The sequence below is a fragment of the Pseudarthrobacter sulfonivorans genome, from assembly GCF_031454915.1.
Lineage (GTDB): Bacteria > Actinomycetota > Actinomycetes > Actinomycetales > Micrococcaceae > Arthrobacter > Arthrobacter sulfonivorans_C.
In genome coordinates, this window is the sequence record NZ_JAVDRS010000003.1 from 171,898 (window position 1) to 511,355 (window position 339,458).

A 339,458-nucleotide genomic window follows, 5' to 3' on the forward strand; every position below is an offset into this window, starting at 1 on the left:
CGTCTTCGACTACGAAGCCTGGTGGGCCAGCGAGATCGACTCCAAGCCCAGCGAGGACCTGAAATACCTGGACATGCTGCGGGCTTTCCACCGGTCCCTGTTCCTGCGTGGGATTGCCGTGGATATGGTCCATCCTTCGGCTCCGCTCGAGGGCTACGGCCTGGTGCTGGTGTGCACGCTGTACACGGTCACGGACGTGGCGGCGGCAAACATCGCTGCTGCTGCACAGGCCGGCGCCACCGTGCTGGTCACCTACTTCAGTGGGATCGCCGACGAAAACGACCACATCCGGCTGGGCGGCTATCCCGGAGCCTTCCGCGAACCGCTGGGGATCCGGGTGGAGGAATTCCACCCGCTGCTGGCTGGCGGCCAGCTGAAGTTGAGCGACGGCGGGGTGTCCACCATCTGGAGCGAACACGTCCACCTTGCCGGTGCTGAAGCGGTGCAGACTTTCACGGAATATCCCTTGGAAGGGCTGCCGTCCCTCACCCGTCACGCGGTTGGTTCCGGCGCGGCCTGGTATCTGGCGACGTTCCCGGACCGTGATGGGATCGAAGCAGTCGTGGACCGGCTGCTGGCCGAATCCGGCGTGGCACCCGTTGCTGTTGCCGACGTCGGCGTGGAAATCGTCCGTCGCCGCGCCACCGACGGCAGCAGGTACCTTTTCGCGATCAACCACACCCGGGCAGCGGCCGCGGTGGAGGCAGCCGGCGTGGACCTGCTGACCGGGGCGGCGTTTGCGGGGACCGTTGAGGCGGGTTCAGTCGCGGTGATTGCGGAGGACTGATCCGGGAGGCCCGGCAAACCGGTGGCCGCCCTGCCTGGCGCTTGTCACTGCCAGGCAAGGGACGTTCAATTGAATATGGTGAGTTTGCGGGCTGCCGTATCGCCTTTGCTTAAACGTCCACGCGGGACACCACGGCTACAGCATCTCGTAGCGGCCGTTGTCTCAGCTTCCGTAGCGGTGGCCGTATTAGCAGTCCCGTCTGCAACACCATTACCTGCGGAGTCCGCGTTGGCCCCATCAGGAGAGTGGGTTTCCTTGGCGCCTGGCCCCGCCCCGGCGAGTAACCCCCTGCAGGGTTTCGTTCCGTACGAAGGTTCCTTCACTGCCGCACCCTACTCCATGGAGTGGTTCTATCTTCCGGTCAGCGCTGTGGTTACAGATGCCGGAGTGTATGACTGGACGGACCTTGAAGAGCCGCTGAATTCAATTGCCTCGCGCGGCCATCAGTCGGTCTTCAGGTTTTATCTGGACTCCCCGGGCGAGCCCAGCGGCGTGCCGGAGTATCTCCTTGAAGAGGGGCTGGCTACCAACACCTACGAAGATCATGACAACCAAGGGATGAGTGTCTCCCCGGATTATAACGACCCACGCCTCATCGATGAACTGGAAGATTTTATCGCTGCTCTTGGCTCCCGCTACGACGGAGATCCGCGAATCGGATTCATCCAGCTGGGCCTTTTGGGGTTCTGGGGAGAATGGCATACATTTCCGCACGATGGGTCCGGGTCATCCGGAGACTGGTCTCCACCAGTGGCCATACAGCAGCGGGTACTCGAGGCTTACACCGAGGCCTTCACCAAAACAAAGCTTCAGGCGCGATACCCAGATTCGAACAACACCGGCCTCAACGTTGGCTACCACGACGATTCCTTCGCTGTGGAGACTTTGCCGGGACCGGGCTGGCACTTCGTGGACCAGTTGAGGCAGGCCGGCGTAACTGAGAAGTGGCTCACGCAACCAATCGGCGGGGAACTCGGGGGTGAAATTCAACAGTGCATCTTCGACTCACCTATGCGTTGCCCAGTTGTTGAGGAAGGCGCCGATAACGATTTTTCAGGGAGCGTCCAAGCAACGCACGCCTCATGGATACTCAATCAATACGCGTTCGCCCCCGGATATACGGGGCAAGCCCTCATTAACGCGGCAGCAGCATCCCAGTCACTCGGCTACCGTTTCCAGGCCACAGCCTTCTCTGTCTCACACGGCCCAAAGAAAGGGCAAAGCGATCTAAATGTCATGGTCCGCAACGTCGGAATCGCTCCTTTCTACTATGACTGGCCCATACAGATCGCAGCAGTTGGCAGAGACGGCCAAATTGTCCGCACGTGGACAACTTCCTGGCAACTCACTGGGCTAAAACCCGGCATGTCGCTGCAGTGGAACACCCCACTCAAAACAAGCGGGATTTCCTCCGGCGACTACACCCTCCTGATGCGGCCCGCCAATCCTCTTGCTAGTGGGGTGCCCCTGCGTTTCGCGAACGATTCCCAGGACCGGACGCTCGCGGGGTGGCTGACAATGGGCCGCAGCCACTTCCCGGCTTCGTAAGGGCGGAGGTCCACTCCAGGACGGAAATCGGCCTGAACGAGGGAAGCTATCCCCCGGCGGCCAACGTGGTGCCTGCCCGCTCGCCCAGCGCGCCTTCGGCGGTCATGCCGATAATTTCGAGCAAGACATCCTCTGCTCGCTGGATATCGGTGACATTGACTGACCGTGCTGACCCGGCAACGCGGCCGGCCGGGAAACCGTTGACGGCGATGGCCCATGAGTCGGCACCCTGATCGTCGGACTCCCACGTGACCCTGACTTCACTTATCCCTTCCACGGTGGAGAGCACCTCCACCTCGACGTTCAAGGGCGCGGCCAAGCGCTGATGCAGGGGCGTCGTGCTGATGCGCACCGGCGTCTCCAACACGTCGGTCCCGCCGGCAATCCCTGTAACCCGAAGAATCATCACCCCCTGAAACTCTTCCTTGTAGGTGTGCTTGAGGACAGGATCGGCGGTGGTCCGGTCGTAGCTTCCATCGCCGTCCAGATCCCATTCGTACCTGACCACGACGCCTGCGGACTCGGAGGCATCGTAGGTAATTTCCGAACCCGGAGGTCCGGAGTAGCCGTTGATCGGCAGCCTTGCCTCGACACCAGCCTGCTTCTGCTTACCCAGCGGGATGGTGATCACTTGAAGCGGCGCCCCTGAGGCCTGAGCAGATGGAGCTGGGTCACCAGAGGGGGTGACACTGGGCGGAGTCGCTTCCAGTTCGTCCGGCGACGCACTCACGGTGGGCGGACCCTCTGCGCAACCGGTCAATATGAGTGCTGCCGCTGCCGCGGCGGTCCAACCGAATGCCTTCATGTTCTCCCCCATGACTTGAAGTGCTCCCAGTGGACCACGCGGGCCGGCACCCGTCCAGCGCTGAGGGCCGCCGGGAACGCCGGACCAGTACACAGGCCTTAAGAACCACAGTCCCGGCCGGAACCAAAGGTTCCAGCCGGGGACTGTGCCCGTGTGCGGCTTAGCTGATGGCCGACTTCATTTCGTCGTGGGCTTTCTTGCCTGCGTCGTCAGTGGACAGGCGGTTGAACAGGACCTCGGAGGTGTACCGCTTGACGATCTCCTGGATGGCGCCGGCGCCCTTCGGCGGCGGAGCCGGAGCCTCGCCCAGCTCACCCTTGATCTGGTCGATGAACTTGACCACCTTGATATCGGCGGGGGTCAGCTTCGACTCGATAGCTGCGCGGACGTCCGAGTTGGGGTATACGCCGCGGTCGGCCAGCAGGGCCTCGCCGGCCTTTTCGCTGTTGGCCAGGAAGTTGATGAACTTGGCGGTTTCCTCAGGGTGCTTGGTGCGCGATGAAGCCGACCAGAACTGGGATGCCTTGTACCAGAGCTGGGCGTCGGCGGCCTTGCCCGTGGTGGACGGGAACCGGAGGATCTGCAGGTCCGAACCGGCGGCCTTCTCCAAGGCGGGCAGCTGGTTGGACCACCAGAACGCGAGCCCGTTCTTGCCGACGGCCAGGCCACTCTGGTCAAGCGGGGCGGCCTCAGCTTCCACAACCTCAGACGCCGTGGGCACAGCCTTGTTCTCGCTGAGTTGCTTCAGGAAAGCCCACCACGCGGCGATGTCACTGGGTTCGAAGCCCAGTTTGCCGTCGGAGGTGTACAGGGTCTTGCCGTTCTGCCGGAGCCAGACGCCGAGCGATGCTTCGTCTGTGCCATAGGCGGCGGCGCCGTACGTGCCCTTCGGCGACTTGGCAGTCACCTCGGCAGAGATGCGCTCGAAGTCGGCCCAGGTCCAGGTCTTGTCGTCGGGAAGTTCAACGCCGGCGGCCTTGAAAACTGCCGGGTTGGCCAGGATTGTGGCGGCATTGATCCCGGCCGCGATGCCCGTCAGGCCCTTCTCGCTCTTGCCGGCATTGAGGGCCGCCTCGTCAAGCTTTGAAGTGTCGATGTCGTACTTGGAGAGGTCCAGCAGCGCACCGCGCGTTGAGTACTCGGTGATGTACTTTTCGTCCATCTGGATGATGTCCGGGGCGTCGTTGGCGGCAACCTGGGTAGCCAGCTTGTCCCAGTATCCGCTCCAGTCGCCGTACTCGGGCTTGATCTTGATGTTGGGATTCTCTGCCTCGAAGGCGGCGATGGCGGCCTGCGTGACCTGGGCCCGCTTGTCGCTCCCCCACCAGGAGAAGCGCAGCTCGACGGGTCCGCCATCACTCTGCGGGGCGGCTCCCCCACCGCAGGCGCTGAGGGCCATCACGACGGCGGCTGCCGCGGCAACCACGCCTGTCTTACGGATGCGGCGCCGTGCGCCAGAGGGTGACGTAGCTGCCGAACCATGGTTGCCAGCAGCGTCAGAGCGGGGAAAAAGCGGCACTGGATACTCCGATCTTCTTTGATCTCGTGAGGAAGAAATTGGGTGAGAAAGCGTTTTCTTGATCTAATGCTACAAGTCTGTGACTTGTATTACAAGAGGTTATTTGATGCCCGTGGTGGCGATGCCCTTGATCAGGAACCGCTGGCCGAAGAGGAACACCAGGAACACCGGCAGCAGCGACACGATGGACATCGCGAACAGCGATCCCCAGCTGGTGGCGGACTGCGCATCCACGAAGGCGCGCAGCGCCACGGGGACCGTGAACATGTCCGGATCGGTCAGGTAGATCAGGGCGCCGAAGAAGTCGTTCCAGGTCCAGATGAAGGTGAAGATGGTGGTGGTGGCCAGGGCCGGCACCATCAGCGGCAGGATGACCCGAAGGAAGATGCGCGGGTGGCCGGCGCCGTCGATCCGTGCCGCCTCGTCCAGGTCCTTGGGGATGCCGCGGATGAACTGGACCATGAGGAAGACAAAGAATGCGTCCGTCGCCAGGAGCTTGGGCACGATGAGCGGCCAGAACGTGTTCACCCAGCCGATCTGCGAGAACAGGATGTACTGCGGCACAATCACCACGTGGAACGGCAGCATGATGGTCAGCAGCATGATGCCGAAGAACAGCTTCTTGCCCGTGAACTGCAGGCGGGCGAAGGCGTATGCGGCCATGGAGCAGGAGATCAGGTTTCCAAGGATGGACCCGATCACCACGATGGCCGAGTTGAGCATGTAGTGGCCGAACGGATGGGTCAGGGCGGACCAGCCGTCCGTGTAGTTGCTCATTTCCAGGGTGCTCAGCCAGAGCCCGGGGTCCTTGAAGATGAGGTCGTTGGGCCGCAGGGAGGAAACCACCATCCACAGCAGCGGGTAGATCATCAGCCCGCCGGCCAGGATCAGGATGCCATGTTTGAGCAGGGCCTTGGTGCGGGCGGACCGGCTGAACGCCAGGGTTCCGCGGGATTCGCGGGCCTTTTTGGGCTTGCGGTGGTTCGTTGGCGTACCGGCGCCGGCGTTGTTCTTGTCCGGGGCGGGCAGCGTCTCAAGCTTAGTCGTCATAGAAAACCCAATACTTTGCGGCGATGAAGTTGATGGCGGTGAAAACGCCGATGATGACCAACAGGAACCACGCCATGGCGGAGGCGTAGCCCATGTCGAACTGGCCGAAGCCCTTCTGGTACAGGTACAGCGTGAAGAACATCGTGGAGTCTGACGGGCCGCCGTTGCCGCCCGAAACGATGAATGCCTGCGTGAAGGACTGGAAGGATCCGATGATCTGGAGCACCAGGTTGAAGAAGATGATGGGGCTGAGCATCGGCAGTGTGATCTTCCAGAACTGCTGAAGCGTGGTGGCGCCGTCAACTTTGGCGGCCTCGTAGTACATCACCGGGATCTGCCGGAGGCCGGCCAGGAAGATGATCATGGGGGCGCCGAACGTCCACACGTGCAGCAGGACAATGGACCCCAGTGCCGTGCTCGGATCGGAAATCCAGCCCGGACCCTGGATGCCGAAAAGGGCCAGCGCCTGGTTGACCAGGCCGGTGGTGCCAAAGATCTGCTTCCACAGGATGGCAACAGCCACCGAACCGCCCAGCAGGGACGGCAGATAGAAGACCGAGCGGTAGAACGGCAGGCCGCGAAGGCCCTTGTCCAGCACCAGCGCAATCAGCAGGGCAACTGCGAGCTGCAGCGGCACACCAACAAAGACGTAGGTGAATGTCACGCCCAGGGAGTTGTGCAGCCGGGCGTCGGTGAACATCCGGATGAAGTTATCCAGCCCGGTCCATTCCGGCGGCTGCAGGAGGTTGTAGTCCGTAAACGACAGGTACAGCGACATCAGCATCGGTCCGATGGTGATTGCCACCAGGCCAACGAGCCACGGCAGCAGGAAAATATACGCGGCCTTATTGTCCCGGCCGTTCGCCTTCTTCTCCTCGGCGGTCATCGGCCCCTTGCGGCGCTTGAGCGTTGAGAGTTCGCTGATGGCGCTCATACTGGTGCCTTACTGTCGCCCCGCCGGGCTGCTGCAGCCAGCACGCCTTCCGGGCATGGTCCCGCCGGGCGCAGAGCCCCGGGTTTCTGGTTAGCGGCCATATGGTCTCCTTTGGTCATCGTGGCCCTCCACGTGGTGTTGATCGCTACGGCGGTGCGGATCCGCCGGTTCGGGGTGAGTGCGCAGTCCGGGTGGACCTGCAGATCGGATGACCGCACAACTGGGTCATCACCCATGCGATCCTTTGCCATACCGCTTTCGGTGGCGGATTCTTCCCGTGCGCGGCTGGGGCGCCGGCTCCGGATCCTGCCACCGTCCCGCGGTATGCGGGAAAGCGGTTCCCTACCAAAGTAAACGGTTTCTTGACGGCTGTACAGGCTTTTGCTAATTTTTGAGAAAGCGTTTTCCGAAACGGGCTTGTTGACGTACGTATGGGCCATCTCCGCCTCCAATAATGCAGTTTCCGTGCAAGAAGTCTGTAATGGGAATGACACAGGGAGTAAACGCTCGACGGCGTCGCTCCCTTCCAGCCCGCCACCTAGCCACCAAGGACCCTGATGACTCAGCAATCGGCTAAGCACGCCGCCCGTCACGCCTTTGGGCCCGGGGCTTCGGCCCCCACAGCGCCCCCGCGCATCGCCCTGGTAGGCGTGCACGGCTTCGGCGAGAGGCACCTGGTCAACCTGGGAAGGCTAGAGGAAGCCGGCGTCGTCGAACTCGTGGCGGTGGCCGACCCCAACCCGCCGCAGGACGGCGCTCTCCCCGATTCTGTGGCGGTCTTCAATACGCTGGAGCAGCTCCTGGCAGCCGGCCCCGCCCCTGACGTGGTCATTCTGGCCACGCCTATCCAGACGCATGCACCACTGGCCCTGGCCGCGCTGGCGGCGGGGTCCGACGTCTACGTGGAAAAGCCCCCGGTGGCGTCCATGGCGCAGTTCCAGGAAGTCTTGGCTGCGGCGGACGCTTCGGGGCAGCTGGTGCAAGTGGGATTCCAGAGCCTGGGCTCCCACGCCCTGCCCGCGATCCGCAGGACCATCGGCTCCGGCGGGATCGGCGACGTCCTGGGGCTGAGCGCCCAGGGCATGTGGGTGCGGACCAGGGGGTACTTCAAACGGTCGCGCTGGGCCGGCAAACGCAGCATGGACGGCACCGACGTGGTGGATGGCGTAGCCACCAACGCGCTGGCACACGCCGTCGCCACCGGACTGCACATGGCTGGCGCGCACACCGTCGCAGACGTGGCTTCCGTGGAGACGGACCTCTACCGTGCCCACACCACCCAGAGCGATGACACCTCGGTAATCCGCGTCCGCACCATTGCCGGGCAGACACTGCTGTGCGCCCTCACGCTTTGCGCACCCGAGCAGGGGAACCCTTCGGTGACGGTCCACGGCACGCTGGGCGACATCACCTTTTTCTACACCGAGGACGAGGTGGTCACCACCACCCGCGACGGCGAGCGCCGTGAGACCTTTGGCCGGACTGACCTGCTGGAGAACCTGCTTGAGGCCAGCCACACCGGCGCTCCCCTGCTGTGCTCCCTGGCGGATACCGGTGCGTTCACGTCTGTATTGGAAGCCATCCGGACGGCGCCGGATCCCCAGGAAATCGGCGCCGGGCATCTCACGTGGGAGGGCGGGGGCGATGACGCGCACCCGGTGGTCCATCAACTTCCCGAGCTGATGGAACGCGCGGCCAAGGCGCAGGCCACGTTTGCGGAATTGGGTGTTCCATGGGCCCGCAGCCTGCCGCCGGCCCAAACGTTCGCCGTGGACGGCCATCCCGTGGCCGAGTACCAGGACGGCAGCCGCATCCGCGCTGTGTCCTCCCCGCGGCCCTACCTCCACCCCGTCCGCACCTTGGCCGGAACCGTTGTCACGGACCACCAGCCGCTGGACCACGTGTGGCACCTCGGTGTGGGTGTGGCCCTGCAGGATGTGGACGGCGTCAACTTCTGGGGCGGCCGCACATACACGCGGGCGGCGGGCGAATACCGCTGGCGTCCGGACCACGGCAGCATCGTCCGCCTGGAGGAACAGAGCGGGCTCGAGGGTCACCTGGGCGAGACCCTGTCCTGGAACGGCCCCGACGGCGCTCCAATCCTGACCGAACAGCGCACCTGGGTGTGGGCCGCCGTCGGGCCTTCCGCATGGCGCCTCACGCTGGACTTCGCGCTCACCCCCGCCGGCGACCAGCCGGTGAGCCTGGGCAGCCCGGGCTCCAACGGCCGTGCCGCGGGCGGATATGGCGGGTTCTTCTGGCGCCTCCCCGAATGCTCCGGGGCCACAGTCTGGGCGCCTGGCACAGCCGGCGAGACCTTGACTGGCGAGTCCGCCGTGCACGGGACCGTGACGCCGTGGCTCGCCTGGTCGGGCACTTTTGCCGGCAGCGCGGCCACGCTGGTGTTCGTCGCGGCGGAGGATTCCACCGACCCGTGGTTTGTCCGCGTGGAGGGCTACCCAGGTGTTGGCCAGTCGCTGGCCTGGGATGCCCCGGTTATCGCTGAACCCGGCAACCCGGTGCGCCGCAGCGTCACCGTGATTCTTGCCGACGGCATTTTGGGCACAGAAGACATCGAGACCTTGATATCAAAACTTTGATCAGAACGCAGGGGAACAACTCATGAGCCAGACAACCACCGTGGCCACGCCGCCGTCATCACAGCTGAATGCCCCCATAGACCCCGCGGACCAGTTCCGCCGCGCTGTGCCTGCCTCGGCTGAGGACCGTGCCATCAAGCGGCGCAAGGTCCTGGACATCCTGGATGAGAGGGGACAGGACTCCCTGCTGCTGACAACACACACGGCCCTGACCTGGTACCTCGACGGCAGCCGCGTGCATATCAGCCTGGCGGGCGATCCCATCGCCGCACTGCTGGTGGACCGGGAGGGCGACCACCTCGTGACGTTCAACAACGAGGCCGGCCGGATGGCCGCCGAAGAGCTCCCCGCGGGCGTCGCACTCCACACCGTGCCTTGGTACGGCAACCTGCACGAGGCCGCCGCCGCCGTCGGGCATTTCTCGGGTAGTGCGGGAGTCCCGCTGGCCGAGGGCAAGGTTGCCACGGAACTGAGGGCCGCCCGCCAGCAGCTGCTGCCGGGCGAGAGCGCGCGTTACGCCCACCTCAGTGCCGAACTTGCCGGGATCATGACCGACGTGCTGGCCACCGCCCGGCCGGAAACCACCGAATTCGAGCTGGTGTCCGCGCTTGCAGGCCGTGTGGTGGCTGCTGGCGCCGAGCCACTGGTGCTGCTGTGCAACGGCAGCGGGCGGAGCGAGTTCCGCCACCCCCTGGCCACGCATTCCCCGCTGGGCCGCCGCGCCATGGCCGTGGTGTGCGCGCGGCGCGACGGCCTGGTTGCCAACATCACCCGATGGGTAAGGTTCGACGCCGGCACTCCTGAAGAGCTCGACGCCGAGGCCCGGATCGCCGCCGTTGAGGCGGACATCTTCGACGCGACCGTCCCCGGCGCCCGGCTGGACAACATCTTCGGCGAAATCAAGGCAGCCTACGTCCGGCACGGTTTCGGTGCAGGGCAGTGGGAGCAGCACCATCAGGGCGGACCGGCAGGCTACGCGGGGCGGGATCCGCGCGTCACTTCAGCTGTCAGCGACTTGGTGGTGATAAACCAGCCGTTCACCTGGAACCCGTCGGGCCCGGGCGTCAAGATCGAGGACACCGTCCAGCTCACCGCCTCCGGCCTGAAAGTCCTGACCGTGGACGACCGCTGGCCCGTTTCCACGGTGAATGGCCTGCGGCGACCGGTAACCCTGCAGCTGTAGGCCCAAACGCTCGTTACCTTTTTCGTAGCCGCTTTCTGGGGGCTACGAAAAGGTAACGAGCGTTTCGATTAAACCCACATCAAGCGAGAGAGGGTTTGCTAGGGAAGGACCAGCTCGCCGTCGACGCGGCGCGGGATTCGCAGCGGGTTGCTTTCGCGCAGGGCCGGATGCAGGACGGCCTCGGGGGCGTCCTGGTAGGCGACGGGGCGCTGGAAGCGGCGCACCGCGGTCGCGCCCACCGAGGTGAACAGGGACGTTGTAGCGGGGTACGGGCCGCCGTGCTGCTGCGCCCAGTTCACTGCGACGCCGGTGGGCCAACCGTCGAACAGGACCCGCCCGGCAAGGCCGGACAGCTGCTCCACGAGGTCCCCGACGTCCTCGCCCGGCTGGGCGTGGACGGTGGCTGTGAGGCTGCCGGGAACCATGGCCAGGACAGCGGAAAGTTCGTCCTGGTACGCGTATTCGATCAACATGGTGGTGGGGCCGAAGCACTCCTCCAGCAGTTCGTCCGTGCGTTCCAGGACGTTGGCCGCGGAGGTGGAGAAAACCACGGGGGCGGCACCGTTGAGGGTTGCATCCTGGTCCGCCGTGCCGCTGACGATGGTCACGTCGGGCAGCGAAGCCACGCTGCGCAGGCCCTCGGGGTAGGCGTCCGAGATCCGGGAGGTGAGCATGGCCGCCGTCGGCTTGTCCTTGCTGGCCGCAGCCAACTGTGCGGCGAATCCTGTGCCCGCCGGGATGAAGACCAGGCCGGGCTTGGTGCAGAACTGGCCGGCGCCCATCGTGAACGATGCCGCAAGTCCCGCCGCGAGCTGACCGGAACGCTCGGCAAGCGCGGCGGCGGTGATGACCACCGGGTTCAGGCTGCCCAGCTCGCCGTAGAACGGGATGGGGTCGGGCCGGGAGACTGCGAGGTCAAACAAGGCCCGGCCGCCCGGGATGGAACCGGTGAAGCCCACGGCCTTGATAGCGGGATCCTGCACCAGGGTGGTGCCCACCTCGCGGCCTGCCACGAGTGCGAACAGTCCCTCCGGCGCTCCGGCGGAACGCAGGGCGTCCGTGACCACTTCGGCCGTCCGCTCGGACAGCTTCAGGTGGCCCGAGTGGGCCTTGACGATCACAGGGCAGCCCACGGCCAGGGCGGAGGCGGTGTCGCCGCCGGCCACGGAGAACGCGAACGGGAAGTTTGAGGCCGAGAAGACGGCCACCGGGCCAAGGGGCCGCAGGATGCGGCGCAGGTCCGGCTGCAGCGGCGTTGCGGTCGGGTCGGCGTGGTCAATGACGGCCTCAAGGTAGGAGCCTTCCGTGATCACGCGGGCGAAGAGCCGCAGCTGCCCGGACGTGCGGGCCACCTCGCCGGTCAAGCGGACGGTGCCGAGGCTGGTCTCCGAATCGGCGATCTCCACCAGCTCGGCCACGTTGGCGTCCAGGGCGTCCGCGACGGCGGTGAGCCAGGCTGCGCGCTCGGCATCCGACGCTGCCGCCGCAATGGAGGCGGCCCGGGTGGCGGCAGCCGTGAGCTCGGAGAGGGAAAGGGTTGCAGTTGTCACTGAAGTACCTGATTTTCGTCGGGAGTGGTGGTGTCTGCGGTCAGTCGTAATTGCTAGCCGGCCGGCGGGGCCTCCGAGAACCGGAAGCCCAGCCCCGGCTGGTCCGTCAGCGTCACGCGGCTGTTGCTGAAGCGGACCGGTGACGGTCCGGCCAGGATGCCCAACTGCTTGAAGGACGCGTCCTCCACGTCCTCCACCAGCGTGGGTTCCGCCAGGGTGAGGGCCAGCTGCCCGGAAAGCTCCGGCAGCAGGTGCGGCATCACGCGGATGCTGTTGGTCCGGGCCAGCTCCACGATCCGCCGGAACGGCGTGATGCCGCCAACCCGGATGATGTTGGGCTGGATGATGTCCACCGCTTCCGCGTCAATGAAGTCACGGAAACGGTAGATGGTGTGCAGATTTTCGCCGAGCGCGATGGGCACGGGCGAGTGCTTCCGCAGCCGGCGGTAGGCCCAGAGGTCGTCCGCGCGGAGGGGTTCTTCGAGCCATTCCAGTCCGTACGGGGCAAGCACGTCCAGGGCCTTGAAAGTGGTGGGCAGGTCCCAGCGCTGGTTGGCATCGATCATCAGCTTCCGGTCCGGGCCGAGCACGGACCGGACCGCCGCCACGCGCTCGGCGTCCTCGCTGATGTCGGGTTTGCCCACCTTGATCTTGACCGCCCGGTGTCCCGCAGCAACCCAGCGCTCGGTTTGCTCCACCAGCTCCGCCAGCGTGTAGTGCAGGTTTACGCCGGAACCGTACACCTCCGCTGACTCCTGCCGCTGGCCCAGCAAGCCCGTCACCGATGTCTGCGCCCGGCGCGCCTGGAGGTCCCAGAGGGCAAGGTCGACGCCGGCCATGGCAATGGTGGTCAGTCCCCCGCCGCCCGCCTCGTGCAGCCGCTTCCACAGGGCATCCCACACCAACTCGGGGTTGGCAGGCAGCCCCGACACGAAAGGTGCGATGTCGTAGTCGAGGAGCGCCTTGACGGCCTGCGGACCGATGGTGGGCGTCCAGGAGAAACCGTGCCCCGCGCCGCCGTCGTCCGTTTGGATCTCCGTGACGATCACGTGGTTTTCCGGCGCGTCCGCTCCCCAGCTGCGGCGCAGCGGCACCGTCAGGAGCCGGGAGGTCAGGCCGGTAATGCGTGGGGCCGTCCGGACCGTTTCGAGCGCGGGCGCACTCATCAGCGGCCGGCCAGCTCGTAGCCCTTGGCCAGGATGGACTTCAGCTGGACCAGCTGGTCCTCGGAGGGGTCCACCAGCGGCGGACGGACCGGGCCAACAGGCAGCCCACCCAGGCGGAGGCCGGCCTTGATCAGCGAGACGCCGAAGCCCGGAGTCTGGTCGCGGAGCCGGACCAGCGGAGCATAGAAGCCTTCCAGCAGGGCGTTGCGGCGGTCCTCATCGCCGGCCATGTAGGCGTCGTAATACGCCGTGGCGATCTCCGGTGCCATGGCAAACGCTGCCGAGGAGTAGAGCGGGATGCCCAGGCCGCGGTAGGCGCCCTGCGTCAGTTCAGCGGTCAGCAGGCCGTTGAAGAACGCGAAGTCCTCGCGTCCCGTGGCACGCACAGCGGACACAATTTCCTGCGCGAGGCCCACATCGCCGAGCCCGTCCTTGAAGCCCACCACCTTGGGGTTGGCGGCCAGCCTGGCTACGGAGGCGGCCGTGAACTTGGCGTTGCCGCGGTGGTACACGATCACCGGGAGGCTGCTGGCATCCGCCACCGCCTCGATGTACGCCACCAGGCCGTCGGTAGGACCCGTGACCAGGTACGGCGGCAGGACCAGGAGGGCGTCGGCGCCGGCCTCCTCGGCCACCCGGGCTGCAGCAATGGCGTGGCCCAGCGGCCCGCCGGCCCCGGCAACCACCGGCACCTTTCCTGCCACAACCTCGACGGCGGCCGTCACCACGGTGCGCACCTCGTCGATGCTCAAGGAATGGAACTCGCCGGTGCCGCAGGCGGGAAACACGCCGCCGGGTCCGAACGGGAGCCGGGAGCCGATGTGCTCCTTGAGGAGCTCCACATCGACGGTGCCTTCGGGCGTGAACGGGGTGACGGGGAAGAACAGAACGCCGTCGAATTTCATGGTGTCTCCTTGGACCCGGCTCCGGCTGTGACCAGTGAAGCGGACGTCTCGTCGTTGAGGTTGGTGTCTGTTTTGAGCTCGGTGCGCCAGCTGCGTTTGGGCGTCCAGCCCAGCAGCTCACGGGCCTTGGTGATGGAGAAAGCAGGGCTGGTGCCGGTCAGTCTGGCGGCCAGGGTTTCGCTTCCGGGCAGGAACCTGGGCATCAGTTCCGCCAGGGGGGATGTGGCCAGCGCATCCGCGGCGCCCACAAAGAAGGTTTCACCGTTGGGGATGGAGTCCATGTTCTGCAGGAGCACGTCCAGGAAGTCGGCCACATCGCGGGCGTCCACGTAGTTGAACAGGGCCGGCGCGGACAGGGCGGGGTCGGCCAGGCGTTCGGCCACGGTGTGTCCCTGCTGCGTGGGCGCGCCTTCCCATTCCTCCGGCGAGATGACGTAGCAGGGCCGGAAGGCGGCGTAGCGGATCTTCTCCCCCTGCGCCGCGGCGAACATTTCCACGGTCTGCTCGGCGATCAGCTTGGACAGCGCGTAGGCGTTCCAGGGCTTCGGCGTGGTGCGCTCATCCAGCGGGAAAGCCGCGGGCAGCCAGCCCGCGGGGCAGCCGTAGCCCAGCGCGGTGGGGCTGCTGGCGGTCACAATCTTGCCGATCCCCAGTTCCGTGGCCGCGCTGATGACCGCATAGGCGAGGCGCGTGTTGGTGGCGAAAATGACGTCCTCAGGTGCGCTGAACGGTACGGCGATCGCAGCAAGGTGGATGACGGCGTCGGGCGCGGTTTTCCGGAGGAGCCGCAGCGCCTCACCGGGCGCCAGCAGGTCTCCGGTTTCCTGCACAACTCCGGCGGGCAACTGGTCCGCCGGGATGGCATCCCGGTCCACCGAGATGACCTCGTGGCCTGCTTCGGCCAGGCCGGCCACAACACTGCGGCCGAGGCGGCCCGAGCCGCCGGTGACAAAAATTTTGCTCATGGTGGTTCCTTTAGGTGGTCAAGGCTGCGGTCGTCAGGGATTCAGCGCAGGTCAGGCGCCGCGGCGAAGGTCGGCGCCGAGGTCCAGGTCCTCGATGCGGACAGGGAGGGACGATTCGAGTGAACGGTTTCCGGCAATGCCCACGGAAACGGAGCGGAGGCCGTCGAGGTAGCCGGAGGGGCGGCCCAGCGGGTCCTCGCCGGGACCGTTGAACAGGTCCGAGAGGAGCAGCGCGTCGCCGCCACCGTGGCCGCCCTCACCGTTGACGATGGGCACCTCATAGGCGGCTTCCCAGTGGCGCTGGACCACCAGGCGCTCGCCGTTGCGCCGGATGGCGTCGTCTTCCTCGATGGGAGTGGCGCTCGGGTCCACAACGGTCTTCTTGTCGGTGCTGCTGACCACGGCGGAACGTTCCACCACCTCCAGTTCGGCCCGGCCTTCGGTGCCGTTAACAGCCACCCGGTAGCCTTCCCACGGGCTGTGGGCATTCAGGGAGTAGCTCAGGCGCGGACCGCCCTGGTACTCCACCACAAGGGCCAGGTTGTCCTCGATGGTAATGCCCCCGGTAAAGACGTCCTGGTCGCGGCGATACCCGTCGTAGTGCTCGTTGTCCAGGAAAAGGGCCTTCAGTCGCTCATCGTCACGGAGGTCCAGCGCGAAAGGATCCTTTTCGGCACGCGCACTGGCGGCGGCGTCGGGCGTTCCGCGTTCGGGGCGGGGACCGAGGCCGCGCTCCGCAGCGTTCTGGTCGCCGTAGAACTTCAGCCCGCCGGAGGCGAAGACGCGCTCGGGAACATCGTCAATCCACCAGTTGACCAAGTCAAAGTGGTGCGATGCCTTGTGGATCAGCAGGCCGCCGGAGTTCTTCTTTTCGCGGTGCCAGCGGCGGAAGTAGTCTGCGCCGTGGACCGTGTCCAGGACCCAGCTGAAGTCGATGGAGGTAACCTTGCCGATCACCCCGCTCTGGATGATCTCCTTGAGGGCACTGTTGCGCGGTGAGTACCGGTAGTTGAAGGTGACCACCACGTTGCGGCCGGTATCTGCAACGGTTTTGGTGATGCGGCGGCAGCCTTCGGCGTCGATGGTCAGGGGTTTTTCGACGACGACGTCGGCCCCCGCCTCCAGTGCCTCCACAATGTAGTCGGCGTGGGTGTAGTCGGGTGTGGTCACCACAACGCGGTCGATGTTGTTCGCCTGGATGAACGCTGTGAGATCCGCCGGTTCAAAGGAGGCGACGGGACCCGGCGCGCCCAGTTCCTGGATGAGCGTCTGGTAGTACTCCACCCGGCCGGGGTTGACGTCGGAGAAGGCCACAAGTTCGGCGGTGTCTGCGTGCTTGCCGTAGATGGCGCGGATGTACATCTCGGAACGTCCGCCGGTGCCGATCAGGGCGATGCGTGCCTTGGTGCGGACGCTGGCTTCCGGAGATGCTGCTTCCGGGGCTGCGTCGGCCTGTGCGCTGCGGGCCGCGGCGCCGGGCAGCGGAACGGGACTGGAATCAGCGGAGGCGGTGCTCGGTTCGGCGGTGTTGACCATGAGGGTCCCTTTCGAAAGCTCAATACTCGGCCGGGCAGTGGCCGTTGTGGCTCTGTGGACTGCGGATTCTGCAGTCGCTGTGGTTTCTGCTGAGAAAGCGTTTTCTCGGTTCGTTACATGATTTCTATCAATAGACGCGCAGTCCCGTCAACCCTTATTCTTGCTAGGAGAAAACGTTTTCTGCGATTGGCGCCGGAAACGCGGCACGAACATCACCCGGAAACGCAGCTTTGGGTGGAAATCGGTTTCTGAGAGCGATATATGCTTCTCACGACAGGGACTTGGTGCAACGGCTCACGGGTGGGATTCATAGGCGGGCGCCGCCGGGCCGGAAAATACAGCACCACGACACACGAAAGGCAGGACATGGTCAGGAGATCGGCAACAGGCAGGATCGGCATTGCGGATGTTGCCCTCAAGGCCGGGGTTTCGCATGCCACCGTTTCGCGCGTCATGAACGGCAACTTCACGGTGGACCCGGACATCGCGGCACGCGTGCGGGCGGCCGCCGTCGAACTCAAATACCAGCCCAACCCCGTAGGGCGCAGCCTTGCGCTGGGCAAGACGGACACAATCGGCATTGTGGTGCCGGACCTGGCCAACCCCACCTTCCAGGCAATCCTTCGCGGCCTGAGCCGGGCCGCGGCGCAGGATGGCTACCGGGTCCTGATTGCCGACTCCTTCGAGGTCTCCAGCGAAGAAGCAATCCTGGCCGGCGAGGCCCGCCGGCGCTGCGACGGCCTGGTGCTCTGCGCGCCGCGCATGAGCGACGCCGAGCTCGAGGAAATAGCACCTTCCCTCCACCCGCTGGTCCTGATCAACCGTACGACGGCGGCTCCCGAGATTCCCAGCCTCGTGGTGGACTACGGGCAGGGCGTCCAGGCCCTCGCAGAACACCTGGTGGGGCTCGGCCACACCCGCCTGGCATTCCTCGCCGGCCCGGCAGGCAGCGCCTCCAACGGGCTCCGGCTCGAAGGGCTGGCGGCTTTCAAAGCCAGCCACCCGCGGGTGGACGTCACCATGCTCGACGGCGGCTCGGACTTCGACACCGGCCACGAAGCCGTGGACGCGGTCCTGGCCAGCGGTGCCACCGGCATCCTGGCCTTCAACGACCTCGTGGCCATGGGCCTCATGAGCGGGCTGCATGAACGCGGCGTCAACGTTCCCGCCGACATCTCCGTCACCGGCTTCGACGATATCCCTTTCGCCCGCTACACCACGCCCACTTTGACTACCGCCGCGGTTCCCATTGCCGATCTCGGCGCCCAGGCCTGGCACCAAATGCGGGCGCTGATCCGCCAGGAAGGCCTCGAAACGCCGGGCACCCGCTACCAGCCGCGCCTCGAAATCCGGGCCAGCAGCGGCCCCGTCAGCACCAGCACCTCCCCCGCGAGATGACATCTCGCGGCAGTGTTTTCGCGAACACCGCCGTGACGTGCCACCTCAGCGCAGGGTCAGGACTTCGCGGCGTGCCTGACGCCGGCTTCCCGGTAGTACCCCTCGATGTGGGCAGCGACGAGCTTGGCCGCGAGGTCGCCGTCGTCGTTCCTGATTGCGGCCAGAATGCCGCGGTGCTCAGCCTGGAGTCGCTGGGCCGTGGCGTCCCAGTCCGGAAGATTGGCCGTGAGTGTGGCGGCGTAGCCTTGGATGGATTCGCGCAGGGAACCCATCATGGCGCTGACCACGGCGTTGCCGGCGGCGTCGGCCAGACAAAGATGAAACCGGACGTCCAGGGCCAGGAAGGCATCCGCCTCCCTACTGCCATGTCCGACGGCGTCCATCTCGTCCAGGAGCGTCGCGGCCTGTTCCAGCTCGGGAGCGTCCGCCCTGGCCCGGGCGGCTGCCCAGGATTCCAATAAGACGCGCGTCTCCACGATGTCGGCCACTGGCAGGTGCTGCGTGGCGACGTGGAGCCGCAGCGCCGAGCCGAGCGCCGCCGTCGGATCCGAAATCACCACGGTGCCGGCCTCCGGGCCAGACCCAACGCCGGCCCGGACCACGCCCATGGCCTCCAGGATCCGGATGGCCTCCCGCACCGACGTCCGCGAGACGCCGAGCTGCTCGGCGAGCGTCCGCTCGGCGGGCAGGCGTCCGCCCACGCTCAGCGCACCCTCGGAGAGCTGTTTTTCAATCCACGTCAGGACAAGTTGGTGCGTGCGCATATCGCCATAGTAGTTGATGTGGTCGGACCACATGGTCTACAGTGTGGTTAGACCACAGCCCGACGCACTGTTCCCGGCCTGTCCGGCCCACCAACGGAGGAAGCCATGACCCACACCATCCAGCCGAACAATCCCGAGACCACCCCGGCTCCGGATGCCACGGACCTTCCTGCCACCGAGGCCGCACCCCGCCCCGCGCCGTCGTCGGCCGTGCCTGCGGCACTGAAGCGCCGGGTCCCCAAGTACTCGGACCTCGCCCCGCTCATGCAGTTCAAGAAGCCCGAGTTCAGCCGCGCCGCGAAACTCAAGCGCGCCAGCACCATCTGGGAACTGCGGGACATGGCCAAGCGCCGCACCCCGCAGGCTCCCTTCGACTACACGGACGGCGCCGCCGAGGAAGAAATAACACTGCGCCGCGCCCGCGAAGCCTTCCTGGACATCGAATTCCGCCCCGGCATCCTGCGCAACGTCTCCACGATCGACCTGACCACCAACATCCTGGGCAAGCCCTCCCGGCTGCCCGTGGGCATCGCCCCCACCGGCTTCACCCGCATGATGCAGTCCGAAGGCGAATACGCCGGCTCGCAGGCTGCCGAAGCCGCCGGCATCCCGTACACCCTTTCCACCATGGGCACCGCCTCCATCGAGGACGTGGCCGCCGCGGCCCCGAACGGCCGCAACTGGTTCCAGCTGTATCTGTGGACGGACCGCGAGCGGTCCCTCGAACTGATCGAGCGCGCCGCCAAGGCTGGCAACGACACCCTCATGGTCACCGTGGACACCGCCGTCGCAGGTGCCCGCCTCCGCGACGTCCGCAACGGCATGACCATCCCGCCGGCGCTGACCATCAAGACTGTGCTGGACGCGTCCTACCGCCCGGCCTGGTGGTTCAACTTCCTCACGCACGAGCCCCTGACCTTCGCCTCGCTCTCGCGCTACACCGGCACCGTGGCCGACCTCATCAACTCCATGTTCGATCCCACCCTGACCTTTGAGGACCTGGACTGGTTGCGCGAAACGTGGAAGGGCAAGCTGGTGGTCAAGGGCATCCAGACTGTCGAGGACGCCCGCAAGGTGGTTGACCACGGCGCCGACGGCATCGTGCTCTCCAACCACGGCGGCCGCCAGCTGGACCGCGCACCCATCCCGTTCCACCTGCTGCCGGAGGTTTCGGCGGCCCTGAAGGCAGACAACTCCGACGCCGCGATCATCCTGGACACCGGCATCATGAGCGGCGCGGACATCGTGGCCGCACTGGCTTTGGGGGCCGACTTCACGCTGATCGGCCGGGCGTACCTCTACGGCCTCATGGCCGGCGGCCGGGCCGGCGTGGACCGTGCCATCCAGATCCTGGAGAAGGACATGGCCCGCACCATGGCGCTGCTGGGCGTCAGCAAGATCTCCGAGCTGACCCCGGACCACGTCCGCCTGCTCAGCAAGTAGCGCCGCCCGGCGCGTGGTTACTTCTTGCGGCCGAACTTGGGGAGGTTCGGCAGGTTGGCCAGCAGGTCCGCGGCCTTGGTGGCGGCGCGGCCCACGGTCCGGCCGATCTGCTGTGGCACGGTGTCGTCGCTGAGCGGGGCGGTGGTGCCGCCGGGAATGACGACGGCGGGGCTCAGCTCAGCGTCCGGGCGTGCCAGTACGGCGGCCACGGCTGCGTCATCCGGCACGTGGGGTGCTGCGGTGCCTTCGCCGGCAACAGCCGCGGGAGCCTCAGGTGACTTGGCGCCGGCGGCCCCGGCTCCCCGGCCGACGTCGAACGTTTCCAGCCAGCTGACCACGCCTTCCAGTGGCTTGGGATTGAGCGCGTAGTAGCGCTTCTGGCCCTGCGCACGCATGCTGACCAGCTGCGCCTCGCGGAGGACTTTCAGGTGCTTGGAAATAGTGGGCTGGCTGGCGGACAGTTCCTCCACCAGCTCGCCCACTGCTTTATCACCTGCGCGAAGGGATACCAGGATGTCGCGCCGGGTTGCTTCCGCAATGACGGCAAATACGTCGTCTGTCACCATGCATCCCACCCTAGCGACATATACGCCGCAAGGCATCAACTATTTCGGTCCATGCCGCAGGGCATTGCCCCTCCCCGCACGCGGTGCTAGAACGGACTCACGGCTGCCCCGGGCTGTCCGGCCGCTGCCGCCCGGATTTGAGGGGGTGGGCGAGTATGAATATGCTCCGCCAACAACTGTTCAACATCATTGCCTTTGTATACTTGGGTCTTTTTGTGTTGGTCTGGGGCTCAGTCCTGCTGCGCGTGGGGTTCTGGGTGCCGGACGGCAGGACCGTTGCGCCGCCCCTTAATGGGGCCCTGGTCACGGCGGCCGGTGTGCTGGCCACGTCACTCAGTTCACTGACCGCCTCCGCCTTGGGGTTCACCATTGCCGAGGTCCGCCGCGACGAGCGGGACGCCGAGGCCCGGCGGACCACCGGTCCCGCTGCGCCCGGCACCGCTGCAGCCTTCAACCCGTCCGAGGTCACCGCCAGGCTGTCCGGGAGGATCATCGCCGCCGTGGTGGTTTACCTCGCCATGGGGTTGCTGGTCCTGCTGCTGTGGCTCGCCAAGGGGGCGGCGGCTACGGACCTGATCGGAGCGTTCGCGTTGTCGCTGCTGGGCTGGCTCATCGGCGCGGCCGGTGTGGTCTTCCAGACGGAGAAGCCCAGCACCTGACCGGGCGGGGCCTGACCAACCTGGGGATCAGTCGAACCAGGGATCCAGGCCGTGGAACGGGAAAACAGCTTTGCGCGTAGCCATCACGGAGCGGTCCACGGCATCGTTGGGGTCGAAGCCGACTTCCCAGGAGCGCCACCAGAGCTCCACGTCATCGCCCATCATGCCCGGGGCGTCCCTTCCGAATTTGTCGGCGACGTAGGCGCGCCAGTCCTCGGGCACAGCCGTGCGCAGCGGGACGGGGCGCCCGGCGGCGATGGCGATCAGGTGGCTCCACGAGCGCGGAACGACGTCGGTGACGCTGTACCCGCCACCGCCGGTGGCGATCCAGCGGCCCTCGCAGTGCCTGGCCGCAAGGTTCCCGACGGCGATGGCTGCCTCACGCTGTCCGTCCACGCTGATGTTCAGGTGGGCCAGCGGGTCCCGGCGGTGCGAATCGCAGCCGTGCTGGCTGACGATGACTTCGGGCTGGAAAGCGCCCACGAGCTGCGGCACCACGGCGTGGAAGGCACGCAGCCAGCCGGCGTCCCCCGTGCCCGACGGAAGAGCCACGTTGGCGGCGCTGCCCTCGGCCTGCGGACCGCCTGTCTCGTTGGCGAAGCCGGTCCCCGGGAACAGCGTGAGTCCGCTTTCGTGCAGCGAGATGGTGAGTACGCGCGGGTCATCCCAGAAGATACTTTCCGTTCCGTCCCCGTGGTGGGCGTCGACGTCGATGTACACCACCCGGCGGATGCCGCCGTCGAGCAGTCTCTGGATTGCCAGCGCAGAGTCGTTGTAGATGCAGAAGCCGCTGGCGCGCTCCCGTGCGGCGTGGTGCAGGCCGCCGCCGAAGTTCACGGCGTGGAGCGCCGACCCGTCAAGGACGGCGGACGCGGCCATCAGCGATCCGCCCGCCAACCTTGCAGCGGCCTCATGCATGCCGGCGAAGGCGGGATCGTCGTCGGTGCCCAGGCCGCGGGCCTCATCAGGCGACATCGGATCTGCGCTGACGCGGCGGACCGCAGCCACAAACTCGGACGAGTGCACGGTCTCCAGTTCGGCGTCGGAAGCCACCTCAGGGACGCCAATCGAAACGTGCTCCAGGTCGAACAGTCCCAGGCCCCGGGCCAGACGCGCCGTCAGGTCCAGCCGCGCCGGAGCCATCGGGTGGCCAAGCCCGAAGTTATAGGCGGTCATGGCGGAATTCCACACCACCATCGTTGGTGGCGCGGGCTGGCTCAGGCCGGGCAGGAATGTCATCACTGACAGGCTACCGGAGGTCGCCGCCACGCTGGCCCGGCCATTACGCGTGCATTAGTGGTTTACTACTGAAGGAAACAGTTTCTACCGAGGAAAAGCCACCCATGACGGATCGCCAGTCGAGGCCACGGAACCCGGCCCCCTGGCACCCTGCCGCACCGGAACGCGAAGGCCTCTGGATTTTCACCCGGGTGCGCGACTTTATTGACGACATCGCCAATACATCGCCGGCCCGGCTTGCACTGAGCGCGTTCGGGGCCGTCTGCCTGGTCTTCACGTTCCTCCTTTCCCTGCCCATCTCCTCCGCAACCGGTACGGCCACTCCGATACACCAGGCCCTGTTCACTGCGGTATCTGCTGTCTGCGTCACCGGCCTGACGGTTGTATCGACGGCGGTGCACTGGTCCTTCTTCGGCCAACTTGTCATCCTGGTGGGCATCTTCGTGGGCGGCCTGGGAACCCTGACCCTCGCGTCGCTGCTCGCCCTGATGGTGAGCAAGAAGCTTGGCGTCCGCGGCAAACTCATCGCGCAAGAGGCCATGAACAACGCCGGCCGGCTCGGTGAAGTAGGTACGCTCCTGCGGATCGTCATCGTGACCTCCGTGGTGATCGAGGGTGTCCTGGCGCTGGCGCTGATCCCCCGGTTCATGACGTTGGGTGAGCCCTTCTGGCAGTCGGTGTGGCACGGTGTTTTTTACGCGATTTCCGCGTTCAACAACGCCGGGTTCACTCCGCATTCGGACGGCATTGTGCCCTACGAGACGGACTTGTGGATCCTGATCCCGCTGATGCTCGGCGTGTTTTTGGGCAGCCTCGGTTTTCCCGTGGTCATGGTCCTGCAGCAGAACGGGCTCAACTGGAAAAAGTGGAACCTGCACACCAAGCTCACCATCCAGGTGTCCTTCATCTTGCTGGCGGCCGGCACCGTGCTGTGGGGGCTGATGGAATGGGACAACGTGCGGACCATCGCACACATGGACCTGGGCGACAAGATCACGCATTCGCTGTTCGCCTCCGTCATGACCAGGTCCGGCGGTTTTAACCTCGTGGATCAGAACCACATGGAGTCCACCACCATGCTTCTGACGGACGCGCTGATGTTCGCCGGCGGCGGTTCGGCGTCCACGGCGGGCGGCATCAAGGTCACCACCATCGCCGTCATGTTTCTTGCCATCATCGCCGAGGCCCGGGGCGATGCCGACGTCAAGGTCTACGGCCGGACCATCCCGCAGGGCACCATGCGGGTGGCCATCTCTGTGATTGTGGCAGGCGCCACGCTGGTCTCCATCTCAGCGTTCCTGCTGCTGCAGATCAGCGGCGCGTCCCTGGACCGTGTGCTCTTCGAAACCATTTCAGCCTTCGCCACCGTGGGGCTGAGTACCAACCTCAGTGCCGAGCTGCCGCCGTCGGGCGTTTATGTCCTTACTGCCCTGATGTTCGCCGGCCGCGTGGGCACCGTTACGCTTGCAGCCGGCCTGGCCCTGCGCCAGCGCAGCCAGCTGTACCACTACCCGGAAGAGAGGCCCATCATTGGCTAATTCCTCAGGCGCACCGAACCGCCCCGCCCACAACGCTCCGGTGCTGGTGATCGGGCTGGGCCGCTTCGGCTCGTCCACTGCCGAGCAGCTCGTCAAACAGGGCCGTGAGGTGCTGGCGATCGAACGCGACCGGACCCTGGTGCAGAAGTGGGCGCCGCTCCTCACCCACGTGGTGGAGGCGGACGCCACCAACATCGATGCGCTGCGCCAGCTCGGCGCACAGGAATTCAGCTCCGCCGTCTGTGGCGTGGGCACCTCCATCGAGTCCTCCGTGCTGATCACCGTGAACCTCGTGGATTTGGGCATCGAGCACCTCTGGGTCAAGGCCATCACGCCCTCGCATGGAAAGATCCTCACCCGGATCGGCGCAAACCACGTGATCTACCCCGAGGCCGACGCCGGCGTCCGCGCCGCACACCTCGTCTCGGGCCGCATGCTGGACTTCATCGAGTTCGACGACGACTTCGCCATTGTGAAGATGTACCCGCCGCGCGAGACGGTGGGTTTCACGCTGGACGAGTCCAAGGTGCGTTCCAAGTACGGCGTGACGATCGTGGGCGTGAAGTCCCCCGGCGAGGACTTCACGTACGCCCGGCCGGAAACCAAGGTGTCCGCCCGCGACATGCTGATCGTGTCCGGGCACGTGGATCTGCTGGAACGGTTCGCGGCCCGGCCGTAGTCCCCCGGTCGACCACCGGTGGTCGAGCTTGGCGCCACGAGTCAGCCCAGCTGTTTGGTGATTTCCGCAGCTCTGTCTGTAGCGGCGCGGGTACCGGCGGCGATGATGGCCGGCAGGTCCCGGTCGTCGAAAGTGGCGATGGCGCGCTCGGTGGTGCCGTTGGGGCTCGTGACGCCCTTGCGCAGCGCTGAGGGATCGGCGCCCGGCTCGGCGAGCATAAAGCCCGCCCCTGCTACGGTCTCCCTGGCCAGGAGCAGCGCCAGATCATGATCCAAGCCCAGCTTGACGCCGGCCGCGGCCATGGCCTCTGCAAGGTAGAACACGTAGGCCGGGCCCGAGCCGCTGATGGCCGACAACGCATCGACCTGCTCTTCAGGCACCTCCACCACTGTGCCCGCACCTTTGAAGACGTTCTTGGCCTGCTGGAGCTGTTCCGGTGTGCAGTTGGTACCCGGGGAAACCGACACGACGCCGCGGCCCAGCTTGGCAGGGGTGTTCGGCATGGACCGAATGACAGGCTGCCCGGCCGGCAACGCAGCTTCCAGTTGTGCCAGCGAAACACCCACAGCCACGCTGACCACAATGGTCTTCGGCGACAGGGAACCGCTGATCTCGCGTGCCAGGTCCGCGATGCCCACCGGTTTGACGCCGAGAATCACCAGGCCTGAGCCCTTGGCCGCCTGCTTGTTGTTGTCCGGTTCCTCGTCCCCGGCAATGGCCGTGATGCCGTGGTGCCGTTCAGCCAGCTCAGCAGCGCGTTCTGCGCGCCTGACGGTGGCCACGACGTCAGCGGGGTCGGTTCCAGCCTCAAGGAGACCGGAAAGGATGGCTTCGTTCATGGATCCACAGCCCAGGAAGGCGATTCGGTTGCTCATGGACCCATCATTGCAGTTTGGGTGCTCGGCTGCAGAAAGTGAATTAATCCGGCACAGCGGGAACTCGCGTATTTGCACTCCCAGCGGACTCCCATGTTGGCCGCAGGTTGCTCACAAGTTGCCCGCCTAACGTAGTTACTACCTCATTGAGGGTGCGAGTGATGCGGCAAGCATGGGGATGTTTGCCCGAGGCGCCGGTGGTTTGCAGCAGGTTTTCCCCCATTTTCCTGCTGTGGACGCCGGCGCTTTCGCGTTAACCGGCAGCAGGCACCGTTAACGGGCAGCAGGCACACCGATGTGTGGTGCCGGATCCAGCGGACCGGCAAAGACCAACTGGTCCAGCCGGCGCAGGATCAGGCCTTCGCGCAGCGCCCAGGGGCAGATTCGCATCTTCTTGAACTTGAACATTTCCAGTGCAGCTTCCGCCACCAGTGCGCCTGCGAGCAACTGGTGCGCACGGGCATCGGATACACCCGGAAGAAAAAGCCGGTCCTCGACCTTCATGGCGGAAATCCGCTGGGCCCAGACACCCAGGTCGGTGGCGTTTAGCTCACGCTTCACGTAGGGGCCAGCGGCGCTCGGGGCTGCCCCGGCGATCCGGGCAAGCGACCGGAAGGTTTTGGAAGTTCCTGCCACCATGTTCGCCCGGCCAAGGCCCTCGAACTGCTTCACTGCAGGGGCGAGCGTGGCTCGGATGTAGCGGCGCAGCTCCTTGACGCTTTTTGCCGACGGCGGATCTTCGGCCAGCCAGTCCCGGGTCAGGCGGCTGGCACCGAGCGGAACGGACGTTGCCACCTCCGGCAGCTCGTCCTGGCCAAACGCCATTTCGAAGGAGCCGCCGCCAATGTCCAAGTTCAGGACTGGTCCGGCGCCCCAGCCGTACCAGCGGCGCACAGCGAAAAAGGTCATGGATGCCTCTTCGCTGCCGGTCAGTTCCTGCAGGGTCACCGTGGTCTCGTGCTTCACGCGCGCCAGCACAGCAGGACCGTTGGTGGCTTCACGGATGGCGGATGTACAGAAGGCCAGCAGATCGTCGGCCTTGTGCCTGGCGGCGAATTCCCAGGCTTCCAGGACAAATTCGGTCAGCTCGTGCTGGCCGGCATCGTTGATGTTGCCGTCGCCGTCCAGGTACTGGACCAGGGACAGCGGCCGCTTGTGCGAGGCGAAGGGAACCGGGCGCGCGCCGGGGTGGGCATCCACCAGAAGAAGGTGGACAGTGTTTGACCCGATATCGAGGACGCCTAGCCGCATCCTGCCATTATTCCCCTGCCCGGGCCTTCACTCACAACCGGTCCAAAAATCGTCAGTTGGCGGAAGGGTCCTCGGGTGAGCCGTCGGGAAGCTCATCGGCGCGCTTGAAATCGCGTTTGATGTTGGCGACGCCTTCGGGGTTGATCTCGAAGCCGTACGCGGCCCCGGGGTTGATCACCATGCCCAGTTCCTCGCCGATGTTGGCGATGATGGCTGCTCCCTGCGTCCCCAGGACGTTCGGAGCCGCCTCCAGGTACTGCTCGTCGACGCGGCTGGGGTGCGAGAAGACCGCCAGTACCGGCTCGCCCTCGGAATTCGCCAGGACCAGCGGCTCCACCTGGGAATCTTCGCCTTCGAGCCCGTCGGTGCTGATGACGTAGACCTCGCTGTTGAGGAACGACAGGATGACGTCCACCGGACTGCCCTCGGGTTGTCCGCCCAGGGCGAGCTTCTCTTCGAGGTCATTGAGCGGCGTGGGATCGGCTGTGCCGGGCTGTTCAGTCATGTATCTACTCGACCACGTTGTGCCCGGCACCGCAATTCGACTAACCCGGACGGGCGCAATCCTCGGCGTGCTCGCTCGTACCTCGCTTAGACGCACGCTGCCGGATTCCTCCCATCCGGGTTTCGACAAGCTCAACCACCGGGTCGAGCTACAAGCCACCCCCGGCGCCTATTTTTTGGCGGGGGCCTTCTTCTTTGCCGGGGCCTTGCGGGCTGTTGTGGTCCGCTTGACCGGACCCTTGGCCCGCTTCTCGGCCAAGAGTTCAATGGCCTGCTCGCGGGTCAGCTCCTCCAGGGAGGTGGCTCGCGGCACGGTGATGTTGGTGATGCCGTCGGTGATGTACGGGCCGAAGCGGCCTTCCTTCACCACGATGTTCTTCTCCGACACGGGGTCCGGACCGAACTCTGCCAGCGGCGGCACCGCGGCACGGGCTCCACGCTGCTTGGGCTGGGAGTAGATCTCCAGCGCCTGCTCCAGGGTGATGGTGAAGATTTCCTCTTCCGTGCCGATGGAGCGCGAGTCCGTGCCCTTCTTCAGGTACGGGCCAAAGCGGCCGTTCTGCACCGTGATGAGGTTGCCTTCGGCGTCCTCGCCGAGGGCCCGCGGCAGGCTCATCAACTGGAGGGCTTCGTCCAGGGTGACGGAGTCAACGGTCATCGACGCAAACAGCGATCCGGTGCGCGGTTTGGCCTTGACGGGCTTCTTCGGCGGCTTGGGCTTGCCGTTCTTGTAGTACTCAACGGGCTGGTTGGCGATCTGCTCCTCGGTCATCTCCGGGATGACCTCGGTGACGTAGGCGCCGTAGCGGCCGTTCTTGGCAACAACGGTGTGGCCGGTGTGCGGATCCGCGCCCAGGACGCGTTCTTCGGGCGCAGCCGTTTCCATCAGCTCGATGGCTTTGGCAGCCGTCAGCTCATCCGGAGCCAGGTCCTCTGGCACGTTGGCGCGCGAGTTCTCCACGATTTCGCCGGTTTTCGGATCCACCGTGGCTGCGGAGCTTTCCAGGTATGGGCCGAACTTGCCCACCCGCAGCGTGATCTCATCCGTGATGGGAATGGAGTTGATCTCCCGGGCATCGATCTCGCCCAGGTTGTTCACGATGCTGAGCAGTCCGGGATCGGCGTCCTCGCCGAAGTAGAAGTGGCGGAGCCAGGCGGACCCCACGGCCTGGCCGTTGGCGATCTTGTCCAGGTCGCCTTCCATGTCCGCCGTGAACTCGTAGTCCACATAGTCCGTGAAGTGCTGCTCGAGCAGTCGGATCACGGAGAACGCGATCCAGCTGGGCACCAGCGCGGAGCCCTGTTTCCGGACGTAACCGCGGTCCTGGATGGTGGAGATGGTGGAGGCATAGGTTGACGGACGGCCGATGCCCTTTTTCTCGAGCTCGGCAGTCAGTGACGCTTCCGTGAAGCGCGGCGGCGGGGAGGTCTCGTGGCCAACAGCCACAATGTCCGACGCCGTGAGGGCATCATCCTTCGCCACGTTCGGGAGCCTGCGGGCCTCGTCGGAGTCGTCGTCGCCGCGGCTCTCGTCCTTGCCTTCTTCATACGCAGCCAGGAAGCCGGGGAAGGTGATGACTGTGCCGGAGGCGGAGAATTCAGCGTCCCTGCCGTCAGTAGCAACGGCACCCAGGCGGATGGTCGCCGTCGAACCCTTGGCATCGCCCATCTGGGATGCGACGGTGCGCTTCCAGATCAGCTCGTACAGGCGGAACTCGTCACCGGAAAGCTGCTTGGCCACCTGGGCCGGGGTGCGGAAGGAGTCACCGGCGGGGCGGATGGCCTCGTGGGCTTCCTGCGCGTTCGCGGCCTTGCTGGAGTAGACCCGCGGCGACGCCGGGATGTACTCCGGGCCGTACAGCTCGGAGGCCTGGCGGCGGGCAGCCGTGACGGCTTCGTCGCTCAGCGCCGACGAGTCGGTACGCATATAGGTGATGTAGCCGTTTTCATACAGGCGCTGGGCGATCTGCATGGTGCTCTTGGAGGAGAAGCGCAGCTTGCGGCCGGCTTCCTGCTGCAGCGTGGAGGTGGTGAACGGCGCGGCGGGACGGCGGGTGTACGGCTTGGTGTCCACGGAGCGGACGCGGAAGTCCGCATCCTGGAGGCCTGCTGCCAGCGACGTCGCCAGCTCCTCGTTCAGGTGGACGGCATTGCGGGCGGTGAGTACGCCGTCGTCGTTAAAGTCGCGCCCGCTGGCCACCTTGGAGCCGTCAACGGCCGCGAGTTTGGCTTTAAACGACGAAGCAGAAGCGGAGCCGGCGCCGAACTGGCCCGTCAGGTCCCAGTACGAGGCGGCCTTGAAAGCCATGCGTTCGCGTTCGCGGTCCACCACCATGCGGGTGACCACGGACTGGACGCGGCCGGCGGAGAGGCCGCGGGCCACTTTGCGCCAGAGCACGGGAGAAATTTCGTAGCCGTAAAGGCGGTCCAGGACGCGGCGCGTTTCCTGCGCATCCACCAGGGCCGTATCAACATCGCGCAGGTTGTCCATGGCGCGGTGGATGGCTTCCTTGGTGATTTCGCCGAACGTCATCCGGTACACCGGGACCTTGGGCTTGAGCACTTCCAGCAGGTGCCACGCGATGGCCTCGCCCTCGCGGTCCCCATCGGTTGCGAGATAGAGGGCGTCGGCGTCCTTGAGCGCTGCCTTCAGCTCGGTGACCTTTTTCCGCTTGTCTGCGGACACCACGTAATACGGTTTGAAGTCGTTTTCGATGTCGACGGCGAACTTGCCCACCGAGGTCTTCTTCAGTTCCGCGGGAAGCTCGGACGGCTGCGGCAGGTCGCGGATGTGACCAATGGAGGCCTCTACGATGAAGCCTTCGCCGAGGTATTTGGCGATGGTTTTGCTCTTGGCCGGAGACTCCACAATCACGAGTTTTTTGCCGGTTTTGGCCTTGCTTGGCACGGTGCTCCTACAGAAAAAGGTTGCTCGGGCAGATGAGCCCATACTCGCCTAGTTCACCATATTTTGGCCGACGATGCGCATTCATGTGGAAAACGTGGGGGTCTGGAGGACGCTTCCCTGGCCCGGATTCGCCGTTTTTCAACGCTGCAGGGATCCTTGCTATTCGGCCGGCAGCAGGAATCCGTCGCGGACCAGATTGCCCACTTCGGTGAGCAGCCCGGCCCGGAATGCGTCGCCGTCGAACCCGTCCTCGCCGGCAAGGCTTCCGCCGAGCAGCGCGGCCAGGGCGCCGATGATCTGCCCGACCGAAAGGTCGCCGTCGCACGCGGAAACGAAGCCGGCCAACTCGGTGCTGAGCAGGTTGGTCCGGCGCAGCCCGGCACCCTGCCGGAGAAGGATCACACCCGGGTGCTCGGCGCCGGGGCGCTGGTGGCGCTCCTCGGTGACGTCGTCCGCCACGAGCAGGTGCGCATTCTCAAGACTGTGCGCGGCCAGCCAGTCGGAACGTTCGACGGCGGCGCCCAGGTGCGGCCCGACGGGCTGTTCGATCGGGTACGTGATTTCCTCGAAGCGGCTGATGGTGGCTGCGCCGGGTCCGGCGGCGGCGGACCCGGCAAGGTTGCCTCCGGCGGCAGGCCGCCGCAGCCAGATCATGCCGAAGCCGATCCCCGCCACGTTCCGGGAGGCGAAGTCCGCGAGGTAGGCGGCGTAGGCGTCGCGGTAGTGCTGCCGGTCACGGGATTCGGAGGCGTCCTGCAGCCACGTTTCGGCGTACTGCTCCGGGCTGACCTGCTCGCGCTGGATGAACCAGGCATCCGTGTCCGGACTGGCCCAGCTTTGGGGCCGTTCAGCCCAGGCCGCTCCCGCCGGGATCTCCCAGTTGCCCAATAACTGGGCTGTTCCGGCCGGAGCCAGCACCGTGGGAAGGGCCCGGACCAGCGAGGACACAATCTCGTCGCCGGGCAGGCCGCCGTCGCGGTAGGTGAACTGCCCGGCGGCTTCCTCACCCAATGTCCGCGGCGTGATCACAAACGGCGGGTTGGACACCACGAGGTCAAATTCCTCGCCTGTCACGGGGTCCAGGAGCGAGCCCAGCCGCAGGCTCACCCGGTCCTCCAGGTGCTCCGGATCCAGGTGGAGCACCTCGGCGTTCAGGAGCAGGTTGAACCGGGTGAAGGCCAGCGCACGTTCTGAGATGTCCGTGGCCGTGACGTGCTCGGCGTGGTGCAGGAGGTGGAAGGACTGGATGCCGCAGCCCGTCCCCAGGTCCAGCGCTTTGGCCACATGCCGGCGGACAGTGGTCTGCACCAGCGTGGTGGAAGCCTGCCCGATCCCCAGCACGTGGTCATGCCGCAGCACACCGGCCTGCTGGTGCGCTGCGAGGTCGCTGGCCACCCAGAGCTCGGCGCCGCCGCTGCCATCTTCGTTGGCATCCCAGCCGTATGGCCTCAGGTCCGCTTTGGCCTGCATCAGCCCGTCGCCTGACGGATCAGCGCCGGGCACGGGCTCCAGCAGCCCCAACTCCGCGAGGCCCTCGGCCCGGATCCCGGGCAGGGCGGCGTCGAGCGTTGCCCGCGTCTGCGGTTCCGCCAGGAGCCAGAGACGTACGACGGCGGCGAGCGCCGCCGTCGAAGACCCACCATGGGCAGCACTCTCGGTGGCCAGCAGGGCCGGGATGATCTGGTCGCGGTTCAGCGCGTTGTAGGCCGACTCGCCCAGCAGCCCGGCCACGCCGTCGAGCGTGTAGTCCACCGCCCGCAGGTCCGCGGCGAGCGCGGACAGCAGCCCGGGCAGGTCGCTGCGCGGGGCGTCGGGGGTGTTGCCGGCCAGGAAGAGCGTGGAATCAGTCACCGCCCAAGTCTATTGGCGGGCTGTGCCGCCACGGGCTGCGCCCCAACTGGCGGCTACAGGTTCTCCTCCGCGTAGATCTTCAGGGCGTCCCGGACGAAGCCGGCCCCGTCCGTGCCGCCGTAGTTCCTGGCGAAGCGCGGGTCCGCAACGTACATCTCGCCGAGGCCGGTGACGTACCCCTTGACGTCGCCCTTCCCACCTTCGCTGCCCCGGGCGTCCGACGCCGGCGTGCCCGGGATTCCGGTCAGCCACTGGACGTGCCGCTTCGCGAGTGCCTGGGCTTCTGCGCTGTCGGGGGCGATGCCGGCTGTGGCGGCCGCGATCCAGTCCTCACCCAACTGCTGCGAGCGCTGCTTCCAGGCGGCCTTCTCGTCTGCGCTCATGCCGCGCCACCACGAATCCCCCTTCGCGTAGGCGTCCTTGCCCCAGCGTTCCTCCACCTCGTCCTTGTATTGCGTGTGGTCGAAACCGTTGAACATCTCTTCTGCCATGATTTCGCCCCCTCCTTTCACTGCGTTGATGGTTTGTGTGACGGACGCGATCTGCCGTGCCAGCCTGTCCTGTTCCTGCTTGAGCCATTCCAGATGGCCGGTGAGGGCCTTCGCGGCGTCTGTTTCGTTGTCGAGCACTTGGCTGATCACCGGCAGGCCCAGCCCGAGTCCGCGCAAGAGCAGGATGCGCTGGAGCTGTACCAGGGCAGCCCGGTTGTAGTAGCGGTAGCCGTTGTGGCCGGTGCGGCTCGGTTTGAGCAAACCGATGTTGTCGTAGTGGCGAAGCGTCCTGCTGGTGGTGCCGGCGATCCGGGCGATGTCCTGGATGGACCAGTCCATACCTTCCTCCTTCCGTTGCCTTCGGGCGCCTGGCCGCGGGTGTGTCCCGCGTCTGCCCGGGGTCTGTCCGGCTGATATCTCAACGATAATTGTTGACGTTGCGTCAAGGTCAAGGCGCCCGGATCACGGATTCCCAGGCGCTCCGGGTAAGTTTGAAGCATGGCTCTCTTTCCCACCTCCATGCCGCGCGCCCTGGCCGCCGCGGCAGCAGCCGCCGTCGTTCTGGGCGTTTCCGGCTGCGCACAGCAGCTCTCGGTGGAGAATGCCGATGTGCCGGAGTGGAAAGCCACGGCGATGCCTTCGGTCAGCGGCATCGTGGCCGAAGACGCCGGCAAGATCCTCAATGCCCGGCCCGTGGACCACACAGAGAATGTACCGGCAGGCAAGTACACGTTGACGCTGGTCTGCGAAGGCGGGGGCAAGGCTTTCCTCGCCGTGCGCTCCGGCGGCAAAGAGCTCGTGGACCTCGGAGCGGCATGCTACGGAACCCGCGAGACGGCGAAAATCACCATCACAGAAACAGGCCCGCTGGAGCTCAGCGCCTCCAGCGTGGACGCACCGACGCTCTACGCTTACCAGCTCGTACAGTCCGGGTAGTGCCCACAAACCCGGTGCAGCCTCTCTTTGTGGCAGGCTGCATGCTGCTGGCAGCGGCCGTGCGCCCGGCTGGACCCCAACCACTCCGGCGCGGCCGGCTGACACCGTTTCCCCTACTTTAAGTAGGGGACGTGGTCCCCGGTCCGGCTGGATCTGCCGGCATTAGAGTCGGCTTATGCCCGCAGTTACGGGGGCGGCGCCGCCTCGTCATGCGGATTTCCTTCCGGGCCATCACCTGTCCGGGAAGGTGGCCCTGCGCTCCCGGCCGAGGGCCGCCGTCGTGCTCGCAACGGCGGCCGCCCTGCTGGCCGGAGCCGCGCTGGCTGGCTGCGAGTACACCTACGACGACGGCTGGCAGCCCGCGCTCAACGGTGTCTCGGCGTCGCCGCGGGTCACCGAGCCCGATTTTGCCGCCGATCGATGGCAGAACGATCCAGTGGACGAGGCGGACCTTGAAGCCTGGCTTGAGACGGTCCAGCTCGGGGCCGGCCTGCAGGTCCAGCACCGGGGCTACGGCCTGCTGCGCGCGGGCGAAGTCCGGACCGAAACTGCGGCCAGCCTGCCGGTGGGAACGTACGTCTTGGCGCTGGTGTGCCGCAGCCAACGGCCAGTCACCTTTACGGTCAGCAACGAGACGTACACCATGGTGCACCTCAGCCTGCGGTGCGGAACGAAGCGGCAGGACGTGATCTACCTGCCCAAGGAAACGGTGCTGACTTTCCGGGTGGAAGCAGGGTCCGAGGCTAATTACGCGTACCGGCTGATCTGGCTCTGAGCCTTGCTGCACGTCTCCGGGCGCACGATCCTCATGCGGCGCTCAGGCAGCGCAGCCTTCCGGGCAGCGCAGCGTCTCCGGGCTGGCGGCGCACTCGGCGCAGTACAGCGTCAGGGTACGGCAGCTGAGGTTGGAGCAGTTCTCGAATTTGCTGGTGGGTGCGGCACAGCGGACACATTCGCCGATGGTCTTCGCGTCCTCGCTGAATTCCAGGTGCATGCGCTTATCGAAGACGTAGAGCGAGCCTTCCCACAGGCCCTGGTCCTTGAACGTTTCGCCGTAGCGGACGATTCCGCCGTCGAGCTGGTACACCTCCTTGAAACCGCGGTTCACCATCAGGCTGGAGAGCACCTCGCACCGGATGCCGCCGGTGCAGTACGTGACCACGGGCTTGTCCTTGAGTGCGTCGTACTTGCCGGAGTCGAGTTCCTTGATGAAGTCGTGGGTGGTGGCAACGTCGGGGACGATGGCGTCCTTGAACTTGCCAATCTGCGCTTCGAAGGCGTTGCGGCCGTCGAAGAACACCACGTCCTCGCCGGACTGCTTCCTGGCCTCCACCAGCTCGTGCAGCTCTTCGGGCAACAGGTGCGTGCCGCCGCCGACCACACCGTTCGTATCGACCTGGAGTTCACCGGGAGCGCCGAAGGAGACGATCTCGTCCCGGACCTTAACGCTCAGCCGCGGGAAGTCCTCCGCGCCGCCGTCGGACCATTTCACGTCGATGCCGTGGAAGCCCTTGTATTCGCGGGTGGTCTTGACGTACTGCTTGACCGCGCCGATCTCGCCGCCCACCGTGGCGTTGATGCCGTCCTTGGAGATCAGGATGCGTCCGGTCAGCCCAAGTTTCTCGCAAAGGGCACGCTGCCAAAGCCGCACCGCGTCCGGATCTGCGATGGGGGTAAAGCCGTAAAAGAGCACAATTCGGTTCAAAGCCACGTATTTAAGGGTACTGGGTTTGGCCGCGTCGGGGCTGCCCGTCCGCTAGGGCTGGCTCGGGTTTGCCGCGGAGGCTGCGTCGCGCCTGTTCAGGGCGGTTTCGGCCGCCCGGTAGCCGAGGACGACGACGGCGAACGGCACCACGGTGGCCGTCACCGCTACCGCGATGGCATCTGCGCCGTTGCTGAGGACGAGGGCTGCGGCGCCGTCCCCCACCAGCCGCGGCACCAGGAACAGGACCAGCGCCGTCAGCAGCCCGCCCCATCCCGGCCGCCCCACCCCTTCCGGTTCCGGGCGGGACCCCAGGAACACCACGGGCTGCTTGGCCTTCTTGTGGATCAGGAGGCCAGCGGCCAACGGGACGAGCCCGCAGGCGAGCCAGACCCAGTAACCCACGCCCGTGGCCGCCTCCCAGTACCGGGCGCCGCCAACCATGGCGACCATAAGGGCGACACAGACGAGCAGTGGCAGCGGAAAGGTGTTCGTGGACGGATCCTTGGCGGCAGGCATTTCGCCAGTCTGGTCTGGTCACGATTGCATAAGCAAGTCACATCCCGGCACCCACCCCCTGTTGCTTGTGACGGGGCTGGAATACCCTCATCACATGAGTCCGGACGCCATGGTTGAAGACATCACACACCTTCTCGAGGTCTGGGTAACCGGTTGGGCCGGTTGCCGCGGGTACCAGACATCCACTGAAGGCCGCTTCCCCGCTGTACTGCGGGCCGACACCACACGGGAATGGGAGTACTTTTCCCACGACCCTTCCGACGACGAGTTCGCGGCCTTGGTTGCCAAGACAGCGGAAGCTCCCACGCGGATTTTGACGATACTGACCAACGACGTCCTCCGCTATAGCCAGCTGGCCGAGAAGCACGGACTCAACATCACGTCCGCGTCGCAGGCCATGATGATCGTGGACATGGAAACGCAGGACACGGAGGATCCGTGGCTCTCGGATGACGATCTGAACCTGGTCACGTCCGAACTCGACGGTGTCCACCACGCGGTGGTCCGTTCCGGTGACACCGTGGCGGCCAGCGGCCGGGTGTTTGTGGTGGGCGGGACGGCGGTGTTCGACAAGATCGTGGTCCAGCCCGCGTTCCAGCGCCGCGGCCTGGGCAGCTTCATAATGAAGGCCCTCGCGGCGCAGGCCATTGGACCGGATGTGGAAAACGGTCTGTTGCTGGCATCTCTGGACGGCCAGAAACTGTATTCGCACCTGGGCTGGTCCGTTGTGTGCCGTGTGCTGATGATGTCCACCTCCGACGAGGGTTCTGACCTGTCCGTGGGCTGATTTTTCCGCGGGTGAAAGAATGTTGGGGTGAACCCCCATGACTCGCTGATCCCCTTGCTGGGCCGCGGCCCGGACCCGGAGCAGCTCCGTCATGTCCGCACCATCCCCGCGCGCCGGGCGGTCCACGAGGCGTGGCCGGACTGGGCCCACCCCGATCTGGTTGCGGCCTATGGATCACTTGGCATCCACCAGCCCTACCGGCACCAGATCCAGGCTGCCGATCTTGCCCACGCCGGCGAGCACGTGGTGATTGCCACCGGCACCGCGTCCGGAAAATCCCTTGCGTACCAGTTGCCGGCGCTGGACGCCATCCACCGCTCCGAGCTGCGGGTCCTGTCCGAACCGGGAAAAATCCACGACGACGGCGCCGTGACGCTGTATCTCTCGCCCACCAAAGCGCTCGCCGCGGACCAGCTCGCCGCCATCCGTTCGTTGAAGCTCCCCACCGTGCGTGCGGAGACTTACGACGGCGACACCGACCCAGCGTCCCGCCGCTGGATCCGGGACCACGCCAATTTCATCCTCGCCAACCCGGATATGCTGCACTTCGGCATTTTGCCCAACCACGCCTGGTGGGCCAGCTTCTTCCGGCGGCTGCGGTACGTGATTGTGGATGAAGCCCACAGCTACCGCGGGGTGTTCGGCTCGCACGTGGCCAACCTGATGCGCCGGCTGCGCCGCATCTGCGCGTACTACGGCGCCGGGACCTCCCACCCGGGCCCGGTGTTCATTGCCGCCTCCGCTACTGCTTCGGAGCCCGGTACGTCGTTTGGCCGGCTGATTGGCGCGCCGGTCCGGGCCGTTGCCGAGGACTGCTCGCCGCATGGTTCCACCACCGTGGCCTTCTGGGAGCCCGCGCTGACGGAGCTCAAGGGCGAGAACGGGGCCAAGGAACGGCGCACTGCCGTTGCTGAGACGGCCGATCTGTTGGCGAACCTGGTCTCGGCCAGGATCCGGACCATCGCCTTCATCAAATCCCGGCGGGGCGCGGAGACCATTTCGTCCATCACCAAACGCCTCCTGGACGAGGTGGATCCAAGCCTTCCGCAGCGCGTGGCCGCGTACCGGTCCGGGTACCTGCCGGAGGAGCGGCGCGCCTTGGAGAAGGCGCTCCGCTCCGGTGAGCTCCTGGGTGTCTCCAGCACGTCCGCCTTGGAACTCGGCATCGACATTTCCGGGCTGGACGCCGTGCTGGTGGCTGGCTGGCCGGGCACCCGGGCGTCGCTGTTCCAGCAGATCGGCCGGGCCGGACGCGCAGGCCAGGACGCCATCGCTGCCTTTGTTGCCAGCGATGATCCGTTGGACACCTACCTGGTGAACCATCCGGAAGCGATCTTTGACGTTTCGGTCGAAGCGACCGTTTTTGATCCGTCCAATCCTTATGTATTGGGGCCGCATCTTTGCGCCGCCGCCGCTGAGCTCCCGCTTGGCGTGGCCGAACTGGAGCTTTTCGGCAGTACGTCCGAGAAGCTGCTGGGGCAGCTGGTGGCCCAGGGCTACCTGCGCCGCCGGCCTGCGGGCTGGTTCTGGACCCACTCCCAGAGCGCTGCTGCCATGGTGAACCTCAGGGCCGACGGCGGCGGACCGGTCAGCATCGTGGACGCGGACACTGGCTCCCTGCTGGGGACCATGGACTCGCCGCAGACGCACTACCAGGCCCACACCGGGGCGGTCTATGTCCACCAGGGCGACAGTTACGTGGTGGAGGAGCTGAACGAAGACGACCACTGCGTGATGGTCCGCCGCGCCAACCCCGATTACTACACCACGGCCCGGGACGTCACCCAGATCGAGGTCCTCGAAACGCAGCGGACCGCGCAGTGGGGCGACGTCACGGTGCACTTCGGGGACGTCAAAGTGACAACTCAAGTGGTCTCCTTCCAGCGGAAAGCCCTGATTTCCAACGAAATCCTGGGCGAGGAACCCTTGGAACTGGGAGCCCGGGACCTGTTCACCAAGGCCGTGTGGTTTGTGGTGGAGAACCGCTCGCTGACGGGTGCCGGACTGATCGAGGCACAGTTCCCCGGGGCCCTTCATGCCGCCGAACACGCCGCCATCGGCCTGCTGCCGCTGGTGGCTTCCAGTGACCGCTGGGACATTGGCGGCGTGTCTACGGCCATCCATGCTGATACCGGAGTGCCCACCATCTTTGTGTACGACGGGCACCCCGGCGGTGCGGGCTTCGCCGAGCGCGGTTTCGACAAAGCCAAGGTCTGGCTCTCGGCGACACGGGATGCCATCAAGGCGTGTGAGTGTGAGTCCGGCTGCCCATCCTGCGTCCAGTCCCCCAAGTGCGGGAACAAGAACAATCCCCTGGACAAGGCTGCGGCCATCACGCTGATCAACGTCCTCCTCAAAGACTCCAGCGAAGCGCCACCCCGGGATGTGGAACTCCTGCCCCATCCCGAACGCGATCTCAACCCGGCTGCGGCTCAGGGCGGCGGTCCGGCCCGCGCATGACCGCTGGCAGCACCGAGCATGGTCCGTGCCTTGAGCTCGGTCCTGACTTCGACGGTTTGTCCTGCGCCTTCCGTGCAGCTCACGAGGGCGGCGTTGTGCCGGGCTGCCACGTCCGCGGCCACGGTACACGGATCGCCCGAGGTCAGGCCGCGAAGGGCATCAGCCCCTGCAAGCGCGGCCAGGTCCGCCGCTGCCGCCGCCCGGCTGGCCATCACTGCCGACTGCGCAAGAAGCAGCATCAGCACCATGGCCATGATGACCGTCAGGGCCAGTCCGGCCGCCAGGACTGTTCCCGAGCCGCGCTCGCGGTGGTCCCGGATCTGGACGCTCACGACAGGACGACATTCAGTGGGGGCAGCGGTTCGGGTGGCGCCAAGTGCGGCGGCAGGCCTGGCAGAGCCTGGGCCGGCGACAGCTGGTGAAAGGCCATGCCGGGGAGGGCCGTTCCGGACGCTGCCGGCGATTCGCTCCGTGTTGTTGCCCGTGCTGTCAGGGTCCAAGGCACCGTGGCCCCCATGGGACCGCCAACCCTGTCAGCAACGGTGACGCTCAGCCACTCGCCGTCGGCCGCCACGGACGCTGTGGCCGACGCTCCCGCCAAGGCCCTGACGATTCCTTCCACTGCTGCCGGGTCCTCGCCGCGGGCCAGTGCCCGGGCGCCGGCGTGCGCAGCTTCCTCGAGCCTGAGCTGGGTGACGCCGGCAGCGGCTCCGGACAGGAGCAGCGCGAGCAGCAGCAGGACAGCCGGCAGCGCCACCGCTAACTCAGCCGTGACGGCGCCCGTCATAGTGCCCGTCACGCAGCCCTGGGCGTTCCCCGGCCCGCGATCGCCACGACGGAATGAGGCGGCTGCTGGTTTCCTGATGCTGTCCTGCTTGATGTCCGGATACAGCGCTGCCGGCGCCCTGCTCATGGCAAGGCCAGCGCCGTGCGGATGAGGTTCAGCAGAAACCCCCGTACTTCGTCACTGCGGAGAATGAAGACCAGGAGTCCGGCGAAGCCCACCGCGGCCAGGGTGGCGATGGCGTATTCGGCCGTTGCCATTCCGGCATCCGAAGCCGTAAGCCGTTGCCGGCGCTCCTTCGCCTCGCGAACATTCGCGTCGCGAACAACGGGGTAAAGCTCCACAACGTTGCCTGCGGGCTCCGGGCCCTCCTGCCGTTGGCAGGTACACGCGCCCAACCCGTCAGTGGCAGCTGCTGGGGCGTCCCAGGCTGCGGTACCAGCAACTCCTGTGCTGAGCTCCGGTGCGGGGGCGGAGTAAAGGCTGTTTTGGATGATGGTCATGTTAGAGGTTTCCCTTCTGTGGTCCGGCCGAGTTGCCGGCTGCTTCGACTCTTCCGGGACCCGATCCGAGCGGTAAGGGCGGACCTGTCCCAAGTGGATAACCAGAGCCTTCAGCGGCTTGTGGAGGAAAGGACCGTGCTGGCGAGGTGCTGAACCCGTCAGGCGGAACCCGCCCCGCGAGTCACGCCCCGCGAGTGACGGTCCCGAGTGGATGTCAGGTTCCGGAGGGCACCAGGGCGAGGAGCACCGGGACCACGCCCAGGCAGATGAAGGCAGGCAATGAGCAAAGGCCCAGGGGAATGACCAGCTTCACACCGAGGGAGGCGGCCCGTTTCTCGGCAGCGCGGAACCTCTCCCGGCGCAGCCTGGCGGCCTGGGCATACAGGATGGCTGACGACGGCGCACCCGTCAGTGCGGCAAATCCGAGTGCGTCGCGCAGCTCCAGAATCCCAGGGAGCCTGACTTCGGAACTGCGCCAGGCCGTCTCCCAGTCGGCGCCGATGGCAAGCGCCGAAACTACCGGGCGCAAGGCCTTGCTGTAGTCCCTGGACGCGGTAGCTGCCACGAGTGCCAGGGAACGTCCAATTCCTGACCCAGTGTCCAGCATTGCAGCCACAAGCTCCAGCATCATCGCGGTGTCGCGTAATCCGTCAACGCACTCATCGCCGCCGCTATCCCAGGGCTCCCCCGCCCCCGGGCTTCCCGGCTGGTTGCCCGGTCCCACGCTGAACCTCTGCAGCCGCTGCCGTACCCGGCCTGGCTGTGAGAAGGCCAGATACGAAACGGCGATCAGGACAACGGCGAGTGCCACCCCGGCGGCAAGTGGATCCGTCATGGCGCCGCGCCGGCGGCGGTGTGGACCAGGCGGGCGGACCAGATTCTCCCGGCTATGGTCAGGGCCACTCCTGCCGCGAGCGCCGCCATACCCAGTGGCGTCCCGAACAGTATGGCCAGCGGATCCACACCCAGTGCCATTCCCAGTCCCAATCCCATCACTGGAAGCCACGTCAGGAGACTCACTGTGGCCTTTGGCCCGGCCAGTGCTGTCTGCCTGGCGGCGTCGGCGTCGTCTTCAACCTCCAGCTGGGCCGCAAACCGTGCGAGGACATCAGCCAGCGGACAGCCGCTGGCTTCGGCAATGTCAAAGCACGCGGCCAGCTCCAGCCAGATCCGCTGCTCCCTGCCGACGCTGCGCGGAAAGGCGGCCGCGGCGGCTCTCCTGATCGCCTCGGACACCGGCAGGCCCCGGGATGCAGCGGCCCGGACGGCGCCCAGCATCATCAGGGAACCAGGGCTGAGGCTCGGGCCGTTCCGCCCGGCCCCTGCTGCCTTGGCTGGATTCACCTGTCCTGCGATGTCCTCCTGCCGGCGTGGACCGGCTTCCGGCCGGCCACAGTGGACCAGCCATAATTCGTCCCACAGCCGCGCCGGGGTACGTCCACCCTTCAGCAACGCCGCCAGTTGCTGCACCACCAGGGTCAGGGAAAGTTGTCCCCGTTCCGGTCCGGCACGATGGACCTTGCTCCAGGAAACTCCGAGGCTGATGTGCCGTGCAGGGCGCTCCACGCTGGCGTCTCCGGGTATGGCACGGCCAGCAGCGGCGCGGCGCGGCCCTGTACTCCCCCCGGCCCGCCGAAAACGGCCCACCGCACCGCCGGGTGGCCTGAACAGCAGGATCGCAGCCGCTGCGAGGATCCCGGCCAGCACCGCCATCACGCCGCGGCGCCCAGTTCAGGGGACATCCCCAGCCGCTCACTCAGTGCCTCCCAGGCGGGCCCGGCGGAGGGCCGGCCGTTCCTGTTCTCGAGCGCCGGAACCACAGCCAGTCCGCCGCGCCCATCCTGCACCACACCCACACAGGCGACGTGCCGCCCTTGCCGGGACCGCTCCACGTGGACCACCACGTCCAGTGCACTGGCTGCCTGAAGCCGGACGGCGTCCTGGCCCAGCCCGGCGAGGGCGCCCAGAGCGGTCAACCGTGCGGGGACGGCGGTCGCAGTATTCGCGTGGATGGTTCCTCCGCCGCCGGTGTGGCCGGTATTCATGGCGGTCAGGAGTTCCCGAACCTCGGCGCCCCGGCATTCCCCCACCACCAGCCGGTCCGGGCGCATCCGAAGGGCCTGGCGGACAAGTTCGCCCAGGTCCACCTCGCCGCCGCCCTCCAGGTTTCCATGCCGGGACTCGAGCGACACGATGTGCGGGTGGACGGGGTTCAGTTCGGAGGCGTCCTCAATGAGGACCAGCCGCTCCGCCGGTGAACACAGCCCCAGCAGGGTGGAGAGCAACGTGGTCTTCCCCGAACCCGTGGCACCGCTGATGAGGAAGCTCAGCCGACGCTCAACGATGCGTTCCAGAACCCCGTGCACCGCGCTGCCGAACATCCCGCCGGAGCGCAGCTCGTCCATGGTGAAGACCTGCTCGCGCCGGATCCGGACACTCAGCAGGGTGCCCGCCGTTGAAATCGGCGGAAGGACGGCATGGACGCGGTACCCGCCGTCGAGCCTCACATCAACGCACGGAGATCCGTCGTCCAGGCGCCTCCCACCGGCTGCCACCAGCCGTGAGGCAAGCGCCCTCACCTGCGCCTCGCCGGCAAAGGACACCCCGGCAGGTTCGAGGCCCCTCCCGCGGTCAACCCAGACCGAGTCCGGGGCGTTGACGAAGATGTCTGTGACGTGGAGGTCCCGGGTCAGCTCCTGGAGGGGCCCAAGCCCGTTCAGCTCCGCGCTGATCCGCTCGACGGCGGCCAGGGAGCCTGCTGTGCCCAGCAGCCGTCCGGTGGCCTGGACCGCCGCCGCGACGCGGGAAGCCGTGACCGGCCCGGCGTCGGCCATGACTGATTCGCGGACCGTTTCCAGCAGGGCCGAATCAACGCCGCGGGGGTCCAGGACCCGCGCCTGGCGGCGGCGCGCTCCGGCCGGCTGGCCCGACGGCGAGATAGGTGCAGACGGCGGAACGGAGTGCCTCGTGCTCATGGCAGGTCCCCGACCGGGATGTCGCCAGCCAGCAGATCGAGTACGGACGCGGCGAAGTGCCGGACGCTGCGCCGGTTGCCCAGGTCCAGCAGCCGTCCGTTTTCGCCGGCCGCAGTAACGCCGCGCAGCTCCGGGACCCGGCCCTGGACGGGCAGCCCGACGGCGTCCGCAATCAGTCCGGCGTCCAGCGCGGCTCCGGCCTTCCCCCGGACCAGCAGCGCCGCTTCAACCGGCGGGAGTTCGTGGAGCAGCCGGGCCGTAGCCACCGCGGCCTTCAACTGTGCCGGCACAACCACCAGAATGCGGTCGCAGTCCCAGGCAAGCATGTGGACGGGCTCGGCTCCGCGGCCGATGTCCACCACCACCAGCTCATAGCCGCGCCGGGCAGCATCCAGCACACCACCGGCGGCAGTGGCGTCCACCGGCGCCGGGCGGTCCCGGCTCCCGGGCCAGGACAGGAACGAGAACCCTCCGGCGACCGGCAGGGAATCGGCGAGCTGCTCAGGATCGATGCTGCCGCTCGCTTCGGCCAGGTCAGGCCACCGGAGCCCCGGCGTCTCCTCGGCGGCCAGCGCCAGTTCCAGGCCTCCGCCCCAGGGATCCCCGTCGACGAGCAATACGCGGACGCCCAGCCCGGCTGCGGCCTGCGCGATCCAGATGGCGGCGGTGGTGGCACCGGCCCCGCCGCAGCCGCCTGTCACACCAAGCACCAGGCCGCCCGCTTCGGGCGAACGCGACCTGCTCAGGTACTCGGCCAGCCAGGCTGAGGCGTCCGGAAGCACTGCCACCCGCTCCGCCCCGAGGGCTGCGGCCAGGTGCCAGAGACTGTCGCCTTCGCCGTTCAGGCCCACCAGCACCGCGGGCGCCCGGCGGCGCGGAGGCAGCTCACGGACGTCGCTCCCCACCAGCACGGCGGCGGCGGAGTCCCAGTACTTGGCCGCATCCGCGACATCTGCCACCACCCGCAGTTGGCCGCCGGCGGCCGCCACAATCTGTTCTACTTCGCCCTGCAGAAAGTCGTACCCGGTGACCAGCAGCACCTCGGCAGCCGAGGGGTCCGGCAGCCAGGCCCCGGCAGCCTGCGGCGCGGCTGATGCCCCGGCAGCAGAATCAGCAGGCCCGGGCCTGCCGGACGCAAAGCCACGCGGCGTGGACGGCCGGGCACGGGGCCGCTGGGACGAAGGCTGTTCCGAAGGGGTTGGCGATAGCTGGTGCCTGCTCATGGAGCAACTCTTCATCGCACCCAGTCAGAGAAACAGGGGCATGCCGCGCTATGTGGACAACTACTGTTTCCCGTACTTACGGTGGACGGCCTGCTTGCTCACGCCAAGGCACAAGGCGATTGCCTCCCACGACAGACCCGTCAGCCGGGCCTTGCGGACCAGGGACGCTTCGGCACGTCCCACTTCCTTCTGCAGTTCCGCTACTGCGTACAGCGCTGCTGCGGGACCTTTCCCGTCCATTGATGCCACCAGCATTTTCATATGCTCCACCTCCATGGCGTCAACATTAGTTGACGAACCTGACGTCGTCAACATAAGTTGACGCCGACCGGCCTCCTCCCACGCACCATCGACCCCGCCGTCCGCCCGCGCCCCCGCCACAAGGCAGAATTGTCCCTATGTACCTGCTGCTCGCCGCCCACTCCCACGGCGCAGCCCTCCAGCAGGTCACCCAGGCGGGCGATCCCCACCCGGACCGCCCCGAACCGCGGCTGATCAGCGCAAGCGAACTGCCCGGCGTCGTCCGCCACCTCGAAACGCGGCCCCGCGGGGCGCCGCCGCGCTGGATCTGGCACCGGACCCAGGACTGGTACCCCGCCCTGCTGGCAGCGGGGGTGGAACTGGAGCGCTGCTACGACCTCAGCCTGTGCGGGACGATCCTGGCCTATTCACAGTTCACCGCGCATACCGAGTACGCCCTGAACGCCGACAAGGCCACCCTGGACGATCCCCTGGAACCGCCCCGCGCCCTCCAGCCGCCGCCCCCGCCCGTGGAGCAGGGCGCACTGTTTGAGGACCTCCGGCACCGGCCGGCGCGCCACACTTTGGCAGACCTGCGCGCCGAATACGCCGCCCAGCAGGCGGCGCTGGCCGCCGCGTCCCCGGAGGAGAACAAGCGGAAGCGGCTGCAGTTGCTGCTTGCTGCCGAATCCGCCGGTGCCATGATCGCCGCCGAGATGCAGCACAGCGGAGTCCCCTGGCGGGAGGACCTGCACGAAAAGATCCTGGCCGACTACTTGGGACCCCGCCCGCCATCAGGCCACCGGCCGGCGAAACTTGAAGCCCTGAACACCGAACTCCGCTCCCTCCTCAACTCCCCCGCACTGAACCCGGATTCGCCGCAGGAACTGATGCGCGCCCTGCACCGGAACGGGATCGAGGTCAAAAGCACACGGCAATGGGAGCTGATGGAATCCAGCCACCCCGCCATCGAACCGCTCCTCGCGTACAAAAAGCTGTCCCGCCTGCACACCGCCAACGGCTGGGCCTGGCTGGACGCGTGGGTGTCCCACGGCCGGTTCCAGCCCGAATACGTAGTGGGCGGCGTAGTGTCCGGGCGGTGGGCTTCCCGGGGCGGTGGTGCGCTGCAGATTCCGCGCCAGATCCGCGGTGCCGTCCATGCCGATCCCGGCCACAAGCTCATTGTCGCCGACGCCTCCCAGCTGGAACCCCGCGTGCTGGTGGCGCTGGCGCAGGACTCGAAGATGGCCGAGGCCGCGCGCGATAAGGACCTGTACGCGGGCATCGCCGCCCAGGGCTTCGGGGGCGACCGTGCCAAGGCGAAAGTGGCCCTGCTGGGCGCCATCTACGGTGCCACAACGGGGGAATCCGGGCGCCTGATGCCGCAGCTGGCGCGCACCTACCCGCGCGCCGTCGGCTTTGTGGAACAGGCGGCGCGCGACGGCGAGGCCGGCGGCACGGTGAGCACGCGGCTTGGCCGCAGCAGCCCGCCGCCGTCGGAACACTGGTTCCGGAGCCAGCAGTCGGCCACGGCCGAGGAGCAGCGCCGCGCGGAATCAATCGCCCGTTCCCGCGGCCGCTTCACCCGCAACTTTGTGGTGCAGGGATCCGCCGCTGACTGGGCAGCGTGCTGGCTGGCGGAATTACGACGGCGGCTGCGGGCCTTGCGTGCCGACGGGTCCGTTCAGGCGGAGCTCGTCTTCTTCCTGCACGACGAGGTGATGGTCCACGCCCCCGAGGCGGGCGTTGCAGCCTGTATCCGCGCCATCGAGGAAGCAGCCGCCGCGGCGAAGGAACTCCTCTTTGGACCCATCCCCGTGGAGTTCCCCGTCAGCGTGGCCGTGGTGGACTCATACGACAACGCAAAGTAGCCAGAAGTAACCTACCCGGCAGTAGCTCGCCACATAGCGTGAGCCACGTTACAGTCGAAGGTTCCGGGCGCCGATCCGTCCGGAACTAATGCAATGGTGCATACCAAAGGGGAGGTCCGGATAATGCCCGGCAGGTTTGAAATACATCGAGTGGGCGACGAAGCGTATCGGCTCAGGCTCACCGACAAAAACGGCAACGTTGTGGCCGTCTCGCCCGACTTCAAGCACTTGGCTGCGCTGAAGGACGGCATCAAGGCGCTGCGTGAAAACGCGGCCACCGGAGTTGTGGTGGATCTCCGCCACAAACCGCATACGAGCTAGGCCGGCGCCCACGCCAGGCCACAGGGCCCGGCCGTCAGGCCGGGCCCTCTTTTATTACTTGAAAGCCACCTCGTGCACGCGGGTCCGGTCCCACGGAACTGCCCAGCCCAGCTGCTCAAAAAGCCCATCGAGGACTATCCCGGTGAAACCCCAGATCAAGACGCCGTTGACCGCGAATGCAGGGCTGCTGAAGGTTCTGCCGTCGCGGCTGACCGTGGCTGTCACCCGGTTGGCCGGGTCCAGCAGGTCACGGACCGGGATCCGGAAAACTTGGGCGGATTCGCCGTAGTCCACCACGTGCACGGGCGACGGCGACGCCCACCATCCAAGCACGGGAGTCACCAGGAAGTTGCTGCGGGCCAGTCCCAGCTCCTGAAGAGTGCCCAGGACCTCAACACCGGTCGAATCCAGCCCGGTTTCCTCTTCTGCTTCCCGTAAGGCCGCGGCCACCGGCGTTTCGTCGGCGTCGATGCCGCCGCCCGGAAACGCCACCTGGCCAGGATGCGAACCCAGGGTGTGCGCGCGTTCCAGCAGCAGGACGTCCAAATCGGCGGCGGCCAGGGGCCTGCCGGACGCGGCCGGAATGTTGTCCAGCACGCCGAAGAGCATGAGGACTGCTGCCTTGCGGGCAATGGCTTCGTCTACGGTCAGCGCCGCCCAGGCGGTGTTCGGCGCGGTGACCTCACCGTTGTCCGATCTCGCCACCAGGTCGATCAGGTCCTGGCGTGCGCTCATGGGAGCCGCCTCTGCGATTCCATCCGGATCTCCGCGGCCCGGTGGGTTTCGGCCAACAGTTGCTCCAGCAGCGGCTCGCTTCCGGGCGCCAGTTCATATTTGAGGAGCTTGGCGGCCTTGACGGGATCGGTCTCGCCAAGGCCGTAACTGGGGCACCAGTTCGCGACCGGGCACGCGCCGCAGGCCGGCTTCCGGGAGTGGCATACGCGACGCCCGTGGAACACCACCCGGTGCGACAGCATGGTCCAATCCCTGGGTTCGAACAGTTCAGCGACGTCGAACTCGATCTGTACGGGGTCTTCCGACTGCGTCCAGCCAAAGCGCCGCGACAGCCGGCCGAAGTGCGTGTCCACAGTAATTCCGGGGATGCCGAAGGCATTGCCCAGCACCACGTTTGCGGTTTTCCGTCCGACGCCGGGGAGGGTCACCAGATCTTCCAGCCGGCCGGGCACCTCGCCGTTGTACTCGTCCACCAGGCGGTTGCTCAGGGCCAGGACGTTCTTCGTTTTGGCGCGGAAGAAGCCGGTGGGCTGCAGGATCGCTTCCAGCTCAGCGGGCTCGGCCTCGGCCATGGCCCGGGCATCCGGGTACCTGGCGAACAGGATCTTGGTGACCTGGTTGACCAACACATCCGTAGTCTGAGCGGACAGCACGGTGGCCACCACCAGTTCAAACGGGTTCCGGAAATCAAGCTCGGCGTGGGCGTAGGGGTATTTCTCCGCCAGTGCCCTGTTGATCCGCCGGGCCCGGCGCTTCAAGGCCAGCAACGACTCCGCAGCGGCCGGCCGCGGCGCAGGACCTCCGGCAGGGCCGGATCCGGGCGTACGGGACGTGGCCACGGCGCCCGGCTAGCCGCGCTCGATGTTGCTGAGGTCGCGCAGCACACCCAGGCGTCCGTCGGTGTGCTGGACCAGGAATTCGTGGCCACGGTCCTCAAGGGCCAGCACCCAGCCGCCGGGTTCGATCACAAAGGCGGGAGCGCCGGTGTTGGGGTCTACGGCCGTGCGGTGCTGTGCCACGGCAAACCAGAAGGCCTCATGCACCGTGTGTTCGTCATCTTCGTCCGGCCGGCTGGCCGGGTCCACGGTGGCGCCGATCGGCTCCACGTTCCGCACCTGCTGGTGCACTGCCGTGGCAGGCGGTTCGGCGGCAGACGGGCGGGCCGGGGCACCCGCCGGCGCTTCGTCGTCGTGCTTTGCAGCGCCGGCAGCCGGAGCCGCAGCTGCCGCAGGGACGTCGCCCAGCTTCGTCTCCTCAGCGGCAGACGCGTCGGGAGCGGTTGAAGCTGAAGCCGGAGGCACGACGTCGGCCGCCTGGGTTGCGGGAGTTGAATCACCGGCGGCGGTCCAATCCCTGACCTCGGGGGCGGAGGATACTGCTGCGGAAGCGGCCGGAGCAGGGACGGCAGTACCAGTGGGTGCGGAAGCAGCAGGCACCGAGGCGCCTGGCGACGTCGCCGCCGGCTTGGAGGCAGAGGAACGGCCGGACGACCAGGGGCCGGCAGGGAGTCCGAAAGTCCGCTTTGATGCCCCGTCAGCTCCTGCAGCGGGTTTGGGTTCCTTGGGCGTGTGCAGCGTGGGAGCAGGAACGGCTGAGTCGCGCGCCATGATGTGGGCGGGGGTTTCGTCGCGTCCCAGGAAATCACCGGCAAAGTACGGAATGAAGCGGCCCAGGACCGTGGCCGCGAACAGGATCACGGAGCCCACCAGGCCCACCAAAAGGCTGGGGACGTAGGCAGCGGCCGCGGAAACGAAGAAGAACGCCATGGCGAAAGACGCCACCACGGAGCCGAACTGGTCCACGGACAGTGAGCCAATCCGGATCTTTGTGGCGGGAGCAAGCCGGCGGGCAGCAAAAAGGGCGGTCACGATCATCGGCAGCACAATGCCCAGTCCAAGGAAGAACAGGCTGCCCGCGTTCCACAGGTTGAACCGGCCGAAGAAGATCGGCAGCAGCGAGGCGACGAGGAGAACCACGGTGGCGCCGAAAACCGTCAGGTCACGCAGCGTGAACGGGCCCAGCACGGCCTGGTTGGTGGTACCGGGCTTGGCGCCGGCCGGCCGTTGCGGGTCCTTCGCTGCGTCGTTTCCCGGCGTGGCGTCAGGCCCCGTTTCCGTTGCGCGGCCAAGTTTCTGGCCGGAGCTTTGCTGGTTCATTCTGTTCTCCTTAGCGTGGCGGCACGGGACGGTTCCGTCCCAAAAACTGTGCCGTCCGGAACGGCGGCAGCAGCCAGGCCCCTGCAGTGATGCACCGGGTCGGACAGCTCCGTAGAAAGTCACAATTCAATCTCAGCCTAGTCAACCGTATGGCCGATCACTAGCTGATCGGTGGCACCCGGGGCTCGGCGGACGTGGTCCCGAAACCATTCACCGCGAAATAAATGCCGTTCGCGGGCTGCGCTGTGACAGGTGACACACGGCAGCAGGCTCAAGCATTAGTCTTGATTCCGGAACAGCTCTTTGCGGAACGTCCGTGATGTGCCTTGCCCGCAGCCGCGCACAGTGGCGGAGCACGGCACCGTCACGGCCAGCCGCAGAAAAGACCGATGAATGATGAGGTTCACCATGTCCCAGGACACTCCCGGCTCCACCGCCACTGCCCCCGCAGCTTCCGTGCAGGGCGACCAGCATGGCGATGCGTTTGAAAACCTGCTTCACGAGAACCGGGCGTTTGCCCCCAGCCCTGAGTTTGCTGCCGACGCCGTTGTCACCGCAGCCGATTACGCGGAGGCCGACGCCGACCGCCCGGCTTTCTGGGCGCGGCAGGCCCGCGAGCTGCTGACCTGGTCCAAGGACTTTGACCAGGCGCTGGACTGGTCCAACCCGCCGTTCGCGAAATGGTTCGCCGGCGGCGAGGTCAACGCGGCCTACAACGCGCTGGACCGGCACGTGGAGAACGGGCTCGGGGACCGGGTGGCCATCTACTTCGAGGGCGAACCCGGTGACACCCGCACCTACACTTACGCCCAGCTCACCGACGAGGTGAAGAAGGCAGCGAACGCGTTCGAGTCCCTCGGCGTGGCCAAGGGCGACCGCGTGGCCGTCTACCTGCCCATGATCCCCGAAGCGGTGATCACGCTGCTGGCCTGCGCCCGGATCGGTGCGGTGCACTCCGTAGTGTTCGGCGGGTTCTCCGCCGACGCCCTGCGCTCCCGGATCGAGGACGCCGAAGCCAAGCTCGTGGTCACCGCGGACGGCACCTACCGCCGGGGCAAGCCCAGCGCGCTGAAGACCGCGGTGGACGACGCCCTCGCCGCCGCCGGGCATACCGTCCAGAACGTGGTGGTGGTCAAGCGCAACGGCCAGGACGTGGACTGGCACGAGGACCGGGACCACTGGTGGGCGGACACCGTCGAGGCCGCCTCCAACCAGCACACCGCCGTCGGGCATGACTCCGAGCACCCGCTGTTCATCCTCTACACCTCAGGGACCACGGGCAAGCCCAAGGGCATCCTGCACACCACCGGCGGGTACCTCACCCAGGGCGCCTACACGCACAAGGCCGTGTTCGACCTGCACCCCGAAAGGGACGTGTACTGGTGCACCGCCGACGTCGGCTGGGTCACCGGCCACTCCTACGTCGCCTACGCCCCGCTGATCAACGGCGCCACCCAGGTCATGTACGAAGGCACCCCGGACTCCCCGCACCAGGGCCGCTGGTGGGAAATCATCGAGAAGTACAAGGTCTCCATCCTCTACACCGCCCCCACCGCGATCCGGACGTTCATGAAGTGGGGCCGGGAGATCCCGGACAAGTACGACCTGTCCTCCCTCCGCGTCTTGGGCTCCGTGGGCGAATCCATCAACCCCGAAGCGTGGATGTGGTACCGGGACGTCATCGGCGCCAACAAAACACCCATCGTGGACACTTGGTGGCAGACCGAAACCGGCGCCCAGATGATCGCCCCGCTGCCGGGCGTGACCGCCACCAAGCCCGGCTCCGCCCAGGTCCCGCTGCCCGGCATCGCCGTGGACGTCGTGGATGAGAACGGCGCATCCGTGCCCAACGGCCACGGCGGCTTCCTGGTCATCCGCGAGCCCTGGCCGGCGATGCTCCGCGGCATCTGGGGCGACCCGGAACGCTTCAAGGAAACCTACTGGTCCCGCTTCGAAGGCATGTACTTCGCCGGTGACGGGGCCAAGAAGGACGAGGACGGCGACGTCTGGCTCTTGGGCCGGGTGGATGACGTCATGAACATCTCCGGGCACCGGCTCTCCACCACCGAAATCGAATCCGCCCTGGTCTCCCACCCCTCCGTGGCCGAAGCCGCCGTCGTCGGGGCCTCGGACGAGACCACCGGCCAGGCCGTCGTCGCGTTCGTCATCCTCCGCGGCGACGCCGTGGACACCGGGGACGCCATCATTGCCGAACTCCGCAACCACGTGGGCAAGGAAATCGGCCCCATCGCCAAACCGAAAACCATCCTCGTGGTCCCGGAACTGCCCAAAACGCGCTCCGGCAAGATCGTCCGCCGCCTCCTCAAGGACGTCGCTGAAGGACGCGACACCGGCGACGCCACCACCCTGGCCGACAACACCGTCATGGCACAGATCGCGGCCTCGCTCAAGAAGTAGGGGTTGCGGGCAGTGAGGAGCGGGACTCATGCTCCGCGCGCTGCTCGTTCCTCGCTTTGACGCGCGCTTCCGCATAACTCCCACTCCTCGTCGACGGCGCTTCCCACCACAGTGGGCGGCGCCGTCGCCGTATGCTGGTTGCAGCCCTGTCCCTTGGCTTTAAGGATTGTTTTTAGATGCTGCCCGCTGCACGACACGAAGCTATTGTGGATGCCGTTCAGCGGGAGCGTGTTGTTCGTGTTTCGGACCTTGCGCAGCAGCTGGGCGTTTCGCTGATGACGGTGCGTCGGGACATTGAGCTGCTGGAGGAAGGCGGCCTGCTGGAGCGCATCCATGGCGGCGCCAAGATCCTCGGCGACGTCAGCACGCATGAACCCGGCTTCGAACTCAAATCCACGCAGCTCACGGCTGAGAAACGTGCCATTGCCCTGGAAGCGGCAGGGCTTGTGCACGAGGGCATGGCCGTGGGCCTCAGCGCCGGAACCACCACATGGGCCCTCGCCAAGGAGCTGGTCAATGGTCCGAGGATTACCGTGGTTACCAACTCGGTGCGCATCGCAGACCTTTTCCACCACGGCGCGTCGGCGGGCTCGGCGCGCTTCGGCTCCACGGTGATCCTGATCGGCGGCGAACGCACGCCGTCGGACGCCCTGGTGGGGCCCATTGCGACGGCGGCGCTGAAGCAGCTGCACCTTGACGTGCTGTTCCTGGGCGTGCACGGCATGGACGCTGACGCCGGATTCACCACGCCCAACCTCCTGGAAGCCGAGACGGACCGCGCGTTTGTGGCCGCGGCGCGGAAAACAGTTGTCCTGGCCGACCACACCAAGTGGGGGCTGCAGGGCATCAGTACCATCGCAGGCCTGGACGACGCGGACGAAGTCATCAGCGATTCAGGCCTGAGCGCGGACGCCCGGCGGATCCTCGGCGAGCGCGTGGGCAAGGTACGGATCGCGGTCTAGGACGACGGCAGCGGCTGATTCAGGGGCAGCCGCAGGACTGGCGGATCTGTAGCTCGGCAGGAAAGATGAGTTGCTCCGACTCGTGGCCGCGATGGGCGCCGATAAGGGCGCTGACAGCGGCGTCCGCCATCGCCTTTGCCGGCTGTTTCACCGTGGTGAGGGGCGGCCAGCTGTATTCCGCTTCGGCTGAGCCGTCGAAGGAGGCCAGCGCAATATCTCCGGGCACGGAGACCCCGGCTTCATGGAGTGCCCGGAGGATACCGACAGCCTGCAGGTCGGAAGTGGCAAAAATGGCGGTGGGGCGGCTCGCGGAGGCCAGAAGGCGTTTCCCCGCGGCGTATCCGCCTTCCCGGGTGAAGGCGGTACGGACGATGGGGCCTTCAGGCAGGCCTGCCGCGGCCAGAGCCTGCAGCCAGCCTTCTTCGCGGCCGTCATAGTAGTTGCCGGTGTTGGTACCCATGGCGAGAGCGATGCTGGTGTGTCCGTGGCCGATCAGGTGTTCAACGGCCGATTTTGCGCCCGCCACCAGGTCCACGCCAACGCTGTTGAATCCGGGCGCTTCTGCGCTGTGGTTCAGGAGGACAACAGGTATCTCCGCAGATTCAAGGTCCGTCAGGCCCGGTTCCATCAAAACACTGGAAAGTATGACGCCGTCCACCTGGCGTGCCGCAAGGTTGCGGACGTTCCGGAGTTCCTTCGCCAGGTTTCCATCCGAGTTGGTGAGCAGCAGGGCGTAGCCCAGTTCGGCGGCAGCATCTTCGACAGCGTGTGCCAGCAGCGAGAAGAAAGGGTTGCTGTTGTCCGGGATGACCAGGCCAATAGTTTCGCTCGACCCCAGTTTCAGGGCCCGCGCGGCAGCGTTCGGACGGTACCCCAGCCGTCGGATGGCATCCTGCACTTTCGCTTCCGTGGCCGGAGCCACTTTCTTGGGCCCGCCGTTGACCACATAGCTGACGACGGCGGTGCTGACGCCCGCGTACCGGGCTACATCCTTGCGCGTCACCGGGCCGCGGGGTGCCTGCACTGTGGGAGTCGTCATGCTGTACATGCTAGCCGTCTACCTTTCGCGGACCGGAGAGCACTGCCGGGCAAGGGCTCTCCATCAGAGCCCTAGTGTCTCAGTCAGATCTACTTGAGTCAACAGGCCACCGAATGGATAAATCGCAGCAAACGCAAGGGAAAACTGAACTCTTGCCAGCATCAATCTACTCGTGTAGATTTCTGTCCAGTTGTTATCCACATCACAGTCCAGGAAAGGGTCGACGATGACCACCCTTGCCAAACGCACACGATCAGCCCCGCCCCAGCCCGCAAAACCATCGCCCCGCGGCCGCTTCCGGCAGCTCGGCGACCTCAAGATCGCCCTCCTCTTCATTGCCCCGGCCATGATCGGTTTCATCTTCTTCTACGTTGTTCCAACCATCCGCGGCGTGTACCTGAGCTTCACGGAGTACAACATCCTCGGAGACCCGGAATGGGTGGGGACGGACAACTACACGGCCATCGCCACGGACCCGCTGTTCTGGAATTCCCTGGCCGTCACCGGCCAGTACGTCTTCCTCAACATCGTCCTCCAGACCGCGCTGGCCCTGGGCCTGGCCCTCCTGATGCACAAGGTTGCGAAGTCCACCCTCATCCGCGGCGCCCTGCTGCTGCCCTGGATGATGTCAAACGTCATCGCAGCGCTGCTCTGGTTCTGGATGCTCGACTACCAGATCGGCGTGGTCAACCAGTTCATCGAATGGGCCGGTCTCCCCCGCGTCGCCTTCTTCGGCAGCGAGGAGTGGGCCATCCCCACCCAGGCCCTGATCAACACCTGGCGCCACATGGGCTACACCGCCCTGCTCATCTTCGCCGGCATGCAGGCCATCCCGGGCCACGTCTACGAGGTGGCCAAACTCGACGGCGCCTCACCGTTCCAGACCTTCCGCAAGATCACCCTTCCGCTGCTGCGGCCGGTCCTGGTCATGGTCCTGGTTGTCACCGTGATCGGTTCCTTCCAGGTCTTCGACACCGTTTCCGTCACCACCGGCGGCGGCCCGGTCAACGCCACCCGCGTCATCCAGTACTACATCTACCAACGCGCCTTCACCGAGTCGGACTTCGGCTACGGATCCGCCATCGCCGTCATTCTCTTCCTCATCCTCGCCCTGGTGGCCTTCATCCAGATGAAGTTCCTCAAGGGCAACGAGTCGGACCTGGACTAGGAGCCCCGCATGACCACCACCACAAGCCGCGCACCGCTGCCGGCCCCAGCCCGCCGCCGTCGTCCGTTCAATCCCCGCACCGCCGGTGCTTGGGCCCTCCTTGTCCTCGCCATTGCGGTCTCCGTCGTCCCATTCCTCTGGGTGCTCCGCACGGCACTGTCGACCAACTCGGCACTGGCTTCGAACTCGGCCAGCCTGCTTCCCGCGGAATTCACCTTCGGCGCCTTTCTGCGGGTGTTCGGGCTGCAGAGCCCGGCGGACGCTGTTGCCGAAGGCGGTTCCGGTGCGGCAATCGATTTCTGGCTCTACCTGCGGAACTCCATCATCTTCTCCTCCATCACCACGGCGGGCGCCGTGTTCTTCAGTGCGATGGCCGCCTACGCCTTCGCCCGGCTGCGCTGGAAGGGCCGGAACCTGGTGTTCAGCCTGTTCCTGGGCACCATGCTGGTCCCGCCGATCTTCACGGCACTGCCGAACTTCCTGCTGATCAAGAACCTGGACCTGCTCAACACGATGCTCGGCATGGTTCTGCCGTACCTGTTTATGACGCCCTTCGCCATCTTCTTCCTGCGGCAGTTCTTCCTGAACATGTCCCGCGAGGTCGAGGAGGCGGCAATGCTCGACGGCGCCAAGCACCTGCGAATCTTCTTCCAGATTGTGCTCCCCAACGCCGCCGCCCCACTCGCCACACTGGCTCTGCTCACTTTCATCGGCCAGTGGAACGAGTACTTCTGGCCGTTGCTCGTCGGTTCCCAGGATGACGTCCGGGTCCTGCAGGTGGGCCTCGGCGTCTTCAAGTCCCAGTCCCCGCAGGGCGCGCCGGACTGGTCCGGCCTCATGGCCGCGGTCTTGGTTTCGGCCCTTCCCGTCATGGTCCTCTTCGCCGCCTTCGGCAAGAAGATCGTCAACTCCATCGGCTTCTCCGGCATCAAGTAACCACCCACACCTCCTGCTCCTCCCCATTCCCGAACGGAAAGTAGAACCATGAAGAAAACCCTCGGCGCCGTCGCCGTCGCCGCAGCAGTGGCGCTGTCCCTCTCCGCCTGTGGCGGCTCATCCTCCTCGGCCGAATCGGCCAAGGGCGAGATCAGCTACTGGCTGTGGGACGCCAACCAGCTGCCCGCCTACCAGCAATGCGCCGACGACTTCCACAAGGCCAACCCGGACATCTCGGTCAAGATCACCCAGCGCGGGTGGGACGACTACTGGAGCACGCTCACCAACGGCTTTGTGGGCGGCACCGCTCCGGATGTATTCACCAACCACCTGGGACGCTACGGCGAGCTGGCCGAGAACAAGCAGCTGCTGGCCATCGACGACGCCGTCGAGAAGGACAACGTGGACCTGTCCGCCTACAACGAAGGCCTCGCCGACCTCTGGGTGGGCCAGGACGGCAAGCGCTACGGCCTGCCGAAGGACTGGGACACCATCGGCCTGTTCTACAACAAGGCCATGCTCACCAGCGCCGGCGTCACCGAGGACCAGATGAAGGACCTCACCTGGAACCCGCAGGACGGCGGCACCTACGAGGACGTCATCGCCCACCTGACCGTGGACAAGAACGGCAAGCGCGGGGACGAAGCGGGCTTCGACAAGAACAACGTTGCCGTGTACGGCCTGGGCCTGAACGGCGGCGGAGACTCCTCAGGCCAGACCGAGTGGAGCTACCTCACCAACACCACCGGCTGGTCCCACACTGACAAAAACCCGTGGGGCACGCACTACAACTACGACGACCCCAAGTTCCAGGAGAGCATGGCCTGGTTCGCGGAGCTGGCTCAGAAGGGCTACATGCCCAAGCTGGAGACCACCGTCGGCGCGGCCATGGCTGACACCTTCGCCGCCGGCAAGTCCGCCATCAACGCCCACGGCTCATGGATGACCGGCCAGTACACCGGTTACAAGGGCATCGAAGTAGGCATCGCCCCCACCCCGGTGGGCCCGGAAGGCAAGCGTGCATCCATGTTCAACGGCCTGGCCGACTCGATCTGGGCCGGAACCAAGAAGAAGGACGCCTCACTCAAGTGGGTGGAATACCTCGCCTCCGCTGACTGCCAGGACGTTGTTGCCTCGAATGCCGTAGTCTTCCCCGCCCTCAAAGCCTCCTCCGACAAGGCAGCTGAAGCGTTCAAGGCAAAGGGCGTGGATGTCACCGCCTTCACCGAACACGTCAAGGACAAGACCACGTTCCTGTACCCCATCACGGATAACACGGCCAAGGTCAAGGGCATCATGGAGCCCGCCATGGACGCAGTGGTCTCGGGCAAGGCCCCGGCCAGTTCCCTGACCCAGGCCAACGACCAGGTCAACTCGCTCTTCAAGTAGGCCCCAGCTTCACCGGCTGTGCGCCGCGGGCATCGTGTCCCCCGGCGCACAGCCTCCCACTCTCACCCCACGCAGAAGGACAGCATCTTATGGACCCCCTCCACCTCCGTTCCGCCGGCACCAGCCTGGTGATGAGCTTCGACAGCGGGGAGGCCGAGATCATCCACTGGGGCGCGGATCTGGGTACCACGCTTCCGGACCTCGCTATCCTGGGCGACCCGATCCCCCACTCGGCCATCGATGCCACGGTGCCCGCCGGTCTATTGCCCCAGGCGTCCTCCAGCTGGCGCGGCCGCCCCGCGCTCCGCGGCCACCGCATCGCCGACGGCGTGTCCGGCCTGGACTTCTCCGTCCGCCTCCGCACCGTCAGCGCGAGCGTCGACGGGAACGCCGCCGGCGGCAATTCCGCGCTGATCGTCCAGTCCGACTCCGACGCCGGCATCACCGTCTCGTCTTCCCTGACACTGCACGACGGCGGCCTGCTGGAGCTGCGCCACACCGTCACCAACGACGGCACCACCCCATACCAACTCGACGAACTGGCCACTGTCCTCCCCGTGGCGCCGGACGCCGTCGAACTCCTTGACCTGACCGGGCGCTGGTGCCGGGAACGCCACCCGCAGCGCCGCCCCATCCAGCAGGGCACCTGGGTCCGCACCGGCCGGCACGGCCGGACCGGCCATGACTCGTCTCTCCTCTTCGCCGCCGGCACCGCCGGGTTCGGCAACCGCCACGGGAAGGTCTGGGCGACGCACCTGGCCTGGAGCGGCAACCACGAGCAATTCGCGGACAGCATCGGCGACGGCCGCACCATGATCGGCGGCTCGGAACTCCTGGGACCGGCCGAAGTCACCCTCGAACCCGGCGCCAGCTACACCACCCCGGCGCTGTTCGCTGCCTACTCAGACCGCGGCCTGGACGGCATCAGCGAGGCGTTCTACAGCTGGTTCCGGTCCCGCCCCCACCACGTGCTCCCGGCCGCAGCCACAGGCCTCCCCGTCGGCAAGCCCCGTCCCGTGGTGCTCAACACCTGGGAAGCGGTCTACTTCGACCACAACCTGGCCACCCTGATCGAACTGGCCGACTCCGCCGCCGAACTCGGCGTCGAGCGCTTTGTGCTCGACGACGGGTGGTTCCGCGGGCGCCGCGACGACCACGCAGGCCTGGGCGACTGGTATGTGGATGAATCGCTCTGGCCGGACGGGCTCACGCCGCTGATCGAGGCCGTGACCTCCCGCGGGATGGAGTTTGGGCTCTGGGTGGAACCGGAAATGGTCAACCTGGACTCGGACGTCGCCCGCGCCCATCCGGAGTGGATTGTTGGCCCGGCGGCCGCATCGCACAAGGACGGCGGCCGGCTGCCGCTGGAATGGCGTAACCAGCACGTGATCGACCTGGTGAACCCCGAGGCGTGGCAGTACATTTTCGACCGCGTGGATGCCCTGTTGCGCGAGAACAACATCAGCTACCTGAAGTGGGACCAGAACCGGGACCTGCTGGAACACGGGCACGCAGGCCGGTCCTCCGTCCATGAACAGACCCTGGCCGCCTACCGGCTGTTCGACGAGCTCAAGAAGGCGCACCCCGGCGTCGAGATTGAAAGCTGCTCCTCCGGCGGCGCCCGGGTGGACCTGGGGATCCTGGAGCGCACCGACCGCATCTGGGCCTCGGACTGCAACGATGCCCTGGAACGGCAGACCATCCAGCGCTGGACCGGGCTGGTGGTTCCGCCGGAACTCGTGGGCGGACACGTCGGCCCCACCACCTCGCACACCACAGCCCGCACCCACGATCTGTCCTTCCGCGCCATCACGGCCCTGTTCGGGCACTTCGGCATGGAGTGGGACGTCCGCGGAGTCCAGGGCACCGAGCGCGAGCAGCTCAAACGCTTCATCGGGCTCTACAAGGAACACCGCGGCCTGATCCACTCCGGGCGCATGGTCCGCGCAGACGTCGCCGACGGCTCGCTGATGCTGCACGGCGTGGTGGCCCCCGGTCCTGCAGAGCCTGGCACTGTTCAGCCGGGCACGACGGCGGCGCTGTTCGCCCTGGTCAGCACGGGTACCTCGTTCGCCGAACAGACCGGCCGGATCACCATCCCCGGACTGGAAGCGGACCGTGGCTACCGGGTGGAAGCCATCTTCCCGGCGCCCGGCGATGCTGACTACGCCCATACTTTCACGCAGGTTCATCCCCCGGCCTGGCTGACAGACGGCGCCGAGGCCAACGGGCGTTTCCTGGCCGAAGTGGGCCTGCCAATGCCCATCCTCAACCCGGAGCACGCCATCGTCTTGAGGTTTACGGCCCTGTAATTCCGTCACAACACCTGACATCGATTGCTCCACAACGGCCGTTTTGACACCTCAAAAGGGCATCTACGGAGCAATCGTTGGAAGGTGAGGGCGGGTCAGGCTGCGTTACCGAGCCGGGAAGAGATGGCCGAGCCCAGCAGCAGGACCCGGAACGTCCGTTCGGTGGCCTCCCGGAGCAAAGTGGCCCCGTTCGCGACAGCTGTATCAAGGTCCATGGGGATGGGGATGATGCCGGCAATGGCGTCGATCCCCGCCGCATGAACATCACCGGAGTCCTTGCCGATGGACCCGGCGAGCGCCAGCACCGGGACGCCCGCCGCCTGCGCCCTCCGGGCCACCTCGGCCGGCACTTTGCCACGGGGTGTTTGGAAGTCGATGGCACCCTCGGCGGTCACCACCAGGTCCGCCCGGGAGATGTGGGCGTCGAGGTCCACACCGGCCAGCCCCGAGTCCAGCAGCAGTTCGAAGCGCGGAACCAGGTTGGCTCCCAGCGCTGCAAGCCCTGCCCCCAGGCCGCCGGAAGCGCCTGTACCGGGGCCCGTGCGCAGGTAGCTCTCCAGCTGTCCGGTGGCCTCAGCCAGCAGTCGCGCCCAGCGGTCCAGGCCCGCAGAAAGGACCTCAACCTGTTCCGGGGAGGCCCCCTTCTGCGGCCCAAACACACGAGCCACTCCCTGCGGTCCGCACAAAACGTTGAAGGGGTTGAGGGCCAGGTCGATCTTGGTCCCCGCAATGCGGCTGTCCAACCCGGACAGGTCTACGGCCGCGGCGTTGGCCAGGGCCGCGCCGCCTTCGGGCAGTTCGTTGCCCTCGGTGTCCAGCACCCGGGCGCCGAGCGCACGCAGGGCGCCCGCGCCGCCGTCGGATGTTCCCGAATCGCCGCAGCCCACAATGATCCGTTCGGCTCCCTGATCCAACGCGGCGAGGATCAGTTCGCCCACTCCGCGGGTGGTGGTAAGTCCGGGGTCGCGGAGTGCGGCCGGCACCAGGCGCAGGCCTGCCGCGGCGGCCATCTCCACGACGGCGGTGGGCCGGTCCACTTTGCCGAGCATCGCGAAGTGCGAGTCAACGGGGCTTCCCACCGGCCCGGTGACGCGGTGCTGGACCAGGCGGCCACCCGTGGCACTGGACAGCGCGGCGGCGGTCCCTTCACCGCCGTCGGCCATGGGCACGGTGGTGACTTGGACGCCGGGAATGACCCGCCGGATGCCGGCCGCGATCGCGGCGGCCACTTCGACGGCGTCGAGGCTTTCCTTGAAGCCTGACGGTGCCACCAGAATGCGTTGCGGAATGGACATAACCAAGGGAGCCACCTTTGTTGTAGGGCTGAGCATTGGAAGAGTGGATTTAGCGAGAGGTGAAGAGGGGCAGTCCCAGGACGGGCCAGACCGCAAAACTGAAGAGCAGGACCACGGCCGTGCTGAGCGGCCCCAGCCAGACGGAAAGCCGCAGCAGGTCTGCCGCGGAGTAGTGCGTCACGCCGTCGGCCTCGGCAAACATGGCCACCGGCTTGGCAGAACTCGTCAACGTGTGGCAAAACCCTGCCGCCGCCGTCGAAGCGAAAGCCGCTGCCATGGGATCCACGCCCATGGAACCGGCCGACGCCACCACCACGGGGATCAGGACGGCGGACCGTGCCGAACGCGACTGGATCAGCAGGTGCGCCGCTGCCGAGGAGATCACCACCGCCACCACAAAGACTGGGGCTTTCCACGCGCCGAGAACCGCCAGCGGGGCAAGCATGGAGGCGGCCAGCCAGCCGGCGGCTCCCGTGGTGACCAGGCTGGATCCCAGCGCCAGGGTGGCGGCCATGAAGAGCAGCATGGACCACGGCACCTTCTTAAGGGCCGCGCCCAGCTTCACGGAGCCGTAGCACGGGGAGCTCACCACCAGGGCACCGATGAGTGCCACCAGGGCGGGTTCAAGTCCGTGAATCGGCTCGGTGCACCACAGGGCAACAACGGCGGCGAGCAGCAGCAGCGAGCGCTGTTCATCAAGGTCCAGCGGGCCGCGCAGGCGGGTGGGGCTCTCCTGCTGCAGCTGGGCAGCGTCCACCCGCAGCGGCACGTTCCTGTCACCGGGGTCCGTAAAGAGGCGGACGATCAGCTCTGTGGCCATGACGCTGGACACCAGCGCCAGGGGCAGCCCCAGCAGGAGCCAGGAAGCAAAGTCGAAGCCTTCGTGGCCTGCCGACTGCAGCACCTGGCTGGTGATCAGGTGCGCACCCGCTCCGAGGAAGGAGGCCACGGCGGACAGCAGGATGACGGTCGGGAACAGGATGGCCAGCATCTTCACCACGGCGGGACGGTCCTTCAGCGCCGTGCGCAGGGCCAGGAAGATGGGCAGCACCAGGGCCGCCCGGCCGGAGGTGGCCGGGATGGCAAACGCGGTGACGATCAGGCCGAGGCTGGTCAGGTGGGCAAGCTGCCGGACGCTGCGTGCCCCGGTGATCACAAAGGCGGCGCCCCGGGCTGCGAGCCCGGTGGACGCCACGGCACTGGCGATGACAAACGCTGCCATCAGCAGCCACACGGACTCTTCGCCAAGCGCGTCAAACAGGCTCTGTGTGGGCATCGCCCCACTGATGACCAGCGCCACGGCCGCGCCCAGCGCAACGTAGGTGTCCTCCACCGGCGAGAAGATCCAGAACCAGACCGCTGCCATAAAGATGCAGAGCGCGACGGCGGCCTCCGCAGTCAGGGAACCGGGTCCCACCTGCAGGGACAGGGCCACCATCGCCGCGGCCGCGACGCACGCCGAGACCACAGCAGGGGGCCCCAGCATGCCCGGCAGTCCGTTGCGTCCCGTCTTTGCCCCGTCCGGGCCGGCGCTGCGCGGTGTGGCTTCGTAGTATGTGGTTTTCATCTGAGCCGGTACCCCGCGCCGCGCACGGTTTCGAGCCGCTCGGCACCGATCTTGGCCCGAAGCGCCCTGACGTATACGTCAACGACGTTGGAGGCGGGATCAAAATCCATGTCCCAGGCGTGGGAAATGAGCTGCTCCCGGGTAAGGACCTGGCGGGGATGCCGCAGGAAAACCTCCAGCAGCGAGAACTCGCGGGACGTGAGGTCGGCGTCTTGGTCCCCGCAGCGGACCCGGCGGCTTCGGAGGTCCAGTTCCATGTCCTCATGGCTGAGCTTCATCACGGGTGTGGTGTCGCCGTCGTCGGTCAGCCTGAGGCGGACGCGGGCCAGGAGTTCCGCGAACTGGAACGGCTTGGTCATGTAGTCGTTGGCCCCGCTTTCGAGCCCGTACACGGTGTCAGCCACGGAGTCGCTGGCGGTGAGGACAATGACTGAGGTCTTGGAGCCTTCGCCGCGGAGCCGTTCCAGCACTTCGAAGCCGCTCAGGGTGGGCAGGCCGATGTCGAGGATGAGCATGTCGAACTCGCCGGAGCGTGCCAGCAGGAGGGCACTGGCGCCGTCGTCAACGGTGAGGCAGGAGTAGCCGGCGGCGCGGAGGCCCTTCTCCACGAAGTCTGCGATCCGGCTGTCGTCTTCCGCGATCAGGATCCGCCTCATGGTTGCTCCTTCTGCGGCTGGTTGCCTGTGAGTGGTGAAGTGTCTGGGTTCCCGGTTGCGTCCTGGTCCGCATCCGGGTGCGGGGCGCGGCCGTCCGGGTCCAGGCTTGTGTCCGGGTCCAGGCTTGTGGCCGGGTCCAGGGCCGGGGCCGGGATGGTGAGGCCGAAGGTGGCGCCCTCGCCCTCGCTGCTGCGGACCCAGGCTGTGCCGTGGTGCGCCTCGGCGATGCTGCGCACGATGGCCAGCCCCAGCCCGGCGCCGGGCCGTGCCGCGTCCGGGTGGCGGGCGGCTTCACCCCGGTGGAAGCGGCCGAAGATCCGGGCTGCCTCGTCCTGGCTGACGCCAATGCCTTCATCGGACACCCACACCGAGAAGGCGCGCTTCAGGCCGGAGCCCTCAAACCGGGAACCCAGCCGGACTGTGGTGCCCTCCGCCGAATACTGGCAGGCGTTGGTGGCCAGCTGCAGGACTGCCTGCGTGATGCGCTGCGGATCCACGCTGATCTGCCCTTCCGCGATTTCCAGGATGGGCCAGCCCCGGGTGCCGAGTGTCTGTGCTTTGGCTTCGATGTCCAGCAGGAGCGCGGCCGCATCAGTGCTGCGGAGCTGGGTGAATCCGGGCCGGTCCACCTTGGCCAGCAGCAGCAGGTCCGAGACGATCCGGCCCATCCGCGCCAGTTCGTCATCCACCAGGGCCAACGTGCGCTGGCGCTCCGCGGGACTGTCCGACATCAGTTCGAGGTGGCCCCGGATGACGGTGATGGGTGTCCTGAGTTCGTGGGAGGCGTCATCCACGAAGGCCCGCTGCGTCCGGTAGGCGGCTTCCAGCCGGTCCAGCATGGTGTTGAACGTCAGCGCCAGTGCGGCGATGTCGTCGTTGCCCTGCACGGGGACGCGGGCAGTCAGGTCCGATTCAGAGATGTCCTCGGCCACGCGGCGCACTTCCCGGATGGGCCGCAGGATCTGGCCGGCGACCAGCCACGCGATGCCCGCCGTGACAGCCAGCCCGCCGAGGGACACAAAGAAGATGGTGACGGTGGTACTGGCCACCTGGGCTTCGCGCGGCGCCATATAGTCGCCAACGATCAGGTGGCCGGTATCGCTGCCGGACTCAATCGGCAACCGCGCCCAGTGCATCTCGCCGGCGCTTGTTTCGGCGATGCCCGTGGCTGCCTGCCCGGACCTGATGCTGTCGAGCAGCTCCGTGTCCGACGGCAACTGGTGGCCGGTTTCCGGTGAGTTCATGGCCCCGCTGGGCGTATACAGCACGCGCTGGCCCACACTGCCCAGGATCACTTCGCCGGAAGCGGCCGACTGCCGGCTCAGGTACCGTTCCAGCATCTTTTCAATCGAGGTGAACGGCATGGCCGTGGTGGGGTCAACGCCTTCCTTGGCGAAAGCCCTGAATTCCTCCAACTCCTGGGCGATGGCCTGGTGCGCCTGGACGCGGGCCTGGTTGACCATCAGGGAACGGACTGTCAACAGGACGGCCAGCAGGGTCAGTGCCGTGGTGAGCAGAATCCAGCCTGCGATCCGCCACCGTGCCGGCACCCGGGACCCCATGCGTCCCCGAGCGGCGTGAGTCCGCGGTGCGCGGGCCGGTTCCTCCGGTGCGGCTGCCATGGCGGGCGGGTGCTGCGTGGCCGTTTCAAGCACGGCGGTGTTGTGCTCCATCATCAGTCCCCGTCGTCGAAAGCGTCATCATCGTCGTCGTCCTCAACAACCACCGGTGGCGCCACAGGCGCGGGCGCCTCCGGCAAAACCATCGGCGGCGCGGCGGGCGCAGGCGGTGGTTGTGCAGGCGGCTCTGCCGGTTCGGACTGAGCCGGCCCGGGCGCTCCCGGATCCTGCGAGGGAGATGCAGAGGGCGGCGCAGACGGCGGCGCGGAGGGCTCCAAACCGGGCGCCGGGGCACCGCCGGGACCGGCCCCCAGCCGGACAGGCTCGGAGTCGATGGACGGCGGGCCGCCCGGAGCTGCGAGGAGGCTGCCAGCCACAGCTAGCAGCACCGGGATGACCAGAACGGCTGCCATCACCGCGATGCGTCGAATCATTTGCATGCCCTTATGCTGTCAGCCCTTCATGAGGGGCTGATGAAACGGGCGTGAAGAAACCTTCATCCGGGCGTCGGACTCTGTGCCATCATCGCCGTGCCGCGGCAAACGGCCGCCGGAAACCCGGCTGCGGGGACGCGCCGGGGCCGAATCATGGCGCAGAATCCGACGGGTAGATTGGAGCCATGACTGACGTGACCTCTCCTGACTCCGAAACTTCCACGCCGGCCGGGCGCGGCACCATCCTCGTAATCAACGGCCCCAACCTTAACCTGCTGGGGACCCGCGAACCGGAAAAGTACGGCACCTCCACCCTCGCCGACGTCGAACAGCTTGCTGCCACCGCGGCAGAGGCACATGGCTTCACGGTGGAATGCATCCAGTCCAACCATGAGGGCGTCCTGCTGGACGTCATCCACGCGGCCCGCACGAACGCCGTCGCCATCGTCCTGAACGCCGGCGCCTTCACCCACACCTCCGTTGCCCTGCGCGACGCCCTGGCAGCGGTGCAGCTGCCCGCCGTCGAGGTGCACATCACCAACGTGCACCAGCGCGAGGAATTCCGGCACCACTCGTACCTGTCGCCGGTGTGCGCAGCGGTGATCGTGGGTGCGGGCGTGTTCGGCTACAAGCTCGCCATCGACTACCTGGCTGAAGCCCTGTAACCATGGCCGCCGGGCCGGAACCGCAGCCTGCACCGGACGGTGACCGCGTCCCGGCGGAGCCCGGCGGGCGCACCGCGGCGTGGTACCGGCACTTCGGCACGGTCGAGGCGCCCGGGTCCTCGCCCTGCTATGCGGAGTGGACCGTCGGCATCGCTGACGACCCACAGCTGATCGCGCGCATCAACCATTGGCCGCACCACAAGCGCCAGCCCAACCTGCTGCTTGCCGCCGCCCGCTTCCTGGGTGCCGTGCCTGGGCCCTTCGATCAGTTCCGCTGCTTCCTTGAAAGCCGCTGGGATGACATCAGCAGGATTGTCCTGAGCCGTTCCACGCAGACCAACGAGGCGGGGCGCTGCGCCACGCTCCTCCCGTCGCTTGCGGCGATTTCGGGAGCCGAATCAAAACCGCTGGCGCTGCTCGAGGTGGGCGCCTCGGCCGGTCTGGTGCTGTACCCGGACCGGTACCGCTACGAGTACGACGACGGCGCAACCGTCACGCGGTTATCTCCTTCGCCGTCCGCCGGGGAGTCGGGATCCGTTGCCGATGTGCCGATTCTGAGGTGCTCCACCAGCGGTGCCGTTCCCCTGCCGCTGGAGCTCCCGCGCGTGGTCTGGCGGGCAGGGATCGACCTGAACCCGCTCGATGTGGGCGACCCGGACGACGTCGCATGGCTGGAGGCGCTCGTGTGGCCGGAACAGGAATTTCGGCGCCGGCGGCTCCGGCAGGCTGTGGCCATCGCCCGGGAGGAGCCGCCGCTGCTGGTGGCCGGCGACCTGAACGAGAAGCTGCTGGACCTGGCCGCGAAAGCCCCCGTGGACGCGACGCTCGTGGTATTCCACAGCGCTGTAATGGGTTACCTCAGCGCGGACGGACGATCCACGTTCCGGCAGGCCATGCTGCAGCTCACGGCCAGCCGCGGATGCCACTGGCTCTCCAACGAAGGGCACATGGTCATTCACCAGGAGGACGGCTCCAACGTCGTGCCGGAGGTAGCCCCGGAGCGGATCCTGGGCCGGTTCCTGCTCACCCATAACGGAAGTCCGGTGGCCATCACCGGTCCCCACGGTCAAAGCCTCGAGTGGCTTTGAGTTAGCCGTGCCCGGCTACTTCTGGATGCACTGCCCGGAGGAAACGGGCGCACTCAGCCCGGCAGCCTGTGAGGCAACCGGGTACAGGTCATCCATGGTGATCGCGAAGCCCATTTCGGCGTCGGAGGTTGCTTTGGCGAAGATCACGCCCGCAACCTGGCCATCCATGGTCAGCAGCGGTCCGCCGGAGTTTCCGGGCTGGACGTCCCCGGCCAGGCGGTAGATGTCCTCCGGCGCCGGGTTCTCGCCGTAGATGTCGGGCACCAGGACCGAAGCGATGTCCTGGACTGTGGCGGGGTTGGACTTGAACGGACCACCATGGGGGTAACCGGCAAAGGCGGCAGCGCTGCCGCTGGGAAGGTCCGACGTCAGCGCCAGCGGCTCGGACGGCAGCCCGTCCACGGCCAACACGGCGAGGTCGTGCCGGGCGTCAAAGTAGACGACGCGCCCGGGCATCGCTCCTCCGTTGGGTACCTCCACCACCGGCTGCGACACGCCCGCCACCACATGGGCGTTGGTCACAACCCGCCCGGGAGACACCACGAAGCCGGTGCCGGTCTGGTTTTGGCCGCACTGGTAGGCCGTTCCGGCAATTTTCAAGACAGATGCGGCGGCCCGGTTCAGCGCCGGCGTGTTGGTGCTGGCGTTGGGCACGGCCACTTGAGGCCCTTGGCCCAGGCCTTCGATCAAGGTGGGAATGCCGTCGCCGATCACCGTTGAACGCAGCTGCGCGAGAGTTGCCTTCAGCGGGACGGGGGTCAGGCCGTCGATGTAGCGGATCACTCTGGACTCGGCGAGCTGCTGCGACACAAAGGGAACACCCAGGGCACTGATACTGAAAGCCAGCATGGACATAACCAGCGCTGAAACCACCAGGTTGACGGCGCCGCCAACAAGCCGGTCCACCGCGCGCAGCGGCCTGATCCGCACGGCACCGCGGATTTTCCGCCCGATCATGGTGCCGAGGCCGTGACCCATGGCCATAAGTACGACGGCGGCGGCCACGATGGCGGTAAGCCTCCAGCCGGAGTCATCCACAAACTCGCTGACCAGCGGGACGGCAAAGAAGGCAGCCACGGCGCCCGCCGCGAACCCAGCGATGCCGCCCAGGGTCACCAGGAAGCCGTTGCGCAGGCCATAGATCAGGTAAGACAGCAGGGCCAGGATCAGCGCCAGGTCCAGAACGGTCAAGCCAAACACTGACGCTCCTTTTAGTACGGTTGAGACCCAATTCTAGTGGCGTAAGCTGACATTCCTCTGTGGAGTGCCCTGCCCTGCCGGTTCGCGCGCAAAAGCTGCCTCCCCCGGCGCTGCCCACGTACCACGGCGGGCACCTTGCACCCATTCAGCGGCGTTTCCGCTGCCAACTACGTCACAGAACCTTGAAAATTCTGAAACAATGGCACAAGCGCCACAGCCGACACTTTTATTCAGGAGATTTTATGGACATCGAGGTACTGCGCCGAGCACCACTCTTCGCCACGCTTGACGACGAAGCATTCAGACTGCTGACGGACGAGCTGACCGAGGTGGACCTTTCACGTGGTGCATCGGTATTCCGCGAGGGCGACCAGGGTGACCAGCTCTACTTCATCGTCTCCGGCAAGGTGAAGCTGGGCCGCACGTCCCCCGACGGCCGGGAGTCCCTCCTCGCCATCCTGGGCCCGGGCGAACTGTTCGGCGAAATGGCACTCTTTGATCCCAGCCCCCGCACCGCCACGGCCACAGCCGTTTCCGAAACCCGCCTGGCCGGCCTGAAGAACGAGAGCCTCAACGGCCTCCTGCGGACCCGCCCCGAGGTTTCGGCCCAGCTGCTGCAGGCCTTGGCCCGCCGCCTTCGCCGCACCAACGATTCATTGTCCGATCTGGTCTTCTCCGACGTTCCGGGCCGCGTGGCCAAGGCGCTGCTGGACCTGGCAGACCGCTTCGGACGCCCGGCAACGGACGGTGTCCTGGTGGCCCACGAGCTCACGCAGGAAGAACTGGCCCAGCTGGTAGGCGCGTCCCGCGAGACCGTCAACAAGGCCCTGGCAGAGTTCGTCCAGCGCGGCTGGCTCCGCCTCGAAGCCCGCGCCGTTGTGATCCTGGACATGCAGCGCCTCCGCCAGCGCTCCCGCTAACCAAATAACAAAAGCCGCTCCGGTTCTGAACCGGAGCGGCTTTTGTTGTTAACCCACCTCCGGTGGAAGCGCCAGTCACAACCACTAGCGTTCGCGCTGGGGGTCTCCGGCTACTGTTTTGGCGGCCTCGACCTCGAGCATCAGCTTGCCCTCTTCCTCGACCAGGCTCGCCTGGTACACGTGGGGCTTGCGCTTGTAGCTGAGGTAGGCGATGCAGCCGTTCGCGACGGCCATCTTCTCGAGCATGATCTCCGAGCCCGGCACCAGGAGCTGGCCGAGCGTGAGTCCTACGGTGTTCTCCTGGCCCACCTCGTCGCCCAGGGCAGTGGTGTCGCGTTCGGCGATGACCTTGGTGGCGCACACCCAGCGGCCCCAGATGCCCTTGCTTTCCAGGAGGCTGGGCTGCTGGTTCATGGGCACGGTGGCGGCGAAATAGCGGGTGTCGAAACGGCGGTGGGCAAAGTCGGGGCTGCGCCAGTTGACCAGGGGCTTCAGCAGGTCTGTCCGCAAGGAGAGGCCCCGCTTGGCCAGCAGCTCGGTGAAGGTCTTCTCCTGGTCGGCCACTGCCACACGGATCCGCATCCATTCGTGGCTTGAAGTGCCTTCCACAGTGGTGGACATGTCCGGACCGGCCAAAAGCACGCCGGTTTCCTCGAAGAGCTCACGGATGGCGCCCACCACGTGGCGGCGCGCCAGCCCGACGTCGTCCGTCCCCAACTGCTCAGCCCAATGCTGGGGTGAGGGGCCCAGCCAGCCCACGGCGTCGTCGTCGGACGCCTCCAAAGAACCTCCGGGGAAGGCGAGCACACCCAGCGGCGAGGAGCCGGGCCGGTAGCCCAGCCACGTCTCCAGGCCGGTGGGTGAGTCCCGCAGAAGCACCACGGAGGATGCCAAGCGCGCGGCGCGCGGTGTCCGCTCGCCGTGGTCGAGCCAGCTTTGAGCCGCCCCTTCAAGGTCCTGGGGAAGGTCGAACAGGCGTCGGGCGAGCTGAGGCAATTGAGTGGACCGGTTCCTAGCTGAATTCAGCGATCAGTTCGACCTCTACGGGAGAATCGAGCGGAAGAACAGAGACGCCGACGGCGGAACGGGCGTGCTGGCCGGCCTCACCGAAGACCTGGCCCAGGAGCTCGGACGCGCCGTTGATAACACCCGGCTGGCCCGTGAAGGAAGGGTCCGACGAAACGAAGCCCACCACTTTCACAATCCGGGTGATGCGGTCAAGGTCACCTATGACGCTCTTCACGGCTGCCAGTGCATTGACCGCACAGATGGCGGCGTAGGCCTTGGCATCCTCCGGGGACACCGTGGGCTCGTCGGAAGTGCCCTCGGTACCGGTGGAAACCTTGCCGGTCGCTTCGAGTTTGCCGTTAATAAACGGCAACTGCCCTGACGTGTAAACATGGCTGCCGGAGATGACCGCCGGCACGTAGGCGGCAACGGGGGCGGCCACCTCGGGAAGGCTTAGGCCCAGCTCGGCGAGGCGCTGCTCGACGGCGGATATCGGCGCGTCCGCCGCTCCTGACGTGGTCTCTGCGGGGGTGCTCATTGCTACTGCTTCTCCCTCTTGAGGTAGGCAACCAGGCCTTTTCCGTCCGGTCCGGTAACTACCTGGACGAGCTCCCAGCCGTCCTCTCCCCACTGGTCCAGGATCTGCTTTGTGGCGTGAATAATGAGCGGAATCGTCGCGTACTCCCATTTGGTCATGAGAGAAAGACTAGTCGTTGCCGGTAAAGTGGAAAACATGGTGACTCGTAAGAACCCCATTTTCGACACGGCCACTACCCTCGGAAAGATTTTTGGCTTCCTTGGCGTGAGCGCTATTTGTGGTGTCCTGGTGGCAGGCCTGCTGGTGCCGGCCGCGGCTGTTTCGGGCAGCGCGGCGAGCGGTTCGATCGAGTTCTTCGACACCCTGCCGGCGGAGCTGAAGGTTGACCCGCCCAACCAGACCACCCGGATCCTGGCCGCTGACGGCAGCGTCATCGCCAGCGTTTTCGAGGAGAACCGCACCAAGGTCAGCCTGGACAAGATCTCGCCGTTCATGAAGGAAGCCGTTATCGCGGTGGAGGACAGCAGGTTCTTCGAGCACGGCGGCGTTGACACCACCGGCATCATGCGCGCCCTGGTGGCCACCGCCCGGGGTAACAAGCAGGGTGCCTCCACCATCACCCAGCAGTACGTCAACAACGTCCTTAACGCCAACCTCGCAGCCGAGGGCAAGGACGAGGACATCAAGCTCAACGGTGTCAACAAGGGCGTCGGCGACAAGCTTCGCGAAATGAAGCTCGCCATCGCATTGGAGAAGGAATTTACCAAGGACCAAATCCTTGAGGGTTACCTGAACATCGTCTTCTTCAACCGCGACGCCTACGGCATTGAGGCCGCATCCAAATTCTTCTTCAGCACCACAGCCAAAGACCTGACCCTCCCGCAGGCCGCACTCCTTGCCGGCCTCGTCAACAGCCCGTCAGCCTTTGACCCGATCACCAACCCGGAAAGCTCCAAGGGCCGCCGCGACCTGGTGCTGAGCCTGATGCTGAGCCAGGGCAAGATCACCCAGGCCGAGCACGACACCGCCGTCGCCACCCCCGTGGTGACCAAGGTAACCCCCGCACGCCAGGGCTGCGCCTATGCAGCCACCGCACCGTACTTCTGCGACTACGTACTGCACCTGCTGGAAAACAACCCGGCCTACGGAGCGGACCTCAAGGAGCGCCAGCGCCTCATTTACGGTGGCGGCCTCACCATCAAGACCACGCTCGATCCCAAAGCCCAGATTTCAGCCCAGGAACAGGTCAACGCGTCCGCCGGCGCCAACCCGGACAAATGGGGTGCCGCGCTGGTTTCGGTGCAGCCGGACTCCGGCAAGATCGTCTCCATGGCCCAGAACACCACGTTCCTGCCGAAAAAGGGCGGCTTTGATTCGCAGGTCAACTTCAACGTGGACCAGCTGGACAAAAACGGCAACGACCTCAACGGCCTCGGCGGCGCCCAGCCCGGGTCCACCATGAAGCCGTTCACGTTCGCGGAGTGGTTGAACGAGGGCAAGTCCATGAACACCGTGGTCAATGCCGCCCAGCGCCAGTATCCGCTGAACTTCCCGTGGCGCAACAGCTGCGGAGTGGTCACCGGCGCGTACAACAGCGCGGAGGAGGGCCTCGGCGCAGCCCAGGACCTGCAGAACGCAGAACCGCAGTTCTACCGGTACATGCCTGTCCTCTTCGGACTCTACAACTCCATCAACACCGCCACCTTTGCCTCAGCCGCACAGCTTGACTTCTGCGGCATCCAGAAGGTTGTGGACGCCGTCGGGCTCCACAGCGGCCTGCCCAGCAACGGGGATCCCAACCCCAAGATCAACATGTTCACCCTGGGTAACCTGCTTGGCTCAACGCAGACGGCCCCGCTGACCATGGCAAGCGCGTTCGCCACGTTCGCGAACGATGGCAAGTACTGCGAGCCCATCGCCATCACCTCGGTCACCGACCAGAGCGGCGCCGAGCTGCCGGCGCAGAGCAGCAGCTGCCGCGACGCAATCAAGCCCGAGGTTGCCCGGGGCGTCAACTATGCCCTGCAGGAAGTCATGAACGTCGGCTCCGGCTCGCTGATCCAGCCGCGGCTGTCCACCGATACCAACTTCCCGGTAGCCGCGAAGACCGGTACCTCCAACCTCAATGAATCCACCTGGGTGGTGGGGCACACCACCGGGCTTGCCACCGCTGCCTGGTTTGGCGATCCGCTGGGGGCCCAAAACCGGCCGGGCCGGAACCTAACCTTCAACGGCCAGTTCTACGAGTCCCTTGACGGTTACATGATCGCCGGACCGATGTTCTCCCGGTTCATGTCCCAGACCGCCCCCGCTTACGGCACCGACCCGTTCCCGGAACCGCCCAACAACATGGTGAACGGCACCCCAACCAGGACGCCCGGCTCCGAGGGCACTTCCCCCGCGACGGAGCCGTCAACCCCTGCTGCGGACAATCCGGGCAACAGCGAGAAGAAGGACTAGCCGCCCATGGCCGTCAGCCCTGCCTTGGCCAGCCGCGTCCGGAACATCGGGCGCGGCTTTGCCGTGACCGCCGCCACCGGCACTGCAGCGGGTCTCGCGGCCTTCGGGTATGGGCTGTGGGAGAGGAACCAGTTTGTCCTGCGCGAAGAAACCCTGCCCATCCTGCCGGCAGGCCAGGCGCCCTTCCGGGTCCTGCACCTGAGCGACATCCACTTTGTCCCCGGCCAGGACACCAAGGCGGCGTGGCTTGAGTCCCTGGCCTCGCTGAAGCCGGACCTGGTGGTCAACACCGGAGACAACCTCAGCCATGCCAAAGGCATAGACCCCCTCCTCAAGGCACTGCGCCCGCTCCTGGAATTTCCCGGCGTGTTCGTGCCCGGGTCCAACGACTACTACGCCCCCAGCCTCAAGAACCCCGCGTCCTATCTGCTGGGGCCTTCGAAGGCCAAACCGAAACCAACGGAACTGGACTGGCCGCGGCTGCGCTCCGGGTTCGGCATGGGCGGCTGGGTGGACCTCACCAACCGGCACCAGTCGGTGGTACTGAAGGGCATCCGCTTCGACTTCTCCGGTGTGGACGATCCGCACCTGAGCCGGGAGCGCTACGCCGGCTGGCCGCGCGGCACCCGCAACCAGGACCGGGACCCGCACCTCCGCGTGGCAGTCATCCACGCCCCCTATCAGCGCGTGCTGGACCATTTCACCGAGGACGGCGCGGACCTGCTGCTTGCCGGCCACACCCATGGCGGCCAGCTCTGCGTCCCCGGCTACGGTGCCCTCGTAGCCAATTGCGACATCCCCACGTGGCGTGCCAAGGGACTCAACGATTGGGAAAGCAACGGACGTACGACGCCGGTAAACGTCTCGGGCGGCATCGGCACCTCACGTTTCGCCCCCGTCCGCATCGCCTGCAAGCCTGAGGCTGTGCTGCTGACGCTGACGTCCCGCGAATAGGGCGTGCGCCAGGGCGTGTGAACCGGCTCATGCCATGGCATAGGGTAGTTGCTACGGGAAACTACATTCGATTTAGAGCTTGAGAAGCGGGCATGGCCAAGCAGACCTCATTTTTCAGATCCATCAGCCGTCTCTACCCCCACGTTAGGCCGATCATCCCCCGGCTGGTGCTGGGACTCATCAGCGCCCTGCTGGCCAGCCTCGTGGCGCTGGCCATCCCCCAGGTGCTCCGCGTCCTCATCAATGAGTCGCTGAAGCCCGGTGGCGCCATGGCCGCCGTCTGGACCGCCGCCGTTGTGATCCTGATCCTCGGCATTGCCGAGGCAGTCCTCGTGGCCCTGCGCCGGCAGTTTGTGATTAACCCGGCAACCACCGTGGAAACCCGGATGCGGGTCTCCCTATACGGGCACCTGCAGAACCTGACGGTGTCCTTCCATGACCGCTGGGGCTCGGGCCAGCTGCTCTCCCGCGCCATGACGGACCTGAACTTCCTGCGCCGGTGGATGGCGTTCGGCGCCATCATGCTGGTGGTCACCACCCTGACGGTGGTCATCGGCATTGTGGTGATGTTCTCCATGAGCTGGCAGTTGGCCCTGATCTTTATGGCCGCCGCGGTGCCCATCATGGCCTACGGCTTCCGTTTCCGGACCCGCTTCAGCAAGGTGGCGCGCCAAAGCCAGGACCAGGCCGGCGACCTCGCCACCACCGTGGAGGAATCCGTCCACGGCATCCGCGTCCTGAAGGCGTTCGGCCGCAGCCGCGAGGCCCTGGAGAGCTTCAATGAGCAGGCCGAGGAACTCCGCCAGACCGAGATCGCCAAGGCGAAGCACCAGGCCACGTTCACCTTGGTGGTCACCCTGCTCCCGGAACTCGCCCTGGGCGCCGGGCTGGTGGTGGGCGTGATGCTGTGCGCCAGCGGCCAGCTGAGCATCGGTGCCCTCGTGGCCTTCTTCGCCACGGCGGCGGTCATTGCCATGCCGGTGGAATTCTCCGGCATGCTGCTGGCCATGGCACTGACCGCCAAGAGCGCAATCGACCGCCACTTCGAGGTGATGGATTCGGTCAACACCATCACCAGTCCCCCGGCCCCGCGCAAGCCATCGCTGCTGTTGGGCGCCCTGCGCTTCGACAGCGCCACCTTCGCGTATGAGGACGCCCCGGACAAGCCCATCCTGCAGGACATCAACCTGGACGTCCTGCCGGGCGAAACCATGGCGCTGGTGGGCATCACCGGCAGCGGCAAGAGTGCCATGATCCAGCTGGTCCCGCGGCTGTACGACGTCACGGCCGGTTCCATCACCATCGACGGCGTGGACCTGCGCGAGTTCGACGTCGACGAGCTCCGGCGGGTGGTGGGCGTCGCGTTCGAAGACACCACCCTGTTCTCCAATTCCGTCCGGGACAACGTGCTCCTCGGGGCGCAGGAGCGGACCGAGGAGGCCCTTGACGAGGCGCTGGACGTGGCTCAGGCGCACTTCGCGTACTCGCTGCCGGAGGGGGTGGACACGCTCATCGGCGAGGAGGGCCTGAGCCTGTCCGGCGGGCAGCGCCAGCGGATCGCCCTTGCCCGTGCCATCGCGGCACGGCCCCGGGTGCTGGTGCTGGATGACCCTCTGTCTGCCCTCGACGTGCACACGGAGGAACTGGTGGAAACCCGGCTCCGCGCAGTACTGAAGGACACCACCACGCTGATCGTCGCCCACCGCCCGTCCACGGTAGCGCTGGCCGACCGGGTGGCGCTGCTCGAGGGAGGCCGGATCGCCGCCGTCGGAACACATACCGAACTGCTGGCGCACAACCCCCACTACCGCTACGTCATCGCCAGCCTCGACCAGGAACCACGGGATCTGGACACGGAACTGTCGGAGCTCGAGGAAGCGGCAGATGCAGAGGAAATCACCCGATGAGCAACGCAACCTTCGGCACGGCCAACGAGGACAACGCCCACCTGAGCAAGGCGGAAAGCAAAACCGTACGACGGCGGTCGCTCGCCTTGCTTGCCAGGCTGATCCGTCCGGTGCGGCTCAGGTTCTGGCTGACCATCGCCACAGTGGTTCTCTCGCAGGCCGCGCGTGTGGCGGGCCCGGCGCTGATCGCCTTCGGCATCGACCATGCGCTGCCCGCGCTTCAGGCCGGTGACAACCTCCCGCTGGTGCTCACCGGCGTCGTCTACCTCCTCGCGGCGATCGCGACGGCGGGACTCACTGCCCTCTACGTCACCTCCACCGCGCGGCTCAGCCAGGCCATGCTGCTGGACCTGCGCGTCCGGGTCTTCCGGCACACCCAGCGCCTCAGCCTGGAATTCCACGAAAAGTACACCTCCGGCCGGATCATCGCCCGGCAGACCTCGGACCTGGAAGCCCTTCGCGAGCTCCTCGACTCCGGTGTCAGCTCACTGGCGTCCGGCCTGCTGTTTATGATCTTCACCGCCATCACGGTTTTTGTCCTCGACTGGCGCAGCGGGCTGGTTGTCCTGGCCGCCGGCGTGCCCATGTTCTTCCTGGCGCGCTGGTACCAGAAGCACTCCCAGATCGCATTCCGTGAGTCCCGGGTGGTATCCGCGCGGCTAATTATGCACTTTGTGGAAACCATGACCGGGATCCGCGCCGTCAAGGCCTTCCGCAAGGAGCAGGAGAACGCTGAACGCTACGGCGAGCTTGCCGAGGACTACCGGCATGTCACCGTGCGGTCCATCAACCTCAACGGCATTTTCCAGCCGGGCCTGGTGCTGATCGGGAACGTTTGTGTGGCCGTGGTGCTGCTGTTCGGCGGGTTCCGTGTGCTGGACGGGGACCTTGCGGTTGGCGTGCTGCTGGCGCTGATCCTCTCCACCAAGCGCTTCTTTCAGCCGGTGGACCAGATGGCCATGTTCTACAACTCCTTCCAGAGTGCCCAGGCCGCCCTGGAGAAGGTGTCCGGCCTCCTGGAGGAGGTTCCCACGGTCCGCCCGCCCAAGAACGCCGTGGCACTGCGGGACGCCAGCGGCTGCATCGACTTCAAGGGTGTGGAGTTCCGGTACGGTGACGGTCCGGTGGTCATCCCAGCCATGGACCTGCACATCCCTGCCGGCCAGACTGTGGCGCTGGTGGGCCAGACCGGTGCCGGCAAATCCACGCTGGCGAAACTGATCGCCCGCTTCTACGATGTCACCTCCGGTTCCCTTACCCTGGACGGCGTGGACCTCCGCAACCTCAGCACCACGGATCTGCGGCGGAACATTGTGATGGTCACCCAGGAGGCGTTCCTGTTCAGCGGTTCCGTGGCAGACAACATCGCCCTGGGCCGTCCGGAGGCCTCCCGGGAGGAGATCGAGGATGCTGCCCGGGCCGTGGGCGCCCACGGATTCATTACCGAACTCCCCGAAGGCTACGACACCGACGTCAACAAGCGCGGCGGCCGGGTCTCCTCCGGGCAGCGGCAGCTGATCAGCTTCGCGCGGGCGTTCCTGGCCCGGCCAGCGGTGCTGATCCTGGACGAGGCCACCTCGTCGCTGGACATCCCCTCGGAGCGCCTGGTGCAGACCGGCCTTGCGCGGCTCCTGCGGGCAACGTCCGACGCCGGCAGCGCGGCGGCTGCTACGGTTTCCGCTGCCGAACCGGGGCCAGGTGTCACCCCGGGCAGCGCCGCCGCCGGCGGCGGCCGGACGGCGCTGATCATCGCCCACCGGCTCTCCACGGTGGAAACGGCTGACCGGGTGCTGGTGGTCCACGACGGCCGCATCGTGGAGGACGGCACCCCTGCGGAACTCATCGGTGGCGGCGGACGGTTCGCGGACCTCCACGGCGCCTGGAAGGACTCCCTGGTCTAGGGATTTGGACCCCCCAGCAGAGCCGATTTCGTATCCGGGCAGGCATCCGTTATTCTTGTAAAGTTGCTTTTGCAGCGGATCGGGATGTGGCGCAGCTTGGTAGCGCGCGTCGTTCGGGACGACGAGGTCGCAGGTTCAAATCCTGTCATCCCGACCAAATGAAAGAGGGTCTCCTTAGGGAGGCCCTCTTTTTTCATCTCCTTGCACATGCTCGGGCGGGCAAAGAAATAGCCCCGAAGCAGACCATGCTTCGGGGCTATTGCCTCCTGCGAGGAGTCTTACACCGGGTCCGGCCAGATGCCAGTGTTGGTGGTGTAGGTCTTGCCATCCTTGACGGGCTTAATGGGCTTGACCGTCTTGGACATGGGATCCGGCCAGATGCCGGTAGCTACTACAGCAATACCCGAGTTGTCAGTGGTGGAACTTGCGGACAGTACGGCCGGAGCCGCCGCTGAAAACGCCAAGGCGCCGGCTAGAACGGCGGCTGCCGCTATCTTCTTGAACATATGAGATCCTCAATGCGAGTCGGATTCGTTACAAAGTCAGCACGTCCTTGTTGACACTTATTGTAAAATATCTTCCACAGGGACTGTCAAGCTTTACGTACAAAGACTGTCCAGAATTAGGAGGAAATCCCGTGGGCAACGGATTCGGGGAAAAGCTCCGAGCGGAGCGGCTTGAGCGAGGACTTACTCAAGCCGAACTCGGCAAGGACCTCTACTCCCCCAGCTACATTTCACTCCTTGAGACCGGCCGCCGGGAGCCCACGGCTGAAGTGATCGAGGAACTCGCCCGCAGGCTCGATCTGGCGCCGAAGGCCCTGGAAGCATGGAGCCAGCCCATCTCGGTTAACGATGCTGAATACGTGCTGGCCGGACTTTACGCCCGCCAGGCCTGGGATCTGCGGGATTACGAGCTGGCTGCCAGCCACGCCGCGACTGCGGCACAGATTGCCCTCGACGGCAAAAATACGAGTGCCTGGTGGAACATGACGTACATGCAGGCGGAGTGCCTCCTGAAGCACGGCGACGTCCAGGAATGCCAGCAAATCATTCAACGCCTGCTGGAACATCCCATGGCCACCGAGTCCATCGGCCTGGCAGTACGCGCCCGCCAGATGCTGGCCACTGTTTTCCATCGTGAGGGCCAGCTTTCCCTTGCCGTGGAACATTCTTTGGAGGCGGTAAAGCTGTCCGAACAGCTTCCAAAGAATTCCAACGTCATTATCGGTGCGCTCCGTGCCCTGATTGCTGCCCTGGCCGAGAGCGGACGGCTGGATGAAGCCTGGCGCTACTGCCAGACCATGAGTGAGCAGGTGGACGAAGATTCGATGTCCCAGCTTGCGGGTGAAGTGGCATGGGTGATCGGCAACGTGGCCTTCATGCGGCATGACCACAGGGAAGGCGTGCACCAGCACGAGCGTGCGGCCAAGTTACTGTCGCCTGCCAACGACATTGAATTGTGGGCCCGTTTCAACAAGGCGACGGCTACGGTGCGGCTCTCCGCCGGCATTGTCGAGCCGGAGACACTTTCCGCCATCGAGCGTGCCGAACTGGCTTTCTCGATCGTCCGCGGCACAAAGAGCGATGAGCTGGAAGTCGCTTTCATCCGCGCCCGCTGGCTCTACCTCACGGGAGACATCGTGACGGCCGTCGACCGGCTCCGTGACATCCACGCTGAATCCGACGCGCTCGCCAAGCACACCGCCGGCGAGGTTGCCCTCCTGCTCGGCAAGTCCCTGAAGGCCGCGGGCGAAGCTGACGAAGCCCTGAAGTACCTCCAGGAAGCACAAAAGGACTTCAGTTCAGCCGGAGCCCAGGACCGCGTCCAGCAAGCGCTGGACGCCATCCTCGAAATCAGGCTCTCCCAGGAGCGTGCCGCTGCTGCCGCCGCGAAGTCGGCCAGGGCAAGCTAGGCGAACGCCCGCCCGGTCAGTTTTTCGTACGCCTCGACGTAGCGGCTGCGGGTGCGGGTGACAACGTCCTCGGGCAACGCCGGCGGCGGCACATCTGAGCTCTTGTCCCAGCCGGATTCAGCCGACGTCAGCCAGTCGCGCACATACTGCTTGTCATACGATGGCTGGGCCTGCCCGGGCTGGTATGTGGCCGCGTCCCAGAATCGGGACGAGTCCGGGGTCAGGACCTCATCACCCAGGGTGATGGCGCCGGACACGGCGTCGTAGCCAAACTCCACCTTGGTATCAGCCAGGATGATGCCGCGTTCGCGGGCGATCTTCTCCGCCGTGGAGTAGATCTTCAGGGTCAGCTCGCTGAGGCGTCCGGCGATGTCATCGCCCACCATGGCCACAACATCGTCGTAGGAGATGTTCTCGTCATGCTCGCCGATTTCGGCCTTGGCCGACGGCGTGAAGATGGGCTGCTCCAGCCGTGAACCGTCCACCAGGCCTTCTGGCAGCGGAATCTCGCAGACTGTCCCGGCGGCCTTGTACTCAAGCAGCCCGGATCCGGTGAGGTAGCCGCGGGCGATGCATTCCACGGGGAACATGTCCAGCTTTTTGCAGATCATCGCACGGCCTTCCACAGCCGCGGGAACTCCGTCCTCCACCGTGGATGCCAGCACGTGGTGCACCACATCCAGCTGGTCGAACCACCATAGGCTCAGCTGGGTCAGGATGCGTCCCTTGTCCGGGATCTCGCTTGCCAGGACGTGGTCGTAGGCGCTGATGCGGTCGCTGGCCACCACCAGGACGCAGTCCTGGCCCACCTGCTCGCGGATGGACTCATCCGCCGGTTCGTACAGGTCGCGGACCTTGCCTGAATAGACGTGTGTCCAGCCCGGCAGGTCCAGGGTTGCCGTGCTGAAGCCGCGCTGCTGCTGTGGGTCCTGAGCGGAGTTGTCAGTCATGTTATGCCTTCGCCTTCGTGACAGGCAGCGAGCCGGTTGCGTTGGAGGCAACCTTGATCTCGCCGCGGGTCGCCTTGCGTCCGATGTCCGTCCGGAACTGGGAGCCCTCCAGCTGAACCAGTTCCACGCCGTCGTACGCCCGTTCCCGTGCCTCCACCAGGTCACTGCCGAGGGCAACCACGGCGAGCACGCGGCCACCGGCGGAGACCACCTTGCCGTGCTCGTCCAGCGCGGTGCCGGCGTGGATCACGTGTACACCCTCGAGCGCATCCACTTTCTTGAGGCCGCGGATCCGGTCACCGGTGCGCGGAGTATCGGGGTAGTTTTCGGACGCGACGACGACGGCGACGGCAGTCTCCTTGGACCAGCGCAGCTCGTCCGCCTTGTCCAGTTCGCCCTTGGCAGCTGCCAGCAGCAGCGCGCCGAGCGGGGTCTTGAGCCTGGCCAGCACGGCCTGGGTCTCGGGGTCGCCAAAGCGGACGTTGAACTCGATGACGCGGGTGCCGCGCGAGGTCAGGGCCAGGCCAACGAAGAGCACACCCACGAACGGGGTGCCGCGGTTGGCCATTTCGTTCACAGTGGGCTGGGCGACGCGCTCGATGACTTCGTCCACCAGTCCGGCGGGGGCCCATTCGAGTGGGGTGTACGCGCCCATGCCGCCGGTGTTGGGGCCTTCGTCGTTGTCGAAGATGCGTTTGAAGTCCTGCGCCGGGGACAGGGCCACGGTGTTGCGGCCGTCGCACAGGACAAAGACGGACACTTCGGGGCCATCAAGGAATTCCTCGATCACCACGGTGCCGCCGGCGTCGAAGCACGTCTGGGCGTGGGCCAGGGCTTCGTCACGGTTCTTGGTGACTACAACGCCCTTGCCTGCTGCGAGGCCGTCGTCCTTCACCACGTAGGGTGCGCCGAAGGTGTCCAGGGCCGAGGCCGCTTCCTCGGCGTTGGTGGCAACCATGGCCATGGCAGTGGGCACACCGGCTTCAGCCATGACTTCCTTGGCGAACGCCTTGGAGGCCTCCAGCTGGGCTGCGGCCTTGCTGGGTCCAAAGACCGGAATGCCGGCGTCGCGGACGGCGTCGGAGACCCCGGCAGCAAGCGGCGCCTCGGGCCCAACCACCACGAGGTCCACGCCGAGCTTGGTGGCCAGGGCCGCTACGGCGTCAGGATTATTCCCGTCGATGTTGTGGGTGGGGACCAGCTTGCTGATGCCGGCGTTGCCGGGAGCTGCATGGACCTCGGACACGTTGGGATCGGCGAGCAGGGAGCGGACAATGGCGTGTTCGCGGCCTCCAGGGCCAATGACGAGTACCTTCACAGTCACCAAGGGTACTTTGTGGACCCTGCCCTTTCCTAAGGCGGGTGTTCCTAATTCCTAAGGCGGGTGTTCCTAAGCTGTGTCCCCGCCGAACCATCCCTGTTGCCCGCCGTAACGAATCCACACCATGAAGAAGCTCGTGAACTGGCTCAGGGAACCCGCCGCTATGGCCGCATTGGGAGGTGTGGCAGCAGCCGCCGTCGTGCTCTCGGTGGCCGAACTGATCGGCGCGTTTTTTACGGCGCGGGCTACCCCCGTCATTGCACTGGGGTCCACATTCATCGACTTCACCCCGCCATGGATGAAGGATTTTGCCATTGCGACGTTCGGCACCAATGACAAGGCCGCGCTGTTTGTGGGGATGGGACTGACCATCTTCCTGCTTGCGTGCGTCCTGGGCGTCGTGGCTTACCGCAAATGGGCGCTGGGTGTGGCCGGTGTGCTGCTCATGGGATCGGTGATTGTGGCCAGCGTGGTGACACGGGCGGGCGTCAAGCCGGTGGATGCCATCCCCACCGTGCTGGGCACCCTGGCCGGCCTGGTGGTGCTGCGGCTATTGATTGCGCCGCTCTGGCGGCTCAAGTCCTGGCCGGAAGCGCCTGCCGGCACGGGGGCGGGGGAACCTGGCCGGCCTGCCACGAGCCGCCGCCGCTTCTTTGCCGCCACGGCCATTACGGTGGCGGGCGCCGGGATCGCGGCCACGGGCGGACGCCTGCTCAGCACCGCCCGCAACAACATCGCCAAAGCCAGGGAGTCCCTGCAGCTGCCCACGCCGGTGAAGGCTGCCGCCGCTGTGCCCCCAGGCGTGCAGTCCCCGGTGGCCGGCGTGACGCCGTGGATCACCCCCAACGGGGAGTTCTACCGGATCGACACAGCCCTGAGCGTCCCCGAAATCAACGTCGAGGACTGGGAACTGCGCGTCCACGGCCTGGTGGAGGAGGAAATTCGCCTGAGCTTCCAGGACCTGCTCGACGCCGACCTCATCGAATCGCATGTAACACTCACCTGCGTCTCCAATCCCGTGGGTGGAAACCTCGCCGGCAATGCGAAATGGCTGGGTCTCCCCCTCCGCGAAGTCCTTAAGAGGGCAAGGCCGCAGGCCGGGGCGGACATGGTGCTGTCCACGTCGATTGATGGCTTCAGCGCCTCCACGCCTCTGGAAGTCCTGCTGGATGACCGCGACGCGATGCTGGCCATCGGCATGAACGGCGAGCCGCTGCCGCTCGAACACGGCTATCCGGTGCGCATGGTGGTACCGGGACTGTACGGGTTTGTCTCCGCCACGAAATGGGTGGTGGACCTGGAAGTGACGCGTTTCGCGGACAGCAAGGCTTACTGGACGCAGCGCGGCTGGTCGGAGCGCGGGCCCATCAAGACCATGGCCCGGGTGGAGGTCCCGAAGTCCTTCGCCAAGGTTCCGGCAGGCCGCGTGGCGATTGGCGGGACGGCGTGGGCGCAGACCCGCGGCATCACTAAGGTGGAAGTCCAGATCGATAACACCCCGTGGGCCGAAGCCGTGCTGTCCAGCGAGGCGTCCCTCATCACCTGGCGCCAGTGGTCCTTCGACTGGGAAGCCACGCCGGGTCCGCATTACATCAAGGTCCGGGCCACGGACGGCACCGGTGAGGTGCAGACGGACCAGCGGGCCGATCCCGTCCCGAATGGTGCCTCCGGCTGGCAATCAGTCATGGTCACCGTGGAGTAGCCCGGCATTCCGCGGGCCTTCCGCAGGCCTTCCGCAGGCCTTCCGCAGGCCTTCCCTCCGGGGGGCATTACGCAGGCCTTCCGCAGTCCTTCCCTCCGGGGGACCTAGACTGGCAATATGCCGCACAACCCGCATGCCACGTTCACCGTGGACTCCGCTGTCGAACTCGCCGTCATTGAACGCAGCGGATTTGTGGAGTCCCGGCACATCGGTTCCGCAGTAGTAATGTCAGCCGACGGCAACGTGGTCACCGAACTTGGTGACATCAGGACTCCGCTCTACGCCCGCTCTTCGCTCAAACCGCTGCAGGCGCTGGCGTCCATGCAGTCCGGGGTCCCGCTGCGAGGCGCCCAGGTGGCAGTGGCCTGCGGCAGCCACGTGGGCTCCCTGGACCACATGGATGTGGTGGAGGGCATGCTCAAGGCCGCGGGTGTGAAAGAAGAACAGCTGCAGTGCCCCGCCGCCTGGCCGCAGGACGAAACGGCCCGCAACTGGCTGCTGCGCTCCGACCGCGGCAAGTCCAAGCTCGCATTCAACTGCTCCGGGAAACACGCGGCTTTCCTGTGGGCCTGCACGGAAAACGGCTGGGACACGCACAGCTACCTCGAGCCGAACCATCCGCTGCAGCAACGGGTCCGCAGCGTGATCGAAGAATACAGCGGCGAGCACATTGCCCATCTGGGCATTGACGGGTGCGGGGCACCGGTGGCCGCTATCTCGCTGACCGGACTGGCCCGCGCCTATTCCATGCTGGCCAAGGCGCCGGGAGACAAGAATTCCAACGCCCGCGCCGCTACCATCGCCACCTCCATGCTTGACTACCCCTGGGCCGTCCAGGGCCGCGGCGAGGCCAACACCATCGTGATGGACGAGCTGGGCGTTATCGCCAAGATCGGGGCCGAAGGCGTGCTGGCCATGGCCACACCCCAAGGCGTCTCAGTGGCCATCAAGATGCTGGACGGGAACCTGCGGGCCACCTCGCTGGTGGGCCTGACCCTCCTGGCGGCCGCCGGAGCCGTGGATATCCCCGGTGTCTCCAGCGTCCTGGAAAAAGTGGTTGCCCCGGTGATGGGCGGCAGCCACCCGGTGGGCAAGATCCGTCTGGGCCCGGCCGTGTCCGCACTCCTCGACTGATGGCGGTAGCACGCCGCCGGATCGGCATCGAAGAAGGCACGGCGGCACTGGCCGCGTGGCGGGAAGCCGCCGCAACGCCGTCGGACGCTCCACTCCCCCGCAGCGTCACCGCCACGGCCGTGCGGTACACGCTGGAGGAAGTGACGGCGCGGGCGCCGGGCAACTCGGTGGAGGTGCGGGTGCCGCCGTTCGGCGTCACCCAGTGCGTCGAGGGGCCGCGGCACACGCGCGGCACCCCGCCGAACGTGATCGAGTGCGACGCCGCCACCTGGCTGTCGTTGGTCACCGGCCAGTTGACGTGGGCGGACGCTGTCGCGGCGCACCGGTTGGCCGCGTCCGGACTGCGCGCGGACCTCTCAGCCCTCCTGCCGCTTTAGGGCATGTTGCCGGGTTGCCGTCCGAGGCTCCTGGCCGGGGCTACGTTCCGGGCTTGAGAACCACCTTGATGCAGCCGTCCTCTTTCTTCTGGAACTTCTCGTACAGGGCGGGCGCACCGTCCAGGCGAGCGGTGCGTGACCAGATCCATCACACCCAGCGGATCGGCGTCGTCCTCCACGAGCGGCAGCAGGTCATCGGTCCACCGCCGCACGTTGCACTGACCCATCCGCACCTGGATCTGCTTATCGAACATGGTCAGCAACGGCATGGGGCTGGCCTGGCCGCCGTACACCCCGCCGAGCGATACCGTTCCGCCACGACGCACGGCGTCGATGGAGGTGTGCAGCGCGGCCAGGCAGGTTGGTCACGGCGCTGCCCACTTCCTCCACGATGCCCATTGGTTCGTGCCCGATTACGTCCCTCTTGTGCATGTAGGGGCCGAGGACTTCGTAAAGGTGGAGATCTGATCCACAGATAGCCGTGGACGTGATCCGCACGATCGCATCCGTGGGTTCCTGGATCACGGGGTCGGGGACGTTTTCCACACTGACCGAGCGTTTGCCTTGCCACGTGAGTGCCTTCATGGTCTGCCTTTCTGTGGGGTCCGGGCTGGGGTCGGCCCTTCGACGCTAACCGGTTGACGCGGAAAAAGTAAGCAGACTGACTAAGTTCCTTGTGGAGGCCCGGGGCGGCCTCTAGCGTAGGGAGGGACAGCTTGTGACCCAGCGACAGTGAGGAGGCGCCACCATGGCGCTGTACCAGCCGGAACCCGTAGAGATCTCCACCAGAATGCGTCCCGGGGAATGGACGGACGCCACTCTTGCGGAACTCGTGGCCAGCTACCGGGCCAGGATCGTGGAGATGGGCGCTTCGGCTTCGGAGGTGGTGGAGGAGATCGAAAAGAACGACGACGGTTCGGTCAAGGTCAATGTCTCGTGGATCAAACCCGATCTGGCCGAGGAAGCGGGCTTCACCAGGGAGGGCACCACCAACGCCGAAGGCCGTCAGCCTTAGACGTTAATTTAGGTTCCCGGGGTCTGCGGCCCAGGCGTTTGCGGCTCCAGCCCGAGCAGCCTGCCGATGGCACTGTCCTGCAGGTTCTCGAGCAGGTCCCGCGGGCCGGCGTAGACCTCGGCGGCACCCGCATCAAAAAGTTCAGCGGCGCTCCTGCCGCCGCAGGTGACGCCGATGGCCGGCATCCCCAGTGCGGCGGCCGCCTTCATATCCCACACCGCATCCCCCACATACACGGCGCCGGCCGCCGGGACGCCGACGGCTTCCAGTGCCGCCACGAGGATGTCCGGGGCGGGCTTGCTTTCCTTGGCGTCATTGGAGCTGGTGGCGGCATGGATAAAGGCGTCCGCTGCGAGTGCCCTGCGGCTGGCCGCCAGGTCCTGTTTGCGCGCGGACGACGCCAGGGCGACGGCGAGTCCCCCGGCGTGGCACTGGGCAAGCAGGTCCTTAGCGCCGTCGAGCGGACGCAGTGACGGCCAGCTTGTGGCGAAAATCGCCGCATGGCTGGCCATGATGTCGGCGTCGGCATCCGTGTCCCGGCCTGCGGGGAGGAGGCTGTCCACCAGGCGGTCGCCGCCCATTCCCACGCACCAGTGGATGGCTGCCATGGGGACGTCATGCTGGTGCTGGCGAAATGCCTGCCACCACGCCATGGTGTGGACGTAGGCGGAATCCACCAGCGTCCCATCAACGTCGAAAAGTACGGCGCCCCGCCACCAGGTGGCGGGGCCATGGCTCTGCGGGACCATCACCTGACTGCAGCGCGCGGGGTCTTTGAAACCTTCCTGCCCCGGGAACCCGGGCTCTCCTTCGGGGCGGATACGGGACGAACGTGGTCTCGGATAACTGCCCCAGCACCATTGCTGCTGCAGTCCCTGATCAGGCCCGTGCCGGCGATCTCACGGGCCATCGCGACGCCGGCCACCGCGGCGCGCTTGGTGGGAAAAGTCACCGAGATTGCCATCAGGCCCCCTGAGCCGTCCAGCATCCTCACCCTGTAGCCGCCGTCAGGCGCATCAACCAGCTCAAAATGTCCGGCCATTACCAACCACCCCTCTTTTGGTCGCGGCGTGTGCTTTTGGGGCACTCCGCGAGTATTAGTAAGTTTACTTATCTATTCTCCGTAGTTGAAGGGGCCGGGCCACGGGCAGGTCGCTACTGACCTACCCTTTCTGGCTCCGGTTCCGACTCCGGCGGAATAGGGGTATCACTCCGGCGAACCATATCCTGATGCAGCTCGAGAGCGCTTGTCACAAGCGCGAAGTGGCTGAACGCCTGGGGCGTATTGCCCAGTTGCCGTCCCGCCCCCACAGCCCATTCCTCACTGAGCAGGCCCACATCGTTGCGCAGTTCCAGCAGCCGTTCGAAGAGCGCGGTGGCGTCCTGGCTGCGCCCGGCCCCCAGAAGCGCCTCCACCAGCCAGAAGGAGCAGGCCAGGAACACACCCTCGTCCCCCGGCAGCCCGTCGTCGCTGTCCGCTGGGCGGTAGCGCAGTACAAATCCATCCTCGGTCAGCTCACGCTGGATCGCGTCGATGGTTCCCACCACGCGGGGATCATCCGGCGGCAGGAACCCTACCCGCGGGATCAGCAGCAGGCTGGCATCAAGTTCCGGGCGCCCATACGACTGCACAAACGTGTTGCGCACAGGGTCGAAACCGTTGGACATGACGTCCTGGTGGATGGTGTCGCGAAGGGCTTCCCAGCGTTCCACGGGTCCTGGCAGCCCGAAGTCACGGACACCTTTGACCATCCGGTCAGCCGCTACCCAGGCCATCACCTTGGAATGGGTGAAATGGCGCCTCGGCCCGCGCATCTCCCACAGCCCGTTGTCCGGCTGGTCCCAGATGGTTTCCAGATGCTGCATCAGGGCGAGCTGCAGGTCCCAGGATTCATCGGTGTGTTTCAGCAGGGAGTTCCGGGTCAGCGCAAGGCAATCGAGCACCTCACCCCAGACGTCCAGCTGAAGCTGCTCGGCGGCGCCGTTGCCGGTCCGTACCGGCTTCGAATTCTCGTACCCGGCCAGCCAGGGCAGTTCCATCTCCGGAAGCCTGCGTTCGCCGTGGATTCCGTACATGATCTGCAGGTCGGCCGGATCGCCCGCCACGGCGCGGAGCAGCCAGTCACGCCAGGCGGCCGCCTCCGTCGTGTAGCCGGCAGCCAGCAGCGCCTGCAGCGTCAGGGTGGCGTCCCGGAGCCAGCAGTACCGGTAGTCCCAGTTGCGCGGACCACCGAGCTGTTCAGGCAGGGACGTAGTCACCGCCGCGACGATGCCGCCGGTGGGGGCGTACGTCAGGGCTTTGAGGGTCACGAGTGAGCGGACCACGGCGTCCTGGTACTTGCCCTGGACAGTGCACTGGGAAGCCCAGCCGCGCCAGTAGGCCAGCGTTGTGCCGAGCACGTGCTCCGCGTCCACGGTGTGGGGACGGGGAACATGGCTGGGCGCCCATGTCAGGACAAAGGGCACCCGTTCCCCGGCCTGGACCGTGAAGTCACTGATCGAGTGCATGTTTTCGCCATGGATGGGTGCCGTGGTGACGAAGTAGACCGCGTCCGGACCGGCGATGGCGTGCAGGCCGTGCTTGTCCTTCCGCACCCAGGGGACAATGTGCCCGTAGTCGAATCTCAAGGCCAGTTCGCTGTGCATCCTGACGCTCCCGGTGACGCCTTCCACGATCCGCACAATGTCCGCCACCTCGTCACGCGGCGGCATGAAATCAATGACCTTTACAGTGCCGTCCGGGGTTTCCCATTCCGTTTCGAGGACCAGGGTGCCGTCCCGGTAGCTGCGTCTGGTGCACGTGCCGCCGCCTTCGGGTGCCAGCAGCCAGCGTCCGGAGTCGGGCGTATCAACAAGCGCGCTGAAACAGGCCGGAGAATCGAAGCGGGGCAGACAGAGCCAATCGATGGAGCCCGCGGTGCTGACCAAGGCGCCGGTGTGTAGGTCGCCAACAACTGCATAATCCTCGATGAGCGCCATGACCTTACACTGCCACAAGGACGCCGCCCGCAGGGCAAGACAGGGGAAGCACGGCGCGGTAGCCTGACAGGACGGCCAGTCCCCGCAACACCGGAGGCACCATGATCCACCCCGCTTGCCCGGACGTCAGCTGACCGTGGCGATCCATATCGGCACCTCCGGCTGGAGCTACGACCATTGGGAAGGCGTGCTGTACCCGCCGGGCCTCCCGGCCAGGGACAGGCTGCAGCATTATGTTGCCCGGTTCAGCACCGTCGAGCTGAACGCCAGCTTTTACCGCTGGCCAAGGGATACCTCCTTCGCCAGTTGGCGCCGGCGGCTCCCGGACGGATTCGCCATGTCAGTCAAGGCTCCCCGGGGCCTGACGCACGCCAAGAAGCTTTACGCGCCCGAAGTATGGCTGGAGCGGATTGCCCGGTGCTGGCACGAGCTGGGTGACAAGCGGGCCGTGTTGCTGGTCCAGCTCCCTCCGCAGCTGGCACGCGATGACTCGAGACTGGATTACTTCCTCGCCAGGGTCCCGTGGTGGATTCGCGTGACCGTCGAGTTCCGGCATCCCAGCTGGGACCACCCGGACGTTTATTCACTGCTGGAACGGCACGGTGCCGCCTACTGCATCATGAGTGGCGCCCAGCTCCCGTGCATCCTTCGCGCCACCGCACCGTTCGTGTACATCCGGCTCCACGGTCCCGACCATCAGCACCTCTACGACGGCTCCTACTCGGATGCGGATCTGCAGTGGTGGGCGGACCGCATCAGGGAATGGTCGGCGTCGGGCCTCGACGTCTACGCCTATTTCAACAACGACGGCGGCGGGAACGCCGTGCGGAACGCCGGGACCCTCCGGTGGTTCCTTGGGGCGGGCTGACGTCACGCACGACGGCGGGACCGCCGCACGTGCCCTGCGCGGCGGTGCGCTGTGGCAGAGTGGAGGAATGGTCAGGGCTCCCCAGAACGCACCGCAGAACACTCCGCACCCAGCACCGCTGTCCGGCAGGCAGCTGTTCCGCCTGGCTCACCGGATTTCGGACACCGTCAACGGCACCCGCACGCGGCTCGCCGGACGATGGAATTTCGCGCCGCAGACCATCGCGTACCAGGGCTACGGGTCATCCACCGGGTGGGTGCGCGTCCTCGGCCGGGTCCTGCTGACCAAAAAGCCCACCCCCGGCAGCCGGGCAGAACACGCAGCCCTCAACGGCACCCAGAATGTCCGCGGCTGGCGGGCCTTCACCAGCGTTCCCGTGCAGCACACCGGGGTGGAAATCACCATCGGCGGCGTCACCACCCGGGTCAAGGCAGACCGGGGCGGGCTGATCGACACCGTGGTGGACGTGGCGCTTTCCCCAGGCTGGCACACCGCAACCCTGCAGGCTGACGGGACCGAACCGGTGGATGCGCTGATCCAGGTGATCGATGCCAACGCGAAGTTCGGCATCGTCTCCGACATCGACGACACCGTGATGGTGACCGCCTTGCCGAGGCCGTTCCTGGCACTCTGGAACACGTTTGTGCTCAGCGAAAGGGCACGTATGGCCACCCCCGGAATGGCTGTCCTGCTCGACCGGCTCACCCTGGAACACCCGGACGCCCCGGTCATCTACCTGTCCACCGGTCCGTGGAACGCCGCCCCCACCCTGAAGCGGTTCCTGGGCCGGAACATGTATCCGTCCGGCGCCCTCCTGCTCACGGACTGGGGCCTGACGCAGGACCGCTGGTTCCGCAGCGGGCAGGAACACAAGCACCGCAATTTGGAACGCCTCGCCACGGAATTCCCGGACATGCGGTGGCTCCTGATCGGCGACAACGGCCAGCACGACGAGCAGATCTACTCAGGCTTCGCCCAGGACCACGGGGACAAGGTTGCCGCCATCGCCATCCGGCAGCTCTCTGTCAGCGAGTCGGTCTTTGCAGGCGGCCACTCCGAGGACGGGGACCACACCACGTCGGTGGTGCCCTGGATCTATTCGACGGACGGCGCGGGAATGGCCAAACAGCTTAGGGTCCTGGACCTGCTCTAAACCCCCCTCACCTCAGGTGGAGGCACCCGAGGTGGTCACGCCGTCGTCGGGAACTTCTGCTGCGACTGGTTCCTCGCTCGCGGCCTGCGCGACGGCGGCACCCGCCGCCGCGGCGAGGTTCCGCTCCTCGATGAGCTCCTGGAACCAGAAATAGGATGCCTTAGGAGTCCTCTCCAGGGTCTCGCGATTGACATGCAGCAGGCCGAACGGCTGGTTGTAGCCCGCGGACCATTCAAAATTGTCCATCAGCGACCACACGTAGTAGCCGCGCAGGTCAATCGCCTCGGCTTCGCCGCCGGGAGCCGTGGCCTGCAACGCAGACTCGATGTGGTCCGAGAGGTATTTGAGGCGCCGCTCGTCCGGGATAAAAGTGGTGTTGGTGGACTTGTCCCGGACGATGATGTCCTCGAAGCTGGCGCCGCCTTCGGTGATGATCACCGGCGGCAGGTTCGGATAGCGCTCGGCCATCTCCTTGAGTGCAACCTTCATGTATTCGGGCTTGACCGGCCAGCCGTAGGAGGTGATATCCGCTTCGGGCCAGGTCACCACGTGGAACGGGGTGGCGCCATTTCCCGCAGCACTCAGGTCGCTGCCCATGGCTTCGGCCATGCTCGACGGCACGGCGCCTTCCCCGGGGCCCACCGCCACTTTCGTGGGCATGTAGTAGTTCAGGCCATAGAAATCCAACGGCTGGGAGATGATCTCCATGTCCTCGTCCGGATGCTCGAAGGAGCTAAAGAACTTCGCCGCCCGAATGAGGTCCGGATACTTGCCGGTGAGGACAGGGTCCGCGTAAAGCCGATTCTGGGCTATGTCCATCAGGCCGGCACTGATCTTGTCCAGGGGGTTGATGGAGTTGGGGACCATCGGCGAGTACACGTTGGTCATCCCGATCTCGCCGGGGACCCCTGCCGCCCGCAAGGCCTGGAGGGCCAGCCCGTGGCCAAGAAGCTGGTGGTGCACGGTGGGCAGTGCGTTGAGCATGAGGGCTTCGCCCGGCGAATGCAGGCCCAGCGTGTAGCCGTTGGTGGTGACGGTGGCGGGCTCATTGATGGTGCACCAGCGGGCTACGCGGTCGCCGTACGCCGCAGCCGCGATCGCGGCGAACTCTGCCAGTCGGTAGGAGGTGTCCCGGTTCATCCAGCCGCCGACTTCGTCCAGTGCCAGCGGCGTGTCCCAGTGATAGAGGGTGGCCATGGGGGAAATCCCGTTGGCGAGCAGCTCGTCCAGGAGGCGGTCGTAGAAGGCCAGGCCGGCAGGGTTCACCGGGCCGCTCCCGTTGGGCTGGATCCGTGACCAGGACAGCGAGAACCGGTAGGAGTCGACGCCGAGCTGTTTCATCAGTGCCACATCGTCCGGCATGCGGTGATAGTGGTCGCAGGCGATGGCCGGGCTGTGGTTTTCCACTATGGCACCGTCCTTGGCGGAAAACACGTCCCAGCCGGCCGGGCCCCGGCCGTCTTCAGTGAGTGCGCCCTCAATCTGGAAGGCTGCGGTGGCCACTCCCAGGGTGAAGTCCGTAGGGATAAGGGCTGCCAGGTCTTTGGCGGAAATATGCATGGTGTCAGCCCTCTATGAAACGAGAAACGTGGAACGGGTGAGATTCAGAATCGTACACCCCGCGCGGCTGTCGGGGCGGGCTGTTAGGGTCTGGGAATGGACGAAAAACTGGGGAAGTTCATCGACGATTTCGGCGCGCTGGTCCAACTGTCGCAGGCCGGAAACCACCGGCAGCAGAAAGGCCTGCAGCTGCTCCCGGCATTGACCGCGCACCTCAGGGCTCCTGCTGACGGGCTGTCCGTGGTGGAGGAGAAGATCCCGCCGCACCGCTTTGTGGACGCTGACATTGTGATGGCTGAGCTCGCAGCGCAGGACGCGGCCGGCCGGCTGGCGGGCATCGGCGGCGGGGGCCAGCGGCACCACCAGTCATTCAGTGACATGATCCAGCAGTCCCAGCTCTTTCCGCAGTTTCCGCTCGCCCAGCCTGACTATGCCAACCTGGCGGTAGGGCCGGACACGCAGCGGCAGGCCGTGGCCCTGGGCCTGTGGCTTTTCAGCTTCGCTGGGAGTCCGCTGGCCGTGTTGCAACGCGACGCCGACCCTCGCTCCGGACGCCAGACCGCATCGCTGGAGGTCCTGGCCACCAGCCCGGAAACGGCCACGAAATTCCTGGCGGAGTTCCGCCTGCGGCTGGATAACAACAGTGTCCTCAAGGGCCAGGTCATTTCCCTGGTGATGTCCGAATACGGCCCCAGCACTGCGGGTGTGACCTTCCACCACCGCCCCAGCCTGCCGGCGTCGGACGTCATCCTGCCCGTCGGACTGCTGCAGAAGGTGGCCGACCACACGGTGGGCATCGCCACCCACAGGGCGTCCCTCAAGGACCACGGCCAGCACCTCAAGCGCGGCATCCTTCTCTACGGCAGGCCGGGAACCGGCAAGACGCACACCGTCCGCCACCTGCTGGGCCAGACTGAAGGTTCGACGGCAATCCTCCTCTCGGGCGGGTCACTCGCCCGGATCTCCGAGGCCGCCCGCATGGCCCGCGCGCTCCAGCCATCCATCGTGGTGCTGGAGGACTGCGACCTCATTGCGGAGGACCGGAGCTTCGGGCACGGGCCGCAGCCGCTGCTGTTTGAGGTGCTGGACGCCATGGACGGGCTGGACGACGATGCGGACGTCGCGTTTGTCCTCACTACCAACCGGCCGGACCTGCTGGAACGGGCGCTGGCGCAGCGACCGGGCAGGGTGGACCTCGCCGTGGAAATCCCGCTGCCGGCACACGCCGAGCGGGTCCGGCTGCTGGAACTGTACGGCCGCCTCGTCGCCTTCAGCCCCGAGGCGCTCGATGCCGCCGCGGAACGGACCGAAGGCACCACTGCGTCCTTCGCCCGGGAACTGGTCCGCCGGGCCGTGGTGGCCGCCGCGCTGGAAGACGCGCCGGTGTCCGACTCCCACCTCAGTGCCGCTGTCGAGGATCTGATGGCCGACGCCGAAACGCTCACCCGCAGCCTGCTGGGCAGCGGCTCGGATTCGGCGGCTGGGCCTGGCCCCGGCTTCCCGGGCCCCGGCACCGTCTTCCCTGGGCCTGGCCTACTGTGAGCCGAACAGGAACTCCTTGGCGTGGGCCACGGCCTTCCGGTAGGCATCGTTCCTGAGGGTAATGAGGTGTTCGGTGTCGCCGTCGGCCGGTTCGAGGTAGCCCGTGTAGCCCGGCCGAAGGACCCAGATGTCACCGGCGGGCGGGAGATAGAACACCCCGAAGGAACGCTGCTGGCGCTCGTCCGCCGTCCACACCGGAACCACCGCGAGCGCCGCACCCGTTGCGGGGTTGATCCACTGTGCGCGCGGCACCGGCTCTTCGTGCGCCTCGGGATCGAGGAACGGGGCGGTGCCCTTGCCCCAGCGCTGCTCGAAGCGCTCGTGGAACGCCGGAATCAAATGGGAATCGTAGCGACGCCACTCACTCATTGTTGTGTCCGCCTCCTCGCGGTGATGCTGTGGTCCCGCCCTGCGGTTCTAGGTCCCCAGCGGGTTTAGTTTCCAGCGGTTTAGGTCCCAGCGGTCTCGGTCCACGGTCCGCTTTCCCAACGCACGGGTGTGATTCTGATGGTGTTGCCGGCCGGCACATTTCCGGCGCCCTTTCGGACCGGGATGACGATCGGTCCGGCACCCTGCGCGATTGTGCTTGTGCTTGTACGGTTCCGGTCGTAGGCTGCGCGCCGGGCGGGGTCACGCAGGACCGAGAAGGCCTGCATGATCTGCAGCAGCGCGCCCCGGTTCAGGTCGCCGCCATCTGCTCTGCCGCCGTCGAGGTCCGGATGGTGGGTGCGCATCAGGGCCCGGTAGGCACGGGAGATCTCCTGCTGGCTGGCAGCGGGCTTCACCCGCAGGACGTCGTAGTAGTCCGGCTTGCTGGTCATAGCGGCTTCCGGGATTCTCAAGGTGCATGGCGTCGCAGGGGTCGTGGCGCCGGGGCGCCGGCAACAAGCTGCCGGCGCCCCGGGGAAGAACTAGCCTCCGATCTCGTGCATCTGGCCCTTTGTTTCGATCTCGATCTTGCGCGGCTTGGCCTGCTCCGCCACGGGGATCCGCAGGGTCAGGACGCCCTGGTCGTAGCTGGCTTTGATGCGGTCCGTATCCAAGGTGTCGCCGAGGATCAGTTGGCGGCTGAACACGCCGCGGGGACGCTCCGAGGCCACCAGCTCTACGTTGGGCTGCGTCGGATCAAGGCGCTCCGCCCGCACCGTCAGGACGTTCCGCTCCACGTTCAGGTCCACGGAGTCGATTTTGACTCCGGGCAGGTCGAAGGCGACCACAAACTCACCGTCTTCCTGCCAGGCGTCCATCGGCATGGCCGCCGGCCGGGCCGCGGTTCCGAAGACCTGCTGGGTGAGCCGGTCCAGCTCACGGAACGGGTCCGTACGCATCAACATCATTTCCCACTCCTTCAGCAATGCAGTTGCATGATTCTGTTCTACCCACCTCCAGTTATCTATGGTGGTGGATATAGATTTTTTATAGCACCCGTGGGAAACTGAAGCAAGCCACTTTTGACAGGAATTTTGGAGCAGACATGACCGAGCCGGACTCCGGACGTGCACCTCAGCCCCGGGCCGGCCGGGCACTCTACGCCATCTCCGTGGCAGCCCAACTGGCGAGCACAGGCCAGCAGAACATCCGCCTCTACGAGACCCGCGGACTGCTCACGCCTGCCCGAACGTCCGGCGGAACACGGCAATACAGTGACGCCGACATCGCCGTCCTCCTGCACATCGGTGAACTGCTCGAGCAGGGACTCAACCTGGCCGGCATCGCAAAAGTCCTTGAACTGGAGGCCGCGAACGCAAGATTGCTCCGCGCCCTTAAACGGGCACGCTCACTCCCCGAGCGGTAGCGCTCTTCGGAAGCCGCCCGACGCCCGCGGGTCAGGCTCCGCTGCCACCGGCCAGCCGGTACGACTCCTCGAGGAGTTCTGCCAGTTCATCGCTGCCGATCCGAGCCAGCCGCACCAGCACCAACTGGGGTGACCGCTCGTGGTGCGGAGTCCAGAAGTACGTCTCGGGCTCAGTACCGGCCAGAGCTTCCCGCTCGGCGGTTTTGACCGTCAGCACACCGTCCTCCCAGATGCGCGCCATAAGGGTTTTCGCGAACCAGGCGGGCTGGCCCCAGCTGCTGCGTTCGGTGACGCCGGGCAGTGCAAGGCACATGCCGCGGACGTCCTGCTCGGTGGCCACGGCAGCTAGTCGCCCGGCGCGTCGGCCTTGGAGAGCTCGCCCGTGATACGTTCGCCCGGGATCCTGGCGGTGCGCCACGTGTCCAGGGCGATGACGGCGCCCAGGATGACCAATGACAGGGAGGCCGACGCCATGGCGTCGCTCAGCCAGTGATAGCCCAGGTAAAGCCGGCTCACTGCGGCCAGAACAATGCCGACACCCGCGCCGACAAAGCCCAGCACGGCAGCCCGCGTATTCTCCCGGCGCGAGAAGATCAGGAACGTGCCCACCAGCAGGAAGTCACAAGCCCCGAGGACGTGTCCGGAGGGAAACGAAAACGTGTGGTCAGCGCCGAACAGCATCAGCTCCACCGGCGGGCGGGAGCGCTGGACGATCTGCAGGATGATCTGTGACACGATCACACCGGTGAGCATGGCGGCAGCCAGGACAATGGGGCGCCAGGCGTGCTTCGCCGCGAACCCCCAGGCCACCGTGACCACCAGCACGATGATGGGCAAGGCGACGGGGCCGAAGATCACGGCGAGGAAGATCATGACACCGGTGAGCGCCTCGGAGCGGACGCCTAGCAGCCAGTCCCGGATCGGCTCGTCCGGTCCCCACGGGGCGGTGCCGCTTTGCACCACCCCAACAAGGGTGGCGATAAACACCAGGGTGCCCACCCCGATCAGGATCACTGCCCAGCGGTAGAGGGCCCTGCGCGCCCCGGGCTCCATGTAGCGTTCTTCCACCACGAATTTGTCGTGGAAGACGCGCCACCAGTGGGGGCCCTTCCCGGATTTTGCTGCCTGCTCTGCCACGTCAAACTTCCGTCCTGCGCTTTTGCTGACTTCCTTCAGATGAAGACTATCCCTGTAGCCTGACCGGATGGGCGCAATGAACGAACTGATCAACCGCGGAAATGTGGAAGCGCTGGCTGACCACCTGGCCACGGCTGCACCCGGGACCCGGTGGCCCAACGTGGCCGCGGCAGCAACAACGCTGGACGAGCTCAGCCTGCGCGGGCGGACCGACCAGGTCAGCGATGCCCTGTTGGCTGACTTCCGGCTCCCTCCTGGAGCTGACTACCCGACGGCGGCCCGCGTCTTCCGCAGCGCCTTGGACAACCTTGGTTTTACGGGCTGGATCCTGTGGCCGGTTTCCGAAACAGCCGTTACGCTGGCGCTCGAGTCGGACACCGCGGCGGACTTCGCTGACTGCCTGGCGCTCCTGGCCGAGCTCACCCCCCGGCTCACCGGTGAGTTTGCCATCCGGCGGCTGCTCGCCCGGGATCCCGACACGGCACTGCACATAATCCTCGAGTGGACGTCGCACGCTGACGAACACGTCCGCCGCCTGGCCTCTGAAGGCACCCGCGCCTACCTCCCGTGGGCGGTGCGGGTTCCGGCTTTGGTTGAGCGGCCCGAGGCGACCATCCCCATCCTTAACGCCCTGTACCGCGACCCTTCCGAATATGTGCGCAGGTCGGTAGCCAACCACCTCAACGATCTGGCCCGGCACTCAGCAGAGGCAGTGGTGGCGACGGCGGCCGGCTGGTTGGCGGCCCCGGACGCCAACACTGCGTGGGTGGTGCGGCACGGCCTGCGGACCCTGATCAAGAAAGGCCACCCCGCGGCGCTGGCACTCCAGGGGTTCGCGCCGGCGTCGGTGGCTGTCACGGCACTAAGGCTGGACCGTCAGGTTGTGGCGATGCCGGAAGACCTCGGGTTCGAATTCGAGATCTCCAACACCGGCCCCGCGGACGCCCAGCTGGCGGTGGACTACGCGGTCCACTACCGCAAAGCAAACGGCAGCCAATCGGTGAAGATCTTCAAACTGACGGCACTGACCCTTGCCGCCGGCGAGACCAGAAAGCTGGCCAAGCGCCACGCCTTCAAACCGATGACCACGCGCGTCCACCACCCTGGCTTGCACGCCCTGGAACTCCAGATCAACGGTGTCCGGCACGGTCATACGGAGTTCGAAGTCCGGACCTGACGCGCGAGGGCAGGAAGCACGCGGGCAGGCACAGCGGGTACCTGTATCAACAGCCACTCCCACAACGGCCGGATGTGCGGTTGGCTATTGGAAGGAACCTGCGGGCTCAAGCCCGGACAAAGTGTAAGGAAACAAAAATGCGAGCAACCATCATGTACGGCGCCGGTGACGTGCGCGTGGAAAACGTGCCCGATCCCGCCATCCAGGACCCCACCGATGCCATCGTGCGGATCGTCAACTCCTGCATCTGCGGCTCTGACCTACACCCGTACCACGGCATGGAGGCCACCACACAGGGATCACCGATGGGCCACGAGTTCATCGGCGTCGTGGAGGAAACGGGAAGGGACGTGTCCACCCTGAAAAGGGGCGACTTCGTCATCGCGCCCTTCGCCTGGTCCGACGGGACCTGCGATTTCTGCCGTGAGGGCCTACAGACGTCCTGCCGGCACGGCGGGTTCTGGGCGGGTAACGGCATCGGCGGCGCCCAGGCCGAGGCCATTCGCGTCCCGTTTGCTGATGGCACCCTGGTCAAGGCCCCGGTGGGCGAGGACAGCGAACTGCTGCCCTCCCTGCTGACCCTCTCTGATGTCTACGGCACCGGCTACCACGCCGCCATCAAGGCAGGTGTCAACGCCCGGACCACTGTCACGGTGATCGGCGACGGCGCCGTCGGGCTGATGGCGGTGTTGTCCGCCAAGCAACTGGGTGCCGAGCAGATCATCCTGATGGGCCGGCACAAGGCCCGCACGGACCTGGGCATCGAATACGGCGCCACCGACGTTGTGGCCGAGCGCGGCGAGGCCGGCATCGAGCGGGTGCGCGAGCTGAGCGGCGGCGACGGCACGCACACCGTCCTCGAGTGTGTGGGGCACCGGCCGGCGTATGACCAAGCGCTTGGTGTTATCCGTCCCGGCGGTGTCATCAGCCGCGTCGGCGTGCCCCAGTACGAGGACGCCCCGATCGGCTTCGGCTCCATGTTCGGTCCGAACATCACCCTTACCGGCGGCCCGGCCCCCGTCCGCGCTTACATTGAGACGCTGCTGCCCGGCGTCCTTGACGGCACCGTGAACCCGGGCAAGGTGTTTGACCGTACTATCAGCCTGAACGAGGTCCCGGCCGGCTACCGTGCCATGGACTCCCGCGAAGCCCTGAAAGTCCTTGTCCGTCCGTAGCGTCACTTTCGAAAGGGAAAACCTATGGCTACCTGGCTCATCACAGGCTGCTCCACCGGACTCGGTCGCGCGCTCGCCCAAGCCGTGCTCGCCCACGGCCACAACGCCGTCGTCACCGCCCGCAACGTCACCACGGTGGAAGGCATCGCGGCCGCCTACCCTGACACGGCCCTGCCCCTTCCGCTCGACGTCATCAACAGCGCCGAGATCAAATCCGTGGTGCAGCAGGCCCGGACGCGCTTTGGCGGGATCGATGTCCTGGTCAACAACGCCGGCTACGGTTACCGTGCCGCGGTTGAAGAAGCGGACGACGGCGACATCCGGGAACTGTTCGACACCAATTTTTTCGGCGCTGTCAGCATGATCAAGGCCGTCCTCCCCTCGATGCGCGCCAAGGGAGCCGGGGCCATCCTGAACATTTCCTCGATCGGGGCGCGCATCTCACCACCCGGGTCCGGATATTACTCCGCGTCGAAGGCGGCCCTGGAAGGACTGTCCGGGTCCCTCCGCAAGGAGCTGAGGCCGCTGGGCATCAGCGTCACCGTGGTGGAACCCGGCGCGTTCCGCACCGACTTCGCCGGCCGCTCCCTCACCCAGTCCGCTGCGGCCATCGAGGACTATGCGGAAACGGCCGGAAAACGGCGCAAGGAAAACGACACAATGGACGGCACCCAGCCGGGTGATCCGGCCAAGGCGGCCGAAGCCATACTGGCGGTCGCCGAAAGCCCGGAACCGCCGTCGTTGCTGGTACTCGGCAAAGACGCTTTCGACGCGTTTGCCGCCGTCGCCGAGGCGGAACGCACCGACTTGGACACCTGGCGGGACCTCAGCCTCAGCACTGACATCTGAAGCGGGTTCAGGCACGCCGCCAATTCAGTCAGCGGACGGTTGCCCCACTTTGGGTGGCTGCCAGCAATACGAGCTCGTCCCGGCTGGGCAAGCCCTCCCAGTCTCCGGCGGTGCTGACGGCGAAGGCTCCCATCACCGTGCCACGCTGCAGGCGCCCGGCCACGTCTTCACCGTCGAGCAGGGCGGAGAGGTAGCCGGCGGTGAACGCGTCCCCGGCACCCACCGTGTCGATGCTGGTCACAGTCACGGCGGGGGCTTCGAACCGCCCGGCGGCGGTATGGACGCCGGCGCCGTGGGCACCCCGCTTCACCACTACTTCGGACACCCCGCGGCCAAGGAGCTCATCGGCAAGGGCGGTTTCGGCGTCGTCGTTTCCCAGGGAACCGGAGCCCCCCGGGGCTGCGGACGCCACAAGGTCAAGTTCGTCGTCGGACGCTATGAGGATGTCGGTGTGCCGGGCGAGGGGCGCCAGCACGGCGCGCGCCTCATCCCGGGTCCAGAGCTTGCTGCGGTAATTGACGTCGAGGGAGACCACCACGCCCTCTGCCGCGGCACGCTCGGCAGCGTAGGCCAGCGCCGCCCGGGCTTCAGGGCTGAGGGCGGCGGTGATGCCGGTCAGGTGCAGGACGCGCGCACCGGCGTTCAGGGCAAGGTCAACGTCGTCACGGCTGAGGGTGGAGCCCGCGGAACCGGCGCGGTAGTAGAACGCCCGGGTCAGGTCGGCGGTCCGCTGCTCGAGGAACATGACGCCCGTGCTGCGCGTCGTGTCCAGCCGGTGCTGAACCTGGACCCCCTCGGAGCGCAGCTGCCGCAGGATGTATTCACCGTGCGGATCCGCGCCAACAACACCGGCCCAGCTGACGCTGTGGCCCAGGCGCGCAACCCCAACGGCCACATTCGATTCTGCTCCGGCCACGTGCATGGCCAGGCTGCCGCCGGCGGACAGCGGCCCGGCTGAGCGCAGGGAGACCATGGACTCGCCGAAGGTCAGGAGGTCGACGGCGGTGCTCACCGCACGCCCGCGGCGGTTCGGCGGCCGAAAGCATCCGCCAGGTCAACGAAGGCGCGGGCACGCTCACGCATGGGCGCGAGGTCGCCGCCGGAGCCGGCGTTTCCGAACAGCGGCCCGCCGAGCCCGACGGCGATCGCCCCTGTTTCCCAATAACCCGCTGCCTCGTCGAGGCCCACTCCGCCAACCGGGATGAAGGGGATTTCGGGGAACGGATCGCGCAATGCCTTGAGGTAGCCGGGCCCGCCAATGGAAGCGGGGAAGAGCTTGACCGCGGTGGCCCCACGGTTCATGGCTTCGTACGCTTCACTGGGAGTCAGGGCGCCGGCGAGGACGGGAACGCCCTGCCGCGCCGACTCGGCGATCGAGGCCGCCAGCGCCGGGGTCACCATAAACTGGCCGCCTGCCTCTGCCACGTTGTCCACGTCCTGCACGGTCAGCACCGTCCCGCCGCCGACATAGCAGCCGGCCGGTGCTGCAGCGCGGACTTCGCGGATCGCTTCGAGGGCGCCGGGGGTGGTCAGGGCAATCTCGACGAAGCGGAATCCCTCCTCCATCGCTGCGAGGGCCGCCTTCGCGGCAGCCCCGCCGTCCGTGCCGCGGACGATGGCCACGAGCCGGGCTTCTTTGATTCCGGCCAGCAGGCCTTCAGGTGTAATGCCGCTGCTGTCAGTCACGTTGTTCACCATTCTGCGAAGGCTCCGTCCGCGTGGCGCCAGACCGGCCCGCGCCAGGCGTGGCCGCGTTTGTCGGCCGCGCGGACCACCGCTTCGTCGATTTCGATGCCGAGCCCGGGGCCGGTCAGCCGTTCAATGTGGCCGTCCACGAACCTCAGCGGGGTTTTGTCCACCACGTAGTCCAGGACTTCGGCGCCCTTGTTGTAGTGGATGCCGATGCTCTGTTCCTGGATCAGGAAGTTGGGTGTTGCGAAGCCCACCTGCAGGCAGGCCGCGAGGGCAAGGGGACCGAGCGGGCAGTGCGGGGCCAGCTGGACGTCGTAAATTTCGGCCAGCGAGGCGATCTTGCGGACCTCGGTGATGCCGCCGGCGTGCGAGAGGTCCGGCTGTGCCACGGCGATGCCTGCCTGCAGCGCGGGCAGGAATTCCTGCCGGCTGTAGAGACGCTCACCGGTGGACACCGGTGTAGTGGTGGACGACGTGAATTCGCGCAGCAGATGCGTGTTTTCCGGGACCACCGGCTCCTCGAGGAAGAACGGCCGGTAGGGTTCCAGCAGCGGTGCCACCCGGCGGGCGTTGGCCAGGCTGAAGCGGCCATGGAAGTCCACGGCTACGTCGCGGTGGTCGCCCAGCACTTCACGTGCCGCGGCAACCCGGCGGATGACGCCGTCGATCTCTGCCACCGAGGCGACCGGGCTCATCCGGCCGCTGGCATTCATTTTGACGGCGGTGAGGCCAACTTCCAGCTGGGCGCTGATCTGGTCGGCCACCTCGTTGGGCTCGTCGCCACCCACCCAGCCGTACATCCGGATCCGGTCGCGGACGTGGCCGCCCAGGAGCTGGTGTACGGGAGTGTTGAAGTGCTTGCCCGCGATGTCCCAGAGCGCCTGGTCCAGGCCCGAAACCGCGCTGGCCAGGATGGGCCCGCCCCGGTAGAAGGAGCCCTTGGTCATGACCTGCCAGTGGTCCTCGATCCGGAGCGCATCGTTGCCGATGAGCAGCTCGGCGAGCTGGTCGACGGCGGTGCGGACCGTTTCGCTGCGCCCCTCGCAGGTTGCCTCGCCCCAGCCCACGATGCCGCTCTCGGTTTCGATCCGGACAAACAGCCACCGCGGCGCGACGAGGAAGGTTTCGATTCTGCTGATGATGGTCATCTTGGCCTAGCCTTTAGTGGCGCCGGCGGTCATGCCGGACACGATGTATTTCTGCGTGAAGAGCGCAATGATCATGATGGGGATGGTCACCACTGTGGCGGCCGCCATCAGTCCGCCCCAGTCGATGCTGGCGTAGGAGACAAAGTCGAAGATGGCGACTGGGAGCGTCTTGGTCTTGGACCCGGAGAGCACCAGGGCGAACATAAAGTTGTTCCACGAAAAGATGAAGGACAGGATGCCGGCGGTGGCCATGCCGGCCACGGACAGCGGAAGCGTGATGCGCTGGAACGCGCCGATGGGGGTGAGTCCGTCCACCTGCGCCGATTCCTCCAGTTCCAGCGGGAGTGAATCGAAGTAGCTCATCATGATGTAGACGATCAGCGGCAGCGCGACGAACATGTGGCTGAGGATCAGCACCTCGAACCCGCCCACCATTTTCAGGTTGGAGAACACGTAGTACCAGGGCACCAGCAGCGAGACGCCCGGAATGACGCGGGCCATCAGGACCACCAGGGCTGAGCGGTGCATGGTGAACCGGCTCATGGCGTAGGCGGCCGGGACGCCCAGCACCAGGGAGAGGGCCGTGGAGACAAAAGCCACCCAGAAGCTGTTGAAGATGAAGACGAAGTAGTTGTTCCGCTGCAGGACATTCGCGTAGTTCTCGAATGTGGGGCTGAAGATGAACGATTTGGCGGTGTCGTAGATGTCAACGTTGGTCTTCAGCGAAGCCAGCAGCATCCAAAACAGCGGCGCCACCAGGAACAGCACCACGGCGATCAGGGCGGCTACGCGGAAGACCTTGTAGGCACGGGTGCCGAGGGGCTTCTTCGGGCGGCGGATCGGCAGCGGATGCCTGGCGGACGTCTGCTGCCCGGTGTTTCCGGTGTTTTCATTCACTACGGTCATTTGCTTACCGCTTTCTTGCGCATGGTCAGCAGCCACATGGAGCCGATGATGATCATGAAGAACAGGATCAGCACCGCGGAGGACAGCCCGTACTGGTTGTAGTCGAAACTCAGCCCGTAGGCGTAGACGTTCAGGGTCTCCACTTCGTGGAAGGATCCGCCGCCCTTGCCCTTGGTGGCGTACAGGATGTCGAAGGTCTTCAGGGCGTCGATGCCCCGGAGCAGGATAGCCACGATCACGGTGGGCATCATGAGCGGCAGTGTAATGAAGAAGAACCGCTGGAACGCGTTGGCGCCGTCCATGCGGGCCGCCTCGTCGGGCTCCTCGGACAGGGAGGTCAGACCGGCAAGCAGGATCAGGACCACCATGGGGGTCCACTGCCAGACGTCCATAAAGATGGTGGTGCCGAGTGCGGTGTCCTGGCCGGACAGCCAGGGCTGGGCGGGGATGCCCACGGCGCCGAGGAGCTGGTTCGCGAACCCGATGTTGGGATCAAAGATCAGCCGCCACATCATGCCGACGGCGACAGGGGTGGCTACGAGCGGCAACAGGATGGCTACCCGGACCCACTTTTCGCCGCGGAACGGGCGCCACAGCAGCAAGGCAATGCCCATGCCGAGCGCCACTTCGCAGACCAAGGCAACGCCGGTGAAGGTGAGGGTGCGGCCCACCGCAGGCCAGAAGCGTTCGACGTCGGACAGGACCGTCATGTAGTTTTCCAGCCCGATGAACTCGGTGGCTGCCCGTACGGAGCCCTGCGAATCCGTGAGGCTCAAGTACAAAGTCCAAGCCAGCGGGAAGATGATCAGGACGCCGACGAAGGCCATCGCCGGGGCTGCGAAAAGCCATTTGCGGTGCCGGTTGGCCCAGTCAGAGAATTTGTCGCGGCCACTGGGGGCACGGCCTGATTTCCGGGCTGAGCTGCGGGGAGAAGTCATTACAGACATGGTTCACCTAAGGAGTTGGGGGGTGAAGAGTTGCCCCGGCGGGACGGCAGCGTCACTGCCGTCCGGCCGGGGCTGTTGGGTGCACCGGGCCTCATCGGCTGAGCCCCGGCGCACCGTTGCGTTACTTCTTTTCGCTGTCCAGGAACTTCTGGAAGGCCTCGTGAGCCGAGTCGGCTGCGGCAGAGGCGTCGGCGCCGGTGATGCTGGCAACGATCGGCTCGCCAACGATTTCGCGGGCCTTGCCTACGGTGACTACCTCGGGACGGTCGTGGCCCACACCGTTCTTGGCACTGGTTGCAATGGCTTCGGCCAGGTCCTTCGGATAGGTGGAGGTTCCTGCGGAGTCAGCCCAGACAGAAGCACGGGGTCCGGGGACGCCGGCCTTCTGCGCGGCCAGGGTGCGTTCCTTGCTGGTTGCCCACTGGATGAACTTCCACGCGTTGTCCTGATTGCCCGAAGCCTGGTTCACGGCCAGGCCCCACGACGGGATGTTGTACGGCTTGGAACCTGCGGGGCCTGCCGGCAGGGCAGCAAAGCCGACAGTGTCGGCAACCTTGGACTTGGCGGGATCGGTGGCGTTCTTGTAGAGCGAGTCTGCCTCGGTGTAGAAGGCGGCCTTGCCCTGCGTGAAGATTGCCATCGCCTCGGGCCAGCTCATGTCCGTGCTGACGTTGGCGGGGCCGTAGTTCTTAATCAGGCCGCCGTAGTAGGCGTAGGCCTCTTTGGCAGCAGCCGAGTTGACGGTGGACTTGCCGCTGGAATCCGTGAAGTCGCCGCCGAAGCTGTACAGGAAGCTGGAGAACTGGGTGACGGCAGCGGACTTGCCTGTGCGGGCTACAAAGCCCGCGGTGCCCGGGTTGGCTTCCTTGATGGCCTTGGCGGCCGCTTCAAGCTCCTCCATGGTCTTGGGAACCTCAAGGCCGGCCGCCTTGAGCAGGTCCTTGCGGTAGTAAAGGACTTCGCGCTCGGTGATGATGGGGACGCCCACAACCTTGCCGTCAGCCGTGGTGGCCTTGACGGGGCCCTCTTGGTAGTCCTTCCAGTCCCAGCCGGAATCCGAGGACACCTTGCTGGTCAGGTCCGCGAGGTAGCCGTTCTTCGCGAACGCTTTGCCTTCCTGGAGCGGGCGGTACATCATGACGTCGATCTCGTCGCTGCCGGCGTTGAGCTTGACGTTGTACTGGTCTGAAAGCTGGTCTTCGCCGAGCTGGGTCAGTTCCACCTTGAGTCCGGAGGACTTCTCGAATTCCGGGATCGCGGCCTTGATGCCTTCGGTCCAGACGTGGTTGGCCAGCGTCACCCGGACGGTGCCCGATGCTTCGGCGTCGCTGCTGCCGCTGCCGCCGCAGGCTGTCAGCCCCAGCGAGAGTGCGGCGGCGACTGCCGCGTACTTCACTACTGAACGTCGCTTCATAACGACTCCCTTGCTGCTCCGGGCTGACGTCACTGTCCAGCCACATACAAATGCTTCTTTACATCTGCTCTGGAAGAGATCATAGGTAAATAAGACAGACTTAAACAACCCCTTTTGCAAACCAGTATGATTTATCTATGAAAACCCCAAAGGCGGAGTCCCCCACAGACCGGCACGCTGCGTTGGTCCAGAACCTAGGACTCGCCATCGCCGAGGGGTCCCTTGCACCGAATTCCCTGGTGCGGCTGGACGAGCTGGAGGTGCAGCACAAGGTATCCCGCTCGGTGGTCCGCGAGGCCGCCCGGGTTCTTTCCTCCAAGGGCATGCTGGCGTCCCGCAGGCGCTTCGGCACGGTGGTGCAGCCCGAAGAAGCGTGGAGCCTTTACGATCCCCAGGTGATCCGCTGGCGGCTCGCGTCGTCCCGCCGGTTGGAGCAGCTTCAGGCCTTGAACGAGCTCCGCGGGGCCATTGAACCACAGGCCGCCCGGCTCGCGGCCGAGCGGGCGTCCTGGGATGCCGGCAGCGATCTGGTCCATCTGGCAGCTCGCCTGTGGTCGGCGGGCCAGCGCGGCGACCAGGAGGAATTCCTGCGCCTGGACGTCGAGTTCCATTCCGCTGTCCTCAAGGCCTCAGGTAACGCCATGTTTTCCCAGCTCCATAATCTTGTGGCTGAGGTCCTCACCGGCAGGGCGGAGCACGGCCTGATGCCGCACCTGCCGGATCATGAAGCACTGCAGCTGCACGTTGACGTGGCCAGCGCCATCCAGCGCGGTGAGGCCGGCGCAGCGCATGCCGCCATGAGCAGGATTGTTCAACAGTTCGCCGAAGAGGTGGGCCACATCTGGTCCGAGCACCACCCTGCTGCACAAGACTCAGCCCGGCAATACCCATCCCGGCAAGCGGGTGAGTCCGACGGCGCCCCCCAACGGCCGCCGTCGGACTCCCGTTCCCAGCGGAGCAGTTAGAACGAACCGGTGGTGAACTGCCAGGTCCTGCTGGCCAGGTGATTGCCGGCGAGGTCACGGATGGCGGTGGCACCACCGGTGACGGTGACCGTGTATTTGGTCTTGGCCGACAGGGACTGCTGCGGGTCCAGGATCCACTGGTTGGTGGTGCCGTTGCGGAAGACGTTGGCCGGGGCTACTGCCCCGGTGGCGGCGTTCCTCACCGTTAATGTCGCCGCGCCGACGCCCTGGACTGCTTCATTGAAGGTGACGGTGAGGTTCTTGGTTCGCCGGACCAGGATGGCGTTGCTGCCTGGCGTGTAGCCCGTCACCACCGGTGCCAAGCCCGTGACGAACGTCCAGCTCGTGGTGGCCAGCGGTGTGCCCGCGCCGTCACGGATGGCGGTGGCACCACCGGTCAGCGTTGCCGTGAATTTCCCGTCCCCGGCCAGGTTGGCGGACGGGTCCAGGGTGGCCGTCCTTGTGGTCGCGTTATAGCTGACCGTTGCCGGGATGGCTGTCCCGGCGGCGTTACGGAGCACAAAGGTTCCGGCGCCGACGCCCTGGACAGCGGCACTGAAGGTAGCGGTCACGTTGCTTCCCAGTTGCACCGCCGTCGAACCCGCCGCCGGAGTCCTGGCAGTCACGGTGGGCGCCGGAGCAACGGGAGCGGGAGCAGGAGCGGCGGGAGCCGCGGCGGCGGAAAACAGCAGGCGGTTCGGCGTGCCGGTCGCGGCGCCGGTGATGGCGCCGGCCGTGGCGTTCGCGGCCAGGGCCGATGCCACCTGGGCGGGGGTGAGGCCCGGGCTCTGGGACAGCAGCGCCGCCGCGACGCCGGCCGCGTGGGGCGTGGCCATGGAGGTGCCGGACATGGATGCGGTGGCCGTGTTGGACGTGTGGGCGGCGGAGGTGATCCCGACTCCGGGCGCGTAGAGGTCCACGCAGGAGCCGAAGTTGGAGAAGGACGCCTGGCGGTCTGCGGAATCGCTCGCTGCAACAGTGACCGCAGCCGGCAGCCGCGCCGGTGAGCTGGCGCAGGCGTCCGTGGCGGAGTTGCCGGCGGCAACCAGGGCAGTGACGCCGTCGTTGATCACGGCCTGGACCGCGGAATCCACGGCCGCACTCGCCGGGCCGCCCACGCTCAGGTTGACCACGGCCGGCGTTCCGGCGGCGTGGTGGGCGACGATCCAGTCGAGGCCGGCCACAACGTCGGAGTTGAAGCCGGAGCCGGTACAGTCGAGGACGCGGACGGGAACGATCGCTGCGCCCTTTGCCACGCCGTAGGTTGACCCCGCGATTGTTCCGGCAACATGGGTGCCGTGGCCGTTGCAGTCCCCGGACCCGCGGCCATCCGCCACGGCGGTCCAACCCGCCGTGACGCGGCCGGAAAACTGGGAATGGGTGGCGAGCACCCCGGTGTCCACCACGTACGCGCTGACTCCGGCACCTGCCGACGTCCAGCTGTAGGAACCGGACAGGGGAAGGGCCCGCTGGTCTAGGCGGTCCAGTCCCCACGGTGCCGTCTGCTGCGTCTCGGAAACCGTGACCGGCGCGTCTATCTCCACCGAGGCAACGCCGGCCGAGTGGGACAGCGCCGCGGCCTGCGCCGGTGTTGCGGTCACCACGGCGCCGCGGAGAGCGTGCGAAAAAGAGCGTTCGACGCCGACGCCCTGGGACTTGAGGCGCGCCGCCTCCGTGGGTACGTCAGTTCCCGGAGCGTAACGGACCAGGTAGCGGGCGCTCGCTTCGTGACCGGTTCCGGCCCGGTCCGCGGCCGTCGCCGGCAGCGCGGGAGCCGCCAGGGCTGCGGCGGTGATCAACATCGTGGCTGCGGGCAGCACAAAACGGAGGGTGCGCATGGTGTTCCTAGCGTGGCGGTGCGGGCTGGTGGCGGTGATGCCTCCGCCTCCCCCAAGGTTAGGCGCCCGGTGGCCGCTGTTGCCGGGAATTTTGCCGATCCTGCGCCAACCCTTCGGCTGCTGCGGAAAACCATGGGTTGTCATGATGTCCGGCCGTTCCCAGTTCAGTCTTCAGTCGGCGTGGTGCGGTTCGAGTGGTACGACCTCCAGGTGTGTTGGGGCTCGAACCCGAGCAGGCGCCGGGCTTTGTCGATGGACAGCATGGTCTCGTGCTCGCCCAGCTCCTTGGTCACCGTGACGTTGGGAAACACCTCCGCGGCGAGGCCGGCGCTGGACCGGGACATGACGGTGTCAGCGTTCGCGATGATGAACGCTTCGAATCCCGGGCGGCCGTTTTCGAGGGCGCGTGCCACGGCCTGTGCCCCGTCGCGTCCATCAATGTAGCCCCAGAGGTTGAATTTCCGAGCTTTGGCATCGGCGTCGAACGACGGGAATTTCTCGTAGTCTTCCGGGTCCATCACGTTGGAGAACCGCAGGCCGGTGATGCTTAGCTCAGGATCCCAGCGCGTGAACTGGATGGCCATCTGCTCTTCGAGGTGCTTCACGAGCGAATAGGTGCTTTCGGGCCGGGCGGCGTAGTCCTCGTCCACCGGGATGTAGGGCGGGTCGGCGTCGAACGGCAGTCCCAGCACGGTCTCGCTGGAGGCGTACACCACCTTCTTGATGCCGGCCCGCCGCGCGGCTTGGAAAACGTTGTATGTGGAGAGCATGTTGTTCTCGAAGATGGCGGCTTCGGGAGCCATGCCCGGTGCCGGAATCGCTCCCAGATGGACCACGGCGTCGAAGTCACGGAGCCTGTCGTCCAGGCCAAGCAAGGCATCCATGACCTGGCCATAGTTCCGCAGGTCCACACGGGTCACCCTGTGGCTCCGTTCTCCGGTGAGGTCCAGGGTCAACACCTGATGGCCGTCATCGGTGAGCCTGCGGACCACATGCCGCCCGAGTTTGCCACTGCCGCCGGTCACCGCCATTCTCATGGGGTTACCCTTGCTGCGAGGAACTTCTCGACGGCGGCAATAGCACGTTTGGTGATTTCGGCCGGGTCACCGCTGCCGTCCACCGAGACCACCATCCCGCGGCCGGCATAGACCGCCACCACCTCGTGGGTCTCCCGGTGGTAGAGATCCAGCCGGCGCCGGAAGACCTCCACGGTGTCATCTTTGCGGCCCTGCTCCTTGGCCCGCTGGAGCATCCGCCGTTCCAGTTCGGAATCCTGGGCACGGAGTTCCACGACGGCGTCGAGCCGGTGACCCTGCGAAGCCAGCATGTTGTCCAGTTCCATGACCTGGGGCGCGGTCCGGGGGTACCCGTCCAGCAGGAAACCGGGCTGGACATCGGCGTCGAGGAGGCGGTCCTTGACCAGGGCGTTGGTGAGATGGTCCGGCACGAATGCACCGTCGTCGAGATATTTCGCGGCTTCCAGGCCCAGCGGGGTCTCCTGGCTGACGTTGGTCCGGAAGATTTCGCCAGTGGAGACAGCCGGGATGCTGAAGTGCTTGGCGATGTGTACCGCCTGGGTGCCCTTGCCGGATCCCGGCGGCCCGATGATGAGCAGTCTGGTCATGTCATGTCCCTCCGCGGCGCCATCGCCGGCTGGTTTCGGGTCCACCGCCGGCAGCGCCGGCGTGAGCTACATTCTGCCCACAAGGGGCACACATTGCCAGTGGCGGGGCCGCGGTGCCACGGCTCCAAATGTGGCATTTGTAATGTTCAGAGCTGTATATACTTCTGGTTACCGGTTTAGCAGCAGGCCGTTGGACAGTTCGTCGATCCAGCGATCGCCGCCACCTTGACGCCTTCATGGCAGGTTGCGTGGGTATTGCCGGATCGTTTTGACCTGAGCGAATGGCACTAAGAACCGTGGCCAGCGAGTCAACAGCACATACAGCTACATCAATCACTGATCACCTGCACGAAGAACTCCTCAACAGCACAGACGTTGAGGAGTTCCTGGACGAGCTCGCGCGCGTATCGGCGCGCAACCTGTCCGGGTCCGGCGACGAAGTGCTGTGCGGCATCATGCTGCTGCGCGAACGCAAAGCCGCCATTGTCGCCAGCAGCGGCCCGGCAGCCGAGGCGATCAGCCAGATCGAATACCAGTCAAGTGACAGCCCGGGCATGGCAGCTTCCGAGGAACAGGCGACGGTCCACGCTTCCGATCTGGAGCAGGAAGACCGCTGGCCGGAATACGCCGAAGCGGTGCTGGGCCACGGCATCCGGTCAGTCCTGGCCATCCCTTTCCAGCTGGAAGGTGAAACCAAAGCCACGCTGCTTTTGTACTCCCACCGGAGCGGCCGCTTCGAGGGCCGCATCCTGGAAACCGCCGAGGACTTCGTCCGGCAGACCTCCCTGGCACTGCGGCTGGCAGTGCGTTTCGCGCATTACAGCGAGACTGCGGCGCATCTTCGTGCCACCCTCGAGACCCGCACGGTGATCGACATGGCAGTGGGCATCATCATGGCCCAGAACCGCTGCAGCCAGCAGGAGGCTTTCGAGCTCCTCAAGGCCGCCTCGAGCACCCGCAATTCGAAGCTCCACAGCGTGGCCGCGGCGGTGGTCAGCGCACTGGGCCAAGGGCCCGCGCAGACGCACTACGACGGGTAGCGCCGGGACGGACCACAGCAGTCCGGCGTCAGGCGCCGTCACCGACGTCGGGTGGCCGCCCGGCGTCGGACCCTGCCACCACCACAAGGGCTCCCAGCAGCAGCGCGGCGTTCGCCCAGAAGATCCCGAGCACGCCGAGGGGCGCGGCGAAGGAGCCGACGGCGATGGGCAGCGTGATCTGCGCCAGCCGGTTGACGGTCATGCGCAGGCCCAGGACGGCACCGTGGCTCGAGGAGGCAGTCAGTGAGACCACCCAGGCCATGGTCAGCGGCTGAGGGATCCCAAGTCCAAGGCCGAGTCCCACCATCACCGCGATCGCACCCCAGGGGCCCACGAGCGGAAGGACTGCGAGCGACAGGACAGCCGCGCCGATGGACACGATCAGCATCGCCTTGCGCCCGAAGCGCCCGATCAGCCTTGTAAGGCCCACCCTGCTCGCCACGGAGACGGCCGCGCGAAGGGCAAGGAGAAGGCCCACGACGGCGGCACTGACGTTCTGTTCGGTCGCCCACACCGGGACGAACGCGTACATAAGATCCACTGTCACCAGCACGGCCCCGCTGACCACCAGCGAGCGCCACAGCCCGGGGGCCTTCAGGACACCGGCCACGCTGACCGTCTCGGCCGCGATTTTGTGCCGGCCCTTGCGCAGGCCGGCGTCCGTGCGCCGGAGGAAAAAGTAGGCCGGCGTTGCCAACGTGCTGAAGCCGAGGCACACCAGGAGTCCCAGGGTGGTGTCCGGCTGTGCTCCGGCGGGGATACCCAGCGACGCCACCAGTGTCACGGCGGGCGGACCGATAAGCTGGCCGATCGAAGCGGCTGCGGTCAGCGTCCCGAAGGCACTGTCCGTGGATCCATCCTTGCTGACGTGCGCCACAAAAGCCTGTTGGCCCACTATCACCATGAGGTGGCCCAGGCCGATGAGGGCACTGGCAGCCAGCAGGACGGGAAGCCCGCGGAAAGCGAGCATGGTGAGGGTCCCGGCCGCCGCAGTCAGCAGTCCGATGAAGGCCATGGCCGTGCCGCCGAACCTGTCGGCAAGCCGTCCCGCAGGCAGGGCTGTCAGCAGCGCGGGCAGGGCGAAGCTCGATGCCAGGACGCCGAGGAAGACCGGATCGGCGCCTTCAGCGAGCGCCCGGTATCCGATGATGAGCCGGATGCCTACCCACGAGGCCTGTGCCAGGACCGCTTGTGCGCTGAGGGCTGTCCGCCACCGGCCCTTCACGCCCGAAGGGGAATTTCGTCCGCTCCGCCCAACAGGCGGGTCAGATCCTCGATTCCGTCCCGGGCCGCCCTGTACCGGGCGGGGTCCAGGTGGAAAACTGCAAGCTGCAGCGCGTAGGCCAGGAGAACGGGAATCAGCTGGGTCCGGTATTCTCCGTCGTCGCCCCTCCTGGCGGTGATGAGGTGGTCCGGGCTGGGGCGGAAGTGGTAGCCCGGCACGTCGGAGATCAGGATGCTCTTGCCTCCCCTGCGGGCAGCCTCAGACACCAGCGCAGCAAGCTGGACGGGTGCTTCGCGCAGCGCGAAGCCGATCAGGGTGCTGTTTTCGTCGAAGCTGACGAACCGTTCAGCCAGATCCTTGGGAGCGGTCCCCAAGGTGACGATGGTCAGGCCCAGCCTGCGCAGACGCCGTGCCATCAGGTCACGGGTCGGCTTCTCATCGTCCCTCGAAAACAGGTAGATGGTCCGGGACTGGTGCAACGTCCGGGCCGCAGCATCGAGGTCTTCCTGGGAAACGAAGTGGGGCAAGCGCTTCAATGCAACGATTTCGTCGGCGACGAAAGCGGACAGGTCGTAGCCGGTGTCTCCGCGCATGATGCCGCCGTGATCCTCCTGGATCTGGGTCTCGTCCTTGCGCAGGTCGTTCCTGAGGTCCGGGTAGCCGCGGTAGCCCAGCTTCTTTGCCAGCCGCACAACGGTTGATTCATGGGTTTTTGCCCGGTCTGCAACTTCCGCGGCGGGAATGCCTGACATGTCATCGCCCATCAGGACGTTCATTACGCGCTCCTCGGAGGCGCTGAGCTGGACCGTACTGCTGGCCACTACTGCTTTGAAACCCACTCTGGCTCTCCTTTGAGATCCCTGCTCGAAACACTGTGATGCTTGACACTCTCTCACGGACATGCAATCCTGTGCAAGGTTGCAAGATTGGTTTACGGCCGATCCTGCTCTCCCTATTTTCTCCACTTTGCCGCAGAGAGGCGGACAACGAAGATGCAAACCCTCAACGCACCTGTTGCGCTTGAATGGACGGTGGCCTCAGCAGCCGTCGCCGGAGGGCTGGCCATGGCTGTGGTCGGCGCCGGGTACGGGCTGACCCATACCTCGGGTGTGGGGGCCGGATTCTTTCCCACGGTGGCCGGCACGCTCATGGCGTTGGCGGGCGTCCTCTGGGCTATCCAGCTCGTGGCTGCCCGCCGGACAGCCGTCCCGGCTCCCATCACGGGCGACACGGTTGAGTCGCTGCCGCCCCACCACGAGTCGGAATCAGCACTCGTATCCCTGCTCGATGACGACAACAGCGACGAGCCGGACGCTCCGGATTTCCCGGACCGCCAGGGTTGGGCACGCGTGGGAATCATCTCGGGCGCCGTCCTCCTGGCCGCCCTTCTCCTCCCCTTCCTGGGCTACACCATCGTGATGACGCTGATGCTGGGAACCATCCTGTTCTTCGTCAGCAAGCGGAAGCTCTGGATGGCCGCTGTGGTTGCCGTGGGCGCCGCCCTCGCGTCGCGGCTGGTCTTTGAGGTCTGGCTGGGGACGGCCCTGCCGACGGCCAGCATCGACTTCCTCGCAGGACTGGAGCTGTAGCCGTGGGATTCGATCAGCTCCTGGGTGGCCTGGCCACCGTCTTTACCCCCGAACACCTGCTGTTCGCCCTGCTCGGCTGCGTCCTGGGCATGCTGGTAGGCGTCCTGCCCGGTTTCGGTCCCGCGGCCGCCGTATCACTGCTCATCCCCGTGACCTTCGGCCTTGATGCGACCTCGGCAATCATCATGCTGGCCGCCATCCTCTACGGCGCTGCCTACGGCGGAACAACGACGGCGGTGCTGCTGCGGATTCCGGGCGAAGCCTCCTCCATTGCCACCACGCTGGACGGTTATCAGATGGCGAAAAGGGGCCGTGGCGGTCCCGCCCTCGTCATCGCCGCCATGGCTTCTTTCGTCGGCGGCCTGATCGGCGTCATTGGCTTTGTGGTGGTGGCACCCTTCAGCAGGCTCGCGCTGGAGTTCGGGGCCCCCGAACTGTTCCTGGTATCCCTCCTGGGGTTCGCCCTGATCACCAGCTTCGCCGGTTCCAACCCCGCCAAGGCCCTGCTGAGCGCGGCGGCCGGGCTGGCCATCGCCACCGTCGGCGTGGACTCCGGCGTCGGCATTGCCCGCTTCACCTTCGACATGCCCGAACTGTTCGACGGCCTGGGCCTGGTGGCGGTAGTGATGGGCGTCTTCGGCCTCAGTGAAGTCCTTGGCCAGGCCCAAAAAGGACCGCTGGGCGTGCCAAGCCCGTTGAAGGTTGCAAGGCTCCTGCCTACCCGCACCGACCTGCAGCGCTCAGCCTTCCCGTCGCTGCGCGGCTCATTGATCGGCTTCTTTATGGGCCTCCTGCCCGGTTCTCCCGGGGCAGCAACGTCGCTGGCATCCTACGCAGCGGAAAAGCGGATCTCCAAGCGCAGCAAGGAATTCGGCAAGGGCGCCGTGGAGGGCATCGCCGGTCCGGAAGCCGCGAACAACGCCCTGGCCGTCTCCTCCATGATCCCGCTGTTCACCCTGGGCATTCCCACCTCCGCCACCGTGGCCATCATGGCCGGCGCCTTCACCATGAACGGCCTCATCCCCGGGCCCCTGCTGTTCCGCGACAACCCGGACGTCGCCTGGGCCATCATCGCCAGCCTGATCGTGGGCAACCTGATTCTGCTGGTGCTCAACGTCCCGCTGGCCCGGGTCTGGATCGCTGTCCTGAAGGTCCCGTTCCACTACCTCATGGCCGCCATCCTGGCGTTTATGTTCCTGGGCACGTACTCCATCAACGGCAGCCCGTTCGACATCCTGATCATGCTGGGCGCGGGCATCCTGGGCTATATTTTCCAGCTGGTCAAGGTGCCGCTCACTCCCCTGGTCCTGGGACTCATCCTCGGCCCGCTGCTGGAAGAAAACTTCCAGCGGTCCCTGGCCCTCTCCCGCGGCGATTACAGCGTGTTCCTGCAGGGCCCCATCAGCCTCACGCTGATCGGCGTCGTTGTCCTGGCCATCCTGTTCGGCGCCGTCCGCCCCCTTATCGCTTCCATGCTGAAGAAAAAGACCACCACCCCCGTCGCACCAAAGGAGCTTGCGAAATGAAAAGACTCACTGCACTGACCACCACGGCGCTCGCCGCCGCCGTCGCCCTGGCCCTCACGGGCTGTGGCGGACAGGCCGGCAGCACCACCACAGCGGCCGCTGACTTCCCGAAGGCCGGGTCCACCATCGAGTGGATCGTGCCCTCGGCCGCCGGAGCAGGCAATGACATCCTCGCCCGCATCATTGCCCCCGCCATGCAGGAAGACCTCGGGGCCAATATCAAGGTGGTCAACAAGGAGGGCGGCAGCCAGGTGGTCGGCCTGAACTACGTGGCCCAGTCCAAGCCGGACGGCCTCACCTTTGGCAACACGAACATTCCGTCCATCCTGGGCCGCTACCTGGACCCGGCGAAGAAGGCGGCCTTTGACCGCAGCAGCTTCACGCCCATCGGCTCCTTCGCCACGAATTCCGTGGTGATTGGTGTCAACAAGGACAGCAAGTACAAGACCATCCAGGAACTGTTCAACGCCGTGAAGGCCGAACCGGGCAAGATCACAGTGGGCACAGACTCCCGCGCCGGCGACGACCACATCAACCTGCGACTACTGGAAGACCAGCTGGGCCTGGACTTCAACATCGTGCATTACAACAGCGGCGCGGACAAGGTGGCGGCCATCGTCTCCGGCGAAACCGACTTTGCCCTGGGTGGCGTGTCCAGTTTCTTTGGCCAGTACAAGTCCGGCGACATCAAGCTTCTGAGCGTCATCGAAGACACCACCAGCCCCTTCGTGCCGGACGTCCCCACCATGAAGAGCGCCGGCTACGACGTCAAACCCATGGCCAGCAACTTCGCCCTCTCCGTCCCGTCCAAGACGCCCAAGGAAGTTGTGGCAAAGCTTGAGGCCGCACTGAAGGCCGCCGCGGAGACGCCTGCTGTGCAGGAAAAGCTCAAGGGTGCGGCCACGCAGCCGGCCTGGGTCCCGGCCGGCGAGGTCAGCAAGATGTGGGAAGAGCGCGAGACCCTCATCAAGCCGGTCATCGATGAACTCCTGAAGCAGCAGTAACCATGGACACCACCAGAAAGGCCGGCGACACCATGCAGGCAGAACAGACATCCCCCCTCTCCACCGCTGAGCTGGTGCGCCGCCTGGCCGCCATCCCGGCAGCCAACATCGGCGACGCCCAGGAACGGATCGGCGTAGCCTCTGCGCTGTCACCAAGTTGGGCCGGAGCCAGGCTTGCCGGACCTGCCTATACGGTCTGGACCCGCCCGGGAGACAACCTCTACATCCACAAGGCCCTCGACGAGGCGCAGCCGGGCGACGTGATTGTGGTCAACGGCGGCGGGGACCAGTCCCGCGCCCTGATCGGCGACATGATCGGCCTCCGCGCCAAGAACCAGGGGCTGGCCGGGTTTGTGATCGACGGCGCCGTCCGCGACGCCGACGCCCTGGCGGACTGCGGGCTGCCGGTCTTCGCCCGCTCGGTCACGCCCGCCGGACCGTACAAGTTCGGCCCCGGCCGGCTGCAGCTCCCGGTGGCGATCGACGGCGTTGTGGTTTCCCCCGGCGACATCGTGGTGGCGGATGCCGACGGCGTGGTGGTGGTCCGGCGCGAGGAAGCCGAACAGGTCCTCGCCGAGGCGGAGAAGATCGAAGCACGAGAGGCGGCCAAGCGGATCGCGTTCGAAGGCGCCGCCGTCTGACCCGCTGACACCAGCCTGCGCGCAATGGCCGGTCCAACCACGGTTGGGCCGGCCATTGCGCTGCGGGCGCTACAGCTGGTCATAGAACAGCTCCGTCCCGCTGACCCGCACGCCGGACGTCGGCTGATGGGGCACCAGTTTTCCGCCGGGCATCACGTGCAGGACCTCAATGCCGTCGAGCAAGGCGGCGTGATCGGCGATCAGCCGCCGATGGCACCGCCACCACACGGTCTCGCTGCACATAATGGCAGCGGTCTGTTCCGCGGCCATCATCAGGAGCTCGCCGAGGGCCAGGGAAAACTCCGGAGACCTCATGTATGACGCGTAGGCCCTGAACGAGTCGTTGCGCAGCGCCACGTCCGGGGATTCCGGCGGAAGTTTCCGGAAACCGCCCAGCCGCTTCTCCCAGCGATAGGCGACGCCGGCCGCGGGCAGCCACTCTGCGAGCAGGTCCTTGCCGAAATGCGGAAACTTGCGGCTGCCGGGGGCGATGCGGACATCCACCAGGGATGTGACTCCTGCCGTGGCCAACAGTTCGGCGAACTGCTCCTGGCTGGCCGTTCCGTGGCCCACTGTCAACAAAGGGCGGTCTGCGGAATATGACATAGTAGCGATTTTCCACCTTCCCGGCCCGTACACTGGTTTTAAGCTGGCTCTGGGGGCTTTTATGGAAACTCATCGCGTCTGCCTCGTCATCGAGGACAACTACGATATCCGCGGGCTAATCACCGTTGTACTCACCCGCGCGGGCTTTGACGTGCGTGAAGCTGCCAGCGGGGCGGAGGGCATTGCGGCAGCAGCCGACCCCTGCGTTTCACTCATCACCTTGGATCTTGGCCTGCCGGACATGGACGGCCACGTGGTTGCCCGTGCTATCCGTGCGCTCAGCACCGCTCCCTTGCTGTTCCTCACCGCCCGGTCCGAACAGGATGATTACCTGGCCGGAATGGCCTCCGGCGCCGCAGCATACCTGACCAAGCCGTTCCACCCGAAGGAACTGCGGGAGGTGGCGCTGCAGCTTTGCCCGGCCACCGCCACGGCTCCGGCAACCCCGGACCCTGCCTCGCGCCAGCCTTAAAGGGCGGCACCGCCGGAGCAGGCAGCACCACGGGCCCAGACCCAACCGCGCTTTCACAGGCGCAGCACATCTCCGGCAAATCCCGGCGCTAGCTTGGCTGCCTAGAACTGAGGAATGACTCCTCTCAAGAACACAGAACGCAAGGGCAGCCGCGTACGGCGTGCCGTCGTCGCCGGGGCAGTTGCCCTCACACTGTCAGCGGGAGGTGCCACGGCCTGGGCCCTGGACCGCTTTGTGGTCCAGCACGTGGAAATCTCAGACGTCTCCGCGTATCAGGCCAGCCAACTGGGCGCCAGCCAGTCCGCCTCCGGTGAGGGCACCACCGCGGACACCACCACCGATTCCAGCGCTGCCACGGCGGTCACCGCCGAGACCTCCTATACCTCCGACCGCTCCAGCATCAACATATCCACGGTGACCACCGGCAGCGGCGACAGCACTGTCACCTACTACGTTGCCGACGTCGTGCTTGATGACGCCACCACCCTGCAGTCCGCCTTCGCCAACGACAGTTTCGGCGAGAACATCACCGAAACCACTTCCGCGATCGCCGAGGCCAACAATGCGGTCTTCGCCATCAACGGCGACTACTACGGCTTCCGGGACACCGGCATCGTGATCCGCAACGGCGTGGTGTTCCGCGACGAGGGCGCCCGCCAGGGCCTGGCGTTTTACCGCGACGGCACCGTCAAGGAGTACGACGAAACCACCACCACCGCAGAGCAGCTGGTGGCGGACGGCGTCTGGAACACCCTCTCCTTCGGCCCGTCCTTGCTGGACAACGGCGCGGTGGCCCAGGGCATCGAGGAGGTGGAGGTGGACACCAACTTCGGCAACCACTCCGTCCAGGGCGAACAGCCGCGGACCGCCGTCGGCGTCACCGACGAAAACCACCTGGTGTTTGTTGTGGTGGACGGCCGCAGCCCAGGCTACAGCGCGGGCGTGACCATGACCGGGCTGGCGGAAATCATGAAGGGCCTCGGCGCCACGACGGCGTACAACCTCGACGGCGGCGGCTCCTCCACCATGTACTTCAACGGTTCGCTGGTGAACAACCCGCTGGGCGAGAACAAGGAACGCGGCACCTCCGACATCCTATACATCTCGCAGTAGGTGGCGGCCATGATCATCCTGATCCCGGCTTACGAGCCGGACAGCCAACTGCCCGCCCTGATCCGTTCCATCCGTGACGCCGAGCCGTGGGCCACCGTGGTGGTGGTTGATGACGGCAGCGGGCCCGACTCCAAGGACGTGTTCGACGGCGTCAAGGCACTGGGTTGCCACGTCATCGGGTACGCGCGCAACCGGGGCAAAGGCTTCGCGCTGAAGACCGGCTTCGGTTTCATCGCGGACCACCTGCCCGGGCGGAACGTGGTCTGCGCTGACAGCGACGGCCAGCACACCGCCGCGGACATCCTTCGTGTGGCGGCCGCGGTATCGCTGGAGGGCACCGGCGACGGCCTGGCATTGGTGCTCGGCAGCCGGAACTTCACCGGCAACGTCCCGGCGCGCAGCAAGTTCGGCAACACCGCCACCAGGCTGCTGTTCTCCCTGGCCACCGGCGAGCGCATCGCCGACACGCAGACCGGCCTGCGCGGCTACCCGGCATCCATGCTCCCGTGGCTGCGCTCCGTCCGCGGCGAGCGCTACGAATACGAGCTGAACCTGCTGCTGGAAGCCAAACAGGCGGGCTATGCCATCCACAACGTGGACATCGCCACCGTCTATCTTGATCACAACTCCGGGTCGCACTTCCGGCCGCTGGCAGACTCGGTCCGTATTTACGCCCCGCTCCTGAAGTTCCTGGCGTCCTCGTTCGCCGCGTTCCTCGTGGACACCGTGGCGTTCCTGCTCCTGACCCTGGTCACCGACTCGCTGCTGGTTGCGGTGGCGGGTGCCCGGGCGGTCAGTTCTGCCGTCAACTTCCTGGTGAACCGGCGGATGGTGTTCGAGCACGGCAGGGACAAGCCGGCGGCCGCCGCCGGGCTGCGCTACTTCAGTCTGGTCCTGGTACTCCTCGCCGCCAACTATGGCCTCATCTCAGCCCTGGACGCCCTGTCCGTGGCCGCCCTGCCGGCGAAGATCCTGGCCGAAATTGTCCTCCTGGCCGTCAGCTACGCGGTACAGCAGCGGTACCTCTTTGCAGGGGAGACGGCTGGCACCTCAGAGCGGAATGCTGACATTCAGTCCCTGGACCTGAGCCTCGGCCACCATCCCGGGACGTTGCGCCGGTAGTCGAGGTACTGCTGGCCGTACGTGGAGGTGAGGGAAGGCTCTTCGTAACCCTTCACGAACGCGACCACCGCGGCGAGAACCATCACGGCGTAGGGCACAAGCCCCCAACTGCCGAACAGCAGCGCCTGGCCGAGGATGATGGTGAGCACCGCGAGGTACATCGGATTGCGCACGAATCGGTAGGCCCCCGTCACCACGAGCGTCTCGGTCGGCGCGACCGGAGCCGGCGTTCCGCGGTGCAGGGCGAACAGCGCGAAGGCGTGCAGGAGGAAACCCACGCCGATGGTGATCGCGATCCAGGCGATCGGCACAACGGCACAGGCCGCGCCGCCCCAGTCGTACCACCGCCAGCCGGAGATGAACCACGGGATAAAGCCTGCGACGACACCGGGCGCGAGGACGAGGAAGACGACCGATCCGATCCACGCCCGTGCCGACGGGGCTGCCTTCGCCATGCGCGCCAGACTAGCCCTATTCCCCGGACCGCGCGAGAAGCAGCAGCCCCGTCCCCTTATCCCTTGGTGCCCGTCTTTCCGGCGTAGGAGGTGGCCTGGCGGCGGACCTGGTCCACGTAGGAATCGGACTGGTTGTAGGAGTAGATGGCCTCAGTCCAGCCGTTCGCGGTGGTGAGGTCGCGGCCAGGGGCGCATAAGTAATCGGCCGCGCTGAGGGCGGCATCGTCGATGTTGAAGGGATCCGCTTTTCCATCACCGTTCCCGTCCCGCCCCGCCAGCTCCCAGGTGGTGGGAATGAACTGCATGGGTCCCACGGCACGGTCCCAGCGGGCATCGCCATCCAGGACGCCGGCGTCGGTATCAGCGATGGCCGCAAATCCGTTGCCGTCCAGGCTCGGGCCGACAATTGGCCCGCTCGCCTGCCCTGCGGGGGTCAGGCTTCCGCCACCGTAAGCTCCGTGGGCGGATTCGACGAAGCCGATGGCCGCCACCGTGTTCCAGCCAATCCCACACCCCGGAGCGGAATGATTGGCCGCCCCGGCCGCCGCCACGTAAGCGCGAAGTGCACGGGCGGGAATACCAGTCTGCGCGGCAGCCTGGATGAGCCACTCCGCGTCCGCGTTCCTGGTGATGTTCACGGCGGGAGTAATACCGGTGGAGAGCGTTTCGAGTTTCGCCTCCGCCCGTGGCGGAGCAGGAAGTGCCCCGCGGGTGTCCGCACTGGACTCCCGGAGCGCCCAGAACGACACCGCGGTGATGACGCAAATCGCGAACACACAGAAAACGAAGAGGCGTTTTAGGCGGAGAGCGAGGCCTCGGGAGTCAGTCACGGGTTCGATCCTATCGATCGAAGTCCGCCAGGAGGAACGGCGGCAGTCCGGGGAAACAGCAGATGAACGCCCTGCCAACACTCATATTCGGACCTGGGTTCCGTCACAGCACCTGCACAGTATCGCCGGGGATCGTAGAGAACAGCCCACCAACAGATTCCGGAGAATCCCGATGACTTCCCTTATTTTCATCGCCGCAGACCTCGCGGCCATCAGCATCCTCACGTTCGTTCTCTACCTGCGCCGGCACCGCCGACGCGACCTGGTGGTGTCCTACCTGGGTATGAACGTGGGTGTCCTTGCCGTGGCCACCGCCCTTTCCGGTTCCGCAGCCGGTCTGGGTCTGGGACTTGGGCTCTTCGGCGTCCTGTCCATCATCCGGCTCCGCTCCACCGAGCTGGCCCAGCACGAGGTGGCCTACTACTTCTCAGCCCTGGCGCTTGGCCTGATCGCGGGCCTCGGCATCGAACCCGTCTGGCTGACCGCCTCGCTGATGGGCCTGATCCTGCTGGTGATGTTCGTTGGCGACCACCCCCGAGTCCTGCCCGCCCACCGGCACCAGACGGTGATCCTGGACCGGGCCCTGACGGAGGACCGCGAACTGCACGCACGGCTCGAGGAAGTCCTGCACGGCAAGGTCCACTCCGCCACCATCCTGGAGCTCGACCTGGTCAACGACAAAACCATCGTGGATGTCCGCTACGCCTACAACCCCCGTACCGTCCAGCCTGCAGCCCACGCCGCCGGCGCGGCCATGACGACGGCGGCACCCCGGCACGCCGAACCGGCACCTCCGGTGACGTTCCCCGCGGAGGAATCAGTGCCGACGTCGTCCGCTCCCATCCCCGCTCCCGACCGCGCGGTGGACCCCGTCCATGCCACGGCAGGTGCGGCATGAGCGCCGGCGTCGTGAGCAGCCTCGTTGGCCTGCCGGCCGTCGGGCTGGAGGAACTGAACACCGAAGCCGCGCTGCAGACCAGGGTGGACCGCAAGTACGTGGTCCCCGAGGGGCTGGCGCAGGAGCTCCTGGCCACGTTCGACGCCGAAGTCCGGATCCTGGAGATGGACGGCTCCCGCTGCTTCGCCTACGACTCCGTCTACTTCGACACTGCGGAGCTGGACAGCTACCTGCTGGCCGCCTATGGCCGGCGCCGCCGGTACAAGATCCGGACCCGGACCTACGTGGACAGCGCCATCAGCTTCCTGGAGGTCAAAACCGAAGGCGCCCGCGAGGCAACGGTCAAGGAACGCATCCCGTACGAGCTCACGGACCGCGCCAGGCTGACGGCCGACGGCCTGGACTACGTCCAGGAAACCCTCGCCGCCGCGGTGGGCGGGGTGCCCGACGGCCCGCTCGAGCCGGTGCTCGAGACCCGCTATGACCGCACCACGCTCTACCTGCCGGAGTCGGGCAGCCGGGCCACCATCGATACGGACGTGACCTGGCAGCGGCCAGGCGAGCCGGCCTGGGTGCTGGACGGTGCGGTGATTGTTGAGACCAAGTCCGGCTCGGCTGCCGGCCCGCTGGACCGCCATCTCTGGGCCCACGGCGTCAGGCCGTCGAGGATTTCCAAGTTCGCCACCGGCATGGCGGCCCTCTGCCCCGATCTCCCGGCCAACCGCTGGAACCGCACACTCCGCCGCACGCTGGCTCTCCGGCCTGCAGCCTGACTGCTCCTCCCCCACATACGTCACGAAGGAACACACCATGAACCGCTTCCGCACCGCCCTGTCCGTCACCGCCCTTGCCCTCACCGTTGGCCTGGCCGGCTGCGCCTCCGCCGGGACGGCCGGCACCGGCACGTCCCTCACCGGGACCACCTCCACCGGCGGCTCGTCCACCTCCGGAACGGCCCAGGCCGCCGTCTCCCTGGACACCCTCGCCGCGGACACCCACTACGACGCCGACGACCTCACCTGGGATGCGGCCGCCGAAGTAGCCGTGACCCTGGCGGACGGCGCCAGCACTGTCGCCGCCGGAACATCGTCGTCCGCCGTGAAGGTCGATGGGAACACCGTCATCATCAGCGCGGCCGGCACGTACCGCCTGAGCGGTTCGCCGTCCGACGGCCAGGTGGTGGTGGCCGCCGGTGAGGAAGACGTGGTGCGGATCGTCCTGGACGGCGCCACGATCTCCAGCTCTACCGGCTCGCCGTTTGTGGTGCAGAGCGCCAACGAGGCCATCGTGTTCCTGGAGGACGGCACGTCCAACTCCCTGAGCGACGCCTCCACCTATGCCGAGACAGCGGAGGACGCCCCGAACGCGGCACTGTACTCCATGGCCGACCTCACCATCGCCGGCACGGGCTCGCTGGCCGTGGACGGCAACTTCAACGACGGCATCTCCTCCAAGGACGGCCTGGTGCTCGCCGCCGGCACCGTGACCGTGGACGCTACCGACGACGGGATCGTGGGCAAGGACTATGCGGTCCTGCTCGACGGCGCCTACCAGGTCACTGCCGGCGACGACGGCTTCAAGTCGGATAACGAGGAGGACGAAGGCCGCGGCTGGGTCCTCATCAACGGCGGAACCCTGAACGTCAGCGCCGTCGACGACGGCATCAAGGCGTTCAACACCTTGACCATCGCGTCCGGCGTCACCACCGTGGCCAAGTCCGAGGAGGGCCTGGAGGCCCAGCACATCGGGATGAGCGGCGGAACGGCCAGCATCACCGCCAACGACGACGGCGTGAACGCCTCGGGCGGGTCCTCCACTTCGGCGACGACCCAGGGTGGGATGGGCGGGGGCGGCGGCGAGATGGCCGTGGGCGACTACACGGTGGAAGTCACCGGCGGCTCGCTGACCATCAACGCACAAGGCGACGGCCTGGACTCCAACGGCAACGCCAGCATCTCCGGCGGCACCGTGGTGGTCAACGGCCCCACCAACTCCGGCAACGGCGCCCTGGATGTCAACGGCGAACTGGCCGTCACCGGTGGCACCGTTGCGGCGGCGGGAAGCGTGGGCATGGTGGTCACGCCGGGCACGTCCTCGACGCAGTCCGGCGTGCAGGTCACGCTCGGATCATCCGTCCCGGCCGGCACCGTGGTGCAGATCGCTGACTCTGCCGGCACCGTGGTGAGCGCTTTCGTGACCACCAAGGACACGGCGTCGCTGGTATTCTCCTCGGCCGCGATCACCGAAGGTGAGGAGTACACGGTCTACACCGGCGGCACGGCAACGGTCAGCGCCGGGCTGGGCGAAGGCTCCCTGGACGGCGCCACGAAGGTGGGCACCGTAACGGCCGGCGAGTACACGGCGTCGGAAGGCCCCGGCGGCGGAGGCGGCGGCTTCGGCCCCCGCTCCTAGCCCCTCCGCTGCCCACCCCTTCAGATGCTCCCTCGCTTTTTCCTGCATTAAGTGCGAGAGCGTCCGGGGTGGGGTGCTGTAACGATTCCGGTAAACGGCGCATACTTGAACGCACAGGCGGCCACGGCCATGGGAGGAAACCATGAAGTTTCTCGGAGCACTGATTGTCATCTGGCTGATCATCGGAGGAATCGCCGCCTGGCAGCGCGGCTACTTCGGCGGCGCCCCCGGAACCTGCGCCCAGGCGGGCACTGTGGCCGTGACCATCGTTGCCGGTCCCCTGAACTACATGGGCGTCAACCCGCAGATCGAGTGCGAACTGCCCCAGCCCTCCCCGTAGCCTCATCCTTGGAGCCGCGCCGGGCGTTGCCTAGAGTAGGGAACGCCGGGCGCGGCTTTGCGCGCTCTGCCCTGAACTTGATCCTGAACCTTCGAAAGGACCGCCTAGATGGCCTACGTCACCGTTGGAACCGAGAACAGCACCGATATCGAGATCTATTACGAGGACCACGGAAGCGGACAGCCTGTTGTCCTGATCCACGGCTACCCGCTGGACGGATCCTCATGGGAGAAGCAGACCACAGCGCTCCTGGATGCCGGCTACCGTGTCGTCACCTACGACCGCCGCGGGTTCGGCAAGTCCAGCAAGCCCACCAAGGGCTACGACTACGACACGTTCGCGGCTGACCTCAAGACCATCCTGGATTCGTTGGACCTCAACAACGCCGTACTCGCGGGCTTCTCCATGGGCACGGGTGAGGTGGCCCGGTACCTCAGCGCGTACGGTTCGGAGCGTGTAGCCCGGGCGGTGTTCCTGGGGTCCCTTGAACCGTTCCTGCTGAAGACGGACGACAATTCGGGTGGCGTCCCGCAGGAGGTCTTTGACGGACTCACCGGGGCCGTCACCGCCGACCGGTATGCCTTCTTCACGGAATTCTTCAAGAACTTCTACAACACCGACACCTTCCTGGGCACGCCGAGGCTCAGCCAGGAGGCCCTGGACGCCAGCTGGAACACGGCGTCCGGAGCCGGCGCCACCGCCTCCGTTGCGGCCCAGCCCACGTGGCTGACCGACTTCCGGGCCGACATTCCCAAGATCGATGTGCCGGCGCTGATTGTGCACGGCACGGCAGATAACATCCTGCCCATCGATTCGACGGGCCGGCTCTTTGCCAAGGCCCTGCCGAGCGCCCAGTACGTGGAGATCGAGGGTGCGCCGCACGGGCTGCTGTGGACGCACGCCGCAGAGGTCAACGAGGCCCTGTTGGCCTTCCTCAAGAAGTAGCAGGCACGAACACAAACAGTTGAGGGGCCAGGCTTTCGCCTGGCCCCTCAACTGTTGTGCGCTATTGCCCTGTTGCCTTCGCTCAGGCCTGCGCGGTCTTGCCCGGCAGCGCCAGCCTGAAGATCTTGCCCCAGGTGGATCCAACCTGCTTCAGCAGCGGACCCGTGGTGTACTTCAGGCCATAGCGCTGGCAGATTTCGCGGACCAGCGGCGCAACCTCGGCGTACCGGTTGGACGGCAGGTCCGGGAAGAGGTGGTGCTCGATCTGGTGCGACAGGTTGCCCGTCATCAGGTGCATGAACTTGGACCCGGAGATGTTGGCGGAACCAATCATCTGGCGGACGTACCAGTCCCCGCGGGTTTCGCCTTCCACCATTTCCTCGCTGAAGGTGTCCGTGCCTTCGGGGAAGTGGCCGCAGAAGATGACAGCGTGCGCCCAGACATTGCGGACAGCGTTGGCCGTCAGCGTGCCGTAGAGGGCCTGCTTGCCGGAACCGGTGAGCATGGCGACGGCGGGAGTGGCCGCGTAGTCCTTGGTGAACTGGGTGACCACCTTCTTACCCAGTGCCTTGAGGTCCTTGAGCAGGGCTTCCTTGGACTTCTTGCCCTCTTTGAAATCGTTCAGCTCGAGGTCGTAGATGGCAATGCCCCACTCGAAAAGGGGTGCCAGGATCGCGTTGTACAGCGGGTTGCCCAGGTTCATGGGCACCCACGGCTGGCTCTCGTCCATGCGCAGGAGGTTGTATCCGACGTCGTTGTCCTTGCCCACCACATTGGTCCAGCGGTGGTGCAGGTCATTGTGGGTATGCTGCCACGAGCGCGACGGCGTGACGAAGTCCCACTCCCACGTGGTGGAGTGGATATCCGGGTCCCGCATCCAGTCCCACTGGCCATGGAGCACGTTGTGCCCGATCTCCATGTTTTCGAGGATCTTGGCGAGGCTGAGGAGCGTGGTTCCGGTGACCCAGGCCGCCTTGTTCTTGCTGACCAGGAGAGCCGTCCGGCCCGAGATTTCCAGCCCGCGCTGGATCTTGATTATGCGCCGGATGTAGGCGGCGTCGGACGCGCCGCGCTTGGCGAGGATATCGTCGCGGATCGCGTCGAGTTCCCGCCCCAGCTCAGCTACCTGTTCATCCGAAAGGTGTGCTGCGGCGGGAGGGCGCACCGAAGGGCTGCCGGACTCTGCCAGCGCTCCGGGGCGCGTCCTTGCCGCTCCCGTCGGAGTCTTGCCTTCTGAAACTGTCTTCTTTTCTGAAACTACTGACATGCGGTGAAGCTCCTCAGAGTTCGAGGTTGACGGGTCCGGCGGCTGCCGAGACACACGTTTGGATCAATTCGCCGGGCTCGCCGTGGATCTCGTTGGTGCGGAGATCGCGGACTTGTCCGGCCAGGAGCGGGGTTAGGCAGCTGTGGCAGATACCCATCCGGCAGCCGCTGGGCATCAGCACCCCAGCGTCCTCGCCGACGTCGAGCAGCGGGGTATCGCCGTCGGCATCGACTTCCCGGTCCGACGCCTCAAAGGTGACCAGGCCGCCGTCGTGCCCCACACCCCCGGCGAAGGTGGTGTTGAACCGTTCAATCATCAGGTTGCCGGGGTCACCGGCGATCGCAACATCGGACCCGGGGGCCCCTGCGGTAAGCGCGGCCTGCTTCCACAATGCCTCCGCGTCGTCCAGGAAACTGTCCGGGCCGCAGGCGTAGGCGGCGCGTTCCTTCCAGTCGGGGCAGATCTCATCCAGCTCGGCCGTGTTGGTCAGGTCCATCCGGCCCTGCTCGCCCGTGTACCAGTGGGCCAGGCGGAAGTTGGGGAACTGGTCCGCGAGTTCGGCCAGTTCCTCGCGGAAGAGGCTGTCGCCGGGCGTGCGTGCGGAATGGACAAGCACGACGTCGGCATCCGGGCGGCGCGGGACCAGCGTGCGGATCATGGACATCACCGGTGTGATTCCGCTTCCGGCGGTCACCATCAGCAGCGGCCGCGGGTGCTCCGGGAGGACGAAGTCACCCTGCGGAGGCGCGAGGAACAGGACGTCGCCAGGCTTTGTGGTGCGGACCAGGGTTCCGGAAACGGCTCCGACGTCCGTGACGGTGATGGCGGGGTCCTTGCCGGCGGGGGCACTCAGGGAATAGGACCGCCAGTGCCGGACGCCGTCGAGCTCAACGCCGATGCGCGCCCACTGGCCGGCGAGATGGGAATGCCAGCCGCGGCCGGGGCGGAAAAAGATAGTGGCCGACTGCGCCGTTTCCTGGACCACCCGCGTCACAACGCCGCGGAGCTGGCGTGCAGAAAAGACAGGATTGAACAGCGCCAGAACATCTTCGGGCGATAAAGGTGTGGTCAGGACGGAGGCCGCCTGGGCCAGCTGACGTAGCCGGATCATGCAGTTATACCTAAAGCGGCGCGAGCCATATTTCTCTCTCCTGACCGTTCCGCAGTCACGCTGTAGCAGTCACGCTGTTGTGTAGGGCACTCAAGCCCCCCAAAGCCCGCTATAAGCCTAACGGCTTCGGCTGGTGGATGGTTCCCTGAAGAATATTAGTAAGGATGCTGACTAATTGCCACTGCAGGTCACCGGGACGAGCCAGGCCGACTGCGGGGGACGATGATCAGCGACTATCCCGCGACTCGAACTCTTCATCGAGGTCCTGATGCCTGAATTCCGTCTCCGGATTCGGTTCACCTTCAGCCACGTACTCGTAGTCGAGCTGGCGTTGCACCTGGCTGTCCAGAACCTGGAGCCGCTGGTCTGGAAGTGCAGAAAGATCCTCTGGGAATTCGTCTTCCGGCGTCAGGTGGAGCTTTTCGGACATGGGGTGCCTCTCTGGCTGCAGGGCAGAGCAGGGATCAGCAGGTTGCCCGGTCCTCCTAGGATATTCCCTCCACAGCAGATCACGCACCGGGATCTGCCCGGATTCAGGCGCGGGACGGGCTCCACCCCAAGGCCGGAGCAATGTGCCGTGCGATGTTGCCCAGCATCTTGGCATTGAAGTCCACGCCCAGCTGATTGGGGACCGTGAGGAGCAGCGTATCTGCCGCTTGGACGGCGGCGTCGGCTGCCAGTTGCTCGGCCACGACGTCCGGGGCGCCCGCGTAGGATTTGCCGAAGCGGGCGGTCAGGCCGTCGATAATGCCCACCTGGTCACGGCTGTCCCGAAGGGCGCTGCCGGCAAAGTAGCGGCTGTCCTCCTCGTCCACAATTGGCAGGACGCTCCGGCTGACGGACACCCTCGGCTGGTGGCTGTGCCCGGCTGCTGCCCAGGCGTCCCGGAAGAGCTGGATCTGTTCCGCCTGAAGCTGGTCGAAGGGCACGCCGGTGTCTTCTGTGAGCAGCGTGGAGCTCATCAGGTTCATGCCAAGGCCTGCGGCCCAGACGGCAGTTTTCCGGCTGCCGGCACCCCACCAGATCCGCTCGGCAAGGCCCGGCGACTGCGGCCTGACCGGCAAAAGGCCGCCCGCGGCGCCAGCGTAGCGCGGGTCCGCTTCGGCAACACCGGCACCGCTGATCGCCTGCCGGAACTGGGCGGTATGCCGGCGGGCCATGTCGGCATCCGTTTCCCCGGCCTCCGGACGGTAACCGAAGGCTTCGGCGCCGTTCCGGGCCGGCTCGGGTGAACCGCGGCTGATGCCCAGCTGCAGCCGCCCGCCGCTGATCAAGTCAGTGGCCGCGGCCTCCTCGGCCATGTAGAGCGGGTTCTCGTAGCGCATATCAATAACGCCGGTGCCGATCTCAATGCGTTGGGTCCGGGCGGCAATGGCAGCCAGCAGTGGGAACGGGGACGCCTGCTGGCGGGCGAAGTGGTGGACCCGGAAAAATGCGCCGTCGATGCCGAGTTCCTCCGCGGCGACGGCGAGCTCGATCCCCTGAATCAGGGCCTCGCCCGCTGTCCGGGTCTGTGAACCCTGGCCGGGGCCCCAGTGGCCGAATGAGAGGAATCCGATACGGAGCATGTTTGGCCTAACCTGCTGCGACCTATCCGCATTCCCGGCTGGCATGATGAGCCTGTGAATATTCCCCCTGAAACGCTATCCATTGCCAAAACGGCCCTGCTTTTCGTCCTGGCCGCGGCGGCCGAGATCGGCGGCGCGTGGCTGGTGTGGCAGGCCGTCCGTGAGGGCAAGGACTGGTGGTGGGCAGGGCTGGGCGTCATTGCGCTCGGCATCTATGGTTTTGTGGCCACGCTTCAGCCGGATGCCCACTTCGGCAGGATCCTGGCGGCCTACGGAGGGGTTTTTGTTGCAGGGTCGCTGGCCTGGGGCATGGTCTTTGACGGCTTCCGGCCCGACCGGTGGGACATTGCCGGTTCCGTCATCTGCCTGCTGGGCGTCGCCGTGATCATGTTTGCGCCCCGAAACGCCGGCTGAACCCGAAACGCCGGTCGCCAATACGCCAACCCAGCTGCACACTTAATCCATCCTTTGTACGGATCTGGATGGTGATCATCGATGGCCGTGATAATCGTGGCAGGCTCCGCCCTGCTTCTGCTCCTTGGCTTGCTCACGGTAGTGCTGTGGGGAGGCCGGAGCATCCGGGAGCCGCCTGCCGGAGGGCACGGCCTTGCTTCGGGCTCTACCGTGCAGGACTTCCGGACCGACGCAAAACTGAGCGCACTGCGACGGTACTTCTGGTGGGCCAACGTGGTGTCCTTTTCCGCCCTGGCCTCGGCGCTCTTCGCCGCCTGGCCGGGAGGACGGCTGATCATGCGCATCCTGGCGGACACGTCACCCGATTCGGCCCAGGGCCGGCTGACGGAAGCCGATTTCAACGTGGGGTTTCCGAGCGTTGGGGGAACCATGGCCCTGCTGCTCTTCGCTGGCCTCCCGGCCGGGTTCCTGGCTGCCATCCTGTTTCCGCTGATCCGCCGCTGGCTTCCACGCGGACGCGTGGCAGGGCCGCTGTTCGGTTTGCTTCTGATGGTGTGGCTGGGCTCCGTCCTGGATCCCTTGCGCGCAACAAACATTGACTTCACGATTGTTGGACCCGGCTGGCTGGCCGTGGCTCTGTTTGCCGGGCTTGCCCTCCTGCACGGAGCCGTCGCAGCCGCCGCGGCGGGCTGGTGGAGTGAGCGCCTTCCGCTGTGGAGCAATGGAGCGGCCAAATACTATGTTCCGTTGCTTGCCGGCGGCGTCCTGTTTCCGCCGTTCGCCGTGCTCGTTGTCGCAGGGTCCCTTGTGATCCTGCTCTGGCTGAGTGTTATTCCCGCTTCGCGGCTGAGTCCCCCGCGTCCACGCCATGCGCCCGCCTGGTTGGGTGTCGGGGCACTGGCGCTCGTCACAGCCGCCGCGCTTCCCGTTTTTATCAGCGCGGTGTTTTCCATCTCTACGAGGGCCAGCTGATTCCAAGGCTAAACTGGCCGCGTGTCCAGCAACCAGCCTCCGCCCAGCGAGCCCGAGCCGGCGTCGGCTACGCCGGTGCCCCCGCCGCCGCGCGGCAGGATTGCCGAAAGGCTGCTGCCAGGCGGAACCGAGCCTGACCCCCGCTTCACGCTCGCCAATGAACGGACCTTCCTCGCCTGGATCCGCACCGCACTGGCACTCCTGGCCGGCGGAATCGCCGTTGAGGCTTTCACTTCGGACCTGTTCCAGGCACCGGTCCGCAAGAGCCTGGCGGTACTGCTCCTGCTCCTCGGCATGCTGCTGAGCGCAGGCGCCGCAGTGAGATGGATCCGCGTCGAACAGAGCATGCGCAACAAAACTCCGCTCCCGCTGCCGCTCATCGTGCCGCTGCTGGCCGGCGCAGGGGCGCTGGCGGCCGCCGTCGTCCTCGTTTTTATCCTCTGGCGTTAGCGCAGTGGTCCGCACGCGACTCCCGGACCCTGCGCCGCACGGCGATCCCGGGCTCCAGCCTGAACGGACGACGCTGGCGTGGGGCCGCACCATGTTGGCGCTGGTGACCGTCAGCGCCATCTTCCTGCGCTGGCTGCCCCATCACGGCCTGCCCATCCTGCTGCTGTTCGCCGTGTCGTCCGCCGCGGCGGCGGCCATTTACTTCACCCAGCGCCGGCGCTACAGCGCCAGTTCGCGCGGGATTACCCGGGAGAATGTCGACGCCGATACCTCCGCGGTGCTCTGGACCGCCCTGGCAGGGGTGGCTCTCGGCGTGCTGGGGATCGCAGTGGTCCTGGCTGGCTGACGCCGCTCCGCGTCAGAACATTGGCAGCAGAAAGCCGGCGATGAGCGCCGCGGCACCGATCCCGGTGAGGACCCGGCCAAGCACGACGGCGGTCCTCGCCACTTCTTCGGGCGCTGCGGTCTGCCACTGGGTGGGGCGCTTGGGGTGGTAGTAGATCGGGAGGGTGTCGCCGACTGCCAGGTCCTTGATGTCATGGGGCGACATCGGTGCGTGATGGACCTGGAATTTGCGGTCGAACCAGCGGAACCCTGTCCCGCTCTCGTCCGCATAGACCACCGCCTCAGCCACTGACCACGGGTGCACAAACCGGCGGAGGATGCCCGAGTACAGGAGCAGCGCGAGCCCGGCAGGCAGGCACAGCCAGGTCAGCATCTCCAGGATGGGACCTGCCATTTCAAGCACAGTGGGCATGGAAATGATGCTACCGGTGGTTTGACTCCGAATAATCGCGGCTGTGAGCGGCGCAGTGAGCAGCCGTTCATATCGAAGTAACGTCGGGCCTGTTCCTTCCTCTGCAGCCCGGCTTTTCGCCTCCAGCGGGAGACTCCGTAACGAGCCCGAAACATGCCCGTCACGAGGTCTTCATGCAACGGCCCGGCACGTAACATCCACGCAACCTAAGGCGGCGGAGTCGGAAACACGGAGCCACAACTATTGACCAGGGGGATTGCGCGGGCCAGATGTCTCCGTGATCAGGATCGATGGAAAGGGACCCCGGTGGAAATCACTGCGCAACATGTCTGGCTGATGATCGCGGCGGCGATGGTGCTGCTGATGACTCCAGGGCTCGGCCTTTTCTACGGCGGCATGACCCGGGCCAAGGCGGCCCTGAACATGATTATGATGAGCTTTATCTCCGCCGGCATTGTCGGTGTTGTCTGGGTTCTGTGGGGTTACTCCATGACCACCGGCGAGGGAGTCCTGGGGATTTTCGGCAATCCCTTCGCCAATTTCGGCTTGCAGAACCTCATGGGTTCTCCGGATCTGATCAAAGCCGGCTTCAGCGCCACGTTCGCGATCATCACGGTGGCCCTGATCAGCGGCGCCATCGCGGATCGTGCCAAGTTCAGCGCCTGGGCCCTGTTTGTCCCGCTCTGGATCACCCTGGTCTACTGCCCCCTGGCCTACATGATCTGGGGCGGCGGGCTGATGAGCGCCGGCGGGGCCATGACTGCTGTCTTTGGCCAGGTCATCGATTTTGCCGGCGGCGCCGTGGTGGAAATCAGCTCAGGTACGGCAGCCCTGGTGCTTGCCCTGGTGGTGGGCCAGCGCCATGGTTTTGCCAAGGACCCCAGCCACCGCCCGCACAACGTCCCTTTCATCATGCTGGGCGCGGCCATCCTGTGGTTCGGCTGGTTCGGCTTCAACGGCGGCGCCGCCACCACCGCGGAGCAGGCTGGCCTGATCTGGATCAACACCCTGGTCACCCCGGCCGCGGCCATGCTCAGCTGGCTGATTACGGAGAAGGTCCGCCACGGCCACCCCACGTCGCTGGGCGCGGCCTCGGGTGTGGTTGCGGGCCTGGTGGCCATCACGCCCTCCTGCGCCAACATCAGCCCAGTGGCCGCCATCGGCCTGGGCCTGGTCGCTGGCGCAGCCTGCTGCATATTTGTTGACCTGAAGTACCGCTTCGGCCTGGACGACTCCCTGGACGTGGTGGGCGTCCACCTCGGCGCCGGCCTCATCGGCACGCTTGCACTGGGGTTTATCGCCCTCCCGGCGGACGGGCAGGGCGGCGGCCTCTTCTATGGCGGCGGCACTCAGCAGCTGGTGGCCCAGTCCGCGGCGGTGGTGGTCACCGTGCTTCTGTCCGGCATCGTGACCCTGATCCTGGGCCGGGCCATCCACCGGTTCATCGGCTTCCGCGTCAGCCACGAGGCGGAGATGGCGGGCGTGGACCTCGCCGAGCACGCCGAGACTGCCTACTCCTTCGGTGAGATGTTCGCGGGCCACTTCAACCCGCTGGGCCACCGGCCGCCGGTAGCTTCCGGCGCGCCGGCGGATACCGCCGTCGAAGGTTCCCCACGTTCCGCCGGCCGTGCCAAGGAGGACACCTTCGCCTAAGCTTCAGCCTTCATCGCACAACAGGTGGTACCAGGTGTCGGCCAGTATCTCGAGCGCATGTTCCCGGTTTGGTTCGAACTTACGCCGCGTCCAAAGCGTGGCGACGTAGTCGAGCGAGGTGAAGGCGAGGGTTCCCCTGATGTGGTGCGTCTCGTCCGAGAAGCGGCCGGCCAGCCGCATGCCCCGCACGAGATCGGAGATGACTTCTTCGTGCCATCCCTCGAGCATGGCCCGCACCTCGCGATCGACCAGCGGTTACCTCAAGGCCTCGCACCGCGAGCTCGACGAGCGCACTACCGAGGGCAATCCGTACCACCCGCACACGCGCTCCGTGCCGGTGGAACCGGGGAAGATCGAGGAGTACGTCCTGCGCCTCTACCCGTTTGCCAACACCTTCAAGCCCGGCCACCGCCTGGTGGTGGAACTGTCCAACGACGAGCCGCTGGCCGATGAGCACAATGCGCTGCTGCCGCCGGATGCGTTCCACCTGCCGGTGGGCCGTCCCGTCACCCACAAAATCTACCGTGACGCCGCCCACCACTCCCGGCTCGTCCTCCCGTTCACCAGGCGCTAGGCTCGCCGGACAAAAACGTGCGACGCCGGATCCTGGTCAGTCGGCCAGGATCCGGTAGAGCGCGCGGCGGGTTTCATCGAGCTTTTCCACCGCCGCATTGCGCTGTTCCTCGGTTGCGGCGCTCCGGAACTGATGGATGACGCCCATCAGCTTTCCCACACTCTGGTGAAATGCCGGCCCTGATCCCTCAGCCTCGGTATTCCACGCGTTCTCCAGTTCCTCCGCATGCTCGGCTACGTAGGCCTTTCCTGCATCCGTAAGGGTGAAGTCCGTCCGCCGTCCCTCGCTGAGCGGCGTGATGAGATCTTCGTCCACCAGTTGCTGGAGCGTTGGATATATGGACCCCGGGCTGGGCCGCCATGCCCCGGAGGTTTTCTCCGCAATGGTCTTGATCAGGCCATAACCGTTCGACGGCGCCTCTGCCAGGAGCGAGAGGATTGCCCACCGGACATCTCCCCTGCTGGCCCGCCGGGACCCTGGCCCAAAACCAGGGCCGAACCCTCCGCCCGGGCCGAAACCAGGCCCGAAACCAGGGCCGAATCCGCCGCGCGGGCCAAACCCCGGGCCAAACCCTCCCCCGCGGTGCCCGTGCGGCCCCCGGCGGCCCCGGCCGCGCTCAAACTTGCCCCGCCCGAACGGGGGCTCTAAAAATTTGTCATCGTGAATGCCTTTCATGGTGGCATCGTCCCTTCATGTGTTGTGGAGTAATCTTTCGGTGAATCGCTCACCGATAGTTAACGATATATCGGTAGCTATCGGCTGACAATACCCCTTCACCTCTCGATTTACTGAAGCATTGCGGCTTGGCATCACTTCATCCGGCCTATGGATGCAGCCGCCCCTGCGGCGTATCCTGATCACACGTCGCTAGCTGAGGGCTGATCAATGGCGAAGAAGAAACGCGAGCATCGTGTAGCCAGGACCCTGGGAAGGATCCTCGGGTTTTTCACCGCGAGCGCATTGTGCGGCGTCCTGGCCGCAAGCCTGGTGGTCCCGGCCATCGCGGCGGCGGGGTTCGGCGTCAGCAACTCAATCAGCTACTTCGAAAAGCTGCCCTCAGAACTGCTCGTTTTGCCGCCATCGCAGTCCACCAAAGTCCTCACCGCGGATGGCAAGCAGATCGCCACCTTCTACGTGGAGAACCGCATCAAGATCCCCCTGGACCAGATGTCCCCCTACGTAAGGGACGCCATTGTTGCTATCGAGGACAGCCGCTTCTATGAGCATCCGGGCATCGACCCGCAGGGGATCCTCCGGGCCGCGATCTTCAACATGACCCAGGAAGGCCAGCAGGGCGCGTCCACGCTGACCCAGCAATACGTCACCAACGTGGTCAACGAGTCCTTCCTGTCCCAGGACAGGCGCGATGAGGTGATCCTGAGCGGACAGAAAAGCATCGCAGACAAGCTCCGCGAGATGAAGCTGGCCATAGCGCTCGAGAAGAAGTTCACCAAGGACCAGATCCTTGAGGGCTACCTGAACATTGTGTTCTTCAACCGCGAGGCGTATGGCATCGAAGCGGCGGCGCGGCACTTCTTCAGCACCACGGCCCAGAAGCTCACCCTGCCGCAGGCGGCCCTGTTGGCCGGACTGGTCAACAGCCCCAGCTTCTACAACCCCTCGCTCAACCCGGACCAGGCCCTCAGCCGCCGGAACCAGGTGCTGGACAAGATGCTGGAGCAGGGCAAGATCCCGCAGGCGGACCACGACGCCGCCGTGGCCACACCCATCGAACTCAAGCTCAGCCCAGGAAAGCAGGGCTGTGCCAACGCCACCATGGCGCCGTACTTCTGCGACTACATTTCGCACCTGATCCTGAACAACCCGGCTTTCGGCACCAGCCTGGCGGAGCGGGAGCGCAAGCTCTACCGCGGCGGCCTGACCATCAAGACCACGCTGGACAGCCGGCTGCAGGCAGCCGCCCAGGCCCAGGTGGATGTTACGGCCAAGCCTAATCCTGACCGCTGGGGCGCTGCGCTGGTGTCGGTGCAGCCGGGCACCGGCAAGATCCTGGCGATGGCCCAGAACACGGTGTTCCTGCCCGCGAAGGGGAAATTTGATTCCCAGCTGAACTTCAACGTGGACGCCCGTGATCCGCAGGGTAACGATCTCAACGGAGCAGGCGGCTTCCAGCCCGGCTCCACTATGAAGCCCTTCACCTTCGCCGAGTGGCTGAATGAGGGCAAGTCCCTGACGGCCGTGGTGGACGCTTCGCGGCGTGTGTATCCCGTGGGCTTCCCGTGGCGCTCAAGCTGCGGCAAGGTGCTGGGCGCCTACAACTCGGCGCAGAAAAACCCTGAGCTGGGTGCCACCGATGACCTGCAAAACGCCGAGAACGGCTTCTACCGCCCCATGCCCATCAATTACGGGTTGTACAACTCCATCAACACGGCCACCTTCGCCACCGCTGCCCAGCTTGATTTCTGCGGCATCCAGAAGATGGTGGACGCGGTAGGCCTGCACAGCGGCCTGGACGGCGCCCCGATCAACATGCACCAGCTGGGTAATCTGCTGGGGGCCATCGGTGTTGCTCCGCTCCATATGGCCAACGCCTTCGCCACCTTCGCCAGCGACGGCAAATACTGCGTCCCCATCGCACTCCTGGAGATCACCGACGTGACGGGCGCCAAACTTCCGGCGCAGACCGTCGACTGCCGAAGGGCCGTAAAACCGGCAGTAGCCCGAGGCGTCAACTCAGTGCTGGAGGATGTGTTGGTAAAGGGCTCCGGCTTCTGGATCAACCCCAAGATCCACACCAAGATGCCGACTGCCGCCAAGACGGGCACCTCGAACAACAACGGCTCCACATGGGTGGTGGGCTACACCTCAGGACTGTCCACGGCGTCATTCTTCGGTGACGCACTGGAGGGCCAGAACCGCCCTGGCCAAAAGGTGACCATCAACGGCAAGTATTACGAGCGGCTCGATGGCTGGATGCTTGCCGGGCCGCAGTGGGTCAAGTACATGCTGAAGGCGGCACCGCTCTACGCCGCAAACCGGTTCCCGCCGCCGCCGGCCTCCATGACGGCCCCACCCAGGCAGTCGGCACCGCCGAAGGCTGCGCCCAAGCCTGCGCCTGCCCCGGCCCCAGCTCCCGCGCCAAAGCCACGTCCGGCTCCTGAACCCGCGCCGGATCCCGAACCGGAGCCTGAGCCTGAGCCAGAACCTGAGCCAGAACCCGATCCCGATCCTGAGCCAGATCCCGAGAACGCACGGGTCCTACCGCGAATGCCCGAGATTCCGGGCTTTCCGCCCCAGAACGGCTTCCCGGCTGGCAGAAACTGAAGTCCTGCGACGGCTCCTGCGACGGCGTGAGGCATCCGCCGCCGTCGGCCGCTTCCCTACGTAGCAACGCACCTACCTGGCAATTCACCTACGTCCCCCGGGCTGCCACCGGGTCCCTACCTACCCCCGGGCTCCTACGTGGTGCCGCGCCAGAGCCGCTGCCACCAGGAACGCTTCGGTTCCGGTTCGGGCGGCGCAGCCTGGGCGCGGGCGGCGCGGCGTTCATTCCAGCGGGCCACTTCGGCGTCGACATCCCGCGTTTTGGTGATGACCGGCGGACCGCCCTGGAGTTGCCGCCGGGCGTCGATCACCCGGGCGTTGAAGTTCGCCAGCATGTCCCGGACCTGCTTTTCGGTGAACAGGGCGTCGAGCCGGCCGTCCAGTTCGGCGTCTTCGGTGCGGAGGAGGATGGCTTTTGGACCCAGCCCGCTGATGTTCTCGCGCTGGATCAGCCCCTTGACCCACCAGTCAGGATCGTAAGGCTCCCCCAGACCCGGGATGGGTTTGCCCGCGTATTTGAGGTTGTCGAACTTGCCCTGCGCCATGGCGTCCCGGATCAGGTACTCCACCCGCCGGGCATCGTCCACCTTCTTGCGCTTCTCCCGCTCCTTCGCCTCGGCCGCCTCAAGCTCGGCTTCCTCTTCGGCACTGATGCCCGCGCCGCGGTAGGAACGCAGCTCAGCGGCCCGCTCCAGCCGACGCCTAAAGTACCCCGCCCCGCCGCTCATAAGACGGCCGCTCCTTCCGTACCGACGACAACGGCGCCGGTGGCCGTCGAATCCGGGTTCAGCATCCAGCCCATCCTCTTGGCACGGCTGAGGATCACGGCGCTTTCCACGAGCTCAATCTGCGGAATACGTTGCTGGAGGGCCAGCTCGGCGGTCATCACATCCGAGAGCGACTTGAGCCACATGAGGATCACAAAATTTGTCCTCCCGCTGGTGGATGCGTTCAGCCGGACTGTCCGCAGGCTGCGGAGTTCCGCCGCAGCAGCCTCGTGCTGGCCGGGCGGCACGTTGGCGAACCACTGGCAGCTCACCGGATAGCCGGAGAGGTTCTGCGCAATGTCGCACCGGAAGGTCAGCAGCCCGCTGGAAATCACCCTGTTCAGCTGCCGCTGGACGGTCGCCGGGCTCCGGCCCAGGCTCCGGGCGATGTCCGCGGCGCTCGCCCGTCCATCACGGGCCAGGAACGGAATGAGGTCCAGATGGCTGGGCGGCAGCGGGGCGCCGGACCGCAGCCCGGCCGGGGCCACATCCTGTCCCACAAGGGCCTGGAGGGCATTTTGCTTCGCAGGATCCAGGGCGTTGAGCCGCCACACATGGCCGGCGGAGTGCAGGCGGGTCCCCAGCGACGTGCGGTACTTCAGCAGTCCCCGGATCTCCTTGAACCGCGGAAGCACGTGGTCCGTGAACTGCTCCAGGGTGGGCGAAATGACTGTCAGCATGAGGTCCCTGTTACTCGCGGCTTCCTCCACAGTGACCACGTCCGGGATGGCGGCCAGCTCGGCGGTGACCTCGGCCCGCAACCGCATTTCGCAGTCCACATCCACCAGCGCCAAACACATCTGTTTGGGGTCGCCGATCAGGTGTGCGGTGGTCCAGGCCGCCCCCGCAGCCTTCAGCCTGTCCCAGCGCGCGGCCAGCGTGGTGGCGTGTACCCCCAGCACCTCCGCCGCATCCGACCAGCTGATGCGCGGTGCCACCTGCAGGACGTTGATGAGGGCGAGGTCCTCTTCGCTGAGCATCACTTCGCATCACCTTTCCGTTGCGGTGAATGATTTCTGTATTTCCCAGCATACTTTTGATTTTTTCCAGTAAGTTCGGCGGCTGTGAACCAGGTCACCCCACAATGGACAGCAGATCATCAACGGCGCATTTCCAGAAGGAGAGCAGATGTCAATCACCACCGACGCCAAGGAGCTGCAGGCAGAGCTTGTCCAGCTTCGTCGTGAGCTGCACCAGGAACCCGAGACCGGCCTCCAGCTGCCCCGGACCCAGGAAAAGGTCCTCAAGGCGCTCGACGGCCTGCCGTTCGAAATCACCCTGGGCAAGAGCACGACGTCGGTCACCGCGGTCCTGCGCGGCAACGCACCTTACGCATCGGCGGCGAAGCCGGCGGTCCTCCTCCGTGCCGACATGGACGGCCTCCCTGTGCAGGAACGGACGGGGGTGGAGTTCTCGTCAAAGATTGACGGCGCCATGCATGCCTGTGGCCACGACCTCCACACCGCCATGCTGGCTGGGGCAGCCACCCTCCTGGCCGAGCGCAGGGACCAGCTGGCCGGTGACGTGGTGCTGATGTTCCAGCCGGGAGAAGAAGGCTGGGACGGCGCATCCCACATGATCGCTGAGGGCGTGCTGGACGCGGCCGGCCGCCGGGCTGATGCCGCCTACGGAATGCACGTCTTCTCGGCCTTGGAGCCCCACGGCCGGTTCGCCACCAAGTCGGGGGTGATGCTCAGCGCGTCGGACGCACTCACCGTTACTGTCCTTGGCGCAGGTGGCCACGGCTCTGCCCCGCATATTGCCAAGGACCCGGTGACGGCGGCCGCCGAAATGGTGACCGCCCTGCAGGTCATGATCACCCGCCAGTTCAACGTGTTCGATCCGGTTGTCCTGACGGTGGGCGTCCTCCAGGCCGGCACCAAGCGCAACATCATTCCGGAATCAGCCAGCATCGAAGCGACCATCCGGACTTTCTCGGAGTCCGCCCGGGAACGGATGATGACCGCCGTCCCCACACTGCTGAAAGGCATCGCCTCTGCCCACGGGCTGGAGGTGGACGTAGACTACCGCCACGAATATCCCGCCACCGTCAATGATGGCGACGAAACACATACCGCCGAGAAGACCATCGAGAACCTCTTTGGAAGCTCGCGCCTCTCCCGCTGGGCCACCCCGCTCAGTGGCTCCGAGGACTTTTCCAGGGTGCTCGCGGAAGTACCCGGGACGTTTGTAGGCCTCAGCGCCGTCGCCCCCGGCGCCGACCACACGGCTGCTGCCTTCAACCACTCCCCATACGCCGCCTTTGACGACGCCGTACTCTCCGACGGAACTGCGCTCTATGCAGAGCTGGCCGTCTCCCGCATCGCCGCCCTGGCCTCGGCCCACTAGAACCCCCGGAGCACAAAATGACCACCACTGCAGGCGTCCCAGCCGACGTCCAGGTTCACAAGTCCCACGCGCGGACGCTCATCGGCACCGGCATCGGCAACGCCGTTGAATGGTACGACTGGGCCATTTACGCCACGTTCTCCCCCTTCATTGCGAGCGCCCTGTTCAGCAAGGCGGACCCGACGTCGGCCTTCCTGGCCACCCTGGCGATCTTCGCCGTGGGCTTCGTGGCCCGCCCGTTCGGCGGCTTTGTGTTCGGCTGGATTGGTGACCGGATCGGCCGCAAAACCTCGATGACCTTTGCAGTGGGGCTCGCCGCACTCGGCAGCCTGCTGATCGGCATCGCGCCCACCTTCGAAGTAGTGGGAGCCTTTGCCTCGGTCCTGCTGCTGATAGCCCGGCTCATCCAGGGCCTGGCCCACGGCGGGGAACTGCCGTCGTCGCAGACCTACCTCTCCGAAATGGCACCCAAGGAAAAGCGCGGCTTCTGGGCAACGCTCATTTACACCTCCGGCACCGTGGGCATCCTGGCCGGCACCATGCTCGGCGCCATCCTGTCCAACGTCCTGAGCACGGCCGACATGAACGCCTGGGGCTGGCGGATCCCGTTCCTCATCGGCGGCGCCCTGGGCCTGTATGCCCTGCTGATGCGGGCGCGCATGAAGGAGACGGCGGCGTTCGAGGCAGAATCACCCAAAGAGAAGCACGAGCCCATGTGGCCGCAGATCTACCGGCACCGCAAGCAGGCCCTGCAGGTCATCGGCCTGACCGTCGGCCTGACGGTTTCCTACTACATCTGGGGCGTCGTGACCCCCAGCTACGCGTCCTCGGTCCTGAAGATGGACCGCGGCGAAGCCCTTTGGGCCAGCGTGATCGCCAACGTCCTGTTCATCGCCGCGCTGCCGTTCTGGGGCAGGCTCTCGGACCGGATCGGCCGCAAGCCCGTCATGATCATGAGCGCCGCGGGCGCCGCCCTGTTCCATTTCCCCATGACGTGGCTGCTCAAGGACTCCCCCTGGCAACTCGCGGTCACCATGTCCGTGATGCTGTTCTTCATCGCCGGCAGCGCCGCGATCGTCCCGGCCGTTTACGCTGAACTGTTCCCCACCAAGATCCGCACCGTCGGAGTGGGCGTCCCCTACTCCATCTGCGTGGCCCTCTTCGGCGGCACCGCACCGTACCTGCAGGCCTGGCTCGGTTCCATCGGGCAGCCCAACCTGTTCAACGTCTATGCGGTGATCCTGCTGGCCATCAGCATTGTGTTCGTCTTCACCATCCCCGAGACGAAGGGCAAGGACCTGACCCACTGATCCACGCCGGGGCCGCCTCTTCAACGGCGAGCGGACCCCGCACACACGAAAGACGCCGACGGCGGGAGGCCCGCCGTCGGCGTCTCTTGTGTGTAAGCGCGACGTTCGCGCGAGGAGCGTGTGCGCGGGCGGATGTGTGCGCGGGCGGGGCGTCAGCCCAGGTGCACCGGCTGGTTCGATTCAGTGCCGCTGAACGTCTTTTTCGTGATGGTGATGAGCAGCAGGGCCAGTGGGGTGATCAGGATGGACACGCCTGCTGCCCACAGGAACACCGCCGAGTAGCCTGTGGAGAGCGCGGCCACCTGGTTGCCGGCGGCGGCCGCTGCGGTTGACGCGGCCGCGATGGTGCTGAACAGGGCGATGCCGAGGGAGCCGCCGATCTGCTGCGAGGCGTTGACCAGGGCACTGGCCACGCCGGCGTCGTCCTCGTCCACGCCGAACAGCGCAAGGTTCTGCATGGGCACAAACACCATGCCCAAACCGATGCCCATCAGAACCAGGGCCGGCAGCATGTTCACAAGGTAGGTGCCCTCAGCGCTGACCTGGGTCAGCCAGAGCATTGCGGCAGCCATAAAGACCGGCCCGACGGCGGTGGGAATCTTCGCGCCGAGCTTCGGCAGGTTCTTGGCCACCATGGCCGCGGTGAGGATCAGCACCACAGTCATGGGCAGGGAGGCGAGCCCGGCCGCGAACGGCGCGAAGCCCAGCACAATCTGGATGTAGTAGTTGATGAACAGGATGCCGCCGATGAGCACCGCACCGGAGAGGAAGGACGCCAGGAAAGCGGCGCCGCGGTTGCGCTCGGTTGCTACGCGCAGCGGCAGCAGCGGATGCCTGACCTTCTTTTCGACAGCCACGAACAGCACCATCAGCACCACGCCGGCGAGGATGAAGCCCCAGGCTTCGGGCGTGTCCCAGCCATGTTCGGCGTTGGTGAAGCCGTAAACCAGGGAGGCCAGGCCGAGCGCGGCCAGCACGACGCCGGGCCAGTCGTATTTGGCGGGGCCTTCGGCTTTGCTTTCGCGGACCATCTTCAGCACACCGAACATGGCGATAAGGGCGATGGGCACATTAACAAAGAAGCACCAGCGCCAGGACACGTAGTCCGTGAGGAAGCCGCCCAGGAGCACGCCGGCCGCGGCACCAACACCGCTGATGGAGCCGAAGATCGCGAATGCCGTGCCGCGGTCCTTGCCACCGGGGAAGGAGACCGTCAGCAGCGCCAGGGCCGCCGGGGCCAGGAGCGCCGCGAAGAGGCCCTGCAGGGCGCGGGCACCGATGAGCTCCCAGGATTCCTGCGCGATACCGCCGATCAGGGACGCTACGGCGAAGCCGGCAGACGCCACCATGAACGTTCGTTTGCGTCCCCAGAAGTCAGCGATGCGGCCGCCGAGCAGCAGGAACGCACCGAACACCAGGGCGTAGGCGGTGACCACCCATGACCGAGTGGAGTCGCTGATCCCCATTTCAACCTGCAGCCGGGGCAGGGCCAGGTTCACGATGGTGCCGTCGAGCACCACCATAAACTGCGCCAGTGCGAGGAAGACCAACGCCCCCCACCGGATTTTCCCGCCTGTTTTCGGTTCAGTGTCCGCACTTGCCAGCTGAGTTGCCACGGCTGCTTCCATCCCTTTGAAGTAGTAATACTTATACAAGTATAACTACTTGAGGACGGTGCTCAGCGACGGCGGGCAGCCTACTCGGGTTCGGCCAGGATTGACGCCAAGCGCTCCAACGCCGGGAGACTGGCGGCTATCTGCGCCCGCTCCGCCGGCAGCAGCCTGGAACTTGCGGAGGCCAGGGCTTCCGCCCAGGCCTCTTCCAGCACGTTTCTGATGCGCAGCGCTTCGGGTGTGGGGTGCAGCACCACATACCTCTTGTCAGCTGCGTCGCGGGTGCGGGTGACCAGCCCCAGCGCCACCAGTTCCCTCAGCTGCGCACTCACGTTGCTGAGCTGGCGGCCCAGCCGCGCGGCCACTTCGGCCACCGTGATTCCGGGGTGCCGCTCAATGACGCGAACAATGTCCAGCAGCCCGCTGGACAGGGGAAGCACGCCGGTTCCTTCGTGCGATTTGCGCCGCACCTCGAAGGAAACATCAAGGATCGCGACGGCCAAATCCCGGTGCGCTTCAGGGCGGGTCTGCTGCTCAAGGGGGTCAACACTAGCCATCCCCCAAGCATAGGGGCGGTTCGAGGGGGCTATTCAGCCAGCAGGAAGCACCAGTTGTCCACCATCAGATCCAGCGACGTTTCGCGGTCAACCGTCCAGCCGAGCCGCATCCACCGGCGTGAGAAGAACTCCAGTTCCCCGAAGGCGAGGGTGCAGCGGACGCGCCGGCTGGATGCTTCGAAGCGGTCCGCAGCGTCCAGGCCGGCCTGCATGTTGTCGATAGCGGCATCGAACCACCGGTCCAGGGCGGACTGGACCTCCGGTTCGCTGGCGGCCGCCTGGTGCGCAGCCGTGACGTAGGGCCTGATTTCCACCCACTGGTCAAACTTGCGCGTCAGCCACCGCCGGATCCCGGTCCTGTCCCCGGACTCCACCACTGACTTGAGCGACGGCACGTCCGCCTCCGTCAGAAGCTCGTTGGACCGCAGCACCAGGGCCTGCATGAGCTGCCCCTTGGACGGGAAGTGGGCGTAGAACGTGGCCCGGGTGGTGCCAACAGCCACAGCGATGTCGTCAACCGTGGTTGCCGCGTACCCCTTCTCTTCGAAGAGCTCCAGCCCCTTTTCCAGCAGCAGCCTACGGGTCATCTGCTTTTGCGCTTCCCGGATAGTTGCCACCACCCCAGATTAGCGTCCAGCCAGGAGCTCCCGGGGAAGGCACTGCCTGCACCGGTAGACGCGCTCCGTTGAACCCGGCTTCACAAGTAACAGTCCGCGCTCCCACAGGGTAAGTCTTGTGGGAGCGCGCCCTACTTAACCACCGCACCCTACTTCGAGGACTCAGATGAACGCCCAAGCTGCCAGCCAAGACCCCCGGCCCCTCACTTTCTTCTGCGCTTTTGCGCTCAAGCAGGCCGTGGAGGATGTCATCCTCCCCGCCTACCGCAAAGCAGGCGGGGAGCCGGTCGAGGCCGTCTTCGAGCCAACGTTCCGGCTATTGACGCGGATCGAGTCCGGCGCCCGGCCGGACGTGATGGCAGGGATCACCGGCGCATTGGCGGAGCTGCTAACGGCGGACATCGTGACAGAACCCAAGCCTGTAGCCCGGACCGGCGTGGGCGTGGCGGTCCCGCTGGATGCGCCGGTTCCGGACATCAGCAGCGTGGAGGCGTTCATCACCGCAGTGACCAATGCCCGCTCGGTGGCCTACTCCCGGAGCGGGCCCAGCGGCATCTACTTCGCCGGCCTGCTCGAACGACTGGGCATTGCGGAGCTGGTCACGGCCAGGGCCACCGTGATTGATTCCGGGCCGACGGCCGTGGCGTTGCTGGATGGACGCGCGGACCTCGCCATCCACCAGCTGAGCGAACTGATCCTCGTTCCGGAGGCCACCATCGTGGGCCCTCTTCCGGCGGCCATCCAGGAGTACACGGACTTCTCGACGGCGTTGGGCACCTCGGTGTCCCGGCCTGCGGGCGCCGCAGACCTGCGCGACTTCCTGCATGGCTCCGAAGCCAAGGCGGCCTACGCGGCCAACGGGCTGGAGGCTAACTGAGCGCGCTCAGCCCGACGGCGGCGTGAACTGGCTGGCGGTGAAGACGGCTCCCTGGGGGTCTCGGATCAGGGCATCGCGTGTCCATTCGGTGTCATCCTGGCTGAGGACCTGGGCGCCGAGTCGCTTTGCGTCAGCCACCGTCTGGTCCCTGTCGGCCACCGTGAAGGCGACATGCCAGTGCGGAGGTTCGCCGGGGGCGGCAGGCGCGAGCCAGGCGATCGCATCCTCGAATCCAACCGGCGTTGCGATGTCCGCCTGCCGCACCCTGATGCCCGGATCCACCGTCGCCTCAAGATGGTCGCCATAACCGGGCCTGCGGACCATCGTCCCGTAATCCATGTCCTCGAACTGCCAGCCGAAGGCCTCCGAATAGAAAGCAACGGCCGCGCTGTGGTCAGATGTGTGGAGGTCGCTGAAATTCCACGACCCGGGCTCGTTGACTGCCTGGGCACCCAACCTTCGCCTGGCCTGCCAGATGCGGAATTCGGCCCCCTCCGGGTCGATGAGCACCGCGCCGCGGCCGCCTTCTCCCGCGTCCGCTGGCGCTGATTTCAGCGTGGCGCCGGCAGCCACCAGTCCATGCGCTGCGGCATCGGCGTCATCCACGGCAACGTAGGTGTTCCACGATGCGGCGCCCTCGCCCGTGCCGGCTATCCCACCGACGTCCCTGCCGTCCAGCTTGGCTATCAGGTAACGTCCCGGTGCGCCGGGCGGCATGACGTCCTCGAACGTCCAGCCAAAGAGTCCGCCGTAAAATTTGGCGGCCGCCTCGACATCCGGCTGCTCCGTGTCGACCCAAGAGGGGACGCCCTGTGGGTAGGTTCGTTGAGTCATGGCTCGCTCCCGTCCATGGAGAAAGCCTACCCAGCGGTGATCCGGCTGGGCACCCCCGTTGATGTTTGACGGGTGCCCAGCAAGACTGTCAGGCCCGGCTGTGCTCGGCGAGGACGGCATCGATCTGGCCCGCGGCCTCCTTCATGCCTTCCTCCATGCCCATCTTGACCATCTCTTCCATCTGCTCTTCGGAATCGAAGGTGGACATGATGGTCATGCGGGTGCGGCCGCCGATGTCCTCAAGGTCAACAGCGGCATGGGCACTGCCCATGGCATCCACGGGCGCTCCCGTTTCGTCAGCGAAGCCGTCATCAAATTCAAGCTTGCGCGGCGCCTCGATAGTTCTGAATTTCCACCAGCCTCGGGGCTTCTCGCCTTCGGGGGTGGTCATGTAATAGTCGGCCTTCCCGCCGGGCTGGAAGTCGAACCGGTCAAACGTGGCCGGATAGTTGGGCGGACCCCACCAGCGCTCGAGCTGCCGCGGGTCTTCCCAGATCTGCCACACGCGTTCGACGGCGGCGTCGAACTCGGCGACGAGGGTCAAGCTGAGTGCCTCGAGATTCTTCGTGGAACTGATAACAGGCATTGCCGTACCTTCCTTATCCTTCAGCCAGAATGTCCGCGATCCGATCGGCCCGCTGCCGCCAGATCGCCTCGTACTCATCGAGCAGCGAGCGGGCCTTCTGCAAGCCTTCGTGGTTGCCCCGCACGATCTGCTCCCTTCCGCGCTTCTCCTTGGTGACCAGGGAAGCGCGCTCCAGCACCGCCACGTGCTTCTGGACGGCGGCGAAACTCATGGCGTACAGCGCAGCAAGGCCGGAGACGGAGTACTCCGCCACCGTCACGCGCCGGACGATGTCCCGACGGGTGGCGTCCGCAAGCGCCTGAAAGAGGCGGTCAACTTCCGCATCACTGAGCTGATCTACAACCATTTGGTTGTACGATACTCCCGGGGCCTCGGGCGCGTCAAGGGGTTGCGGGGACGCCAGTAAGCTGATCCCGGAACCACAATCCTGGAGGTCCAATGACTGTCATTCCGTTGCTGCCCTGCGCATCGATCGATGACATGCTGACGTTCTACACGGCCCTGGGCTTCACCCGGACCTACCGGCAGACGAAGCCCAACCCCTACCTCGCGATGCGCCGGGACGACGTCCACCTGCACTTCTTCGGCATGCCCGGCTTCGAGCCTGCCGACTCCTACGGCAGCTGCATCATCCAGGTGCCCGATACCGCGGTCCTGCACCGGGCCTTCGCCGACGGGCTCCGGGACCTCTACGGCAAAGTGCCGCTGGCCGGCATCCCCCGCATGACGCGCCCCCGGCCCCGCAAGAACGCCGAGGGGCTGACGGGATTCACCGTGGTGGACCCCGGCGGAAACTGGCTGCGCATTTCCCGGAACCGTCGGATGCAGCTGCCGACGCCCCGGCCGATGGCCCAAGTGCCGCCGGGACGCAGCCCGCGGCACCGGACCCGGCCGGGAAACTGGCCCCGGCACTGGCCGCCGTTGCTGAGTTGCGCCGGGACGCCGGGTGGGCGGGCCCTCCGCAGCCCTGACAACCAGCCCACTGATCCAACCCTCACGACCACTCAGCAACATGCTCCACGGGTAAGCTGGAGGAACCACCCAGCACCGCCAGCCCGAGTCCGTCCACGGAGGCCAGCATGAGCCAGCGCTCAAAAACAGAATCCGCCATCCGGCCAGGCACAGCCACTGAGCCGGCGGGCACGTCGCTGCGGCTCATCCCGGCAACCCTGCTGTCGGCGTCGGGCTTTGTCCTCTTTGCCTTGGAAGACCGCCTGATCGGATTCACCCTGCTGGCCGCCGCCCTGGTGGTGGCCGGATTCATCAGCCGCCGGCTGCTTGTGGACCTCGCCCTGATAGGCGTGGGGCTGACGGCCATGAGCGCCGTCCCCATCACCACGGACATCAGCACCGGGCACATGCTGGTCATGGGCACGGCAATGATCCTGGCCGTCGGCATTCCATACGCGGTCTCCAGGTACGCCACCAAGGACCATGCCATCAGCTTCCCCCTCAGGAGCGGCCAACCGTGGACCACTGCCGAGAAGTGGTACCTGCTGGCCGTGCCGGCGCTGGGATATGCCGTCCTCCCGGTCTACATGGTCAGTACGGGCGTGTACCGGAACTGGCCGGCAGTCAGCGATCCGGAAGGCATCGGCCGGCTGTTCCTGGGCACCAACGCACTGGGGATCTGGGACGAGCTGTTCTTCATCTGCACCGCCTTCACGCTCCTGCGCCGGCACCTCCCGGATTGGCAGGCCAACCTGTTGCAGGCCGTTCTTTTTACGTCGTTCCTCTGGGAGTTGGGCTTCCACGCCTGGGCGCCCTTCTTCATCTTCCCGTTCGCGCTGCTCCAGGCGAAGCTTTTCACCATCACCCGCTCGCTGACGTACATCGTGGCCGTCCACCTGCTCTTTGACTTCGTACTGTTCCTGGTCCTGGTGCATGCCCACAACCGTGCGTGGATCGACATCTTCCTCTACTAAGCCCTGTTGAGTCGCCTCCCCCGGCACGCCAGGGGGCGGCGTAACTAGCCCACGACACGGACGTGTAATCGATCACACTTTCGCCGTTTCAGTTGTCAAAGCCCAGGCTCACCATGAACCATGAACTAAGGGCCACGTGCCCCGCACACCTAAATCAGCAATCTTCACCGACGAGGATGCGGCCTCATCAAGGATGACCGGGCCGTCAACTGCTAGAGCGAAAGTACTGACAATGACGTTTGATTCCAGCCACTCTGTAACGCTTAAAATCTGGGACCGCACCGCGGTCGACCACACCCTCGATGCCGCAGCACAGGACCTCTCCGCCAAGGCAAACACCACCAAGTGCCGCATCGCGGTCCACGCCAGCGGCCCCAACACCTTTACGCTGACCGTCCGCGGCGACGACCGCCACCTCGTCACCGTCTAACAGTTCCACGCATAAAACTCAAAGCGGACGACGCCGGGACCTCCCGGCGTCGTCCGCTTCGTTTTATCGGGGCCACGGCTCGGAAGGCGGTTGACACTCACGGCGGCTTGCTGTTGACTTTTACACATGCTGAAATAACAGTTCCACGATGCGATATGAAATAGCCGCATAGCCTACACCGTGGATGCCAGCATCGAAATATTAGGATCTGTTATGCACCTTGAACAGTTCAACGCCGCCGGCCGCGCGGAGGCCCTGGATTTCCTCCGCCCCTGCCTGGACATCCAACGCTGGATCGACGAGCTCGCCGACGCGCGGCCCTATGCCAGTCCCGAAGCACTCCTGGCGGCCGGCCGCAACGCTGCCAACCCTTTCACCCCTGCCGAAATTGACGCAGCTCTCGCCCACCATCCGCGGATCGGCGAGCGGGCCCGGGGTGACAGCGCCGAAGCCAAACTGTCCCAGTCCGAACAGGCCGGGCTGGGCGTGGCCGATGCCGCCGTCGCCCAAGCGCTGGCAGAAGGCAACAGGACTTACGAGGAGAAGTTCGGGCAGGTCTTCCTGATCCGCGCCGCGGGCCGCAGCCGCGAGGAGATCCTGGCCGCCCTCAACACCAGGCTCGCCCACACGCCCGAACAAGAACAATCAATCATTGACCAGCAGTTGCGGGAAATCGCAGTACTCCGACTCGAAGGGTTGCTCAGCAAATGACCACCTCCCATGTCACCACGCACGTGCTCGATACCGGCTCCGGCAAACCGGCGGCGGATGTCCCGGTAACCCTCAACATGCTCGACGGCGAGCATTGGGTCCGGCTCGCCGAAGGCGTTACCGACGAGGACGGGCGGATCAAAGAACTTGGACCGGACCGCCTGGCCACCGGGACGTACCGCCTGGCCTTCGACACGGGCAAGTACTTCGCCGCCAGTGGCACCGAAACCTTCTTCCCGGAAGTGACCCTCACGTTCGGCGTGGTGGAGTCGGAGGCCCACTATCACGTGCCGCTCCTCTTGAGCCCGTTTGCCTACTCCACCTACCGGGGCAGCTGAGCCGCCTTTCAGCCCGGCCAACTGCACCTCTCGATGAGCGATTCAGCGGCACTGCCGCTGAATCGCCGTTTTGTCCCGCAAAGCAAGGAACCCTGCCCCTCTCGGGGGGCAGGGTTCCTCGCTGTTGGCCGACGACCGGCCGGGGATGCGGCAGCTACTTCCCGCGTCCGGTGTCGGAAGACGCGTCAGGCGCGGCAGCAGCGTGGGTGGGCCGCCTCATGTGGAACTCGGGGATTTCTTCCGGGTTCGGGCCGCCGCGGAACTTGGGGGACGGCTCCTGGCCGCCGCTGATCCGCTCAAGCTCCTGGTCTTCGAAGTCGTCCTCCACGCCGAGCATGATGGCTGAGTCGTGGTTGGTGATTTCGCCGCGGAATGCCCGGACCATCACGCTGCGGTCGAACTGGCGTTCCCACTTGGAGACGACGAACGTGGCCACGCAGTTGCCCAGCAGGTTGACCACCACGCGCATCGAGTCCATCAGCCGGTCTGCGCCGAGGAGCAGGGCCACGCCGGCCACCGGGAAGATGCCGAGGGCGGCAGCGGTCGCGGACAGGGCCAGGAAGGACGATCCGGGAACGCCCGCCATGCCCTTGGATGTCAGCAGCAGCACGCCGAGCGCAGCCAGCTGCTGGCCAAGGTCCAGGTTGTGGCCAAAGGCCTGCGCCAGGAAGAGCAGCGAGATCGAAAGGTAGATCGCGGCGCCGTCGAGGTTGAAGGAGTAGCCGGTGGGAACCACCAGGCCGGTGGTGGCGCGGGAGCAGCCGGCGTTGGTCAGTTTGGTCATGATGCGTGGCATCACGGCCTCGGTGGAGGCGGTGCCGAGTGCCAGCAGGAATTCCTCACGGGTGTACTTCAGGAAGTGCCAGAGGGGAACCCGGGCGAAGCCCCAGGCCACGAGGAACAGCAGCCCGATGAAGACGATGGCCGCGCCGTAGCAGGCGGCGATGAGCAGCGCATAGGTGCTGAGGGTATCGAGTCCGTACTGGCCGATGATGAACGCCATGGCACCGAAGGCACCGATGGGCGCCACTTTCATGATCCAGGACATGATCTTGAAGATGAGCTCCAGCACGGTCTCCATCAGGCTGATGACGGGCATGCAGCGCTCGCGTCCGATGACCACGATGGCCGCGCCGAAGAAGACCGAGAAGAACAGGACCTGCAGCAGGCTGTTGTTCGCGAACGCGCCGATGACGCTGGTGGGGATGACGTCCAGGATGAAGGCCGCTGCGTCCTTGGGCACGGCATGGCCGGTCTTGGCGTCCAGGGCTTCCTGGGACAGTGTGCTGGGGTCGATGTTCAGCCCTGCGCCGGGCTGCACCAGGTTGCCTACGATCAGGCCGAAGACCAGCGCGAAGAGCGTGGCCGCGGTGAAGTAGAGAAGGGCTTTGACGCCGACCCTTCCGACCGCCTTGACGTCGCCCACGGCCGAGATGCCGGTGACGATCACCAGGAAAATCAGCGGCGCGATGATCATTTTGATGAGCTGGATGAAGCCATCACCGAGCGGCCTCAGCTGCGAGCCGAGGTTCGGCCAGAAATGTCCGATAAGAACACCTGCCACGACGGCGATCAGAATTTGGATGAAGAGCGACCTATACAGGGGCTTCTTCTTCGACGGCGCCGAACTCGCCTTCAGCGCCGCGGAATCTGGGATCTTCATTGATCTGTACCTATCAATCGGGAACAGCCCCGGAGATCGGGGTCTGTTTCCAACGTAACCCCGGTCACACTATTCCGCAAGAGGAAAATCAAATTCCGCAATGTGAAAACTTCTGTGCTTGCATGCAGACACGCAAAATGGCCGCGGCGCAGACGGCCGCCCGCGGGTGAACCCCTCGGGCGGATGTCCGCAGCGCAGCGGAAGGGTAGGTGTGCCGGCGCTAGCCGCGGCCGATGAACGGCATTCCGGCAGCGGTGATTACCACGGAGCCCACACTGGCCGACGCCGGCATGCCGGCCATCAGGAGCACGGCCCGAGCGGCGTCCTCCACGGGGAACATCGGCTCGACTTTTCGCGAGCCGTCGGCCTGGAGCGCGCCCGAGCCGACGCCGATGGTATCCATAATGTCGGTGGCGGTATTGCCGATATCTATCTGACCGCAGGTGATTCCGAAGGCCCTGCCATCGAGTTCAATACTCTTGGTCAGGCCCGTCATGGCATGCTTGGTGACCGAATAGGCCACCGTCCGCGGCCGCGGAGAGTGGGCCGAGATGGACCCGTTATTGATGATCCGACCACCCCGGGGCTCTTGGGATTTCATGGCCCGCACGGCCGCGGCGGCGCACAGCATGGAGCCGGTCAGGTTCACGGCCAGGACGGACTCCCAATCGGCTACGGCAATTTCGTCCACCGATGCCGCCGGGCCGAACACGCCCGCATTGTTGAACAGGACATCGACCCTCCCCCACCGCCGAATGACGGCGGCGAAAAGGCGCTCGACGTCGTCCGGCCGGGTGACGTCGCAGGGCATCACCAGAGCCTCGGGATGACCGTCCGCCGCGCCAAGGAGCTGGGCCTCCCGCCGGCCGGCCAGCGCCACGCGGTAGCCGTTGGCCAGCATCTGCCGGACCACCGCCCTGCCGATGCCCGATCCGGCTCCGGTGACGACGGCGACCCGGGGGCCTGCGGGCGGGCGGGAGTTGGTCATGAGATGCCTTTCAGGACGGGTGCGGTCAGCGCGCCACCTCAGCGACGGCGGGGGCGGCGGCGGACGGGGCCGCCACGGCGGACAAGGGCCAGCCTACGACAGTCTTCGGCCGCGGCGCCGCATAGGTGCGGACCTTGGACGTGGACAGTCCCATGCGGACCAGGCCTTCGGCGATGATCACCGCCGAGGCCACACCGTCCACCACAGGGACACCGGCGCGCCGCCGGATCGCCTCGTCGAGCCCGGCCATGCCGCCGCAGCCCAGGACAATGACCTCGGCCTTGTCGTCCCGGACGGCGATCAGTGCCTGTTCAATGATGGCCTCGACGGCCCGCTCCGGCTCTTCTTCGAGCTCCAGCACGGCCATCCCGCTCGCCCTGACGGACGCACACCTCGCGTCCAGGCCGGCCAGCTTCAGCCGGTCCTCGATCAACGGCACTGCCCGGTCCAGGGTGGTGATCACGGAGTATTTGTGGCCGAGGAACATCGCCGTCGAGGCGGCGGCCTCGGTGATGTCGACGACGGGCACGTCCAGGAGTTCCTGCAGGCCCTCCCGGCCGTGCTCGCCGTAGCCGGCCTGGATGACGGCGTCGAACGGCTCCGGGTAGCTGACCACGGCGTCCATCACGGCGATGGCGGCGAGGTAGCTTTCAAAGTTTCCCTCGCACGAATCCGCGCCGAAGCTGGGCGTAAGCCCCACGATCTCCGTCCCGGGCGCGGCGACGCTGCGGGCCTGGGCGGCGATGGAATCGGTCATGGACTGCGTGGTGTTCACGTTGGCAACGAGGATGCGCATGGTTTCCTTTGATGGTTCAGTGCGTCGGTGCGGGACGGCATGTCAGTGCGTGCTGGCGATGGCGATGGCTTCACCGTCAACGTCGTCGAACTGCTGCGTACGGTCCGCGATCAGGTAGTAGGTCAGGGCACCCAGGCCCGCGCCGAAGAACCAGGCGAACGGGGCCGCGGCTTCCAGTGCCGGAATGAAGGCGACAAGGATCGCGACGGCGGACGCCGGCAGCAGCGCGATGATCGCCTTGGGATTGACGCCCTTTTTGTAGAAGTACGCGCCGGCAGGGCTTTCGCTGTAGAGCTCGGGGACGTTGACTTTTCCGCGGCGGAGTAGCCAGTAGTCGGCCATCACCACGCCGAACAGGGGCCCCAGCAGGGCGCCGAGGCCGCCGAGGAAGTACACAATCACCAGCGGATTGTTGTAGAGGTTCCACGGCAGGATGACCAGGCCGATTGTGCCGCTCACCCAGGCTGCCTTCCGGAAGTCGAGGTGCTTCGGGAAGAGGTTGGTGAGGGCGTAGACCGGTGCCACGAAGTTGGCCATCAGGTTCACGGCGATGGTCAGGATGAGGATGGCCAAGCAGGCAAGGACCAGCAACAGCGTGTTCGGAATGCTCTCCACAATGTCCGACGGCGTTTCGATGATGGTGCCGTTGATCTTGTACTGTCCGCCGGCCAGGACCACCACAATGGCGCCGAAGAGCAGCATGTTGACGGGGATGCCCCAGAAGTTGCCGCGGACGATCGACTTTTTGGACACGGCGGAGCGGGTGAAATCGCAGAAGTTCAGCACGAACGTGCCGTAGATGGACACCCACAGGGCGCCGCCGGCGAAGATGGTCCGCCACATCTCGCCGCCTTCCAGGCCGCGGATGCCGGTCCACTGGATGGCGCCCTTGGCCTCGATGAACACCCAGGCCGCGAGCAGCACCATGGTGAGGAGGATGACGGGCCCGGCAAAGGCTTCATATTTGCGGATCATCTCCATGCCGAAGCTGACGATCACGAGCTGGACGATCCAGAGCGAGGCGAAGGCGATCCAGCCCAGCGTGGACAGGCCGAGGATGGAGTTGGTATCCAGATCATGCAGCGACGGGACCATGGCCACGAGCATGACCCGCAGCACCACCGAGGCAAGGAAAGTCTGGATCCCGAACCAGGCCACGGCCACGGCGCCGCGCAGCAGGCTGGCGAGCTGGGCGCCCCGGATGCCGAAGCTGATCCGGCTCATGACAGGGAAGGGCACACCGGTCTTTTGGCCCATAAAACCGGAGAAGCTGAGCAGGGCAAAGAGCAGGACGGCGCCGATGGCCAGGGCCGCGAGGATCTGCCAGCCGCCAAGGCCCAGCGAGAAGAGGCCGACGGCGAACGCGTAGTTGCCTAGGCTATGCACGTCATTCGCCCACAGGGTAAAGATGCTGTACCCGGTCCAGCGGCGGCCCTGCCGCTTCGTCGGGGCGAGGTCCACATTGTAGAGGCCCGGACTGATGGCCTGGCCGGAGGCGGTGCTTGCTGTTTCGCACAGGGCGTCGATGCCCGTGGCGGGGTGGACCGGCTGGCCCGACAACACTGTCGGGGCGGGAGCCGGTTCGACACCCACTGGTGGAGTCGTGTGCATCTGGATCTCCGGTTCTGGGATTTTCCGCGGTGGTGAGCCCTGATCAGACAATCTGGTGTTATTCCACATCGCGAAATGAAGTTACTGAATAGTGAAATAAGGGTATGAGCTGCATCACCCTCGGTCAAGGCTTGTCCATCCGGCTGGCGGTCACAAACGGTTAGGAATGGAGCCAGCGCCCGAGGGCAGGCCTGACGGTCGGGTCATATTGACCGAGGTCCCCTCGACTCGATAATCTCGAATGGCAAAATTGTTTTCTCACAATACGAAAACATAAGCCCACCATTCAACGATGAAACGAGGCTGACGTGGCTGCAGGAGAAGATACCTCCCATATCCTCAGCGGGTTGACTAACCAGCTGCCTGATCGTGATCCGGAAGAGACCGCCGAATGGGTTGAGTCCCTGGACGCGCTGATCAGGGAACAGGGCACCGAGCGTGCCCAATACATCATGCGGAGCCTGCTGCAGCGTGCCGGCGCGCAGAGCGTGGGCGTGCCGATGGTGACCACCACGGACTACGTGAACACCATCCCGGTGGACCAGGAAGCACCGTTCCCCGGCAACGAGGAATACGAACGCCGCTACCGCGCCTACATGCGCTGGAACGCCGCGATCATGGTCCACCGGGCCCAGCGGGCCAACATCGGCGTGGGCGGGCACATCTCCACCTACGCCGGCGCCGCGACCCTGTACGAGGTGGGTTTCAACCACTTCTTCCGCGGCAAGGACCACCCTGGCGGCGGTGACCAGGTCTTCTTCCAGGGCCACGCCTCCCCCGGCATGTACGCCCGCGCGTTCATGGAAGGCCGGCTGACTGAGGAGGATCTGGACGGGTTCCGGCAGGAAAAGTCCAAGGAAGGCCACGCGCTCTCCTCCTACCCGCACCCGAGGCTGATGCCGGAGTTCTGGGAATTCCCCACCGTGTCCATGGGCATCGGCCCGATGAACGCGATCTACCAGGCCCAGTCCAACCGGTACCTGCACAACCGCGGCCTCAAAGACACCTCGGACCAGCAGGTCTGGGCGTTCCTGGGCGACGGGGAAATGGACGAGCCCGAGTCCCGCGGCCTGCTCCAGCTCGCCGCGAACGAGAACCTGGACAACCTGAACTTCGTGATCAACTGCAACCTCCAGCGCCTGGACGGGCCGGTGCGCGGCAACGGCAAGATCATGCAGGAACTCGAAGCGTTCTTCCGCGGCGCGGGCTGGAACGTCATCAAGGTCGTCTGGGGCCGGGAGTGGGATGACCTGCTCACCAAGGACTCCGACGGCTCGCTCGTGAAGATCATGAACGAAACCCCGGACGGTGACTACCAGACCTACAAGGCCGAGTCCGGCGGGTTCGTCCGCGAACACTTCTTCGGCAAGACCCCGCAGACCAAAGACATGGTCGCGGACCTTTCCGATGACGAGATCTGGAACCTCAAACGTGGCGGCCATGACTACCGCAAGGTCTACGCCGCCTACAAGGCAGCCACCGAATTCAAGGGCAAACCCACCGTCATCCTCGCCAAAACCGTCAAGGGCTACGGACTCGGACCGAGGTTTGAAGGACGGAATGCCACCCACCAGATGAAGAAACTGACGGTGGAGGATTTGAAGGAATTCCGGGACTATCTCCGGATCCCCATTTCCGATGCCCGGCTTGAAGAGGACCCCTACAGCCCGCCCTACTTCCACCCCGGCCCGGACGCTCCTGAGATCGCCTACCTTCTTGAGCGGCGAAGGGAACTTGGCGGCTACACGCCCGAACGCCGGTCAACCTATGATGCCGTTGAGTTGCCTGAGCCCAAGACCTTTGACGTGGCCAAGCGCGGCTCCGGCAAACAGCAGGCTGCCACAACCATGGCCTTTGTCCGCCTGTTGAAGGACCTGCTCCGCGACAAGAAGTTCGGGCACCGGATTGTGCCCATCGTGCCGGACGAATCCCGGACCTTCGGTATGGACGCGTTCTTCCCCACGGCGAAGATCTACAACCCCAAGGGCCAGAACTACCTCTCTGTGGACCGGGACCTGGTCCTGGCCTACAAGGAATCCGCGCAGGGCCAGCTGATCCACCCCGGCATCAACGAAGCCGGCGCCGTGGCAGCCTTCACCGCCGCCGGCACCGCGTACGCCACCCACGGCGTGCCGCTGATCCCGGTCTACGTGTTCTACTCCATGTTCGGCTTCCAGCGCACCGGCGACGCCTTCTGGGCAGCCGCTGACCAGATGACCCGAGGCTTCATCATCGGCGCCACCGCGGGACGGACCACCCTCACCGGCGAAGGCCTCCAGCACGCCGACGGCCACTCCCCCATCCTCGCCGCCACGAACCCGGCAGTGGTCACCTACGACCCCGCCTACGGGTACGAAATGGGCCACATCATCCGGGACGGCATCGAACGCATGTACGGGGACCAGCCCGCCGGTACCGGAACATCCTCCGATAAGAACCTTATGTATTACCTCACCGTCTACAACGAGCCCATCACGCAGCCCAGCGAGCCGGATAACCTCGACGTCGACGGTGTGCTCAAGGGCATCCATCGGGTCTCGGCGTCAGACGTTGACGGTCCCAAGAGCCAAATCCTGGCCTCCGGCGTGTCTGTTCCGTGGGCACTGGAAGCCCAACGGATCTTGGCCGAAGACTGGGGAGTCTCCGCCGACGTCTGGTCCGTCACGTCCTGGAACGAACTGCGCCGGGACGGGCTCGCGGCCGAGGAAGAAGCCTTCCTGAGCCCCGGCGAACCCGCGCGGGTTCCGTTCGTCGCGCAGCAGCTGGCCGACGCACGGGGACCCATCGTTGCAGTCTCGGACTACATGAAGGCCGTCCCGGACCAGATCCGCCAGTTCCTGCCGCATCAGTTCGCCACCCTTGGCGCGGACGGCTTCGGATTCTCCGACACACGCGCCGCAGCCCGCCGCTTCTTCAAGAACGACACCCACTCCATCGTCGTGAAGACCCTGCAGCTGCTCGCGGCGAGGGGCGAGGTCGAGGCGGGCGCGCCGTCGTACGCCATGGACCGCTACAAGCTCCTGGACGTGAGCGCCGGAACCACCGGCGGAGCAGGCGGGGACGCTTGACCCCATCATCAAGACGACAGTTGACGGCAGTGTTTCTCTAAGACACTGCCGTCAACAGTTATGTGGCTGGATAGGCTGGGCCGATGGCTGACTTTGTGGAACCGAGTACGACGGCGGTGCTGCTCGCCGCGGGTTCCGGGTCCCGGCTGGGGCTGGGCCCCAAGGCGCTGCTGCCGTTCCGCGGCCGCACACTCGTGGAAGTGCTGGCAGACGTGCTGCTCGACGGCGGCTGCCGGGATGTGGTGGTTGTCCTCGGGGCCGACGCCCTGGGGGTCGCAGAAAACGCTGACCTGGCCGCGTACACCGTCGTCCAGAACCCGGACTGGCAGACCGGCATGGGCGGCTCGTTTCGCTTGGGAGTGGCGGCCGCACCCACCCGGGACCATGTGCTGATCGCCCTCGTGGACCAGCCTGGCCTGACGCAGGAAACGGTAGCCAGGCTCCTGACACTCCACCGGCCCGGCAGGGTGACCGCAGCGGCCTACCGCGGTGCGGACGGCGTCCTCCGGCGCGGCCATCCGCTGCTGCTGGACGCAAGCCTGCGTGCCCAGGCGGCGGAGTCAGCAGCGGGCGACGCCGGTGCGCGGCTTTTCCTCCAGGAGCACCCGGAACTTGTCGACCTGGTGGACTGCGGCGGCCAGTCCGGCGGCGAGGACCTGGACACGCCGGACCAGCTGCGGCTGCTCGAGTAGTGCCTAACCCCGCATCCCGGCCGCGAGCAGCTCCTCCAGTCCCCGCTTGAAGCCGGTCCGTCCGCCGTGGGCGGGATGCCTGACCTTCGGCACGTCCAAGCCGCTGCGAACCAGGCTGCGGTGCGCCACGTTACCCACGGCCACCACGGTTTCAATGGGAAACAGTTCCGCCAGCAGCCGCCAAAAGGGACTTCCGAGGCCTGCCTCGGCTGCCGTCGGCGTGCGGTTGGTCAGTGGCTGGTCCGGTACGTGCGTGTGCCATGGGCAGGCGCTCCACAGCAGGGGAAGAAACTCCAGCTCCGCCAGGACCTCCCACATCACCGTCGCCGTCGGCTCGGCCGCCACCCCGGCAGCCTCGGCCGGCAGCACGTAGCCCTTCCCCGGCCCAAACAGTCCGAAACTGTTGGCGGGCCCCTCGAACATGGTGCGGTTGGTGAAGGGAACGCCGGTGATCCGCATGCCCCTGAAGCCCGGTGCCTCGCCCAGCAGCAGCACCTTCGGAGAACGGTCCAGCATTTCCTCGAGATAGGCGTCCAGGTTCCGCCGGCGGTGGGCATTGGCCGGGCTGGTGTGATCGAAGAAGTTGTTCCGCCCGGGTCCTGACGGCACGGCCGAGAGCCGCCCCACGAAGGCGCTGATGGACGGTTCTGTCATTCGCAGGCCTTATTGGAAGTGCACGGGCAGAATCCCGCTGTCTACCAGCGCGGGTGGACAGCGTCCCGGAAGTAGTGGTCGTAGATCCAGCGGACACCTTCGTCGAACTCTTCAGTGATGCTGACCGAAGCCGCGGCAGCATTCGCCGTGGCCTGGTCCACGTTCCGTGCCCCGGGGATCACGGAAGTGACGCCGTCCTGCGCCGCGATCCAGGCGATGGCCGCCTGGGCGGTGCTTGCGCCCGCAGGGACCAGTTGCTCGAACTCGGCCACGGCTTTCAGTCCCAGCTCATAGTCCACACCGGAGAACGTCTCGCCGACGTCGAAAGATGCACCGTTGAGGTTGTAGTTGCGGTGGTCGTCTGCTGCGAAAGACGTGTCCTTGGAGTACTTTCCCGTGAGGAGCCCTGATGCCAGGGGTACGCGGGCGATAATGCCTACGCCGGCTGCCTTCGCTGCGGGCAGGACGTCGTCCAGCGGCTTCAGCCGGAAGGCGTTGAGGATGATCTGGACGGACGCAGTGCCTCCGTGCCGGATGGCTTCCAAGGCCTCGTCCGTGCGTTCCACGCTGACGCCGTAATGGCGGATTGCCCCTTCGGAGACCAGGGTGTCCAGCGCGTCATACACCGCGGTGGTGCTGTAGACAGCGGTGGGCGGGCAGTGCAGCTGGACCAGGTCCAGGGTGTCTGTGCCCAGGTTTCTGCGGGACCGGTCCACCCACTGGCGGAAGTTGGCCAGCGTGTAGTTCTCCGGCGTCTGGTCCACCCGGCGGCCCATCTTGGTGCCCACAGTGATGTCCAGCCCGGGGTTGTCCGCAAGGAACCTGCCAATGGCCTGTTCGCTCTTACCGTCGCCATAGACATCAGCCGTGTCGAAGAACGTCACGCCTGCTTCCACGGAGGCGGCCAGGATTGCCTGGGCCTGCGCCGGGTCCACATGGCCCCAGTCGGCCCCGAGCTGCCAGGTCCCCAGTCCGACGACGGAGACATCCCGTCCTGTCCTGCCTAAGATGCGCTGTTCCATCCCACGACTATATGCAACGCGGGGTCAGATCCGGCCCATCTGGGGCGAATTATTGGGCGTTGTGTGACCCCGCGTTGCCCTGGGATCCTGCGGCGTGTGCCAACGCGGACGCCTCCGCCTCCTTCAGGCCGAGGTAGATCTTGTCCCGCGCGATGGGCAGCGATGCGAACCGCACACCGGTGGCATCCCGGATGGCGTTGGCCAAGGCAGGCGCCACCGGGTTGAAGGGGCTTTCGCTCATGGACTTGGCGCCGAGCGGGCCCAGCTTGTCGTTCGTGTCGGCGAAGTAGACCTCGCTCCGGGGCACGTCCGCGAAGGTGGGGATGTGGTACTGGCGGAGGATGTCCGTGGTGACCCGGCCGGCGTCGTCCACCACCACTTCCTCGTACAGTGCGGCGCCCAGCGCCTGCGCGATCCCGCCTTCGATCTGGCCGCGGCACTGCCGCGGATTGACCACCACGCCGGCGTCGGCGGCCTGCACGCTTTGCAGGATCCGCAGCTCTCCCGTCCCGCGGTTCACCGCCACCCGGAAGCCGTGCACATTGAAGGCGACGGACCGCGGAGTGCCGCCCCAGCGGCCTTCGGCGGCGAGGTCGACGCCGGCCTCCGCGGCCGCGCGCGCCAGTTCGGTCAGCGGCACGGGAGTTCCCTCGCACACCACAACATCGCCGTGGAGGACGCAGCCGGAGGACTGGATCTGCCGGATCCCGGCGGCGAACGCCCGGATCCGGACAGCCAGTTCCTCGGCTGCGGCGAGCGTCGCCTTCCCGGCCACCACCGTGCCCGCCGACCCGAACGCACCGGTGTCATGCTCGATCAGGTCCGTGTCCGACTGCCGGACGGCCACCCGGGAGGCTTCCGTGGACAGCGCGGTAGCGGCAAGCTGGGCGTGCACGGTGGTGGTGCCGTTGCCGAACTCGGCGGTCCCGACGTCGGCCTGGTACGTTCCGTCCGGCAGGAGCCTCAGCTTCGAATGGGCGAAGTGGCCCCGCGGCGGCACCGTGTCAATCATGGACAACGCAGTGCCCTCGCCGGTGGCCCAGTCCGGGCCGAGCTGGTCCAGCCCTGCCGCGCGGTACCGTTCAGCACCCCGGTCCAGGGCATCCCGGACCAGGCGCGTGCACTGCTCCAGGCCGTAGCTGCCATAGTGGACGTCCTCCTCGGGCTCCGGATGGGTGGACAACATGTCGTCGCCTTCCCGCACCATGTTCCGGCGGCGGAATTCCAGCGGATCCATCCCGATCCCGATCGCGAGCTCGTCCATGGCCGACTCGATGGCGAAGATCATCTGGCTCAGCCCGTACCCGCGGAAGGCGCCGGACGGGACGGTGTTGGTGTAGACCGACTGGGCGTCCACCTTCTTGTTCCCGCACTTGTAGACCGCCAGGGACTCGCCGCAGCCGTGGAACATCACGCCCGGGCCGTGGTTGCCGTACGCGCCCGTGTTGGTCAGGACGTCGAGCTTCAATGCTGTCAGCCTGCCGTCGGCACTGGCGCCGGCCTTGAGCTTGATGGTGAACGGATGCCGGGTGGTGGTGGCGGTGAACTGCTCCGTCCGGGTCAGTTCGAGCTGGACGGGCCGCCCCAGCTTCAGGGCCGCGAGCGCCACGATGTCTTCTGTCAGCACTTCCTGCTTGCCGCCGAAACCGCCGCCCACCCGGCCCGCCACTACATGGACCTGTTCCTCCGGCAGCCCGAAGACCCGGCACAGGGTGCGGCGGACCAGGAACGGGACCTGGCTGGAGGTGCGGACCTGCAGCCTGCCGGCGCCGTCCACCTCCGCGATGGCAGCATGGGTTTCCAGCGCGACGTGCTGGACGCGCTGGGTCTGGTACGTCTGTTCGTGGATAAAGCTGGCGGCCGCGAAGCCGTCCTCCACGCTTCCCAGTTCGGAATGCAGTTCAGCCACCACGTTCTGCCCGGGCCGGGCAATCCGGGCCGTGGACGCGTCCTTCTCGCCGTGCAGAGTGGGCGCGCCGGGCCGGATGGCGTCCTGCGGAGTGAACACGGCGTCGAGGAGTTCATACTCCACGGCGAGGGCCCTGACACCAGCTTCGGCGGCCGGAACCGATTCGGCCACGACGGCGGCGACCCGCTGCCCGATGAACCGCACCACGTCATCCAGCACGCGGGTATCGTCGGGGTCGTCCGTGTAGAGCTCGTGCTGTGCAGTGGAAAACAGCTGCTCCGGCGCGTCCTGGTGCGTCAACACGGCAACCACGCCGGGTACCTTCAGGGCCGCTTCGGTGTTAATGCCGAGGATGCGGGCGTGGGCGTGCGGCGAGCGCAGGAGTTTCAGGTGCAGCAGCCCCGGCAACTGGTCCGCGGAGACATCCAGCGTGTAGCGGGCGGCGCCGGTGACTACCGCGCGGCTGGCCGGAGCTGGGACATCGTCGCCCAGCTGTCCCGGCTGCGGCCCGGGCTGGCCCTCCCCCGCGATTCCCGAGCCTTGGCCGGCCGGATCGGGATGGCCCGCGTGACCGCAGACGGCGTCGGCGATGGCCCGGTAGCCCGTGCAGCGGCACAGGTTGCCCTTGAGGTTGCGGGGCAGATTCTCCTTCTGCTCGTCGGTGAAGGTTGCCGCGGTCATCAGCATGCCGGCGGTGCAGAAGCCGCACTGGAAGCCCTGCCGCTCGAGGAACTGCTGCTGGACCGGGTGCAATTCACCGCCCGCGGTGTCTGTCGTTCCGGCCGCGCCCAACGTTCCGGCCAGGCCCTCAATGGTGGTGACGGCGTGGCCCTCGGCCCGGACCGCCGGGTAGATGCAGCTGTGCACCGGAGTTCCGTCCACGTGCACGGTGCAGGCACCGCAGTCGCCGCCGTCGCAGCCCTTCTTGACGCCCAGGTTGCCCTGTTCCCGCAGGAAGGTCCGCAGGCACTGCCCGGGGCGCGGTCCGGTTTCTGCCGGGATGCCGTTGATCTCGATGGCCATGCTCAGGCCCCTTCCTGCTGTGCGGTGCGCCCGGGCGTATGCGGCTCGGTACGGGGCGAAGTGCTGGGCACCGGCGGCCAGAAGTCGCCGGACACGGGCACGTCCGGCGACCCTTCGGGGGCCGCGAGTTCGGCCCGGATCTCGTCGGCAAGGCGGTACGTCATGTCCCGACGCCAGGCCGGCAGCCCGTGGATGTCGTTGTGGTAGAGGTCCTCCGGGATTGCGTCGTCCAGCGCGGCCGCGAGCTCCGCGGCCTCGGGCACGTACCCGAAGCGCAGCTGCACGGGCCGTTTGGTTGCGGCGGTGATGGTCAGGACCAGGGAGGTGCCGCCGTCGAGCCTGCCGACCAGCAGCACGCCGGAGCGTCCCAGGTTGCTCAGCGACAGGCGGCGGAACGCTACGCGCGAGGCAAGGGCCGACGCCGGGAGGTGGATGCTGCGCAGCAGCTCGCCGGGTGCCAGGCCGTTTGTTCCGTCCCCCGTGACGAAATCGGTCACCTGCACGGTCCGTGTTGTGCCGCCGGGACCCAGGATAGTGGCCTCGGCGTCGAGTCCTGCGCAGAGGGAGGTCATGGGGCCGGCCGGGAGTGCGGTGCAGACGTTTCCGCCCACCGTGGACATGTTCCAGACCTTAAAGGAGGCCACAAAGGAGTCGCAGCAGGGCCGAATCAGGCTGAGTCCGGGCCACTGCCGGCGGGACAACTCCGGCAATTCGGGGAGGGCGTAAAGCTCCGCGACGGTGCAGGTGGCGGCCAGCTCGATGCCGGCGTCGGTCACGGTGACCGGCGTCCAGCCAGCGGAACCCAGGTCAAGGAGTCGCTTGAGCGGTTCGGGCCCGAAGGCGTAGCTGCCATAGGAAAACAGGACGGTGCCGCCGGCCAGCCAGGCATCGCCGGCGCGCCAGTCGGCCGGGTCCGTTGTAGGGACCACGGCCTCGATGGTGTTCATGTCCATGCGATCTCCTGCTGGCTGATGGTGTCGGGCGCCAGGCGAGTGGCGGGTTGCGGGGCGGGTGGAAGGCCGGCGAAGGCAGCGGGCTGGTGGATGGGCCCGGAGGTATCCCGCAGCGGCGTGCAGGATTGTTTCCGGCTGCGGGATGCGATGAGCTCCGCGGTGACCGAGACGGCAACCTCGGCCGGGGTCACGGCGCCGAGGTCCAGCCCGATCGGTGAATGCAGCTGCGCGATCCGCTCTGGCCGGACCCCCGCGTTCAGGAGGTCATCCACGCGCTGGAGGTGGCTGCGGCGCGACCCCATCGCCCCGACGTAGGCAAGGTCCAGGGCCAGTGCGGCTTCCAGCAGCGGGATGTCGAACTTGGGATCGTGCGTGAGAACACAGGCAACTGTGCGTTGGTCCAGCTTCCCCGCGGCGGCCTCTGTTGCGAGGTAGCGGTGCGGCCAGTCCGTGACCACCTCATCGGCGCAGGCAAACCTGGCCTGGGTGGCGAAGGCGGAACGGGCGTCCACCAGCGTCACCCGGTAGCCCAGCAGCTTGGCGGCCGGCACCAGGGCCGCGCCGAAATCGTTGGCCCCAAACACCAACATGCGGGGCGGGGCGAGCCGGCTCTCGACCAGGAGAGTTGCTGGTTCGCCCGTGCACGCGCCGGGCGCGGCCAGGTGCAGAAGCCCCGTAGAGCCACCGCGCAGGAAGGACTCGAGCTGCGCGGCCCGCGCGTGGTCCACAACAGAGGTTGCCGCCACGCCCAGCAGTGATGAGACTTCCGGAGACCCGGCCACGCTGAACGTGCCCGGGTCCGGGATGACGACGGCGCCGCTGCCGCCGGCGTCCAGCCGGCGGACCAGTGCCACGGGCTCCGCCGGACGGACGCGGGCGAGCCGCGCCAGGGCTTCCCGCAGGCTGCCGTCGGCAGGCTCGACGTGGATCTCAAGCTCACCCCCGCAGGTGAGTCCGGCGGCGAAGGCGTCGGCGGCACTGTAGCCGAAGGTCCCGTGGCGGGTGCCGCCGTCGTTCATTACCTCCAAGGCGAGCGCCACCACGGCGCCTTCCACACAACCGCCGGACAGGCTGCCCAGGACGGCGCCCGACTCGGAAACCAGCATGGACGTGCCCACCGGCCGGGGCACCGAGCCCGTCGCTGCCACGACGGTGGCCACGGCATACCGCTGGCCGGCCACGACGGGCGGCCAGGCACTGAGCGAAGGTATCAGGTCCAGCATGGCGGCACTCCTTCATCCGGCACGGCGGTGGTTTCCATATTGTCGTTCCTATCGGGGGCCGGACCAAGCACCGGTCCGGCGGTTGTGGTTCTGGCAGTGTTCAGTCGCCAGGCTTAGGCGCCCAGCAGCAGGTTGATCGGGCCGCGGGCGAAGTACACCAGGAAGCCGGCGCTGACCACCCACATGAGCGGATGGATCTTCTTCGCCTTCCCGGAGGCCGCACCGATGATGGCCCAGGACACAAAGCCCACGCCGATGCCGTTGGCGATCGAGTAGCTCAGCGGCATGGTGACGATGGTGAGGAATGCCGGCAGGGCCACAGAGAACTTGGTGAACTTGATCTCGCGGATCTGCGCCATCATCATCGCGCCCACCACCACCAGGGCTGCGGCGGCAACTTCCAGCGGCACCACGCTGGTCAGCGGGGTGAGGAACATGGAGCCCAGGAACAGCACGCCCGTGACCACCGAGGCCAGGCCGGTGCGGGCGCCTTCGCCGATCCCGGCTGCGGAGTCGATGTACACGGTGTTGGACGAACCCGAGGTGGCGCCGCCTGCCACGGCCCCGAAGCCTTCAACGATGAAAGCCGACTTGAGCCGCGGGAATGTGCCGTCCTTGTGGGCCACTCCGGCGCTCTTGGCCAAACCCGTCATGGTGCCCATCGCGTCGAAGAAGTTGGTGAAGACCAGGGTGAACACCAGCATGGTGGCCGCGAGTCCGCCGATCCGGCCGAACGCGCCGAACATGTCGAACTGTCCCACCAGGCCCAGGTCCGGGGCGGAGACGAGCTGCCCGGAAAGGACCGGCGTGTTCAGGTGCCAGCCGCCGGGGTTGGTGGCGCTGGCGGGGCCGATCTTCAGGAAAGCTTCCACAACGGCGGCCAGGACGGTGGTGGCGACGATGCCGATCAGCAGGCCGCCCTGGACCTTGCGGGCCACGAGGATGCCCATGGCCAGCAGGCCCACGACGAAGACCAGCGTGGGGATGGAGGTGATGGAGCCGCCGTCGCCCAGCTGCACGGGCGGGCCGGCTACCGTGGCCCGGATGAAACCTGAGTCCACAAAGCCGATGAAGGCGATGAACAGGCCGATGCCCACCGTGATGGCAGCCTTGAGTTCCTTGGGGACTGCCCGGAAGATGGCCGTGCGGGCGCCGGTGACGCCAAACAGGACGATCAGGATGCCGTTGATCACCACGAGTCCCATGGCTTCGGCCCAGGTGACTTCCTGGATGACCGAGACGGCGAGGAAGGAGTTGATGCCCAGACCGGCGGCCAGGCCAAACGGGAGGTTGGCCACGAGCCCGAACAGGATGGTCATGACGCCGGCCGTCAGCCCGGTGACCGCCCCCACCTGGGCCGCGGAGAGCCAGCCGCCCGCTACGTCGGTGGGGGCGTTGTCCGCCGTGAACCCGCCCAGGATCAGCGGGTTGAGGATGACGATGTACGCCATGGTGAAGAACGTGACCAGGCCGCCGCGGAATTCACGGGCAATGGTTGAGCCGCGTTTGGTGATCTGGAAGAAGCGGTCCAGGGCGTTCGACGCCGGCGGCTTGGATGCGGGTGCAGTGACGGGAGCCGGGTGCTCCCCGTGGGATTGATCCAGGATGGTCATCTCTGCCACCGGGCCCTAGTAGTCAATCCTGGATTCGAGGGTGTTCCAGGTGTTGAAGGGCTCCAGCGGCGTGGGTGCCTGCGGATCGTCCAGCCCGAGCTTGGCCACCGGCATCAGGGAATCCCGGTCCTGGTTCTCGAAGTATTCGTAGAAGACGGCGTCATCGAAGCCGACGGAGGCTGCGTCGTGGCGGTCGGCGGCGAAAACCACCCGCTGGACGCGGGCCCAGAGCGCGGAGGCCAGGCACATGGGGCATGGTTCGCAGCTGGTGTAGAGGACAGCGCCGGTGAGATCGAATGTTCCCAGTTCCCGGCAGGCGGTGCGGATTGCGGTGACCTCGGCGTGCGCGGTGGGATCGTTGTCCGCGGTGACACGGTTGACGCCGTCGAACGTCCGGCCGTCCGCCGTGACGATCATGGCCCCGAACGGCCCCCCGCTGTTCAGGACGTTGGCCGTGGCCAACTGGATGGATCTGGCCAAATACTGTTCGGCCGTGACGGTGGTACTCATGATGCGACTCCCTTTGCTTGGAAGCCGGTATCCCGTTGCGGGACCAGTAGAACCAGATGCGAACGGTTACCAGGCTTCAGCATGTGCTGTGAAGGTTAAGTTGCGCCTGGTAGATAGCTTCCCGGGGTCCGGGTGCCCGCCTTTGGCAAGTTCGAGATTAGCACCGCTGTGTGGCCTGCGCCATAGTTTTCTGGAAATTTAATTTCGCAATGTGAAATCCATGTTTCCGCGCCATCACGTCCGGCAGTCACATTCCGCGGCCATTGACGGGCCGCCGGCCGGGCCCATACTCTGATCCCCAGCCGCAGCCTTTTGCAGCGGCGGCTACCTGGATCAGCAGACAGGGCTTCACTGAGCTGGAACGTCAACCGTCACGCTCGGACAAAGGAATCCCATGACCGCTCTCCCCACCACCAGCCCCGCAGCCCGCCTCTGGATCAGGAATCCGCAGGCTTCCTTTACCGCCAATTCCCTGGACGCTTCGGGCGGCCTCGTGATCAGCGGCGGGATCATCGTCGAGGTGCTGGCCGCCGGCCAGCTGCCCTCGGCACCGTGCCAGCAGACGTTCGACGCCGGCAACCACGTCCTGCTGCCGGGCTTGATCAACACGCACCACCACTTCTACCAGACCCTCACCCGCGCCTGGGGTCCTGTGGCGAACGCGCCGCTGTTCCCTTGGCTGCAGAACTTGTATCCGGTGTGGGCGAGGCTCACGCCGCGTGACCTCGAACTGGCCACCACGGTGGCCCTGGCCGAGCTCCTGCTCTCCGGCTGCACCACGGCGGCGGACCACCACTACCTGTTCCCGGACGGGCTGGAACATGCCATCGACGTGGAAGTGGACGTGGTGCGCCAGCTGGGAATGCGCGCCACCCTGACCCGCGGATCCATGACGTTGGGAACGGACGACGGCGGCCTGCCGCCGCAGCCAACAGTTCAGCTTCCGGAGGTGGTGCTGGCGGACAGCGAACGGCTGATCCGCCAGTACCACGAGCGCGGCGATGACGCCGTGATCCAGATTGCGTTGGCCCCCTGCTCCCCGTTCTCGGTGACGAAGGAAATCATGGCCGAAAGCGCCGCGATGGCCGAACGGCTGGACGTCCGCCTGCACACGCACCTGGCCGAAACCCTGGATGAGGAGGACTTCTGCCGGGAGATGTTCGGGCTGCGGACTGTGGACTACCTGGACAGTGTGGGCTGGCTGACGGGCCGCACCTGGCTGGGCCACGGCATCCACTTCAGCGACGCCGAGATCGCCCGGCTGGGAGCCGCCGGCACCGCCGTCGCGCATTGCCCCACCTCGAACATGCGGCTGGCATCCGGCACCGCGCGCGTCCTGGAACTGGAGGACGCGGGAGTCCCCGTGGGGCTGGGAGTGGACGGCTCGGCGTCGAACGATGCGTCCAACATGATCCTCGAGGCCCGGCAGGCGCTGTACCTCCAGCGGCTCCGGTACGGTGCGGACGTCCCGGTGGAGCGGGCGCTCGGCTGGGCGACCCGCGGCTCGGCGGCTGTCCTTGGCCGCCCCGGACTGGGGCAGCTGGCGCCGGGGATGCAGGCGGACCTGGCCCTGTTCCGGCTGGACGACCTGCGCTTCTCCGGCAGTCACGACCCCATTGCGGCCCTCCTGCTCTGCGCGGCGGACAGGGCAGACCGGGTGATGGTGGGCGGCGCATGGCGGGTGCTGGACGGGCAAATTCCGGGACTGGATATCGCCGGGCTGATCGCGGAGCACTCGGCTGCGGCCCGAAAGCTGGTAAACGGCTAGGGCTTTTCCGGGGCACGGCCGGCGTTTGATGAGCCGCGGAGTTGCTCTGGTTGCGGCACAGAATCGTTGCTAGCGTGGCGGCATGAACCCGTCGAAGGCCCCGGCCGAAATCCTCACCATTGACGGCACCGAGGTCCGCATCTCGAGCCCGGACAAGGTGGTGTTCCCCGAGCCGGGCCTGACGAAACTGGATCTGGTGCGCTACTACCTCGCGGTTGCGGAGGGTGCGCTGCGCGGCGCCGGCGGCCGGCCCATGGTGCTCAAGCGCTTCCCGAAAGGCATCGACTCAGAGCCGTTCTTCCAGAAGCGCGTGCCCGAGAACCACCCCGATTTCATCGACACGGCCACGCTGCACTATGCGTCCGGGACGTCGGCCGAGGAGGCCGTCATCCGGGATGCCGCCGGCCTGGCGTGGGTGGTGAATCTTGGCTGCCTCGACCTCAACCCGCATCCGGTGCGCGCCGAGGACCTCGAGCACCCTGACGAGCTGAGGGTGGACCTCGATCCGATGCCCGGCGTCGACTGGTCCCAAATCGTCGACGCCGCCTACGTGGCGCAGGAAGTACTCGACGACGTCGGGCTGGTGGGGTGGCCAAAGACCAGCGGATCGCGGGGACTCCACATCCTGGTGCGCATCGCGCCGCAGTGGTCGTACCGCGACGTGCGGCTGGCAGCCGAAACCCTCGCCCGCGAGGTCGAGAACCGCGCTCCGGGCCTCGCCACCGCCCGGTGGTGGAAGGAGGAGCGCGGCGAAAGTGTGTTCGTCGACTTCAACCAGAACGCGAAGGACCGAACCGTGGCATCGGCGTACTCGGTCCGGCCCCTGCCCGATGCCCGGGTGTCGACGCCGCTCGCTTGGGACGAGGTCCGCGCCATCCGGCCGGACCAGTTCACGGTGCGGACTGTGCCTGGGCGGTTCGCCGACGTGGGCGATCCGCATTCCGGGATCGACGACGCCGTGGGCTCACTCGACGGGCTCCTGGCGTTGGCGGCCGAGCTCGGCCCCGCGGAGAAGGCTCCGCGCAGCGGGGACGGCTCCGGCCGGCGGCTGTCGGTAATGCCGCTGATCGAAGTGGCCCGCACCAGGACCAAACCTGAGGCGCTGGCGGCGCTCGACGAGTGGAAGAGCCAGCATGCGGAAGTGGTCCCGGCCCTGCACCCGGCCGATGTACTCGTCGACGGCATGCGCGGGTCAAGCTCGCTCTGGTACCGGGTGCGGGTGAACCTGCAGCACGTTCCGGAGGCGGAGCGCCCGCCGCAGGAGGAACTCATCGCCAGCTACGACCCTTGGGCCGGCAAGGATTGGCCGGGCCGCCCGGGGTCCTGAGTTTCCCGCGACGCGCCAGGTCGCTGGCGACTCGCAAATTACTTGGCGACCCCTGATAAGGATCGCGCCACGGAATCTGCGTGTCGCCAGCGAAGAGGCGTGTCCTCAGCCTCGCTAGGAACGCTGGCCGCCGAAGCCGGGAAGCCCGTGGATCCAGCGCGAGAGACGGCCCGGGACGTGCTCGCGGTCTGCCGGCAGATAGAAGTCCGGATCCGTGCCGCCCCCTAGGGGGAGGTAGAACTCCTGGACTGAAGGTGCCGCCGTGTTCACCGGTGCAACCGGCGTGGTGTCCTGCTGGTACATCTGCTCCTCCTCCGAGGTCGTTGGATCTGTAGTGCCGCACTAGCTTGATGATTCCGCAAAGTGGAAAATAACTTTTGCTATACGAAAAGACTAGATGGAGCCCCGGGGTTCGTCAACGGGTCGGGCTGCAAGGTCCGGTCACAATCGGAATTTTCAGATTGTGATGTACACCACCGCGGCGCTGGGCTATCGTGGTATGCAACTCGTGGCGTACGTCACGTAACCTGGGAGCAGCAGGCAGGGTTGTAATGAGCTGACATCAATTGATGTCGGCTCATTTTTTGTTGGGCCGACGGTACTAGAAACGCGTGGGAAACGCGCGCTTAATTTCTATGTGGAACTTTGGTCCACATACCTGAAGTTGGGAATCAGACCATGAGCAGCAGCAACATCATCCTCGGCCACAACCAGTACGGAAAGGCCGAAGTCCGGGTCGTCAAGATCACCCGCGACACCGACCGCCACGAGATCGAAGACCTGAACGTCACCTCGCAGCTGCGGGGCGATTTCGAGGCCGCCCACCTCGAGGGCGACAACGCCCATGTGGTAGCCACGGACACCCAGAAGAACACCATTTACGCCTTTGCCCGTGAAGGCGTCGGCTCCCCCGAAGCGTTCCTCCTGCGCCTGGGCGAGCACTTCACCTCCAGCTTCGACTGGGTCACCGGCGGCCGCTGGGAAGCCGAGTCCTACACCTGGGACCGCATCCAGGCCCACGGCAGCGAACACGACCACTCGTTCGTGCGCAACGGCCAGGAAGTCCGCACCGCCGTCCTGGTCCGCGACGGCGCCGCCACCCACCTGATCTCCGGACTCAAGGACCTCACCGTCCTGAAGTCCACCCAGTCCGGCTTCGTGGGCTACCCCAAGGACAAATACACCACGCTCCCGGAAACCACGGACCGCATCCTGGCCACCGACGTTTCCGCTCGCTGGCGCTTCAAGACCGGGACGGACTTCAGCACCCTGGACTTCAACAAGAGCTACGAGGACGTCAAGGGCCTGCTGCTGGAAGGATTCACGGAAAAGTACTCCCACGCCCTGCAGCAGACCCTGTTCGACATGGGCACCAAGGTCCTCGAAGCCCATAGCGAGATCGACGAGATCAAGTTCTCCATGCCCAACAAGCACCACTTCCTGGTGGACCTTTCACCGTTCGGCCTCGACAACCCCAACGAGGTCTTCTTCGCCGCCGACCGCCCCTACGGCCTGATCGAGGCCACCGTCCAGCGCGACGACGCCACCCCGGCGGACATCGCCTGGTCCGGCATCGCCGGCTTCTGCTGAACCACCCATAGGCCCGACGGGCTCAATCACCCGGGCACCACGGTGATTGAGCCCGTCGGGAACCCTGGGTTTCGACAGGCTCAGCCACCAGTGATTGAGCCTGTCGAAATCCCACCAAGCAAGTTTTAGCCAGACCACGTTAGCCAGACAAAGACGTCTGCCATGAACCAGAAAGTCTGCCGTGAACCTCAAGAAAAAATCCTCCAGCAAGGCCGCCAAAACCGGCCGCCAGCCATCAGACCGCCCCGAAGACCAGCGCCTCTCCATTGGCAGCAGCTTCGCCTACGGCTTCCAGCACGTCCTCACCATGTACGGCGGCATCATCGCCCCGCCGCTGATCATCGGCGCCGCCGCGGGCATGAACTCCCAGGACATCGGCCTTCTCATCGCCGCCTGCCTCTTTGTGGGCGGCCTCGCAACCATCCTGCAGACGGTCGGCATCCCGTTCTTCGGCTCCAAACTGCCGCTGGTCCAGGGCGTCTCCTTTGCCGGCGTCTCCACCATGGTGGCCATCGTCCACGGCGGCGGGGGCATCCAGTCCGTCTTCGGCTCGGTCATCGTGGCCTCGCTGATCGGCCTGGCCATCACCCCGCTGTTCTCCAAGATCATCCGGTTCTTCCCACCGGTGGTCACCGGCACGGTCATCACCACCATCGGCCTGACGCTGATGCCGGTGGCAGCCAACTGGGCCATGGGAGGGAACAACAAGGCACCGAACTACGGCAGCGTGGCCAATATCGGCCTGGCCGCCGCCACCATGGGGATTGTGTTGCTGCTCAGCAAAGTAGGCAGCGCCACCATCTCGCGGCTGTCCATCCTGCTGGCCATGATCATCGGAACCGTCATCGCCTTCGTCACCGGCATGGCCGATTTCTCCAAGGTGGGACAGGGCGAAATCGTCGCGTTCCCCACCCCGTTCGCCTTCGGTCCGCCCACGTTCCACATCGCCGCCATCATCTCCATGCTGATCGTCATCCTGGTGACCCTGACCGAAACTTCGGCGGACATCATCGCCGTCGGCGAGATCGTGGGCACCAAGGTTGACTCCCGGCGCATCGGCGACGGCCTGCGGGCGGACATGCTCTCCAGCGCCGTCTCGCCGCTTTTCGGCTCCTTCACGCAGAGCGCGTTCGCCCAGAACGTGGGCCTCGTGGCCATCACGGGCATCAAGAGCCGCTTCGTGGTGACCGCCGGCGGCGTCATCCTGGTGATCCTCGGGTTGCTGCCGGTGCTTGGCCGGGTGGTCGCAGCGGTGCCCACACCCGTCCTGGGCGGCGCCGGCGTCGTCCTCTTTGGAACGGTGGCCGCCAGCGGCATCCGGACGCTGTCCAAGGTGGAGTACCGGAACAACATGAACCTGATCATCGTGGCGGCGTCCATCGGCTTCGGCATGATCCCCATCGCCGCGCCGGCCTTCTACGACCAGTTCCCGTCCTGGTTCGGCACCATTTTCCACTCCGGCATCAGCTCGGCCGCCCTCATGGCCATCGTGCTGAACCTGCTCTTCAACCACCTCAAGGCCGGCAACTCGGAGAACCAGTCAGTGTTTGTGGCCGGCACCGGACGGGTTGTCCGCGAGGAGGACCTCAAATGCCTGGCCGACGGCGACCGCTACGAAGGCGGCAAGCTGATCGACTGCGACGGCAAGGAAGTCCCGGTGGAGTCGTCGTCGAAATCCGACCACTAAGGCTCCCACGACAGAGCGAACCGGCAGCAGCTGCTGCCGGTTCGCTCTGTCGGTGTTAAGGCTGGTGGTGTTTGGTACGACGGCGGCGCCTGGCCCGGCAGGGTCAGTTGCGGTTGAGCTCGTCCGAGATGGCCAGGGCCGCCTTGCGCAGGATGGGCACGGCGCGGTCGCCGAAGGACTGGTCCACGCGGGACACCGGCCCGGAAACCGAAATGGCAGCCGGGGTGGGCGCATTGGGCACGGCCATGGCGAAGCAGCGGACGCCGATCTCCTGCTCCTCCTCGTCGATGGAGTAGCCACGTTCCCGGATGAGCTTGAGGTCAGCCAGGAGGTCGTCCACGTCGCCGATGCTTTTGGCCGTTGGGGTCGGCATCCCGGCGCGGGCCACAATGCCGCGGACCGCCTCGTCATCAAGCTGGGCCAGGATGGCTTTTCCGACGCCAGTGGCGTGGGTATGGGCGCGGCGGCCCACCTCGGTGAACATGCGCATGGAGTGCAGGGACGGCACCTGGGCCACGTAGATGACCATGTCAGAATCGAGCACCGCCATGTTGGAGGTCTCCCCCAGCTGGTCTACGAGGGACTTGAGCTGCGGCCGGGCCACGGCCCCCAGCTGCTTGTTGGCACCTTCGCCGAGCCGGATCAGCCGGGGGCCCAGGGCATACCGGCGGTTGGGCAGCTGGCGGATGTACCCCAGCGTGACCAGGGTGCGCAGCAACCGGTGGATGGTGGGAAGCGGCAGGTCAGTGGAGGAGGAGAGCTCGCTGAGCGTGACGTCTCCGCCGGCGTCTGTGATGAGTTCCAGCAGTTCGAAGACGCGCTCGACCGACTGCACGCCTCCGGAGGCTTTTTCGGCCATTCCGTTGTCTCCTAGTGGCTCCGATTCTGACAACTCTTATCCACATCGTGAAAAGAGTTGCTCTGAACTCTCAAGATACAGCACGTCGGGGCCGCGGGCGATGCCGCCAAACATGACCGGCCAAGGGTTGATTTTCCACTTTGCAGATAATAATATCCATAATACGAAAACATTTGATTTGTGAGCGGCCCGGTTCCGGGCCTGAATGAGGAGGAAATTCAATGGCGAACCCGAGTCCCGGAAATTCGATCACCCTGCGCGTCGCCGCGCCGTCGAGCTTTACCGCCACCAGCGAACTGGCGGCTGCCGTCGCCGCGGCCGGTGCCGCCGTTACCGCACTGGATGTGACGGAGTCCCATCACGACACCCTCGTTGTGGACGTCACCTGCAACACCACCGACGAAGCGCACGCGGACCGCATCAAGGACGCGCTGAACGCGCTCGACGGCGTTACGGTCCAGCACGTCTCGGACCGCACCTTCCTGATGCACCTCGGCGGCAAGCTTGAGGTGGTCCCCAAGGTAGCCCTGCGCAACCGCGACGATCTGTCCCGCGCCTACACCCCCGGCGTCGCCCGCGTCTGCCTCGCCATCGCCGAGGACCCGTCCGCGGCACGCAACCTGACCGTCAAGCGCAACACCATCGCCGTCCTCACCGACGGTTCGGCCGTCCTGGGCCTGGGCAACATCGGCCCGGCCGCGGCGCTGCCAGTGATGGAAGGCAAGGCTGCACTGTTCAAGCAGTTCGCCAACGTTGACGCCTGGCCGGTCTGCCTGGACACCCAGGACACCGAGGAAATCATCATGATCGCCAAGGCCATGGCCCCCGTCTACGGCGGCATCAACCTTGAGGACATCGCGGCCCCGCGCTGCTTTGAAATCGAGAAGCGCCTCCGCGATGAACTCGACATCCCCGTGTTCCACGATGACCAGCACGGCACCGCAATCGTCACCCTGGCCGCCCTGGTCAACGCCCTGCGCGTCGTGGACAAGAAGCTCTCCGAGGTCCGCATTGTGGTGTCGGGCGTCGGCGCCGCCGGCTCGGCCATCATCCAGCTCCTCAAGGCCCAGGGAGCGCAGCACATCATTGCCGCCGGCCGTTCCGGTGCCATCCACTCGGGCGAGGAGTACAACGACGAGCACCGCGCCTGGATTGCGGCGAACACCAACGAGGAAGGCTTCGCCGGAACCCTGCACGAGGCCATGGCCGGTGCCGACGTGTTCATCGGCGTCAGCGCCCCGCACGTGATCGGCGAAGAGCAGGTGGCCGCCATGGCCGAGAAGGCGATCGTGTTCGCCATGGCCAACCCCACCCCGGAAATCGACCCGATTGTCGCCTCCAGGCACGCCGCGGTGGTTGCCACGGGCCGCAGCGATTTCCCCAACCAGATCAACAACGTGCTGGCGTTCCCCGGCTTCTTCCGCGGCCTGCTCGACGCCGGCGCAAGCGACATCACGCCGGAGATGCTGGTGGCCGCCGCAGAGGCGATTGCCAACCGGGTAGCTGACGACGAGCTCAATGCCAGCTACATTGTCCCCAGTGTCTTCGATCCCCATGTTGCCGCCGACGTCGCAGCCGCAGTGGCACAAGCAGCGGTTGCTGCCGCCCACGCAGCAACCGCTTCCGCCCACGCCTGATTCGCAGCCTAGGAAAGGACCAGAAATGGCCATCACCGTTACAGACCCCCGGCCGATCGAACGTGCGGAGGAGATCCTCACCCCCAAGGCCCTGGCCTTCGTGGAGGAACTCCACAAGCGCTTCGCCGGCACGCGCAGTGAACTGCTCAAGGCCCGCGGCGTCAAGCGCCAGCGGGTTGCAGACACCGGCAAGCTGGATTTCCTGCCGGAAACCCAGGACGTGCGCGACGGCGACTGGAAGGTTGCGCCGGCACCGGCGGCTTTGCAGGACCGCCGGGTTGAGATGACCGGTCCCGCCAGCCCGGCCAAGATGGCCATCAATGCCCTGAACTCCGGCGCCAAGGTGTGGCTGGCAGACCTTGAGGACGCCAGCACCCCCACGTGGTCCAACGTCATCGACTCCATCCTGAACCTCCGCGACGCCGCGCAGGGCACGCTGAGCTACACCTCGGCCGAGGGCAAGGAATACACGCTCCGCACCGACGCCCCGCTCGCCGTGGTGGTGGCCCGTCCGCGCGGCTGGCACCTGCCGGAAAAGCACCTGCTGATCGACGGCGAACCCGCGGTGGGTGCGCTGGTGGACTTCGGCCTGCACTTCTTCCACGTGGCCAAGCAGCTGGTGCTCAACGGCCAGGGCCCGTACTACTACCTGCCCAAGATGGAGAGCCACCTCGAGGCGCGCCTCTGGAACGAGGTGTTCGTCTACGCGCAGGACTTCCTGGGCCTCGGACAGGGCACCATCCGCGCCACCGTCCTGATCGAGACCATCCCGGCCGCGTTTGAAATGGACGAGATCCTCTACGAGCTGCGCGACCATGCGTCCGGCCTGAACGCCGGCCGCTGGGACTACCTGTTCAGCATCATCAAGTACTTCCGTGACGCCGGCGAGGAGTTCGTACTGCCGGATCGTGCCTCCGTGGTGATGACCGCACCGTTTATGCGCGCCTACACCGAACTCCTGGTCAAAACCTGCCACAAGCGCGGCGCCTTCGCCATGGGCGGCATGGCCGCGGTCATCCCCAACCGGCGCCACCCCGAGGTCACCGAGGCCGCCTTCGCCAAGGTCCGCGCGGACAAGACCCGTGAGGCCAACGATGGCTTCGACGGCTCCTGGGTGGCCCACCCGGACCTGGTCCCCACCTGCCGCGAGGTGTTCGACGCCGTGCTCGGCGACCCGGAAAACGGCGGCCGCCCCAACCAGCTGGACAAGCAGCGCCCTGAGGTTTCGGTCACGGCCGATCAGCTCCTGGACATCGCCTCGGCTGATGGCCAGGTCACCGAAGGCGGGCTGCGCCTGAACCTTTATGTCGCCGTCGCGTACACCGCGGTGTGGCTGTCAGGCAACGGCGCGGTGGCTATCCACAACCTGATGGAGGACGCCGCCACCGCTGAAATCTCCCGCTCGCAGGTGTGGCAGCAGATCCGCAACAAGTCCGTTCTGGCGGACACCGGAAACACGGTCACCCGTGAACTGGTGGAAAAGATCCTGGGCGAGGAAACGGAACGGCTCCGCACGGAGTTCGGCGACGAGGCGTTCCGCCGCTACTACAAGCCGGCCAGCGATCTGATCGCGGACATCTGCCTGTCCGAGGACTACACGGACTTCCTCACCACCCCGGCCTACGAATTGGTGGACTGAGATGGCCGAATCCTCCTTCAGCACCTCAGACCTCGCCCGGATCGAGGAACAGCTGGCTGCCACTGACCAGCTGCTGGAACGCAGCTACCCCGGCGATGACGGCACCCGCCAGCCCGTCCACACCGTCTACGTCCCGGCCGACCGCTTCACGCCGCATCTCGCCGCCGAATGGGGCGCCCAGGCGCTCGCGACGGCGGAAGCCCACGGCGCCCTGGAGAAGCTCGGTGCGCTGCTGGGCCAGGACGCCGACCTGGCCGCCGCCGTCGCCTCCCGGGTGAAGGCGAAGCTGGCATCCGAGCCCATCGAGGACCTGCGCCTGGACTTCGAGGATGGCTACGGTGACCGCGGCGACGAGGCAGAAGACGCCGACGCCGTTGCAGCCGCCAACACTGTGGCCGCGGCAGTTGCCGCCGGCACGGCCCCGCCGTTCATCGGCATCCGCTTCAAGTGCTTCGAGGCGCCCACCCGCGCCCGCGGCCTGAAGACGCTGGACCTGTTCGTCTCCACGCTCGCTGCTGCCGGGGAACTTCCCGCGGGGCTGGTCCTCACACTGCCCAAGGTGACCACCGTTGCACAGGTCCAGGCCATGGACTTTGCCGTGTCCCGGTTGGAGGAAGTCCACGGGCTTCCGGCTGGCCGGCTCCGTTTTGAGGTCCAGGTGGAAACGCCGCAGCTGATCCTCGGGCCGGAAGGCACCTCCCCCGTGGCGCAGCTTCCGCACGTGGTTCCAGGCCGCGTCAGTGCCCTGCACTACGGCACCTACGATTACTCCGCCTCGCTGCAGATCTCGGCGGAATACCAGTCCATGGAGCACCCCGTGGCGGACTTCGCCAAGGAAGTGATGCAGCTGGCCGTCGCCGGCACGGGCATCCGCCTCTCCGACGGTTCCACCAACATCATCCCGGTGGGCGACGCCGTCGAGGATGCCTGGAAGCTGCACGGCCGGCTGGTCCGACGCTCGCTGGAGCGTGGCTACTACCAGGGGTGGGACCTGCACCCTGCCCAGCTGCCGAGCCGGTTCGCCGCCACGTATGCCTTCTACCGCGAGGGCCTGCCAGCCGCCGCGGCACGGTTGCGCAACTATGTGGAACGCACCGAGGGCGGGGTTATGGACGAACCTGCCACCGCCCGGGCCCTGGCGGCCTTCGTCCTGCGCGGCGTCCAGTGCGGCGCCGTGGGGACCGACGAGGTCCAGGCGCTTGCCGGCGTCGAACTTTCCCAGCTGACCGCACTGGCGCACCCGCGGCTGGCACACTCCACTTCGAAGTAAGGATCCCATGATGGGCAAGTACTACTACCCCCAGGGCGGCCTGCCGCCGCAGACCCACCTCACCACCGAACGGGCCATCGTCACGGAGGCCTACACGGTCATCCCCAAGGGCGTGATGACCGATATTGTGACCAGCACCCTGCCGGGATTCTCCAATACGCGGTCCTGGATCCTGGCCCGCCCCATTTCGGGATTTGCCACCACCTTTTCACAGCTGATCGTGGAGATCGGCCCCGGCGGCGGCGCTCCAAAGGCCGAATTTGAGGCCGGCGTCGAGGGCGTCGTCTTCGTCACCAAGGGCAAGGTCAACCTGACCCTCGACGGCGAACTGCACCAGCTCGAGGAGGGCGGCTACGCCTACCTGGCCGCCGGTGCCACCTGGGGCCTGGAGAACGTCTCGGACGACATTGTCTCCTTCCAGTGGATCCGCAAGGCCTACGAGCGGCTTGAGGGTTACGAGGCAAAGTCCTTCGTCACCAGTGATGCCGAGGTGGAACCCACCGCGATGCCGGATACCAACGGCGCCTGGAAGACCACCCGCTTCACGGATTCGTCCGACCTGGCCCACGACATGCAGGTGAACATCGTGACGTTCCAGCCGGGCGGGGTCATCCCGTTTCCGGAGACCCACGTCATGGAGCATGGCCTGTACGTCCTGGAGGGCAAGGCCATGTACCTGCTCAACAATGACTGGGTGGAGGTGGAGGCCGGCGACTTTATGTGGCTCCGCGCGTTCTGCCCGCAGGCCTGCTACGCCGGTGGTCCCGGCCAGTTCCGTTACCTGCTGTACAAGGACATGAACCGCCAGATCCGCCTCACCTAAATCGCCTTACGGATCCCGGCAGGGGCCGACGGAGGAACGCAAGTTCCGCCGTCGGCCCCTGTTTGCGCCTCTCAACGTTGCCGGAGTGGCCAGAGTTGCACGTGTCATCAGGCGAGGCAAAACGTACGTCGGTTAGCGAAAAAAGCAATCAAAAAAGGTTGCCTGACCCTAGCGTGCGGGCCAAACGCGGGGGCAGGATTAAACCACCGGTAACAATGAATCCGGAGTCAAGCCCCCCACCATACGGGGCGTGCTGTTTCAAAAAAGGGACGGGCAGTCTGCAGCCCCCACACACTGATCAAGCGCGAAGTGTTCAGTCGCGTCGGCATAAGGCTGCCCAAAAATTGGTGAATCGCATCCTTATAGGAGCAAAAAAAAATGTCCATCACTCCAACAATGAAAACCCGCTCTACCCGGGCAAAGATCGCCCTGGTTCCGGTTCTCTCATTGGGTCTGCTGGGGGGTTCCATGGCACTGGCTGCCCCGGTCCAGGCGGAAACCAGCCGTCATGGCTGTACCGTAGACCCCCGGGATCCAGAGAATCTTCGCGGTCACAAAGTCGATTTCAAGATCAAAGTCGATTGCAATGGCAAAAAATCTGTCCAGATCCGTCAACTGCGGTACGAAGAAGACCGTGGGCACGACGACTTCCTCGGCGGCTCTCACTTCTACGAGCACTTCGACAAGAAAGACGGCGCCAGGACCCTCCACAGTGTTGATCGCGTTCCCGACCAGCGCGGCGACAAAGAAGAGGTCTACCACTACGTTTCCTTCCGTGTGAAGGACGACAAGGGACACTGGTCCAACTGGACCCGGTGGGAGAAGAGCGATGTGGTTAAGGTCCGTTAACGGGCACTGATACACAAACGATCTACGCACAGATGAGCCAGGGGCCCTTGCCCCTGGCTCTTCACGTGCCGCCCGCAGGTCGGACCCTCCGGGAAAGTCCGCGCCCGGGGTCAGAGAGTGGCGGGGTCCGTGTTGGCGCCGCAGAGAATCACGGCCACGCGTTCCCCCTCCGCCGGTACGTAAGCACCGGAGTGCAGGGCGGCGAACGCCGCTGCGGCGCCGTGCTCCACGATGATGCGGTACTGCTGCCACAGCCATGAGCGGGCAGCCACGATGTCCTCGTCCGAAACCAGCACAGCGCGGACGCCGGTACGGACGGCCACATCGAAGCCAATCCGGCCCATCTGCCGGGCCCCCAGGGAGTCGGCGGCGATCCCGGATACTGCTACATCCACGGGAGCCCCGGCCGCGAGTGCGGCGTGCAGTGTGGGTGTGGTTTCGGATTCGACGCCCACTACTCTGGCACGGCCCTCGACGGCGGCCGCGACACCCGCCATGAGCCCGCCGCCGCCCACGGCCACCACAATGGTGTCCACCTCCCCCAGTTGCTCCAGCAGTTCGGTGCCGATGGTGCCGGCGCCGGCTGCGATCTCGGGCTGGTCGTAAGCATGGCAGTAGACCGCGCCCGTCTCGGCGGCGTAGGCCCTGGCTGCGTCGTAGGCTTCGGAGTACTCAGCCCCGCGCTGGACCACGCTGGCGCCGATGGCCCAGAGCTTCTTGACCTTCACGGCGGGGGCGTTCTCGGGCACGAACACCGTGGCAGGGACGCCGACTTCCGTGGCGGCGTAGGCGTTGGCGAGGCCGGCGTTGCCGCCGGAGGCCACCACGATGCCAACGTCCTCCTTCAGTTCGCCACGCTCCCGGCAGGCCAGGACCCGGTTGAACGCTCCGCGGGCCTTGAACGTGCCCGTGTGCTGCATGAACTCGCACTTGAGCCACACCTCGCCGGGGAAAGAGCCGCCGTCGGCCTTCAGCACGGGCGTGGCACGGATCCTCCCGGCGATCCGGGAAGCGGCTTCGTCGACGTCGGCGCGTGTGATCAAGGGGAATCCTCGTTTCGGTGGAATGCGGGGTGCCGCCTTCAGGCTATCGCCCGGGTGAAAATCCGGATCATTTGGGCTGCCCACCGGTCCGCGGGGGCCATTCGTTCCTACAATTTAAGTGGCAGCAATTGCGGCAATCAGCTGCAAGCGCCGCGCCCCGAGGAGGACCACAATGGGTTTGGGAGACAGGATCCACAACGCCGCGGAGAGGCTGCACGGCAAAGGCAAGAAGGCCGCCGGTGAGGTTACCGGCAACGACCGCATGAGGGCCGAAGGCAAGGCCCGCGCAGTTCGGGCCGACCTCAAGCAAGCCGGGGAAAGGATCCGGCACGCCTTCAAGCGGCACTAAACACGATCTATCGAACGGGCGGCCCTGCCAGGAGCCGCCCGTTTTTCTTTGTCCCATCCGGACGCCTTCCGCGCACACCGCCCTTGACTCACGCCGTCACGTTCCCTAAACTTTTCATAAAGCAGAATCTAAATTCCATAAAGCGGAAAAGGTACGGATGCCAGGAAGCTTTGGAACTAGAGACCAGCCCCTCCCCGGAAGGACCTACGATGACGTACACAGTGAACTGCTCCATCCTCCTGACGGAGCTTCCCCTGCTCGAGCGCCCAGCAGCAGCGAAGGCTGCCGGTTTTGACGCCGTCGAGTTCTGGTGGCCCTTCGAAACATCAGTCCCCACAGACGCCCAGGTCACCGGCTTCGAGAACGCCATCAAGGACGCCGGCGTCCAGCTCACCGGCCTGAACTTCAACGCCGGCAACATGCCGGGCGGCGACCGCGGCCTGGTTTCCTGGCCCGCACGTTCCCCCGAATTCCAGGACAACATCGACGTCGTCGCCGGTATCGGTGAGCGGCTCGGCTGCAAAGCCTTCAACGCCCTCTACGGCAACCGCATCGACGGCGAATCGGCCGAGAAGCAGAACGCCCTCGGCGCAGAAAACCTCGCCGCCGCAGCTGCCGGCGTCGCCCGCATCGGCGGCACGGTCCTCCTCGAACCGGTCAGCGGCGCCCCCCGGTATCCGCTCCTCACAGCTGTTGATGCACTCAACGTGATCGCCCGCGTAAAGGCTGAATCCGGCGCAGAGAACGTCAAGCTCCTCGCGGACTTCTACCACCTGGCAGTCAACGGGGACGACGTCGCAGCCGTCATTGAAAACCACGCCAAGGATTTCGGCCACATCCAGATTGCCGACAACCCCGGCCGCGGGGCTCCCGGAACCGGCGAGCTTCCCCTCGGCGAATGGATCGCCCGCAGCCGCGAACTCGGCTACGACGGCTACATCGGCCTCGAATACAAGGAACCGCAGCAGACTGCGTTCAACTGGGCCATCCGCCAGCGCGTCAGCCAGTAGTCCCCACCCGCGCCCCACCGGCACCACCAAAGACTTCAGAAAGAGAACCATCATGAGCAACGTTGCAGTCATCGGACTCGGAATCATGGGCCTGCCCATGGCCATCAACCTCGTCAAGGCCGGCCACACCGTCACCGGCTTCAACCGCAGCCAGGACAAGATCGACAAGCTCGTCTCCGAAGGCGGCAAGGGCGCCACGGGCATCGCCGACGCCGTCAAAGAGGCCGACGTCGTCATCACCATGGTGCCGGACTCCCCCGACGTCGAGGGTGTCGTCAGCGGCGAGGACGGCGTCTTCGCCAACGCGAAGAAAGGCGCCCTCTGGATCGACGCGTCCAGCATCCGCCCGGACGTCGCCAAGCGCCTCTCCGACGACGCCCGCGAAGCCGGCATCCGCCCGTTGGACGCGCCGGTTTCCGGCGGTGAGCAGGGTGCCATCGACGCCGCCCTGTCCATCATGGTCGGTGGCGAAAAAGCCGACTTCGAGGCAGCACAGGATGTCCTGAACGCCGTCGGCAAAACCATCGTCCACGTCGGCCCGTCCGGCTCCGGCCAGACCGTCAAGGCAGCAAACCAGCTGATCGTTGCCGTCAACATCGAGGTCCTTGGCGAGGCGATCGCCTTCCTTGAGGCCTACGGCGTGGACACCGACGCAGCGCTCAAGGTCCTCGGCGGCGGCCTGGCCGGCTCCAAGGTCCTGGACCAGAAGGGCCAGAAGATGCTCGACCGCAACTTCGACCCCGGCTTCCGCCTCGCCCTCCACCACAAGGACCTCGGCATCGTCACCTCGGCAGCCCGCGAAGCCAACGTCGCCGTCCCCCTCGGCGCCGTCGTCGCACAGCTCGTCGCCGCCACCGTCAACCAGGGCGACGGCGGCCTGGACCACTCCGGACTCTTCAAGCAGGTCCTCAAACTCAGCGGCCGCGAGTAACCGGTGATTGAGCTTGTCGAAATCCAGGTTTCGACAAGCTCAACCAACACACTTTTAGGACCCCGACGACGGGGTCTTCCCCCAGCACACCCCTTTTAGGGTTTCGACAAGCTCAACCACCGAGCACCACCACAGACTTCCAAGGAGCACACCATGAGCAAGATGCGTACCGTTGATGCAGCGGTTGCCATCCTGGAAAAGGAAGGCGCCATCGAGGCGTTCGGCCTGCCAGGAGCGGCAATCAACCCCTTCTACTCGGCTATGCGGGCCCACGGCGGCATCCGCCACACGCTGGCCCGCCACGTCGAAGGCGCCAGCCACATGGCCGACGGGTACTCCCGGGCCAAGGACGGCAACATCGGCATCTGTATCGGCACCTCCGGCCCCGCCGGCACCGACATGATCACCGGCCTCTACGCTGCCTGGGCCGATTCCATCCCGATGCTCTGCATCACCGGCCAGGCCCCCGTGGCCAAGCTGCACAAGGAAGACTTCCAGGCCGTGGACATCGAGTCCATCGCCAAGCCCGTCACCAAGATGGCCATGACCGTCCTGGAACCCGGCCAGGTTCCGGGCGCCTTCCAGAAGGCCTTCCAGCTGATGCGCTCCGGGCGGCCGGGCCCGGTCCTGCTGGACCTGCCCATCGACGTGCAGATGGCCGAAATCGAATTCGACATCGACACCTACGAGCCGCTGCCCATCGAAAGGCCCAAAGCCAGCCGCAAGCAGCTGGAAAAGGCACTGGACATGCTGACCGCAGGCGAGCGCCCGCTGATCGTGGCCGGCGGCGGCATCATCAATGCTGGCGCCTCCGCGCAACTGGTGGAGCTGGCCGAGATCCTGAATGTTCCCGTTATCCCCACGCTGATGGGCTGGGGCTCCATCGCCGACGACCACCGCCTGATGGCCGGCATGGTGGGCCTGCAGACCTCCCACCGCTACGGCAACGAGAACTACCTGCGCAGCGACTTTGTGATCGGCATCGGCAACCGCTGGGCCAACCGCCACACCGGTGGCCTGGACACCTACACGGCAGGCCGCAAGTTCGTGCACATCGACATCGAGCCGACGCAGATCGGCCGCGTGTTCTCACCGGATTTGGGCATCGCGTCCGACGCCGGTGCGGCGCTGGCCGGGCTGATTGAGCTGGCCCGCGAGCGCCGGGCGGCTAAGTCCCTGCCGGACTACTCCGCCTGGGTTGCCGAATGCCAGGACCGCAAGGCCAGCCTGCACCGCAAGACGCACTTCGAGAACATCCCCATCAAGCCGCAGCGCGTGTACGAGGAGATGAACAAGTCGTTCGGCCGCGATACCACCTATGTGTCCACCATCGGGCTGTCCCAGATCGCCGGCGCGCAGATGCTGCATGTCTTCGGCCCGCGCAAGTGGATCAACGCCGGCCAGGCGGGACCGCTGGGCTGGACCGCACCGGCGGCCCTCGGCGTGGTCCGCGGCAAGCCTGAGGAGACCGTTGTTGCCCTGTCCGGCGACTACGACTTCCAGTTCATGATCGAGGAACTGGCCGTGGGCGCGCAGTTCAACCTGCCGTACATCCACGTGGTGGTGAACAACTCCTACCTGGGCCTGATCCGGCAGTCGCAGCGCGGCTTCAGCATGGAACAGAACGTGTCCCTGGCGTTCGAGAACATCAACAGCGCTGACCTGTCCGAGAACGCGCGGGGCTACGGCGTGGACCACCTCAAGGTGGCCGAGGGCCTGGGCTGCAAGGCCATCCGCGTGGAGGACCCCAACGATCTCGCCGCAGCATTCGGCAAGGCCAAAGCCCTGATGGGCGAGTTCCAGGTGCCCGTGGTGGTTGAGGTGATCCTGGAGAAGGTCACCAACATCTCCATGGGTGTGGAGATCAGTGCCGTGAACGAGTTCGAGGAACTGGCCGAAACCGCCGCCGACGCCCCCACCGCCATCCTGGCAATGCAGGCCTGACATGCGGATCGTGATCGCGCCGGACAAGTTCAAGGGATCGTTGTCGGCACCGGACGTCTGCAGGCACCTGGAAAAGGGCCTCAGAAAACAGTGGACGGCATCGGCCGCGACCTTTCCTCTGGACATCCTCCGGATCCCCGTGGCCGACGGCGGCGAGGGCACCCTCGATGCCGCCGTCGGCTCCGGTTTCACCCGCCGCAGCGCCACCGTCAGCGGCCCCACGGGCCACCCGGTCCAGGCGGACTTTGCCGTCCGGGGCCACGAGGCAGTCATCGAAATGGCGGCAGCCTCGGGCCTTGCCCTCCTCCCTAAGGTGCTCGGCGGCGGGCAGCCTGATGCCGCCAGCGCCACCAGGGCCACGAGCCTTGGCACCGGCCAGCTGATCCGCGCAGCACTGGATGCCGGCTGCCGCCGCATCATCCTGGGCGTAGGCGGCAGCGCCAATACCGACGGCGGCGCCGGGCTCCTGCAGGGACTCGGCGCCAGGTTCCTGGACGCCACGGGCAACGAACTACCGGCAGGCGGTGCCGCGCTGGCCAACCTGCACCGCATCGACTTCACCGGGTTTGAACCCCGTCTGGTGGACGCACGCTTTGTGCTGGCATCCGACGTCGATAATCCCCTGCTGGGCCCCCAGGGCGCCGCGGCGGTTTTCGGCCCGCAGAAGGGCGCCACACAACAGGACGTCGACATGCTCGACGCCGCCCTGGCCAGGTTTGTCGAAGTCCTGGCCAGGGAAATCGGATTCCGCGCCGAGCGCGCTGCCGTTGCTCCCGGAGCCGGGGCAGCCGGCGGAGTGGGCTACGCCGCCATCGCGGTTCTGGCCGCAACGCGGCGGCCGGGCATCGACGTCGTTCTTGAATTCACTGAATTGGAACAGCGGCTGGCGGGCGCAGACCTGGTGATTACCGGGGAAGGCAGCCTGGACGAACAAAGCCTGCTGGGCAAAACACCCATGGGGGTGGCCCGTGCGGCAGCGGCGGCCGGGATCCCTGTGGTTGCCGTCTGCGGCCGCACCACACTGACGAACGAACAACAGCAGGATTCCGGTTTCCGGCAGGTCTACCCACTGACTTCCCTGGAACCCAAGGTAGATATATGTATAGCTGAAGCAGGCTCCCTGCTTGAACAATTGGGTAAGAACATCCTCCAGGGACTGGCCAACCCGGCCCGGGCGGATGGCATCGGCACAAAGGAGCCCCTGAATGTCTGAAGAACGCTTTGACCTGGTGATCCGGGGCCGGCGCATCCTCACCACCGCCGGCATCGCACCGCGGGAAGTGGGCGTGCGCGGCGGCAAGATCGTCGCCATCGAACCGCTCGGCAACGGATTGGCCGGCGCGGAACTGATCGAGCTCGCCGACGACGAGACCCTCCTCCCCGGCCTGGTGGACACGCACGTCCACGTGAACGAGCCCGGCCGCACCGAGTGGGAGGGCTTCGCCTCCGCCACCCGGGCAGCCGCCGCCGGCGGTGTCACCACCATCATCGACATGCCGCTGAACTCCATCCCGCCCACCACCACGGTGGAAGGCCTCAAGCTCAAACGCGAGGTGGCCGAGGACCAGGCTTTCGTGGACGTCGGATTCTGGGGCGGCGCCGTCCCGGGCAACAAGGCCGAACTCCGCGGCCTGCATGACGAAGGCGTCTTCGGCTTCAAGTGCTTCCTGCTGCACTCCGGCGTGGACGAGTTTCCCCACCTCGAAGCGGACGAGATGGAGGAGGACATGGCCGAGCTCAAGTCCTTCGACTCCCTCATGATCGTCCACGCCGAGGATTCCCACGCGATCGACCGCGCCCCGCACCCGGGCGGCGACCACTACGAAACGTTCCTGGCCTCCCGCCCCCGCGGCGCCGAGAACAAGGCCATCGCCGAGGTCATCGAGCGCGCCCGCTGGACCGGTGCGCGTGCCCACATCCTGCACCTCTCGTCCTCCGACGCGCTGCCCATGATCGCGAGTGCAAAGCGCGACGGCGTCCACCTCACCGTGGAGACGTGCCCGCACTACCTCACGCTCACTTCCGAGGAAATTCCCGACGGCGCCACGGCCTACAAGTGCTGCCCGCCCATCCGCGAGGCCTCCAACCGCGAGCTGCTGTGGAAGGGCCTGCAGGACGGCACCATCGACTGCATCGTCTCGGACCACTCCCCCTCCACTTTGGACTTGAAGGACCTGGAAAACGGCGACTTCGCCGTGGCCTGGGGCGGCGTCTCCTCGCTGCAGCTGGGGCTGTCCGTGATCTGGACTGAGGCCCGGCACCGCGGTATCACCCTGGAACAGGTGGTTTCCTGGATGGCTGGGAAGCCCGCGGCCCTGGCCCGCCTGCACAACAAGGGCCAGTTGGCTCTCGGCTACGACGCCGATTTCGCCATCTTCGCGCCGGATGAGGCGTTTGTGGTGGATGTTTCCAAGCTCAAGCACAAGAACCCCATCACGCCCTACGACGGCAAGGCGCTCTCCGGCGTCGTCCGCAAAACGTACCTGCGCGGCCACGAGATCGACAGCCGCACGCCCAGCGGCAAGCTGATCCGCCGCGGCGGCGTGTGAGGCACAGGGCCATGGCCGTCAACGCCCATGCACCGCGGCCGCAGCTTCGGCCGCGCGGCCTGGCGGTGTGGCTGCAGCCTTGTGAAGGCCAGGACATCGACCCGGCGGTCTGGACACAGGCCGCCAACGCGGTCCTGGCACGCGCCCGCCAACTTGCTCCTGAAGCCGAAGTCCAGCTGTGGCCCGACGCCGACAACTGGATGTCCGGTGTCGAAGGGGCAGGCGCTGAAGGTTCAGACGCCGAAGGTTCAGGCGGCGGCCGTGCAGACGCTGTAGGTTCAGACGCCGAAGGTTCAGGCGCTGTCAGCCCGCCAGTATCCCTGGCCGGGCGGCGCAGCACCGTGGCAGTGGATCTGGCCCAGGACACCGTTCTTTTGGACGGTATCCCGGTCAGCTTCACCCGGATGGAATACAGCCTCCTGCGGTACCTCGTGGAGAACCTGTCCCGCCCGGTTCAACGTGAAGAACTGCAAGGCTTTTTGGAGTCACTGGAGTGCCCGGGCGCGGCGTTCCGCTCCATCGACGTCTACGTTGGCCGCATCCGACGCAAGCTCGGCTCGGCCAGGCACGCCGTCGCGACTGTGCGTGGTGGCGGCTACCAGTTCGTGCCGGGACCGGGCAGTACTGTGCGTGGACCGGCGGAATACTGCATCTAGGCACTGCCCGTATTCATTTCATCGCCTTTATTTCATTGCCGGCCCTGGCCGGTGCCATCACGTCAAGGATCGCTACATGACCCAGAAACTCCTCGCCGGAACCCAGGCCCCCGATTTCGCACTGCTGAACTCCGAGGGCCACAAGGTCTCCCTCTCCGATTACCGCGGACGCAATGTCATTGTGTACTTCTACCCAAAAGCCGCTACCCCCGGCTGCACCACTGAGGCCTGCGACTTCCGCGACAACCTCGCCAGCCTGCAGTCGTCCGGCTACGAAGTCCTTGGCATCTCCCCGGACGCCCCTGAGAAGCTGGCAGCCTTCACGGACGACTTCGGACTGACTTTCCCGCTGCTCTCCGACGAACACCACGCCGTGGCGCAGGCCTACGGCGCCTGGGGCGAAAAGATCGTGAACGGCGAAGTAGTGGACGGCCTGGTCCGTTCCACCGTGGTACTCGACGCCGAAGGCAAGGTCACGCTCACCCAGTACCAAATCCAGGCCCAAGGCCACGTCGCAGCGCTCAAGGCGGAGCTTGGCATTTAGCAGCCTGGCATTTAGCAGCCGGGCATCGTCGCTACGCCGTGCGGAGCCGGCCGAGACAGTAGTCCTTGGCGAAATGACGCAACGGCCGCGGGAGCCGCGGATAGACAAGCGCGGACCACCGGGTGGTGCGGTCGAACAGGCGGCTGCGTCGATCGCTCCACGGCAGCCCGTACCCGCTCCGGAGGTGATCAGGCAGGAGGCCGGTGGTGATGAACCGGATGAGCGGCATACTCATCCGGAGCCAGAGCGGCCCGGTAGGCGGGTAGAGCAGGTCGCGGCCGACCCGGACGGCGACGGCGTCCAGCTCAAGCGACTGCAGGCGCGAGTCCCAGTACGCCTTGAATGCTGCACGGTCGGCGGGCCACAGGTCCGCCGGCAGCTGCAGGACGGTGCCCATCCTGGCATAGTCCTGGTACATCAGCTCTGCGGCCTCGTCTTCCAGCGGGCCGTAGATTTTCTCGTAAATGATAACCGCCGTGTCGTACAGGGTTGCCACGACCCACAGCTGGGCCTGGGGGTCGAAGGCGCTGTAGCCGTGGGTGCTGGTCCCGGCCTTCCGTCGCACCGGGCCATGCGCCTTGTTCACGCTGCGGCGTACGGCCGCTACCTGGTCCTTGGTTCCATACCTCACCGCGTAAACGTAGGTGAGCGTGGCACGGAACCGGTCAAACGGCCGGGCCACGAAGTTGCTGTGCTCGGCGACGCCGTGGCCCACCGCGGGGTTCGCAATCTGCAGCAAAATGGCGCGGCCGGCCCCCGCGAGCAGAACGCCTTCCGCCCCGATGTCAGCCAATTTGCGCTCCATGGACACACGATACAGAGAATCTTCACGGCCGGATACGTCGCCGGTGGTTGAACTCCCGGCAGGTTCGGTGGTTGAGCCTGTCGAAACCGGGTTTCGACAAGCTCAACCACCGGGCCGACTTACTCCCCCTCAGGCCTGCGACGGCACGGACAGCACGCCGAGTTCCGCCGTCCGGGGCGGGTTGGCGCCCGGCCGGGAGCAGGTGATGGCTGCCGCGCGGTTGGCGTAGGCCGCGAGCGCTTGGAGATCGTTCACGGTGAGGGTCTGCAGCCGCTGCCTTCCACCGGATCCGAGGGCTGAGAGCTGGTCCAAACCGGAGATAAGGGCGGCCATAAACGAGTCGCCGGCCCCCACGGTATCCGCCACGCTGATGGGTTCGGCTGCCATCTCCACCCTGCCTTGGCGGGCAAGGATGACCGGGCCGGCTGCGCCCCGCGTCAGGGCAACGGCTGCCGGCCCGAGGTCCAGCCACGCTGAAAGGGATTCCTCCGGCGTCCGGTCCGGGTAGAGCCAGGCGAGCTCCTCATCGCTGGCCTTGACGATGTCGCTGGCAGCCACGAAGCGTTCCGCCTGCGCCCGTGCCGCGGCCACGTCCGGGCTGATCCCAGGCCGGCAGTTCGGATCGTAGCTGATGGTCGCGTGCTCCCGGGCCGCCGCCAGGAGGGCGAGCGTTGCCTGGTCACCCGGCGCGACCACGGCTGCGATGGATCCCGTGTGGACGTGTTTTGAGTCCTGCACCGCTTCAAGTGCAGGAAGGGCCGCCCCGTTGATGTCCCAGCTGATGTCGAACGCGTAGGTGGCGCCGCCGTCGGAACCCAGCGTGGCGGTGGCCGTCGACGTCGCTGCGCTGCCGCCCCTGATCGCGGTGACGCCGTTGGCGCTCAGGTGTTCTTCGATCATGTCCCCGTAGGGGTCGCCTGCATAGTGGGTCACGAGGGTTGTCGCCAGGCCCAGCCGGGCCGCGCCGACCGCCACGTTCAGGGGGCTCCCGCCCGGGTGCACCTCGGTGGGAGCCTCCCGGTGCGGGTCGCTGATGATGTCCACGAGCGATTCGCCGATGACGGTGATCATGGTCAGCGGCCCGGGTAGACGACGGCCTTGAGCTGGCCGGCCTGCTTGCCCGCTTTCAGGGCTTCTTCAGACTCGGCAAGGCTGAATTTGCCGGTTACCAGGATGTCCAGGTCCACCTTGCCGCCGGCGATCAACTGGATCGCCAGCGGCCACGTGTTGGTGTACCGGAACACGCCGGAGAGCCAGATCTCCCGGTTCTGGATGAACGAAACGGGGAGTTCGACGTCGTCCGCCCCGAGCCCCACCAGAATCACCCGGCCGGCCGGACCCACTGCCTTGATGCCGGAACGGACTGCCTGCGGTGCGCCGGACGCGTCAATGAACGCATCGACGTCGAGCCCTTCCACGCTGTCCGTTTTCGCGTTGAGCGCGTGCGTTGCCCCGTGCTTGAGGGCGAAGTCGAGCCGGTCCTCGGCGATGTCCGTGATGTAGATTTCCGTGGCACCGAACGCGCGGGCCGCCTGGGCGGCGATGATGCCGATGGGGCCGGCGCCGGCGATCAGGACCCGGCTGCCGGGCTTGATTTCGGCACGCTCGCAGGCCCAGAGGCCCACGGAGAGCGGCTCGATCAGCGCTGCTGCCTCGTCGCTGACGCTGTCCGGGATGTCGTAGGCGAAGTCGGACTGGATGGTCACGTATTCGGCGAAGGCGCCGTCGATCGGCGGGGTGGCGTAGAACTCGATGTCGGGGCAGAGGTTGTAGCGGCCGGCCTTGCACTGCTTGCACTTGCGGCAGGGGCGCTGGGGCTCGACGGCGACGCGCTGGCCGATGCGGGCAGGGTCCACGGCGCTTCCGACGGCGGCGATCCGGCCGGAGAGTTCGTGGCCGAGGATGAGCGGGTGGTCCACCACGTAGTCGCCGATCCGGCCGTGCTCGTAGTAGTGGACGTCGCTGCCGCACACGCCCACCGCGGCCACCTGCACCAGGACCTGGTCTGCGTCGAGCTGCGGAACGGGCAGCGTTTCCATCGTCATGTCGCCCTGGCGCTTCAGCACCGAGGCGCGCATGGTGGCCGGGAGCGCGGAGTGTGCGTGGGTGCGGGACTGGGTTGTTGGTGTTGTCATCGAAGTAGTCCTTTGCAGAAATCGGAAGGGAGGGGGCCGTTAGGGGACGGCGCTGTTTCAGAGTGCTATTTCACGCGCCAGCTATTTCACGGCGCCGAGGGAGAGGCCCTGGACGAGCTTGTCCTGGGCGGCGAAGCCGGCGAACAGTACCGGCAGGGAGATGACGACGGCGGCGGCGCAGACCTGGGCGAGGAAGAGGCCCTGGCCGGAGACGAAGCCGGTGAGGAACACGGGTGCGGTGCCTGCCACCACCCCGGTGAGGACCCGGGCAAGCAACAGTTCGTTCCAGCTGAAAATGAAGCAGATCAGGGCGGTCGCGGCGATGCCGGGCATGGCCACGGGGGCGATGATTTTGCGGAGGATGAGCAGGAGGTTGGCGCCGTCGATCTGGGCGGCTTCGAGCATTTCCTCCGGCACTTCGGCGAGGAAGGAGCGCATCATCCAGACCGCGATGGGCAGGTTCATGGAGGTGTACATCAGGATCAGGAACCAGATGTTGTCCAGGGCTCCGACGGTTCTGGCGAAGAGGTAGAGCGGCAGGATCGCGGCCACTACCGGCATCATTTTGGTGGAGAGGAAGAAGAACATCACGTCGGTCCACTTCTTCACAGGCCGGATGGAGAGCGCGTACGCGGCCGGGAAGGCCAGGAGCAGCACGAGGACCGTGGACAGGATCGAGGCGGTGGCGGAGTTGATCAGTGACGGCCACGGGCTGACGCCGGATGTTTCGCCGAAGAACTCCCGGTATGCGTCCAGGGTCAGGTTCGCGGCGATGGAGGGCGGGTTCGTTGCGGCGTCGGTCTCGGAGTGGAACGAGGTGAGGATCATCCACAGGACCGGGACGGCGAAGAGCAGGGCGAGCAGCCACGCCGCGATGCCGGCGGCGGTGTTGTTCCGGGTGGGGTCCATTCGTGCCTTGCCGCGACGTGGAGTGCGGCCGGTGTTCAGCGCGGTGGGCGATGTGGAACGGGCAGGGCCCGAGCTCTGCGGTGCGGCGGGGGTGAGGGTGCTCATCGTGCTGCCTCCTTCTTGAAGAGTGAAAAGACGGTGCGTAGTGCGAACGTGGCCACGATGATGGTGCCGATGACCACCACGACGCCGGCGGCGGATGCCAGGCCGTATTCGTTGGCGAAGTAGAACGTCTGGTAGATGGCGTACGGCAGGTTCGCGGTGCCCAGCCCGCCGGCGGTAAGGGTGAAGACGGCATCGAAGTTCTGCACGATGTAGATCGCCCCGAGCAGCCCGCCCAACTCCAGGTACTGGCGCAGGTGCGGCAGCGTGAGGTGGCGGAAGATCCCCCAAGGTGTGGCGCCGTCCATCTGGGCAGCTTCCACCGTGTCCATCGGGCGGGACTGCAGGCCCGCCAAAAGGATGAGCATCATGAACGGGGTCCACTGCCACACCAGTGAGAGGATCACGGCCATCATTGGTGCCTGGGACAGCAGGTCCAGCTGCGGCGCCGTGGCGCTGCCGAACAGGGACCAGACCCAGGTCAGGATTCCGTTGATCAGCCCGTACGTGGGGTTGAGGAGGGCATGCTTCCAAATCAGGGCCGCGGCCACAGGAACCACCAGGAACGGTGCGATCAGCAGGGTCCGGGCCAAGCCCCGTCCGATGAACTTCTTGTCCAGCAGCAAGGCCAGTCCCAGCCCGATGAGGAGGCTGATCAGCACTACGGAGACCGTGAGGAGGATGGTAGTGAAGATCGCCTGGCGCAGGTCCGGATCGGTGAGGACCGTGGCGTAGTTCTCGAAGCCGGCGAACGCGGTCTTGTCCGGGCTCAGGCTGTTCCAGTTCAGGAACGAGATAATCAGCGTCACCACGAACGGAAGCTGGGTGACGAGAATGAGGAAGATCAGGGCCGGGAGCAGCGGTGCGCGCCGTGCCCAGGCCAGGGCGCGTTCGCGCGACTTGGCCTCTCGTGAGGGTTTGGCTGCGTGGTGTCCCGGGCGGGAGATGCGCGCCGTTGCGGTAGTCATGATGTTCTCCTGCGTTTCGGTTGCTGCTACTTGTACTTATTGCCGATTTTTTGGGCGGCTTCCTGGCCCTTGGCCAGTGCGTCGGCCACGGTGCCCTGGCCTGCGATGGCGGAGCTGACGCCCTGGGAGACATTGGTGCCCAGAGCCGCGAACTCGGGAATCCCCACAAACTGGATGCCGACGGCGGGACGTTCCTGTGCGCCGGGGTTCTTCGGATCGGCGTTCTCAATGGCGAAGCGTTCAGCTTCGAAGAACGGCGCCGCCTTCTGGAATTCGGCATTCTCGTAGGTGGAGATGCGCTTGCCGGAGGGAACCTTCGCCCACCCGAGCTTGGACGCCACGAGCTCTTCGTAGTCCCTCGAGCTGGCCCAGGCGATGAACTTCCCGGCAGCGTCCTGCTTCTTGGAGGCGGCCTGCATGGCCCAGGACCAGGTCCACAGCCAGCCGGAGGACTTGGTTTCCTTGACCGGGGCCTGGGCGTAGCCGATCTTGCCCTTCACCGGGGAGTCCTCGGCTTCCAGGGCGCCTGCGGCCGACGTGGCGTCGTACCACATGGCCACGTTGCTCTGGCTCATGTTGTTCAGGCACTCGGTGAAGCCGGCCTGGGCGGCGCCTGCTTCGCCGTGCTCGCGGACCAGTTTGGTGTAGAACTCCACTGCTGCGGTGAATTCCGGGCTGTTGACCTGGGCGTTCCAGTCCTTGTCGAACCAGGTGCCGCCGTAGGTGTTCACCACGGTGGTCAGCGGTGCGAAGACCTGGCCCCAGCCCGGCTGGCCGCGGAGGCAGATGCCCTTCATCCCCGGTTCCGCGCCGTCTACCTTCGCCGCGATGTCCGCGACCTCGTCCCAGGTGGGCTTCTCCGGCATGGTCAGGCCCTTGGCCTCGAGGATGTCCTTCCGGTACATCAGGAAGGATGATTCGCCGTAGAACGGTTCGCCGTAGAGCTTGCCGTCATCGCCTGTGAGAGACGCCGTGTAGGCGGGCAGGATGTCGCCCTGGTCAAACCCGGGGTCCGCTGCCACGGTGTCCAACGGTGCGAGCCAGCCGTTGGCGGAATAGAACGGGATCTCGTAGTTGGACAGCGAGGCGACGTCGTACTGGCCGGCCTGGCTCGAGAACTCCTGGCTGATCTTGGCCCGGACATCGTTCTCCGGCAGGATCGTGTAGTTGACTTTGATGCCGGTTTCCTTGGTGAAGTTATCAGCGGTGAGCCGCTGCAAATCCTCCATCTGGGGGTTGTTCACCATCAGGACGTTGATGGTGTTCGGGTCACTGGCGGAATTGCCTCCGCCGGCACCGGCACAGGCCGAGGCGCTCAGGGCGACGCACAAAGCGCCGGCGGCGAGGGTCGCAGCACGCATTTTTGGGCGCATTAAGGACTCCTTTGTTCTTCAGGGGGATGCACAGCCTGCTCGCGTCCACTGCGGTAGCGACGGATTCGGCTGGAGCGGGCCGGTCATCGGGATTTCGATGTGCCGGGCTGGTCTTCCTCAACTGTAGATGTGTGCGGTATGCCACAACTAGCGCCCTGCATGCCAATTTCTGATACAAATTTTCCCTATCGGCCACTGGACGGCAGGCGCTACTGTGGGAAGGCGCCCACGGCGCTGTCCATTTTTCATAACCGCGAATGCCGGAGGTACGAGTGTGAGCGCGGCGGATCCCAGTGACGGGGCATCGGCAAGGCTTGCCGAAAGGCTGTTGGGCATGCGTGCCAACCGGGAGGTCATCCCCCACGATCCGGACCATTCCGTTCGGTGGCACCAGCACGACTACCCCAGTGCAGTGGCGCGGTGGAACTACCACCCCGAGTACGAGATCCATCTCATCCGTAAGGGCACCGGAAAGTTCATCGTAGGAGACCACATCGGCACGTTCGAAGCCGGGCACGTGTCCTTGGTGGGATCAGGACTGCCGCACGACTGGGTCAGCGACCTCCAGCCCGGCGAGCTCCTTGAGGGCCGGGACGCACTAATCCAGTTCGACGGGAAGTGGGTGGAACAAACCGCCCAGCTTGTTCCGGAACTGGCCGAGATCAAGCCACTGCTGGAACAGTCCGCCCGCGGGATCGAGTTCCTGGGACGCACGGCCGAGAAGGCCGCCGCCTCCATCGAAGCTATGGGTGTTTCCACCGGCCTAGGCCGGCTGCAGCATCTCCTGGAGCTGTTTGCGATCCTGACGAATGCGCCGCAGGAGGACCGGCGCTACCTTGCGGACGAATGGTTCAGGCCGCAGTTGGACGGCCAGGCTGAGGCTGTCGTGGACATCGTTTTGGAGTACGTTTTCGGCAATCATTCCGGCAGTGTGAAAATGTCCGAGGCGGCCGCACTGGTGGGAATGTCAGAGTCGACGTTTTCGAAATACTTCAAGCGCGCCACCGGCCAGAACTTCAGTGACTTGGTCCGCAAACTCCGCCTGGCCCATGCACGGCGGCTGCTGGAGCAAAGCGACAAAGCCATCTCGGACATTTGCTACGAAGTGGGCTTCGCCAACCTGTCCAACTTCAACCGGCACTTCCTCAACGACACCGGCGAAACGCCCCGGCGCTACCGCCAGCGGACGCAGGGCTAACGCAGGGCTGAAGCAGCCACCCATGAAACGGAGCGGACGACGGCAGGGAACTTCCCGCCGTCGGCCGTTCCTCATTTAACGCAACACTTTGGGGTGGCTAAACCAGCGGTGCAATCCAATGCAGGAGGTTTCAACCAATGCAGGCCGTACTCTTTCCCACAGCGCACAAAAGTGACTATTTCTACGGGCTGGCGTGTCGCCGCACCAGCCAATGTAAAGCAAGCTTGCCTGTAAAGCGTCCTTGACTAATATGGAGGCAGGAAGACCGGGCACACTATCCAAGGAGACAGTTATGACAGGCACTGCCCAGAAGATCCGCGCACCCATCATGGCCTGGGTGGCCACCATTGCCCTGACCGTGACCCTGGCGTTCGGCGCGGCAGCGGCCATCGCCCGGTTCCTCTATCCGGACAGCTTCCGGTTGGCGTTTTGGGTATTCGGCTTTTCGCTTCTCGGACCGCTGGCAGCCCTGATGTGGCTGTTGGTCATCTCAAGACACACCGTAAAAGTGGAAACCCACGCCGAGCAGGGAGTCGAAAGATCATGGCTTCATCAGGCCGGATTCGGCGCGCTGACCGATGTTTTCCTCCTGGCCGGCGTGGGCAGTGCCGTGGTTGGCCTGAGCAGGCTTCCCCTTACGGGCACGGCAGCACTGATGGGTACCGCCGTTCTCGCCGCAGTGAGCCTGGGCGCGCGGTACAACATCCTGCGCCGCCGCAACTCCTGATGGACAACAACATCGCAGGGCTGCGGGCCGCCGCCGGACTATCGCAGGCGACCTTGGCGGAGCGCGTGGGGGTATCGCGGCAGACCATCATTTCAATCGAGCGTGGCAGGTTCGACCCCTCGCTGCCGCTGGCATTCCGGCTGGCCAGGACATTCGAACGCACCATCGAGGACCTTTTCACCTTCAGCGAGTCACCGGACTCAGAGCCGACGTAGACGACGGCGGGACCTCCCGCCGCCATCGACCCCCGTTGCGCCTAGGTAACCCCGGCGCCCAGCTCGCGGTTGACGGCGGGCATGATTTCGGTGGCAAGGAGTTCAATGGAACGCGCCGTTTCGGCGAACGGCAGGCCACCCAAACCGATCTGCGCCATGTAGCGGCTGTTGCCGAGCGTCTGCTGGATCTCGAGGAGCTTCTCGGTGACCTGCTGCGGGCTTCCCACCAGCAGTCCGCCGCCCGGATCGCTCCAGTCATCGAAGGTGGTGCGGGGGAAATGGTCCACGTTGCGCGGCATGTTCTGCTCGAAATAAGCCCGGTAGTGCGGGTAGAAGGTGTCCCGCGCCTGCTGCGATGTAGCCGCGGCGTAGAAGTGCCCACCCACACCCACCGGCAGGGCGGCAGCATCGTGGCCCGCCGCATCGGCGCTCTGCCGGTAGAGCTCGGCCAGGCGGCGGAAACGCTCCGGGCCGGACAGCAGCGCGATGAAGAGCGGGAGCCCGAGCCTGCCGGCACGGGCAAAGCTGGCCGGGGTTCCACCCACGCCCACCCAGACGGGAAGCTTCTCCTGCAGGGGCCGGGGTGCGATGTCCATGCCGGGGATGCTTTGGGTCAGGCTTCCCTTCCACTCCAGGACAGCACTCTCACGGAGCTCAAGGAGCATGCGAAGCTTCTCGTCGAACAGTCCGTCATAGTCGGCGGTGTCGTGCCCGAAAAGGGGATAGGACTCGATGAACGCCCCGCGGCCGGCAATAATCTCGGCGCGGCCGTCGGAGATGAGATCCAGGGTGGCGAACTGCTCGAAAAGCCGCACCGGGTCCTGCGTGGACAGCACGGTGACTGCAGTGCTGAGCCGGAGGTTGGTGGTTTCCCGCGCGATGGCTGCGAGGACGATTTCCGGGGCGGAGAGTGCGAAGTCGTGCCGGTGGTGCTCGCCCAGGCCCATGAAGCCGAGCCCCGCCTGGTCCGCCAGCTTGGCGAGTTCGATGATCTCCTTCAGCCGCTGCTGGGGTGAGAGTGCACTGCCGGTGGTGACGCTTCGGGTTAGTTCGCCGAAGGTAAAGATGCCAAAGTCCATAGTTGCTTGAACATTCAAGTTTCTGGATTCATTCCCGAGGCAAGCGGACGACGGCGGGGAGGCGCCGCCGTCGTCCGCTTCACCGCGGCGATTAATCGCTGAACGGGACTTTTTCCCAAGACAGGATCTCGCCGCGCTTGGAGTTGTTCGCGGCGACGGTGAACTTCACATAATTGGTGGCGTTGGCGGATCCGTCGACGGTGATGCGCTGCAGATGGTCGGCGGCGGTTTCCTGGCCGTAGACAGTCAGCCAAGGTGAGTCCTCGGCCAGCGGCTGGTTTTCGGCGTAGACGTGGCTGTCACCGTTGATGAGGTAGACCGGGCCGTCGAAACGGTTGGTCTCGTTGATGATGGCCTGGACAATCTCGCGGAATCCGGAGAGTGTGTCCGGGTTGGCCAGGGCTGCGTCGAGCAGTGCCGGATCGAACATGTCAGCCTGGGTCATGAGAACAACGGCACGGTCATTGCGGCGCGTGGCGTCGCCGAAGGTGGCGCGGATCTGCTCGAGGACGGCCGCCGTCCGGTGCTGAACTTCGGCCAGCTGCTCAGGCGTCGCAGCCGTTTCGCCCAGGCCGGTCCACGGCTGGAGGGAGTTGTTGCTGCCCTGGACGTTCACCACGGAGAAATCCACGCGGTTCTGCGTGAAGCGGACGTTCTCCGGCAGGCCCAGCCCCTCCTGTGATTTGACCGGCATCGTCTCGCCCAGCGTCTTGCCGGGTTCGTTGAAGAAGACCTCGCGCAGCTTGTCCAGCCGCTCCAGCGGGTTGTAGGCGCCGTTGTTGGTGCGGTGGCAGTCCACCCACTCGTTGTCGCCGGGAGTGAAGACCAGGGGGTGCTCGAAGGTGTCGAACTCGGCGCGGATGTGCTGGAAGTAGTCGTCCGAGCAGACGGATGACCCGTTCTTGATGTCTCCCACGTGGGTTACGAACTTCAGCTCGCTATCGGCGTTGATGTCCTTGATGCGAGCAGGGAATTTGGCGATTTCAGCGGTGCCGTAGGGGATGTCGCCGATGACCCCAAAGCTGAAAGCCTCGTCTGAGGCGGGGAGGCTGGCGGTGCCGCGTAGAACCTCGCCCACGGCCGGAGAATGGCCGGTGTTGAGAACGACACCCGGCGCCGCTCGGACGGCGGAAGGAACAGCGGCCGGGGTCGCGAGTCCGGTGGAAGGAACAGCGGCCGGGGCCGCGAGTCCGGTGACGGACATCAATGCCACAAAGGCGGTGACAGCGCTTCTTACCAACACAGGGGGTTCTCCTCGGTCCAGTCAATGGCTGCTCAGGCAACCGGGCTATCGCCTGGTGGGCACTGAGCGTGTGCGTTAACAGACTTCACGCCGCGGACCAACGCCCCGGGACCACACGGTTTCGGGGCCGTGAACAGCAGCTTTCCTGGTGGCCGACGGCCTCCGACCGAGCCCCGTGCACCGTGCCTCTTGCCTCTTGCCTCTTACCTCTTACCTCTTACACCGTGCCCCGTACCCCGTACCCCGTACCCGAGAAGGCTAGAGCTCAGAGAGCCGCCTGGAACCCTTCGACAAACAGCTGTGCCCTCTCCTCCACGTACTGCTCCAAGGGCACGAGGCCCGCCGTGATTCCCGAGCTGCCGCTGAGGGCGGCCGATTCGATGTAGAGCCGGGAAGTTTCCGCAACAAGGACAAAACGCGGCGGCGGGAACCACTCTGTGGCGCCTTCCGCAGGGCCGGAATCCAGGTCCGCCTCACGGGCCAGCTCCATGTACTGGATCATGCCGTCATGGAGCGGAACTGCACCGTCCGGGAGGGCGAGCTGAAGCTCCCCTTTCCGCGTGATGTTCAAGTACACAGCCCCGTGGGGGTGGTACGTAAAGCTGTTGTCCCGTCGTTTGAACAAGGCGTCAGCCACCGGCCAGGAGTCGTCGGGGATGGCCTCCAGGATTCCTGCCTTGGCGTATGTTTCAAGCGTTCGCGCTCCAAGCTCACGCAGGTGCGGCACTTGACGTGCCATCTGTCGCTTCAGCTCAGCTTCGTCAGCGTCCATCATGGGCCGATCGTACGCCCCAGGAGATCATGCCGTTACCCATGATCCGTGGAAGCCAAGTCCAGGCGGGAACAAGTGCACCGTAGTCCGCTGCTGGTCCGGGCACTATGCTGAGCTGAGCTAACCATCAACGGAGATGGACGTGGCGGCAAGGGGGGAAACTGGTGGGTTCAGATTCTGACGACGGTCGTCCGCGCATCCGCCGTTCGCCCAGCGGGCGCATTCCGCAATGGGCCATCGATGAGGCACAAGGCAAGCTGCCACCTCTCGACCCCTGGCGGGGCGGCCCCGTTCCACAAGTCCACGCCGCCCACGTCTGGAAGCGGCCGGTCCGCGCGCGCAAATGGAAAAAGCGGTTCGCCACGGTCATGGGCATCGCATTGGTAGTAGGTCTGTATTTCTCACCGGCCCTGTTCGATCAGTATGTGCTGCCGGCCGCTGCTCCCCATCTGCCCGGGGCCAACGTGCCACCGCCAGGATTTGAGGCGGCGTCGTCCCCGCTTGGAATGCCGCCAGCCTCCAGCGGATCGACGGCCTACGTCCTGCAGAAGTCGCCGGACCCGGGCCAGCCCTTTGTTGCCTTCGATCCGTGCCGCCCCGTGCACTACGTTCTCCGGCCGGACAATGCACCGCGGGGCACGGACCGACTCATCCAGGAGGCCGTGGCCGCAGTGTCCGCTGCCTCTGGATTGCGGTTTGTCTACGACGGAATCACGGCCGAAGGGCCGTCGGAAACTCGTGAAACTTACCAGCCTGAGCGGTATGGCAAAAAATGGGCCCCCGTCCTGATCACCTGGTCCACGCCCAAGGAGGCACCCGAACTTGCGGGCAAGGTTGCGGGCACAGGCGGAAGTGCGTCAGTCCAGATCCCGGGCGAACCCTACGTTTCAGTGACAGGTCAGGTGACACTGGACGCTCCTGACCTGTCAGAAACGCTGGCACGGGCGGACGGTCCTCTTCTGGTCCGCGCCATCATCATGCACGAACTGGCTCACGTCCTGGGGCTGGACCACGTCAAGGACCCTACGCAGCTGATGCATGAGGAGAACACCGGGCAGTACGACTTCGGGGCCGGCGACCGCGCTGGGCTGGCTTTGCTGGGAACCGGGGCGTGCGTACCGCGGCTGTGACCGCGGTTCGGGTCGCACTGGTTTCCACAGCCGACGACGGCGGGACCCCCGCCGTCGTCCGTTCCCCAAGGAAACATAGCGAGGGAATCCACACACCCTTCAAAGCAATGTTCGTCCGCTTTGTGGCGCGCGCTCCTGCGACCTTCGGGGAGCAATGGTCAGGGAGGCCACGCGTTCGAGCTTTGGGTGCAGCTCATTGCCGCCATCCACAACGCCTGTCTGCCACCACAGTTTCAGCCCTTCCGGCACAACCTCAAGGGTGGCCAGATTGTTGGTGAACCAAGGCCCCTCGACGCGTTTCCAGCGAAACGGCGGATCCGGCACACGCGCCGAGCGGGCCACCAAGGCTCCGATCGGCGCAGCCAGGCCGTAGGCCATGACGGCCCCGAAGTATCTCATCAGCCGCGGAAGGGGGTTACGGATCGGGGAACAGACCGCCTGGATGATCCGGCTTCCCGAGGACCGTTGCACCTCCGCGACGTAGGAGAAGTGAACATCCCCTGACAGGAAGGTGACAGTTTCCGGGGACGGGCCGCGCTGGCCGTCGGCGACCTCCGTGGCCATGTCGGCCACCTGCCGGAAGCTCTTTTGGAAAGCGGCCCAGTGTTCCAGGTCAACCGCCTGGCGCAGCTTCTCGCCGGCCAGGGCGGGGCGCCTTCCCCATGCCCCTTCGGAAACGGCCTCATTCCACGACTCGACATGATGGAGGCCCATCGGCAACAGGAATGGCAGGGACGTTGCCACCAGCAGGTGGCGGAATCCGCCGCGCATCTGCCCGTCGAGCCAGGTCATTTCAGCCTTGTCGACCAGTGCGCGGTTGTCCGGGGTCAGGTCCCGGGCGGCGCGCGAGTCCACCACAATGAGCCGTGTGTCACCGAAATCCCGGCAGAAGCTCCATCGGTAGGATTCCGGTTGCTGGTCTGCCCGGTCAGCCAAGTCGTCCAGGGCTGCGCTGACGTCCAGTTCGTCCTCGCCCTTGTGCCGGGCGATCCGCTGCCAGATGGCATCGTCAAGCCGCTCCTCGCGAGACAGGTTACCCAGATGCTGGTAGACCCAGTAGGAGGCCAGTCCTGAGACAATTCTTCCGTGCCACCAGGAGGTGGCCTCCATCTTCTTCTTCCAGCTCAGCGAGGCGTTCCAGTCGTCGCGGATGTCATGGTCGTCGAAGATCATGGCACTGGGCAGGGTGGACAGCAGCCACCTGTTCGCCGGGTCGGACCACGCCAGGTTGTAGAGGTGGGCATATTCCTCGTAGTCCTTGAGCTCCTCGCCGGGCGGTACCTCGATGTCGCGGCGGGCGCGAATGAACTGTTGCATCTGTTCGCTGGTCAGGTCGGCATACACCTGGTCTCCGAGAAAGGCCACCAGGTCCGGCCACGGAAGGTCACCGTCGGAGGCCATCGCCAGCGCGTAGGCGCGGAGCGAATCGATGCCGTGCGTCCGGTTGCCGGACGCGTCATGCGGGACACTGGTGCGGCAGGAACCGTAGGCCAGTCGCAGCGGTTTGCCGGGCTTCAGCGTCGCGATCACCGGCGGCGGAAATTCAGAGTCAGGATCGGGCCAGCACTCTTTCCCGTCGATTTCCAGCGTGTAAGGCAGCACCGATCCCGGCTCCAGTCCCTCCGCCTCCACCAGTGCGTAGTGATGGCCGTGCACGCAGAAGGAGCGAGCCTCCCAGTTCCGGTCAGCTGCGCGGACGGTGATGCGGGCAGCAGTTCGGGTTTCCACCCAGATGCTGGCGGAGGTCTCATCCACGTACCGCATCATGGGACCGAGCACCAGGGAGGACGTCGTCATGACTCAGTTGTACCCGTTCCGGCTCGCGGCAACCATGGGCGCAGCCAAAGAATCATGGAACTCCGACGAGTCCCGACAAGGTCAACCACCGTTAGCCAAACCCTCAACCACCGTCCGCCAACCGCTGCTCTTGGGCACTCGTCAGGCGGTGGCGTGGAGGATTCGTTCCAGGCCGTCTTCTCCCAGGGACAGCCCGAGGTGGATGAAGTCCGAGTGGCCGCCGCCTTTTCGCCGTGCTGGGAGTTGGTGCCCGTTTTTGCGCGCTTTCGGGTTTGGTTCGGGCCAGTGTGGCGGTTCCCAGTCCTGGTGTTCGCTTTTGTAGTGCCGGCCTGTGGGAGATGTCCAGCCGGGTGGATCGTGCTTGGTTGCTGGTGTGGGTTGCCAGTTGATGAGGTGTCTGAGGCGGTGGTGTTTGGGGCACGGTTGGCCCAGGTTCGCCACGCCGGTGGTGCCGCCCTTGGCCCAGGCGAGGAGGTGGTCTGCTTCGTTGTCCAGGGACTGGTTGGAACAGCCCGGGAAAGGGCACTTGCCGTCCCGTAGCCGCAGCCATTGCCGCATGGCCTTGGTCAGCCGGTAGCTGGTCCGACCGATCTCCAGCGGCGCCCCGTCCCGCGGGTCGATCAGGACCCGGTAGAACGAATCGGCCCCGTCCGCCACGAGGTCCCGGGCCATCGAGGCCGGAATCGGGCCGTAGCCATCCAGGATCGCCGGTTCCTCCGTGGCGCCAAGCAGCGCAAACACCGGAACCGTCACGAGCACCTGGGCCCGGGGCGCCGGGACGTGCCCCGGATCGCTTCCTTCCGGGTTTCCGTTGCCTTCCGGGTTTCCGTTGCCGACCGGGTTCCCGCTGGTCAGGAGGGCGGTGGCGAGGACGTCGGCGCGGAGCTGGGTGAGCGTGCGGTCCTCGCCGGGGCCCTGCAGCCCGCGGGCGAGAGCGGTGGTCCGGTTCCAGATCGCGGCGGCCTGGTCCGCGGGCAGGTAGGCCGAGAGCCAGGCCATCCCGTCCCGGTCCGGGGCGTACAAGACCTGCCGGTCCAGGACGCCTTTGGCGTGGCGGGCCTCGATACTCTCGGCGTGGTGGCGTTCGCGCCAGGTCCGGGCCTTGTGCCGGAACCGGGATGCCGGCATTTCCCCCGCAGGGCAGCCGCCGGCCGCGTCCGGGGCGTCCGGGTCCAGGAAGTGGGCCTCCAACGCCGCAGCACCATGACGGTCCAGGGTGGCCGCTTCGTCCACCATGACCCGGACGTGCTGCCACGACAGGGTGCCTTCCTGCAGGGCGGACAGGGTCAGCGGCAACACTGTGGTCAGCATGTGGGACTGGTTCAGCAGCGAACCGGCGGCCCGGTCACCGATGGTCAGGACACACGCGACCTCCGCGGTCACCGCCATCTCCACGGCCCGAACCGGGGCATCCGGCGGCGCGACAGCGTAGGCAGTGTCCGCGTACTGCACGGCAGCCCGGGCCTTCAGAGCGGCCACCCGGGCCTCCACCGCACGGACCCCGGCAAGGAGGTCCAGGCAACCATCCGCCAGAGCGGCCAGCGGGTCAGCACCCGTCGGCTCGGAACCAGATCCAGGATCCCCGTCCAGTTCGGCATTGAGCACGGCAAGGGCGGCATTGATGTCCTCAAACGCCTTCGCCACCGCCGCTTTTGCCATAAACCCATCATCCAACGAGGCACTGACATTCAAGCGAGACCGCCGTTCACGGCTGGCGGGCGGCGGTTTCGAAAGCGTGCGTCAGAGTGCCCACACCCTGGCGGTGGGCGGGAACGAGCGTGGCCCGCGGAAACCGGGGGCTGCCGGTCCGGCAACCCCTCGGCTTGTGTTCAGCCGCACAACCCCCGAAGCGTCAGCCCCGCAGCCGCTCCATGCCGGGACCGAACAGCGGCTCGCGGCAGCCGCCGTCGTTCGAAGAAGAGGTCATGGCGCCTTCAGGAGCGGCTGGGCGATCTGAAGGCGATCGAAGGCGAGGACGTCGCCAACCTCAGCCTCGGCCGCCGCATCCCTTATGACGTGAAGGCGAACTGGAAGCTCATCATCGAGAACTTCATGGAGTGCTACGACTGCGCCACCATCCACCCGGAACTGACGGAGGTCCTGCCGGAGTTCGCCGACGGCCTGGCTGCCCAGTACTTCGTGGGCCACGGCGCGGAGTTCGAAGCGATATCGAGGGTTTCACCATCGACGGTTCCGAGGGGATGGACCTGATTCCGGCAATCGAAGATGACCAGGACCGCCGTTACTACGCCATCACCATCAAGCCCACAGTGGTTGTGAACCTGATCCCGGACCACGTGATCATTCACGGCATGTTCCCCATGTCCGCGGACCACACCATCGTTGAATGCGACTGGCTGTATGTGCCGAGCGTCGTGGGAAGCGGCAAGGACGTCAGCGCCCCGGTGGAACTGTTCCACCGGGTCTACATGCAGCAACAGCAGCCGGTGGTTGAGCTTGTCGAAACCTGGATCTCGACAAGCTCAACCCCGGTTTGGCTTTAACTCCCGGTGTAGCCCATCTTGGCGCTGACCTGAAGGCCTGCCTCCTTGATTCCGTCGATGAGTCCCGGCTCCTTCTCGGGGTCGAAACGGAAGGCAGGCCCGGAGATGCTGATGGCGCCAATGACCGTTCCCAGGTGGTTGTACACCGGCACGGACATGGAGTTGATGCCGATTTCGAATTCCTCCAGGGTGACGCCGTAGCCGTCCCGGGCGATATTGATCAGCTCGTTCTCCAGCTTTCCCCGGTTGGTGATGGTCCGCGGAGTCCGGGCCGGCAACCCAGTCGCTTTTAGGATCCGGTCCCGCTCATCCGCGGACAGGGCCGCCAGCAGGACCTTTCCGCTCGATGTGGCGTGAAGCGGGGTCAGGCTGCCCACCCAGTCATACGTTGCCAACGTGGACGGCCCCATGGCCTGGTCCACGTTGACGGCGTAATTGGAGCGCAGCACGGCGAGGTTCACGGTTTCCTTGAACTGGTCCGCCAAGCTCTCCATGAACGGCCGGGCTTCCCGGACCAGGCTGAGCCGCCCCGGGATGGAGCTTGCCAGCCTGAGGATGCCGAAGCCCAGCTGGTACTTTCCGCGGTCGCTGTTCTGGTGGACCATTTCCCGGATCACCAGCGACCCCAGCAGCCTGGAGACTGTGGACTTATGGATGCCCATCTCTTCGGCGATGTCGCTCACGCCGGCATGGCCGTCCCGCGCCAGGATCTCCAGGACCGCCAGGGCCCGGTCCACGGACTGGACGCCGCCGTGCTGGCCTGCGTCCGCGTCGACGTCGGTTTCGCGGTCATTGTTCGAAGCCATGATCCGTACCCTCAAGTAGTTTTGCGGCTTGCTTGCCCGCCATAGAGGGTGCCTGCAGCTCCCTCTCGGTGAGTTCCACGTTTCCGATCCTATGCGAGGTACGCAAAAGGGAGGTTAGTTTTAGGACATGACAGGAACCTACCGGTACAACGTTGAAATCCTGCACCTCCTGGTGTCGCCGGCGCATGCCTACTTCGGCCGCGCACGCGAAGGTGCGGCGAACGTCCCCACCACAGACGCGGAAAGTGTTGAGCTGGTGGCAGGCAAGGGAATCGTCGGTGACCGGTTCTTCGGCAAGGCTGCGCACATGGATGCGGCCGTCACCCTTATTTCCATCGAGGCCCTCGAAGCGATGGCGGCAGAGCTTGGCGCCGCCCCGTTCGACCCGCTGCTGACCCGCCGCAACGTTGTCCTCCGGGGTGCCCACCTCGCTCCCCTGATTGGCGGGGAGTTCGCGCTGGAATCACATGGGCAAGAGGTTCGGCTCAAGGCCGGCCGGCCCGCCAACCCCTGTGCGTGGATGGACCAGATGCTCGCACCCGGGGCGCACAAGGCGATGCGCGGCCGTGGCGGCGTGCGCTGCCAGCCGCTCACGGACGGGGTCCTGCACCGGGGCCCGGCCGTGCTGATCAGCCCCGTGCCGCTGGAGCCCGAACGGGCCGGCGAGGCCTCTATGTTAAGGGCGTCAAGGCTGCCCTAGTACGGCCTGTGAAGCAGCTCAGACGTGCTGATCCACGAGCACCGGGTTGCCGTCTGGGTCCACCACGATGAAGCTGCCCGGCCCGGTGGTGGCTTCGTCAGCTTCGGAAACGAACTCGGCGCCCTGTGCCTTGAGCTCCTTCTGCAGATGCCGAACATCGGTGAACGAGTCCAGCGATTCGGCGTTCTGGCTCCAGCCCGGGTTGAACGTGAGCATGTTCTTTTCAAACATCCCCTGGAAGAGCCCGATCACGGTCTCGCCGTTCTTCAGGATCAGCCAGTTCTGGGTGATGTCGCCGCCGAAGCTGGTGAAGCCAAGCTTCTCGTAGAACGCGGCTGAAGCCGCGATGTCCTTGACGGCGAGGCTGATCGAAAAGGCGCCGAGCTGCATGGGTAACTCCACTCTCAAAGGGGACGGATGCTCCGATGATACCCACAGACGCAAGCGGTCGACGGCGGGACGTCCCGCCGTCGTGCGCTTGCGTTTATCCCCGCTCGAGCCGGGCGGCTGTGGAGTTGTAGTCCCGCAGGTGAAGCTGTTCGATGCCGTCGAGGAGGAGGTCCAGGGCGAACTCGAACTCGAACTGGTCGTCGCAGCCGTTGCCGACTACCGAGCCGTCGTCGTGGCTGGCAGCAGTCGCCACCTGCAGGACGTTCGGGTAGTTGGCGGACATTTCCTGGTACGTGGCAGCCTGGACTTCCGGCTCCACCGCAGCGAGAGCCTCGCCCTCTGCAGTGGCCGTGGAATCGAACAGTTCCTGAGTGAAGCCCCACATCCGGCTTCCGATGGCATGCATCACGTGGTGGGTGAGGTCTACGGAAAGGCCCCCGGCGAAGAACATGCCGATGAACGAGTCCATGTAGCCAAGGGCAGCGGGGGTGGGGTTGGTGCGGGTTTCCAGGACGCGCCTGGCCCACCTGTGGCGCTGGAGCACCCGCCTCGCGGAGAGCACCCGCAGCCGCACCGTGTTCTTCCAGTCAGCACCGGCGACGGGCGGGGCAATTTCGCCGATGAGCACGTCCACCATGCCGTCGAGGAGCTCCTCCTTGTTGGCCACGTGTTTGTACAGGGCCATGGGCACCACGGCCAGTTCCTGGGCGAGGCGGCGCATGCTCAGCGGGCCGATCCCCACCTCGTCGGCGAGTGCGACGGCGGCATGCAGCACCCGTTTCCGGTTGAGGCGCTCCCGGCGCTCGGCGGCAATCTGCTGAGTCACTGTTCCCCTGCTTCGCTGGCCCTCATTTCCACTTGACAAGTGTACTACGTACACCTAGTGTCAGTCGCATCAGGCAGGTGTACGACGTACACCTATTGAACCGAGGAGCCCGAGCATGAACCCCATCCAGCCGGCGGCCACAACAGCCGCGGGAGCACGGACTATGAAAGCCGCGACCTACCGCCGGTTCGGCGGGCCGGACGTGGTCCGGGTCGAGGAAATCGCACAGCCCGCTCCGCGCGCCGGAGAGGTGCTCATCAAAGTCATGGCCAGCACCGTCAGCGTGGCCGACCACCGCGTCCGCAGCCGCAATGTCCCCCGGGGACTCGCAGCCCTAACGGCCCTGACCTTGGGGCTCTTCCGCCCGCGGATCCGGGTTCTCGGCATGGACGTGGCCGGCGTGGTGGAGTCAGTCGGTTCGGGTGTGACCGCCTTCAAGGCGGGCGACGAGGTGATTGCGATGCTCGGGGCAGGCTTCGGTGGCCACGCGGAGTACGTCTCCGTTCCGGCGAACGGGCCCATCGCCACCAAGCCGCGGAACATGGGCTTCGAGGAGGCCGTGACCCTGCTCTTTGGCGGACTCACGGCGAAAACCTTCCTGGGCCTGGCTGCCATCAAGACCGGCAGCACTGTTCTTATCAACGGCGCCTCGGGCGCGGTGGGGACGGCCGCCATCCAACTGGCCAAGCACCTCGGCGCCCACGTCACCGCCGTAAGCAGCGGTGCCAACCGGGAGCTGGTGGAATCGCTCGGCGCGGACGGCTTCATCGACTACACCACGGCGGATTTCACCGCAGACGGCACAACGTACGACGTCGTCATGGACTGCGTGGGGAACGCCCCGTTCCCGAGGGCAGATCGGGTCATCGCCCCGGGAGGTGCGCTGCTCCTGATCATCGCCGACCTCAAAGGCATGCTCGGCGCGCGAGGCCAGAGCCGCCGAAGCGGCAAGCTGGTCACTTTTGGCGGCCTCAAGCTCACGCACACCGCCGACGACGTCGCGTACCTCGTGCGCCTCGCGGAGGAAGGCAAGTACCGGGCAGTCATCGACAGGACGTACCACCTCGCCGACGTCGTCGAGGCCCACCGCTTCGTGGACACCGGGCGCAAGCGTGGCAATGTGGTCCTGCGTGTCCACGAGCTTTAGGGACAGACGCCGAACCTGATACAACAGCCTGAGGGGTTCGGCCGCACGGCGGGGCCTCCAATGCAGGCGGCTAACGGCCGTCCGGCAGTGCCAACGAGCCAATCAGCGGCACCTGGGAGCGGCGGGCCAAAGTCCGTTGGATGCCAGTATGGTCCAGAGCCCCGTCACCCTGGGCCACCATCTCGCCGAACAGCTCCGTCACGGTGCCGGTCAGCGGAAGTTCAAGGCCCTCCGCAGTTGCCGCTTCCCTGATGAATCCGAGGTCTTTGAGTTGGTTCTTACCACTGCCGCCACCGGTGAAGTCGCTGCTTATCCAGCGGCTACCCTTCTGCCGGAGGACGGCGGAATCAGCCAGCCCGCCCTGGAGCAGTTCGAGCATGACGGCGAGGTCGAGACCTCCGCTGCGCGCCAAGAGCATGGCCTCGGAAACTGCGGTCACCGTGGCGGCCACAACGACTTGATTGCAGGCCTTGGCCAGCGCCCCCGAGCCGCTCGGGCCCATGTACCGCACCGTGGTGCCCATGGCCTGGAAAATGTGCTCAACGGAGTGCGCCGCCTCTTTGTCGCCGCCCACCATAATGCTGAGGGTTCCCTCCTCCGCCCCGAGGGTGCCGCCGCTGACTGGGGCATCCAGGACCGTGACGCCATGCTTGCGGAGCAGCCGCTCAGCAAAGGCCGCGACGGCGATCGGCGAGACCGTTCCGTGCACCACGAGGGTGGGCCGGGTGATGTTCTTGGCTGCCCAGCCGGACAGCAATCCATACTCGCCCGGCAGCAGCGACTCAACCTGGTCAAGATCGGGAAGGACCGTGAGGACGACGCCGGACGCGGCGTCTGCCGGTGACGTTGCGGCGCGCGCGCCGAGGGCAACCAGGGGTTCCGCTTTTGCGGGCGTCCGGTTCCAGACGGTGAGGCCGCTGTCGAAGTCCAAAAGCCGGTGCGCCATGGGACCACCCATGGGCCCGAGTCCGAGAAGGGCGAGTGAGGGTCGGGTGGATACCGTCATGATCAGGTCCTTGAGTTGGGGCGTAAGTGGAACCAGAGTGGAACCAAGGTGGAACCGTTTTACTTTTTGTACCACGCGCGCCGGTTCGATGTAAATCACGCTGCGGAGAGGCCCCAGGCACTGCGGCGGCTCAGCCGACGGGCAGAGCCGCCGCCTGAGGAGCGAACCAGCAAGCTACACGCGCAACTTCGGCCGCGCCACGCTGGACCGCTCGACTAGTTCAGCATCGACCCGGACAACGGTCGGCTTTCCGGCGGCCTTCCCGTTGGCGTTGGCAAGGGCCAGCCGTACGGAATGCCGGGCCAGGAGGTCGATGGGCTGCCGGACAATTGTCAGGGGCGGAGTCATGAGTTCGGTCCACGGGGAGTCCTCGAAGACGATGACCGAGAGTTCGTCCGGAATCGAAATCCCTGCATGAGCCAGGCGCCGGAGCACGGCCGTCACCTGGGCGGTGTTGGCCACTACCAAGGCAGTGGGCGGATCCTCAAGGTTGAGCAACGCTGTCATCGCATCACCGCCGGCGGCTCCCCGGAACGCCGCGGACCGGATGAGCAGGTCATCCTGATCCAATCCGGCCGCTTCCAGGGCTTCGCGATAGCCTGCGATCCGATCCCGCCCGGTGGTCGACGACGCCGGGCCCGAGATGATCGCAATCCGGCGGTGCCCGTGTGCGGCCAACAGCGCCGTGGCCGATCGCGCTGACTCGGTGTTGTTGATGGTCACGACATCCACTGCAGGAAGTGCCGGGATGGAGCGGTCGACGAAGACCACATCAGTACCCATGTCCTGAAGCTTTTTCCAGATTTCCAGGTTGTTCCCGGTGGGAGTGGCGATGATCCCGCTGACCCGGCGCTCAATGAGGGTGGAAAGCCGCTCGGACTCCAGCTGGTCATCCTCCTGCGTGGTCATGAGGAGCACCTGGATTCCGCGTGAGTGCGCTTCCTGGACCACCTGGTCTGCCAGCCGGGCAAAGAAGGGGTTGGAGACATCAGCCAGAAGCAGCCCCAGCGTGGTGGGCGGGCCGTGCTTCAGCTCGCGGGCCGCCGTGCGGGGGTGGTAGCCAAGGGTCTCCATGACCTCACTGACGCGGCTCCGGGTCGCAGCCGCCACAGGGCCGGATCCCGGATTGAGAACCCGGGAGACAACGGCGACAGACACCCCCGCAGCCGCGGCAACATCGCGTATGGTCGGCTGCTTCTGCACGTGTACTCCTTGATCGGCTACTGCGGCTCCCCCGGAACCTCCGGCAAGAACTTTTTCAGACTAGGGTATTGACCTCGTCGAGCAGGTGTGAAATAAAAGTGTAACCGGTTCCATTATGTTTACTTCGGAGCCAGTTGTCTACCGCAGCACCGCGAGGGACTGAGGCAGCACACCCAGCAAGACACCAAGCTTCCGCCGCAACGCTGCGGCCGGACCCTATAGCTTTTCCGCCGGCCATCCACACGGATGGAGCCGCACCCATTGAAAGGTAGTTATGAACCTGCACAAACTTCTGACCCAGCGCGAGGCCGAAGGCGCCCCGATCCGTGTGGGGCTGATCGGCGCCGGACGTTACGGCACCATGTACCTCGCCCAGGCCAGGAACATCCCCGGCATCCACGTCGTAGCCATCGCTGACATCAACGCGGAGCGTGCCAAGGGCGCACTCAAGCTGGTCGACTGGCCCGAGGAAGCCTTCGTCGAAGACATTGAAACCGCCCTCGCCACGAGGGCAACAACTGTGGTCACCGATGCCTCCGCCCTGTTCGACGCCGAACTGGACGTCATCGTGGAGGCCACCGGCAACCCGATCGTCGGCATCAACCACGCACTCCGGGCCATCGAGACCGGCAAGCACATCATCATGGTGACGGTCGAAGCCGACGCGCTCGCGGGTCCGGCCCTGGCCAAGCGGGCCAAGGACGCCGGCGTTGTCTACTCGTTGGCTTACGGCGATCAGCCCGCGCTGATCTGGGAACTCGTCGACTGGGCGAGGACGTCCGGCTTTGACGTTGTCTGCGCAGGCAAGGGTGCCAAGTATCTTGAGCACTATCACCAGATGAATCCGGACAATGTGTGGGAAAACTGGGAATTCTCCAAGGAACTGACCGACTCCGGGCAGCTCAACCCCAACATGCACACCTCCTTCCGTGACGGCACGAAAGCTGCGATCGAAATGGCGGCTGTGGCCAACGCTGCGGGCCTTCGCCCCTCCGACGAAGGACTGACATTCACCCCCGGCAACGTGGAAGAGATCGCCACGATTTGCCGCCCCTCGGCTGACGGCGGCGTGCTCAGCAACATGGGAAGCGTGGACGTGATGTCCAGCGTGACCCGTGACGGCGACTGGATCCCCCATAACACCCAGGAAGGCGTCTTCGTCGTGGTGAAGGCCACCAACGCCTACGTCTCCGGCTGCTTCCAGGAATACCCCTGGCACCCGGACCCCACCGGCCAGTATGCCGCCCTCTACCGTCCGTACCACTACGTCGGCCTGGAGCTCAACATCTCCATCGCCAACGCAGTCCTTCGCGGTGTGGCCACCGGCGCTCCGGAAGGCTTCTACGCCGACGTCGTCGCCTGTGCCAAGAAGGACCTGCACGCCGGGGAAATCCTCGACGGCGAAGGCGGCTTCACGGTCTGGGGCAAACTGATCTCAGCCGAAAAGTCGGTCCGGGACCGCGCCCTGCCCGTCGCCATGGCACACCACGTCAAGCTCGTCAACGACGTACCCGAGGGCGGCATCGTTGGCTGGGACGACGTCGAAATCGACACCTCCCTGGACGAGGCCCTGAAGCTGCGGCGCGAGACGGAGGCCCTCGCACTCGACGTGGTGCCGGCGACATGATCGACAGGCGCACTTTCCTGGGGGCCGCGGCTGCGAGCATGCTGCTTGCCGGCTGCGGCGCCAGTCCAGGACTCGACCCGAACCGTGCCGCTTCGGCCGGCGGCACGTTGAAGTTTGGCAGCTGGCAGTGGCTCGAGCCGGGCCGCGGCGAGGCCATGTGGCAAGCAATCCAGGCCTACAAGGAAGCCAACCCGTCCGCGAGCCTGGCCCAAAGCACCACGCCGTTCCTTTCCTTCGCGGACAAGCTCAACACCGAGCTCGGCGGCAAGGGCGGGCCCGATGTCTTCGTGGTTCAGGACGTCAATTTCTACCCGCTGGCCGACGCCGGCATCCTGGCACCGCTGACCTCGGTCATCGACTCGCACAAGGGCACCCCGTTCAATCACACGAACAAGTCCGGGCTGGTCAACGGCGTGCAGTACGGGATCACGTGGGAGCGGCTGAACTGGAACTTCTTCTGGAACCGCGGTCTCCTGGAGAAGGCCAACGTCACCCCGCCAAGTAACGTACAGGAACTGATCTCGGCAGCAGCCCAGATCCGGTCCGCCACGGGACTGGACGGGTTCGGTGTCCGCCATCAAATGACGGAGTTCGATTCCTGGTTCATGGACTTCGATGTATGGACCTACGGGCACGGCGGATCCTGGTCGGACGGTTCACGCCCGACGATTGACTCCGCTGAGAACATCGCCGGCGTCGAGGCGTTCGGGGAAATCTACCGCTCGGGCGCCATGCCAATCGGCGACGACGCATCAACAATGCGCACCAAGTTCCGCGAGGGCCGCCTGGGCATGATGATCGACGTCTCCTCCACTGTCGCCGGCATCCTGCGCTCCTCCAAAGCGCTGACCTCGGCGGACATCGGCTTCGCCGAACGCATTCCGCTCCCCCGGCCGTCCGCGCACCAGGAGATTGTGCTGGCGGTCAACGGTTACGGCAAGAACAAGAACCTGGCCGTCGACTTTGTCGGCTGGGTGGGCTCCGACGCCGGCCAGGCGGCACTGCGGAAAGCCATGGGACCTTCAACCCTGGCCACCGACGTCCCGCTGGCGCCCGACTACGCCGCAGCGAACCCGTGGGCGAAGTCGTTCATTGACCTGGCAGCGGAATCGAGGAGCCCGCTCATCAAGGGCTACGAGGCCCAGACCAAAGCCATCATGCGCGAAGTCATGACGCAGGTGGAACGCTACCTCGTTGACGGCGGTGACGCCGCGGCGGCGCTCTCCACCGCACAGAAACAAGTAACTCAGCTCCTTGGCTGAGTGACCCAAAGCAAAGGACCCGGGCAATGACGCTCCGAACTTCGATCTCCCCGCCCGCCGTGGCACCGACCCAGATCCAGGACGCTCCTTCCAAGCACCACATGTGGCAGCGGATCTCGCCATACATCTACATCGGCCCGGCCGTCATCTACCTGATCATCTTCATGATTATCCCGGTAGTGCAGGGCATTCAGCTCAGTTTCACGAAGACCCCGCTCGTCAGGCCCGACGGCGGCACCGGCGTGGGATTCGACAATTACTCCCGCCTTCTCAGCAGTCCCCAGTTCTACAACTCGCTCGGTGCCACCATCCTGTACACGGCTGCGACGGTCATCTTCGCGGTGGCAATCGGCGCAGGGGCAGCCCTGCTCCTGAACCAGGCGTTCAAGGGCCGCACCCTCGTCCGGGCCATCATCACGCTCCCCTGGGCCGTCCCCACGGTTGCCACCGCGTTGATCTTCAGCTGGATCTTCAACCGCTCCGACGGTGTGCTGAACGAAGTGGTCGGAGTGTTCGGTGTAGGCCAGCAGGGCTGGCTGGTGGATCCGAAGTACGGCATGGCTGCCGTCGTCCTGACCTCCGTCTGGAAGGTCATGCCCCTTGTCATGCTCGTGGTGCTCGCCTCACTGCAGTCCATCCCCAGTGAACTCTACGAAGCCACCCGCATGGACGGCGCCGGGGCACTGGAAACGTTCAAGGCCGTCACCTGGCCCCACATTGCCCCCACCGTCAGGGTGGTCACACTGCTCATGACAATCTGGTCAATCCGCCGTTTCGAGATCATCTACCTCCTGACCGGCGGCGGCCCCGTCGACAGCACCAACACCCTCGTGGTCAACGTCTACCGGCAAGCCTTCAGCAACCAGGAACTGGGCCGCGCGGCAGCAATCGGCGCCCTCGGCCTGGTGCTGTCCCTGATGGTCACGGTTGTCTACTTCATGATGGAACGGCGCAACGCCGCCAAGGAGGCCTAGAACAATGGCTACACAAGAAGCACCCCCAGTCACACAGCACGCGCCGCACAAGCGGCGGTTGAAGGCACCGGGCAAGCGGAACTTCAGCAAGCCCGTCCGCTTCATCATGCTGGGCGCTTTGGTTCTCTTCTCGGGCTTCCCGCTCTACTGGATGCTGAACACCGCACTCAGCCAGGACTCTGAACTGTATGGCCAGGCCCAGGGCTGGTGGCCGCACTGGGAACGGCTGGCGGATCTCGGCGACGTCATCGGCAGCGTCCCCATCTTCAAATGGCTCACCAACTCCATGGTCATCGCCGGCGGCACCACGCTGCTGTCCCTGATCTTCGCGGTACTGGCCGGCTACGCCCTGTCGCGGTTCAAGTTCTACGGCAAGGGCGCCGCAGGGTTTCTGCTCTTCGCCACCCAGATGCTGCCCGAAGCACTCCTGGTGGTTCCCATCTACGCCCTCTTCGCTTCCCTTGGCCTGCTCAACGGCATGGGCGGCCTGATCCTGGCCAACGTCGCCTTCACGATGCCCGTCAGCGTTTGGATCATCAAGGGGGCCATCGATGCGATTCCCTACGAGATCGAGGAAGCCGCCGCCGTCGACGGGTGCCCCCGCGTCACCATCCTGTCGCTGGTCCTCACGCCGCTCATTCTTCCCAGCATCGCTGCGGCCGCCGTCATCAACTTCTTCGACGGGTGGAACGAGTTCCTCCTGGCCAAGACGTTCATCGCCGAACGCGATCTCTGGCCGGCGTCCGTGGGCCTGGCCTCCTTCATCGGCCAGTACCTGACTTCCCTGAACTCCGTCATGGCCGCGGCCTTGCTGTTCACCCTCCCGGCACTGATCTTCTTCCTCCTAGTCCAGCGTCGTATCGTCTCGGGCCTCACGGCCGGCTCAGTCAAAGGTTGATCATGGCAACGCTCTCACTACGCAACATCAGCAAGCGCTTCGGCGACACGCAGGTCATCCACGACTTCAGCGCAGAGGTGGACAACGGGGAGTTCCTCGTTCTCCTGGGCGCCTCGGGATCAGGAAAGTCCACGCTGCTCCGCATCATTGCCGGGCTCACGGATCCCACCAAGGGCGACGTCATCTTCGACAACCTGCGGGTGAACCGGCAAAGCCCGCGCGAACGGGACATCGCCTTCGTCTTCCAGTCCTACGCGCTCTACCCGCACCTGACCGTCCGCGAGAACATCGCGTTCCCGCTGGTCCTGGACAAGTTCAAGGCCTGGCACCACATCCCGGGCATCAGCGCCATCGCACGCCGCGTCTTCGGTTCCGCCAAGGACATTGCGGAGCGCGTGGACAGCGTTTCCTCCATGCTGGAACTGGACGAGTACGCGAAGCGCAAACCCGGCGGACTCTCCGGCGGCCAGCGCCAGCGCGTGGCCCTGGCCCGCGCCCTCATCCGCAACCCTTCGATGTTCCTGCTCGATGAGCCGCTGTCCAACCTCGATGCCAAGCTCCGTGCCGAACTCCGCGGCGAAATCGTGCGGCTGCACAAGCTGACCGGCAAGACCTTCGTGTACGTCACGCACGATCAGGTTGAGGCCATGACCATGGCCACCCAGATCGTCATCCTCCACAACGGCATCGTGCAGCAGCACGCCACACCGCAGGAAATCTATGCCCGCCCCGCCAACACGTACGTGGCCCGGTTCATCGGCAGCCCGCCCATGAACCTCATGACCGCGACCGTCACCGACGGGCAGCCGGCAGTCGGAGGGCTCCGACTCCCGGCACCCGATGGTGTCCGGCTCGAGACCGGAGCTGTCACCCTTGGCCTGCGCCCGGAACACCTGACCGTCTCCGCCGACGTCGAGGGGCAGGGCATCCAGGGAACCGTCCGGAGAATCGAAGACCTCGGCGCGGACACCCTGATCGGCATCCAGCCCGACCGGACGCTTGACCTGAAACTGTGGGAGCTCAACCAGGACGACCTCATCTGGATCCGCCAAACGGGACAAACCCGCTTGATGACCGGCGATCCGTGCACAGTAGCCCTCAACGCCGGCATGGCCAGCTACTTCGACAGCGATACGGGTGCGAACCTGGTCTCAGCCGCGGAAGTCTCCGTCGCGGGAATGCTGTCATCCCACGGCTAACCTGACCACCCATGCAGATCCCGTTTCACGAGTAAGGAAAAGGCACCTATGACCATCGTTGTCACCGCAGAGTTCACTCCCAAAGAAGGCACCTACCGCCAGGTGGTCGCTGCGCTCTCCCCAGCTATCGCAGAAGTGCATGAAGAGCCCGGCTGCCTGCTGTACGCCATCCATGAATCGCCCACCGGCCGGATCATGATGATCGAAAAATGGGAAAGCGCCGAGCTGCTGGACGCCCACGGCGCCGGCGACCCCGTCAAACGGCTCAACGCCTCGCTGGACGGGCTCCTCGAAAAGCCGGTGGAAGTTACCCGCCTTGTGCCGATCCCGGCGGGCACCACGCACCAGGGCGAACTGTAACAACCGGAAAAACAAAAGCGGGCGACGACGGGAACCTCCCGCCGTCGCCCGCTTTGTTTTGCATCAGTTCAGCTGCCGGCGCTTTCCAAAACCCGCGCTGCACTGACCAGGTCCAGCGCCGCATCGGCGATCATGTCGTCCTGGCCGCCCACCAGCTTCCGCCGTCCAACTTCAACAAGGATGTCGCGGGCGTCCAGCCCGTACTGTTCGGCCGCCCGCCCGGCTGGCCCAGGTCCTCGCCAGGCTGGCCGAAATCGACGCGATGGAGACTGCACAGCACCACTAAGAAGGACGACGGCGGGAGGTTCCTTGGGTTCCAGGAACCTCCCGTGGGTGCCGAGTGGATTCGGATGCTCCTACCGTCTAGCGTGAGTTCCATGCCCCCGTCCGATGCCTCAGCCAAATCCAGCAGCAACCCCCTGCTTGTCCTGGGAAAAATCACGTCAATCCTTGATGCTTTCTCCCTCTCCAGGCCGGTATTGTCGCTGGGCGACATCCGCGAGCACACCGGGATGCCCACGTCCACGGTGCAGCGGCTGGTCACCAACCTGACCTCCCAGGGATTCCTTGACCGCGAGGAGGATGCCTACCGCATCGGCATGCGGATGGCCTATTGGGCCGCCCCGGCAACCCGCGGGATGGAAGTCGTGGACGTCCTCAGTCCGCTCCTCAAGACCCTGCGCGACACCACGGGAGAAACAACCTGTTTCTTCAAGTCGGAGCAGCACTACCGGGTTTGTGTGGCCATGGCAGAAACGCGCCACGCACTGCGCCGCGAGATGCACCTGGGCAAAGTCGCACCACTGTATGCGGGCTCGGCCGGGCGGGTGCTGCTGGCGTGGGATCCGGAACTGATGGACGCCGTCCTGCGTGATCCCCTGACGCCGATTACTGAGTCCACCATCACCACGTCCGAGGACCTGGCTGTTGCCGTTAAACAGACCCGCCGGGACGGGTTTGCCATCACCGTGGGCGAGCGTGAAGACGGGGCATCGGGCCTGTCCGCCCCGGTTTTCGACTCGGCGGCCAGCCTGGTGGGCGCCGTGACCATCAGCGGGCCCACCCTGAGGATGCCGTTGGAGACGTGCGAGGCCTGGGTGGAGCCGCTGCTCACCACGGCAGAGCACATGACCCGGCTGATCGGCGGCAGGTTTCCCGGCGAGCTGTAAGCCCGCCGGGAAACTCAGGCGCCGCCCTGCCTACAGCGCGGCGATTGCCCTGCCGGCGGCGCGCATGGCAGCGGCGTCGGTGGCGACGAGGATGTCCGCGAAGTGCTCTGAGTAACTTCCCAAGTCTTCCGAGACAGAGCCGACCACGGCAACCACCGGTATCTGGCGCCCTGAGTTCCGCACCCGTTCCAGTATTGCGGAGATGATTTTCCCTTCGCCGGTCTGCGAGTCCAGGCGCCCTTCGCCCACCACGACAGCGTCGGCGCTCGTTATGAGCGAGTCGAACCCGGCCGCGTCCAGGACTGCGTCCGCCCCGGACACCAGGTCCGCCCCGAAATGCGCCCACAGCCCGCCAGACAGGCCGCCCGCCGCACCCGTCCGCGGCACACCGGCCGGGTTGCGCGGATAAGAACCGGCGAGCTGGGCGAGGCGCTCCTCCAGCAGGGTGATCGTGGCCGGATCGGCCCCCTTTTGCGGTCCGAAGACTCGTGGTGCGTCCAGGAACTTGGTGGTGACGTCGGACAGCACAGTGATCCGGGCACTGCCGAGGCCGCCATTTTCAGTGATGGCCTCAACGGCCCCGGACCCGCCGTCTGTCGTAGCTGATCCGCCAGCCGCCACGAGGATGCGCTTCGCACCAAGGTTAACCGCGGCGGCAATCAACAGGCCCGTGCCGTAGGTGCTGGCCAGCAGGGCGTCGGCCGGGCTGGTCCGTCCAGCGGAGAGGCCGCTGGCCTGGGCAACCTCGACCACCGCGGTTCCGTCTGCTGCCAGCCCGAGGGTTGCCTGCAGTGGCTCGCCCCAGGAATTGACGACGTCGACAGTCACCGGTGAGGCCCGCAGGCTGCGGCAGAGTGCGTCGAACGTTCCCTCTCCCCCGTCGGCGACCGGCAGTTGCGTTGCCGATCGCCCGCCGTCGCTGACTCCCGCCGCGATAGCCGCAGCGACCTCCGCCGCCGAGTACGTGCCCTTGAAGCTGTCCGGAGCGACAAGGATGGTCATGCGGGGATGGGCTGGTTGACGGCGTGGGGCGGGGTGAGTCCCTCGGCGATGGCGATGGCGTTGAGCGCGCTGAGCCGTGCCATCTCGCTGCGGACGCGGACCGTGGCGCTGCCGACGTGCGGCAGCAGCACCGTGTTGGGCAGCTCGGCCAGGCCGGCCGCCAGCCGTGGTTCGTCCTCGAACACATCCAGCCCGGCACCGGCAATGACCCCGGTGCGGAGGGCCCCCACGAGGGCGGCTTCGTCCACCACCGGACCGCGGGCCGTGTTGATCAGGATGGCGTCCGGCTTCATCCGTGCCAGCACCCTGGCGTCCACAAGGTGGCGGGTCTGCTCATTCAATGGCACGTGCAGGGACAGGAAATCGCTCGATTCCACCAGCTCGGTCCACGGGACCTGCCGGACCTTGCCGGCGAACTCGCCGAGTTCCTCGTCGCTGACGGGCCGGTCGCCCGGGGGCCGCGGCGAGAAGATCACGTCCATGCCAAAACCCAGGGCGCGCCGGGCGGTTGCCCGGGCGATCCGGCCGAAGCCAGCCAGGCCCAGCACCGCGCCGGAGACGTCCCGGCCCAGCAGGAGCTCCGGTTCCCAGCCGAGGAACTTTCCGTCGCGGACCAGCCGGTCCGCCTCCACGACGCGCCGGGCGGTGCCAAGGATGAGTAGCATGGCGATGTCCGCCGTCGCGTCTGTCAGCACGCCGGGGGTGTTGCCGATCAGGATGCCGTGCCTGGTGGCGGCGTCGACGTCGATGTTGTTGTAGCCCACGGCGTAGTTGGACACGCCCTTCACCCGGGCGCCCGCCAGCAGCGGCGCATCGACGACGTCGCGCAGCTGGGTGAGGACGACGTCGAAATCACCTGAGGCGCACAGCCCCGCCAACGTGCCATAGTCGGGCGGTTCGGGCAGCACGGTGACCCGGCCGGCGTCGGACAACAACTGGAGTCCGGGCTCCGGAATCGCGGTGGTGACCAGAAAATGGTTCCCCATGCTCAGTTCCCCCCGGTTGAGACGGGTGCCGGTGCCGAGCTGGAGCTCTCCGCAGGAATGACCCAGTCGAAGGCGGGCGCCTTGGACCGGGCGCCCTGGGCAGCTTTGGAGCGGTTGGGTTCGCCAAGTTCCGCCAGCAGCTTCTCGGACAGGACCACGAGGTCCGCGAAGGTGTCCGTGGTGAGCCACTCCGGCCGGGTGGCGAAGAGGATGTCTTCGCTGGAGGTGTTGCCGCTGGCGCCCGGGGCGAACGGGCAGCCGCCCAGGCCACCGAGGGCGCCGTCCACCATGGCGGCGCCCGCCTGGATGGCGGCGAGCGTGTTGGCCACGCCGAGGCCCCAGGTGTCGTGGCCGTGGTAGACGATCCGCCGCGCCGGGGATTCTTCCCGGACACGGGAGATCAGCCCGGCCACCTGGGCGGGGATGGCTTGCCCCAGGGTGTCGCAGAGGACGATGTCCGTGGTGCCATCGGCCCGTGGATCGTTGGCGATGGAGAGGATCCGCTCCTCGGGCACGGTGCCTTCGAAGGGGCAGGTGAAGGATGTGGCGATGCAGAGCTGGATCTGGCCGTCGACAGTCTGGGCGTACTTGATGGCTTCGGGCAGGGCGGCGAGGCTTTCCTCGGTGGTGCGGCCGATGTTGGCCTTGTTGTGCGAGTCCGAGGCTGAGAGGCAGTACTGGAAGTTCCGTGCGCCGGCTGCCGAGGCTTTGGCGACGTGGCTGGGGGTGGCTACCCAGATCCAGCACCTTTCCAGTTCCTCGGGGGTGAGGGCCTGGACCACTTCGAGGGTGTTGGCCATGGTGGGGACGAGGTCGGCGCGGGCCATGGAGCCGAGCTCGATGGCGGGCACCCCCAGCCGAATCAGTTCACGGACCGTTTCGACTTTCCGCTCGGTGGAGAGCAGTTTTCCGGTGAGCTGGAGACCGTCGCGCAGAGTCACGTCCCGGAGGATGGCGTTGCCCAGCGTGGTGGCGAGGCTGGTTGGGTTGGGGTTCATGGCTGGAGGGCCTCCTCGCGGCCTGAGGCCGCACTGATCTGGGCGGGGTCCATGTGCAGGAGCCCGCCAAGGATTTCTTCGGTGTTTTCGCCCAGGTCCGGTCCGAGGTTCCTAATCGGGAGCGACTGGTCCCCGATCACGGGGACGATCCCGGGGAAGCCCACACCGGGCAGGATCTCATCACCGGTGGACACATCGAACTTCTGGATCATGTTGCGGGCCGCGTACTGGCTGTCCGTGCTGATGTCCGCCGCGGTGTAGATGGGACCGGCCGGAACACCGGCGGCATCCAGGGCTGCGAGGGCGTCGGCGGCGTCAAGCTCCCCAGTCCAGGCGCCGATTGCCTGGTCCAGTTCTTCACGCCGCGACCACCGGCCGGCGTTGCTTTGCAATGACGGATCTGCGGCGAGGTCCGGGCGTCCGATGGTGTCCATGTACCGCTGGTAGATCGAGTCGCCGTTGCCAGCCACCACGATGCTTGCGCCGTCCTTGCAGATGTACGCGTTGGATGGGGCGATCCCTTCCATCCGGCCGCCCACGCGCTGCCGGTCCACGCCGTATGCCTGGTAGTCCGGGATGAGGGATTCCATCATGGAGAACATCGCCTCGTGCAGGGCGACGTCAATGATCCGCTCGGTGAGCGGCACAGCGCCAGCCGCGTCCCGGCGTCGTGCTTCCCGCTGGTACAGGCTCATCATGGAGCCGAAGGCGGCGTAGAGGCCGGCGATGGAGTCTCCGATGGAGACGCCCACGCGGACCGGGGGGCGGTCCGGGTCGCCAACGAGGTTCCGGAACCCGCCGTAGGCCTCGGCGACGGCGGCGAAGCCGGGCCGCTCGGACAGCGGGCCGGTCTGCCCGAAGGCCGAGATGCGGGTGATGATGAGGTCCGGGTTGGCTTCGTTCAGGACTTCGGGGCCGAGGCCCCACTTTTCCAGGGTGCCGGGCCGGAAGTTTTCCAGCAGGATGTCCGACTCTGCAACGAGCGCCAGCACGGCCTTCTTGCCGGCTTCGGTCCTGAGGTCCAGCACCACCGACTTCTTGTTGCGGTTGATGGTGCGGTACAGCATGGACGTATCGCCCTTGTGCAGGCGCCAGTTGCGCAGCTCGTCGCCGGTGCCGGGCCGTTCCACCTTGATCACTTCGGCGCCGAAATCGGCGAGCAGCCTGCCTGCGGTGGGCGCGGCGATGTAGTTGCCGAGCTCCAGGACGCGGATCCCTTCCAGGGGCGCGATAGGTGTCTCTGTCATGTCAATCTTCTTTCGTTGGCGTGTGGCCAGGACGGACGGGGTGGCTGTTCCGGTCAGAACAGCAGGCTCATGGGCAGGATCAGGAGAATCGCGACGACGGAGGCCACCGATACCCCAACGGTCACCGACTTCAGCGCACCCCGAACACTCTGCCCCAGGAGTGACTGCAGGAGCCAGAACGTGTTGCTGGTGACGTGGACCATAAAGAGCGATCCGGCGCCTGCGGCTAGGGCGAGGAGGACGGGGTCCAGCCCGATGGCCGGGGCAATCGGTGCCAGCAAACCGGCGGCGGTGATGGCGGACAGGGTGACGGAGCCGACGGCGATGTGCAGCACAGCGGCGATGGCCCAGACCACCAGGAGCGGGGCGACGGTGCTGGCGGAGAAGAATCCGCCCAGGATGTCGCCGAGCCCGGCTGCGGCGACGGTTGCGGCGAGGGATCCGCCCACGCCGGTGAGGATGAGGATCTGTCCGCTTTCCTTGAAGCCCACGGTGATGGCCTGTTCGACTTTTTCCTGGCCAATGGCGGCGCGGGTGACCAGGCACGTGCCGATCAGGCCGATGAGCAGGGCAATGACGGGTTCGCCGAGGAGCTGGAGCCAGGGCATGTCGATGTTCAGGATCTGCAGGATGGCGCCGGCGCCGATGAGCAGCAGCGAGGTCAGGAGCGGGGCGAAGAGCAGGATCAGCGGTGCCTGCTTCCGTTCGCGTTCGGCCACCGTGACGGTTCCGCGGCCCGGCTGGGCACCTGGTGCACCAGCGACCTCCCCGCCGCGCGCGGACTGGCCGGCCGCAGCCTGGCGCGTGCCGCCGTCGTACTCTTCTTCGCCCTCACGGTCCTCCTCCTCGACGAAGGTGTGGTCCTCGTCCTTCGCTTCGTTCCAGAAGCCGCGGCGGAAGAGGAAGGTCATGATGGCAATGGAAATGATGATGGTTGGGATCACCAGGAGGAGGCCGAACAGCAGCATTTTGCCCAGGGGCACGTTGAGGAGGCCGGCCAGGGCGAGGGATGCCACGCCGGGAACCGTGAAGACGATGCCGCATTCGAGGGCGATGGCCATGGCCGTTGCCATCCGGGCGGTGCCAAGTTTTCCGATCTTCGGTGCCAGCTTGCGGGCCAACGGAGCAGATATGACCAGCAGAACATCCAGGAAGATCGACTGCAGGACGGTGCCGATGGCCAGGCCCATGGTGTAGGGCAGGCGTTTGGGGCCGAACGTGCTCAGGAGGTGCTCCACCAGGCGGCGGATGGCGCCGCTCTGGTTGAGGATGGAGCCCATCAGCACGCCGAAGGCGATGAGGAGGCCAACCTCCACCATGATTTCGCCGAAACCGGACGTGATTGTTTCAACGGTCTTTTCGACGCCCAGGCCGACTGCGAGGCCGAGGTACACCGAGCCGATGACCAGGGCGATGACGGGGTTGACTCTGAAACGGACAATCAGGACCACGGCGGCAAGGACCGCCACGGCCGTGTTGATCAGGACAGCTATGTCTGACATTGGGGGAATCCGATCGTTGGGCCTTCCGCGTTGAAGGCTTGGGGACAGACGGGCACCTTGTGGGGAGGGCCACATCGCTAAACTCATATTATGGGATTGAGCTCACAATGCAAGACTTTTGCCTATTTTGCTCGGGGTCCGGCTTGTGGATCCGCCTCTGTCCGCGCTTTTCGGGCAAAGAAAAACGGACGACGGCGGGGGTCCGCCATCGTCCGTTCGTGTTGAATGCGGCCCCAAGCCGCGGAATGCTTACTTCTTCGTGGCGCCCTTAGCGGCGCTGCTCGCAGCCTTCTTCGTCGGCTCTGCAGGGCCCTTGGCTCTGGAGGCAGAGGTGGTGTCTTTAGGATTGTTCGCGTCCTTGAGTTCCACCTCCGCGGTGGCCTGGATGAGGGCCAGCAGGTCAGGGTCGAGTCCCGGGGAGAATTCCTCACGGCGCTCCGGGGAGATGGTCATGGGGAAGCCTTCGGGTATGACGTCAGTGCTGAGTTCGGTGCCGTCATTGGAGGGCGACGCTCCGCGGTACAGCTTTCCGGCCTCGCTGAGGTTGTCCGCGCTGAACGTGTACTGGATGCTCTGCAGGCCCGTGTCCAGCAGCTTCTTGACCTCGGGGAACTGCTCGGCGTTGGTCTTGGGAATGGGCAGCACTTTGCCCCAGTTCACCCCCAGGCTTTCGAGTGCCTTGGCGAAGGCATTCTCGTGGGCCTGGTCCCGCACGATGAGGTAGGCGATGGTAGACCGCGCCGTCTTGTTTTCCGTCATCTCGTAGATCCGGCATTTCTGCAGCCGACCTGTGGATTCCAGCATGAGGTTGTACAGCAGATCCAAGACCAGGTTGCCGCTGTTGTAGACGTAGGATCCGCTCCAGGGGTTCCCGGCAGCGTCCACCGGCAAGGCGCCCTGGGCGCCCACCAGATAGTGGTGGATGTTGCTGGTGTCCAGCGCGATCTTCAAAGGCGTGGCGCCCTTGGCGCCCGGCTCGTCCACAGGGTCGGTCTTCTTGCCCTGGTACCGCGGGGAGCCGTCCAGGAGTTGGGAGATGGTGGTTCCGATGAGCTCGACATGACTGATCTCCTCGGTGCCAACACCCTGGAGCAGGTCTTTGTAGGGCTTGGCGGCAGCATCGCCACGGAAGTTCATGCTCTGGAACAGGTACTGCATCATGGTGCGCATCTCGCCGAACTGCCCGCCAAGACCCTCCTGCAGCGCGTTGGCAGCAGCGGGATCGGGCTCGTCGGCGGCGATTTCGTTGATCAAAAGCTGTGTATGCAGGTACATAGTTTCCTCACTTGTTGATCTATTGACGGGGCTCAGCTGGACTGGAGTGGGTTTCAGGGAATGCGGAGTTCTGCAGGCAGTTCACGAGCCTGGCAAGCTCCTCGCGGAGTTGCCGCCACCCCTGGGAGTCCGCAGGAAAGGCATTGGCCTGTGCATCGCGGGCCGCCTGCAAGACGGTACGGCCAGCGTCGGTGAGCCCGACCATGAGTTGGCGCCGGTCCTGCGGCTGGCGTGTCCTGGTGACGAAACCCGCACCATGGAGCCGCTCCAGAACCCGACCAATGGTCTGGCTTTTCACGTGGATGGCCCTGGCCAACTGTTCCTGGTTGAGGGGTCCGGGAGCGAGACCCTCCATAGCTATGGCCGCTGCTCGGGTCAGCCCGAGTGGTGCCAGCACCTGATCATGGCGGCGCTGGACCAGCCGGGCGGCCTGGGACAGGAGCCAGTAGCCCTCCAGGAACTCACGCCTAGAGTCGGTGGTCATCTCATTCGGTCCTTCCCTCCGGAGTACGGCCTTACCATAAGCATGCTTAGTATCTGTTTGGCAAGAGCGCCGATCTTCCGCCCCGGCTGGTGCACGCGCACCCTCCCGTTCCGGCGTTACGTGGGGGGCTGCCTGCAGAAGCGGCCCTTGCGAATCAACTAGCAAGTGTGCTTAGTATCTAATTAGTAACCTTGCTTACTATCGCGAAGCCAGCAGCGCTGGCAGCCCTAGGCGAAATCCTTCACGAAAGAGAGCGATCATGACTGAAAACCAATGGCCAGAGGCACTCCCTTCAACCTCCCTCGACCAGTACGGCAACCCGGTCCCGGCCACGCCGGCCACAGCCACGCCTTCCGGACCACAGGGCGTCTCCGCATCAAAGACCGAGGCGGCCAAGACAGAATCAGCGGAAGTGGCCGGCCAGGCTGCCGGTGCCGCCAAGGACGTGGCAGAAATTGCCAAAGTGGAGGCCGCCAACGTAGCTTCGGAGGTTAAAACCAACGCCCGGGACCTCCTGCATCAGGCCAAATCGGATCTCACCAGCCAGGCGGGTACGCAGCAGCAGAAGGTCGCCAGCGGCCTGCGGTCAGTTTCGGAAGAGCTGCATGCCATGGCCCGGGCGTCAGACCAGCCCGGACTCGCTTCGGACCTGGTGCGCCAGGCTGCAGACCGATCACAGTCTGTGGCATCGTGGCTGGACGGCCGCGATCCCGGCTCGCTCCTGAACGAGGTCAAGAGCTTCGCCAGGCAGCGCCCCGGCACCTTCCTGCTCCTGGCCGCCGGCGCGGGCGTCCTCGCAGGACGGCTCACCAAGGGTTTGGCCGCTGGCGCTCCGGAGGCGCAGGGCCCGTCCGGCCGGGCATACCCTCCCGCTCCGAGGACGGCCCCGGCGCAGCAGGGTGGGCCCATCCGCCAGGAGACAGTATTTGCGGCCGGGGATGACCGCGGTCTCTTCGAGGAACCGGTCATTGCCACAGGCAGGCCCGTGTCCGCTCATACCCTGCCGACGGGAGCCCCGGGCGACGTTCCCCTGCGGGAGGATGATGATCCGTTCCGCAACACCGCCGGCCGGGACGCGGAAGGACGCCACCTGTGAGCAGCCAATTCTCGGAGCCGCCTCCCACGGAGGCACATGTCAAGGCGGACAACACCTCGTTGGGTGATCTGCTCGGTGAGGTAACACGCGACCTGTCCACGCTGATGCGCCAGGAAGTGGAGCTCGCCAAGGCCGAACTTAAAGAGTCGGCCGGCAAAGCGGGCAAGGGCGGCGGCATGCTCGCCGGGGCCGGCGTCGCCGGGCACTTCGTCCTGCTCTTCCTCTCGATCGCCCTTTGGTACGCGCTGGGCGAGCTGATGGGACTGGGCTGGTCCGCCGTCGTCGTCGCCGTGATCTGGGGCATCATCGCCGCCGTCCTGGCCTCCATGGGCCGGAAGGAACTCAAAACGGTCAAGGGCATGCCCCAGACCACCGAAACACTCTCAGAAATCCCCCCAACCCTAAAACCCGGTGAGGTAAAACGATGAGCGAGAACCCGGACGATATCCGTTCAGATATCGAAGCAACCCGCGCCCGCCTGGGCACCAACGTGGACGCCGTGGCGGACAAAGTCAGCCCGTCCAACATCGTCCACCGCCAGACCGATAAAGTCCGGGACGCCGTGTTCGGAGTGAAGGAGAAAGTCATGGGAACAGCCGACGACGCCACCACCCGCCTCCACGACGGCGTCCACGCCCGCACCGACAGCGCCGGCAACGCCCTGCATGACGCAGGCGCCGCGATCGGGGACGCCCCGCACCAGGTCAAGGCCAAAACCCAGGGCAACCCGATGGCCGCAGGCCTGATCGCGTTCGGGGCCGGCCTGCTCCTGTCCTCCCTGATCCCTGCCAGCGAGAAGGAACGCGAAGCGGCGGACGCCCTCAAATCCGCCGCCGAACCCCTGACCACCGAACTGACCGAAGCCGCCAAGGACATGGCCGAAGGCCTGAAGGAACCGGCACGGGAGGCCATGGAAAACGTCAAAGCCACCGCCACCGACGCCGCCGAGCACGTCAAAGCCGAAGGCCAAACAGCAGCAGCCGACGTCAAAGACCGCGCCACCGACGCCAAGGACACCGTCCAAAACACCTAAGACAGACTGAACGCGCGCGGGCCGTCCTTCCTCCGGGAAGGGCGGCCCTGCGTCAGTTCTTTTCCTGGGATCCTTCGCCTTCGGGGACCACTTGGTTTGCGATCAGGTCCACGCGGTCAGCGGCCGTCAGCCCCTCATCATCTTGGATGGCAGCAACGTCCCGGCTATCTACAGGAGCAGCCTCTGGGGGTTCAGCATCCGCATCGTGGTGCAGGTCGTCTTTGTGGCGGGCTTCCTGGAGGTGGTGCTCCAACTTTTCCTCCGCGTCGCGTCGGCGCTGCCCCACCGTGCGGATCTGCTGTGTTGTCGGAGCGGCGTGGGCGTGCTGGTGCGGACCATGATCGTGGATGCTGTCGGGAATGTCTGCGCTCATACAGAAATCGTCCCACCCTACGTCAACGGCGGGAAGGTGCAGTTACAACCGCAAGGAACGACGGCGGGCTGCACAGGTAGAGGCGCGCGCTGAAGAGTTTCTCCTCTTTCACCGTGATGACGCGGGTAAAGGTGAGGACCTTCTCAGAAGCGTTCAAGCCGAGGCTCCTGCGCACCTCGGCGGGCGGAACCTCGCGGCTGCCCCGAAGCTTTGGCGAGCGCAGTGAAGGACTGTGCCGCCGTCGCGCTTTGCCCGATCAGTAGGTAGACTGGTCTACCTACTGAACCTATCGAGTGAGGACCGGCCATGACGGCGAACCAGACAGCAGCGGCACCCCGCGCCTCCCGCCGGCCCGCCCGGGAGGCACTACTCGAGGCCGCGGCCAGACGCTTCTACGCCTACGGCCTGACCGGGACGGGCATCGACACCATCACGGCCGAGGCCGGCGTGGCCAAGAAGAGCCTGTACAACAACTTCGCATCGAAGGCCGATCTGGTCACGGCCTATCTGTACGCCCGGCATGAAGAATGGCTCGGCCTGTACAGGGTGCGGCTGGACAAGGCGGCCACTCCGCAAGACCGCGTGCTGGCTGTCTTTGATGCCTACGCGGACCACGCCGATCTGGCCTACGAGCACGGCTTCCGTGGCTGCGGCCTGCTGAACGCGGCGGCCGAGCTTCCAGCCGGCGACCCCGGACGTGCGGTGGTCCGGCACCACAAGGAGGAAGTGGAAGCGCTCCTGGCTGAGCACCTGACTGAGCTCCTGCCGGACCCGGCAGTGAAAGCCGCTCCCCTGGCCATGCATCTGGCGTTCCTTCTCGAAGGCTCAATGGTCCGCGCCGGCCTTGAAGGCGACGACCACTGCGTCCTGGAAGCCCGCCGGATCGCGGCCAGCCTGATCGGCGCCCTGTGAAGAGGACGGCAGTGAGGACGTCAGTTGAGACGGGCCGCTTCCACGGGACCACCTGGGGTGCGCTGTTTGTGCTCGCCGCTTCGGTCCTCTGGGGCACCACGGGAACGGCGGCCACTTTCGCCCCGGACGTGAGCCCGCTGGCGATCGGCGCGGTGGCCATGGGTTTCGGCGGCCTGCTGCAGGCGGCCATTGCGGCCCGGCCCATCCTGGCCTTCCGCCTGAACCTCCGGAGACAGTGGCACACCGTGGCACTCGGCGCGCTGGCCGTCGCCGCATATCCCCTGGCCTTTTACTCGTCCATGCACCTGGCCGGGGTGGCCGTGGGAACGGTCGTCTCCATCGGCTCGGCACCCCTGGCTTCCGCCGTCATCGAAAAGGTTGTGGACAAGAGGCCGTTCACGGGCCGCTGGATTGCCGGCGCTGTCCTCGGCGTTGCCGGTGCCGTTCTCCTGTGCCTTGCCGATGCGGGCCTCGCCGACGCAACAGCGGCGGGCACGGAGTGGTCCACTCCGGCGGGCGTAGTGCTGGGGCTGCTGGCCGGGCTGACCTACGCCCTCTACTCCTGGGCCGCCCACCGGCTTATTAACACAGGCGTGCCCTCACGGGCGGTGATGGGCACGGTCTTCGGCATCGGCGGACTGCTGCTCATGCCCGTGCTGGCCTTCACCGGAGCTCCGCTCGTCGCCTCCTGGCAAAACGTGGCGGTGGGCGCCTACATGGCGCTCGTCCCCATGTTCGCCGGCTACGTTCTGTTTGGCTGGGGCCTGGCCCGCGTCCGCGCCAGCACGGCCACTACCCTTTCTCTCTCGGAGACAGTGGTGGCGGCGGTCTTGGCTGTGCTGGTGGTGGGCGAACGGCTGCCTGCGCTCGGCTGGCTTGGCGCCGCGATGATCGCTGGCAGCCTGTTCATCCTGACACTGCGGCCGTCGCGTAACCGCGCCACGCCTGCCGCAGCTGGCGAAGGGACGCACGACGGCGCCTCCTCCTCCCGGCGCCAGGCCGCCGCTGTCGCGGCTCCTGCGGCTCCGCCGGACTAGTTACGCCGCCAGCGGTGCGTCGAAAAGTTGCTCGGCAAGCCGGATCAGGCGAATGGGGGCGTCTGATTCGTGCCCGTGGCTGCCGTGTCCCAGGAACACCGCCGTCCCATTGAGGGTGTCGTCGAGGTAGACGCCTGCTTCGCGGGCAAGAACCTCGGCCCGGACGTTCTGGGGCAGGCGGCTTCCCTCATCGTTCAAGTAGACGTGCCAGTCCCGGCTGGTGATGGATTCAATGTTTCCGGCAACCAGCTTCTGCAATGCCGCCATGTCCGTGTCCACGGTTTCGATGCGCACCGGTTGAGTGAGCTGGGCAGGAACGATCAGGGCGTTGTAGATGGTATTCATGGTCTTGTCCTTGTAGCTGAAACTACGTTCTTTGTGGCGGCCCGAGGACACCAGGGAAGTGGTGCAGGCAGCCGAGTGGGTCTAGGAGTCTCGCATTCGGCTGCCTGCGGCATATCAGCGCTGGTTTTTGCGCGGCTTTATGAACAACTCATTGGTCTCGCCCTTAGCCCTTTTTTCGGCGCGTTTTTCGAGAATTGACTTTCCCGCTTTTTTGGCACTGCCGCTCTTGGGAGATTTTCCTGACAACGCAATCACACCTTTCTATCCTCTGTGCTTACCCAGTACCATACACACTTATATTTTTATTGCCAGTTTCGCTGAAAATCACCGCCAGTTCGCCAGCAGGGACTTGCTTGACCATGCGCAGCGCACGGTGGATAAAACCGTCAGATTCCGCAGCTAAAGCCACATTTCTTAAATTGAGATGATAAATCAGCCTTGCAAAGCATGCATTTATTCGATTCGCCTCCGCAGCCGACATAAAGTTCGGCATCGGTGCTTAGATAAGTGCTGCGTCGAACTTTCTGCGTTTTATGGGTTATTTTCGTCACTGCGGCACACGTGCCTATTTCGCGATCCTTCCCACGATCCGGCTGGCCACCAGCCGGCCGATTCCCGGCAACTGGGTGGCCCGTATGACCCACCGGCGCAGTAGTCGCTGCGTGGGGTTGGCGGGGAGGAACGACGACGCGGCACGCCTCCCTGCGGCCTGCGCCACCTCCACCGCGGGTCGCCAGCGCCGCTCGAATTCGGCGAGCGCCGGGCCGATCCCCGCCGGTGAGCTCACCGGCCCCAGGACTTCCCCCAGCACCGCGGCACCGGCGATCGCGAGTGAACCGCCCTGCCCCGCGAGGAGTGAAACGGCCCCGCAGGCATCCCCCACCAGAACGGTCCGCCCCGCACGCCAGCCGGGCATCACGATCTGCGCCACCACATCGTCGTACGGATGCTCCGGGCACAGCTCGAGCAGCCGGTCCACGGCGCTGCCCAGTCCGGGGAATTCGCGCCGCAGCCGTTCCTGCGGACTCCAGGCGCGCAGCTCCCCCGCAGTCCCTGCGTCCCGATACACCAGCAGGGCCGCAACCTCGTCCGAGCGGAGGCTGTAGAGGCCGGCCACCCGGCCGATGCTGTCGGTCAGGACGAACCGGTCCCGGAAGCGGGCGTTCAGCTGCGGATCGGTCACGATAAAGGCGGCAGCACGCATGCCCAGCGGACGCAGGTACTCCTCTTCGGGGCCGAACAGCTGGGCGCGCACGCCGGAGTGGATGCCATCAGCGCCCACCAGGACGTCCGCAGCGAGCGTCACGTCCGGCGCGTCAGCGACGGTGGCCCGGACGCCGTCGTCGTCATTCACCACGAGGGAAACCGTGGCGCCGTAGCGGACGCGTACCTTTCCGGGCGGAACGTCGTCGAGCGCGGCCAGCGCGGCGCGCTCCATGTCGGGACGCAACAGGCTCAGGACATTCCCGCCGGCAAGCCGGCCAAACCGGTCATAGTCGAGGCGGCACGTGGTGCGCCCCGCCGCATCGACATACTCGGCTGCCTCGACACGATAGGCAGCCGCTGCCAGACGAGGGTAGAGGCCGATCCGCTCCGCCGCCGCCACACCTGGGCCAAAAAAGTCCATCATGTAGCCATCGGGCCGCGGAGCGGGAGACTTCTCCAGGACCTCAACATCCCAGCCGGCCAACCCCAGCTGGCGGGCGGTGACGAGGCCGGCAATGCCGGCCCCGACCACCAAGGCCTTCATGCCCCGACCAACCAGATCCCCCAACCGCCTACGTCGCCGCTTCCGCCTCCGCCAGCCTGATCATGCGGAGCTCGTCCGCCACCCCATGGGAAGGCCATTGGGCATTCGCGAGCTCCCTTGCCCGGCCTTGATCCGCGCCCGGCACCACCTTGCCGAGGAGCTCGGTCGCGTACAGGAGGCCGATCAGCGCAGTGGTCCGGGCATCGGAGGGCGCGGTACCGGGCGCCCCCGCGTCGGACGTTCTGGCGCCTGATGTTCTGGCGCCTGACGGGGCACGGCCGAGTGCGGCCTCGATCCGCTGCAGGATCGCCTCTTCCGGGGCGTGGTCCTTCTCCGGGTACCGGGTGGTCCTGAAGATGCCAAGATGCTTTTCGCCCACATGTTCCACGATGCCCAGCGACGCCATGCCCTCATAGATACGGTGCACTTCGGCGCGGCTCTCCAGCATGGAAACGCACTTTTTGGGCGTATGCAGCCCGGGCCGGTCCCGGATGATTTCAAACTGGTGCTGGAAATCCGTTTGCGGAGTGGCGCCGGTGGCCACCACATGCTTCCCGTCCAGTTCGATGGCACCGAGCAGATCCAGCTCGGCCAGGATCGCTCCGGCCACGCCAGCCCTGAGTACGGGCGGCGGCACCTCGGGCCCGCCGTCCGTGTCATTTGTTGCCAGGAGGAGGAAAGCCTGGGGCAGGCTCAGCTCCCCGCTCTTCTGATAGTTGGCATCCATATGATCATGGTGACGCAGCCGGGCGCTCACCACAATGAGGATTTACAAGCCCGGAACGCAAACCCCTAGTCGCAAGCTGAATTGCAGAGTATGTTTAATGCAAACAGCTTTGCAGAGTGATCTGCGTTACAGATAGGGTCCGTCCTTGAAAACCACCGCCGTCGACGTTGAAGCCTTCGAGGCCGGAGCCGAAGGCGCCACGGCCAGCTCCCAGGCCTGGCTCGGGGACGCGATTCCGGACGTCCCCCTGACCAAGGCCCAGAGCCGCGTAGTGGAGGTCATCGCCCGCAATCCGCAGCTCTCGTCGTACGCGGACATTGCCGAGATCGCCCAGCGCGCCGACGTCAACAACTCCACCGTGGTCCGCGCGGCCCAGCACCTCGGCTACCGTGGCTGGCCCGACCTGCAGCGGGAACTGCGCTCCCGGTACCTCGTGATGATCTCCACCGAGGACACCCTGACGGAGCACGGCGAACACCGCAGCCCCCTGCACGACGCACTTAACCACGACATCGACAACCTGCGCCTGACCCTGGACTCCAATACAGCGGACGACGCCGAGGCCGCCATCGCGGCGATGGCCGCCGCCAAGTCAATCACCGTCGTCGGGCTTGGCTCCTTCGCCGGCCCCGCCAGCGTGATGGCGCACCTCGGGTCCACCATGGGCTACCCCATCAGCCTTGAGAACCGCGGCGGTGTCCACCTCGCCTCCAGCACCAACACCCTGGGCGAAGGCGATGTCCTGGTAGTCATCAACATGTGGCGCTCCATCCAGCAGATCATCGTCACCGCCGAAGCCGCCAAGCAGGCCGGCGCCACGGTCATTGCCATCAGCGACATGCGCCGCGGACGCCTTGCCGCTGCGGCCGACCACCTCCTGGTGGTGGCCTCGGAAGGCATCTCCTTCTTCCAGTCCGTCACCGCCGCAAACTCCCTGGTCTACGGCCTGCTCGCGGGAATGGAGGCGGCGCACCCCGAACGCAGCCGCACCGCCATCCGCCGCACCCAGCAGTTGTGGAAAGACCTGGACATCTACCTCGACTGACCCCGCCCCTCCGTCATACCTTCCCCACGCCACAGATTCCAGGAGCACTTTCATGACCGACCACACCAACCGCCGCGTCGCCGTCATCGGCCTCGGGGCCATGGGCGGAGCGATGGCCGCCACTCTCCACCGCACCGGCTGGGACGTCACGGGCTTTGACCCGTTCGACGGCGCCCGGGCCGCCGCGGCAGAGGCCGGCATCGCCACCACCGCAAACCTCGAGGACGTGGCCGGAACCCCCTACGTGGTTCTCTCCCTCCCCGCAGCCAGCATCGTGGAAACCACCGTGCCGCAGCTCCTGGCCGCGCCGGGAACCGTGGCGATCGTCGACACCACCACCTCCGAACCGGCCACCAGCAAGCACATGGCCTCCCTCGCCGATGCCCAAGGGGCGGCATTCGTGGACGCTCCGGTCTCCGGCGGACGCGACGGCGCCGCCACCGGATCGCTGAGCGCCTTCGTGGGTGCAACGGACGCAGCACTGACCGCAGCGGAGCCCGTCCTGCTCGCCCTCACCGGCGGAAAGTACAGCCACATCGGCGGCCCTGGCAGCGGCAACGTGGTCAAGCTCCTCAACAACGTCCTGGCCGCGGCCAACCTGGTTTCCGTGGGCGAGGCCCTGGGCGTGGCCAAGGCCTACGGCATCGATCCTGCCAAGGCGGCGGCCAGCATCAGCGAGGCCTCCGGGGGCAGCAAAGTCTCCGCGAACATGTACCCCAACTGGGTCCTCAGCGGCACCCACGATTCCGGCTTTTCGCTGGGCCTGATGGCCCGCGATGCCGCCCTCGCCGTGGACGTCGCCGCCCAGATCGGCGAAAACCCGGCCCTGCTTGCCGCCGTGGCGGGCCAGTGGCAGGACGCCCTCGCCGTCCTCGGACCCCGTGCCGACTTCACCGAAATCGCCAGGACCGTGGCCCCGGCCATCACGCCAGCGGGCGCACCCGGCCGCAGCACACCAGCCTCATGACCCGTCGCTAAGCAACCAACCCCCAGCAACCAGCCCCAAAGGACCATCACATTGAGCATCACCACAGCACCCACCTCCTCCTCGGCGGCCACCGCGCGGGCCGTCCTGGACGCAGCCTTCCCTTCCGGTCTCGGCGCATTCGTTGACGGCAAAGTAGTCACCGGCAGCGGCGAGAGCATCACGCTCACCGCGGCAGCCACCGGTGAACCCTTCGCCACCTACGCCGACCCCGGCGCCGAGGGTGCCAACGCCATCCTGGAAAGCTCGACGGCGGGTGCGGCCGCCTGGGGCGCCCTGAACGGCTTCGAGCGGGCTGCCATTCTCCGCAATGTCAGCCTGGTGGTGGGACAACACGCCGAGGAACTGGCCATCCTCGAGTCAGCCACCACTGGAAAGCCCATCCGCGATGCCCGCGTTGAAGCCGCCAAGGTGGCGGAAATGTTCGGCTACTACGCCGGCTGGGCGGACAAGCTGACCGGCCAGACCATCCCCGTCCCCGGCAACTGGCACACCTACACCGAGCGCGTCCCGTGGGGCGTCGTCGTGGCCATCACGCCCTGGAACGCTCCCCTGTTCACGGCCGGCTGGAACTCCGCCGCCCCGCTGGCTGCCGGCAACGCCGTGATCATCAAGCCCAGCGAATTCACCCCTGCCTCCTCGGTCCGGCTCGCCCAGTTGGCCCACGAAGCAGGACTGCCCGCAGGCGTGTTCAACGTCGCCGCAGGGCTCGGCCAGACCGTGGGCGCCGCCCTCACCACCGATCGCCGGGTAGGCAAAGTCAGCTTCATCGGCTCTGTTCCCACCGGGCGCCGGGTGGCAGTCGCCGCCGCGCAGGCCGGCATCCCGGCACTGCTGGAACTCGGTGGCAAGAGCGCCAACATCGTGTTTGCCGACGCCGACCTGGACCGTGCCGCGGACGGCGCCATCTCGGCGATCTTCTCCGGCGCCGGGCAGTCCTGTGTTGCCGGATCGCGCCTTCTTGTGGAGCGGACCGTCCACGCCCAGTTCGTGGAGCTGGTGGCCGCGAAGGCCTCGAAGCTGCGCGTCGGCGATCCCCTGAGCGCGGACACCGAGGTGGGCCCCATCATCACCGCCCAGCAGTTCGCCACGGTCAACACGCTCATCGAGGCGGGAATCAACGACGGCGGCCGCCGGGTCACGGGAGCCACGCTTCCGGATGCCCTGGCCGGGTCCGCCCTGGCCGGCGGCCACTGGGTCATGCCTACGCTGCTGGACGGCGTCACTCCCGCGAACCGCCTCGAAACCACGGAAGTCTTCGGCCCCGTGGTGGGCGCGGACGCGTTCGACACCGAGGCGGAAGCCATTGCACGGGCCAACCACACGAACTTCGGCCTGGCCGGTGCCGTGTGGACCTCGGATGTTTCCCGCGCCCACCACATTGCCCGCGAGGTGAAGGCCGGCACGTTCTGGATCAACTCCTACAAGACCATCCACGTGGCGGTCCCGTTCGGCGGCTTCGGCGATTCCGGCCACGGCCGCTCCTCCGGCCCTGGCGTCCTGGACGAGTACACCCAGACCAAAGCCATTTGGGTCCCCACCCGCGCCGCAGGCTCCCCCTTCCCGTCGCTGTCCTACTAAAGCGCCCCTCGAACTTCCTACTGACGCATCCCACCAGAGCAGGCAGGTATTTATGGAACTGACAGACACCACACCCACGGCGACGCTCCGCACTGCCCTGGCCGACGCCGTCGAACGCTGGAAGCCCCGGGTCCAGGCGTTGGCGCAGGAAATCCACGCCCATAAGGAGGTGTCCTTCGAGGAGGTGCGCTCGGCTGAATCGATCGCGAAGCTGCTGGCCGAAGGCGGCTTCGACGTGGAACGCGGCACCGGCGGCCTGCCTACGGCGTTCACCGCGAGCGCCGGCAGCGGCGGCCTGACGGTGGCGCTCTGCGTGGAGTACGACGCGCTTCCGGACATCGGGCATGCGTGCGGGCACAACCTGATTGCGGGCGCCTCCGTGGCTGCCGCGCTTGCCCTGGCGCCGTACGTGGACGAACTGGGCATCACGCTGAAGGCCATCGGAACGCCTGCGGAGGAGCACGGCGGTGGCAAGGTGCTCATGCTGGAACAGGGGGCGTTCGACGGCGTGGGGCTGGCGTTGATGGTCCATCCCGTCCAGGACGGCCTGACCTACAACCCGGCGGGCACCAGCGCCCAGGCCGTGGGCCGGTACAAGGCAACGTTCACCGGGAAGGCAGCACATGCCGCGGCGGCCCCGCACCAGGCCATCAACGCCGCTGACGCCGCTGTGCTGAGCCAGGTGGCCATTGGGTTGCTGCGCCAGCAGATTCCCGGCGACCACCGCATCGCCTGCTTCGTGGCCGAGGCAGGGCACGTCACCAACATCATCCCGGACAAGGCGGTGGTCCAGTTTGAATGCCGGGCCTTCACCCTCCCGGAATACGAGGTCCTGCTCGAGCGCGTCCGCCGCTGCTTCGAAGGGGCCGCCCTGGCCACTGGAACCACGCTCGCCATCGAGGCCACCGAACCGCTCTACGAGCCCCTGCTCCAGGACGACGCCCTCGCGGCGCACTGGACCGGCGCCATGGACACCTTCGGCAAGGACACCTTCGGCAAGGACACCTCCCGCTCGTCCGGCCTCAGCGGCGGTTCAACAGACATGGGCAACATCTCCCAGGTCATCCCGTCCCTGCATCCCTGGCTCAGCATTCCAGGCGCCAACGTGCCCATCCATTCCCACGCGTTCGCCGCGCTGGCCAATACCCCGGAGGCGTACGGAGTGATGTTCGAGGCCGCCACCGCGCTGGCCTGGACCGTCGCCGCGGCAGCCTCAACCACTACCGAACGGGAACGCTTCATCAAAGCGGCATACCGCCGTCGTACTGTCACCCAGGAAGGCACATCATGAGCAGCAGCACTAGAACAGCGCGGACAGACAAGGCCGGCACCAAGCTGACCATCCCCATTGCCGCCCTGGCGCTGGTGATCGCCGTAGCGGTCCAGTTCATCGGCCAGGCCAAGATCGACGTCGGCATTGGCGCGATCATCATCTTCCCCATGGTGTGGGGCCTCATTCTTGGCCTCCTGGTCTCCGTGCAGAAGTTCAAGCCCCTCGGCCTTGACCTCCAGCGCGTTGCGGCTGCCCTGGTGGGCGTGGCCGTACTGCTCCTGGTGGCGCGGCTGGCCTTCAACATCGGGCCCAGCCTTCCCACTCTCCTGAAGGCAGGGCCGGCGTTGCTCCTCCAGGAAGTCGGCCACCTGCTCGGAACCATCGTGCTGGCACTGCCCCTGGCCGTTTTGCTCCGCATGGGCAAGGCAACCGTGGGTGCCACGTTCTCGCTCGACCGGGAACCGTCGTTCGCCATGGTCTCCGAGAAGTACGGTCCCGATTCGGACCAGTACCGCGGCGTGCTGGCCATGTACGTCTTCGGAACGCTTTTCGGCGCCGTGTTCATCACGCTCCTGACCTCGCTCGTGGCGAACTGGAAGATCTTTGACCCGCTGGCACTGGCCATGGGCGCCGGCGTAGGGTCCGGCTCCATGATGGCGGCTTCCGCAGCCAGCATCGTGGCCGCGTACCCGGCCGACCAGGAAGCCATCCTGGGCATGGCGGCCGTGTCCAACCTGATCACCACCGTCCTGGGCGTCTACGTGGGCATCTACATCGCACTGCCGCTGGCCGACCGTTTCTACAAGGCACTCACGCGCAAGCAAACAGCCCGCGAAAATGCGGTCGTGGCAGCGGGCGCCGGTCAACCACGCAGCGCCGCCGACATCGACCGCGAGGCAGCACAGGCGGAGGAGAACCGCCTGTTCCGCGAGCGCGTTGCCGAATCGTCCGCGGCCATGAGGCTTCCGCTGTGGCTGTCGCTGTCAGTCCTGACAGTCCTCGGCATCGGCACGGCCTCGGTGGCGGCGAAGGGTTTCAGCCTCTCGATCGTGGCCGGGTACGGCATCATGCTGGCCCTTGTCCTGCTCAGCATTGCCCTGGCGAAGCTCACGAAGAAGATCTCCGCGATTGTTTTCATCACCACCATCGGCGCCTACATCTCCAGCCCGTGGTTCTTCGCCGCGGAACCCCTGACGGCCGCCATCAAGACCGTCGACTTCCTGTCCATCGCCACCGTGATGCTGACGCTCGCGGGCCTGTCCCTGGGCAAGGACATCCCGCTGCTGAAAAACATCGGCTGGAAGATCATCCCGGTGGGCCTGCTGGCCATCACCGCGTCCTTCCTGCTCTCCACGGTGATCGCGGAGTTCGCCCTGGGCCTCTGGCACTAACAGGCAACGCGGGGTCACTTCCTGCCCAATAATCGGCGATTATCGGGCGAAAAGTGACCCCGCGTTGGACCGCCCCTCTCGCTGTTGCGGCGGGGAAGGTGACGTACGACGGCGGGACCTCCCGCCGTCGTACGTTCTGTTGGGTACCCGCGCCAGTGGGTCTTTACTAGACTGGGACCCATGACCGAGCACGAACCGGCCCAGGCCGGAGTCGCCGAGTCTTCAGGCCTGGCCGCCCCCGACGCCATCGACACCACGTTGCGCAGTCCGGCACAGCGGTCCAGCACGTTCGCCGGGGTCCTGGTGAACACTGCCCTGGCCAACATCACCACCAGCTACCTGTGGTTTGCCCTGACGTTCTGGGTGTACCTGGAGACTCGCAACGTGATCGCCACCGGAGTGATCGGCGGCGCGTACATGCTGTTGATCGCCCTGTCCAGCATCAGCTTCGGCACGTTCGTAGACCGCTACCGGAAGCTGTCCGTGATGCGCTTCGCTGCCGGATTCACTTTGGTGATGTTTGTGCTGGCCGGGGTGATGTTCCTGCTGACACCCGCGGCCTCCATGCTGGACCTGACCCAGCCGTGGTTCTGGATCTTCGCCGTGATCATCCTGATCGGTGCGGTGGTGGAGAACATGCGCAACGTGGCCCTCTCCACCGTTGTCACCATCCTCATCGAGCCTGACCGGCGGGCCAACGCCAACGGGTTGGTGGGCATGGTGCAGGGGCTGGCGTTTATCGTCACTTCCGTGCTCTCCGGGCTGTCGGTGGGGCTGCTGGGCATGGGCTGGACCATTGTGGTTTCCCTGGTGCTCACGGCGCTGGCCTTCGCGCACCTGCTCACGCTGCGCATGCCCGAGGAAGTGCGGGTGGCCGCCACGGACGCCCACGGCGCGTTCGACCTGCGCGGCTCCATTGCCGCCGTCCTGGCCATTTCCGGACTGTTCGCGCTGATCCTGTTCTCCACGTTCAACAACTTCATCGGCGGTGTCTACATGGCGCTGATGGACCCCTACGGCCTGGAGATGTTCCCCGTGGAACTGTGGGGAACCGTGTTCGCAGTCGGTGCCACCGGGTTCATCCTCGGTGGCGCGGTGATCGGCAAATTCGGGCTCGGGTCCAACCCGCTGCGCACCATGCTCATCGCGGTGATAGTGATGGGCGTCCTCGGTGCGGTGTTCACGGTGCGGGAGTGGGCATGGCTGTACATCGTCGGCATCTGGCTTTACATGGTCCTGATCCCCTTCGTGGAGGCCGCCGAACAGACGGTCATCCAGCGGGTGGTGCCCCTGCCGCGGCAGGGCCGGGTGTTCGGCTTCGCCATGGCGTTCGAGTCCGCGGCAGCGCCGATTACCGCGTTCCTCATTGCGCCCATCGCCCAGGTCTGGATCATCCCTTACGCCCGCTCCACTGAGGGCGCCGCGCAGCTGGCCCCGCTGCTGGGCGAAGGCGTTTCCCGCGGCATCGCCCTGGTGTTCCTGGTGGCCGGGACCCTCATGATTGCGGCCGCGCTGCTGGCCTTCCTGACCCCGGTCTACCGCAGGGTCTCAGCGTCGTATGCGCAGGCGGCTGCTGAAGGGCGGGAGACGGCGGAGTCTTCGTCGCGTCCTGTGGATGAGTAAACAGGCGCGGTTCCAGGTGGACGCCCTGCACCGCGGCTGCCGCAGAGCCTCCGGTACCTTCCCGTAGACTGGAGCGCGGCGGCCCGAACGTGGCCTGCAGGGATCTGGTGTACCTGATCCAGTGATTAATGAGCGCTGTAGCTTGAGCCGCCGCCAGGTCCCGGGGTTGCTGCCGGACGAGTTCCCGCCGGCAGCTCACCCAGTTTCACGGGACCACACTCCGAGATATGCACCGATTTCGGGCGCTGACATGTCAGGATTTCGAATCAGTGAAACGCTGCCCTCAGCGTGAGCGCCAGCGGCCCCGAGAGGTAAGACGTGAGCATTACAACAGTTCCTGAATCAACCCGGCACGTCCAGCACGGGACCCGTCCGCGGCACCGGAGCCAGTCGTTCCGCCCGGAAATCCAGGGACTTCGATCCTTGGCTGTGCTCATGGTGGTGGCCTACCACGTGTGGCTGGGCCGGGTTTCCGGCGGAGTGGATGTCTTCCTGCTGATTTCTGCGTTCCTGATGACGCTGCAGTTCACTAACAAGTTCGACAGAAAACAGCCCTCGGACCTTCTCCGGCATTGGCTTCGCCTCTTCCGGCGGCTTCTTCCGGCCTCGGTGCTCGTTATTGCCGCTACGTTGCTCGCCACGTTCCTCTTCGTCCCCAAGACCCGGTGGCTCGGCATCATCGAACAGGGGTGGGCGTCCCTGCTGTACTTCCAGAACTGGCTGCTGAAGGCCCAGTCAGTGGACTACTACGCAGGAGACCACAGCCTGGCCAGCCCGTTCCAGCACTTCTGGTCGCTGTCCATCCAGGGCCAGGTCTTCATCCTGTGGCCGTTGATCTTTGTTTGTGCAGCAGTTACCGCCAGGAAATTTCGCCTCCACTACCGGGTACTGCTGGTCTACGTTTTCGGGGCGCTGTTTGCGGGATCGTTGATCTATTCGATCTACTACACCAGTACCCACCAGTCCGAGGCCTACTTTGATAGCGGAGCCCGGCTGTGGGAGTTCGCGCTCGGCTCCCTCGTGGCCCTGGTTTTACCTGGGCTGGACCTCTCCCGGCGCGTCCGGCTGTTCCTGGGGTGGGCCGGTATTGCGGGCATGCTCAGCTGTGGCCTGATCCTTCAGGTCCAGACTGCGTTTCCGGGCTACATCGCCCTATGGCCCGCCCTTGCGGCGTCTGCCGTCATCGTGGCCGGCCAGACCGGAAGCCGTTTCGGAGTAGACCGCATTCTGAGTTCACGGTTCCTGGTGAGGCTGGGTGACAACTCGTTCGCCTTGTACCTGTGGCACTGGCCGGTGCTGGTGATCTACCTGATCTGGTCGGGCAAGGACCATGCAGGCTGGCTGTCCGGCAGCGCCGTGGTTGCGGCCTCCCTGGCGCTTGCCGTCCTCACCACCCGCCTCATTGAAAAACCGTGGCGTGCCTGGAAGTGGCCCGAGGTCCGGCGCCGGCGCTCGGTCATCGCCATTGCCGCCGCCGCCGCAGTGGCAATGGTCCCCCTCAGCGGATGGGCGTACGTCCTGGATGAGGAAAACCGCACACTCATGAGTGAGGCCCAACGGAACAATCCAGGGTCCAAGGCGCTGCTTCCCGGCTATGTGGACAAGGCCGACGCCGACGCCGGGATCCTTCCCACCGCCGACAGGCTGCCGAAAGACTATGCAATCCTGGGCAAGCGCTGCCGCGGAGAACAGTCACCCGGAGCCGGCCCCCTCGAGAAGGCCTGCGGGCAAACAGACGGGCCGGCGAAGCCGGACAAAAAGATCCTGATCCTCGGCAGTTCCCACTCTGAGCAATGGATGGCAGCGCTGAAGCCTGTTGCGGCCAAGAACAACTGGCTGCTGTACTCAATCCTCAGGGGAGGCTGCGTCTATGCCCCTCCCGGCTCGGGACTCGAACCCGGCTGCGAAACGTTCAATGCTGAAGTTGAAAAGTACGTGGCGGCCCACAAACCCGACGCCATCTTTACAGTGGCAACCGCCGCTGCGGTCGCCTCGCCGCGGGAGCAGCTGAGCCCGGGGTTCGAACAGCTGGCGCGGGACTTCACGGCGGCGGGCATCGAGGTTGTGGGCATCCGCGACAATCCCCGCTTCCGGCTGAACATGCCCGAGTGCGTCATCACCAAGGGCGCCGATGACCCGGCGTGCAACCCTCCCAGGGACAGCGTGCTGCCGAAGGTTCCGGCGTTCAGCCCGCTGGTTGGGAAGATCAAAGGACTGACCCTGCTGGACCTGTCGGACAGCCTCTGCACTGCGGATACCTGCCCCGCCCAGGTGGGCAACATGTACGTGTACCTGGACAGTAACCATTTGAGCGCGACCTACGCGGAAACAATGGCCGACGTCCTGGAGGACAGGTTGCTTGCAGCCACCGGGTGGTCCGGCCGGTAGCAGCACCCGCTCCCAGGTGAGGGGCACGACGGCGGGACCTCCCGCCGTCGTCCGTTCCCCGTGTCGCGGGAGAAGCACAGTCGCCGGAACGCGACGATACTGGCACACTGGGCCAATGAATGAGGCGCTCCCACCGTCCCGCAGGCCCGGCATCCGTGCTGCGATGTTTGTTGATTTCGACAACGTTTTTACCGGTCTGCAGGCCCTCGATCCACTCGCGGCGAAGCGTTTTGCCGAAGACCCGAAGCACTGGGCGGACGCTTTGTCGGCCGGAAGTTCCGGCGAGGACACCCGCCGCTTCCTGATCCGCAACTGCTACCTGAACCCTGTGGTGTACTCGAAGTACCGGACCTACTGGACGCGCGCCGGTTTCCGCGTGATCGACTGCCCGTCGCTGACGCAGCGCGGGAAGAGCAGCACCGACATCAACCTGGTGCTTGATGCCATGGACGCGCTGTCCGGCAATGTCGGCATCGAGGAATTCTTCATCGCCTCGGCCGATGCCGATTTCACCTCCCTCATCCAGCGGTTCCGGGCCGCTGACCGGATGACCACGGTAATTGCTGCCGGTGCCGTGGCTTTCGCCTACCGGGAGATGGCCGACCATGTGGTGGAGTCCCACGACTTCGTCGCGATCCTCAACGGCACAACGGTGGAACCTGTTCATGCGGTGGCGTCCGGCAATGAGCATGCCCCGGCCACAACGAAGGCAAAGACCAAGGCCAAGGCCGCATCACCGGCCATCCGTGAGGTCCTCGAACTCGTCCGCGCCGCTCCGGGACCGGTGGTGGGCGCGATGGCGGCCCACCGGGCGCTGACGGCAGAGCCTTCCCTCAAGACAGACTGGGCCGGCTTCGGAAAGTTCGGAACCTGGGTGTCCCAGATCGGCCAGGCCGTGGAGTACTCCCCGGCACAGGGCGGCTGGGTCTGGGACGGCAAGCGGTTTTCAAGCGAGGATCTGCCGGCGCCCGCCGACCTCCAGCCGGGCATCGAGGAGCAGGTCACCAGGGTCACGGATGTGCCGGCACTCTCCGCAGCCCAGTTCCGGCAGATGTTCCATGCCATGGCGGCCAGGCTCCGCGAGCATCCCCTTAACCGCACCGAATTGTCCCGGCAGGTGCGGGACGACTGCGTCAATGCGGACCAGCCCGTTTCCCGCAACGCCGTGAGCTTTGTCCTGCAAGGCCTGGCCTACGTCAACTTCCCGATCAATGACGAGGCGACGCCGGAGGGCCTGGCGGCAGCGTGGACCGCGAATGTGGAGGAACTCTGCCGGGTGGCGCTGCTGGAGTTCGACTCCGCCGAGAAGCTCGCGGTGCGGCGCTGGGCCAGCGGCGGGTTACTGGAGAACTGACCCAAGGTGAAGCGCACGACGCCGGGACCTCCCGCCGTCGTGCGTTTGCTTTGTGTCTTGTCAGGCGTCGTCGCGGGCGAGATTGAGGACCTTCCCGGTCGCCGCCGGCGCCGCCGTGGTCTCCCGCGGTACCAACGTTGGCCGAAGCACCGTGTTCACGGCGTCCGTCCGGCCTCCCACGCGCTCCAGCAGGAGGCGGCCGGCTGCGACGCCCATGTCCAGTCCGGACTGATCAACGGTGGTCATCGAGATGGGAGCCAGCGAGGAGGTGAAGATGTTGTCGAAGCCAGCCACTGACAGCTCGTCCGGCACGCGGATGCCTGCACCCCACAAAGCAGTCAGGACTCCGAAGGCGGCGACATCGCAGCCGGCGAACACAGCGGTGGGCCTGTCGGGCCGGGACAAGATCAGCTTGCCCGCCTCTTCGCCGCCCTCCTGGCTCCACTGCGACTGGACAATATCGATCCCGTCGCCCAGGCCATGGCGGATCATGGCGTCGACGTAACCGCGGACCCGGACTTCTTCGGGGAGCCGCGCATCATTCTTCCCGTCAGTTGTGTGGTTGACGTATGCGATCCGCCGGTGCCCGAGCCCCACCAGATGATCGACCACAAGGCCTGCGCCTGTGAAGTCGTCGGCAGCCACGGAATCAAGGTCCGGGCTGGAGCCGTGGCGGCCAAGGACCACCATCGGCACGTTCTTGGCCACGGTTTCCAGTTCCTCGTCGGTTCCGAGGGGAGAGATGAGGATGATCCCGTCCATTCCGCGGTCAACGAGGTCCTCGACCATCCGGTCCTGGGCATCCTTGCCCGAGCCCGCCGGGGCAGCCAGCAACCGGTACTTCTGCCGCTCGCATTCCCTCCTGATGCCTTCAACCAGCAGCGATGAGAATTCGTTGTGCAGATCGGCCACGACCACAGCCACGGTGTGGGTTCGTCCGCGCATGCCGCGGGCCGAGGCCAACGGCCGGTAGCCCAGGGACTTCATGGAGGCCTGGACTTTCGCCTTCATCTCGGGGCTGACACCGTAGGCGTCGCGGAGCACTTTCGACGCCGCCGCCGTAGAGACGCCCGCGTGCCGGGCGACATCCACAATGGTGGGCCTCTTATCCGCAGAACCCTTGCTCATAGAGCTTTTCCTCTCGGCTGCATCCACGCTGTATCCATGCCGGACACCCTTCTTATCGCATTAGAAGCCTAAGCCCCTTGGCAAACCCGCACTTTGTGATCTACGCTATAGAAAGTGTATAACGTACTACAAAAAAAAGCGCTCCACGCTGAACATCATGTGTAGAACGTACTATCCGCAAGTAGCCACCGGACAACACGAATTCCTGAAGAAGCGAAGAGTTTCGGCACAGGCCAGTCCTGCCAATGAAACGATTCAACACCATAGGCTTTCACCCCCGCCAGCGAGCGGGACGTCCTCGACGAAGAGAATGGAAATGCGATGACGCAACGCGAACTCGCCGGCCCCCTGAACTGGGTGTCAGGTCCTGCGACAACACAGCCAGGGCCTGAGGTGCCCCGCAGGCGCCGGGCCCGCAGGGGCGGAGCCGGCACGAGGGCGCCGTGGTGGTTCCTCCTGCCGGCCCTCGCGGTCTTCACGCTCATTGTGGTGATCCCCAGCTGGCGGGGCGCCTTCTATGCGCTGACCGACTGGGACGGACTGTCACCCCAGTTCGAATTCGTCGGCCTGGACAACTTCTTCCGGGTGTTCAGGGATTCGGCTGCAGGCGCGTCGATCATGAACACGGCTTTCTACGCCGTCGGGATCATGGTGGTGCAGAACTTCATCGGCCTGCTCCTAGCTTTGGGAGTGAACTCAGCAATCAAGAGCCGCAACTGGCTCCGCGTGCTGTTCTTCGCCCCCGCCGTGGTGACTCCCCTGGTGGTCGCCAACCTGTGGCAGTACATCCTCTCCCCGCAGGGAGCGCTGAACACGGCACTGCGGGCGGTTGGCCTGGACTTCCTTGCGCAGGACTGGCTCGGCAATGCGCAGCTGGCCTTGCCCGCCATCATCTCGGTGGTGGTCTGGCAGTTCGCCGGCTACTCCATGGTGATTTTCCTGGCAGGCCTGCAGAGCATCCCCGAGGACATCTACGAGGCGGCCGGCCTGGACGGCGCCGGATCCTTCAAGACGTTCTGGAACATCACGCGGCCTCTGCTGGCGCCGGCAATGACCATCAACCTGATGCTCTCGCTCATCGGCGGCCTCAAACTCTTCGACCAGGTCCTGATCATGACCCAGGGCGGTCCCGGCAGCGCCACCGAGAGCCTCAGCACCATCGCCTACAAGGACGCTTTCCAGTTCCAGCTCTTTGGATACAGCACCGCCCTGACACTCGTGCTGACCGCCTTCGTCGCGGTTGCCTCCCTCATCCAGTTCACCCTGCTCCGCCGAGGAGAAGACAAATGAAGCGCTACACCCTCAAAACGGGCGCCCTCGAGGCCGCCATGATCCTGGTGGCACTCCTGTTCGCCGCACCTGTCTACGTGCTGCTGAATACCGCACTCAAATCCGGCGGTGTGACCACGTCCCTGGCCCCTGTCTCCGACCCGTCCTTCGACAACTTCGTGACGGCGTGGGTCAGCGGAGGCCTCGGTCCGGCCATGGTCAACAACATCGTCATCACGGTGCTGTCGGTGTTCCTGATAGTGGTAATCAGCGCCGCCGCGGCGTACCCGCTGGCACGCATCACCCGGACGTGGTCCAAGCTGGCCTTCGCCTTCTTCCTCGGCGGACTCCTGATCCCGGGGCTGCTCGCGCTCATCCCGCTTTACACCACGTTCCGTGACCTCCAACTCATCGGGTCCATCTGGGGCCTTGTGATCATCTACGTCGGCTCCCAGATGCCCTTCTCGATCTTCCTTTATGTTCAGTTCCTGCGGTCCCTGCCGCTTGACTTCGAGGAAGCCGCAACGCTCGACGGCGGCAGCCCGTTCCGCGTGTTCTGGCAGGTCGTTTTCCCGCTGATGCGCCCCATCACCGGCACCGTGGTCATCCTGAACACCATCACCGTGTGGAACGACTTCTTCACCCCGCTGCTGTATTTGTCCGGCAGCGGGACGAACACCATCCCGATTGCCATCTACTCCTTCACCGGTCAATACGTGAACCAGTGGGGCACCATCTTCGCCGCCCTCATCATCGGCGTCATCCCACTCCTGATCTTCTACTTCCTCCTGCAGCGAAGCATCATCAAGGGCTTCGCCGGAGGCCTGAAGGGTTGAGCGTGCGACGCACGAGGCGTCACCGCACGGCCAGCTATACCCATCGTTTATCCACCCCGCTCCACGCACTTCAAGGGAGAACCATGCGTCACAAGTCAGTACTTACCGCCATCGGCGCGATCGCCGCCGTCGGCATTACCCTCACGGGATGTTCCTCAAATGCACCGGCGGCCAGCTCCGGGACCATCACGGTCGCGCGGCTCTCGGGCTCCGACGACAAATGGAAGTCAATCGCGGACAAGTTCCATGAGCTCAACCCGGGCCTGACCATCGAATACACGATCATCCCCACCGACAGTTACAACCAGCAGATGGGGACGCGCCTTTCCGCGGGGACGGCCACCGACGTCCTGAACGTCTTCCCCGGCAGCGGCAACGCCACCGCAGTCCGGTCACTGGCCAAGAACGGCTACCTTGCCGACCTCTCCGGAGAGGGATGGGCGGCCACACAGCCCGAGTCCACCACTTCCGCGACCAGTTATGAGGACAAGCGGTACATGTTCACGGACGTGGCCACGGCCAACACCCTGGGTGGTGTGTACAACGCCAAGGCCGTGCAGGACGCCGGCCTGAAGATCCCCACCACCTACTCCGAAGTCCTGACTTTCTGCGCCGATGCGCAGAAGGCCGGCAAGGTGGCCTACGCCTTGGGCGCACAGACGCAGTGGGTCACCCAGCTGGTCACGTACGCGCTGGCAGCCACGGACGTTTATTCGCAGGAGCCGGACTTCAACCAGAAGCAGCTGAACAAGGAAGCGACCTTCCAGGACAGCAAGTGGCTCGAATCCATGACCAAGTACAAGGAAATGTTCGACAAGGGCTGCTTCAACAAGGACGCCCTGGGCACCTCCGTTGACAACCAGACCGCCATGGTGGCCGACGGCCGGGCCCTGGGTGCGATCCAGATTTCAACCATGGCCAACTCCATGACGAAAGCCAACCCCGCGTTGAACGTACAGCTGGCACCACTTCCGGCCACTGACACTGCAGCCGATACACGGCTGGCCTTCGGACTCGGCGTGGGCTGGGGCATCAACGCCAAGGCCAAGAATGCCGACGGCGCCAAGAAGTTCCTCGCGTTCCTCGCCAGCAAGGAAGGCAGCGCGATGAACGCCGACAAATTCGGCGTGGCACCCAACGGCGCGATCGAAGCCAACGAGATCAACAAGCTCGAGATCCCGTTCGTCGAGGACGAAAAAACGGTTCCCTTCCCGGACGTTGACTGGCCCTCACCCCAGGTCCAGAACCTGCACCTGACCGGCATCCAGGAAATGCTCGGCGGCTCAAAAACCCCGAAGGACGTCCTGACCTTCATGCAGGAAGCCTTCACTGGGGCGCTGAAGTAAAGCACGCGCTGAAGTAAGCACGCGTTGAAGTAAGCAAAGGCCAAAGGGGACGGCGTTCATCGTCGATGAACGCCGCCCCCTGCGTCCGTACTCCATCCCTCGACACCACCGTGATGAGTCCACAGCAATGAAAAGTCCCGAATTGATCCACGACGACGGCCGCACCAGCCCGGACCTGGATGGCCCGTGGTTCGGCCTCCCGCTGGAATCCGTAGAGAACGGTGACAGTGTCGCCACCTCCATGCGGTTTCGCGCGCGGGTCCGGATCGACGATCTCGTGAATGCGCCTGCCCCGCTGCACATCGCTGCCGACTCCCGCTACCGCCTGACCGTAAATGGTGAACTGGTGGCCGCAGGGCCCGCCAAACCCTCCGGGGGAACATGGTTCGCCGATACGGTGGACGTCGGGCCGCACCTTTCGCCCGGTGAGAACATCCTGGGGATCGATGTGGTGTCCTACACGGCTTCTGCCTTGGGTAACGCGTCCGTTCCGCGCACGGGCCGGCCAGGCCTGCTGGTCCGTGGAACCATCGCCGGTGTCGATCTGTCCACGCCGGCGGCCTGGAAGTGCCGGCCAGTGAGCGGACGCCATTTCCATCAGGGCAGCAACACCGTCTTCCTCGGCATTCAGGAAACCGTTGACGGCGAAACGAGCCAGCATGACTGGCTGGCTGCATGGTTCGACGATGCCGCTTGGTTCACTCCGGTCCTGGACAGTCAGCAGCCGTTCAGCGCTGTTCCCCGGCCGGCTCTCGCGGGCAGGCCCATCCCCCATCTGACGCTGGACCCCGTCCCGGTGGCCGGCATTGCCACCGCCTCGGACCCGGCGACAGACTGGGAGGCGCTCCTGCGCGGAGAAGCGGTCGAGATTCCAGCGGGAAGCGACGTCAGCGTCGACCTCGATGCGGGCTACCTGATGACGGCGTTCCTGTCCGTCGCGGTCGAAGCCGGCCGGGGAGCGCGGCTCGAAATCACCGCCGCCGAATGCTACGAGCAGCCTCCTGCCGAGGTTCCATGGCTGCGGCGCAAGGCTGATCGTGCCGATCACGTCGACGGCGACCTGTACGGCGATCCCGACACTTACGTCGTCGCTGGTTCCGGAACACGGCAACGCCCGGAGCGGTACTCCCCTTTCTGGTTCAGGACGTTCCGGTTCCTGCGGCTGAGGATCATCACCGCCGACGCCGCCGTGCTGGTCCGGCAGCTGACGGCCACCCGAACGCACTATCCTCTGCCCATCAGCGGAACCTTCGCCTCGTCGTCGGACGTTGACCGGAGGCTGTGGGATGTCAGCGTCCGGACGCTGCTTAACTGCATGCACGAGACGTTTGAGGACTGCCCCTTCTACGAACAGCTGCAGTACGCCATGGACACCCGTTCCCAGGCACTCTTTTCCCTCCATCTCTCAGCGGATGACCGGCTGATCAGGCGGGCCATCGAAGACTTCGCTGCCTCAGGCGACCCCATGGGCCTGACGGAAAGCCGCGCACCCAGTGTCGAGCCACAATTCATCCCCGGATTCTCGCTCTACTGGGTCAGGATGGTCGCAGACCACGTCGCCTACGTCGGCGACCGGCCCTTCACTGAACGGTTCATCGGCAGAATCGACGCCGTGCTGGGCTATTTCGAGGACCGGCTCGCCGCCGATGGCTTCGTCCTTTCTCCTGACGACGATGGCCCCGTGTGGAACTTCGTCGACTGGACCGATGCCTGGCGCCTGAGCAGGGGCGTGCCGGAGCTGGGCCCCCGCCGCGCCAACACCATCGCGACCTTTATGTACATCGCTGCGCTCAGGGCGGCCGCCTCCATCGCTGAATTCTGCGGCAGGCACGGACTCTCCCATGAATACCTGTCCCGGGCCAACGCCCTGGCAGATCTCACCGCATCAGGCCCTGCCTGGGACGACGCCACAGGATACTTCCGGGACACCGACCGTGGACAGCCGCAGAGCGTCCACGCCCAGGTGTGGGCGGTGCTCGCCGGGGCTGTGACCGGTGCCAAAGCAGCCGATCTTCTCCGTCGCGCCACAGCCGACACGGAGCTGGCACCCTGCTCCTACGCGACGGCACTCGATCTGTTCGACGCACTCCGCCAGGCCGGAGCAGACGAGCGAATCGACTGGACGCCGTGGCAGGACATGCTCGCGATGAACCTGACCACCTGGGCCGAGGACACGGTAAGCCTCCGCAGCGACTGCCACGCCTGGGGAAGCGTTCCCCTGCAGCATTTTCCGCGCTACATCCTCGGCGTCAGCCCTGCCGCGCCCGGCTTCACTGCCGCCGCCATTGACCCGGCACCGAGCCACCTCGACTGGGCCCAGGGCACCGTGCCCACCCCGCACGGTTTGATCACGGTCCACTGGACGCGCGGAAGTGGCAGCACGCGCACGGTGACGGTGACGGCTCCCCCGGCGGTGGAGCTCACGCACCCCGCCGCAGCCTTCGACGTAACCGAGCAGATCGACGTCGCCCATCGGACCCTCACCTTCACGCTCTGACCGCCCTGCCTCACAGAAAGACACCAACAATGACTTCCCCGCAGAGTGACCTCCGCACAGCCCCGTACACCAACCCGGCACTGCCCATCCCGGCACGGGTCGAGGACCTTCTCCACAGGATGACCCTGGAGGAGAAAGTGGGGCAGATGCTGCAGCTCGACGCGCGCGGCGACCTCGAGGACCTGGTGACAGGAAAACTTGTAGGGTCACTCCTGCATGCTTCACCCGAACGCATCCATGAAGCGCGCACGCTTGTCCTGACCACCCGCCTGCAGATCCCGCTCCTGATGGCCGATGACTGCATCCACGGGCACTCGTTCTGGCCCGGCGCCACTATTTTCCCCACCCAGCTGGCCATGGGGTGCACCTGGGACACGGCTCTGGTGGAACGTGGAGCCCGTGCCACGGCAGTGGAGGTCGCGTCCACCGGCCTGCACTGGACCTTCTCACCCGTGCTGTGCATCAGCCGCGACCTTCGCTGGGGCCGGGTCAACGAGACCTTCGGCGAAGACCCCCACCTTATCGGGGCACTCGGGAAAGCCATGATCCGCGGGTACCAGGGGAACGGACTCACCGACCCCACCGCCATACTTGCCACCGCCAAGCACTTCGCCGGGTACTCCGAAACCCAGGGCGGCCGCGACGCCAGCGAAGCAGATCTCAGCCGGCGCAAGCTTCGGTCCTGGTTCCTGCCTCCGTTCCAGGAAGCAGTGGAAGCGGGATGCCGCACCTTCATGCTGGGATACCAGGCCATCGACGGCGTACCGATCACGGCCAACAAATGGCTGTTGAACGAAGTTCTGAGGGGCGAGTGGGGATTCACGGGCACCCTGGTGACCGACTGGGACAACGTGGGCCGCATGGTGTGGGAGCAAAAGGTCTGCGAGGACTACGTCCACGCCGCCACTGTCGCCGTGGAAGCCGGCAACGACCTGGTGATGACCACTCCCCAGTTCTTCGACGGAGCACAGCAAGCCGTCCGGCGCGGCGATCTCGACGAAAGCCTGATCGATGATGCCGTCCGCCGGCTGCTGACCCTGAAATTCGAACTGGGACTCTTCGAGGACCCCCGCGTACCGGACGCCGAACAGCAGGCAAAGGTCATCGGGTCCCCCGAACACACCGCCATCAACCTCGACATGGCGCGCCGATCACTGGTCCTGCTCACCAACGACGGCACCCTGCCGCTCGAGGGCGGGCTGAATGCCTCCGGGAACGGCAGGGCCGCCGGAACCGGCCGCCCGAGGACCATCGCCGTGATCGGCCCGAATGCAGATGACCAGCACGCCCAGCTGGGCGACTGGGCCGGAGCGTCCGGCCAGGTGCCGTGGCTGCCCGACGGCCACCCCCGGCACCTGACTTCAACCGTGCTGGACGGCTTCCGCGCCATCGCACCTGAAGACTGGACTGTCAGCCACGCCAGGGGAGCCGACATCGGTCACCTCGTGCCGGACCCGGCAGGTCCCACGTACGTCGACGGCCAGCCGCGGCCGCCACTGTTCGTCCCGGCAGGCACGGACGAACAGATGCTGCAGGAAGCAGTGGCCACAGCACGCGACGCTGACTACGTCGTCGCCGTGATCGGTGACACCGTGGCCCTCGCCGGCGAGACCAAATCGACGGCGACCCTCGAACTGCAGGGCGGCCAGATCGAGCTGGTGGAACGGCTCGTGGAAACGGGCGTGCCCGTCGTCCTGGTTCTGGTGCAGTCGAAGCCCTCGGTCCTGCCACAGGCAGTCCTCGATGCCGCCGCCATCATCGAAGCCTTCAACCCGGGCATGCAGGGCGGCCGGGCCGTTGCTGAGCTCGTCCTGGGCCTGATCGAACCGGCCGGCAGGCTGCCCATCTCGTTTGCACGCCACGCAGGACAGCTGCCGATCTACTACAACCAGGTCCGCGGCCAGCACGGTGACCGGTATGCCGACCTGTCCCAGGACCCGCTGTTCGCCTTCGGCGAGGGCCTGAGCTACACCACTGTCGACTACACCGATCTCCGGGTCATCTCAGAAACCGTCACGGCCGATGGCCGCGTGGAAGCGAAGGTGACGCTCACCAACACGGGAACCCGCCCTGCCCTCGAGACCGTCCAGGCCTACGTGGCGGACACCGTGACCAGCGTGACGTGGGCCGAACGCGAACTGAAGTCCTTCACCCAGGTCCAGGTAATGCCCGGCGAGTCGGTGGAGGTGGACCTGTCTGTCCCTGCCCGCTCATGCTCGATCGTGGACCAGCACGGCCAACGCATCGTGGAGCCGGGAAGCTTCGAACTGCTGGTGGGCCGGCACTCCCGCGACCCGCAGATGCTCTCAGCCCGGTTCCGGGTCAGCAGTACGTGCGGTAAGTAGTGCGTCTTTGAGTTCGTCGGCGCTGGTTTGCCTGACTTTTGCGTACCCAGCACGGACGTAGTCGGTAATGGCCCGTTGAAATTCCTCCGGATTAGCAAGGTCGGCGATTTCCGCAGGGACTTCAGCGACCTCACTTAACGTATGCCCCGGCTCAGCTGGACTGATGAACGTGTGGATTTCGCTGTCAGCAGGATCCACGACTTGGGCCGCGACTATTTCGCCGGAGGCATCCTGAATTATCAACATGTTTTTCGCGTCCATTTTTACGCATTCCCTCCGCCGTGAAGACTGAACCAGGTGTGATTCCAACCCGGCGCAGCGGTGTTCTCCACTAGGACAAAGTACTGCCAGAGAGTTCCGCCGTTTGTGTAGGTAAACCGCTTTTGGAAATGGCCCGTCTCAAGCTGGGTGATCCCGGACGGGGTTGGAAAAGTGTCGAATGGTTTAGGATCCGCCTGAATCCATTGCGCCCCATGGTCCGCCCCATTCTGGAAGGAGATGCTGAGCCACACGCTATGACCATTACGGAGAAAATAATGCCCGACATTATTGAATGCCATCGTGTTTCCGTTCGTTCGAGCAACCGCCGAGTAGAGATGTGCTGCAGACGACGTCCTGGAACTTGATGTCCGTGAGGCCAGGACGTCGGTACGCAGGATAACGAGCTTGTCCCTCGATATCCTGCTGGAATCAGCTGTTCTCGAAATTATCCAAACGGCGTTACTGGGACGTTACCGGGGATGCCCCCGGCAACCTCGGACCAAGCCTTTCGCGCTTGGCAGTTTCGGGCATGTCACAAGGTTGCGGCTTCCTGCTCCGCCAGCCTGATCAGGCGAAGTTCGTCCTCCACCGCGCGGGTGGGCCAGTAGTCCTTCGCCAGCTCATCTGCCGCGGTCAGATCGGCTGCAGGGAAGAGCTTGCCGAGCAGTCCGGCGGCCTGAAGCAGGGCGATCAGCACGATGGTCCTGGCGTCGGGACCCTTGGAAACAGGCTTGGCACCGGGGGCACCGGCGTCAGGCACCCCCGCAACGGAGGCATCGATCGGAACCGTCGTATCAGGCGCCTCGAGTTCGGACGGCTCGCTCAATGCTTTCTGGATTTTCTCCAGGAGCGCAGCCTCCGGGGCATGGTCCTTCTCCGGGTACCGCACGGCCCGGAACCGGCCCAGATGCTTTTCGCCGACGTGTTCCACGATGCCCAGCGACGCCATGCCCTCGTAGACACGCTGCACTTCGGCGCGCCCCTCCAGGATGCCCACCCACCCCTTGGGACTGTGGGGGCGGGATTTTCCGCGGATGACTTGAAGCTCCTGCTGGAAGTCCGTTGTCGGGGCGGCGTCCGTGACCTTGACCCGCCTGCCCTGCAGTTCGATGGCCCCGAGCAGGTCCAGCTCAGCCAGTATTGCCCCGGCGACTGTGGTCCTGAGTGCGAACACCGGCACATCAGGTTTGCCGGTGGTGTCATTCGTTGCCAGAAGGAGGAAGGCCTGGGGAAGATTCAGTTCCGACGCCTTCGGTGTTTCAGCGTTCATACGATCATGGTGGCCCTGTTGGGCGGCCACCACAATGGGAACTTGAACGGACGACGGCGGAACGTCCCACCGTCGTCCGCTTGCGTTTACACCAGGGCGCCGGAGTCACGCTGCCCGGTGGTGCGCAGCGGGCAGGTGGTTCGCAGCGGGCAGGCGCCTACGACGAGATCTGGGAGGGGTCCTGGCGGGGTGGTGCCGTGGTGGAACGCACGATCAGTTGCGTGGAGACGGTGATCTCCCGTTCGGGGAGGGTTTTTCCCTCCAGGAGCGCGAGCACCATCTGTGCCGCGAGCTCGCCCTGGCTGCGCACCGGCTGCCTGATAGTGGTGAGGTCTACGAGGGAAGCGACGGGGTGGTCGTCGATACCGACGATCGAAATATCCTCCGGAATCCGCAGGCCAGCCCGCCGAATGCTTCGCATGGCGCCGACTGCCACTTCGTCAGAATGGGCGTATACCGCTGTTGGCGGTGTTTTCAGGCTGAGCAGGGCATCCATCGCCTGGGCACCTTGCTCGCCGCCCCAAGGTGCGGAAACAACGAGTTCAGGGTCGAGGGGAAGCTTGGACTCCTTCAGCGCCTCCCGGTAGGCCGACGACCGTCCGGATGGTTCCGTGGGTTGGTCCAGATCGACTGCCTCGATCATCCCGATGCGCCGGTGACCAAGGAAAAGCAGGTGGTCCATGGCCTGCCGGCCGGCCCGGTAGTCGTCGATGCACACATTGGGGTAGACCTCGTGCTGGCCGCCGGCCGCGACGATGTTCACATTGAGGAGCTCGAGGCGCGCCCGTTCGGCTTCCTCGACGGGGAAACCGACAACAATCACTGCATCAACTTTTCGGCGGGCCGGGAGCTTCTCGAAGAATGCCCGCCGGTCTTCGAGGCTGCCCACGAAGTACAGTAAAACGTCGATTCCGGCGTCCCGAAACACGGTTTCAATGCCCTCAACCATTTCACCGAAAAACCAGCGGGAAAGGTGCGGCGCAACAACGGCCACCCTGCCCAATTTGCCCTTGGCCAGGCGCACTGCTTCCGGGGACACCACGTAAGAGTACTGGGCGGCGACGTTCAGGACCCGCTGCCGGGTCTGGGCAGAGACTCCCTTGTCGTTGTTGAGCGCTCGGGAGGCTGTCGCGGATCCCACACCCGCCAGCCGGGCAATATCAGCAAGTGTCATCTGCGGTCGCGTGGGATCCATGACTACACCGTACTTGATGGAAGCCCTTCCATCCATAGTTCCCGGCCCCGGGGCATCCACCAGTTGCAGCCTATACACCTTGGGGCCGGGTTCATTTCATGTTGCTTGCGTCACAATCGGGGTTCTGCCATCATGGTTGTCGGAAGCGCTTCCGGTCCTCCAAGCCAAACCCCGTGAGACTGGGCCTGACCACCAGCTCATGTGGATCAGCAGGTGCCATCCGAATCCCCCTACCGCTAACAGGAGCAATGATGCTGAAATCTCTCTCCGCCGCCCGGAACCCATGGCGATACCCTGCCGGACGTTTTCTGACCCTGGCAATCGTTGGAGCCTTCGCTTTGAGCGCGTGCAGCGGCCCGGGTGCCGCCCCGTCGGAAGCGACACCCAAAGAATTTAGTTGCGACACCCAGGCCGCCTCGGACGCCGACGCCAGCCTGACGTTCTTCACCGCCGCGGGAACGGCTGAGTACGCTCAGTCCCTTTCCGATGCGTTCATGAAGGAGTACCCCAAGATCACCGTGAAGCTCCAGACTGAGGCGGACAACAACTACAACACGGTCCTCCCCCGCCTGCTCGCGTCCGATAATCCCCCTGACCTCGCCATCCCGAACGATCTCATTGGAGCTGTCAAGGACGGACTGGTCACCAACCTGGATGCCTGCGCTGCCAAATTCGAGTGGGAGAAAGAAATTCCTTCCTCCGCATTGGCTGCCGGACGTGTATCCGAAGGGGGTATCGGTTCGGGCTCCCTCTACCAGGGCGGTGGAGCGTCGGGCCCCCTCGTCGGTGTGTTCTACAACCGGGAACTGGCAGAACGGATCGGACTGGATAAGATCCCCACCACCGTTGACGAGTTCGAAACGGCCCTGAAGTCCGCAAAGGATGCCGGCGTCACGCCGATTGTGGCTTCCAACGCTGACGGACTGACCGGCCACTTGTTCAATCTGCTCCTGGGAACTTACATGGGACCGCAGGACCTGCTCAATGTCGTCTGGCGCACGCCGGACGCAACACTGGACAGCCCCGAAGCCAAGGAAGCCACCGCCGTGCTGGAGAAGTGGGCGGACGCCGGCTACTTCAACGCCGATGCCAACGCCATCAACCAGGACGCTTCGTACGGCCAGTTCGCCGCGGGCCAAGGCCTGTTCCTCGTCTCCGGAACCTGGGTCACCCAGTCCCTGCCCGAATCATTCGACGGCAAGTACGGCATCTTCCCCTTCCCGGCCAAGGACGCCAGCAGCCCGCAGGTCAGCATGACCAACAACCAGCTCGCCATGTCCATCGCTTCGCGGTCAAAGAGCAAAGAGGCAGCCGCCCTCTTCCTGGATTTCCTGTCCACGCCTGAAGCTGCTGCGGTCGCCTCCGATGCCGGCTACCCCTCGGCCCTGAACACCACAGCCGGTGCAGAGGTCACGCTCGATCAGAAAATCGACGAACAGATCCAGGCCGGTTACGCCACCATCGCCGCGGACAACGGGTTCGATAACTGGCTGAACAACGCCACACCTGAGGTCAACACCAAGATGACCGAGCAACTCCAGTCACTGCTGGCAGGCCGGACGGACGCCAACTCAATGGTCAATGCACTGCAGGCAACCTATGCCGCATCCCGAGACAAGTAGCCTGCCATGAGCACCAAAATCGGTATTGATGACGCGGCGCCCCGGACCGCCCAGCCAGGACGGCCGCACCGCCTTCCCCGCAGGGCAACCTTCCGGCTTCGCCGCTGGGCAGGATGGCTCTTCGCCCTCCCCGCCTTGGCGTTCTACGGATTTTTCAATCTCCGGGCCATCCTGCAGTCCGTCCAGTACTCCTTCTACGAGTGGAACGGCATCGGCGCCTCGACCTTCGTCGGGTTCCAGAACTACATCGACGTCTTCACCCAACCAGAACTGTTGCGGCCGTTGATCAACGCGTTCTATCTGATCCTGTTCTTCACGGTCATTCCAGTCGTCTTCGGGCTTGTGGCAGCGGCAACAATGCGCACCATGGAAGGACGCTTTTCCGGCGCCCTCGCCAGGACCTTGCTGTTCCTGCCGCAGATCATTCCCGGCGCCGCAGCAGCTGTGGCCTGGTCCTGGATGTACTCGAGCAACGGCGTCATCAACCAGGTCCTGCGCGCCGTAGGACTCGAAGGCCTGACCCGGGCCTGGCTTGGTGACTTCGATTTCGCGCTCAGCGCTGTCGGCTTCATCGGCACCTGGCTCTCCACGGGCCTGTGCACGCTGCTGCTGATCTCCGGCATCGGGAAGATCGACACGGCCCTGTATGAGGCAGCCCGCCTCGACGGAGCGAACGCCATCCAGCAGTTCCTGAACGTCACGGTCCCGGGACTGCGCCGCGAGCTCGGCGTCTGCGTCACGGTCACCATCATCAGCGCACTCGCCAGCTTCGACGTCGTCTATCTGGCAACCCAGGGCGGCCCCGGCGGAACCACCATGGTTCCGGGCGTGCAGGTCTACCTCCTGGCCTTCAACGACGCCCGCCTCGGCGCAGCCTGCGCCCTCGCCGTTGTCCTCGCCATCCTCATCGTCGCCATCATCCTGCCATTGCAGCGGCTCTTCCAGGAACGTGAATCATGACAGTAATCAACAGCTCCGAAGCGAGGACGGCAGCCCGCGTGTCTTCGACTTCCCCGCGCACCAACCGGGCCAAGTCCTCGCGGCTGCGCGGCCGGCTCCCGGGCATCATGCTCATTGTGGCGGCCGCCATCTTCTCCATTGTGCCCCTGATCAGTATGCTCACCGCTGCCCTGGCCCCGCAGGGAAGTATCCCCCAGGGCCTGAGCTGGCCCGCGGATCCCCAATGGCACAACTTCATCGATGCGTGGAACGTCGCAAACATCACCGTGTTGCTGCAATCGAGCATCCTGATTGTCCTCGGCGTGGTGCCGATCTCCCTCCTGATCTCCACCATGGCCGCGTACGCGATTGCAGTCCTGCGGATACCTCTGGGCAGGATCTTCTTCCTTCTTCTCCTGCTGACCCTGACGCTGCCCTACGAGATCACCATCGTGCCGCTATACCAACAGGTCCGCGAACTGGGGCTGCTGGACAGCCAGCTGGGCCTGATCCTCCCGCTGATCGGTTTGAACATGCCCTTCGCGGTGTTCTGGATGAACGCGCACTTCGTCACCACGCCAGCGGAACTGACCGAAGCGTCGAGCATCGACGGCGCAAGCGCCTGGAAGTCTTTCCTGCACATCCACCTCCCGCTGGCCAAGCCGGCCATCTCGTCGCTCGGCTTATTGATGTTCCTCTCCACCTGGAACACGTTCCTGCTGGCCCTGGTCCTGATCAACGATCCGAACAAGCGAACCATGGCAGGCGCGCTGCAGGCGTTCCAGTCCAAATACAGCACCGACATCGTCCTGCTCAACGCCGGGGCACTCCTGCTCATGGCACCCACCATCATCGTTTTCCTGCTCCTTCAAAAGCAGTTCAGCGCCGCCCTGCTCCAGGGCGCAGTCAAGGGATAAGGGCTGGGAAAGAAATGATCGAGATGCTTCTTGAAAACCACAACATACGCGAGGCAAAAACGGACTGGTGGAAAGACGCGGTGGTCTACCAGATCTATCCGCGCAGCTTCGCCGACGCCAACGGAGACGGCATGGGCGACCTGCCCGGCGTCACCTCAAAGCTCGCCTACCTGCAGGACCTGGGCGTGGACGCCATCTGGATGTCTCCGTTCTATCCGTCTCCCCTCGCGGACGGTGGATATGACGTCTCGGACTACTGCGGTGTCGACACGCGGCTCGGGACACTCGAGGACTTCGAGGTTCTCGTGGAAAGCGCACACCGGCGCGGCCTCAAAGTCATCATCGACATCGTCCCGAACCACACATCCAGTGAACACCCCTGGTTCAGGAAGGCCCTCGCCTCCCCGCCCGGCAGCCCGGAACGCGACAGGTATATCTTCCGGGACGGCAAGGGCGGGCAGCCGCCCACGGACTGGCAATCCCACTTCGGTGGCAGCGCCTGGGAACAGGTGGCGGACGGGCAGTGGTACTGCCACCTGTTCGACAAAGGCCAGCCGGACCTGAACTGGGGAAACGGCGAGGTCCGCGCGTACTTCCTGTCTGTCCTCAGGTTCTGGGCTGACCGCGGCGTCGACGGTTTCCGCGTGGACGTGGCGCATTCCCTCGTCAAGGACCTCAGCGAACCTTTGCGTGACCAGCCCAAACTGGACCGTGCCCTGCCGCTGGACGGATCCGATCCGCTCTACGACCGGGACGGGGTGCACGAGGTGTACCGTTCTTGGCGCGAAGTGTTCAACGAGTATGACCCGCCCCTGATGGCCGTAGCCGAAACCTGGTCACCCGCGAATTCCAGAACCTTCCTGTACGCCCGGCCTGATGAGTTGGGCCAGGTTTTCGATTTCTCCCTGCTGAAGTCTTCGTGGTCCAGGGACTCCTACCGGGACACCATCAAGGCCTCCCTCGCCGGCCAGCATTCCATCGCTGGACATGCGGGCAGCAACACCTGGGTTCTTTCCAGCCACGACGTGCCCCGGCACGCCTCCAGGCTCGCCCTGCCTGCAGAGGCGTCAGCGGACGACTGGCTTCTCAGCGACGGCCTGCACCCCGTCATCGACGAGGACTGCGGACAGCGCAGGGCCAGCGCCGCGACCCTGATGATGCTTGCACTCCCAGGGTCCGCTTACCTGTACCAGGGCGAGGAACTGGGCCTGCGGGAAGTGTCGGAACTGCGGAGGGAAACCCTGCAGGACCCTGTCTGGCACCGTTCCGGCGGAACCGTGAAAGGACGGGATGGGTGCCGGGTTCCCCTGCCTTGGACGAAGGGCGGCCCCTCTTTCGGTTTCGGCTCTAAGCCGGCCTGGCTCGAGCAGCCCGACGACTGGGCAGACCGGTCCGTGGAAGCCCAGGTCAACGACCCTGGCAGCATGCTCAGTTTCTACAAGCTGGCGTTGCAGCACCGTCGCAACCTCCCTGCGCTGCGAAGCGGCGAGTTTGCATGGGAGACCGGCGCACCGGAACTGCTCGTCTTTACCCGGAGCCCCGCTTTCATGTGTGCGGTCAATTTCGCTCCTTACCCTGTCCCTTTCGAAGCCCCCGGTGGTTCCCGTGTGGTCCTGAGCAGCGGTCCGGTGGATGGTCAATATCTCGCGCCCGAGTCGGCGGTTTGGCTGATTTTGGACAGTGCCGCCGATCTCCCCCGCCATCCAGGGGACGTGCCCTCGTAGCCGCGGACTGCGGCGTGTCTCCCCGGCAGCAGGGTAACGACGGCGGGGACGCCCCGCCGTCGTCCGCTTCTGGTGGGTGCCGCTCGCCTGCCCGCTACGAGGCGCGCGTGAAGGTTCCCAGCCCGGTTCTGTCGTAGTAGTCCAGGGTGACGCGTGGCGAGGGGCCGCTGCTTGCTCCTGCAAAAATTGCACCGGCCAGGCCGTTGGCGTTCTCCCCGATGGATTCGAAGCTGAACGTGTCGCCGTCAAAGTGAGTGAGCGGGAAGGCCGTGGGACTGCCGGACGGGCCCATTCTCATGGCCAGTTTCCGGAGCTCCTCGAAGACCACAAGCTGGCCAAAGTAGGAGTTGCCGTAAGTGCCTGTGTAGGCACTGTTTGCACGGGCGGGAGCGGGGTTGGGCGGGACCTTGGTGTAGTCGACCTCGGGTTTCTCGGACTCATCAATCTGTTTGAAGACGCCGGCGGTAAATGCCAGCCAATCCACTGTGGGCGATCCGTGCTGGGCCGCATCCAGGAAACCGGCGGCAATTGCTTCCGGAATCCCCTGCGGGCGCCCGTTGGTCAGGGCCACGATGGCCAGCTGTTCACCTGGGAGCATCGAAACGGCCGTGGCGGCGCCAAGATTAAAAGCTCCGGAGTGCCCTAACTGAACGCGGCCCTGGTCGTCGTAGGAAACGTTCCAGCCCAGCCCGTAGAAACGCGACCGGGCAGCCGGAGCCGACGCCGGCCCGGAGACCGCATGCGGAACGTGGGTTGTTTGGAGGGCGGCCGGATCAATAACGGGGTTGCCCTCGTAACTGCCGTTTCCGAGCTGCAGCCGAAGCCACTGGGCCAAGTCCCGCACCGACGAACTCGCTCCCCCGGCCGGGGCCTCGGAATCGGCGTTGCGGCGGTATTTCGGTGCCCACTCCTTGTTCCCCAGCGGCACATGAAGGATGGCCTTGTTGGTGGCTTTTTCATAGTCCGAGTGACGGTAACTGCTGGCGGACATGCCCAGCTTCCGGAACAGGACCTCGTCGGCCAGATCCTCCCAGGCCGTTTTCATTGCATCGGCTGCTGCCTGGCCGGCTTCCGTGTAGCCGAAGTTGCTGTAGTTGTAGCTGGACCGGAACGTATCAAGGGGCTCCTGGTTGAGGTGGCCGAGGATGTACTCCCGATCGAATCCGAGGTCCTCCAGCAGATCACCCGAACCCGTTTTCAGTCCGCCGCGGTGTGACAGCAGATCAGCAAAGCTCGCATTGCGCGTGACGTAGTCATCCTTGAGCGCGAAGTTCTTGTTATGTTCGACGACGGCGTCCGTCCAGTTGATGACCTGCCGTCCCACCAGCCCTGCCACCACCGTGGACGCCAGGGGCTTGGACACGGACGCCACCTGGAACACCGTGTCAGGATTGATCTCCTCTGGCTTCCCGACCTCCCGGACGCCAAAGCCCTTGGAGTACACCACCTCGTCCTGATACACCACGGCCACGGCCATCCCCGGAAGCCCGGTAACCTCCATGGCGTCCCGGACCAGTTCGTCGAGCTTGGCCAACGCATTTGTAACTTTCGCCCGGTCCAGCAGTGGCTCGACGTGTCCCGGCGGGGCCGGGAGCAGGGGTGCCGACGCCGATGACGCAAGCCGTGCGGGCTCTCCGGTGCAGGAGGACAGCAGGGGCATGGCGGCAACACTGGCCGCCCCAAGCCCGGCCGCCTTCAGCAGCGCACGTCGGTCCGGGGAAATAAAACCGGTGCTGTCCATGGACTCTCCCTTGAGCCGTCAGCGGTGAACGTTCCGGTCCGTGCCGGCCGTCGCATTTCCCTCCATGGTGAACCGCGCGCTGAAGCCAGGCAATGGATGCGGGGAAAGTCGGGGGCCCCTAACCTGAAGGAAGCCGCTGCTCCCGTTTGCCTTCTCCCGGGGTGCTCCCTTAACTGAGTGGCTGCGCTTAGCCCTGGACCAGCGCATGGATGCGCCGGGAGATTTCCTCGCCTGCCAGGATGCCTCGGGAATCTGTGACGTGCAGGTGTTCCCTGCGGAAGCCGGTGTCGGCGAGTTCGCCGTGGGAGGGCCTGAAGGCGACATCGGCTTCGGCCAGCATTGGCCCGTCCAGCAGCGAATCCCCGGCGGCGATCACCCGGGTGGCCCCGGTGCGCCGGGCAACTTCCGCGACGGCGCTGTTCTTGGTCACCGCATGCGGCACGCAGTAGAGCTTGCGGCCCTGGACCGACACCGTCCAGCCGAGCGAGGCACACCAGGCGTTCAGCTCCAGCACGAATTCCGCGGGCATGAGCGCCCGGTCCACCATGGCGTAGAGGAAGAGCTCTTCGGCCCGGCGCAGCCGGAGGATCCAGGACCGGTAGGCTTCCCGGGACAGAAATTCCTCGATGACGGCCAGCGGCGCGGAGCCTTCCGACACCTGCTGCCCCACCGTGGTCTGCCACTCGATGTCCCGCTCGCCGTTCTTGAGCAGGACACCGCCGTTGGTGGTGACCGCGTATTCAGGCACGGGACGGGGCAGCCGGACCCTCCGGTACTGCGCCTCCGTCCGGGTAGTCACCGGGACGAAGATGGTTGTCCGGGTCAGTTCGAGCAGCAGCCGCTCGGCGGTGCGGGTCATAAACGAGATCGGTACCCCCTCGTGGAGCTCCGCAACCACCATGTCCGGTGCCAGGTGGTCGGGGACCTCCAGGAAGAAGGCCTTCGCGGAGTAGATCAGGGTCCGGTCCAGATCCGAGGCCACCAGGACGGAATTCACAGGGCCGCCGCCGCAGTGACGCCGTCGGCGGATCCATCGGCACCGGATGAGCCGCTGCTGAGCGTCGGTTCGATGAGCCCCACGCAGCTGAAGGGCAGGCCCGCTACCTCCAGCACCGCCACACCGCGCTGGTGAGCCAGCAGCAGGATGTGGGCTATCTCGGGCGCGGCATCAGGACGCACCAGGATCTTCCAGGGCACCCGGCGCAGCAGCACCCGTGTTGTCTCGCCGACCCCGGGTTTGATGAGGTTCAGGTCGTCGATCCCGTACTCGCGGCCGAGGCTTTCAACTGCGAGCCGGCCGGCCCAGGTGGGCGTCCGGTCCGCGGCCTGCAGGGCCCGGGCTTCTTTTCCGGCGGCTGCTTCGACGGTTGGGAAATGGGCGGAGACGGCTGCCAGGAATTCCCGCGAGACGTCATCACCGCGCAACTGGTGGTAAAACTTTGCCCCGTGGAAGTCGTCCGGGCCGATGAACTCCGTGTTGAAGACCGTGCGGGACACGAGCCCGGACACCGTCGAGTTCAGGCAGGCGGAGGGTATGAGGTAGTCCTCGCGCGTGCCGTACATGTCGGCGCAGTGCCCGGGATCGGCGAGCACGGCGAGGTCCTTCGGGAAGGCAACACCGTCGGTTTCGGCGAAGCGGTCGACGGCGGCCGAGAGCTCGCGGGTGATCGCGCCTTTTCCGGTCCAGCCGTCCACAAACAGGATCTGCTCCGGGTCATGGTGGGCGGCCAGGTATCGCAGCGCGGTTTGGTCCAGCCCAAGGCCGCGCACGACGCTCATCGTGTAGTGGGGCAGGTCGATCCCGTGCATCTGCTCGGCCCAGCGGCGCATCAGGACGCCCACCGGTGTGCCGGCCCTGGCCAGGGAAACCAGCACAGGCCGGTTCCCGCGCGCGGCCAGCGCCATCTCGGTCACGGTGCCCACGGCCTGCGCGACGCGGACGGAGGAGCGTTCCAAGGCGTCCCGGTACAGCTGCTGGTACTGCTGCGAGGGCGAATATTCAATCGGCAGGGACTCTGCATAGCTCCCCCTGCCCGATTGCATGGCAGCTTCACGATCGGCCGCCGGCGCTTCCAGCGCCGCATCACCGATGTCCTTCAGCAGCCAGGTGACGTCGTCCGGCGCGTAGGACCCGAACGCCGGTCCGGCCAGCGGCGCCGGGAGGACGGGTGCGGCGGGCAGGAGGACGACGACGACCGCGCTGCCGACGGCGCTGAGCGCCTCCGTCACGCTGCCGGGACCCGAGAGGACCTCCGCGGGGGTTCCAGGTTCGGGCATCAGGACGATCGTGCCGAATCTGAGGCCGGCGGTGGAAACATTGTGGGCGAAGCGCACACCCGGGCCGTCCACGGTGACGTCATGGCTGGCGAACCGCACCGTGCCCGTGATGGCGTAATCTGGGCGGTCCAAGGCCACGATCGGGGACCGGGTGGTGGTGGAGAACCGGACGCAGCGGTCCGGATTCAGCCGGTCCAGTGCATCGGCCACCGCCAGGGGCATATGGATGAACTCCTCGCTGCCCAGGACCAGAACGGACTCCGCGGCAGCCGCCTGCGGAAGCACGCGGTTGATCGAGTCCCCGATGTCGGCCAGGGTAGCCGCCGCGGGCGAGCCGCCGTTGCCGAAACGGTCGCTGCGGACAGCTGTGCCGGCCGTCCCGGGCTTGAGGAAGGTCACGGTTCCGGGTGCCGAATCAGGGACTGCCGGCGTTTGCGGCAGCGCCGCCACCACCTCCTCGGCGCGCTGGAGGATGTCCGCGCCCAGGGTGATCTGACCCGTGCCCAGGGCCACCACCCGGATGCGGGTCCCCAGGCGTTCCGCCAGTTCATCGAACCTGGCCCGGTCGCCCGGTGTCCGCAGGTCCACGAGTGCAGCCACCGTGTAACTGGGATGGGGCGCGAGGGCGTGGAGTTCGGTGATGGTGTTGATGATCGTGGCGCCGGTGCTGAGTTCGTCGTCCACCAGCACCACCGGTTCCGGGGCGTTGAGGCGGCTCGGGTCCGTGGGCAGCAGCCGATGTGAGGTGGCGTGAGAATGTGATTCCTCGAAGGACCCGTAGGCGGCGGCGCCCGCCGGGGCGTGCCTGGAGGAATGGATGTAGTACGAGCCGATCGTGTCGGCCACAAGCCGCCCCAGGCCGGTGGCCGTCTCCGCGTAGCCGATGGTGATGACCCGTGGGTTGCGAGTCTTCAGCCCCGCGAGCTGTCTCCGGAGGCTCTGCAACGCGGCCCGCCGGCCGTCGTCGTGCGTTTCCCCGCGCAGCACCGCGGCGAGCCCGGCAGCTATGGTCGGAGTGACGGTTGCCGATTCCGGGCTGGCGGAGAGCGCCTCGCCCACGAGAACGCCCAGCAGCTCCCCGGCGGCCATGACCAGCCCGGGTTCCGACGGGACGTGTTTGCCCAGCACCCGGGACACCAGCAGGTGGGCCCGCTTGGGGTTGCGTCGCAGTGCCAGTCCCACCAGCTCCTCGACCGGCAGCAGGCTGGCGGAGTGGTCCGTCGTGATGCCGACGCCGAGCGCGTCCCGCACAAAGCCGCCGGTCCAGGGGTGCTGGCTCAATTCATGCTCGCTTCCAGAAGGTCAACGTACGTGATGTTCTCGGCGGCAACGCCGAAGGCAGCGGCGCGCAGCAGCGTCTGGCCGGCCCAGGCCTGATGGGGCTTCATCTCATTCATCTTGTTGCCGTACGGCGAGGCCGAGGCGCCGCCGCCGTTTTTGCCGGCGATCTCCAGCGCGTCCACGTATTCCTCGTGGCTGACCACGCACATGGCATGGACCAGTGGCACATGTGTGGGGTGGATGACCGTCTTGCCCAGCAGCCCGTTGGCCAGGTCCAGTTCGATTTCGCGGATCAGCCCGTCGAGGTTGGCCGTCAGGATCCGATCGCGCAAGGGCATCTCATTGGCCTCGGCGAAGGGAGTGCGCCGCAGCAGGGGGCGCAGCACGCGCTCGCTGTTGCTGTAGTGCTCCCAGACCGGACCGGAGATCACAAATCCGTTGTCCGGCCGGCCCAGCATGTTCACGATGTCCCCGATCACGGAGGCCACCACCTTGACGTCGTAAATGGTCAGGTCCCGGGAGCGGCGCAGGCCGAAAGCACTGGACATGTCCGTGGCGCCCACGCGGACGGCGAGGACATCATCGCGGTTGGCCTGCAGCACGTCGCAGATCCCGGACAGGGTACTGGCCCGGGTCTCGCCGTGGATCATGACGGGCGATTCCATGATGGGCATGATCCGCATCCTCCGGCCGCCCCCGCGGGAAGCGTTGATGGTATGCAGGGCATCCATGAACCGCTGCGCCTGACCGGTCTCATTCTCAAACTTCGGAATGACAAAGCCCATGAGCAGGTCCAGTGCGTTGCCGGTGCGGCGGGCCAGGCTCAGCATCTGCTTCGGAGTGCGGACCCGGACGAACAATAAGGGCCCCTCGTCCGGTAGGAAGCCGGCTTCGGGGTCGCCGGCATACAGCCGGGTCAGCGTGTCCACGACGTTGGTCTCGGCGGAGTCCACCGCGTCATCGGCGATGGAATCCTCAAGGCAGATCACCATGCTCAGGCAGCCACGGGCCGCCTGTTTGCGGATATCCTGCGCCAGGTTCGGGCGGTCGGCCGGAGTGTAGAGCGTGGCGCCGAGGGCCACGGCCAGCAGCGCGGGCGCCGAGCCCCGGCTCAACTCCTGCGGAGCGATGTGGAAAAGGCGCGAGGCATGCTCGTCGGTTAGAAAACTGAAGTGGCGCATGCCGTCCCGTCAGGGTCCCTGCCGACGGGCGGCAGCTTGGGTGGTCATGGAAAAGCCGAATTCCTGCCAGTGCAGGGGGGCGTTGGCGCGGGCCGGCACCGGTTCGGCGCGCAGCTCGATAACTCCATCGATCGCGGTCAGGGACAGGATGTATGCCGTCTCCCCGTCTGCTGCAGGCAGCGTCACGGTGCCGCCGTCGAAGATCTCCACGCTCAGTGGAACGGAGGGCTGTCCTACAAAGAGCGCCCGGCGCAGTTCGCGGATGTGCCGCAGCGCCACGACTGCCGTGCCGTCCACATAGCCCACCAGTGGGCGGTTTCCCGAGCATTTGATGGACGTGCCGGAGACAGCGCCGTCAACGGACATCGCCCCGGTCACGCGCTCAGAGCTTTCCCATGCTGCCGAGGTTGCTCCGGTCACCAGCAGGCTGCCAATCGCCGACTGGCGCGGGTCAAGGCGGATCATCGGCGTCTGGGCGTCGAGCAGCCTCGTCTCGCCGATGCCGGGAGCCGGAAAGAGCCTGGTGGGCCGGGCCGCTGCTATCGGCCGGGCTCCGGCCGTTGGAGCGGTAGCTGACGTGGCTGGTGCCGCGGATGTGGCCGCGGGCGATCGGCTGAGGGACAGCGACGTAGTGGCAGCTGGTGCCGGGACGGTTGCCGGGGCAGGTGTTTCAACGCGGGCTGCCGGTTTGACCCGCCGGCTGAGGTACGTGATGTCCGTGCGGATAGTGGACCTGTTCAGTGTCATCGCCTAGACATCGAACCGGAAGTCGGCTGCCACGCCGCGCAGGCCGGTGGTGTAGCCCTGGCCGAGGGCACGGAACTTCCAGTCCTCGCGGTGGCGGTACAGTTCGCCGAACATCATGGCGGTGATGTTGTCCTGCGGGGACTGGGGAATATCGAAGCGCACCAGCTCCTGATTCTGTGCGGTAGCCACCCGGATGTACTGGCCGCGGATGGCGGAGAAAGTGCCGGGCCCGCGGAGATCGGGGTCGACGTAGACAATGAACGTAATCTTGGCGGCGCTGTCCGGCACCAGGGACAGGTCCACGTCGATCTGCTCCTGGTCCTCAGTACCGGCGAAGGCCACCGAGCCTTCCGGGCTGGCGATCTGGTTGAAGAACACCAGGTGATCGTTCGAGATGGCCCGGCCGCCGGCGTCGCACATGATCGCCAGGGGAACCAGCTCGGACTGGGGGCCCCGGCTGGGGATGGACTGCCAGCCCAAGCCGACCAGGATCTTGCTCAGTCCCGGGTTCTCGGCCGTCAGCGCGGCGTTGGCACCGGCCACAAGCTTGCCCATCAGCGGCCTTCCAGACGAAGCGCGGACGGCGCAAACTTGTCTTCGAGGAACCGGCCGTGGGTGGACAGCTCGGCAATGGCACCGATCCGCACCTGGTTGGCCAGGTCCCGGGCTATCTCCTCGAGCGTGGCGAGCTGTTCCGCCAGCAATCGTGTCGGCCCGGACTCCTCAGTCCTGGCACTGTGCGGGAGCGCCAGGTAGGTGCGCAACGGATCCGGGATGTAGCTGCAGACGATGGCATTCAACAGCACCTGCTGCTCCATCGACGCCCCGTGCTCGGCCATATGGCTGACCAGAGGACGCAGCACATCGTCAATTTGGCGCAACTGCGAGGACACCGACGTCGGCAGCTCAGCACCCGCCCGCCGGATGGCGCTGCGCAGGTTGTCCAAGGATCCGGCGGTCTGCGCCATCTCGTCGTCGGCCGTTGGCTCGGGAGCCTGTTCGGCGATGCCCGGCACGGGGGCGCCGCCGAACAGGGAGCCGATGAACTTACCAATCACTGCGGTACCGCCTGCTGCTTTCCGCCGTCACTTAGTCTGTCTGGCCCTGCCGTGCGCGTTCCAGGTACGGCCTGGCCTTCTGGACACTGGCTTCGAGGGCCCCGACGGTGCTCTCCATGTTTTTGGCCGCCTCGGACCGGAACGTGTCAATGGCGTCCATCGTGGCGAACACATTGTCGAAGGCCTTCTGCAGCGTCTCCACACTGACTCCGGAGCTGGATGCCTGCTGGTGGATTCGGGCAGTCTGGTCCTTGAGCATTTCGCTGGTGCTCAGGATCATGTTGTTCGTGGTGGTGTTGACGGCGTCAATCTGGTCCAGGACCATCTTCTGGTTGGCCAGGGCCTGGGCCACGATCACAGCAGTACGCAGGGCCGAGATGGTGGTGGTCCGCGCCCGCTCCACACCCTTGATCAGTTCCACGTTGTTCTTGCGGATCAGGTCCATCGCCAGGTACCCCTGAACCGAGACGGCGAGCTGGGTCAGGATGTCCTGGTGGCGCTGGCGCACGGGGAACAGGACGTCGGCCTCCATCTTCTGGGCCTCGGTAATCTGCCCGGCTGCGCGGGCGGAATCGATCTTCTCCACGCAGGCGGCGTCCAGTGCCTTGGCGAACACGGCATATTCGCTCAGTGCCTGCATCGTTTCCCAGAGCTGGACTTTTTCGTTGGCGAGGCTGGCATTGTCCTTGAGCAGCTCGTCCTGGCCCGTCATCAGGGACTTGATGATCTGGTTCAGCTGGGTCTGCGCCGACTCGTATTTTTGGAAGTATTTGGCCAGCTTGTTGCCGCCGGGGATGAAGCCCAGGATCTTCTTGCCCACGCTCATGTTTGCCGCATTGGGAGTGAGATCCTCCACCGTGCTCCGCAGCTCACCCAGGGTGTTGGCGACCGCCACCTGGGCGCTGTTCCCGGACTTCTTGGCGCCGGCAATGGACGTCGAGGAACGCTCCAGCAGCCTGCTGGAGGAGTTGCTGGACGCCGTGATCTCGGCGCTGCCGATCTTATTGATGCCATCGACCTGTGAGGAGAACTCCGGGCTGCGTGCGTCCAGCTTGGCCAGGCCGGCCACGAACTCCCTGGCCTGCCTGTCGATCTCGGCGCGCCGTTCGTCGGGGACCGGCACCATGCCGGGTGCTTCTTCGGGCTGGACTATGGCAGGGGCGTCCGGAGCATGAAGCACCAATGAAGCCTCTGCGGCGTCGGGGGGAGTCAACGGAGAATTCATGATGCTGCCTTTTCAAGAGATCGGTGGTGTCCCGGTTGCAATTGGCCGGGACACCACCTGAGGTGGAAACGATGCGGAGCGATGCCGTCAGTTCCGGACGTCAGCCCGGGAAACTCATCAGCTAAGGTCGACGCCGAAGTCCTTGGCGATTCCGGCGAGTCCGGTGGCGTAGCCCTGTCCGACGGCCTTGAACTTCCAGTCACCGTTGTTGCGGTAGACCTCAGCGAAGATCATCGACGTTTCGGGCGCTGCGTCCTCGCTCAGGTCGTAGCGGACGATTTCCTTGTCGTCGACCTGGTTGATTACGCGGCAGTAGGCGCTGCGCACCTGGCCGAAGTTCTGGCCGCGCGTTTCACCCTGGTCGATGGAGACCACAATGACAACGCGTTCGACGTCGGCCGCCACCACGGAGAGATCGATCAGGATCTGTTCGTCGTCACCGGCGCCTTCGCCGGACCGGTTATCGCCCAGGTGGGTGACGGAGCCGTCCGCGGCAGCAGGCTGGTTGTAGAAAATGAAGTCCGCGGAGGACCGGACTTTGCCGTCCGCGGCAATCAGGAGGGCGGAGGCGTCGAGGTCGAAGGCTTCACCCGTCGTCGTCCGCGGGTCCCAGCCCAGCCCCACTACAGCCTTGGACAGGCCTGGTGCGGTCTTCGTCAGGGACAGATTGCTGCCTTTGGTAAGGGTTAGTCCTGCCATGTTTGTACCATTCCTTCGTGTTGAATCGGTCTTGCGAACTAGTCCAGCGAAATGCCGAAATCCGTGGCGATGCCGTGGAGGCCGGTGGCATAGCCTTGGCCAACCGCCCGGAACTTCCATTCGGCACGGTTGCGGTAAATCTCGGCGAAAATCATTGACGTTTCAGGTGCCGCGTCCTCGCTCAAATCGTAGCGGACCACTTCCTGGTCCGTGTCCTGGTTCAGCACACGGCAGTACGCGCCTCGGATCTGGCCGAAGTTCTGGCCGCGGGCATCTGCCTGGTCGATGGAGACAACGATGACAACGCGGTCCACATCTGCGGCGATCAGGCTGAGGTCGATCAGGATCTGTTCGTCGTCGCCGTCGCCCACGCCGCTGCGGTTGTCGCCCAGGTGGACCACCGAACCGTCTTTGGCCTGTAGTTGGTTGTAGAAGATGAAGTCGTCCTGGGACCGGACCTTGCCGTCCGCCCCGACCAGGAGCGCCGAAGCGTCCAGGTCGAAGGCTTCGCCGCTGGTGGTCCTCGGGTCCCAGCCAAGGCCGATCAGGGCCCGTTCCAGCCCCGGATCGGCCTTGGTGAGGGAGAGATTATTGCCTTTGGTAAGAGTCAGACTCGACAAAATAGGGGACCCTTCGAGCTGCTAGAGGACGGCAGCGGCCGGTGCAATCAGATCCGCGACCGAGCGGCCCTGGGCACGCTCGCCGATGGCCTTGAAGGTCCACCCCGCGCCGTCGCGGGAAACCTTGGACATGATCATGGCCGAATGGGTGCCCGAGTCGGTCAGCTGGTACTTGGCAATCTCCGGGCTTCCTGCCGTGGAGTCGTCCACCAGGCGGCAGAAGGCATTCTGCACCTGGTCAAAGGTCTGCCCGGTGTAACTGCTGATGACGAAAACGATGTGTGACACGGCCGGGGAGACGAGCTCCAGGTTGACCAGGATGGTCTCGTCATCGCCGGCGCCGTCGCCCGTCAGGTTGTCCCCGGTGTGGCGCGTGGAGCCGTCTTTGCTCTGCAGCTGGTTGTACCAGACCTGATCCAGCGACTTGCCGGCCGCGTCAAAGAAAATGGCCGACGCATCGAGGTCCACCTCCACGGTCTTGGCCTTTCCGAAAAAGCCCTTTTTGACCGGAGCCGCCGAATCCCAGCCCAGCCCCATTTTGGTTTTAGTGAGCGAACCGCCGTCTTTTTTGGTCAGCGACAGCGACTGGCCCTTCTGCAAGCTCAATCCCATAATTTCTCAACCTCCAGCTAGTTTGAAAATACCCGCGTCCTCAAGTCCCAACGAGCCCGCCCATGCTCTAGTTCCTTGTTTACATGTGAAGTTAGCGGGGCTGAGGACTCAGACCATGCCGATCAGGCCGGGTTCGAGAGTGATCCTAGCCGGAATAGGGATAAGTTCGCAGCCGCCTTACGCTGGCGGCATCAAAGTGGCGACGAATGCATGAACCCACGGTAAACGCCAGGGCAATTGAGGAATTTTGGGTAACCCGGCGTCCGGGACGGATACGCTCCAAATGGAGTCGTGGCGCGGGCGGAGCCTGACAAGGCGGCCGTGTATGGTCTCGTCTAATTGGCGAATTCAGAAGGGACTGAATTCATTTGGGGGGAAAAAATGACAGACATTAAGTATCAGGCGCGCCTGCAGGTGCTGTCCCAGTGGGCCACTGAGGCAGCCGGGCAGGGTCATCTTGTTCCGCGCATCGCGGATCTGGAGGCCATCTCCGCGGCGAGGACCGTCGAGGCCCCGGGGGTAAGCAGGGAGGCCGTCGAGCCATGGTTGCCGACAATCCAGTGGCTGTTGAAGCAAGCGGCCTTTGGTGTGGTGGACGCGCATGTTCAACTCCCCGACGAATTGTCGCGTCCCATGGGTGCGGCCCGCGCTCTCCAAGCCCTTCCAGCCGACGAAGAGCCAACCGGCGAAGACTCAATCGACGCGCCACCGCCGCCGGCGCTGGAAGTCAGCCTCGTGGCAGTCGACGCCGCCGAAGCCGTCACAGTGGTCGCGGAGATCAAACCCGTTCCGCCAGCCGCCAAGTTGCCGAAGTGGGAGTCCGAGGCCCATGAGCAGGTGAAAGCTGCCGTGCAGCGATTTAACCGGCCACTCCACGATCTCCTGACCCGTGACGCCAACGAGGGCGATACCCGTCTCTTGATCACTGACATGCTCTGCGAGGGTTTGGGCTATGACAAGTTCCGTGACCTGACCACCGAATACATGGTCAAGCAGGATTTCGCGGACTATGGCGTCAGGATTGATAAGCAGCTGATTGCCTTCATCGAGGTCAAGCGGGTGAGCCAGAAACTCAGTGAGCGCCACCTTCGCCAGGTCCAGATGTATGCGGTCAACGAGGGTGTGGAATGGATGATCCTCACCAACGGCCAGGTCTGGCAGGCCTACCACCTCACCGGCGGGCTCCCCGTGATTGTGAATCTCGCCTTCGAGGTTGACCTCCTCGGCCCTGAATCGCTGGAGGAAAAAGCGGACAAAATGTTCTTCCTCCACCGCGAAGCGCTCAAGCGCCGCCGGATCGATGAGCTGTGGAAGCACCGTGCGGCAACGTCGCCGGATGCGCTTCTGGAGCTCATTCTGTCCGACTCGGTGCTGGACGTCATCCGCAAGGAGATCAAGCGGAATACCGGGATCACCACAACGGTCCAGACGCTGGCGGTCGTGATCCGCACAGAGATCGTTGACCCGAAGCTTCGGAACAACTGGTAAATCCTGGTGGTACTCAACGGACGACGGCGGGACCTCCGCCGTCGTCCACTCTCGTTTGGTGCCACTCCCCTACAGCGCCCGCCAGCCGCCGTCGGGCGCGCAGGGATGACCTGCTGGGGTCGGGGGCCTAATCGTCCAGCCGCACACCGCGGAGCAGCAGGAGTGTCCCGCCCACCACAACGGCTGACGCCAGGAAAACTCCTCCTGCGCCAAGCCCTGCCGCCACCACGCCGATGGCACTGGGCAACACAACCTGGCCCACCCTGTTGCCCGCCAGCCGCAGTGCCAATGCCCGGCCGCGTTGCCCCGCCGGAGCCTGGGCTGAAAGCCAGGACATGGTGAGGGGCTGGCCGATGCCGAGCCCCAAACCCAGTACAGCCATGACCACAAACAGCAGCCACACCGGCATGGGAATTGCGGCCGCGGAAAGGGCCACTGTGGACAGCGCCAGGCTGAAAACCATCAACCGCATGCGCCCCAGCCTCCGGGACATCTGCCCCAGCACCAGCCGGGACACCATGGAGAACACGGCGCGGGTGGTGAGCATCAGGCCCACGGTTGCCGCGGTGAGCCCGCGCTCGGCGCCGAGTGCGGGGAGGTAGACCATGGTCAGGTCCACCACGGCCAGGACGGTGGCGCTGGTGGCCAAAGCCCGGGCGACGCCGGGTGTCTTCAGCAGCGAAACAACACCGCCCTTGCCGCCGGCACCGTCGCCCACAGCACCCTTCCGTTTCCGGCTGCTGACCCTGCCCGATACGCCAAAGGTGGTCACAAACAGCACCAGGCTCATGCAGGCGGAGAGGAAGAAGATCGCCTGCGTGTCGGGGCGGACGGAGGCGCCTCCCACCAGGGAAATCGCCAACGGACCCAGGGCCTGCCCCAGCGATGCGGCGAATGTCAGGTAGCCGAAGGCGGAGTCCATCCTGGACGAGACAGCGTTGTTTGCCACCACGGCCTGCTGCCCCACCACACAGGCAAGTTGGCCGGCGCCGAGGAGCGCGGTTCCGATGACCAGGGTGACGATCGATGACCCCCACAGCAGCAGGAAGATAGAGCTGGCAAGAACGACGGCGGATCCGATCGCCATCAGCCGGCGCTCACCCAGGCGGTCCACCAGTCCGCCTGTGGGGACGGCGAGCAGCAAGGGAAAGACGGCGTAGCTGGCGGCGAGGAGACCCAGCGCGAACCCGGGAACATCCAGCTCAAGTGCGCGGTAGGTGGCGGCCGGACGGACCAGGAAGGTCACGGCCTGGATCAGGGCGGAATGAGTGAGGAGGGCTGTGGCCGAGCGGCGTCCGAGTTCGCCGATCATGAGACGGCGAGGCTGCTGCCGGTGATGGCGCGCAGCGCCGCGTCCCGGGCGCCGATGACGTGGTCAAAGGCAAGCTTGGCGGCCTTTTCAGGGTTGCCGGCGGCCACCGCATCCACCAGGATCCGGTGCTGCGCCAAGGCCTGGTCCCGGCGTTCCTGCGTGCTGTTGGTGAAGTGGCGGTACCGCTCCATCTGGCTGGAAATCTGGTCATGGAACCGCCGGGCCCACGAATTCCCCGCCAACTCGGCAATCTTTGCGTGCAGCGCCATGCCCTGGGTCATGGCGTCATCGGCAAATTTCACCATGGCGGCGTTGCGTTCAAGGATGCCGTTGAGCACGTCGATGTCGGCAGCCGTCGCTTTGCTGCAGGCCTGCCGAGCCATGAGCGATTCCATCGCCGCACGCACCTCGTACAGCTCGGAAATCACTGCCTCGTCGAGGGCGGGAACCAGCACACCACCGGTGGGCTGCTGTTCCAGCAGGCTCTCCGAAATGAGCCGCCGGATGGCCTCCCGCAGCGGCGTCCGGCTCACCTGCAGCGCCTCAGCCATTGCCGGCTCGTAGATGCGCGCCCCGGGCTTCAGCTCAAGGCTCAGGATCTGCCGCTTCAGCTCCGTGTAAACAACGTGTGCCCCGGTATTCCGGGCCGGTGAATCTGCCATGTGTTGACCTCCAGCTTCCAGCATACTTGTATACATCTATACAATGTGCGGTGCTTTCGTGGCAATGAACTGCCGGATCCACTGGATGGTTTTCGGACGGTCCAGATGGAGGCCGTGGCCCGCGCCGGGAACCCTGATCAGGGTGGAACGCCGTATGTGCTGATGAAGCTGGATGCCGTTGGGCAGGGGCGTCAGTGCGTCGTCGGTTCCGTGGAGTATGAGCGTGGGCGCTTCGATGGCCCCGAGATCGCTCCACGCGTCGTGTTCCCGGCTGGCGCGGAAGTGGCGGGACTTGGCCCACGCGGTTGCCCTGGAATTGAAGAAGGTGCGGACCGCTTCCGGGTGGTTGGCTATCCACTCCGGATCGAAGAACAGCGGCGCAAGGCGTGCAGCGTCCCCGCTCACCAGTGCTTCCATGGCATCCGCCGAGGGCCCCGCCCCGGCCAGTCTCCCGCCGCTCGTTGCGGCAAGGATCAGCGCACCGACACACTGCGGATGATCGATGGCGAGCCATTGGGCGATTCTGCCGCCCATGGAGTGGCCGTAGACGTGGGCGGTCTCGGCGCCCGCAGCTGTGAGGACGGCAGCGGCGTCGGCGGCCAGGAGCCTTGTGGTGTAGCGGCCAGCCTCGCCGTTGCTGCTCCGGCCGATCCCCCGGTGGTCAAAGCGGATGACGCGGAAGTGCTCCGCCAGACCCTCCGCCGCCGGTCCCCAGCCGTCCAGGGCTGTTGCCTGGCCGGCGATCAGCAGCATCGGCTCGCCGTGCCCCTGTTCGGTCCAGGCCAACCGCGCACTGTCGGCGGCAAGGGCAATGTTCACGGTGCCACTTTATCGTTGCGATTGCGGGGCGACCGCACGGTTCAGCAGGCATAAGCTGATAACAGCACGTCTCTTCCAGCACCGGGGAGGTCATCATGGGCACGGAAACCGCCGTAGTGATCGGTCATGATGTCACCACCATTACCTGCGTCTGCGGCAACACCGTCAGCCAGGACGGATTGATTCAGGCCAACTCACAGGGCGTCCCCGTCCATAACGGTGAGGGCACCCCGGTCCCCCCGGAGCTGGCGGCGTGGCCTGAGGATGAGGACCTCTATACCCTGTGCCCGGCATGCGGCCGCGTGTACCGCGACTCGGTCATTGAAGAGACTGGGACCGCGCCCGTTGCTTTCCGGGTGGACGTCGCCGCCGGCCCAATTGCCGACGCGATCCGGGTCCATTGGAACCTCAGCTCCTAGCCCGCACCCCGGCCCTCGCGGGCCACTTCCTCCAGAATCCGGCCTGTCGGCGACGCAGTCATCAGCTGCCCTATCACCTCGGGCTTATCCCACACGTCGCTGCGGAGCCGATCCAGAAAGACGTTCGCAGCATCCTTCGTGTCGAAGTCAAGGAGCACGGCCACGCTGTTCTGGTCCTCTGTATCACGGAACAGGCGGACAGACGTGGCACCCGAGGCGGCGCGGCCTGCAGGATCGCTGTCGAATACTTTCTTGAAAGCTTCGTAGTCCCGGACCGGATAGCTGATCTGCAAGGTGAACATCGTCGTTCCTTTCCCTCGGGCTGTGTCAGGTCCAAGATAGGCCTTCCAGCGTCATCCCGGTAGGGCCGGAAGGCAGGGGTGCCGAAGTCCATGGTGGCGGGGTGAAAATGATGGAATGAGCTCCGCATTGACACGAAACCGGCCCAAAAGCCGCCTGCCCGTCCGGGACCGGGGTCCCGCCGTCGGCGTTTGGCTGGCGCTGCAGTGAGTACGTTCGTCCTGATCCCGGGCGCGGGCGGCACCGCTTGGTACTGGAGCCACGTCGTTCCGCTCCTGCAGGAGGCCGGCCACCAAGCCGTGGCGGTCGATCTGCCCGGCGACGACGAAAGCGCCGGGCTCGCCGAATACACGAGCCTGGTTGTGGAAGCCATCGGTGAGCACCACACGGTGGTGCTCGTTGCGCAGTCGCTGGGCGCCTTCACCGCTCCGCTGGTGTGTGAAAAGGCTTCCGTCGGGGAGCTGGTGCTGGTGAATGCGATGATCCCCGTTCCGGGCGAGACCCCGGGCGCGTGGTGGGACAACACCGGATGGGCTGCGGCGCAGCAAAGCGCGGCGAAGGCCCATGGCTACAGCATCGAGTTCGACACAGACACCTACTTCCTGCACGACGTTCCCCCGAAAATCGCCGCTGAAGGGGAGCCGCATCAGCGCCCTGAAGGAAACGCCGCCTTCGAATCGGTATGTAGCTTCACGGCGTGGCCGAGTATCCCGATGCGCGTACTTTCCGGCAGGGGAGACAGGTTCTTCCCCCTGGACTTCCAGCGCCGGATCGCCCGTGAACGCCTCGGCATCGAGCCCGACGTAGTGCCGGGCGGCCACCTTCTGTCCCTGGCCAACCCCGAGGGTGTAGCCCAGTACTTGCTGCGTGGTTGAACGAGAGCACACGGCTTCGCGCTGGCGATGGCTGCTCCTCTTGGCGAGCGGACGACGGCGGGGCCTCCGCCGTCGTCCGCTTCCGCTTTGTCAGGCGTCGTCGTGTGCGAGGTTGCTGGAGAGTTCGCGGTGCGCGTCGGCCTGGTCCTCGAGCGCCGCGGCCCGGGCCTCGAAGACGCCCACGGCGTCGGCTCCGGCGGCGAACCGCAGCGGCGGCTCGTCCAGTTCTGCGAGCTGGATCAGCGCGTTGGCGAGCTTGGCCGGGTCCCCGCCCTGCTGGCCGTCCATGCTCTGCCACGCCTTGACCGTCTGCTCGGTGCGGTCGGCGTAGTCCTCAATGGTGGAGTCTGCGTAACTGGTGGACTCCGGCGTGAGCAGCTCAGTACGGAAGAACCCCGGCTCCACGATCATGCTGTGGATGCCGAACGGGGCGACCTCGGGGGCCAGCGATTCGGCCCAGCCCTCCACCCCGAACTTCGACGCGGCATAGGCCGACAGGAACTCGCCGCCTGCCATGCCTGCGGTCGAGGAAATGGTGACCACAAGGCCGGAGCGCTGGGCGCGCAGGACCGGCAGGGCCGCGCGGGTGACGTTCATGGGACCGAACATGGTGGTTTCGATCTGTGCCCGGAAGTCTTCCGGGGTGATTTCCTCGAAGAATCCGGCGTAGAAGTTGCCGGCGTTGTTGACGAGGACGTCGATCCGGCCGAACCGGTCCACGGCGGCCTGGACGGCGGCGGCCGCCTCGGCGGGGTCGGTGACGTCGAGCTTCACGGCCAGCAGGTCATCGTGTTCGCCGACGGCCTGGACGACTTTTTCGGGGTTGCGGCCGGTGGCGACCACGGCGTGCCCGGCGGCAAGGGCTACCTTCGCGATGTCGGTGCCCAGCCCGCGGCCAGCGCCGGTGATGAACCAGACCTTCTTGTTGGCTGTGTTGTCGTTTTGCAAAGTGGTGGTGTTCTGGTCAGTCATGTGTAGGTTCGGTCTTTCCTTGGGTGCGTCCCGGCTGCGCGTGAGAGCGCGCGGGGGCGGTGGATCCGCCGGCAGGATCGCCTGCGGTGGTTGTTTCGGGCGGCGATGCCGCCCAGCTGGCGAGGAAGGCCAGCGCGTTTCCGGAGGCGGAGGCTGGCTCCGCGGTGAAGGTAAACAAGGTCTGTCCCTCGTCGCCGGGGAGGTGGAGCGTCTCGAACTGCAGGGACAGGTCTCCGGCGACCGGGTGGTGGAAGCGCTTGGTTCCCGTGGTGTGGATCCGCACGTCATGCCCGGCCCAGAGCGCGGCGAACAGACTGCTGCCCGTGGTGAGTTCGCCGACCAGCTCGTTCAGCGCCCGGTCGTGGGGATTCCGGCCCGTTTCCAGGCGAAGCATCGCCACTGTGGTGGCCGCGATCGCGTTCCAGTCGGGGTAGAAGTCGGTTGCTCCGGGGTGGAGGAAGAGGTACCGTGCCTGGTTCGGCAGCCGGCCCGGTCTATCCGGCCCCGTCGACACAGCCGAGTTAAATACCTCCGCGTACAGCGCCCGTCCCAGCAGATTGGCAGCGAGGACGTCGCCGCGGCCGTTCTGCACCATGGCGGCCACTCCGGTCATCCCGTCCAGCAGCCGCAGCACCCCGGGACGGACCCGCTGCTGCGGCAGCCGGCGTGGCGTCCGGCGCGACGGCGTGTTGGCCGTCCGTGCCAGGTCCATCAGGTGGGCGCGCTCGGCCTCATCCAGCTGCAGGGCTGAGGCCACAGCTTCGAGCACCGAATCGGAGACGCCGCGGAGGCTGCCGCGTTCCAGCCGCGTGTAGTAGTCCGTGCTCACCCCCGCGAGCTGCGCCACTTCCTCCCGGCGCAGGCCCGGCACACGCCGCAGGTCCCCGTAGCTGGGGGTGCCAGCCTTCTCCGGGCTGATCTTCGCGCGGCGCGAGATCAGGAACTCACGAATCTCTTCTTTTCTGTCCACACCCACCACGCTACGCAGCACGAGGAGGCGGTGGCAGTGTCCATCAGACACCCCCAGCCCTGCCGGAGACAGAAGCCGTCAAGGAAGAAACAAAACGCCCGACGGCGGGGGCCTGCCGCCGTCGGGCGTTTCCGTTTGAGGAAGGTCGTCCCTCTAGTGCGTCAGGTCCTTGCCCTTGGTTTCCGGAAGTTTCCAGGCCACCACAGTGGAGATCGCCAAGAGTGCAACCACGTAAACAGTGAAGGCTGAGGGTCCGAAGGCAGCGTTGGACCAGCTCTGCAAATACGGTGCCGTACCACCAAAGATTGCCACTGCTACCGCGTACGGCACTGCCACGCCGACGGTGCGGATCCGGGTGGGGAAAAGTTCGGCGAAGACTGCCGGGGTGACGGCCAGCGTGGCTCCCATCAGCAGCAGGATGAGGGTTGCCGGGAGGAACAGGGACCAGAAGCTCTGGCCTACGGTGTTGACGAGGAGCGGGAACAGCACGATGGGCGCACCGGTGCCGATCATCATGCTGGCGCGGCGGCCGAAGCGGTCTGAGAACCTGCCCCAGAAGGGCAAGGAGATGATCAGGACCACGTTGCTCAGGACGCTCGCCAGCAGTGCCGTTCCCTGATCCATCTTGTGGATCAGGACGGCTTGCTGGACTGCACTCACGGACCACACGTAATAGCAGACGGTGGCACCGATGCCCAGGCCGATGACCCGGAGGGCCGAGCGCCAGTTCCGGCGGATTTCGGGCCAGATCGGCGTACGAACGGTGGCCTTGGCGGCCGTGAACGCTTCGGTCTCCTTCATCCGGGACCGTGCGATGAGGGTGTACAGGCCCAGCACGGCGCCAATGATGAAGGGGACGCGCCAGCCCCAGGCCTGCATGTCCTGCTTACTCAGCACGAGGTTGAGGAGGTAGCCGAAGAGCAGCCCGATCACGATGCCGGATGTCCCGGAAACATAGATCAGCGAGGACCACAGGCCTCGGCGTGCCGCCGGGGCCGACTCCGCAATGTACGTCTGGGCGGACGGCATTTCGCCGCCGTGCGCCAGGCCCTGCAGCAGGCGGGCGGTCAGGAGCACCACCGCGGCCCAGGCTCCGGCGGCGCCGTACGTGGGAACCAGGCCGATCATCAGCGAACCGAGGGACGCCAGGCCCACCGTGGAGATCATGGAGGCGCGGCGGCCTAGGTGGTCGGCCAGCCAGCCGAACACGAAGCCGCCCACCGGCCTGGCGACGAATCCGACGGCGAACACGGCCATCGCTCCTAGGAGCGCGGCCAAGGGGTCCTTGGGGTTGAACACCTCGGTGGCAAAGTAGATGGCGAAGGCTGAGTAGATCCCCCAGTCGTACCATTCCAGGGCGTTGCCCATGCCGGTGGCAAGGAGGGTCTGCCGCTGCTCCTTGGTGGCCTTGATGGGCGCGGCGGTGGTGGGGTTCTGCAGGGCCGAATCCTCGGCCAGCTGATCGCGGGCGCGGGTAGCTGAATCGTGGGTCATGGGGTTTCCTTGGGTGGGAGCCGGGAGAGCCGGGTCAGGCGGCGGCGAGCTGGGCCAGCCGTGCTACGGCGAGCTGGGTGTAGAGGGCGGTTCCGTCCACCAGCACGCTGTCATCGAACGTGGCGCGGGGTGAATGGTTGAAGGCTGCGTCCTGACCGCCGCCAAGCGGGGTGGCGTCCAGGCAGACGAAGCTGCCCGGTACCCGGGCCAGGACATCGGCGAAGTCCTCGGAGCCGCCCAGCGGTGCCGGCAGCGTGTGGTGGCGTTCGGCGCCGAAGAGCTCATGGATCTGTTCGGCGGCAAAGGCGGTGTGGGCTTCATCAGTGACGGTGACGCGTCCTCCCACGTGGTAGTTGATGTCCACTTCCAATCCGTGGGCTGAGGCGATGCCTTTCAGCAGGCGCGGGATGGCCGACTGCATTTTGGTGCGGGCTTCGTCCGAGTACATCCGCAGGCTGGCACCGAATTCGGCCGTGTCCGGGATGACGTTGATGGCCTCGCCCGCCCTGACCATGCCCACCGAGACCACTACGGGATCGTGGGCGTTGAACTGCCGAGTGACCATGTGTTGGAGGCCCAGGATCATTTCGGCCATCACGGGGACGGGATCCTTTGCCTGGTGTGGCGCCGAGCCGTGGCCGCCCCTGCCGATGACCTTTACGAAGAGGGCGTCGGCGGCGGACATCATCACTCCGGCCCTGGTTTCGAACCGGCCGGTGTTGCCACCTGCGCTGAAGACGTGCAGCCCATACGCGGCGTCGGCCTGGCGGCCGGACAGCTCCAGGATGCCTTCCCCGATCATCAGCGGGGCGCCGGCCAGCTGTTCCTCCGCCGGCTGGAACATGAGGACGACGTCGCCCGCGAGCTGGTGCCGCCGCTCGGCAAGCAGCCGCGCGGCGCCCACCAGCATGGACGTGTGCAGGTCGTGGCCGCAGGCATGCATCCGGTTCGGCGTCGTGGACGCGAAGCCGACGCCGGTTTCCTCCTGCAGCGGCAATGCATCCATGTCGGCGCGGAGCAGGACAGTGGGGCGGTCGACGGCGGACGGGTCACCGGCGGTGCCGCGCAGAACTGCTCCCACGGAGGTGAGCCCCTTGCCCAGAGTGATTTCCAGCGGCAGGTCGGACAATGCCTCCAGCACCTTCTCCTGGGTGCGGGGCAGCTCCAGGCCCAGTTCGGGATGGCGGTGCAGGTCGTGGCGCAACTGGACGATGTCGCCGTGGAGCTCGCGGGCGTCTTCAAGAATTCGGGCGACGGACACGGAGTGTTCCCTTCGGATGAACGGGGTTGTCCACTAACTGTGGATTGGCTTCCTTCGAGTATGTGAGCTGCGCTACCTGCCGTCCATGACCTATTTCGCAGCAATTGCATGCCGTTCCGGCATGAAGCGGGCTGGGCAGGGCAAACTTCAGTCCAGCGTGAATTCCGGCGCCCCGGGAACGGAGGCCAGGAGTTTGCGCGTGTACTCGTGCTGCGGGTCGCGGTACACGGCGTCGATGGTGCCCTCCTCCACGATGCGGCCCTGGAACATCACCACCACGTCGTCACAGACTTCCTGCACCACGGCCAGGTTGTGCGAGATGAACAGCATGGCGCTGTCCACGGTGCCGCGCATTCCCTGCAGCAGCCGGACAATGTCCGCCTGGACCGACACGTCCAGCGCAGACGTGATCTCGTCGGCAATAACGAGTTTGGGCTCCAGCATCAGCGCCCGCGCGATGGCGATCCGTTGCCGCTGCCCGCCGGAGAACTCATGCGGGTACTTGTCCGCCACGGAGGGGTCCAGCTTGACCCGCTCAAGTGCCGCGGCGATGGCATCCCGATGCCTGACCGGGTCGGCTCCCCGAGGGTCCAGGGCCTCGGCCAGCGTCTGGCCGGTAGTGCGCCGCGGGCTGAGCGACGAGTACGGGTCCTGGGGAATGTACTGGACTTCCCGGCGCATCTGCTGCCGGGCTTTGCCGTGCACTTTGGTGAAATCCGCATTGCCGATGAGCACTTCACCGCTGGTGGGCCTGTTAATCCCCACCAGCGTCTTGCCGAGTGTGGACTTCCCGGACCCGGATTCGCCCACCAGGCCAACCACCCTGCCCGCCGGCACGGCCAGGGTGACGTCCTTCAGGACATGGGCCGCGCCAAAGCTGACGTTCAGCTTCCGTACCGCTGCGGCGTGGGGTGCCCCTGCCGCCGTCGGCGCCTCAGTGACAGCAATGTTGGTGTGTGGGTTCATGGTGTGTCGGCTCCTGCGGTGGCCGGCGTGCGGCCGAGATCCAGGACGGGGATCGCGGCCAGCAGTGCCTTGGTGTAGGGGTGGTGGACATTCCGTGCGGCCAGCTGTGCGGAGGTCAGCCGTTCGACGATCTCGCCGGATTTCATCACCAGGATGGTGTCGCAGAGCGCCTCCACCACACCCAGGTCATGCGAGATGAACAGCATCGCCGTTCCCTGTTCCCGGTGGATCCGCCGGAACTGGCGCAGGACTTCAGCCTGCACGGTGACGTCCAGTGCCGTCGTCGGCTCATCTGCCACGATCAGTTTGGGCGAGGTGACGATGGACGCCGCGATCATGGCCCGTTGGCGCATGCCGCCGGAGAGCTCATGGGGGTGCTGGCGGAGCCGCTTGGCCGGCTCGGTGATGTTGACGGCGGCGAGCGCTTCGGTGATGACCTTCCGGGCCGCGGCACCACCCATGCCCAGATGGGTGCGCAGGACCTCCGTCAGCTGGGAGCCCATGCGCAGGGAAGGGTTGAACGTGGTGCCGGGGTCCTGGTAGACGATGCTGATTTCCTTGGCCAGCCGTGACTGGTGGGGTTCGGCCAGCATGTTCATGTCCGCCACCCGCAGCAGACCGGCCTCAACGTCGAGGTCCTCGGAAGGCAGGCCGGCGATGGCCATCGCCGTGAGTGACTTTCCGGAGCCGGACTCCCCCACGAGCGCCACCACCTCGCCGGGGTTGATGGTGAAGGACACACCTTTCACCAGTTCCTGGCGGCCCGGGATGCTGATCCGCAGGTTCTCCACCCGCACCAGCGCTTCGTCCGCTGCCGGGACGGCTACCGTTCTGTTGCGCTGCAGGGTCTGGCGGAAGAACCGCCGTTTGGCCCTGGGGTCCGCGTGGGCGGCGAGCGCGTCGCCGATCAGCATGACCGACAGGCCAGTCAGCGCGATCATGATTGACGGACCCACGGCCTCAATCGGCTGGGTGTAGAGCGCGCCGAGGCTGTCATTGAGGAGCCGGCCGAAATCATACTCCGGGGACTGCACGCCAAGCCCGATGAAGGACAGGGCGGAGATTTCCACCAGGGACAGGGCGAACACAGTGGCGGAGAGGATCAGCAGCGGCTCGGCCATGTTCGGCAGCATGTGCCGCACGGCGATGCGGACCGGGCTGACGCCCAGGAGCCGGGCCGTGACCACGTATTCGCTGCTGGAGACGGAGGAGGCCAGGTTGGCCGTGATCCGGGCGAACCCTGGGATCCCGGCGATCCCGATCGCGATGACCGCCGAGGAAACCCCGGGTTCGAGCACTGCGGCGATCACCAGTGCGAAGATCAGGCTGGGGTAGGCCACAGCGGTTTCCAGGACACGCAGGGCAGCCTCCCGGACGCGCCGGCCGGACAGCCAGATGGCAAGGCCAATGACGGCGCCTGCCAGCACCGTGATCGCGGCCGCCCCTGCGGTCATGAGCAGGGTCAGCCGGGTGGCCACCAGTGCGCGCGCCAGCAGGTCCCGGCCGAAGTCATCGGTGCCCAGCCAGTGCGCGGCGCTGGGTCCCTGGGCGGCGTTGGGGGTCAGCTGCTCGGCTGCCTGCTTCAGGGTCAGCGGTGCAATGACGGCGATGAGGATCAGGGCAATCATCAGCACGGCGCCGGTCACCATGGCGGGAGTCCAGAACTCCCGGCTCCTAAACCTAGACGTCATGGGTGGTTCCTCCGAGGTTGCGGGGGTCGATGATGGCCAGGATCAGGTCCACCAGGATGATGATGAGGGTGGCCAGCAGCCCGAGGACCAGGATGATGCCCCGGATCACGGGGTAGTCGCGCTGCAGGATGGCGTTGACGATTCCCTGCCCCAGCCCGGGCCAGGCGAACACGGTTTCAATCACCACGGCGCCGCCCAGCTGTGCAGCCAGGATCAGGCCGGAGAGGGTCAGCGTGGTGGTCACCAGGTTCGGCAGGACGTAGCGTGCGTTGGTCCGCAGCACGCTGAGCCGCCAGCCGCGGGCCGTGCGGATGTAGTCCTTCTCCAACACCGCCGCTGTTTCGCGACGCACGATCCGCGAGATCACGCATGCAGGCCCCAGCATCAGTGCCGCCGTGGGTAGCACCAGCGAGTTCAGTGTTGCGGCGCCGGCTGCCGGGAACCAGCGAAGTGTCACGGCAAACACCACCACCAGCAGGGTGGCCACCACGTACTGGGGAACGGAGTAGATCAGGCTGGTGGCGAAGTTGAACCCGGCGTCCAGCCATCTGTTCCGGCCGCCGCGGGTCAGGATGGCCACCGTCATTCCCAGCGGCACGGCTATGGCCAGCAGCAGGACGATGGCCAGAAGTGCGATCTCCGCGGTGAACGGGAACCGTGTGAAGATCAGGGCGGACACGCTTTCACCGCTGATGAACGAGGCACCCATGTCCAGGCGCAGGACGCCGGAAACGTAGTTCAGGAACTGGGTGAGGAGGGGCAGATCGAGGCCCAGCTCGGTCCGGACGGTGGCAATCTGCGCGGGGCTGGCGCCCTCACCGGCGGCGATGACGGCCGGGTCCCCGGGGATCAGCGGGACAATCAGGAACGTCACAATCACCAGGACGGCGAAGGAGAGCAGCAGCCCGCCGAGCCGGCGCAGCGAGAATCCCAGCCACGGGTGGCGGAGGTAGCGGCTCCCCGCACTCCCGGCGCCAACGCCGGGAGTGCGGGAAGCATCAGCAATGCTTGGAGCAGTCATGGCTGGTAACCGGGCTACTTCGTGATCCGCATGGTGCTCTCGTCCGGCTGGCCATTCATGGTGTGCATGGCGAAGCCGGAGCGGATGGTCACGCGCGAGGGCAGGCTGGCGAGCGGAATCACGTGGGCCTCGCTGATCATGAGCTTCTGCGCTTCCTGGTAGGTCCCGCAGCGCTCGGTGTCATCGGTCTGGGTCATGGCCTTGGCCACCAGGTCAAGGACGGGCCGGTTCTCCAGGCCGCCCCAGTTGAGGCCGCCCTTTTCCACCGGGGTTCCGATGACCGTGGAGAGCGCCCCGTACATGGTGCCGCCGGCGTTGATGCCGCCCATGACGGTGATGTCCCACGTGTCCAGCTTCTGTGTGAGGTCGGTGCTCCAGGTGGCCAGGTCCACGTTGCGCAGTTCAATGTCTGCGCCGGCGGAGCGGAGCGCCTCGGCAACATAGGTGTTGGCGGCGCCGTTGGGGCCAAAGACCTGTGCACCCACCATGCGGATCTTGACGCCGGCCAGGGCGGCCTTCGCTGCTGCGGGGTCGGGCTTGATGAGCAGTCCGGCGTCCTGGTTGGAGCACGGCACGCCCGGGTGGGCGAACGACGAGTAGAGCTCGCCAAGGCCGCCGGAGGCCGCCTGGTTGAAGGCCGTGGCATCCAGGGCCTGGGCAACGGCCTGGCGAAGGGCCGGGTCGTTGAAGGGGTGGCCGGGGCGCTCGTTGAACATCATGTACAGGCTGCCCTGTGGAATCACCTGCGTGCTGAAGTCCTTGTTGCCGTCGAAGCGGGTGGCGTCTTTGCCACGGATGGTGGCGAGGTCCTTAGTGCCGGTCAGGAGTTCGTTGGACACAGCACTGGCGTTGGCGTTGACGCTGGCCTCGATGGTCTTGGCGGGCGTGCCCGGTATCTCGGTCTCGTATTCAGGCCAGGCCTTGAAGTCGTCGCGGAGGGTGAATGTGTAGGCCACGCCGTGCTGCTTTTTGGTCAGGGTGTACGGCCCGGAGAACGCCCCGGGGACGTCTCCCGCGGTCAGCGCCTTGGGGTCTTTGAGGCCGGCCGGGCAGACGATGCCGGTGGCGTGCAGGCTCAGGCCCTGGAGGAGGTCGGACCACGGCTGGGCCAGCTTCACGGTGACAGTGCCGGAGGCGTCATCGGCCGTGACGGTGGCGGGCCCCTCGCCCAGGACGAGCGGACGGAAGCTGGATTTGCTGTCCGGGGACGCGAACACCTTGAGCGATTCCGCCACAACGTTCGCGGTGATCGGGGTGCCGTCCGCGCAGGTGGCACCGCTGCGGATGGTGAACGTGCCCTGCGTGGGGGTGATCTCCCACTTAGTGGCAAGGTCCGGCACGATCTTGTTGTTCTCGTCGCGGCGCACCAGTGTGGAGAACAGGAGGCGGTTGATGCCGTAGTCGTCGGCGTTGCGGACCTCTACCGGAGCAAAACTCGTGGGGTCGGCGTTGACCACAGTCCGGATAGTGTCGGTGGAAACCTGCCGGGCGGATGTGGAACCGGTGGTGGCGGTGCCGGTGGTGCAGCCGGTGGCTGCGACGGCGATTGCCACAGCAGCTGCGGCCAACGGAGCGAGCCTGCGGCCGCGCCGGGCCGCATTGCCTGCGGTGGGCGGGAAAATCTGAGTCACGATGGGGTCCTTTGGTTGGTCCAATGCGAGGGCAGGAGCCACGGCGTGACGCGGCGGCGGACACCTGCAGATCGAGTATGTGACCCGGATCTCAGAACGTCTAAGACTGATTGTTTAGACATGCCATGCCCTTTCGGCATGGAGTGCGGAGTTCCGCGGCGCCTGAGGGAGGAGGGCCGCCAGCCAGGCGCGGCCAGCGTCACAGGCACCGGCATATGACCCGTTTGTTGCGGACCCGGTGGCGGGAAACCGCCGGCAGCACCCTTACCCTGTTCCGGTGACCCCCACCCTCTTTGCCAATGCGCACTTCCATACCCTCAACCCGGAGCAGCCCCGGGCCGAAGCCCTCCTCGTTACTGACGGCGTCGTCCTGGCAGCCGGTCCGGCAGACGAACTCCGTGCCCACGCACCCGCCGGAACCAACACCGTGGACCTGGGCAACGCCGTCGTGATTCCAGGGATGACCGACGCCCACATCCATACCGCCAGCCTGGCCCGGTCCATGCACGAGGTGGACCTTCGGGGCGCGCGCAGCCTGGCCGAAGCGTTGGCCAGCGTCAGTGCTATCTTGCCGCGGTACCGTGCCGGCGCGTGGATTCTGGGCGGCTGGTGGGATTTCAACAAGTGGGAGGTTCCGGTGCAGCCGGACAGGGCCAGCCTGGACGCGGCCTGCCCGCGCAATCCTGTGGCGCTGACCAGCGCGGACGGCCACACGGTCTGGGCCAACTCGCAGGCATTGCAGCTGCTGGGCATCACCAGGGACACACCTTCCCCTGCGGGTGGGGAAATAGTCCGTGATACCGCCGGCGAGGCCACCGGGATCCTGCGCGAAAGCGCCGTCTACCCGGTGCGGATACTGGCGGCTTCCGGGGTCTCCGGAAACCTTCCGGAGCAGCTGCGGGAGGCTCAGCGCTACCTGCTGTCCCTGGGCATCACCGGCGTGCACGATATCGACGGAGCTGATGCCCTGGCCGCCTACCGGACCATCCGCGAAGAGGGAGGGCTGGCCCTGCGCGTCCACAAACTGCTGGCCCAGGATGATCTTGAGGCCTCCATTGCCGCGGGCGTCCGGACCGGCCAAGGTGACAGCTGGATCCGGCACGGGGCCGTGAAGATTTTTGCCGACGGCGCGGCGGGCTCGCACACCTGCCATATGAGCCAGCCCTTTCCGGGCGGCACCGGCCACGGCGTGGAGGTGACGGCCTATCCAGAGTTGCTGGCGCTGGCCGGCCGCGCGGCGGAGGCGGGCATCGCCGTCGCGGTCCATGCCATCGGCGACCGCGCCAACACCCTGGTGCTGGACGCCCTGGCCGCGATCCGGGACACCACCGTGCGGAACAGGCTGCGTCACCGGATCGAGCACGTGCAGTTCCTGCAGCCCGCGGACGTGCCCCGGCTGGCCGAACTGGGCGTGGTGGCGTCCATGCAGCCGCAGCACTGCCCCAGTGACCTGCCCATTCTGGGCATGGTGGAAGGCAGGGGCCTGGCGTCCTATGCGTGGCGGAGCCTGCTGGACGCAGGCGCCACGGTGGCCTTCGGTTCCGACTCCCCCGTAGAGATCCCCAACCCGCTCCACGGGCTGCACGCCGCCCTCACGCGGACAACCGCCGCCGGGGAGCCCGACGGCGGGTGGGAACCGCAGGAGCGGATCTCGCTGGCCGAGGCACTGCACGCCTACTGCGTTGCCCCGGCCTTCGCCTCAGGCGAGGAAGCCGCCAAGGGCACGCTGGCCCCCGGAATGCTCGCCGACTTCGCGGCGCTGGACACCGACATCTTCACGGCAGACCCCGCCGGGATCAGGGACACCAAGGTCCTCATGACCGTCACCGGCGGGGCTGTGCGATACCGGAACGACGCCTGACCTTGGCGTCGGGGCTGGGTGCCTGGGCGGGACGCCTAAGCTAGGCGGCCCGCACCTTTGAGGTGGCGATGGCGCCGCCCAGCGAGATCAGGCCAATAACCACCAGGAGCGAGGCCGGTCCCCACGACGCGTTGCCGGAGACAGTGAGGAAGACCGTGGCGAGCGCCGGCATGAACCCGGCCACAACGGCTGACAGGTTGGCGGACAGCCCCATGCCGGTGTACTTGACCTCTGCCGGGAAGAGCCGGTCGATCAGTGCGCCGATGATGGCATAGGTGATGGCGCAAGGGCCGAAGGCCAGCACCATGGCCAGGATGATCAGTCCCGGATCCCTGCTGTCCACGAGCCAGAAGATGGGGAAGGCCAGGACTATAAAGATCGAGTAGCCGATGATGCCCACCCGTGCCGCGCCGAAGCGGTCGGCAAGGCGGCCGGCGAGCACAGTCATGACCATTTGGGCCACGGCGCCGATGGTCATGGCCGTAAGGATCACGGTGGACGGCAGTCCCAGGACCCGGGTGACGTAGCTGATCATGAACGTGGTGAGGATGAAGAAGCCGGCGTTGCCCACCAGGTACGTGCACACACCGATGGCGAGCTTCGCTTTGTACTGGCGGAACAGTTCGACGATCGGGGCCTTCTTGGTTCCGTCACTGGCCTTAAGCTCCTGGAACTCCGGCGTCTCCTCCACGTTCCAGCGGAGCCAGAGCGCCACGGCCACCAGGACAATCGAGGCGATGAACGGCAGCCGCCAGCCCCAGGACATGAAGTCGTCCCTGGGCAACAGGGCCACCAGCGTGATGGCACCGGTGGAGAGCAGCGTGCCTACGGGCGACCCCAGCTGGACCAGCGCCGCGTACAGCCCGCGGCGTTTCGCCGGGGCGTACTCGATGGCCATCAGGGTGGCACCGCCCCACTCGCCGCCCGTGGCGATGCCCTGGACTGCCCGCAGGAGAGTCAGCAGCACGGGAGCGACGACGCCGGCTGTTTCGTAGGTGGGCAGCAGGCCCATGAGCGTCGAGGCGGCACCCATGATCATCACGGTGGCTACCAGGGCTCCGCGCCGGCCGTACTTGTCACCGACGTGGCCGAAGATGAGCGCGCCGACGGGGCGGGCGATGAACGCTGCGCTGAAGCTGAGGAATGCCGAGACGGTGGAGGCCACGGGATCACTGCCGGGGAAGAACAGCGGCGCGAAGACGATCGCGGCGGTGGTTCCGAAGAGGAAGAAGTCGTACCACTCCAGCGCCGTGCCGATGAAGGCGGCGGCCACCACCTTGCCGGGGCTCGACGGGCCCGCTGCGTGGGATGGCGGTGCTGCAGTCGGTGAGCTCGCTGCTCGTGATTCTTGATGTGTCATGGGGTCCTCAAATGGCGGTGCAATGTTGATGGGCTGTGAGCGCGGACGGCTCTGCCCATGAAACGTACTGTGAGGCGCTGCATACCCGCCAATACTTCTTCTTGCGTTTAGGTATACCCAAAGAGCATGCTGTTGCGATGAACCTTCGCCGCCTGCAGTACTTCCTGGCCGTTGTGGACGCCGGCACCGTGACTGCCGCCGCCGAACGGATCCACATTGCCCAGCCCGCACTCAGCCGGCAAATCAAGACCCTGGAAAACGAGCTCAAACTACGCCTGTTTGAGGCGCAGGGCAACAAGCTGGCGCTCACCCCCGCCGGGCGCGCGTTCATCCCCGCCGCCCGCCGCCTCATGCTGGAGACCCAGGGCCTGGAAGCTGCCGCGGACGCCCTGCGCACGGGACGGGTGGCCACCCTGGTTGCGGCGGCCACGGCCGCTTCCGTCCGCGGTTTCCTGGCGCCCTACATCGCCACGACGGGCCCGGGAGATCCGCTCATCATCACGAAGGAAACCAGCCACTTCGCCCTTGCCGAGGCGCTGCTCCACGGCTGCGATTTTGCCGTCTCGCCCGCGCCGCCGGAGCCGGGCCTGGCCACCATGGCGTTGGGCAGCATCCCCTTGACCGCATACGTGGCAGCAGGCCATGAATGGGCCCTCGACGGCGTCACTGAACTCCCGCTGTCCGTCCTGTCCGGCCAGCACGCCATCCTCCCCTCCCACCAGAGCGTCAGCCGCTACATCCTGGACGACGCCCTGAACCAGGCCCACCTCAGCTTCCGCGAGGTGTCTGAATGCGATGACGGGCAAACCATCATGGCGCTGGCAGCCGCCGGGCACGGGATCGGGGTGACCACGGACCTCCCCGCCTACGGCACCCATCCCATCCGTATTCTGGCAGGAACGGACGCGCGGCCGGGGCCGGCCCTGCGGCTACCCCTGCACACCGCCTGGATCCCCGGCCATTTCGCCGAGGACACCATCCGGGCGGTGGCACGGCGGATCCGCGACTTCCTCAACCAGCAGGGCGCCGTCATTAGGGACGAGGCGAAGGCACAAGAGCATGCCTGATGGGCATGCCTCCTCAACTAAATAGACATTAGACAGCATGAATCCCGCTTCCGATACTTGATGGAACGCAAGCATCCACACAGATCGGAAGAACTGCATGCTCTTGGACGCGCTCTACACCAACGGATCGTTCTACACCCAGGACGCCCGGCGTCCGCGGGCGCACAGCGTTGGCGTTCACCGCGGGCGCATCATCAGCCTCGACGACGAACTGCCCGCCTCACTCTTCCGCGACGTGTTCGACCTGGCGGGCGCCGCCGTCGTCCCCGGTTTTAATGATGCCCACTGCCACCTGAGTTATGTGGGCCAGGCGCTTGTCCAGGCCGATCTCCGCCCGGCCGCGTGCGGCACCATGGACGAACTGCTCGCCGCCGTGGACCGCGCCTGCCGGGCCGCGCCGGAAGGTGCATGGATCCAGGGTGCCGGCTACGACCAGAATCATCTGGGCAACCGGCACCCCACGGCGGAGCAGCTCGATGCCGTCAGCCATGGCCATCCGGTGTGGCTGATGCACAACTCCCGGCACATGGGGGTGGCCAACACGGCCGCTTTCGAACGGGCCGGCTATCCCGGCCGCCGCAATGTCACCGCGCCCGACGGCGGGGCCGCACCTGCCGATGCGGACGGGAGGGCCATCGGGCTGCTTCAGGAGACTGCCCGGGCACTGGTCATGGACGCCATCCCCGGACCCGGAGTGGATGACGTGGCCGAGATGGTGGGCGCGGGCAGCGCCGCCCTGCTGGAACTCGGCGTCACCAGCATCACCGAGCCCGGCCTGGGCGCGCCGCAGCACATTGGGCACAGCCTGTCCGATATTGCCGGCTACCAGGCCGCTCGGGATGCCGGGAAACTCGGCGTGCGTGCCACGGTGATGCCCTACCTGACCACGCTGCACGGGCTGGGCGACGCCGAGCAGGACGGAGCATCCGGCACACTGCCCGTTGCCCGGATGGGCCTGGACCTGGGCATGCGCTCCGGCTTCGGCGACGAATGGCTCCGGCTGGGCCCGGCCAAGATCCTCTCCGACGGTTCGCTGATCGGCCGCAGCGCATTTATGTGCTGCGACTACCAGCAGGCGGCCGGCGAGCCGGAAGGCAACCGCGGGCTCCTGCAGTTTCCGGCCCAGGAACTCCGCCGCCGCGTCATCGGCGCCCACCGCGCGGGCTGGCAGGTGGCAACGCACGCCATCGGTGATGCCGCACTGGATGTGGTGCTGGACATCTTTGAAGAAGCCCAGAAGCTCTATCCCCGCCCTGATGCGCGCCACCGGGTGGAACATGTGAACGTGGCCGGCGATGATCAGATCAAGAGGCTGGCCTCCTTGGGCCTGATCCCCGTCCCGCAGGGCCGCTTCATCAGCGAGCTCGGCGACGGCGCGGCACGGGCCCTGGGACCGGAACGGGCCCGCCTTGCGTACCGCGTGAAGTCCCTTCTTGATGCCGGCATCGAGATCCCTGCCAGCTCGGACGCGCCTGTGGTGTCCGGGGACCCGCTCCTGAACATCCACGATCTGGTGAACCGGCGGACGTCCTCAGGCGCCGACTTCGGTCCGGAGGAACGCATCAGCGTCGCCCAGGCAGTGCGCGCCTACACCGTGGGCAGCGCGCACGCGGTGCACGAAGACCACTACAAGGGCTCGCTGGCACCGGGCATGCTGGCCGATTTCGTTGCGCTGACCGAGGACATCTACGAGGTTCCCGCCGACACCATTCGTGAGGTCCGCGCTGCGGCCACCGTGGTGGGCGGCCAGCTGGTGCACGGCAGCCTGCAGGCCTAAAGCGGCCTTCCGGGTTCACCGAGCGGTCCCGCGCTCCGCGCGCAGCGGCGATCACCGCCGTCGTACTTCATGCTTTTTAGTTATTTCTTTTCAGCTTTATATGTATTAGACAGCATGAACTCGGCTGCCAATACTTGAGGAAACCCTTAGCGCCGGCATCGAAGCTGGCCGCCCACCGATTGCCAGATCCCTGGCCACCCTGATGAGGAGCACCACTTTGGAAACGACAACCCACGCCGGCCAGGCGATCGTTGATTCGCTTGCCCTGCACGGCGTCAACCGCGTATTCGCGGTTCCCGGCGAAAGCTACCTGGCCGTTCTCGACGGACTGCACGGGGCTGACATCGAGACCATTGTGTGCCGCCAGGAGGGCGGCGCCGCCTACATGGCCGAGGCTCACGGAAAGTTCACCGGCCAGCCCGGCGTAGCCATGGTGACCCGTGGGCCGGGAGCCGCAAATGCTTTCGTTGCCGTCCACGCCGCCTGGCAGGATGCAACGCCCATGGTCCTGTTTGTAGGCCTGATCCCCATGGCGGACCGCGAACGCGAGTCCTTCCAGGAGTTCGATCCGAAGGCTTGGTTCGGGACGCAGGCCAAGCGCGTCCTGGTCCTGGACGAAGCCTCGCGGGCCTCGGAAGTGGTGGCCGAAGCGTTCTTCGCCGCCAAGTCCGGCCGGCCCGGACCCGTGATTGTGGGCCTGCCGGAGGACGTCATCACCCATGAGTTCACCGGTGAGCTGCACCGGCCGATCACCGTGGCCGAGGGGTCGGTGTCCGCCGCGGAGCTGGAAGTGGTCCGCACCGCCCTGGCCGGGGCAGAGAAGCCCGCCCTCTTCGTGGGCGGCCAGCGCTGGACCCCCGCCGCTGCAGCCGAAATCACCATGTTCGCCGAGGCCAACGGCATCCCCGTCATCCAGGACTGGCGCGCCTCGGACCGCATCCCGTTCAATTCCGAGGTGTTCGTCGGCGCCCTGGGATACGGCCGCACCGCTGAGACCGCCCGGATCTTCGCCGAGGCCGATGTACTCCTGGCCATCGGTGCTGTGCCCACCGACGTGCCGACCGACGGCTACACCCTCCGGCAGTCGCTGGACGCCACGAACATCGTGGTCAACATCGACAGCTCCCTGCGGGGACGCTCCGGCGCCGTGACGGCCCACATCCTGGCCAGCCCGGTAGCGTTTGCCGATGCCGTCAAAGACCTGCGGCTTGGAAAGGCCGCCCAGTGGGACTCCTGGCGCGCTGCCGGCCGGGCCGCGCAGGCTGGGTTCAGCGAACTTCCGGACCTGGCATCCCTTCCCGCCACGCGCGAAGGCACCGGGCACATGACCGCAGTGGTGTCCGAACTGGTCCGGCGCCTGCCGCAGGATGCCGTGTACAGCTTCGGCGCCGGCAACCACTGCGCCTGGGCCCAGCGGTACCTGCCCACCAATGTGTTCCCGTCGCAGCTGAGCATGCGCAACGGTTCCATGGGCTACAGCGTTCCGGCGGCAGTGGCCGCCTCCTTGCAGAGCCCGGAGCGTCTGGCCGTGGCGGTCGCCGGCGACGGGGAATTCCTGATGAACGGCCAGGAGTTCGCCACCGCAGTGCAGTACGGCGCCGCGATGCTCATCATCGTGATGGACAACGGCCAGTACGGCACCATCCGCGACCACCAGGAGCACCATTTCCCGGGCCGCGTCAGCGGCACCCAGCTCGCCAACCCCGATTTCGCGGCCTTCGCGCGCGCGTTCGGCGGCCACGGCGAAACTGTGACCAGCGACGAGCAGGCCGCGATCGCCGTCGAACGTTCCCTTAAGGCCGTCCAGGACCAGCGCATCCCGGCCATCATCCACGTCATCACCGACCCCGCGATCGCCCTCCCCTAACCGATCCAACCCGATTGAAGGAGCACAGCATGAGCCTCTATGCCGTCACCAACCCGGCCACCGGGGAGACCGTCAAGGCCTATCCCACCGCCACCGATGAGCAGATCCACGCCGCAGTAGCCACCGCCGAAGCCGCCTTCAAGGCCTGGAACCGGACGGCGCTTGCGGACCGGGTGAAGGTGCTGGGCCGCGTGGCCGAGCTGTACACCGAGCGCCGCGACGAGCTTGCCGCGATCGTCACCCGGGAGATGGGCAAACCCGTCTTCCAGGCGCAAATCGAGGTGGACATCGTGGCGTCCATCTACCGGTACTACGCCGAGAACGGCCCGGCCTTCCTCGAGGACGAGGAGCTGGAGGTCGCCGCCGGCGGCACGGCGATTGTCCGCAAGGACGGGCTAGGGGTGCTGCTGGGGATCATGCCGTGGAACTTCCCGTACTACCAGGTGGCCAGGTTCGCCGCGCCAAACCTGATGAACGGCAACACCATCCTGCTCAAGCACGCCCCGCAGTGCCCGGAATCCGCGCTGGCCATGGAGCAGATCTTCCGCGACGCCGGCGCTCCCGAGGGCGCCTACGTGAACATCTTCGCCACCAATGAACAGGTGGCGGACATCATCGCGGACCCCCGTGTGCAGGGCGTCTCGCTGACGGGTTCGGAGCGCGCAGGATCCGCCGTTGCGGAGATCGCGGGCCGCAACCTCAAGAAGGTGGTGCTGGAGCTCGGTGGCTCAGACCCGTTCCTGGTGCTGGAGTCCGCGGATTTGGACCAGGCTGCCACGCACGCGCTGTTCGGCCGTTTCGGCAACACCGGCCAAGCATGCAACGCGGCCAAGCGGATCATTGTGGCGGACTCCGTGTACGACCGGTTCGTGGAGAAGTTCGTGGCTGCCGTGACCTCCGTGAAGGTGGGCGACCCCACCGAGGCGGACACGTTTATGGGGCCGCTGGCCTCCGCGGCCGCCCTTGATGGGCTGGCGGAGCAGGTGGACGACGCCGTCGCCAGGGGCGCCACGGTGCTCACCGGCGGCGGCCGGCTGGATCAGCCGGGGTCCTGGTTCCAGCCGACGGTCCTGGCGGGAGTTACAGGGGACATGCGCGCATTCTCAGAGGAGCTGTTCGGCCCGGTCGCTGTGCTGTACCGGGTGTCCTCCGAGGATGAGGCGGTGGAGCTGGCCAACAGCTCGGTGTACGGGCTGGGCGCCGTTATCCAGTCCACCGACCCGGCCAGGGCCGCGGAGATCGCCGACCGCCTGGATGCCGGCATGGTGTACATCAACGAAGCTCCCGGTACCGCGGCCGAGCTGCCTTTCGGCGGCATCAAACGCTCCGGCGTGGGCCGCGAACTGGGCAAATCTGGCATGGACGAGTTCGTGAACCGGAAGCTGATCCGTACGGCGAAATAGCCCTCGGAAAAGCGATTTGGAAAACCATCATGAAAAGACGCCAGAACTATCAGTCACCGCCTAAGACACCCATTCCCACCCAGAAAGGACCCCACATGACTACTCTCCCCTCCGACAAGTTTCGGTCCTACGACTTCAGCCACCTCTGCCTTGGTGATCTCATCGAGGCCCGGCAGAACCAGAAAGTTCACCACCGTGGCCACATCGAAGAAGCACACCCGGAAATGGGGGTGTTCTGGATTCAGGACACCATCACGGGCACTCGACGGCTGATCGATTTCGATTCGTTTGAGATCTTTTTTGGACGTCATACGGAAGCCGTGCCGGCCACGGTGTAATCCGGTCTGAAATACGCATATATACGTGAGGCGCCCGCAGACAGGATCTGGGGGCGCCTCACGTTGTTGTTGATTTGAGCTAATTAGAGGTTGCTGCTCCGGCAGCGGCAGCGCTGAAGACCTCGCCGAGGATGGTGGCACCGCTGCGGATATCGTCCAGGGACGGCAGGCAGAAGGACATCCGCAGTTCGCTGTGGCCGCTGCCGTCGGTGTAGAAGGCCGTTCCGGGGACGTACACCACGCCGCGTTCGATGCAGTCGTAGACGAGGGTTTCAGTGTCGATCCCGTCCGGAACCTTGACCCAGAGGTAAAAGCCGCCGGTGGGCCGGTTCCACGTGGTGCCGGCGGGCATGACCTTGGTGAGCGTTTCCACCAGAGCGGTGAACTTCTCCCGGTAGATGGCCCGGTATTCGGCCAGCTTGTCCTCCCAGGCGGGGTCATCGAGGTACGCGCTGATGAGCTGCTGGGAGTACACCGAGGGGTTGAGCTGCGACGTCTCGCTGGCGTTGAGTAGGTGGCCGTAGAGCGATGCCGGCGGAAGGACCCACCCCACGCGGAGCCCGGGCGCGATCATCTTGGAGAAGGAGCCGAAGTACAGGGTGATGTCCTCGAAGCCGGGCTGGATGGCGGGCATGGTTTCGCCGTCGAAGCCCAGGAGCCCGTAGGGGTTGTCCTCGAAGATCAGCAGGTCGTTGCTGCGGCACAGCTCGCCCACCTGCAGGCGGCGTTCGGCGGAGAGGTTCACACCGCCGGGGTTTTGGAAGTTGGGGATGGTGTAGAGGCCTTTGGCGGTCTTGCCGGCTGCGCGAGCTTCGCCGATGAGCCGTTCGAGTTCCGCCGGGATAAGGCCGTCGGAGTCCATCGGGACGTGGACAATTTCGGCCTCGTAGCTGGTGAAGACGGCCATGCCGCCGGCGTAGGACGGGGCCTCGGCGAAGATGACGTCGCCGGGGTTAACCAGGACGCGGGCGGCGACGTCGAGGGCCTGCTGGCTTCCCGCGGTCACGATCACCTGGTCCGGGCCCGCGGTGATGCCCTCGAGCCTCATCAGTTCGGAAATGTGGGCGCGCAGTTCGGGGATGCCGTCGCTGGCGCCGTACTGGAATGAGCGTTCTCCGCTGTCGAGCAGGATCCGCTGGGCGTCTGCCGCGATCCGGTCGAACGGGAGGGCACCGAGGTACGGGGCGCCGTTGGCGAAGGAGATCATGCCCGGCCGTTGGGCGGCCCTGAACACTTTGCGGACTTCCGAGGGGCGCGCGGCGAGGGTGCGCTGGGCGAGGTGCTGCTGCCGGACGGGGACGCTGACGTCTCTGGGAGTGTTGGCAGCGTCTGTGGAAGTTTCCACCGATACGGACATGGGATACCTTTCGGTCGCGAGTATCCTCTCAATATCGCGCAGGCCTGCAGATGCTGTCTAAGACCAAATTTCGAGGATAGGCATACCTGGATGGCATGATGACTGAAGACACCGCGGGGCGGCCACCTGGATCACTGGTATTGCTCCGGGGAGCCATGCGCCCAACACGGCCTGCGCACTAATCCAGGTTGTTATCCGCCGTTTCCGGCCCGCCCTCAGCTGAATGGACGGACCCGTTTCAATCTCCTCGCCAAGGCCGTCCACGCCATATCTCATGCCTGCGGATGGGCCTTGAGAGGTCAAGAGTTTCCCGGCAGGATTACCGTCGTCTCGATTTCGATGAGCAAGCCGTCCAGCGCGAGGCCTGTGACGCCCACAATCGTCTGGGCTGGATGGTCCGAAGAGCCTTGAACCTCCTCGATGGCAGCGGTGATCGTCTCGTATTGCGTGGGTTGCAAAGTGTAGATAGTCCGCCGGTAGACGTCCTCCCACGAAGCCCCGATGGCGTCAAGCGCCGTCTTGATGTTTCGCATTGCGGCCTTGGTCTGCTCACCAAGGTCGTCCCCGCCGACGATGGCAAAGTTGGCATCAAGCGCCACCTGCCCCGACAGAAACGCCACTCCTACGCCAGGTGCGGAGACAACATGCGTGAAGCCGGGTGCTGCGTGAAGCTCAACGGGATTCAACAACTTGCGGTCTGACATGGGAATCTTCTTTCCATCTGAGGATGGTCTCGAAGTTAGCCGTCGGGCGTTACCGGTGCGTTATTGACGTCCGTCTTCCAGGACCTGCCTGATCCCGAACCCGCCCACGGCGAACATCCGCGGATTGTCATCGGAGTTGCTCAGCATGGCGGTGGCCAGGACGAGAGCCCAGCCCCGGGCCCTCAGCCAGGTGTCCCCTTCCACCGCAGGGCCAAAGGATTCGATGAAGCGGTGGCGGGCGGCGGCGTCGAACATCAGCCATGCCACCGCAAGATCGACGGCCGGGTCCCCTGCCCCGACGTCGCCGAAATCGATGATGCCGGCCAGCGAGCCGTCGTCCGCCAGCAGGATATTGCCCGGGTGAAGGTCCCCGTGGAGCATCGTCGGCGGACCAGCCCACGCTTTAGCGGCGCGGGCCTGCGCCCACAAGGCGCCGAGTGGTGCTGCCTGAGGATAGCGTTCGCGGTCCCGCAGACGTTCCACCACCGCAGCGTCACGATCTGTCAGAGGCACGCCGCGGACAGGATTTACCGGGACGCCGTTCTCGGCGGGCAGGTGGAGCGACAGGAGGAAATCGGCCAAGCCTTCAGCGGCCGGTCCACGGTTTGCGGGGCCAACGTCCGCCGCGGCAGTTCCAGAGACCCACTGCACGATGCTCCACGGCCAGGGAAATTCCGGCGTCGGCCGGCCGGCATGGACGGGCACAGGAACCAACACCGGTGAGCGGCGGGCTATGCCGGGAAGGTACGCCTGCTCATGCAGCATCAGCGGCACGGCCTCCGCCCTGCGCGGCAGCCGGACGGCCAGGTGATCGCCGAGCCTGAAGGTCGCATTGTCCCAGCCATTCGCAACCCGCGCGAGAGGATGATCCGCAAGGTCAGGCCGCTGGTCCCGGACAAGGAGCCGGACGACGGCGTCATCCACTTCCACCGTGGCCGGTGGCATTTCCGCCATTCAGAGACCCGCCTTCCTTGTCGTCAATACAATCCGGCCCTTTCCTCGTCCGAATATAGTTCAGGTCCCCGGGGGCGGACGGGGCACCCGTAAAATTGGTGGCGATGATGCGCACCGCAGCCGGTGCGCGGGGGCGAGGGGTTGCGACGCTTATGCTCCGGCACATCCTGGACGAAGCCCACACCCGGAACTTCGAGCGCATCTATCTTGGGACCGGAACCGAAGACTACTTCGCTCCCGCCCGGCGCCTGTATGTCCGCAACGGGTTCAGCGAGTGCCTCGCCTTTGGCGGCTACGTCCTGGATCCCAACAGCGTGTTTATGGAACCCCGCCTCTAGGCTGCCTGTATGGGCAGCACTCTACAAAATGCCTTCCTTCAGTTCCGCCGCCGTCCGAAGGAGATGACCCGCCAGGCGCTCCCCATCGCCGGATCCAAAGCGCGCAATGGGCATGGCAATGCTGAAAGCCGCATGTTCGCCGTCGATGACGCCCAGGGACACGGCGAGAGCCGCCACGCCGTCCTCACTCTCCTGAAAGTTCGTCCCTACCCGACGGCGGCGGGTTGCGGCGAGCTCCTGGTGAAGCTTTTCGAAGTCCAACTCAGTTGCGGGGCCGCCCACCATGGATGGCACCGTGCGATAGCGGTCTTCCACTTCCTCGGCCGTCAGGTCCGCCAGCATGGCCTTGCCTGCCGAGGTGACGTGGGCGGGGAGGACGACGCCTACACGCAGCCCAAACCGCAGCGCATGCGTCGTGGCTTCGATGCCGTCGTGATGGTGGATGGTCGTACCAATGAGCGTCGCCAGGTGAACTGTTTCCCCCACTCGGTCGAAGAGACGTTCCAGAAAGGGCCTGGCGCGAACCCGCAACGGGGGAAGTGCCACCATCATTCCTGGCCTCAGGAGTTCGGGACCAGGCCGGTAGCGCCGCTGCTCCCCCTGTTCTGCAAAGCCAGCCCCTGCCAGCGTGGCCAGTAGACGCTGGGCCGTGGACGGGTCGACGTCCAGCGCCCTGGCGGCCTCGGTCACGCTGAGTGATCCCTCCTGAACCATCAGCTTTAGAAGTACCAAGGCGCGGTGGACCGACTCGACTCGAGAACTGCTTTTATTGCGTATCACGCAATAACTATATTTTGGTATTGCGCATCACACAAGTAGGTGCCTAAACTCACAATCATCGCTTGGCATGAGAGCGCGAACGCCAGGCAGTCCGTCCTTCCCCGGCGGTCACTGCGCTCCCCTCCCCGCATCGTTATTCGTTTCATCCGACATAGGAGTCATGATGAGTCAGCCCGCCTCGATTCAACCTGCCAAGCGCCCGCTGCGGCCAGCCACCCCTGCCCCGGCCGAGGCCAAACGCGCCGTACTCAGCGGCACGTTTGGATCGGCTTTGGAATGGTTCGACTTCGCCGTTTACGGAGCCATGGCGGCAACGGTATTCCCGGTCGTGTTCTTCAATGAACTCAGCCCGGCGATGGGTCTCCTGGCATCGTTCGCCACGTTCGGTGTGGGCTTCTTCGCCCGGCCCCTTGGCGGGATCCTCTTTGGCCACCTGGGTGATCGGATTGGCCGCCGCAAGATCCTGCTCACTACCTTTATCCTCATGGGCGTCGCCTCCATGGTGATCGGTCTGCTGCCGGCATACTCGGCCGTGGGTTTCATCGCACCAGTGGCACTTGTTCTGATGCGATTCGTTCAGGGCGTGGCGCTTGGCGGCGAAGCCACGGGCGCACAGCTGATGACCATGGAGCATGCCCCCGCCGACCGGCGCGCGTTCTACGGCGCCCTCATGGCGATGGGCTCGCCGATCAGCCAGGTCATGGCCAACCTCATGCTTGCCGTACTCTCCGGCGTGCTGAGCAAGGACGACTTCCTCTCCTGGGGCTGGCGCCTGCCGTTCCTGCTGAGCATCCTCCTGGTGGCCGTGGGCATCTACATCCGGCTCAAGGTCGAAGAAACTCCGGTGTTCAAGAAGGGCATGGAGGAAATCGGGGCCGAGACCACCAACCCCGCGATGGTGATCCGGACGCACGGTGTGACCATTCTCCGGCTCATGCTTGCCTACGCCCCGATCATCGTGACGTTCTACATCGTCAGCGTCTTCGGCATCAGCTACCTCACCACCCATGGGTATGCCCAGAGCGAGACCTTCACCATCATCATGATTTCGAACTTCCTGTCCGTCATCGCCATCTGGTGGGGCGGCCGCCTTGCCGACGTCTACGGTCGGCGCAAGATCCTGATGATCGGGTCCTTCTTCACTCTGGTGGCAGCTGTCATTTTCTTCCAGGTGGTTGACCTGCACAGCTTCCCCCTGACCCTCGCGGTGGTAGCTTTCGCGCTGGTATCTGCTCAGTTCGGTAACGCCGGACAGGGCGCCCTCTTTGCCGAGGCTTTCCCCACCCACATGCGCTACACGGGATCGGCATTGGCCCTCACCGGCGGCAACCTGGTGTTCGCGGCCCCGGCGCCCTTCCTGGCCTCATGGCTGATGAGCATCAGCGGAGGCAGCACGCTGTCCATCACCATCACATGGGTGGTCATAATCGCCGTAGCCCTGGTGAACATGTTGCTCATGGGTGACGGTTCCACGCTCGAGGGAAACAAGCAGCGCTTCGGACGCTACGAGCCGGCGCCACAGACGGCACAAGAACTCGACGCCGGCGCCGTCCGCGCCGATTCGGCGGTGAGTTGAACCGTGATCGTTGAACAACGCACTTACGTCCTGCACACCGGGGCCAGCCTGGCAGACTACCTGGCGGCGTATGAAGAGATCGGACTGCCGGCGCAGAAACCGATCCTCGGGGGTTTCCTTGGCTACTTCGTGACCGAGTTCGGCCGCCAAAACGAGCTGAACCACCTATGGGCCTACGCAGACCTCGAGGACCGCCGGGCGCGCCGGGCCAAGCTGGCCAAGGACAGCCAGTGGCAGGAATGCCTGGCCATCATCCGTCCCATGATCATGACGATGGAGAACAAAATCATGTATCCCACCTCGTTTTCACCCATCCGGACTTTGCCCGTTTCCGGCGCGGATTCCAACACCGCGTTCGGCGAAGAATTGAGAAACTGACCATGGGAATCACCCTTACCGAGGCCCCCGGCCCCGCAGTCCCCGCTCAAAGGCCCCTCACCCAGACAGCGATTGTCACGGGAGGCGCAGGCGGCATCGGCCGGGCAATCAGCCACCGGCTGGCCGCGGAAGGCTATGCCGTCATCGTCGCCGATTTTAACAGTGAGGCCACCGATCAGCTCGTGGCATGCCTTCCCGCAGTCAGCGGCGCGGCCCACACAGGTTTCGCCGGGAATCTGACCACCAGCGAAGCCAACCGTGAACTGGCTGCGCTCGCCGCAGGCGTGGCGCCCATCGGCGTCCTGGTCAACGCCATTGGCATTTCCCCCAAACGCAACGGCGCCAAGGTCCCCTTCTTCGAACTCGGGGACGAGGAATGGAACAACATCATGGCCGTCAACGCCAGCGCCCCGTTCTTCCTGATCCGTGAGGCCTACCGCTACATGCCCACAGACGGCAGCGCGAGCATCGTGAACCTGCTCTCCATCACCTCGAAGCTGGGGACAGGTGGTCCGGCGGACGCCACATTCGGACCCTTTCTGCCCAGTTCCGTAGCTTACGGGGCGTCAAAGGCTGCCCTGCAGAATCTGACCTCAAGCCTCGCCCACGAACTGGCCGACTTGCAGATCCGGGTCAACGGCGTCGCCCCCGGCTTTGTGCAGACCCCCATGATGTCCAGCGTCCCCGTCAACGAAAAACTCCTGAACCAAGTCCCGATGAAGCGCTTTGCCCGGCCTGAAGAGATCGCCGATGCCGTCGCGTTCCTCGTAAGCAGCCGGTCAAGCTACATCACCGGCATCAGTCTCGACGTCAACGGCGGCTGGCTTACCTGCTGACCCGGTCCCCTGCGTCCGCCCAAAGCCTCCGAAGCGAGCGGACACTCCCGATCGACTCCCAGAAACACCTGAAAGCGAGCAACAAAATGTCCATGCCCGAATACTCCTTTGACCTCGTCGTGATCGGCTCCGGCATCGCCGGGCAGGCGGCCGCTTCATCAGCGGCAGAAGCCGGACTCAGCGTCGTCATGCTGGAAAAGACTGGCAGCCTGGGCGGATCGACGGCGATGAGCGGAGGGTTCTTCGCGTTCTCCGGAACCGGCGAACAGGCTGCGGATGGCGTGCACGATTCAGCCGATCTCTTCCTGAACGACATGGTGGCGGCAGGCGGCGGCGTGAGCGACCGCGCCTTGCTTCAGACATACCTGGACCATCAGGCTGAGACCTACCACTGGCTAAAGGACCAGGGTGTGGTCTTCAGGGCCCTGGAGATCAGTTCTGGACAGTCCGCACCCCGCAGCCACAATTCTGTCATCACCGAGGTCCTGACCACGCTCCACCGGAACTTCACCTCCCACGGCGGCGAAACCCGGCTGAACCACCGGGCCACCCGGCTGGTCCGCGAGAACGGAAAAGTGACCGCCGTCGTCGTGCAATCCCCCGACGGCGAATCAATGTTCCATTCCCGCGGTGGGATTGTGCTGGCCACCGGCGGGTTCAGCCGGAGCACGCACCTGCTGCGGACGTTCGCCCCTGATGCCCTCACCGCCATCCCCTACGGAGGAAAGGGCAACACCGGAGACGGCCTGAAAATGGCCTGGAAGCTAGGCGCCGGCATGGCTGACATGTCCTACGTCACCGCCACCTATGGCTCGCATCCGGACACCGGTGAGGAGTTCCACGAGCTGCTCACTGCCTATTACATGGGTGCGATCGTGGTGAACAAGGAAGGCAAACGTTTCATGGACGAGTCCCAGTCCTACAAGGTCCTGGGCCGGGAGGTCCTCAAAGAGGCCGAGGGGCTTGGTTTCCAGATCTTCGATGCCAAAATCCGCGCGAAATCCCACCCCGGAATTCCGCTCAACGACATCGGTATGCTCGAAAACATCGGCCACGTGCACAAGGCGGACAGCCTTGAAGAACTCGCCCGACTCGCTGGCATCGACGCCGCTGGACTGGTGCAGACCGTGGCCCGGTACAACGCCTCCATCACGGGGGACCAGGCTGACGAAACAGGCCGCACCAACCTGTGCAACGGCGTCGGGGAGCTGCTGCCCCTGGACCAAGCCCCGTTCTATGCCTACCCGGCCAAGGCCCTGATGACCACCACGTACTGCGGGGTCACCATCAACTCCGACGCCCAAGTGGTGGATATCGACGGCGACGTCATTGACGGCCTCTACGCCATCGGCGAGGTCACGGGCGGATTCCACGGTGCGGCCTACATGACTGGAACCTCGCTGGGCAAAGGCGCAGTGTTCGGCCGCATCGTCGCCCAGCACGCCAGTGCAAACCTGTCCCCCGTCCGGGCCTGAACGCCCCACCGCCACACAGGAGTATTTGCTATGTCATTTTCAGAAAGCGTCGACGAGAACCACCACATGGACGTGGTTGTTGTGGGCTCAGGCATCAGCGGGTCAGCTGCCGCCATGACCGCCGCCCGCCGGGGCGCCCGGGTGGTGTTGCTGGAGAAGCAAGGATCCTTTGGCGGCTCCGCTGCCCTCTCGGCCGGTATGTTTTGGACCGCCCCAACGGAGGAGGCGTACAACGCACGGATCCCGCTGGGGAAAGCCGAGCTCGGTGCCCGGCTGGTGGGCGACTACCAGGAGGCCCTGTCTGAGCTGCGGGCATCGGGGGCACGGGTGGCCACCGAGCCCAAGCTGAACATCATGACGTTCGGCATCGGGTACTCCACGGACATCCACGCCATCCTGGATTGGTGCCGTCAGGAAGTCCGCCGCGCCGGCGGCGAAACGCTCACCGGGATAACAGTCACCGAACTGACGCACGACGGCGGCTCCGTCACCGGAGTAACGGCGCGCGACGCCAACGGCCGCGTCGTCCGCTACTCCGCGCCCGCCGTCGTACTCACCACAGGCGGGTTCCAAGGTGCCCGCGACGAACTCACCCGGCACATGGGGCCGAACGCCGACCGCCTCCTGTTGCGCTCCAACCCCGGCAGCGTCGGGGACGGGCTGCGGCTGGCCCGCTCAGCAGGCACCGGCGGAACCACAGCCATGAGCACGTTTTATGGCCATCTCCTGCCCTTCCCGGTCAGCCGGTTCGAGACGGCGGACTACCTGCCGTACTCCCAGTACTACTCCGGGTCCACCGTGATGGTGAACGTCCGCGGCGAGCGCTTTGCGGACGAAACCAAGGGCGATGAGCTGCTCAACCAGGACGTGACGTTCCAGCCGGAAGCCCGCGGCATCCTGATCTTTGACAACCACGTCCGCACCACCGAGGTCATCCAGGAGCCGTTTCCCGGCCTCGGCACCATCGACCGCTTGGCCACCGCCATCGAAGCAGGCGGAACGTACACGGAGGCGGAAACTCTGGACGGGCTGGTGCAGAAGATCGCTGCCTGGGGCGTCGACCAGGACAAACTCACTGCCACGCTTGAGCAGTACGCCACGGTTGCTGGCCAAGGCGGAGGCACAGCTCTCGGTGTCCCGGTATCCCCCGCTGCCCGGCCTCCACAGACCGGCCCTTTCTATGCCCTGATGGTCCAGCCGTCCATCACCTTCACCTTCGGCGGAGTGCGCACCAACAGCAGCGGCGAGGCACTGGACCACGACGGCCTGCCCATCCCCGGCCTGTATGCCGCTGGCGCCGATATCGGCGGCCTGTCCAACTACGGCTACGCAGGCGGCCTGGCCCCGGGTTACATCACCGGCCGCTGGGCGGGACGCGCCGCGGCTGAACGCGCAACCCTCGGCACCCGTCGAACCCCCGAACTGATCTATGCAGGCGAACCGGCCACAGACAAGGAAGCATCGTGACTAGCACTACAGCAGACATCCTGATCATTGGAGGCGGCGGATCGGGCATGTGCGCCGCTATTTCAGCAGCAACCAGCGGCGCCAGCACGCTTGTCCTGGAAAAGTGCCCCAAGGTGGGCGGCAGCACGGCAATGTCTGTCGGTTCGTTCACGGCAGCCAACACGTCCTACCAGTACCGGGCAGGCGTCAATGACAGCATCGAACACTTTGTTGCCGACATGAAAGTGGCCAACGGCGAATTCGAGGAGCGGGAGAACAAGGCGCTTCGGCGGATCCTGGCCGAGAACGCGGGTGCGACGGTGGAGTGGCTGTCCAGCATCGGCGTGCAGTTCCTCGGCCCCACCCCGGAGCCGCCGTATGAGAAGCCCCGTATGCACAATGTGCTGCCCAACTCCTCCGCCTACGCCTCTGCCCTGCTGCGGGAATGCCGAAAGCGCGGCGTCGAGATCCGCACCTCGATGAACGTGGAGAAGCTGCTGCGCAACGCGACGGGAGAGATCATCGGGGCTAGGGCCAACGGCACCGATTTCTTCGGCCGCCGGGGTGTCATCCTCGCCACCGGCGACTACTCGGCGTCCACGAAACTGAAGGCCAAGTTCGTCGGCGAAGCTGCTGCGAAGATCCCGCCGGTCAACCCCAACAACACCGGTGACGGCTTCACCATGGGTACCAGCGTTGGCGGCGTGATGCTGCAAATGGACCGTCTGTATGAGGGACTGCGCTTCGCCCCTTCAACGCGGCCGGATCCCATCAAGCTGCTGCCGTCGCACCCGCTTCTGTCCAAAGCCATGCGGCTCATTGTGGAGCGGCTGCCTAAGAACCTGCTGGCAGTGGTCATTCGCGGTGCCCTGACGAGCTGGGTGGGCCCAAACAACACGATGTACAAAGCGGGTGCCATCCTCGTGGGCCATGCCGGGAAACGGATTGCCAACGAGGACTCCGACAAGCTGATGGCCCGCGCCGCGGCCGCCGATGAAAAAAACACCGCCTTTATGATTTTCGATGAGCGGGTGGCAAAGAAGTTCTCTGCATGGCCGAACCCCGTTTCAACGTTCCCTGGTGTGGCCTACGCCTACGTGGAGGACTATAAGCGGTACCGCCCGGACGTCTATCACCGGGCCGACACCATCGAGGAGCTCGCCCAGAGTACAGGCCTGGATCCGGCCGTCTTGCGGTCCACCGTCGATGACTGGAACGCGGACGTCGCCGGCGGAACGGACAGCCGGTTCGACCGGCAACACCTTGGTGGCGGGGTCAGCGAAGGGCCGTTCTACGCGCTTGGCCCGATGAACGCCTTCATCACCCTCGCGGACGGCGGCCTGGCTGTCGACACGGAACTGCGTGTGACGACAGAAGACGGCGAGGCCATCCCAGGGCTGTGGGCGGCAGGATCCACTGGCCAGGGCGGCCTGCAGTTGCTCAACCACGGGCTGCACATCGGCTGGGCGATGGTCTCCGGGCGGGTGGCCGGCCGTCATGCGGCTCAGGCCCAGACGCGTTCCGACCTCAAACCCGCGGAATCCATTACGGTGGCCTGATGGATCTTGGCTTGCAGGGAAAGACAGTTTTGATCACGGGCGCGTCGCAGGGCATCGGACGGGAAACGGCGATGCTGTTGGCCGGGGAAGGCTGCAACCTTGTCTTGGTCAGCCGTAACGGGGAACGGCTGGAGGCCCTTACGGATGCCATCCGCACGCGGCACGGCGTGTCCGTCAGCTTCGTGGCGGCGGACCTGTCCACGGAAGCGGGTCTGGAACAGGTGACCTCCGGCACCGGAGACCTCGACGTGCTCGTCAACAACGCCGGCGCCATCCCGCCCGGAACTCTCCAGCAGATTGATGACCGCCGATGGAGGGAAGCCTGGGACCTAAAGGTCTTTGGCTACATCAACCTGACCCGGTCCCTCTATGCCAACCTCAAGGAGCGGCAAGGGGTGGTGGTCAACGTCATCGGCGCCGGTGGCGAGGCCTTCAGGCCGGAGTACGTTGCCGGTGCTGCAGGCAATGCCGCACTGATGGCACTCACCCGCGCGTTAGGGAAGTCGGCCGCGCAGGACAACATGCGGGTAGTGGGGATCAATCCCGGCCCGGTGTCCACGTCCCGGAATGAAACGATGCTCCGGGCCAGGGCAAAGGCAGAATTCCGTGACGAGGACCGCTGGAGTGAACTCAACGCAGCCCTGCCCTATGGACGGGCAGCAACTCCAGAGGAAATCGCCAGCGCCGTGGCGTTCCTCGCCTCCCCGCGGTCCGGGTACACCAACGGCACCATCCTGACCATCGACGGAGGCCCTGGAGTCTGATCCGCACCCAGGTGAGTAGGGCGCGGTAAAAGAGCACCCAAAGTTGCCTTGGCGGGGCTATAACAGTTGGTAGGCGACCTGAACCGGGAACCCAGGCAACAATGAAGGGACCGTTAGATGCCCACCAATGATGCGGAGATGGTCAGCGTCCGATACATGGTTGATGACGTGGAGGCATCAGTCGACTTCTACACGAAGCACCTCGGATTCACCCTCAGGATGAGCGCTGCGCCGGCCTTTGCTGACGTCGCACGCGGCCAACTGCGGCTTCTCCTGAGCGGGCCAACCAGCTCCGCGGGCCGGCCGATGCCCGATGGTGCCACACCGGGGCCGGGAGGGTGGAATCGCATCCACCTCATCGTGGCGGACATCGACGCCGAGGTTGAACGGCTGCGCACCGCCGGCCTCAGCTTCCGCAACAACATTGTCACCGGCCCCGGTGGCCGGCAGATCCTGCTGGAAGACCCGTCAGGCAACGTCGTGGAGCTGTTCCAGCCCGGCAGGTAATTCCCCTTCAGAGCCAAAACTGACGAACTTATTTGACCCAGTCCGATTCGCCGTATGGGCGGCCGCGGAAGTGGGCTCGGAGGTACTCCCCCACCACGGCGGCCCCCAGATCATCGGTCTCGGGCGCCACCATCCGGCCGCCGACCCGGCGCGCCATCCGCTGGACGAATCGCTCGAGGCCGGGGTCATCGCCGAGCCGGAAGAACGTGACCTGCGTGGCGGCACGCCCCAGGCGGTCCAGCTCTGCAATCGTGACGCGGATGGTTTCCGGGTCCGGCGGGTAGTCGAACCAGGTGTCCCCGTCGGCCAGCAGGTGCGCGGTCGGTTCGCCGTCGGTCACCACCAGGAGGACCGGCTGCATGGACGGGTGCTTGCGGAAGAACCTGCCGGCCAGCAGTAAGCCGTGGTGCAGATTGGTTCCCTTGGTCTGGAAGGGCGGCAAGGCGGTGAGCTCGCCGATGTCCGTGGTCTGCGCATAGCGGCCGAACGTGATCAGCTGCAGTCGGTCGCCGCGGAAGCGCGTCGAAATGAGGTGGTGGAGTGCTAGCGCGGTGCGTTTCATGGGCACCCAGCGTCCCTGGGCGGCCATCGAGAAGGACACGTCCACGAGCAGGACGACGGCGGCCTGCGTGCGAGCCTCCGTCTCCGCCACCTCGATGTCGTCCGCGGCGAGGCGCAGTCCGTGGCCCGGGTCCCCGCCGCCGGCAATGGTGCGGCGGATCGCGTTGGTGATGGTCCGGGTGACGTCCCAGGGCTCGGCGTCACCAAACTCCCACGGGCGGCTGGAGCCGGTCTGCTCCCCGGCTGCCCCGGCAACGCGCGTGTCCCGATGCCCCTGCCGGCTGGAAAGTTGCTTCGCGGTATCCCGCAGCAGCGCCCGCCCGAGCCGGCGCATGGACTGCGGTGACAACCGCAGATCCCCGTCCGCCCCGCGGTGGAGGAACCCGCCGTCGTGCATTGCCTTCTCGATCTCCGCGAGGGTGCGCGCCGTCACCGCGGCATCCTGCCCGAGCTGGCGGGCCAGCGCGTCCAGGTCAAGGTCGTCCAGGCTGGACCCGTTGTAGGACTGGGAGAGCTGCTCGGACAGCTCGTCCAGCTCGGCGAGGTCCTGCAGCACACCGGTGCCATCGCCCAGCCCGAGCCCCTCCTCACCCTCGAAGCGTTCGGAACCGGTCCAGTCCTCGCCGGGGCGCAGGGCGCGCAGGTTGTCGTCGAGTTGGCCGAGCTGGGCCATGAGTTGTGGCGAGCCGAACGCCTGGGCGGAGAGGTTCATTAGCTCCTCCCGTTGCTCCCGGGTCATGGATTGCAGCATCCGTTGGGCGGCTGCGGCGCGTTGGGCGAGGGCGTCGATCAGCTCCTCGACCGACTGTGGATTCTCGGGAAAGAACTGGCCGTGCTTGGCCATAAAGTTCTGGAAGTCCGCGTCGGTGTCCTCGCCGCGCCGGTGTTTGTCGAGCAGCTCATTGAGGTCCTGCAGCATCTCGTTGACGGCAGCAATGTCCTCATCGGTGGCGTTCTCGAGCGCTTGCTTCATGCCGGCGAACCGCTGGTCCAGGACCTCGCGGCCCAGCAGGTCCTTGATCCGCTCGTACGCTTCCCGTGCCGTGCTCGACTGCCAGTCATAGGAGGCCAGTTCGTTGACCGCTGCGGCCGTGGACCGGGGCAGGTTCTGCAGCTGCATCTCCCGGAAGGCACGGTCGGTGTTGTCCATCATGGCGTCGCGAGCCAGCTGTTTGCGCTCCTCCAGCACCGCGGTGTCCAGCAGTTTCTGGACTTCGTTCAGGGTGCCGTCCAGCTTGTGCCTGCCCAGGAGGTCTCTGCGGCGCTGCTGGACGCGGGCGGCGAGGTCGTCCAGGCCTTCACGGCTCCGGCCGCCGCGCCGCAGGTACTCCTGGAGGGCGTGCCGGGGCGAGTAGCCGGCCATCACGTCCTCGGCGACGGCGTCGAGGGCCTCCGCCAGGTCCACCGGCGGGGCGAGCGGATCAGGCCCGCCCCTGTACCGGCTGTACCTGGACCGGTTGTGAACGCTCATGGCCCCTCCTGTCCTGCGCCGTGGAACTGCTTCAGCGGCTGCTTAGCCGTAAACCGTTGCCTCGTCGTCGGACTCCTTGGCGATCCGGCGGGCGAGGTAGAGGCCTTCCAGGGCGAGTTCGACGGCGGCGGCCCGCTGCCCGTCGTTCGTCGCACCCAGGCGCTCACTGATTTCGTCGTAAAGGCGGGAGCCGTTGAGGGCCGGGAGGTTCTCCAGGAATTCCCGCGCGGTGACCAGTTCGCCGGTGGTCACCGTGGTGTGGCCGTCGAGGGCGGCCACCAGCTGCCCCATGTCGATGCCGTGGAAGTGCGCCCGCACGGCTTCCGCGGTGGCCATGCGCAGGAGATGGTCCAGGATGTCCTGTTCACGCCCTTCCTCGCCGGACTCGAACTCAATCTTGCCGCCAAGGACTTCCACCGCCGCTTCCAGGTCGATGATCCGGGCCACGGCCTCGTCCTCGCCCCGCACACTGGCCCGGCGCAGGGCTGCCGCGGCGACCGTTTCGGCGCCCGCGATGGCGAACCGCGCGGACACCCCGGACGTCTGGTTGATCGCCGGGGACTGCCGCAGCGCGCGGGTGTAGCGGGCCAGGATCTCAAGGATGACGGGCGGGACGCCGGCCACCAGGTGCCCCTCCTGCCGGATGACGGCCACCTCGTCGTCGAGCTCTATCGGGTAGTGGGTGCGGATCTCGGCACCAAAGCGGTCCCGCAGCGGCGTGATGATCCGGCCGCGGTTCGTGTAATCCTCCGGGTTGGCGGACGCGACCACCAGGACGTCCAGCGGCAGCCGCAGCACGTAGCCGCGGATCTGGATGTCGCGTTCCTCCATCACGTTGAGCATCGAGACCTGGATGCGCTCGGCGAGGTCGGGCAGTTCGTTGATGGCAATGATTCCGCGGTTGGAGCGCGGGACCAAGCCGTAGTGGATGGTTTCGGGGTCGCCGAGGCGGCGGCCCTCGGCCACCCGCATGGGGTCGATGTCGCCGATTAGGTCGGCGACGGAGGTGTCCGGCGTCGCGAGCTTTTCGACGTACCGTTCCGAGCGGTGGCGCCACGCCACGCGCAGCCGGTCCCCCTCGGTGAGGGCGCGGGCACGGGACTGCTCCGTGATGGGTTCGTAGGGGTGTTCGTTGAGTTCCGATTCCTCGATTACCGGCGACCATTCGTCCAGGAGCCCGGCCAGGGTGCGCAGGAGCCGGGTCTTCCCCTGTCCGCGTTCGCCGAGCAGGACGACGTCGTGCCCGGCGAGCAGGGCCCGCTCGAGCTGGGGCAGGACGGTCCGGCCGAAGCCGTACATCCCGGGCCAGGGATCGCGGCCGGCGGCGAGCGCGGCGAGCAGGTTGTCGCGGATTTCGCGGCGCAGGTCCTTGTGCACGTGGCCGGAGGCACGCAATTCACCAACAGTGAAGATATCGGGGCGATCACTCACTCCTCAACGGTAGACCTCCACCGGGCGGGGATCGAGGGATTTCTCCACATTCCCTGCTCACTTGGCGCCGTGCGGCATACGCTGGATGCTGATGACTGCAGCCATGCCGCCGGAATCGCCGGCACCGCCAGCGGGTGCATCTGGCACCCTGATTCTTTTGGTGCGCCACGGAGTGACGCCGACGACGGGCAGGGTGCTGCCGGGGCGGGCACCGGGGCTGCACCTGTCCGACGCCGGCCGCGCCCAGGCTGAACGGGTTGCGGAGCGCCTCGCGGACCTTCCGGTTAGCGCCATCTATTCCTCGCCGCTGGAGCGCGCCCACGAGACAGCGGAGCCGACGGCAACCCGCGCAAGACGGGACGTGAAGCTCGACGACGGGCTGCTCGAGTGCGATTTCGGCGACTGGACCGGGGCTGCTTTGGCGGATGTGTCCGCCCTGCCGGAGTGGCAGACCGTCCAGCGCAGCCCCTCGACTTTCCGGTTCCCGAGGGGCGAGAGCTTCACGGAAATGCAGGCGCGGATCGTTGGTGCGATCCGGGCACTGCGCGCGGCCCATGCCGGGGGCGTGGTGGTGTGTTTCTCCCATGCCGATCCCATCAAGGCCGCGGTGGCCCACGCTTTGGGCACTCCCTTGGATCTCTTCCAGCGCATCGCCATCAGCCCGGGCTCGGTGTCGGCCATCTCGTTTGTGGAAGGTCAGGCGCCCACCGTGCTGATGGTGAATTCGACGTCGGAACCGCTGAGCGGGCTGCTAGGGCCGTGAGTGGAGGCGACCGGTGGGGCAGACGGTGAATCGGGGCAGGCGGTGTCTGGCCCGGAGCTGACGCTGCTCACTGAAGGCACCGTGGAGCTGGTGGGACGCATCCCGCGCAGCAGCAACGAGACTTTCCTTGTTCAGGTCGCCCGTGCGGACGACTTAGCGTATGCGGTCTACAAGCCGGAGGCCGGGGAACGGCCGCTGTCCGATTTCGAGCCTGGGCTCTACCGGCGGGAACGCGCAGCCTACCTGCTTAGCGAGTCGCTGGGGTGGGGCCTGGTGCCGCTGACAGTGATCCGCGAGGAGGCCCCGCTGGGGGTCGGGTCGCTGCAGTGGTTCATCGAGTGCGACTTCCAGGAGCATTACTTCACGCTGTTCGCCGGCGCACCGGAGACCCATCGCGAGCTGGCCCGCATCGCCCTGTTCGACTACGTCACCAACAACACCGACCGTAAGAGCGGGCACGTGCTGCGCGGCGATGACGGCCGGGTCTGGGGCATCGACCACGGACTGTGCTTCTCGGCCGGCTTCAAACTGCGCACCGTGATCTGGGACTTCGCCGGCGACCCCATCCCGGAAGCCCTGCTCGAGGACATTACTCCGCTCGCGGAGGCCGCGCCTCCGGAAGTGGCCGAGCTCCTCGATGACGACGAGGTCACCGCCTTGCAGCGCCGCGTCCAGCGCCTGCTGCGAGAAGGCGTGTTGCCGGTTGACCGCACCGGCATGCGCTACCCGTGGCCGCTGGTTTAGGCACGTAGCCGGATTCCGGGCCGTGCGGGCGAGCCGGTCCATAGCTTTGCATAACGGCGGTGTTGCCGTCGCCGGGTGAGCCGCAGCAGTTCCGTGAGTCGTGGCGTGGCCCGTGTCCCTGCCGGAGGCCTTGCCCATAGAATCCGGTCCAGACCTTGGCCCTTAATCTGTCGCTTCTCGCTCTCGTCCAGCGTGCTCAGGCGTACATGCTTGCCCGCTGTCCAATTACCGGAAGTTGGTCAAAAAGAGAGCCTGGTCTTCACCGCCGTGGACTCCAGGATGGCCAATCTCATGCTCTACGATCTCTCCTCCCTTAACGGCGTGGTTGGCATTGCGTAGCCGAAGCGGATAGGTTGACGAAACGTCCGCTATCGGTTGACGCGGTAGGTAGGTCCGCCGTACGTCATAGGCTCCACAAGTCTGCGGGCGGTTCACTTCTGGTCCCAGAAAGAAAGGACGCCGTCCAGGTCTACTTTTGACACGGACGGCGTCCTTCTTACTTCAGGGTGTATCAGTTAGCGTTTACGCGCTCCTGCGAAATACGTGCGTTTTTCTCGTCCAGCTCGTGGGCGGCAGTGATGCGCCGGTCCAACTTGCCGAGCGTTTCCGGTGCGAGGAATGTCGCCACAACGGTGATGACGCCGATGATGCTGAAGTAGAGGATCACCCAGCCGGGCTCACCGTTTCCTGCGTTCAGGAGCGCCACGGCGACCAAAGGAGCGATGCCGCCAGCGAGAACCGAGCCGAATTGGTAGCCCATGGACGCGCCGCTGTAACGCAGCTTGGTGGAGAACAGTTCTGAGAAGAATGCGGCTTGGGGGCCGTACATGGAGTTATGGAAGACGGCGAGCCCGATGATGATGGCGAGCGTTGCCAGCAGCGCGCTGCCGGTGTCCGTCATGACGAAGTAGAGCGGGAAGAACAGGAGTCCACCGATGGAGCCGAACAAGTACAGCGGCTTGCGCCCGATCCTGTCCGAGAGGATGGCCCAGAGTGGTACGGCGAAGACGCCTATGGCTGAGGCGATCAGGACCGACAATGTTCCCTGGTTGGCCCGCTCTGCTCCGAACGTCCTCATGATGTAGACCACCGAGAAGGTCGTGTACAGGTAGAACGCGGAGTTTTCTGCCAGCCGCATGCCGACGACGAGCCAGATGCCCTTGGTTTCCTTCTTCATGGCTTCGCCCAGTGGCTTCTTCGAGGTCTGCTTCGTCGCAACGAGTTCTTTGAAGTCGTCTGAGTCCTCGAGCTTGGCGCGAACGACCAGACCGATGACGATCAGGACCACGCTGAGCAGGAACGGCACTCGCCATGCCCAGGCATCGAAGACTTCGGCGGGCACGGAGGACTTGACGATCAGGACGCTGGAGTTGGCCAGCAACATGCCGGCGGGGACGCCCATTTGCGTGAAGCTTCCGAAGAATCCGCTGCGGCCGGGAGGGGCGTGTTCGATGGAAATGACCGCCGCGCCGGCCCATTCGGCTCCGGCGCCGAAGCCCTGCAGCAGGCGCAGCACCGTCAGCAGGATGGGGGCCCAGACACCTATCTGGGCATAGGTGGGGAGTAGCCCCATGGCCAAGGTCGCGAAACCCATGATGAGCAGCGACAGCACCAGCATGGGCTTGCGGCCGATCTTGTCGCCGAAGTGGCCGGCGAACATGCCGCCGAAGGGACGTGCGATGAAGCCGACGGCGTAGGTGACGAAGGCCAGGAGGAGCCCTGTCGCCGGGTCTTGTTCGGGGAAGTAGAGGCGGCTGAAGACGCCTGTCGCAGCGAGCAGACCGAAGATGTAGTAGTCGTACCATTCGATGGTGGTGCCGGCGAAGCTGGCCAGCGGTACGCGCCACGCCGCCTTCGGCTTGGCTTTAGTGTTGGAGATCGTCATTGGTCTTTTCTTTCGGATGGAAACGAAGCGAGCTGCGAGCTACCAGTCGAGCGCGATGTATTTGGTTTCGGTGAAGTCCAGCAGGCCCTGATGGGCACCTTCGCGGCCCAGGCCGCTCTGCTTGACGCCGCCGAAGGGTGCGGCGGGGTCAGAGACGAGTCCGCGGTTGAGGGCAACCATGCCGCTTTCGATGCGTTCAGAGACCCTGAGTCCGCGGCGGAGGTCTTCGGTGAACACGTAGGCTGCCAGGCCGTATTCGGAGTCGTTGGCGGCCGCGATGACTTCGTCTTCGCTGTCGAAGGGGACGATTGAGGCCACCGGCCCGAAGATTTCCTCACTGACCATGCGGGCCTGTAGCGGGACGTTTGTTACGACAGTGGGCGGGTAGTAGTACCCGGTGCCGTCGATGGCCTTGCCGCCGGCGAGGAGCCTGGCTCCCTGGCTGACGGCGTCCCGGACCAGTGAGTCCACTTTGCGGACGCTGGCCTCATCTACGAGCGGACCGACCTCGGTGTCGGGGTCGGTGCCCGGGCCAATGCGCAGCGCGCCCATTCGCTCCGCCAGCCGACGGGCGAACTCGTCGTGGACACCGCGCTGGACGTAAATGCGGTTGGCGGCGGTGCAGGCCTGGCCCCCGTTGCGCATTTTCGCGATCATTGCCCCGTCCAGGGCCAGATCGAGGTCCGCGTCATCGAAAACCAGGAACGGAGCGTTACCGCCAAGCTCCATGGAAGTTTTGAGCACGTTGTCGGCCGCCTGCAGCAGCAGGTGGCGTCCGACACTGGTGGAACCGGTGAACGACAGCTTGCGAACCCTCGGATCTGCAAGGATCGGGGTCATGACGTCGCTGGTTTTGCTCGTGGTGATGACGTTGACCACGCCAGCCGGGGTACCGGCATCGATCATCAGTTGGGCGATCGCCAGGGCAGTCAGCGGCGTGAGCGTTGCGGGCTTCAGCACGGCGGTGCAGCCGGCGGCCAGCGCGGGCGCCAGCTTGCGGGTGGCCATGGCGGCCGGGAAGTTCCACGGGGTGATCAACACGCAGACGCCGATTGGCGGGTGCTGGACAAGGATGCGGTTGGAGCCCGAGGGCGAGACGGAGACATCTCCGATGATGCGGACCGCTTCTTCGGAGTACCAGCGGAAGAATTCGGCGGCGTAGGCCACTTCTCCGCGGGCATCGCTGAGGGCCTTGCCGTTTTCGAGGGAGATGAGGTGGGCGAGTTGCTCGCTGCGCTCGGTCATCAGTTCGAAGCAGCGGTTCAGGATCTCCGCGCGACGGCGGGGCGCGGTAGCGGCCCAGTCCGGGAAGGCTGCTGCTGCGGCGTCGACGGCGGCGAGACCGTCTTCGACGTCGGCGTCGGCGATGCCGGTAATGACGGAGGCGTCGGAGGGGTTGATTACCTCGACGGTGTCACCGCCTGCGGCATGCTGCCAGCTTCCGGCGATCAGCAGCTGGCGGGGCACTGCCAGCCCGTTGACGTTGAGCGGTTCATGGGTTGAAAGAAGTGTCATCAGTGGTCCTAACGCTGATCAGCGGATGGTGCGGTCGCCGGCAAAGGCGGCGTGGACGATGGAGGTTACGCCGGCGAGGTCAAGGGGTACGGGATTGTTGTCGATGAGCCGCTTGGAGTTCAGCGAGAGCTTGGCGATCTGGGCGAGGTCGCTCTCCTGCACGCCAAGGTCCTTCAACGTCGGGGGAAGCTCGATGGCGGCGATGACCTCATCGATTGCTTCGACGCCTGCGACTGCGGCGGCGCGCTCGTCCAGCCCGCGAATATCGCGTCCCAGTGCTTCAGCGATCTGCGCCAGCTGCGGCTGAATTGACTGAAAATTGTGGCGGACGACGTAGGGCAGAAGGAGACCGACGCCCACACCGTGAGGGGTGTGGGTCAGCGCGCCTACCGGGTACTGGATGGCATGTGCCGCGGCGGTGCCGGCATTGCTCAGGACCATACCGCCGTAGAGCGCCGCGAGCATCATCCCGCCACGGGCCTCGGTGTTTTCCGGGTCCTTGTAGGCAGTGACAAGGCTGCGGCCCACCAGCGCGATACCGTTCAAAGCAATCGAGTCCGTCAGGATGTTCTTGCCGACGAAAACCCGTTCCGTGGCCAGAGTGTGGGTGGGTTCCCGGGTGATGGCAGTAAAGGACTCGACCAGGTGCACAAAGGTATCCGCACCGGTGGCGGCCGTCAGCGACGGGGGGCATGAGTAGGTCAGCTCGGGATCGCACACAGCGGCGAACGGGATGATGTGGGGGCTCGAGATGCCCATCTTCATGCCCAGGTCAGGATCGGAGACGACCGCGATTGCCGTCGCTTCCGAACCTGTGCCCGCTGTGGTAGGCAGGGCAATGACCGGCTTGGTAGGGCCGGGAACGGCAAATTCGCCGTAGTAGTCGCTGGGCTTGCCTCCGTGGGTTAGCAGCACGGAGACGACTTTGGCCATGTCCATGCAGCTGCCGCCGCCGAAACCGATGATGACATCGATTTCCTGGCCCTTGAGCTCCTCTATGCAGTCCAGGATCCCCGGCGTCGGAAGCTCGGCTTGGGTGTCCCCGTAGACCCGTACGGTCAAGTCCCGGTCCTCGAGGCTCCGGACAAGGGCCTTAAGTTCCTCTGAGACGGCCAGCCGCGGATCGGTGCAGACAAGGACGTTGGTCCCGAATTCGGCTGCAATATCGGCGACGGCGAAGCGCTGCTGCGCGCCGACGACGACGCTCCGCGGCAGCCGGAGGACGCCAAAAGTTGCGGGACGGATACCCGCTGCATGCGCACACGACATTGTGAATGACTCCTAGAAAGTGGGATGAGCGGCTGCCTGATAGGTGCCGCAGGTCTCAGCATTTCAGAGCTGCGTGATCACCACCATGTAGTTGAGAGCCACACAAAATCCCTGCATATGTGGGTTCGCGCTATATGCTGCTGCGCAGGGTTTGCGGTTAAGACCAGCGCTAACTTAGGCCGGCTGTTTTTATCCGCCACAGGCGCAGCGCCACGTGGACGTCAAGGGAACGGCTTCCCCTTCGCCATGTGGCACCGATGAGGGCGTCTATCCGGTCCAGTCGCTGCCTCAAAGTATTGGGGTGTATATGGAGGGAGTCGGCTGCTTCCTGCATGGCGCCACCGTTTTCCTGGAACGTCCACGCCGTCAGGACCAGCTGTGTTCCCCGACGTTCGTCGTAGCTAATGAGTGGACCCAGCTGTGCGGTCAACAGTTGTCCGGTGAAGGGGCTCTCCATCGCTCCGAGTAACATCCCGGCCGTACCCAGGGCGGCCCGGTCCGCTGCCTCGCCGTCGCGCGAGAGGGCCTGCAGGGCGCGGAGGACGGTGTGGGCTTCGGTGTGGGCAGCGGACAGCCCGGCAAAGCCGGATACTGGTTCTGATGTCCCGAGGCTGGCCGTGATGCGTCGTCGGTTCAGCTCGTCAACGATGGACTGGCCGGTGTCCGCGGCGCGGCCTTCATCCGGCCGGCTGTCACGTCGATCGACGGGTTCTATGATGCACAAATGTGATTCGTGCAGGGCGATGATTCCGGGGATCCCCTCACGTTGATGCCTTAGCACGGAGAGCGCACGTTGGCGCTGGTCGTCACTGACCCCCACAACACGCACCACGAGCTGAAGGTGGTTTGCCAAGCCGAACTGTCCTGCCCTGCGGGTGAGCGCCGCCGCGTGTTCAGAACGTGGGCTGAGCAGGTCATCGATGAGTTCGAGCTGGAGCCGATACTGGGCGTCCTGGAATGTGCGTTCAAACAGCAGCGACACGCTGAGCACCAGGGCGCTGCGTTCCAGGACCGCGAGCCGGGCGGGGCTCAGTTGCTCGGCGACGATGAGGGAGGCGAGGTGCTGGTCGCCTGCCACGGCGGACATGACCGTGTACTTCTTGTTCTTGACCTCAAACTGGACGGCCGAGCTCTTGGCTGCGGACTCCTCGGCCGTGGTCAGGGCCGGCGGGGTACCGAAGTCAGCGTCCGGCACACTTCCCGCCAGCGGCTCGCCCATAGGAGAAACCAAGACAACAGGGGCGTCTAGGGACTCGGCCAGCAGGTTGAGCAGGTGAGGAAGGCTGCCGGTTGAGGCCAAGGTCTCCATGAGCCGCCGGTCCAGGCTTGAAAGCTCCTCCAGGGCCTGTACGTGCGAAAGATTCTGCCGCTGGGCCTGGTCCAGCCGGGTAAGGGCACCCGCCATTTCACTGAAGTAGCGTGCGTTCTCCAAGGCGACGGCTGCATGCGTGCCAATGGATTCCATGAGGGCCACGTCGTCACTGCTGAACTCGTGCGCATGCCTGTCAGCGACCAGCAGGGCGCCAATTACCTTCCCTGCTGCGCGAAGGGGAACACCCATGATGGCCCGGACGCCCTCGGCCGCCACGGCAGTGTCGCTGGACTCCAAATGGGATTTAGACTCGTCCAAAAGGTAGTCGGGGCTCTGGGCAGGTGCCTCACCGGTTGCCACGGCGCCGAGCACGCCTTCTCCAAGGGGCATCCGGATGTTGCGGAAGAGAGCCGTCGTGGCACCGTCGGTGACCCGGACGTAGGACTCACCGCTGTCGTAGTCGTTCAGGCTCAAGTAGGCGATGTCGCTGCCGATCAATGATCGAGTGCGCCGGACGATGGCCTTGAGGACGGCCTCGACGTCGCGTATGCCGGTCAGGTCGGTGGCCGTATCGTAAAGGACGCGCAGCAGGCCCTCCCGTCGGCTCGCCTCCCACAATCGGGAGTTCAACCGGCGTGCAGCCGCTGCAGTGGGCTGATCAACCACTCCGCCGTCCAGCCAGGCGGATAGCGTTGTCTCCAGTTCAGCCGCCGAAACGCCACGATCAAGCAGAGCCATTAGCTGGCCCGCCCCCTTCGTGCCGTCTGACGGGCCTCCACCGGTGTGAGCGGCAGAACTGTCATTGGCACTCATGAACGTAATGCTAGCCCGGGCCAGGCGGTTAGGTCCCCCGACCAGCGCAGCTTGCAGCTCTGGCGAGGGAACTCATCGCCAGAGGCTGGCTGGGTATGGGGACGTCCGCCATCTGCCTTGGACCGGAGTGTGACTCGCCTTTAGCCAGAATGAGTAGAGATGGGGGAATTGAACCCCTCCATCCATGCAAGAGGGCGCCTTCGGCCCACCCGCTTAGCCGTGGATATGCCGTACTTCGCCGTTGCCGGTGAGGCCAGCCAGTTCCGTGCTTCCCCGGACGATGAGGTCGCAGGGGAAGTTGACCTGGCGCGGTGCGCGTCTTGGCGAGTGGATTTGGTTGATCATCATTTCTGCTCCTGTGCGGGCCATTTCGCGGCTCGGTTGTCGGACGGTTGTCAGGCTGAAGGATTCCCAGGCAGCCATGTCGACGTCGTCGTATCCGATCACCCAGCAGTCCGTGGGCTGAAGCTGGTGTGCTCGGAGGGCGTCCAGGGCACCGAAGGCCATGTGGTCGTTGGCGCAGAAGATGGCTTTGGGCCGGTCGGCGCGGGCGAGCAGCCTGTTCGTGATCTGGGCGCTGATGTCGTGGGAAAACCCGCCGTCGAAGCGAAAGTGCTCTGGGACGGCGTGGCCCTGTTCTGCCATTTTTCCGAGGAATCCCCGCCCGCGTTCGCGGGAGGTACTGGCGTTTTGCGCGCCGCCGATGAAAGCCACGCGCGTCTTGCCGTGTGCCAGCAGGTAATCGGCGACGGCAGCGCCGCCTTCGGTATTGCTGCTGGTGACCTGGTCACATTCCAGGCCTTCCACCACGCGGTTGATCAGGACGATGGGGCTGTTCTTTTCGATGGCGGCCTGCAGCTCGAGGGAGTCTTCTGTGGCGGTGGTGAAGATTACGCCGTCGACGGCGTGTTCGCGGATGGCCTTTAGCGCGTCGTGGTGGCTTCCGCCGCCGGCGTTCCAGATGACGACGCGGAAGCCGGCGGCATCAAGTTCGCGGCTTAGTTCGTCCAGAACTTCAGGGTAAAACGGGTTTGTGAGGTCAGCGACGACCACTCCGATGGTGTTGGTCCGCCGGGTCTTCATGGCCTGGGCGCCGGCGTGCGGGACATATCCTAGGGTTTCCATCGCTGCCTGCACGCGGGCTTTAGTGGCCGGTGAAAGTTTCGCAGGGGAGGACATCACACGGGAGACCGTTGCCTGGGAAACTCCGGCGAGTTCCGCCACGTCTCGGCTTGTGACCATCGTGCCGTCCTCCATGAGTTGTTGGTTCCGTTACGGGACACCGGAACTGCTGCATTGCTTTTGTTTCAGACTAATCCAACCGGGGTCTCCCACCAGGCCTGTGCCCACGCCGTTACGCGAACCCTCCACCGGTTCAGAGGCTACTGTCTGTCAACGACGTTTTCTGGCCGGATGCGCAAGGGAAAACTGGAATGGCCGGAACGGCGGATCCCGCTGGTGCGAGGCTCCGCCGTTCCGGCTGCCTGGTAAAGGCGATTTTGCTGTTAGGCCTTCGATCCGGTGAGGGCCGGCGGCTTGCCGATTTCGGCCAGATCAAGGTCTTTGGTTTCCTTCGCGAAGGACACCGAGATCATGGCAATGATGGTTGAGACGATGATGATCAGTACGACAGGCCAGGTGCCGCCGCTCCAGAGGACGAGTGCGCTGGCCAGCGCCGGCATGAACCCGGCGAGCAGGATTGATGCCATTTGGTAGCCGATGGAGATTCCGGAGTACCGAACAGCGGTGGGGAACAGTTCGCAGTACAGCGCCGGGAGGGGGGCGTAGACCAGCGCGTGGCCCAAGGCGAGGAACAGTGCGACACCGAGGAGGATGGTCAGCTGCTGGCCCGTGCCGATGAGGGCAAATATCGGCCATGCGGTCAGTATGATGGCGGTGCCGCCGAGCAGGAAGGTTCGCTTGCGGCCGATGCGGTCCGAGAGGCGTCCGAAGACCGGGATCATGATGATGTTCAGGGCAGAACCGATCATGACTGCCGTCAGTCCGTAGTGCTGCGGGACCTTCAACGTGGTGGTGACGTAGGAGAGGACGAAGACGGTGAAGAGGTAGTAGTTTCCGGCTTCGGCGAAGCGGGCGAAGATGGCGATCAGCAGCGGCTTGCGGTGGTGCGTGAGCAGTTCGGCGATGGGCGCCTTGCGGTGCTGGGCCTCCTTCGCCATTTTTTCCTTCTCGGCAAGGAATTCCGGGCTCTCGGTTGCGTTGAGTCGGATGTAGAGGCCGACTGCGGCGAGCACGATGCTCAGGAGGAAGGGTATGCGCCAGCCCCAGGTTGTGAAGGCGTCACCTGTCAAAATCCCTGCCAGTGCCACCGCTGCGGTGCCCAGGAGCAGCCCACAGGACACGCCGATCTGCGGCCAGGAGCCGTAGAAGCCGCGTTTTCCTTTGGGTGCGTTTTCTACGGCGATGATGGCCGCGCCGCCCCATTCCCCGCCCACGGCGAAGCCTTGGGCCAGGCGGAGCACGCAGAGCAGGATGGGAGCCAGCACTCCGACCGCTTCGTAGGTGGGCAGCAAGCCGATCAGTGCTGTGGAGGCGGTCATGATGGCGAATGTGAGGATAAGGGTCGATTTTCGACCAATGCGGTCACCGAGGTGTCCGGCGACGAAGGCGCCGAGTGGGCGGGCGATGAATCCGACGCCGAAGGTTGCCAGGGCCGCGATTTGGGAGATGCTGGGATCCATTGCGGGGAAGAACAGGGGTCCGAAGACCAGTGCCGCAGCGGTGGCGTACACCGTGTACTCGTACCATTCAACGACCGCGCCGATGGTGCCTGAGAACAGGGTCCGTCGGCGGACCTGTTCTGTTGTCATGGACTTCTTGTCTGACATTGCAGAAACTCGATTCTTGGGAAAGTGATCGGGGGTTCTTGTCAGTTCCCGAAGGTGTGGTCGGACCAGGGCAGGGAGGTGCCGCGGTATTTCGCGGCACGGACGTCGCCGGAGCGGGCGTGTCCTTCGAACCGTTCCACCCGTGAGGCGCGTCCGCAGAGTTCGCCAAAAAAGGCGCTGGACTCGGTGTTCGTCACTTCCTGATAGGTCACGGTACGCAGGTATTTACCGACCCAGAGGCCACCGGTGTAGCGGGCGGCCCCGCGGGTGGGCAGCACATGGTTGGTGCCGATGACTTTGTCTCCGTAGGAGACGCAGGTTCCTTCGCCGAGGAACAGTGCGCCGTAGTCGTGCATCTTCTCCAGGGCTTCGCGGGGGTTTTCGGTGAGGATCTGAACGTGTTCGTAGGCGTACTCGTCTGCCAGGACGTAAGCGTCATCAAGGGTTGCAACCACGTGGACAGCACCCCAGTCGCGCCACGCTGCTCCGGCGTAATCGCGGGTTGGCATGTCCACGAGGATCGTGTCGATGTGCTCGATGACTTTTCGGCCAAGTTCTTCGCTGGTGGTGATCAGGACGGCGGGTGAGTCCGGGCCGTGTTCTGCCTGGGACAGAAGGTCAACCGCAACGATGAACGGGTCCGCGTGCTCATCGGCCACGATGAGTACTTCGGTGGGTCCGGCGAAGAGGTCAATACCGACTTCACCGAAGAGCTGGCGCTTGGCCTCTGCTACGAAGGCGTTGCCGGGGCCGGCCAGCATGTTGACCGGTTTGATGGTCTCGGTGCCAATGGCGAGGGCCGCTACGGCCTGGATGCCGCCGAGCAGGTAGATCTCGTCTGCGCCGGCCAGGTACATGGCGGCGACCGTGGCGTCGGGGATCTCGCCCTGGATCAGCGGCGTGCAGGCGGCAACGCGTTCGACGCCTGCGACCTTGGCGGTGATGATGGTCATGTGCGCGCTGGCCAGCAGCGGGTACTTCCCGCCGGGAATGTAGGCGCCGGCAGCCTGGATGGGAACGTTCTTCTGGCCCAGGAAGACACCGGGCAGGGTTTCGATTTCAAAGTCGGTCAGTGACTCGAGCTGCTTCTGCGCCATCACTCGGACCTGCTCCTGGACAAACTTGATGTCCTCAATGGTCTGTTCGGGAACGCGGGCGATGATGTCCTCCAGCTGCTCCTTAGTAAGCAGGAAGGACTCGGGTGCGTACTTGTCGAACTTCTGGGAGTATTCGCGCACTGCTGCGTCGCCGCGTTCACGGATATCCGCAATGACGCCTTCGACGGTGGCACGCACTTCAGGAGTGCTGCCCCGGTGCACACTGCTCTGCGCCGGCTCCTTCAACATCACGGAGTCCACGGCCGAGCTGATTGCTGTTGTAGCGGTCATGAGGAAAACCTTCCATCTTCATTGATGGGCGACCTTGGAGCGCCCCGGGCCAGGCCAGCAAGCCTGCTTCAAAAAGTGTATACGTATACATTTGGCCCGCACAAGGCTTTTCCGGTAAAAATGTATACGTATACAAAACGCAGTACCGAGGCTCGGGGAGGACCATCGATGCCAAAGTTTCGCCTCGACGGCAAGAAGGCACTGGTTACCGGAGCGGCCCGTGGACTCGGCAGGGCCATCGCCGACGCTCTTGCCGAGTCCGGTGCCACGGTCTATGGAACCAGCCGCGACGCAGCGAGTGCCCGCCAAATCAGCGAACGATACGGAACGCCTTCCTTTCCTTTCGATATAACCCGGACCAAGGACATACCCGGATTCGCTGAGTCCCTGATGCAGGAAAGCGGCGGCATCGATCTGCTTGTTAACAACGCCGGAGTCAACGTGCCAAAACCTGCGCTGGAACTGACAGCCGACGACTGGGACGCCGTCTTTGACACCAACCTCAAGGGCAGCTTCTTTCTGACCACTGCAATCGCTCAGCACTGGATAGACCGAGGAATACCGGGCGCCATCGTTAATGTCGCATCGCAGGCCGGGATTGTTGGAATCGAGGAACGGGCGGCCTACGGCACCAGCAAGGCTGGCCTGATTCATCTCACAAAAATCTTGGCTCTGGAATGGGCCCCTGCCGGAATCCGCGTCAACGCTGTCGCTCCGACCTTCGTGCGCACGGAACTGACAGCATCGACTCTCAACAGGCCTGAATGGGCTGCCGAGCTGCTGTCCAGAATCCCCATTGGACGGTTCGGTGAACCCGGCGACATCGGCGGGGCGATCGCATTTCTGCTCAGCGACGCCGCTTCGATGATCACCGGCCATACGCTGGCCATCGACGGCGGCTACACGATTCGCTAGCCGCCACAGCCCTGGGGCTGAAGACCGGGCACGGTTTCCTGGACATCGGCCCGCAGACCGGGTGGACCTCCTGCCTACCGGACAATGCATGCGCGCGCCTTTCGCAGGGTTGCACGCCGGTAATTTCTCTCTAGCGAATGAATGTCCGGTCAGTTTCGGTGGTGGTAGGGTGGCGATTCCCGTTGATGGTAAAGCGCCAATCTGGTAGCTCTGCCAAGCTGAAACGGGGGCCCAAAGCAGGTGCTTCGGGTAGCTACTTACATAATCACGGTTATCGGCTCTTAAACAACGGAAGTAGAAGTAGCTGCGAGAACTCCCGTTCCATGAGGAAATCGGCCTCATCAACATGTGGCTGCTGTGAACCCGGCGGCCGTGGAGGCTTGACGGACGCCCCGTCGTTCAGCAGCACCATCTGGCGGCGCACGTTCAGAGTGGCAGGGGTCGGTTCTCGATGACGTTCTTCATGACCAGGGTGGAGCTCAGGCGCTGGACGCCAGGCAGGGCGGAGAGTTGCTCGTCATAAAGCCGTTGGAACGCCCGAACGTCGCGTGCGACTACTTGAAGGAGGTAGTCGGGATCACCGAAGAGGCGCTGTGCTCGCACGACGTTGGCTACTGTTGCAACGGCCTCTTCGAAGGCCGCCACAGTTTCCCGGTCTCCATCGCGCATCGTGACGAAAACCAAGGATTCAAAGGTGAGGCCAAGTGACTCGGCGTCCAACTGTGCCCGATATCCAGTGATGGCGCCTGACTTCTCCAGTGAACGCAGTCGGCGGTGGCAAGGTGACAGGCTCAGCCCTACACGCTCAGCCAGCTCGGTCAGGGAGAGGCGACCATCCATCTGTAGTTCAGCAAGAATATTCCTGTCTAACTTGTCCATGGGGAAAATTCTCCCCCAAAGTGGTTGCCAGCCCAAAGAACTTGGAAGCACATTCCGGCCAAATTTTCCTAAGCTTTTCTTAGGGCCTGACACCCAAGTGCCCCGCCAGAGTTTAGGGAGAAAAACGTGCATCTCGGATCCATAGCCGCATTCTGGGCTGTCTCCTTCTTGTTCGTGTTGACCCCAGGTGCGGACTGGGCTTACGCGATTTCAGCCGGGCTCAGGCATCGGACTGTGATTCCGGCCGTCGCAGGACTGCTAACGGGGCACTTGGTTGCCACCGCGGTAGTCGCGGCGGGGGTGGGCGCATTGGTGTCGGGATCGCCCCTGGTGCTCGCCGCCCTGACAGTCGCGGGGTCCGCGTATCTGGTCTGGCTGGGCCTAGGGATGTTCAGGAACCCATCCGTACCGGAGGCCGGCGTTGCAGCCGTCGAGGGCAGCTGGGCGCGCCAACTATTGAAGGGCGCCGGGATCAGCGGCCTGAACCCCAAGGTCTTTCTTTTATTCCTGGCCCTCTTGCCCCAGTTCACTAGCCCCGACAATTCGTGGCCTGTTGCGGGGCAGATCGTTGCTCTTGGACTGGTGCATGTCGCCAGCTGCGCAGTCATCTACACCGGTGTGGGCGCCAGCGCCCGGGTGGTACTGCGCACCCGGCCTACCGCCGCCCGTGCGGTAACCCGCGTTTCGGGCGCCGCCATGATGGTGATCGGAGTATTCCTTCTCCTCGAACAGCTGATCCACTGGTACTCCTGATCCTGCTACCAGCCACAATCAAGACGCTACGGAGAATTTAACCTTGCACTCAGAACAGCTCCACCGAACCTACCTGGACCTGACCACCCCTCACGTGGCCGACGCCTGCATGCGCCTCGGCATCGAAGTCCGGTGCGCACCAGCAGGAACTAGCCCGCTATGGACCGGAGCGCACATGACTGGCCGCGTTGCACCGGCCCGTCACACCGGGAGCGTTGATGTCTTCCTTGAAGCGATCGATCGCGCCAACGCCGGCGATGTTCTGGTAGTGGACAACGACGGTAGACAGGACGAAGCCTGTGTCGGAGACCTGGTCACCCTTGAAGCGAGCCGCGCCGGTTTGGCCGGGATTGTCATCTGGGGATTACACCGCGACACATCCGAACTCAGGACCATCAGGCTGCCAGTTTTCAGTCAAGGATCATTGCCAGTTGGACCTCAACGCCTCGATCCTCGCCAGCCAGCAGCCCTCACATCGGCAAGGAGCGGTAAACACAAGGTCTCGGCGGATGACTTCGTAATGGGCGACGACGACGGAGTCCTGTTCATACCTTTGGCACGGGCCGAGGAGGTTGCCGATACGGCCGCAACCATCCGGGACACAGAACGTTCACAGGCGGCACGCATGCTGATGGGCACAACGTTCAGGAGCCAGGCGCGCTTGGAGGAGTACGTGGCGGCCCGGTCCAGTAACCCTGACATGACGTTCCGGCACCACCTCCGTGCCTTCGGCGGGGAGATCGAAGAATAGGCACAGATTTGCCTTAGGATTTCCTGATTTTCCGGCTACTGTCGCGCATCTCGAACGGTCCTATTGGGACGCGATGCGGGCAGCCTTGAAGGTTTCCGGCGCCGGCCCCCGCCTGTCGGGTTGCGTGTTGCGTTCCGCGTGCCGGCGCCGGAAATCTAAATGTGTGAAACCGCTTTGCTGTAGCTGCCTGGACTGAGCAAATACCGTATGTGCGGGCGGTATCAGCTGGCCGTCTTAGCGACATAGACGTCGCAGGGAGCGTGGTGAGCGACGCTGTTTGCGACGCTGCCAAGAACTCGTCCCAGTCCTTGCATGCGTTTGTTGCCGACGACGATCATCCGGGCGTTATGTTTCTCAGCCTGGTCTATCAGAGCCTGGGCGGGCGTTCCTTGGACGGCTGAATACGCGACCTTGAGATCCGGCGAGCTGAGCTCCACGGCCGCGTCCCGCGCGGTCCTTTCGGCGTTCTCTTCGTGGGTGACGACCCGCTGGTCGCTGCCCGTGCCAAACACAACGGTGCCTTCGCCGTCGAATGCGGTGACGACGTGAAGCCCTGCACCCAGGGCCAGGGCCAGGTTACGGGCGGATTCCGCGGCCCTCTGGGCAGTCTCGCTGCCGTCAACGCCTACAACGATTACTCCGGTCATTGTTCACTCGCTCTCTTAGTTGTTTGAAACGAACTTCAGGTACGTGGCTCCGGTGAGCCGTACCACTTGGATTCAAGGTGGTCGGCGACGACGCGGCGGACGGTTCCGGAGTGCGACCGCAGGACGATGCTGGAGGTGCGGATCAGCCCGGATCCCCGGCGCACGCCCTCGACGAGGGCGCCGTCGGTCACGCCTGTTGCGACAAAGTAGACGTTGTCTCCCCGCACCAGGTCATCCTGGTTCAGCACGCGCTTGAGGTCGTGCCCGGCGTCCAGGGCAGCAGATCGCTCAGCGGCGTTGCCGGGAGCGAGGCGGGCCTGGATCACGCCGCCGAGGGCCTTGACCGCGCAGGCGGTGATGATTCCTTCCGGAGTCCCGCCAATCCCGACGCACATGTCGATCCGGGAATCGGGGCGGGCGGCGTTGATGCCTCCAGCGACGTCTCCGTCGAGGAGCAGGCGAGTGGAGGCTCCGGTGGCCCTGATGTCGGCGATCAGCTGCGTGTGGCGGGGGCGGTCCAGTACTGCGATCTGCAGGTCGGTCACGGGCACGCCCTTTGCATGGGCCAGTGCCCGGATATTCTCAGAAATTGGCCGGTCCAAGTCGATGACGCCGTGCCCTTCGGGGCCGGTGACGATCTTGTCCATATAGAAGACGGCGCTGGGGTCAAACATGGATCCGCGATCGGAGACGGCAATGACTGAGAGGGCGTTTTGCCGCCCGGCCGCCGTGAGACTTGTTCCATCAATCGGGTCCACGGCGATATCGCAGACAGGTCCGCTGCCGTTGCCAACGTGCTCGCCGTTAAACAGCATTGGGGCTGCGTCCTTCTCGCCTTCGCCGATCACGACGACGCCGTCGAATGCCACGGTGCCGAGGAATGACCGCATGGCATCAACGGCCGCGCCGTCGGCTGCGTTCTTGTCCCCTTTGCCTATGAAAGGGGCGGCCCGGATGGCTGCCGCTTCGGTGGCACGCACCAGTTCCATACCGAGGTTTCGGTCCGGGAGGGTACCTGCGGGAGATCGGGAATCGTTGTTCACGTACACCACTGTAGCGAAAAATTAGTAAGTGGTCGACCACTTGACCACTTGGCTTGACTGGTCGACCACTTAAGGTTTACGGTCGATGGTGTGCCCGGCCTCATGAGGTTGAGGGCCCGGGTTACCGGCAAGGGACCCCGTACGTCAGAGTCGCCGTCAGGGACACATTCCCTCAACATCAAGGAGTAACGATGCTCGCCGTCTTAGGATTCGCAACCCTCGCGTCATTTATGGTCGCGGTCATGCGCAGATGGGCCACAGCATTTGTCGCCATCATCAGCGCACCCGTACTGTTCGCTGTCATCGCCGGCTTTGGCCCCAGGCTGGGCGACATGGTGCTCTCCGGCCTCGAAACAGTGGCACCAACAGCAGTACTGCTCCTGTTTGCGGTCCTGTACTTCGGCGTCATGATGGACGCCAAGCTTTTTGACCCGATCTCGAAACTCATTCTCCGGCTGTCCAAAGGCGATCCGGTCCGCATCTGCGTCGGCACAGCCGTGCTGTCATTGGTGGTGGCCCTGGACGGTGACGGAACGACCAGCTACATGATCATTTGCTCGGCGTTCCTGCCGATCTACAAGCGGCTGAACATCAACCCGCTGGTGATCGCCACCGTTGCAGCCATGTCCCTGGGTCTCATCTCCGGATCAACCCCCTGGGGCGGCGCGGCAACCCGTGCGATCAGTGTGCTCGAACTCGACGCAACCGAATACTTCGTGAGCCTCATCCCGTCACTGGCGCTTACCTCCGTCTTTGTTCTCGTGGTCGCATACGTCCTTGGCCTGACGCAGCGCAAGCACGTCAACGCAGCTGCGGCGGCGGAACTCGCCGCTGAAATCAAAAACGGCACCCTTCACGCCGAAGAACGCGCCACCTGGCGCACCTGGGTAAACGCAGGCCTCACGATTCTGCTGCTTGTCCTGCTCATCACCGGTGTCGCACCCCTGGTGGTGCTCTTCATTGGCGCCTTCGTCATCGCCCTGGTCATCAACTACCCGAAACTCCATACCCAGGGTGAACTCGTCAAGCGTCACGCCGCAAGCGCTGTGCCCGTTGTGATGCTGGTCCTCGCGGCAGGCGTCTTCACCGGCATCCTCTCGGACTCCGGCATGATCCAGGCGATGGCGGACGCACTTCTGAGCATCGTCCCGACATCACTCGGCGGACTTCTGCCTCTCTTCACCGCCATCATCGCCATCCCCCTCGGGTTCTTTATGTCCAACGACGCGTTCTTCTTCGGCATCCTCCCGGTCCTCTCCGAATCAGCCTCGCAGTACGGCATCCACGCCAACGAAATCGCCCGCGCCGGCGTTGTCGGACAGATCTCGCACATGATCGGCCCCGCCTCGGCGCCCCTGTGGGTACTCCTGGGTCTTTTGAAGAAGGATCTGGGCGAATTCCAAAAGTTCTCCATCCTCTGGATCGTCGGCGGCTGCCTTGCATTCATCGCCTTCCAGCTCCTCACCGGCGCCATCAACATCACCTTCTAAGCGCCCCTCCCGTAACCTCCGGTCCGTCAACGAGACCTGGATATATAGAAAAGGAAATACCGTGACTGAATCCAAGCAGTACCAGCTGGCCGTCCTGAATGG

The 339,458-nt window shown here is 65.7% G+C and carries 318 protein-coding genes, 1 tRNA gene and 2 pseudogenes (1 of these 321 running past the window's edge); 150 read left to right on the plus strand and 171 right to left on the minus strand.

Features of this window, described 5'->3' with window-relative positions; genetic code table 11:
- Together J2808_RS08725 and J2808_RS08730 are read left to right on the plus strand one after the other, a co-directional pair.
- On the plus strand, positions 1 to 787 hold the final stretch of the coding sequence (locus J2808_RS08725) for a beta-galactosidase (protein WP_309814724.1). 1,229 nt of this gene lie to the left of the window's left edge; only the last 787 of its 2,016 coding nucleotides appear in the window; its start codon lies off the left edge, out of view; the stop codon is at positions 785 to 787.
- A 339-nt stretch (positions 788 to 1,126) separates the two neighbouring features.
- Positions 1,127 to 2,335: a DUF4832 domain-containing protein gene (locus J2808_RS08730; protein ID WP_309814729.1), complete on the plus strand. Its 1,209-nt coding sequence runs from the start codon at positions 1,127 to 1,129 to the stop codon at positions 2,333 to 2,335.
- Positions 2,336 to 2,381: 46 nt separating this feature from the next.
- Here the strand turns inward: J2808_RS08730 and J2808_RS08735 are convergent, their stop codons facing one another.
- From J2808_RS08735 to J2808_RS08750, 4 genes are all read right to left on the minus strand, one after another.
- Positions 2,382 to 2,966, minus strand: coding sequence for a hypothetical protein (locus tag J2808_RS08735; RefSeq protein WP_309814732.1), 585 nt, complete (start codon positions 2,964 to 2,966; stop codon positions 2,382 to 2,384).
- Positions 2,967 to 3,300: 334 nt separating this feature from the next.
- Positions 3,301 to 4,659, minus strand: a complete 1,359-nt coding sequence (locus tag J2808_RS08740) for an ABC transporter substrate-binding protein (RefSeq protein WP_309814735.1) — start codon at positions 4,657 to 4,659, stop codon at positions 3,301 to 3,303.
- A gap of 99 nt (positions 4,660 to 4,758) precedes the next feature.
- Complete coding sequence (locus J2808_RS08745) at positions 4,759 to 5,709, minus strand: carbohydrate ABC transporter permease (protein WP_309814737.1); 951 nt, start codon at positions 5,707 to 5,709, stop codon at positions 4,759 to 4,761.
- A complete protein-coding gene (locus tag J2808_RS08750; RefSeq protein WP_309814740.1) occupies positions 5,699 to 6,643 on the minus strand; it encodes a carbohydrate ABC transporter permease in 945 nt (314 codons plus the stop codon). The genes J2808_RS08745 and J2808_RS08750 overlap by 11 nt, the downstream gene beginning before the upstream one ends.
- 557 nt (positions 6,644 to 7,200) lie before the next feature.
- Between J2808_RS08750 and J2808_RS08755 the strand changes: the two genes are divergently transcribed.
- Together J2808_RS08755 and J2808_RS08760 are read left to right on the plus strand one after the other, a co-directional pair.
- A complete protein-coding gene (locus J2808_RS08755) occupies positions 7,201 to 9,243 on the plus strand; it encodes a DUF6807 family protein (protein ID WP_309814743.1) in 2,043 nt (680 codons plus the stop codon).
- A 22-nt stretch (positions 9,244 to 9,265) separates the two neighbouring features.
- Entirely contained in the window at positions 9,266 to 10,426 is a 1,161-nt protein-coding gene (locus tag J2808_RS08760; protein WP_309814745.1) for a M24 family metallopeptidase, read from the plus strand.
- Positions 10,427 to 10,524: 98 nt separating this feature from the next.
- Here the strand turns inward: J2808_RS08760 and J2808_RS08765 are convergent, their stop codons facing one another.
- From J2808_RS08765 to J2808_RS08785, 5 genes are read right to left on the minus strand one after another with little or no spacing between them, the layout of a single operon-like run.
- The gene (locus J2808_RS08765; RefSeq protein WP_309814748.1) at positions 10,525 to 11,976 is read right to left on the minus strand and encodes an aldehyde dehydrogenase (NADP(+)); all 1,452 of its coding nucleotides are present in this window, start codon (positions 11,974 to 11,976) and stop codon (positions 10,525 to 10,527) included.
- Between the two features lie 53 nt (positions 11,977 to 12,029).
- Positions 12,030 to 13,142 (minus strand): mandelate racemase/muconate lactonizing enzyme family protein, encoded by a 1,113-nt coding sequence (locus J2808_RS08770; RefSeq protein WP_309814751.1) that lies wholly within the window; start codon positions 13,140 to 13,142, stop codon positions 12,030 to 12,032.
- Positions 13,142 to 14,047 (minus strand): 5-dehydro-4-deoxyglucarate dehydratase, encoded by a 906-nt coding sequence (locus tag J2808_RS08775; protein WP_309814754.1) that lies wholly within the window; start codon positions 14,045 to 14,047, stop codon positions 13,142 to 13,144. The genes J2808_RS08770 and J2808_RS08775 overlap by 1 nt, the downstream gene beginning before the upstream one ends.
- Entirely contained in the window at positions 14,044 to 15,012 is a 969-nt protein-coding gene (locus tag J2808_RS08780; protein ID WP_309814757.1) for an NAD-dependent epimerase/dehydratase family protein, read from the minus strand. Before J2808_RS08780 ends, J2808_RS08775 begins: the two co-directional genes overlap by 4 nt.
- Before the next feature lie 51 nt (positions 15,013 to 15,063).
- Positions 15,064 to 16,548, minus strand: coding sequence for a Gfo/Idh/MocA family protein (locus J2808_RS08785; protein WP_309814760.1), 1,485 nt, complete (start codon positions 16,546 to 16,548; stop codon positions 15,064 to 15,066).
- Between the two features lie 366 nt (positions 16,549 to 16,914).
- On the opposite strand from J2808_RS08785, the gene J2808_RS08790 reads away from it, so the two are divergent.
- Positions 16,915 to 17,946 carry a LacI family DNA-binding transcriptional regulator gene (locus J2808_RS08790; RefSeq protein ID WP_309814763.1) on the plus strand — a complete coding sequence of 344 codons (1,032 nt, stop codon included), beginning with the start codon at positions 16,915 to 16,917 and terminating at the stop codon, positions 17,944 to 17,946.
- 56 nt (positions 17,947 to 18,002) lie between these two features.
- Here the strand turns inward: J2808_RS08790 and J2808_RS08795 are convergent, their stop codons facing one another.
- Positions 18,003 to 18,743, minus strand: coding sequence for a FadR/GntR family transcriptional regulator (locus tag J2808_RS08795; RefSeq protein WP_309814765.1), 741 nt, complete (start codon positions 18,741 to 18,743; stop codon positions 18,003 to 18,005).
- Positions 18,744 to 18,815: 72 nt separating this feature from the next.
- On the opposite strand from J2808_RS08795, the gene J2808_RS08800 reads away from it, so the two are divergent.
- On the plus strand, positions 18,816 to 20,153 hold the full coding sequence (locus J2808_RS08800; RefSeq protein WP_309814768.1) for an alpha-hydroxy acid oxidase: 1,338 nt from the start codon (positions 18,816 to 18,818) through the stop codon (positions 20,151 to 20,153).
- Positions 20,154 to 20,170: 17 nt separating this feature from the next.
- Here the strand turns inward: J2808_RS08800 and J2808_RS08805 are convergent, their stop codons facing one another.
- Entirely contained in the window at positions 20,171 to 20,719 is a 549-nt protein-coding gene (locus tag J2808_RS08805) for an ArsR/SmtB family transcription factor (protein ID WP_309814771.1), read from the minus strand.
- Positions 20,720 to 20,874: 155 nt separating this feature from the next.
- Between J2808_RS08805 and J2808_RS08810 the strand changes: the two genes are divergently transcribed.
- Positions 20,875 to 21,378, plus strand: coding sequence for a hypothetical protein (locus J2808_RS08810; protein ID WP_309814774.1), 504 nt, complete (start codon positions 20,875 to 20,877; stop codon positions 21,376 to 21,378).
- 27 nt (positions 21,379 to 21,405) lie between these two features.
- Here J2808_RS08810 and J2808_RS08815 read toward each other — a convergent pair whose 3' ends face one another.
- Positions 21,406 to 22,617, minus strand: coding sequence for an acetoin utilization protein AcuC (locus tag J2808_RS08815; protein WP_309814777.1), 1,212 nt, complete (start codon positions 22,615 to 22,617; stop codon positions 21,406 to 21,408).
- A 104-nt stretch (positions 22,618 to 22,721) separates the two neighbouring features.
- On the opposite strand from J2808_RS08815, the gene J2808_RS08820 reads away from it, so the two are divergent.
- Both J2808_RS08820 and J2808_RS08825 read left to right on the plus strand, forming a co-directional pair.
- Positions 22,722 to 24,155, plus strand: coding sequence for a TrkH family potassium uptake protein (locus tag J2808_RS08820; RefSeq protein ID WP_309814778.1), 1,434 nt, complete (start codon positions 22,722 to 22,724; stop codon positions 24,153 to 24,155).
- Between the two features lie 40 nt (positions 24,156 to 24,195).
- Complete coding sequence (locus J2808_RS08825; protein ID WP_191081982.1) at positions 24,196 to 24,834, plus strand: potassium channel family protein; 639 nt, start codon at positions 24,196 to 24,198, stop codon at positions 24,832 to 24,834.
- Positions 24,835 to 24,875: 41 nt separating this feature from the next.
- Here J2808_RS08825 and proC read toward each other — a convergent pair whose 3' ends face one another.
- The 6 genes from proC to J2808_RS08855 form a co-directional block, all read right to left on the minus strand.
- A complete protein-coding gene (proC, locus tag J2808_RS08830) occupies positions 24,876 to 25,709 on the minus strand; it encodes a pyrroline-5-carboxylate reductase (protein WP_309814784.1) in 834 nt (277 codons plus the stop codon).
- Positions 25,710 to 25,982: 273 nt separating this feature from the next.
- A complete protein-coding gene (locus tag J2808_RS08835; protein ID WP_309814787.1) occupies positions 25,983 to 26,960 on the minus strand; it encodes a Ppx/GppA phosphatase family protein in 978 nt (325 codons plus the stop codon).
- Positions 26,961 to 27,012: 52 nt separating this feature from the next.
- On the minus strand, positions 27,013 to 27,465 hold the full coding sequence (locus J2808_RS08840) for an SseB family protein (protein ID WP_309814789.1): 453 nt from the start codon (positions 27,463 to 27,465) through the stop codon (positions 27,013 to 27,015).
- A 168-nt stretch (positions 27,466 to 27,633) separates the two neighbouring features.
- A complete protein-coding gene (gene topA, locus J2808_RS08845) occupies positions 27,634 to 30,372 on the minus strand; it encodes a type I DNA topoisomerase (protein ID WP_309814792.1) in 2,739 nt (912 codons plus the stop codon).
- Positions 30,373 to 30,531: 159 nt separating this feature from the next.
- Positions 30,532 to 32,223, minus strand: a complete 1,692-nt coding sequence (locus tag J2808_RS08850; RefSeq protein ID WP_309814795.1) for a DUF7059 domain-containing protein — start codon at positions 32,221 to 32,223, stop codon at positions 30,532 to 30,534.
- A gap of 53 nt (positions 32,224 to 32,276) precedes the next feature.
- On the minus strand, positions 32,277 to 33,053 hold the full coding sequence (locus J2808_RS08855) for a MerR family transcriptional regulator (RefSeq protein WP_309814798.1): 777 nt from the start codon (positions 33,051 to 33,053) through the stop codon (positions 32,277 to 32,279).
- Between the two features lie 159 nt (positions 33,054 to 33,212).
- On the opposite strand from J2808_RS08855, the gene J2808_RS08860 reads away from it, so the two are divergent.
- On the plus strand, positions 33,213 to 33,650 hold the full coding sequence (locus tag J2808_RS08860) for a hypothetical protein (protein WP_309814801.1): 438 nt from the start codon (positions 33,213 to 33,215) through the stop codon (positions 33,648 to 33,650).
- A gap of 175 nt (positions 33,651 to 33,825) precedes the next feature.
- On the plus strand, positions 33,826 to 34,425 hold the full coding sequence (locus J2808_RS08865; RefSeq protein ID WP_309814803.1) for a hypothetical protein: 600 nt from the start codon (positions 33,826 to 33,828) through the stop codon (positions 34,423 to 34,425).
- 42 nt (positions 34,426 to 34,467) lie between these two features.
- On the opposite strand, the gene trhO is transcribed toward J2808_RS08865, so the two are convergent.
- Together trhO and J2808_RS08875 are read right to left on the minus strand one after the other, a co-directional pair.
- The gene (gene trhO, locus J2808_RS08870) at positions 34,468 to 35,361 is read right to left on the minus strand and encodes an oxygen-dependent tRNA uridine(34) hydroxylase TrhO (protein ID WP_309814805.1); all 894 of its coding nucleotides are present in this window, start codon (positions 35,359 to 35,361) and stop codon (positions 34,468 to 34,470) included.
- 45 nt (positions 35,362 to 35,406) lie between these two features.
- Complete coding sequence (locus J2808_RS08875) at positions 35,407 to 35,871, minus strand: hypothetical protein (RefSeq protein WP_309814807.1); 465 nt, start codon at positions 35,869 to 35,871, stop codon at positions 35,407 to 35,409.
- A gap of 94 nt (positions 35,872 to 35,965) precedes the next feature.
- Here J2808_RS08875 and J2808_RS08880 point away from each other — a divergent pair, with 94 nt between their 5' ends.
- Positions 35,966 to 36,658, plus strand: a complete 693-nt coding sequence (locus tag J2808_RS08880; RefSeq protein WP_309814809.1) for a GNAT family N-acetyltransferase — start codon at positions 35,966 to 35,968, stop codon at positions 36,656 to 36,658.
- A gap of 27 nt (positions 36,659 to 36,685) precedes the next feature.
- Positions 36,686 to 39,118, plus strand: coding sequence for a DEAD/DEAH box helicase (locus J2808_RS08885; protein WP_309814812.1), 2,433 nt, complete (start codon positions 36,686 to 36,688; stop codon positions 39,116 to 39,118).
- Here the strand turns inward: J2808_RS08885 and J2808_RS08890 are convergent.
- From J2808_RS08890 to J2808_RS08925, 8 genes are all read right to left on the minus strand, one after another.
- A complete protein-coding gene (locus J2808_RS08890) occupies positions 39,091 to 39,450 on the minus strand; it encodes an Rv3654c family TadE-like protein (RefSeq protein ID WP_309814816.1) in 360 nt (119 codons plus the stop codon). The genes J2808_RS08885 and J2808_RS08890 overlap by 28 nt on opposite strands.
- Positions 39,447 to 40,031 (minus strand): TadE family type IV pilus minor pilin, encoded by a 585-nt coding sequence (locus J2808_RS08895; RefSeq protein ID WP_309814819.1) that lies wholly within the window; start codon positions 40,029 to 40,031, stop codon positions 39,447 to 39,449. Before J2808_RS08895 ends, J2808_RS08890 begins: the two co-directional genes overlap by 4 nt.
- Positions 40,028 to 40,405: a DUF4244 domain-containing protein gene (locus J2808_RS08900; protein ID WP_309814823.1), complete on the minus strand. Its 378-nt coding sequence runs from the start codon at positions 40,403 to 40,405 to the stop codon at positions 40,028 to 40,030. Before J2808_RS08900 ends, J2808_RS08895 begins: the two co-directional genes overlap by 4 nt.
- A 214-nt stretch (positions 40,406 to 40,619) precedes the next feature.
- Positions 40,620 to 41,240: a type II secretion system F family protein gene (locus tag J2808_RS08905; protein WP_309814827.1), complete on the minus strand. Its 621-nt coding sequence runs from the start codon at positions 41,238 to 41,240 to the stop codon at positions 40,620 to 40,622.
- Positions 41,237 to 42,121, minus strand: a complete 885-nt coding sequence (locus tag J2808_RS08910; protein WP_309814829.1) for a type II secretion system F family protein — start codon at positions 42,119 to 42,121, stop codon at positions 41,237 to 41,239. The genes J2808_RS08905 and J2808_RS08910 overlap by 4 nt, the downstream gene beginning before the upstream one ends.
- Positions 42,118 to 43,380 (minus strand): TadA family conjugal transfer-associated ATPase, encoded by a 1,263-nt coding sequence (locus J2808_RS08915; RefSeq protein WP_309814832.1) that lies wholly within the window; start codon positions 43,378 to 43,380, stop codon positions 42,118 to 42,120. The genes J2808_RS08910 and J2808_RS08915 overlap by 4 nt, the downstream gene beginning before the upstream one ends.
- Positions 43,377 to 44,603 (minus strand): septum site-determining protein Ssd, encoded by a 1,227-nt coding sequence (ssd, locus tag J2808_RS08920; RefSeq protein WP_309814834.1) that lies wholly within the window; start codon positions 44,601 to 44,603, stop codon positions 43,377 to 43,379. The genes J2808_RS08915 and ssd overlap by 4 nt, the downstream gene beginning before the upstream one ends.
- A 60-nt stretch (positions 44,604 to 44,663) precedes the next feature.
- Positions 44,664 to 44,879, minus strand: coding sequence for an AsnC family protein (locus J2808_RS08925; protein ID WP_397428017.1), 216 nt, complete (start codon positions 44,877 to 44,879; stop codon positions 44,664 to 44,666).
- A 122-nt stretch (positions 44,880 to 45,001) separates the two neighbouring features.
- Here J2808_RS08925 and J2808_RS08930 point away from each other — a divergent pair, with 122 nt between their 5' ends.
- Both J2808_RS08930 and J2808_RS08935 read left to right on the plus strand, forming a co-directional pair.
- A complete protein-coding gene (locus J2808_RS08930; RefSeq protein WP_309814836.1) occupies positions 45,002 to 46,714 on the plus strand; it encodes a bifunctional 3'-5' exonuclease/DNA polymerase in 1,713 nt (570 codons plus the stop codon).
- 150 nt (positions 46,715 to 46,864) lie between these two features.
- Positions 46,865 to 47,035, plus strand: coding sequence for a YegP family protein (locus J2808_RS08935; RefSeq protein WP_397428018.1), 171 nt, complete (start codon positions 46,865 to 46,867; stop codon positions 47,033 to 47,035).
- Between the two features lie 54 nt (positions 47,036 to 47,089).
- Here J2808_RS08935 and J2808_RS08940 read toward each other — a convergent pair whose 3' ends face one another.
- From J2808_RS08940 to J2808_RS08950, 3 genes are read right to left on the minus strand one after another with little or no spacing between them, the layout of a single operon-like run.
- Positions 47,090 to 47,770: an NUDIX hydrolase gene (locus J2808_RS08940; protein WP_309814843.1), complete on the minus strand. Its 681-nt coding sequence runs from the start codon at positions 47,768 to 47,770 to the stop codon at positions 47,090 to 47,092.
- Positions 47,767 to 48,609, minus strand: coding sequence for an endonuclease III (gene nth / locus J2808_RS08945; protein ID WP_397428019.1), 843 nt, complete (start codon positions 48,607 to 48,609; stop codon positions 47,767 to 47,769). Before nth ends, J2808_RS08940 begins: the two co-directional genes overlap by 4 nt.
- Before the next feature lie 9 nt (positions 48,610 to 48,618).
- On the minus strand, positions 48,619 to 49,926 hold the full coding sequence (locus J2808_RS08950) for a hypothetical protein (protein WP_309814845.1): 1,308 nt from the start codon (positions 49,924 to 49,926) through the stop codon (positions 48,619 to 48,621).
- A 408-nt stretch (positions 49,927 to 50,334) separates the two neighbouring features.
- On the opposite strand from J2808_RS08950, the gene acs reads away from it, so the two are divergent.
- Together acs and J2808_RS08960 are read left to right on the plus strand one after the other, a co-directional pair.
- Positions 50,335 to 52,344, plus strand: coding sequence for an acetate--CoA ligase (acs, locus tag J2808_RS08955; protein WP_309815563.1), 2,010 nt, complete (start codon positions 50,335 to 50,337; stop codon positions 52,342 to 52,344).
- A 176-nt stretch (positions 52,345 to 52,520) separates the two neighbouring features.
- On the plus strand, positions 52,521 to 53,306 hold the full coding sequence (locus tag J2808_RS08960; RefSeq protein ID WP_309814847.1) for a DeoR/GlpR family DNA-binding transcription regulator: 786 nt from the start codon (positions 52,521 to 52,523) through the stop codon (positions 53,304 to 53,306).
- Between the two features lie 19 nt (positions 53,307 to 53,325).
- Here J2808_RS08960 and J2808_RS08965 read toward each other — a convergent pair whose 3' ends face one another.
- Positions 53,326 to 54,345, minus strand: a complete 1,020-nt coding sequence (locus tag J2808_RS08965; protein WP_309814850.1) for a LacI family DNA-binding transcriptional regulator — start codon at positions 54,343 to 54,345, stop codon at positions 53,326 to 53,328.
- A 226-nt stretch (positions 54,346 to 54,571) separates the two neighbouring features.
- Here J2808_RS08965 and J2808_RS08970 point away from each other — a divergent pair, with 226 nt between their 5' ends.
- The 4 genes from J2808_RS08970 (at position 54,572) to J2808_RS08985 (ending at position 60,150) form a co-directional block, all read left to right on the plus strand.
- On the plus strand, positions 54,572 to 55,513 hold the full coding sequence (locus J2808_RS08970) for a carbohydrate ABC transporter permease (RefSeq protein ID WP_309814854.1): 942 nt from the start codon (positions 54,572 to 54,574) through the stop codon (positions 55,511 to 55,513).
- Between the two features lie 9 nt (positions 55,514 to 55,522).
- Positions 55,523 to 56,449 (plus strand): carbohydrate ABC transporter permease, encoded by a 927-nt coding sequence (locus J2808_RS08975; RefSeq protein WP_309814857.1) that lies wholly within the window; start codon positions 55,523 to 55,525, stop codon positions 56,447 to 56,449.
- 48 nt (positions 56,450 to 56,497) lie between these two features.
- Complete coding sequence (locus J2808_RS08980) at positions 56,498 to 57,838, plus strand: ABC transporter substrate-binding protein (protein WP_309814861.1); 1,341 nt, start codon at positions 56,498 to 56,500, stop codon at positions 57,836 to 57,838.
- Between the two features lie 89 nt (positions 57,839 to 57,927).
- On the plus strand, positions 57,928 to 60,150 hold the full coding sequence (locus J2808_RS08985; RefSeq protein ID WP_309814863.1) for an alpha-galactosidase: 2,223 nt from the start codon (positions 57,928 to 57,930) through the stop codon (positions 60,148 to 60,150).
- Between the two features lie 95 nt (positions 60,151 to 60,245).
- On the opposite strand, the gene J2808_RS08990 is transcribed toward J2808_RS08985, so the two are convergent.
- From J2808_RS08990 to J2808_RS09010, 5 genes are read right to left on the minus strand one after another with little or no spacing between them, the layout of a single operon-like run.
- A complete protein-coding gene (locus J2808_RS08990) occupies positions 60,246 to 61,445 on the minus strand; it encodes a glycerate kinase family protein (protein WP_309814866.1) in 1,200 nt (399 codons plus the stop codon).
- 49 nt (positions 61,446 to 61,494) lie between these two features.
- Entirely contained in the window at positions 61,495 to 63,012 is a 1,518-nt protein-coding gene (locus J2808_RS08995) for an SLC13 family permease (RefSeq protein WP_309814869.1), read from the minus strand.
- Positions 63,009 to 63,668: a response regulator transcription factor gene (locus tag J2808_RS09000; RefSeq protein WP_309814870.1), complete on the minus strand. Its 660-nt coding sequence runs from the start codon at positions 63,666 to 63,668 to the stop codon at positions 63,009 to 63,011. Before J2808_RS09000 ends, J2808_RS08995 begins: the two co-directional genes overlap by 4 nt.
- Entirely contained in the window at positions 63,665 to 65,344 is a 1,680-nt protein-coding gene (locus tag J2808_RS09005; RefSeq protein WP_309814871.1) for a sensor histidine kinase, read from the minus strand. Before J2808_RS09005 ends, J2808_RS09000 begins: the two co-directional genes overlap by 4 nt.
- Positions 65,344 to 65,727, minus strand: a complete 384-nt coding sequence (locus J2808_RS09010) for a hypothetical protein (RefSeq protein ID WP_309814873.1) — start codon at positions 65,725 to 65,727, stop codon at positions 65,344 to 65,346. The genes J2808_RS09005 and J2808_RS09010 overlap by 1 nt, the downstream gene beginning before the upstream one ends.
- Positions 65,728 to 65,906: 179 nt before the next feature.
- Between J2808_RS09010 and aroQ the strand changes: the two genes are divergently transcribed.
- Both aroQ and J2808_RS09020 read left to right on the plus strand, forming a co-directional pair.
- Entirely contained in the window at positions 65,907 to 66,386 is a 480-nt protein-coding gene (gene aroQ / locus J2808_RS09015) for a type II 3-dehydroquinate dehydratase (RefSeq protein ID WP_309814874.1), read from the plus strand.
- 2 nt (positions 66,387 to 66,388) lie between these two features.
- On the plus strand, positions 66,389 to 67,474 hold the full coding sequence (locus J2808_RS09020) for a DUF2332 domain-containing protein (RefSeq protein WP_309814877.1): 1,086 nt from the start codon (positions 66,389 to 66,391) through the stop codon (positions 67,472 to 67,474).
- Between the two features lie 15 nt (positions 67,475 to 67,489).
- On the opposite strand, the gene J2808_RS09025 is transcribed toward J2808_RS09020, so the two are convergent.
- Positions 67,490 to 68,674 (minus strand): MarP family serine protease, encoded by a 1,185-nt coding sequence (locus J2808_RS09025; RefSeq protein WP_309814880.1) that lies wholly within the window; start codon positions 68,672 to 68,674, stop codon positions 67,490 to 67,492.
- 242 nt (positions 68,675 to 68,916) lie between these two features.
- On the opposite strand from J2808_RS09025, the gene J2808_RS09030 reads away from it, so the two are divergent.
- Entirely contained in the window at positions 68,917 to 69,594 is a 678-nt protein-coding gene (locus tag J2808_RS09030; RefSeq protein WP_123254700.1) for a Crp/Fnr family transcriptional regulator, read from the plus strand.
- Positions 69,595 to 69,678: 84 nt separating this feature from the next.
- Here the strand turns inward: J2808_RS09030 and J2808_RS09035 are convergent, their stop codons facing one another.
- From J2808_RS09035 to J2808_RS09045, 3 genes are read right to left on the minus strand one after another with little or no spacing between them, the layout of a single operon-like run.
- Positions 69,679 to 70,590 carry an NUDIX hydrolase gene (locus tag J2808_RS09035; RefSeq protein WP_309814886.1) on the minus strand — a complete coding sequence of 304 codons (912 nt, stop codon included), beginning with the start codon at positions 70,588 to 70,590 and terminating at the stop codon, positions 69,679 to 69,681.
- A gap of 16 nt (positions 70,591 to 70,606) precedes the next feature.
- On the minus strand, positions 70,607 to 71,140 hold the full coding sequence (locus tag J2808_RS09040; protein WP_309814889.1) for a RidA family protein: 534 nt from the start codon (positions 71,138 to 71,140) through the stop codon (positions 70,607 to 70,609).
- Positions 71,141 to 71,142: 2 nt separating this feature from the next.
- Positions 71,143 to 71,298 (minus strand): DUF4177 domain-containing protein, encoded by a 156-nt coding sequence (locus J2808_RS09045; RefSeq protein ID WP_207617701.1) that lies wholly within the window; start codon positions 71,296 to 71,298, stop codon positions 71,143 to 71,145.
- Positions 71,299 to 71,335: 37 nt separating this feature from the next.
- Here J2808_RS09045 and J2808_RS09050 point away from each other — a divergent pair, with 37 nt between their 5' ends.
- The 5 genes from J2808_RS09050 to J2808_RS09070 all read left to right on the plus strand — a co-directional run bounded on the left by J2808_RS09050 (position 71,336) and on the right by J2808_RS09070 (position 78,519).
- Positions 71,336 to 73,600 (plus strand): transglycosylase domain-containing protein, encoded by a 2,265-nt coding sequence (locus J2808_RS09050; RefSeq protein ID WP_309814895.1) that lies wholly within the window; start codon positions 71,336 to 71,338, stop codon positions 73,598 to 73,600.
- A gap of 6 nt (positions 73,601 to 73,606) precedes the next feature.
- Positions 73,607 to 74,554, plus strand: coding sequence for a metallophosphoesterase (locus J2808_RS09055; protein WP_309814898.1), 948 nt, complete (start codon positions 73,607 to 73,609; stop codon positions 74,552 to 74,554).
- A 92-nt stretch (positions 74,555 to 74,646) separates the two neighbouring features.
- Entirely contained in the window at positions 74,647 to 76,461 is a 1,815-nt protein-coding gene (locus tag J2808_RS09060) for an ABC transporter ATP-binding protein (protein WP_309814900.1), read from the plus strand.
- Positions 76,458 to 78,362, plus strand: a complete 1,905-nt coding sequence (locus J2808_RS09065; RefSeq protein WP_309814902.1) for an ABC transporter ATP-binding protein — start codon at positions 76,458 to 76,460, stop codon at positions 78,360 to 78,362. Before J2808_RS09060 ends, J2808_RS09065 begins: the two co-directional genes overlap by 4 nt.
- 80 nt (positions 78,363 to 78,442) lie before the next feature.
- Positions 78,443 to 78,519, plus strand: a tRNA-Pro gene (locus J2808_RS09070).
- A 121-nt stretch (positions 78,520 to 78,640) separates the two neighbouring features.
- Here the strand turns inward: J2808_RS09070 and J2808_RS09075 are convergent.
- Entirely contained in the window at positions 78,641 to 78,868 is a 228-nt protein-coding gene (locus J2808_RS09075; protein WP_309814906.1) for a hypothetical protein, read from the minus strand.
- 131 nt (positions 78,869 to 78,999) lie between these two features.
- Between J2808_RS09075 and J2808_RS09080 the strand changes: the two genes are divergently transcribed.
- Entirely contained in the window at positions 79,000 to 80,277 is a 1,278-nt protein-coding gene (locus J2808_RS09080; RefSeq protein WP_309814908.1) for a helix-turn-helix domain-containing protein, read from the plus strand.
- Here the strand turns inward: J2808_RS09080 and J2808_RS09085 are convergent.
- Both J2808_RS09085 and purD read right to left on the minus strand, forming a co-directional pair.
- Complete coding sequence (locus J2808_RS09085) at positions 80,274 to 81,227, minus strand: phosphoribosylaminoimidazolesuccinocarboxamide synthase (protein ID WP_309814911.1); 954 nt, start codon at positions 81,225 to 81,227, stop codon at positions 80,274 to 80,276. The two genes, J2808_RS09080 and J2808_RS09085, sit on opposite strands and share 4 nt — an antisense overlap.
- Position 81,228: 1 nt before the next feature.
- Positions 81,229 to 82,545, minus strand: a complete 1,317-nt coding sequence (gene purD, locus J2808_RS09090; protein ID WP_309815565.1) for a phosphoribosylamine--glycine ligase — start codon at positions 82,543 to 82,545, stop codon at positions 81,229 to 81,231.
- 127 nt (positions 82,546 to 82,672) lie between these two features.
- Here purD and J2808_RS09095 point away from each other — a divergent pair, with 127 nt between their 5' ends.
- From J2808_RS09095 to J2808_RS09105, 3 genes are all read left to right on the plus strand, one after another.
- Positions 82,673 to 84,250, plus strand: a complete 1,578-nt coding sequence (locus J2808_RS09095) for a molybdopterin-dependent oxidoreductase (protein ID WP_309814914.1) — start codon at positions 82,673 to 82,675, stop codon at positions 84,248 to 84,250.
- A 117-nt stretch (positions 84,251 to 84,367) separates the two neighbouring features.
- Positions 84,368 to 85,384, plus strand: a complete 1,017-nt coding sequence (locus J2808_RS09100) for an asparaginase (RefSeq protein ID WP_309814917.1) — start codon at positions 84,368 to 84,370, stop codon at positions 85,382 to 85,384.
- Positions 85,384 to 85,761, plus strand: a complete 378-nt coding sequence (locus J2808_RS09105) for a sterol carrier family protein (protein ID WP_309814919.1) — start codon at positions 85,384 to 85,386, stop codon at positions 85,759 to 85,761. Before J2808_RS09100 ends, J2808_RS09105 begins: the two co-directional genes overlap by 1 nt.
- A gap of 40 nt (positions 85,762 to 85,801) precedes the next feature.
- Here J2808_RS09105 and J2808_RS09110 read toward each other — a convergent pair.
- A pseudogene (locus J2808_RS09110) lies at positions 85,802 to 86,346 on the minus strand (alcohol dehydrogenase catalytic domain-containing protein).
- Positions 86,347 to 86,509: 163 nt separating this feature from the next.
- On the opposite strand from J2808_RS09110, the gene J2808_RS09115 reads away from it, so the two are divergent.
- Positions 86,510 to 86,776 carry a hypothetical protein gene (locus J2808_RS09115; RefSeq protein ID WP_309814922.1) on the plus strand — a complete coding sequence of 89 codons (267 nt, stop codon included), beginning with the start codon at positions 86,510 to 86,512 and terminating at the stop codon, positions 86,774 to 86,776.
- Positions 86,777 to 86,784: 8 nt separating this feature from the next.
- Here J2808_RS09115 and J2808_RS09120 read toward each other — a convergent pair whose 3' ends face one another.
- Positions 86,785 to 87,525: an HAD family hydrolase gene (locus tag J2808_RS09120; RefSeq protein WP_309814925.1), complete on the minus strand. Its 741-nt coding sequence runs from the start codon at positions 87,523 to 87,525 to the stop codon at positions 86,785 to 86,787.
- Here J2808_RS09120 and J2808_RS22275 point away from each other — a divergent pair.
- Positions 87,508 to 87,777 carry a hypothetical protein gene (locus J2808_RS22275; RefSeq protein WP_397428020.1) on the plus strand — a complete coding sequence of 90 codons (270 nt, stop codon included), beginning with the start codon at positions 87,508 to 87,510 and terminating at the stop codon, positions 87,775 to 87,777. The two genes, J2808_RS09120 and J2808_RS22275, sit on opposite strands and share 18 nt — an antisense overlap.
- Positions 87,778 to 87,931: 154 nt before the next feature.
- Here J2808_RS22275 and J2808_RS09130 read toward each other — a convergent pair whose 3' ends face one another.
- Positions 87,932 to 89,755, minus strand: coding sequence for a glycoside hydrolase family 15 protein (locus J2808_RS09130; RefSeq protein WP_309814931.1), 1,824 nt, complete (start codon positions 89,753 to 89,755; stop codon positions 87,932 to 87,934).
- A gap of 136 nt (positions 89,756 to 89,891) precedes the next feature.
- Here J2808_RS09130 and J2808_RS09135 point away from each other — a divergent pair, with 136 nt between their 5' ends.
- Together J2808_RS09135 and J2808_RS09140 are read left to right on the plus strand one after the other, a co-directional pair.
- Entirely contained in the window at positions 89,892 to 90,623 is a 732-nt protein-coding gene (locus tag J2808_RS09135) for a DUF72 domain-containing protein (RefSeq protein WP_309815567.1), read from the plus strand.
- Between the two features lie 67 nt (positions 90,624 to 90,690).
- Positions 90,691 to 91,776: an App1 family protein gene (locus J2808_RS09140; RefSeq protein WP_309814934.1), complete on the plus strand. Its 1,086-nt coding sequence runs from the start codon at positions 90,691 to 90,693 to the stop codon at positions 91,774 to 91,776.
- A 12-nt stretch (positions 91,777 to 91,788) separates the two neighbouring features.
- Here J2808_RS09140 and J2808_RS09145 read toward each other — a convergent pair whose 3' ends face one another.
- Complete coding sequence (locus J2808_RS09145; RefSeq protein WP_309814938.1) at positions 91,789 to 93,336, minus strand: glycoside hydrolase family 1 protein; 1,548 nt, start codon at positions 93,334 to 93,336, stop codon at positions 91,789 to 91,791.
- A gap of 96 nt (positions 93,337 to 93,432) precedes the next feature.
- On the opposite strand from J2808_RS09145, the gene J2808_RS09150 reads away from it, so the two are divergent.
- Positions 93,433 to 94,878 carry an ATP-binding protein gene (locus J2808_RS09150; protein ID WP_309814941.1) on the plus strand — a complete coding sequence of 482 codons (1,446 nt, stop codon included), beginning with the start codon at positions 93,433 to 93,435 and terminating at the stop codon, positions 94,876 to 94,878.
- On the opposite strand, the gene J2808_RS09155 is transcribed toward J2808_RS09150, so the two are convergent.
- From J2808_RS09155 to J2808_RS09165, 3 genes are all read right to left on the minus strand, one after another.
- Positions 94,870 to 95,247, minus strand: a complete 378-nt coding sequence (locus tag J2808_RS09155; RefSeq protein ID WP_309814943.1) for a hypothetical protein — start codon at positions 95,245 to 95,247, stop codon at positions 94,870 to 94,872. The genes J2808_RS09150 and J2808_RS09155 overlap by 9 nt on opposite strands.
- An 80-nt stretch (positions 95,248 to 95,327) precedes the next feature.
- Positions 95,328 to 95,699, minus strand: a complete 372-nt coding sequence (locus J2808_RS09160) for a J domain-containing protein (RefSeq protein ID WP_309814947.1) — start codon at positions 95,697 to 95,699, stop codon at positions 95,328 to 95,330.
- Positions 95,700 to 95,789: 90 nt separating this feature from the next.
- Positions 95,790 to 96,212, minus strand: coding sequence for an Hsp20/alpha crystallin family protein (locus tag J2808_RS09165; protein WP_309815569.1), 423 nt, complete (start codon positions 96,210 to 96,212; stop codon positions 95,790 to 95,792).
- Between the two features lie 140 nt (positions 96,213 to 96,352).
- On the opposite strand from J2808_RS09165, the gene J2808_RS09170 reads away from it, so the two are divergent.
- On the plus strand, positions 96,353 to 96,673 hold the full coding sequence (locus J2808_RS09170; RefSeq protein ID WP_309814949.1) for a MerR family transcriptional regulator: 321 nt from the start codon (positions 96,353 to 96,355) through the stop codon (positions 96,671 to 96,673).
- A gap of 31 nt (positions 96,674 to 96,704) precedes the next feature.
- Here J2808_RS09170 and J2808_RS09175 read toward each other — a convergent pair whose 3' ends face one another.
- Together J2808_RS09175 and J2808_RS09180 are read right to left on the minus strand one after the other, a co-directional pair.
- Positions 96,705 to 97,013: an MmcQ/YjbR family DNA-binding protein gene (locus J2808_RS09175; RefSeq protein ID WP_309814950.1), complete on the minus strand. Its 309-nt coding sequence runs from the start codon at positions 97,011 to 97,013 to the stop codon at positions 96,705 to 96,707.
- 5 nt (positions 97,014 to 97,018) lie between these two features.
- Positions 97,019 to 97,810 carry a phosphatase PAP2 family protein gene (locus J2808_RS09180; RefSeq protein ID WP_309814953.1) on the minus strand — a complete coding sequence of 264 codons (792 nt, stop codon included), beginning with the start codon at positions 97,808 to 97,810 and terminating at the stop codon, positions 97,019 to 97,021.
- 67 nt (positions 97,811 to 97,877) lie between these two features.
- On the opposite strand from J2808_RS09180, the gene J2808_RS09185 reads away from it, so the two are divergent.
- From J2808_RS09185 to J2808_RS09195, 3 genes are all read left to right on the plus strand, one after another.
- Positions 97,878 to 98,987 carry a DNA alkylation repair protein gene (locus J2808_RS09185; RefSeq protein WP_309814956.1) on the plus strand — a complete coding sequence of 370 codons (1,110 nt, stop codon included), beginning with the start codon at positions 97,878 to 97,880 and terminating at the stop codon, positions 98,985 to 98,987.
- A gap of 137 nt (positions 98,988 to 99,124) precedes the next feature.
- A complete protein-coding gene (locus J2808_RS09190) occupies positions 99,125 to 100,162 on the plus strand; it encodes a zinc-dependent alcohol dehydrogenase family protein (RefSeq protein WP_309814959.1) in 1,038 nt (345 codons plus the stop codon).
- A gap of 24 nt (positions 100,163 to 100,186) precedes the next feature.
- A complete protein-coding gene (locus tag J2808_RS09195; RefSeq protein ID WP_309814962.1) occupies positions 100,187 to 101,011 on the plus strand; it encodes an oxidoreductase in 825 nt (274 codons plus the stop codon).
- A 28-nt stretch (positions 101,012 to 101,039) separates the two neighbouring features.
- Here the strand turns inward: J2808_RS09195 and J2808_RS09200 are convergent, their stop codons facing one another.
- The 6 genes from J2808_RS09200 to J2808_RS09225 form a co-directional block, all read right to left on the minus strand.
- The gene (locus tag J2808_RS09200) at positions 101,040 to 102,023 is read right to left on the minus strand and encodes a sugar kinase (RefSeq protein ID WP_309814965.1); all 984 of its coding nucleotides are present in this window, start codon (positions 102,021 to 102,023) and stop codon (positions 101,040 to 101,042) included.
- Entirely contained in the window at positions 102,020 to 102,697 is a 678-nt protein-coding gene (locus tag J2808_RS09205) for a bifunctional 4-hydroxy-2-oxoglutarate aldolase/2-dehydro-3-deoxy-phosphogluconate aldolase (RefSeq protein WP_309814968.1), read from the minus strand. Before J2808_RS09205 ends, J2808_RS09200 begins: the two co-directional genes overlap by 4 nt.
- 5 nt (positions 102,698 to 102,702) lie before the next feature.
- The gene (gene dgoD, locus J2808_RS09210) at positions 102,703 to 103,851 is read right to left on the minus strand and encodes a galactonate dehydratase (RefSeq protein WP_309814969.1); all 1,149 of its coding nucleotides are present in this window, start codon (positions 103,849 to 103,851) and stop codon (positions 102,703 to 102,705) included.
- A gap of 6 nt (positions 103,852 to 103,857) precedes the next feature.
- Positions 103,858 to 104,757, minus strand: a complete 900-nt coding sequence (locus J2808_RS09215; RefSeq protein WP_309814971.1) for a carbohydrate ABC transporter permease — start codon at positions 104,755 to 104,757, stop codon at positions 103,858 to 103,860.
- Entirely contained in the window at positions 104,754 to 105,695 is a 942-nt protein-coding gene (locus J2808_RS09220; protein ID WP_309814974.1) for a carbohydrate ABC transporter permease, read from the minus strand. Before J2808_RS09220 ends, J2808_RS09215 begins: the two co-directional genes overlap by 4 nt.
- 130 nt (positions 105,696 to 105,825) lie before the next feature.
- Positions 105,826 to 107,118, minus strand: a complete 1,293-nt coding sequence (locus tag J2808_RS09225; protein WP_309814977.1) for an ABC transporter substrate-binding protein — start codon at positions 107,116 to 107,118, stop codon at positions 105,826 to 105,828.
- A 137-nt stretch (positions 107,119 to 107,255) separates the two neighbouring features.
- On the opposite strand from J2808_RS09225, the gene J2808_RS09230 reads away from it, so the two are divergent.
- A complete protein-coding gene (locus tag J2808_RS09230; RefSeq protein WP_309814979.1) occupies positions 107,256 to 108,083 on the plus strand; it encodes a FadR/GntR family transcriptional regulator in 828 nt (275 codons plus the stop codon).
- Here J2808_RS09230 and J2808_RS09235 read toward each other — a convergent pair.
- From J2808_RS09235 to J2808_RS09245, 3 genes are all read right to left on the minus strand, one after another.
- The gene (locus J2808_RS09235; RefSeq protein ID WP_309814981.1) at positions 108,080 to 109,921 is read right to left on the minus strand and encodes a S8 family serine peptidase; all 1,842 of its coding nucleotides are present in this window, start codon (positions 109,919 to 109,921) and stop codon (positions 108,080 to 108,082) included. The two genes, J2808_RS09230 and J2808_RS09235, sit on opposite strands and share 4 nt — an antisense overlap.
- A 164-nt stretch (positions 109,922 to 110,085) precedes the next feature.
- Positions 110,086 to 110,958, minus strand: a complete 873-nt coding sequence (locus tag J2808_RS09240) for an NAD-dependent epimerase/dehydratase family protein (RefSeq protein WP_309814983.1) — start codon at positions 110,956 to 110,958, stop codon at positions 110,086 to 110,088.
- Positions 110,955 to 111,545, minus strand: coding sequence for an adenylate kinase (locus tag J2808_RS09245; RefSeq protein WP_309814987.1), 591 nt, complete (start codon positions 111,543 to 111,545; stop codon positions 110,955 to 110,957). The genes J2808_RS09240 and J2808_RS09245 overlap by 4 nt, the downstream gene beginning before the upstream one ends.
- Positions 111,546 to 111,841: 296 nt before the next feature.
- Between J2808_RS09245 and J2808_RS09250 the strand changes: the two genes are divergently transcribed.
- A complete protein-coding gene (locus J2808_RS09250) occupies positions 111,842 to 112,585 on the plus strand; it encodes a GAF and ANTAR domain-containing protein (protein ID WP_309815570.1) in 744 nt (247 codons plus the stop codon).
- Between the two features lie 28 nt (positions 112,586 to 112,613).
- Here J2808_RS09250 and J2808_RS09255 read toward each other — a convergent pair whose 3' ends face one another.
- Together J2808_RS09255 and J2808_RS09260 are read right to left on the minus strand one after the other, a co-directional pair.
- Positions 112,614 to 113,810, minus strand: a complete 1,197-nt coding sequence (locus J2808_RS09255; RefSeq protein ID WP_309814991.1) for an MFS transporter — start codon at positions 113,808 to 113,810, stop codon at positions 112,614 to 112,616.
- A complete protein-coding gene (locus tag J2808_RS09260) occupies positions 113,807 to 114,649 on the minus strand; it encodes a MurR/RpiR family transcriptional regulator (protein ID WP_309814993.1) in 843 nt (280 codons plus the stop codon). Before J2808_RS09260 ends, J2808_RS09255 begins: the two co-directional genes overlap by 4 nt.
- Positions 114,650 to 114,802: 153 nt before the next feature.
- On the opposite strand from J2808_RS09260, the gene J2808_RS09265 reads away from it, so the two are divergent.
- The 4 genes from J2808_RS09265 to J2808_RS09280 are packed head-to-tail and all read left to right on the plus strand — an operon-like array spanning position 114,803 to position 118,570.
- Entirely contained in the window at positions 114,803 to 115,399 is a 597-nt protein-coding gene (locus tag J2808_RS09265) for a tripartite tricarboxylate transporter TctB family protein (protein ID WP_309814995.1), read from the plus strand.
- Between the two features lie 2 nt (positions 115,400 to 115,401).
- Positions 115,402 to 116,925 (plus strand): tripartite tricarboxylate transporter permease, encoded by a 1,524-nt coding sequence (locus tag J2808_RS09270; protein ID WP_309814998.1) that lies wholly within the window; start codon positions 115,402 to 115,404, stop codon positions 116,923 to 116,925.
- The gene (locus J2808_RS09275) at positions 116,922 to 117,929 is read left to right on the plus strand and encodes a Bug family tripartite tricarboxylate transporter substrate binding protein (RefSeq protein WP_309815001.1); all 1,008 of its coding nucleotides are present in this window, start codon (positions 116,922 to 116,924) and stop codon (positions 117,927 to 117,929) included. Before J2808_RS09270 ends, J2808_RS09275 begins: the two co-directional genes overlap by 4 nt.
- A gap of 2 nt (positions 117,930 to 117,931) precedes the next feature.
- Positions 117,932 to 118,570 carry an RraA family protein gene (locus tag J2808_RS09280; RefSeq protein ID WP_397428021.1) on the plus strand — a complete coding sequence of 213 codons (639 nt, stop codon included), beginning with the start codon at positions 117,932 to 117,934 and terminating at the stop codon, positions 118,568 to 118,570.
- Positions 118,571 to 118,639: 69 nt separating this feature from the next.
- On the opposite strand, the gene J2808_RS09285 is transcribed toward J2808_RS09280, so the two are convergent.
- Complete coding sequence (locus J2808_RS09285) at positions 118,640 to 119,176, minus strand: DUF488 domain-containing protein (protein WP_309815003.1); 537 nt, start codon at positions 119,174 to 119,176, stop codon at positions 118,640 to 118,642.
- A 61-nt stretch (positions 119,177 to 119,237) separates the two neighbouring features.
- On the opposite strand from J2808_RS09285, the gene J2808_RS09290 reads away from it, so the two are divergent.
- The 3 genes from J2808_RS09290 (at position 119,238) to J2808_RS09300 (ending at position 121,883) form a co-directional block, all read left to right on the plus strand.
- On the plus strand, positions 119,238 to 119,648 hold the full coding sequence (locus J2808_RS09290) for a response regulator transcription factor (protein WP_309815006.1): 411 nt from the start codon (positions 119,238 to 119,240) through the stop codon (positions 119,646 to 119,648).
- 114 nt (positions 119,649 to 119,762) lie between these two features.
- Entirely contained in the window at positions 119,763 to 120,761 is a 999-nt protein-coding gene (locus J2808_RS09295) for a phosphodiester glycosidase family protein (protein WP_309815010.1), read from the plus strand.
- A 9-nt stretch (positions 120,762 to 120,770) separates the two neighbouring features.
- Positions 120,771 to 121,883, plus strand: a complete 1,113-nt coding sequence (locus tag J2808_RS09300) for a bifunctional glycosyltransferase family 2/GtrA family protein (protein ID WP_309815013.1) — start codon at positions 120,771 to 120,773, stop codon at positions 121,881 to 121,883.
- Here J2808_RS09300 and J2808_RS09305 read toward each other — a convergent pair.
- Both J2808_RS09305 and J2808_RS09310 read right to left on the minus strand, forming a co-directional pair.
- Positions 121,832 to 122,338: a methyltransferase family protein gene (locus J2808_RS09305; RefSeq protein ID WP_309815016.1), complete on the minus strand. Its 507-nt coding sequence runs from the start codon at positions 122,336 to 122,338 to the stop codon at positions 121,832 to 121,834. The genes J2808_RS09300 and J2808_RS09305 overlap by 52 nt on opposite strands.
- 56 nt (positions 122,339 to 122,394) lie before the next feature.
- Complete coding sequence (locus J2808_RS09310) at positions 122,395 to 123,168, minus strand: lytic transglycosylase domain-containing protein (RefSeq protein ID WP_309815019.1); 774 nt, start codon at positions 123,166 to 123,168, stop codon at positions 122,395 to 122,397.
- A 172-nt stretch (positions 123,169 to 123,340) separates the two neighbouring features.
- Between J2808_RS09310 and J2808_RS09315 the strand changes: the two genes are divergently transcribed.
- The 5 genes from J2808_RS09315 to J2808_RS09335 all read left to right on the plus strand — a co-directional run bounded on the left by J2808_RS09315 (position 123,341) and on the right by J2808_RS09335 (position 127,763).
- Positions 123,341 to 124,066, plus strand: a complete 726-nt coding sequence (locus J2808_RS09315) for a DUF4956 domain-containing protein (RefSeq protein ID WP_309815022.1) — start codon at positions 123,341 to 123,343, stop codon at positions 124,064 to 124,066.
- A complete protein-coding gene (locus tag J2808_RS09320) occupies positions 124,063 to 124,839 on the plus strand; it encodes a polyphosphate polymerase domain-containing protein (RefSeq protein WP_309815024.1) in 777 nt (258 codons plus the stop codon). Before J2808_RS09315 ends, J2808_RS09320 begins: the two co-directional genes overlap by 4 nt.
- Before the next feature lie 37 nt (positions 124,840 to 124,876).
- Positions 124,877 to 126,478, plus strand: coding sequence for a carbohydrate-binding domain-containing protein (locus J2808_RS09325; RefSeq protein ID WP_309815027.1), 1,602 nt, complete (start codon positions 124,877 to 124,879; stop codon positions 126,476 to 126,478).
- A gap of 142 nt (positions 126,479 to 126,620) precedes the next feature.
- Positions 126,621 to 126,818 (plus strand): hypothetical protein, encoded by a 198-nt coding sequence (locus J2808_RS09330; protein ID WP_309815030.1) that lies wholly within the window; start codon positions 126,621 to 126,623, stop codon positions 126,816 to 126,818.
- 108 nt (positions 126,819 to 126,926) lie between these two features.
- On the plus strand, positions 126,927 to 127,763 hold the full coding sequence (locus J2808_RS09335; RefSeq protein WP_309815034.1) for an alpha/beta fold hydrolase: 837 nt from the start codon (positions 126,927 to 126,929) through the stop codon (positions 127,761 to 127,763).
- A gap of 82 nt (positions 127,764 to 127,845) precedes the next feature.
- Here J2808_RS09335 and J2808_RS09340 read toward each other — a convergent pair whose 3' ends face one another.
- The 4 genes from J2808_RS09340 to J2808_RS09355 all read right to left on the minus strand — a co-directional run bounded on the left by J2808_RS09340 (position 127,846) and on the right by J2808_RS09355 (position 131,709).
- Positions 127,846 to 129,030, minus strand: coding sequence for a fatty acid desaturase family protein (locus tag J2808_RS09340; protein WP_309815037.1), 1,185 nt, complete (start codon positions 129,028 to 129,030; stop codon positions 127,846 to 127,848).
- Positions 129,031 to 129,043: 13 nt separating this feature from the next.
- Positions 129,044 to 130,141 (minus strand): ferredoxin reductase, encoded by a 1,098-nt coding sequence (locus J2808_RS09345; protein ID WP_309815040.1) that lies wholly within the window; start codon positions 130,139 to 130,141, stop codon positions 129,044 to 129,046.
- A gap of 226 nt (positions 130,142 to 130,367) precedes the next feature.
- Positions 130,368 to 130,571 carry a hypothetical protein gene (locus J2808_RS09350; protein WP_309815042.1) on the minus strand — a complete coding sequence of 68 codons (204 nt, stop codon included), beginning with the start codon at positions 130,569 to 130,571 and terminating at the stop codon, positions 130,368 to 130,370.
- 103 nt (positions 130,572 to 130,674) lie between these two features.
- Positions 130,675 to 131,709 (minus strand): LLM class flavin-dependent oxidoreductase, encoded by a 1,035-nt coding sequence (locus J2808_RS09355; protein ID WP_309815044.1) that lies wholly within the window; start codon positions 131,707 to 131,709, stop codon positions 130,675 to 130,677.
- A gap of 54 nt (positions 131,710 to 131,763) precedes the next feature.
- Here J2808_RS09355 and J2808_RS09360 point away from each other — a divergent pair, with 54 nt between their 5' ends.
- The 4 genes from J2808_RS09360 (at position 131,764) to J2808_RS09375 (ending at position 133,891) form a co-directional block, all read left to right on the plus strand.
- On the plus strand, positions 131,764 to 132,123 hold the full coding sequence (locus J2808_RS09360; RefSeq protein WP_309815046.1) for a YnfA family protein: 360 nt from the start codon (positions 131,764 to 131,766) through the stop codon (positions 132,121 to 132,123).
- A gap of 81 nt (positions 132,124 to 132,204) precedes the next feature.
- On the plus strand, positions 132,205 to 133,095 hold the full coding sequence (locus tag J2808_RS09365; protein WP_309815048.1) for a hypothetical protein: 891 nt from the start codon (positions 132,205 to 132,207) through the stop codon (positions 133,093 to 133,095).
- A gap of 21 nt (positions 133,096 to 133,116) precedes the next feature.
- Positions 133,117 to 133,545, plus strand: a complete 429-nt coding sequence (locus tag J2808_RS09370; protein ID WP_397428022.1) for a YidH family protein — start codon at positions 133,117 to 133,119, stop codon at positions 133,543 to 133,545.
- A 4-nt stretch (positions 133,546 to 133,549) separates the two neighbouring features.
- Positions 133,550 to 133,891, plus strand: a complete 342-nt coding sequence (locus J2808_RS09375; RefSeq protein ID WP_309815051.1) for a DUF202 domain-containing protein — start codon at positions 133,550 to 133,552, stop codon at positions 133,889 to 133,891.
- A 12-nt stretch (positions 133,892 to 133,903) separates the two neighbouring features.
- Here the strand turns inward: J2808_RS09375 and J2808_RS09380 are convergent, their stop codons facing one another.
- Positions 133,904 to 134,302: a DUF3592 domain-containing protein gene (locus J2808_RS09380; protein WP_309815053.1), complete on the minus strand. Its 399-nt coding sequence runs from the start codon at positions 134,300 to 134,302 to the stop codon at positions 133,904 to 133,906.
- Positions 134,303 to 134,608: 306 nt separating this feature from the next.
- On the opposite strand from J2808_RS09380, the gene J2808_RS09385 reads away from it, so the two are divergent.
- The gene (locus J2808_RS09385) at positions 134,609 to 135,955 is read left to right on the plus strand and encodes an ammonium transporter (RefSeq protein WP_309815056.1); all 1,347 of its coding nucleotides are present in this window, start codon (positions 134,609 to 134,611) and stop codon (positions 135,953 to 135,955) included.
- A gap of 3 nt (positions 135,956 to 135,958) precedes the next feature.
- On the opposite strand, the gene J2808_RS09390 is transcribed toward J2808_RS09385, so the two are convergent.
- Positions 135,959 to 136,183, minus strand: a complete 225-nt coding sequence (locus J2808_RS09390; RefSeq protein WP_309815059.1) for a hypothetical protein — start codon at positions 136,181 to 136,183, stop codon at positions 135,959 to 135,961.
- Here J2808_RS09390 and J2808_RS09395 point away from each other — a divergent pair.
- The gene (locus tag J2808_RS09395) at positions 136,182 to 136,529 is read left to right on the plus strand and encodes a CocE/NonD family hydrolase C-terminal non-catalytic domain-containing protein (RefSeq protein WP_309815062.1); all 348 of its coding nucleotides are present in this window, start codon (positions 136,182 to 136,184) and stop codon (positions 136,527 to 136,529) included. The two genes, J2808_RS09390 and J2808_RS09395, sit on opposite strands and share 2 nt — an antisense overlap.
- 36 nt (positions 136,530 to 136,565) lie before the next feature.
- Here the strand turns inward: J2808_RS09395 and J2808_RS09400 are convergent, their stop codons facing one another.
- Positions 136,566 to 137,204 carry a PadR family transcriptional regulator gene (locus J2808_RS09400; protein WP_309815065.1) on the minus strand — a complete coding sequence of 213 codons (639 nt, stop codon included), beginning with the start codon at positions 137,202 to 137,204 and terminating at the stop codon, positions 136,566 to 136,568.
- A gap of 210 nt (positions 137,205 to 137,414) precedes the next feature.
- Between J2808_RS09400 and J2808_RS09405 the strand changes: the two genes are divergently transcribed.
- A complete protein-coding gene (locus J2808_RS09405) occupies positions 137,415 to 139,814 on the plus strand; it encodes a transglycosylase domain-containing protein (RefSeq protein WP_309815068.1) in 2,400 nt (799 codons plus the stop codon).
- A 134-nt stretch (positions 139,815 to 139,948) separates the two neighbouring features.
- Here the strand turns inward: J2808_RS09405 and J2808_RS09410 are convergent, their stop codons facing one another.
- Entirely contained in the window at positions 139,949 to 140,542 is a 594-nt protein-coding gene (locus tag J2808_RS09410) for a DnaJ family domain-containing protein (protein WP_309815071.1), read from the minus strand.
- On the minus strand, positions 140,539 to 141,561 hold the full coding sequence (locus tag J2808_RS09415; protein ID WP_309815576.1) for an Lrp/AsnC family transcriptional regulator: 1,023 nt from the start codon (positions 141,559 to 141,561) through the stop codon (positions 140,539 to 140,541). The genes J2808_RS09410 and J2808_RS09415 overlap by 4 nt, the downstream gene beginning before the upstream one ends.
- Positions 141,562 to 141,709: 148 nt before the next feature.
- On the opposite strand from J2808_RS09415, the gene J2808_RS09420 reads away from it, so the two are divergent.
- Together J2808_RS09420 and J2808_RS09425 are read left to right on the plus strand one after the other, a co-directional pair.
- Complete coding sequence (locus J2808_RS09420) at positions 141,710 to 142,930, plus strand: M20 metallopeptidase family protein (RefSeq protein ID WP_309815074.1); 1,221 nt, start codon at positions 141,710 to 141,712, stop codon at positions 142,928 to 142,930.
- A gap of 17 nt (positions 142,931 to 142,947) precedes the next feature.
- The gene (locus J2808_RS09425) at positions 142,948 to 144,240 is read left to right on the plus strand and encodes an MFS transporter (protein WP_309815077.1); all 1,293 of its coding nucleotides are present in this window, start codon (positions 142,948 to 142,950) and stop codon (positions 144,238 to 144,240) included.
- 152 nt (positions 144,241 to 144,392) lie between these two features.
- Here the strand turns inward: J2808_RS09425 and J2808_RS09430 are convergent, their stop codons facing one another.
- The 3 genes from J2808_RS09430 to J2808_RS09440 all read right to left on the minus strand — a co-directional run bounded on the left by J2808_RS09430 (position 144,393) and on the right by J2808_RS09440 (position 147,027).
- Positions 144,393 to 145,856, minus strand: coding sequence for an MFS transporter (locus J2808_RS09430; protein WP_309815078.1), 1,464 nt, complete (start codon positions 145,854 to 145,856; stop codon positions 144,393 to 144,395).
- An 80-nt stretch (positions 145,857 to 145,936) separates the two neighbouring features.
- A complete protein-coding gene (locus tag J2808_RS09435; RefSeq protein WP_309815080.1) occupies positions 145,937 to 146,410 on the minus strand; it encodes a MarR family winged helix-turn-helix transcriptional regulator in 474 nt (157 codons plus the stop codon).
- 29 nt (positions 146,411 to 146,439) lie between these two features.
- Positions 146,440 to 147,027, minus strand: coding sequence for a TetR/AcrR family transcriptional regulator (locus tag J2808_RS09440; protein WP_309815082.1), 588 nt, complete (start codon positions 147,025 to 147,027; stop codon positions 146,440 to 146,442).
- 166 nt (positions 147,028 to 147,193) lie between these two features.
- On the opposite strand from J2808_RS09440, the gene J2808_RS09445 reads away from it, so the two are divergent.
- Entirely contained in the window at positions 147,194 to 147,904 is a 711-nt protein-coding gene (locus J2808_RS09445) for a molybdate ABC transporter substrate-binding protein (protein ID WP_309815083.1), read from the plus strand.
- 6 nt (positions 147,905 to 147,910) lie between these two features.
- Here J2808_RS09445 and J2808_RS09450 read toward each other — a convergent pair whose 3' ends face one another.
- From J2808_RS09450 to J2808_RS09460, 3 genes are all read right to left on the minus strand, one after another.
- Positions 147,911 to 148,738 (minus strand): VOC family protein, encoded by an 828-nt coding sequence (locus J2808_RS09450; protein WP_309815086.1) that lies wholly within the window; start codon positions 148,736 to 148,738, stop codon positions 147,911 to 147,913.
- 88 nt (positions 148,739 to 148,826) lie between these two features.
- On the minus strand, positions 148,827 to 149,324 hold the full coding sequence (locus tag J2808_RS09455) for an SRPBCC family protein (RefSeq protein ID WP_309815091.1): 498 nt from the start codon (positions 149,322 to 149,324) through the stop codon (positions 148,827 to 148,829).
- Positions 149,325 to 149,337: 13 nt separating this feature from the next.
- Positions 149,338 to 149,670: an ArsR/SmtB family transcription factor gene (locus tag J2808_RS09460; protein WP_309815094.1), complete on the minus strand. Its 333-nt coding sequence runs from the start codon at positions 149,668 to 149,670 to the stop codon at positions 149,338 to 149,340.
- A 92-nt stretch (positions 149,671 to 149,762) separates the two neighbouring features.
- On the opposite strand from J2808_RS09460, the gene J2808_RS09465 reads away from it, so the two are divergent.
- The 5 genes from J2808_RS09465 to uraH all read left to right on the plus strand — a co-directional run bounded on the left by J2808_RS09465 (position 149,763) and on the right by uraH (position 152,728).
- Positions 149,763 to 150,407: a bleomycin resistance protein gene (locus J2808_RS09465; protein ID WP_309815097.1), complete on the plus strand. Its 645-nt coding sequence runs from the start codon at positions 149,763 to 149,765 to the stop codon at positions 150,405 to 150,407.
- Positions 150,404 to 151,249, plus strand: a complete 846-nt coding sequence (locus tag J2808_RS09470) for a CPBP family glutamic-type intramembrane protease (RefSeq protein ID WP_309815100.1) — start codon at positions 150,404 to 150,406, stop codon at positions 151,247 to 151,249. The genes J2808_RS09465 and J2808_RS09470 overlap by 4 nt, the downstream gene beginning before the upstream one ends.
- A gap of 232 nt (positions 151,250 to 151,481) precedes the next feature.
- Positions 151,482 to 151,679, plus strand: coding sequence for a hypothetical protein (locus J2808_RS09475; RefSeq protein WP_309815103.1), 198 nt, complete (start codon positions 151,482 to 151,484; stop codon positions 151,677 to 151,679).
- A 213-nt stretch (positions 151,680 to 151,892) separates the two neighbouring features.
- Complete coding sequence (gene uraD / locus J2808_RS09480) at positions 151,893 to 152,390, plus strand: 2-oxo-4-hydroxy-4-carboxy-5-ureidoimidazoline decarboxylase (protein WP_309815106.1); 498 nt, start codon at positions 151,893 to 151,895, stop codon at positions 152,388 to 152,390.
- Positions 152,387 to 152,728, plus strand: a complete 342-nt coding sequence (gene uraH, locus J2808_RS09485; protein ID WP_309815109.1) for a hydroxyisourate hydrolase — start codon at positions 152,387 to 152,389, stop codon at positions 152,726 to 152,728. Before uraD ends, uraH begins: the two co-directional genes overlap by 4 nt.
- 154 nt (positions 152,729 to 152,882) lie before the next feature.
- On the opposite strand, the gene J2808_RS09490 is transcribed toward uraH, so the two are convergent.
- From J2808_RS09490 to J2808_RS09505, 4 genes are all read right to left on the minus strand, one after another.
- Entirely contained in the window at positions 152,883 to 154,391 is a 1,509-nt protein-coding gene (locus tag J2808_RS09490) for a cation:dicarboxylate symporter family transporter (protein WP_309815114.1), read from the minus strand.
- 220 nt (positions 154,392 to 154,611) lie between these two features.
- Positions 154,612 to 155,379 carry an SDR family oxidoreductase gene (locus tag J2808_RS09495; RefSeq protein WP_309815117.1) on the minus strand — a complete coding sequence of 256 codons (768 nt, stop codon included), beginning with the start codon at positions 155,377 to 155,379 and terminating at the stop codon, positions 154,612 to 154,614.
- A gap of 25 nt (positions 155,380 to 155,404) precedes the next feature.
- Positions 155,405 to 156,175, minus strand: coding sequence for an aspartate/glutamate racemase family protein (locus J2808_RS09500; RefSeq protein WP_309815120.1), 771 nt, complete (start codon positions 156,173 to 156,175; stop codon positions 155,405 to 155,407).
- A gap of 42 nt (positions 156,176 to 156,217) precedes the next feature.
- Complete coding sequence (locus J2808_RS09505; protein ID WP_309815123.1) at positions 156,218 to 157,786, minus strand: NCS1 family nucleobase:cation symporter-1; 1,569 nt, start codon at positions 157,784 to 157,786, stop codon at positions 156,218 to 156,220.
- A 308-nt stretch (positions 157,787 to 158,094) separates the two neighbouring features.
- On the opposite strand from J2808_RS09505, the gene aceE reads away from it, so the two are divergent.
- Positions 158,095 to 160,854, plus strand: a complete 2,760-nt coding sequence (gene aceE, locus J2808_RS09510; RefSeq protein WP_309815126.1) for a pyruvate dehydrogenase (acetyl-transferring), homodimeric type — start codon at positions 158,095 to 158,097, stop codon at positions 160,852 to 160,854.
- Between the two features lie 83 nt (positions 160,855 to 160,937).
- The gene (nboR, locus tag J2808_RS09515; RefSeq protein WP_309815129.1) at positions 160,938 to 161,546 is read left to right on the plus strand and encodes a nicotine blue oxidoreductase; all 609 of its coding nucleotides are present in this window, start codon (positions 160,938 to 160,940) and stop codon (positions 161,544 to 161,546) included.
- A gap of 3 nt (positions 161,547 to 161,549) precedes the next feature.
- On the opposite strand, the gene J2808_RS09520 is transcribed toward nboR, so the two are convergent.
- From J2808_RS09520 to J2808_RS09550, 7 genes are all read right to left on the minus strand, one after another.
- A complete protein-coding gene (locus J2808_RS09520) occupies positions 161,550 to 162,200 on the minus strand; it encodes a uracil-DNA glycosylase (RefSeq protein WP_309815132.1) in 651 nt (216 codons plus the stop codon).
- 41 nt (positions 162,201 to 162,241) lie between these two features.
- A complete protein-coding gene (locus tag J2808_RS09525; RefSeq protein WP_309815135.1) occupies positions 162,242 to 163,222 on the minus strand; it encodes an aldo/keto reductase in 981 nt (326 codons plus the stop codon).
- 49 nt (positions 163,223 to 163,271) lie between these two features.
- Positions 163,272 to 166,154, minus strand: coding sequence for a molybdopterin-dependent oxidoreductase (locus tag J2808_RS09530; RefSeq protein ID WP_309815140.1), 2,883 nt, complete (start codon positions 166,152 to 166,154; stop codon positions 163,272 to 163,274).
- Between the two features lie 2 nt (positions 166,155 to 166,156).
- A complete protein-coding gene (locus tag J2808_RS09535; RefSeq protein WP_309815143.1) occupies positions 166,157 to 167,107 on the minus strand; it encodes an FAD binding domain-containing protein in 951 nt (316 codons plus the stop codon).
- A complete protein-coding gene (locus J2808_RS09540; protein ID WP_309815146.1) occupies positions 167,098 to 168,330 on the minus strand; it encodes an XdhC family protein in 1,233 nt (410 codons plus the stop codon). Before J2808_RS09540 ends, J2808_RS09535 begins: the two co-directional genes overlap by 10 nt.
- A gap of 113 nt (positions 168,331 to 168,443) precedes the next feature.
- Complete coding sequence (locus J2808_RS09545) at positions 168,444 to 169,943, minus strand: NCS2 family permease (protein ID WP_309815149.1); 1,500 nt, start codon at positions 169,941 to 169,943, stop codon at positions 168,444 to 168,446.
- Between the two features lie 15 nt (positions 169,944 to 169,958).
- Positions 169,959 to 170,453: a nucleoside deaminase gene (locus tag J2808_RS09550; protein WP_309815152.1), complete on the minus strand. Its 495-nt coding sequence runs from the start codon at positions 170,451 to 170,453 to the stop codon at positions 169,959 to 169,961.
- A gap of 394 nt (positions 170,454 to 170,847) precedes the next feature.
- Here J2808_RS09550 and J2808_RS09555 point away from each other — a divergent pair, with 394 nt between their 5' ends.
- Both J2808_RS09555 and ligD read left to right on the plus strand, forming a co-directional pair.
- Entirely contained in the window at positions 170,848 to 172,221 is a 1,374-nt protein-coding gene (locus J2808_RS09555) for an 8-oxoguanine deaminase (protein WP_309815153.1), read from the plus strand.
- Positions 172,222 to 172,303: 82 nt separating this feature from the next.
- On the plus strand, positions 172,304 to 173,548 hold the full coding sequence (gene ligD, locus J2808_RS09560; protein ID WP_309815156.1) for a non-homologous end-joining DNA ligase: 1,245 nt from the start codon (positions 172,304 to 172,306) through the stop codon (positions 173,546 to 173,548).
- Between the two features lie 114 nt (positions 173,549 to 173,662).
- Here the strand turns inward: ligD and J2808_RS09565 are convergent, their stop codons facing one another.
- A complete protein-coding gene (locus tag J2808_RS09565) occupies positions 173,663 to 173,851 on the minus strand; it encodes a hypothetical protein (protein ID WP_309815159.1) in 189 nt (62 codons plus the stop codon).
- A gap of 375 nt (positions 173,852 to 174,226) precedes the next feature.
- Here J2808_RS09565 and pucL point away from each other — a divergent pair, with 375 nt between their 5' ends.
- Together pucL and J2808_RS09575 are read left to right on the plus strand one after the other, a co-directional pair.
- Positions 174,227 to 175,138: a factor-independent urate hydroxylase gene (pucL, locus tag J2808_RS09570; protein WP_309815163.1), complete on the plus strand. Its 912-nt coding sequence runs from the start codon at positions 174,227 to 174,229 to the stop codon at positions 175,136 to 175,138.
- Positions 175,139 to 175,319: 181 nt separating this feature from the next.
- Positions 175,320 to 176,825 (plus strand): nucleobase:cation symporter-2 family protein, encoded by a 1,506-nt coding sequence (locus tag J2808_RS09575; protein WP_309815167.1) that lies wholly within the window; start codon positions 175,320 to 175,322, stop codon positions 176,823 to 176,825.
- Positions 176,826 to 176,928: 103 nt separating this feature from the next.
- Here the strand turns inward: J2808_RS09575 and J2808_RS09580 are convergent, their stop codons facing one another.
- Complete coding sequence (locus J2808_RS09580) at positions 176,929 to 177,684, minus strand: IclR family transcriptional regulator (RefSeq protein ID WP_309815170.1); 756 nt, start codon at positions 177,682 to 177,684, stop codon at positions 176,929 to 176,931.
- A 221-nt stretch (positions 177,685 to 177,905) separates the two neighbouring features.
- On the opposite strand from J2808_RS09580, the gene J2808_RS09585 reads away from it, so the two are divergent.
- From J2808_RS09585 to J2808_RS09605, 5 genes are all read left to right on the plus strand, one after another.
- Positions 177,906 to 179,321, plus strand: a complete 1,416-nt coding sequence (locus J2808_RS09585; RefSeq protein ID WP_309815173.1) for an NAD-dependent malic enzyme — start codon at positions 177,906 to 177,908, stop codon at positions 179,319 to 179,321.
- A gap of 25 nt (positions 179,322 to 179,346) precedes the next feature.
- Entirely contained in the window at positions 179,347 to 180,960 is a 1,614-nt protein-coding gene (gene aceB / locus J2808_RS09590; RefSeq protein ID WP_309815176.1) for a malate synthase A, read from the plus strand.
- 1 nt (position 180,961) lies between these two features.
- Positions 180,962 to 182,230 (plus strand): DUF6986 family protein, encoded by a 1,269-nt coding sequence (locus tag J2808_RS09595; protein ID WP_309815178.1) that lies wholly within the window; start codon positions 180,962 to 180,964, stop codon positions 182,228 to 182,230.
- A gap of 10 nt (positions 182,231 to 182,240) precedes the next feature.
- On the plus strand, positions 182,241 to 183,053 hold the full coding sequence (locus tag J2808_RS09600) for a bifunctional allantoicase/(S)-ureidoglycine aminohydrolase (RefSeq protein WP_309815580.1): 813 nt from the start codon (positions 182,241 to 182,243) through the stop codon (positions 183,051 to 183,053).
- A gap of 378 nt (positions 183,054 to 183,431) precedes the next feature.
- Positions 183,432 to 183,902 (plus strand): hypothetical protein, encoded by a 471-nt coding sequence (locus J2808_RS09605; protein WP_309815181.1) that lies wholly within the window; start codon positions 183,432 to 183,434, stop codon positions 183,900 to 183,902.
- 110 nt (positions 183,903 to 184,012) lie between these two features.
- On the opposite strand, the gene J2808_RS09610 is transcribed toward J2808_RS09605, so the two are convergent.
- Positions 184,013 to 184,945 (minus strand): threonine/serine dehydratase, encoded by a 933-nt coding sequence (locus J2808_RS09610; RefSeq protein WP_309815184.1) that lies wholly within the window; start codon positions 184,943 to 184,945, stop codon positions 184,013 to 184,015.
- A gap of 172 nt (positions 184,946 to 185,117) precedes the next feature.
- Here J2808_RS09610 and J2808_RS09615 point away from each other — a divergent pair, with 172 nt between their 5' ends.
- The 8 genes from J2808_RS09615 to bcp all read left to right on the plus strand — a co-directional run bounded on the left by J2808_RS09615 (position 185,118) and on the right by bcp (position 192,928).
- Positions 185,118 to 185,294: a CsbD family protein gene (locus J2808_RS09615; protein ID WP_309815187.1), complete on the plus strand. Its 177-nt coding sequence runs from the start codon at positions 185,118 to 185,120 to the stop codon at positions 185,292 to 185,294.
- Between the two features lie 209 nt (positions 185,295 to 185,503).
- Positions 185,504 to 186,304 (plus strand): hydroxypyruvate isomerase family protein, encoded by an 801-nt coding sequence (locus J2808_RS09620; RefSeq protein ID WP_309815190.1) that lies wholly within the window; start codon positions 185,504 to 185,506, stop codon positions 186,302 to 186,304.
- A gap of 52 nt (positions 186,305 to 186,356) precedes the next feature.
- Positions 186,357 to 187,235: a 2-hydroxy-3-oxopropionate reductase gene (locus J2808_RS09625; RefSeq protein ID WP_309815194.1), complete on the plus strand. Its 879-nt coding sequence runs from the start codon at positions 186,357 to 186,359 to the stop codon at positions 187,233 to 187,235.
- A 153-nt stretch (positions 187,236 to 187,388) separates the two neighbouring features.
- Positions 187,389 to 189,179, plus strand: coding sequence for a glyoxylate carboligase (gene gcl, locus J2808_RS09630; protein WP_309815195.1), 1,791 nt, complete (start codon positions 187,389 to 187,391; stop codon positions 189,177 to 189,179).
- 1 nt (position 189,180) lies between these two features.
- Positions 189,181 to 190,392: a glycerate kinase gene (locus J2808_RS09635; RefSeq protein ID WP_309815198.1), complete on the plus strand. Its 1,212-nt coding sequence runs from the start codon at positions 189,181 to 189,183 to the stop codon at positions 190,390 to 190,392.
- Complete coding sequence (gene allB / locus J2808_RS09640) at positions 190,385 to 191,728, plus strand: allantoinase AllB (protein ID WP_309815201.1); 1,344 nt, start codon at positions 190,385 to 190,387, stop codon at positions 191,726 to 191,728. The genes J2808_RS09635 and allB overlap by 8 nt, the downstream gene beginning before the upstream one ends.
- 11 nt (positions 191,729 to 191,739) lie before the next feature.
- Complete coding sequence (locus J2808_RS09645; protein ID WP_309815202.1) at positions 191,740 to 192,384, plus strand: winged helix-turn-helix transcriptional regulator; 645 nt, start codon at positions 191,740 to 191,742, stop codon at positions 192,382 to 192,384.
- 76 nt (positions 192,385 to 192,460) lie between these two features.
- The gene (gene bcp / locus J2808_RS09650; protein WP_309815204.1) at positions 192,461 to 192,928 is read left to right on the plus strand and encodes a thioredoxin-dependent thiol peroxidase; all 468 of its coding nucleotides are present in this window, start codon (positions 192,461 to 192,463) and stop codon (positions 192,926 to 192,928) included.
- A 31-nt stretch (positions 192,929 to 192,959) separates the two neighbouring features.
- Here the strand turns inward: bcp and J2808_RS09655 are convergent, their stop codons facing one another.
- From J2808_RS09655 to J2808_RS09680, 6 genes are all read right to left on the minus strand, one after another.
- Positions 192,960 to 193,733 carry an oxygenase MpaB family protein gene (locus tag J2808_RS09655; protein WP_309815207.1) on the minus strand — a complete coding sequence of 258 codons (774 nt, stop codon included), beginning with the start codon at positions 193,731 to 193,733 and terminating at the stop codon, positions 192,960 to 192,962.
- Positions 193,734 to 193,862: 129 nt separating this feature from the next.
- Positions 193,863 to 194,804, minus strand: coding sequence for a PfkB family carbohydrate kinase (locus J2808_RS09660; RefSeq protein WP_309815210.1), 942 nt, complete (start codon positions 194,802 to 194,804; stop codon positions 193,863 to 193,865).
- Positions 194,805 to 194,806: 2 nt separating this feature from the next.
- Positions 194,807 to 195,868 (minus strand): NAD(P)-dependent alcohol dehydrogenase, encoded by a 1,062-nt coding sequence (locus J2808_RS09665; RefSeq protein WP_309815213.1) that lies wholly within the window; start codon positions 195,866 to 195,868, stop codon positions 194,807 to 194,809.
- Between the two features lie 81 nt (positions 195,869 to 195,949).
- A complete protein-coding gene (locus tag J2808_RS09670) occupies positions 195,950 to 196,882 on the minus strand; it encodes a carbohydrate ABC transporter permease (protein WP_309815214.1) in 933 nt (310 codons plus the stop codon).
- On the minus strand, positions 196,879 to 197,847 hold the full coding sequence (locus J2808_RS09675; protein WP_309815216.1) for a carbohydrate ABC transporter permease: 969 nt from the start codon (positions 197,845 to 197,847) through the stop codon (positions 196,879 to 196,881). The genes J2808_RS09670 and J2808_RS09675 overlap by 4 nt, the downstream gene beginning before the upstream one ends.
- 26 nt (positions 197,848 to 197,873) lie before the next feature.
- Positions 197,874 to 199,220, minus strand: coding sequence for an ABC transporter substrate-binding protein (locus J2808_RS09680; protein WP_309815219.1), 1,347 nt, complete (start codon positions 199,218 to 199,220; stop codon positions 197,874 to 197,876).
- Between the two features lie 334 nt (positions 199,221 to 199,554).
- Between J2808_RS09680 and J2808_RS09685 the strand changes: the two genes are divergently transcribed.
- From J2808_RS09685 to J2808_RS09695, 3 genes are all read left to right on the plus strand, one after another.
- Positions 199,555 to 200,418 carry an AraC family transcriptional regulator gene (locus J2808_RS09685; RefSeq protein WP_309815221.1) on the plus strand — a complete coding sequence of 288 codons (864 nt, stop codon included), beginning with the start codon at positions 199,555 to 199,557 and terminating at the stop codon, positions 200,416 to 200,418.
- A 292-nt stretch (positions 200,419 to 200,710) separates the two neighbouring features.
- Positions 200,711 to 201,145 (plus strand): hypothetical protein, encoded by a 435-nt coding sequence (locus J2808_RS09690; protein ID WP_309815224.1) that lies wholly within the window; start codon positions 200,711 to 200,713, stop codon positions 201,143 to 201,145.
- Positions 201,145 to 201,360, plus strand: a complete 216-nt coding sequence (locus J2808_RS09695) for a helix-turn-helix transcriptional regulator (protein ID WP_309815226.1) — start codon at positions 201,145 to 201,147, stop codon at positions 201,358 to 201,360. Before J2808_RS09690 ends, J2808_RS09695 begins: the two co-directional genes overlap by 1 nt.
- Positions 201,361 to 201,401: 41 nt before the next feature.
- Here the strand turns inward: J2808_RS09695 and J2808_RS09700 are convergent, their stop codons facing one another.
- The 3 genes from J2808_RS09700 to J2808_RS09710 all read right to left on the minus strand — a co-directional run bounded on the left by J2808_RS09700 (position 201,402) and on the right by J2808_RS09710 (position 204,457).
- Positions 201,402 to 202,439 (minus strand): LLM class flavin-dependent oxidoreductase, encoded by a 1,038-nt coding sequence (locus J2808_RS09700; RefSeq protein ID WP_309815230.1) that lies wholly within the window; start codon positions 202,437 to 202,439, stop codon positions 201,402 to 201,404.
- Between the two features lie 91 nt (positions 202,440 to 202,530).
- Positions 202,531 to 203,682 (minus strand): metallophosphoesterase family protein, encoded by a 1,152-nt coding sequence (locus J2808_RS09705; RefSeq protein WP_309815233.1) that lies wholly within the window; start codon positions 203,680 to 203,682, stop codon positions 202,531 to 202,533.
- A gap of 265 nt (positions 203,683 to 203,947) precedes the next feature.
- Complete coding sequence (locus tag J2808_RS09710) at positions 203,948 to 204,457, minus strand: hypothetical protein (RefSeq protein ID WP_309815236.1); 510 nt, start codon at positions 204,455 to 204,457, stop codon at positions 203,948 to 203,950.
- A 161-nt stretch (positions 204,458 to 204,618) separates the two neighbouring features.
- Here J2808_RS09710 and J2808_RS09715 point away from each other — a divergent pair, with 161 nt between their 5' ends.
- Positions 204,619 to 205,584, plus strand: coding sequence for a matrixin family metalloprotease (locus J2808_RS09715; protein WP_309815239.1), 966 nt, complete (start codon positions 204,619 to 204,621; stop codon positions 205,582 to 205,584).
- A 99-nt stretch (positions 205,585 to 205,683) separates the two neighbouring features.
- On the opposite strand, the gene J2808_RS09720 is transcribed toward J2808_RS09715, so the two are convergent.
- Complete coding sequence (locus J2808_RS09720) at positions 205,684 to 207,381, minus strand: alkaline phosphatase D family protein (protein WP_309815242.1); 1,698 nt, start codon at positions 207,379 to 207,381, stop codon at positions 205,684 to 205,686.
- A gap of 141 nt (positions 207,382 to 207,522) precedes the next feature.
- On the minus strand, positions 207,523 to 209,040 hold the full coding sequence (locus J2808_RS09725; RefSeq protein WP_309815245.1) for an HNH endonuclease signature motif containing protein: 1,518 nt from the start codon (positions 209,038 to 209,040) through the stop codon (positions 207,523 to 207,525).
- Between the two features lie 368 nt (positions 209,041 to 209,408).
- Between J2808_RS09725 and J2808_RS09730 the strand changes: the two genes are divergently transcribed.
- The gene (locus J2808_RS09730) at positions 209,409 to 209,885 is read left to right on the plus strand and encodes an SRPBCC family protein (protein WP_397428031.1); all 477 of its coding nucleotides are present in this window, start codon (positions 209,409 to 209,411) and stop codon (positions 209,883 to 209,885) included.
- Here the strand turns inward: J2808_RS09730 and J2808_RS09735 are convergent.
- Positions 209,882 to 210,691, minus strand: coding sequence for an IclR family transcriptional regulator (locus tag J2808_RS09735; RefSeq protein WP_309815248.1), 810 nt, complete (start codon positions 210,689 to 210,691; stop codon positions 209,882 to 209,884). The two genes, J2808_RS09730 and J2808_RS09735, sit on opposite strands and share 4 nt — an antisense overlap.
- Before the next feature lie 127 nt (positions 210,692 to 210,818).
- On the opposite strand from J2808_RS09735, the gene J2808_RS09740 reads away from it, so the two are divergent.
- The gene (locus tag J2808_RS09740; protein WP_309815251.1) at positions 210,819 to 211,391 is read left to right on the plus strand and encodes an MOSC domain-containing protein; all 573 of its coding nucleotides are present in this window, start codon (positions 210,819 to 210,821) and stop codon (positions 211,389 to 211,391) included.
- A gap of 18 nt (positions 211,392 to 211,409) precedes the next feature.
- On the opposite strand, the gene J2808_RS09745 is transcribed toward J2808_RS09740, so the two are convergent.
- Entirely contained in the window at positions 211,410 to 211,781 is a 372-nt protein-coding gene (locus J2808_RS09745) for a VOC family protein (protein WP_309815254.1), read from the minus strand.
- A gap of 94 nt (positions 211,782 to 211,875) precedes the next feature.
- Entirely contained in the window at positions 211,876 to 212,607 is a 732-nt protein-coding gene (locus tag J2808_RS09750) for a TetR/AcrR family transcriptional regulator C-terminal domain-containing protein (protein WP_309815256.1), read from the minus strand.
- 115 nt (positions 212,608 to 212,722) lie between these two features.
- On the opposite strand from J2808_RS09750, the gene J2808_RS09755 reads away from it, so the two are divergent.
- Complete coding sequence (locus tag J2808_RS09755) at positions 212,723 to 213,754, plus strand: NAD(P)-dependent alcohol dehydrogenase (RefSeq protein WP_309815259.1); 1,032 nt, start codon at positions 212,723 to 212,725, stop codon at positions 213,752 to 213,754.
- A gap of 70 nt (positions 213,755 to 213,824) precedes the next feature.
- Here J2808_RS09755 and J2808_RS09760 read toward each other — a convergent pair whose 3' ends face one another.
- Positions 213,825 to 214,760, minus strand: coding sequence for an NAD(P)-dependent oxidoreductase (locus J2808_RS09760; RefSeq protein ID WP_309815262.1), 936 nt, complete (start codon positions 214,758 to 214,760; stop codon positions 213,825 to 213,827).
- A gap of 174 nt (positions 214,761 to 214,934) precedes the next feature.
- A complete protein-coding gene (locus J2808_RS09765; protein ID WP_309815265.1) occupies positions 214,935 to 215,963 on the minus strand; it encodes a substrate-binding domain-containing protein in 1,029 nt (342 codons plus the stop codon).
- Between the two features lie 274 nt (positions 215,964 to 216,237).
- Here J2808_RS09765 and J2808_RS09770 point away from each other — a divergent pair, with 274 nt between their 5' ends.
- The 6 genes from J2808_RS09770 to J2808_RS09795 are packed head-to-tail and all read left to right on the plus strand — an operon-like array spanning position 216,238 to position 222,283.
- Positions 216,238 to 217,590, plus strand: a complete 1,353-nt coding sequence (locus tag J2808_RS09770) for an NAD(P)H-dependent oxidoreductase (protein ID WP_309815267.1) — start codon at positions 216,238 to 216,240, stop codon at positions 217,588 to 217,590.
- Positions 217,587 to 218,852, plus strand: coding sequence for an ABC transporter substrate-binding protein (locus J2808_RS09775; protein WP_309815269.1), 1,266 nt, complete (start codon positions 217,587 to 217,589; stop codon positions 218,850 to 218,852). The genes J2808_RS09770 and J2808_RS09775 overlap by 4 nt, the downstream gene beginning before the upstream one ends.
- A gap of 26 nt (positions 218,853 to 218,878) precedes the next feature.
- Positions 218,879 to 219,826 carry a carbohydrate ABC transporter permease gene (locus J2808_RS09780; protein ID WP_309815272.1) on the plus strand — a complete coding sequence of 316 codons (948 nt, stop codon included), beginning with the start codon at positions 218,879 to 218,881 and terminating at the stop codon, positions 219,824 to 219,826.
- Between the two features lie 4 nt (positions 219,827 to 219,830).
- Positions 219,831 to 220,724, plus strand: coding sequence for a carbohydrate ABC transporter permease (locus J2808_RS09785; RefSeq protein WP_309815275.1), 894 nt, complete (start codon positions 219,831 to 219,833; stop codon positions 220,722 to 220,724).
- A 2-nt stretch (positions 220,725 to 220,726) separates the two neighbouring features.
- Positions 220,727 to 221,923, plus strand: a complete 1,197-nt coding sequence (locus J2808_RS09790; RefSeq protein WP_309815278.1) for an ABC transporter ATP-binding protein — start codon at positions 220,727 to 220,729, stop codon at positions 221,921 to 221,923.
- A gap of 48 nt (positions 221,924 to 221,971) precedes the next feature.
- On the plus strand, positions 221,972 to 222,283 hold the full coding sequence (locus J2808_RS09795) for a putative quinol monooxygenase (RefSeq protein WP_309815281.1): 312 nt from the start codon (positions 221,972 to 221,974) through the stop codon (positions 222,281 to 222,283).
- A gap of 68 nt (positions 222,284 to 222,351) precedes the next feature.
- Here J2808_RS09795 and J2808_RS09800 read toward each other — a convergent pair whose 3' ends face one another.
- The gene (locus tag J2808_RS09800; protein ID WP_309815284.1) at positions 222,352 to 222,558 is read right to left on the minus strand and encodes a hypothetical protein; all 207 of its coding nucleotides are present in this window, start codon (positions 222,556 to 222,558) and stop codon (positions 222,352 to 222,354) included.
- A 102-nt stretch (positions 222,559 to 222,660) separates the two neighbouring features.
- On the opposite strand from J2808_RS09800, the gene J2808_RS09805 reads away from it, so the two are divergent.
- On the plus strand, positions 222,661 to 223,452 hold the full coding sequence (locus J2808_RS09805; RefSeq protein WP_309815287.1) for an IclR family transcriptional regulator: 792 nt from the start codon (positions 222,661 to 222,663) through the stop codon (positions 223,450 to 223,452).
- 30 nt (positions 223,453 to 223,482) lie between these two features.
- Here the strand turns inward: J2808_RS09805 and J2808_RS09810 are convergent, their stop codons facing one another.
- The 7 genes from J2808_RS09810 to J2808_RS09840 form a co-directional block, all read right to left on the minus strand.
- Positions 223,483 to 224,454, minus strand: coding sequence for a glycerate kinase family protein (locus tag J2808_RS09810; RefSeq protein WP_309815290.1), 972 nt, complete (start codon positions 224,452 to 224,454; stop codon positions 223,483 to 223,485).
- Positions 224,451 to 225,440: a 2-hydroxyacid dehydrogenase gene (locus tag J2808_RS09815; protein WP_309815295.1), complete on the minus strand. Its 990-nt coding sequence runs from the start codon at positions 225,438 to 225,440 to the stop codon at positions 224,451 to 224,453. Before J2808_RS09815 ends, J2808_RS09810 begins: the two co-directional genes overlap by 4 nt.
- A gap of 2 nt (positions 225,441 to 225,442) precedes the next feature.
- Entirely contained in the window at positions 225,443 to 226,438 is a 996-nt protein-coding gene (locus J2808_RS09820; protein WP_309815298.1) for a beta/alpha barrel domain-containing protein, read from the minus strand.
- Positions 226,435 to 227,685: a CaiB/BaiF CoA transferase family protein gene (locus tag J2808_RS09825; protein ID WP_309815301.1), complete on the minus strand. Its 1,251-nt coding sequence runs from the start codon at positions 227,683 to 227,685 to the stop codon at positions 226,435 to 226,437. The genes J2808_RS09820 and J2808_RS09825 overlap by 4 nt, the downstream gene beginning before the upstream one ends.
- A gap of 53 nt (positions 227,686 to 227,738) precedes the next feature.
- Positions 227,739 to 229,187, minus strand: coding sequence for a GntP family permease (locus tag J2808_RS09830; RefSeq protein WP_309815303.1), 1,449 nt, complete (start codon positions 229,185 to 229,187; stop codon positions 227,739 to 227,741).
- 249 nt (positions 229,188 to 229,436) lie between these two features.
- Positions 229,437 to 230,462 carry a manganese catalase family protein gene (locus J2808_RS09835; protein ID WP_309815306.1) on the minus strand — a complete coding sequence of 342 codons (1,026 nt, stop codon included), beginning with the start codon at positions 230,460 to 230,462 and terminating at the stop codon, positions 229,437 to 229,439.
- Between the two features lie 19 nt (positions 230,463 to 230,481).
- The gene (locus J2808_RS09840) at positions 230,482 to 230,946 is read right to left on the minus strand and encodes a MarR family winged helix-turn-helix transcriptional regulator (RefSeq protein ID WP_309815308.1); all 465 of its coding nucleotides are present in this window, start codon (positions 230,944 to 230,946) and stop codon (positions 230,482 to 230,484) included.
- A gap of 259 nt (positions 230,947 to 231,205) precedes the next feature.
- Here J2808_RS09840 and J2808_RS09845 point away from each other — a divergent pair, with 259 nt between their 5' ends.
- From J2808_RS09845 to J2808_RS09855, 3 genes are read left to right on the plus strand one after another with little or no spacing between them, the layout of a single operon-like run.
- Complete coding sequence (locus J2808_RS09845; protein WP_309815310.1) at positions 231,206 to 232,042, plus strand: hypothetical protein; 837 nt, start codon at positions 231,206 to 231,208, stop codon at positions 232,040 to 232,042.
- Positions 232,039 to 232,470, plus strand: a complete 432-nt coding sequence (locus tag J2808_RS09850) for a phage holin family protein (RefSeq protein WP_309815314.1) — start codon at positions 232,039 to 232,041, stop codon at positions 232,468 to 232,470. Before J2808_RS09845 ends, J2808_RS09850 begins: the two co-directional genes overlap by 4 nt.
- Positions 232,467 to 233,075, plus strand: coding sequence for a DUF3618 domain-containing protein (locus J2808_RS09855; RefSeq protein ID WP_309812914.1), 609 nt, complete (start codon positions 232,467 to 232,469; stop codon positions 233,073 to 233,075). The genes J2808_RS09850 and J2808_RS09855 overlap by 4 nt, the downstream gene beginning before the upstream one ends.
- Before the next feature lie 52 nt (positions 233,076 to 233,127).
- Here J2808_RS09855 and J2808_RS09860 read toward each other — a convergent pair whose 3' ends face one another.
- Positions 233,128 to 233,448: a hypothetical protein gene (locus J2808_RS09860; protein WP_309815317.1), complete on the minus strand. Its 321-nt coding sequence runs from the start codon at positions 233,446 to 233,448 to the stop codon at positions 233,128 to 233,130.
- Positions 233,449 to 233,470: 22 nt separating this feature from the next.
- Positions 233,471 to 233,605 carry a hypothetical protein gene (locus J2808_RS09865; protein WP_309815319.1) on the minus strand — a complete coding sequence of 45 codons (135 nt, stop codon included), beginning with the start codon at positions 233,603 to 233,605 and terminating at the stop codon, positions 233,471 to 233,473.
- Positions 233,606 to 233,754: 149 nt separating this feature from the next.
- Here J2808_RS09865 and J2808_RS09870 point away from each other — a divergent pair, with 149 nt between their 5' ends.
- Together J2808_RS09870 and J2808_RS09875 are read left to right on the plus strand one after the other, a co-directional pair.
- Positions 233,755 to 234,360, plus strand: a complete 606-nt coding sequence (locus tag J2808_RS09870; protein ID WP_309815321.1) for a TetR/AcrR family transcriptional regulator — start codon at positions 233,755 to 233,757, stop codon at positions 234,358 to 234,360.
- Between the two features lie 11 nt (positions 234,361 to 234,371).
- Positions 234,372 to 235,397, plus strand: coding sequence for a DMT family transporter (locus J2808_RS09875; RefSeq protein ID WP_309815324.1), 1,026 nt, complete (start codon positions 234,372 to 234,374; stop codon positions 235,395 to 235,397).
- On the opposite strand, the gene J2808_RS09880 is transcribed toward J2808_RS09875, so the two are convergent.
- From J2808_RS09880 to J2808_RS09900, 5 genes are all read right to left on the minus strand, one after another.
- Positions 235,398 to 235,742 (minus strand): DUF3846 domain-containing protein, encoded by a 345-nt coding sequence (locus J2808_RS09880; RefSeq protein WP_309815328.1) that lies wholly within the window; start codon positions 235,740 to 235,742, stop codon positions 235,398 to 235,400. It abuts the gene before it with no gap.
- 114 nt (positions 235,743 to 235,856) lie between these two features.
- Positions 235,857 to 235,997: a hypothetical protein gene (locus tag J2808_RS09885; RefSeq protein ID WP_309815590.1), complete on the minus strand. Its 141-nt coding sequence runs from the start codon at positions 235,995 to 235,997 to the stop codon at positions 235,857 to 235,859.
- Between the two features lie 19 nt (positions 235,998 to 236,016).
- Positions 236,017 to 236,235: a hypothetical protein gene (locus J2808_RS09890; protein WP_309815330.1), complete on the minus strand. Its 219-nt coding sequence runs from the start codon at positions 236,233 to 236,235 to the stop codon at positions 236,017 to 236,019.
- Between the two features lie 72 nt (positions 236,236 to 236,307).
- Positions 236,308 to 237,492 (minus strand): FAD-dependent monooxygenase, encoded by a 1,185-nt coding sequence (locus J2808_RS09895; RefSeq protein ID WP_309815334.1) that lies wholly within the window; start codon positions 237,490 to 237,492, stop codon positions 236,308 to 236,310.
- A 28-nt stretch (positions 237,493 to 237,520) separates the two neighbouring features.
- Complete coding sequence (locus tag J2808_RS09900) at positions 237,521 to 238,219, minus strand: GOLPH3/VPS74 family protein (RefSeq protein WP_309815337.1); 699 nt, start codon at positions 238,217 to 238,219, stop codon at positions 237,521 to 237,523.
- Between the two features lie 145 nt (positions 238,220 to 238,364).
- Here J2808_RS09900 and J2808_RS09905 point away from each other — a divergent pair, with 145 nt between their 5' ends.
- From J2808_RS09905 to J2808_RS09940, 8 genes are all read left to right on the plus strand, one after another.
- On the plus strand, positions 238,365 to 239,264 hold the full coding sequence (locus tag J2808_RS09905) for a MurR/RpiR family transcriptional regulator (RefSeq protein ID WP_309815340.1): 900 nt from the start codon (positions 238,365 to 238,367) through the stop codon (positions 239,262 to 239,264).
- 52 nt (positions 239,265 to 239,316) lie between these two features.
- Complete coding sequence (locus J2808_RS09910; RefSeq protein ID WP_309815342.1) at positions 239,317 to 240,231, plus strand: NAD(P)-dependent oxidoreductase; 915 nt, start codon at positions 239,317 to 239,319, stop codon at positions 240,229 to 240,231.
- A 51-nt stretch (positions 240,232 to 240,282) separates the two neighbouring features.
- Positions 240,283 to 241,830, plus strand: a complete 1,548-nt coding sequence (locus J2808_RS09915) for an aldehyde dehydrogenase family protein (protein WP_309815346.1) — start codon at positions 240,283 to 240,285, stop codon at positions 241,828 to 241,830.
- A 52-nt stretch (positions 241,831 to 241,882) separates the two neighbouring features.
- A complete protein-coding gene (locus J2808_RS09920; protein WP_309815349.1) occupies positions 241,883 to 243,121 on the plus strand; it encodes an amidohydrolase in 1,239 nt (412 codons plus the stop codon).
- Entirely contained in the window at positions 243,118 to 244,494 is a 1,377-nt protein-coding gene (locus J2808_RS09925) for a DUF3100 domain-containing protein (RefSeq protein WP_309815352.1), read from the plus strand. The genes J2808_RS09920 and J2808_RS09925 overlap by 4 nt, the downstream gene beginning before the upstream one ends.
- Positions 244,495 to 244,674: 180 nt before the next feature.
- Positions 244,675 to 246,117 carry an MFS transporter gene (locus J2808_RS09930; RefSeq protein ID WP_309815354.1) on the plus strand — a complete coding sequence of 481 codons (1,443 nt, stop codon included), beginning with the start codon at positions 244,675 to 244,677 and terminating at the stop codon, positions 246,115 to 246,117.
- Positions 246,118 to 246,435: 318 nt separating this feature from the next.
- Positions 246,436 to 248,505, plus strand: coding sequence for an acyltransferase family protein (locus J2808_RS09935; RefSeq protein ID WP_309815357.1), 2,070 nt, complete (start codon positions 246,436 to 246,438; stop codon positions 248,503 to 248,505).
- Between the two features lie 115 nt (positions 248,506 to 248,620).
- Positions 248,621 to 249,859 carry an NYN domain-containing protein gene (locus tag J2808_RS09940; RefSeq protein WP_309815360.1) on the plus strand — a complete coding sequence of 413 codons (1,239 nt, stop codon included), beginning with the start codon at positions 248,621 to 248,623 and terminating at the stop codon, positions 249,857 to 249,859.
- A gap of 60 nt (positions 249,860 to 249,919) precedes the next feature.
- On the opposite strand, the gene J2808_RS09945 is transcribed toward J2808_RS09940, so the two are convergent.
- Positions 249,920 to 250,987, minus strand: coding sequence for a LacI family DNA-binding transcriptional regulator (locus tag J2808_RS09945; RefSeq protein ID WP_309815363.1), 1,068 nt, complete (start codon positions 250,985 to 250,987; stop codon positions 249,920 to 249,922).
- Between the two features lie 321 nt (positions 250,988 to 251,308).
- On the opposite strand from J2808_RS09945, the gene J2808_RS09950 reads away from it, so the two are divergent.
- The 5 genes from J2808_RS09950 (at position 251,309) to J2808_RS09970 (ending at position 259,280) form a co-directional block, all read left to right on the plus strand.
- Positions 251,309 to 252,277, plus strand: a complete 969-nt coding sequence (locus J2808_RS09950; protein ID WP_309815365.1) for a carbohydrate ABC transporter permease — start codon at positions 251,309 to 251,311, stop codon at positions 252,275 to 252,277.
- Entirely contained in the window at positions 252,274 to 253,092 is an 819-nt protein-coding gene (locus J2808_RS09955; protein WP_309815368.1) for a carbohydrate ABC transporter permease, read from the plus strand. Before J2808_RS09950 ends, J2808_RS09955 begins: the two co-directional genes overlap by 4 nt.
- A gap of 83 nt (positions 253,093 to 253,175) precedes the next feature.
- Positions 253,176 to 254,438, plus strand: a complete 1,263-nt coding sequence (locus tag J2808_RS09960; RefSeq protein ID WP_309815372.1) for an ABC transporter substrate-binding protein — start codon at positions 253,176 to 253,178, stop codon at positions 254,436 to 254,438.
- 127 nt (positions 254,439 to 254,565) lie between these two features.
- Positions 254,566 to 256,935, plus strand: coding sequence for an alpha-L-rhamnosidase-related protein (locus tag J2808_RS09965; RefSeq protein WP_309815375.1), 2,370 nt, complete (start codon positions 254,566 to 254,568; stop codon positions 256,933 to 256,935).
- Positions 256,936 to 256,964: 29 nt separating this feature from the next.
- Complete coding sequence (locus tag J2808_RS09970) at positions 256,965 to 259,280, plus strand: exo-beta-d-1,3/1,6-glucosidase (protein ID WP_309815378.1); 2,316 nt, start codon at positions 256,965 to 256,967, stop codon at positions 259,278 to 259,280.
- On the opposite strand, the gene J2808_RS09975 is transcribed toward J2808_RS09970, so the two are convergent.
- The 3 genes from J2808_RS09975 to J2808_RS09985 form a co-directional block, all read right to left on the minus strand.
- Positions 259,242 to 259,541 carry a hypothetical protein gene (locus tag J2808_RS09975; RefSeq protein ID WP_309815380.1) on the minus strand — a complete coding sequence of 100 codons (300 nt, stop codon included), beginning with the start codon at positions 259,539 to 259,541 and terminating at the stop codon, positions 259,242 to 259,244. The two genes, J2808_RS09970 and J2808_RS09975, sit on opposite strands and share 39 nt — an antisense overlap.
- Positions 259,542 to 260,073: 532 nt before the next feature.
- A complete protein-coding gene (locus tag J2808_RS09980) occupies positions 260,074 to 260,811 on the minus strand; it encodes a GOLPH3/VPS74 family protein (protein ID WP_309815383.1) in 738 nt (245 codons plus the stop codon).
- Between the two features lie 157 nt (positions 260,812 to 260,968).
- Entirely contained in the window at positions 260,969 to 262,006 is a 1,038-nt protein-coding gene (locus tag J2808_RS09985; RefSeq protein WP_309815385.1) for a LacI family DNA-binding transcriptional regulator, read from the minus strand.
- Positions 262,007 to 262,254: 248 nt separating this feature from the next.
- Here J2808_RS09985 and J2808_RS09990 point away from each other — a divergent pair, with 248 nt between their 5' ends.
- From J2808_RS09990 to J2808_RS10005, 4 genes are read left to right on the plus strand one after another with little or no spacing between them, the layout of a single operon-like run.
- Entirely contained in the window at positions 262,255 to 263,628 is a 1,374-nt protein-coding gene (locus J2808_RS09990) for an ABC transporter substrate-binding protein (protein WP_309815387.1), read from the plus strand.
- A 6-nt stretch (positions 263,629 to 263,634) separates the two neighbouring features.
- A complete protein-coding gene (locus J2808_RS09995; RefSeq protein WP_309815388.1) occupies positions 263,635 to 264,588 on the plus strand; it encodes a carbohydrate ABC transporter permease in 954 nt (317 codons plus the stop codon).
- A complete protein-coding gene (locus tag J2808_RS10000) occupies positions 264,585 to 265,484 on the plus strand; it encodes a carbohydrate ABC transporter permease (RefSeq protein ID WP_309815391.1) in 900 nt (299 codons plus the stop codon). Before J2808_RS09995 ends, J2808_RS10000 begins: the two co-directional genes overlap by 4 nt.
- 14 nt (positions 265,485 to 265,498) lie before the next feature.
- A complete protein-coding gene (locus J2808_RS10005) occupies positions 265,499 to 267,208 on the plus strand; it encodes a glycoside hydrolase family 13 protein (protein WP_309815393.1) in 1,710 nt (569 codons plus the stop codon).
- 94 nt (positions 267,209 to 267,302) lie between these two features.
- Here the strand turns inward: J2808_RS10005 and J2808_RS10010 are convergent, their stop codons facing one another.
- The 11 genes from J2808_RS10010 to J2808_RS10060 form a co-directional block, all read right to left on the minus strand.
- A complete protein-coding gene (locus J2808_RS10010) occupies positions 267,303 to 268,949 on the minus strand; it encodes a serine hydrolase (RefSeq protein ID WP_309815396.1) in 1,647 nt (548 codons plus the stop codon).
- Between the two features lie 187 nt (positions 268,950 to 269,136).
- The gene (locus tag J2808_RS10015; RefSeq protein WP_309815398.1) at positions 269,137 to 269,946 is read right to left on the minus strand and encodes an HAD family hydrolase; all 810 of its coding nucleotides are present in this window, start codon (positions 269,944 to 269,946) and stop codon (positions 269,137 to 269,139) included.
- On the minus strand, positions 269,943 to 272,507 hold the full coding sequence (locus J2808_RS10020) for a phosphoribosyltransferase domain-containing protein (protein WP_309815401.1): 2,565 nt from the start codon (positions 272,505 to 272,507) through the stop codon (positions 269,943 to 269,945). The genes J2808_RS10015 and J2808_RS10020 overlap by 4 nt, the downstream gene beginning before the upstream one ends.
- Positions 272,504 to 273,688, minus strand: coding sequence for an HpcH/HpaI aldolase/citrate lyase family protein (locus tag J2808_RS10025; protein WP_309815404.1), 1,185 nt, complete (start codon positions 273,686 to 273,688; stop codon positions 272,504 to 272,506). Before J2808_RS10025 ends, J2808_RS10020 begins: the two co-directional genes overlap by 4 nt.
- A gap of 9 nt (positions 273,689 to 273,697) precedes the next feature.
- Positions 273,698 to 274,435 (minus strand): hypothetical protein, encoded by a 738-nt coding sequence (locus J2808_RS10030; RefSeq protein ID WP_309815408.1) that lies wholly within the window; start codon positions 274,433 to 274,435, stop codon positions 273,698 to 273,700.
- A gap of 3 nt (positions 274,436 to 274,438) precedes the next feature.
- A complete protein-coding gene (locus J2808_RS10035) occupies positions 274,439 to 274,990 on the minus strand; it encodes a TerD family protein (protein ID WP_309815410.1) in 552 nt (183 codons plus the stop codon).
- Complete coding sequence (locus tag J2808_RS10040; RefSeq protein ID WP_309815411.1) at positions 274,990 to 275,493, minus strand: hypothetical protein; 504 nt, start codon at positions 275,491 to 275,493, stop codon at positions 274,990 to 274,992. The genes J2808_RS10035 and J2808_RS10040 overlap by 1 nt, the downstream gene beginning before the upstream one ends.
- Positions 275,494 to 275,524: 31 nt before the next feature.
- Positions 275,525 to 276,718: a toxic anion resistance protein gene (locus J2808_RS10045; RefSeq protein ID WP_309815413.1), complete on the minus strand. Its 1,194-nt coding sequence runs from the start codon at positions 276,716 to 276,718 to the stop codon at positions 275,525 to 275,527.
- A gap of 117 nt (positions 276,719 to 276,835) precedes the next feature.
- A complete protein-coding gene (locus tag J2808_RS10050; protein WP_309815415.1) occupies positions 276,836 to 277,417 on the minus strand; it encodes a TerD family protein in 582 nt (193 codons plus the stop codon).
- Between the two features lie 38 nt (positions 277,418 to 277,455).
- Positions 277,456 to 278,037: a TerD family protein gene (locus tag J2808_RS10055; RefSeq protein ID WP_309815416.1), complete on the minus strand. Its 582-nt coding sequence runs from the start codon at positions 278,035 to 278,037 to the stop codon at positions 277,456 to 277,458.
- A gap of 21 nt (positions 278,038 to 278,058) precedes the next feature.
- Complete coding sequence (locus tag J2808_RS10060) at positions 278,059 to 278,649, minus strand: TerD family protein (protein WP_309815417.1); 591 nt, start codon at positions 278,647 to 278,649, stop codon at positions 278,059 to 278,061.
- Between the two features lie 381 nt (positions 278,650 to 279,030).
- Here J2808_RS10060 and J2808_RS10065 point away from each other — a divergent pair, with 381 nt between their 5' ends.
- A complete protein-coding gene (locus J2808_RS10065; RefSeq protein WP_309815420.1) occupies positions 279,031 to 280,137 on the plus strand; it encodes a type I restriction enzyme HsdR N-terminal domain-containing protein in 1,107 nt (368 codons plus the stop codon).
- A gap of 127 nt (positions 280,138 to 280,264) precedes the next feature.
- Here J2808_RS10065 and J2808_RS10070 read toward each other — a convergent pair whose 3' ends face one another.
- The 3 genes from J2808_RS10070 to J2808_RS10080 are packed head-to-tail and all read right to left on the minus strand — an operon-like array spanning position 280,265 to position 282,930.
- Complete coding sequence (locus J2808_RS10070) at positions 280,265 to 281,449, minus strand: MFS transporter (RefSeq protein WP_309815422.1); 1,185 nt, start codon at positions 281,447 to 281,449, stop codon at positions 280,265 to 280,267.
- Entirely contained in the window at positions 281,446 to 282,111 is a 666-nt protein-coding gene (locus tag J2808_RS10075) for a GntR family transcriptional regulator (protein ID WP_309815427.1), read from the minus strand. The genes J2808_RS10070 and J2808_RS10075 overlap by 4 nt, the downstream gene beginning before the upstream one ends.
- 36 nt (positions 282,112 to 282,147) lie before the next feature.
- The gene (locus J2808_RS10080; protein WP_309815429.1) at positions 282,148 to 282,930 is read right to left on the minus strand and encodes an alpha/beta fold hydrolase; all 783 of its coding nucleotides are present in this window, start codon (positions 282,928 to 282,930) and stop codon (positions 282,148 to 282,150) included.
- A 95-nt stretch (positions 282,931 to 283,025) separates the two neighbouring features.
- Between J2808_RS10080 and J2808_RS10085 the strand changes: the two genes are divergently transcribed.
- Positions 283,026 to 283,349, plus strand: coding sequence for a hypothetical protein (locus J2808_RS10085; RefSeq protein WP_309815431.1), 324 nt, complete (start codon positions 283,026 to 283,028; stop codon positions 283,347 to 283,349).
- Here J2808_RS10085 and J2808_RS10090 read toward each other — a convergent pair.
- Entirely contained in the window at positions 283,346 to 283,651 is a 306-nt protein-coding gene (locus J2808_RS10090; RefSeq protein ID WP_309815433.1) for a hypothetical protein, read from the minus strand. The genes J2808_RS10085 and J2808_RS10090 overlap by 4 nt on opposite strands.
- A 204-nt stretch (positions 283,652 to 283,855) precedes the next feature.
- Here J2808_RS10090 and J2808_RS10095 point away from each other — a divergent pair, with 204 nt between their 5' ends.
- Positions 283,856 to 284,524, plus strand: a complete 669-nt coding sequence (locus J2808_RS10095) for an alpha/beta fold hydrolase (RefSeq protein WP_309815436.1) — start codon at positions 283,856 to 283,858, stop codon at positions 284,522 to 284,524.
- A gap of 90 nt (positions 284,525 to 284,614) precedes the next feature.
- Here the strand turns inward: J2808_RS10095 and J2808_RS10100 are convergent, their stop codons facing one another.
- The 8 genes from J2808_RS10100 to J2808_RS10135 all read right to left on the minus strand — a co-directional run bounded on the left by J2808_RS10100 (position 284,615) and on the right by J2808_RS10135 (position 294,530).
- A complete protein-coding gene (locus J2808_RS10100) occupies positions 284,615 to 285,496 on the minus strand; it encodes an SDR family NAD(P)-dependent oxidoreductase (RefSeq protein WP_309815438.1) in 882 nt (293 codons plus the stop codon).
- Positions 285,489 to 286,466 carry a helix-turn-helix transcriptional regulator gene (locus J2808_RS10105; protein ID WP_309815441.1) on the minus strand — a complete coding sequence of 326 codons (978 nt, stop codon included), beginning with the start codon at positions 286,464 to 286,466 and terminating at the stop codon, positions 285,489 to 285,491. Before J2808_RS10105 ends, J2808_RS10100 begins: the two co-directional genes overlap by 8 nt.
- Before the next feature lie 153 nt (positions 286,467 to 286,619).
- The gene (locus tag J2808_RS10110; protein WP_309815444.1) at positions 286,620 to 287,960 is read right to left on the minus strand and encodes an MFS transporter; all 1,341 of its coding nucleotides are present in this window, start codon (positions 287,958 to 287,960) and stop codon (positions 286,620 to 286,622) included.
- 34 nt (positions 287,961 to 287,994) lie between these two features.
- Entirely contained in the window at positions 287,995 to 289,221 is a 1,227-nt protein-coding gene (locus tag J2808_RS10115; RefSeq protein WP_309815447.1) for a M20 metallopeptidase family protein, read from the minus strand.
- 147 nt (positions 289,222 to 289,368) lie between these two features.
- Positions 289,369 to 290,187, minus strand: coding sequence for an ABC transporter ATP-binding protein (locus J2808_RS10120; protein WP_309815450.1), 819 nt, complete (start codon positions 290,185 to 290,187; stop codon positions 289,369 to 289,371).
- Positions 290,184 to 291,878 carry a dipeptide/oligopeptide/nickel ABC transporter permease/ATP-binding protein gene (locus J2808_RS10125; RefSeq protein ID WP_309815452.1) on the minus strand — a complete coding sequence of 565 codons (1,695 nt, stop codon included), beginning with the start codon at positions 291,876 to 291,878 and terminating at the stop codon, positions 290,184 to 290,186. Before J2808_RS10125 ends, J2808_RS10120 begins: the two co-directional genes overlap by 4 nt.
- Entirely contained in the window at positions 291,868 to 292,899 is a 1,032-nt protein-coding gene (locus J2808_RS10130) for an ABC transporter permease (RefSeq protein WP_309815455.1), read from the minus strand. Before J2808_RS10130 ends, J2808_RS10125 begins: the two co-directional genes overlap by 11 nt.
- Positions 292,900 to 292,913: 14 nt before the next feature.
- Complete coding sequence (locus tag J2808_RS10135) at positions 292,914 to 294,530, minus strand: ABC transporter substrate-binding protein (RefSeq protein ID WP_309815458.1); 1,617 nt, start codon at positions 294,528 to 294,530, stop codon at positions 292,914 to 292,916.
- A 277-nt stretch (positions 294,531 to 294,807) separates the two neighbouring features.
- On the opposite strand from J2808_RS10135, the gene J2808_RS10140 reads away from it, so the two are divergent.
- Positions 294,808 to 296,391: an amidohydrolase gene (locus tag J2808_RS10140; RefSeq protein ID WP_309815461.1), complete on the plus strand. Its 1,584-nt coding sequence runs from the start codon at positions 294,808 to 294,810 to the stop codon at positions 296,389 to 296,391.
- 40 nt (positions 296,392 to 296,431) lie between these two features.
- Here the strand turns inward: J2808_RS10140 and J2808_RS10145 are convergent, their stop codons facing one another.
- A complete protein-coding gene (locus tag J2808_RS10145; protein ID WP_309815464.1) occupies positions 296,432 to 297,751 on the minus strand; it encodes an MFS transporter in 1,320 nt (439 codons plus the stop codon).
- Between the two features lie 137 nt (positions 297,752 to 297,888).
- Between J2808_RS10145 and J2808_RS10150 the strand changes: the two genes are divergently transcribed.
- From J2808_RS10150 to J2808_RS10170, 5 genes are all read left to right on the plus strand, one after another.
- Positions 297,889 to 298,818: a LysR family transcriptional regulator gene (locus J2808_RS10150; RefSeq protein ID WP_309815467.1), complete on the plus strand. Its 930-nt coding sequence runs from the start codon at positions 297,889 to 297,891 to the stop codon at positions 298,816 to 298,818.
- A 97-nt stretch (positions 298,819 to 298,915) separates the two neighbouring features.
- Entirely contained in the window at positions 298,916 to 300,595 is a 1,680-nt protein-coding gene (locus tag J2808_RS10155; RefSeq protein ID WP_309815470.1) for an amidohydrolase, read from the plus strand.
- Positions 300,596 to 300,812: 217 nt separating this feature from the next.
- A complete protein-coding gene (locus J2808_RS10160; protein WP_309815473.1) occupies positions 300,813 to 302,462 on the plus strand; it encodes a thiamine pyrophosphate-dependent enzyme in 1,650 nt (549 codons plus the stop codon).
- A 29-nt stretch (positions 302,463 to 302,491) separates the two neighbouring features.
- The gene (locus tag J2808_RS10165; RefSeq protein WP_309815476.1) at positions 302,492 to 303,865 is read left to right on the plus strand and encodes an NAD-dependent succinate-semialdehyde dehydrogenase; all 1,374 of its coding nucleotides are present in this window, start codon (positions 302,492 to 302,494) and stop codon (positions 303,863 to 303,865) included.
- 95 nt (positions 303,866 to 303,960) lie between these two features.
- Positions 303,961 to 304,203 carry a hypothetical protein gene (locus tag J2808_RS10170; RefSeq protein WP_309815478.1) on the plus strand — a complete coding sequence of 81 codons (243 nt, stop codon included), beginning with the start codon at positions 303,961 to 303,963 and terminating at the stop codon, positions 304,201 to 304,203.
- A gap of 79 nt (positions 304,204 to 304,282) precedes the next feature.
- Here J2808_RS10170 and J2808_RS10175 read toward each other — a convergent pair whose 3' ends face one another.
- The 3 genes from J2808_RS10175 to J2808_RS10185 all read right to left on the minus strand — a co-directional run bounded on the left by J2808_RS10175 (position 304,283) and on the right by J2808_RS10185 (position 307,218).
- The gene (locus tag J2808_RS10175; RefSeq protein WP_309815481.1) at positions 304,283 to 305,560 is read right to left on the minus strand and encodes an aminotransferase-like domain-containing protein; all 1,278 of its coding nucleotides are present in this window, start codon (positions 305,558 to 305,560) and stop codon (positions 304,283 to 304,285) included.
- 299 nt (positions 305,561 to 305,859) lie between these two features.
- Entirely contained in the window at positions 305,860 to 306,264 is a 405-nt protein-coding gene (locus J2808_RS10180; RefSeq protein ID WP_309815484.1) for a RidA family protein, read from the minus strand.
- A 60-nt stretch (positions 306,265 to 306,324) separates the two neighbouring features.
- A complete protein-coding gene (locus J2808_RS10185; RefSeq protein WP_309815487.1) occupies positions 306,325 to 307,218 on the minus strand; it encodes an aminoglycoside phosphotransferase family protein in 894 nt (297 codons plus the stop codon).
- A gap of 98 nt (positions 307,219 to 307,316) precedes the next feature.
- Between J2808_RS10185 and J2808_RS10190 the strand changes: the two are divergent.
- Positions 307,317 to 307,556: pseudogene (locus J2808_RS10190) on the plus strand (GNAT family N-acetyltransferase); the annotation flags it as partial.
- A 21-nt stretch (positions 307,557 to 307,577) separates the two neighbouring features.
- On the opposite strand, the gene J2808_RS10195 reads toward J2808_RS10190, so the two are convergent.
- The gene (locus tag J2808_RS10195; protein ID WP_309815489.1) at positions 307,578 to 308,336 is read right to left on the minus strand and encodes an IclR family transcriptional regulator; all 759 of its coding nucleotides are present in this window, start codon (positions 308,334 to 308,336) and stop codon (positions 307,578 to 307,580) included.
- 160 nt (positions 308,337 to 308,496) lie between these two features.
- Between J2808_RS10195 and J2808_RS10200 the strand changes: the two genes are divergently transcribed.
- From J2808_RS10200 to J2808_RS10235, 8 genes are all read left to right on the plus strand, one after another.
- On the plus strand, positions 308,497 to 309,912 hold the full coding sequence (locus J2808_RS10200) for an MFS transporter (protein ID WP_309815491.1): 1,416 nt from the start codon (positions 308,497 to 308,499) through the stop codon (positions 309,910 to 309,912).
- A gap of 3 nt (positions 309,913 to 309,915) precedes the next feature.
- Positions 309,916 to 310,290: an NIPSNAP family protein gene (locus tag J2808_RS10205; RefSeq protein WP_309815493.1), complete on the plus strand. Its 375-nt coding sequence runs from the start codon at positions 309,916 to 309,918 to the stop codon at positions 310,288 to 310,290.
- A gap of 2 nt (positions 310,291 to 310,292) precedes the next feature.
- Positions 310,293 to 311,126 (plus strand): SDR family NAD(P)-dependent oxidoreductase, encoded by an 834-nt coding sequence (locus tag J2808_RS10210; RefSeq protein ID WP_309815497.1) that lies wholly within the window; start codon positions 310,293 to 310,295, stop codon positions 311,124 to 311,126.
- Between the two features lie 92 nt (positions 311,127 to 311,218).
- The gene (locus J2808_RS10215) at positions 311,219 to 312,601 is read left to right on the plus strand and encodes an FAD-dependent oxidoreductase (protein WP_309815499.1); all 1,383 of its coding nucleotides are present in this window, start codon (positions 311,219 to 311,221) and stop codon (positions 312,599 to 312,601) included.
- Positions 312,602 to 312,631: 30 nt separating this feature from the next.
- On the plus strand, positions 312,632 to 314,068 hold the full coding sequence (locus tag J2808_RS10220) for an FAD-dependent oxidoreductase (protein ID WP_309815502.1): 1,437 nt from the start codon (positions 312,632 to 312,634) through the stop codon (positions 314,066 to 314,068).
- The gene (locus J2808_RS10225; protein WP_309815505.1) at positions 314,065 to 315,606 is read left to right on the plus strand and encodes an FAD-dependent oxidoreductase; all 1,542 of its coding nucleotides are present in this window, start codon (positions 314,065 to 314,067) and stop codon (positions 315,604 to 315,606) included. Before J2808_RS10220 ends, J2808_RS10225 begins: the two co-directional genes overlap by 4 nt.
- Positions 315,606 to 316,370: a short-chain dehydrogenase/reductase gene (locus tag J2808_RS10230; protein WP_309815508.1), complete on the plus strand. Its 765-nt coding sequence runs from the start codon at positions 315,606 to 315,608 to the stop codon at positions 316,368 to 316,370. Before J2808_RS10225 ends, J2808_RS10230 begins: the two co-directional genes overlap by 1 nt.
- Positions 316,371 to 316,487: 117 nt before the next feature.
- Positions 316,488 to 316,877, plus strand: a complete 390-nt coding sequence (locus tag J2808_RS10235) for a VOC family protein (protein ID WP_309815510.1) — start codon at positions 316,488 to 316,490, stop codon at positions 316,875 to 316,877.
- 28 nt (positions 316,878 to 316,905) lie between these two features.
- Here the strand turns inward: J2808_RS10235 and J2808_RS10240 are convergent, their stop codons facing one another.
- Positions 316,906 to 318,909: a vWA domain-containing protein gene (locus J2808_RS10240; RefSeq protein WP_309815513.1), complete on the minus strand. Its 2,004-nt coding sequence runs from the start codon at positions 318,907 to 318,909 to the stop codon at positions 316,906 to 316,908.
- A 42-nt stretch (positions 318,910 to 318,951) separates the two neighbouring features.
- On the minus strand, positions 318,952 to 320,340 hold the full coding sequence (locus tag J2808_RS10245; RefSeq protein WP_309815516.1) for a sigma 54-interacting transcriptional regulator: 1,389 nt from the start codon (positions 320,338 to 320,340) through the stop codon (positions 318,952 to 318,954).
- A gap of 85 nt (positions 320,341 to 320,425) precedes the next feature.
- Between J2808_RS10245 and J2808_RS10250 the strand changes: the two genes are divergently transcribed.
- Both J2808_RS10250 and J2808_RS10255 read left to right on the plus strand, forming a co-directional pair.
- The gene (locus J2808_RS10250) at positions 320,426 to 321,103 is read left to right on the plus strand and encodes an MSMEG_4193 family putative phosphomutase (protein ID WP_397428027.1); all 678 of its coding nucleotides are present in this window, start codon (positions 320,426 to 320,428) and stop codon (positions 321,101 to 321,103) included.
- A gap of 42 nt (positions 321,104 to 321,145) precedes the next feature.
- Complete coding sequence (locus tag J2808_RS10255; protein ID WP_309815583.1) at positions 321,146 to 321,847, plus strand: SCO1664 family protein; 702 nt, start codon at positions 321,146 to 321,148, stop codon at positions 321,845 to 321,847.
- Between the two features lie 511 nt (positions 321,848 to 322,358).
- Here J2808_RS10255 and J2808_RS10260 read toward each other — a convergent pair.
- The 7 genes from J2808_RS10260 to hisD form a co-directional block, all read right to left on the minus strand.
- A complete protein-coding gene (locus J2808_RS10260; RefSeq protein ID WP_309815523.1) occupies positions 322,359 to 323,732 on the minus strand; it encodes an MFS transporter in 1,374 nt (457 codons plus the stop codon).
- 39 nt (positions 323,733 to 323,771) lie between these two features.
- Positions 323,772 to 325,247: an NAD-dependent succinate-semialdehyde dehydrogenase gene (locus tag J2808_RS10265; RefSeq protein ID WP_309815524.1), complete on the minus strand. Its 1,476-nt coding sequence runs from the start codon at positions 325,245 to 325,247 to the stop codon at positions 323,772 to 323,774.
- An 18-nt stretch (positions 325,248 to 325,265) separates the two neighbouring features.
- Complete coding sequence (locus tag J2808_RS10270; protein WP_309815525.1) at positions 325,266 to 326,516, minus strand: iron-containing alcohol dehydrogenase; 1,251 nt, start codon at positions 326,514 to 326,516, stop codon at positions 325,266 to 325,268.
- A gap of 169 nt (positions 326,517 to 326,685) precedes the next feature.
- On the minus strand, positions 326,686 to 328,566 hold the full coding sequence (locus J2808_RS10275; protein ID WP_309815527.1) for a helix-turn-helix domain-containing protein: 1,881 nt from the start codon (positions 328,564 to 328,566) through the stop codon (positions 326,686 to 326,688).
- Positions 328,567 to 328,854: 288 nt separating this feature from the next.
- Positions 328,855 to 329,883 (minus strand): LacI family DNA-binding transcriptional regulator, encoded by a 1,029-nt coding sequence (locus tag J2808_RS10280; RefSeq protein WP_309815529.1) that lies wholly within the window; start codon positions 329,881 to 329,883, stop codon positions 328,855 to 328,857.
- A gap of 263 nt (positions 329,884 to 330,146) precedes the next feature.
- A complete protein-coding gene (locus J2808_RS10285) occupies positions 330,147 to 331,472 on the minus strand; it encodes an MFS transporter (protein ID WP_309815531.1) in 1,326 nt (441 codons plus the stop codon).
- Between the two features lie 59 nt (positions 331,473 to 331,531).
- On the minus strand, positions 331,532 to 332,878 hold the full coding sequence (gene hisD / locus J2808_RS10290) for a histidinol dehydrogenase (RefSeq protein ID WP_309815534.1): 1,347 nt from the start codon (positions 332,876 to 332,878) through the stop codon (positions 331,532 to 331,534).
- Positions 332,879 to 333,046: 168 nt separating this feature from the next.
- On the opposite strand from hisD, the gene J2808_RS10295 reads away from it, so the two are divergent.
- Positions 333,047 to 333,793, plus strand: coding sequence for an SDR family NAD(P)-dependent oxidoreductase (locus tag J2808_RS10295; protein ID WP_309815537.1), 747 nt, complete (start codon positions 333,047 to 333,049; stop codon positions 333,791 to 333,793).
- A gap of 426 nt (positions 333,794 to 334,219) precedes the next feature.
- Here the strand turns inward: J2808_RS10295 and J2808_RS10300 are convergent, their stop codons facing one another.
- Positions 334,220 to 334,672 (minus strand): Lrp/AsnC family transcriptional regulator, encoded by a 453-nt coding sequence (locus J2808_RS10300; RefSeq protein ID WP_309815539.1) that lies wholly within the window; start codon positions 334,670 to 334,672, stop codon positions 334,220 to 334,222.
- Positions 334,673 to 334,846: 174 nt separating this feature from the next.
- Between J2808_RS10300 and J2808_RS10305 the strand changes: the two genes are divergently transcribed.
- Both J2808_RS10305 and J2808_RS10310 read left to right on the plus strand, forming a co-directional pair.
- Positions 334,847 to 335,425: a LysE family translocator gene (locus tag J2808_RS10305; protein WP_309815585.1), complete on the plus strand. Its 579-nt coding sequence runs from the start codon at positions 334,847 to 334,849 to the stop codon at positions 335,423 to 335,425.
- A 43-nt stretch (positions 335,426 to 335,468) separates the two neighbouring features.
- Positions 335,469 to 336,176 (plus strand): RraA family protein, encoded by a 708-nt coding sequence (locus J2808_RS10310; protein ID WP_309815541.1) that lies wholly within the window; start codon positions 335,469 to 335,471, stop codon positions 336,174 to 336,176.
- 221 nt (positions 336,177 to 336,397) lie between these two features.
- Here the strand turns inward: J2808_RS10310 and J2808_RS10315 are convergent, their stop codons facing one another.
- Together J2808_RS10315 and glpX are read right to left on the minus strand one after the other, a co-directional pair.
- Entirely contained in the window at positions 336,398 to 336,823 is a 426-nt protein-coding gene (locus J2808_RS10315; RefSeq protein ID WP_309815544.1) for a universal stress protein, read from the minus strand.
- A 35-nt stretch (positions 336,824 to 336,858) separates the two neighbouring features.
- Entirely contained in the window at positions 336,859 to 337,812 is a 954-nt protein-coding gene (gene glpX, locus J2808_RS10320) for a class II fructose-bisphosphatase (RefSeq protein WP_309815588.1), read from the minus strand.
- A gap of 245 nt (positions 337,813 to 338,057) precedes the next feature.
- Between glpX and J2808_RS10325 the strand changes: the two genes are divergently transcribed.
- Positions 338,058 to 339,356, plus strand: a complete 1,299-nt coding sequence (locus J2808_RS10325; protein WP_309815547.1) for a CitMHS family transporter — start codon at positions 338,058 to 338,060, stop codon at positions 339,354 to 339,356.
- Positions 339,357 to 339,458: the final 102 nt, after the last annotated feature.

Coding starts and splice junctions, on each gene's coding strand:
- J2808_RS09460 (WP_309815094.1), bottom strand. CDS start 149,670: ATGGTTGTAGATCAGCTCAGTGATGCGGAAGTTGACCGCCTCTTTCAG.
- J2808_RS09825 (WP_309815301.1), bottom strand. CDS start 227,685: ATGACAGAGACACCTATCGCGCCCCTGGAAGGGATCCGCGTCCTGGAG.
- J2808_RS10150 (WP_309815467.1), top strand. CDS start 297,889: ATGAACCTTCGCCGCCTGCAGTACTTCCTGGCCGTTGTGGACGCCGGC.
- J2808_RS09290 (WP_309815006.1), top strand. CDS start 119,238: ATGGAAACTCATCGCGTCTGCCTCGTCATCGAGGACAACTACGATATC.
- J2808_RS08925 (WP_397428017.1), bottom strand. CDS start 44,879: ATGGAGGTGGAGCATATGAAAATGCTGGTGGCATCAATGGACGGGAAA.
- ligD (WP_309815156.1), top strand. CDS start 172,304: ATGAACCCGTCGAAGGCCCCGGCCGAAATCCTCACCATTGACGGCACC.
- J2808_RS09435 (WP_309815080.1), bottom strand. CDS start 146,410: ATGGCTAGTGTTGACCCCCTTGAGCAGCAGACCCGCCCTGAAGCGCAC.
- J2808_RS09355 (WP_309815044.1), bottom strand. CDS start 131,709: ATGCTCCGTATCGGATTCCTCTCATTCGGCCACTGGGGCCCCGGCCAG.
- J2808_RS09345 (WP_309815040.1), bottom strand. CDS start 130,141: ATGATCCGGCTACGTCAGCTGGCCCAGGCGGCCTCCGTCCTGACCACA.
- J2808_RS09505 (WP_309815123.1), bottom strand. CDS start 157,786: ATGCACACGACTCCACCAGTGGGTGTCGAACCGGCTCCCGCCCCGACA.
- J2808_RS09930 (WP_309815354.1), top strand. CDS start 244,675: ATGACCGAGCACGAACCGGCCCAGGCCGGAGTCGCCGAGTCTTCAGGC.
- J2808_RS09555 (WP_309815153.1), top strand. CDS start 170,848: ATGACCGCTCTCCCCACCACCAGCCCCGCAGCCCGCCTCTGGATCAGG.
- J2808_RS10070 (WP_309815422.1), bottom strand. CDS start 281,449: ATGATCGGCGAACTCGGACGCCGCTCGGCCACAGCCCTCCTCACTCAT.
- J2808_RS09950 (WP_309815365.1), top strand. CDS start 251,309: ATGACGCAACGCGAACTCGCCGGCCCCCTGAACTGGGTGTCAGGTCCT.
- J2808_RS09055 (WP_309814898.1), top strand. CDS start 73,607: ATGGCCGTCAGCCCTGCCTTGGCCAGCCGCGTCCGGAACATCGGGCGC.
- proC (WP_309814784.1), bottom strand. CDS start 25,709: ATGAGCAACCGAATCGCCTTCCTGGGCTGTGGATCCATGAACGAAGCC.
- J2808_RS10185 (WP_309815487.1), bottom strand. CDS start 307,218: ATGGCGGAAATGCCACCGGCCACGGTGGAAGTGGATGACGCCGTCGTC.
- J2808_RS09720 (WP_309815242.1), bottom strand. CDS start 207,381: ATGACGACGTCCTCCCTGGTGCTCGGTCCCATGATGCGGTACGTGGAT.
- J2808_RS09945 (WP_309815363.1), bottom strand. CDS start 250,987: ATGAGCAAGGGTTCTGCGGATAAGAGGCCCACCATTGTGGATGTCGCC.
- J2808_RS09050 (WP_309814895.1), top strand. CDS start 71,336: ATGGTGACTCGTAAGAACCCCATTTTCGACACGGCCACTACCCTCGGA.
- J2808_RS08815 (WP_309814777.1), bottom strand. CDS start 22,617: ATGACATTCCTGCCCGGCCTGAGCCAGCCCGCGCCACCAACGATGGTG.
- J2808_RS09450 (WP_309815086.1), bottom strand. CDS start 148,738: ATGACTCAACGAACCTACCCACAGGGCGTCCCCTCTTGGGTCGACACG.
- uraD (WP_309815106.1), top strand. CDS start 151,893: ATGCACCTTGAACAGTTCAACGCCGCCGGCCGCGCGGAGGCCCTGGAT.
- J2808_RS08820 (WP_309814778.1), top strand. CDS start 22,722: ATGACGGATCGCCAGTCGAGGCCACGGAACCCGGCCCCCTGGCACCCT.
- J2808_RS10075 (WP_309815427.1), bottom strand. CDS start 282,111: ATGGCAGATTCACCGGCCCGGAATACCGGGGCACACGTTGTTTACACG.
- J2808_RS09840 (WP_309815308.1), bottom strand. CDS start 230,946: ATGACCACCGACTCTAGGCGTGAGTTCCTGGAGGGCTACTGGCTCCTG.
- J2808_RS10200 (WP_309815491.1), top strand. CDS start 308,497: ATGATGAGTCAGCCCGCCTCGATTCAACCTGCCAAGCGCCCGCTGCGG.
- J2808_RS09810 (WP_309815290.1), bottom strand. CDS start 224,454: ATGACCATCCTTGTCGCTCCGGACAGCTTCAAGGGCACGTACTCGGCG.
- J2808_RS09600 (WP_309815580.1), top strand. CDS start 182,241: ATGGGCAAGTACTACTACCCCCAGGGCGGCCTGCCGCCGCAGACCCAC.
- J2808_RS08795 (WP_309814765.1), bottom strand. CDS start 18,743: ATGTGGTCCGACCACATCAACTACTATGGCGATATGCGCACGCACCAA.
- J2808_RS09085 (WP_309814911.1), bottom strand. CDS start 81,227: ATGACTGACAACTCCGCTCAGGACCCACAGCAGCAGCGCGGCTTCAGC.
- J2808_RS10050 (WP_309815415.1), bottom strand. CDS start 277,417: ATGGCAGGACTAACCCTTACCAAAGGCAGCAATCTGTCCCTGACGAAG.
- J2808_RS10090 (WP_309815433.1), bottom strand. CDS start 283,651: ATGTTCACCTTGCAGATCAGCTATCCGGTCCGGGACTACGAAGCTTTC.
- J2808_RS09215 (WP_309814971.1), bottom strand. CDS start 104,757: ATGACCGTAGTGAATGAAAACACCGGAAACACCGGGCAGCAGACGTCC.
- hisD (WP_309815534.1), bottom strand. CDS start 332,878: ATGACCGCTACAACAGCAATCAGCTCGGCCGTGGACTCCGTGATGTTG.
- J2808_RS08875 (WP_309814807.1), bottom strand. CDS start 35,871: ATGCCTGCCGCCAAGGATCCGTCCACGAACACCTTTCCGCTGCCACTG.
- J2808_RS09955 (WP_309815368.1), top strand. CDS start 252,274: ATGAAGCGCTACACCCTCAAAACGGGCGCCCTCGAGGCCGCCATGATC.
- aceB (WP_309815176.1), top strand. CDS start 179,347: ATGGCCATCACCGTTACAGACCCCCGGCCGATCGAACGTGCGGAGGAG.
- J2808_RS09740 (WP_309815251.1), top strand. CDS start 210,819: ATGACAGGAACCTACCGGTACAACGTTGAAATCCTGCACCTCCTGGTG.
- J2808_RS09545 (WP_309815149.1), bottom strand. CDS start 169,943: ATGACCATCCTGGATCAATCCCACGGGGAGCACCCGGCTCCCGTCACT.
- J2808_RS09675 (WP_309815216.1), bottom strand. CDS start 197,847: ATGACTACCGCAACGGCGCGCATCTCCCGCCCGGGACACCACGCAGCC.
- J2808_RS10265 (WP_309815524.1), bottom strand. CDS start 325,247: ATGACACTTCTTTCAACCCATGAACCGCTCAACGTCAACGGGCTGGCA.
- J2808_RS09625 (WP_309815194.1), top strand. CDS start 186,357: ATGAGCAACGTTGCAGTCATCGGACTCGGAATCATGGGCCTGCCCATG.
- J2808_RS08835 (WP_309814787.1), bottom strand. CDS start 26,960: ATGCGGCTAGGCGTCCTCGATATCGGGTCAAACACTGTCCACCTTCTT.
- J2808_RS10130 (WP_309815455.1), bottom strand. CDS start 292,899: ATGACTGCTCCAAGCATTGCTGATGCTTCCCGCACTCCCGGCGTTGGC.
- J2808_RS09835 (WP_309815306.1), bottom strand. CDS start 230,462: ATGTACCTGCATACACAGCTTTTGATCAACGAAATCGCCGCCGACGAG.
- J2808_RS09320 (WP_309815024.1), top strand. CDS start 124,063: ATGAGCGCCGGCGTCGTGAGCAGCCTCGTTGGCCTGCCGGCCGTCGGG.
- J2808_RS09605 (WP_309815181.1), top strand. CDS start 183,432: ATGTCCATCACTCCAACAATGAAAACCCGCTCTACCCGGGCAAAGATC.
- J2808_RS09565 (WP_309815159.1), bottom strand. CDS start 173,851: ATGTACCAGCAGGACACCACGCCGGTTGCACCGGTGAACACGGCGGCA.
- J2808_RS09305 (WP_309815016.1), bottom strand. CDS start 122,338: ATGGCGAAGGCAGCCCCGTCGGCACGGGCGTGGATCGGATCGGTCGTC.
- J2808_RS08970 (WP_309814854.1), top strand. CDS start 54,572: ATGACCACCCTTGCCAAACGCACACGATCAGCCCCGCCCCAGCCCGCA.
- J2808_RS09275 (WP_309815001.1), top strand. CDS start 116,922: ATGAAAAGACTCACTGCACTGACCACCACGGCGCTCGCCGCCGCCGTC.
- J2808_RS09130 (WP_309814931.1), bottom strand. CDS start 89,755: ATGGCGCTCATCGAGGATTATGCAGTTGTTGGCGACCTACACACCGGC.
- J2808_RS10045 (WP_309815413.1), bottom strand. CDS start 276,718: ATGAATTCTCCGTTGACTCCCCCCGACGCCGCAGAGGCTTCATTGGTG.
- J2808_RS09190 (WP_309814959.1), top strand. CDS start 99,125: ATGCGAGCAACCATCATGTACGGCGCCGGTGACGTGCGCGTGGAAAAC.
- J2808_RS09925 (WP_309815352.1), top strand. CDS start 243,118: ATGAGCAGCAGCACTAGAACAGCGCGGACAGACAAGGCCGGCACCAAG.
- J2808_RS08755 (WP_309814743.1), top strand. CDS start 7,201: ATGACTCAGCAATCGGCTAAGCACGCCGCCCGTCACGCCTTTGGGCCC.
- J2808_RS08865 (WP_309814803.1), top strand. CDS start 33,826: ATGCCCGCAGTTACGGGGGCGGCGCCGCCTCGTCATGCGGATTTCCTT.
- J2808_RS10240 (WP_309815513.1), bottom strand. CDS start 318,909: ATGAGCGTTCACAACCGGTCCAGGTACAGCCGGTACAGGGGCGGGCCT.
- J2808_RS08975 (WP_309814857.1), top strand. CDS start 55,523: ATGACCACCACCACAAGCCGCGCACCGCTGCCGGCCCCAGCCCGCCGC.
- J2808_RS09900 (WP_309815337.1), bottom strand. CDS start 238,219: ATGGATGCCAACTATCAGAAGAGCGGGGAGCTGAGCCTGCCCCAGGCT.
- J2808_RS08980 (WP_309814861.1), top strand. CDS start 56,498: ATGAAGAAAACCCTCGGCGCCGTCGCCGTCGCCGCAGCAGTGGCGCTG.
- J2808_RS09420 (WP_309815074.1), top strand. CDS start 141,710: ATGTCAATCACCACCGACGCCAAGGAGCTGCAGGCAGAGCTTGTCCAG.
- J2808_RS08775 (WP_309814754.1), bottom strand. CDS start 14,047: ATGAAATTCGACGGCGTTCTGTTCTTCCCCGTCACCCCGTTCACGCCC.
- J2808_RS10100 (WP_309815438.1), bottom strand. CDS start 285,496: ATGACTGACCAGAACACCACCACTTTGCAAAACGACAACACAGCCAAC.
- J2808_RS10120 (WP_309815450.1), bottom strand. CDS start 290,187: ATGAACCCACACACCAACATTGCTGTCACTGAGGCGCCGACGGCGGCA.
- J2808_RS09670 (WP_309815214.1), bottom strand. CDS start 196,882: ATGAGCACCCTCACCCCCGCCGCACCGCAGAGCTCGGGCCCTGCCCGT.
- J2808_RS09415 (WP_309815576.1), bottom strand. CDS start 141,561: ATGCTCAGCGAAGAGGACCTCGCCCTCATCAACGTCCTGCAGGTGGCA.
- J2808_RS09855 (WP_309812914.1), top strand. CDS start 232,467: ATGAGCGAGAACCCGGACGATATCCGTTCAGATATCGAAGCAACCCGC.
- J2808_RS09280 (WP_397428021.1), top strand. CDS start 117,932: ATGGACACCACCAGAAAGGCCGGCGACACCATGCAGGCAGAACAGACA.
- J2808_RS09870 (WP_309815321.1), top strand. CDS start 233,755: ATGACGGCGAACCAGACAGCAGCGGCACCCCGCGCCTCCCGCCGGCCC.
- J2808_RS10155 (WP_309815470.1), top strand. CDS start 298,916: ATGCTCTTGGACGCGCTCTACACCAACGGATCGTTCTACACCCAGGAC.
- J2808_RS09820 (WP_309815298.1), bottom strand. CDS start 226,438: ATGAACCCCAACCCAACCAGCCTCGCCACCACGCTGGGCAACGCCATC.
- J2808_RS09580 (WP_309815170.1), bottom strand. CDS start 177,684: ATGGCCGAAAAAGCCTCCGGAGGCGTGCAGTCGGTCGAGCGCGTCTTC.
- J2808_RS08995 (WP_309814869.1), bottom strand. CDS start 63,012: ATGAAAACCACATACTACGAAGCCACACCGCGCAGCGCCGGCCCGGAC.
- aroQ (WP_309814874.1), top strand. CDS start 65,907: ATGACTGACGTGACCTCTCCTGACTCCGAAACTTCCACGCCGGCCGGG.
- J2808_RS09620 (WP_309815190.1), top strand. CDS start 185,504: ATGACGTACACAGTGAACTGCTCCATCCTCCTGACGGAGCTTCCCCTG.
- J2808_RS09045 (WP_207617701.1), bottom strand. CDS start 71,298: ATGACCAAATGGGAGTACGCGACGATTCCGCTCATTATTCACGCCACA.
- J2808_RS10250 (WP_397428027.1), top strand. CDS start 320,426: ATGCTGATGACTGCAGCCATGCCGCCGGAATCGCCGGCACCGCCAGCG.
- J2808_RS09680 (WP_309815219.1), bottom strand. CDS start 199,220: ATGCGCCCAAAAATGCGTGCTGCGACCCTCGCCGCCGGCGCTTTGTGC.
- J2808_RS09785 (WP_309815275.1), top strand. CDS start 219,831: ATGGCTACACAAGAAGCACCCCCAGTCACACAGCACGCGCCGCACAAG.
- J2808_RS09065 (WP_309814902.1), top strand. CDS start 76,458: ATGAGCAACGCAACCTTCGGCACGGCCAACGAGGACAACGCCCACCTG.
- J2808_RS09490 (WP_309815114.1), bottom strand. CDS start 154,391: ATGAAGATCCCAGATTCCGCGGCGCTGAAGGCGAGTTCGGCGCCGTCG.
- J2808_RS08745 (WP_309814737.1), bottom strand. CDS start 5,709: ATGACGACTAAGCTTGAGACGCTGCCCGCCCCGGACAAGAACAACGCC.
- J2808_RS09300 (WP_309815013.1), top strand. CDS start 120,771: ATGATCATCCTGATCCCGGCTTACGAGCCGGACAGCCAACTGCCCGCC.
- J2808_RS09700 (WP_309815230.1), bottom strand. CDS start 202,439: ATGGACTTTGGCATCTTTACCTTCGGCGAACTAACCCGAAGCGTCACC.
- J2808_RS08780 (WP_309814757.1), bottom strand. CDS start 15,012: ATGAGCAAAATTTTTGTCACCGGCGGCTCGGGCCGCCTCGGCCGCAGT.
- J2808_RS08800 (WP_309814768.1), top strand. CDS start 18,816: ATGACCCACACCATCCAGCCGAACAATCCCGAGACCACCCCGGCTCCG.
- J2808_RS09220 (WP_309814974.1), bottom strand. CDS start 105,695: ATGACTTCTCCCCGCAGCTCAGCCCGGAAATCAGGCCGTGCCCCCAGT.
- J2808_RS09105 (WP_309814919.1), top strand. CDS start 85,384: ATGGCGGTAGCACGCCGCCGGATCGGCATCGAAGAAGGCACGGCGGCA.
- J2808_RS10270 (WP_309815525.1), bottom strand. CDS start 326,516: ATGTCGTGTGCGCATGCAGCGGGTATCCGTCCCGCAACTTTTGGCGTC.
- J2808_RS08880 (WP_309814809.1), top strand. CDS start 35,966: ATGAGTCCGGACGCCATGGTTGAAGACATCACACACCTTCTCGAGGTC.
- J2808_RS09240 (WP_309814983.1), bottom strand. CDS start 110,958: ATGAGAATGGCGGTGACCGGCGGCAGTGGCAAACTCGGGCGGCATGTG.
- J2808_RS10260 (WP_309815523.1), bottom strand. CDS start 323,732: ATGACGATCTCCAACACTAAAGCCAAGCCGAAGGCGGCGTGGCGCGTA.
- J2808_RS08990 (WP_309814866.1), bottom strand. CDS start 61,445: ATGTCCATTCCGCAACGCATTCTGGTGGCACCGTCAGGCTTCAAGGAA.
- J2808_RS09615 (WP_309815187.1), top strand. CDS start 185,118: ATGGGTTTGGGAGACAGGATCCACAACGCCGCGGAGAGGCTGCACGGC.
- J2808_RS10060 (WP_309815417.1), bottom strand. CDS start 278,649: ATGGGATTGAGCTTGCAGAAGGGCCAGTCGCTGTCGCTGACCAAAAAA.
- J2808_RS09455 (WP_309815091.1), bottom strand. CDS start 149,324: ATGCCTGTTATCAGTTCCACGAAGAATCTCGAGGCACTCAGCTTGACC.
- J2808_RS09770 (WP_309815267.1), top strand. CDS start 216,238: ATGAACCTGCACAAACTTCTGACCCAGCGCGAGGCCGAAGGCGCCCCG.
- J2808_RS09735 (WP_309815248.1), bottom strand. CDS start 210,691: ATGGCTTCGAACAATGACCGCGAAACCGACGTCGACGCGGACGCAGGC.
- J2808_RS09595 (WP_309815178.1), top strand. CDS start 180,962: ATGGCCGAATCCTCCTTCAGCACCTCAGACCTCGCCCGGATCGAGGAA.
- J2808_RS10000 (WP_309815391.1), top strand. CDS start 264,585: ATGACAGTAATCAACAGCTCCGAAGCGAGGACGGCAGCCCGCGTGTCT.
- J2808_RS09350 (WP_309815042.1), bottom strand. CDS start 130,571: ATGTCCGAAAAGCTCCACCTGACGCCGGAAGACGAATTCCCAGAGGAT.
- pucL (WP_309815163.1), top strand. CDS start 174,227: ATGAGCAGCAGCAACATCATCCTCGGCCACAACCAGTACGGAAAGGCC.
- J2808_RS10210 (WP_309815497.1), top strand. CDS start 310,293: ATGGGAATCACCCTTACCGAGGCCCCCGGCCCCGCAGTCCCCGCTCAA.
- J2808_RS10275 (WP_309815527.1), bottom strand. CDS start 328,566: ATGGCTCTGCTTGATCGTGGCGTTTCGGCGGCTGAACTGGAGACAACG.
- J2808_RS10035 (WP_309815410.1), bottom strand. CDS start 274,990: ATGGGCAAGCTTGTGGCCGGTGCCAACGCCGCGCTGACGGCCGAGAAC.
- allB (WP_309815201.1), top strand. CDS start 190,385: ATGTCTGAAGAACGCTTTGACCTGGTGATCCGGGGCCGGCGCATCCTC.
- uraH (WP_309815109.1), top strand. CDS start 152,387: ATGACCACCTCCCATGTCACCACGCACGTGCTCGATACCGGCTCCGGC.
- J2808_RS08790 (WP_309814763.1), top strand. CDS start 16,915: ATGGTCAGGAGATCGGCAACAGGCAGGATCGGCATTGCGGATGTTGCC.
- J2808_RS09970 (WP_309815378.1), top strand. CDS start 256,965: ATGACTTCCCCGCAGAGTGACCTCCGCACAGCCCCGTACACCAACCCG.
- J2808_RS09145 (WP_309814938.1), bottom strand. CDS start 93,336: ATGCATATTTCCGCCAAAGACCTGGCAGCCCTTATCCCTACGGACTTC.
- J2808_RS09095 (WP_309814914.1), top strand. CDS start 82,673: ATGAAGAAGCTCGTGAACTGGCTCAGGGAACCCGCCGCTATGGCCGCA.
- J2808_RS09975 (WP_309815380.1), bottom strand. CDS start 259,541: ATGGACGCGAAAAACATGTTGATAATTCAGGATGCCTCCGGCGAAATA.
- J2808_RS09410 (WP_309815071.1), bottom strand. CDS start 140,542: ATGAGCGGCGGGGCGGGGTACTTTAGGCGTCGGCTGGAGCGGGCCGCT.
- J2808_RS08770 (WP_309814751.1), bottom strand. CDS start 13,142: ATGAGTGCGCCCGCGCTCGAAACGGTCCGGACGGCCCCACGCATTACC.
- J2808_RS09005 (WP_309814871.1), bottom strand. CDS start 65,344: ATGATGGAGCACAACACCGCCGTGCTTGAAACGGCCACGCAGCACCCG.
- J2808_RS10065 (WP_309815420.1), top strand. CDS start 279,031: ATGACAGACATTAAGTATCAGGCGCGCCTGCAGGTGCTGTCCCAGTGG.
- J2808_RS09030 (WP_123254700.1), top strand. CDS start 68,917: ATGGACATCGAGGTACTGCGCCGAGCACCACTCTTCGCCACGCTTGAC.
- J2808_RS10285 (WP_309815531.1), bottom strand. CDS start 331,472: ATGACAACAGAACAGGTCCGCCGACGGACCCTGTTCTCAGGCACCATC.
- J2808_RS09225 (WP_309814977.1), bottom strand. CDS start 107,118: ATGAAGCGACGTTCAGTAGTGAAGTACGCGGCAGTCGCCGCCGCACTC.
- J2808_RS09635 (WP_309815198.1), top strand. CDS start 189,181: ATGCGGATCGTGATCGCGCCGGACAAGTTCAAGGGATCGTTGTCGGCA.
- J2808_RS08760 (WP_309814745.1), top strand. CDS start 9,266: ATGAGCCAGACAACCACCGTGGCCACGCCGCCGTCATCACAGCTGAAT.
- J2808_RS09230 (WP_309814979.1), top strand. CDS start 107,256: ATGAAAACCCCAAAGGCGGAGTCCCCCACAGACCGGCACGCTGCGTTG.
- J2808_RS09745 (WP_309815254.1), bottom strand. CDS start 211,781: ATGCAGCTCGGCGCCTTTTCGATCAGCCTCGCCGTCAAGGACATCGCG.
- J2808_RS09520 (WP_309815132.1), bottom strand. CDS start 162,200: ATGACAGAACCGTCCATCAGCGCCTTCGTGGGGCGGCTCTCGGCCGTG.
- J2808_RS09075 (WP_309814906.1), bottom strand. CDS start 78,868: ATGTTCAAGAAGATAGCGGCAGCCGCCGTTCTAGCCGGCGCCTTGGCG.
- J2808_RS09335 (WP_309815034.1), top strand. CDS start 126,927: ATGGCCTACGTCACCGTTGGAACCGAGAACAGCACCGATATCGAGATC.
- J2808_RS09645 (WP_309815202.1), top strand. CDS start 191,740: ATGGCCGTCAACGCCCATGCACCGCGGCCGCAGCTTCGGCCGCGCGGC.
- J2808_RS09995 (WP_309815388.1), top strand. CDS start 263,635: ATGAGCACCAAAATCGGTATTGATGACGCGGCGCCCCGGACCGCCCAG.
- J2808_RS08805 (WP_309814771.1), bottom strand. CDS start 20,719: ATGGTGACAGACGACGTATTTGCCGTCATTGCGGAAGCAACCCGGCGC.
- ssd (WP_309814834.1), bottom strand. CDS start 44,603: ATGAGCAGGCACCAGCTATCGCCAACCCCTTCGGAACAGCCTTCGTCC.
- dgoD (WP_309814969.1), bottom strand. CDS start 103,851: ATGACCATCATCAGCAGAATCGAAACCTTCCTCGTCGCGCCGCGGTGG.
- J2808_RS09780 (WP_309815272.1), top strand. CDS start 218,879: ATGACGCTCCGAACTTCGATCTCCCCGCCCGCCGTGGCACCGACCCAG.
- J2808_RS09185 (WP_309814956.1), top strand. CDS start 97,878: ATGGGCGCAATGAACGAACTGATCAACCGCGGAAATGTGGAAGCGCTG.
- J2808_RS09040 (WP_309814889.1), bottom strand. CDS start 71,140: ATGAGCACCCCCGCAGAGACCACGTCAGGAGCGGCGGACGCGCCGATA.
- J2808_RS09965 (WP_309815375.1), top strand. CDS start 254,566: ATGAAAAGTCCCGAATTGATCCACGACGACGGCCGCACCAGCCCGGAC.
- J2808_RS09150 (WP_309814941.1), top strand. CDS start 93,433: ATGGACGAAAAACTGGGGAAGTTCATCGACGATTTCGGCGCGCTGGTC.
- J2808_RS08915 (WP_309814832.1), bottom strand. CDS start 43,380: ATGAGCACGAGGCACTCCGTTCCGCCGTCTGCACCTATCTCGCCGTCG.
- J2808_RS09535 (WP_309815143.1), bottom strand. CDS start 167,107: ATGGACATGAACACCATCGAGGCCGTGGTCCCTACAACGGACCCGGCC.
- J2808_RS10180 (WP_309815484.1), bottom strand. CDS start 306,264: ATGTCAGACCGCAAGTTGTTGAATCCCGTTGAGCTTCACGCAGCACCC.
- J2808_RS10215 (WP_309815499.1), top strand. CDS start 311,219: ATGCCCGAATACTCCTTTGACCTCGTCGTGATCGGCTCCGGCATCGCC.
- J2808_RS09795 (WP_309815281.1), top strand. CDS start 221,972: ATGACCATCGTTGTCACCGCAGAGTTCACTCCCAAAGAAGGCACCTAC.
- J2808_RS09790 (WP_309815278.1), top strand. CDS start 220,727: ATGGCAACGCTCTCACTACGCAACATCAGCAAGCGCTTCGGCGACACG.
- J2808_RS09465 (WP_309815097.1), top strand. CDS start 149,763: ATGACTGTCATTCCGTTGCTGCCCTGCGCATCGATCGATGACATGCTG.
- J2808_RS09120 (WP_309814925.1), bottom strand. CDS start 87,525: ATGGTCCCGCAGAGCCATGGCCCCGCCACCTGGTGGCGGGGCGCCGTA.
- J2808_RS09665 (WP_309815213.1), bottom strand. CDS start 195,868: ATGACAACACCAACAACCCAGTCCCGCACCCACGCACACTCCGCGCTC.
- J2808_RS09060 (WP_309814900.1), top strand. CDS start 74,647: ATGGCCAAGCAGACCTCATTTTTCAGATCCATCAGCCGTCTCTACCCC.
- J2808_RS09830 (WP_309815303.1), bottom strand. CDS start 229,187: ATGTCAGACATAGCTGTCCTGATCAACACGGCCGTGGCGGTCCTTGCC.
- J2808_RS22275 (WP_397428020.1), top strand. CDS start 87,508: ATGGCTCTGCGGGACCATCACCTGACTGCAGCGCGCGGGGTCTTTGAA.
- J2808_RS08965 (WP_309814850.1), bottom strand. CDS start 54,345: ATGACGACTCCCACAGTGCAGGCACCCCGCGGCCCGGTGACGCGCAAG.
- J2808_RS09155 (WP_309814943.1), bottom strand. CDS start 95,247: ATGAGTGAGTGGCGTCGCTACGATTCCCATTTGATTCCGGCGTTCCAC.
- J2808_RS08730 (WP_309814729.1), top strand. CDS start 1,127: ATGGAGTGGTTCTATCTTCCGGTCAGCGCTGTGGTTACAGATGCCGGA.
- J2808_RS08855 (WP_309814798.1), bottom strand. CDS start 33,053: ATGGACTGGTCCATCCAGGACATCGCCCGGATCGCCGGCACCACCAGC.
- J2808_RS08960 (WP_309814847.1), top strand. CDS start 52,521: ATGCTGCCCGCTGCACGACACGAAGCTATTGTGGATGCCGTTCAGCGG.
- J2808_RS10295 (WP_309815537.1), top strand. CDS start 333,047: ATGCCAAAGTTTCGCCTCGACGGCAAGAAGGCACTGGTTACCGGAGCG.
- J2808_RS10145 (WP_309815464.1), bottom strand. CDS start 297,751: ATGACACATCAAGAATCACGAGCAGCGAGCTCACCGACTGCAGCACCG.
- J2808_RS09845 (WP_309815310.1), top strand. CDS start 231,206: ATGACTGAAAACCAATGGCCAGAGGCACTCCCTTCAACCTCCCTCGAC.
- J2808_RS08750 (WP_309814740.1), bottom strand. CDS start 6,643: ATGAGCGCCATCAGCGAACTCTCAACGCTCAAGCGCCGCAAGGGGCCG.
- gcl (WP_309815195.1), top strand. CDS start 187,389: ATGAGCAAGATGCGTACCGTTGATGCAGCGGTTGCCATCCTGGAAAAG.
- J2808_RS09405 (WP_309815068.1), top strand. CDS start 137,415: ATGGCGAAGAAGAAACGCGAGCATCGTGTAGCCAGGACCCTGGGAAGG.
- J2808_RS08900 (WP_309814823.1), bottom strand. CDS start 40,405: ATGACCATCATCCAAAACAGCCTTTACTCCGCCCCCGCACCGGAGCTC.
- J2808_RS09530 (WP_309815140.1), bottom strand. CDS start 166,154: ATGGCCATCGAGATCAACGGCATCCCGGCAGAAACCGGACCGCGCCCC.
- J2808_RS09660 (WP_309815210.1), bottom strand. CDS start 194,804: ATGATCACCGTCATCGGCGAATCGCTCGTGGACATCATCAGCGACCCG.
- J2808_RS09170 (WP_309814949.1), top strand. CDS start 96,353: ATGACCGAGCCGGACTCCGGACGTGCACCTCAGCCCCGGGCCGGCCGG.
- J2808_RS08985 (WP_309814863.1), top strand. CDS start 57,928: ATGGACCCCCTCCACCTCCGTTCCGCCGGCACCAGCCTGGTGATGAGC.
- acs (WP_309815563.1), top strand. CDS start 50,335: ATGTCCCAGGACACTCCCGGCTCCACCGCCACTGCCCCCGCAGCTTCC.
- J2808_RS08860 (WP_309814801.1), top strand. CDS start 33,213: ATGGCTCTCTTTCCCACCTCCATGCCGCGCGCCCTGGCCGCCGCGGCA.
- J2808_RS10165 (WP_309815476.1), top strand. CDS start 302,492: ATGAGCCTCTATGCCGTCACCAACCCGGCCACCGGGGAGACCGTCAAG.
- J2808_RS09380 (WP_309815053.1), bottom strand. CDS start 134,302: ATGCCCACTGTGCTTGAAATGGCAGGTCCCATCCTGGAGATGCTGACC.
- J2808_RS10315 (WP_309815544.1), bottom strand. CDS start 336,823: ATGACCGGAGTAATCGTTGTAGGCGTTGACGGCAGCGAGACTGCCCAG.
- J2808_RS10125 (WP_309815452.1), bottom strand. CDS start 291,878: ATGACGTCTAGGTTTAGGAGCCGGGAGTTCTGGACTCCCGCCATGGTG.
- J2808_RS10030 (WP_309815408.1), bottom strand. CDS start 274,435: ATGACACTGAACAGGTCCACTATCCGCACGGACATCACGTACCTCAGC.
- J2808_RS10170 (WP_309815478.1), top strand. CDS start 303,961: ATGACTACTCTCCCCTCCGACAAGTTTCGGTCCTACGACTTCAGCCAC.
- J2808_RS09445 (WP_309815083.1), top strand. CDS start 147,194: ATGAACGCCCAAGCTGCCAGCCAAGACCCCCGGCCCCTCACTTTCTTC.
- J2808_RS09010 (WP_309814873.1), bottom strand. CDS start 65,727: ATGCAAATGATTCGACGCATCGCGGTGATGGCAGCCGTTCTGGTCATC.
- J2808_RS09470 (WP_309815100.1), top strand. CDS start 150,404: ATGAGCCAGCGCTCAAAAACAGAATCCGCCATCCGGCCAGGCACAGCC.
- J2808_RS09390 (WP_309815059.1), bottom strand. CDS start 136,183: ATGCTCGAGGGATGGCACGAAGAAGTCATCTCCGATCTCGTGCGGGGC.
- J2808_RS08905 (WP_309814827.1), bottom strand. CDS start 41,240: ATGACGGATCCACTTGCCGCCGGGGTGGCACTCGCCGTTGTCCTGATC.
- J2808_RS10110 (WP_309815444.1), bottom strand. CDS start 287,960: ATGACCCACGATTCAGCTACCCGCGCCCGCGATCAGCTGGCCGAGGAT.
- J2808_RS09890 (WP_309815330.1), bottom strand. CDS start 236,235: ATGCCGAACTTTATGTCGGCTGCGGAGGCGAATCGAATAAATGCATGC.
- J2808_RS09395 (WP_309815062.1), top strand. CDS start 136,182: ATGGCCCGCACCTCGCGATCGACCAGCGGTTACCTCAAGGCCTCGCAC.
- J2808_RS09315 (WP_309815022.1), top strand. CDS start 123,341: ATGACTTCCCTTATTTTCATCGCCGCAGACCTCGCGGCCATCAGCATC.
- J2808_RS09980 (WP_309815383.1), bottom strand. CDS start 260,811: ATGAACGCTGAAACACCGAAGGCGTCGGAACTGAATCTTCCCCAGGCC.
- J2808_RS09525 (WP_309815135.1), bottom strand. CDS start 163,222: ATGGAACAGCGCATCTTAGGCAGGACAGGACGGGATGTCTCCGTCGTC.
- J2808_RS09985 (WP_309815385.1), bottom strand. CDS start 262,006: ATGGATCCCACGCGACCGCAGATGACACTTGCTGATATTGCCCGGCTG.
- J2808_RS09495 (WP_309815117.1), bottom strand. CDS start 155,379: ATGACCAACTCCCGCCCGCCCGCAGGCCCCCGGGTCGCCGTCGTCACC.
- J2808_RS08930 (WP_309814836.1), top strand. CDS start 45,002: ATGTACCTGCTGCTCGCCGCCCACTCCCACGGCGCAGCCCTCCAGCAG.
- J2808_RS09285 (WP_309815003.1), bottom strand. CDS start 119,176: ATGTCATATTCCGCAGACCGCCCTTTGTTGACAGTGGGCCACGGAACG.
- J2808_RS09020 (WP_309814877.1), top strand. CDS start 66,389: ATGGCCGCCGGGCCGGAACCGCAGCCTGCACCGGACGGTGACCGCGTC.
- J2808_RS10175 (WP_309815481.1), bottom strand. CDS start 305,560: ATGTCCGTATCGGTGGAAACTTCCACAGACGCTGCCAACACTCCCAGA.
- J2808_RS09940 (WP_309815360.1), top strand. CDS start 248,621: ATGAATGAGGCGCTCCCACCGTCCCGCAGGCCCGGCATCCGTGCTGCG.
- J2808_RS10230 (WP_309815508.1), top strand. CDS start 315,606: ATGGATCTTGGCTTGCAGGGAAAGACAGTTTTGATCACGGGCGCGTCG.
- J2808_RS10085 (WP_309815431.1), top strand. CDS start 283,026: ATGGGCACGGAAACCGCCGTAGTGATCGGTCATGATGTCACCACCATT.
- J2808_RS09755 (WP_309815259.1), top strand. CDS start 212,723: ATGAACCCCATCCAGCCGGCGGCCACAACAGCCGCGGGAGCACGGACT.
- J2808_RS09400 (WP_309815065.1), bottom strand. CDS start 137,204: ATGAAAGGCATTCACGATGACAAATTTTTAGAGCCCCCGTTCGGGCGG.
- J2808_RS08950 (WP_309814845.1), bottom strand. CDS start 49,926: ATGAACCAGCAAAGCTCCGGCCAGAAACTTGGCCGCGCAACGGAAACG.
- J2808_RS09540 (WP_309815146.1), bottom strand. CDS start 168,330: ATGCTGGACCTGATACCTTCGCTCAGTGCCTGGCCGCCCGTCGTGGCC.
- J2808_RS09295 (WP_309815010.1), top strand. CDS start 119,763: ATGACTCCTCTCAAGAACACAGAACGCAAGGGCAGCCGCGTACGGCGT.
- J2808_RS09550 (WP_309815152.1), bottom strand. CDS start 170,453: ATGAGTACCACCGTCACGGCCGAACAGTATTTGGCCAGATCCATCCAG.
- J2808_RS09140 (WP_309814934.1), top strand. CDS start 90,691: ATGGTCAGGGCTCCCCAGAACGCACCGCAGAACACTCCGCACCCAGCA.
- J2808_RS09775 (WP_309815269.1), top strand. CDS start 217,587: ATGATCGACAGGCGCACTTTCCTGGGGGCCGCGGCTGCGAGCATGCTG.
- J2808_RS09685 (WP_309815221.1), top strand. CDS start 199,555: ATGCGTGCCAACCGGGAGGTCATCCCCCACGATCCGGACCATTCCGTT.
- J2808_RS08785 (WP_309814760.1), bottom strand. CDS start 16,548: ATGGTCAACACCGCCGAACCGAGCACCGCCTCCGCTGATTCCAGTCCC.
- J2808_RS09880 (WP_309815328.1), bottom strand. CDS start 235,742: ATGAATACCATCTACAACGCCCTGATCGTTCCTGCCCAGCTCACTCAA.
- J2808_RS10025 (WP_309815404.1), bottom strand. CDS start 273,688: ATGCGCCACTTCAGTTTTCTAACCGACGAGCATGCCTCGCGCCTTTTC.
- J2808_RS08810 (WP_309814774.1), top strand. CDS start 20,875: ATGAATATGCTCCGCCAACAACTGTTCAACATCATTGCCTTTGTATAC.
- J2808_RS09195 (WP_309814962.1), top strand. CDS start 100,187: ATGGCTACCTGGCTCATCACAGGCTGCTCCACCGGACTCGGTCGCGCG.
- J2808_RS09805 (WP_309815287.1), top strand. CDS start 222,661: ATGCCCCCGTCCGATGCCTCAGCCAAATCCAGCAGCAACCCCCTGCTT.
- J2808_RS09760 (WP_309815262.1), bottom strand. CDS start 214,760: ATGACGGTATCCACCCGACCCTCACTCGCCCTTCTCGGACTCGGGCCC.
- J2808_RS09100 (WP_309814917.1), top strand. CDS start 84,368: ATGCCGCACAACCCGCATGCCACGTTCACCGTGGACTCCGCTGTCGAA.
- J2808_RS09695 (WP_309815226.1), top strand. CDS start 201,145: ATGGACAACAACATCGCAGGGCTGCGGGCCGCCGCCGGACTATCGCAG.
- J2808_RS09325 (WP_309815027.1), top strand. CDS start 124,877: ATGAACCGCTTCCGCACCGCCCTGTCCGTCACCGCCCTTGCCCTCACC.
- J2808_RS10280 (WP_309815529.1), bottom strand. CDS start 329,883: ATGGTCACAAGCCGAGACGTGGCGGAACTCGCCGGAGTTTCCCAGGCA.
- glpX (WP_309815588.1), bottom strand. CDS start 337,812: ATGGAACTGGTGCGTGCCACCGAAGCGGCAGCCATCCGGGCCGCCCCT.
- J2808_RS10005 (WP_309815393.1), top strand. CDS start 265,499: ATGATCGAGATGCTTCTTGAAAACCACAACATACGCGAGGCAAAAACG.
- J2808_RS09245 (WP_309814987.1), bottom strand. CDS start 111,545: ATGACCAGACTGCTCATCATCGGGCCGCCGGGATCCGGCAAGGGCACC.
- J2808_RS09815 (WP_309815295.1), bottom strand. CDS start 225,440: ATGGGGAACCATTTTCTGGTCACCACCGCGATTCCGGAGCCCGGACTC.
- J2808_RS09725 (WP_309815245.1), bottom strand. CDS start 209,040: ATGGCAAAAGCGGCGGTGGCGAAGGCGTTTGAGGACATCAATGCCGCC.
- J2808_RS09330 (WP_309815030.1), top strand. CDS start 126,621: ATGAAGTTTCTCGGAGCACTGATTGTCATCTGGCTGATCATCGGAGGA.
- J2808_RS09265 (WP_309814995.1), top strand. CDS start 114,803: ATGCAAACCCTCAACGCACCTGTTGCGCTTGAATGGACGGTGGCCTCA.
- J2808_RS10235 (WP_309815510.1), top strand. CDS start 316,488: ATGCCCACCAATGATGCGGAGATGGTCAGCGTCCGATACATGGTTGAT.
- J2808_RS08840 (WP_309814789.1), bottom strand. CDS start 27,465: ATGACTGAACAGCCCGGCACAGCCGATCCCACGCCGCTCAATGACCTC.
- J2808_RS09235 (WP_309814981.1), bottom strand. CDS start 109,921: ATGCGCACCCTCCGTTTTGTGCTGCCCGCAGCCACGATGTTGATCACC.
- J2808_RS09910 (WP_309815342.1), top strand. CDS start 239,317: ATGACCGACCACACCAACCGCCGCGTCGCCGTCATCGGCCTCGGGGCC.
- J2808_RS09990 (WP_309815387.1), top strand. CDS start 262,255: ATGATGCTGAAATCTCTCTCCGCCGCCCGGAACCCATGGCGATACCCT.
- J2808_RS10220 (WP_309815502.1), top strand. CDS start 312,632: ATGTCATTTTCAGAAAGCGTCGACGAGAACCACCACATGGACGTGGTT.
- J2808_RS09655 (WP_309815207.1), bottom strand. CDS start 193,733: ATGGAGCGCAAATTGGCTGACATCGGGGCGGAAGGCGTTCTGCTCGCG.
- J2808_RS09585 (WP_309815173.1), top strand. CDS start 177,906: ATGGCGAACCCGAGTCCCGGAAATTCGATCACCCTGCGCGTCGCCGCG.
- J2808_RS09475 (WP_309815103.1), top strand. CDS start 151,482: ATGACGTTTGATTCCAGCCACTCTGTAACGCTTAAAATCTGGGACCGC.
- J2808_RS10325 (WP_309815547.1), top strand. CDS start 338,058: ATGCTCGCCGTCTTAGGATTCGCAACCCTCGCGTCATTTATGGTCGCG.
- J2808_RS09425 (WP_309815077.1), top strand. CDS start 142,948: ATGACCACCACTGCAGGCGTCCCAGCCGACGTCCAGGTTCACAAGTCC.
- J2808_RS09710 (WP_309815236.1), bottom strand. CDS start 204,457: ATGATGGACGCTGACGAAGCTGAGCTGAAGCGACAGATGGCACGTCAA.
- J2808_RS09960 (WP_309815372.1), top strand. CDS start 253,176: ATGCGTCACAAGTCAGTACTTACCGCCATCGGCGCGATCGCCGCCGTC.
- J2808_RS08895 (WP_309814819.1), bottom strand. CDS start 40,031: ATGAGCAGGGCGCCGGCAGCGCTGTATCCGGACATCAAGCAGGACAGC.
- J2808_RS09160 (WP_309814947.1), bottom strand. CDS start 95,699: ATGACCAGCAAGCCGGACTACTACGACGTCCTGCGGGTGAAGCCCGCT.
- J2808_RS10300 (WP_309815539.1), bottom strand. CDS start 334,672: ATGGACAAGTTAGACAGGAATATTCTTGCTGAACTACAGATGGATGGT.
- J2808_RS10010 (WP_309815396.1), bottom strand. CDS start 268,949: ATGGACAGCACCGGTTTTATTTCCCCGGACCGACGTGCGCTGCTGAAG.
- J2808_RS09115 (WP_309814922.1), top strand. CDS start 86,510: ATGGCGCTGTACCAGCCGGAACCCGTAGAGATCTCCACCAGAATGCGT.
- J2808_RS09895 (WP_309815334.1), bottom strand. CDS start 237,492: ATGAAGGCCTTGGTGGTCGGGGCCGGCATTGCCGGCCTCGTCACCGCC.
- bcp (WP_309815204.1), top strand. CDS start 192,461: ATGACCCAGAAACTCCTCGCCGGAACCCAGGCCCCCGATTTCGCACTG.
- J2808_RS09340 (WP_309815037.1), bottom strand. CDS start 129,030: ATGTCAGTAGTTTCAGAAAAGAAGACAGTTTCAGAAGGCAAGACTCCG.
- J2808_RS09500 (WP_309815120.1), bottom strand. CDS start 156,175: ATGCGCATCCTCGTTGCCAACGTGAACACCACGCAGTCCATGACCGAT.
- J2808_RS09165 (WP_309815569.1), bottom strand. CDS start 96,212: ATGTTGATGCGTACGGACCCGTTCCGTGAGCTGGACCGGCTCACCCAG.
- J2808_RS09000 (WP_309814870.1), bottom strand. CDS start 63,668: ATGAGGCGGATCCTGATCGCGGAAGACGACAGCCGGATCGCAGACTTC.
- J2808_RS09690 (WP_309815224.1), top strand. CDS start 200,711: ATGACAGGCACTGCCCAGAAGATCCGCGCACCCATCATGGCCTGGGTG.
- J2808_RS09920 (WP_309815349.1), top strand. CDS start 241,883: ATGGAACTGACAGACACCACACCCACGGCGACGCTCCGCACTGCCCTG.
- J2808_RS09365 (WP_309815048.1), top strand. CDS start 132,205: ATGGCCGTGATAATCGTGGCAGGCTCCGCCCTGCTTCTGCTCCTTGGC.
- J2808_RS08940 (WP_309814843.1), bottom strand. CDS start 47,770: ATGAGCGCACGCCAGGACCTGATCGACCTGGTGGCGAGATCGGACAAC.
- J2808_RS09860 (WP_309815317.1), bottom strand. CDS start 233,448: ATGAGCGCAGACATTCCCGACAGCATCCACGATCATGGTCCGCACCAG.
- nboR (WP_309815129.1), top strand. CDS start 160,938: ATGGCTGACTTTGTGGAACCGAGTACGACGGCGGTGCTGCTCGCCGCG.